Below are 461373 nucleotides of genomic sequence, written 5' to 3'. Positions count from 1 at the left end.
TACCCTATCATAATCAACATCTTTTTTATCATAAGTATACCTTAATCCTGGTAGTACGTGTAGGTTCTTTAAAACTTCCCAATCTACCTGTGCAAAAACAGCAGCACCTATCGATTTAATCGTGGAGTTTGTTTTAATCCCGAAGCCATCTAACAGGCCAGGGGTTGAATATAAGGCCTGGCTACCGGTATTACTGGTTTGCACAAATCTCCATTGATCTTTACCCACTTCTTCTGTTTGTGCCAGTCCTTTTAAATTCTGACCCAATAGATACACACCAATTACACCACTTAATTTATCGGTAATATTTCCTGCATACCTAATTTCCTGCGAGTATTGATCGTGACGTGAAGTACCCTGCGATTTAGTTAATGCAGCTAGCTCAGAGAAATCCCTGTCGTTTGTAGGATCCCAGTTCCAGAATCTCCAGGCAGTGGTTGAAGTAAGCGTTCCGTTACCGATTTTATAATCTATGTTCAAAGAGATACCACCGATCGATTGGTTATGCCTCCAAGGGGTATTGGTATTGATTTCTCTTGAAAAAGGATCGATTTTTGGTTGTTGATAGCCTAAATCAGATACAATTCTGGCATACTGGCGGTAAGCACTTCTTTCAGTTGTAGTTACACCTGCAATTACCAATGGATAACCTGCAGGATGCTGGATGCTCACATCGCCACTTAACAATACCTGTAATTTATCGGAAGGCGTGTAATACAACTGACTTTTAAAACCAAGGTTGTTTTGTCCGCTGTATCTGCGCTCTTCCCTGGTGTTCCATATAGTACCATCACGCTGAGTACCCGAAATGGATATTTTTGCAGCAAGATCTTTTGCAAGTGCACCAGAAACTGAAGTTTTAGCCTGGATAAAATTATAATTACCCACACTCAATTCTACTTTTGCACTCGGCGTTAAAGTTGGTTTGCTTGTAGTAATGTTAAATGCACCGGCAGTTGTGTTTTTACCAAATAAGGTACCTTGTGGGCCGCGAAGGATTTCGATTTGCTCGATATCAAGAAAATCGGTAGAGGTTGCAGCCGGGCGGGCATGATACACGCCATCTACGTAAAAACCCACTCCCGGATCGATACCATCGTTGGTTAAACCAAAGGTTGAGCCTAAGCCCCGGATGTTAAGTGTTGTATTTCTGGCATTGGAGGCATATAACTGTACCGATGGAACCAATTCTTTTAAACGGTTAACATTAAATGCACCAGCGTTTTCTGCAGCACGGCCACCGATAACGGTAATTGGAATAGGCACATCCTGCAAAACCTCCGAACGTCTGCGTGAAGTTACCACGATTTCATCTAAAAGGGCACTTTCTACCAAAACCAGTTCGATTGGTGTATCCTGGTATTTTAAGATCTGAAAATCCTGTGGTTTATAACCTACCGAACTTACCTGAAGGTAAAATGGCGGTTGTTGTTTAGCATCAATTTTGAAAGCACCATTATCATCAGCACTCACAGTAATATTGGTGCCCCTAACTTTTATAGTGGCGCGTGGTACCGGCTCACCACTAGACTTTTTTATTATACCTGTTATTGGACTCTGGGCAAAAGCAATGCCTGCTAAAAGCAAAAATGAGAAGAGGAAAAGTAAACTTTTGTTCATGATTATGTTGATAGTTTGTTTAAATGCTGTTGATTAATGACCTGTTGGAAAGTATCCAATTAATGTTTTAGAATGGCTATAACAACAATACGAGCGCGTTTTTTGAATTGTTTTCATAATTATTATATAAATCCTATAGATTTAGTCGACAAATATATTAAAAAATATTAGCTGCCAAATTTTATTTTGTGATTTTTAATAATATTGGACTTAGACCTTATAGGTTTTAAAAACATATAAGGTCCAATAACCGAAAACCTGCGAGGTTTGAATCAAATAAAAACGGGGCTATCGTAAACCGATGCCCCGTTTTATTTTTATTTGGAAAGATTGGGTAAATACCTTCAACCTTCTCCCCTCTTACCTTCTGCCTTAAACCCTATCTGGTATAATTAGGTGCTTCTTTGGTAATCGTAATATCGTGTGGATGACTTTCGCGCATACCTGCTGCAGTAATCTGTACAAACTGTGCTTCTTGTAGAGCTTCGATATTGGCTGCTCCACAGTAGCCCATACTTGCACGTAAACCACCAATATACTGGTACATTACTTCTGCCAGGGTACCTTTAAACGGCACGCGACCAACAATACCTTCAGGAACCAGCTTTTTGATATCATCTTCAACATCCTGGAAATAGCGGTCTTTAGAACCTTGCTCCATGGCTTCGATCGATCCCATACCACGGTAAGATTTAAATTTACGTCCTTCGTAGATAATGGTTTCACCTGGTGACTCTTCCACTCCTGCAAATAACGAACCTGCCATTACGGTACTTGCGCCAGATGCAATCGCCTTAGCAATATCACCAGTATGTTTAATACCACCATCAGCAATAACTGGTACACCAGTACCTTTTAATGCTTTGGCACATTCGTAAACAGCGTATAATTGAGGAACCCCAACACCGGCAATAATCCTGGTGGTACAAATAGAACCTGGACCAATACCCACTTTAACAGCATCAGCACCAGCATCAGCCAGGAATTTAGCAGCGGCACCAGTAGCAATATTACCAACAATAACCTGTAAATCAGGATATTTAGCTTTTACTTCTTTTAATTTATCAACTACTCCTTTCGAGTGACCGTGAGCGGTATCGATGGTAATTACATCAACTCCGGCTGCAACCAAGGCATCAACCCTTTCAATGGTATCGGCAGTTACGCCAACAGCAGCACCTACACGTAAACGGCCACGCTCATCTTTACAGGCAACAGGATAATTTTTAACTTTCGAAATATCTTTAAATGTGATTAAACCGCTTAGGTAACCGTCTTTACTTACTACCGGAAGTTTCTCGATTTTGTGGTTCTGAAGAATCTCTTCAGCCTGTACTAAAGTAGTACCCTCTGGTGCAATAATTAAATTATCTTTTGTCATCACCTCAGAAATCGGCCGCTTCATGTCTTTCTGAAAACGTAAATCCCTGTTTGTAATAATACCAACCAATTTATTGTCGCTACTTACCACCGGGATACCACCAATCCTGTGCTCTTTCATAATTTTGAAAGCATCAGCAACAACAGCCGTTTCCAATAAAGTAACCGGATCCTGGATCATACCGCTTTCAGAGCGTTTTACTTTACGTACCTCAGCAGCTTGTCTGTCTATAGTCATGTTTTTGTGCAACATCCCGATACCACCATTTTGTGCAATTGCAATGGCAAGCTCAGCCTCTGTTACGGTATCCATTGCGGCAGAAATCAATGGAACATTAAGTTTGATTTTTTTTGTTAAAAATGTGGATGTATTTACTTCACGCGGCAGAATTTCGGAATATGCGGGTACTAATAGTACATCATCGTACGTTAAACCTGTGGCAATAAATTTAGTGGAATCGAGTTGCATAGCAAATAAATTAGGATTTATTATTTGCCAGGCAAAGATACGAAAATTGAATGAAAATAAAAGCGTAAAAATAAAAATGCTTAAATATTGAGCTTGGCTGACAATTGGTAAAAAATTATTCTAATTAAACTATGATAACTTATTAAAGGAATGTTATAACTTTTACCGAACAATAATCCGAATAAATGTTATTATTATTGAGTAAATCAAAAAGACAACACATTGCTAAAATATACAAGAAATGATTTTAGCAAAAACTCAAATTATAAATTATGATTACCGAAAACCAATATTTTGATGGCAATGTAAAATCCTTGGGTTATGAAACCACCGATGGAAAATAGACCGTTGGCATTATCAATCCGGGAGAATATACCTTTGGTACTGCTCAAAAAGAAATTATGCATGTTATGGAAGGCGAATTAGAAGCCTTACTTCCTGAAGCAATAGAATGGCAAAGTTTTAAAGCAGGAAGTAAATTCGAAGTTCCTGCAAATTCATCTTTCAAAGTAAAAATGACTGTACAAACGGCATATTTATGTCAATATAGGTAAATTTAAAAAATCGTCATCTCGACTGGAACGCAGTGGAATGGAGAGATCTATTTAGATAGATTTCTCGACTTCGTTATACTCCGCTCGAAATGACGATCTCTAAAGACTTAATTTACACTTACTTCTTACCAATCACTACTTCAGTGAAGTTCTCTGTATTAAGGTATTTGTTAGCTAAAGCCAACAACTCTTCGGCGCTAACGGTCTTCACTTTTTCGATGTACCTGGTATAATAATCGTAATCCAGTCCCGAAAAATAAATATTCTTGAATTTATCGGCGTGCGAAAACACATTTTCTAAACTACCCAACATCGAACCCAACATATAATTACGAACCAGGCTCAACTCCTCTTCCCCTATCAGTTCATTTTTTAAAAGCTCTATTTCTTTGTAAATTTCGGTTAAAGCCGCAGCGCAAACATCTGCACCTACTTCTGTCGAAATAAACAGATAACCAGCTTGCTGCAATGAAGAAATGCCGGAGCCAATGCCATAAGTATAACCTTTATCCTCACGGATATTGTTCATCAAACGCGAACCAAAATAGCCGCCTAAAACGGTGTTTAAAATCTGTAGTCCCGAAAAATCTTTATGTTTACGGTTAATGGCCAGCTGACCAATCCTGATAGCAGATTGTAAAGCTTCTGGTTTTTCGGTGTAAATATTCTGTTTTGCAGTTGCAGCAAAATCAAAACTGTTTTTTACCGCATCACTCTTTTCCCAACCTTTGCCAAAGGTATCGTTAAGCAGATTAAAACTTGCCTCATCAAACTTTCCGGAAACAATAATTGTGCAATTGTTTGGGGCATAAGCTGCTTTAAAATATTCGATCAGGTCTTCACGTTTTAATGCATCATAATGTTCAGCCTGTATATTTACACCATAAGCGGTATCACCAAATAAAGCGTGTGCAAACTCTTTTCTCGCCAGTATATCGTTTTTCTTGAGGTTTACCTGTAGTTTTTGTTTCTGGTTTTGAATGTAAATATCAAGTTCCTGCTGTGGAAACTGACTTTCTGATAAAACATCTTTTACAATCGGTAAAACCGACTTTAGATGTTTATTTAATGTATAAAGTGTAACTGATGATTGGTCCTGAACGTATTCCGTTTGAAAAAACGCCCCATAAAAATCAATCTGCTCCGCTATTTCCTTTGAAGTTAATTTATTTGTCCCATTGTTGATCAAAGCACTTACTGCAATGGCCTGTAATGGTTTTTCAAGTTTCCAGTTTACGTTTTCGAAAATAAATTCGATGCGCACTAAATCCTGTTCTCCGGAATAAATAGTAAAAACGGGAACTCCATTATCCAGTGCTTTTTTTCAGGCTGGATAAAATTTATAGTTGATACCTGCTTAAAATCAGGCGCCTGTTGTCTGTTAAGCATTTTCTTCGGTTAAATAGTATAAAGTTGAGGATGAATTTTGACTAAAAGTTTCCTTTGAAATACGTTGAATATCAACTGCGGTAACTTTTAAAAATGCTTCGGTTTCCTGGTTCAATAAAGCGGCATCGCCCAATAATTCATAATAGGCCAGGTTCATTGCTTTATCCAAAAGGCTCATTTCCGAAAAAACAAGTACCGATTCTACCTTGTTTTTTACTTTGGTTAATTCCGCATCCGAAACAAGTTCTGCCTTAAGTTTATCCAGTTCTACCCAGATTGCCTTTTCGGCTGTTTCAATTGTAACACCTTCAACCAGTTTACCTTCAACAATAAACAAACCTGGATCTAAACTACTTGAAATATAAGCGTTGATATCACTAAAAAGCTGTTGTTCTTTTAACAAACTATTGTATAAACGAGAAGATTGTCCACGCGATAAAATATCAGATAGCAAATCAAAAGCGTAATAGTCCTGATTTAAACGTCCTGGCATTTTAAAAGCCATATAAATCGCGTTAAGCGGTACATTTGCCTTCACGGTTTCTGCTCTGGCTTGAGTCTGTGGCTCTTCCTGAACCAAATCGCGTACATATTTCTCACCAGCAGGAATCGGCTCAAACCATTTTTCGGCCAGTTTTTTTACATCTTCGGTTTTCACATTTCCGCCAACAACCAAAATTGCATTTTGTGGCGTATAATGTTTTTTGAAAAATGCTTTTACATCATCCATGGTGGCATTTTCGATGTGCGAAAGCTCTTTACCGATCGTTGCCCAGCGATAAGAATGCTTTTTATAGGCCAGGGGCGCAATTTTAACCATACATCGCCATAAGGTTGGTTAAGGTACCGTTGCTTAAATTCCTCGCTTACTACATTCCTTTGCGTATCTAAACTTTTTTCAGAAAAAGCTAAACTTAACATCCTGTCACTTTCCAGCCAGAATGCAGTTTCGATGTTCTCGGCCGGAAGGGTAATGTAATAATTGGTAATATCATTACTTGTAAACGCGTTGTTTTCACCTCCTACCCTTTGCAAAGGCTCATCGTAACTTGGAATATTAACTGACCCGCCGAACATTAAATGTTCAAATAAATGTGCAAAACCGGTTTTGTTCGGGTCCTCATCGCGGGCACCCACATCATATAAAATATTTAAAACTGCCATTGGGGTTGTAGCATCTTCATGTACTAAGACCTTTAACCCATTGGCCAGTGTAAAACGATTAAAATCTACCATATCTAATTTTAGAACCGTAAAGATATTGTTTTAGGTTAGAATCAGATATGTAAATTAGAATACATAATAAAAAAGAGTCTAAATAGAAAAACCAGAAGATAATATTACTGATTGCAATGTTTAAAGCGGCAAGATCCGAACACGCTCTTTTTGTTCATCAATAATAATTAGCGCGCCTTTTTTCAAAACATCATTATACTTTTTGAATATAGGAATTATTAAAGATTCAAGGTGTATAACAGTAACATTCTGCGTACGAACCTGAATTACACCTGGGGATTCGGCTTTAGAGAGGCCAATGCAGTACCAAAATCTAAATCGTGTGTAAAAACAATATAGCCATTTTCTCTGGCCCAATTCATTAAGATTATATCTGGCGCATTAAAAGCACCAATTTTTGTCCAATGTACAGCTTGTATGTTATGTTTATCAAAAACCTGTTCCCATTCCGGCGACAGATTCATATCAATCAATATTTTCAAACCGCAACAGGAACTTCGATTTCTTCTGAACGCCAGGAAGCATAAGATAGCGCCTGAAGAAGATCTTCCTCTTCAAGATAAGGATATTGATTTATAATTTCTACAGCTGATAAACCTGAAGCATATAATCCTATAATGGTACCAACTGTTACCCTTAATCCGCGGATGCAAGGTTTGCCACCCATTTGATCAGGGTTTAGGGTAATTCTATCTAAATGTTTCATAATTGTTATGCTTATTTCGAATATAATTAAAATGTACCAACTTATATACAAATCAATTGTTGGCAGATTGTTAAATTAAAGTTTTGTTACAACTTTCAACATCCAAAAGGCCACTTTTATTTACATTTGTATATGCAAACTGCAGAATTATTAAAACGTGCCTTAAATTTCGAGTTCCTCTCTCAAGAAGAAGGCGTATATCTATACCATCATGCCGATACAGCATCTTTGATGTTTGTGGCCAATGAGTTAAGAAAAATTCAAGTACCCAGTGGTAAAGTAACTTGGCAGATCGACCGCAATGTAAACACCACCAACGTTTGTATTGCAAATTGTAAATTCTGTAATTTCTTTCGCAGGCCCGGTCATGATGAAAGTTATATTACCGACATTGAGACCTACAAAGTTAAGATTGAAGAAACTTTCCGTCTGGGAGGCGATCAATTGTTATTGCAAGGTGGCCACCACCCCGATTTGGGTCTGGCCTTTTATGCAGATCTTTTCAAAAAATTAAAGGAATTATATCCTGATCTAAAACTTCACGCTTTAGGTCCGCCGGAAATTGCCCATGTAGCCAAGTTAGAAGGCATGACGCACACTGAAGTATTAAAAGTACTAAAAGAAGCTGGAATGGATTCTTTACCCGGTGCTGGTGCCGAAATTTTAAACGACCGTGTAAGGCGTTTAATCTCTAAAGGTAAATGCGGCGGACAAGAATGGCTTGATGTGATGCGCGCCTGTCACCAATTAGATATCACTACCTCTGCAACCATGATGTTCGGCCATGTAGAAACCATAGAAGAACGTTTTGAACACCTCGTATGGATCCGTCAGGTACAAAGCGAAAAACCAGCCGATGCAAACGGATTTCTAGCCTTTATTCCCTGGCCTTTTCAGGATGACGGTACTTTATTAAAGAGGCTCCGCGGAATCAGCAATAATGTAACTGCCGATGAATATATCCGCATGATTGCCTTGAGCCGAATCATGTTGCCAAATATCAAAAATATCCAGGCGAGCTGGTTAACCGTTGGAAAAACAACTGCTCAACTTTGCCTTCATGCAGGTGCAAACGATTTTGGATCGATCATGATTGAGGAAAACGTAGTATCTGCCGCTGGTGCACCTCACCGTTTTACAGCAAATGGTATCCAGCAATCAATTAAAGCTGCAGGTTTTGAACCTCAGTTACGCGGACAAAAATATAACTATAGAGATCTACCTGAGCATTTAGAAGAACAGGTGATTACGTATTAAGGTATGTAAAATGGAAGATGTGGGATGGATGAGGGAAGATGTATTTTTCTACTCATCAATCCTATAAATCGTGATCAAAAAAGGGAAGTAAAACCAAGTTCTACCTCCCTACCTTAAACTAAACATTACCTATTTAATAATGTTAATATGTTGGCTTATCAACTATAACTTTTTACCGTCCCTTAAGAATAAGTTGGCAATGGTAACTACACTTGCTTTATCTAAAGGCTCATCAAAACTTTCTACTGCAATAGCTTTTGTAATACCTGCATTACTTCCAATTCCTACAATATTTGCACCAGCTTGTACAGTTAAATCTTCACCAGCATAAACAGCATCTACCTGTGGAACTCCAGAATCATTTGCCTGCCCTGAAGCACCAAGGCTAACCCATGGTTTATATACTGCAGTACCAGCTGCTGTGCGCATTTGACGGATATGTGAAGCATGGCGTGCCTCAACCGAATGGATCTGTAAAGCGGTTTGCAATACACCTGGACTAACCAATAAATTTCCTGCCTGACCTTTGTAAGCCCTAACTCCAGTGTCTTCAAAACCTTGTGCTACAGCTAAAAAAGTACCATAATCAGAATATACGGTAGAAAATGTTCCGCCTGCTCTAAAATCAGTATCTGCATAAGCGATAGGCGCGCGAGCCGAACTTCCCAAAGCTCCTATCAATAAATCAACGTGCGCTTTTTCATGATCACGGATGGTAGTAATGGCTGCCTGGCTGGCTGCATTAGGAAAATTAAAAGTAACATCGGTTACCGATGATCCTGGAGTTTTACCTACAATACAGTGATTATAAAAATGGTATTCTAAATATTCTAATGACAATGCAAAATTTAATACATCAACAACCGCTGATGGTAGTGTAGATTGTCCGTACGCTTTCTGAAACATTGAACCTAAAGCCAGCGGCATTGCTGCTAATGAAATTTTCTTTCCAATGTTGAAAAAGCTTTTCATCGCGGCCCTTCTTGGGTTTAAACGCTCATAAACCTCACCATCAACTTTTTCAATTTCTTCTAATATATTTACGATATTCATGATTTCTAATTTAAAGTTTTAAAGATTGATTACACTAATTTTGGTTTTGATGTATTTCTGAGCAGCAGCCAAAACTTTATCGGGGGTAAGCGCTGCATCTAATCCCGCTGAATTATTGGCACCCAATGAAGCAAGACTATTAAGGTCTGCAAACGATCCGTTTGAGATGAGATCTCTAACATAAGCAGCATGACGGGCCTCAACTGAAACAATTTTACCTGCTAATAATAAAAAATTGCCATCTTTAAGTCTTGGTCCGGCACCATTATAAGCAGCAACACCTAAATCTTCGAAAGCCATAGCGGCACCTAGAACGCTTGCTTCGCTGGTAAAATCAATTGATGAGAAATCTACCTGCAAACTGCCGATTGCAGATGTGGTTAGGAGCTGCTTTAAAAAACTCTCTGTGTGCAATCTCGTGAAACTGAATATCCTGAAAATATGCTTTTTTTGCAGCAGCATTGGACCCTGTGAATTGGGTGTTACTATTAGCCACCTGAATATAAAATGCAGCTTCTAATTGCTCCAGGGCATAAGCATAATTCAATACACCTATATCATTTTTAAAATCCAATGTAACACCTCCGTTCATTGTTGGATTTTCATAACCGCGATCTTTTTTACAACCAGCAGCTACTAAAGCAATACCGGCTGCACCTGCGCCTGCGTACTGAAGAAAAGATCTTCTGCCCACAGTTTTGTCAAACAAACTTTTTTCCTGAAGTTCATTTTTTGTTTCTAGTTCATTGTTTTTCATAGTCATCTATGTTTAATGGTTTTGAATACGTTTGATGATACATACGTGACAATTTGTACACTGGTTTTTTCGATTTGCATTTTTTTTATAAGACCATTTTAATACATTCACCAACCTATAGCTATGACTACATTAAAAGCCATTATTGTTGACGATGAGGAGTTTGCCCGCTCATCGTTATTTTTTTTGTTGCAACAGAACTGCCCCCAGGTAGAAATTACCGGCATTGCAAGATCTGTTGCCGAGGCAAAAGACATTTTAGCACATCATCCCATTGATCTGATTTTTCTGGATATTGCTATGCCTGGAGGCAATGGCTTTGAATTGATTCCTGATGCACAAAAACACAATGCTGCCGTTATATTTACCACGGCCTACGATCAATATGCGCTAAAAGCAATAAAGGCAAATGCGCTCGATTACTTGTTAAAGCCAATTGATATTGATGAGCTTAAAATAGCTGTAGACAAAGTTTTCCAACACATCAAATTATTTAAAAGCCAGAATGAAAATGATGAAAGAATTAATAATCTGGCTTCCAGTTTAAGTTCGAGATCAGAAATCAAGAAACTTACCCTTCCTTATGGTCAGGGTTTTAAAATGATTGATATTGATGATATTATCTACATTGAAGCAGATAGTAATTATTCTATTGTGCACTTAAACAAACATGAAAAAATAACCGTTTCTAAAGTTTTAAGGGAGTTTGAAGAACTACTGCCAACCGATCAGTTTGTCAGGATCCACAAATCAAGCATCATTAACCTTAACCACTTAAAGGAATATAATTCTAAAAACGGACTACAGGTTTTCCTTAAAAACGGCGAAAGTATCAACATTTCGAGAAGACGGGCAAGCGATTTTTTTGAAAAAATAAAATTATTTACCAAAGCAAACAGTGATCATTAAACCACGCATAAAAACAGTTTTATTTGAAAAGGCAATACTGAAGTTAAACTTTGGCCGCTCTTTTATTGCTTTTTTATTTGGGATCATTCTATTTAGCACGCCGGCAACACTACTTGCACAAACTACCTATCTTCCACATTATACTTCCAAAAATGGTTTAGCCAGCAATAACTGTTATTACATTTTACAGGATAAAAAGGGTTTTATCTGGATTGCGACAGATAATGGATTGAGCCGTTTTGATGGAACAAATTTTCAGAATTTCACCATAGAAGATGGGCTTCCGGATACGCAGATTCTTCAGATGAAAGAAGATAAAGAGGGACGGCTATGGTTTTTTGCATTGAACGGCCAGTTGAGCTATTTAAAAGAAGGAAAGTTTTACAACCAGGATAACGATGAATTGCTAAAAAAGCTAAACTTTAATACGGTAATTGTTTCCTTTTTAGTAGATAAATCAGGGCGGATCTGGCTTGGGACTAATGCCAACCTGATTGTTTGCTGGGATGGAAAAAACATCAAAAAATACATTTCTCCAAATCAAAATGATAAGTTTATCAATGCCTTTATCCATGAGGATGAGCAAGGTAAAATATTCGCATACAGCGACTTAAGTGTACAGGAATTTAATGGAAAAACTTTTTCCATAATCAGGTCAAAAGTGCAGCCCCTTTCTTACATGACTGCTGCAAATAGCAGTCACAGATCTTTATTTTATTTAGATAATGGAGGATTAAAACAATATAGGCACGGAAGCATCAACGATCTCATCCCCATTCCACAGAACCTGATCAAAAACATGTCGGGCTATTTCTATTACGATGTTGCCAATAAGGAGGTTTGGCTATCAAATGCCAACGGTGCTTTTGCACTTGATAAAAACGGAAAAACTGTTCAATATCTTCAAGATATTGCCGTAAACCAGGTGATTAAAGATAATAATCAAAATATATGGTTTGCTACCAATCAGGGAATTTACATGCTTCCTAATGCGAATAACCGGTTATCCATTATCGATGCAGAATCTGGTCTCAGCAGCAATGTAATCAAAAGCATTACCAAAGATGGAAAAAACCGCTTGTGGCTGGGCACCGATGATGCTGTAATCGACGTACTAACCATCAACAATTATCAGGTTGATGAAATCGGGTTAGACGATTTTAAGAAATACAAAACGATTAAACAGATTACTTTCGACCCAAAAGACCAATCTATATATTTTGCATCCGATTATGGAATGGGTGTTTTCAAAAATATCTACAACAACAGTAATGAAGTAAGCTATTTAAAGGAATCGAATAACTCAATGTTCGTAATTAAACACTTTAGCGTGGGGGAAAACAACAATCATCTTGCGCTGGCCCTATCATCAGGCGTTGTTTTCTTATCGGACAGAAGAAATAAATTCGAATTTAACGCGGCTAAATACCGCGAAAAAGAAGATTTTTTAAAGATAGATCTTACCATGTTTTTTACGATCGCGAAGGCAGTTTATGGTTTTCGAATATTAATGGACTTTCTCAATTTTCCAGAGGCAAACTAATTAAACACTACGAAAATCATCCCTTACTTACCAAAAGGATAAACGACATTCAGCAACTCCCTGATGGCACATTGATTTTGGCTACTGATGGTTATGGTTTAATTTTTTATAAGAACAACCAGATTACCAGACAGATTACACAAAAAGATGGTTTAACTAATAATGTATGCACCAAAATATTTGTAAAAAACAACGAAATATGGGTGCTAACAAATAAAGGCGTCAACAAAATAGCGGATTATCCCAACCAGCCCAATGTTGCAAATTTCGATTATGGCAAAGACCTGTTGAGCGACGATATCAACAGTTTATTTATCGACGACAGTACAGCATATTTCGCCACCAACAAAGGTTTGATTTTATTCAAATACAACAACAAAAATATCATTAAAAACCTACCTAAAGTTTATGTTACCTCTATCATTAAAGATAACGAACGTTTACCAGTCGATCAGGGCAATTTCACTTTCGAAACCGGCAATAATACCATTTTATTTACTTTTAGTGCAGTTGATTTTACCACCAGCGATATTACCTACCGTTACCGTTTAAATGAAAATTCGCCATGGATAGAAACAAGGACCAGACGGCTGGATTTCTCTTCATTACAATCCGGCGATTATGTTTTTGAGGTGAGTGCCAAAAGTCAGAATGGCAACTGGGGCGAATCGGCAAAAATATCTTTCACCATTAAAAAACATTTCTGGCAAAGCTTATGGTTTTTATCTATTTTAATATTGCTGGTAGCATATATCTTTTATAAAGTAGCCGTTTACATCACCCGTAAACAAAAAGATAAAGAGCAGGAACAATTACTACTCAAAAATAAAGTATTAATGCTTGAGCAGCAGGCTTTACAAGCCATGATGAATCCGCATTTCGTATTTAACGTAATGAATTCCATCCAGCATTATATTAATACGCAAAATACAGCCTCTGCAAATAAAGTTTTAACGGGTTTTGCCCGATTGATCAGAAAAAACCTCGAAATCTGTACAAAAAGCTATATTTCGTTAGAAGAAGAACTAGAATACTTAAATCTTTATCTCAAACTGGAGAAAAATCGTTTCGGGGATAAACTGGAATATATTTTTAATATCGACGAAGACATCGACCGGGAAGAAACCTTTATCCCCTCTATGCTGTTACAGCCTTATGTAGAAAATGCGATATGGCATGGCATTATGCCAAAAGAAACTGGTGGCGAAATCCAGATCAATATTAAACTGATGGATGAATTCTATCTAAATATTGAAATTATTGATGATGGGATTGGAATAGATAACTCTTTACGGGATAAAAAGGAAACACATATTAGTAAAGGTATGCAGTTAACTAAAGAAAGATTGCACCTTTTAGGTCAGATTGGAGCAAAACCTATACATTTAAATGTGAAGCAAAATACTACAAATGGTACAATAGTATCTATTTCTATACCACTAAAATAGAAAATTTACCGTTTACTCAATTATTAATACCACTCACTAAATAGAATCTGAATCGAACCTTGTTTAGCCTTAAACTTGTCTTAGAAATAAACGATAGTGTTTATCAAAGACGTTCTTATAGAATTGATATAGATATTTAATAACCTAACCTAAAACTATATCTTAATTCAGGTTTCATTTGTGTGTTGAAAGCGGTCTTGTTTTTAAAAGCGAGACCGCTTTTTTTATGCCCAAAAATTCTATTTTTGTATATGCCCAACCACACCATCACCAGGCACATCGAAGCCCTTGTATTTTCTTCCAGCCAAAGCATAGGTACACAAGAAATTATACTTGCCCTAAATGCAGTTTTCAATGAAGAATTTACCGAAGCACAGGTATTCGAAAGCATAGAACAGATTGAGGAAAAATATAGTCACGATGATTTCGCCATCGAACTGGTATTTTTAAACAACGGTTATCAGTTTCTCACCAAAAAAGATTACCACGAAACCGTTAACCAACTGCAGTTACATCGCTCGAAGAAAAAACTTAGTCAGGCTGCCATGGAAACACTGGCCATTATTGCTTATCGCCAACCCATTACGAAACTTGAAATTGAACAGATCAGAGGAGTAAATTCGGATTATTCAGTACAACGCCTGCTGGAAAAAGAGCTGATCAGTATCGATGGAAAGGCAGAAACTCCTGGCAGGCCCATTCTTTACAGCACCAGTACATTATTTATGGATTATTTTGGTTTAAATAACCTAAACCAACTTCCGCAGTTAAAAGATATCGTTAAAGAGGAAAATACTGTGGGAGAAAATGTGGAATAAATAAATTAATTTATTTATTCACAGGTTGTTATTAAAAAAGTTTTTTTGTATTTTTAAACTATAAAAGCAATTTTTATTTTTGTGTTATGAAAGCGCCAAAGAAACTACCAACTAAGCCAACTACCAAGAAACAGGTAGATGAAGATGATGATCTTGAAGATGACGATATTCAAACAACCAAAAAGAAGCCTCAAGATGATGACGATGATGATTTTGATATGCCATTAGATGATCTTGATAATTTCGATAATTTCGACGATGACTACGACGATTATTAATATTTAATATATATATATTTGAAAAAGCATCCGCCCGCTTGGTAGGATGCTTTTTAATTTTAAAATCTGCCCATGCAAGTTATATCCGTAAGCAATTTATCATTAAAAAAAGACTTTCTAGATACGCCCAAAATTCTATATAAAAACGATAAAAACTGGATCTGTCCGTTGGATAGTGAAGTTGAAAATGTTTTTAATCCTGAAAAAACACTTTTTTTGCGCATGGAAAATGTACACGTTGGGTTTTAAAAGACAATAACGGAAAACTGATTGGCCGTGTAGCAGCCTTTATCAATGAGAAAAAAGCATACCACTATGACCAGCCAACGGGCGGAATGGGTTTCTTTGAATGCATTGATGATGAAAAAGCTGCCTTTCTTTTATTCGATACAGCCAAAAACTGGTTAACTGAAAATGGCATGAAAGCCATGGATGGTCCGATTAATTTTGGCGAAAATGATAGCTTCTGGGGCCTGCTGATTGAAGGCTTCACTCCGCCATCATTCGGCATGAACTATAATTTCCCTATTATCAAAAGTTTTTCGAAAAATATGGTTTTGCTACCGAATACGAACAGTTAACCAATCACATCAATCTTACCATTCCTTTCCCTGAACGTTTTACCAAAATTGCCAACTGGGTAAGAAATAAACCGGGTTATACTTTCGAGTATTTCAGCAAGGCCAATTCCAGCAAATATATTAACGATTTGATGGAAATTTATAACGACGGCTGGCAGGATTTTGAAAATTTTGTTCCCATTAAAAAGGAAACCCTGGAAGAAAGTTTCAAAAGTATGGAGCCGATTATGGATGAGCATTTGATCCAGTTTGCATACTTTAATGGCGAACCAGCATCTTTTGTGGTATTGATTCCGGATGCCAACCAGATGATTAAAGGTTTTAATGGTAAATTGGGTTTAATTGAAAAATTAAAATTTGCTTACCGTCGCTGGGTGGGCGTTACACGCATGCGGGCCATTGTAATGGGTACTAAACCTAAATTTCAAAAGCACGGTTTAGAATCGGTACTTTTTATCCGCTTAGGTGAATATGTGTTGCCTAAAAACCAATACAAAGAACTCGAATTGAGCTGGGTAGGTGATTTTAATGAACAAATGATCGCTATACATAAAGCTACCGGCGCAACTTTTGGCAAAAAACACTTAACGATGCGTAAAGTATTTTAAACTACTGATAAGCCAAGGTTCGTGTCTCCACGAACCTTTTTTTAGATTTTGCCACAGATTCACTGAAAACACAGAAGAATTCAACTTCAAGCTTCTTTATTTTTACTTTACAGATTTCTCCATTCCGTTGCACTACAGTCGAAATGACGTTTAAGTTATAAACTACACACTTTTATACTTCGGAAGATTAATCAGCAGTACACTTCCCAAAATTATTACCAGTCCGATCACCTGCGTAAGGCCAATCACCTCATTAGTAAAGGTTAAACTCAACAATACAGCAACTACTGGGTTTACATAAGCATAAGTACTCACCTGTGTAGCCGGACGTACTTTAAGCAACCACACATAAGCACTGAATGCTGCAATGGAACCGAATAAGATCAGGTAAATAATGGATAGCCACGCATCCAGCGATATACTACCCCAATCCAATAATTTAAATTCAGATTTCACGAATGCTCCTGGTAAAAAAGCCAAACTGGCCATCAACATCTGCCAACCCGTATTAACAGAAACCGAACTACCTGTAGTAGGATGATATTTCGAATAAAGCGATCCCCCTGCCCATGCTATTTGTCCGAAAACCAGCAACACCATGCCAATAATCTGTAAGTTACTTTGAGGTTTATCAAGCGCCAGCCTAATCTGATCGCCAAACAAGAGTACAACCCCTAAAAATCCGATGATTAAACCTGAAACAATATATTTATTGCTCAGATTTTCTTTCCAGTGTGATTTATCGAGAATCACGAACCATATTGCTGCCGAAGCTACCATAATAGCCACTAAGCCGCTTGGTATAAATTGTTCTACCCAGATTACGATTCCATTACCTAAACCAAGCATTAAAATGCCGCTTATTGTAGCAATTTTGATGGTTCTCTTATTAAAAATATCCTCTCCTTTTATTTTACACCAGCTTAACATTAAAACTCCCGCGATGGAAAAGCGAACTGTTCCCAGGATGAATGGCGGAAAACCGGCCAGGGCCTTTTGAATGAAAAAATAAGTAGACCCCCAAACAATATATACGATAGCAAAAGCCAGGTAAACCATTACCGGAGATGCCGTTTTATTTAAATTTGTCATGGTTTTATTTTTCGGGAATGACTAATTGTTGCTGTTCTTTTACCGTTTCTAACACAATCGTTGTTTTCACGGATAAAATATTGGGAACTTTACTAAACTCATCACGCAATAAAGCCATCAAAGATGCCGAATCCGTAGTTCTCACTTTCACCAGGAAACAATCATCACCGGCTATTACGTGTACTTCCTGTACATCGGGAATTTTTGCCAATTCACTCGCTGTATCATTACAGCTGAAACTTTGCGAAGATTTCATGGAAATAAAAGCCAGCAACTTTAAGTCAACCGCAATAGGATTTACTTTGGCATTGTAACCGGTAATTACATTCTTTTTCTCAAGTTTTTTTACGCGTTCCAGCACGGCTGATGGGACAAGATCTAATGCCTTCGCTAAATCTACGTTCGAGATCCGGGCATTATCCTGCATGAGCCTGAGTATAGTCAGATCGATATGATCCAGACTAAAATTGTTTTCAATCACCATTCAATAAAACTATAAATATTTAGAATAAAATTCAAAATAATTTAAATAAAAATGAATTTTATTCTATTTAATAGCTTTATTATGATAATTAATCTGTTTAATAAAAAATATATCGAATTTTATATTCCTAGTTTATCATAAAGGTCGATTACCTTTTTACGGAGTTTATTAATTTCTTCTTCCTTTTCGATCAGTTCTTTTTTAAGTGCGCTCAATTCTGCAGAGGGTCTCCCCTACTGATTGACTATCAATCAACTGTACAACGGGAACTTTAAATGTTTTAGAAATCTGGAGTAAACGGGAAATATTGAGATCAGTCTGTCCCGTTTCTATTTTACAGAAAGCCGGAGTAGAGATATTTAATTTTTTAGCAGCATCAGCCTGACTTAACCCTAAAGCCAGTCTACTTTGTTTAATACGATCTCCGATGCTTTTCATAGTTTAATTAGATTTGAGAAGTGAGATATTAGATTTGAGACAAATCCCTTTCAAGCCTCAAATCTAACATCTCATATCTATTTATCTAAAGCAGCCGCCAGTTCGGGCAGATCGAAACCTGCATAATTGCCAGAGCTCATCATCAATAGGTTAGTATCTTTATAATTGAGGCTTAGCAGATAACCTTTCAGTTTCGCAGCATCGTTAAAAAATTTCAGTTTAGGATTCGCGAAAGCCTGTTGCACGTCATCTTCAGAAAAAGGCTCCATGCGTTTTTGCTCAAAAGATTTAATATCGATAAATACGATTGCCTCATCAGCTTTGTCCATTGCACCGGTATATTCTTTTAAAAAGTCTTTATTCAAACTGCTAAAGGTATGCAGTTCGATGCAGGCTACGAGTTTCCTACTGGTAAACTGCGCTTTAACTGCATCAATAGTGGCTTTTAATTTTGATGGAGAATGCGCAAAATCTTTGTAAACATTGGTCGACTCATCTGCTGAAATCACTTCTAAACGCTTGGCAGCACCAGTGAATGAAGCAATGGCCGAATCAAATTCATTTTCATTGATATCCAATTCTTTACATACCAGTTTCGCAGCATTCAGGTTCATCAGGTTATGATCGCCAAAGATCTTTAAAGCCGTTTCGTCCGGTAGCAGATAGGTTATTCCGTTCCTGATTTCATGCTTAGGAATGGCATAAGCTATTTTGGTTACATTAGCTTTTGAATTGGACACAATCTCATTCAGGTCAGCATCTGCTTTACAATAAATCAAAGTCCCATTAGCTTCGATGGTATCAATAAACTTATCAAACTGCAAGGTATAATCGGCATAAGTTGGAAACACATTGATATGATCCCAGGCTATACCACTGATTACAGCAACATTGGCTTTGTACAGGTGAAATTTAGGTCTTCTATCAATCGGTGATGATAAATACTCATCGCCTTCAATAATCATTACGGGAGCTTCTTCCGTCACTTTTACCATGGTTTCGAAACCCGCTAATTGTGCTCCAACAAGATAATCGAAATCACGTTTATAATAATTTAGCACGTGCAGAATCATACTGGTAATGGTTGTTTTACCATGACTGCCGCCAATTACTACACGCAGTTTATTTTTGCTTTGTTCGTAAATATATTCAGGATAAGAATAGATTTTAACGCCTAATTCCTGCGCTTTCAACAATTCAGGATTATCAATCCGTGCATGCATACCTAAAATTACTGCATCTAAATCTTTGGATATACGATTTTCATCCCAGCCCATTTCAGCAGGTAATAAACCATACTTATCCAAACGTGACTTTGCAGGCTCGAAAATTACATCGTCGGAACCTGAAATCTGATAACCTTTTTTATGTAAGGCAATGGCCAGGTTGTGCATCGCACTTCCACCAATCGCTATAAAATGTATGCGCATATTTTTTTTGTTTTAGATGTGAGATGCTAGATATGAGATTTGAGACTGGAGATATAACAACAAACTTTGCGCCCTAAAATCTTTAATCGCGTTTAGCGGTTTGCGTGTGGCGTTTAAGCCTTCTGCCTTTTAACCTTCCACCTTCTACCCTTCTACCTTTTTCTCAAACTGTGCCGCTACCCAATCACCATTCTGTTTATGATCAACGTATTTAATGCCGTATTTAGCACATTCGGCGGTAATCATTGCCAAATCAGGATCTAAATAAAAGCCACTGAAGAAAATTTTGCCTTCTGGTTTTAAAACATCAGCGTAACGGTGGATCTGATCTAAAAGGATATTCCGGTTAATATTGGCAAAAATAACATCATATTCCTCATCAGGAATGACTTCCTTGCTTCCACAAAGTGCCTTTAAATTATCTACATGGTTAAGTGCGGCATTTTCTAACGTACTTTCATAACAGATATCATCATAATCGATGGCCATTAAATTTTTAGCACCCAGTTTTGCTGCAAGAATAGCTAAGATTCCGGTCCCACAGCCCATATCGAGGATATTTTTGTCCTTGAGGTCGGCGGCTAAAATATACTGCATCACCATGGTGGTGGTTTGGTGGTGACCAGTACCGAAAGCCATTTTTGGATCAATTACAATCTCGTAAGGATACGATGGCTGTGGCTCGTGAAAGGTTGCCCTTACATAACATACATCATCAATAATCAGTGGACTGAAGTTTTTCTCCCATTCAGCATTCCAGTTTTCATCGGCAACATCTTCCAGAGTATAATCTGTTGCAAATTCTTCACTGTAATTATCTAACAGGTCTTTTAGTTCCTGCTCGCTAAAATTATCTTTAATTACGAAAGCTGTAAAACCACCCTCATTATCTTCGAAAGTATCGAAGCCTAAATCGGCAAGATCGCTGATGAGCAGATCCTGTTGATAATCTTCGATACCTTTGAATGTAAATATTGCTTTAATGTATTGCATTTAGCTGTTTAATGCTTTAATAATATCTGTAAAATCGCGTGATTTTAACGATGCACCACCAATCAGGCCACCATCAATATCTTTTTGAGAGAATAAACTTGCCGCATTACCCGGGTTACAGCTACCGCCATATAAAATGGTAGTATCATCAGCTACATTGAAACCATAATTTGCTTCAATTTCACTACGGATAAAAGCATGAATATCCTGTGCCTGCTCTGGAGAAGCGGTTAAACCAGTTCCAATTGCCCAAACCGGCTCGTAAGCAATCACGATCTTTTTGAAATCTTCTTCGGTTAAACTAAAAATACCTTCTACCAATTGTTTTTTCAATACTTCGTAGTAGCTACCGTTATTACGCTCGTCCAGCGTTTCGCCGATACAGAAAATTGGTGTTAAACCATTTGCCAGGGCAACTTTAGTTTTTTCAGCTAATAATGCATCGCTTTCAGCGAAATATTGTCTGCGTTCTGAGTGACCTAAAATCACATATTCTGCACCAACAGATTTCACCATTTTTGCCGAAGTTTCGCCCGTATATGCTCCACTTTCCTTATCGCTAATGTTTTGAGCGCCAATTTTAACATCGTTACCACCCAATTTTGCCAAGCTGTTTAAATGAATAAACGGGGAGCAAATAATAGCCAGCTGATCGCCTTTGCGTTCATCTTTAACCATATTTACAATTTCGCTGAACAACGAAACACCTTCGTTATAATCTAAATTCATTTTCCAGTTACCGGCAACAATCTTTTTTCTCATTTTGTATTATTTAATGGTTGGTTGATCTTCTTCAGATCAGGTTTTATATTAAAATCGTCTATACGATTCGGTTAATTCAAATACTTTCTCAAGAATATTCTTTTCTGTTTCATCAAAAACAATATCTTTTCTTGCAAATACCTTTTCGGTTGTTCCGAACATTTTATCCAGTCTATAGGTTTCAAAACAACTTGCACCCCCCAACTAAAATCAGGAATATGGTTTGGCGGTAAACCGGCACCAAAAATATTGGTACCAACCCCCACAACACTGCCGGTATTAAACATGGTATTAATTCCGCATTTGGCATGGTCGGCCATAATCAATCCACAGAACTGTAGGTTGGTATTCCGCATTTTCCGGCTTTCGTAATCGTAAAGTTTTACTTCTGCGTAGTTATTTTTTAAATTCGAATTATTGGTATCAGCACCGATATTACACCACTCCCCCATTACCGAATTGCCCAGATATCCTTCATGGCCTTTCGCTGAATTACCCCAGATTACAGCATTGTTAATTTCACCTCCTGCACGGCTATTTGGGCCAATTGTAGTGCCCGAATATATTTTCGCACCCATTTTAATGGATGAATTATCGCAAAGTGCAAAAGATCCCCTGATTAAAGAACCCTCCCAAACCTCGGCATTTTTACCGATGTAAATTGGCCCATAAGTACTATTAAACACGCTGCATTCGGCTTTTGCACCTTCTTCGAGAAAAATATCATCGCCAATCAATTGATTGGTACTACTTAGTTTTGCGGAACTGCGTCCTTCGGTTAACAATTTAAAATCTTTTCTGATCTCCGCTGGATTATTCCCGAAAATATGTTCAGGGTAAACAATCCGTATAAAATCTCCCTGGTATTCAATCTGCTTTAGCGACTTAACGGCTTCAAAACCGTGTTGATCCGAAATGTAAGCTACAACAACATCTCTTTTATAAAGTGCTTCACCTGCCTTAAGATTTGAAATTGCATTAAGCAAAGCTTCATCAGGACAAACAGAACCGTTTATGAATAAATCTGCATTAGGCTTTGGAGCAAATTTTATGGAAAGGTAATCCTGGGTTTGAAAACCAAAATCGGCCTTTAAATATTTGGCCCATTTTTCGGCAATAGTTAAAATACCAATGCGTAAATCGGCCACGGGCCTGGTAAACGTAAGCGGCCGTAGAGACATCCAGGAAGCATCATCAAATAGATTGATTGTCATAAGCAGCAAAAATAAAAAAGTCCCGATGCTTTTGGCAAAGGGACTTCAAAAAATGCTTTTTGTTGCTAAAATTATTTCTTAGCGTAACGGTTTTTAAATTTATCGATACGTCCTGCTGTATCAACCAATTTCATTTTACCAGTATAAAAAGGGTGTGAAGTATGAGAAATCTCTAATTTATAAAGAGGATACTCGTTACCATCTTCCCATTTAATTGTTTCTTTAGTATCTACACAAGATTTTGTTAAGAAAGCATATTCGTTAGACATGTCTTTAAAAACAACTGGTCTGTAGCTTGTTGGGTGCAAATCTTTTTTCATTTGAATATTATTTTTAGTTATTTGTGTGAAAGCATCAAGAACATTCTTGCAATTTGCTGGCAACAACGCTTATGACATTTCCTATTAGTCTTTCTACCTCTATTTTAGAGGATGCAAATATCTTAATTTTATTTTTGATTTACAAGCCTAATTAAAGAATTTTAAATTATATGGCTTTTCTACTTCGGGTTTAGCCAAAAGTACTTAAAAACAGATCGATGCAAAGCTAAACTTTTTCTACCTGAATATTGTTTTTCAGATATTTAAAAAATATATGTAAATTTGGTATATGAGAAAACATGGCGAATTAGATGGCATCATTCATGCCGATAGCAGCGGAAAGCTCTACATTAAAAGTCCTGATTTTTTTGCGCAGCCAAGGGTTATCGAAATGGTGGGTGCATTAATGCAATCGAGTATTTTTAAAAAGATAGAAAAGGATAAAAACAAGAAATAGTCTTATAGATGCCTTTTAACCTACTTTTATTTCCTCTTGTAGGCGGCTATTATATATTAATCAGGTTCAGGTACCTGCGGTATGTGCAATACCGGCTCGAAAGTCAGCGTATCTTATTAAACTCTGCTTTTGCGGGCATCTTATTACTCGGTGCATGTTTTATATTAAGGGCAATTTTTATTGCCATCTGGCCTGAAACAGTCGAACAGCTTAGCAAATTGCTTCCTATCCACGCGCCTTATTTCGGGACCACCAGCCTATCGTTATTAGTCGCGGTAGCTGCCACAGAAATCGCGAATCTTTTTATCAACCGCCTTAAAGCCATTAAAAGAGCCATCGCTACTTCTGGAAATGAATTTGAACTGTTATTAAGTTCATCTTTTTTCGACGCCCACCTTTTACAGTTTACTATGGATAGCGGCAAATTTTACATTGGCTGGGTTAAAGAATTGCCAAAACCCTTTACTACAAGTTACATTCGCATTACCCCAGCTTTTAGCGGTTACCGCAAGGCTGATGATAAAGAACTGGTTTTTACTACGCAGTATTTAACGGTTTATGCCAGTTATATTGAAGACGGCTCAGTAGCGAATACCGATGAACTGAAAACAGATCTCGTACTGAAAGCCGATAAAATCAATTCCATTTCTTTTTTGATATGGATATGTATAACCGCTTTAATCCGGCACAAGAAGAAACATCCTAATCCTTTTTCGGACTATATTTTTTCCAGGTTTCTATTTTAGCCTTCTGACGGGCGATGTAAGCATCGGCAATTACTTCTGCCGAACCGGAACCTTCTACCGTTTCCAGTAATTCTTTTAATTTATACTGATCTACATCTGCCTTATATAATAGCTGGATCAGTTTCGGAAAATCGTTATCGATGAGGTAAGCAAAAGCATCAACCATTGCAGCGCGCAACTGGCTTTCGGAAAGGTTATCCGGTATATCAAAATCTTTGCTGATGATAGTGATTAATGACATAGAATAGGGTTTTTAAGATTACAGGATTTTAAGATTAAAGTGTGTTAGAATAGGAGTTGTTAATATTGGGTTTAGGCAATTTGCATTTTCCGAAGAACCACAGTCCAACATTAAATAAACCTGATAAAAGCGGCAGCTCCCGATTCTTCATCGGGACTACAGCGGTTAGCAGGATTACAGGTGCTTTGGAATACACAACCATTCGTTTTCAAAAAAAGGCTTGCCAACTGCTTTAAGATCCCCGCATGCGAGAAGATGACAGATCTCAAAAATCACCCATTTCCCATTTTACCTCTCCCATCTTCCTTTATACCCATTTAATCTCCTGGCAAATTTCAATCAGCACGCCATTGGTGTCTTGAGGATGCACAAAACATACCATCTTATTATCTGCCCCTTTTTTTGGAGAATCGCTGAGCAGTACAAAACCTTCTTTATGCAGCCTTTCCATTTCCGCCAGAATATCATCAACCAGGAAAGCAATGTGATGGATTCCCTCTCCTTTTTTCTCAATAAATTTAGCAATTGCACTATCCGGAGCAGTAGCCTGAAGCAGCTCTACTTTGTTTTCGCCGGTTTTAAAAAAGCAGTATTCACCGATTCGTACACAACCTGCTCCGTTTTATAACAATCGGTATTAAGCAGTTTCTGATAAATCGCTATGGAACTGTTGAGGTCTTTTACCGCGATGCCGATGTGTTCTATCTTATTCATAGATTATAAGGTTATGTGAATGTAAAAATGCGGCTTTTATCTATAAGCTCATAGCTATTATTTATAATTGTTAAATAAGTTTTTTCGTATCTTTGTGATATAATTAACAGAATAGAGATGAAACAGCCGATATATTTAGATAATAATGCGACAACACCGTTAGATCCACGTGTGCTGGAAGCAATGCTACCTTACTTTACTGAGAAATTTGGAAATGCCGCAAGTCGTAATCACGCTTTTGGCTGGGTGGCTGAAGAGGGTGTAGATTATGCCCGTGAGCAGGTAGCCAAATTGATCGGCTGTACTGAAAAAGAAATTATTTTTACTTCAGGTGCAACTGAGGCCGATAACCTGGCCATTAAAGGTGTATTTGAAATGTACAAAGAAAAAGGTAACCACATTATTACTGCGGTTACTGAACATAAAGCAGTTTTAGATACCTGCAAACACTTAGAGAAAAATGGCGCACGCGTTACTTATTTAGGTGTTAAAGAAGACGGTTTAATTGATTTAGCTGAATTGGAAGCTGCTATGACTTCTGAAACTATTTTAGTTTCGATTATGTATGGCAATAACGAAATCGGCGTAATACAACCGGTAAAAGAAATTGCAGCAATTGCACACAAACACGGCGCTTTATTTATGACTGATGCTACGCAGGCAGTTGGTAAAATTCCTGTTGATGTAAATGCTGATGGTATTGATTTAATGGCTTTCTCTGCGCACAAAATGTACGGTCCGAAAGGTGTTGGTGTACTTTACGTTCGCCGTAAAAACCCAAGGGTTAAAGTAACTGCACAAATGGACGGCGGTGGCCACGAGCGCGGCATGCGTTCCGGTACTTTAAACGTTCCTGGTATTGTTGGTTTAGGAAAAGCCTGCGAACTTTGCCGTTTAGAGATGGAAAGCGAATCAATCCGTTTATCTGCGCTACGCGACAAGCTGGAAAGCACTTTAAACCAAATGGAAGAGAGTTATGTTAATGGTAATACACAACACCGTTTACCACACGTAGCTAATATTTCTTTCAAATATGTTGAAGGTGAAGGTTTAATGATGGCGATGAGTGATTTAGCGGTATCTTCAGGATCGGCTTGTACTTCAGCATCTTTAGAGCCTTCTTATGTATTGAAAAGTTTAGGTTTATCTGATGATTTGGCTCACTCTTCTATCCGTTATGGTTTGGGAAGGTTTACTACAGAAGAAGAAATTGATCAAGCCATTGAAGTAACTCAAAAAGCAGTTAACCACTTAAGAGAACTTTCTCCACTTTGGGAAATGTTTAAAGAAGGAATCGATTTGAGTAAAATTGAGTGGGCGGAACACTAGTTCAGTTTGGAGTTGGCAGTTTGCAGTTTTGAGTAAGCAAGCTGGTAATTGAAAACCAGGAAAAAGGTAGAGGGCTGGAAGGTTTAAGGCAGAAGGTTCATTGGCCAACGCCTTACACAATTCGCCAAACGCTAAAGCGATAATTAATAAATAAAATTATCTCCGAAAGGAGGCTTAAGAAATAGAAAACATGGCATATTCAGAAAAAGTAATTGACCATTACAATAACCCACGTAACGTAGGTACTTTAAATAAAGACAGTAAATTTGTAGGAACAGGATTAGTTGGTGCACCTGAGTGCGGCGACGTAATGCGTTTACAAATTGAGGTTGGAGAGGACAACGTAATCACTGATGCTAAATTTAAAACGTTTGGCTGTGGTTCGGCAATTGCTTCTTCTTCTTTAGCTACAGAATGGTTAAAAGGAAAAACAATTGACGAGGCTTTATCTATCGATAACATGGATATTGTTGAAGAATTAGCTTTACCACCGGTAAAAATCCACTGCTCAGTATTGGCAGAAGATGCAATTAAATCAGCGATTAACGATTACCGCATTAAAAATGGCTTAGAAGCTATTGTATTGGAAAAATCGCACCACTAGAATAGATGTGAGACAATAGATTTGAGATGTGTGAGACCACCTAACTTAGGGTGCTGAAATACGTCACAAATCTAATATCTCAAATCACAAATCTCTATCACAATGATAACAATAACAGATAAAGCAAAAGACAAAATAGACCACTTAATGCAGGACTCGGAAATGGGTTCTGATTACTTTTTACGTGTTTCGGTAAAAGGTGGTGGCTGTTCGGGATTATCATACAATCTGGATTTTGATAACGAGGAACAAAAAGGCGATCAGTTTTTGAAGACAAAGGAATCAAGATTGCTTTGGATATGAAATCTTTCCTTTACCTGGCTGGAACTGAATTAGATTTTACCGATGGTTTAAACGGAAAAGGCTTCAACTTTATAAACCCTAATGCAAGCCGTAGCTGTGGCTGTGGCGAAAGTTTTTCTGTATAAATTTAACAGCAATAAAAAAGCGGCTCGGGAGATTTCCCAAGCCGCTTTCTTTGTTATTTGAGTTGGGATGGTTTACTGCTCATGGTATTTCTTTCAGTAATCGCAGCGGTTTTGCTATTAAAATCTGTAGGTTCAGAAGTATAATCGCCATCAAAGGCAACTCGGCCTTGCCCCTCTCTAATGGTATTAGGTCCGCTGTGAGAGTCGTCGATGTTTATGATTCCTGCAATTCCATTTTTAATATTATTCCCCTCTTTTTCCCCAGTCATTAAAAAAGCGAAAAAATTATAACCACCATTTCTGTACGCTTTTACCTTTCCGTAAACTGTAAATTTATTTCCACTCCCACTTATGGCGGTTACGACACTGGTATCTGCTGCACCAATAAAGTTTTTACCCAACATTTTAATACTGAAATCGCTTGTACTTTGCTCATAAAATTTAACTACGCCATCCATAAGTACATAACCAGGCGTATAAGAGTCGTTGGGTATATTACTGTTTTTTATGGTGAAAGGCTTAAATAAGTAAGAGCCATCGATATTTGGTGGCGTAGTACCCTTATTTATAGTAAAACCCAGTTTGGTTAAGCTATCTACATACTGTTGAGGAATAATATCTTCTATTTTTTTACTCAAGATTTCTTCATCGTTCGGATTAATATCTTTGCTTTTAGAGCAAGCCGCAAATTGTAGCACTACACCTACTATTAAAGCAAATGCACATCCTTTGGCTACCATAGTTAAATTTGTTTTTGTTGTCTTCATCATACAATTTTTAATTCTAAGTTTTAAAACGCCCAATTGCAACTGAAGTGCCAATATCTAATAATTTGGCTCAAATAGATTAAAATAACGGTAAACCACTATATGGATCTACCTAAAACCAGGTATTCCATTAATTTTTAACAAAACTGCTGTCCTCTTTCTTACGGTCTTTTGTAGTCGCTCAAATTTTATATTTTTTTATTTAATTTTAGCGTTTATCATACTGTTGCCATTATTAAAGCTAAAAGTATTATAATTGTTAAAATAACAAATATTCAGATTACGAGCATGCCATTAATAAACGAGTTTTCAACTGTTCCTACTTTGTTACGGAATGTTGTAAAAAACATCCATAAACCTCAGGAAACCTTTTTAATCCATAAACAAGGCGCAGAATGGGCTGAAATTTCTTATGAAGACACCTTAAAAAGAGCCGATGCTGTTTCTGCATTCTTTTTAGAAAAAGGAATAAAAAAGGGTGATCGTTTAGGCTTAATGATAGAAAATTCTCCTGAATATGTATATTATGATCAGGGCATCCAGCAAATTGGCGTAATTAATGTATCTATTTACCCTACGCTTTCTGAGCAGGAAGTAGCCTATATTCTTAACGACTCTGGCATAAAAGCTATTCTTGTTGGGAATAATTTTCTTTACCGTAAGGTTTTAAAAGTTGCGGCTAATTGCAAAGAATTAAAATATATTATTCCTGCTTTTAAAGATTTCGAAAAGGTTACTATCCCTGCAGATGTTAATGTAGAAGTAATTGCTTTTTCAGATATTCTTGCGCTTAAGCATCAGGTTACGGCTGCCGAAAGGGCTGAAATTGACCAATGCAGAAGCCTGGTATTGCCTCAGGATGTTTCTTCATTAATTTATACCTCTGGTACTACCGGAACGCCAAAAGGTGTAATGCTTACTCACTATAATTTTGTTAAAAATGTGGAAGTATGTTTGCAGCAAATCCCGGTGATCGATCAAACGGAAACTTTCCTTTCTTTCTTGCCTTTATCTCACGTATTCGAACGTACAGCTACGTATCATGTTTGCTGTGCACAGGGTTGTAAAATTGCCTTTGCACAAAGTTTAGAATTGTTGGCTAAAAACATGGGCGAAGTGCGTCCAACCGTAATGAGTTGCGTACCACGTTTGCTGGAGCGCATTCATGATAAAGCGATAAAAGGAGGAACCGCAGGTGGAGGAACAAAAGCAAAAATATTTACCTGGGCCTTAGAAACCGGCAATAAATACCGTTTAGCAAAAGAGGCTGGCAAAAATCCAGGCCTTATCCTATCGGCAAAAAAAGGAATCGCCGAGAAATTGGTCTTCAGCAAAATTAAGGAAAAAACAGGTGGAAGATTAAAATTCATGATTTCAGGCGGAGCTGCACTACCTAAAAATGTGGGTGAGTTTTTTGGCGATCTGGGTATTAAAATATTGGAAGGATTCGGTTTAACGGAAACTTCACCGGTAATGTCGGTAACTGAATATCACAGACAGGTTTATGGTACCGTTGGCCGAGTGATTCCTGGTATTGAGGTGGGCATACAAGATGTAGAAAGCAAAGCAATACTAAGCATCCAAACACACCATACTTTTGAGGAAGATTTTGAATGTGCAGAAGGAGAAGTAATTGTACGAGGTCACTGCGTAATGAAAGGTTATTTTAACAAACCTGCCGAAACTGCTGAAGCTATAGATAAAGACATGTGGTTCCACACGGGTGATATTGGTCGTTTTTATAAAGGTAACCTGCAGATTACCGACCGTTTAAAAAACATGATCGTAAATGCATACGGCAAAAACGTATACCCTACTCCTGTAGAAAATATTTATTTAAAGAGCCCAAAAATTGATCAGTTGTTTTTAATTGGCGATAAACGCGAATTTATCACGGCTATCATTATCCCGAACAGGGAAACGCTGGAAGAAACCTTTAAACTTCAGCCGTCGTTTTTTGAAGAAGCTGATCCTTTTATCCGCAACCAGGAAATTATCGACTGGATGGAGCAGGATATCAAAAAAATCTCTGGCGAACTGGCTAAATTTGAACGCATTAAAAACTTCAAGATCAAGCGAAATCCTTTCAATATAGATGAAGGTGAAATTACCCCGACCATGAAAGTTAAACGCCGTATTGTAGAAAAGAAATATGCCGAGGCGATTAACGAAATGTACGAAGAAGGTGTAGAAGCGGAATCATAATTAAAAAAGGGTCATCATTACAAAATTAGTATGATGACCCTTTAATTTTTTGCAGCAATCGTAAAAATCAATTAAAGATCTAATCCATTTGCATCGGTTGTTAATATTTCGCTCATGTAATCAAAGAAAGGCCGCATGTTTTTAAATGTCTGGTTACAATAACCTAAGTATTCTTTACTTAAAACTTCCTGATCGGTAAATCGATGAACTAACAAAAATTGTTTATAACGTAGCAGATCAATATCCTGGTGATCTCCATCAAAACCCTTTGGAGCTGTTTTCAATTGTTCACCTCCCAAAGTCCCGAAGGAAGCAATAAAAGTTTTATCATTTAATATCGCTCTCAAGGGCTGGGCATCAAAAGCAATATTTTCCCTTATCAATTTCAAATCCTGAGGAGAAGGCCCGAAAAAGCCACCTGCCACAAAACTATTACCTGGTTCGATATGAAAATAGTAGCCACCTCTTCTTTGTTTGCCTGCCCGTTTAAAACTTCCACTCCAATGTGTTTTATAAGGCGTTTTATCATTTGAGAAACGCGTATCCCGATATATGCGGTATAAACTTTTCTTTCCCGATGGTGTTTCAATTACATCGTGGGTATTCATAAGGTCTAATAAATCCTGTGCAAAAGCTTCTATGTATGCTAGTTCTTTCTGGTAGTCTGTTTTATGATCATTAAACCACTCTCGTTCGTTGTTATTTTTTAATAACCTCAAAAATTCAAAACTGGAAGGTGGTATTTGTTTTATATCGGGCATAGTTTTTAAATGGCTAGGACATCCAAGCAAATATAACATCTGTAAAACACTAAACTCATATCTCTGAAAAAATTTACCCGATGAAATCCTATTTAAAATTTATGAAGAGATTTATTCATTAGTTTACCCATCATTTGCAAAAACGATGAAACGCGATTTATTTTTTGAGCAGGTTTGGGATTTAACCACAGAAATACCCAAAGCAGGGTCACGTCTTACGGCGCAATTGCAAAAGCCATTGGTGCTTGCGGGCTAGCACAACTTCCTGCACCTTATTACTGCGTAATCAGCAGCAACGGCTTGCTTAGTGGCGATCCATCATCTACAACTAAAAGGCAGCAACTACCTGAAAGATAATACATTGAAATTAAAAATCTGAAAGTTCAAACCTTAAAAAGGTATTCTGGTATCCTTTAATTGATATAGAGTATTTACCGCAGATAAAGTTTCTAATAATCCGTTTTTCATCTAATTTCTTTAACATTCTAAAATGCTGTTTTATATCAAATAAAGCATTTATTAATTACAATAGCTTTCTTATCTTTGCCAAAAGGTGTCTTTTCAAAAATGATGTTTGAAACGATACCTGTTACAATTAATAAACACATTGCAAATCATTAATTTGCAAAAAATACCCGAAATGAGTATAGGATTATCAGAACAAGAAGTATTACGACGTGAGTCGTTAAAGCAATTACGCCAGTTAGGCATTGAACCCTATCCGGCAGAAGCTTATGAAATTAATGTTACGGCTGCCGATATTTTAGCAAACTACGAAAAAGATAAAACTGCTTATAAGACCGTTAGTTTAGCCGGTCGTATTATGGGCCGTAATATTATGGGTGCTGCATCTTTTGCTGAATTACAAGATTCAACAGGCCGTATCCAGATTTATTTAAAGAGAGACGTGCTTTGTCCTGGTGATGATAAAACCTTATATAACACGGTATTTAAGAAACTTTTGGACATTGGTGATTTCATCGGGATCACGGGTTATGTTTTTACCACACAAACAGGAGAAATCTCTATCCATGTAACCGGTTTTACTGTTTTAGCTAAATCTTTACGTCCGTTACCGATTGTAAAACGTGATGATGAAGGGAATGTCTACGATGGATTCACCAATCCTGAACTGCGTTACCGCATGCGTTATGTAGATTTAACGGTAAACCCTGATTACAAACAGATTTTCATCAAACGCAGCAAGGTAATTAACAGCATGCGTAACTACTTTGATGAGCAAGGTTGGATGGAAGTAGAAACTCCTATCCTACAGCCTATACACGGTGGTGCAGCGGCGCGCCCTTTTGCTACTCACCACAATACTTTAGATATGCCGCTTTACCTGCGTATTGCGAACGAGCTTTATTTAAAAAGGTTAATCGTTGCAGGTTTTGATGGCGTTTACGAGTTCGGTAAAATGTTCCGTAATGAAGGAATGGACCGTACGCATAATCCAGAGTATACCTCAATGGAAATTTATGTAGCCTATAAAGATTATATCTGGATGATGGCTATGGTTGAAGAATGTTTGGAAAAAGTAGCCATTGCAACCAATGGTTCGGCTGTAGTTAAAGTTGGTGAAAATGAAATCAATTTCGAAGGTCCATACGAAAAACTAACCATGTACGAATCAATCCAAAAATATACCGGAATTGATGTTTCGAAAATGACTGAAGAGGAGCTTTTGCAAACCTGTGCATCATTAGGCATAGAAACGGATTCTACCATGGGCCGCGGTAAATTGGTGGACGAAATTTTCAGTGATAAGGTAGAAGCCAATTTGATCCAGCCTACATTCATTACAGATTACCCGATCGAGATGACACCATTAGCTAAAAAGCACCGCAGTGCAGAAGGATTGGTGGAGCGTTTCGAAATATTTGTGAACGGTAAAGAAATCGGAAATGCTTATTCAGAGCTGAACGATCCTATTGATCAGAAAGAACGTTTTGAAGATCAGTTGAAACTTGCTGATCGTGGTGATGCCGAAGCGATGGCGATGGATGATGATTTCGTTCGTGCCTTAGAATATGGTATGCCTCCTACTTCAGGTTTAGGTTTTGGTATCGATCGTATCGTAATGTTAATGACCAATCAGAGCACCATCCAGGAAGTTTTATTCTTCCCGCAGATGCGTCCGGAGAAAAAGAAAATTGAATTGACACCAGAAGAAACAGAATTATTTGAATTGGTTTCTGAAGGTGAACAATACCTATTAACGGATATAAAAGCTAAACTTGCCGATTGGAGCAATAAAAAGTGGGATACCACTTTAAAAGCGTTAACTGGTAAGGGCATTTTAAAAGTCGCCAAAACAGATGATGGTTTATTTCTATCGCATAAATAGTTAATTTGTTAATCTAACGGTAAAACACCAGACCAGATTTTAACATAAACATAACATAAACTTAAAAGGCTTGCTAACAATTGTTTAGCAAGCCTTTTCTATATTTACAGCAATCGATAATTAAAATCATTGCGATATGAATACGTCAAGTTTAGAAATCAACGAAAGAGAGTACTGCATTAAATTAAGCAAAGATGCTTTTGATTTAACGCTGGTACGTCAGTTAATAAAAAGAATTCAGGCCGAAGCTTTATTCTTCTCAAGAGTACAAGCTGAAGAGGATGATATCTTAAGCAAAAGAGCCCAGAGAGAAGAATTTGAAGGATTCGATTATTTAGGAGACAAATAGTCAGTTTTCAATTGACTATTTCCAGTTAGCAGTTAATTTAACAATTAACCAGTTAGTCGCTTTAAAGAACAGTTAACCGGTTAACCAAATTCAAACAGTTAAGCTCACTAATCAACCTCTAAAGCTCCTTCTACTGAATCATCCATTGTTTTACCTGTAATTACGGATGCAGCCATTTTCAAAAATGCAACGGCTGTGCCATGTTTGGTATCCCAATAATATCCTTCTGATGGGATAACTTTAATCAGTGTAATATTAGGGTCGTCCTTCCCTCCCTGAAACCAGGTTTTAATAAACGGACTCCAAAGTTCGTCGATTTTGTCCTGATCCCTGCTGATTTCAGAAATACCATAAATGTTTACAAAACCTGAATGGGCGCCTGCCTGAAATAGTAAATGTGTAAATGGATCGGCAGAGATTTCGTCGTTTTTATGACTGTCTTTCATGCTCATAAACCAGATATTCCCTTCATCATCCACCTGTTGAATAGCCATTGGTCTTACGGATAAAGGTATTCCTGTTTTAATATTGGTACAGAAAAAACAACTTTCAGCTTTTTCTGCCAACTCCCTGAGTTTTTCGATGGCTGCTTTGCCACCCAAATCTTTAATGTTATTTTCTTCCTGGGTATTGTTTGTACTTCCTTCTTGTGATGTTGCCATAGGATTAAGATTTTATATTAACTACAATAGAAATCGGGATTTGGTTTTGAGTTTTTGCGGGGAGCTTTAGGCCAAGAGCGTCGAGCGGAGAGCATAGCATTAGATTTATTGGCAAAAATTATGGCGTTTTAATCAAAGGCAATATCTTTAATTAATGGATATCAAAAAACCGAAAGCTTTTAAGGCTGAGATTAAAATTATAGGCGTCAATCCTTTTGTGTTTGTACCAGAGGAAGCATTAAATTATGTTTTTCATCAATCTGGAAAAAATAAAGGACAGCTTCCTGTTAAAATGAAAATTGATGGTCATGAATTTAAACAAACCCTGGTTAAATATGCAGGAGATTGGCGTTTGTACCTCAATACGCCCATGCGAAAAGCAGCCGGAAAAGATATTGGCGACACCGCAACTTTCGAAATTGAATTTGATACTGAAGAACGGACAATTAGTATCAATCCTAAATTATTACATGCCTTAGCAAAAAACAAACAGGCCAAAGATATATTTGATGGCCTTGCTCCTCATTTACAAAAGGAAATTATACGTTATATTGCCAACCTTAAAACGGAAGAGTCGGTTGACCGCAATGTCAAAAAAGCTATTCAATTTCTTTTGGGTAAAGAACGGTTTATCGGTAGAGATGGGATTTAAAGCATTATAGTACAAAGGACATTAATAACTGTCCTTTGTACTATGGTGTTATCTTATAACAATCCTCGCTTTTTAAGCATTGGTTTAATATCAGGATTATGCCCCCTGAAATTAAAGAACATTTTGCCAAGATCTTCCGTATTTCCTTTGGACAGAATCATATCCCTAAAACGCTGACCATTTGCTCTGGTTAATCCTCCATTTTCCTGAAACCATGAAAATGCATCAAGATGTGATCGATACTATCTGTAACGAACTTGCTGTTGTTTGTCCATCATGCCCATCTGATCTTTCATTTGTTTGATCTGATCGGCCAATAATTTATTTTTATCTGCTTTTTTCGCTTCAGCAAGATACATGGTTGCTTCGCGTTTGTTACGCTTAGCCATTGCAATGCCTGCTAAACTTAATTTTGCTAAAGCAACGTTATGATCCATCTGCATACCCAGGCTCAAAGCAGTTTTGAAATATTTTTCTGATTTCATTGGCGCTGTTCTGCTTTCAATTAACCCGATCAACAAATTATAATAACCATGTTGAACTTTAATCAACTGCGTTTCATAATTGGTAATGCGATCTAAAAACATTTTTGCCTTGGGCATGTTATCTTTTCTGAGGAACCATTGTGCTAAAAGCATGTTCTCATTAAAGAAATAGGTTACAAGTACAATTATCCCCAATAAAATGGCAACAATACCCCACGGCCAGAAACCGAAAATAAATAAAGCTACTGCGCCACCCAGTAAAGCAAACCCCGCAATTAATCTGATAATATTTGGCATAAATTTATTCTAATTATTTTTTTTGCAAATATCGTGTTTAAATGGCAGAAATTAGATTTTAAAACAATAATTTCATTAAAAATTTAAAAGATCAAAAAAACCGTCTCATCAATATGAAAATCCTTTTATCTATAACCCTAATTGTACTTGCAATGAACGTTTCTGCTCAGGAAGTTAATAAAAAAATCCACGATCAAGTCCACAATAAAGATATATTAATTAATGCTTGTACGCGAGAAGGTATTGCTACTTTTCCTGAGTTTAAAGAAATGTACGATCCACTCTATGCGGCTTATATACCAGATGCGGCAACCATGATCGAATTGAAAAAACTGGTTAAAAATGAAAAAATCAAAATTGTGCTAGGTACCTGGTGTGGCGACAGCAAAGCAAATGTTCCGAACTTTTTTAAAATTTTAGATGCTTTACACTTTAAAGAGAAAAACGTAGAGGTTATTGCTGTTGACGGTAACAAAAAAGCTGAAAATGGCATTTTAGACGGCCTGGACATTTCGAGGGTACCTACATTTATTGTTTTAGATAAAAAAGGTAAAGAACTGGGCAGGATTACAGAAGGTCCAAAAACAAGCCTTGAGGGAGATTTGTTAGGAATATATAAGAAGAAGTCTTAAACTTTTTGAGAGGTTTTTTTGACTATATTTTGATAGTTCATGGTTGATTACCTAAGTCTTTCATAGCCGATAACCTATTGGCTTATACTTAGCACCCTGACCATTGACCATTATGTATAAAACCATGAACGATCAAACCATCAACTAAAAATTTATTTACAAGACATTACCCGAAATCCATTTTACATTATACATCTTACATTAATTATTATGTCAGCAGCATTAGAACCCGGTTGGTTAGCCGTTTTAGAAGAAGAGTTTGAAAAAGACTATATGAAAAGCCTTAAAGCCTTTTTACAGGAGGAGAAACAGAAAGGTGCAACGGTTTATCCTAAAGGCGCTGATATTTTTAATGCATTAAATACAACGCCATTTGATCAGGTAAAGGTTGTCATTTTAGGTCAGGATCCTTATCATGGCGTTGGCCAGGCACATGGATTATCGTTTTCGGTACAACGCGGTGTAGCGGTTCCGCCCTCATTAAAAAATATTTACAAAGAGCTGGAAACTGATATCGAGGGCTTTAAAACACCAAATCATGGCCACTTAACCCATTGGGCTGAACAAGGTGTATTATTGCTCAATGCTACACTAACAGTCCGTGCTTCGGAGGCTGGTTCACACCAAAACCGCGGATGGGAAATTTTTACAGATGAAATTATAAAGGCTTTATCTCAAAAACGCGAACATATTGTTTTCTTGTTATGGGGTAAATATGCACAGCAAAAAGCAGCTTTAATAGATCAAAAGAAACATTATATGCTTACTGCTGCCCACCCATCTCCATTTTCGGCCTACAATGGCTTCTTTGGATCAAAACATTTTTCAAAAGCAAATCAGCTTCTGGTACAGAATAATTTAACACCAATCGACTGGAACTTACCAGCCTAATGAATACTTATTTTATCAGCGGTTTAGGTGCCGATAAAAGGATTTTTCTAAGCTTAAGCTCGATGAAAAAATCAATATCATTCATATAGATTGGATCAATCCGGTTAAAAATGAATCATTGGCCACTTATGCAGAAAGGTTGAGCAAAGTTATCGACAAATCCCAGCCATTTGCTTTGGTTGGCGTTTCTTTTGGAGGGATGATCGCGGTAGAAATAGCGAAGGTTTTAAAGCCTATTACTACTGTTATCATTTCTAGTACCATGTTAAGCATTCATCTACCCGCACTTTACCGTTTCGCTGGGAGTTTAGACCTACTAAAGATTATCCCTGCAAGGCTTTTAAAATCATCGAACAAACTCACCCAGAATTATTACTTCGGTACCCGATCTGGCAGTGAAAAAACCTTATTAAGCAAAATTATTAAGGATACTGATCCTTATTTTTTGAAATGGGCCATTGGAAGCATATTAAACTGGGAGAATAAGGTTAAACCAGAAAGGATTTTTCACATCCATGGCACGATGGATAAAATCCTCTATTCTAAAACTGCAAAACCTGATTTCGTGATCGAAAATGGAACCCACTTCATGGTTTATCAAAATGCAGCGGAAATTTCAGGAATTATTGATGAAATAGTATTGAATAGAGGAATAGACTAATTCTAAGCCATACATCATCCCTAGACTCATCGTCATTTCGAGCGAAGTGCAACGCAGTCGAGAAATCTATAATAGATCTCTCCATTCCGCTACGCTACAGTCGAGATGACGATCTTTATATTATTTCAATCCCACCAATACATTATAATGGAAATATAATAATTACCGATAACAGCCCCTTAATGGGTTTGCTATTAATACTCTAAAGGCACAATTGGTTCTTTCTTAGTGGTAGACATAATCATCATCGTCTGGAATGTTTTCACTACAGAAATCTTACTGATTTTATCCATAATTAAACGTTCGTAAGCTTTAATGTCTTTCACATAAACCTTTAATAGAAAATCGGCCTGACCGGTAACGTGGTGACATTCGGTAATTTCTTTGATTTGATTTACTTCGTCCAAAAAGATCTGGATAGTATTATTTTTATGAAAATCGAGTTGAATCTGGATAAAGGTTTTTATACCTAAACCCAGTTTTTCTTCATCCACCAAGGCATGATAACTTTTAATATATCCTGCCATTTCGAGCTTGCGTACACGCTCTAAAGTTGGTGCAGGTGATAAACCAATTTCTTGTGATAAAAGTAAATTGGTAATTCTTCCATTCTCTTGAAGAATTCTTAAAATTTTGAAGTCAATTTTATCTAATTCAGATGCCATACGGTGTTAAAGGTATTTCAGAACACAAACATAACCAAATTATATTCTAAATTTTAACATAATTTATCATATATATTTTAAATAAAAATTTTTAGATTTACCTAAAAATAAAATTAGATAAACATAAATGCAAAGTTATACCGAAGAGAACTATCTAAAGACTATTTATCATCTGGCAGAGAAAACAATAAATGTTCAAACCAATGCTATTGCGGAGCAAATGCAAACCAAACCCGCATCGGTTACCGACATGATCAAGAAATTAGCCGATAAGGGGCTGATTGATTATATTAAATACCAGGGGGTTACCTTAACCGAGACAGGAAAAAATACAGCGATAGATATTGTACGTAAACATAGATTATGGGAAGTTTTTTTGGTAGACAAATTAAATTTCAAGTGGGATGAGGTACATGATGTTGCCGAAGAGTTGGAACATATTAAATCGGTTGAGCTGATTGAAAGACTAGATGAGTTTCTAGGTTTTCCGAAAGCAGACCCTCATGGCGACCCCATTCCGGATAAAAATGGACGATTTGCCAAAACCCAGTTTATTAAACTCATCGAATTAAAAGTAGGAGATTCTGGTACCATAACCGGCGTGAGTCAGCACAGTTCTGCTTTTTAAAGCATTTAGAAAAATTAGGGCTTACCCTGGGCAAACAAATCCAGATTACTGATGTTACCGATTTCGATGGTTCAGTTGAGATCCGGTTATCCGATAAACAAGTTAATATTAGTAGAGAAGTTGCAAAACATATTTTAATCAGCAGTAATGGCAAAAACTGAATCCCTAAGTGAAGTACATCAAAGCGTAAATACAGATAAAAGAAAAGGCTGGAAAAGAATTTTAGCTTTTATTGGTCCTGCCTATTTAATTAGTGTGGGCTACATGGATCCAGGTAACTGGGCAACCGATCTGGCTGGTGGTAGTAAATTTGGGTACCAATTGATCTGGGTTTTACTCATGTCAAACCTCATTGCATTGCTTTTGCAATCGCTGAGTGCCCGTTTGGGTATTGTGAGGGGATTGGATTTGGCCCAGGCTTCAAAACAGGCTTACCCTCGCTGGGCAAATATTCCATTGTTTGGATTGGCACAAACTGCTATTATTGCCTGCGATCTGGCAGAAATCATTGGAATGGCCATCGGTTTACAGCTGTTATTTGGTTTACCGTTAATCTGGGGTGTTTCCATTACCATTTTTGACACCATTTTACTGTTATTCCTGTTAAACAAAGGCATGAGGGCCATGGAAGGTTTTATCGTATCGATGGTTTTTATCGTGGGGATTTCCTTTTTGGTCGAAATGTTTATTGTAGAACCATCCATTAAAGAAATAGCCAGGGGATTTGAGCCTTCTATCTTAAATGGTGATGCGCTTTATATCGCCATCGGGATTATTGGTGCAACGGTAATGCCACATAACCTTTACCTGCATTCTTCTTTGGTACAGACCAGAAAAATTGAACGGAGCAATAAAGGGATTAAAGAAGCTTTAAAGTTTAACCTCATTGATACCACAGTTGCATTAAACCTGGCCTTTTTTGTTAATGCCGCCATATTAATTCTTGCTGCTGCAGCTTTTTACAAAAATGGTTTACACGAAGTGGCAGAAATTCAGGATGCACATAAATTACTTTCTAATATTTTTGGAAGTGTAGCCCCAACCCTATTTGCTATCGCGCTAATTGCAGCCGGGCAAAGTTCTACGGTTACCGGAACTTTAGCCGGACAAATTATTATGGAAGGGCATATTAATTTAAGGATTCAACCCTGGTTACGACGCTTGATTACGCGCCTTCTGGCAATTATCCCTGCATTTTTCACCATCCTGCATTACGGCGACGATGCCCTTGGTGGCTTATTGGTGCTCAGTCAGGTGGTTTTAAGTTTACAGTTGGGTTTCGCCATTATTCCTTTGATCCATTTTACATCAGATAAAAAACTGATGAAAGATTTCGCAATCAAACTATGGGTAAAGGTTTTGGCATGGGCAAGCGCCATCGCCATTATTGCGCTCAATGTAAAACTGGTGATCGAAGAAATAAGCGGTTGGGCAAAAGAAGCCAATAACTGGTGGATTTATGCGATTGTAATACCAGCATTAATCTTTATCATACTGCTCCTGCTCTATGTTTTCTTCCATCCATTGTTAGAAAAGAAAAAAATGCATCCAAACAAATTGTGCCTCATGGAGATGCTTTGGACATTGGGAAAATCGAAAAGATCACTTATACAAAAATTGGTATTGCAGTAGATTTCTCTAAAAACGACAGGAACACGATCAGGCATGCTTTAATTCAAGGTGGTAAAGATGCGCACTATTACCTGATCCATATTGTAGAAACTGCTGCTGCCCGTTACCTTGGTAAGGAAGTAATGGACCATGAAACACAGAGCGATGCTGCTAATCTGGAGAGATACAGAGCTAATCTCGAAGACCTTGGATATGATTCTACACCCTTCATTGGTTTTGGAAACACCGGCAAAGCCATAGCCGATATCAGTAACCGGAACGAAATGGAGCTTTTGGTAATGGGTGCACACGGACATAAAGGCTTAAAAGACCTTATTTTCGGCACTACGGTAGATTCGGTGAGGCACAAGGTGAATATTCCTGTATTGATTATCAGGTAAGATTATTCAGCGCCAGATTATAATTAACCCACAGATAAAAAGGATTTAGACAGATGTAAAAATCTGTTTAAATCTGTAGCTAAAAAATAAGATTATTTATTCAAAACCGTCATCATTTTTTTGATGCCGCCATCGCCTGACTGATACATTAGTAATTTACCTGCAGGGGAATATAAGTACATTGCTGGGTATTTTTTTGGTAAAAATGTTGGAATAAATATTCGTTTTTTATCCTGTAGTACCAGCACATTAGGTTTTGTATTTAAACCTTTGGCATAAGAATCAAAAAACTGTGGAATGATATAAGCTTCATCCATAGTAATCATATAAATATTTACATTCTTAAACCTGGCATAATTGGTATTCAACATTTTGCTTTCACGCTGGCAATGCTCGCAGGTACAATCGAATAATATAAAAAGGTTCTTTTTGCCTTGTTTAATATCGGTATTAGAAAAAGCTTTTCCATCCAGGCGGTAAAAAGTAAATTGTGGCAACAAAGTTGGCTGCTGTGCTTTTACCTGGAAAGTGATGACTAATAATAAGATTAAAAGTAGGTTTCTGAATTTCATTTTCGATATTTTATGACCAAACTTAATGGAATAAATACGAACATAATAATATATCCTTAGCTTTTACAAACTGATGAACATTTTTGTTGGTTCCTTACTCTGAGGTTTTATTTTAAAAATTGTCGTCATCCCGATCCGATGGCTATCGGATGAAGTGCAGCGAAATGGAGAGATCTATCGAGACAGATTTTGCTTCGCAGAGCCTTCGGGTTCTCGGCTGCGTTACCGATGTAAAATCGGTACAGGTAGCACTTCGCTCGAAATGACGACCTCTTACTACTTCTCCCATAAAATAAGGCCTTGCTGGCGGATGAAAGGTTTGAGTTTCTTGCAATAACTGTGTTAAATAAACCCGATTGCCGCGGAAACCAAAAGCTTTTTCTGCTTTTGTTGCAGCAAAAAACGGGACTGAGGCTGCCAAAGGAACTGTCTGTACATTTCCCAAATAAAATCCACAAAATCAGAGATTCAAGTTAAATATACGTGCCTGGACTCGTCACCTGAATTTATTTCAGGGTCCATTTTTTACATGAAAGATGCTGAAATAAATTCAGCATGACGATCGCATTAAGATCGAAATAAATTAAAACTAAATTATCACATCAATTTTTAGGATATTTGCAACCCGGCATGTATATTTTATACTATTGCTGAACATTACAATAACAAATACTTTATTAAAATTTTGAAAAACGACATCAACATAAAGAATAAAAGGGCTTATTTCGACTACAATCTTTTGGATAAATATGTAGCCGGTATTGCCCTTTTAGGAACTGAAATAAAAGCGATCAGACAAGGTAAAGCCAATATGACGGATGCATTCTGCATGTTTATTGGCGGTAATCTTTTCGTGCGTAACCTTCATATTTCTGAATATAGCCACAGTTCTTTTTATCACCACGATATTAAACGCGACCGTGCCTTATTACTGCAGAAGAAAGAAATCAGAAAATTAAAGCTGAAAGGCGAAGAAAAAGGTTATACTATAGTTCCATTACGCATTTTCATCAACGAAAGAGGTTTCGCTAAAATAGAAATAGCACTGGCTCAAGGTAAAAAGAATTTGACAAACGTGATAGCATTAAAGATAGAGATACCAAGCGGGAGCTAGATAGAGCGATGAAGAGATAATTTAGTTTGGAGTTGGGGGTTTAGAGATATTTAACTTCAAGTTGAAAAAACGACTCAAAACTCCGATCTCCAAACTCCCAGCTGGTTTTACCATGCCTGGTCGCCAACTAATGGCACAAACCTGAAGGTATCCAACACAATTTTTTCGTAGTCTGTTTCGCTTACACGGATAACGGTAACCATTTTCTGGGTTTTCTCATCTCCCACCGGGATAACCAAAATGCCACCTATTTTTAACTGTTTTAACAAGATCTCCGGAACCAGTGGAGCGCCAGCGGTAACAATTATTTTGTCGTATGGCGCGTGTGCAGCAATTCCTTTCGAGCCATCCCCACAATAAAAAGTAGGCCTATAACCCATTCCTGGTAAAACCTGAATGGTTCTATTGTAGATATTTTCTTGTCTTTCGATGGTAAAAACATTTGCGCCCAGTTCCATTAAAATACAGGTCTGGTAGCCTGAACCCGTTCCGATTTCGAGTACCTTATCGCCCTTTTTAATATGCAAAAGCTCACTTTGGTAAGCAACAGTATAAGGCTGGGATATAGTTTGCCCATCACCTATTGGAAACGCAATATCTTTGTAGGCTTGGTTCCAAAAAGTTTCATCAAAAAAGAAATGACGTGGAACTTTACCTATGGCTGTTAACACATTTTCATCTTCAATTCCGCGAGATTTTAACAACTCAACCAGTTTTTTCTCGCTCCACGTTCTCGGTAATTATCAACAAATTTATACGCCATGAGCTTCAAAATTAGCGTTTCTTAAACGGGGAAACAAGATAAAGAAATCCACATTACCGTAAGTAACACTAAATCAAAACTTAAATTAATAATTAATACGGATCTACATCTATTTGCGTAAAAACGCCTTTAAATTCTTTGGTAGCATTGAATTGGGTCAGAGTTTCTCTTAATGCATCTTTAACTTTTTGAATGGCAGTATGCTTATCAGCCTTGATTATGATCTGTTTGATATAAAGATTCCGTACACGACTTACTAAAGGTTGCTCGGGACCTAGAACCCGTTTACCAAATTTCCCTTTAAGGATATTGGCCAGCGTGAATGCTGCGTGATCTAATACATGAGAATCTTTATGCTTTACATACAAGAATATCATTCTGGAAAAAGGAGGATATAAGAATTTCTCCCGTTCTACGATTTCGTCGTTGTACATGCCCTCATAATCGTTGTTCACCACCTGCTTGATAATACGGTTTTCGGCATCGTAAGTCTGGATACAGACATTACCCTGATCGGCCCTTCTACCTGCCCTACCTGCAACCTGTGCCAACAACTGGAAACTCCTTTCGTAAGCACGGAAATCAGGATAACCTAAAAGTGTATCTGCATTGATTACTCCAATAAGGTTCAGGTTGTCGAAATCAAGCCCTTTGGCCACCATCTGTGTGCCAATTAAAATGTCGGTTTTCTTCTCCTGAAAGTCATTTAAAATCTGCTGAAGTCCATTTTTTGTCCTCGTACTATCCATATCCAGCCGGGCAATAGTCACTTCAGGATAAAGTAACCTGAGTTCTTCTTCAATACGCTCTGTACCAAAACCTTTTTGCTCCACATGTACTGAACCACAGGCGGGACAGATATTTACACTGCTTTGCTGATAGCCACAATAGTGACAATGTAATTTCCCACTGCTTTTATGATAGGTTAAACTTACATCGCAGTTTACGCATTTTGGTGTATAACCACAGGTTGCACAGATTAGAATGGTAGCGTAGCCCCTCCTGTTCTGAAACAATACAATCTGCTCTTTTTTTGAAAGTGCCAGATCGATATCTTTGATCAACACGCTCGAAAAATACGAACTCATCGTTTTTTCTTTGTTTCTTCCGAAATACTTACCACCTGCTGATTAGGAAGCTGAACTCCGCCAAAACGCTCTTTCATCTCCACGAGTCCGTATTTACCTTGTAAAGCATTATAATAACTCTCTAAGGAGGGCGTAGCTGAACCTAAAATCACTTTTGCCTGATGCAGGTATCCTAAATAAATGGCTGCGTCCCTGGCCTGATAACGTGGTGCCGGATCGTATTGTTTATATGACGGTTCATGTTCTTCATCAACCACAATTAATTTTAAATGCTGAAATGGAAGAAAAACGGCTGAACGAGCGCCTAAGATTACTTTATACGCACCTGTTCTCACCTTATTCCAGATTTCTACCCTTTCACTATTGTTGAATTTAGAATGGTATACCCCGATTGAATTGCCAAAATAACGTTTGATCCGCTCTACAATCTGTGTGGTTAAGGCAATTTCGGGGAGCAGGAACAATACCTGTCCATCTGTATTCTGGATAATTTTTTCAATCAGTTTAATATAAACCTGTGTTTTTCCTGACGCCGTGACACCATGAAGCAAAACCACCTCTTTCTCATCAAAATGCTGGTTAATCTGGCTCAATGCCTTCTGCTGACCTTCGTTCAGTTCAAAATTAACACTAAACTCTTCATCGTGAGCAGCCAAACGGCTAACCGGCCTTTTCATTACCACAAAAATATCTTTGTCGGTTAAAGCCTTTAATGCCGCTGGTCCACAATTACTTTCTTCCAAAAGCTGTTCTTTAGCGATCGGAAGATTTAATTTTTGTAATTTCAGGTAAGCCAGTAAAGCGTCTAATTGTTTGGGTGCCCGATCTAAAACATTAAAAAGCTGTTTTAAATTTTCTTCATCACTATAAAAGTCATTTAAAATGATAAACGATTTAAGCAAAGGTTTATATTTCTGCACCACCTCTTCAGCTACCAGCACCAGTTCTTTATCGAGCAAATGATTGATGATTGGATACACTGTTTTCTGCCCCAGTAGCTTAGAAACATCATTAACCGTAAGTTTCTGTTGCTGTTTTAGTGCATTGATGATGATTTCTTCCTTATCGGTAAGCGCAGTATCTTCATTATAATCTTCACGAAGAATCAATATGGTTTCGCTGGCCAATTTTAAACTTGCAGGCAATGCAGCCGCCATTACATCACCTTCATTGCACATGTAATAATTGGTCATCCATGTCCAGAATTTAAGTTGCATGGGTGTAATTACAGGCTCGGCATCTACAACATCGATAATATATTTCGCTTCATAAACCACCGGTGGTACAGTGCTGATTCCACTAATTAAAGCGGTGTAAATTTTATGCTTTCCAAATTGCACCACCACCCGTTTTCCAACAGCGATCTGGTCGTTTAAATCAAAAGGTACCCGGTAAGTATAGTTTTTCGCCAAAGATAATGGCAAAATGACTTCCACAAAAAGTGTTTCTCTTTCTGAAAAAATATCGTTTTCGAAAGTATTCATTATTTATCTTTAAATGCCGCAAAAAAGAGCATTATCCATCCCAATACAAATAAAAGCCCGCCAATCGGTGTAATTGGGCCAATAAATTCAGTAAATCCTAAATGCGATATGCTTCGGGTAGCCAATAAATATAACGATCCTGAAAAAAGGATGATTCCAAATGTGAAGCAGAAATAAGCGATATTAATGAGCTTGTTCCGATAACGGGCAAAGGTTGAAAGGTACAATAGCGCAAATGTATGATAGAACTGATAATCAACACCTTTTTGCCAGATTTCTAATGATGGTCCATCAATTAGCGCCTTTAGGCCATGAGCGCCAAATGCACCCAGTAAAACAGCAACAACACCAAAAAAGAAGCGGTAAGGATTATTCGTTTATTCATAGTTATTTGCTAGTAGCAATCGCTAAATTAATAAATTGGCAAAGAACTTCTCACTAATCAATGTAATAAATTAAATTTGTTGCACAGCAAATGAAAAAAATCATAATTCTAACAAGTGCATTATTTTTAGGTGTAACCTTTATGGCCTACCTCTATTTTTCGAAATTGGGAATTGATAATGATGCGAAAGACCTGGCGCTGCAATCGGCAACTAATAATGCTGCTCTGGTATTTTCTTTTCAAAACGATAAAGGTTTTTACGACATCATTGAAGGGCAACAGCTTATCCAACAGGTTTTAGGGAAGGATAAAATGAACCTGTTAAAACAGCTAAAAACAAGTATCATTGACGATAATCTGTTAAACAGATACCTGAAAGATCAGCAGGTTTATATTAGTGTACTGCCTGACTCGAATAAAACGCTGAACTTCTTAATTACCGTGCAGATACAAGGTGATAATGACATCAAAAAATTCTACGAACAGTTAAAATTTAAAAAAGCGATCAGCAAAAATACCAAAGACCTGTACAAGTTGAAGCTCAATGATAGTTTATCGGTTTATTTAGGCATTCATGACCAGGTATTAACGGCATCAACATCGCTCAAACTGATCAATGATGCCAATGTACGCTTAACTGAGAATCCCTTTACCGAATACATTAAAGAGAATAACCGTCAAATTAAAAATGTGCTCACCCAGGTTTATATCAATTTTAACCAGGCCCCTTTATTGCTTAAAAATATTATTGCCGGCAACATTAATGGCGAGATTTCAATTTTTAACCAACAGAACAGTTTCGCTGTACTCAATTACAATTTCAGTAAAGAGAAAATTCTTTTCAGCGGGAGTACCGAATTAAAAGATCAGCATAATTATCTTAAATTATTCGAAAACACTGCCGTACAAAATACATCTATCCAAAATATCCTGCCTGATAATACCGCAAATTATGCACTTTATGCTTATGATGATTATGGCAAATGGCTCAAAAAACTGAATAGCTGGCAGGAACAGACGAAAATACTTTCAAAAACCGGTGCAGCAATAAAAAAGTAAAGGATGATTACAGAACAGATTTAAATTTGATATTTACTACTTACACGAAAAATCAGTTTATTCTTTTTCAGTTAAGTACCACCGAAAAACTAGGGGCAATTTCATTATCAAATGGAGAAAAAACAAAACAATTATTGCTTGATGTAAGTGCAGATTATAACGAAGATATTAAAGTGTTTAAATCGGCTGATATCTTATACAGTTATTTTGGGGAGCCGTTTAAAAAATTTACGCGGCCTTATTATACCATTGTAGATAATAATTTAATAGTAGCCAATAATGCCAGCACATTACAATCATTTTTAAATGATTATAAAAACAACAGACTCTTAATACAAACGCCCCAATATTTAGATGCAGTGAACCAGATTTCTACCACATCGAATGTGAGTTATTACATCAATACCAAAAATTCTGCGGATATTTTCAGACATAATATTCAACTGAATTTCTACAAACATTTACGGGCTGATAGTGGCTTAAAAAGTTTCGATACCTTTTGCTACCAAATGAGTTCAGATAAAGACAAGTTTATCACTAACTTGCTTTTAAACAAATATATACAACCAGAAATACCAGATTCACTAAGTAACCGTTAATAAGGAAACCATCCCAAGAAACTATTTTACATGAAGAAACTTTTACTTGCGTTACTGGCAATAACCAGCTTCGGGGTTGCAAATGCACAACAATATGCGCTTTTTGGCACTAAAACCATGTTTGATGCATTCGAAAACCCATCTCAGAAATCTTTCACCTTGGATTCATCACGAAGATTTTCTTCTAATTTCTTCTTACCTTATTTTGGAACGAATGCCGTTAATATGGGAAGCTCCAGGCTGGCTATAAGAAAATTAACGCAGGCAGGTGTTTTTGATACAAGAAGTTTACCAATTGGCACTGGAGAAGTGAATCATTTTTTTGAAAACAGTAATATCTATGTAGCAGCTTTCAGGCTTTTCAAATCTTATAAATATCAAAAAGAAATGGGCTTTTCGTGGCAGATCAGGTCTGATGCACATATCGATTATACCAACGAAACTCTGGCTATTTTTGATTCGTTCGAACGTTTTACACCAGATAAGCAATATACAGGTATATTCGATACAAAAGGATACCAACAAAGCTATCACCAGTTTAGCTTTACCTATCGTGAAAACTGGAATAAAAGGCTTGCATTTGGGCTGAAAGCAAGTGTACTGAGTGGAATACTTTATAATAAATTAGATGTTTCAGATTCTTATTTGTACATCGCTCCCGAATCAAATGCGCTGTTAATTGGCTTGAAAGGAACTTATTCAGCTAACTTCTCTGACTTTAACGAGGTAGATAAGAAAAATTTCTTCCCAAATTTTAAAAACCCTGGTTTATCATTAAGTTTTGGAACAAATTACACTACGAAAAAGGGACTGTTTTTAATGGCAAACGTTAAAGATTTAGGCTTTATCTGGTGGCGCAGCAATACCCAACGTACCTCGATAAATCAATCAAAAATTATAGAAAATATAGAAAACAACCAGTCGAACACGAATCAGGAAATAAAAGACATTTTTCTCCTTTCAGAGCAACCCAAAGAGTTTTTAGCCCCAACCAATGCTAAACTGGATGTTTATCTATCTAAACGTTATGGTTTTTATAAACCCGCAGTGGCCGTTTCGAAAAACCTGTTCTACAAAGGCGGGGATATCGCTTTTGTAAACACTTTTATTGTTAACAACCTTTCAGGAAGCATTACCCCATTATATAATTTGAATGGTGTTTTTATGGTTGGGCTGCAAGGAAAATACCAGACGCCTAACTTTGAGGTGTTTATGGGTACTGATAATTTTGTGGCTACAGGTTACCAGGCTTATGGACTAATTAAAAAAGATGCTTATATAGGCAGCGGACCTAATGGTGCCTCTTTTTACATGGGGGTAGGTATTAAATTTGGAAACGTGGTTAACCATCCTCAATTTGCCGATGTGATACCAGGCATTAATGACAAAAGTGATAGTGACAGTTTCTTTAAAAACCTGTTTTCGATCTTTAAAAGAAAATAAGCTTAACCTTGCGCTTGTTGCTTTTTAGATTGGGTAACTACAAAATCTTTCAGGTAAAAAGGTTCGAAATAAGCTACGTCTTCGAAATTACTACTGCCGAAAGCTTCGTTAGCTAAACGCGACATGTATGTTGCAGAATTGAAGTTGGCTTCATCGAATTTTGCATTTTGATGTATTAAAACTTCAGCACACTTGGCTGAGCCATCACCAATAAAAGTAAGTGTTTCCTGTGTGAGATAATCGGTAAAACTTGTTTCATCAATAATTTTGGCTTCAGTTGGTGTAATTATGTTTAATGACAAGTCGAAAATTGAGGTATACACTTCCATTCTACGGGCATCGATCATCGGGCAAATTAAACCAGAATAATGCGGGTTCTCCGCTAAGTAACCGGCTGCCATCATTTCTAATGTTTCAATTGCAATCAGCGGTTTATCTAAAGCATAACAAAGTCCTTTAGCAGTAGAAACACCAATTCTCAATCCGGTATAAGATCCGGGGCCTTTACTTACGGCAATGGCATCGAGCTCCTGATAGCTTAGCCCTGCAGTTTTAACTACCTCATCAATAAACAGGGTTAAATTTGCTGCGTGCAGGTTGTGTCCTTGCTCTTCTTTAAATGAAATTGTTTTGCCGTTAACAGATAATGCCACAGAACAGATTGCCGTAGCAGTTTCTATTTGAAGTATTTTAGCCATGGAGCAAAGATAAGTAAAAATGGAAGATGTAAGAGGGATATTGGAAGATGGGCGCTGCTGGTCCGAAGTTTTTAGTCCTAAGTCAAATACCCTTCGTGCCATGTCATCCTGAAGGATAATTTATTTTATAAAATTCAATATGAATAACAGAACTTTTTGACTAATTACAGGCTTCGAGAGATCGTCATTCCCAACTCGATTGGGAACCACTGAGTGCTCATGAATGCCTTTGAAACAAGGGAAACTTATGAATAATCGTAATGCAAGCGTTTTAAGATTAGCTTCGCTGAGCACTGCGTGGTTCCCGCCTGCGCCTATCGTGTGGACACAATTAATTATAACATTCTTCTATCGCTCTATGCCGCTGGGCATGGCACTTTGGAGCGCCAAAGTACCCAAAGCGCTTTGTCATCCGATGGCTATCGAATCCAGCAATGAGCCTTTTGCGCAATCTCACGCGCATCAAAAAAACAGCGGCACTTCGTTTTGTGTTCAATATTTTTTAAAATTAAATCATCGGTTATGAACACAAAACCACTGCGTTTCAGGTTTGTTAGTGTCATTTTTACTGTTGTGCAACTGTTTTTTTGATTTCCCCGGCTCCTGGGATTGACAGCGTCCTTGGTTAAAATCCGTGCTTTATTAAAGTTGGCTAGCAAAAGCCTAAAAATACTTAAAAAAGATGTGTCCACACGATAGGCCTACGCGGGAATGACGCCGCAGTAATGATTCTGTCTATAGTAGCGGAGTCGAAGGATAATTGAACCAAACGAAATAGATTTCTCCGTTCCGCTGTGTTATACTCAAAATGACGGCCACTTTAACCAATAATCAAGTGGTTAATGAATTAATAACCAGTCAGCGGTGGTAACAAATGAACTAATGACTAATGAACCAGTTAACTCTCCTATGGAACCGGATCATGCCCATGTTTACCCCAGGGATGACAACGGCCAATACGCTTCAGCGCCAGCCAGCCACCTTTAAATGGTCCATGTTTTTTAATGGCCTCTATGCCATATTGGGAGCAGGTTGGTGTAAAGCGGCAGTTTGCGCCAAGCATAGGTGAAATGGCGTATTGATAAATTTTGATCAAACCTAAAAAAAACCATCCAAAAATTTTATTGATGAATTTCATTGGGCTGGATTAAATTTTGGAAACGCTTAAAGGTAGCGATCAGTTTTTTCTCGATAAAAGCAAATTCGTACTTATCCTTCCCTACAAACTGGATGGAAAACAAAAGTAATCCCCGATCCGTAGGTAATGGCATGTATAATTTATCTTGTTTGTTTAGGCGATAAGCTTCGCGTATGCGGCGCTTGAGCAGATTGCGGTCTACTGCCCGTTTATATCTTTTTTTAGGAACATTGATCACTACCTGTGCTTGTACGTTAGCAGGTGCATCAACAAAAAGATAAGAAATCCGAAAGGGATATAATAAAAAAGAAGAACCGTTTTTAAACAACAGGTCTAAATGTTTCCTGCTGCATAACCGTTCTTCTTTTCTGAATGTGTACATATATTTTGATTGATAATTGCAGATTTTGATCTGCCGATTCCGAATTAACGGAAAAGCAATCAAAAATTATGCTTTATGCTTGCGTTCGTCAGAAACTGTTAATCTTTTTCTTCCTTTAGCACGACGTGATGCTAATACTCGTCTGCCGTTAGCTGTTGCCATTCTTTCGCGGAAGCCGTGTTTGTTTCTTCTCTTTCTTTGCGAAGGTTGGTATGTTCTTTTCATGACTGTATATTATCTATTGTAAAATTAAGAGGTGCAAATATAAAGCGATTTCTCTACAAATGCAAGAGTGATTAATTATTATTTTTTCTATTTAAATGCAAATGTAGAAAATCTTTTTAAAAACAGGCTTATTGGATCATTTATAAATAGCTATTTCTTCAAAAGATTAATTATCAAAGCACAACCCAATAGCCCAAATTTCACACCACTACATATAAATTTTCCTGATCAGACTTGGTAAGGCGATTAGTAATAATGGCAGGGCTATCATAAAACCCCCAATTACAGCTATAGCCAATGGCTGGTGCAATTGCGCACCTGCCCCAATACCCAAAGCCAAAGGCATTAAAGCAATAATTGCCCCAAGTGCAGTCATTAATTTCGGTCGTAAACGGGTAGAGATGGCAAAGGTTATTGCATCATCAACACTTTGTTCGGCAAGGGATTCTCTAAACTGTAGAAAAGTAAATATGGCATTCTCGCCGATAATGCCTACAATCATAATCAACCCGGTATAACTGCCCACATTGAGTGGTGTATCTGTTAAAAACAAGGCTAAATAACTTCCTGAAATGCCGAGTACAGAGATCAATAAAATGAGAAAGGCTATTTTAAAATCTTTGAACAGAAACAGGATGACACTAAACACCAATAAACTTGAGGCGATAAGGATGGTGAGTAGCTCGGAGAAAGATTGTTGTTGTTCTTTATATGCACCACCATATTCGATATGATAACCTGAAGGCAGGCTTATGTTGGTATTTACAGCTTTCTTCAGGTCTTTCATTACGCTGCCCAGATCACGGTTGTCTAACCTTGCCGTAACCACGCCAATGGTCTGCAAATTTTCTCTTTCTACTTCGGAATTCCCTGCTTTGAGATCAACCTTAGCCATCTGTTGTATAGGCACAGCCGTTCCATTGGGTAAGAAAATTTTAAGCTTGTAGATATCGGCCACGCTAAAACTTCTGCTTCCGGGGTAAACCATGCGGATGGGCGAAAGCTGTTGCTTATCGTATAAATCGCCAATTAAAGTTCCCTGCATAGCGGTTTGGAGCTGCGATTGAAAAGATACCGGACTAACACCGTACTGTGCCAGCATGGTAAAATCGGGCTGAATATTTACAGTTGGCCCTGAGTGTACAATGCCATCAAACACATCGGCTGTACCACCTACATGCGAAATCAGATCGGCTACCTTTTTAGATAAAGCCTGCAGTTTTTCCTGGTCATTGCCGAAAATTTTTACCTCAATGGGTTTGGTAGTGCTCATTAAATCGCCTAACATGTCGCCAATTACCTGTCCAAAATCAATTACTAATGCCGGTTGCGTATTTTCGATATGCTTACGTATCTCTGAGATCACTTCAGCTGTGCTTTTTGTCCTGTTATGTTTCAGCTGGATCAGGTAATCGCCGGTATTGGGTTCGGTAATAAAAAAGCCCATCTGTGTTCCTGTTCTTCGCGAATAAGCTTCAACCTCGGGGATTTTAACGATTTCCTTTTCTACTTCTTTAAGCATTCTGTCGGTTTCCTCGAGCGAGGTGCCGGGAGGCGAGGCATAATCCAATACAATACTCTCCTCGTCCATTTCGGGGAGGAACCCGGTTTCTAAACGTGGAAAAACGAGCACAATTGATGTGATAAGCACCAGTATAAATGCAATGCTGATATAAGGTCGTTGAATAAAGTAAGGCACCCAATTTTGTGATTTAACCTCGTGTACGACTACCTTTTTACCAGAAGCAGCATGGCTACCCCCTTTACGGGTAAGCAAAAGGTAAATTACCGGTAAGCCAATCCAGGTAACAAAGAAAGAACAAACCAGCGTAATAATTATCGTGTTGGTCATTACCTGGAAATAAGCGCCTGCAACGCCAGTCATCAATACGAAGGGTATAAAAATAACTATAGTACTAATGGAAGAACCCAGCATAGCCGGAAAAAGATAGCCAACGGCTTTGCTCAGCAACCTCATAGTAAGCTCCTCCGGATGCTCTTCGTGTGCACGGTGAATTTGTTCTACCACCACTATGGCATCATCAATAATTAAACCGATGGCGGCGGCAATGGCACCAAGTGTCATGATATTGAGCGAATAACCGATAAAATAGAGTACAACTATGGTTAAACAAAGTGTAACCGGGATGGTAATTAAAATGGTGAAACTTGCCTTAAACGATCTTAAAAAAATAATGGCCACCAAAATGGCCAATACCAAACCAATTAATAAACTATCGCGTACACTTTTCACCGATTCGTTTACAAAATCGGCTTGTATATAATAAGGTTTTATACTTACGTCTGCAGGCAGGATATGTTTCAGTTGTTCTACTTTGGTGAACATCTCGTTAGAAAGATCGACCAGATTAGCATTAGGCTGTTTAATTACCGCAATCAGGATTCCGTCTTTCCCATTGGCATTGATGCGGGTATATTCTACGCTTTGCTGGATATTTACCTTTGCAACATCCATTACCTTAATAATCCGGTTGCCCTTCCTGCTCAACACCAGATTTTCCAGATCGCTTTTGTTTTTTACAGTAGCATCGGTTACAGACAGGTACAGGTAATGATGATCGGCCAGGTAGCCGTTAGATTTAATAAAATTGGTTTGGCTGAGTGCAGTGCTGATCTGATCCGGGGTGATGGCCAGCGTCTGCATTTTTTGTACATCAAGCTCCAGCCAGTATTCCTTGCTCTTACCACCTATTACGCGGATTTCGGAAACACCGTCAACCTGCGAAAGAAAAGGTTTTACGGTATAGGTGGCGATTTTTTTCAGTTCAACTGACGAATAATTATGGCTTTCTAAACTATATCCACTTACCGGAAGGATAGAAGGATTCATTTTTTCTACCGAGATATTAACCCCAGCCGGCAATGAAGCACTAATTTTGGCAATCTGCGATTCTATCCGCTGCTGACTCAGATCGATATCTGCACCAGGATTCATAAATGCAGAAAGCTCGCAACTGCCCCTGCTGGTGGTACTCTTTACCAATTGAAGATCAGGCACTTGTTTTACCGCATTTTCTAAAGGCCGGGTTACGGTAACCACCATCTTATCAACCGGCTGTAATTCTGCCTCTGCAATAATTTTGATCTTCGGAAAAGTAATTTCAGGAAAAAGCCCCGTTTTTAACTGATTAAATGAATAAATCCCACCCACAATAATAATGAGCAACACGGCCAGGATAGGATTTTTATGGGAAATGAAAAACTTATTCATGGCTATTTCTGGATTTTGACTTTAGCCGTATCAGCAATTCCGTAATTTCCAGTTGTAATGATCCGGTCTGTTTTTGAAAATTTCGGATCGAGTACTTCAATGGTATTCTGGTTTTCAATGCCTTTTTTCACGTTTATTCTTACGGCTGTTGAATCATTAATTAGTTTCATTACCCAAAACTCGTCTTCGGTTTCGTTAGCCAATACCGCGGATTTTGGCAACACCTGAGCCTGTGTACGGCTTACTTTCGTTAACCTTACCTTCGCAATCAAACCTTCTGGGATATCTTTACCTGAACCCACTTTAAGAATATAACGTTGGGTCTGTGCCGATGAATCCACAGCAGGCATCGTGCCTGAAACTGTTCCGCTCATTTTGGTCCCATCTGGTAAAAGGATATCCATATTTTTATTCTGATTGATCAGCTGATGATATTCATAAGGTAAATCAAGCAGAAAAACCAAACTATTGCGGTTACTAATGGTGGCCAAAGCTTCTCCATCCTGCACATAATCTCCTTTTTGATGGTTTACCTGGATAACTGTTCCGGCCTGATCGGCTCTGATATTGGAAATACCGGAAAAATTAAAACCAGCATCAAGTTTATTTACGCTATTGCCAATCGATTTGGCTTCTTTGGTAATTAAACTAAATAACAGTTGACTACTGCCTACCTGCCTGCCTAATACGACATGGGTACTTTCTACATATCCGTTGATGTTTGCCTTTACGAAACTTTTCTCCAGATAGGCCGACACTGCCGAAAGCTCAACATATTCAGATAGCGCGCTGTCGCCTACGGTAGTCACCTGAACGGGTGTAATTGGCGAGGGCCCATCCACAGTTTCAGGCGGGGCCGAACGGTTGCATCCTGAAAAAATAAACAGTAAAGCGATAGTACCAGACTTTAATTTTGCGTAGCTTTTCATGGTTATCGGTTCCAGTAATTCAATTGATTGATTAGTTTTAAGCGGTTAATGTTCGTTTGCCGCAACAGGTTTTGAGCTGCCATGTAGTTGTTGATTGCAATTACGAAATCAGCAACTTTTAAATCACCAGTATGCATTAGTTTGGTATCTACCTCAATTAGGCCTTTACTTAAGCGGATCTGCTCGTTAATTTTCGGAAAGAGTGCATCAGTCTGATTAATTTGCTGTCGAATAAGCTGTAATTGCTGCTGCTGTTGCCGGGTAAAAAAATCGCGGTATCCTGAAGTTGTTTTAGCGGCCAAACTGAGCTTTTGGTACTGCTTTTTTTCTGGTGTCCATCGTAAATGGGTACAGAGAAAGTGAAACCAATACTGGTACCAAAGTTTTTATAAGGCTGCAAAACAAATGAAGAATTATATCCACCATTTGCATACACACCTAATTTAGGATTATAATTAAATTGAACCGCGTTTCTTTGATTGATGTTTTTTAAACTATCAATATCAAAACGTTTATTAAAAAAACCTTGAGCAGTTATATTAAAGTCAGCCTGTAATTTTGGATTGGTTAACTTAACTGGTGTAGTATCGGAAATCCCGGCTAAATAATTTAAAGTGGCAAAATCATTTTTAAATTGCAATTCAGCTTGTTGCAGCACCAATTGCTGTTGTTGCAAGGTAACCAGAAAGGTTAAATATTCTGATTGCTTATAAATATTGTTTCGGGTTAGTTTTTTAAGCAGTGCTTCCTCCTCTTCCAGCAGCCTAACCACGTCGCGGTTAAAACCTACCTGTTCCTGACTAGCATACGCTGATATGTATTGATCAACAACAGATCGTTGCAAATCATAAAGTGATAGTTGACCCGCGTATTTTATGGAATCGCTTTGAATTTTAATACTTTGGAGCTGATTATTAATTCGCTTCTTATTCAACAGGTCGTAGTTTACATTAAGTAATGCCTCTAGCGCCTGTCCGTTGGTAAGCACCTCATCATAACCATAACCACGAACAACTGGTGCATACATGCCAGCAGAACTGGCCGTAACCTGTGGTCCTCCGGTAGCACGGACAATCAGGCTATCTATACCCGCGGAACGTTGCAGGTTCTGATAATCTTTAAGGACAGGGCTAATGGATTCAGCTTCTTTTAGATAGTACTCCAGATTTTTTGAGGTGGTTTGCGCAGCAGCACCCGTTACACAAAAAGCAATTAAACATAAAATCAAATAGCTAACCTTCATATTCATTCCTGGATGACTTCAATTCAAAAAATATTGAACAATATTAAAATCTGCCCGAAAGCATTAAACCCGTGCTACCTTGTTGATGGAAGGGCATAAATGTAAAATTTCCATCTTTTTTTGTGGTAAAAAGGCTTTTGATATATGGATACACCAGATAGGATATTTTTGTAGAAGCAATCCCGAATCCGGCACCCGCTACAACATCACTGAACCAGTGTTTGTTATTATACATCCGCAATGTTCCGGTGGCCGTGGCAACAAAATAACCAGCATAACCTATCCACGGGTTAACATCTTTATACTCCTGGTGCAGAAATTCAGCAGCCATAAATGCAGAAGCCGTATGCCCCGAAGGAAAAGAATTTGTCCCCGACCCATCAGGCCGTTCTCTACCAACGCCCTGTTTCACAAAATGGGTAGAAACACCCATAATTGCAGCTGATGTAGCATATAACATGGAAGCATCAAACAAATTGTGTTTACCTTTTATACCTGATAGATTTAGTGCGTACACCGCAGCAGCAGGTGCAAATTGAAGATAATCATCAACATGGGCCGCAAATAAAGGATGATCTTCCTGTAATTCTGCCCTGGTACTTACATCCAGTTGTTTTAATGCACCATGATCATAAACAGCTGCAAAACCGTAGCCAGCAAGTAAAACAGGTGCAATAAATGCTGTTGCCTGAAATCTTTTTTCGGGATCGGATTACCGGTATACCATCGTCTTAAAGAATCTGCAGGAACGTTTTTAACCGAATCTATAATTTGGATCGACTGAATAACGGCAGTAGCATAAGTTTGACTGATATAAATGACCATAATCAACAGCATTCCTAAAAACCTTTTCATAGTTTAAATTTTAATCAAAACTATAATCGAATTATGGAGAAATTCTGAAGATATAGGTAAACGAAACTATTTTCTAAATCAGACTCGTAATGAGTAATTCGATAGTGACAGGTGGTAACACTTATCACCACATCAATATTGATTTTTATACAATAAATCACCCCTCAGGATGACAATTCTACATTAAAATAGACTGTAAAAGTATGCTCTCCATTTTTTTCCTGATAATCAATGCGAAAGCCATAAAGATTACAGATCTGTTTGGTTATGGCCAAACCAAGCCCCATCCCATCAGAATCTACGGCTTTAGAAAAGCGATCGAAAATTTTTGTTTGTACCTGGCGGGCTTTACCCGAATTAGAAATCATTAAACTATGTTGAGTTAATTTAAGAAAAATGTGTCCGCTGGTTACATTGTGCCGCACTGCATTGCTAAAAAGATTGTTCAATAGAATATCTGCCAGGTAGCGGCTCATCTTAACCTCAACCGAGGCAAGATCTGCTGTCAGGATCAGTTTGCTTTTTTCCAGTAACTCCTGAAACTGACGGATTTTTGCCTCTGCCATTTCTTTGAGTTCAATATCCTGGAAATCGGGAATCAGGTTGTTTTCAATTTTGGCCAACAATAATAGCGATTGATGTAATCTTGATAATTTCCCTGTGGCATGATAAATATCTTCCAATAATGCACCCTGCTGCTCGGTAAACGATTCTGTTTGCAATAAGGAATCCAGTTTAGAATTAATTACAGCTAATGGCGTCATCATTTCGTGCGAGGCATTATCGGTAAAACTTTTAAGTTCCTTGTAATCTTGCCTTACTCTTTCGGCCATGGCATTTAAAGATTTATTTAGCTCATTAAACTCATCAATTCTGGTTGGTTCCTGTTCGATCGTATCCATTCGGGCTACTTCGAAAGCTTTCATCCGATTTAAAATAGAATAAAAGGGCCGCCAAAGTCTGTTTAATACAAATCGGTTAATCAGCAATAAGGATAAAAGTAAAACAACTGTAATTCCAAGTGTTATTAAAAGAATGATCCTGATCAGGTTTTCTGATTCTACTCTCGATTTGGTTATGGTTACCGCTATGGTTTTACCATTTAAATGTACAACGGTGACGAGACTTCGTCCAGGTTCTTTTTCACGTTCTTTCGGGTTAAAATAAATCGTATTCAGAAATTCTCTTTCAGAGTTAGTCCCGTTTAGGATTTTATATGAAATCTGTTGATCGAGATAGCTTGCAGGTAAGGGGAGTTTATGATAAGTATTTATATATTGATTAATTTCATTTTCTTCGACTGCTAAATCTCTATCTAATTTTTCGGTTAAAATAAAATGGATTACAACATAGTAGACAAACCCGGTAATGATGAGCACCACAATAGAGGTTAAAATATTTGCCTTATTGTAACGGTTAGAAAGTTTCATACATCGCCAAATTTATAGCCAATTCCATAAACAGAACGAAGATAATCAGCTGCTCCTGCCTCGAGCAGTTTTTTGCGGAGATTTTTTACGTGTGTATAAATAAAATCGAAATCATCCGAGAGGTCCATTTCATCGCCCCATAAATGCTCGGCCATTGCATTTTTAGTAACCACTTTATTGCGGTTAGAAAGAAAATACACCAACAGGTCGAACTCTTTTTTGGTGAGGAATACCTGATTGCCTTTAACGGTAATTTTCATTGCTGAAACATCTACAGTGATCTCGTTGAAAATAATAACGTTGGCGCCGTCAAAATTCTTTCTGCGTATAATAGCAGTTACACGGGCTTTAAGCTCTGACAAATGAAAAGGCTTAACCAAATAATCATCAGCACCAAGATCAAGCCCCATCAGTTTATCATCCAAAGAGTGGCGTGCAGAAATAATAAGTACCCCATCTCTTTTTTTAGTTGTTTAAGCCTGGTTAAGAGCTCCAGCCCTTCTCCGCCGGGCAAGCCTAAATCCAAAAGAATACAATCGTAATTGTAAAGTGATATTTTTTCATTGGCAGCAGCAAAATCTGAAGCATGCTCGCAAATGTTACCTTCTCCTGTAAAATAGACAAGAATACTCTCTAATAAAGCCCGTTCATCTTCAATGACTAAAATTTTCATTGGTTAATTATTTCTTTACGCATAAAGTAATCATTAAAACCGGAAAATTAAAAATACGATTACGATCCAGGTAAAATCATTGTATCTATTTCCCAATAAACACGGTAATATTACCAATTAATCCTGAAGGAAAACTGTAGTATAAAATACAGTTTTTGGGCTTGTATTGATCAATTTTTATTTGATTATGTAATATAGGAGAAGCTAATCTTTAAGCAGTAATCTACATCATTTATTAACATAGCATCAATAAATCATTAAATATAATACTTTAATAATATCTTTAAGCCTAACCAAACCTTCAGGATTTCTTCAGAATTGAAAACTACCTTCGCCAATCACTTAACAACTAGCAGGTAAAATTCAAGCTTTGGATCCTTCATTAATTATGAGCATTAAAGAAAAAACAAATAGTTTACTACGCCACAGGTTTGGACCAGTTTTTTTAGTTATCGCACTGTTGTGTAGCATTTCGTTGATTACCAGAGTGGCCCTGTTAATTTATAGTGCATCTGCTATTGATTGGTCGATCTTGAATCTCCTTAAAATTTTAATCATTGGATTATTTTATGACCTTGCTGCTGCATCTTTTGCGGTAATTCCCATTGTAATTTACTTATGGGTGCTTCCATCCAAGTGGTACGCCAGCAAATTCAACAGAATACTGTTGTTCATCTACTTTTTCTTTGTTGTTTTCACCCTTATTTTCAATGCCATTTCAGAATGGTTCTTCTGGGAAGAGTTTTCGGTCCGTTACAACTTTATAGCGGTCGATTACCTGGTGTACACTACAGAAGTTATTGGAAATATCCGCCAATCGTACCCAATTAACAGTATTATGATAGGCCTGGTTATATTAACCTTGTTAATTGTTTATTTGTTAAGAAAGGCCATCACTATATCTACCACCAATACAATTGGTTTTGGTAAACGCACCAAAATTGCTTTGATTCTTTTGTGCCTGCCAGTGCTTACTTATTTTGGGGTAAGCCATAGATGGAAATACCACAGTAAAAATCAATATGTAAATGAGCTTTCGGGCAATGGCATGTACGATTTCGGATTTGCTTTCTGGAATAATCAACTGGACTATAATACTTTCTATAAAACGCTTCCGATCAAAAATGCAGAAACCATTTTGGGCAATTTGCTTCAACAGGATACTATTGCAAAAGGAGTATTTAAAAATACGTCCAGAACCATCAGTAACGCTGGTACTGAAAACAAAATGAATGTGGTACTGATTAGTGTAGAGAGCTTAAGTGCTGAATTTTTGGGCACATTTGGTAATACACAGCATATTACTCCCCAACTCGATTCCCTCGCCAAACAAGGTCTGCTTTTCAGTAACTTGTATGCTTCGGGAACACGTACAGTACGTGGTTTAGAGGCACTATCGCTTTGTATCCCACCTACACCGGGCCAATCCATTGTAAAACGTCCTGATAATAAAAACCTGTTTACCCTAGGTAGTGTATTTCGTTCTAAAGGCTACAACAGCAGGTTTATTTATGGCGGTTATGGATATTTCGATAATATGAATGAGTTTTTTTCTAATAATGGTTACCAGGTAACAGACAGAAGTGCACTTCAGGATTCAGAAATCCATTATTCTAATATATGGGGTGTAGCCGATGAAGATTTATTTACGCTTTCGTTACGCGAACTGGATAAAGATTATAAAAACAAGAAACCTTTTTTCGCACAGATTATGACGGTTTCGAATCACCGCCCCTATACTTACCCCGAAGGAAGGATTAATATTCCATCACACACTGGTAGAGAAGGTGCAGTTAAATATACCGATTACGCCATCGGTAAGTTTATTCGCGAAGCAAAACAGAAACCCTGGTTTTCGAATACACTATTTATCATTGTTGCCGATCACTGTGCTTCGAGTGCTGGTAAAGTACAGCTACCAGTAGATAAATATCATATTCCAATGATTTTTTACAGCCCGGGACACATCACACCAGGCAAATTCGAGAAACTTACCGCACAGATTGATATCGGCCCAACTATTCTCGGTTACCTGAATTTCAGTTACAACAGTAAGTTTTTTGGTCAGGATGTGTTTAAAATGAAAGACAGTGATGAAAGAGCTTTTATAAGCACTTACCAGAGTTTGGGTTACATTAAAAACAATACCCTGGTTATTCTCGACCCGAATAAAAAAGCAGCTACATATAAGCCCGATTTCATCACTGGAAACGCCCTGGCCATACCAGCAAACCAGAAATTGATTAATGAAGCCATATCCAATTATCAAATGGCATCGTACCTTTATCAAAATGGTTTGTACGGATTTGAGTCTGAAAAGAAACCCTGATAAATTTTACCATGAGCATAAATATTGGGTTGTTGATCTGGAAAGAGATGAAGGCAAAATCGATGAGTAGAGAACAACTTGCCGGCCAAATAAGCATTAGCAAACACCGGGTAGATACTTTATTAAAATCGACTTCGATAGATACCAGTTTATTAACACGGATCTCCATTGCACTTGGCATTAATTTCTTCGATTACTACCGTAAAGACGAAGATTTGGCTCAATTTGAAATCGATATCCTTGTACAAAGTGATGAGGAGTTAAATAAGCTCAAAAATTTAATCAAAGAAAAAAATAAATTGCTCGATCTTTACGGGGAAACCATTAAAAGCCAAAAGAAGATTATTGATGCACTCGAAAACTTTCGAAAACATTGACAATTTTTTATAACATATTTCGTTAAAGCATCTCTCTAAATCCATAACATCCGTACTAAGGCGCCAACCCCTGTTTGTAAAAGTGACACTTTACTGGAGCAGTAAACCATCAATTAACTGCCGCTTCTTCTCTTTTCATCAGCGTCACCGCGGCTTCGTTCTTCGGTCTGTCGGATTTTTGTATTGCCAAATCGCCAATTGAAACTCAGGGAAACACGGCGGCTCTCAAAAGTACCGAAATCAGTATACTGTAAATTACCGAAGTTAACGCTCGTATATTGACGCTGGGTTTTAAAGATATCACTGATACCGATCCGCACTGAAGCCTGATCATTGAAAAGTTTACGGCTGATACTTGCACTGGCATTGGCGCTGCTTTGTTGCTGATAGATCAGGTTTTGCGAAGCAGAAGTGTATCGACAGCTCAACTGTAACTGGTATTTACTGAACAGGCTAATACGCTGACTGCTGGAGAATTGGTAGCGCCATTTGCCTTGGTCAAGTTTACCCTGGAACAATTCTCCAGAAAAGTGATCGTTGCCGGCATTGAGCTTATTCAACATATTCCACCACTTAGAGATTTTCACCGGGAAGTTCAGGTCGAAATTCAATGTAGTCATTGTACCGGCATTAGCCGGCATTTCTACAAGGATATTGCCTGACTCGCGATAAACAGTATTAAAGTAATCAGCCGCTCGGCTCAGAGTACTGATCAGGGAGATCCTGTCATCTAAAGTATAAGTCAACTCAGCCTGGTCATTGCACTGCACGCGTAGCTGAGGGTTACCCGTTTGCTGGTTGAGTGGATCAAGCACATAAGAAAAAGGTTGCAGATCGCTGTAATCCGGACGTTTGATCCGGCGGCTCAGCGACAAGCGAAAATGATGTTTGGAGCCTGGTGAATAAGTAAAATACGCTGAAGGCAATAAGTTAATGTAACTTGTATCAGGCTTAGTGATTGAACTGGTTTCTCCTTTGGCTTCTGTTTGTTCTGCCCGCAGTCCCAATTGCCAGCCCCAATTTCTCTTAGATTGTGTTAAACTGGTATATACTGCAATGATATTTTCATGGTAATGAAAGAGGTGTTCGTTCTGGGTATTATTGGTTTGTAAACCAGCAATCTTAAGACCTGATTCGATCTTGAGTGTATTTTTCCAGGAATGTGTATAATCGGCTTTAATGGTGCTGATCCTGATCCCAGTAGTCGTTTGATAGTTCAGCTGAGGTTGTAAAGTGGTCATTAATGCAATACTGCCATCTTTGTAAAAATCGGCTCGATCCAGGTCAACAGTCAATTCGGTACCCAGCGTATCGCTATACTGATAGTTCAGATTATAGGTGTTCCAGTGTCGCACGCTAAGATTACAGCTAGTGGTTTGATAGTTGTTAGCACCTTGTTGCGAATAAGTATTATAGCTGTCCGTATTCGTACTGGACTCCCGCTCAATGATGCCACCAAAAGTGTTATTGCGGTTGGCCACATAATCGGCGGTTACACGAAAAACCGGGTCGCTCCATTTATCCAGACTGCTGGTTTGTTGATTGATCATATCCGGGTATAGCTGTCGGATTTTCGTATTTTGAGTCAGATAACCCCCAGTATGCCAGGCACCATAACCGCTGATTGCTAATTTCCCTGCATCATAATTTAATAAGCTGGAGAGGTCTGTCCAATTGTGGTTACTTTGCGAAGTGCTATAGTCTACATTGCCTCCACCCCCTTAGCAACCCCATTGGTTTTGATATTAATAATTCCGGTATTGCCATTTACTTCATATTTAGCAGGCGGATTACTGAGGAATTCTACCTGTTTTATACTGCTTGATGGCATAGCCTTCAACATTTTGGCCAGATCGCGCGCAGTCATCCTCACCACTTTATCATTGATCATCACCTGTACTTCAGACTTGCCGCTCATCTGGATTATATCTTCATTATCACTTACCGTTATACCCGGCGCCAGGTTCACAATATCCAGTCCGTTGTCGGCCAACTTCCTAACCTTCTCATTGACACTGATCACCGTACGATCGGTTTCCTGGCGAATGATAGGCTGGCGAGATATTACGATGATCTCTTTTAATGTATTTGTGTCAGGACTGAGTTGGATCATCATATCTGACCTTAAATTTTTTAAAGTGTCTGTCAGAAATCCTGTATAGGTAATGATCATATAGTCTGCAGTTCCGTTATAGGTGAAACGTCCCTGATTATCGGTCACTGCAATTTTAACTGTTTTAACAGCCTGGTATAATCTGATAACGGCGCCGGATAGCGGTTGTTTTTTCTCATCATTTACAGTACCTGTGATTTGGGCTATTGCATTCAGACTGCAAAAAAGAAATAAATTGAGTAGAATTGTTTTCATATCCCAAAAGTCACTTGCTCATTAAGGCAGGTCGCTTCAAAATATGATTTGGCACTACTAATCTTTTGGATAATCCTTTGGACTCATACCAGTCTCCTTTTTAAAGGCACGATTAAAGGTAGATTTGGAATTGAAACCCGCATCGTAGGCCACTGCCAGCAAGGTGAAATTTTGATATTCCAGCTGTTTCAAGAGACGGATTACTTCCTTGACCAGATAACGGTTCACATAATCACTAAAATTTTGACCATAGGTTTTATTGATGACCTTACTCAATACAGAAGCATTGGTTCCTGCCTTTTTAGCAAGTTCGGTCAAGGTTAATTCCGGTTCCAGATAAACCTTTTGGACATCCATCAGTACTTCGATACTGGCTATCCATCCCAGCATCCAGCTCTGGTCTTCAACTGTGCGAATAGGTTCTTCTATCAGTAAAGGTTGATAAGTAAGTAGCAAGGATGGCTCGAAATTCAGCTTAATGATCGGCTTGGCCGAATAGGCACTGATTGCCATATAGTAAGTAATGATCGCGAAAGCAAAGAAATAATACCACGACCTGATGTAAAACAGGTTAATGAATAAACCCAGTAAATGTTCCGAAAAGAGCAAAATGGTCAGGACGGCGAATGCATATAGGAAGTTACGCAACCATTTAAAACTTGCCGCATCGGCAAAAGAGAATTCGTACCATGAAAAAACAACATACTGCCGATAATAGCGTATGGATAGGACTAAATAAACTATTAAGCTGGCTGACCAGCCCCAGTTATACCAGCTATCAAAATCCGGATCCGTTTCCCCATTCTCCAGGTAATAATGTCCTACAATCAACTTATCCGTAATCACTTTAATTAAAGCCCAAATGATGTAGAGTATTCCGGGTGTAAAATGCAACCAGTCGCGTTTTTGCAAACGGTATTGCACATTGGTCAGGCTTTTTAGATAAAGATAAAGCAGCGGACCAAAAAATAGTGTATGGATGAATGGCGTATAAAATAAGATTTCGCGATAAGGCTGCGTATCATACCAGCCCGCAAATCCAGACATCCATGGAAATATAAAAAGCGCAGATAAAAAAACAAATGTACCTAATAGCCTGTCAGATAAACGCTCCTGCTGGTGTCCGCGTTTCCAAAACAAAAAAGCATAAACCACTAGATGCGTGAAAAAAATGAGTAAAAGCGAACTACGCAGGCCAAATTGGAAAAGCATGAACGAATATACAGGAATTGAAAGGCAAATCACAGTCTAACTGTTTTAGCCACAAAAAACTTATGATGAATCATAAGAACACTGCTTTATTTAAAGATAAAAATATATAACACAGACTGTTTAACTGGGATTTTAAATGAATCAAATCCATTTTTCCATTTTATCTTGCTATGATTTCCAGAATTTAGTTCTTTTTGAAGCAACTATAAATTGCTGATTTTCTTTGCGAACTCTTTTCTCTAAAAAATCATCAATCAGAATGATTGATGCTGCAGCATTAATATTTCCCGATAGCCAGAAGAATATGGGAAATGATTATCCGATAAACAGCATCACCTACGCAGACTCGCGGAATATACGTTTGTGTTAGGATTGATCCACCTTAATATTTCTTCGGCGTTCCGAATTTATCTCAAAGGTGACGAGCCCTATGATACGATTTATACTTCAAAGCAACTACTGGTTACGATCAATGAGGGGTATAAGCAAGTTTATCATTACCTGAATGTCATTGATGGCGAACTGGTGGACGATAAACGAAAGCAATCTTACTGGGTAAAGGATATGGGTCGACTGGTTAGCAAGGAGATTCAGGGGATAATAAATAACTATAAATCAATTACTTTTGCACTAGATGATTATGATAACCTACAGCTGAAGCAAATGACCAAACCTGGAAATCTGGCCATTCATTATGACAAAAATGCTTAGAAGGTATAGGAGCCTTTATTTTATGCGGAAATCGAAAGATTGTTATCGAAGACGAGTTGCGAAAAAGCTGATCAGAAGATTAGGCCAGCCAGTTTGCCCTGGAACAGGTAGTCACTTTAAAGCGAAATGGGGTGACAGCTTAAATGCGGAACGACTTGCCATTTTTGCCAAAATGCCCAGTGTAATTAGCCATCTTTTTAAAAACCTCAATTTTCGGGATGAAAAAGCTTTTTTCGGGCTAGAACAATAGGCTCAAAATGATTCAAAGCCTTATGATATTTATATTTTAGAGTATCATAATTCTAATCCTATGACCAAACACTGTCCTGTATTTCTTTTTCTCCTATTTACTGTTTTTGTGAATTCCGGAAAAGCGATGGCTCAGGACGTACAGTTATCAGGAACAGTCGTCGGATCGGGGCAAAAGCCTTTGGATTTTGTTACGGTATCAGTTTTAAAAATTGATTCCCTCCATCAACTCAGACAAACATTTAGTAACGAGAAAGGCTTTTTTCCTTAACAATCCCACGAGGAGATTATGTATTATTATTGAAACAGGTAGGGCGGGAGATATTCAAAAAAGAATGGTGCTCAGCGACAATACTGATCTTGGTCAAATTAATGTTGAATCACCTATCCAGCTTAATGCCATAACCGTCACCGGTCAGAAGATACTTATTGAACGAAAGGTTGACCGCCTGGTTTTTAACCTTTCTAATTCTCCGGCATCATCTGGCATTAGTGGTTTTGAGGCATTAGCCATGACTCCGCTCATTGATACAAGAGATGAAAATAGCCTAAAAATCGTTGGCAAAAGCCAGGTAGCGATGATGATTGACGGTCGGTTGCTACCGCTTCAGGGAGAAGACATCGTTAATTATTTAAAATCTCTAAGATCTGACAACATCGAGAAAATTGAAATTATTACAGCTCCCCCTCAAAATATGATGCGGTAGGAAATTCGGGAATTATTAATATTATCTTAAAAAAAAATAAAAATAAGGGTCTTAGCGGAACAGTTAGCAATACTTATTCACAACGTAAATATGGATCAGACAATATAAATACCACACTTAACTACCAAACCAATAAATTGGGAATTACAGGAAATCTGGGTGTCAATTATGATAAAGCAATTCCCTACGAAAATTTTGATATCAAAAATGCTGATAACGAATACTTATTGCTGCAAAAAAATGACCGAACGGATATTAAGCATGACTATGTTATCAGCTTAAACACAACCTATACAGCTAGCAGTAAATCCAAATTATGGGTTTCTTATGATTTTCGGCCCCGAAAATCAGATATCGAAATTTCAAGTTCCGCGTATTATCCCGCAACATCTGTAAAAAACGATTCATCGATCTTAACAAACGTTCAAAGAGAACGAAAAATCCAATCACATATAGCCAATATCAATTATGAGGTTAAAATTGGTAAAGACAGTTCAGAAAGGAAACTATCTTTATCCACAAATTATCTTAACAATTTCAAAAAGGAGCCGAACTATTTTGAGATTTTAAACAACCCTCAATTTAACTTTACTAAAACCGATAATGATGTCAGATATCAAATATGGTCTGGCCAATCAGATTTGAACCTGCCGAATAGAGTTGTAAATGTTGAAACAGGCGTAAAGTTTACTAAAATCGAAAACAGTCTTTATCAGGATTTAAGTACCAGCTTAAACACTGCGACCCAATCAAATAACTTTGCCTATGATGAGAAAATTTACAGCGCTTACCTAACTTTGGCTAAGAAGGTAAGCCAACAACTTGAAATTAGCAGCGGTTTAAGGTACGAAAATTCCCAGGTTGATTTAGTGCTGGGTGAAAAGATCAAAAAGTCTTTAGGTTCGTTCTTTCCCTCTTTCTATATCACCTATACAACAAAGGAGCATGGGGTTTATTCCCTGAATTATACCAAACGAATTAACCGGCCAGATTTTCAATCATTAAATCCATATAAATTGTTCACCAATTCAAACGTGTATTCTGTCGGCAATCCGCTTTTAAATCCGTCGATCAATCATAATTTTGAGCTTTCTTACTCTAAAGACAATTTTTCGATTAACGCATTTTGGCAATATGAAAAAAATGGATATTCAAGCATTTTCGGCTTAGATGCTGCAGGAGACAATTACACCACGATTGATAATTTCTTCAACAAGAGTAGTGCAGGACTTTACATTACTTATTACAAATCGTTAACGCCATGGTGGCAGGTACAGGCTACCGGTGATTTTGAGTATCAGCATTCACACAGTTTCATCCAACAATACTTAGGCCAAAGTGGCACCTCATTTTATTACAATATCCAAAATAATGTTTTCCTGAATCAAAAGAAAACTTTCAAAATGAACATCGGATTTTGGCAAAATCTGCCAAGAAATGATATTAATATCCATTGGAAAGGCGCTTCAAATCTAAGTGCCGCGCTTAACTATACAACATTGCAAAAGGCACTGGTGATCAATATTGGCGTTTACGACATCCTGCGAACAAATTTGAGCCGAGGCCAAATGTACAATGATAATTATATAAGAAGCTTTAATAACTATTACGATGCACGAAAGGTAGTTATTGGCATGACATACAATTTTGGAAACAGAAATATTAAAGAAAATCGAAAAAAAGGAAATTTTGAAGAAAATCAAAGGGCTACATAGAATTAGTTCGGGTTCTTTTGATGGTTTAGTAAAGCACAGTTTATGATTAAGATAGACATTCAACGCAGGCTTAACAATGTAAAACTTTAGCCAATTATTTAACATAAATCTTTTAAACAATGAAAAGCAAAATGCTGAAAGACGCTCTACAAAAATTCAACAGTGTTGAGAATGCGTCACAAGGTTCTGACCTTGAGCCAATTACTATCGAAGAAGCCTTCAGGATAGTAGGCGGAACTCAGGAAAGCGTGGTTAAAGACTGTGGTACCTGGGGTGGGGCTTGCACCACCTGGGGTGGTTCATGTGGAACATGGGGTTGATCCATAGCTACATAATGGGCCGCGTGTTGCGGCCCATTAATTTCTTTCACATAACATCTAAATTTTATTACGATGTATAAAGTATCAAAATATCTGATCTTCAGTGATGTCTTGGATGATACACAAGAAGATTCCAAACGAATTGCTTATTCAACACGTACCGGTGAGGCTTTGATGATATCGGATTCACTTTACAATTCAATAAAGGGAAATGATTTTAAAGAGCTGAAATCGCCTGTTCTTCAAACACTCTTCAAAACAGAAATTATAGTTCCGGATGAAGAAAACGAATTCGAAACGATCTTAAACCAAAATATAGAAGCAGAAAAGGACAACAATTCATTGTCTTTTGTAATTCAACCAACAGCAAATTGTCAGCTGGGATGTCATTATTGCGGGCAGTCTCATGCCAAGCATACCATGAACGATGATTTGATCCCTAAAATAATGGATCGGATTTCACACATGTCATCAAAAAAGAGAATTGATTCTCTCAACATCACCTGGTTCGGTGGTGAGCCATTAATGGGATACAGCCAGATCAAGAAGCTGAGTTCAAGGTTTATAGATTTATGTAATGAAGAAAAATGGTATTATAACTGTAAAATTGTTACTAACGCTGTAAGCTTAAAGAAAAATATTTCATTAGAACTGATCAATGACTGCAAGGTAACTTATTTTCAGATCACCATCGACGGAATGAAGGAGTTCCATGATAAAAGACGGGTAACTAAAGTAGACGCTAATGGAACCTTTGATATCATTCTTACTAACCTCTTAGATTTATTAGACCTGGAGGAGTTTAAAACTAATCGATGTTTTGTTGAGATAAGAATGAATATCGATAGTACAAACTATCAGAGCATTCCTGACTTAATTAATTTGCTGGCAGAAAAGCGAGTTCATGAAAAGAACGTCGGGCTAACTTTTGCCGCCATTCTTGACTGGGGAGGAAATGGTGCTTCAAACGACAGTCTTTCAAATGATTTCTTTGCTGAAAAAGAAATTGAATGGTATTTATTTGCAGCATCTAAAGGTTTCAAGATAAACGGTATCGTACCGTCAAGGCAGTTTTCGCCTTGTATGGTAGTTGATCAAAGCGCCGAGGTCTTCGATGCGTATGGTAACATATTTGCCTGTTATGAATTACCTATCACCCCGGCATTCGAAAGCCCGGAATTTAAAATAGGCAATTTAAAGCTCCCTCCCGAAACTGATAATAAGGAGGCTATCCCTCGTAATTGGTTCAAAGACATAAAAAACAATATTTCCTGGTGTCCAAACTGTACGTACTTCCCTGTTTGTGGCGGAGGATGTCCGAAGGATTGGTATAACAGTAAACCGGCATGTCCATCATTCAAATTTAACGGTGGCGACAGGTTGATATTACAGCATTTGCTAAACAATACCGAGAATATTACTGAATTAATTTAGAAGCCCATAAAAACTGACCTCATGAATACTTCGTTATCAGATCATCTACAATCAATTATTGGCCTAGACTATATTCAAAAGCACAATTTAGACAAAAATCATGTCTTTTACTCTATCCACAATAAACTTTTGGGTGAGGTTTCTGCAGATGAAAGAATGAACATATTATTTCATTTTGAGGAAATTAAAAAAATCCTAAGCCGGGCGAGGCGAAGTCAAATGAATGTAGCCAACCTTGCTTTAAAGGGATTGGAAAAGCTCAACCTGACATACACTAACCAAATTGCAGGAATTGGTATGGAGTCAATACACTTACCTATGCTGGCGTATCTTGATTACGTCAATGAAAATTTCGACCTGGCTGAATTGCATTTAACAAGAAGTATAGAGTTATTACAAGTATTAATTGACCACGGAATTGAAGATTGTAAAATAGCATCCCTTGAACAATATCTAAATCTGTTTAAGGTTTATATGAATGTAGGTAAAGTTGACCAGGCAGTATCTATCGTGTTAAATTTACTTTCTTACACAATTGGTTATCCGTCGGGGCCAATAAATTTCTCATCGCTCCGAACACACTCCCGGAACGAGCAATTAGATGTTTTGCATTTTTACGTGAACAGCATATTTAAATTTCTGCTTTTAAAAACCAGGAAGGATACGTTGTTATCTACCTCAGTAAAGGTGGCGGTGCTTGAAAAGTTAGCACTGGACTTACAGTGCTCAGATCTGGACAATGATCTTATCCCTAATCTTAAACAAATGATATTGTTCGTTATAAATGGTAATTATGAACAGGAGGACTTTACTGCGGTCGTGCCGATAGAAACAATTTTTTCTCCTGATGTTCCATCTTTTCTACAATTCCAGATTTTACAACGAATGATTTATCCGGAAAATGGCTTGTTGATTTCGGGAGAAACTACTATTGATATGGAGATATTGAAGATATACGCCAAAAATGTATTGGAATTGACGCTGTAGGATAAACTAGCTATGAAAAAAAAGTTTTGTGCGCAATATGATAGTTTTGATTGCGGTCCTGCCTGTCTTTCCATGATAGCGTCTTTTTATGGCAGGGATTACGATTTGAGATTTTTAAGAAGCAAAAGTTTTCTTAACCGCAAAGGTGTTAGCCTTCAGGGAATTTGTGAAGCGGGTGAATTTATTGGGCTTGATCATTTTTCCGCAAAATTGACGCTGAACACCTTGGGGGCAAAAAATAACGAGGTTAAAATGCCCTGCATAATTCATTGGAATCAAAATCATTTTGTTGTTTTATACAAAATATCAAAGAACTTATTCACCCATAAAAACAAATATTTAATTGCAGATCCGGCCTATGGTGGGCATTTCGGCAAAAATGGCCAGCCGTTCCGCATTTAAACTGTCACCCCATTTCGCTTTAAAGTGACCACCTGTTTCGGGGCAAACTGGCCGTTCTGATCTTTCGATCAGCTTTTTTCGCAACTGGCTTTCGGGAATAATTTTTCAATTTCTGCATAAAATAAAGGCTCCTGGGAGCATATCTACTATTCGGGATGACTACGGTCACTTCGCTGTTTTGAAGGGGGTATGGCGTTTTTTTACGCGTTCCAGTACCTGCGAATGGATTTTGATCGCTAGAAAGGTCTGAATTGAGGATAAATCCGGCAGTAAGATGGATTAAACCGAAAAGTCCTGAGGAAAATGGATTTGGATCCGAAGTGTATATTTGTTCGGAGGGAAAGGAACTTAGATGTGCATCATCCGGTAATCAATTTGGTGGCCAGTTTGGCCCGAAACAGAGGGGTCACTTTCACCGAAATACACAATCTGCTGTCTGTTGAAGAAATACCTATTACTGGGTATTGCCCTGGGCTAAATAAAACCCTAACTTATACTCCAATAAGATCAGACAAACAGAAACTATTTTTCCCCTGAAACCTCTTTTAAACATTTTACGCTCAAAAAATGAAAAAGACCCTTTTGTTCGCAGCACTGTTGTTGACCGTATTCAACTCAGAACTCAAAGCACAGAACCTCTTCCAGATCTCACAGACCCTTTACGACTTCAAACAGCAACCATCAAAATTCAAGGATCATCTTGACTCCATCGGCAGGCTTCTTGCATTGGTAAAGGCAGGATCGGCAATCAAGCACAAGAGCCCAATGCTTGATCAAGTGGAAAAACTCTATGCTACCCAACTGATTACAAATACAACGAAATCGGTCGAGGGAACGGCATTTGTTGATGGTATAATATCAGAACTTTCTTCCGCAAGAGGCTCCTTTAACGGGGGGAACTGGTCAGCCTGTCTGCATCGGTAAGCAAAATGAACGAGGATATAACAAAACTTGGCCAACTGGAGAAAAATCTTTTGATATATCAGGCTCCCCTTGATAGTACGAACAGGCAATTGCTTAAACTGCTCATCCCCAACATCAGTGACACGTTGAATTTATCGGATAGTCAGGCAATAGATAAAAGAATAACCGAAACAAAAGCAGCTATCCAGGCGATTAAGACCATTATCCTTGTCCAGAGAAAACAGATAACAGAAAAGATACTTGAAATCTCCAGAACAAACGTAAGCCAGCTCATAGAATTAAAGTTTGTCAGAAATCTGGTGGAGATCAAGAAAGGAACAGGTATAGCAATCACCGCAAAAGATTACAAAACTGCGGAGGACATTAACACCGAAAAAATGAAGGTAGAAGAATCAACCATAAACTCTTCTGGGCTTACCAATCTAAAGATCCCCTCCCAAGCAGAAATGATAGATGCCTTAGCCACCTATATAGCCAAACGCGCTAAACAGGAGGCAATAGTGTACTTTATGAAACAATGGAAGGATAAATTTGAGAACCTCACCGCTTTAAAAAAACTTTTGCCTGCTACCGAGGCCAAGTTCCGCACTTACGACGAACTTTCAGCACCAAGTTTTGACGGTTCATGGAAATATTCCTTTTCCAAGGACCTGAATATGCTCCCATCAAACGGAATAAAGTTTCTATCTGAAAAATATTCAACATCAGGATCCCTGACCCAAAGGCAAAATATAATTTATTTAAAGGATGCCCAGCGCATATCCACTTTGATCATCAAAAAATACAATTTTATTGAGATTATAGAATCTGTGACGACGATAGATTCCCTGGAGAGCCCCGGTCTAAAAACATTTGCCAATATGATCAGGATTATAAACAATGAATTTTACGACTTAAGAGACCCCAACGGTTACTGGATAAGCCAGTCTGGTTTTAACGCCGCGGTAAACAACCGGCCAGAATCGGTACAGATCCTTATCGAGCTCCTGTCTAACAAGTACCGGGAATTCTCCCTTTTCACCAACCTGAGAACAGACAGCATTTCCGCCATAGACATTGTCAGAATAAAAACCTGGATCTCGGGAACCCTTATTGCCCTAAAACACTTCCAGAACAGTCAGGGAGATGTATCTGGAGTTAAAAAGGATTTCAGTTTCAACAATTATTGGATTGCGTTTTCCGATCTCATCAGTACCACCCTCGGACAGCAGGTCCAGGGGTCTATAATTAAAGGGTCTGCAAGTTTTGCAGACGGCATGGGAGAGACAAGGAAGCTGATTGAGACCTATCAGCTGATCCAGGAAAAAAATTATGCGGCAGCATCTATGTCTACTTTAGAGATTATTAAGCCCTATCTAAATGAACAGACGGACGGTTATAAATCTGCCTCCAGGATCATCGCTTTTATTTCAGATATCCTGCAATCAAAAAATTCAGGGGAAATGGCTGAGGTAATTGCAGCCCACGCACTTCCACCTGCGTCATTCCGCGTCAAGCAGCAGCATACCTCGACCTTTTCCCTTGGTGCATATTTCGGTCCTTATGCAGGACTGGAATATGTGAAGGGGCAAGCAAATAAACTGCCGATGGTCATCGGACTTTCAGCCCCGATAAGCCTTGATTATAGTTGGGCATCTTACAATAAATCCTATATGACTTTAAGCATGATCCTGCTCGACATCGGTGCGGCTGTTTCTTACAGGATCAGCCATGACAACCAGGGGCTACCGGAAGAGGTACGCTGGTCACAGCTTTTCTCGCCAGGACTTGCTATAAGAAGCGGACTCGGCAATACTCCACTTGTGCTAAGTATAGGGGCACAGATGAACCCGCAGCTAAGGGATTTTGGACAACAGGCCAAGAAGGATGCGATAAGATCATACGTTGCTCTTCTTATCGATATGCCGTTGCTCTTTGCGAAAAAAGGCAAAGAAAGAGTAGCAAAAATAAAACAAGCTAAAGACGCAAATACTCAAAGCCAAAAAAGTAAAATTTAAGATTAGGCAAGTCTGGATCTTTAATATCAACGGTGGAATAAAACTCATCAAGTTCTTTGTGTCCTTTCGACTTTCCCATTGAGGTGTGGAAAGCGCGGCTTTATTGGCCGGAACTTACCTCCATACTCCATAAGCCTTTCTTGAAAAGTATAGGCGAAAAACTCATTTCCTCTGTCCGTTTGAATACGTTGTATAGGAAAAGGCATCTGTTCTATTACTGTTTCAAGGAATCTCAAAGTATTGGTTGCTGTTCGCCTGGGGAAGAGTTCAACAACCTTGAAGCGGCTGCAATCATCGATAGCAGTATATTGATAAAGCTTGCCAGCTATATTGCAAACATCCATTTGAATGCGGTCCCCGGGTATTGGCCTGTTATAACGATGTAATCGTTTACGGTAATTTCGTCTTAATTTTAAGTATTGTTTGTTATTCTTGATCAGTATCTTATGAATGGTGGCTATAGAGAAAGAGCGATCATATAAACGCTTCATTTCGTCAGCAATACTACGGTGACCAAGCTTTCGATTAACTCTTAAATCAAGAATTCGGCGCTCGTCTTCTAAGGTTATTTGAGTATGTATTTATGTGGTCTTCTGCTGTGTTCACGAAGGCCATCAATACTAAACTCCTTATACCTTTTAATCCATTTTCGAAGTGTTGGACGGCTGATACCGCAACGCACACAAGCAACACCTGACACGCCAATGGATTCATAAAGCTTAACCCATTTAAGGCGTTTTTACTTCATTGTTCATTGTTGTTATTTATGTTGAAATGTGGTAAAACCATCAGTTTTTCCATCATTTCAACATAAAATTATGGAAAGGATCTCTATGAATCACACAATTTATGATCTGTTAAGGATGGCCACTTCCACCCGCTGCTCCGTAAATCTGTCCGGTTGCGTAACTTGCGCTGTCATCTGCCAGTTGTACATAAATAGATGCCAACTCAGCTGGCTGGCCCGGCCTGGCTAAAGGTGTTTTCTCGCCGAACTGCTCAATGGCATCCTGGGGTTGGCCACCACTGGTTTGAAGCGGAGTCCATACGGGTCCCGGTGCTACGCCATTTACACGGATACCTTTAGGTCCAAGTTGTTTTGATAATGATTTAACAAAAGCTACATTGGCTGCTTTGGTCTGTGCATAATCAAAAAGATTTTCTGAAGGATCATACGCCTGTACCGAACTGGTGGCAATAATCACCGATCCGGGTTTTAAGTATGGAAGCGCTGCCTTGGTAATCCAGAATGGTGCATAGATATTGGTCTTAATCGTAGCATCGAAACTCTCTTCACTCAAATCTGAAAGCGAGTCGACGGCCTGTTGCCTGCCTGCATTATTGACCAATATGTCTAGCCCACCCAGTTTTTCTACCGCGATATTAACCAATTCCTTACAAAAATCACTACTGGTAATATCGCCCGGAATGGCATACGCTTTTTGCCCGGCTTCGGTGATGATCCTCACAACTTCATCTGCATCAGTCTGTTCTTCTGGCAGGTAGTTGATTGCTACATCCGCACCCTCACGGGCGTAGGCGATGGCTGCTGCCCTGCCAATACCAGAATCCCCACCGGTAATCAGGGCTTTTCGACCCTTTAACCTTTTTGAGCCACGGTAACTTTCCTCACCATGATCGGGCTGAGGTATCATTTTACTTACCAATCCGGGAGGCTGCTGGGGCTGTCGCTGAAAGGGTGGCTTTGGATATTGTTCCAATGGATTCTTTAATGCTGTATTTTGTTCATTCTCCATAGTAAGATATTTTAATGTTTCACTAAGGCAACAGGAGAAAATTACCTTTGTTCAAATTATTTTCATTTCCAGACTTCGCCGACACCCTATCTTAGTGATAAACACAGTGCTCAATATTTATGATTCCGATTTTATGGTAAAAACTGATACAGAGCCTGCCCCGCAGTAAAATTCCGCCCATCCGTCCTGTCCTATAATAATTTCGCTATTATCGTGCCCCAGATAATCGCTGAAAATCTTACCTGCAAATTCAGTTCCTATTTCCATGCGCTTGCTTCCCGCCTCACCGTTTGATAAGATTACTGCGAGGCCCGAATTTTGGTGTTCCTCATCTCCCGAACGTGTCCAGCCAATGCAGCTTGGATGATCAAAATAATCCCGCTGAAGTCCATGAGCAAAGGCTTTTCTCAACTGTAGTAATGCCTCTAACTGAGGGAGTGCCGCCATGGTTACTTCATGGTCTTTTCCATCGTCTCCTTTATCGGTGTAAGCTGATCCGTATACATCAGCATAAAAAACGCAAGGGTAACCGGCTTCACGAAGTAGAATAATCGCATAAGCATGTGCGCGGAACCAAGGCTCCACCGTCTGTTCTAACGACTGGAGCGGTTGGGTATCATGGTTTTCAATCAGGGTTACGGCTAACGCTGGTCTGGATGAGACCAGTGATCCGTTTAATATTGTGCTTAGGTCGTATTGTTCACCTTCTTTGCTGGCACGAGAGAAGTTAGCCTGAAGGCTGGCATCAAATAACGACATACGGCCCTGGGTAGCATCAATATAATCCAGCATGGCCTGCGGATCGTTAGGCGACCAATATTCTCCCACCGTAAACAGTTCTTTGCCCGTTTCAGCACGAAGATAGTCTAGCCATTCATTGTAAAAATCAGCAGGCATATGCTTGATGGCATCCAAACGCAGTCCATCAAAACCCGTGGTCTGGTAAAACCACATGCCCCATCGCTTAAGTTCTTCTCTTACCGCAGGATTCCGAAAATCGATATCGGTAAGCATCAGGTAATCATAATTCCCGTTTTCGGTATCAAGCACATCCTCCCATCCTGCCCCATATTGGTTCTGAATACTATACACGGCTGATTCCTGGTTACGTGCGTCGTAATCTACACCGGTGAAGCATTGAAAATCCCACTTAAATTCGGAATATTTTCCGCCCCGGCCAGGATAGGTAAATTTGGTATAAGCATCAATCTCAAAAGCTTCGGAAATAAATTCATTTCTATTTTCGGTGTTTACCTTGCGTACCATAACCGGCTCATGCTCATCTGCTCCACCAAGATGGTTCAACACAATATCTACGTAAACACTTATACCGGCCTGTTGTGCAGACTTGATTGCCTGAAGATATTCCTCTTTAGTACCGTATTTTGTAGCGATACTTCCTTTTTGGTCAAATTCGCCAAGATCATATAAATCGTAAGAATCATAACCAGTTGAATCTTTTCCTTCCATACCTTTATGTGCCGGAGGCAGCCAAATGGAGTCTATGCCCATTTTTTTTAATTTAGCAGCATCTTCCTGCACCTTCTTCCAGAGGCTGCCATCGTTGGGATAGTACCATTCAAAGTACTGTAACATCGTATGATTTTCCATTTTTTTATAAATCTAGTAGTGCATATACCTTCTGAACGGGCCGTTTGTTTTGAATTTGGGCAATCCCTGTAGAATTTATTTTTATAATGAACAGATTGGAGATGCAGATGACTAACCGCTATCCCATTGCGCATAGAAACAGATGAGCACAATCTATCGAACGGCCAAACATTTTTGTTTGCTGCGATCATGCTGATAGTGGATTCTTCATCATACTTACATGCCAAGAGGGCTGATGGCTTGCTGTTGTTTAAGTAAACAACATGAACTGCAAGTTAAGCGTTTAGCACTTTGGATCAGTTTTTTTTGGTAACTGACCAACAAGAGGCATATACTGAACATTAATGGCAATATAGCTGCTAAAAAATGGAAATAGCGATCTGAGGGCCAATACCGGATTAATTTGCTGAACCATTCGGGCGCTGGATTGTTGTTAAGTTAAAAATATGATTATGACAGATCCAAAAGAGAAAGACCTGCAGGAGCGGGAAGAAAATAAAAACAGTGCTGCTGAGACTCAGAATTCAGCCAGTGATAGCAACTGGGATACCCATCAGCAGATCGATGAGGAAGGTAATGAAATCGGTCCGGACGATATTAAATAAAGGAAATGAAAAAGATATTGATGGTGCTTTCCTCTCACAGTGAGATGGAAAATACGGACGGCAAGACGGGCGTATGGCTAGGTGAGTTTACCGACCCCTATTATGAATTTATTGATGCGGGCTATTCAGTTTCCCTGACCAGCCCTAAGGGAGGCAGGCCGCCGGTAGATCCAATGAGCGAGCTGACCGAACATATTTCGGGATCCAACCGCCGCTTTTTGGATGACGAGGTGGCCAAACATGCTTTTTCCCATACTGTGCCACTGAACCAGCTTTCGGCATCGGAATATGACGCACTGTTTTATCCGGGCGGCCATGGCCCGATCTGGGATCTGGCCAGGGATAATGACAGTGGCCTGTTGATCCTGGACTTTCTGGATGCGGGCAAACCGGTGGGACTGGTGTGCCATGGACCTGCGGCGCTGCTCAGCGCGGAAGGTCAGCGGCCGGGATTTTTAAGGGGCAAACGTGTTGCGGCCTTTAGTGATATGGAAGAAAAGCTGGTGGGCAGAGCGGGCAATGTGCCCTATCTGCTCGAAGAGACGCTGGGCAAGCTCGGCGCGGAGGTGAAAACGGCACTGGTGCCTTTTCTTTCCCATGTGGAAGTAGACGGCCTGCTGGTGACGGGGCAAAACCCCTATCGGCCGGACCTACGGCAAAGGCGTTAATTGAACTGCTGGACTAAGAGATCAGTACCTGAATAATGGTAAAGGCATCGCCCAGACGGTGCCTTTGCTGTTTTATCCGTTTTCGGATGAATTGATTTATGGTAGAGATGGGCTAGTGGTATTAGATATGAATTTTAAGTCCCAATGATTTTTCTAAATGTCAGATTGACACTTGTCCCCATCGGTCTTGTTGATTTTGCAATCCTATGGTCCCATTTGGTCTGCAGGTCTCCTTTCATCAGGAGCAGCGAACCATGTTCAAGCCTTAGGGTATATTTTTCAGCGTGATCAGTTTTACGCCGGATATCAAAGCCCCTTACCTGTCCAAAAGACACAGATGCGATAACGGGGTGTGAACCCATCACCGTTTCGTTGTCACTATGCCAGGCAATCGAATCCTGTCCATCCCGGTAATAATTTAGCAGCACTATTAAAGCTGATCCCTGCTGTTGCTTCTACCGAAGCTTTCAGTTTCAAAAGTTCAGCTGTCCAGGGCAAAGGTGTGGATTTCCCGAGGGCATTATAGTCCATTCCCTCAGGATCCCCGTACCATGCAGAAAGCCTCCTTATGGTTATGGATACGCCAGTTGTGGCACACTTTTATATATATGGAATCTATAAAATTGATGCCCCGGGATCTCCCAAGGCAATCCCGTTTAAGGAACAGCACCATAGGCACATCTATTCCTTGTTGTAGCTCGACAAAACGATTATAAGACACCAGGCCAGGAAAGCAATCCTTGTAATAGGCGCAGATATGACCAATATAAAAGAGTAAAATGGCCGCTGTGAAAGGCGATCAGTATCGTGATGATCTCACTATCAGCAAGCGACACTTTTCTGTTTCGTATCTTGCAATTACCTGCATCAAGTTGGTATTTACTTATTTCGGACTCCTATTCTCTACAGTAGTCATCCACCTTAACGAAAATTTCAATAATTTTATCAGGAGCAAGCATATAATGTTGTTCTTTAAATTAGACACTTAAATACAAAATTTTACGATTAATTATTGATATTCAGATAATTACATACTTTATAGATCTCAATCAGCCTTATCACGAACTCACGTTAAATAGATTCATTTTTAGTTAAATAGGTATAAAAATTAACACTATGATAATCCGTTATTAGCATAGTTTGCATGCATATTTAATAATTTAGGAGCAGTAAATAGTAAACATACCTATTCCATCTGCATGTATAACAATATACTGGATACAATTACCGAACTTCTTTCGGGGGTATTGTATTTAGGTTTCGATCGTGGCCATAATTGTCCTTCTGCTGATAGAACAGCATCAGTAGCCGCTAACTCTTCTACTTTTTTAATGAGCAACATGATGCCACAGGCACCAAATAATAACCAGGGGCCATGGGCTGACCTTGAAAATTATGCCCGTTTACTGGTTACATCAGGAAATGAAGTTTACATCATCTGCGGTTCTTATGGTTCTGGCGGCACGGGTAGTAATGGAGGGATTACCTATACCATTGATAACGGTCGAGTTAATGTTCCATCCAATACCTGGAAAATAATTGTGGTATTGGCAAACGGTAATGACTATTTAAACCGGATTACTTCATCTACCCGTGTTATTTCGGTAAACATGCCTAATACAAACGGCTTAAATACCAACTGGAAAACATACCGTACAAGTGTTGATGCTATAGAATCAGCAATTTTCAACGGTCTTTTTGTAGCAAAAAAACAGCCCTTCCATCGACAGTAATTCTAACTGATAATGGGGCTTTCCCAAAGGCCTCCCTGTCCCTTCTAATGAAGAAATTGACGCTAAAACTGTGGTTAGATTTCATAAAACCTTCTCCTATTTTTTTACCCAAATCTGCACCCAAAAAACCGGTAAAAACGGTTAAGATTAGGTTCTTTTGTCCAATAAAAAACAATTGCAATAAAATTTCATCTTTCGTTGAAAGACAATATTAAGAAGAAAATCTGGGTGCAGATTTGGGTTAAAAATGGTTGATATTCATTACCCCATTATAAACCCAATAAAAAAACGAAACCCCTAAATGAACAATTTAGAGGGTTATTGATACAGTTTGTACTGTGTTTGTCGGGATGGCAGGATTCGAACCTACGACCTCCTGCTCCCAAAGCAGGCGCGATACCGGGCTACGCTACATCCCGAACTTGGTATCGATCTTTTAATCCTGTTTTAAAAGTGGATCAACTTTTTGTCGGGATGGCAGGATTCGAACCTACGACCTCCTGCTCCCAAAGCAGGCGCGATACCGGGCTACGCTACATCCCGAACTTGGTATCTTCTTTTTTATTTCCCTTTTTCGAAGGGATTGCAAAGTAACGGATTTAAATTGACAATTCCATTTTTATTTGCAAATTTTTATTCTTTGCGGAGAGGGCGGGATTCGAACCCGCGGTACCGTTACCAGTACGACAGTTTAGCAAACTGTTCCTTTCGGCCACTCAGGCACCTCTCCTTCAAACCTCTCTTTTCTGCCCTACCGGCGTTGTTTTGAGGTCTGCAAATATAGTAAAACAAGTTATCCAACAAAAAAAATTACAAAATTTGTTGATAATCTATACGCACATGATAGATGCTCATCAGCATCGTCTTGAATATCAATTTGATAGTCTCAATATCTTTTAACGTCAAATCGCAGTCATCTAACTGATTTTGCTCCAATTTGTAGTTAATTATACGTTCAACGATGTCATTTATGTTTTGTGCATCGGGATTTTTCAGACTTCTTGAGGCAGCTTCAACCGAATCGGCTAACATTAACACACCCGTTTCTTTGCTAAAAGGTATTGGTCCGGGGTAGCGAAATATGTTTTCGTCGACAAATTTTTCGGGTGTATTTTTCAAAAACGATTGATAAAAATAATCGACCCGGGTATTTCCATGATGTGTTCTGATAAAATCGATGATCGCTTCAGGAATCTGGTTCTTTCTTAAAATTTCAATTCCTTTATGCACATGCTGAATAATGATCTGCGCACTTTGCTCATAAGGTAATTTATCATGTGGACTCACAGCCGTATTTTGGTTTTCAATAAAATACTGTGGATTGTCTACCTTACCAATATCGTGGTATAAGGCTCCTGCCCTTACCAGCACAGAATTACCACCAATTTTAAATATCGCAGCTTCAGCAAGGTTGGCCACCTGTAAAGAGTGCTGAAAGGTTCCAGGCGCTTTAAAGGCAAGCTCTCTTAACAGTTTATTATTGGTATTGGTCAACTCAATTAAGGCCACATCCGAAGTGATACCAAAAATACGTTCAAACAGGTAAATTAACGGATAAGCCAAAAGCGATAAAAGTACACTAAAAACAAAAGGAATAAAATTCAACCATTCTATTTCGCGGAAAGACCCTTCGCGGAGTAAGGCAATGCCTATAAAAGAAACAAAATAAGCCAGCAGAATAAATAAGGCCGAAACTAGGAACCTTTCGCGTTTAACAAAGTTTTTTATGCTAAATATGGCAACCATACCCGCAGTAACCTGATAAAATACAAATTCGAAACTATTGGCCACAAAGAAACCTGCAATTAAAATCACCAGCATGTGGAGGTAAAGTGCCAAACGCGTATCAAACAGTATCCTGATGATAATAGGCACCACGCAGAACGGAATGTAGTACAAACTTGGGATCTCCATCTTAATAGCCCAGGTTAAAGCAAGCAACATTCCTGTAGTTACAATGAGGATTAACGAAAGCTGACGGTTATCCGCAAAAATATCCTTCCGGAAAAGAAAAAGGAATGACATTAAAATAGCCACTATAAAGCCAACCAATATCACCTGCCCCAGGTAAACCAATGCCCTGCTGCCAATAGTTTTGGTTTGTGCATCGTAAGTAGCTTTGTAGGATTCCAGTTTCTGATAAATTTCTTCGTCAATAACATCATTCTTGGCTACAATCAGTTCCCCTTTTTGCACCATCCCTTTTGTAGTGGAGATATTATTAACTGTATTATCTTGTATAGTTTGCGTCAGCCGCTCATCAAATACGATATTTGGAGCGATATGATCAATGGCGAGGTTTGCCACCAAATCGCCCATTACCTGATTAGGGGCCTTAAAATTATCTTTAAAAAACAGCAGGGCAGATTCTGCAGTAAAAACATCCTGCGTATTTTTCTCCTGTGACACATTATTTTCAAGCAAAGAAAAGTCGTAGTTTTTACCCCCGCCTGGTGTTTCACATTTAAGCCGATAATTCCTCTCTGGTAAATACGCTGCAGCAATTTATAGGCAGCACTTTTATATACATCCTTATCTTTTTCGTTAAGTTGTTTTGATTTCCATTTCACATCAAATTCATTGGCAAACTCTTCCAATGCATTTGCAGTAATGCCATTATCCAACTGGTAAACGGGTAAAATATCTTTTAAGGCATTTTTTTTATCTGCACTAACCTGCGGGTTGGTTTTTAAAATAGCAAAACTGAAAGGCGAAATCAGATCCTTGTTTTTCCATACTGCATTTTTTTCGAACTCATATCTAAACCGGGGTTGTTTGGGCAGGAATAACGTAATAATGAAAACGGTAAATATCATCATCACATATTTTAGGTTTGATGAATATTTCCGGTAAAGAATCTTGTGTGAATTTCTCTTGATTTTAGCCAAAACGATTTAATTATTGTACTGTCAAAAATAGCATTTTTATCTAATATACATTTTACAGGTTTTGTTTGCAATTACCAGATTTTATATTTTATTTTATGATATCAAATTAATATCAATTATGTATCAAGAAAAAATTATCAATCCGCCATCTGGCTATTTAACATTCGCAGTAAGCATATTGTTGCTGGCTGCTTCCATTTTCTGTTTTGTTTCAGAAATTTTTCTCTGGGGAGGAATTTTATTAGCCATAGATATATTTTTACTATTTCCGGGCTTTTTAATCATTAACCCCAACCAATCGATGGTACTTACCTTGTTCGGAAAATATATCGGTACGGTAAAGGCCGACGGTTTTTTTGGGTAAATCCCTTAACCACAAAAAGACGCTTATCGTTAAAAGCCAACAATTTAAACGGGCAACAGTTAAAGGTTAACGATAAACTGGGCAACCCCATCGAAATTGCCGCTGTGGTGGTTTGGAAAGTAAACGAAACTGCCAAAGCCGTTTTCTCTGTAGAAAACTACATGCAATATGTAAACATCCAGAGTGAAGCTGCTGTAAGGCATTTAGCCAATATCTTCCCATATGACCATGCTGAAGGGGAAGAAACCAGTATTACCTTAAAAGATGGAGCTGAAAAAGTAAGTGAACTTTTAGAAAACGAGCTGAACGAACGTTTATCCCGCGCAGGCATTGAAGTTTTAGAGGCCAGGATTTCGCATTTGGCTTATGCACCAGAAATTGCCAGCGCCATGTTACAGCGCCAACAGGCCACAGCAGTAATTGCAGCCCGTAAATTAATTGTTGAAGGCGCCGTAGGTATGGTAGAAATGGCATTAGAGAAATTATCGCAAAAAGGCATTGTTGAGCTGGATGAAGAGCGTAAAGCAGCCATGGTAAGCAATTTATTGGTGGTTTTATGCGGAGATCGCCATGTACAACCTGTAGTAAACACCGGAACCTTATATAATTAAGCTAATGGAATTTGAAGAAAAACATGGATTGAAGATCTGGTGGCTCTATCTGGTTACAGCAGCCACTATATTTCCAACAGCGGCCCTACTTATTTTTCAGCATAACGGCTTAAGTTTAGCTGAACTTAAAGAAATGTACTTCGCCCCGGTTTTTGCGCTTGTATCTCCGTTTTTAATCATTTTTTTAGTGCAACAGCATAAGCTCACCCTAAAGATAACAGCTGAAGAGGTTTCTTTCCGGTATCCCCCCTTCACTTTACATCAAGTCATTTCCGTTGGGAGCGTATTGAAAAAGCTTACATCAGAAAGTACGATGCATTTTCCGAATACGGGGGCTACGGCGTAAAAAACCGGCTCTGGTTTAAATTTAAAGATAAGGCTTATTTATTAAACGATAAAAACAGGGGATTGCAACTGGAATTTAAAAACGGCAAAAAGCTCTTGTTCAGTTCTAACAAAATAGAGGATCTGGAGATGTTTTTGATTAATTTAAAAACGAGATATAATATACAAGCAATACAATAAGAATGGCGGAGAAAGATAAAAAAGCTTTTGTATTAAGAATTAGTCCTGCTTTATTAAAAGAAGTAGAAACCTGGGCTGCCGATGAGTTTAGAAGTACGAACGGGCAGATTGAGTTTCTACTTACGCAGGCATTAAAATCAAGAAAGAAAGGCAAGGCGAAAGAGGAATAACTGTAAATTGTTAACTGCCAATTGTTAACTGCTAAACTGATTTGGGCGTTACCCAAGCTACGCAAGGGTCGGGCTTTTTCAGGGCTGCGCTGCGCTCCGGTACCGATGAAGACCTGTGAAACAAGCAAGCATACCGTAATTAAATAAAAACAGATGCTTAATCGGTACTGAACCCTTACAATCCCTAACGCTAACCACCCCGTTTTAAATTAAACCTATCAGGTTTTTAAAACCTGATAGGTTTCTACTGCTCCCTAAGCAGCACCGCCCCAAGCAACCTAAACCTGATGGCAGCGGCAGCCCCGAAGCATGAGGGCTACAGCGAATAGCAGGACTAAACCAATCCCCAAGAAACACTACAGCACCTTTCCAAAACCCATTAAAACTTATTATTTCAAATGCGCTAAAATCATTCTCTATAACGTATTTTTAAACCTCGCAGGTTTTGGAAACCTGCGAGGTTTTTATTTCTGCCCAAGCAGCACCGGCCCAGGTAATCTAAACCTGATGGCAGCGGCAGCCCCGAAACATGAGGGCTATAGCAAAGAGCAGGACCGAACTAACTCTAAGAAACACTGCATTACCTTTCCAAAACCTACTAAAAACTTATTATTTTCAAATGCGCTAAAATCATTCCTTAAACGTTATTTTTAAACCTCATAGGTTTTGGAAACCTGCGTGGTTTGACTAACTTAGCGGCCTAACCAAAAATTCATAAAAATTAGTTTACATGAAAGAAGTTGTAATTGTATCAGCTGTGAGAACACCTATTGGCAGTTTTGGAGGCTCATTAGCTCAATTTTCTGCTACTCAACTCGGTGGTTTTGCCATTAAAGCAGTCATTGAAAAAGCCGGACTAAAACCAGAACAGATCCAGGAAGTATATATGGGCAATGTTTTATCGGCTAACCTCGGACAAGCACCTGCTACACAGGCTGCAAAATTTGCCGGATTACCAGATTTGCCTGCTACAACCATAAATAAAGTATGTGCTTCGGGCACAAAAGCAATCATGCTTGCCGCACAAAGTATTGCAAATGGCGATAATGAAATTATTGTTGCCGGCGGCATGGAAAGTATGAGTAATGTTCCCTATTACCTTGATAAGGCAAGGAACGGTTATCGCCTGGGCCACGGACAAATTACAGATGGTTTAGTAAAAGATGGCCTTTGGGATGTTTACAACGATTACCACATGGGTTCTGCAGCCGAACTTTGCGCTACCGAATGCCACATCAGTCGCGAGGAACAGGATAATTTCGCTATCGAATCGTACAAAAGAGCGCAAGCCGCACAAACATCAGGTAAATTTGCCAATGAAATTATAGCAATAGAGGTTAAAGACCGTAAAGGAGAAATCACTTTGGTTGATACCGACGATGAGCCCACAGCTGTTAAATTTGATAAAATATCTTCATTAAAACCTGTTTTCAAAAAAGATGGAACCGTAACAGCTGCAAACGCATCAACTTTAAATGATGGTGCAGCGGCATTGGTTTTAATGAGCGCTGATAAAGCAAAAGAATTAGGCTTAACGCCTTTAGCTAAAATTTTGGGCTATGCTGATGCGCAACAAGCACCAGAATGGTTTACCACTGCACCAGCAAAAGCAATCCCATTAGCTTTACACAAAGCCAATGTAAATGCAGAGGACGTAGATTTTTTTGAGATCAACGAAGCATTTTCTGTAGTTTCTATCGCTAATAATCAACTTTTAAAGTTAAACGAGAGTCAGGTTAACGTTAATGGTGGTGCCGTTTCCTTAGGTCACCCACTTGGCGCATCAGGTGCCCGGATTGTAGTTACCTTACTTTCTGTTTTGGCACAAAATAACGGAAAAATCGGTGTAGCCGGAATCTGTAACGGTGGTGGTGGCGCAAGTGCCCTCGTTATCGAGAAATTATAATCTTTGGTTTTGCAGCGTTTTTTGCATCTGATCGTATGAAAGTTATCCGATTTTACATCCTTTTAATCATTGGAACGCTAAGCTTTAATCTAAAAGCACAGCAATCACCAAATACTTTAAATGTTTTCCAGGATACACTGATTAAAATATCTGCAAGGGTTGTTGCTGCGCAAAGTGATGCTCAAAAATTAGAAATAAACGGCAATTTTGTAAAAACATTGGTTGATGCTTTAAAAGTCTCCAATTCTTTTTCCTACCCTTTCGATTCGCTTAAAAATGTATCTGTAATTAAATCACCAGATCAGGCTTTTAGGATTTTGAGTTGGTACATACTGCTCGAAAACGGTACATACCGCTATTATGGTGCCATCCAGATGAATACAAAAAGCGGCCCGTTGAAACTTTATCCCTTGATTGATCAAACCGATAATCTTGGCGATGCCAACGGCATTACCAGTAATCAGAAATGGTTCGGTGCCAGGTATTACGAAGTCATTCCGGTTAATAGCGGAAACCGATTGCCCTATTATGTTCTTTTAGGCTGGAAAGGTAATACACAAATAACCACTAAAAAGGTAATCGATATCCTTTCTTTCGATAAAGATAAACTCACCTTTGGTGCGCCTGTTTTTGACGGCAAAGAATTAAAAGGGAAAAACAGGATCATATTTGAGTATGCAAAATCAAATGCGATGACTTTAAAAACCGATCTGAAAGCAGGAATGATTGTATTTGACCATCTTGCTTCCTTTAATCCTGAAGTAAAGGGAAAATTTGAATTTTATGGATCAGACGGCACTTTTGATGGTTTTAAAATTATCGGTGGAAGGCTGAAATTGCAAGAAGATATTACGCTTAACAATGATCCAAATTCGAGTGATGAGTTTTATGCAGACCCAAAGAAAAATGTTAAACCCATCAGAAAGTTTTAATTCCTAACAAACCATTTACCTTACTCCTTACTTAAAAATTTGTGAGTTTGGCAATCGCTCACTATATTGCGCCCTGCTAACTAGCTTAAACAACACACAAATTCTGAATTCATAAACTAAAACCAACAAATGTTTTATGCAAACATCTAATGAAACCATTAGTATTGACCATGATAAGGAACTAGATCTCCACTTAACCAGTCAAGGGGTCTCTCCTGAAAAATTATTTAGCCACCCGGTTGGCCTTTTTGTACTCTTTTTACTGAAATGTGGGAGAGATTTAGTTATTACGGAATGCGGGCCATTTTGGTTTTGTTCCTGATTAGCGATCTGAGCAAAAACGGTTGGGGTTGGCTACGGCCGGAAGCCTTACAGCTTTATGCTATTTATACCGGTTTAGTATATTTTACACCAATACTTGGTGGTTTAATTGCCGATAGATTTACCGGTTACAGAAAAGCGGTTATCATCGGTGCTTTTATTATGACCCTTGGTCATGCCGCTATGGCTTTAGAGGGCTTTAGCAACAACTTTTTCTATGCTGGCTTGCTCTTGCTTATTATTGGTAACGGATTTTTCAAACCAAACATCTCATCAATTGTAGGTAAACTTTATCCTCCAATCAGCGATAAAAAAGATAGTGCTTATGCCATATTTTACATGGGTATCAATTCCGGTGCATTTATAGGTATGTTAATGTGCGGTTATATCGGCGAAAAAGTAGGCTGGCATTATGGTTTCGGCTTAGCTGGCGTATTTATGCTTTTTGGAATGCTCCAGTTTTATTTCGGGCAAAAAATATTTGGTGTAATCGGTTCGGCAGTTGATAAAACTAAAGCCGTAGAAAAGGCAGATCCAACGGTAGAAGAAATTCCTAAAAAAGTTAGAAGTCAACGCTTATGGGTAATCGCCATTTTGTCTATTTTTACCATTTTCTTCTGGATGGTATTCGAACAGGCAGGCGGATCGATGACAATTTTTGCCAAAGATTATACCTTAAGAAACTTAACAGGAGGAGCAGCTACAACCTTTAAATGGGTCGATGCCATCCTAACCATATTTCCATTGGTAGCCGTAACTTTTGTGCTGTTTTCATTAGCAGGCAAAATTTTCAAAAAGTATCCGGCAACTATTTTATTTACGTTATTGAGTTTTGCCATTATCTGGGTATTAGCCATCTGGAAAGTAAGCAGAGAAATGGGCTCGGTAAGTACCGAAGTTCCGGCTTCCTGGTTTAGTGTATTAAACTCATTCTTTATCGTATCGCTGGCCCCTATTGTTTCTAAAATTTGGGAAACCAAATTTAACCCAAGCAGGCCTGTAAAATTTGGCTTCGGTTTAATTTTTGTAGGTATTGGTTTTGCAGGCTTAGCTTATGGTGGCTCGTCTATTCCACAAGGTGCTACTTCTGCAGAAGTAAGTTTATTCTGGTTAATTTTTGCTTATTTCTTCCATACTGTTGGCGAGTTATGTATCTCTCCTGTTGGACTATCCTATGTAAGTAAGCTTGCACCTTCAAACCTTGTGGGTTTAATGTTTGGTGTATTTTTTACCTGTACTGCCATCGGTAACTACCTGGCCGGAGCTACAGGATCATTAATTGACAAAATAAGTGCCGCTTATTCAATTTCCACTTTCTTCTTAATATTCACCATAATACCAATTGTAGCAGGTTTAATTATATTTGCCATAAGTCCTATTCTGCGCAAATGGATGCACGGTGTTCACTAATAAAAAAAATACTTTTACCCTAAAGCCCGATATCCATCGGGCTTTTAATTTTTAAACCTATTTAATGGAAAAAACAGTTTCAATAGAAGAGATTCAGAATTTTGAAGGAAAATACCCGAAACAACTCTGGCATTTATCGTTGGTAGAAATGTGGGAGCGTTTCTGCTTTTACGGAATGCGCGGGGTATTGGCTTTCTTTATGGTAGAACAACTGGGTTTAAGCGACCAGAAATCGAACCTGCAGTACGGCGCTATACAAGCCTTTGTTTATGCTTTCACTTTTATAGGTGGTATTTTTGCCGATAAGATTTTAGGATTCAGAAAATCTCTTTTTTGGGGCGGAACTCTAATGATCATCGGAAACTTAATCCTGGCTTTCTCTCCACACGATTTATTTTATATCGGTATTACTCTATCTATTATCGGAACCGGTTTTTTTAAACCCAATGTTTCATCAATGGTTGGCGAATTATACCATGAGAAAGATAACCGCAGAGATGCAGGATACGGACTTTTTTATGCCGGTATTAATGTAGGTGGCTTACTGGGTGGTGCCATGTGTATTTATCTGGGTAAATATTACAACTGGCATTTGTGTTTTTTATCTGCCGCACTGGTAATGATGTTTGGTTTGGGTACATTTATTTTCACCAAAAAACACTTAGGCCCGATCGGGAGCTCACCGTTGCTGCATCTTAAAAAATCAAAACAGCAGTTATGGGAAATAGTCGTTTATGCGGGTTCGATACTTTGTATTCCATTGATTTATATCATGGTAAAAAACACGGCCTTTACTGATTATTTCATGTACACCATAGGTGTTGTTGCCCTGGTTTATTTCCTATACGAAACCTTTAAAATAAAAGATAAAAAAGCACAATATAAATTATTGGCAGCGTTCGTTTTTATCTTCTGTTACTTCATTTTTATGGCCATATCGGAGCAGAGTGGCGGTTCGCTATCTTTATTTGCGAAAGATAATCTCGATCATAAAATTCTCTTTTTTAATATCGACCCCAATGTGGTGAACAATAGTGTTAACTCGTTTTTTGTTATTGTTTTTAGCCCAATTGTAGGTATTTTATGGCTAGGCCTCTACAAGCGTAAAATTGAACCCAACACCGTGGTAAAATTTGGAATTGGTTTCCTTCTACTGGCTTTAAGCTTTTATGTATTTTACGCCACCAGGTTCTTTGCCAATGCACAGGGCATTAGTTCGTTAAATGTATTTACAATAGCCTATTTATTATTAACGTTAGGCGAACTTTGTCTGGGGCCGATAGGTATGTCGATTATTACGAAACTATCGCCAAAGAAAATGTTCGGCATGATGATGGGGCTTTGGTTTTTATCCAGTGCTTTTGGGCAATTGGCTGCCGGAAAACTGGGTGCAGAAATGTCGAGTATAGATAATGCTTCACTACCAACTAAATTAATGGCTTATACCGAAGGTTACAAAGCATTGGCGTTATATTCTTTAATTGCAGGTTTGGCATTGATTATTTTTTCACAGCTGGTTAAAAAGTTAATGCAGGAGGTGAGGTAATAGTTCTTTGTCATTCTGAACGCAGTGAAGAATCTTTTTTATTATAAAGGTATAAAAGGAGGAGTCTTCGGTTACACTCAGACTGTCGACAAGTGTTTTAAGAAGAAATGGGCATATACTTTAAGATTTGAAAATGAGCGGACAGTCGTTCTTAGAGGCCTGCTGTCCCGCCATTCGCTATAGTCCCTCTTTTCAATCGGGAGCTGCCGCTGCTGTCGGGTTTAGGAACAACGGTTCAGTGACTTAAAATCTAATTCTGCGTAGATCTGCGAAATCATCGGGAAACAATAAGGTCTAAGATATATTGAGGAATAACAGCATTAAACAGATCCTGAAACAAGTTCAGGATGACGGCCGCGGAGAACAAATCACGTAGAATTCATGAAAATTCATAACGGTTTCATATTTAATATTTACTTTCGCAGTTTAAAAGCAATTGCCAAATACAAAGACCAAAGGCTTATATTATTTAAAAAACCACAACAAACGTGTCAGATAGTTTAGTCATCATTCCCACCTACAACGAGAAGGAAAACATCGAGAAAATCATTAGGAAGGTCTTTTCTTTAACACAGCCTTTTCATGTTTTAATTATTGATGATGGTTCTCCTGATGGAACTGCTGAAATTGTAAAATCACTGCAAAAAGAATACGAAGGGCATTTATTTATTGAAGAGCGTGCAGGTAAACAAGGCCTGGGTACAGCATATATTTATGGCTTTAACTGGGCATTACAACACGATTATGCCTACATATTTGAAATGGATGCCGATTTTTCACACAACCCGGATGATCTGGCGCGCTTACGTGAAGCCTGCGTAAATGGTGCAGATGTAGCCATTGGATCCAGGTATGTTAAGGGGGTAAATGTAGTAAACTGGCCAATGGGCAGGGTTTTAATGTCATATTTTGCTTCAATGTACGTGCGTATGATTACTGGAATCAACATTCAGGATGCTACAGCAGGCTTTAAATGTTACCGCAAAATTGTACTGGAAACCATTCCATTAAATAAAATTAAGTTTGTCGGTTATGCGTTTCAGATCGAAATGAAATTCACCGCCATTAAATTTGGCTTTAAAGTAGTCGAAGTTCCCATCATCTTCACCGATCGTACCGAAGGAACATCAAAAATGAGCACCCGTATTTTCAGAGAAGCTTTTTTAGGAGTAATCCAGATGAAAGTTTGGAGTTGGTTTAGGAGTTATAAAAGGGAATCTTAAGTTTGGAGCGGGGAGCTTGCAGTTGAGAGCGCTAAGTGCATAGCTGTTCTAATCGCTCAAGCATATGGTTAGAAATTGGGGGGTGAGGCTATTGTAAGCCTGTTATTTTTGCAGAACAAAAAACTAACTTATTTCCCCAAGACCTTTGTGCTCTTTGTAAAACTCCAAACTAAAAACTCCGAACTCACAACTTACTCTCCCTGATCATCGCTCCAAAATCCTGCCCCTTATCCATTGCTTTAATCGTCATTACGATTCTTTTGGTGCGTGTGGTTTCGGTCTTAGCCTGGTTAATCCAGTTAATATAATAGTTTTGATGCGATTTAGGTTGTTTTAAAAAGTTCCGGATTAAATGTTCTTCTTCTGATAAGCAGATTTCCAGGTCTTCAGGCATTTCGATTTTAAAATTTTTATCTTCTTCCAGATAAAGTTCGACGCTTGCCCCAGCTTCTTTTCTTAGTTTTTTACGTACTTCGCCTTTTAAGGCAATAATAAAATCGCCCTCTCCCATTGGGATAGTTGCCATTCCAGAAACTTCAAGCTCATCTATTTTTCCCTTTACCCTGAAACTCTTTTTACAATCGGGCTTAATTTCATTAGCCAAAGCTGCCGGAATAAACACATAACTCCAGCCGGTTTTTTCGCCCATGGTTTCGAAACGTTCTATTTCTGCTTTAAGGTGGATCATGGTTTAAAGATAAAAATTATGTTTAAACAAGTAAACCATTAAATGGTTATGCCTTTTTTGTGCGCTCGTTAGAAACAAGCGTAAACTTTAGAAATTTCGTCATCTCGACTGAAGCGCCGCGAAATGGAGAGATCTCTATCTTATATTCAGTGAAACAGATTTCTCGGCTGCGCTCGAAATGACGATCGCCGTACTTATAGTCGGCTCAAAAAAAGCCAAATCATGAGCCGATTAGCAAGATTAATCGGCTCATGATGTTAAGAATGCATTTTGAAAAGTTATAACGATTGGAACTTTTATTGTTTTGACCATATAAGGCATTTAAGGAACATATAAGTTTTGTTATGAAAAGATCCTTCGAGTCTGTCACCATTGACAGACTCGAATAGAATGGGATGAAGCAGATTTCCCGGTTACGCTCGAAATGATGACCACTTGAACGCTCATTTCATTAAGAAAGTTTCTTTGCTACACTCAGAATGACAGGCCTTAATTGGATGAGCGTAATTGCGTGGCACAACCCCTGTTTTTCGGGGAAGCAAACCTTAAAGCGTATGCTTGTAGCAACCGTAAGATTGCTTCGGTGGCATAAAAGCCAACTCCCAATGACGATGAAACGATTTAAACTGCCACCGGGTTCATGTGGATATCCAACTTGGCAAACTTTAACACCTCAATGCTTTGGAAGCCAAAATCTTCTACTACTTTACCTAAAATGAGGTAACAGCCTTTTCCTTTAAAAGGATACATGGGTGTGGTATTAGGAAAATGGGTAGTATCAAAAAAATCGCCGTTTGCATCTAAAAAAGTTCCGAACCACATTTTTGTATTTTTAATGGTGTGTACCGTTTTTTCGCATACATAATTGCCTACCATTCTTACCGTTTTACCCAAATATTTATGCATATCGGCTGCCATGGCATCGCCACGGTAAGGGGTTTTCAGAAAATCGAACATTTTATAATTGAGTGGATATCCCAACAACTCCAATTCAGTATAAGCGTTTTCTAATTCCGAATCGGCCAACGCGGGGAGCTGATAGGTTTTATAACTTAACTTAAAAAGTTCGGCATGGTTCACTTTTTTCTGTTTAAAACCAAGGTAATTATGCACGTCCCAAAGTAAGGTTTTCCGGTCTTTGCCGGTAAAACGTAATGCACCCAACCGGATTAAAATAATGGCCTGTTCTAACGAAATACAGGTCCGCTTTACAAAATCTTCGAGATCGATATACAAACCATTTGCAGTACGTTCCTGTGGAATAATTTTAATGATTTTTTCTTCTAAACCCTGAACAGCAATAAAGCCCAGATAAACGTCGTCACCTTTAATATTCACTACTTCATCGCTATGGTTAACACAGGGTAAATGCACCCTGGCACCTGTTTTTTGCAGTTCGTGCACGTAAACCCATCGACTGTAAAAACCACCATAGTTATTCAGCACCGCTACCATAAATTCCATGGGGTAATAGGTTTTGAGATACAAACTCTGATAGCTTTCTACCGCAAAAGAGGCTGAATGGGCTTTCGAAAAACTGTAACCGGCAAAAGAAGAAATCTGTCGCCAAACTTCGTTAACCAATTCTTCTGAATGGCCCTGGTGCCGGGCCGAAACCTTAAATTTGTTCACCAGTTCATCAAAAGCCAGCTTAGAGCGGTATTTACCGCTCATGGCTTTACGGAGGATATCGGCATCTGCCAGATCTAAGCCCGCAAAATAATGGCAAACTTTAATCACATCTTCCTGATAAACCATTACGCCATAAGTTTCGCTAAGCCGCTCTTTCATCACCTCACAGAGATACACCACTTTATCGGGCGCATGGTAACGCTCAATATACGATTTCATCATACCAGAACTGGCCACCCCGGGACGGATGATTGAACTGGCTGCCACCAGGGTAAGGTAGTTATCGCATTTCAGCTTTTTAAGCAGTTGCCGCATGGCTGGCGATTCGATGTAAAAACACCCGATGGGTTGCCCTTTTTTAAGGATATCGTTCAGTTTTTGATCTTTTTTAAAGGCTGGAAAATCATGGATATCAATAGCTCTGCCTTTATTCTTCTTGATCAATTGCACGGCTTCACGGATGTGGCCAATACCCCGCTGACTTAAAATATCGAATTTTTCGTAACCAATGGCTTCGGCTTCGTACATATCCCATTGCACTGTTGGAAAACCTTTTGGCGGCATATCCAATGCGGTATAATAGGTAATCGGTTCTTCAGAAATCAAAATTCCTCCTGCATGGATAGAACGTTGATTAGGCATACTTTTCATGTAGCGGTGTACAGCCAAAAGCTTCTGGTAAGTAGCATTAAGCAAATTTTCACGCTCTTTGGTGGGATCTGTAAAACTATCTATTTCGCCTTTGGGTAAACCTAAAACCTTACCAATCTCCCGGATAATTGCCCGGTCTTTGAAAGTGCTCATGGTACCCAAAAAAGCAACATGCCATTTAGGATAGCGTTCAAAAATATAACGCTGTATTACTTCTCTTTCATCCCATGAAAAATCGATGTCAAAATCTGGTGGGCTTGTCCGTTTTTCATGTAAAAACCGTTCGAAATACAAATCGAGATCAATCGGATCTACGTCGGTAATGCGCAAACAATAGGCTACAATGCTGTTGGCACCCGAACCGCGGCCCACGTGATAAAAACCCCGCTTATACATTGCATAATGTACTATATCGTAGGTAATGAGGAAATAGGCACAGAAATTTTTAAGCTCAATAATCCGCAGTTCCTTTTCCAAACGCTCGATGGCTATGGTATTGTTCTCTCCATAACGATACTTCAGTCCTTCTTCGGCCAATTCACGTAGCATTTTTCTATCACCCTCGAAACCTTCTTCGGTGTAAAAAAATTTATTTTTTGAAGAAGGTGTAGCCGTATCTTCGAAATAAACACTTAAATCGCAGCTATTGATCAGCTTTTGCGTGTTTTGAACAATAAAAGGATATTGCTCAAACTGTTGTGTAAGTTCAGCTTCAGGAATCAGAAATTCATCGGGATTGCATTTTTGTTCCTCAACTACCTTACTTAAAAGAGTATTGAGTTCTATAGCCCTTAAATATTCATGCAACCGATAAGTAATTTTGTCTCCTACCGTAACAGGATGCCACACCAGCAGTTTTTCTTTTTTGGCCAAAAGCGGATGTTTGTATAAAAGATTCAGCTGTTTTCCACGGATACCTATATATTCGTTTGCTTTTAACGTTTGATTAAAAGCTTTATGAAAGGGATAAATAATGTATACATTTTCCATTTGGGGCGGAACCTCTGGCAATGGAAGGTTGTAGATGTTGTGGTGACTTAAAAATTCATTCAGCTCACGCATGCCTTCCCTGTTTTTGGCAATGCCTACGTATAACAACTTGTTATCGGTTCTAAATTCGATTCCGGCCACAGGTTTAATCTGATAAGGAATATTGCCCCTGTGTATTTCGTCGGCTTCTTTGGCAATGCCTTGCTTATAACACTCGCGAATAAACTCTACTGCGCCGGTTGAGTTGTTAATATCGGTAAGGACCATTTGATGGATCCCTAAATGCCGTGCAGCAGCAATCAGCTGATCTATACTCTGCGTACCATATTTCAGGCTGTAAGAAGAATGAACGTTCAAAAACATAACTACTCGTAAGATTTGGAACCTGTTATTCCTTTTTCACTCATAAAACTTCTGATTTTCGAACGTTTCTTTATTTCCGACTCTTCTTCTGCTTGGTTTTCGATTAAAATTTTCTTTTTACGGGGATTGTATTTAATTATTTTTCCTTTTTCATCGCGTGGTGGTTGGGTAACAATACAGGCTTTTACTACCGCTTCGGCACCATAGCTGTTACGCACCTTATCCATGGCCTGGTAAAGACTATACTCTTCTTCGGCGACATCATATAAACCAATCTGTTCGTAACCACTCACCAGGTGCGAAAGTTTTACACCCACCAGGCGCAGCAGCATCCGTTTTGAATATACCTTTTCGAACAGGCTATGTGCTTTGCTAATCAGAAATGAATCGAGCGAGGTATAAGGAATCCGCTCCTGCTGGGTAACGGTTTCGAAATTGGTGTAACGCACGGTTACCGTAATACAGGCAGTTAGTTTTTTCTGATTACGCAACTGAAAGGTTAGTCCGCTAACCATTCCGGTTATAATAGCCTTTAATTTAGCCATATCCATGGTATCACTTTCGAAAGTGGCCTGTGTACCAATTGATTTTCTTTCGCGGTAAGGTACCACAGGCGAAAGGTCGATCCCGTTTGCTTTTTGCCATAAACTTAAACCATGCTGTCCCAAAATTTTAAACATGAGCTGTTGTGGTATCTGCGTAAGCGTAAGGATTTCGCGAACCCCCATTTCGCTTAGTTTTTTATAAGTAGCATGACCAATACCCGGAATTTTATGAATAGCCAAAGGATCGAGAAAGGGCCGCAACTCAGGAAAAGTAACCTGCCGTTCGCCACCAGGTTTAGATTCGTTCGTGGCTATTTTGGCTACGGTTTTATTGATCGACAGGCCGAAGGAAATAGGCAATTTCATTTCTTTAATAATAGTTTGCCGGAGTTCTGACGCGAATTTCATACAACCAAAAAAGCGGTCCATGCCCGTCATATCGATATAATGTTCGTCGATACTCGCTTTCTCGAAAAGAGGAACTTTATCGGTGATGATTTCGGTAATCTCGTGCGATGCCCTGGAATATTCTTCCATATCACCTTTTAAAAATATAGCCTGGGGGCAGAGCAATTTTGCGGTACGGCCCGGCATGGCGGAGTGAATGCCATATTTACGGGCTTCGTAACTGCAAGAGGCCACCACGCCCCTATCGCCACCACCCCCAATAATTACGGGTTTACCCAGCAATTTGGGATTTTTTCTGATTTCTACCGATACAAAAAATGCATCCTGATCCATATGAATAATCTGCCTTTCTTTATCCATTCTAGTATTATAAGGGGGATGATTAAAATCAAAATTACTAATATTTTTAGTTAATTAAAGATTCTGAAAAGATAAATTTTCAACAAAATACTAATAATATTAGTTTTTTTTACCCTTTGCGCTATGCTTAGGAAAATAGGTTCAGATTAAAAAACGATTGATATTTATGGGGAAATCAACGCGATGTTGCGTGCGCACACGAATCCAGGAAATAGGATAGTAACTATATAAGGTATTTAAGAAGTGTAACTTTATTCAATTTTAGTGAGTAAACTATTCCATCATCCATTTTACATCATTTCTGATCATTAAGTAGAAGATAAAATGTATTCATCTATAATCACAGATATCTTAATCTCAATTAACTAAATAAATACACTTGCTACCAGATAACTTGATTTTTTATACTAAGCAATATCAGGTATAATACTTATATAACCGTTCATTTTAAATAATCTGAAATTATTTTAGTCAGAACTATAGCTTTAGCTTAGCGAATTAAATAAAACTTTGTCTGTTTTAGAATGTTAAATTAGTAACAAATATTTAATCTATGAAAACTAAAGACAATAAAAACACAGATAAAAAAGAGCATAAAAGCGAAGGAAGCTCAAAAGAAAAGGCTTCCTTCGATCAAAATGGGAAGGGTTCTTCAGATAAATTTGGTCAGGCTGGCTCTACACCTAATGAATCAGGAGCGAGTGGGCCTGGTACTGTAGATAAAAGCAAAAAGCTTAGAAAGATAAAAGAGTATTATACTCTTTTATCTTTCATAAATGCTCATCTTTTCAGCTAGCTCTATAATGCTTTTTATTTTCAGCTTTTGAAAAAGTCTCAATTTATACGTACTTACTGTACCCATTTGAAGCTTTAACTGATTAGAAATTTCCAATACACCAATACCTTTTGTTAAAAGTTCTGCCACTTCAAGTTCTCTGCCTGAAAGTTTAGTGAAAGGATTATCGGCATCATTACCCAATATGCTGTTGAACATATTCTCTTTAACATTTCTGCTCGAATAGCGGCTGCCAGCTAAAATTGTCGTAATTGCAGTCACGATTTCCGATTCTTCAGCATTTTTGGTCAGGTAACCAGAAGCACCCGATTTTAAATAAGGTACAGCATAAATATTTTTCATTTAGAGACGAAAATACCAGGATTTTAGCGTTGGGCTGTACCAACTTAATTTGATCGATTACCTTAAGGTTATTACCTCCAGGCAAGTTTACATCAATGATGATTAAACTTGGTGATTTTTCTACTTCCACAAGCGCCTGCTCTAGCGTGGATGCATGAATGATTTCAACACCAGGCCAAAAGTCTGATATTAAACCTTTTAAGCCACGGCGGATGATTTCATGATCATCAGCGATGAGCACAGTGAAAGTACTTACGGCATTTTTTGTTTTCATTATATTAAGGATATTCTGCAAGTTAGTAAAAAGTTATTTTTTTTACGCAATTGTAGTTAATTTTTCGCTTAAATATGTAAATATTATTATACACATTTCAACAATTTTGTTTAATAATATTAAGAGTTACCAATGTAATGTTCAACTCAACCCAAGAATATGATGAGGAAATCTCATGCTTTTCACGGCTATAGCCTTTGTAATCGCCAATTGAGCAAGGGTAACAGAAAATATTTTTGTTAATAGTCAATAGTACAAATAAAGATTTAGTAGGCCTCAAAACACCTCGACCTGTAATCAATACTGCCTATATTATGGTAATTAAACAGGCAATGTTTGGCCTGAAGTCATACCCAAATGCCTGACTGTGCCCACAACACTAATCGTTTTAATGTTGGTATTAATCGAATTTTGGCAACCAGATGAACAAAAACAAGGGAAGTCAGTTTAGTTATGAGACCCTAAGTTGGTTGTCTCAATTTTTAATGAGTGCCCGCACGTATCAGCGTACTATCGATTTTCTTGCACCCCTCGAATACCTGTAGTATTTTCTTAGACACGATGATTCCGTTTGCACATGATAGTGACTACCGGAAATTTGAAAAATGATTAGATCTTAGCCCGGATACGACTGAGTGTTTCCAGCCTGATGGCCAGAAAGGATGCGATGTGTTTTAAGGAAACGCGGTTTATCAGGTCAGGAAAAGAAACCAGAAATCGTTTATATCTTTTTTCTGCAGAAGAAATCCTACAAAGATAGGCACGCTCCTCTGCCGAACGGTAATATAACTCCATCATTTTTCTGCCCACAATGTTGGCTTCAGCGAAGTTTTCAAACAGGTAATCTGACAATACATGCGGAATGGCAATTAAATCCACATCTTCCAACGCCTGCAAATACTCTTCCGAATCACCTTCTACCCATAAATTACGTATTGTTCCCACCACTTCATTTTCTTTTGCAATCCAGGTGGTAATTTCGGTACTTCCATCTTTTATAAATCCCCTCACCACCCCTTTTACAATCAAAAATAAAAATTTATTGCGGTCAACCGGAGAAACCAGGTATTTGTTCTTTTTATAACTAATCGGAAATGTATGCTGGTTAATGCGCCTTTCTATTTCATCATTTAGTGGATGAAACTTTTTAAAAACATCAATTAAAGGCGAAAAATTATTATATTTCTTCCACCTCTCCTCATCAGATAAGTTAACTGCGATCATAGAAATTACCGTTTGGATAGACGATTTTCTCTTTTAAGTAAGAGAATCACTACGTAATAATAAGAACATTGATTTTAAAAAAGAAGTTTTTATTTATTTATAAATTTAAAAACACCCTAAAACTCCTTTTCAACGCCAAGACCAAATAAAGCAAAGTCATATTTAACCGGATCTAAAGGATCAAATTCCTTTAAATGAGTGGTTAATTCTACGGCTGTTAACCAATCTGTTTGCTTACGGTTAATGAGACCGAGCAAGCGCCCTACCCTATCTACATGCACATCGCATGGGCAAATCAGATCTTTAGATTTTAACGTATTCCAGATCCCAAAATCAACACCTTTATCATCAGCCCTGACCATCCACCTTAAAAACATGTTCAAGCGCTTGCACGTCGATTTTTGTTGCGGTGAAGAAATGTGTTTCTTAGTACGGTGCGGAAAATCTTCCAATGAGAAAAAATAGGACCTGAAATGGTTCAATGCCTGCTCAATCGTAAAATGGAGATCAGCGATAGAAGAAACTTCTACACTCCGCTTTGTTGAAGAAATTTCCAGGTATTCAGATCTAAAAATATCCTGTTGAGGAATAAAGGCCTGCTCCAGGCTATCAAAATTTTGATAATGCTGTTTAAAAAACGAGATAAAATAGAGTAGATCCGTATCGTTAAAGGTGCGGTGTTTAAAATTTAGCAAACGCCTTAAATCATCATCACTGTGGTGAATCACAAAATCGTGGGGTGCATTATCCATCCGTTCAAGCAACTCCCGACATTTATTGATAATCGTCTTCCGTTGCCCCCAGGCCAAAACCGCAGCAAAAAAACCTGAAATTTCAATATCCTGCTTTTTCTCGAAAAGATGCGGAATACAAACCGGATCGTTTGCTATAAAATCAGGCTGATTATACTGTTCAACTTTGCTATCAAGAAAATTTTTCAGCTCCAGAAATTGCATATAAGTAATTATTTAAACGAAAATAGCAGCACAAGTTTGGCAACCTAAACCGGATTGAAACGGTATCCTTTTTTGTTTTGCAGATTTTAATGAAGCAGGTACTTCAACAAAAAAGATTTAGTGTAAAGCCGGACAAACATTAACTTTGGAATAGAAATGGCTTTACAAAAAAACCGGGCAAATGCTAATCAAAATGCCCGATTGAAATTTTATACCAATGCCCTTTCGAGATCTTCTAAAAGATCGTCGATATCCTCTACCCCAACACTTAAACGAAGTAAGTTATCGGTAACACCAACCTTTTCTCTCTCCTCTTTCGGGATAGAGCCATGTGTCATGGTAGCCGGATGATTGATCAGTGACTCTACCCCACCTAAAGATTCAGCAAGCGTAAATACTTTAAAATTAGAGGAGATCCTGAAAGTTTCTTCCAAATCAGCTCCTTTCAGGGTAATCGAAATCATACCTCCAAAGCCACGCATCTGCTTTTTAGCAACATCATGGTTAGGATGATCTTCAAAACCCGGCCAATAGATTTTATCAACTTTTGGATGTGTTTTTAAATAATGCGCAATACGTTCGCCATTTTCGCAATGTGCTTTCATCCTTAAATGAAGTGTTTTAATTCCCCTCAAAACCAGGAAAGCATCTTGTGGACCAGGCGTTGCACCACAGGCATTGTAAATAAACCAAAGGTCTTTATACAATTGTTCATCATTGGTTACCAAAGCGCCCATCACCACATCAGAGTGACCGCCAATATATTTGGTTACCGAGTGCATTACAATATCAGCGCCTAAATCGATAGGGTTCTGCAGGTATGGCGACGCAAAAGTATTATCAACTGTCAATATCAAATTTTTCTCTTTGGTAATTTTTGCTACGCCTTCAATGTCGATAATCTGCATTGTTGGATTGGTAGGTGTTTCTATCCATACCAGTTTCGTCTTATCGTTAATATACGGCAGCATATTCTCTGGCTTAGAAAGATCCAGAAAATGAAATTTGATCCCGTATTTGGTATAGATTTTAGTAAAAATGCGGTAAGAACCACCATAAAGATCATTTCCGGTAATTACTTCATCGCCTGGCTGTAATAATTTCAGTACTGCATCTGTAGCGCCCATTCCACTCGAAAATGCCAGGCCATATTTAGCATTTTCCAAAGCAGCTAAACAATCTTCCAAAGCTTTACGTGTTGGATTGGTACCTCTTGAATACTCGTACCCTTTGTTATCTCCAGGAGATTTTTGCCAATAGGTAGAGGTTTGATATATTGGTGTCATTACAGCACCTGTTGTTGGATCAGGCTCCTGGCCTGCATGTATGGCTTTAGTTGCGAATTTCATTTTTTTTAAGATTTGAGATGTGAGAAACTGGATTTGAGACAGGAGATGTGAGAAACTAGATTTGAGACAGGAGATGTGAGATTACATCTCATCTCAAATCTCACATCTCAAATCTACCTAATAAGCTCTTGCAAACAACACTCTCTGAATAGATGGCTTGCCAGAATAAATACAAACACCATCTTCCAGTTTATTATCTAAAGGAATACAACGGATGGTTGCTTTTGTTTCCTCTTTAATTTTTTGTTCCGTTTCTGGTGTTCCGTCCCAGTGTGCAGCAATAAAACCAGCTTTTGTATCTAACAGTTCCTGAAACTCTTCGTAACTATTAGCTTCCGTAATATGCTCATCCCGATAAGCTAATGCCTTGCTGAACATGCTTTGCTGAATATCTTCCAGTAATTTGGCAATGTATATATCCAGACCTTCCTGCGGTACAGTTTGTTTTACTTTGGTATCTCTGCGGGCAATTTCTACGGTTTTATTCTCCAAATCACGACTGCCGATCGCAATACGCACTGGCACACCTTTTAACTCGTAATCAGCAAATTTAAAGCCCGGGCGCTGCGTATCCCTGTCGTCATATTTTACCGAGATCCCCATGCCTTTTAAACGCATGATTAGCTCGTTAACGTATGCCGAAATTTTAGACAGGTCCTCATCGCCTTTATAAATTGGAACAATAACCACTTGAATTGGCGCCAGTTTTGGTGGAATAATCAATCCGGAATCATCACTGTGGGCCATAATTAATGCACCCATTAAACGTGTAGAAACGCCCCATGATGTAGCCCAAACATGATCTAATTTTCCATCTTTACCTGTAAACTTAACATCAAAAGCTTTAGCAAAATTCTGGCCTAAAAAGTGAGATGTTCCTGCTTGCAAAGCTTTACCATCCTGCATCAAAGCCTCAATACAATAAGTATCTAGCGCCCCTGCAAAACGTTCATTTGGCGATTTACGACCTCTGATTACCGGAACGGCTAACCAGTTTTCGGCAAAATCGGCATAAATGTGTAACATGCGTTCTGTTTCCTCAATTGCCTCTTCTGCGGTTGCGTGTGCAGTATGCCCCTCTTGCCACAGAAATTCAGCAGTACGTAGAAATAATCTGGTACGCATTTCCCATCTTACTACATTCGCCCATTGATTGATCAATATTGGAAGATCACGGTATGATTGAATCCATCCTTTGTAGGTATTCCAGATGATTGTTTCTGAAGTCGGACGAACAATCAATTCCTCTTCCAGTTTAGCAGTTTCATCAACCACAATATTCCCGTTACCGTCATTTTTTAAACGATAGTGTGTTACAACGGCACATTCTGTCGCAAAGCCCTCAACGTGAGAAGCTTCCTTGGAGAAAAATGACTTTGGGATGAATAAAGGGAAATAGGCATTTTGATGGCCTGTATCCTTAAACATTTTATCCAAAACAGCCTGCATTTTTTCCCAAATAGCATAGCCATTCGGCTTGATAACCATACAACCACGTACTGCAGAATGTTCTGCCAGGTCTGCTTTAATCACGATATCATTATACCACTGGGAATAATCGGCTTCTCTACTTGTAATTTCTTTGCTCATGTTATGTATTTGGAACGTAATTTGTACGTTAAAAAGTGTAAAATTCGATAGCAAATTTATAAATTTATGCCTACAAACGATTAAGAATTGATATCAATTATAATTTAACGTTTTTAGACTAAGTAAATAGTTAAGAATTAGTTACTTTTGAAACCTGTTTATCAATATTCGTGAACACACACAACTAATATAAACACAATGAAACCAATTAAATTTTTACCCATTGTTATGATTGCTGCTGCTGGGTTGGTGGCTTCATGCTCTACATCAAAATTGGCTCAAACCAAGCCTGCTGATGATGTTTATAACTCTGTAGCGAAAGCCAGGGAGGTGGAAATGGCACCTCAACCTCAGAACCGGCAAGGCCAGCAATATCAGGCCCAGGGTCAGGAAGAATATGATGAATATTATGGCACAAGTAATCCTTATTATGATATGGATTACTCTTCAAGGATCAACCGTTTTTACAATGGTTACAGCTTTCAGGGCTACTATGATCCATATTTCGACAACTATTATTACGGTAGCAGCTACGGACCATCCAATTATTTAGGGATTGGATTGGGTTGGGGCAACGGTTATGGCTTAGGTGGCTGGGGCGGCGGATTCGGTATGGGTTATGGCTACGGAAGTATCTGGAATAACCCGTTCTATTATGGTAACTATGGTTACGGATGGAACAATCCTTATGGTTGGAATTCATGGGGACCTAATTCATACTATGACCGTTACGGTTGGGGCGGCGGATATTACGGCGGAGGCTGGGGTATCGGCGGTGGATACTATGGTGGTGGTGTGTATACCAATAGCGGTAGCTACAGACCAAGACCTGGAAGTAATGACAGAGGCGTGCCAAGATATGGAAACACTGCAGGAAATGCAGGCAGACCAAGTAGATCTGGCGTAAGTAATCCAAACGGTGTTTCTTATTCACCAAATAACAATGCTGGCAGACCTGTAAGAAACCAAGGTGGGTATACCCAAAACCAAGGCAATCAAAGTGGCAGACCGACCAGGAATGATGGTTATGCACCTCAAGGTACACAAAGCAGCAGACCTACCAGAAACGAGAGCTATAATCCACCTGCAAGAACCGAGAGCAGACCAAGTTATTCACCTCCACCATCAAATGGCGGAGGAGGCGGTGGTTCCAATGGCGGCGGAGGCGGCGGTGGCTCAAGGCCATCAAGAGCTGGAAGAGGTTAATTATAAAATCAAAACACACAAATGAAAAAAATCATCCTGGCTTCTCTAGTAGCTACAGTAGCTGCTATGGGAACAACATACGCCCAAAGTTACGCGCCTGATGCGTTCCGTTTCTCTCAAACCAATTATGGTACCTCTGCCCGGTTTAAAGGAATGGGTGGCGCGCAAATTGGTGTTGGTGGCGATATTGGTTCAATTAATGCTAACCCTGCGGGTTTAGGTTTATTTACCAAATCAGAATTTAGTATTACTCCAGAATTTAATTCAGTATCAAATAATAGTGCATATTTAGGAAATAATACAAAAGCTAATAAAAGCCAGATTAATCTGAACAATATTGGCGTAGTATTCTACAGCCCTGCTGCCAAAATGAAAGGATCTGATGTAGATAAAGGTTTAGTGAGTACAGTATTTGGTTTAAGTTATACCCGAAATAACGATTTTTTAAATAATATCAGTTACAACGGAACTAATACAAACAGCTCGATAAGGGATTCTTACGTAGATCAGGCAAATAATTTCGGGGTAACAAACAGCATCGCGGGTGATGCTTATAACAGTTTTCTTATCAATAAAAATACCCCCACTTTTCCTAACAAATATTCTGCAGAGCCTTATAACAATACGAATTTTAAGCAAAACTGGGATGAGGCACGTTTAGGTTCGACTTCAGAATTTAATGTTGCAGGTGCGTTAAACTTTGGAAATAAGGTATATATTGGTGCAACAGCCAGTTTTGTGAATGTAAAATACACCAGCGATGCTACCTTCACAGAATCAGGTGTGGTTAACTCCTACAATGATGGCGACGCTGTTCCTACCTACAACGGAAATGAAAATTATAATCTTACCCACTATAGGAATCAGGAAACTAAAGGTGGTGGCTTCAATTTAAAATTGGGTGCTATTTTCAGACCAGTTAGCGAGTTAAGGATCGGTTTAAACTTCCAGACTCCAACCTGGATGAATATTGAAGACAATACCAGTGAGACTTTACAGGCTACTACTGCTGGAAATGCTAATACCGGGCCAACTAATTCGAACAACCCAACTCAATATTATTCATTTACTTATAATTTGCGTACACCTTTAAAAGCTTCTGCAGGTATTAGTTACGTAATTGCAGGTACTGCATTAATATCAGCTGATGTGGATTATGTAGATTATTCTTCGATGCGTTTTTCTGATTCTAATGGATCTGACCGTACCACAATTAACGATAATAATGCATTTATTAAAGCATCTTATAAAGAAGCTGTTAACTATAGAGTTGGTGCTGAAGTAAAAGTAACCAACGAATTGAGTTTACGTGCAGGTTACGGCGTAAATGGAAACGGTGTTAAAGGTGGCGATAATAAATTTTATCAGGGTCAATACTATACTGGTGGACTTGGTTATCGCATTGACAATTACTATTTCGATGTGGCATACCAGAACTACAAAACAAATTTCAGTTCAAGCCCTTATTTGTTGGATGATTATTCTGAGCCCGTTGCTGATGTGAAAAGCAAAAGGAACAATGTATTTTTAACTTTTGGAGTGAGATTTTAAATTTTGAAAACACCATACATAAACGGCTTCAGTTAAACACTGAGGCCGTTTTTATTTATTCTTCACCATAATTTCTTTCTCCCCATAAACCACTCCCCCATCCGTTACGCCTTGTACAATAATTTTAAATGGTCCGGTTAAATCGCCCGTATTAAAACTAATGGATGTTTCACCTTTAATCATTACCTGATAGTTCCAATACACCGTTGAAAAACTGATGGGTTCGTTTTTGTTATTAATATCAGACACATAGAACTCTTTGGCAAGATTGATTCCCTTGAGGATGGTAATATTAGGCTTACGCTCTGCCTCCAAACATCCCGGGTAAATGATTTCACCACCTTTCCCGTCAGAATAAGTTTTACCAATTACCGGACTTCTACTGCCAGCATCCGCAATATGATTAGGGCAGTTTAGAATGTTATACCTGCAAACATAATCACCACATTTATTATAAGTTCTTTTGGCATAATCAGTGTTTTGATTATTCTTAGTTATCACCACTTCTTTAAGTTTGATACCAGCAGCCGAAGTGATGCTTTGATAAGCATTATTCAGTACTTCAGCTCTTACATGGGGAAGCTCAAAATTTTGCTGTAAAATGTGTTTTGTCAGTTCTTCTTGCGGGTTATTTATTTCAAGCGAGTAAAGATCATATCTATCGGCAACCATTCCCAGCCAAACCTGGGTTTTCGGTTCTTTAATCAGGAGATGATTAAATGGAATATTAAATCTGCCTGCACTGTCTGTATCCAGAAAATTAAGGTTTTCACCTGCTATTGTTGTTAAGCCTATGGGGCTGGTCAGTAACTTTTTTCTTCTGGTAATTTCACCATGATATTCAAAGCTTGAAAGTACTGATTTTTCATCAACTACCTCTTCTTCAGGCCACTTATACCTGCTCCAGGTTTTAATCAGAAGTACATCATTCACATAATTCTGATCCACATACTTTAAACCCATCGGTCGGTTAGGAAGAGGTTTTAAATGTTGTTGTAAATAAAAATAATCGACAATATTCTGGTTATTCCCAACTGAAATCCTATTGGCCTGGGTACATGAAACAGAAACCAGTGCTGTAAGTGGGGCTTTACTTTTACCACTTACGTTCAATTTTAAATTCACCTGATCTCTTGTGCCATATTCATTTTTATCTGTCGATAATTCGGTCTGATTAAGCATGTCGTAATGTGCAAAGAAAATCCTTTCGGCCATCGGCCGGTAGTTACTGTCGAGAATAGTTACGGAATTTAGTCCAATAGGTACAAAATCTAATTCAAATCTTATGTTTTGGGTTTTACCAGCTGCCAAAATTAAATCGTCATACAAAAAAACATCAGCGAAATTATGCACCAGAACATGAACTTTTTGATTGCTACTGGCCTCCAGCTGTAGCCTGAATTCATTTTCGGCTATTGCCGTGCCTGCTTCTAAAACAGCTCCATGTTTTAATGCCGCAGGTAAATGATAACTGATACCTCCCTGTTCATTACCAAAAAGTTTAACATAATACTTTTTTGATGGCTGTGGACAGATTGAAAATGAACCAAGCCCTGTAGAATTGCTCTCGAGGGTATCAATTACCATATCATTTTCATACAAGACACCCGCTGCTTTTATTGCAGTGCCTTCCAGGTTTTTAATTTCAAAACCTACCTTCGAGGTTAAGCGCTCAACCAGGTAACCTCCTTCAGGGTAAAACTGAATCTGATAATTTGAACGGTTCCTTACCGGAAGATTAAACTTGATGTGCCTGATATCTTTACCTTTTTTGATGGAAACATTAAGTTGATTATTATCCGCTGTAATTTTATCCGCAGGAAAGTTAATCATCAGTTCACCAATTATGCTGCTTTTAGCTGAACCAGTGAGCAATGTTTGTTTGTCCTTACCGATCTGATATTTTATTTCTGCATTTTCAACAAAACGGTTATCGCTGGATAAAACTTTTAACAATGCTGTCCCATTTTTGCTTTGCTCATCATACGCTTTAAAAAGAGAAATACTGGCTGTTAACGGATTTACAGTAGTAGATTTAATGATAATGGGTTGCACAAATCCGCCATCTGGCTGATTATCCTTTTTAATATTGGTATTCGCCACAAAACGATAGGAACCACCCGGAAGTGAGTCAGGCAAAGTAAGTGCACCACATGCAACTCCTTTTTCAATCAAAAATTTATCCTGGATTATGACACTGCTATCATTGTTGTTGATCAATGATAAATAAAGGGTGTGGTATTGATCTAAATTCGTAATCGTTTTAAGCAGATATCCGGTAAACCAAACCTGATCATTATTGGTGTATACAGTTTTGTCGAAATGAACGAACAGATTAGATTGAACCGTTTCTAAACCATAGCGGTTAATATTTAACGCCACACTATCAAGTTTTACATCCTGCGCCTTTGCCTTTACTAATAAAAGCATGATGCAGGTAAAGAGGATTTGAAATTTTGAAAGCATATTTGGATGATCTGGCTAAAAATCGAAATTTTTAGCTAGAATCTCAAATTATCTCCAATTAGTGACTTAACCCTCAGAACAGTTTATAGGATGATATCATTTAAAATGATCTCTAAATTTTAACTATTCCATGCTTCACCGCATACAAAGCCAATCCTGTGCGACTTTTTAACTGTAATTTTTCGCATAAGGAATTTCTATAACCATCAATGGTACGCGGACTCACAAACATTTCAGCCGCAATTTCATTATACGTTTTTTCGGTACAGGTATATTTCAGAAAGTCCATTTCCCTTTCTGTAAGTTTTACGAATTCTGATATTTTCGAATTTGTAGCTAACGAACTTAATGACTGCATAACTTTCCTCGTAACCAGGTCATTATAAAAATACCCCTTACTGATCACCTCGTCAAAAGCACGCTTGAGCTCTTCAGGCTCGGCATCTTTTAGTACATAACCTTTGGCACCATTAGTAATCATTTTAATAATGGCAGTTTCTGCATCCATGGTACTTAGAGCAAGTATATTTACTTCCGGATGATTTGTCCGCAGCCACGAAGCCGTACTATACCCATCCATCTCGGGCATGTTGATATCCAACAATACAATATCAGGTACATCGTATATTTTTAACTGCCTGATAAAATCTTTTCCATTAGCAGCTTCAAATAATATGTTGTAGGATGGAAAATAGCTGATCAAAGCGGCCAATCCTTTTCTAAACAAAACGTGATCATCAACTAAGGCTATATTTTTAATCTGGTCAGACATAAGGAATGGTTAAGATAATTTTAGTTCCATTATTAATCACACTGTTGATTATAACTTCTCCCATAATTAGTGTAGCGCGTTTTACAATATTCTGAAGTCCCAACCCAGTCTCAATTTTCTCTTTTTCACCTGCACTAAAACCGACACCATTATCTTTGATGGTTATATTGAGCTGTTCCGAAAAATCAAATCCAACATCAATTGCGGTGGCTTGGGCATGTTTTAATATATTTTGTAAACTTTCCTGTACAATCCGGAAGATGATGATTTTCTTCTGTTCTGCAATCTGCTGTTCGTTACCGGTTACCTCAACTTTGCAAACAATAACTCCTGCCCTGCCTATGCGCTGTAGTTCCTGTTCTACCGCCTGCAACAAACTTAATTCCTGGATACGGCTTGTACTCAAACTTTTCGCAATATCACGTAAATCGGTAAGGGCATTGCCTACATTTCCTTTAATTTCAGTGATCAATGATTTATCGCTGATTTCTTTTTGCTCCAGAATGCTCAATTGCAGTTTAGCCAAACTTAGTAACTGCCCAACGTTATCATGTATTTCTTCACTTATTGTTTCAAAAGTCTGCTCCTGCATTTCGAGCCGCGATTGCAGCAATTGCTCACCATATTGTTTTTCCAGCTCTCCTTTTTCTTTTGCATACTGGAATTTCTTTTTCTGAAAATAGAGCATAAAGAAAACAATCGCACTACTAAGTGCAAAAAAAATAATGATACTGGGAATAATTACAAAGAGGACTTCTTTGTCTTGATCGTTGTGCATATAAAGGCGTAGGCAAATAAACAATACATAATAATATTGGTTATTAAATTTAATTTCTTTAGTTTAACGGCAAGTTGTTCATAGTTTTCTGTCAAATAATGGAACATCCCCATATAGGGTACAACGCAGGTGTAATAAACAATTAAACCTATAGCAATCCAGAATTCACCCTCACTAAAAAGTGATGTAGTTTCTTCGGAAGTTAATTTTTCATAGCAATAAATAAGTGCAAAAAAGATAATAAATGTTCCACCAAACACAAAAGCATAGCTACTCCACTGTAGTATATTAAAACAGTAAAAACTAAATATGTACCAAAGAACCGGGAACATTACTAAGAATAATTTTATTACTTTTTGTAAGTAAACATTTTTGATAATCTGTTTAAAGAAATAGGCGTAAAACATAAATTCTATCAAAATAAAAAAATTATACTGGGGTAGCGTATTACCCTCATAACCAAACTCTTGCTTAAATAAGAATACACTAAGCTCAAGCAAAAAAGTATAAACAGATAACAAAGCAACCGTTTTTAGCTGCTTTGTTAATTTTAATCGAAAGCAAACACCTACTAATGAGGAGATTGCTAAAGAGACGAGATATAAATACTTAAGATACATAAATTTAATATGTATCTAAAATAAGCATTTACTATTTATCTGAGACATCAAGTGCTGCCATATTATCGGTTGATGGCGGTGGAGTGGGATCTCCGGTATCAAAAGTATCTCCACGAAATCCATTCATAGTTACCTCAAGTCTTTCATTAAATTCATCGCTATCAATATCTTCTATCCCAATATCCTTTTTTCCACTCATAAAGGTAAAAGCAATAGTTAATCGCTGTTTTCTTTCTTCCTGATTTGGTACTGGTTTTGGAAATGAATAAGCTAGATTGGTATAAGATACGAAACGGATACCAAACCCAGTTACCATATTTCCAGGCTTTGCATTTTGGATTTCCATTTCTTCAATTGTTTCCGTTATCTGAATTAAGCTAAACCATATATGCTTAGTTTCCTGGTAATGATTTAATCTATCATTTTCCGATAGCGTTTCGAAAAGCATACCACGTTTTACATTTTGATAATTATGAACCCAGATTCTTGCCTGATCTTCTTGAACCTTATCAAAAGTTTTTCCATTATAAGCGAAGTAATTTTTATTATCAACTTTATCAACACCTTCAGTTATTCCGAAAATGAGTGTTAGTAGACCACATTTACCTCTTGTTACAGTTCCATCACTAGATGGGGAGGCAAAATATACCCTAACACCATCATCCTTAGCTTTAAGATTTTCTTTCAGAAGCTTAAAAAACTCAATAGCACTTACGATATTCTCAAAATCCAGTCTGTTGTTTTCTTGCATTCCTTCTTGCAACGATGTAATGGTATTAAGTATAGGATACTTATAATAATTAAACCATTGTTCACGATAATTGCTTTCTTGTTTGGTTACAAAAGTACACGGTAAAGGTTTCATAGCTTTTAATTTAGTTTGAGGTTTATAAAATAACTTATACCTAAATATACACGATCAGAATTTGAAATTGAAAATCCTAAAACCATGCATCAGCTATGTAAACAGCATTTTAGCCACCTAAAAACCAAGATATAATACATTTAAAATTACTTTTTACTTTCTTTTTCCATCTTCCATTTATTTTAAAATACCGTGATTTCACGGCAACTCATTGCGGTTTTCACGCGTATAAATTCGCATGTTTTCACGCTTGATTTGGATAGGCTTTCAAAACTAGCTTTGGATAAGAAAGATGGCAGAGTAAATCGATCATTTTTTGTATCCCATTACAAATATGATGGGTTAATCAACAAGAAACTAAAAACCTAAAATCATGACAAAACTCTCATTAAACAAAGTCGAATCTTTTATCAAAGATCTTGACCAAAAGCCAGGACTAAAACAGGAATTTGAAGCCAATCCGCAGGATACCTTAATTAAAAATGCAGCGTCCAATCCTAAAAATGATGTCTGGATATACAGACTGGTTGTTAGTGCATTAAGTCTAGTTTTATTGGTTGTCACTACAGGTATTTTAATTAATGTTAAAGAGATACAGGCTGCTGATAAAGTAATTACCATTATAGCTTCAATCGGTTCTGCGGTAATTGGTGCATTGGCTGGCTTATTGGCTCCTTCTGCCAATCAGGATGACAACTAAATTAAAATTATTTGAATAAAAAATAATTTTACGAAAATCACTTCACCAACCTTTCTAACAAGCACTTACCCTTTAATTCAACTAAAATGGAAATCAAAAAATATCAACTTGAGCCAGAAGTAAGACAATTCAATGGAATTGCTGAACAGGACAAAATTTTTCTGTCTATTCAAATTGGAAACGGACAGATTGGCGGTTCTAAAGTTATGCTTGGTGCACAACAACTTGCCAAAGGGAATTTAACGCAATACACTTTTATAGGCGATTCCAACAATCTAGTAAATAAAGAAATAGAGATAGAAACAAACGTACTGGACGTAAATCAATTTACAAATAAATGCGTAATTACGACAACCATTCTTAATCTAGAGAATAAGGTCTTATTTACGAAAATCGATGTTGGAGAAGCTCCAGAAAATGGAATCGCAAGTTTTAAAGGTAAATACAGACTTATGCTTCTAACATTATTATTTTTTATTATCGGCTTTAACATCAACAAGGTGTCTGCACAATCAATATCCGATAAAATAACTTTTCAGAATTTGGAAACCCCCTCTTCGCCGGGTTTTATTCTACTAGATAAAACACCATCATCAATTGAAAAACCAACTACACCACAAGGTTTTGGAGTAAATGTTTTAGGCTTATTACAAGGTAAGGGCGGTGCTATGGAATTTGCACCATTTTGGCTGGTTAACCACCCTAAGCTTTCAGCAGAAAAAATGTACAAGAATAGAATGCCCATATTATATAATTTTTCGATTTCCGCAGCCACAGTAAAAACTGATACTTCAAGCTATATCGCAGGTGGTATACGAACAAGATTATTTCAATCGTACAACAAAGAGATTCTTAACAAACTAGATTCGATTAAAACTGAAATTGAAAATGCACTAGCCATTCTTGATACGACCAAAATTACAGCATTACAAAAAATCTACTCAGGGTTAATAGGCAACCCAATTTTTACTATAGATGCCGCAGGAGCAATTGGTGGGGGGTCCAATACAAATTCTTTTAGTGATGCAAAAATAAACAGATGGGCTACGTGGCTCTCTTTTAACTGGCGACCCAAAGGCGATAATTTTTATATTACGGCTGTTACGAGGTATATAAATAATGAAAAATTTGAAGATTATACTGCTAAAGCTGATTTATTAGATGTTGGAACCAGATTGAATTATGATATTTTAAAATTCTGTCTATCACTTGAATATCTGCAAAGGTTTAATCTGACTAAAAACAATGGTTCTGATGACAGGATTGCCATAATAGGTAGCTACAAGCTTTCTGATAATATTTATTTTACGACCACATTTGGAAAAAATTTTAGTGAAGTAAATAATATTATCGCATTAGCTGGAATAAACTTTGGAATATCTAAATCTAAAATTAAAGCTTATTAAGATGATAAACCACTTACACCACCCCAAATAACGCTCCACCTTCTTTACCCATTTCATCAATCTTAGCCTCTACCACTCCATCCTTAATTAATTCAGGTGCGTGGTGGGGCTTTTTCCTTGCATCAATAATCAACGAGCCTTTACATCCCCAATGTTTATTAATGGTAAAATCGTTGATACCATATATATCTGCTGCCGGATTGCTCCTGGTAAAAGCTACCCAAACCAGATTATCAATATTGGCAGCTGTAAACTCAGCATCATCGGCCAATATAATTATAGGCAGACCAGATAAATCCTGATCAATCAGGGCCATGTTCAGCATCGCAATTTCTGCAGCTGTTTTCTCTGGATTCAGGTATTTATTAGCCGCTAAAACCAAAACGCCTGGCATGACAATTTTGGGCTGATAAAAAGCCTCACTCAATTTCAGTCCCTCAGGAACATGACTCCACAATTCTCTTTTTTGATTACCTGCTGCAGCAATCACCACTTTCGAACCACTGTTTAATCCGTCGCCACTGTAATCCAGCGTATCAATGGTGGTATTGGTATAAAAATGGATATCTCTTGTTAAATCAATCCGCTGTAATATATGTTTGATAAAATCTTCAATATGATGTGTACTCAGTTGCTGATCATCTTCTTTAGCCGCTATAAAAAGGTATTTGGCCAAACTCAACTGATTTTTACCCAGAATGTGGTTGGCAATGGTCAAAATCTCCTGTGGTCTTCTTTCTTTTAAATATGGCGTATAACGTTCGCTACCGATGGCAAAAAGTAAAGGGTGCACGCCAGCAGCATCTACGGCATGAACTTCTTTTAAACCATGTATTTCCTGTGGAATGGCCGAACCTGTAATCTCATGAATCAATGCACCAAAACTGGTATCTTCCTGCGGTGGGCGACCAACAACAGTAAACGACCATATCGCATCTTTTTTATGGTACACATTGTGCACTTTCATTAAAGGAAATGGGTGTGTTAAGCTATAATAACCCAAATGATCACCAAATGGTCCTTCTGGTTTATTTTCATTTGGATAAACGGTGCCGGTGATGATAAAATCGGCATCAGCAGAGATGCAGAAACCTTCATCATCATAAAAATAACGGAAGCGCCTGTCGCCAAGGGCACCGGCAAAAGTCATTTCCGACAAACCTTCCGGCAATGGCATTACGGCAGCCAAAGGATGTGAAGGTGGACCTCCGACAAAAACACTTACTTTTAAAGGCTGTCCAAGGGCATTCGCTTTCGATTGGTGCACGCCTATCCCCCTGTGGATCTGATAGTGCAAACCAATTTCTTTATCCTGGATATAATCGTTTCCTCCTAACTGAATACGGTACATCCCTAAATTAGCATTAAGTACACCTGGTTTATCTATATCTTCAGTATAAACCTGTGGCATGGTAACAAATGGGCCACCATCCATCGGCCAGTTAACAATCTGAGGCAACTGACTGATGCTTGTTTTTAAAAATTTATTTTTTGCAGAAGGTGTTTTGAGCGGCAAAGCTGATAAAGCCGACATTGCCGAACCTGCATATTTAAAAGGATTTTTCAATGCTTTTATAGGATCGTTTCTTAAAGAAACCAATTGCTGCACCTTTGGCAAGGTATCCCTAAAAATGAATTTTGATCTTTCTAAAGTTCCGAATAGATTAGAAACCGCAGGAAAAGGGCTCCCCTTAACTTTTTCGAATAACAGTGCCGGTCCCTCCTTTTCGTAAACCCTTAAATGGATGGCGGCCATTTCTAAGTAAGGATCTACTTCTTCTTTGATTCTGATTAAATGACCGTGCTTTTCAAGATCGGAAACACATTCTGCTAAACTTTTGTACGCCATTCCCAAAGATAAATATTTAGATTTCCAATGAAACAAAAAAGCCCCATATAAGCAGATTTTACAATTAAGCTACTTATATAAGGCTTTTAACCTACCAATCCCTGGTTATTTTTTTCCGGCAAAAGAACGTAACATCCAGGTATTTTTTTCTTTAAACTGCATAAAACGGTTCACCATATCGTTAGAACCATCGTCGCCAGCCTCATCAGTAGCTTCTAAAAGCTCCCTTTCCAATTCGATCAGTGAAGCCATATCATCTAAAATGGCATCTACCATATCAAGATCTTTCATACCAATGGTATCAATCTCTTTAATTTTAGATTCTTTAATATAATCAGCAAAACGGCTATGTGGTGCTTTACCTAAGGTTAATACACGCTCTGCAATCTCATCAATAGTTAGCTGAGCATTTGTATATAATTCCTCGAACTTAACATGAAGCGTAAAAAATTCTGTCCTTTAATGTTCCAGTGGCAACCTCTTAATTTTTGATAATGAATGTGGTAATTAGCTAAATAATCATTTAACAGATCAACAACTGGTTTAACTTCTTTTTCGTTTAAGCTTATTTCTTTAGCGTCCATTTTATTATAATTTATGATGTATTTTAATGTCAACGTAACAACTCAAATTTAGAAAAGTTTTGCTCAATTTTGTCTTTTGAACAATACGCTATTTATTAAACCGTTTAATATTCATTATCATATAAACAAAAATTTCATAAACATTTGTTAATGAACAGCATATCAAAATAATAAGGTATGATTTATCTTGTTTTTACCTGAAAACGAGTGGTAAAACATGAGATGGTTAACAATATTATTCGTATAATTGCTCCCTTTGACTTAGAAATTTAGATAAAAATAAATGCATAAAATATATTTATCTGCTGTAGTGTTATTTGCGCTGAATATTGCAAATGCCAGGGCCAACACAGCAAGAGACTCTATCGGTGTAGAAAATAACAAAGGCAAAAAACTGATCGTTCACCAAACCGTAGCAAAAGACACTTATTATTCTATCGGAAGAAGATACAATGTATCACCCAAGGATATCATGGCTTTTAACGAGAACAAATACTTACAGGTCGGGGTAATCATCAAAGTCCCTACAAATATTCCTTTTACAGCTAGTGGATCACCAAATGCAGAAACAACTTCTTCAACGGCCAGTGTGATAGAACACACCATTAAGCCGAAAGAAAATTTGAACATGCTGGCCGAAAAATATGGTACTACAATAAATGAAATTAAGGCTTTAAATAATTTAAAGAGCAGTAATTTAAGCATCGGACAGGTGTTAAAAATTCCGGCGAAAAACGGCACACAGACTGCAGCAGCTGAGCCAGTTACAGCACCAGTAAAAAACAATACAGAATTACCTGTAAACAATAGCCCGGCTTCAGATCAAACCATGATCGAGCATACCGTTGCACCTAAAGAGTTTTTAGGAAAAATTGCCGAGAAATACGGCACTACGGTTGAAGAAGTAAAAAAAGCGAATAACCTTTCAGGCAATAACCTCCGTATTGGTCAGAAACTGAAAATCCCGGCAACAAAAAACATCGACGAAAATAAAGTAGTTTCGGCTGCTGTTGAAGAAAAGCCGGCACAAGAGAATAAATCCAGTGATACAGCAGGTACGCATACCGTTTTAAGGAACGAAACCATATTCACTATTGCCAAGCAATATGGCATTACCGCTTATCAGATCAGAACGATGAACAATCTCCCTGATAACGCCATTACCATCGGACAGGTTTTAAAAGTTCCGGGCGGCATTGTTGCCGATGTTCAGGTACCAAAAGAAAAGCAGGCTGAAACCAAAACAAAAGAAGTACCGGTAGCAAACAAAGAAGAAAGTTTTATCCATACTGTAGCAACTGGCGAAAACATTTTCTCTATTGCTAAAAAATACAATTTAACAGCCTTTCAGATCAGAACAGCAAATAAACTGGATGATAACAATATTAAGGTAGACCAAAAACTGATTATCCCGAAACCACCACAACCAAAATCGGTAAATGATATTTCAAAAGAGGAGCAGGAAAATGAACCGGACAGCACCATGGTTAAAGATCCTAAACTGCGCCGCGACCCAAGTGTTTATGGCTTAAGCCAGATCGAAGAAAAAGGTACCGCGGTTTGGATTGCTGATCAGGACCTGGATGGCACAAAAATGTTGGTTTTACACCGTACAGCACCTGTAGGCAGGGTAATCAAAATCACCAATCCAATGACCAACCGCACTACCTTTGCTAAAGTTGTTGGTAAATTTACAGAGAACGAATCTACAAAAGATGTTATCATTGTAATGACTAAAGCTGTAGCCGATTCATTGGGTGCTTTAGACAAACGTTTTTTCTGCAATTTAACCTATAGTGCTCAATGAGTTCAAACAAAAAGCCTTTTATAATTGGTATTGCCGGCGGTAGCGGATCGGGCAAAACATTTTTCCTAAACTGCTTTCTCCATCATTTTAAACAAGATGAAGTAACACTGGTATCACAGGATGATTATTACATCCCTGCCGGTGACATGACACAGGAAGAAAATAAGTTATACAACTTTGATCTTCCTTCAACCATTGATAGCGAACAGTTTTTGAGAGATATCAAGCAATTAATGAGCGGTGAAGTGGTTTATAAAAAAGAATATAACTTTAATAACCCATTGGCTGTAGTTAAAATACTGGAGATTAAATCGGCGCCTATTATTATTGTTGAGGGGCTTTTTATCCTTCATTTTAAAGAAATCGCAGCTTTACTGGATCATACCATTTTCGTTGATGCGGATGAACAGGTTGCTTTGGACCGCCGTATCAAACGCGATGGCTTAGAACGGGGTTATCCGGAAGATGACGTATTGTACAAATGGCATAACCATGTAGTACCAGCCTATAAAGAATATCTGCTACCCTACCGCGAACAATGCAATAAGGTAGTTATGAATAATACCAATGAGCCCGACGAAATAATCGCCATCACAGAAGATATTTCGAATAATTTGAGGAATAGTATTTTGGTGGATATACAATAAAAAAGAAGTCAAGTTTTAAAAAAACTTGACTTCTTTTTTATTACAAAGGGTCAGGCTGAGCGGAGTCGAAGTCCTAATCGCCGCGATTTATAAAGCCACGGTTTGTGTCCTCACAAACTACCAATTAATCCAGTCTCATTTCAGGAATTTCACCCTCCACAACCAGTCTCCCCGCTGTAGATTTCTGTATAAATTCGATACTCACCCCCGGTGCACGTTCCAAAAGTTTAAAACCACCTTCAGGTAAAACATCTAAAACCGCAAGTTCGGTAACAATTTTCTTGATGCATTTCACACCGGTTAAGGGCAAGGTACATTTTGGCAATAATTTACTTTCACCGGCTTTGTTGATATGTTGCATGGCTACAATGATATTTTTGGCCGAGGCCACCAAATCCATTGCACCTCCCATTCCTTTAACCATTTTACCCGGGATTTTCCAGTTGGCAATGTCTCCGTTTTCCGAAACTTCCATGGCACCAAGAATAGTTAAATCTACTTTTTGTGCACGGATCATTCCGAAACTCATGGCCGAATCAAAAATAGATGATCCAGGTAAGGTGGTGATGGTTTGTTTTCCGGCGTTTATTAAATCAGCATCTTCTTCTCCTTCAAAAGGAAATGGGCCCATGCCCAATAAGCCGTTTTCTGATTGCAATACCACATTAATTCCTTTTGGGATATAGTTGGCCACCAGTGTAGGTATACCGATACCCAGGTTAACGTAGTATCCGTCTTTTATTTCTTTAGCGATGCGCTGTGCGATCTCTTCTTTTGAAAACATAAATTTTAATTGATTGAGTGAGTGAATAATTGAATGGTTGAATATTTTAATCTGCTATTCGACTTCAGACTTTCTAACCGTTCGCTGCTCAATTCTTTTCTCATATTCTTTGCCCTGAAAAATCCGGTGAACATAAATACCAGGGGTATGGATATAATCAGGATCTAATTCACCCGCTTCAACCAGTTCTTCCACTTCAGCAATGGTAACTTTACCTGCCATGGCCATTACCGGATTAAAATTGCGACTTGTAGACCTGAAGATTAAATTCCCTGCTGTATCACCTTTCCAGGCTTTAACAATGGCAAAATCGGCATCAAATGCATATTCCATCAAATAATCCTTACCATCAAAATTACGTACTTCTTTACCTTCTGCTACTTCAGTTCCTACACCAGCAGGGGTAAAAATTGCGGGCATACCATATCCGGCGGCAAGACAACGGGTAGCCAAAGTACCCTGAGGAATAAGGTCTACTTCCAGTTCGCCACTTAACAACTGCCTTTCAAACTCGGCATTTTCACCTACGTAAGAAGAAATCATTTTTTTACCTGACGCTTTTTTAGCATTAAACCAATACCAAAATCATCTACACCAGCATTATTGGAAATGCAGGTTAAATTTTTAACCTGTTTGCTTACCAAAGCATTGATACAATTTTCTGGAATGCCACAAAGCCCGAAACCACCAAGCATTAGGGTTGCCCCATCTGATATATCTTTGATGGCCTCTTCGGCACCAGATACTACTTTATTTATCATCTTATGAATTTTTGGTTAGTGCGCTAAATTACAAATTGCCTTCAGAATGCAGCAATTATAATTTTAAATCTCTTAGGAATATCTATCAATTGGAATTAATCTAAATAACCATTACCTTTGTACAGCAATGATTTACGAGAGAGAAGAAAGCCAGTTCATATTACCTACTGATCCAGAATTTCAAAAAGGGATGGGTTTTATTTTCAGCTGTACCGCTGAACACAAAAAATGTTGTGAAAAATTTAAAAAAGGTAAACGCTGTAAAAAGTGCCCGGGTAATAAAAAGAAATAAGCCTATTTCGCTATTTCTACAATCTTATCATCACTTCCATTGCTGGTACAGATATAAACTTTGCCTTCAGGCGATTGGCAAACAGTCCTGATCCTACCATAAGTATTCACATAAAAATCTTTCGTTGCTGTAATTTTGGTCTGTGTGTCATCTAATTTTAACTGCATCAGCTTAGTTCCTTTCAACACCGCTAACAACAACGAATTTTTAAACTGAGGAATATAATCATTGTTGTAATAAGCCAAACCACTTGGTGCAATGGTAAGGTGTCCAGTTGATTAATGGCTCTGCCACATTGTTCAAACTACAGAACGATTGTTCACCGCTTTCATTACAAAAACCTTTAATGTTCGGCCAACCATAATTTCGCCCTTTTTCAATAATATTGATTTCGTCATCCGAATCCGGACCATGTTCTGAAGAAAATATTTTGTTACCCACCTGAACCAATCCCTGCGCATTGCGATGTCCTAAGCTCCAAACCAGATTATTTGGGTAAGGATTATCTGCAGGAATAGAACCATCTAAATTGATCCTTAAAATTTTGCCTGCCAATGAATTTATATTTTGAGGATTGGCCGTATCGGATGCATCGCCGGTACTAATAAACAATTTACCACCGCTGATCAACAAGCGTGAGCCATAGAAGCCGCAGGAATCTGATCGAGTAAAACCAATGGACCGGTTAAATTCCCTCCGCTATAAGTATAACGGACCACTTTCGCTTTGTAAGTGCTTCCATATCCATAAATCACATATACATAAGGATTATCAGTGAAATCAGGATGTAAGACCATGCCCAATAAACCTCCTTCGCCATTGGTCCGTACTTCAGAAATGGTTAATAATGGCGTAATTTGACCGGTTGAAGGATTCAAACGGCTAATTTTCCCTGCTTTCTCAGTAAACCAGATGAAATTATCAGGTCCGTATACCATTTCCCATGGTAAAGTTAATCCTGAAACAACAACTTTTGTTTTTAATTCTACATCAGGCAGAGAGCCTGGATCTTCATTACTATTGTCAGTCTTTTTTGCAAGTTGTGGTAAATAATACCACAAGAAGGCAGAGTAAGATTTTTTTTCATAACCGTAACGTTTTAAAAATAACACAGTTACGGCTATAAAGTTTGTGTGCTGTCAGATGTTTCCATCTGACAGGCTAAATGATAAATAGAGTTTAGTTTTAGCATACAGGATTTTTCTCAGTGCCCGATGGTAACATCCAATACCAATACATCAGATCTCTCCATTCCGCTACGCTTCAGTCGAGATGACGCCTGCCCCATCTCACATCTCCTGTCTCAAATCTAACTCATCAATTCAAATATACATACGTAATCCCATCTCCACCTCTATCTGCATGCTCATCTTCCATTCTATTCACCTGGCTATATTTTCGTAAATACGCTCTGATCATTTTCCTCAAAATCCCATCACCTTTACCATGTATCAGTTTAATAGAAGGAAAACCAAGCATAATGGCTTTATCCAGGTATTTTTCAACTTCAAACAAGGCATCTTCCGTGCGTTTTCCGCGCAGGTCCAATTCGGCCCTAAAGTCCGATACCGCTTCATTCATACGTCCGGCAAACGAGTGTGCACCGCTCTGAATCACTTTTTTAGCTTCCCGGTTACTAACCTTTTGTACACGGTTTTTCTTCACTGTCGAACGTAGATCGCCAATGGCCAAAACCAGTTCATTCCGGTTAATTTCCAAAACCTGGCCAATAGTTTCGCTATCCGTAAATTTAACCAGATCGCCCACTCCAATTTCACCTCCTACAACTACTGGTGCCGGCTTAGGGCGCTCTTTTGGTATAGTATTTTTAGCGAGTTCGCGCTGCAAATTCTGGCGGAGCTCTTTAGTAACTTCCTTATCGGCCTGTTTTTCCTTAATCTCGGCAATGGTATTTTCTACCAGTTTATTGGCATTTTTAATAATATTCTGCGCCTCTTGCTTCGCTTCTTTAATCAGGATTTTTTTATTCTCTTCTAAAAATGTTTTTAACTTTTCATTTTCGGCAACCAGGTTTTTGGCCTTATTCTGCTGATTGGCCAAACTTACTTTCGCATCATAAACATTTTTCTTTTCACGTTCCAGATCAACCAACATTGTATCTACCCGGTTCTGGTTAGATCCTGTTTTCTCTTTAGCCAACTGGATCACTTCTTTTGGCAAACCAATATTCTGTGCAATTTCGAAAGCATAAGAACTTCCGGGTTTGCCCATTTCTAAAATGTAAAGCGGTTTCATCTTTGCATTATCAAAAAGCATTGATGCATTTTCCAAACCAGGTGTATTCCCTGCAAACAACTTTAAGTTAGAATAGTGGGTGGTAATTACACCTCTCACTTTTTTATTGTTCAACACCTCTAAAACAGCCTCTGCCATTGGTCCGCCAAACTGTGGATCGGTACCTGTACCAAACTCATCAATCAGCACCATCGTTTTTGGCGAAGCATGCTCTACAAAATAACGCATCTTCTTCAGGTGTGCACTGTAAGTACTTAAATCACTTTCTATCGATTGATCGTCGCCGATATCGGCAAAAATATTCTCAAAAATACCCACTTCACTGTTTGCATCAACGGGAATCAACAAGCCTGTTTGCAACATAATCTGCAGTAAACCAACCGTTTTCATGCAAACCGATTTACCACCGGCATTTGGTCCTGAAACCAGGACCACACGCGTTTCAGCATCGATATGGATATTTAATGGGGTAACACTTTTCTTTTCAGCTGCGAAAGAGATGGATAACAAGGGATGCCTGGCATTGATTAGCCTGGCTTTCGGCTCCTTTAATAAACCGGGCATTTCGGCTTCAATATCTAAAGCAAACAATGCTTTTGCACGCACAAAATCCAATTTAGTAAGGAAACCATGGTAAGAAAGTAATAATGGCGAATACGGACGAAGATCGTCTGTTAAAGCAATTAAAATCTTGATGATTTCGCGACGTTTGTCAAATTCTAAATCGCGCAGTTTGTTGTTTAAGGTAAAAACCTCTTCTGGCTCAATATAAACGGTTTGCCCTGTGGCTGATTCATCATGCACAAAACCTTTAAGTTTGCGCTTATTCTCGGCCAAGACCGGGATACACATCCTGCCATCACGAATAGTTAAGCTACCATCGGCAACCCAATTATTGGCTATAGCCTGTTTGTAGATCGAATCCATACGCTTTCGAACATCTTGCTCCGCTTTAGAAATAGCCGAAGTAATCTCCTGCAATTCTTTTGATGCATTGGGTTTAATCTTTCCTTTGGCATCAATCACCGTTTCTATTTTACGCAGAATGTTTTTTTCGATTGGTAAATGCTCAAATAAAGCTTCGAGCGTTGGATAAACCTCCGCCCTTTCTTCAAAAAAGCGAAGCACCGAAAAAACGGTCTGTAAGGAAGTATATACCTGGAACCACTCATCCTCTAAAAGATAAGTTCCTTCTACCCTGATTTTTTCAACCAGCGATTTGATATCAAAAAAGGTATTGATCTGTAAGGGTTCCTGATTCTGCAGGATGCTCTTGAACTCGTTTGTTTGACGTAAAAATTTATCAATTTGATCAAAACGGTTCATCACTTGCATCTTTTCCACCATCGTTTGCCCCATGGGGCTCAAACAATGCTTGCTGATCAGTTGCCTGATTTCCACAAAACCTAAACGTTCTAAACAATTTTCGGGATATAACATATTATTGTACTACGGCTGGTGTGGGCAATGCACTCACTACTCCAGCTTTTTTTATATTGATAAGTGAATCGGCCTGTTTTTTCTTTTTGGCAATTGCCGCCACAGCTTTAACCTTTGATAAAGAATCTGGTTTCATTTTTTTCTGATCGCAAGAGAATCGGCTTTAAATTTCTTTGCTATCACCAACGAATCAGCTTTAAACTGTTTTTTCCTAATTATTAAATCGGCTAACTCTGTTCCTTTTTTTTGTTTAGCCAACATTTTCTGAATGTTTTTATACATAGCTTCCAGCGCTACAGGATTTGTATTATACCAGAGTAAACTTTTATTGTATTGGGCAGAGTCTGTACCGAATTTTTTATAAATCCCCTTATAATAACCTGCACCAACCTTCTTTGCAGAATCTACTATATAAATACTGGAAAGGTACCCATCAACAATGTGCATGTCGTATAAAATCTTCTCCATTTTATCAGGTTTAATAATGCCATCAGGTATACCAGGCTTACATCCAAACCATAATATAGCTGTCATTAAAACCCATATTAATCTCTTCATGCTTAATTTAAATATTATTTTTTGCCCAAATTGCGGCAAGGTTATTAATTTTACCAAAAATAGTTATAAATGAGCATAGCTGATAATCTTAAACAATATAAAAGCGAAGTTGAATCAGATGGAGTAAAACTGATTGCAGTTTCAAAAACACAGCCAATTGAATCAATTTTAGAAGCATACAACGCCGGACAGCGCATTTTTGGTGAAAACCATGTACAGGAAATGGTTGAAAAAGAAGCACAACTTCCAAAAGATATCGAGTGGCACCTCATCGGCCATCTACAAACAAATAAAGTTAAATACATTGCACCTTTTGTAAAATTAATACATGGGGTAGACAGTTTAAAACTGTTGCAGGAAATCGACAAACAAGCGGCAAAAAACAAACGCGTAATCGATTGTTTACTACAGGTTTACATTGCTGATGAAGACACTAAATTTGGACTCGGCTTTGATGAAGTGATTGAACTTCTCCGTGAAGAAGCCTTTGCTGAATTAAAAAATATCCGTATTGTCGGATTAATGGGTATTGCCACCAATACCAAAAACGAAAAGCAAATAACGATCGAATTTCACGAGTTGAAAGTATTTTTTGACGGCATAAAAGTGAGTTTCTTCCGTAAAGAGGATTCTTTTAAAGAAATATCGACCGGAATGAGTGCCGATTATAAAATCGCGATCGAAGAAGGCAGTACAATGGTACGCATTGGCAGCAGTATTTTTGGAAAAAGGGTAATTAAACATTTTAAAAACGATATTTCTGCTAACTAATATGGATTTTAACATCAGGTTTGCAACCGCTGAAGATTGCCCAAGAATATTAGAGTTGATTAACGAACTTGCCGTTTATGAACGCGCTCCTGAAGAAGTAACTGTTAGCTTAGACCATTTTATCGATGCCGGCTTTGGCAAAAACCCTGTTTGGAAAGCTTTTGTTGCTGAAGTTGACAATAAAATTGTTGGGTTTGCCCTATATTATACCCGCTACTCCACCTGGAAAGGCTGCAGGTTATACCTCGAAGATTTTATTGTAACAGAAGAATTCAGGGGAAAAGGCTTGGGCAAAATATTATTCGAAAAGGTAATAGAAGAAGCCAAAAACGGCAATTACAGCGGTATGGTTTGGCAAGTACTGGACTGGAACGAGCCGGCCATCAATTTTTACAATAAATATAAAGCACATTTAGAAAGCGGCTGGTTAAACGCAGCGCTGTCTACAGCACAAATCAAGGCATTTTAATATGGATATTTTTAAGTTTGGAGGTGCCTCGGTAAAGGATGCGGCAGGTGTAAAAAATCTGGCCAATATTGTTCGCGATTATAAAAAAGGAAACCTGCTGATCGTAATTTCTGCCATGGGCAAAATTACCAACAGGTTGGAAGACCTAACCCATGCTTTCCTCTCGCAAAATGATGAGGCACATGAAATTTTTGAAGAAATTAAACATTTCCATTTCAGCATTATAGACGAACTTTTTCAGGGGAAACACCATCCGGTTTATGATGACGTAGCCAATACCTTTGTCGAAATCGATTGGTTAATTGAGGATGAACCTGATAACAATCCGGATTATATTTACGATCAGATTGTATCCATCGGTGAGGTAGTTTCTACTAAAATTGTAGCAGCCTGGTTAAACGAAATGGGTAATAAAACCCTTTGGGTCGATGCACGCAACTACATCCAGACTGATAATACGTACAAGGAAGGAAAAGTAGACTGGACAAAAACCAACCAGGTTATCCAAAAAGATTTAGTACCACTTTTAACCGATAATATCATTGTAACACAAGGCTTTATTGGCGGAACAAGTGAAAATTATACCACAACATTAGGTCGCGAAGGTTCTGATTATTCGGCAGCTATATTTGCTTTCTGTCTGGATGCAGCAGCTTTAACCATATGGAAAGACGTTCCGGGTGTATTAAACGCAGATCCAAAATGGTTTGATGAGACAGAAAAAATTGCCCAGCTTTCTTATCATGATGCCATAGAACTTACATATTACGGTGCAACGGTAATCCATCCCAAAACCATCAAACCGCTTCAAAACAAAGGCATTCCGCTTTTTGTAAGATCTTTTATACAGCCAGAAGGTTCAGGAACAGCCATTACGAAAGAAAACAATCCTTTGCCTATCCCCTCTTTCATTTTCAAGGTCAACCAAGCATTGATTTCTATCTTCCCTAAAGATTATTCTTTTATTATTGAAGAAAACCTGAGCAATATTTTTGAGCTTTTCCATAGGCATAAAATCAAAATCAATACCATGCTTAACTCTGCAATCAGCTTTTCGGTGAGTGTTGATGATCATCCTGTCCAGATTGAAAAACTGATTAAAGACCTGTCAAACGAGTTTACAGTAAAATACAACAAGGGTCTGGAACTGGTAACCATCCGTTATTACAACCAGCAAACAATTGATCGTGTAACAGTTGAGAAGGATATTTTACTCGAAGTGAAGAGCCGCCATACCTGCCAAATGGTGATGAAAAATAAATAGTCCGAGGTCAGAGGTGGGAAGATATGAGTCCGTCTTAATACCCTCTACTTGATACTTCCTACCTGATACTTGATACTACTCCAAAAATGAACAACAAACTTTTAGCCAAAGCCGTACAAGATTACATCAATACCAACTTAAATGCTGATGTAAATCAAATTGCTTTAGCTAAAAGTCCTTTCGAAGGCATCACTTCTGCAGAATTAGCGATACAGATTACGGCAAAAAAGAAATCAGAGAAGAAATTACCAACTTGGTTCCATACCGAAAATATTTATTACCCGCCTGTTTTATCCATCGAACAAACTTCTTCCGAGATCACGGCAAAATATAAATCAAAGCTTGCCAACGAAGATACTTTAATCGACCTAACAGGAGGTTTTGGTGTAGATACTTACTATTTTGCTAAAAAAGTTAAAGAAGTTATTCACTGCGAAATCAATCCCGAATTATCGGCAATAGCACAACATAACGCGCTTACATTAAACGCAAAAAATATCAAATTCAAGGCAGAAGATGGCATTGCGTATATTCAAAAAACTGATACCACATTTGACACCATTTATGTAGATCCGGCCCGAAGAGCAGAAAAGGGCAAAGTTTTTATGCTGAAAGACTGTACACCCGACATAGTGACTCATTTAGATGCATTACTAAAGAAATCGTCAAGGATTATCATCAAAACTGCCCCATTGCTTGATATTTCAGCTGGATTGGCCGAATTAAACCAGGTGAGTGAAATACACATTGTAAGTGTAAAAAACGAATGTAAAGAGCTCTTATGGGTAATCGATAAGGGATTCGATAAAGACACTAAAATAATTGCAGTAACGCTCAATAATAAAGTTGAAAAAGACTTTTCCTTTTACCGATCGGCAGCTAACGGAGCTGTACAATTTGCCGAAAGCCTAAGCATTGATCATTATTTGTACGAGCCAGATGCTGCCTTATTAAAATCAGGTGCTTTTAACTTAATCGCATCAACTTACAATCTCTTAAAACTGCATCCCCAAACCCAATTATTTACATCTGATTCGACAAATAAAGCATTTCCTGGTCGTATATTCAAAATTGAAGCCATATTAAACACAGGAGAACTGAAAAAGGAGACAAATTTAAAAGGCAATGTCATTGTCCGCAATTACCCTGCAAAGCCAGAAGATTTAGTAAAGAAATATAAAATCAAAGCCGATCAGCAGCAGTTTTTGATTTTTACAAAGATTGCAAATGGAGAAAATGTGATTTTGAAGGCTTCAATTATTCAATATTATTAATCGTCATTCTAAATTAATCACTGTCATTCTAAACGCAGTGAAGAATCTTTAGCCAATTACTTTGTTTAGGAAAGCAGGTTTCAGAAGCTTTTGGGATCTCATAGTCCTGCTCCCGCTTCTGCCGATGAAAATATCGGCATCTCGCTAAGATCGGGTTTAGCTGGCGCTGATAGTACAGCTATCTTTGTAAAATAAACCCGGCAGACAGCGTTATCCCAATTGGAGTATTATATTTATTCATAGACCATTTCAATCGGGATTAAGCAAATGGAGAGACTATCGAAACAGAAGTACCACAACTGCTGCTTTTCAAAAAAATATGTCAGAGCCAATTACATAATATCTCATTATAAGCAAACCTAAGGGATAGCTATCGACTGCAGCGGCCGGGAATCCGAAGGCTCTGCGAAGCAAAATCTGTTTAAACAGATCTCTCCACTTCGCGTTGCTCCGGTCGAGATGACGATCCCTCTATTGATTCTGTCATTCTGAACGCAGTGAAGAATCTTTAGCCTACAAATATTAAATCAAAACCAACTATTTTTTTGGAAAGCAGGTCCAGAAGCCATTGGGATCCCACAGCCCCGCTCCCGCTTCTGCCGATGAAAATATCGGCATCTCGCTAAGATCGGGTTTAGCTGGCTTAAATAGTACTGCTATTGTTTGTAAAATAAACCCGACAGACAGCGTTATCCCGATTGGAGTATTATATATTTTATCCTTAGAGGATTTCAATCGGGATTAAGCAAATGGCGTGACTATCGAAACAGAAGTAACACAACTGCTGCTTTTTAAAAAAAATATGCCAGAGCCAATTACATAATATCTCATTATAAGCGAACCTAAAGGATAGCTATCGACTGCAGCGGCCGGGAATCCGAAGGCTCTGCAAAGCAAAATCTGTCTAAATAGATCTCTCCACTTCGCGTTGCTCCGGTCGAGATGACGATCCCTCTATTGATTCTGTCATTCTGAACGCAGTGAAGAATCTTTAACCTACAAATATTAAATCAAAACCAACTAATTTTTTTTGGAAAGCAGGTCCAGAAGCCATTGGGATCCCACAGCCCCGCTCCCACTTCTGCCGATGAAAATATCGGCATCTCGCTAAGATCGGGTTTAGCTGGCTTAAATAGTACTGCTATTGTTTGTAAAATAAACCCGACAGACAGCGTTATCCCGATTGAAGTATTATATTTTATTCTCAGAGGATTTCAATCGGGATTAAGCAAATGGCGGGACTATCGAAACCGAAGTACCGCAACTGCTGCTTTTCAAAAAATAGGTCAAAACCCATTAATGATATTAGTAAACTGTGATCCTAAACAGAATAAGGAATCCGCAAGTAGGGAGCACAACATAAATGCCAATCGACCTTTGTGCAAAGTTACAGTCCAGAAGGCAGTATGCATACGTTAGGGGATTCTTCACTGCGTTCAGAATGACAAACATGGCAATACAAAATACAAAAAGCCCTTCTCTCGAAAGACTTTTTGTAGGCATGAGAAATAATCGTTATATTATTGCTTAAACTTTCTTAACGTTTACTGCCTGTAAACCTTTTCTGCCTTCAGCTACTTCAAATTCTACTGTGTCGTTTTCTTTCAGGCTTTCGATTCCACCTAAAACATCTTTAAAGTGCACAAATAAATCTTTATTGTCTTCTTGCACAATAAATCCGAAGCCTTTTTGCGTATTAAACCATTTAACTTTTCCGGTTGCCATAAAAAATAAAAAATTGTATAAATAAATAAACCTTTTAAGCCTTGATCAGCATTTCATCTAAACAATTGTGCATTAATACAAATAAAACAACCATTTTAAGCGTTAATATTGAAACAAAACTACCAAATATAATAAATTACGAATTTAACACAAGCCATTTTGCTCCGTTCAACAAAAATGTTGCGTTACTATAAAAATCGATTATTTATTTGGCTGAGGTGTTGTACGCAAATAGGGTTTAATTACCTGGTGTCCCTTAGGGAATTTAGCCGGAATATCTTCCGTTTTAATGCTGTTTACCACAATTACATCCTCTCCGTCTTTCCAATCTGCCGGCGTAGCTACGCTATAATTTGCAGTAAGCTGCAAAGAATCAATTACGCGCAATACTTCATTGAAATTTCTTCCAGTAGATGCCGGATAAGTAATGATTAGTTTCACCTTTTTATCAGGACTGATGACAAACAACGACCTTACGGTTAATGTTTCTGAAGCATTCGGGTGAATCATATCGTACAGGTTGGCCACTGTTTTATCCGGATCGGCAATAATTGGAAATTCTACAGAAGTATTTTGAGTTTCGTTGATATCGTTGATCCATCCTTTATGCGACTCCGCAGAATCAACACTTAATGCCAGAACTTTAACGTTTCTTTTTTCAAACTCGCCTTTCAATGCAGCAGTTCTGCCCAATTCAGTAGTACAAACAGGCGTATAGTCAGCTGGATGAGAAAAAAGCACGCCCCAGCTATCGCCTAAATAATCGTAAAAATCTATTTCGCCAATAGATGTGTTGGCTTTGAAATTCGGTGCGGTATCGCCTAATCTTATACTCATGATATTATTAATTTAATTTTGACTTTAACAAATCTAAACAATACTATAGTAAATACATAGATTTAATATTAATTTCAGACCTCCAAATTACAATTCCAATAAAAAACCCTGAAGAATTTAATCTACAGGGTTTAAGAATATTAATTTGTTTGGGGTATTATTTTTAATATGCTTTAATCATAAATACATAATCTTGTATTTTTTCGATCTGCTTGGTACGTTTTAAACCAGACAGCAAGCTCTTTTTGTTGGCAGAAAGTTTATTTACGCCTAATGAATCCTGGGGAATAGCCCTCATGGCCTCTAAGATATATTTTGATTTAATGGCAAAGGCTGCACCTTCAGTCTGATCTGGCTTGCCACTGATAATACCAACCAAATTTCCGTTATTGTCTAAAACCGGACCGCCGCTATTACCTGGATTAACCGAAATGGCTACCTGATACTGAGTGGTATCTCCAATAAAACCATTTTTAGAACTCACATAACCCTCTCCAAGTACAGCATCGTCTTTTGGATAACCTAAAGTGTATACAATTTCGCCAATGTTACTGGTATTTCTTTTAATGGCATAAGGAATAGAAGATAAGTTACTGAAGTGTTTATCGTTTATTTTAAGAATTGCGATATCGTTCTGAGGATCTGTATAAATCGATTTTACTTTAAATGACTCTCCTTTACTGTTTTGAACATATAAAGAATCAGCTCCATTAATGATATGCAGGTTAGTTAAAATGTAACCATTGGTAGAAATGGCAAAACCAGTACCACCAAAACTATTCTGAGTACTAGGCTTATCAGAAGTTGCATTGTTATGCTTAATGTTTCTGATTAAGCTATTTTGTGTTTTAATGGCATTATTTACCCGATTACTTAATTGTCTGTAGCGCTCTGCCTGTTGAGTGCTATGTTGAATAGAGTAGATAGAAACCAAAGAAAGTACAACAAAAGATGCAGCCACTGCAATTGCAGATTTATGTTTCCGCCACAATTGAACTACACGTGAAGGATGAGGCCTAAGTGTAGAAGCCAGACTTTCCACATCAATTTCTGAATGAATATGATTTAATTGTTCTTTTAAGCGCAGCTGTTCTGCAAATGTATCCATAGATGCTAAAAAGAACTTATGCGAAACTACCTTATGATCTACTGTGGCATCATTAAGACGTAACTGTTCAAAAGCTTCCATTTCCTGTGCATTAAGTTTACCTAAAAGATAATCTTCAATAATTGCATCTAACTCCAAATCGTTTCTCATTTCAAATTATGGTTGAAAAAATATTTTCTTTAACCTTTGCAGGCATTTATATTTCTGCGTTTTTGCATTATCGGTATTGGTATAACCGAACTTTTCGCAGATATCCTGCATGGATAAATTGTGGATATAAAAATCCTGAATAATGGTTTTACAAGGTTCGCCAAGGTGATCAAGTGCCGATTGCATTTTTGCAAAAGAAGCATCTTTTTCTTCATGGTTTTCTACATCTTCTTCAACAGCAAATACATCTTCATAATCGGTAATATTACCGGCTTTTTTACTGTTCAGACTAAGTTTTTTTAGCCAGATACGCCTACAGACCGAATAAATATAAGTTTTCAGCTTGCTGCTGAGCTCAAAATTACCAGCCTTAATTTTGTTATATAAAATTATTATGCCTTCCTGATAAACATCTTTTGCATCATCTTCATCACCGTTATTGTTTAGGATAAACTGCAAAACCATCGCATAATACGCTTTGTATAACTTGTTAAGTGTATCTTCTGAGTTATTTAGAATACCTAAAATAACCTCTCTATCTGTTGGAACTGAACTCTTTAAACTGTTATTCACTAGTTAATACATTTTTCTATAAATAGTAACCCAATATTAGACAAAAAAATATTTATTGCTGCTATAATTACTTAATACAAACTAAAAGCAAACGGTAACCCAAATCGCCAGAAAAAAATATTTTACCTTTTCTGAAAATTATCGGGTTACCTTTTTACCTTTGCGGCATTAATAAGAAATTAATTACTAAAAAAATCAAAAATGAAAAATGCATTCAAATTAGGCTTTTTAGCTTTAGCTTTATCTTTATCAGTTGTAGCTTGTAAATCAGAAAAAAAGCTGAAGGTGCTGATACTACTTTAACTGATTCTTCTACTATCGTTACTGATACTACTGCAAAAGATACTACAGTTAAAGATTCTACCGTAAAAGATACAACTGTAAAAGCTACTACTACTACAACTGAAGTTAAACACTAGTCTAACTTTACCATAAAAAAGGCTTCTGGTTATACATCAGAAGCCTTTTTCATTTTTTTCATTTTTTTTCACTTTCTTGGGTTACCTTTTTTAATAATGGGTATTAACAGGTAAATTAATTAATTACTTAAAAAATATTCAAAATGAAAAATGCATTCAAATTAGGCTTCTTAGCTTTAGCTTTATCTTTATCAGTTGTTGCTTGTAACTCAGAGAAAAAAGCAGAAGGTGCTGATACTACAGCTACTGATTCTTCAACTGTAATTACTGACACTACTAAAAAAGATACAGTAGTTAAAGATTCTACAGTAAAAGATACTAGTGTAAAAACTACTACAGAAAAAACTGAAGTTAAACACTAGTTTAACTTACTTATAATAAAGCCTTTGGAATCCATTTTCAAAGGCTTTTTTATTTGCAAAAAACAAGGAGGTTACCTTTTCAAATTTTTAGTATTAATAGTATATATTAAACCCTAAAACATATATCAAGATGAAAAATGCATTCAAATTAGGCTTTTTAGCCCTTGCTTTATCTTTAACTGTCGCTGCTTGTGGCGATTCATCTAAAAAAGCAGATGGCACTGATACAACAGTGACCGATTCTTCTACAATTGTTACTGATACAACTAAAGTTGATACAGTAGTTAAAGATTCTACTGTAAAAGACACTACAGTTAAAGCAACAACCGAAAAAACTGAAGTAAAACACTAGTTATTTCAACTAAATAACATAAAAAGGTCGATATTTTTTACATATTGACCTTTTTTATTTAACAAAACCGGGTTACTTTTCCAGCTTTTTTATATAAATTAGTGATTAATTAATTTTAATAACCAAACAAATTAAAAAGACAATGAAAAATTTATTCAAGATGGGCTTTTTAGCTCTAGCTTTATCTCTATCTGTTGTAGCTTGTAAATCAGAGAAGAAAGATGGCGGAACAGATTCATCCAAAGTTGATTCTACAGTTGTTGATACTACAGTTAAAGATACTACTGTAAAAGACACAACCGTTAAAGACACTATTGTTAAAACTGATACTACTAAAGTTAAAAAATAGTTTTATCAAACCATTTGAAAAAGCCTTAGTACACCTAAGGCTTTTTTTATTTTTAGGCATCTAGACCTTAAAATCCATCAATTGTCGTAAATTTGCGGCAAAAATATAATCCGCATAATGAATTTAACATCACTACAAGCTATTTCACCTGTTGATGGCCGTTACAGAAAAACAACCGAAAGTTTAGCTGCTTACTTTTCGGAAGAAGCACTGATTAAATACCGTGTTTTTGTAGAAGTCGAATATTTTATCGCACTTTGCGAAATCAACTTGCCTGGCTTGGAGAGTTTTGACAGAAATCTTTATGCAGAATTACGTAAAATACACGAAAATTTTTCAGAAGCTAATGCGCTGGAAATTAAAGAAACTGAAAAAGTAACCAATCATGATGTTAAAGCGGTTGAATATTTTATCAAAAGTAAATTTGATGCTTTATCCCTTCAAAACTATAAAGAGTTTATCCATTTTGGCTTAACCTCTCAGGATATCAACAATACCGCCATCCCTTATTCTATCAAACTGGCGCTGAACGAAAGTTACTACCCGGCGATTGATTCTTTAATCGAAAAAATAAACGCACTGGCAACAGAATGGAAGGATATTCCGATGCTGGCACATACGCATGGTCAGCCGGCCTCTCCTACTAAACTGGGAAAAGAATTTTTGGTTTTCGCCGAACGTTTAAGCATTCAGCTGGAAAGTTTAAAATCTATCCCGAACAGCGCAAAATTTGGTGGTGCAACCGGAAACTTCAATGCACACCATATTGCTTATCCTCAATTAAACTGGGTTGATTTTTCGAATCATTTTGTAAATGAAATATTAGGCTTAACCCGAGCTCAACACACTACACAGATTGAGCATTACGATCAGTTTGCCGCACAGTGCGATGCTTTAAAACGCATCAATAACATCATTATCGATTTAGACAGAGACATCTGGACCTATATTTCGAAAAATTATTTCAAACAGAAAATCAAAGCGGGAGAAATCGGTTCATCAGCTATGCCACATAAAGTTAACCCGATCGATTTCGAAAACGCAGAAGGAAATGCTGGAATTGCAAATGCACTTTTCGAGTTCTTTGCTGCTAAATTGCCGATTTCGCGTTTACAGAGAGATTTAACGGACTCTACAGTATTAAGAAATGTTGGTGTTCCTTTTGGGCATACTTTAATTGCCATTAATTCTACTTTACGTGGATTAAATAAGATTTTATTAAATGAAGCTGCTTTACATGCAGATTTAGATGAAAACTGGGCAGTTGTTGCCGAAGCCATTCAAACAGTTTTAAGGAGAGAGAACTACCCTAACCCTTACGAAGCCTTAAAAGAATTAACCAGAACCAATTCAAAAATTAATGCAGCTAGTATTGCAGAGTTTATTGAAGGCTTAGCAGTTTCGGAAGCCATAAAAGTGCAATTGAGAACTATTACTCCATTTAATTACACTGGCGTTTTTTAGTAAAATTAAATTGACGTTAAGCAGACAGCCAGCAAAGGTTTTATTAGTGAGTAATTGTTAATTTTGTTTATTCAAATTGATTAAGACATGACGATTAACGTATATACAGAACAAACTCCAAATCCAGCTACCATGAAATTCATGGTAAACAAACTGTTAATAAATGGCAGTGAGGATTTTGCGACTAAAGAGAGTGCTGAACATTCGCCTTTTGCTAAAGAGTTATTTAAATTCAACTTTGTTTCTGGTGTTTTTTTCGCCAGTAATTTTGTTACCATTACCAAAACAGATGATGCAGAATGGGCAGATATTGAAGCTATTCTAAAAGAATTTGTTAAAGGTGCTGTAGAATCGGAATTAAAGATTAAAGAAGCGACTGCCGAAGAAGCACCTGCTTTTGAAGGTACGGAAACTGAAATTAAAATTCAACAGATTTTGCACGATTATGTACGCCCGGCCGTTGAACAGGATGGTGGTGCGATTACCTACAAATCTTTTGATGAAGGTGTGGTTACTGTAGAGCTACGTGGCTCTTGCAGTGGTTGTCCGTCTTCTACCATTACACTTAAATCAGGGATCCAAAACTTATTACAGCGAATGGTACCTGAAGTTACAGAAGTAGTTTCTGAAGCGCTTTAAAATGCATTTTTCATAGTACATATATAGTGAAAAGGTCCCAATACTAAGAATCGGGACCTTTTTTATGCATTCTTCTTTCTCGTCATGCTGAACTTGTTACAGCATCTTTCCTGCTAGGTTAGCCCCTTGAAATAAATTACCTTCTTTGAGCTCGCTTAAAGCTCGGTTTACTGCGTAGCTTTCCGCTGCGCTACAGGTCAGCACATGACATCACGATTATTAAAAATACTGCTTAATCGCAGTTAACATCTCAGTGGTAAGTTTCCCATTGGTAGCCAGTATCTCCCTTTTCTCAAAGTAATCATTACCTCCGGCAAAATCATACACCTCTCCTCCTGCCTGCTGAACGATAAAACATCCTGCAGCAAAATCCCATTGCTGCAGATTAAATTCGAAAAAAGCATCAAAACGTCCGCAGGCGGTATAAACCAGATCTACAGCTGCTGCACCTATTCTGCGTACTCCATGGCTTTTTTGCATCATTTCGGCCAGCAATTTCAAATATTGAGGCTGTTTATCAAACTGATAGTATGGAAATCCCGTAGCCAATAAACTCGATTTCAAATCAGGGTTAACAGAAACTTTGATTTCTTTTTATTCATAAAAGCCAAACCGCCTTTATATGAATAAAACATTTCTCCCCTGTTTAATTCGTAAACCACACCAATAACAGGTAATCCATCTTCATAAAGTGCAACACTAATGCCATAAGCCGGAATGCCATGGATAAAATTGGTTGTACCATCCAAAGGATCGATGATCCAGGTGTAGGTTTTGCCCACCCGGTTAATGGTTTTCTCTTCGGTTATAAAACCGGCATCGGCAATTAATTTTTCAAGATTTTGAACCAGTTTCTGCTCTGCTGTTTTATCAACATAAGAAACCATATCATTTAATCCTTTGTATTCGATTTTTTGTGCATCAAACTGCATGGCTTCCTTACGGATAAAGTTTCCGGTAAGCTTTACAATCGAGATCACTTTATTGCATATTAATTCGTAATTCATAACTATTTAACAACCAAACAAAGTTGTTGTTGGATTTTAAATGAATTTATAAGGTTGTTTATTGGGCCAGCTTGTTCTTGTTCCTTAAAGCATAAGCACTTAACGCAATCCCACCTACTACAAGAAAAGTTGAAATCATTTCTGCCTGCGTAAAAGACAAACCAAAAACATGGTATTTTGAATTTACCCGGATTAATTCAATGCAGAAACGCTCAACACCGTTTAAGATCATATAGATACCGAACATTAAACCAGGTGCTTTTATTTTATCTCTGATTTTCCACAAGAAAGCAAAAAGGATCAAACAGATAATTACTTCGTAGATCGGTGTTGGGTATACCCCTTGTGCCAATTCGTTGCAAAACTTTCCGGTACAACCGGGAATTGGAATACCTTCTCCCACTACGTTGTTTGGGTATTTATAAGACCACAACCAATCCGGAAGCCAGGAAAATGGTTTAGGGTTTGAATTTACAATCCCCCAGTCACCGTCGCCGGCTAAGTGACAACCGATACGGCCTACTGCATAAGCCAGCATCATTCCTGGTCCACCTACATCAAGCATGTGTAAGGGTTTAATACCGTTTCTTTTTGCTATAATCAATACCGCCGCACCACCGCAAATTAAACCACCGTAAAAAGTTAACCCACTAAACGACAATAACCGCTCGATGGGATGTTGAATAAAATCATCCCAATACTCCAGGTTATCGAAAAACTTTGCTCCTAAAAAACCCCAGATAGCTGCCCAAACAATCAGATTACTCATGATTTGGTAAGGGTGAATGGTTACCTGTGTTTCTTTTGGTTTATCGAGTTTATGTTTATTTTTTCGGTATAATCCCAGTAAGCAAACAATCCAGCAAAAAATAAACCACCAATTATATTTCCTTTGGTCGACATTAAAATCGACTGTGCATCATTTACAAAAAGTCTATAGTTTAATAATGCAAAAACCAGTTTATAACCAATAACAAACCCAAAAAGGCCATTCATGATTAATTCTGATGTAGTAGCAGGCTTGCCGATTACTACTGTTTTTTTTATTGGATGGAGTATGCCCAGCGCTTCTTTACGCTTAAGTTCTTTGGTAAAAGCCCAGTAACCAGCAACAAATGCCAGTGCTACAAATACACCGAATGTATTAAATGGAAGCGGTAAATTAATGCCGAAAAGATATTCTAAAAAATGTGAAACGGTAGGAAACATACAAATAATTTGAAGCGAAGATAGTAAAGAAAGACCAAAGCTGAAAGATTAAAGACCAAAGCTCAAAGACTAAAACGGAAAGACTAAAGACTAGCGTTTAAAGCTGGGAGAAAGAGGTAAAAATCTATTTTTCTATTTTGGAAAAGGGTGATTCTGTGTTTCATCGGTTAATACAGTCCTGCTCTCCACTTTACTCACCCGATTGAAAGAATCGGGATTCGTGCTCGCTGCGATCAGGTTTAATTATCGCATTGTAGTAGTTTCTGGGGGATTATTAAGCGCAAAAAACAGATTCTAAAAGCGGTTGTCTTTTTCCGCTTATTTGTCATCCAGAACGCAGTGAAGAATCTATATTGAGAAGGTAAGGTTCTTTTGTATTAATGGTGGCTTTTGACTAAGTGTTTTCGGGCTTCTGCATTTCATAAGTAAAAGATTCTTCACTACGTTCAGAATGACAGCAAAAGATATTGACTCAGGACTAATTAATGATGTGAGTAAACCGTTTCCAGTTCAGCTACTTCTACTTCTCCATCAGCAGTAATTTCTATCAGTTTAACTGCTTTTAGTTCGTTAACCATTAATGGATCGTACTTGGCACGTACTTTTACATAGTTTTTGGTAAAACCGTGCATATAACCTGATTTTTGATCCGCTTCAAAAAGCACCTCAGCTTCAGCACCAATTTGAGATTCGTAGAAAGCCCTCCGTTTTTTATCAGATAAGATATGAAGCATTTTACTGCGCTCATTACGTTCACTGCCAGCTACGGCACCTTTCATTTCAGCTGCTGCAGTTAATTCGCGTTCCGAATAGGTAAATACATGGAGGTAAGAGATATCAAGCTGATTTAAAAACTGGTAAGTATCCAGGAAATCTTCTTTCGTTTCGCCAGGAAAACCAACAATTACATCCACACCAATACAACAGTGCGGCATTACCTCCTTAATTTTGGCAACACGTTCTACATACAAATCGCTACGGTAACGACGGCGCATTAAGCCTAAAATTTTATCAGAACCAGATTGTAAAGGAATATGGAAATGCGGAACAAACCTTTTAGAAGTGGACACAAACTGGATGATCTCATTGCTCAAAAGGTTAGGCTCAATAGATGAAATTCGGATTCTTTCAATTCCTTCTATCTCATCTAAAGCTTTAACCAGGTCAAAAAATTTATCTTCGCGCTGGCCATTTCTGATTCCGAAATCGCCGAGATTTACACCCGTTAACACAATTTCTTTCACACCGCTTTCAGCAATCATTTTAGCACGGTTCACCACATTTTCAATGGTATCACTACGGCTTGCACCACGCGCTAAAGGAATGGTACAGTAAGTACAAGGATAATCGCAACCATCCTGCACTTTCAAGAAAGTGCGTGTTCTATCACCGATTGAATAAGAGGCAATAAAATTATGGTTTACTTTTTCAATATTCTGCTGATGAACAACAGCTTTAGGCTGTTTGGTTAAATCGGTAATATATTCTACTATCCTGAATTTTTCTGCAGCGCCCAAAACCATATCAACACCTTCTATTTCGGCAATTTCCTGTGGTTTTAACTGTGCATAACACCCTACAATGGTTACGAATGCATTTGGAGAATACTTTAAAGCTTCTTTAACAACTTTACGGCATTTTTTATCCGCGTGATCGGTAACAGAGCAGGTATTGATCACATAAACATCGGCCTGATCCTGAAATTCTACCACAGCATAACCTGCATCGGTAAATAAACGACGGATAGTTGATGTTTCAGAGAAATTAAGTTTACAACCTAATGTATAAAATGCGACCTTTTTCATTGAGCCTGCAAAGATAACAAAATAGATTTGAGTATTGAGATATGAGATTATAGATTAAAGGTAAATTACAGTTTATTAACAATGTTGTTTGTAGTTTTTCAATTTTCAGCTAATTATAAACGGTCGGGTGAAAACTGCTAACTAAACTTATCCCTCCTGCCAGCGGTAACTTTCCTGCTCAAAACCAGCCAAATCCAATACCCTGCTAATTACTGTTCCGGCCACTTCTTCTATACTTTTGGGCAGACTATAAAAAGATGGATTAGCCGGACAAATAATCCCACCGGCTTCGGTAACTGTTTTCATATTGTTGATGTGGATTAAGCTAAAAGGTGTATCGCGTATTACAGTAATCAGTTTTCTCCGCTCTTTTAGTACCACATCAGCAGCCCTTGAGATCAGATCGTTTGATATCCCATGTGCGATGCGCCCTAATGTACCCATTGAGCATGGAACGATGATCATGGTATCGTATTTTGCCGAGCCTGAAGCAAAAGGTGCATTAAAATCGTTCTTATTGTAAAAAGTAAAGTTTTTAAAGTCGTTATAGTTTTGATTGCCGAGTTCAAATTGCCAAACCTCTTTGGCATTATCGCTCATTACCACGCCAACGGCCTCAATCTGATCTTTTAATTTTAATAACTGATCAAATAAAACCTTTGCATAAACCGAACCACTGGCACCTGTAACTGCAACAATCACTTTCTTTTTCGTCATAACACAAAAATAGTTTTTCTAAATCTATTAAAAACAAAAAAGGGCCAGAACATTGTTCTGACCCTACATCTACCTATGAAAAACATACCCTCGAAAGGGTAAGAACAAATATATATAAATTTTTAAAAAAATGTAAGTGAGAAATATTAAATCGCTTAAATCAGATATTAAACTCAAAAATTAAACACAACATACTGATTATCAGATTAATATTTTTTAAAAAAATAGGTAAAAACTTTTTTAATGCTTAAAAAGACTCATTTTTAAATAAAATAACGTTTAATATCGTATAATAAATAATACAATTTCACCTTTTAAGGTTTTACTTTAAGTCTTATCTCCTCATTTTACAGCTTTAACTTTACATTTTTTTGATATTAGTCTAACATCATTTAAAACGATTTAAGAAAATATTTTAAAGATTTTTCTCACACCAAGCTCATTTGGATCTTATCCGGCTTAAAGTTTCTAACCGCATAAACAGAAAAGAGACGATATATTTTAGTGGTCCCCCTGGGTATTACAGTCTTACCCGGGAAACGAAATATTTCTTTCCATTTTAAATACCCGGTTATCGGAAATATTTTATTGGTAACAGGTTAAGGATTCCAAATTAGCCAATGGAATTCAGCTATTTAAAAACAAAAATCATTACGCTTATAACTTATACTATCTTGTATCATAAATATTATATGTTCCTTAAATAACGGTTGTCGATTAACTGTTTAAGGATTATATTTGGGGAACTGTCAACTCAAATATATGATAGATTTAGCTTCTCCATTCTTAAAAGCACTATTAAAACATTCTATAAGTCCTATAGTCATTTTTAAAATAAAGCCGATATTGGTGGTTGTAGCACATAACGATGCTTACCAGGCTTTAATTGAGCGCGTGGGTGGAAAATCAAAATTAAATAATATAGACATTATCCCAAACCTCGTATCTGATGCTGAAAAAAACATTCTAATTAAAACAGTTCAGAACGTTTGTGAACTTAAGGAAAAAAGTACGCTGATTATTCATCCCATCTATTCCAACTCACCGAACGTGAAGTGGGAATTGGAATTTTCGCCAGTGTTACAAAATGACCGCCCGGTTGAATACCTCGTTTGTTCGTTAAGGGAAATTCCAATGGATGAAAATGACCTTGAGCATATTTTATTTGAACTTGCAGAAAGTGAAGCACGTTTTAGGGGATTTTTTGAGCAGGCACCTTTAGGCATGTGTGTATTAAAAGGTCCGGAACTGATTACGGAGTATGCAAACGATAATATATTAAAACTTTGGGGTAAATACAGAAAAGAAGTTATCGGATTACCTTTGGAAGAGGCACGACCGGAATTTGAAAAACAGGAGGCACTTGTTAAACGTGTAAAAGATATCTTCAAAAACGAACAGCCATTAACACTCAACGAATTAAAACTCTCCACACCAGTTTCGGACGGTTATTTCATCGCTTTTTATGAACCTTTAAAAAATGATAAAAACGAAGTAACCAGAATTTTAGTGATTATTAAAGATATTACAGAACAGGTAAACTTTAAAAAAGAACTGCTTAAGGCAAAAGATATTTTAAAAATAGCCATGGATGCATCAGAAATGGGCTCGTGGAATATCGACTTGGAAAATAAACAAATTCTTCTATCAGAAAGGGCACAGCATATTTATGAACTGGAGAATAACAGATTGGGCATTGAGGAAGCCAAATCGTTAATCAGCCCTGAAGATATCAGGCATCTTACTGGTGGCATTAAACATGCATTACACCATCGAAGCGCTTTTAACATCGAATATCAGATCAATTTGAATGGCGTCAGTGAAAAGCACAAATGGTTAAGAACTGCTGGAAAAGCCTATTATAATGAGGAGGGAAAAGCTGTTTATATTGCCGGAGCTGTTCTGGATATTACAGAACATAAGCAGGATGAAATTAGAAAAAATGATTTTATCGGGATGGTAAGTCACGAGCTGAAAACCCCTCTAACCTCTTTAAGTGCCTACGTACAGCTTTTACAATATAAGTTTAAAGAAACAGATAACAACTTTCCCAATCAGATACTGGATAAGATAAATATTCAATTAAAAAGAATGTCATTAATGATTGATGGCTTTTTAAACGTATCCTTACTGGAATCTGGTAAAATTTCATTAAACAAAACAAATTTTAACCTTATTGATTTAATTAAAACCATTGCTGAAGAAAACAGAATGGTTCTACCCAGCCATTTTATCCAGGTAGTTGGTCCGGAAGAAATGATTCTACATGCTGATATGGAAAAAATTGGCAATGTAATTAATAACCTGATTGGCAACGCAGCAAAATACTCGAAAAAGAATCTCTAATTGCAATAAAATGCGAAATACAAAAAGGTTATATAGTTGTAAGTGTAGAAGACGAAGGCATAGGTATCAGAGAAGATGATATACCCCGACTTTTTGACCGTTTTTATCGCGTTGAAAGTTCAGATACTAAAACAATTGCAGGATTTGGTGTTGGCCTGTACATTTGTGCCGAGATAATTAAAAGGCACAAGGGAGAAATTTGGGCAGAAAGTAAATTAGGAGAAGGTTCTACATTTTATTTCAGCTTGCCCATCCCAACTGACCAGTAATACCCTGAATATCCTTTCGGCAGGAGTAGAATTAAACTTTTACCTCTTCCATAGCTAATTTAACGTTAACCGCCACCAGGCCACGCTCGTGTAATTCAATTTCAAAAACTATTTTCGAGTTTATATTAATCCGATCAGATACATCATCTAACTGAAAATGGATATCCTGACCGTTTTCGTCAATAATGATTCCATGCCCATTTTCAAAGTCAATCTGGATAACGTCTCCCTTCCTATTCAATCCCATTGCATAATTTATTTTTTATAAATAATTGGCAATTATAACCAATTTACGTATAATTAAAAATACATAAATCAATTTTTTTGTACAACCTTCAGTGATGATTGATACGGTTTTAGTTACTAAAACGAATTAATGTAAGCAAACAGGCAATTCTGCGTCAATAAAATATTAAACAATATTTTCACAAGCAACTGTTTTACAACTTGTTATTATAAATAAAAAATTTTATTTTTATAACACCAAGTCGATTTGTGCTTTTTATTAACTGAATTAATCATCTCCACTATGAAAAATTTCACCTCAACCCCGAGTACTAAAGAAGAAATTGTCGCATTATCTGAAGAAACCGATCGAAATTATTGGGCAAACCGCTTAGGAGTAAGTTCTGAAGTGTTAAAGTCAGCTGTTAGGGCCACCAGGTGTATTACACTGAACCAGATTACCGCTTATTTGAATCAACAAAAGAAAATGATTAGTATTTCCTGATTTTTGTACATTAATTGTCAACAGTTTTAATAGAAGGTCTTCTTTCCGGGCAGGCCGATCGTGTGGACACATCTTTTTTAAGTATTTTTAGGCGTTTTGCCAGCCAACTTTAATAAAGCACGGATTTTAACCAAGGACGCTGTCAATCCCAGGAGCCGGGGGAAATCAAAAAAACAGGTGCACAACAGTAAAAATGACACTAACAAACCTGAAACGCAGTGGTTTTGTGTTCATAACCGATGATTTAATTTTAAAAAATATTGAACACAAAACGAAGTGCCGCTGTTTTTTTGATGCGCGTGAGATTGCGCAAAAGGCTCATTGCTGGATTGACAAAGCGCTTTGGGTACTTTGGCGCTCCAAAATGCCATGCCCAGCGGCATAGAGCGATAGAAGAATGTTATAATTAATTGTGTCCACACGATAGGCGCAGGCGGGAATCTTAATAAAATAAGCTTTAAGATCTCCAATGGACCCGATAGATATCTGGTTGGGAATGACGATCGCTCGAATTCCCAACAAAAGGCTATTTTTTATGATTTTTCAAATAAATCAAACATCCAGGTAGCAATCGGTGAGGCAACTTCTATATTAGCAAGTTTTAATATTTTAACCTCGCAGCGCAATAAGCCAAAAGGTGTGTTGATTCTTTTGAAATCTTTTTATGGCTAAGGCTAGCTTTGATATGTCCAACTGCATTTCCAAGTTTATCCTCCAAAAGATCAAGCATATTCATCAGGTTTTCTGGTGCTACAGTTAAGGATAACATGGGGTAATATTTATGCTCCAGAACTTTTCGCTGACTATCTGTAGCTAAATCCAATGTCCACTCTTCATTTGCAGAAAAACCATATTCGTGCCTGGTATTGTTCAATTCGTACAAGAAAACTTTGGCCTGATTTTTTTGATCGTTATTTACCATTTTTACCGGTTTTTTTGGCGAAAGGATCAATTTCTGTTTTTGCCGTTTTGCCTTTTCCCGATTGGTAATCTGAAGGTGCCTTTTTATTTACACTGGCTTCTTTCTTTTTGTCTCTACTCATAAAATAAATGTTTACTGTTAGCTAAGACCAATCATCATTGCTTAAACAATTCGGTGGTTGGAATAAGAAATACTCATCCGATAAGATTAGCAAATACTATAGTGGTACATCAGCGAGAGAAAAGAAGTAATTGTATTACTGATATAAACAAATATACATTTATTAATGGTTAAAACAGTCATAGAAGTCTGGTTATCAGAATATCTTTTATTTAAAAATCAAAAGAAAAGTATTGCAAATAAAAAAGGGTCGAAAAATTAATTCCAACCCTTTATATGCTTAAATTATTTTAAACTTTTATTTTTGAGATTGCTCAGGCGCTTTTCCAATCAGATCCATAAACTGATCCAGTTTAGGTGTAATGATAATCTGTGTACGTCTGTTTTTGGCTTTTCCGCCTGGTGTATTGTTATCGGCAATTGGATTAAACTCTCCACGTCCACCAGCAGTTAAACGCTTAGGGTCAACAGCATACTTCGTCTGCAATACCTGTACTACTGATGAAGCACGTAAGGCACTTAAATCCCAGTTGTTACGGATGTTTGTTTGAGCAATAGGTACATTATCAGTATTACCTTCTATCAACACATCATAAGTATCGTAATCTTTAATAATTTTGGCAATTTTGCTTAAAGTTTCGCCAGCTTTATCAGAAACTTCATAGCTACCTGATTTATATAACATGTTATCTGCTAAAGAGATGTATACTACACCTTTAAGTACCTGTACATCAACGTCACCCAACTCTTCACGGCTTAACGATCTTGTTAAGTTATTAGTTAACACCATATTAAGCGAATCGCTTTTATTTTTGGCATTTACTAACTGTTTGATATATTTATTTGAACTGTTAATCTCATCAACCAGTTTTGAAATGTTAACATTTCCCTGGCTACTGGAATTTAAACATTTGTTCAAAGCATCTTGCAGTGCCGTTACATTGGCCTTTTCTGATGCGATCTGCTCTTCTAAACTTTTAACCCTGCTGGTGCTTCCGCTAAGCTCACGCTGACTATCCTGGTATTTATTACTAAGCTCCTGATTTCTATCTCTTAACTTGGCATACGTATCCTGAAGTTCAGCGTACTTCTTATTGCTTACGCATCCTGCAGCAAGTGCAAGTGTAAAGAGCATTATGGGAATCGATTTGTATAATTTCATAATATTACTTTATTTGTTAATACTGCATCAGCAAATTCCTTGCCGTAAAGTTTTACATCGCCTCATGCTGATGTTAAAACGTGTTAATTTTTACCGAATCGAAGCTTGCCAATGCCTTGTAAGTTCTTAGTCCTATACTACCCGATTGGTATTGATTATCTGTTGCCGAGAGCACAGGTTGAACTGATCCGTTTATAAAAATATCAAATTTATCTTCCTTCGCCACTATCTTTAAAGTATACAATTCGTTCATTTGAATAGGATATTTTTCAGAACGTATCACCGTCCATTTTTGTCCATTAGCTTTTCCAAATATGACGCTTCCGTTGGGTTGATCTAAGCCTACATAATATCCCTGGTAAGCATCAGGACCAATTGCAGGGTTAGAAACCCTGAAAATTAAACCAGCATCACCTGCGGTATTGATTTTTACATCTGCCTGATAAATAAAATCTTTAAAGTCTGTTCCATTGGCCAAATATTTAGACCCATTTATGCCATAACCACCAGAGCCTGCATTTGATGCAGCGTTCATCTCCCCATCTTTCCAAAACCAGCCACCGCCATAAAAAACCCAATTGCTGGCCATTCCCTGATCAAAGTTTTCAACCAAAGTTTTATTTACTTTTTTTGGCTCTCCGATCACAGGGAAACAGCTTAGGCGGATATTTTCAGATCCGTATGGTACCAGGATAACTTCTTCCTGCTTTTCAGCTGATGCAACTGGACTAAAGGGCACATCAAAAGCAGACACCTTATTGTAACCTAAACCCCATGATGGAATCTTTTTTGCCTGAACCTTTATTTTAACCGGTGTATTTGCCGCAATAAAAGGATTCGCTGGCATTTCCAATTTTAGCACGGCAGCGTTACTTAAACCACTTTTATTGATCATTAAACCATAATTCCACGCCGATTCGGGATGGATTTCGTAATCTGTAAAGCCAGCAACAGGATGCGTTTTGGTTACCTTATTTGTCGTTTTAATTTCCAGTGCATAAACAACAGGTCCACGTTCTATACTTATAGAATTGTTTACCTGCGCCCTGGTCGTAATTTCCATTGGAAAATTCAGTTCTAATTGATCGTGATTTTTCCATTCACGGGCTATGGTAAACATTTCTCCAGCTTTTACACCTTTTAATGTAGCTCCATTTAACCTAATGCCTGGTTTTACACTCCATGCTGGAATTCTTAAAATTAATGGAAAGGATGTACTAGCGGCAACTTCTATTTTTAACCTGATCTGTTCTTCGAAAGGGTAATTGGTTTCTTCGGTAATTTTTATTTTTTTGTTTTCGGCTACCACAGTTTCTATTTCCATAGGACCATAGGTAATTACGGCCAAACCCTTCTCTGGAGTAGCTACCACACTACTTTTCACAAAATAAGGCCAGCCCATGTGCATATTATAGCGGCAGCAGCCATAGCCTGAATATGGGCTGGAAACGATACCTGTAGCATAATCCTGATTAAAGCCATGCTCGCCATGAATACTCTGTACCTGATTGGGTAATGTGTAATAGGAGTGATTTTTAAAATCCCGGCTAAACTGAGCAGGCAAAGCATTAAAGGCCACTTTCTCCAGCTGATCGCCAATTTTTGCATTGTGAATAACCTTTGCTGCAGTCTCTAAACTCTGCATCCATTCTACTACCGTACAGGTTTCTACCCCTTCTATACTGCTTGTACCAGCCAAAAATTCAGTTCCGGAACCTAAACCTTCTGGCTGACCGTGATCGTGCATAATATGTGCGATACCTTTAGAGAGTGCTTCAAGATTAGATGGAAGATCTTGAAGTTGTGCATAAACTACAGGAAATTTTAAAGCCTGAGCCACATTAACCATGTGTTTTGGCTGAAAATCATCACCGAAAAAGTAAAATCCGTTATTGCTATAAATATCAATCCAGGGGTATGCCTGTTGTTTTAACTTTTCTACAAGTTTTAATAAATCCTGATCACCGGTTTTATTGTAAAGCCAAATGGCAATTTCCATGTTATCGCCCGCTCTAGCCTTAGCCCACTCTTTTAATGGATCAGCATCGAGATTATCGAGTTCATATTTAAAATATCTGGAGAGAAATGGAAGAACCCTTTTATCATTTGTGGCTTCGTAATAGCTTTGCAAAGCATACATCATTGGCATACGCGGCCACCAGTCTTTCATTTTCGGTGGACCAAATAATCCGTTAGTTTGTTGATTGTTTAAAGTCCAATCGATATACTTTTGTGCTTTCGCTTTTAGCACAGGATCATCTAAAGTATAAGCCAATGCGACTAAACCTTTAACATAATAGGGTACACGCTCCCATCCATTTCCATCACCTCCCAGCCAATCAGAATTTTTGCCTAGATTATCTTTTTCAGGGTACAGCGCTTCGGCCATTCCGGTTGCACCATCTCTTTGTTGTTCCAGCTGCTTTAATAACCATCCCCTGGCTTTAATACTGCCTATTGGTAATTGCACATAAACATGCTGTTTTAACGGAGCTTTATTAAACTCTGTTAAACTTTGAGCATATAATGCATGAATAGACAGAACGAGCAGGAAATAAATTAGGGTAAATATTCTTTTCATAAAAGACATATTGGTTAGATAATGTTTTATAAAACTAGTAAATATACATGGAATATTAAAACGATTTAGTAAGCTTATATTTAAAACATGAAATATCTGGAGACACTGCTTTCCAGGTTAAAAAATTCAGAAACTATAGGAGTACCAGATGTAAAATTCTTCAGTAAGCAATTGTTTGAGGTTCAAGGGTGAAAGCATTGTTAACTAAAAATTATTTCAGGCAATACTGTTTGTGGCACAGGCAACGGCCAGGTATTTACCCCGATTATATAAGTTCAGCAATGCGATCGTTAGTCTGAGCGTAGCAAGATTTCTTGAGATAGATAAATCGCAAATAAATACCCTTCGACTACGCTACCATTTACAGACTCCAAAAAAGGTCGTCACCACGACCGAAGCAACGCGAAGTGGAGAGATCTATCAAAACAGATTTTGCTTCACAAAGCCTTCAGGTTCTCGACTGCGTTACCGATGTAAACTCGGTACAGGTAGCACTCCGCTTAAAATGACGGTAATTCTGGGAGATTTTTACGCTTAGATTAATTGATGTCACTCATATTGATTTTATACAATAAATTATCCCTCTAGGTGACATCATTTTGCGATTTATCCCTTAACTTAATAACATTGAGCACTCACCTTCATAAAAAGATAGTAATGGAAAGAAAGACTGCTCTGACCGAAAAGCATTAAACCTGCTTTACAAAAAATTCAACCTTTTTAAGCGCAAATGCTTTACCTCTGTTATTTCTTTGCAAAGGTAAGGCCTTGCCAGGTATCTGTCCTGAATGGTGACGCTGGCAAGCCATCGTTACTAACCAGGTTACAAAGAGGATTATTTCCCCATGCATAACGAACAGCAACAGGATTTGCGACCTGATCGCTACTGACAATAATCTGATTTCCCTTGATACTTGCTTTGGCCCAATAAAATTTCTTATCTGCTCCGGCAATGGCAAAACCTTTTAGCGCCTTACCATCTGCCGTTTTTAAACCATTTTGGCTATTGCCAAACGTTAATATAATCTGTTTTCCTTCAATTTTATTTGATTGGTAAACGGGGCCGGAATAATTTATTTTTTGGCCATACGTTTTAGCCAAGGCAATTAACGCCAATCTTCTACCTACCTCTTGTTTGTTTTTAGGGTGAATATCTTTTGCATCGCCGATATCAATAATTGTAGCCATGCCTGTATTTGGCAAAGCAAGTGTTTTTTGCTGTGCCTCCCTAAGTTCTGCCCAGGCAGATTGTGATGGCTCATTATCGATCTGCATAAAATTAGCCAACTGAACAAAATAGAATGGAAAATCTCCCTGAGCCCATTTCTGACGCCAATCTTTGATCATTGTTGGAAATAACTCGCGGTACTGGTAAGCTCTATCAGCATTACTTTCTCCCTGATACCAAATAGCACCTTTAATGGAGAATTGCAGATAAGGATGAATCATGGCATTATATAAAACTGTTGGGCGATTTGGGCCATTTTCTTCATAAGGCTTAGGCTCAATATTTTTAAAATCTAAACCTATTTTATATTTCCAATCTCCCGCAAGCGAAATTTTTTCACCCGCATTATTTGTCACATTTAAATCTTTCGCCTCTCCATAAATGCCACCGCCGCCACCGCTATCAAAAACACGAACGGTAATGATATTTTCGCCTGGTTTGAGTAAATCTGCAGGTATGGCATAACTTCTACCTACGTTATAGCCAACCGTTTCGCCAACTTTTACACCATTTACATAAGTGATATCATTATCATCTATGGTTCCGAGATTAAGCTTTATGCCGTTTGTTTTCCAATTTTCCGGAATAGTCACTCTCCTGCTAAACCATACAATACCATCGAAATTTTTAAGTGCAGCTTCTTCCCACAAAGTTGGCAAAGTCATGCTTTTCCAGTCTGTAGTTTCTGCTGTGACCCATTTAAGCTGCCCAGCCTGATAACCAGAATCCTTTTCAGTGGTCATCTTAACCCAGTTGCTTACTTTTTCGTTGTAAGAAACGGTTGAAGGGTTAATACCTGCTTGTTGGATTTTATCAACTGCAGCAGAAAAATCGGACATTTTTTAAGCGATTCGGCGCTCGTCCATGCTTCGGCGATCGTTCCTCCCCAGGAAGTATGGATCAGGCCGATAGGAATTTTAGTTTTTTCATATACTTCGCGGGCGAAGAAATATGCGGTAGAAGAAAACCCGGCAATATATTTTGGACTACATTCCTGCCATCCACCATTTGCAACTTTGGCATCGTTTATAGGAAAATTGCTGGTTATGTGATCTGCCTGCAATAAACGGATATTTGGATATTTAGCTTCAGCAATTTCTTTTTCACTATTGAGGATTTTGCCCCAGCCTGCCAGTGGCATTTCCATGTTTGACTGCCCGGAACAGATCCATACATCACCAATCAATACATTATTGAGCACCAGCAACTCTCCATCTGATATGGTTATGGTATACGGCCCTCCATAACCTGGGGTTGCCACTTTAATTTTCCAATTACCATTGGCATCGGCAATAGCACCATAATTAATTTTATTCCAGGAAACCATTACTTTAACTGCCTTACCTGCATTTGCTTTGCCCCAGATTGCAGCGTTGGTTTTCTGCTGTAAAACCATATTATTGCCAAAAACTGAAGGTAATAAGATTTTAGCTTGTGCAAAAGCAGATATGCAAAGTAATAATGCAATGAGAAGTATGGATTTTAACCTTTGGGCGCTCATATTTTAATCTATTTTTTGATGATTAGAAAGCGAATGTACGTTTTCTACCGATCAACATCAATATATAAGCCTGCTGCACACAAAATTTATGGCTAATGAGATAAAATTCATACAAATTAGTTTGGGTAAGAACATCATTTTACTTATTTTGCAGGTCTTAAAGAACGGTGCTGGATTTAATATCTATAGCTCCAAATGTTCTCTCAAATAAAAGAATTAATGGTTAAGATTTTCATAGGCGGCCTTCCTGACAATATCCAAGAGATGGATTTGGCAATATTGGTTAGCCTTCATGGCAGGGTAGAAACAATTAAAATTGTTCGCGACAGGGCAACTGGTAAATGTAAAGGCTATGCTTTTCTGGAAATTTATAGTCTTCCCGATGCCAAAAACATCGTATCAACCTTAAATGGCGAAACGTTTAAAGGCAATGTAATTACAGTTAAAATATCTGAAGAGGAAGGTGGCGCTAAAGCAGTAAAGCCAAAACCCAACCCAACTTTTAAAAGTAAAAGACCCAGGTTACAACGGTAGTATATTAAAGTCGCTTTTACTGAAAGGCCCTGGAATAAGGTCAATCTTCCTTGTTAGCTATATTACCATAAAGATTGATTCATCCAATGAAAGATCAGCTTCGCATCCTATAGTCGCGGGATGAAGATACAGCAACTCGTTGTTCGAAAGACCTCCACCATCTAGATTATTTAAACATAAACTTCGTAATCCGATGGTAAACGTATATTTTGAATTACACGTTTCCACATTGATTAAAAAACGCATTCAGAGATATGGAAAATTATGCCGTTGTAATATTTATTTTAGCTGTAATGATTGGCCTTTCTGCTATCGCAGACCGGATTAAAATTCCCTATCCTATTTTACTGATTATTGCTGGAATTGCAGTAGGTTTTGTGCCTTCCTTGCCACCAATTGATATTAATCCAGAAATTATATTTTTGATATTTCTCCCGCCGTTGCTTTATGATGCCGCCTTCAACATCTCATTTAAAGAATTTAAAACGAATATCAATACCATATTTACCCTTGCTATTACGCTGGTTTTTATCACCGCAATCGGCATTGCTGTAGTTGCCCACTATATGATTCCGGGGATAGAGTTGGCCGGTGTCTTTTGTATTAGGTGCGATTCTTTCAGCTACTGATGCGGTTGCTGCTATGAGTATTACCAAGGGACTGGGTTTATCTCATAAAACCAATACCATTCTGGAGGGTGAGAGTTTAGTTAACGATGCTTCTGCACTGGTAGCATATCGTTTTGCAGTAGCCGCAGTAACAGGAACAGCCTTTGTGTTTTGGAAAGCATCACTTGAATTTGTCATTTTAATGGCTGGTGGATTCTTAATTGGCATGGTGATGTCGAAAATTTTAGCGTTTATTATGAAGCGTATTCATAACAATCGCCTGGCAACCATTAGCTTTATGTTGTTAATGCCCTTTGTTACCTATTTAATTGCTGAACAAGTGCATGTTTCGGGCGTTATTGCAGTTGTTATTTTAGGATTGGGGATATCCAGGTTTAGCCATAAGGTATTTCCAGAACAGCTTAAAAATCAATCGAAAAACATCTGGGATATTATTATCTTTTTATTGAATGGACTAATTTTTATATTAATCGGCTTACAATTTCCTTATGTATATAAAAATATTAGCAGTGCTGATATTCTACCTTACATAGGTTATTCGCTGGTGATTACCGTTGTAGCTTTGTTACTGCGAATGGCACGTGTTTTCTTACAAAAATTTAATCTTCAAAAAGCTTTTCAGAAAGGGAAACACCGTATTACAGAGGGTGCATTACTGGATTTTAAGAACAGCTTAATTATCAGCTGGTCGGGCATGAGGGGTATTGTTTCACTGGCCATTGCAATTGGACTACCCGCTACTTTATCGGATGGAAGTGCGTTTCCACAGCGAAATGCCGTTATATTTATTTCGGTGGTAGTGGTATTGTTTACCTTAATCGGGCAAGGGCTTACTTTGCCATGGTTGGTAAAGAAATTAGCAACAGAGGATGACGAATAATACTCTATTTTTTACGACAGAGTGCACAGAGATAAAATCACAGAGAACATTGATGTTAGATAAACTTTGACAATTCTATAGGTATTGCGCCCAAAAGATTGTCAAAGTACACTATAAAATGTGATCATAAACTTAAATGGCCCTTCGACTTCGCTCAGCGTGATTTACTGTTGACTTCCGGTCTTATTATATTTACCATTAAGGAATTAAGACAGTTAAAAAAATTGACAATCTTCCAGGCATTGCGCCCAAAAGATTGTCAAAGTAAATAACGGTTGATATAAATGGTTTACCAATACACGCTGTAAAGTGCAACCAATAACCCAATAATTAGTAGTGCACCTACCGCAAAGCTGGTTGATGTTTTAAACATTTTTGCATCGATAGCCAATCCTTTAGCTTCAGCCTTGGCTTTGTTGCTCAACAAACTGATGATTACCATGCCGACAATACAAAACACAAATACAAAGCCCATCCGATCTAAAAATGGTATTTCGTAAACACCAGCTGCATTTTTAACAGAGAAACCCATTCCTGATAACCATGAAAGATCGGTTAGTTTAGGTAAGAATTTAAGTAAAATGGACAAACCGAAACCACCGATGGTAGCAAACAGTGCTGCACCAGAAGTTGTTCTTTTCCAGAAGAAACCTAAAATAAACATGGCAAAAATGCCTGGAGAGACAAAACCGGTATACTCTTGAATGTATTGAAAACCACCTTTTTTATCGATTCCTAAATGTGGAGCAATCAATACACCAAGAATCATTGCTACAACAATAGAAATCTTACCAGTTGTTACCAAATTTTTCTCTGTAGCATCTGTTCTTAGTACTTTTTTATAAATATCCAAAGTAAAAATAGTGGCAATACTGTTTGCTTTACCTGCCAGGGAGGCTACAACCGCAGCGGTTAATGCAGCAAACGAAAGTCCTTTTAATCCTGCAGGAAGCAAGTTTAACAACACCGGGTAAGCACGATCTGGATTTACAGATCCATCCTGCAGCATTTCGGCCTGGAAAGCGCCATCTTTATACAATACATAAGCGGCAATACCTGGTAATACTACAATAATTGGCATTAATAATTTCAAGAATGCAGCAAAAAGGATACCTCCTCGAGCAGTTTCCAGATTAGCTCCTAATGCACGTTGTGTAATGTACTGATTACAGCCCCAATAGTTTAGGTTCACGATCCACATACCACCAATCAATACGCTTAAACCTGGTAAGTCGATATAATTTTCATTATCAGGTTTTAGGATCATGTGGAAATGCTCAGATGCTTTAGAAGTCATTAAGCTATAACCTTCAAAAATACCGCTAGTACCATAATGTGTAGAAACCAGGTTCAAAGCCAGATAAGTTGTAGCAAGACCACCTAAAATCAAGAAAAACACCTGGATTACATCGGTATACCCAATTACTTTCATCCCACCCAAGGTGATGAGAATGGCAAAAATTGCAATGGCATACATACAGAACCTTAGATCGAAACCAGAAATACTGCTTACCGCTAAAGCACCTAAATAAAGAATAGAAGTTAAGTTTACCACAACATACAGCAATAACCAGAAAACGGCCATAATCATAGCCACTGTACCATTATAGCGCTGGTGCAAAAACTGTGGCATGGTAGCAATTTTGTTCTTTAAATAAACCGGGATGAAAAATACAGCTACCACCACCAATGTAAGTGCGCCCATCCATTCGTATGTTGCAATGGCCAATCCCATTTTAAAGCCTGAGCCACTCATACCGATAAACTGCTCAGCAGAAATGTTTGATGCAATTAAGGATGCGCCGATTGCCCACCAGGTTAAAGAACCTTCGGCAAGAAAATAATCTTTAGAACCCGTAGATTCTGATTTTTTCTTGTTGTAAATGTAGAGCCCGTATGCGGCTACAATAACGAAGTAAATTGCAAATACAATGTAATCCTTCGTGTCTAATAAGTTGTTTTTCATTGATTTATTTTGGTTAGTATACCTTGGGTTGTTAAATTTTAATTAAATAAACTGGTTCCATTTTCTGTTTGAACGGTATAGGAATCAAGCTTGAGCCCGAATTGTAATAAATATTTTGAAGATAGTGCTTCGATTAAACCCTCAATTTTTTCTTCCTTAACGATATTGATGGTACAACCACCAAAACCACCACCCATCATCCTGGCACCCAATACGTAGTCTAGCGGTTTAACAGCTTCAACTAAAAAATCCAATTCCTTGCAACTTACTTCATAATCTTTACTTAAACCTTCATGCGTTTCGAACATCAGGTTTCCTAAACCCTGCAGATTACCTTTTTCAAGTTGTTCTGCCGCTGTTAGTAAACGTCCGATTTCTTTCACTACAAAACTGCATTTCGCAAATACTTCCTCATCTTTCGGCTTAACATGCGCTTCTAACATACCAAGATCTACATCACGTAATGTATTTACATTGGGGTAATGTTCTTTTACCCAGGCTACACCTTGTTCGCATTGGGCTCTTCTTTTATTGTAGGCCGAATCGGCAAGGGCATGTTTTACATTCGTATTTAAAAGCAAAAGCTTGTAACCATCTAACTTTAACGGGATGTAAACATGTTTCATCGATCGGCAATCAAGCATAATTGCCTGATCTTTTTTGCCAAATACAGAGGCAAACTGATCCATAATACCGCAGTTAACACCTGCAAATGTCTGTTCAGCCTTTTGAGCAATTAAAGCAATATCTATCTTGGGAACGTTAAGCGAAAAAGCTGATCGAGCGCAAAACCGGTAGCACATTCTACAGCAGCAGATGACGATAGACCAGCACCCAAAGGCACATCACCATCGATATAAAAATTAAAGCCACCCAACCCATAGCCTCTTTCTTTTAACTGATCGGCAACGCCCAAAATGTAATTGGCCCAACTATTCTCTGATTTTTTCAGGCTTTTAATTGATGAAATATCAAATTGCTGATAACTTTCTGAGAATAAATGTATTTCATCATCTTCTCTTTTTGATATAGCTACATAAATGGCTTTATCTATAGCAGCAGGCATTACAAAACCGCCGTTGTAATCGGTATGCTCGCCAATAATATTGATTCTTCCGGGCGAACGCACTAAAATGGGTTCGGCATCGAAAAGTCTTTTAAACGTACTTTTTAAATGTTGTGCATTCATTGTTAATAATTTTAGTCTTCAGCCCTGCTGGTTTTATAGTGTGTAGCAGACATTTCTTTCAGGCGATTTGCCGCAAACTCAGGAGTAATATCCCGCTGAGGGTTGGCAAGCATCTCGTAACCTACCATAAACTTTTTAACCGATGCCGAGCGTAACAATGGTGGATAAAAATGCATATGCCAATGCCATTCCGGGTAATAACCATTGTTTACCGGAGTCTGGTGCATGCCTGCCGAGTAAGGGAAAGATGTTTCGAACAGGTTATCGTATTTAGTTGTTAATACTTTAATCGCTTCGGCCAATGATTTCTTTTCCGCTTCGCTAAACAATTTGATGCTATTTACATGTCGTTTGCTAATGATCATGGTTTCGTATGGCCAAACAGCCCAAAAAGGCACCAATACTGCAAAATGATCATTTTCAAATACAATGCGTTCGTTTTTCTTTTGCTCCAGCTTTAAATAATCGGCAAGTAAACTTCTTCTATGGATGGCATAGTAAGTTTTCTGACGCTCAGTTTCTTTGGCAATTTCTAAAGGAATGTCGCCTTGCGACCAGATCTGCCCATGTGGGTGTGGGTTGCTACAGCCCATTATTTCACCTTTATTTTCAAAAATCTGAATATATTTAATCCAATCGTTTTCAGCCAGGCTGTTAAATTCGTTCTGCCAAACATTTACCACGGCAGTTATGGCTTCGACACTCATTTCAGGAAGTGTGAGATTATGTTTCGGGCTAAAACTGATCACCCTGCAAAGACCTCTCTGATTATTAGCTACTAATAAATCATCTTCGTTCATATCACCGGCAGGCGTGTCTTCAAGCAAAGCAGCAAAATCATTATTAAAAACAAAGCTCTCCGTATATTGTGGATTGCTGTCGCCATCTGCCCTACCGTTTCCCGGGCATAAATAACATTTTGGATCATATTCCGGGCGGTTATCTGGTGTAATGTCTTCAACCTTACCTTGCCATGGTCTCTTGGTACGGTGTGGTGATACTAACACCCACTCGCCGGTTAATATGTTAAGCCGGGTATGTGGATTACTGTCAAGTTCGAATGTTTGGTTCATTTTATATTTTTCAACTGGTTAGAAAAAAGAAAGCCAAGTGGCTCTCCTATCTAGTCGGCCAAATTATAAAATTATTATTAATTGTCAAAACGACAATTAATAATAATTTTTATTTTCGTGAAAATTTGAACATATTAAGCCCTTTAAAACCTTGATAAAAAATGATTGAATATTCCAGGCAGCCACATTATCTTGTTGCTGTTGATTGCATTGTGTTTGGATTTGACGGTGAACACCTTAAAATTCTATTGGTTAAGCGGGGCTTAGAACCCGAAATAAACAAATGGAGTTTAATGGGCGGTTTTGTAGGCGCTGATGAAAGTCCGGACGATGCAGCGAACAGGGTACTCAAAAAAATGACAGGTTTAGAAGGCGTTTATCTGGAGCAGATGCAGATTTATGGAGAACCGGGTCGTGATCCCATCGAAAGAACGCTTTCTGTTGGATATTTTGCCCTCATTGATATCCACAAATATGAGGCACAGTTAAACGACGATTATGAGGCGGAATGGTTTTTGATTAACGACCGGCCAAAACTTATTTTTGATCATAACCAAATGGTTGCTGATGCCAGAAAAAAATTAAGGTATAAAGCTGCACTTCATCCAATATTATTCGAAATGCTGCCTAAAAAATTTACTATTCCACAGCTACATATTCTTTTTGAGGAAGTAAACGACACTAAAATCGATACCAGAAATTTTAGCCGCAAAATTACCTCTACAGGATTATTAATTAAACTGGCCGAAAAAGACAGGGCAGGTTCTAAAAAAGGTGCATTCTATTTTAAATTAGATAAGAAAAAATACAATGCCAATTCGCAGGCTTTCTTAAACCTAATGCCAAATTTAAGAGCTTAAATAACATTGATTAGCCTATTGTTCTTCATAATGATAGGTTAATCCTCCATCTACATAATAAGTTGATCCGGTAACATAAGCGGCATCATCAGAAGCAAGGAACGCCACTACTGCAGCCACATCTTCTGCTTTACCCATTCTTTTTAATGGGATATTTTGAAGTACTTTTTCCAGCTGTTCTTTATTGTTCAATAAATCCTGGTTGATCGGTGTTGAAACAGCTCCGGGAGCCACGTTATTAATTCTGATATTAAACAGGGCTAATTCTGAAGCAAGATTTCTGGTTAACATCATTAAACCTCCTTTACTGGCACAGTAGGCAGCAAAATTTGGAAATGCGATTTCTTCATGTACAGAACTCATGTTGATTATAGTTCCAGCCACGTTGCTTTTTCTACAATAATTTACAAATGACTGAATCCCAAAAAAAACACCTTTTAAATTTGTGTTCATGATCAGGTCGTAATCTTCCTCCGTAACTTCCCAAAAGCTGGCTTTTTTCTACGCCTGCATTGTTTACCAGAATATCTAAATGGCCAAATACCGCCACAGCATCGGTTATCAATTTAATGGCTGCATTGGCTTTACTTAAATCGGCCTCCAAAAAAGCTGCCTTTCTACCCATGTCCTGTATTTCTGTGATAAGTTTTTCACCCCGTTCATCAAATTTATGACCATTTAAGATAATATCACAGCCATCTTTGGCCAACCTTAAGGCACATGCAGCGCCAATCCCCTGACTGCTTCCGGTAATTAAAGCGGTTTTGTTTTCAAAACGGTCCATAGTAAAATGTTATAATACATAAAAGAAAATTGATGTGATTATGTTTGAGTAAAATTGAAGTTATTAACAGGATTAATACATTAAATGTAAGTTCTCAAAAAAAATATCGTTATAGCTGTAATCAATAATTAGTATTTTTGGGCAACAAACACACAATAAACTTAAATTAATCTTAAAACATGAACATTACCAAAAACCTTTTTATTTACTACGCTCCTGGCTTTGTTTACGCTAACCATGTATTCTTGTAAAACAAAAAAACTGGCTGCAAAACCTGCTCCAGCACCTGTTGAAAAGCCCGCACCACCAGTAGAAGAGAAAAAACCAGCGCCAGTACCAGAGAAAGAAGATGCTCCTGCTCCTGTTGAAAAACCCAATTTTAACTTAGATAACATCCAATTTGAGTTTAATTCATTTGTACTTAAAACATCATCATTCTCAATTCTGGATAAAGCGGTGGCAGAAATGAAAAAATCGCCAGATACAAAATTTATTCTTAATGGCCATTCATCTGCAGAAGGTACGCCTGAGCATAACATGCAACTTTCTGTAGATCGTGCAAATGCCGTAAAATCGTACTTTATAAACGCCGGTTTAAACGGAAATAATTTTACTGTTGTTGGTCATGGTGAGAAAGAGCCTGTTAGTACCAATAAAAGCGAAGAAGGCAGAATACTAAACAGAAGAACTGAAATAAAAGTTCAGAATTAATTCATAAAATACAAGAAAAAGGGCCATGACTTAATTTTCATAGCCCTTTTTTATTTTGCATATAATTGCCCTCCTGAAATTATTTCTACCCTTCCACTTTGCTATCAATGGACGGATTCCCATAGAATGGTCGTCATCTCGACCGGAGCAGCGCGAAGTGGAGAGATCTATCAAAAACAGATTTTGCTTTGCAGGCATTTTGGTTCTCCACTGTTGTCAAAATGAGAATACTTCTAGCGCATTCATCTTCTGTCGTTCATATTGATTTTTATAAAATAAATTATCCCTCAGGGTAACAACCGGAAGTTGATTGAAACTTAATTTCAGAAAAGAAAGATTTGATAATACTTATTCTTAAATATATTGATTTAACAGGTTAACTAGATTGCCCTGCTTTAAACCAGCTGTAAACAAAAACTTCTCCAAAGCTTTCTTTACAGAAAGTTTCGGAGAGTGAATTAATTAACGTGAAGGATTAATAACCCGGGTTTTGAGTCAATACCGCATCTTTATTTAATTGTATTTCATTTAAAGGAATTGGCAATAACAAATTTTTTGTCGTTAAACCTGTAATCGGTTTTGATGCGTCATTCGAATTTAAACGAAGCGCACGTTCTACTAAAGTTCCTGTTCTCATTAACGTCATTCTTCTATTCTCCTCACCAATTAATTCTCTGGCTCTTTCATCAAGAATAAAATCCTTTGTCATTTCAGAAGCGCTAACCTGTGCCGCATTTGCTCTGGTTCTTAACACATTTATTGTTGTTGCCGCATCTCCGGTTTTACCTTGTGCAACCTGTGCTTCTGCGAGAAGCAAATAAGTTTCGCCTAACCGCATTAAAATGAAATCTTTGATCATGGCATAACCAAAAGTATCATTCGGATCAAAAGCGCCCCATTTCGTTGTACTCGGACAAATATTGATTAATGTATCAGGACCGGTAAAAGGAACTTGTTTTCCAAATTTTGCTGCATATTTAGGATCTGGGTCGTTATAATAATATCTTCTGCGGATATTGTATTGCGAATTACGGATATCATTTCCTTTGTACAAACCATAAAGTACCCAGTTGCTCAAACGTAACCTGGCAATGGACCGGCCACCCAATGAATCGGCAAGAGCCATACCTGCTATATTGTAATATGCCGCACCCCAGACTCTTCGTTGCTGAGGATTGTCAGTTATACCGCCAACAACGCTAGTCGGATTTTCCTGCTCTAACACCCAGATAGCCTCTGTATTCCCCTGCGATCTTCTTTGGTTGCCATATTGGAACATATCAGAATAATAATCTCCAGGCTGACTAGTTTTTACGCCATAACGATTTTTTATTAAACTGAATTTGCCACTGCTAATGATTGCCTGAGCCTGTTGCTCAGCTAAATCTGGTTTCCCGATTCGGAGATAAACTTCAGCCAGAAGCTGCATCGCCATAAATTTATTTGCTCTGCCATACATTTTGCCTTTGGTATTGGTTTTTACCGCTTCAATATCAGGAAGATTTGCTGCAGCAAAAAGCAAATCTGCTACAATGAGGTTATTTACATCAGCTATAGGTGCTCTCACAAAATCTGTTTTAGGCCCTGCTAATGCATGTGTAATCAATGGCACGCCACCAAACAAAGTTGCTAAGTTGTTGTAAGCATAAGCCCTGAAAAATTTAGCTTCGGCGCTTACCAGGCTTTTACCTTTTGCACTTAAGCTAGTTACACTTGGATTTTCAATTCCATCTACAATAATGTTAGTTAAGTTTACCATGATGTAGTCTCTATTCCACATGCGGGCTGCACCACCATCAGTAGAGGTTAGCGTAGCATAATTATAGTATGGAATTTCTACACCTTGCTGGTTATTGGTTGCATTTGCAACATCAGTTCCAACCTGCCAAACGCTTAGCACAGCCCTGCTGATCAGCCCAGGAAAAGATTGTGCTGGTATGGTTATACAAACCAATTAATGATGCTTCGAATCCAAGTGAATCGGTAAGCGTTAATGGTGTATATGATGAAAACGGTTTCTCATCTAAAAATGCTTTTTTGCAGGACGAAAATGCAACAAACAGGATTAATAATGATGCGATTATGCTTATATATTTTTTCATGATGATTATAAATTAACGTAATGAAACATTTAAACCCAATACAAAAGTTCTTGTTATAGGATAATTATTTGTCCAGTCTGCTGCAAACGCCTGTTGATTTGCACTGCTATTGCCTGATCCCCTACCGTAGGTAGTTTGTTCAGGATCCCAACCTACCCATTTTGTAAAAGTATACAGGTTACGACCGCTCGCATAAACAGTTAAGCCACCAAGGTGAAGTTTATCCAAGACTGACTGTCCGAAAACATAACTTAATGTCACATCTTTAATTCTGGTGTAACTGGCATCTGAGGCATAGCCATAACCTAAAGTGTTGTTGTAAGAAAGTGCTGGTCTGGTCTGGCTCATATTTTCAGGCGTCCAGTAACCAATTTCAGCAGGCGTATTTCTTCTTCCGGTTTCATCACCATAACCCAAATCGGTATTGTTTCTAGTCATCCCTTGAGCAGTTTGAACGAAAATGCTCAGGTTGATGTTTTTGTAGTGAAAAGTATTGGTTAAACCACCGGTCCATTTTGGTGTTGTTTGACCTAAAATTATTCTATCCCCGTCACCCGTAATTTTACCATCGCCGTTTAAATCAGCAAATTTTAAGCTTCCTGGTTTAGCCGTAGGGTCTTGCTTAGAAACATCCTCTCCCGTTTGCCAAACTCCTGTCATTTGGTAATCATAAACAACACTAATTGGCTTACCTATAAACCATCTGTTCCCTAAATCGTCTTTTCCATCACCATATAAATCGGTAATTTTATTTTTGTTGGTTGCAAAAACTACCATGGTTTCCCAACGGAAATCTTTGCCAGCAATATTTTGCGTATTTAAGGTTAACTCCAAGCCTTTATTCGTAGTCTTACCTATATTTTCTGAAACTTTTGAGTATCCTGTAATAATTGGCAAACTTCTGTTAAGCAATAAACCGCTTGTTTTATTTTGGTAAGCTTCAATACTACCATTAATCCTATTATTAAGAATTCCGAAATCCAATCCGATATTGGCGGTTTTTGTGGTTTCCCACTGCAATGATATATTTCCCAGGTTATTTGGAATAACACCAATTGTACTTATGCCGTTGAAAGGCGAACGCGAGGACCCTTCCGTTGTAATCGTATTGTAAACACCAACAGCCTCATTACCTGTTTTACCATAAGACACTCTTAACTTTAGATTGCTGAAAACCTTAGCGTTTTTCATAAAGTCTTCGTTAATGATGTTCCAGCCAATTGCTGCAGAAGGGAAAACCCCATATTTAGTTGTGTTTGCACCAAAAACAGAGGATCCATCTCTACGTGCGGTTAAAGTAAGTAAGTATTTGCTATCGTAAGAGTAGAATAACCGGCCCATTTGAGAGTTTAGCCCATATCTATCACGGTAAGATCCACTGGTTTGCGTAGCACCTGCGCCAATATTATTTAAACCTAATTCATCATTAATGAAGCCAACCGCACCCGCTGTGGTAGAATTATAGTTACGCTCCTGAGCGCTATACAAGGCAGTAAAATCAAAATGGTGTTTTTTAATGTCTTTAGAATAAGTTAATATGTTTTCGATCGTATAGCTATTTGTAGATGCATTGAAACTACTTGCCGTACCGTTTAAATCATTCGCTAAACGGCCGATGTAGCTTCCAGTTTTTTCAGGGAAGTAAGTGTAACCTGCATTTAAACGAAATTTTAAACCGGTTAAAGCACCGGGAAACTTAACCTCAGCATAACCGTTTCCATTAATATTGGTTGTCCTTCTGATTTGATTAGTAGTTAAACCTAACAGTGGATTCGTATACAATTGCTCCGGACTCATCGGGTAAATTGTATATGTTCCATTTGTATTATACTCCTGACCGTAAGGACTCATTGCTGTTGCTAACAATAAGTTTGCCCTTCCACCGTCGAAGTTATTACTGGTTAAGAATAATGATGTACCCACAGTTAAAAAACTGGTTACATTAACATCTAAGTTAGAACGCAAACCTACACGTTTAAAATCATAACCTTTAATTACACCTTTCTGATTAAGATAATCGCCTGAAATGAAATATTTTACATCCTGTGATCCGCCTGAAATGCTAACATTATGATCCTGAATTACACCTTGTTGTGTTGCTTCTTTAACCCAGTCGGTTGTTGTACCAGCATTGTAAGCGGGTAGTTCTCCGATATTCGGAACCGGTCTTTGTTGTACCTGGCCAGTTTGTTTAAGATAGTCTGCGTATTTCTGAGCATACTCAGCACCGCTCCTTGGCTCCAAAATATGAGCAATGTTATCAAAACCTGCATACCCGCTGTAACGGATTACTGGTTTGCCTGTGGTCCCCCTTTTTGTTGTAATTAGAATAACCCCGTTTGAGCCATTTGTACCATAAATTGCAGTTGCACTCGCATCTTTCAAAATTTCAACCGATGCGATATCATTTGGATTGATGTCATTTAATGAACCGCCGGTTTTGGTCAAAGGTACCCCATCCACAACAACATAAGGTCCGGTACCTGCGCTTATTGAATTCTGACCTCTGATTAATGCATTTGGCTGGCTACCTGGAACTGAAGATGTCGTGGTAACATTAACACCTGCAACTGCACCTTCAATAGATTGTAAAACGTTGGTAACCGGTAATTGCGATAACCGAGCTTTTGGGACCGAAACTACCGAACCGGTAACGTCGGAACGCTTTTGCGTACCGTAACCTACCACAATTACCTCTTGTAAGTTTTTATCCTTATCCTCTGCAAGAACGATGCTCACTTGCGTTTCATTAGCTACCAATATAGTATTGGTTACATAACCTACAAAACTAATTACTAAGCTTTCTCCTTTTTGAGCTGATATTTTGAAATTTCCATTGGCATCGCTGGCCACCACCTGAGTAGTTCCCTTAACACTAATTGATGCACCTGGAATGGGATTACCTTTATTATCTTTTACTTTTCCAGAAATTGAGATTTGAGCGGTTGTTTGTGCAATTGAATTGTTTGATTTACCTAAGGATAGGATTAAAACAAACAAAAACATTACTGCACACTTAGAGGTGTCTAGTAGTTTTCTTTTCATTTTTTATGATTATTTGGTTAGTTAATAATTGAACTTCAAGGAGAGTTCAAAAGGGTAGCCTAATCAAAAATATTTTTATTAAATTTTTAATTTGACCAGATATATAAATTACGCATGAATAACGAATGATTGATTCAGCAAAGTAAACATAAAATCCCAATGGAGTAAGGGGTAATACGGTAATAAATAGGGGCTAAATCGTTACTTTTTGTTAAAATTTAGCTTTTTAACCCCTATTCGGAAAATTTCAGACGTTTAGTCTACATTTATTTTTTTATTGCATTTAAGATCGGTTGATCTATTGCCTTTAAAATATTCTGATCAGGTTTGATCAGCTCTAAAACGGAGATATCATTTTTGCCTTTTTTTAGCCATTCTTGGGGGATATAAAGTGTTTGTTGTGGACCAATTGCCCAATACTTTCCTAAGTTATGCCCATTAACCCATACTACTCCTTTTCCCCAATCGGTCATGTCTAAATAAGTATCCGCAACGGTTGATAGCTGAAAAGAGCCTTTCTGCAATGTTGGTCCGTTTCCATTTGCTTTTGATGAACCAGTTGTGGTAATGCGATCGTTGCCAAGAGGAAAACCATACATCGACCAGTTTTTAATCTCGGCACCATCAAAAGTAACCTGCTCAGTAATTCCCTTTTTGTTTTCCAGTAAATACTTTCCAAAATTTATCCGGCCCATATTCTCCACAAAAATATCAAGCTGTACCTCTCCTGCCGGAAGATCTAATGCTAATGTATTCTGGTTTAACCTGCGGTCTAAAATGCCTGCTCTTTTTTGATTAATGAAAATAAGGGCATAATCTCGCAATTGTTTAAGCTGCAGTTCGCCCTTTTTCCCTCCCTGAATGGTGGTGCGGTATAATACGTAACCGTAATCCTGACTAAGATCCTCAAAAGTTAAAGGTGTACTATTTTTCACCGCTTTAGGCAATGCATTAAACAAAGCTACTTTAGTTCCCAATTTAAAAGGCGCAATGGCCATACTTGGCTTTGCCGCTGGAATTGATGGCAAACTTTGTCCTGCCGGAAGGTGTTTTTCGATCACACTTCTAAATGCCCTGAATTTTTCAGTCACATTTCCTGCTTCGTTTAAAGGTGCATCATAATCATAGCTGCTGGTTTGTGGCTCGTAAGGCGATGTATCCTTGTAGTTGGCGCCATTCATAAAATCGCGGGTGGTCCCTCCATGGAACATATACATATTAATCGAAATACCTGCCGATAAAACAGAGTCTAACTTTTGGGTGTATTGTGCCGCTGGAACAGTGTGATGAGGGGTTCCCCACCAATCGAACCACGCAGGGTACCATTCTGCAATAAAATATGGTCCTTTACCGCCGTGATTTTCATTTACCAATTGCCTGATTTTGGCTGGATTATCAATCCCGTTTAGTGCTGGTAGCAATCCATCTAAATGTCCATCCTTTACATCTGCTGCAGGATCGCAGGTATAAAGCAATCCATCAAAACCTGCTTCTATAAACATTTTCCGGTTGATATCTAAATAGTTTTTATCGGCGGCATAAGAACCATATTCGTTCTCCACCTGTACCATAATAATGTTACCACCATGGTTGATCTGCAATGGTGCCAACTGTTTACCAACTTCAATAATATACTTTTTATACTCATCTAAATATTGCTGTTCAGTACTTCTTACCACAAGACCTTTTTCGGTTTGCAGCCAATAAGGATAGCCACCAAACTCCCACTCCGCACAAACGTAGGGGCTCGGTCTTAAAATAACCCATAAGCCTTCTTGCTGGGCAATTTTTACAAATTCGGCAATGTTGTTATTACCTGAAAAATCAAACTTTCCTTTTTGTGGTTCGTGCAAATTCCAGAATACGTAAGTGCCAATGGTATTTAAGCCCATTGCTTTGGCCATTTTCATACGGGCCCGCCAGGCCTCTTTTGGTACGCGTGGATAGTGCAACTCACCAGAGATAATCTGAAAAGGTTTTCCATCTAATAAAAAGTCTGTTTCTCCCAGCTTAAATGAATGTTTAGGTTGCTGGCTAAAAGCCGATAAGGAGAAACATATCGCCACCAACCAGAGTAATTTTGCTTTCATTTTTTTAAAAATTATTTTAAGATGATCTGAATTTTAGCCAAAACGGTCCCTTTTGCATGGTTTTATGCAATACAATCATCAAGGTTTATATAAAATTTTGTTTTTTCTCTATTTTTTAAACACGCTCAGATCCCATTCATCTGCCCAGTTTATCGAAATTTTATCCTGATCAAATTTGATCGGCAACCATAAATAACGACCATCGATTGCATTTTTAGGTACCCATTTATCTGCCATAAAAATAAATTCACCCTTTTTGCCCGGTGCTGGCAATACATGTGTGCTTTGTCCTCCATAGGTTAATTTAGCACCTTCGCCCTGGCAAGGGTTTCCCATATAAGTCCAGGGGCCCCAGATATTGCTTGCTTTGAACCATCTTGCCGGATTTGGCGCCCAGCCTGTACAGCCTGAACCAACCATATAGTAAGTTCCATTTTTCTTAAACAAAGCTGGTGCTTCGGTTTGCTGCCCTACATAAATTCTGATAAATTTTCCGGTATGCCCTAAATAATCTGGCGTTAATTCAGCTAAATGCAAGGTAAAATTCTCTTCAGAAGAAAATACATGATAGGCTTTTCCATCATCGTCTACGAAAACGGTCATGTCTCTTGCCATTTGTCCACCAGGTAAATCCCTGCAGAAAAAGCCATCACTTTGATTGGCCGGTTGCTGGCAGTTTACCATATCTTTTTCTGCTGTGCCTGATGCATAAAAAGGCATTTTACCTGGATTTGGGCGATAACTCTTGATAAAAGTATATGGACCGGTAGGGCGATCGGCAACAGCTACACCTGATCTGGCTGCTGCATAACCTTTGCCCAAAAGTTCTAAGTGAAACCACATGACAAACTTTTTGGTTTTCTTGTTGTACACCACTTTAGGCCTTTCGAGGATACAGCCTTTGGCAATATCACTGGTCAAATCGTTAGAAACTGGCAAGGCAATGCCTTCATCTTTCCAATTGTATAAATCTTTCGATGAATAGCAATGCACACCTACCTGTGCGGTATTTCCTATTTCTCCTTCGATTTTATGTTCTCCAAACCAATAATAAACGCCTTTGTACTCTACAATACCACCACCATGTGCATTGATGTGAACGCCCTTATCATCTTTCCAAATTTTACCTGGGGTAAAAGAAGTATAGGTTTGCTGTGCAGAAACAAAACTGCTTAAGCCCAAACTAAAGGCGATAAATCCTAAAACAAAACTGATTCTCTTATTCATTATTTTTAATTAACTAATTTTTATATTATACAGAAGTAATTACCCAAATCTTTTTCAATTGTATATCAACCTGTTATTTATTTTAAACTGGCACTATGGTCATTCTCAAAATTCTCGCCGCTCCAGATTTTTTGTGCACTCCATTTTTCTGCCGGGTTGGCCCAAAAAGGATCTGATGCTGGCAAGCCTAAAGGCAAGAAGATATTTGAAGCGATGTATGGACTGCCCTGGTTGTTATAGAAATCGCCTAAATTGGGCTGATCGCCATATAAACCTATTGTTAACCATCCATTTTTATAGGTTGAAGGGCTTTCCAGAGTTTTTCTGATTACGGCTGTTAAAGCGCACCGTACCTGTGCCGCACTTAACTGTTTAGGTAATGCTTTCCTCCAGGCCATATCAGCCAAATGATGAAATGCAGCACCGCGATAAATAATAGAGCGACCAGTTGCAGGATAGGTGCCATCGGCGTTGATTAATCTTTCCTGAATGATGGCATATCGTTCATTACGCTTTTTAATCTTCTCGAACATTTCTTTATAACTGCCCGTTTTAGTACCAATGATATTGGCCAAAGTAGCCAGATAAGGATGGATTACATAACTATTGTAATAATCGAAGGCGAATGATGTTCCATCGGTATACATTCCGTCACCTGTATACCACTGTTCCATTTGTTGCAGGGCGTAATCAACACGCATGGGGTCCCAGCTATAACCAAATCTGGCTAGAAAAGCCTCGTTCATTGCTGAGAATAGTAACCAGTTAGAAAAAACGGGCTTGAATCTTCTGGTGGTAACGATAGATTGCATCATCAATTCCTGGTTCTTCTTATCCAGGTTTTCCCATAGCCATGGTGCACGGACCAAGGCAAGGGCTACGTAAGAAGCATCTACCAGTTGTTGTCCGCCGATATCGAAGTTCATAAAATCTTTGGCATTAGAATCTAATGCATTTTTTAACCCCTGAATAGCCCACTCGCGGTATTGTTTCCTTAAAGCCACCTCTTCTGCCGAACCTCCCTCTAACTGTAACCATGGTGCAATACCACTTAAAACCCTACCCAAAACCTCCACATATTGTACTTTAATGCGGTGTTCTTTATTATCTACATGGATAGAGGTAACCTTAGGCATCGCGATCCTTAAACTGTCTTTAGCCAGATTGTATAAAACAGGTTTTACCATCTTATCCATTTGCTGTAACCAAAACTGCCTATCAGTTAGCACCACACCTTTGGTATTTTTAGCTTTATTTTGTGCAAAAACAGATCCACCGGCCAGGATGATCAATAAACCTGTAATCAAAATATTTTTAAGTCTCATTTTCTCTTTAAAATTTAGTGTTTGTTTGATAGATAGCGGTACATTTCGCTTCCTGCCAATAAAAATGCGCCTACACCAAAATTCCCAGTAGCGTTTACATCAACCACCTGACCTGCAATGGCTTTTTCTCCAATCGGCTGTACATAACCCAATTTACCATCAGGTTGTAATGCAGTTTTAGTTAAATATGTCCATGCTTTTTGTGCTGCCGGCCAATAGGTTTTTTCTTTTAAATAACCATTGTTTATCCCCCACAACAAACCATAAGTAAAAAAAGCTGTCCCACTGGTTTCAGGTCCTGGCGCGTGTTGCGGATCGAGGATACTTCTCGTCCAATAGCCTTCTGCTTGCTGGCTTTTAACAATTGCTTTGGCCATATTACAGTACTTAGTCAGGTATTCGTTCCGGTGTGGATCTGTAAGGGGCAGATCTTTTAGTACTTTCGCCAAACCTGAAAACACCCAGCCATCGCCCCTTGCCCAAAAATCTTTTTTGCCATTGGCACTTTTATGTTTTGGATAAACATATTTGGCATCACGATAATAAAGCTTTTCCTTTTTATCATACATGATGCTGTTGGCGTACATAAAATATTCGTAGAGTTTATCCAGGTATTTTTGATCGCCGGTTACTTTATAAAGTTTGGTCATCACTGGCATTACCATGTACAAGCCATCGGCCCACCACCAATAATCGTTATTGGGTGTACTCATTTCGTATTGCATTACCTCTTTTGCTCTGGCAATTTTATATTCTTCTAGTTTTAAGTGGTATAGATCGATATAGGTTTGAAAGCAGATCTGCCAATCGCCAAACAGTACATGTTCATCTGTTTCGCCATACTTATATTTCCAATTGGATTTATCGGTTGATTTTGCCCCCATCCATTTGTTGTATCCGGCCCAATCTTCTGAATATTTTCGATATGCTTCGTTTTTGGTAACCTCGTAGGCCTCCATGTTGCCTGTGTGATAAGCTGCGTGATCCCAAAAGGCACGCACTTCGGGTTTATTACTGCTTTGCCAATAAGTATTTGCCCGGTTAATCATTTCCAGCACTTCTTCTTTTGACAGCTGGCTCTTGGGCATTTACCGCTCCGCTGGTTAAGAAAAAGAATAAGAAAAACACTTTATATAATTTTAAATTCATTAGTGGATTGGTTTAATGCCATTTACTGTTGGTATTACAGGTTTAATGGTTCCATCAGTATTAAATTCCATCTTGTCAATGCAAACTTCGCGGTTGTAACCCGCAGCGTCTCCCATGGAAATTCCTTTTGGCCGGGTAAAACGGTGGTAAACCATATACCATTCGTCTCTGCCATTCACTTTGATCACACTGTTGTGCCCTGTACCGTAGATACCCTGAGTTGCATCTTTTGCCAGAATAAGATTGTTTTTCGGGATGGTCATTTTTCCAGTAGGCGAATCAGAAAAACCATATCTAACCCTGTAATTCTCGCTTCTGGTATCATCTTCCGACCACAAGAAGTAATATTTCCCATTTCTATAAAACACTTCTGTGCCTTCTCTGAAATCATGATTTGGGGTAATAATTTTAATCGCACTGGTATCAATCGAAATCATATCATCATTTAATGGTGCAACGGCCATGTAGCCATTTCCCCAATACAAATAAGCTTTATTGGTTTTAGGATCGTTAAACACATCCGGATCGATCTCCTGACCGCCTTTGATCCCCTTTGGCTTGCCCGCGATTAAAGCCTTTCCACTATCCTTAAATGGTCCGGCCGGATCATCAGCAATAGCAACACCGATCTTCTGTGCAGCTGTGAAATAATAGAAATATTTATAGATTCCATTTACTTTCTTTTCGATAATAGTAGGTGCCCAGGCATTCCTTTTTGCCCATGAAACGTCTTTTTCAAGGTCTAATATTTTGCCTTCATCTTTCCAGTTAACCAGATCTGCTGAAGAAAAACTTTTAAAATAAGTACCGCTCCAATTGTTAAATCCATCACTGGTTGGATAGATATAATATTTAGCAGTTTTATTGGAATATAAAATCTCAGGATCGGCATAATAGCCTTTTAGCACAGGGTTATTTGCTACTGCAACGCTTACCACGTACGTTTTAGCTTGCCGATCAGGAATGCCCACCTTAATTTTTACAGGGCCTTTAGAAAAATCCAGTTTTCCTTTTGGCACCATGCTGATTTGGTTAAAGGTATTAAACTGCGGATCAAAAGCCTTTAGATCTGTGCCATAATTTACAGGTAAATAAAGTTTCTGGTTCACACTATCCAGAACAATATTATTTTGATTGATTGCTTTATTTTTTGCGGTCTGTAGAACAGACTCGACCGTATACCACTGTTTAAGCAAACGACTTAACTCTTGTTGATTAATCGGTAAAATAGTTCCGTGCCTGGGATGAAAATCCATTGTAACATCCTGATCTACTACACTAAAATTTGCTAAATCTTTACTTCTGGTAAACTGGTAACGGCCTTTCATATATACATCATACATCAGGATATACTCATCACTATGGTTCAGCTTAAAAACACCGGCTCCTTCTACGGCCTCTTTAGTTTGCTGCAGATATTTATCCTGTAATACATAACCTTCTGTTAGTTTATTAGAAACTGCCTTTTTAATGCCATTGCCATTACCTTCCGTTTTAAAAAACAGATTGTATTTTCCTTTATCGTAAATAATATCTCCATCAATACAAGAGCCATTGGCTGGACTAAAAAAGAGCTGTTTTGGAGTGGTTTCCAGGTCGGTAAAATCAGCGTTGGCATAAGCGTAATAAATTTTATCAGGCTCATCGCCATTCTTCATCGACCAATAAACCATATATTTTTTGGCAGTTTTATCGTAAATGGTCTGCGGTGCCCAAACGCGTAGCAGATTTTCGTTATTCGGGAAACGTTTTTGAATATCAACAACTGCTGATGTCCAATGAATCAGATCATTTGATTTCAACAATACCATTGCCCTGTTCGAGTTCCAACCATTGGCCGAAACCATATCCGTAGCCACCATATAAAAAGTTTTGCCATCTTCGCCACGCAAAATATGCGGGTCGCGAACGCCGCCTGTACTACTAATCTTTTCAGAAGAAATGATTGCGTTATTGTTATTTAATGCACTGAAATGATAACCATCGGTACTCACCGCAAAACGAATGGCTTCTTCTGCTTTCGAATTTCCGGTAAAATAAGTAAATAAGTAAGCTACATTTTCTCTTGATTCGGCTTTTTGACCAGAAGTTTTTTTAGGTTGTGCGATTATTTTCCCTGATAAACATATCAGTAATAAAATAATACCATATTTTGTTGGTGAATACTTCATTTCTCTGTTTGTTATTCTATTTTTTTGGTTTCCAATCCAATACCTGGACCTGTGTTGGCGTCTGCTCTGCTTTTCCTTCCCCATCTATTTGGGTAACATTTTGTAAAAATAGGCTCAATATACTCTTAGTTTTCCAAAGTTCAGTATCATAAGTGGGCTCCCAATCGCCCATGCTGGTTTTGGTAAGGTCTTTAATTATCCAGTTTTCTGATCCAAGATGATCGTTTAAAGCAATAGATGCCTTGTTTCCTCGTTCGGCATCTCTAAACAATAAACCTGCAGCATAATATTTTCCATTTGGCCAAACGATAATCTGTGGTCGCGAAATTGGAATCCGCTTGGTACCAGTGCCACTTAGACTAAAAGTTGTTTTTCTAAAATTAAGGTTACTTACTTTCCAGCTGCTATCCGTTTTAAAAACCAGGTGATACTGAGGCCCGGTTTCATTCGCTCCGCGCCAATAACCAGCAATAAACACATTACCTTTTGCATCGGCAAACATTGATGTTTGGTTAATCAACTCACTTTGCTGTGGAATTTTTACGGTATACTCTGCATTTGTTGCGGTTATGGGAAGCTGATATTTTTCACCAGTGGATTTTAACCAGCTTATACCTCCATCGGTTGATTTTGCATAACATAAATCATGGTTACTGGCTACATCAGGGCTTTCGCGCCAAACCCACGATAAATGAATGGTCCCAACCTGATCTACTGCAACCTGCCAATAGGCATTACGCTGTCCTTCGCCATCAATCATCCCATCCTGTAAACGTGTCCACTTTTTAGTTTTTAAATCATAAAGATTAATCATGAGGTTTCCGTTTCCAGAGCCCCCATCACGGTAAAAAAACAAAAGATCGCCATTAGCCAGCTTATAAAACTCAGGATAACTGACATTATTTTCCTTTGCAGAAAGCATAACTTCTTTTTGCCTAAAGTTAACGAACCTGCTGAAACTGATTTGGCGTAGTTTAGATTATTGTTATGCTGCCCCCAGGCAATATGCAGAAAACCATCGCCATCAACCATAATACTGATTGATTTATGAGCATCGGTAGCATCGCCTTTATAAGGTGTGATAACTGACACCCAGCGGGAAGAATTGATTTTGCGTTTAGCCAGTACCACATTTTGTTCGTGATCATAATAAGCAGCATACTGGCTATTTTTAAAGCTAACTAAAGCATTTTTACGAAAAATAACAGTATTTACCGAATTGTTTGCCCAGCCGTTGCTGGCAATAGTACTCAGCTTTGTTTCTTGTGCAACACTCATCAGGCTGATGCCAATGAACACACAGATTAGAAATATACTTTTATTTAGGTATTGATACATTATACGGTTACACTGGTCGGCGTTACATTTGGCAAAGCCGAATTACCGAAATTTTTAAGCTTTACACAGGGGTTAAATCATACTTTGCAGGGGGTGTTTTAAGCTAAATGCCTTTTAAAACGTAAAATAGCGTAACTTTTATGTTGTAGCATTAACATTGTAGTATTTATGGAAACTTTTCCTGTGTTTTTTATAAACTCTGACGGTGTTAACTTAAATAACTTTTGAAACTGCTCTCTAAAATATTTACTATCATTTATGCCAACTCTAAAGGCAGCTTCGTTAATATTTAAATTAGTATTGATTAATAATTCAGCAGCTTTTCTTAACCTGATAAAACGAATAAAACCATTTATTGACTGGCCCGAAGTAGCCTTGATCCTTTTATAGAGATTAGAATGACTCATTCCAAGATCAGATGCCAGTGTTTTTACGTTAAAGCTGTCCTCCATCAAATTTTCTTCGATAATCATAATGCATTTTTGAAGAAAGCCCTTATCCTCTTGCGAGACTTTATGGGCATCACTCTTCAAGGTTATTTCATTGTAGAAATAAGACTGAAGATTGGTCCTGTTTTTAATAATGCTATTAATCTTGGCTGTAAAAAGCTCTTTATCGAAAGGTTTACCGATAAAATCGTAGGCACCAACTTCAATTCCTTTAAGTTTTACTTCCGGGCTAGGGTCGCCGGTTAGCAGAATTACAGGAATATGGCTTAGGGCAGAATCGTCTTTAATCGCCTTACAGAGTTCGATACCGTTGAGGCCATCCATGTTTACATCAGATATCACAATATCAGGTAAATATTCTTTACAAAGTTTTAGCCCGTCAGTACCGTTTTCGGCCTTGTAAATTTTGAAGTTGTCCTGAAAAATCTGCTTAATGTAATCTATAATTTCGAGGTTATCATCAACAACCAAAATCGAGTGTAAATCTGAGATGAGCAATTCGAGGTTGCCTACATTCTCCGTGTCATTATTTTCAGCTTCCTCTTCTTGTGCAATAAGCTCATTTACATAAGTTAATTCGTTTTGAAAGACATCGCTGTGTTGCAAATCTGGTTCTCCAACCGGGATATCGATCAAAAATATCGTACCCTTTCCCTGATTGGAGCGAAACGAAATTTTACCCTGATGCAATTCTACAAAGTTTTTGGCCAGGTAAAGACCAATACCGAAACCCATTTTCAGCGATTCGTTCGACATGACCTTATAAAATTTATCGAATAACTTTTCACCTACATGCGCCGGTATGCCCGGACCACTATCGCTCACTTCAATATGCACGCGCATGCCAAGGGTTTTAACACTAAATTTTACAAAACCGTGCTTTGGGGTAAATTTAAGTGCATTAGAGAGCAGGTTAAAAAAAACAATTTCGAGTTTGTCTTTATCTGCATAAATATCCAGGTCCTCTTCTTCGCACTCAAATATATAATCGATGTGATTCTGCTTTGCCAAATAATTAAAGCAGAGGAAAATCTCATTTGTAAATTTATATAGGTTGATCCTTACAATTTTCAAGGTATCATTCTCACTTTCCGTTTTTCTAAATAGTAATAACTGATCTACCAGGCTTAACAAGCGCCTCGAATTTCGGTAAACTACATTTAAATCGTTCTTCTCCTGCCCCGGATCTTTTTTATGGATAATATCTTTTATCGGATTAACGATCAGGGTTAACGGTGTTCTCAGCTCGTGCGAAATATTGGTAAAGAAATTTAACTTTTTCTCATTCAGATCCTTTTCACGCTCCATTTTAAAATTGGTAAGTTCCACTTCGTGTTTTAATCTTCTTTGCCGGTTACGATAGGTTTGAAAAAGATAAAACAGGGAAGACCCTATGATGAGGTAAATGGTATATGCCCACCAGGTACGGTACCAAGGGGGTAAAATCCGAATGAATACGATCTTTTCGTTGTTGCTCCAGGCGCCTTCGGTATCTGTACTTTTAATGTGCAGTTTATATTCGCCCTCGTCTAATCTGGAATAATAAGCTGTACTCAATTTGTTTACATAATTCCAGTTTCTATCCCAACCTTCCAGGTAATAAGCATACGAAATCTGGTCCTGAAAAGAGAATTCTATGGCTGCATAATCGATAGAAATTACGGCAGCACTATATGGAATTTCAATATGGGCCAAATTAACAATAGAGATATCGTTATAACCTGAATCCTGGTCCAGTGGAATATTATTGATCCTGAAATCTGTCAGCACCATTTTAGGCATCCTTCTATTTTTCTTTATGCTATCGGGCGAAAACAGATTGAAGCCGCCAATTCCACCAAATAAAAAATCACCATTAGTAAGCTTTAATGCTGCATTATAATTAAACTGATTACTCTGTAAACCATCGGTAGCATAATAGTTTTTAAAGTTATGGTGTGTAACATCAAATTTCGAGAGACCGTTATAGGTACTGCACCATAAATTGCCTTGCTTATCCTGAAGGATATTGAGTACTGAATTACCTGGCAATCCATCACTCTGGATATATCGCCTTATTTTTTGGTTTCGGGATCAAAAAGCAATAAGCCTCCACCTTCTGTACCGATCCATATTTGATGATTTAAACCCTCCTGAATGGCCCTGATGGCAAAGTTAATTTTTGTATAATGATGTCTTTTATTAATTGGATCTATTTCAATCAGTTCCGTATAGTTCCCAGCCCAAAGTCTGCCTTTCGAATCCTGGAGCAGGCTGTGAATATCTTTTAACTTATGATCGAAAAGTTCAAATTTATCAGCACTTTTATTGTAACGGTATAATGCGCCACCTTTTGTTGTGCCTACCCAAATATTTTGTTTTTTGTCTTGATAAAGCTTCCAGATATTAATATCATCGATGCCTTTAAAAGTATTATGACAGTTATAGTGGACAAATTTTCCGGTTGTTTTATTAAAACGGTCTATCCCTCCGCTAAAACTGGCCACCCAAACATTGTGATCTGCATCATTTAAAATACTCGTAACAAAATTACTCGTTAAGGAGTTTGGATCGCTGGTTTTAGCATAATTAGTAAATATATTTTGCTTTCGGTTCCAAACACTTAAACCACCTCCATCAGTTCCAATCCAAATGTTTTTGTTCTCATCTTCACTAAAAGAGAGCACAAAATTGTTAATTAAGGAATTTCTGTTTAATGGATCATGTTTAATCGTGGTAAACTGCTCATTTTCCGGATCAATGATATTAACCCCTCCACGTAAGGTAGCTATCCACTTTCTGGATTCGCGGTCTTCGTAAACCTGTGCAACAGAATTACTGCTTAGTAAGCCTTTTTCTTTTCCTGCAGGCAGGTAATTCGTCTTTTGATTTTTTGTGTCGTAAACGGTAATTCCTCCCCCATCGGTCGAAATCCAGAGTTTTTGTTTCCGATCAAACAACAAATTCATAATATTCTCATTACTTAAATGCTGGTTGAACCTGGTCAGGCTACCTTTGGTTTTATCAAGCTGAAAAAGTCCGCGTTCTGTTCCAACCCAAAGCATTTGGTTAGTACCTTTGGTCATGCAAGTTACCGAGCGCACCGCAGTATTTACTAAACGAAGTATGTTTTTATCATGATCATATCTACAAAGCCCAACATCTTTTATAAAAAGCCAGAGGGTTTGATTTTCATCTACATATAAAGCTTTTACCGTAAAATCGAAATTTTTACCAAATGGGATCCGTTCTGCTGTGCCACTATTCTTTTTGAGCATGAAAAGACCCTTTTCTTCGGTGGCCACATAAACCACTGAAGACTTACTTATTGCAATTGAATTAATCGCATCACTTACTTCAGTTTTTATGCCTTTATTAAGGTAAATCAATTGATGAAACTTGGAATCGGCATAATCATAATATGAAATTCCTTTTTGTGTACCTACCCAAACCCTGTTATTCTCATCTCCGTTCAATACGGTAATATGATTATTTACCAATGAATGTTCGTCTCCCCACCCATTTCTGAAAACCTTGAAATGATAGCCATCGTAACGGTTTAGTCCGTCATAGGTCCCCATCCACATGAAGCCATAATGATCCAGATACAAAGAATTTACCACATTATTAGACAAACCGTTTTCTACCTCCAGGTATTTAAGGCGAACAGTTGAAGACTGGGCAAAACCAATACCAGCACCCATCCATAAAAATAGCATGAAGGAGGCAGTTTTTTTTGTATAAGAAACATAGAGAAAACAGTACTGAAGTATTATTTGGTATGGAACGAATATACATATTTTCTTAAACTCCATTAGCTGGTATGGTTTAGGATTAAATAGCTAAAAGCGCAAGATTTCTACTACACTAACGAAGTAAATTAACTTAGTATAAGAGAAGCAGTTTAAAAAAATCACTTCACATCAGAATGTCCGAGATGTTTTGTAGGACTGACTTCATCACGAATAAGCTGTTTTAGTTGTTTAATTTCAGGAAAACCTTGCATCTGCTTTCTATCGAAAATTAGTTTCCCGCCAACATGAACCGTAAAAACGCCAGATGCTTCACTCGGAATTAAAGTTACGCCCTTCACCTCGTCTACAAAAGTTGTTAAAATTTCTTGTGCCATGTAAGCCGAACGTAACATCCAGCCACATTTAGGGCAATACGTAATATTAACAAGTAGTTTTTCCATAGATTTTTTTTACAAGGGTACAAAAAATTTGGAGTGATGGAAAATGGAGGTATTAGATGATAACAGACAAAATTGGGCGTATAGTAATGCGAGTGAGTTGGTGATACATTAGACGATGGCAGAAAAAGCCTGATCACCTTCTCAAGGCCAATCCTACTACAACACTTCCCTAAATTTTTGAACCTGTTGTAAACCTTGATTTGACCACGAAACAGTTTTTTTGCCAATTGGGCTGAAACGCTTAAACGTATGCGGAATCAATGTTAAAAATTTTATGATTCTTTTTATGCTGTTTCCTTTTCTTCCACCAGATGATAAAACCTGTAATAGGTAAACTTGCCGCTACCAAAGCTGCCAGAAGAGAAATAATTTTATTTGGAAGACCCAAAAGTCTGCCCGTGTGCAGATCATAATTGGTGGCTTCTATTAAATCGGCACCGTTAAAATCTTTATACAGTTTGGCCCTGATCATTCTACCAGTGGCTTCCTCATAAAAAAGGTATTTTGTTTGCGCGCCCAACGGTAAGGATAAATCATTCTTAACCGCAGTTCGCCTTTACCACGCAGCGAAAAACTAGTGGAAATCGCACCGGGATATTTAATTTTAGCCTCAGTGTAAATTTTATTGTAACGTACAGGTAGCGAATCGATATGCGTAGGATTGGCTGAAACGATAGCTTTGCCTTGCCCTAATTTACTCCCGGTAAAAAAGCTGGCTGCATTTTTCACCTCTTTAAATGCAAAGTATAAACCGCTCAAAGCGGTAATTAATAATATAACTGACGCATAAAAACCCAGTACATTATGCAAATCGTAATTCAGTCGTTTAAATGATGCTTTTCGTTTAATGGTTAACGATTGTTTTAATAAGCGCATTTGGCTAGGAAACCAGAGTATTAGTCCGGTTATCAGCATCAGTATAAAAATAACTACCGACCACTCTATAATAAACTTCCCGGTTTTACCCAGCAATAGCGAGGTATGGACATGCTCTACAACCTGGAGCCAATCTTCGCCTCCTTTTTTAACCAAAGAGGCATTATAGGGGTTAAAATAGTAAACCTTACCCTTTTTACTGGTAAGTTCTACCGTTGCATTTGGCAAGGCATCTTCAATTCTGATCAGCCTTAATTCATCTTTCGGCGAAAGTTTTTCGAATCCTGAAATAACTTTATCTAAACCTATAAAAGGCTTCTCCTGAAGTCCCACATAGCGGAAATCCTTTTGTGTAAAATCCCTGATTTCTTCTTCAAAGATATACAGCGCACCAGTAATACTAATAATAAATACCACCAGGCCAGTTGCCAGGCCGAGCCAGAGATGAATATTCCTGATGGTATTTTTAAAATCCCTTTTCTTCATCGCTTAAAAGCATAGCCTAGTGAGAGGTTAAATCTGCGTCCATTCCCTCTCACATAATTTACATTGCTGCCATAAAACTGGGAAATAGCAGGGTAATAAACTTTATTCAATAAATTTTCTATTCCTAACGATAGTTTTAATGGTTGTGTAACCTGATATACTGCTGCAACGTTAAATAAGTTGAAGGCTTTCACCGGTCCTTCGCCGATTAAATATTTACCAGCAGCATTGGTTTTAAAACGGTCGCGATTTCCTACACGCATCCAGTTTACATCCAAACTTAAGTTTTTAATGCCTGAATACTTAAGATAAACTGTAGTTTTTGAAGGTGGGATACGCGTTGTGTTTAAGTATACATCTTTCTCTCCGTTAAAATTACCGTCATTATCTACATCCCCTTTACCTTCTAATTGTGCATAATTACCACCGATACTCAGCTCACGTAGTAATTGATAATCAGCCTGGATTTCAAATCCATATACACGCTCTGGAATACGTTGAGAAATATAGGTACCATTTACCTCTAAAAGATTGGCGCCCAGTTTAGAAGTGCTGTAGTAGTAAGCAGCACTGAAATTCAGTTTACCTAAGCTGCTGCTAAAACCCGCTTCATAATTGTTTACGATGATTGGTTTAGTTTCTAATTGAGACAAAGTATTACTTTTTGCTGCCCTTAATACCCTACCTAACTCAAATACCGAGAACGACTGCGCATAACTGATAAAAGGATTAAAAAACTTGAATTTTGAGTAACGTGCTCCGGCATTAAATACCAAAGCGTTGTAGTTTAATTTACCGCCCTGTACAGCTATACTTCCGGCACCATTCGCACCAGTAGCCAGGGTATTAAAATCATCTACATCAATGTTGATATTTTCGACTCTCAGGCCTCCTTTTATGGTTAAATCATTAATTAAAGTTGCAGAAGCCTGTAAGTAGGGTGCAAAGTTCACCATATTCATATTAGGCACCCATAAACGACCATCAGTTAAACTTTGAGCAGTTTTATCATTCATTAAATCCAAACCATAGTTCAATTGCATTGGTACCTGGTCTGTAACATTAAAAGGTGTATTCAGGTTAACCCTTGCTCCTTTTTTGGTAGAAGTAATAGCCGACTGACCGCTTCCGAAAAATGATGCTGAATTAGAATAAATGGTATAAAAGTCCTGATAATATACATTGGCCGTTAAATCAGTTTTACCAAAAATCTGCTGACTGGTATATTGTAAATTAGCATTATGGTTAAATCTTGTTCCCTCATCTTCCCCCAGTCTTGTGCCATAAATGCCTATAGCGGGCGATTGACCGTAAACGCCATCTTTGGTCTGGTATTTAGAATGTTGCCTGGAACTAAAATAATTGTACATTACCTGTAAACGCTGTTTTGGAGTAAAGTTATACCCCAGTTTTACAAATCCGTTGTAAGATCTGGTTTCGCCCAAACCATATTCCGGAGAGATAACCAGGCCTTCAGCATCGCGAAAAACACCAGTTTTTTCGAACATCCCGCTTACCAGGTAATCGAATTTACCTGTTTTACCATAAAGCTGTTGCGAAAAACGGTAGCCAATAGTACTGTCGCCTTTCAAATTTCCTGTAATTCCGGCTTGAGAATAGCCTCCGAATGATTTTCCGTTATCCGCCTTTTTAGTAATATAATTAATTAAACCACCTTCTGCACCATTACCATAAATAGCGGTGGCGCCTTTAATCACTTCAACACGCTCAATAACTGACGGATCTATACTGCGGATATCTCTTCCTCCTGCTCTTAGCGGAGTAGATTGTGGAATACCATCAATTAATACCAAAACACTTCTACCACGCAAAGTCTGACCAGAGTTACCAGTTTGATTGGTAGAAAAACCTAATCCCGGTACACTATATGAAAGTATGTTGGCCAAATTTGGACTAATGGTTGATTGTGTATTTAATTCCTTAGCGGTAAGCACCGTTACTGATGATGGTGTTTGTGATAATGACTCTGGCCTTCTGCTTGCCGAAACAATTATATCATTTAGTCCTTCAGTCTGTTCTCTTAAAACAAATGTTACCCAGGTTGTATCATTTGCAGTAACTGATACACCTTGCTCAAATGTATCGTAACCTGTAATAGAGACCTTAATCTGATGGTTTCCAATAGAAACAGTATTTAATTTAAATGCACCTGTTTTATTAGAAGTGGTCTTAATATTCTGTTTTTTAACCTGTATATTGGCAAAGGGTATTCCGTTTCCTAAAGAATCTACAACTTTTCCACTAATTGTTCCTTTACCTGTTTGTGCAAAAAGGGTAATTGTGGATAGCATAATAAGTGCTGTGGCTAAAAATTTCAGGTATAGGTGTTTCATGCAATTTATAAATTTCGGCAAAGCTAACATTATTTAGACTCGTTAAAAATAATAATTTGAAAAACATCGCTGATCGGTGTTTAATCATGCATCATTTTAAAAAAATAAGGCAAAAGGTTTAATTTATTTGATATTTGCGTTAAATCATATTGAGTAAAAAAGATGTTGGAAACAAAGATTACGTACGCAATGATCACCGGAGCCAGCAAAGGTATTGGCAGATCAATAGCCATTGCGCTGGCCAGGAGAAAAATCAATCTATTGCTTATTTCCCGCTCAGCTGATGAATTAGGTATATTACAAACTGCCATTAAAAACGAATATGGAGTTGAAGTGCATATCCTGGCAATTGACCTTAGCCAGGCTCAAGCCCCTAAAGCTGTATATAGCTGGATAACCGAAAAAAATTACGCCATCCATATCCTGATTAATAACGCAGGCTACGGATTGTGGGGGAAATTTGCAGAACTGGACTTAAGCGCCCAGTTAGAAATGTGTCAATTAAATATGACTACAGTAACTGCATTGTGCCATTTATTGCTTCCAATCCTGTCAACACAAGAAAAAGCATATATTCTGAATGTATGCAGCACTGCAGCCTATCAGGCGGTACCAACTTTAGCCATTTATTCGGCAACTAAAGCCTTTATTTTATCTTTTACCAGGGCATTAAGATTCGAACTTAAAGATGGTCCGGTTTCAGTAAGCTGCCTGAGTCCTGGTCCTGTTGATACAGGTTTTGCACACCGCGCCGGACTGGATGCTTTTAACAAAATGGCAGAGAAATTTAATATGAAACCCGATGAAGTGGCCGAAATTGCCATAAAAGGATTGTTCTCCGGGAAATCTGAAATTATTCCAGGTTTTACCAATATCATCAGTGTATACGCCAACAGGATCCTGCCAAAGGGATTTATCGAAAAAATGGCCGCAGGGATTTATAAAACTTAGTTCCATGTGTAGTCAGATGGAAATATTTGACTAATCGTATACCTCATTCCCTAAATTATCCTGTTTGATGTATGAATGTCGGATGGGAACATCCAACACCACTGATATGCTATCAAAATTGATTTGGAAATGAACAGTTCTGTGTGCTTGGCATTTTTAGTCCCGCATTCCATTGCAAGTCCGCACTCGTTCCTCGTTTACGGGCTTTTCATTAAATTCGGGTTTAGGAACAAAGGTTTGTGCACTATGCAACCCTAAAAATGAAATATTGTTTAGGCCATTTAGCCCCGGGTGCAGCGATACCCTGTAGCAAGGAGGTACGACGAAGCGAAGCGTAAAGCGAAACACGGGAACAAAGTACCCTATTACGACTACAATTGCGCTCCAAATATTAAAAGATCTATTTTTAATTTAATAAAATATCTGATTATCAACCAATAACACATAAAACCCCAGGGGTTGCAGTCTGATGTTACCATCTGACTGATCGTATACCTCATTTCCGTGAATTACTATTTCGATGTATGAGTGTCGGATGGTAACATCCAACACCACAGATAAAATTAAAATAAAACGGCTCTAGTAGTCTTTTTTTGCACACCTCTACCCTGCCGTAACTCCTTCCCGAAAAAATTATTTTAAAATATTTCAAATAAAATTCTTTGGAATATTAAAAATATGTTACGTTTGTATTAAACACTACTAATTCCATAGACTATGTCGAATAAAACAAACATGTTTTATTTTCCTCCAGTACCCAACCACTCGCCAATGCGAATGTGCTGTTGCTGTGCATAACTCTATCTCCAATTTATCCTTTTCCTAAATCTTTTAAATTTTTACACATGGCCACATCGTATCCAACCTTTACCTTATCTGAACAATTAACACAAGAACAGCTTGATTTTTTTAACACAAATGGGTTTATCCATTTCAAGAATTTCATCAAACCAGAAACAGTTTCTTCCATTATCGACGCTTCTAAACAAATAGAACAAAAATGGATACAGCAAGATGTTAAAAAAATAAACGGCGTGCCGATTAAATACGGGAAAGATCTTGATGGCTCAGCAATTGTACAACGGTTTGCCTTTATTAATCAACAGCATCAAACGCTAAGTGGCCTCCTATTAGATCCACGCTTTAACGCATTACTTCAATTGGCTGGCGATGGCGCGCGTTTAGGCACTGAAGAAAAAGACGGCATGGTGTTTAACCACTATATAAACGGACCAGAAAGCAAATTCAGTAAAATGGGCTGGCATACGGATGGTTTAAGAGATATCTTCTACGGCACTAAACTAAATCCGATGTTAAATGTAGGCATTCACCTGAGTACTTTAAAGCCTGAAAATGGCGGATTAAAAATTATCCCCGGCACTCATAAACAAAGTATTTACCAAATGCTCTTCCGCAAGAAATACTTCCTTGATAATAAACCTGATGCTGAAGAAGTATCGATATTGCCAGAAGCAGGAGATTTAACCATCCATGATGGAAGGCTGTGGCACAGGGTTGCAGAATCGGCCATACGTGGCGAGGAAAGCAGGAGGCGTGTAATTTACGTACCCATCATCGCAGGTAAATATGCCCCAAAAAATGAGAATAGTCCAACAGTATTTTATCAGCGCTTCGCCGGAATTGTAAAATAAATTTATGTTATTTGCCCTATTGTTTACTTACCTGGTCAGATCGGGGAAGCTAAAGCGAATGGCTGATTATTCTAAAGGTATTCCGAAGAAGATCAGTTTAAAATTTTACCGACCAGAAACAGCCATTCTCTTTGGCGTAATTTTGGCTGGCACTTAAATTGGAGGCTATTATTAAACTAAAAGAAGACCATTCAGATGGCAAAAGGGTATTTGCAGACCGCGAGAGGACAAATATTTTAAGAAAAGGCGAACAGGGACTGATCTTATTTTTGCTTCAAAGGATTCCTAAGTGGATCACGCCCAATATGATGACAGGTATTGGCATGTTCGGATCACTGATTGTGTTTTTAAGCTTTATTTTGGCTGGTTTTTATGCGAAAAATTATTTGCTGATCGGAATTTTAGGTTTCATGATCAACTGGCTTGGCGATTCGCTCGATGGCCGGTTGGCGTACTTTTGTAAAATCCCACGGAAATGGTATGGCTTTGCGCTCGATATTGTGATGGATTGGCTCAGCATTATTCTGATCGGTTTGGGCTATTATTATTATGCTGATGGTAATACACGGATTTTCGCATTTCTTTTTGTGGTATTGTACGGTTGGTCGATGATTATTTCTCAACTGCGTTATAAAATCACAGGCTTTTATCAGATCGATTCTGGCTATTTAGGCCCCACAGAATTACGCGTAATTATTTCGCTTATCTTAATTGCCGAAACCTTATTTACCAATGCCATTACTTATTTCGCAATTGCTATGGTATCGCTGTTATTGGTGATCAATATTATCGATACGTTTAAACTTTTGAAAGCCGGCGACGCTAAAGATAAGGAGGAGAAGCTATAATGACCTGGGCATCTGTCAAACTTTTCCTCAAAGCTCAGGTATCGGCTTTTTCTGGCGGTGTTACCGATTATGGATTAATGGTACTGCTAACGGAATGGTTTCACATTCACTTTACCATTTCTATTTTAATTTCCGGAACCCTGGGTGGGATTGTCAATTTTTGTATTAACCGTTTTTGGGCTTTTAAAAGCATTGATGGGTATCACAGCTCTACCAGCGGCCAACTCATTCGTTTTTTCACGGTAGTTCTGGGCAGTATTTCATTAAAATCAGCAGGCACCTATTTATTTCATCAAAGCTTAAATGTAGATTATAAAATCGGCAGACTTTTAATTGATAGTATCGTTTCTTACGGCTTTAATTATCCGCTAATGAAATATTGGGTATTTAAAATTAATAGTCTTCGTAATGATGAAGCTGATGAAGAAGATTATTTTGAAACAATTGGCGAAGAACAAAGGGTTTAAGGGCTTGCTTCTACCCTTACGGTATGGTGAAATATAATTTCTTCTACCAAAACACATTAACAAACGTTTGCGCTTTATTTGTTAATCAGAACATTCTAGATGGTCTCTGATTGTCATTGTTTCAGGCGAGGTACAGCGTGTAGTCGAAAACCGCGATCGCTTAGCAAAGCTAAATCTAATCAGACAGATCTCCTTTCCAATTTATTATCCTGACAAAAATGCGTACACTATAGGCTTTAACACCGTGATCGCGTTACATAAGATAGCTATTGGATCAAAAGGACGAAATTATAAAGGTAAAAGAATGTCCAGTTCAAATAAGGGGTATAAAAACTGAAAACATGCCTTTATCATCTTAGTTCAATATTGTTTTAGCTTCGTTCACTCTATTTTCATTAATTTTCTTAATAATCTCTTCAAATTCCGATTGTTTTGCCGTGTACTTATTCAGTAAATCGATCTGATTTAAGCCCCGCACCAGGTTGTGTTTAGGATAATTCGTTTTATAATAGATATCGCCATTTAAGAAATCGGTAATGAACCTTACCGCCTGCATGTAAATCATAAATTTACCCGAATAGATAAAGAACTGTTTTTCAGTAAAGGCCAAAACCTGGTCCATTTCTTCCATATAACCTTTATGTATTGCGGCAAAAACGTCTTCTCTAATGGCTATTTTATTAAAATCTTTTTCTTCTTCATTGGCTTCAGAGAGATAGGTACGCATCATATCACCGACATCGCTAATAAAGTATCCCGCCATTACGGTATCCAAATCAATTACGCATAAACCCACTCCGGTTTCGGCCTGTAGCAATACATTACTAATTTTAGTATCATGGTGTACCACACGTAAATTAAGTGCACCGCTATTTATCATATCTACATACTGCTCTTCTATATCATAATGTCTGATAATTTCTTCAATAGCAGATTTTGCTTCACTCATCCTTTCGTCGCTAGCTTGTGCTAATGCTTTTTTAAACTGTTCTACACGTAAAGGCAGGTTATGAAAATCTTCAATTGTGGGCTTTAACTTTTGTACGTTAAAGGCACAAAGCATCCTTGTAAATTTACCAAACTGCCTGGCTGCATGGTAAGCCTGCTCAGGCTGATGTACAAAATCAATCGAGCAAGAATTTTCCACAAATGGAAAAATCCTGTAAAAATGATCGTCGATAACTACAAAATCAGAACTATTTAAAGTCTTAATTGGGGCCACAAATAGATATTTAGGAGCTGTTTGATCGAGATATTTTTTTATGGTCTCAATATTTTGAGCAATATTTTGAGGCTCGCGAAAAACCGCTGTATTTACCTCTTGCAAAATATAGGCTAATTCTTTACTGTAAACTTTCCAGGTACGGTTAATTAAACCCGAGCCGAAAGGTTCTATTTTAAATTTTTCTGCATTGAGTCCATAAGCACCTAAAACTGCTTGAAACATAAGATGGTAATATATATTTGAATAAAAATTGTTCCGGGCAACCCATTTGATCAACCTGAATAAAGTTACGTATTAAAATATGCGGGCAAGCCATAAGCAATACCCGCAACCGAGACTAAAAGCCACTATCATCTAAAGCGAAAGTATTTTTTCGATCCTTCCATTTTCCCCTGGTAAAATCAGGGAATTTCTGGGGCATATTACCTTTCTTCAACGATTTTGTCGATAGTGGGGTGATTACACTCATTGTTACCGAGTCATATACATCAATTGGTGTTTGTTTTTTCTGTTTTACTGCCTGGATAAATCCATTAAATACAAACCAGTCCATACCGCCATGACCTGCTCCCACAGCCTCTGCTTCATATTTTTTCCAAAGTGGGTGATCATATTTGGCAAACCACTCTTGAGCAGGATCCCAGATATCATCTTTCTTTGATTGATGATCAATGTATACTGATTTATTTACATCCATCCAAAGACCTTTTGTTCCCTGCACCCTGAAACCAATCGAATATGGACGCGGCAAGTGTGTATCGTGACTTAACAAAACGGTTTCGCCGTTTGCACAGTTAATCATGGTAGTAGTTACATCACCGTTTTTATAATTGATTTTGGCATTTGGATGTCCGGGAGACACTTCTTCTACATAAGCTGCCAATCCTTTGGCTTTAGAGCTGAACGATACCAGGCTGGTAAAACTATTTCCCCTGTTAATGTTAGCATATTGCATTATTGGGCCAACACCGTGGGTTGGATATAAATCACCATCCTGATCGATGTTAAACTGCGTACGCCATTGTGCCTCGCTTAAGGCTTTTTGGCCGTACTCTACCCCACCCCCATAATAATCTTTACCATTGTTAAACAGTACGTTTCTTAAGTTATGCTGGTAGCCACCTTCAAGATGCACCAATTCCCCGAAAAGGCCTTGCCTAACCATGTTTAAAGCCGCCATTACATCTCTACGGTAGCAAACGTTCTCTAAAGTCATATAAGGCATCCCTGTTTTTTCAGAAGTGTTTACAATATCCCAATGATCCTGGACTGTTAAACCAGCAATTACTTCGCAACCCACATATTTACCTGCTTTCATGGCATCAACCGCCTGGTCGCGGTGAAACTGCCACGGCGTTGCTATAATTACGGCATCAATATCTTTACGATCTAAAAGTTTTTTATAAGCCTCTAAGCCTCCGGTATATTCTGTTGCAGCAGGTTTGCCTTTTTTGGCTATAAAATTACGGCAAATTTTAAGTGAACTTTCCTGGGTATCGCAAATTGCCACAATTTCTACATCATCTCTCAAGGCACCTTCAGAGATGTGGCTCATACCACGCGCACCTACCCCAATATAACCTAATCTTACTTTTCCACTGTCTGATGATGCAAATAAACTTCCGGTTGGCAGGATGATTAAGCCCGCAGCCGTAAATGCACCATTTCTGATAAACTCTCTACGTTCCATTTGTGTTTTTTAATATTATTGTTTAGTTTTTAATTGATCTGGTTAATACTGAACAAACGTTTTACTAGCTATTCTTGCTCATTTTATATTAAGACCTGCGCGCGCAGGTAAACTGATTGGCTGTTTTTTTGTAACTATTCCACAATAAGTAGGCATAAATCATATTTAAATCATGCCTTTCGCCATTTGCAAACGTTGTTTCCATCCGGCTTTCCGTATCAGGACAATCTGCATTTCTCTACACCTTATCAGATATGGCATGCCACTAAGCTCAAAAGATTGGATATCTATTTCTTTTTGGCCCCGGCTATTTAGGCATAAGCCAAGTAATAGCCTTAATACAAGTATTTTTTGAAGCAAACGGATAAGCATTTGTGCTGTTTTTTGGTTTTATTGATTTGTATTTTTTAAAAGTAGAACAAGCAAATGAGCATTACAACATAAATATCAGCGCAAACGATTGACTAATTTTTAGATAAGCTGCTTTATCCGGACCCAGATTTAACAGCTCATTTAATTATCCATTTCCGATATCCTGATTAGCAGATATGGATTAAAGAATGTTTTGTCTGGCAAGTAGGAACAAAAAAGGCAGCCTAAAATTTGAGGCAAGGCTGCAAAATAAACAATCAGGGGAAAAGTAACCAAAAGCAAAATAGACCAGAAAAATGGGTCAATAACCCAAGTTTTGTTGGCAATGAAAACATGGCCTGTGTAATTATTTAAGCAACTACCTGACACTAGAAATGTGATCGGCGGATAATCTCATCAAGTTAAGCACTGCGGTCGTTAGTCTGAGCATAGTCGAAGACTTTCCTGAGATTGATAATTCGCAAATAGATACCCTTTGATTACGCTACAAAAGATCGTCATTATAAGGAGGAACGACTAAGCAATCTATCATGCTAGTGATCCTTGCTATAGGTCGGAACAGGCTGTCGGCTGAAAAAGCCTTCTTATAATGACGATTCCTCGCCGAAACGTTATGCCTTATTACTAAAGATGGACGGATCAGAAAATTTTAGCAGAGCTTTGTCTATTCATTATTATTATCCACTTCAAATAAATACCAACATAAATTAGTACAACTAAAGGAAAAATAGGGTGTATCAACCAATAAATAACCTAAATTAAGCGAATTGAGACCTGCCTGTCACTAAATGGCGCTATCTTTTTACAAACCTAAGGCTGCCTTCAATTTCACGTAGCCTGTTTTACTTACAGGCAACCAGATATCAGACTTTAGCAAAACCACATAACTATCCTTCTCTTTTAGTTCTATTTTAGTTACCTGAGCCAGGTTAATGATGTAAGACCGGTGTATGCGAATAAACTGGCTCACATCAAGCGTTTGTTCGAAATAAGCCATGGTTTTGTTTTTGTAGAAAGCGCCATCAACGGTACTTAATTTCACATAATCATCATCAGCCTCCAAGTAGTTGATATCGGCAACAGGAATAATCTTAATTACGCCGTCTTTTTTAACCACTACCCTATTGTTTTGAGCCGGACTTAAAGCTGCAGCATCCAAAACAGCCTCTGTATTTTCGGTTTGATTTAATTTGCCCGGTAACTTTTTAAGAGCAGCATCGAAGCGCGACTTATCAATCGGCTTAAGCAAATAATCTACCGCATTAACTTCAAAAGCTTTAATGGCATATTCATCAAATGCTGTGGTAAAAATTACCGCAGGTTTATCTTCCACCAGTTCGAGCATTTCGAAACCACTGATTTTAGGCATCTGTATATCAAGAAAAATTAAATCAGGCTTATGAAGGGTAATGGCTTTTAAACCTTCAAACCCATCACCACATTCTGCTACAATCTCTATTTCTGCATGATCTGAAAGGTAATATTTTACAATATCTCTCGCTAAAGGCTCATCATCAATTAGTATTGTTCTGATCATTTTTTTGTGGAATTTTTAGGGTGGTAATATATAAATTATTTGCCTCAATATCGGTTTGTAATAAATGGGTATTTGCAAATAACAGATATAACCTGCGTTTAATGGCACTTAAACCAAATCCTGTGCCTCCGGCAGCTTTCATCTCCGGATCGAAAGGATTTTGTACGCGCAACTGTAAAATATTGTACTCTACAGTAACATCAATTTTGATTGTAATGCCTGCAGATGTGTTATACAGTCCGAATTTAATGGCGTTTTCTACGATAGGTTGCAATAATGTACCGGGCAGACAAAGGTTTAAGGTATCTTCGGCAACGTTAACTTCAATGTTTAACCTATGGCTAAACCTTACTTTTTCGATATCAAGATACAGCTGAATGTACTCCATTTCTTCTTCTACGGAAACCCATAATTCATCATCGCGTTTTAGGGTACCACGTAGAAAAGAAGCTAATTTTGTAATCATTACCCCCGCCTCTTTTGGGTTAACCATGGTAAGTGCAAATACCGAATTTAAACTATTGAAAAGAAAATGCGGCTGTAATTGGTGTCTTAACTTATTTAACTCAGCCTCTTTGGCTAAACTTTTAGCTGCCGATAGTCTTTCATGTGTTTCTGATTGTTCTTCTAACCTGTACCATAAAATATTAGCTAAGGCACACCAGGCTAAACACATAAAAGAAATTAAGCCTCTAAAGGCAAAAGAGAAATTGTAAAAATCTTTGTATTCTTTATAATCGGCAAAAATATAAAGCATGCTATATTTAGCGGCATAAATAATTACAAATGTGAGGGCCAGCGTAATAATCAGTACATAGAGAATCCGTTCATTTTTTGGCTGATAATAACCAAGCATATTGCTTAGCCCTATACAGGCCAATGCCAGCAAAAAGTTATTGATTAAGCTATCGGTTATCGCTATCCACCAGGAAAAATTAACTACATAATGCAATCCGGCACCACACAATACAGTCCACATTATTGCAATGGTTAACGATATTTTCTGTATTTGCGGAACGGATAAAGGTCTAGTTGTCAAAATCGTTTTGATTAGTTAATGATTGATTACGGTGCGCTAGCTTTTCCAGGTATTTTGTAACTGATTTAGGCTCAACAATCCTGGAACTTACTTCTACACCATCGGTAAGTTCTGCAACTTCCGATATTCCACCTACACCTAAAAACTTCCATATTACCTTATCTCCCTGGCAGTTATTAAAGGAAGGATTAAAATGTATGGCATTCAAATTAGCTTTGCTTAAGGCCTGTCTTATACTTTCTGCCTGGATTAAACGCGTTTGTTCATTAAATTGGGGTGTATGCTTTCCTTCACCACAAATTACCTGATAGATACAATTTACTGCAAACCATTTCATAGGCAATGTTTATAATAAATGTTTAGAAACTTTTAATTTCAATTCCGCCAAATAAAGCCGTTCCATCTAAAACCAATGTTTTTTTCAGCTCTGCTACCGGCATCACATGTGATCTTTTATCTTCAACGCTACCAAATAATGCCGTTACGTTCGATTTTATTGCCCAGTTTTGTGGTACAATTAATTTAATTCCTCCAAAAACGGCCGTTACATCAAGCGATACTGTTTCAGGAAAATCAGCCTGGGTCATTACAATATCGGCACCGCCAAAAACGGCCGTAATATCGCCACCCTGAAAGTTTTTAGTGTAAACAGTTTGATGGCTACCACCAAAAACAGCCATTACATCAATAATATCGTTATTATTTGCAGCGTTTTTATCGCCTCCTGCTTCAAAATTAAAATCGGCCTTGTGCTTATTTTTAGGTTTTTTCTTAAAAACCGACGCATCTTTCGGTCTGAAGATTAAAAAACCACCCACTATCACCAAACCAATACCTAATGCATATTTAGACAGGTCGAGATCCAGCCCGGGTATGCGAATTAAGGTATTGTATGCGCCGATCAAAATCAAGATCAGCCAGGCTATTCCCTTAAAGTTACGACGAACGCCGATAAATACACCAAGTAAAATTAAAAAATTAGACCAGCTGAATATCCACCCCGGAATCGCTAATCCCATATTGTTCAATAGAAATGCAAATCCGATGATGACTATGATGAAACCGCTCCAAACCCTTCCTGAGTTTTTAAGCTGGTTGTTATCGTTATTATTAATATTTTCCATTTGTGCTCGTATTTAATCATCCAAAAATATTGATAAACATCAGATCATAGTATATACAACATGTAAGAACTCTGTAAAAGACGGTAAGTGCCCTTATTTTATCGGTGAAAATTATTTTGCTATTTTGATGGCATGAAATTTCTCCTGCTAATGTTCGGTCTTGCTATTTCTACCTGCTTATATGCTCAGGAAATAAGCAGTCATTATAAGATATACGATGTAAAAAAACAAAAATCGATATCAACAGACGATATTGTTGCTGATATGGAGCAGGCAGATGTTTTATTTTTTGGCGAAGACCATAACGATTCTGTAGGGCACTACCTCGAAGCAACGCTCTTCAGAAAACTCCATTCAAAATATCCATTAAAAACGGCGCTATCTTTAGAAATGTTTCATACTGATGTACAACCTGAATTAGACGAATACCTGGCAGGGTTAATATCAGAAAAAAATTTTATCAAAGAAAGCAGGGCCTGGGGAAATTATAAAGATTACAGACCTTTAATCGAGTATGCCAAACAAAACAGGTTAAAAGTTATTGCTTCAAATGCGGCAACACGTTACAGTAATGCGGTTACACTAGGCGGACTTAAGGTTTTAGAAAATTTCCCAAAAACATCATTCAATTTTTTACCTCCCTTGCCTATTGATACGGCTCAGGGCAGATATTATGAAAAATTTACGGAAACTTTGGGTGGACACAGTATGGGTCCGATGAAAATTTATCAGACTCAAAATTTGTGGGATGCGACCATGGCCTGGTCTATCAATAAGTTTATTAAGGCAAACAGGGGCATAAAGGTTTTTCAACTTAACGGGCGTTTTCATAGCGATGAAAAACTGGGGACGCTGGCAAAACTCAAACAATTAAATCCAAAATTAAAAATCCTGAATATTTCGTCGTTTTCTGATGAAAGCTTTATCAAGCCCGATTGGGAGAAATTTAAATATCTTGGTGATTATATCATTCTTACAGATCCAAAGGTAAAAAGGAGTTATTAATCTGAATCAGTTAAAAGATGTTCAGCAGATATTTATTACTCGGTTCGTCACCCTGATCCATAGCTAGGGGATCCCATTCAGGGTCTGTTTTGCAGGAAGATAAAAAATGCTGACCACGCAGTAGCTACAAGACAATTGAAAACAATAGTTATACTTTTAAAATAAATTAAGCATAACGAAAGTACCTGAAAAAGAACCTATTAAAACAAAAAAGCTCCGTAGCCAGAACCAGTTTGCGGAGCTTTGGTTTTATGCTTTTGCTTTTAGTAAATCTCTGATTTCAGTTAAAAGCACTTCTTCTTTTGTAGGCACAGGTGGTGCAGCAACTGCTACGGCTTCTTCCTTCTTTTTCATTCTGTTAATTGCCTTAACCATAATAAAAACAATTAATGCCAACAGTAAGAAGTTTATCGCAACCGTAATAAAATTACCGTATGCAAATATAGCAGCATCCGGAGCAGCTTTTTTGGCATCTGCCAACGATGCTCCCTCCGGGATAAGTTCCGATCCTTTACCCATTGCAAAGTAAATGCTGCTGAAATCTGGCTTACCCGCCATAGCAGCAACTACAGGCATTATTAAGTCTTCAATTACACTGGTCACAATCTTACCGAAAGCTCCGCCAATAATAACTCCAACTGCTAAATCGAAAGCATTGCCCTTAATGGCAAACTCTTTAAATTCTTTTACAAATCCCATACGCTGTCTGTGTAGTTCTATTTATTTACTAAAATAGCAAACATTAAACTCAATGCAAATGTTTAGCAAATAATTTTAAAACCAAACATATCGATAGCATTTAGATCAAATCAGCATAATATCTGAAATCTATTGTTTATTTTTGCCCTATTCTTTTTTATTTACTATGCTAAAACAACACCTACAACAAAAATTATTACAAAAGTTATCACCACAACAAATACAGTTTATTAAATTGTTACAGGTGCCAACCGTTGCTTTAGATACCCGTGTAAAAGAAGAACTTGAAGAAAACCCTGCGCTTGAAGATCCAAGCTTAATGACTCAGGATGAGCCAAAGAGCGAATATGATGATTTAAATGATGGGCCTGAAGATTACGAACAACCATCAGAAGATACCAGCATGGATGAATTTAATGTAGATGATTATTTACAGGATGATTCGACCAACGATTACAGCACCAACTACAATAATGGCGACGATGATGAAGAGAAAAAGAAACGCCAATTGCCATAGAAAGTACATTTTTTGAAAGTTTACAAGAGCAATTAGACCTTATTCCCCTATCCGATCAGGATTTCATTATTGGCAAACAAATTATCGGCAGTTTAGATGATGATGGTTATTTACGCCGTCCCCTGGGCTCCATGATCGATGATCTTGCTTTTTCCCAGAATGTTATGGTTGAGGAAGAGGATGTATTGGAAATGTTAAAACTGATCCAAAGCTTCGATCCTCCGGGCATTGGCGCAAGAGACCTGAAAGAATGTTTATTGATCCAGTTAAAAAGAAAAGACCCGAACAATCCCATTATAGTTAAAGCAATGAATGTTGTAGAAAACTATCTGGATGAGTTTACACGTAAACACTACGATAAATTAGAAAAAAGTTTAGGCCTGGATAGCGAAGAGCTTAAAGAGGTGGTAAATGAAATTTTACGTTTAAATCCAAAACCAGGTGATGCCAATCAGGTTACAACCAAACAAATGCAGATTATTCCTGATTTCCACATCAGCAATAACGACGGCGTATTGATTTTAACATTAAATTCGAAAAATGCTCCTGAATTAAAGGTAAGCAGATCTTACCAGGAAATGTTTGAGCATTATGACAAAGCTGCATCCAAAGATAAAAAGCTAAAAGAGGCTGTTCAGTTTGTGAAACAAAAATTAGATTCTGCCCGATGGTTTATAGATGCGATTAAACAAAGACAACAAACTTTGTTAAAAACCATGAATGCCATTATGCACTACCAATATGAATATTTTTTAACGGCCGATGAGCGTAAAATGCGCCCGATGATCTTAAAAGATATCGCAGATAAAATCGATATGGATATCTCAACCGTATCAAGGGTCGCAAACTCTAAATATGTACAAACCGAATTTGGCACGTTCCTGTTAAAATCTTTCTTCTCAGAAGCTATACAGACCGAAAACGGTGAAGAAGTTTCGAATAAAGAGGTTAAAAAAATATTAGAAGACTGTATTGGCAACGAAGATAAACGCAAACCTTTGGCTGATGAAAAATTAACCGAAATTTTAAAAGAAAGAGGTTATAACATTGCCAGAAGAACGGTTGCGAAATATCGTGAACAAATGAATATTCCGGTAGCCAGGCTTAGGAAAGAACTTTAGTTCAGTTGGCAGTTTTCAGTTAACAGTTTTCAGTTGGCAGTTATTTATTTAAAGTATAGGATTTAAATTGCGAGCAAACCGTGTTGCGCTCCAAATGTAAATGGTGTATTTATTGTGATTGGGAAATGGGCAGTTCTGTGTGCCTGGCAGCTTAAGCCCCAACTTTCCATTACAGGTCCGACCCGTTGAATCGGGATTCCTCGCTTACGGGCTTTGCATTGCAATCGGGTTTGAGCACAAAGTTTGTGTACCCTGCAAACCCGAAAAATAAAAACTGCCCGGGCCATTTAGCCCCGGCTGGAGTGTTACCCTGCAGAGACGAGGTACGAGGAAGCGAAGCGTAAAAACGGAAGACGGGAGGACATTCCCTGTTTTATTCAGGCTTTGCGCTCCAATCGATAAGATATATCTGAATACCGATATATTACCACATTTTAATATAAGATGGCGCTTTGTAGATGTTATTCAGTAATAAACCCAACACAATTTCGTGGCTGCCGTTGCTTACCTGGTTTAACTGCGAAGTGGTAAAATCGTAAGAATAAGTCAGGTTAACCATTTTCCCAATATTGAAACCTGCCATTGCAGCAAAAGAATCGTCTTTACGATAGCTCCCACCTAACCAGATTTTATCTTTAAAAGCCAGTTTCAGGTTTACATCAACAGAAACAGGTGCAGGTGATACATATTTCACCATAATGGATGGGATGGCTGCTATTTCATCGTCGACAAAAAACTTATATCCTGCAGTAGCAAAATAATGCGGCACTTCTTTACCCAGATTATAGTTATTATCGCCTGTGAAACTTAGTTTCTGAGGTAAAATTTGCTGTACCGAAACACCTGCGAACATCCTGGCACCATACAACCATAAACCTATACTCAAATCTGGCTTTACCTGATTAATCAACGCCCTGTTCATTACAGGATCCGTTGGGGTATCAAAGGTAAGTGCATTTACATCTAACGAGATACTCGAAATACCTGCAGCTACCCCAGCCGATAAATTAAAATTATTACTCAACTGCAAATGATAAGCATAGGTAACATTGGCATCCAGTCTTTTTATCGGACCAGTTTTATCCAAAACAGCGGTTAGCCCCATTCCATGGTGAGATGGCGACGACATGTAGTTTTGCATGTAATTCCGGTCCATCGGATTCCCTGTTTGCTCCGGAAAAGAGGTTAGTACATTACTCCATAGCTGATTATCGCCCAGTGCCCAGTTTGCCGACACAAATGAAGTTTGAGGTGCGTCGGTAATACCCGACCATTGTTTACGGTAACCGGCTTTAAAATCGAGGTAATTTTCAATTCCGGACAGTGCAGGATTTAACAGGTATTGGTTAAAAATGTATTGCGTATACTGCGGCTTTTGCTGTGCAAATAAGTTAAATGTTGCAAAAAGTGCAAATATGATGATGAGTTTTTTCAATTTATCTGATTATGGTGAGTGGTCCGGTTATTGCTTTTCTTCCGTTACCCGGCCTAATGATATAGTAATAAACGCCGACCGGAAGAGGTTCATTCTGATAGTTACCATCAAAAGGTATTTTATATCCATTGCTAAAAAACACTTTATTTCCATTTCGGTTAAAAACTTCAACTGTAGCATTTGGATATGATTCTAAATATTTGATAATCCAGGTATCATTTACGTTGTCACCATTTGGTGTAAAGCTATTGGGTGGATTAATAGCCTGTAAAACTTTAATGAATACTTTTGAGGTTGTTGTACACCCCTCTGGCTGTGTAGTAGTCGTAAGTATATATTCTGTATCCTGATCTGGTGAAGCAATCGGATTCAATACATCTGTTTTGTTCAAACCAATCGACGGAGACCATTCATATTTTAAATTGGCACCTTCAGCTGTTGCAGGGATCTCGATCTGTTCACCAGCCAAAATATAAATCAATGAACCTGCATTGGCCACTGGCGATTTGTAGACTACAATGGTTTTTCTAACTGAAGAAGAACAATCGTTATCGCCTTTAAAAGTATAGGTGATGGTATGTGATCCAACTCCTGCAATTTTAGGATTAAAGGTTCCGTCGGCCTTTACGCCATCTCCAGCATATTCACCAGCACCTCCGGTCACTTCTTCCCCAGCTTTTTGCTTTCCCTGTGTGATAAGCACTGTTCCATCGGCTTCGCAAACGGCAGGTATATCATCAAACTCTAATTGCGGAACTGGTTTTAAGATAACTGGTTTCTCTACTTTCTCTAAACATCTTTCACCTGAATAAGCCACCAACTTAATATTAAAACTGCGATCAGTGGTACCGCCAAAAGTATTGTACTGGATCTCTATATTACTATCATCAGGATAAGGAATGGTTTTATAAATGCTGGTTTCATTCGGATAATCCCTATAAATTTCAATTTTCGTAATCCTGCCTGCAAAAGTAGTTGATGTATTTTTTATGATAATCTTATCGCTCACACAAACATTATCTTTTATGATATCAAAATCAGCAGTTTTAACCGCCCCGTTAACGGTGAAGGTAAGTGTTTTTGACATTTCACAATCACCTCCATTTTTAACAATTAAAGCTACGGTATAATCACCAGTAACAGTAGGCGAAAAAGAACCATCAAAATCAGTTGAGGTTCCTACTATATTATTATCAAAAGTAAAGGTCCAATGAGCACTTAAACCTGTTGTACTTCCATCTCCATTTTTGGAAGTATTTTTAAACTTAGCCATGCCATCGTTAACACAGAAGTCGGGTAGCTCAAATCCGGCTGAGGGAGGATTGATAATCGTTATAGGCTTTGGTAATGAGTTAACACAACCTTTGTCGCTTTCTGTAGTTAGTGTAACAGTATAAAGGCCTGCGGTATTGTATTGATGAGTGGGATGCTGTTCGTTAGATGTAGCACTTCCATCGCCAAAATCCCAGGTCCATTTCACTATTTTGCCTGTACCTTCTATCCTTGATTTATCAGTAAAAACAGTTGGTTTATTTGTACAGAATTCAGTCGCATCGAAATCTGCAAACGGGGTAGGATTTATCGTAATTTCAACTGGTTCTGATGTATTTGAACAATTCGAACCTGTAGTAACCGTTAATCTGACATTATATTTATCAGGTCTGGCGTAAGTATGCACCGGATGCTGTTCAGTAGATGGTGTACTTCCATCGCCAAAATCCCACAGCCATTTCGTTACTGCAAAGTCTTCAGCATTAGAAATGCTTAAATCATTAAATTTAGTATCCATACGTGAACAGCCAATTACAGGATCAAACTTTGCTGTGGGCAGATCGTAAATATTAAAAGTATAATTTGTGGTTAAATCACCAGATACACATGATGATGTATTGGGAACATGCGCTACAATTTCTAAGCTATGCTTACCCTTTTCTGCAAAAGTTTTATTGTATGGAGATTCGTAAGTAAATATACTGGTCCCATCTGGTAAAGTTTTCGTTTCCAGTAAATGCGTTGGCTCCTGATGAATTACAGCTTCATTATCCAGCGACCAATTAATGTATTCTGGTTTGTAAGGAAGTGAAATCTTAATATTATAATTTTCTCCAACGCATCCATTTTGTCCTTCTTCGTTTTTTGCGGTGTTAAATACGGTAAGATAGTTGTTGGAAGACAGATTTGTACCGGCAGAATAAGCATAGGATTCATGATCACCAAAACCGTAAGCCACAGCGTTAAAGCCATCACCGGCAGTTAATGTTATGCTTTCATCGTTAACCGGAATCTGCGTATAGGAGTAAATAGAATTCCCATTTAAAATGGTCCAAGCGGTATTTGGCGCCACGCCGTTATACCTAAATCCTGAGATGCTAGCTGTCTTAATTAAAACATTTACATACTTTTCTGTAATATCCTGCAAATCAGAAGAAAAAACAGTCACCCCTTTTATATTAAATTCAATCGGATTTAATATCACCATTTCCGGATCACCTGAAGTAGGGATTCCATTAGCAGAGGAACAATCTTGCGTTAAGGAATACTCAGCTACACTAATTAATTTATCAGCTGTGATAAAAGTGGAGCTGGTTAATTGTTCGCTTTCAATAGGTTCACCTTTATTAACAATATATGTAGTCCCATTATAAGTTACCCTTGTATTATCTTCTTGTGCAAGAATCCGTAAAATATATTTTCTATTGATAAAGGGTACGACACCATAATTTTTACCCCAGCTGTTTGTGGGATAAAGTTGCTGAAATAATGGATCCTGGGAGGAACCACAAACAATTGCAATTACTGAAGAACCTGAAAATGCCGCAAAACGTTTACAAGAAGATGTTGCAGGATCTGTTTCTACAAAAGTACCGGTAAGATCTTGTGTTCCATACGCTAAGTATTCATAAACATCACCAGCTTTGTTTAAGGTGATGGGAATTTTATTGCCATTTTTTTCATGCAAAATGATATCCGTATTATCTTCTACAGCTACCAGTGTTAAAAAATTATTGCCCCCGGTGCTCTGCGAAAAATTCATAGAGTAATAGGTCTGGCCTAAAGTTTCAAATGGCAAAATTAACGAAGCAGCAGATCTCGCCGCACCATAAATATGGGTATAAACAGAAACTTTTGGCTTACCATCGGTAACCTTAACATGTATCCCTTTATTTGTTAAAACCCGATTGGCTTCCGATATTCCATCTATATAAGCATTGGCTCTTGGAACATCAAACCTCACGGCTGTATTGGCTGGAATAGTCTTTGTAACAGGCACTGCATTCCCACAGGTTACAGTAACTTCAGAAGTAGATTTTGATGTTACAAAAACAGCAATATTGCCATAAGGGGTTACTCCATTAGTTGCTCTTGAGGGTACATGGGTAGGGAAAACTGTCCAAAAATCAGTTCCTTCATTAGATATATTTTGCCCGAATGTTTGGTTAAAAAACAAAGACACAAAAAAAACCAATAACCAATGCCTCTTCATTACCTATCAGCCTAATTGAAAACGTTATACATGTTGTTTGATATAGATATGCAATATACCATTAATCAAATCACAAGAAAAAACAATTATAAAGTTTTAACAATTTTAAGTGGTAAAAATCACCTTTCGTGTAATAAATCTTAAGAGTAGTGTAAAAAAATTTCACATACGAACACAATTGCTATGAAAAAATAGAAATGGTAAAGATGGATATAACTAAAAAAGCCACCTTATAAAAGCGGCTATATAATAAAAATTCAGTTATTTCCCTGGTCGGACTGATCGCCACTACCATATTTCTCTGAAAAATCTTTGGCCTTTTCATCTGCCTCATGATCACTATGCGCTTCAGGCTCCAGATTCTCATCCAAACGGTCGTTCCAGTTATTGAGTCCTTTATCAGGATTTTCAGCATTTTTTTCAGTAAAATCTGATTTTGATTTGGCCAGGTCTTGTTTTTGATTTTCCATTATTTGGTATTTATTTTAATTAAAACAGTGCCTGTAAAAGAATGTTTCACTAATAAGAATTATTTAACTGGCGGCTCATTTTTGGCATCCTTAAATTCTTTTACACTCTTCCCTATTCCCCTCATTAGTTCGGGAAGTTTCTTACCACCAAAAATAAGCAGGATAACCACGCCGATTAAAATAATTTCTATTGCAGACATATCGTTATATTTTCCCCAATATACGCGATTTATTTTGAACCGGATTGTTTGATTTCTTCATTGGTCATTGTAGATTGGTCATTTTTTTCCATAGTACCTGGCATAAACTCCAAATTGAATTGATAAATTATTTATACAAGAAAGATCCTGAAACAAGTTCAGGATGACGAAAACGAAGAAAATAATCGACGCTTAACACCAACCCCTAAAAACTAAACCAACAAAGCATTCAATGTTCTTTTTTAATATTTGGTACCGCTCCATGGCGCATAAATTCGGCTAAACCTTTTAATTGTTTGATCGACTTGATGGCTTCATAACCTTCATATGATGTTCTGATTTTGTTCAGCAGCATGGTATCTGTTTTAAACAGATCACTTTCAACCAATATTCCTTTATTCAAAAATTTTTTGATCAGTTCGGCCATTTTGCCATTAGCATATAAATGAAGGGGCAATTTAAAAACCTCATTATTCAGCTTCTCAAAAGCTTCATTAATCCATGCTACTTCAGTTTGTGCATTCACCGCTATTTTCCCATCATTCAAAACAACTGAAGTCAAAAATTCGCGTGCACGCTGGCGGGAAATTACCCCACCATGAACTCCATCCCGTAAAGTATAATCCAAACGATCGGCACAGAGCGCTGGCAAGGGCTGTTCTAAAATATCAAAGGTGCCATACAGAACCTGGTTAACATTATATCCATATTTCAACAGTACATCAGGCACTTCAGATTTACATAAAACCTCGGCAAAAATCTTTTCATGATAATCTTCGTCCAAATTGTCGAACACATAATCACCCACATGAGAAAAGGCAGTATGCGAAATATCGTGTAGCAAGCCAGCAATTTGCTCCAGTTCCGAACCACCAAGCATCCTGATCAGCATGGTCACTCCGATAGCATGCTCCAGCCGTGAATGGCAGATATCCGGATTGACCAAAAATATAGCACCGCTTTGGTGAACCCCACCTAATCTTTTTAAAGCGTCAGTATTTAACAGATCGGAAAATACCATTGGCAGTTCCATTTTGCCATATAAAAAATCGTTTACCTGGATCATATTACTGTGCTTTAATTAAAAGGAATAATCAGCAGTAAAAATACTAAATATATTAGCTTTATCATAAAAAATTATCAACATTAAAATTTTATAAAACTAAAATTATTAGTCTAAAAACCAACTTTCAAATATTTTGAAAGCTATTATTACAATTTCGTGATCAACAAAAAAACAGCAGTAAAAACAACCCGATTAATTAAACGTTATAATTGTAAAAAATAGCGATATGGCAACTGCTGAACAAATTAGAAAAGGGTATTTAGATTATGTTTTAACGAACAATGAAAAGCCTAAATCGGTTTACATTTTTGCAAAAAAAATTAAAATTACCGAAGCCGATTTTTATCAGTTTTTCTCTTCTTTCGAAAGCATTGAGAAAACAATCTGGTTTGAACTCACTTTCGAAACCATTACTAAAATCAAAGAGCAGGAAGTTTGGCTCCAGTATACGGCCAGAGAAAAAATGCTTTCATTCTTTTACAGTTATCTTGAAAATCTGAAGAATGAACGCAGTTTTGTGATTTATAGTTTAAAAAATCACCGGGGTAAATTTTCTACCCCTGATGTACTGGCTGGCGTAAAGCCTGTTTTCGAGAACTTCGCACAAGAAATTATTGAAGAGGGTTTAGATAGTGGAGAACTTGCTGAGCGCCGCTTTTTAAGCAAAAGATATAAGGATGCCTTATGGATCCAGTTTGCCTTTATTCTTAATTTCTGGATCAACGATGATAGTGAAGCTTTCGAAAAAAGCGATGAAGCCATAGAAAAAGGCATTAATGTTACTTTCGATCTCTTTCAGCATTCGCCAATTGATAATTTATTGGAATACGGGAAGTTTTTATCCAGGAATGGAAAATTTGCAGAAAAGATGAGGTTTTAAACACCAGATGAAGACACAAAAAAGTATTCCAACTACAAAGGTAGAGCGTTCGGCAAAATTTGTTAAAACAGGTATTCAGATCGGAGGTAATTACATTAAACATTATTCGAAAAAACTGTTTAATCCTGAAATGGACCGGGAACAGCTTAATGAGGATAATGCAACCGACATTTATAAATCACTGAGCGAACTAAAAGGCAGCGCCTTAAAAATTGCACAAATGCTGAGCATGGATAAAAATATCCTGCCTAAATCGTATGTTGATAAATTTAGCCAGTCGCAATACAATGCTCCCCCCTCTCAGGTCCGTTAATTGTGCGTACTTTCACCAAAAATTTCGGTAAAACACCAGAAAACATTTTCGATAGTTTTAACTTAAATTCCAGCAATGCAGCTTCTATCGGGCAAGTACACCAGGCCATGCTTAATGGCAAAAAATTAGCCATCAAAATTCAATATCCAGGCGTGGGCGATAGTATTTCGTCTGATTTAAAACTGGTAAAACCTTTTGCATTCCGTTTACTGGGCATGTCTGAAAGAGAATTGAACATCTATATCAAAGAAGTTGAAGAACGTTTGCTCGAAGAAACGGATTACGAACTGGAAGTTAAACGTTCTATAGAATTTTCTGAAGCCTGTAAAAACCTTGATCATGTGGTTTTCCCGAAATATTATCCCGAACTATCTGGTAAACGTATCATCACGATGGATTGGATTGATGGGCAGCACTTAAAGGAATTTTTGCAAACCAATCCGTCTCAGCAACTTCGGAATAAAATCGGTCAGGCTTTATGGGATTTCTACAACTTTCAGCAACACGAACTGAGGGCTGTACATGCAGATCCACATCCGGGGAATTTTATGATCACTCCAGATGAAAATTTAGGCGTAATTGATTTTGGCTGTATTAAAGAAATGCCAGATGACTTTTATTACCCTTTTTTTCCTTAATTTCTACTGATGTCATCAATGATAAAAATAAAACGATCGATGCTTTTAAAAAACTGGATATGATCCACGCAGACGATTCTGCTGAGCAGGTTGAATTTTATTATAAATCATATAGGGAAATGATCAGTCTCTTTGCCAAACCTTATATCAGTAAATCTTTTGATTTTAGTAAGCCTGATTTTTTTGAGCAGCTGTACGCATACGGTGAAAAGATTTCTAAAATGCCAGAATTTAAACAGGCCCGTGGGGTAAAACATTTTATTTATGTTAACCGGACTAATTTTGGGTTATACCAGATTTTGCACGAGTTACAGGCTACTGTAAATACGGATACCTATAAACCCACTTTAGAAAGATAAAAGGAGATTAATATGGTTGCACTAAACCGGTAGCTATTTGGAATGGATTAATTACATAATGCTCCGGCAAAATCTTTTGATGTATAAGCTTCAAATATGCTGCCTGCAGTTCCGATAGACTCACTGGCTTTTGAATCCGATTTTACAGTCTTCGCTCCTTCCATTGTTTTTAAAGGAATGCCATCTTTAACGTAAAACCGGTATTCTGTTTTGGTAACCTTGCCAATGGCAGGTCCGCCAATAATGGTCTCAAAACAAAAAATAACTTTACCCGATCGGTAATAGTATTCATTTACCCAGCTCCCATCACCTATTGAACCTGATTCTACGATTTTAACGATGGCTTTTCCGTCAAAATAGTAATTCACTACGCCGTCCTCCGTACAACCGGCAGATTCATAAGTGTAGTGTTCCTTTTTTAACGGCTTTGAATTGATTTTCTGCACATCCTGTCGAATTGCTAAAATTGCCTGGTCGACCATTTGTTTGTTCGATGTTACATTTTGTTGCAATGGCGCAGGTTTCGTTACCTGGGCAAACGCCGCATTTGTTAAACCAAAAGACAGGGAAAATAGAAGGACAGTTTTGCAAAAGGTCATAGGTATATTTATTGTTTAAGTAAACACGTCATGAGGACTAAACAATCCATCTGCCATTCGGTTTATTATTGTAGCAACTTTTACATCCTAAGGCGCAATATGTTTATAATTAATAATTGCAGGAGACTTTTATTTAGATCCGTCATTTTGAGCGCAGTCCGGAAATCAATAAATTAAATCCGGTAAAATGCTTTTCTAGATTTATCCATTCCATTGCACTCCATCCGATAGCTATCGGATCGAAAAGGACGATTATGCTATTAAATAAACGCTAAGTATTTTTCTTTACCACATCAACCATGTGATCGATATCAAATGGTTTTTCAATATAATCATCGGCTTTGCAATCTTCTGCCTGCTGCGGTAAGTTATTGGATGTTGAGGTGAGCACGGCCGGTAGGTCTTGCGTTTCAGGGTCAGATTTAAGTTCTTTAATCACCTGCGAACCTTTCTTTTTGCCTTTGATGTGATCATCCACAATCACTACATCGGGCTCAATTTCATCTATTTTATCTATAGGATCGGTTGTTAAAGATGCGGTAACATCAAAGCCCTCTTCTTCTAATACCTGGTCCATTATATCGAGGATATCTTTATTATCCTGAACAAGTACAACCTTTTTCTTCATAAATAAACAGACTAAATTCTCATTAAAGATAAAAAAAGAGCAATCCAAAAATGGATCTTAAATTATTTTACAAATGCTTGGTAAAGTTTCAGGTTTTCGTCTTGGATTAATGCCTGTTCGTCGAGTATTACGTATCGATTGTATAAAAATGCAATATGGCCTGCAACGTTTTTCATTTCACCGCGTCTTATCATCAAAACAAAAACAAAAATACTTAAACATTTAAATAACAATTAATTAACATTTAATTATTAAATAAAAATATTATGAAAACCGCTATCAAAACGCTAATCGCAACTTCATTAACAGCAATTGTTTTATCATTTGCTGTATTTACCACAAGGGTTTCTGCAATAGAAAAAGAACCAGATGCCATTATAAAAATATCGGCCTTTAGAAGAATTTCAGTGGCAGGAAATGTAGAAGTAACCATTATCCAACGAAGTAATGCCGGTATTTTTTATAGTGATGATAACATAGGAACAGCAAAAGTGATGCAAATGGGGGATAATTTAAAAATCACTTCAACCAGTACTGAAAAAGCAAAATTAACCGTTTATGTAAATGATTTTTTCAGGATTGAAGCATCAGAAAATGCCATTGTTAAAACTGAAGGAAAACTAAACACCAAATATCTTCAGATCTTTTTAAAAGGAAATGCTCATGCAGATATCAATACCAGCTCAGAAGGTTTATATACTGTGATTTCAGATTATGCAGATTTAAAATTAAGCGGCTCTACTGATATCCATACTTTGGTAATGGGTAAATCACAAAAGTTAACCATCGATAAATTTGCTGCTTTAAAAACCAATATCAGTTCGATAGAAACTGATGCTGTTGAAAGAGAAATTGCTGCCATCAACTAATTATAAAACACACAAATGAAATAAGGCTTTCTGATCGGGATCAGAAAGCCTTTTATTATATGGGAAAATCTAAGAGAACGATGGAATGCACAAAATTAATGACGACTTCTTACGATTATTAGTGCTGCAACACCTTTGCGATCTCCTTCTCAATAGATTTGATTTCTTTAGGTTTAAGCTTTTTAGCAGCATCTGTCTTTGTCGTTACTTTATTTTCCAGATACTTTACGCCTACCCTTAACGCTTTTAAGCCTGATACACCCTGAAGTTCATCCAATTCCAATTGCTCTAAATCGTCGTTTAAATAACCTTGAACCTGCATGTATTTGATATATTCTACATATTCTTTGGCTTCTTCAGGATTAAAGTAAACCATAGAAATTTTATGCGGCTGTGTTAAACGTTCTGAAGTTCCTTTTATCAGCACTTTATCAATCCGTTTTTTAACTACTTCGTAACGGATATTGTATGCTCCTTCTACATCAAAACGGCGTTCATCGTTCCTGAAACTAATATCAATAGCATTTGAGTGGATAAAAATCAATTGCGTAGTTTCGAGTGCGCGTGGCATTTCGGCAATTAAACTATTTGATAACCGGGCAATATCAACCATGGAAGTAAGCTGCCACAAGCGGATATTTTTCAGGTAAAGCAAATCAAACGGTTTTTCGGGCGCTATGTCCTGGCCAATATAAATATCATACTCTACCCCATCTGTTCTAAATTTGGCAAAATAGCAAGGATAAGAAGCCTGCAGCTTTGATTGCGATTTTTCCAGGTACTGGCTTACTTCGGTATTGATCAGCTGCATGGAAACTTCCAGCTGCCTGCGGTTTTCGAATGCGGCTCCGGTTTCTGGCACCACCACTTCGAAATATTTATCAATCACGTCGGCTGTTTGAGGATGATTTCCTTTAATGATAGACAAGAAAGGATAAACCTCAACTTCCAAAAATTCGTTCAGCTGACTTTCTTCGTTTGATGAAGCAAAATCGCCAATTCGTTTAATCCAGTCCTTACAATTAAAAACCAGCTTATCAATCAGCTCTAAAGAAACATGCTTACGGATGAGTTTTAAAGTATCAATTAAGGTATTTAACTGCACTTCCATATCATCTTTAAGCGCTTTATTACGCTCGATGGTGGAGTTGCGGATATCAACAGCACCAAACAGCGGGTATAAATGTTTAAAGGTAACCGTCTCGATTTCTTTTAACTTGTGATAACCATTATTCTGCTGAAGAAAATGCCAAACGGCCTCGTTAAATTTCCACTGAACGGAAGGTTGCAGGGCCGTAAATTTATCCATTAAAATTTCGTCCATTTTGGCATTAAACTCTTCAATGCTGTATTGGAAAAGCTGACCGATTAACGGCATTGCCGGACGTAACCTGGATAACAATTTATCATCAACGGCTACTTCATCATTAGAATATACCTCTAGTACGCCCGCCAGCTCTTTATTATAGTAAATAGGCAGCACTGAATAAGAACTAACACCCGCAGCTTTTAAAACCTTTAAAAAAGGATCTTTCTCTATCTGATCTTCGTTAATGGCGCCCACAAAAATAGCCCTTGGGTTTTCCTTGTACTTATCAACCAGCGAATAAAAAACTTCTTCTTCTAAATTAGAAGCTTTTGCCGAATTAATGAGCTTACTTTGCGAAAACTCCTGGTTATCAAATACCAGCTTATTATTAACCGTTAAAAAAGGCATCAGGCCAAATTCCAGCTTACTGTTACCACTAAGAGTTTTTAACGCATGTATTACATGGCTATAAGCTTCGGTCTGGTAGTTATGATCAGCCAACGCACCCCGAATACCTTCAATAGAGTGTTGCAAAGTAACATCGGTAATGGAAATGATGCTAAAGCCTTCAAAATGGAAATTACTCAAAGACAGATTTTCTACCAGGTATTCTAATTCCGTTTCTTCCTGAAAATGTTTACCTAATTCTTCGAAATTCAGCTCAGGCAAATCGCCCTTATGCATAATGTCTACAAACTTGGTATCCGTCTGGATATTATAATACTGCGTTAGTTTCGTTTCCTCATTAATGTGCGCATAAATGATCTCGTTTTTCAGTACCGGGGTAAAATTATAAAAACGGCCTAAAATTACGTTATAGATAAACTTAAGCTGTTTTTTCTCAACCGGCTCATTATCTTTCGTTACCTTGTTTTTAGGATCGTGATCCTTAAAAAATTTATAAAATGCATTGGTGCTAAAAAAATCTGATCCGGGATCGGGGTACTTAAAGCCCAAAACAAATCATCTTCGTTATCCATTAAAGGGGTTAGAATAGTAAAAATTAATTCTAAAGTATCTTTATATTTGGATAATTCTTCTGCACTGATGTTGCCAAGCAGCACATCGTCTTTTTCAATTTTTTGAAGTAAAAACCTGTAAAATTCAGATTTTACCGATTTTTCTGTTTTCAACCTGCCTTTTAAATACTCCACAAGGGGGCGAAAAGACAGAGATGATTCTACCTGGCAATGTATACATTCGTTTTTATGTATCTGTATTACATTGGTATTCATTGTATAAGTTTGCTATAGTGTAAAATTTATAGTTATCTATTTAATTACTAATCCATTGCAAAGATACATACTCCTTAAAGCAATATTCGTCTGCTGAACGTAATACTTGGATATTAGATCTATTAATATGTTACACAAATTTAGTACCTAAAATTAAGCGATACATAAGGATACCAGCCATCCGAAGAATGTCCCATCACAAATCGCACAACTGTGAGTGATGCGGGAGCAAAATAAACCCCTCCTCCTACACCATGGTGCCACAATGTAGAGGCTTCATTTCTTTTCCATACCCTGCCTACATCATAAAAACCCAGTAAGCCAACTTGTCCGGGTAAAACGTAGCTTACTAAATCGCCAAGTTTAGCACGTAACTCTAAATTATTGTAAAACGTATGTTCCCCCGCAAACCTGAACTGACGATAGCCTAAAAGATTTCCTTGTCCGCCTAGAAATAAGGCCTGGTAAAATGCAGGTTTACCAATGGTTACCCCACCACCAAAACGGTCTGCCAAAATGAAGTTTTTTCTGCCATCCAGGTTTTTATATAATGCTATACTCGCTGTAAACTGCCCATAAGAGTTAGAATATTTGTTAATGCCTTTGTAGCCCAATAGTTTAAAATCTACATAACTACCTAAAGTTGGTAATAAATCATTATCGCGGGTGTTGTTGGTGAAATTCACAAATGCACCTGCAAACATCTTTTCGTTTCTAACGGTAAGCGAATCAGAAGAATGCAATTGTGATGTATTTTCGATAAAACGGCCATCGTTATCTTCCTGATTATATTTATAATATTGATAGGACGGACCAACACTAAAAGTAGATTTAGGACGGCGCCACCTGATGGAGGCATCAACCTGGTAAAGATTGAAACGTGCACGGTAATACCTGATATTATCATCATCATCGCCATGCTCATCAAAATGTGTTTCGTTACCTAAACCAAAGAAATTCTGTGTGTTATTTGGGGCGAAAGCATCGGCTTTTAATACAAAATCGCCCTTTCCTAAAGCTTTTAACCACTCACCTTTATAATTAAACCTGAAGGCTTTTGTAGAGAAAGAGTGCAGAAAAGAAATGGTTTGCGAATTGCCATAAGGTTGCTTTCTGAAACCTGGATTGGTTTGTTTATAAATCAAACCCAATAAAACCCCGTCATCCTGATTATAACCAGCATTTAATAACCAAGAATTTCGGCGGTACATATCTTTCGGGATGTAGCTAAAATTTGAAGTATCATTAGAGATTATTTTTCTGATCTTATTGGCATCCTCTCCGTTATAAGTTGCCTTATCCGTTCTGCCATATAATTTTACAGATCCGTTACTGTTTGCAAAATCGTAAACTTTAGTACCCTTTCCACCAATAATCCGTAGTTTAATATTTGAGTTTTTATTGTTCAGGATCAGGCTATCGTTACCATTGTGCATGTACACCCTGATCTCTTTGGTTACTTTCGGGTCAAATTTCCGGTCAAAAAGCTCATCTTCAATATTACCCTCTTTAGAAATTTTATTGATTTTCACCCGTAATCCATCGTTTTCAGCATCGGTAATCTGAATGCGTTCATTCTTATTGGTCACTTCGATATCCACAATGCGGTTAAAAAAATGATAGTACTGGTTCATCAGCTTTGGCAAAGTGGCTATCCGGTTACGCATCTGCGCCAGAAAAGCATCATGATGAAGGGAATAACTTGGTTCAGGGAGTTTTTTCAATGCTTTTTCGAAAACTGCATCGTTATAATTTGCGCAGAAATCTTTCACAATTTTATCAAATTCCTCCTCATCGATATTAGCGGTCCAGCGGCTGCTGATTTCCCTTCCTTCCCATAAAAACCAATTGATATTCTGTATGCCACGTTCGTAACCCTGCATCATTGGTAATAATGACGAAGATTGTGTATAACGCTGTAAAAAGCCATCTGATCTAAAAAATACCTGATCACGGTCTCTAGGCACTGGCGTATAAATCTGACCGTCCTTGGTTTTGGTTGCTTTCCAGCGCCATTGATCTTCGTGCCTGTCCCAATCACCCAATAATACATCAAATGCCCTTGCTCTCACCCATGATGGTCCATCCAGTTTATTATCATTATCATCAGTAAGCTTTCTATCCATTTTTGGAGAGTTGTCTGAATCTCCGGTGGGTTCCCGCTCTTCGAATAAACACAGGGTATTTGCAAAAGCTGATTCAAATTCTCCAAGATTATCATCAGGCGAAACCCAGCCAATAATCGGGTTGCTATGTGCAATGCCACCAGCTTTGGCAAGTTCAGGAACCACGAGTGCCGAAAACGGATGCTGTGCTGACATGTTATCCTTTATAATATCTTTCGCAAAAGTTTCGCGTAAGGCAGCAGGCAGAAGTACTTCCGGATATTTTTCTACGCTTCGCAATACATATTCTTTGCCGTCTTTATCTTCTAAACGCAATGATCGCGATTGGTTACCACCACCACGTTGGGTTGCTTTTAAACCACCCATCATTTGCGAAACACGCAGCACAGGAACTTTTGTTTTTTCGGCATACTCTTTACGGTAATTTTCGCCGAAAACATATCGGTGAAAACGGCCAACACTATCGTATTCTGGCTTAACGCGCACAAAAATGCTATCGGCAGTTATTGGTTTATCTCTGTTTCTTACTTTTTGAGAAATGGTTTCGAACTTTTTCAGGTAACTGTAAACCTTTTTAACGCTGGTATCTGAATAGATATAATATTCATAACGCATATCATTGTTCTTCAACTGATCGGCCACTACGTAACCCTGCTGCATTTCGTGAAACAATGAGGTTTTACCTTCTTTATTTGGTGATACTTTTGAACCCGATCCACTGATAATCTGCAATTGTTTTCCCTTAATTAACTGTAGGCCATGTTCATGCCCGGCCACATAAGTTACATTTGGATAATCGCCAAATACACCGGTTACCGATTTAATCATATCCTTATAAGCCGGGTGGTTTAAATCTTCAGGACTCAATAAGGTAGAACGTAATAAAGGATAAACAGAACCTAAGCCAGGCAAAGGGATATAGAGATTTTTGTTTAAAGATGTTAACGGAAACAGATGATTTCTTAAGTTAAAATAACCACCATGTGGCCCGTAACTTTGGAAGGGATGGTGCGATGCCAGAAGAATTACTTTATCTTTATTTTCTTCCAATAACTGCTCCATTTTTACCAGCACCTCATCTTTGGTACGGCAGTCGCAATCGCCATCAGGATTAGATTTATTGTAGGGGAACAACCACCATTCACTATCGTAGGCAATAATGGTGAGTTTATCGGTTAATTTAATCGCTATGGGATCAGGACAACCATTATCTGGAATCAGTTTCAGTAAAGGGTCGTTCTGTTGCCTGAGGTAATCGCCCTGGGCTTTTATTTTGGCCAGTCCTTTAGGCCCGGATTTATCCCAATCGTGGTTGCCAGGGATAAAATAAACCGCAGCCCCCATTTTTCGCATCGGTTCGAACTGCGAACGCAGAATCTTTTTGGTTGTATCCTCTTCTACACTGCCTGGCAGGCCCATTCCGGTTGGATAAATATTATCGCCCAGATATACAACTGTTGTTTTTTTGGGAAGGATCTGCTTTGCAGCATTTTTTAAATCCTGCATTTGGGCAGGGTTCATTTCGCCTGCGTCTCCAAAAAGAATTACACGGTATTTTACATCATCCTGCGCAAAGGCAATGAAGTTGATTAAAAATAAGACGGTAAAAAGGGTAAATCTTTTAATCATAGAGCAACATTTGTATAAAGATAGTTATTTTAATTTTTTTGAGATTTTTTATGTTAAGAATCTCTTTTATCGTGGTTAAAAGTACACCCTTAATTTATCTTAACTCCTTAATGGTGAAAAAATATAAGTTGAAATCTCACCATTAAGAAATTAAGGACATTAAGTTATTATTATAATAAGTTGTTATTTTGAATAGAGCACAGCGGAGTGGATAAATCCTTAAACTATTTTAAAAGATTTCTCCACTGCGGTCGAAATGACGATATTTTCGAGACCAATCACCTTCTTTATCCATTTGTCCATTCATATTGATTTTTATAAAATAAATTAGCCATCACGATGACAATTTATATTAATGAGACAGCCTCTTAATAGATCCTGATACAACTACCAAATTTACTTCTTCAATTTAAACTGTAAAATATTACCAGCGGCCAGGGTTCCGCCTTCGTTAGAAATGTAAAGGTTGTTATCGCGGTCGAAAGCAATGCCTTCCGGTTGATTAAATAACTTCGGATCTAATGCTTGTGTTGTTTTAACTTTAAAATCAGCATCAGTAATCACTAACAGCTTATTTACTGATGAAAGAATGTACCACTCATTGGTTTTTGGATTTTTAGCCAGTGCAGATGGACGGAACCTTGATTTTGAGCTTCCGGAAGCTTTTTCAATCGCTTTATGCGAAAGGCTAAATTCTCCTGCTGCTGTTAGCGAAGCATCATCAGCAACTTTAAAGCCGTAAATACTGGAAGCCTTTGCCTTAGAATCAGGTTTACTATCTTTAGTCAGCACATAAATCATATTGTTTTTTTCATCTGCCGCCAATCCTTCATACTCGGCTTTGGGTACAAGATCTTTGGTTTTGGTTACATTGGCGGCTTCTGGCTTACCTACTTCAGCAATTGGGAACGTATGCAATTCACCATTACTTTTTAACACAATGAAATAATTTTTGATGATGGTTACATCTTCATAATCGCCTTTGCCGCCAAATTTCGTAAATTTTGACTCTTTATCGCCCAAACCTAAATGAAAGAGGTCGCCATCTTCATCCTGTATCGCAAATACTTCTTTTGGATCGCCATTATGAAATACAATGCCTGAAATTTCGAAAAGATTATGTGGCATGTTGTATTTTACCGGATTAGCCAGATCATAAGGAAAATCTGATTTTGCTGTCTCACTTGTTGAAGCTGTTGTACTGGTTGAATCATTTTTTTTATCATCTCGGTTGCCATTAACGCACGATACGCTAAAAAAAGCGGAAGCGATTAGAAGACCTGAAGCCAAAAAAGTTTTATTGTATTTCATAAGGGTAAAATTTAATCTTTAATAACTGTTTTTATTTATCGTCCGTCATTCCCGCGCAGGCGGGAATCGTAATGCAATAGGTTTAAGATTCCCAATCAACCCGATAGCTATCGGGTTGGGAATGACGACCGTACTAAGCTGTATTTAATCTTTTTTCAGTAATTCATAAATATCATGCTGAGAGGAAACAAGAACCCCACCAGTTTTAACCGGAATATTATTCATATTTTCATCTATACAAACCGCCTGCACGTTATCTTGTTTTTGGATTTCGATAATAGCGATCATTTCCTGCTTTATCTGCTCATTATAAATCGGAAAGCAAACTTCAATTCTTCGATAGATATTCCGGTTCATCCAATCGGCAGAACCGAGGTACACATCTTTTTTGCCCAGGTTATCAAAGATAAAAACACGTCCGTGTTCTAAATAACGATCTACAATGCGGGTAACCTTAATGTTTTCGCTCATCCCTGCTACACCTGGAATCAGGCGGCAAATGCTCCGCACAATCATTTCAATCTTTACCCCTGCCTGTGAAGCCTCGTACAGTTTATTGATCAAAACCTTTTCTTCGAGGTTATTCATTTTAATGGTAATACCTGCTGGTTTACCTTGTTTGGCGTGTTCAATTTCCCTATCAATCAGGTTGAGAAAAACTTGCTGTAAATTAAACTGAGCCACTAACAAATGATTAAACTTAACCTGGTCTGAGGAAGTAGGTTTAACCCTTTTGGACAGAAAAATAAATAGTAATTCTACCTCACGCAGCATTTCTTTATTGGCCGTCATTAAAATATGATCGGTATAAAAAGCAGCTGTGCTTTCATTAAAGTTTCCGGTAGCAAACAAACCAGAATAACGCATTCTATTCCCAACCTGGCGTTTCACTAAGGCTACCTTGGCATGAACTTTTAAAGCAGTAACACTGTAAATAATATCAACGCCAACTTCCTTCATTTTTTTGCCCACTTGATGTTATTGGCCTCATCAAAACGGGCTTTAAGCTCAACTAAAACGGTAACTTTTTTGCCGTTTTTTGCCGCGCTGATTAAAGCATTTACAATTTTCGAATCGCTTGCTACGCGATATAGCGTAACGTAAATCTCCCTGACTTCGGCATCAATAGCGGCTTCATTAAAAAAGCGCAACACACTATCGTAACTCTGGTAAGGTGTATGTACAATAATATCGTTTTTGTAAATAGCCTCGGTTAACGATCCATCTATCAAATCGGTATTACAAAGTTTTGGCCAGTTTTGGTTGGATAACTTTGCAGAATTTACCGGAAAAGCCATAAAATCTTTCAGGTTATGGTACTGCCCGCCTTCTATCCTGTTGGCCTTTTTTAAATTGAAAAGTTTTTTAAGCAGTTCAAATACATTGGCAGGTATGCCAGGCTGGTGGAGAAAACGAGTAGCTAAACCCGAATCGCGTTTCAACAATTGTTTTTCCAGCTGTTCTGATAAACTGCCTGAATATTCATCTTTGAGATCTATTTCAGCATCTCTCGTGATTTTGAAACTATAACAACCAGTTACCTCACCTTGCGGAAAAACACGGTCTAAATGAAAACGCACAATATCATCCAGAAACACCACAAAAGTTTCATCACCTGATTCGATCTTATAAAAACGGGGTAACTGGTTGGAAGGGATATTTAAAATAACCACTTCTGCACCCTCTTTCTTTTTTAGTGTAATCAGAAAATACAGTTCATTATTGGAAGGAAAAAATCAGAATCTGCATGAAGGTAAACAGGCTGCAAAAAGGCCATTACCTGGCTTAAAAAATACCGGGTTGTGCTTTTTTCAATTTCTGCGGGGAATGGCTCTCCGTAAATTAAGTTTATCTTATTTTCTTTGAGCAAGGGGATCAGATCTGATTTAAGTACCTTGCCATATCTATTCTGCTGACCGGAAATGAGCTGATTGGCTGTATCCAATAAATTATCGTCAATCCTGATATCATTATCTTCCTTACTACTCAGTTTCTCTAAAGCGAGCAACACGGGCATCCTTACCCGATAAAACTCATCAAGGTTAGAGGAAAATATCGACAGAAATTTAATGCGTTCTAAAAGCGGAACGGTACTTCGCTCTGCCTCCATTAAAATACGTTCGTTAAACTTTAACCAGCTTAAATCCCTGTTAAAAAAAGAGTTTTCTACTAGCTGTTCCATTAAAGTTTACCGTAAGCTGCGTAAGCAATTACAAATGCCAATACTGCTGCAATTAACCCGAACATAAAAATATTATAGGCCAGGCGGATCAGTTTATACTTTCTGCCCAAAACTACGCCCTGCGAGTATACATCGGTAATTAATGTACCATATAAAAAGTCCTTATCGTTCATCACCTTAATCATACCATCGGTATAACTGGGCAAACTCATTTTATAAAAGTTACCGAAAAACAACAGGTTTACCTTTTTCTTATCCATATCTTCCTGCGTAAATTCTCCTTTCGGAATAGATGGCCGGGTTGATAAAATAGAAACAACTACGCAGGTTAAACTCACCAACAGTAAAATAAATGTGGGAATAATCAGGTTGCCATGGTCTTCCAGCCGCCTTAACAATAAACTCACAATCAGGGAAAGCATAATCGAATTTACGGTGATGAGGATATGCGCCTTATTATCGGCCATATCACTCAGCCGCTGGTTATTGGCTGAGGTAATCCTGAACATGGTTTCGATCCCTTTATCTGGCCTGCTGTCTTTATCCTTCTTCTTTTTATCTTTAACAATAACCGGTGCAAAGTTTTTAGGTTCTTCGAGTTCGGTACTGATTACTTCCTGTGCAGTGAGTTTACTTTTCAGTTTTTCGATATTTTTTTGTTTCTGATCGCTTAACAGCAAATTGGCGTAATCGGTATGGTAATCATGCGACTCCATAAACTGGATATCCTTTTTGCGCCATTCTGATTTACTGATATCTTTTTTATAGATCAGTTCATTTTCCTTATGCATTAATTTTCCCTTTGCACGGAAATCGGCCAGCCCTAAATGGAACAGATCTGCATCGCAAAGGATTTTATCAATTTCACTTTTAGGTTTCTGAGGAATTTTAGTCGCTAATATGGCACTTTTAACCTGATCACGGATTTCCTGATTCACCTTATGCCCGGCTAAAAAATCATCAGCCAGCGCTGCTCCTTTTGCTTCGTGGTTTAATGCATCTTCAAAATACCCTGTATCGTGAAACCAGGCCGCAACGGTTACAATAAAAAAATCCTGTTCGTTTAACTGGTAATGATTGGCAATTTGCTGCGCAGCATTTACCACTTCTTGCGTATGCTCCAGGTTATGATAAACCAGGCGTGGATCGCTATGGGTATGGAAGTAATCGCCAACATGCTTTTCTACATCTTCCTGCAATTGTTTATAGTTCATGTGCTTATTGATGTTGCGATAATTTGATAGGATGAAGGAAATGCATTTCTTAAAAATCTTTAAAGCTGAAAAATCGGTTTATTTTTATAGTGATAAAATTACGCTATTTTTTTAAAAACAACACTGATCTCCGCTCAACAATAATAATGCCCCGTTTATTTTACAATAAGATTTAGAAATGATTGACTCAAAAAATAATTTCATGCAATCAGGTTTATTCTTGTTAAAAAAAGATTACAATTTGATATAAACAGCGAATTCATTGGCATTAGAAAGCATTAATTTCAATTTAACTTTATGGTCAATCATCAGTAGAATTTTAATGTAATGCCAATATCACCGAATTGAATGATAAAAATAGGTGTGGCATATTTTACAATCAGCATTCCTGATTTAAGCTGTAGCAAATATGACCTGAACTTTTTTTCCGGAACAAATAATGAAAAGAAAAAACACCTGCTTTTTTTACTGTCAATGGCAATAGCGCTGAACGGCTTTGCACAAAAAACGATAGAAATTGCAACAAAAAACAATGTACTGATTTTAGAAACAGATCGTGACAACACTTTATTATCAACCTATCTTGGCAAAAAACTAGACAATGCGGGCGAATACCCAGGCATACAGGCATTAGATAAATATAAGCCCGGCTCTGATGATCTTTTAAACAAACGTGAAGCTTACATTGCCTCAGGCTCGCTTAATTTATTAGAGCCGGCATTAACCGTAACCCATAGCGATGGAAACAAATCAACGGTATTAACATTTTCGGATGTAAAAACCGAACAGCTGGATCAGAACAGAAAATTGACCAGCATTATCCTTAAAGATCTAAAATACAATTTTCAGGTGACCTTAAAATACCTGGCTTATTTTAATGAAAACGTAATGGAGCAGTGGACTGAAATCAGGCATCAGGAGAAAGGCACTGTATTACTCAACAAATATGCTTCGGCAAACCTTACCCTGAGTGGAAAAAATTCTTTCTTAAAAACCAATATAGCGGTGCTACCCGCGAAATGCGATCGGAAGAGCAGCAATTACTGCATGGTATAAAAACCATCGATTCGAAACTGGGAACCAGAACCAACCTGCTTCATTCTTCTTCCTTTATGGTTTCGATAGACCAGCCTGCAACCGAAGACATGGGGGAAGTAATTGCCGGATCGCTGGCATGGACCGGAAACTTTAAGCTGGATTTTGAAACTTTTGACGAGTACTACCTCCGGATAACTGCAGGGATCAATAATTTTTCGTCGAATTATACTTTAAAGGCTGGCGAAAATTTCGTTACCCCCCGCTTTATTTATACTTACTCATCGGCAGGAAAGGGTTTAGCCAGCAGGAATTTGCACGATTGGGCCAGAAATTATCAGCTACTGGATGGTAAAGGCGAAAGGTCTACCATCTTAAACAACTGGGAAACCACTTATTTCGATTTTAATGATGAAAAACTAAATGAATTGACAAAGGATACCAAAAAATTAGGTGTTGATGTTTTTTTATTGGATGATGGCTGGTTTGGTAATAAATATCCACGTAATGGCTCTACTGCTGGTTTGGGCGACTGGCAATATAACAGACAAAAATTGAAGAATGGGATCAGTGCTTTGGGTAAAGAGGCCACCGCTAGTGGTGTAAAATTTGGCATCTGGATAGAACCTGAAATGGTAAACCCTAAAAGTGAGTTGTATGAAAACCATCCTGATTGGATAATCAGACAGCCTGAAAGAAAAGAATATTACATGCGCAACCAGCTGGTGCTGGATTTAACCAACCCCAGGGTTCAGGATTTTATTTACAAAACAGTTGATGATATTTTTAAGGAAGTACCGGAAGTTGCCTTCATTAAATGGGATTGTAATTCTCTGATATACAATGCCAACTCCCCTACCTTAAAAAACCAGGATCATTTTTATCTTGAATATATCAGGGGATTAAACAGCGTGCTGGATAGGATTAGAAAAAAATATCCTAAAACACCGATGATGCTTTGTGCCGGAGGTGGTTCGAGAGTTGATTACGCTGCACTACAATATTTCACCGAATTTTGGCCTAGTGATAATACCAATCCATACGACCGGATTTTTATTCAGTGGGAATATTCGTATTATTTCCCTGCTATTGCAATAGATAACCACATTACGGATATGGGTAAACAGCCTATTAAATTTAAAACAGATGTGGCTATGATGGGGAAACTCGGTTATGATGTACGTGTAAATGATTTAAGCAAAAATGATTTGCTTTTTAGCCAGAATGCCGTTAAAACCTATAATAGCTTTAAAGATATTATCTGGCATGGCCAGCAATACCGGCTGCAGGATCCTTATGAAAATAAAATAGCTTCAATTGCTTATGTTAATGAGTCGAAAGATCAGGCCATTGTTTTTAATTATTATGTAGCCACCCTGTTTACAAACGGTGTGATATTACCGGTTAAATTAAAAGGATTAGATTCCACAAAAAAGTATAAAATAGAAGAAATTAATCTATACCCTGGCGTTAAATCGCCGATTGACAGCACTAAAGTTTACTCTGGCGACTTTTTAATGAAAGTAGGCTTTAATCCGGAAGCAAATGCTTACAGAACCAGTGTGGTTTTAAAGATACAGGCTATATAAATTAGAGATAAATCGTAAAAAGATGTCACCCTGGAGGGGTAATTTATTGTATAAAATCAATATAAGTGACATGAGGATTTAGTGCATTGAGACCGTGTGGAATCGTCATTGCGAGAAGGCTTTTTCAGCCAACGAAGCAATCTTTATAGCAAGGCTCACTAGTATGATAGATTGCTTCGTCGTTCCTCCTCGCAATGACGATCTTTCTTTTGAAATCCTGTCAATGGTAGAGTTAGATTTTTTCAAATACATCAGAAGGTTGATGACAGATATACAAAGGGCCTCATTTCGACCGCAGTGGAGAAATCTTTTAACATAGTTCAAAGATTTCTCCATTTCGCTGCGCTTCAGTCGAAATGACGGCGATTTTTTAAATCTGTCAATAGCAGCGTAATCTAGGGTATTTATTTGCGTTTTATCAATCTAAAGAAGTCTTCGACTACGCTCAGACTGACAACAACCGAAATTAAATTAATGACATTAAGGTGGTTACAGATAGATTCGATGTTTCCATAATCCTCCCGTTAATACCCGCCCGCTGCCGGGCAGACTTTAAATCAGGTAGTAATTCATATTAAAAAGCAGAGGGCAATTATTGCATCAGCCTGTAATCTTCTTCTGCCTTTTTTACCTGGTCATAAATTGTGGGTTCGTGTTTTTTAATTTTAATTTTCACATATTTGGATGCGGGCATATTACTTTCCGCTACCACATTATTTACTGAAACCAACACATTGGTTTCGGGGAAATAAGTAACGGTATTCTTCTCCGGAATTTCGTAGGCAACAATTACAAACAATGGTGCGATTCGTGTTATTCCATCATCATAATTAAACAGATCAACCTTATCCCCTGCTTTCAGTCCGAGTTTTTTGATGTCTTTTTGATTCATAAAAATTACCCGCCGCTCATTTTTGATTCCCCTGTAGCGGTCATCCAACCCATAAATAGTCGTATTGAACTGATCATGCGTCCTGGTGGTCGCCATCATAAACTCATCTTCCTCAAGATGATTGGCTGGAATTTCGGTCAGTGTAAAGGGAGCCCTGTCGCCAAATTTCTGGGTTATAAATTTTCCTTCCCTTGCAGCGTTTGGCAAATAAAAGCCGCCTTTCTGTCTTACTTTAAAATTATAGTTTTCAAAGCCGGGTATGCACTGTGCTATCGCGTCACGAACCGCATCGTAACTATCATGGTAAAGTGGCCAGTTCACAACCGATTTTTCTCCCAGTGTGGCCATCGCCATCCGGCATACAATCTGGGTTTCATTTATCAGGTTTTTAGATACGGCATCCAGCATTCCCTTAGAAGCCTGTACAACACCCATCGAATTTTCAGTAGATATGATCTGTACTTCACCATTCACGATGTCTTTGTCACTACGGCCATACGTAGGCAAAATCAATGCTTCATTTCCATGAATTAAATGGCTGCGGTTAAGCTTGGTAGAAACACATACCAGAAGATCAAGTTTCCTTACTGCATTGGCGGTATATGTGGTATCAGGAGTTGCAGACAAAAAATTGCCACCCATGCAGAACAAAAATTTTACCTTACCGCCCTGCATTGCTTTTATTGTGCTTACCACATCATAGCCATGCTCCCGCGGCATTTTAAATCCATAGAGTCCTTCCAAACGGTCTAATTGCTCATCAGTAGGTTTCTCATCAATCAGCATCGTCCGGTTTCCCTGTACATTACTGTGCCCCCGCACCGGGCAAACACCTGCGCCAGGTTTCCCGATGCTACCTTTAAGCAGCAGGATATTCACAATTTCCCTAATCATGGCCACGCCGTTGGGTTGTTGTGTCAAACCCATTCCCCAACAGAAAATAATTCTGTTTTTAAATGCAATCATTTCGGCGGCTGTATATAAATCCTCCTTCGATACGCCTGATAAACGGGCTAAATAATCCAGGTTGTAATCTTCCTGTTTAAACTGTTCTAAAAAAGCTTCATAACCGGTAGTCTTATCCTTTATAAACGCCCGATCAAAAACTTTCCCCGGGTATTGTTTTTCAAACTCCATTAAAAGGATTTCCAGTGCCTTTAATAAGGCCATGTCGCCGTTAATCTTTACCGGAAGATACAAATCAGCCAGCTTAACTCCTCCTCCAATCATTCCTTTAATAGATTGAGGGTCCTGAAAGCCCATCAGGCCAGCTTCAGGCAGCGGGTTAATGGCAATAATTTTGGCCCCATTTTTCTTCGCTTTTGCCAGTGCACTCATCATCCTCGGGGCGTTGGTTCCGGGATTATGGCCAATATCAATAATCAGATTTGTTTCATAAAAATCTTCAAGGGTTACTGTTCCTTTCCCTATACCAATAGTAGGCCTAAGTGCCGAACCTGAAGTTTCATGGCACATATTGGAGCAATCAGGCATATTGTTCGTCCCAAATTCTTTGGCAAAAAGCTGGTAAACAAAAGAAGCTTCATTGCTTGTTCTGCCCGAAGTATAAAAGGCAGCCTCATGCGGAGATTGAAGCGCATTGAGGTGTGCAGCAATTTTCTTAAATGCATTCTCCCAGCTAATCGGTTCGTAATGTGTTCCGCCTTTTGGCATATACATCGGCTCAGTAAGTCTGCCAAATTTCCCAATCTGGTAATCATCCAGTTTAGCCAGCTCATATACCGAATGTTGTTTAAAAAATCTGCGGTAACCCTTTTTGTAGTCGCTTCTTCCGCCAGGGCCTTGGCACCATTTTCACAATATTCGCCAACCGGCGACCGTTCATCATCAGGATCTGGCCAGGCGCAACTCGGACAATCGAAACCTTTAAACTGGTTCATGTTCAGCAGGGCCAGATTACCCCTGAAAAATGTTTTTTCTTCAATCAGATTTCCCATAGCGGCCATTACCGCATGCATACCTGCAGCCGATTGTGCTACCGTGCTAAGTTTAAGATCCAGCAGCTGGTATGGGTTTTCTGCTGAAGGTTTTTTTCATTATTTTCCATGGCTTAGCAATTGAGGTTGGGGTTCGGAAAATTGTCGCTCTGGTCTTCTGTCACGTTATCCAGGCAGGCAAAGTCTTTTTCTATAAGTAAGCTAACGGTACCTGAGGAGTCACTAAACCCAACTTTTTCGGTATTTACCAGTTCAGTTATCATTTCCACAGGGATATTCAGCACAATTTTATTATTAGCAAAATCAGCGGTGAGTTTTTCCTCGCTTGTTCTTCTAACAGCGTATTCCAGCGTATGGCTTGCAAAGTGGGTAAACTCAGAAAGAAACCCCAACATACCCAATGTGGTAACGTCTGATTTGCTTAAACGGTATCTGATTGAATTGCCTTTGATTCTAATTTTCATGTGATATAGGGATTAATATGCGCGCATTTGTGGTATAAATATTGAACCTGTCTTCCCGAAGAAAGCCCAAAAGGGTTATTCCAAATTCCGAAGCCAGTTCTACAGCAAGGCTGGAGGGTGCACCAATGGCGGCCACAGTGGAAATACCTGCCATGGCCGCTTTTGAATCAACTCAAAACTGGCCCTGCCGCTTAAAAGTAATATACGTTGGTTTAAAGGGAGCAGATCATTAGCCAGTGCTGCACCAATCAATTTATCTAAAGCATTATGTCGGCCAACATCCTCCCGAAGCAATAACAGCTCTCCTTCCATCGTAAAAAGGCCTGATGCATGAATGCCCCCGGTTACTGCAAAATTCTGTTGGGCAGCCCTGAGTTGGTCGGGCAGTTTATACAACACCTCCGGCAATAAGGTCATTTCCTGCTGATCAGCGTAATTTGAATAAGGGCTTACTGTTCTGATCGCTGCGATAGAGCCTTTGCCGCAAACCCCGCAGCTCGAGGTGGTGTAAAAGTTACGGTCAGCTTGTAAAAGATCAGGGATAAAACCTTCGTTTAATTCTACACCCACAATATTTTCCTTATTAAGTTCGCATGGCATGGCCAAATGGCTTATATTTTTCACCTGATCCTTGCCGGAGATAATGCCCTCAGTAAATAAAAAACCAAGTGCAAGCTCTAAATCCTGACCAGGGGTCCGCATGGTTACCGAAATGTTTTTTTGCACCCGGTTATTTTCCGAACCATATATCAGCCTGATTTCCAGGGGTTCTTCAACCGAAAGTACATCAAGCGCTGATGCGGTAATAACACCTGAAACTTTTCTCACAGGTATTTGCCTGATGGATAACGACGGGATATCTCTCATAAATATATTGGTAAATCAGAAAAAAAATTAACAGCCTGTTTAAAATTACATAAAATTTATTTCGTTTGTCAGTATGAGTGTAGTCAAAGACCATTTCTACGCATTAATAAAACAATCAACTAAGCTATCAATGATAGATTCCAATAGAATGGTCGTCATCTCAACCGGAGCAACGCGAAGTGGAGAGCTCTATCAAGAACAGATTTTGCTGCACAGAGCCTTCGGGTTCTCCACTGCGGTCGAAATGACGCCCATTGTGTACCTGTCATCAAACTCCGATGTATTTGAAAAACTCTAACGTCTACCATTGACAGATTCCAATAGAATGGTCGTCATCTCGACTGAAGCGCAGCGAAATGGAGAGATCTTTGTACCGAGTTATTGAAATCTAATTTAAAAGATTTTGCTTCGCAGAGCCTTCGGGTTCTCCACTGCGGTCGAAACGCCCCCCTTGCATATCTGTCATCAGCCCTCCTATGTATTTGAAAAACTCCAACCTCTACTATTGACAGATCTTATAAGAAAGGTGGTCATTGCGAGGCACGAAGCAATCTTAAAGCGCACGCTGATAGCGATCGTTGTAAGATTGCTTCACAGAAAATCGGGGCAGGCTGCCGGCTGCAAAAGCCTTCTCGCATCCAATAGCTATCGCATGAAGATTCCTCGCCGGAACATAGCAATAGAACCTTCTCTCACTTATATTGCTTTTTATACAATAAATTATCCATCTTGTAACCGCAAAAAGCCATTGATATTTTTTATAAATTTAACCAGATTCTAAATATAATGATTTGAAAAGAAAGCTATCCTGCTGCTTTTAAGATTTTGCTGCTAATCGGATACCTAAGCTACAATCAGTATATCTTCACCGGATCCCGGCGGTTTATGATCCCGGCCAGTTTATATTTAGTAAAAAAGAGAATTAGCACTTCAAGCCAAACTAAAAACGGAGCGGTCATCCAACCAGCTCCGTCTGTCGTCATCCAAAACGAATAGCAAATGCTACCTTTTACTTTTTATTATTCGAACTGTCTTGTTCGATAAAATATTTTGCAAAATAGGCCCGCATGCGTTTTTCAAAATACAGTTTTGCAGGCCCCTCGTAATGGTGATCCTGCCCCGGCAGCACCATGAGGTCAAAATCTTTATCGGCCTTGATGAGCGCATCGACCATCCGGTAAGTATTTGCCGGATTTACATTTTCATCCACTTCGCCGGTTACCAGCATTAAATGGCCTTTCAGATTTTTGGCCAGATCTTCATTGATAGGCATTTTCTTTTCCAGCCCCTGGTAAGTTTCGCCCCAGGTGCGACTATATATCCTATTGTCGTGATTACCTGATGAGGCAACCCCGACTTTATAAAAATCAGGATATTTACACATGGCTGCAACGGTCATCATACCTCCGCCCGAATGGCCGAAGATTCCGACTTTGTTCATATCCATAAAGGGATGTTGTTTGGTCAGTTGCTCCAGTGCATATTGATCATCCTCGATAGCGTAATCGCGAAGATTACCATAGCCATATTTATAATAGCCGGCATTGCGGATGGGCGAACCTCCCCTATGCCCAACGGCCACCACGATGAATCCCATCTGCGCCAAAGCAGCATTATTATATTTATCCAGCACAGTAAAATCGTTCCAAACGGTTTCAATCTGCGGCCCCGGGTAAACCTGCGAGATGACCGGATATTTTTTAGCCGGATCAAAATCGAAAGGCTTCCAGATTAATCCATACAGATCGGTTATGCCATCTTTAGCTTTTACGGTGAAAGATTCTGCATTTTTCCAGCCATAGCCATAGAGGTTACTTACATTTGGCTTTAATACTTCAGAAATGGTTTTACCGTCAATTCTACGCAGCACGGTTACTGGCGCCAGATCGATACGGGAATAGTTATCTACAAAATACTTCCTATCCGGCGAAACTGCAACCTGGTGGGTCGCATTTTCAGGGGTAAGCAACTGTTCGTTTTTACCGTTTAAAGCCTCCTTGTACAATAGGGCATAATAGGGATTAATGTTGCGCTGTTTGCCATAACCGTAGAGGTAAAGATTGCCCTTGGCGGTATCGATAGCCATGATTTTTCCGGCTGTAAAATTGCCCTGGGTAATGCGGTTGAGTAAATGGCCCTCACCATCGTAACGGTAGTATTGGCCCCAACCCGTTCGGTCACTCCACCAGATAATTTCCTTTCCACCTTTTATAATAGAAACATTAAAAAAATCTTCGTTAATAAAGGGCTTGCTGATTTCATGAATAATGGAGCGGACTTTTCCGGTAGCGAGGTCTACTGCACAAAGTTCCATTTCATCCCTGCTGCGCTTTCGTCTGATCACAAAAACTTCCTTTGTATTGCCCTGGGCTTCGCATACTTCCAACTGCTGATCCGGCCAGCGTTTCAGGTCTGCCTTTTTAAAAGAACCGTTTCCGGCATCACCGATATAAAGTTCATACTGCGCTACATCCTTATCGCCCGGCAGTTCATATTTATAGGTAGATACCCTCGGTCTTGGTGTTATTGCTGAACTAATTACAGACAGGCTAGCTACTTTCCTGGTATCTACACGTAATGCATAAAAATAGTTGGCACCTAACCATTTTGCATTAGAAGGATAACTTTTATCTGTAGTGTATGTGCCCTTTTCATCTACACAAAATGAGAAATAAGGTTCAGCATCAAAACTCAACTGAAGTTCATTTTTCTTATCGGAGGTTGCAGCGAGGTACAAATTATGTGCTTTGCTGTAAAGCGCCCATTTGCCATCTGCAGAAACACCAAAACCGGCTATTTTTTTTAGTGGTGCTTTGTTAAGCTGTAAGGTTAGTTTTTTGGTTTCGTAGTTATAGTCATAAGTTTTTGTGCCATATTTTATGAGAACCGTTTTTTCATCTTCCGAAAAATTAGCCCAATAAATCACTTCTTTTTCTTCCACCATTTGCCCGGTGAATGCTTTTAATTGCTTCCGTATTTCAGGTTTATCAAACAAGGCCTGCTTTTTTCCTGTAGCTAAATTTACAATGTAGTGCGTATTCTTTTTGCCGGGAGCGACAAGAGAATCGCCAGACAAATACGGTTGTTTACCATTTAAAGCAGGCTCATCGGCCACAAACCAAAAATACCTGCCATTTTTAAGAAAGAATGGAATCACCTTAGTGGTACCAATCAGCTTACTTAAATTGGGCGCATCAAATTTTTGCGCAGCTTTATAATTAGCCTGCTGTGCAACTGCCGCTGCACTGCAAACCAACCATAAGAAAATTAAACTAATTGGCTTTTTGTGCATATCTCTCTTTCATGGACTTAAATAAACTTACTAAATAAGGATTACTTGAAGTTCTGGTGATTTCATCTGAAAGCTCGGCTATCTTTGGAAATGTATAACCTTTAGTACTTTTGGCAAACGTAACATAGTCAAATAAGATATGACGGTTGTCTTCAGAGAAAGAACCTAAATTTTTCAGAAACAAATTGGTAACTTCATCAATGTTTTTCTCTCCCGCGGCAATGGCAATATCCATCATCACCAACAATTGTTTTTTATCGGGCATTTCGGTATTGCGAATTTGCGCTTTATAGCGTTCGTAATCATTTTTATTGAAAGGTTTTACTTTAACATAAAAACCATTTAAAGTCCACGATGCAATTTGTCTGTATACCGAAGAAAGCTTTTGATCAACAGTATCTTTGGTGTTTTTGGCAACAAAATCTCTCCAATGTGTGGCCAGGTATTCGAAGTTAGGGCTCGAGAAATCAGAAAGGTACATGGTATATCTATTTTGTCCGAATAAGAACCAATTTTCGGGACTGGCTTTTTGCTGGGGTGTTAAACTGGCCATCAGCTCGTCATTCAATTCTTTGGCTCTTGATTTTTCCATCACCTTAATTTTATGCCTGATGTATGCTCTCATCAGCTCTGGTGTGCGCTCTCCACTTTCGTAACGGGCGTTTAAATTAGCTTCGTCATTGTTGGCCGTTAATCCTTTATTTGCATTGGCTATGAAATCTTTCGCAGACATGCCGCCCACAAATTTATTCTTTGTTTTTCCTTCAGTATCTAAAATGAGGTAGGATGGATAAGCCTCAATGGTATACATTTTTTTAACAGATGGGCCCTCTCCCTTTTCCATATCTACTTTGATGTTGATGAAGTTTTCATTATAAAAATCGGCAACACTGTCCTGGGTAAATATATTGGCCTCCATTTGCTTGCATGGAATACACCAGGTGGTAAAACAATCTACAAAAACCGATTTATTTTCACTTTTGGCCTTCGCCAAAGCTTCTTTGAGGTTTAGCTTTTCAAAATGGATTTCTTTTTTCTGGGCGCTTACAGCCAGGCTTAAAAAAAGCATGGTTACTGCAACACTAATTCTTCTCATATTATCTGGCATTAGGTTCGTTATTCATTAACATCTTCATTAATTGAAAATGCTCCTTTGTTAAAGCATCATTATGGGTATTGGCCACCTGGTTAATGTGTTTACTTAAAGAAATACGGTAAGCATTTAAAACAATACCGATATCGCTTAAACCAGCATCGATTTTGTTTTTTGAAATTAAAGTCAGCAGGTTTTTGAGGTAGTTATATTGAATATTGCGCTGATAAGTGCTTAATGCAGTATTCGGGTTAAAATCTAAAAAGATATAATGATCGACCTGACTAAACAAGTCTTTCGTACCAAAAACATTTTTTTCTCCAGAATTTTCAGCTTCCAGAAGATTACTAAGCAAATCGGCAGTGGTAAGGTAATTGATAATTTTATTTGAAGTTTTTGAAACCAGTGTTTCGGTATTGGAGCCATCCATGGATTGTGCCCTGTCGTTTCTTGTCCATGCCGGCACTTCTTTTAACACATTTTGATATAAAAATTCGAAGGTGGCCAATTGCCTTGCCCTTGGCACATAAACGGCTGGTATACTGTTGTAACCCTTCATCACCACAAAACGTTGTTTACCCCCAATATTAGGTAAAACACTGGTGGCATACTGATCATAGGACATGATAAAATTGGCAGCAAGCAACATATAAGTCCCCCAGGTATCATCATTCATTTTGGACGCAATACCTTCCAGTTTCGGGTAAAAAGCTTTCAGGCGGTTAATGCCAATTTGCGCGGCTTCGATATTTTGCGACGATAAATCCTTGGCCTGTGCATAAGGGTTGTTTTTATCTTCTGCCGAGTAGTAAAGTGCCGGATTTATCTTACCATCCTTTAAAAAGGTGGCTCCGTTGATCCCATCCTGAAACTGACGATAAGCCCAGTTGATCGCCAAATGATCATAAGCACCTAGCTGTGGTAAAAACAGTTTGCTATTGAATGCTTTTGATACAGGCGTCATCAAATAGTTAAACTCTAAATTATCGGTAATTGAGGAAGTAAATCCATGTTGCGCTACCCACTTTGGATCGCTTACCTGCTGCACATTATATGCAGTACTCGCAGCGTAATTAGGAAGCATTCCTAAAACTTCAGCCATGGCCTGGCTAACTTTAAATTTCAGAATATCCTGACGTACAGCTGGCGAAGAAGCATCCTTCTGGATACGTGGATCGTAAGCCCCGCATTGAACGAAATACTTTTGAAGCAGATCATCAATCATTAAATCACTAAGTGTTACTTTAGCTGTTTTTATTTCTGCTGTGCGTGGGTCTTCTACCAGATCTACAACTGCTTTTGGGGTTACCCCTGCCCAGGCTATTAATACGCTACCTTCTTCCATGGCCACCGGTTTACCGTTTTCAGGTAAAATAACCTTTATCGCGTTTTTAAATCCGGCACTTTCAAAACACTTATTCCAGGCCAAAACCCCATCTTTAACGGCATTGATAAAAAACTGCGGTACTGATGAGTGCAAATAAACCATTATAGGTTGCTGAGGCTCTACCAGATTACCCGCTTTGTAACGGGCAGCGTCTTGTGGTTTTACCAGTAAGTTCCACTTTTTTATGATAGTAACTTTTTTTGCTGCATAACCGGCTAACCCAAAATCAGTAAACTGGCGGGTATCAAACCCGATACGTTTATCGGCTGGTTTGATGGGCATCTGCGCTTCTGAAAGCTGCTGTAGCAACAGACCAAATTGCATGGTATTGGGCTGGTCTAAGGTTTTGCCATTATAATCACGTCCGGCATTGTTCTGGGTTCTGAGCACATTAAAAAAAACACCGTTTTTAACCGCTTCAACCTGTTCAACACCCGATCTGCCCGGATCTGGATTGGCCATAAGATTGTAGTTCTTGAAAGAAAAAAGTTCACCTCCTTCAATCAGTTGTCTGGTGATATCAATAATCACACTACCGGTATCTTTACCTAGAGCTTCTATTTTAAATGTAAAGCTAATGGGTTCGAGGATTGAGCCACTCAACAGGTTAGACATGGGTGCGTTATTCACAGCCTGTTCGCTATAATTATTTCTGGTTACATACAGGTTTTCTCCCTGGCCTTTCACAAACCTGAGGATACCTGATGATTTTGAGACAGCGGAAGAACCGAAACGAATATCTCCGGCTACCAGAATATCTTTATTCAATTGGTTTGGCCCAATCTGCAGGTAATATTTTTCATCCGCCTGGTAAACGGGAAATGTACCCGCTACCACCTGCTTTTTATCTTTGATAAATTTCTCGAAATCTAGTGAAGTACTTTGTTTTGGTTGCTGGGCTACCACTGTAAAAGTAATGGCCAAAGCCAGCAATACCATTGTTAATATTTTTTTCATCCGTATCATTCTGCTTTTTAATGAAGATGAAGCCACCATCATGATCAATTTTTTTTAAATCATTGACGCTCCATCTGTTTATTTATATTGGCACTGTACTAACTTGCAGGTTTGCTCTCCTGCCATTGCTTTATCAATTCTGAAATGGCCCTCAAATGATCTTTTGACAGGTAATCGGTTTTGAGCTGTTGAGCGGCATCACAGGCTTTTTTAATTTTATCCAGTTGCAGTTTCATCAAAATAGCTTCATTATTTCCAAAACTTGCCGGGTTATATACCGAACCTAAAAGTTTGTTAATGTAATTCCGCTGCAGCATTCTACGGTAATCGGAAATAGGTGCTGCCAAGCCCACATCGCCAAAAATGCCCTGATATAAGTCATCAAAAAACTCGTTAAGCGTATAAGGGTTTTGTCCTGTAATACGTTCGTTCTTCGAGATGGCAGAAAACTTGTAAAAAACTTTTCCTAAAAAGGCTTCATAATCGGCCTGTACTTCACCATCAAATACAAATCTTGTTTTATCGGTTATATTTTTGGGAAACAACCAGGTAGGTTCCTGAAAGTAATATGTATTGATAAAAGCCATAGCCTCTTTTTGCGTGGCACGGCCTACCGGCACGAAATTAGGTTTATCTTCTACCTTAAGCGCCTGATCGCCATACCTACCGCCAATATTTTTGACTACATGTGACAGGTATTCATTGTAACGGCTTGCAACAGAAGCGTGCATCCTTCTCATCATGCTGTAATTTTCGTCATCATCCTTCTCCAGCCAATCTTCCATGTTATTCATGATGTATTGAAGGTTTTTAATGCCTAAAGCACCAGCTTGCATGGCATTACTGCCCATATCTTCTGATTGTACGCGAGGATCGGAAAAATCTCCTTCGGGGAAATAAAACAAACGTACATCTTTACGTTTCTCTGTCACCCAGTTTTTCAGAAATTCACCTTCTTTATAAGCATTGTTCAGTTCAGGAAAATATTTGTATCCCCATTCAATCGCAAATTCATCATAAACACCAATTTTAGGATGAAGTTCTTCAGCGGTAAAACCATCTTCTGGCTGTACTACATAGTTAAACCGCAGGTAATCCATAATGGAGGCACCAAAACCATTTTTAGCTACGTAATCGCGTTTACGAACGCTATCTACATTATAACTATGGCTGCCTGCAAAATCATGGCGAAGGCCTAAGGTATGACCTACTTCGTGCGTGATTACGGTTTGTAACATACGCCCCATGATATCTTTTGCCAATGGAAGCTTACGACCTCTCTGATCAATTGCTGAACACATCACAAAGTACCAGCGCTGCATTAAATCGGTAATGTTATGGAAAACGGCCACGTGCGAACTCAGAATCTGACCAGAGCGCGGATCAATCACCATCGGTCCGTAAGCATTTGCAGTAGTAGAGGGTTTATAAGAAATTACAGAATAATTGATGTTGTCCATCGAAAAATCAGGATCTTCTGCTGCAGTAGGCGCCATTTTGGCCACAATAGCATTTTTAAATCCTATTTTCTCAAAAACCTTTTGCCAGGCATCTACACCGGCAATAAAATACGGCTGTAAATAGTCGGGCGTATTTCTGTCTACATAAAAAACAATGGGTTGTGCAGGCTCAACCAGTTCGCCACGTTTATATTTTTCCACATCCCGTGGTTTAGGCTCTATTTTCCAACGGGTTGCCAAGCCACGCTCTTCCAGTTTAAGCGGATTGCTCGAATAATCATTCAAACCGCGTGCAAAATAACCGACTCTTTTATCAGCAAAACGCTGGCGCATAGGTATGGCCGGTAGCAGATACCAGCTTGCACCTACTTCCCATGCCGTTGGCCCGTTTTGGGGAACGCCCTGGTTTTCCTGTGGTTGCTGAGGTTCAACCGGTGCATCGCCCGAATTGGGCTTTTGGGTTAGCGCTCCTGGCGAATAATTGCGCAATGAACGGAATACCAGGTTGTTTTTATAAGCAGAAATGCCTATTAATTTTGATAAACTCGCCTGGTAAGGCCCAGACCTAATTCTTCTTTTGCACCACTTAACGATAAGATGGGCATGTCTGCATTAATAGCCGAAGTAATATCAATCAGCACTGCATCGGCATCTTTAGCAACCGGTGTAAAAGACATGATAATGGGCGTTGGCCTGGAAGTAATGGTATTATAAAAAATGCTGTTGGTTTTAGGTGCGTTATAAAACTGTGACTGTTCCATATTGATTGCACCTTTTTTATTCCTGTTAAATTTAAAGACGGCTTCGTGCACCACGTCTCCTGCAAAGCCAAAACGCTTTCTCGAATCTCTGGCTACCTGTGCCGAACCTTTATTGATGACAATCATGGCAAGGATATCCCGGTTTAACAACGAATCCTTCAGTTCGAGGAAATACTTATCATTCTGCTGATAAATATTGAAAACACCTTTATACGAAATCGCATTCTGTTTTAGAAATGTGCTGATAGCCGGTGGCGATTGCGCTTCCTTTTGCGCCATTAAACTGGTGCTTAGGCAAAGATTACCCAGCAGCAACAACTTTTTTAATAGTTTCATTCATTTTTGTTAAAAGCACTGCCTGTTATTTTTTTACAAACAGTGCTTAATTGATAATAGAGTTGGTTAGCCTAGAGGCCCCTGGTTGCATTTCCGATCACTTGAAGATCGACACCATATTCATTGATAAAATAGTTTCTAACAATGTTATATCTCCTTTTTATCTGGCCTGCAGTATCTTTTGTAGCATTAAGCATTCCAGCTGGCGTGCTGTCTGTATTTGCTACAGACGCGTTTAACTGCGGGGTAGAATAAGTAACCATTGCAGTGATATAGGCGTTCCAATCCAGCTGGGCAGAAATGTTTGAAGTGCCCATGATTATCCCCCTGCTATATGCCTGTGAGAGGGAACTTACATTGCTCATATAATCAGCACTACTGGCAAAGTCTGAAGATGGTGCAGATAATCCCCTGGCAAAAATGCTTTGCATGAAGATGAGATTCACCTTATAAATAAAGGCGCGCTGTTCAGCGGCAGTCATGGTGCTTACAGTTGCATCCCCATAATTCACCTGAATGTTATCGTAATTGTAAAAAGCAGCTACTTTTTTCGTTCCTTTCGAAGCAGTAATTATTGGCGTAAAAATATAAGTGGTAAAAACAGAATCAACCTTTTTACAAAGCATGATCTTTACCGGGAGAAACTGTTTGAGAAATTTATCTGTGTAAAAATCAAACCATTTACTTTTGATCAGCGCGAGCTGAGGTGCCACGTATGCCGGGTCGGATGGTTCCACTTCTGCACCAGGAGACCATGCCCCATTGGTTGACACCGGTTTTTCCAGCCTGTTGGCGTCCAATATACATCCTTTTCAGAAAAATTGTATAACATATATGTACCATAGCTGTTGTAATACTTTACGATGGTCTGATCAAATGCGTTATTTCCCTGAGGAACTTTATAAGTATCATCTATACCAGAGGGTGTAAGTTGCTCATCTTCTTTTTTACAAGAGGCGATCGAAATTGCCAGCATTAGGGCAAATAAGATCAAAAAATTCTGTTTCATCATTTTTTTATTTTGGTAAATGATTGCTATTTCGGGTTTTGAGAAAGATCAGGATTATTATTCAAGGCGTTAAATGGGATCGGGAGGGCATAAAGTGAACTGTTTGCAGGCAGCGTATAAACAGTTGATACACCATCAGCGCCGGTAAAATTATGCGTCACCGGAATGGCCCATCTTCTGATATCCTGCCATCTGGAGTTATTCTCCAAAGCCATCTCCCTTCTGCGTTCTTGCTGATAAAAATTTAAAAGCGCCTGTCCGTCCGTAATTGATACCGGGATATATGCGGTATTTCTGGTATCATAGCGATTACTTCTTAAGTAATTAAGGTCAGTGAGCGCTTTGATACGATCTGCATCGTTGCCCGTTAGTATAAATCGCCTGATTAAGGCTTCTGCACGGTTGAGGTATACTTCAGACACGCGGAATCCGGTACTTCCACCCACAGAATTTGCAGAAGATTTAGCAGATGCATACGGTGTAGAACCATTTTTTGTAAAATACATCTGATAGCGTAAATCTCCATAGTTTGAACTATTTGGTCCTTGTTCGTAAAGTGATGCTAAAGCTTGCGATGCACTAAATGGAGGTAAAGACCCTGTAGTTAAAGCTGCAAAATATGTCACATCCAACCTGGAGTTCCCACCGTGTACCCATAAAACTTCCACATTCCCCGGATCGAAAATACCTGTACCTGAAATCGCGTTGGTTGCGGTAAAAAATGTTGTTAACGGTGTGAGGGTACTCCGTTCTGCCAAAACCAGCTCTGCATAACGGATTACTTGATCTAAATCTTCATTTCTGCCCTTTAAAAGATAGAATCTTGATAAAAATGCATTTGCCGCTGGCGCCGTAATTCTATATGGAGTTGTAGCTACACCATTATTCTTCAAAAGATCAGCAGCTTCCAGCAAATCTTTTTCAATCTGGTCATAGGTTTGTTTTAGTGTTGGCCGAGGAAGTCCGCCATCCCTTATCTGACTGCTTATGATCAATGGAACACCCAATGCAGTTTCGGGATTAACACCATTACCGCTATATGGTAAACTGTAGGTGGTAACCAATTTAAAAAGGTAGTATGATCTTAGAAACAGACACTGTCCCTTAATAAAATTCTTTGCTTGCTCCGTACCAGAAACATTGGCTAACTGATCGAGTACAACATTACATCCTTTAATTTTACTATAACAGTTCTCATACAAATTTGCTCCAGCCGGTATAATACTGCCAGCATCGAACATGTTCGGATTAAAGGTGAACATTGCAAGGCCATTGTTAAATGGTGTTACATAATTGGGAACAGGTGCACCATTAGCATTCGCAAGTCCGTTACTTTGCACATCATCGGTTAACAGATCTAAATTATCAAATCTCGTGCTGTATGGGTAAGCATCGCTATACATTAGCGCAGTAAGATCATTAGTTGTACTCGGACGCATCTCGTCCTGACTATACTCTGTTAGAAATTTTTTACATGAACCTAATACTGCACATAACAATATCAGGAAATATATCATCAACTTTTTCATATACATGTTATAAACTTAAGTTCAAATTAAAAGTAAATGTTCTGGTTCTGGGTTGCTGTCCGGTAGCTACCTCTGCATCAAGCCCATTGAAATCTTTACTATTAATGGCAAAAACATTAGATATACCCGCACCAACATTAATGTTCTTGGTTTTTAACCGTTGCACTACAGAAGCGGGAAGCGTATAACTTAAATTGATATTATTGCAACGTAATGCAGTGGCACTAACTACCCGAGCGGTACTATAATTGTACATTTCAAATGGTGTTGGGGCCGTTCCTCCAGAACTAGGTGTTCTTCCTGGCAAACTCACCGTAGGAACTGAACTATCTGGTAACCGTGGTACGCTACCATTTGGATTAGACGTAGACCAGCGATCTAACAGCTGACGTGATAGGTTCTGATATTCTGTAGGAAGATTATTTACGAGTGTATACAATGGAGACAGAAACTTCTTACCGCCAACCTGCAGGTAAAAGCTCGAACTTAATGTTAACATTTTATACCGAAAATTCATCCCCAAACCGGATGTAAAGTCAGGATCTAGCTTGCCTACATACTCCATATAAGAAGTTGGATCTTGAGGATCTGCATTTGGTTTTAGAGACAGGTCGAAAGTTGGATAGCCATTTGATGGATCTATACCGGTATATTTAAATGCATAAAATCCAGATACCGGCCTGTCGAGCGCAGTTAGCGTTCCGGTAACTGCTGTTCTCCAGCTCACCAGCTGAGGGCTTACTTTTACAACACTGTTCATATTTTTTGAAGTGTTCAATGTCACGTTCCAGCTGAAATTTTTAGTACGTACCGGAACGAAGCTGGCCGCAACTTCATAGCCTTTGTTGTTGATGGCTCCTCCATTAACGAGTGTACTGGCAACTCCATATTCTAAAGGTACGCTCAGACTGGTAATCAGTTCGCGTCCTCTTTTATTGTAATATTCAAATGATCCGGTTACCTTATTGCTGAATAAACTGAAATTAAGCCCTAAATTCATGCTCGCATTTTGCTCCCATCTCAAATCTCCATACGGTAAAGAACTAATGGTAAGTAAACTTTCACCTGTAAAGGTATCTGTAGCACTGGCGGTTGCACCTGTAGGTGTTTTAATAATTAAATCGGGGCTTACATTTGCAGCGATGTTTCTCTGATAGCCAAAAGTACCGCTAATGCTCAGATCGGATAGCCAATATGATCTGTTAAACCATTTTTCATTCGCAACGTTCCACTTCAAACCTCCAGCCCAAACCGGATTAAATTTTTCACCGGTAAACTGTCCGAAACGGTTTGAACGGTCATTCCTAACACTGGCATTTACTACATAACGGCTATCAAAGGTATAACTAGAAGTAAGATAAAGCCCCATTGTATTCGCTAGTCGGTCTGTTATTTTCGGAGAAAATTTGGTTGGATAATCACTAATCGTCGTAATAGTACCTAATGTGGTACTTGTTGGTAAAGTTGCGAATGATTTACCTCGATCTCTCAGGTATCCTAAAGTGGTATTGGTGTAGCCCAGATATTTTGTACTGTTTAATTCATAACCAAACATAAAGTTTACTACATGTTTCTTGTTGAATGCCTTACTGTATGATAAGCTATTTCTCCAATTCCATACGGTACTGGTTGCCTGATCTATATTATATTCGCCCCCTACCGGCAATTTACTCTGCTTATAACCTGCATCTGTCGGTTTAAAAGCGCCATAATTATAAAATCTGTATTGGCGGGCTACATATTCCGTTTGCTCTGTTGCGTAAGATTCGCCGACAGTAGAACTTGAACTGTAACTATATAAGGATTGGAAATTAAGACCCTCAATAATTTTATAATTCGCATTAATAAAGGTATTAACAGTTAATACCTTATTGCTATTACCGGTCTGATCTCTTTCATTAAGGATATTAAAAGCATAACCAGAAACATTCGGATAAAACACCAGACTACCATCAGGATTAACGGCTCTTATCGCCCGGTTTGTACCTTTAGCATAGTTGTACGGATCTACCTGGTAAAAAGAATTAACCTGGTTTTTTGATGCTGAAAGGCTGGCATCAATGGTTATTTTTTCTGAAAGCTTGGTATTAACGGAAATTTTTCCTGTTATACTGGTAGCGTCATTTCCTCTGGCTGTACCGGCTGAATTGTTATATCCAAAAGACGAGTAATAGCGTGTATTAGGACTGCCTCCAGAAATACTTAAGTTGTGTCCATTACTAAATGGTACGCGATAAAGTAAATCAAACCAATCGGTATTGACTGTTTCCATATCTTTCACCCTCGCATTAAACTCATCAGCAGATATTGTTTTTTTAAATAAGTAATCGTTCAAAGCACCTGCATAACCTACTGTACTATTTGCATAAGTAGAGGTTAAACCATTGGTAAAGATTTCTCTTGATACCGCTACCCGTTCTTTAGAATTCATTAAATTCAATTTGTCAGCAGTCACTTTTTCAGTAGTACTGAAGTTTGTGGAATAGCTGATTACAGGCGGACCAACCCGGCCTTTTTTAGTCGTGATTACAATTACACCATTACCGGCCCTGATACCATATATTGCGGTGGCAGAGGCATCTTTTAATACTGTAACATCTTCAATATCCATTGGATTTAACCAGCGGATCGAATTACCTACAAAATTTCTTATAAAATCTATATTATCAGCGTTTATCTCGCCATTAGCATTAAGACTTTGTGCCTTAAATGGCAATGGTTCTTCCTGAATCACACCATCAACTACCCAGATCGGCTCCTGCGAACCCGATAAGGTAGAAGTTCCACGAACACGTACAGTTTGCTTGGTTCCGGTAAGACCACTGGTGTTGGTAACTACCAAACCGGCAATTTTGCCTTGTAGCGCCTGCTCAATAGTATTTACGCCGTTTAAATACAAATCTTTGGCGTTTACTGAAGCAGTAGATCCTACTACATCCGATTTTTTCAGTATCTGGTAACCTGTCACCACCATTTCTTCCATTTCTTTCACGGCTTCTGTGAGGGTTACATTTAAATTCTGGAGGTTGTTTACAGCGATCTGTCTGGACTGCATACCGATATAAGAAAAAATCAGCGTGGCTCCTTTTTCATCCAATACTTCAATCCAGTAACGCCCCTCTTTGTCAGTTACTGCCCTTACATTTGTTTCCTTAGATAATACGGTTACGCCTGGCATCGGCCGACCATCCGGGCTGGTTACCTGCCCAGCTATCGAACGGGTTTTCATCGACACTGAAACTGATGAACTCTGGAGATTTTCCAAAGTTTCCTTCTGCTTCACAATAATGGTTTTATTTTGAATAGAATAACTCAACGGCTGATCTTTAAAACAAGCCGCCAGGGCATTTTCTAACGGTGCATTTTTTAAATTGATGGTTACAGGTTTTGCTTCGCTGATGTGCCTGGAGGTGTATACGAAATCGTATCCTGTTTGTTTTCTGATTTCCTTAAATACATCAACAATTTTGGCATTACTTTTTGAAAGAGTAACAGTTTGCGCCTGGCTCTTACCTGACTGAAAGACAAAAATGGCAAACAAAAGTACTACTACCTTCGTTATAAAGCCCATATTTTGCCCGGAACAACAAGCACGTAGCTTATCGCCCATTGAAATGGATTTTTTCATACATTTGAATTGAATACCAATTGCGAGCGCAATGGTATCCTGGTTTGTTTGGTTGTTTGGTTTAGTTGAATATCATTCTTCATTTATACCGCTCCAAATTTACTGCCGGGGGTGCTTCGTCCCACCTCCGGTTCTTTTCAGAACGTGTTTGTGTACAATTATGGCATCACGATTACCCTCCTTCCTTCAATTTTGAAATGTACTCCACCGGTTTCTTCAAGCGATGAAAGTACATCATGTAAGGGTTTATTTCGGGAGATGGCTCCACCGAAGCTTTCTTTTGTAACCGGTCCGCTGTAAACTACTTCTACATTATACCACCTGGCAATATCCTGCATAATCCGTTCTATCCCCTCATTGGTAAACTGAAAATTTCCGTTCTTCCAGGCAATGGCCTCTTCTACGTCAACCTTATTCACGTTTATAAGGCCATTCAGCGCAGTTGCCTGCTCGCCAGGAACTAACTTTCTGGTATTATTACCATCAACAACCCTTACGCTGCCCTCAAGCAATGTTGTTTTAAGTGATGGCTCACTGTTGTAAGCCCTTACATTAAAGTGGGTACCCAGTACTTCGATAGATTTATCGTTAACGGTAATGATAAAAGGCTTTCTTTTGGTAACGCCATTAACAGCCGTACTTACTTTTGCTACTTCGAAATAAGCCTCGCCCTGTAGTTTCAAACGCCGCTCCGGGTTTGATAAAAAGTTTGCAGCAAGCAAAATACTACTTGATGCATTAAGCCAAACCTTAGTACCATCTGGCAGTTCTACCTGGTAAGTACCTCCGTTTGGTGTTTTAATCTCCATTTCTTTCGTTACAGCACTGGTTTTGTCTAAAGCGATGCTACTTCCATCTATATATTCCAGATCATCAGAATCAATTTTTAAACCGAGCTTAGTGCTACTTAACTGCAAAATTTTACCATTGGAGAGTTTCAAAGTGGCCATATTTGTTCCCGGCAAAATCACGGCTTTAGTTTTTCCAGGCGCATTGAGCAAGCTAAACCAACCCGATTGGTAAGCAAGAAATCCAAAAGCGAAAACCAGTATGGCTGCTGCACTTTTAAACCAAATGGGAAAAAGTTTAGATGTTGAAGGTTTTATTTTTTCATCTTCAAGCCCAACGCTTATTTTGGAATAAAGGCTTTTTTCCAGCTCATCAAAACTGGTATAATCCGTTTCCCGAAGATCCAGCTCTTCATCATTAAAAGAAGAATACCATTGCTCGTAGAAGACCTTTTCTTCTTTCGTAACGGTTCCGTTTTGCCACTTGTAGGCAATTTCTGGTATCGGGTCGGTTTTGTCGCGTTGATTCAATTTGTAGGCTGGTTTAGCATATAGTCACACCAACAAAGCCTTACCCTACATTGAATTTAAAATAAATTTTTAGCGTGTGTTTAAGAATTAAATAACATTATTCTGTATGTCAGTCTGAGCATAGTCGAATACCATTTAAACGCATTAATAAAGCAATCGACTACGCTACCATAAACAGAATCCATTAGCACGGTCGTAGAATTGCAACTCCAATCGTCATTCCCGCGCAGGCGGAAATCTTAAAGCGCTTACATTAAGATTCCCAATCCGGGTTGGGAACGACGATCTCGCGCAGCCTACCATTTAAACAGGCTCTTATTTTGACAGCAGATACAAAATTAATGGCAATCCCGCACCTAATTTATCCTTCAAAATTTTGAGCGCCCTGGTAATATGGGCTTCAACTGTTTTTTCAGAGATATCCAATTCTTCGGCTATTGCTGTATTTGATTTGTAGCCTTCCCTGCTCATTTTGAAAATCAGGCGGCATTTAACCGGCAGCTCATTAATATGTTTATCTAATTCCTGCCTCAGTTCACGTTCAGAAAACCACAGTTCCGTAGTATCGATCCCCTGTTCCGGAATGTCCTCCAGCGAATTTCTTTTCTCCGCATTAAAATATCCCCTGCTTTGTTTGTTAATCACCTGATATTTTGTTGCTGCACTGAGGTAGGTGTTAAGGCTATACCTGATCTGCAGATTAGAACGCCGTTTCCAAAGACTTAAAAACACTTCCTGTACCACTTCTTCGGCTTCAGCCTGGTTAGCGAGGCGATGATACGCTACAGAGAATACTTTATCCCAAAACCTGCGGTACACCTCGGTAAATGCACCCTGATCACCACTTTGTAAATGGGAAATTAGCTGGGTATCCGTAAAAGATTCATAGCTACTCATGGCTTTAGGGAAAGTTTTAGCAAATTAACTTATAAAACATCAAAAACCAACATCGCTACCTGTTATTTAGGCAAATTAGGATACAGGCGATGGAAAATTTTATCTAATTGTGAAGGCCTTATCATTGATAAATACGAAAACGAGCAGATGCTGGTTTTAAAAAGACTTTTTTTGATACAAATCCTGCTATTCAATAATTCAATCAATGCTCATGTAAATTTATTTGATAAGAGCCTGTTTAAAATCATATAAAATTAATTCGTATGTCAGCTTGAGGGATCATTTATTTTATAAAGATCAATACGAGTTACAATATAATTTGATGGAAATAAATCTCCCCGAGGAATCGTCATTGCGAGGAGGAACGACGAAGCAATCTTACAACGATCGCTACCTGCTTGTGCATTAAGATTGCTTCGTGCCTCGCAATGACGACCATTTTGTTGGAGTCTGTCTATGATAACCTGTCGAAGGGCCTGTTTTAAATGTCTTACAAGGCGTTTCGACGACCTGTCCCGATTCATTGGGAGGCTCAACGTAACAATTCGATTGAATTACAATTTATAGATACAGCCTCATTTCAAAGCATTCATAAAAGCAATCCATTATGCTCAGCGTGAAAGCTAAATGCCAGGTAACATTTGCTATAAAAATTTAAACAGACTTTAAACTCACGAAGTTTTAATAAACCAGGTCAAAATTCCCCTAACAAATTTTTATGTTTTACGCCCCAGCTTTCTAGCTCATTAATAATCGGTCTCAATTCCAGGCCAATGGCGGTTAGTTCATATTCCACCCGTGGCGGAACTTCGGCGTAGATGGTTCGCTTAACAATTTTATCTGCTTCTAATTTGCGTAGCTGTAAGGTGAGCATTCGTTCGGTAATATTGGGCAATTTTTTTTAACTCTCCAAATCTGAGTTTACCGTTCATTAACCACGAACAGATCACCAAAGCCCATTGTCCGCCGATGATGTTGGCCGTATAAACTTCTAAACACTCATCAGCTAAAGCTTGTTTGTTAGCATAGTTGGTAGAGGTTTCCTTGATCTTAGACATACTTACATTTTTTATAGTACCTAACAATTGGTGGCTAATGTACAAAATAAGCGGTTATGCATTTATTTTTGTCATTATAATCATCAAAATTTGTAAAAAAATGAAAACATTAATCGTAGTCACCCATCCCGATATTAAAAATTCTGTAATCAACAAACGGTGGATTGAAGAGTTAGATTGTGTATTTCGGTGAAAGTGACCCCTCTGTTTCGGGCCAAACTGGCCACCAAATTGATTACCGGATGATGCACATCTAAGTTCCTTTCCCTCCGAACAAATATACACTTCGGATCCAAATCCATTTTCCTCAGGACTTTTCGGTTTAATCCATCTTACTGCCGGATTTATCCTCAATTCAGACCTTTCTAGCGATCAAAATCCATTCGCAGGTACTGGAACGCGTAAAAAAACGCCATACCCCCTTCAAAACAGCGAAGTGACCGTAGTCATCCCGAATAGTAGATATGCTCCCAGGAGCCTTTATTTTATGCAGAAATTGAAAAATTATTCCCGAAAGCCAGTTGCGAAAAAAGCTGATCGAAAGATCAGAACGGCCAGTTTGCCCCGAAACAGGTGGTCACTTTAAAGCGAAATGGGGTGACAGTTTAAATGCGGAACGGCTGGCCATTTTTGCCGAAATGCCCACCATAAGATCTGGTTTTAAATTTATTTAGCCAAACCTCTCCAATTCAACACATCATTCCCTACGGTTTCCCGTACCTCCTCAAAAAAATTTAACCTATTCTTTTAGTTGTAAAGAAAATAATATTAACTTAATGCCAATTAATCTAATTTATTACTTTTTAAAACTACAAATTATGTCTAAACAGAATGAAACCGGCCACGCTAAAAACGTAGCCAACTTCGAAACCCTGTTGAGTTATGTAACCGGTTATGGCGCGGTGTACAACCCCAGCAATGCCAACATCCAGCTGAGCAGTTTAACCGAAAAGGCCACCGCAGCCAAAACCATTAACGAGCAGGTGCACGATGCTGCCGCTAAAAACAGTAATGCCATAGCCCTGCGCGATCTGGCTTTTAAGCCTTTAAAACAATTGAGTACCCGTGTGCTGAGCGCCGTTAAGGCCAATAGTGTAGCCCAACAGGTATTGGATAATGCCGTAAGCCACCACCGCAAAATACAGGGGCAAAGGGCAACGGCCAAACTCACCGCCGAAGAAAAGAATAACCTGGCCGCCAGCGGCACGGTGGTTAACCAGGTTTCGGCCTCGCAACAGAGTTACGATAACCTGCTCGATACGTTGGATAAGCAGATTAAACTCTTAGCCACCATACCGCAGTACGCCCCTAACGAGGTAGATTTGCAGCTGGCCAGCCTCACCACTTTATATAATGATTTATTGCAGAAAAACCGCGATGTGGTAGCCAACACCTCGCAATTGAGCACCCTGCGCATTAACCGCAATAACGCGCTGTACGATACAGAAACCGGTATTGTTGCCCTGGCCCAGGATGTGAAAAACTATGTGAGATCTGTTTTTGGCTCAACCAGCCCCCAATACAAACAGATTTCGGGTATCCCGGTCCGAAACCTGATCTAAAATACCCATAATACCCTAAAAAATCATCCCTAATTTATTTCCCTATTTCCATTTAACAAGCAACAAACGGGTTGCTGTTTCCCTTTCTGGCAATGCTTAGCAGTAAAATAGCCCATTGCATCTCCTCCACTATCTCCTATAACCGCTAAACTACCTGCTGCAACGTCTGAACTACCGATTTCAACGTTTGAACTGTCGACCGCAACGTTTGAACTGCCGACTGCAACGTCTGAACTACCAACCGCAACGTCTGAACTATCGACCGCAGCGTCTGAACTATCGACTGCAACGTTTGAACTAACGACTGCAACGTTTGAACTATCGACCGCAACGTCTGAACTACCGACTGCAACGTCTGAACTACCAACTGCAACGTCTGAACTATCGACCGCAACGTCTGAACTATCGACCGCAACCTCTGAACTATCGACCGCAACGACTGAACTACCGACTGCAACGTCTGAACTACCGACCGCAACGTCTGAACTACCGACCGCAGCGTCTGAACTATCAACTACAACGTGCTACCATTTGCAGACTCCATTAAAAAGTCGTCATTGCGAGGAGGAAACGACGAAGCAATCTTTCACGCTAATAATCCTCGCTATAAAGATTGCTTCGTCGGCTGAAAAAGCCTTCTCGCAATGACGGATTTATTGGTGGAACGACTACCGTATTAGAGAATATCCCTATACATCATGCTATCTGCTCCCTGCTATCCGGCCTCGCAGATTTCCGCCGGAAAAAGCACGGAAATCTTTGCAGCTCCCCTTCATAACCCCACAGCCTAAGGCAGGATCAAAGCGGGAGCGCAGGGATAAGCAAGGGTAAGAGCCTAAATACTGCCGCAAATAAGATTTCCGTAGCTTTTTACAAGGAATTGCGCAGCAATCTTTTATACCGATAAAAACAACATTATCAGATAAAAAACGATGCAAGCCTTGGGTTTTTGTTTCTTTTGGGCCAAGCCAAAAGTAAGAGCCCCTCGGTGGCGGCGAACCTAGGCAAGACAGTGCAGAAGGCAAAACCTCCCCCAACCCCTCCTGAAGGAGGGGAATTCCCGCACACAGTTTTAAAATTAAAAGCGTTTTAAGATTCCCGCCTGCGCGGGAATGACGACCGTATTAGAGAGTTCAAAGATCTCTCCGCTACGGTCGAGATGACGATCCAGCGTAATCCCTCATAGTTTCAGAGGATAAATTTACGGATGCCTGTCTCTGCACCCTGCTATCTGCACCTCGCTATCCGGCATAGGAGATGATGGAAGGATAAAACGTTAAAGCTTTAGCACCCCCTTTCGACCTGCCAATGCCCCGAGGCAGCACGCCCTCCCCGATCCTTCATCGGGGCTTGTGCTGACGACCTCAAAGCTTTGACAAATTTATCCGACATCAAATCCAAGCCTTGATTTTTTGTTACTTTTTCATCAAGGAAAAAGTAAAAGTCCTTCGGTGGCTAACCGAGGCAAGACCGAGCGAAGGGCAAAGAATAGCGAACGCATTAAGATTCCCGCATGCGCGAGAATGACGACCGTATTAGAAAATTATCCCTGTATATCATACTATCTGCTCCTTGCTCCAGCCTGGCAGATTTCCGCCAGAAAAAGCACGAAAATCTTTGCAGTTCCCCCTCATGACCCCACAACCCAAGGCAGGAACAAGCGGGAGCGCTGGGATTGTTAAAAAATACCCGCTAAATTAACAGCCTTTAACACATTTTAAGTTAAATACTGTAAACCAGGTTAAAGATCGTTAATTAAAAGCGATAGCCCATTAATCTACTGCATTTTTAGTTCATGAAAACTAAAACATTATCACTAATGCTACTAATTGGATTTTTTGGCATTAAAACAAGCAAGGCACAAGACAGTACAGGCGTAATCAAACACAGTGTACACATTTCGCCCTTTGCGGGTTACAATTCAACATTCAAAGCACTTGTTTTTGGAGGAGAAATAGGTTACGAATATCGCTTAAACAAGCACTGGGGCTTTACCTCAGGATTAAACCTCGCCTACATCCAAAAAAATAACCCGGCAATTGGTTATGTTAATAACAACGGTAGCGTAACACAGGCCAAAAACATGAAAGTATTGCAAAATGCCCTGTATGCAGGCGCCAAATACTACATTGGCCGTTTTTATCTATCTGCCGAATTGGGTTACCAGGAAGAATATCAAACCATTAATTATCCATACACCAGCTCAGGAAGCAGTTATAATCATGGTACATACGCTACAAATGGATTTTACCAGGCTTATGGCCTAGGTTACCAGATCCCTTTGAAAAAAGGCGATAACATTGAAATATTTGCTAAAGGTGCAGGTGCAAACAACACCAGCTTTACCGCTGGCTTTCGATATTCATTCGGCTTATCCAAAAGAAAGTAATATTTGTTTTTACACACCAAGCGTGATGCGCTCCACTATAGCGAATGGTAATGGTTTAAAGCACAGCTTCATGTAAACCAAACCCGATTGGATGGTTGCTTCCCGTTTTTTCCACCTGGAGCAGAAAGGAAAGCAGGACTATCGGAACCGATGGACAAAACCTGCTTTCCAAAACCTTTATAAACAAGAAGGCACCGAGAATATTATACCCTTGGTGCCTTAATGATAAAATACCATTAAACCTTCTTTATGAAGATTGCGTGCTTGCAGCAGGCAGGCTTCGGCTGGCTCTAGTCCAGCCTCGCATAGAAAGCTATCGGATGACGACCGTATTATAGCGAGCGCCTTAACCCCCTATCCGCCTATCGGCACCTTTCCCCTGAAAGGGAAAGGACTGAAAAACAAATTATCGCACCCTGTAATATGCCCCATGCTATCTGCACCCTGCTATCAGGCCTTGCAGATTTCCGCCGGAAAAAGCACGGAAATCATTGCAGTTCCCCTTCATACCCCCACAACCTAAGAAGCAAGGGCAAGAGCCTCGATGCTGCCGCTATCAAGATTTCCGTAGCTTTTTACAAGAAAGGATGCAAGCCTTGGTTTTTGTTTCTTTTGGGCCAAGCCAAAAGAAAGAGCCCCTCGGTGGCGGCGAACCGAGGCAAGCCCGAGCTAGGGCAAAGAATAGCGAGTGCATTAAGATTCCCGCATGCGCGAGAATGACGAACTATGTTTATGAAATGTAGCAACTCCAGTTCAAAGATCTCTCCACTACGGTCGAGATGACGGATTTTTTTGAAATAAAAGCAATTAAAAGATCCTTCGCTGCGCTCAGGATGACAGCAAAAGAAGAACTCCCTCTACTCCATGCTATCTGCACCCTGCTAGCCGGCCTAGGATATGATGGAAGGAGAAAACGTTAAAGCTTTTACACTTCCTTTCAACCTACCACTACCCAGAGGCAGCACGCCCTCCCCGATCCTTCATCGGGGGCTTGTGCTGACGACCTCAAAGCTTTGACGAATTTATCCGACATCAGATCCAAGCCTTGATCTTTTGTTTCTTTTCTATCAAGAGAAAAGAAAGAGCCCCTCGGCGGCGGTGAGCCGAGGCAAGCCCGAGCGAAGGCCAAGAAAATAGCGAGCGCATTAAGATTCCCGCCTGCGCGGGAATGACGACCGTGTTATATAGCGAGCGCCATAAAAACCTTATTAACCACAAAAAAGCACCAAGAACCTCGCGTCCTTAGTGCCTAAATTTATACACAAGCCTATAAAACCTTAAAGATGTTATAGGCTTAGCTATAGTATTTTACAAATTAATTCCAGCCGCCGCCTAACGAGCGGTACAAACCAACAACTGCATTCAGCTGCTCTGTTTTAATCGTAGTTAACTCCAATTCGCTTTGCAATAAATTGCCTTGTGCGGTAATCACCTCTAAATAATTGGCCATACCACTTTTAAACAACAAACTTGCATTTCTTGAGGCCTGTTGTAAAGTCTGCGCCCTTTTTTCAGCAATGCTGTATTGTGTTTTTAACTTCTCTACTTTCGTTAACTCATCAGACACTTCGCCAACCGCATTTAATACCGACTGGCGGAACTGGATCACCGATTTCTCACGGTCGATTTTAGCCAGCTCTAAATTGCTTTTTAACTGTCCGCGTTGAAAAATCGGCTGGGTAATCCCTGCCCCAACCAAACCGAACAACGATGCCGGTACATTAAACCAGTTGCTGGCTTTAAAAGAGTTGATACCTCCGCTTGCGGTAATCACCAGCGATGGATATAAACTCGCTTTTGCCACTCCAACCCTTGCATTGGCAACGGTTAAAGCCAGCTCTGCACTTTTAATATCAGGCCTGCGGCTTAACATCGATGAAGGGAAACCTGCATTCAGGTCTTGCGGGATAGTCATATTATCCAAACGGCTCTCGCGCTTAATGGCTTTAGGCAAAGTACCAATCAATACACTTAAAGCATTTTCCTGTAAGGTTACACTCTGCTCTAAACGGGGGATCAATTGTGCCGCATTTAACTGCTGCGCCTGCGCCTGCTGAATCGCCAACGAAGTTACCTGACCAGCATCAAACTGTAAATTGATAATCCTTAAGGTACTGTCGTTCAGTTTTAAGTTCTTTTTCGCGATTTCCAATTGCGCATCGAGCATTAACAGGTTGTAATAACCTTGTGCAACATTGGCCACCAAACGGGTTTGAACGGCTTTACGTGCCTCTTCTGTCTGCAAAAAACTGGCTAAAGCGCCAGCTTTTTGATTGCGGATTTTGCCCCAGATATCGGCTTCCCAAACCACACCCAGATTCGCATTGTAATCTTCGATGTGTGTAGAACCTGTAAACTGGTTCAGGCTTAAGCCATTTAAACTGTTATCGCTCGGGCGGCTCGAATTTGCCGACACCTGCAATTTCAATTCAGGTAAATAACCCAGTTTTGATTGTTTGAACAATACTTCAGCAGCATCGATATTTTTCAATGCAATCTGCATATCGTAATTTTTAACCAAAGCTGTATCAATTAAATTTTGAACAGTAAGGTCGTTGATAAAACTCTTCAATGGCATACTGCCAACACTCGAAGAATCTTTAGGCAATGAATTTCTGAACAAGCCTGGCGCAATATTGGGCAGGGCTGTATCTTTCGAAACCGAACATCCGCTCCAGATTAAAGCCAGGAGCAGGATGGTAATGATATTAAACCGTTTCATAAACTACATGATTATTATTTACAGGTTCTCCATGGTGGTGAACAACCTCATTTCTTGATTTTTTTGATATTTTTTCCTGTAAAGCCTGGAAGATGACAAAGAGTACCGGAATGATGAACAAACCTAAAATTACACCCGACACCATACCACCTGCTGCACCGATACTGATGGAGTGGTTACCCTGTGCGGATGGACCTGTTGCAATACTCATCGGGAACAAACCAAACACAAAGGCCAGTGATGTCATAATGATTGGTCTGATCCTCAATCGCGCTGCTTCTATAGCCGAATCAACCAAACTGAGTCCCGCCTTTCGTCGCTGCACGGCAAACTCCACAATCAGGATGGCGTTTTTAGCCAGCAACCCGATGAGCATAATCAGTGCTACCTGCACATAAATGTTATTTTCGATACCGGTTAAGCCCAATACCACAAATACACCGAATACACCTGTAGGGATAGATAAGATTACCGCCAATGGCAGGATGTAACTCTCATACTGTGCTGATAATAAGAAGTAAACAAACACCAAACAAAGCAGGAATATCACAGTCGACTGTCCGCCTGAAGAAATCTCCTCACGTGTTTGTCCTGAGAATTCGTAAGCATAACCTGTTGGCAATTGTTCTCTGGCGGTTTCTTCTATCGCTTTAATCGCATCACCAGAACTGAAACCTGGTTTAGGGATTGCATTTACCTCGATAGAGTTAAACAGGTTATAACGCGAAGCCGTTTCAGAACCATATACACGGGTTAATTTAACCAGGGTACTGATGGGCACACTTTCGCCGTTTTTGTTTTTCACAAACACACGGTCGATACTGGCAGGATCGGTTCTGTCGGCCACATCAGCCTGAACAACCACACGATAGTATTTACCAAAGCGGTTAAAATCTGAAGCTTGTGCCGTACCAAAATAAGTCTGCATGGTTTGTAAGATATCTTTTTTGCTAACGCCCAACTGATCGGCCTTTTCGTCGTTAACATCCAGTTGCAACTGCGGATAATCTGCTTTATAAGAAGTAAAAGCATAAGCAATAGCCGGTTTGGTCATTAACTTGCCGATAAAGTTATTCGCTACACCACTAAATTTATCCAGCCTGCCGTTCGTTTTATCCTGTAACATCACGTTCATGGCCTCCACATTACTGAAGCCCGGAACCGTAGGGAAACTGAATACAAAGAAGGTACCGGCAGATATGGCTGCCATTTTAGCCCTTACGATATTTTGGATCTCATCGATATTTTTTACTTCACCCCTCTCCTCATTTGGCTTTAACAATAAGAAAATCTGACCAGCTGAAGGACTGTTTGATGCCGTTAAAAAGTTGTAACCCGCCAACGACATTACAAATCTTGCTGATGGCATAGCCCTCAACTCTGCTTCGGCCTGTTTTAATATTTTATTGGTATTGGCTAATGATGTTCCTGATGGACTGGCAACCGCGATTGCCACGAAACCCTGATCCTCTGTAGGAATAAAGCCTGTTTTTGTTCTGCCTACCAGGAAAATAGTAACCAAAACGATTAAAGCAAGTCCGCCCATACTGATCCATTTGTTACGGATAAGCACTTTCAACCCGCCAACATAACGGTTGGTCATATAATTGAACCCACCGTTAAAACCTGCATAAAACTTTTCTACAAAACCTTTTTTAGGCGCGTTATGACCACCTTCGGCATGTTTGTTCTTTAAAAATAAGGCCGCCAATGCAGGACTTAAAGTTAAGGCGTTAACAGCCGAAATAATGATGGCGATAGCCATGGTTAAGGCAAACTGTTTGTAGAAGATACCTGTTGAGCCCGTCATAAAGCCAACCGGTAAAAATACTGCCGCCATTACCAGGGTAATCGATATAATGGCCCCGGTAATTTCGCTCATCGCCTGGGTAGTTGCTTCTTTCGGACTAAGCGAAGGATTTTCTTCCATTTTGGCATGCACCGCTTCTACCACCACAATCGCATCATCTACCACAATACCAATGGCCAGCACCAGTGCAAACAGGGTTAACAGGTTAACTGAGAAGCCGAATAACTGCATGAAAAAGAACGTACCGATAATCGCCACCGGAACGGCAATAGCCGGAATTAAAGGTAGACCTGAAATCCTGAAGGAAGATAAACACCACGATAAATACCAGTAAAAAGGCTTCGATCAAAGTGTGCTCCACCTGGTTAATGGATTCATCAAGATCGGTTTTGGTACGATAAAACTGGTTGTATTTAATGCCTGCCGGGAAATCTTTCGATAGTTTCGCCAACAGTTTATCAATGGCGATCTGAATTTCGTTAGCATTAGAGCCCGATAACTGGATTACGCCAATGGTGATACCATCATGTCCGTTTAAACGGTTCACACTACCATAACTATAAGCTCCTAATTCAACACGGGCCACATCTTTTAAGCGTAATATAGAACCATCAGAATTAGAACGGATCGCGATATTCTGATATTCCTCTGGTTTGGTCAGTTTACCTTTATATTTAATAATATATTCAAATGCCTCGCTACTTCTTTCACCAAAGCGACCAGGTGCTGCTTCCAGGTTTTTGTCCTGAATGGCGGTGATCACTTCATTGGGTGTAATTTTGTAAGTGGCCAATTGACTCGGGTTTAACCAGATACGCATTGAATAATCTTTAATACCGCCAAATACACTGGCCGAACCTACCCCCGGGATACGTTTAAGTTCCGGAATGATATTGATCTGCGCATAGTTATTGACAAAAACGGCATCGTATTTTTTGGGATCTTCTGAGTAAACACCGATAGCCCCAATAAAGCTGTTTTGCTGTTTGGTAGTGGTGATACCATATTGTACCACCTCTGCTGGTAATTGACTGGTGGCCTGCGAAACCCGGTTTTGCACATTAACCGCTGCCTGATCGGGGTTGGTACCCTGTTGAAAGTAAACCGTGATGGCCAGGGTACCATCGTTACTGGCGCTGGAGGTCATGTAGGTCATGTTCTCCACACCGTTAATGGCTTCCTCCAATGATGGAGTTACCGAACGTAAAATGGTTTCGGCATTAGCCCCCGGGTATACAGCAGTTACCAATACCGACGGAGGTGCGATATTTGGAAAGCGCTCTAAGGGCAACTTTGTTAAGCCCAGTATCCCCACTATGACCAATAAGATGGAAATAACAGTTGAAAGTACAGGCCTGTCTATAAATTTCTGAAACATGATTGCTTAAACTTTAGTGGTTTATTATTTTTTTGTTTTGGCAACAGCTACTTTATCTGCTGCTTTTTGAGGCTGGATCACCATGCCCTCCTGTAACTTATCAACCCCGCTTAACACGATCTGGTCGCCAGCTTTTACCCCGTCTTTAACCAGGTAATTTTCGCCGGCTTTACCAACAATGTTAATGGCTTGTTTTTTCACCTTACTGCTGTCGCCTACGGTAAATACAAATACTTTATCCTGCATTTCTACCGTTGAGGACTGCGGTACCAGAATGGCATTATCGTGCTGTAAACCTAAACGGATTTTACCGGTATTACCCGAGCGAAGGGTTCCGCTGGCATTAGGGAAACTGGCCCTTAAAGTAATGGCACCTGTGTTTTTATCAAACTGACCATCGATCATATCGATCTTACCTTTAATCGGGTAAGCTGAATTATCAGCCAATAAAAGTTCTACTGCAGGTAAATGTTTAATCCTGTCGGCAGGGGTTTTACCCGGATAGTTTGCATTAAAACTGTTGAAGTCGTTTTCCGCAAGAGAGAAATAAACATGTACTTCGTGGATATCCGATAACTGCGTTAAAGCAACCTGATCTGTCGGAGAAACTAAACTTCCCTGTTTTTTAGGGATACGACCGATGTAACCACTTACCGTAGCCTTAACATTGGTATAACCTAAGTTGATCTGTGCAGAAGCTACGCTGGCTCTGGCTTGTTCGGCATTTGCCTGTGCGATTTTGTAAGCTGTTTTAGCTGTTTTTAACTGAAAATCAGAAACTACCTTATTCTGAACAAGTGGTGTTAATTTATCAACCTCCAATTGAGCGTTTAAAATAGCCGCTTCTGCAGCATGTAAACTTGCTTTGGCATTGTTTAAAGCCTCGCGGTAAGGGTTTTCGTTAATTTTGAACAGGGTTTGTCCGGCAGTTACATAAGCGCCTTCGTTAACCAGAACGCTTTGTAGGTAACCACTTACCTGCGGACGGACATCGATATCAACAGCGCCTTGAATAGAAGCCGGATATTCAATATACGTAGTTTCAGTGCTGGCATTAATTGCGCTTACAGGCAGTACTGGTGGTGGCGGTGCCGCTGCAGCCTGATCAGGAGACGACTTACAGCTTACTAAAACTATAGATAGAAGAGAAATGGTTAACATTGAATTAATACCATTAAACCATTTAACGGTGTTAAGTAAAGGGTACAAGCGATGTAGAGATTTCATATAATTAAATTTAATTGGATTATAGTGTATAAATAATCTAACAGTGTTAAATTACGGTGTAAAAAAATATTTTAACTGTTAATAGATAACGTAATGCCTTTGATGGCATCTTTTAAAATTTGCTGGTTAATTTCGTCGGTTGTTCTTCCGTTAGGTCGAACAAGGTTGATGGAAATCAAACCATGGATGATCGACCAATAGGTGTAATACTTCATGCAGATATCATCATCAGAAACTGGTTTCTTCTTAAATAAAGATTCAATTACATCGCCTAACATACCGCCCACGTTTTCGGCTTCGGGCAATGAATTTTTAACGGTACAACAAACCATATCCACACCGTACATCAACTGATAAAATTCTTTGTGGGCAAAGGCGAAGTTCCAGTAGGCAATCCACATGGCTTCCATTTTATCTTCAGGAGATTCGTGTTTATCCCTGGCTTCGCGGATATCTTTGGCCAACATTAAATACCCTCTTCTGGTGAGTTCCAGTAAGATGCCGTCTTTGTTGGAAAAGTATTCGTAAATAATGGGTGCAGTATATTCAATCTGGTCGGCAATTTTACGCATACTCAATGCCTGCCATCCCTCTGTTTGAACAATGTTCAAGGCAGCATCCAGAATTTTGGTTCTGGTTTCATCTTTTAAACGTAGAATTCTTTCTTTACTTCCCATGACTGGAATATTAGGTGTAAATAATCTAACACCGTTAAGCAAATGTAGAACCAATTCGGGAATTGACAATCATTCATTTGTCATATAGAATTTTTCAAAAATAAAATGTGCTCCTTTTGTATTTAAACAAGGTTTTTTTATTCATAGTGATATTTTTAAAAAAATAATGTCAACATTTTTTCCAACTGACACGACTGACATTTTTTATTTTAAAGAGCAAGTGCAGCAGCCTTTTTGGCAGTGCAGTTCTCCCGTTTACCACATATTCTGTTTGGCTGTTAAAGAAACGAAGTATTTTTTTTGAAAAGCAGGTTCCTGTGTTTATCGGATCCGAAAGTCCTGCCATTCGCTGTAGCCCTCATGATCCCGATGTAAAATCGGGACGGGGCTGCTGCTGCTGTCAGGTTTATTAAACTTTAGCTTACTCCTATTGGCGAAAAACTTTGTGTCTAGCCCCGATTGAATGGATGCCCACGATATTTCATTGGGGCAGAAAGGAAAGCGGGAACATAGTAACCAATGAGCACTGCATTTGCGCTCCAAAATATTGCACCAATTAAATAAAATAAACCAGTTACCTGGCGTGCTCCGATTGCGCTCCAAAACGATTGAATCAATCCAGTTAATTTTAAATGTTTAACTATTTCAGGGAGAAGCCTTGATGATTACCCGCAATGATCCTTCCAGCACAGGATGATCATAAATACCAACCAATCATTATATTAGTACCATGATATTCCGTGAAGCACACCTGACTGACATCCCTGGGATACAAATTGTCAGGCATTCTGTAAAAGAGAACATTTTGTCCGATCCTGCTTTGGTTACTGACAAAGATTGCGAAGAATTTATTACGCAACGTGGTAAGGGCTGGGTTTGCGAAGTAGATGGAGAAGTAGTGGGTTTCTCCATTGTAGATTTAAAGGAGCATAATATCTGGGCTTTATTCCTTCGGCCGGAATTTGAAGGCAAAGGCATTGGCAAAGAACTGCACCGGTTAATGATGGATTGGTATTTCGATCAAACGCAAGAGCCGGTTTGGCTGGGCACATCGCCCAATACCCGTGCAGAAGAATTTTATAGCCGGCAATGCTGGAAAAAAGTAGGTATGGTAAACAAAGGTGAAGTGAAATTTGAGATGAGTTATGAGGATTGGGTGAATAGGTAAATCTATTCAAAATATCGTCATTTTAAGGCATGTTATTATTAGGACACATCAATTAGAAATTGATTTCAGGCGTTTTGCTAACTTACTTTAATAAAACCACCCACCTTACCAAAGGACGCCGGCAATCCCAAGGGCCGGATAAATCAAAAAAACAGTTGCAAATCAGTACAACTAGCACTACCAAACCTGAAACGCAGTGAGTTTTGTGTCTAGAGCGACCCACTAATACTCGCTAACCACCTCCAGACACAAAACAAAGTGCCGCTGTTTTTTTGATGTGCTTGGACTTGCGCAAAAAGGCCCATTGCTGGATTGACAAAGCGCTTTGGGTACTTTGGCGCTCCAAAGTACCATGCCCCGCGGCATAGAGCGATAGAAGAATGTTATAATCAATTGTGTCCACACGATAGGCCCAGGCGGGAACCAAGCAGTGCTCAGCGAAGCTAATCTTAATGAAAGCTACAAATCCATAACATGGCATTAGGATTCCCAATCAAGTTGGGAATGACGATGCAGCGGAGAAAAGATTAACTACCAGGCTACAAAGAACACAAAGTATTGTGCCTTAGTAATAGTTGTAAAAGACTGAACCATATAAGGCATATAAGTTACATATAAGCTAAATACCAAATATGTTCTTATATTTCTTATACGGTAAAAAGAAGCTGGTAAAAATTTTAAGCACAAGCCCCTGAAACAAGTTCAAGGTGACGGGCTGCAAGAGTAATCGTCATTATAAGAAGGCTTTTTCAGGCGACAGCCTGCCCCGACTTTTCGGGGAAGCAATCTTAATACTATCGCTATAACTATCGTCTTTCCCTCGCGGGCGTGAATCTTAATGAAACCTACAAACCCCTAACATGGCATTAGGATTCCCAATCAAGTTGGGAATGACGATGCCAGCGGAGAAAAGATTAACTACCAGGCTACAAAGAACGCAAAGTATTGTGCCTTAGCAATAGTCGTAAAAAGACTGAACCATATAAGGCATATAAGAACATATAAGCGAAATGCCTTATATGTTCTTATATGGTAAAGAAACTATAAAATTTTTACCACCAAGTCACAAAGAACAAAAAGCAAATTTCTTAGTGTCTTAGTGGCAAAAAACCTAACTATTCCAAATAAAAGGGGCTTGATTTATAAATGTTGCCTCCCCTAACTGATCAATAATAAACCTCGCCAAATTAGAAGCATTAATCTGGTCGCCATCGCAATTGGTCAGACTGGTACTAATGTGAGTTAGCTCATCAGTTTGTATAATTAAGGGTAAACGGATTAGCGTCCAATCGAGGTTGCTTGCGGTTAAAAATTCATATTCCTTTTGTCTATCTGCAGTAGAAACCGGATAATTGTCGTACATCCATTTGGTTGCGAATTGGGTTTTGGCATCCTTTTCATCAGCGGGACTATCTACATTAATACCGGTTATAACGATGTAACGTTTCAGACCTAAAGCCTTCATTGCTTTTAGAATATTAACTGTTGATTGCGTAAAAATTGTTTTTTCACTGGCGGGTTGTCCCATACCCAACGCACTGATTACGATATTGCATCCCTCGATAAGCGCGTGTACTGTTTCGGCATCTTTTACATCGCCAATTACGATTTCCAGCGAAGCATGATGAATCTGAAGTTTTTCAGGATTTCTGATAAGAGCTTTCACCCTGATGTTTTGCGCCAATAGCGCTTTTAAAATATAAGTACCAGCTTTACCTGTAGCACCGATTAAAGCAATTTTTAAATCTTGCATGATGTTCTTTATAAAATTTTAGAAAATAATAGTTTATCCCTTGATCAGAACGATAAGGGAATATCAGAATTGAATTCTGTTTGAGTTATATTTTATAAAGAGATTTTAATGGCACTAATTTAGAAAAAATACCATTTCGACTGAGTGCAGAAATGTATCTTAGCATGAAAGACCCTGAAACAAGTTCAGGGTGACGGCCTTAGTAATAATGGCCGTCAAAAGACTGAACCATATAAGGCATATAAGTTACATATAAGCGCTATACCTAATGTGTTCTTACATTCCTTATATGGTAAAAAGAAACTATGGTAAAATTTAACCACTAAGACCCTGACCTGGAGCGGAAAGCTACGCAGTAAAACAAGTTTAGGATGACGACCTGAGAGATTGATCGTCATCTCGACTGAAGCGCAGCGAAATGGAGAGATCTATCTAGTTAGATTCTCCATTACGGTCGAAATAACGAACCGGCTGAACGTGCCTTGGCGGTTAAAATACTATCCTTTAAACTTCTTCATAAACGTACTTACACTTTCTTCTAAATTTCCATCAGTGATGGCTTTAACGAAAGCAGTACCAATAATAGCACCATTGGCATACGAACAGGCTTTATCGAAAGTTTGTTTATCACTGATCCCGAAACCGATCATCGTTGGATTTTTCAGGTTCAGGTTTTTAATTCTGCCGAAATAGGCTTCGGTGGTATCGCCAACTTCGAGGTTTTTACCCGTAGTAGCTGATGACGATAACAAATAGATAAAGCCATTGGTTAAACCATCAATTTTATGGATCCGTTCTTCAGCCGTTTGAGGCGTAATTAAAAACACATTGCTCAGGTTATGTTTTTCGAAGCAATCTTTATAAAATTCTTCGTACTCTACCATTGGCAAATCGGGAACAATACAGCCATCTACTCCTGCTTCGGCACAGGCTTCGCAGAATTTTTCTACTCCAAACTGCAAAACAGGGTTTACATAACCCATTAACAAAACAGGAATGGTAACGGTCTTACGCAAGTCTTTCAACTGTTCGAAAAGCAGTTTCAGCGTCATGCCCTGATCTAATGATTGCTTGCTGCTCGCCTGGATTACCGGGCCATCTGCAACAGGATCGGAATAAGGAAACCCGATTTCGAGCATGTCAGCACCTGATTTTTCCAGTGCTTCGGCAATTTGAATGGTATCGCCAGTATTTGGATAACCAGCGGTATAATAAATTGATAATATGTTTTTCTTCTCCTGGAAGAGTTGTTTAATTCGGTTCATGTTTTTGAGATGTGAGATATGAGATATGAGATATGAGATATGAGATTAAGATTGCCTATCAAGCGATCAATCGTCTCAAATATCATGTCTATTGTCTCAAATCTACCTTAAAGATTAAAATATTTAATATAAGTATCCAGATCCTTATCGCCACGGCCTGACAGGCAAACCACTACGTTTTCGCCACCTTTAAATTCCATTTTCTCTAAATAAGCCAATGCGTGTGCACTTTCGATCGCAGGAATAATCCCTTCCAGTTGCGTACAAAGCAAACCGGCATCTAAACTTTCTTCATCGGTAATGGAAACATATTGCCCGCGACCGGTTTTAAACAAATGCGCATGTTGTGGGCCAATACCCGGATAATCTAATCCTGCAGAAACCGAATGTGGTTCTACAACCTGCCCATCTGGTGTTTGCATCAAAATACTTCTGCTGCCATGGAGCACACCTTCTTTTCCCAAATAAGTGGTTGCTGCCGAAAATCCGCTCGATACGCCTTTTCCGGCTGCTTCAACAGCAATGAGTTTAACATTTTCGTCATCCATAAAATGGTAGAACATGCCCATGGCGTTACTTCCACCACCCACGCAGGCCAACACATAATCAGGCTGGTCGTTACCGGTCTGTTCTATGAGCTGTTTTTTAGTTTCTTCTGAAATAATGGATTGAAAAATCGCCACCATATCAGGGTAAGGGTGTGGCCCTACTACCGAACCGATAATATAATGTGTATCAACAGGATTATTGATCCAGTCGCGCATGGCCTCATTAGTGGCATCTTTTAAAGTTTTACTTCCAGAACTAGCCGGAACAACCTTTGCACCCAGCATTTTCATTCGGGCTACATTCGGTGCCTGGCGCTCAATGTCGACCTCGCCCATGTAGATGACACATTCCAGGTTACGTAGTGCACATACGGTTGCCGTAGCTACACCATGCTGACCAGCACCTGTTTCAGCGATAATCCTTTTTTTACCCAGTTTTTCAGCCAGTAAGATCTGTCCGATGGTATTGTTGATCTTGTGGGCACCGGTATGGTTTAAATCTTCCCTTTTTAAGAAAATATTTGCACCATATCTTTCCGAATATCTTTTTGCAAGATATAAAGGTGAAGGACGGCCAACGTAATCTTTTAATAACTGATGAAATTCCTTTTGAAAACCGGCATCATCAATAATTTTTAAATAGTTTTGACGCAATTCTTCTACGTTCGGATAAAGCATTTCGGGGATGTATGCACCACCAAAATCTCCATAATATCCTTTTTCGTTTACTTTGTATTTCATAATATTTTTATCAAATCGTTTGTCACATTGGTAGCTTGCTAAAGATAAGTCGTCATCTCGATCCGATAGCTATCGGATGGAGTGCAATCCCGAACGTTCGGGAGAGAGATCTATATTTACAATGCAGATTTCTCGGCTGCGCTCGAAATGACGATCTGTCGCTAGCTATTCATTGCTTTAATAAATTCTTCAATCTTCTCCGCATCCTTTAAACCCGGCTCCATTTCAAACCGGCTATTGATATCTAGGGCGTATAAACGCTCATCTTGCATATTTTTTATCGCTTCGGTGTGTTCCAGATCAATTCCACCACTCAAAAAGTAAGGTTTGGTGTAAGCATATCGGTCTAAAACAGACCAATCGAATGTTTTTCCCGATCCACCATGTGCTTTGGTTTTCGTATCGAACAGGAAATAATCCACCACATTTAAATAAGCTTCGAGACCTGAAAAATCGAAATCCTCATCTATTCCAAAAGCTTTGATCACTTCTAACGAACCAAAGGCCGTTTTTAGTGCTGCACAGTATTCAGGCGATTCGCTGCCGTGTAACTGAACAGCTTTTAGTTTCAATGTGTTTACTTTATCCTTTACTTTTTCTAATTCTTCATTTACAAAAACGCCGACCGTTTTAATTTCTGAGGGAATGTATTTGATCAATTCGGTAGAAACATCGCTGATCAGTCTGGGCGATTTTTCATAAAAGATAAAACCCAGGTAATCTGGCTGCAGCTCCGCAACCGCAGCAATATTTGCCGCCAAACGCATGCCACAAACTTTTAACTTTAACATGCCAATAGTTGTTTGAAACTGTTAAGTGCTTTTTTGCTCATTAGCGATTCTTCTGCCTCGTAAAAACAATCGGCAAAAGACAGCTCAGGTTTTATGGTTTTAATCGCTAGTGCCGAATTACACAATACCACATTGTTCTGTACATCAGTGGCTTCACCATTTAATACATCCATAAATATTTTGGCTGATGACTCTACGGTGTCGCCACCTTTAATCGCATTTACATCCACTTTTTCAAACCCCATATCATTAAGTGTTAAAATCTGCTCACCTTTATTCGAAAAGGTTTTCACATCACAGGTTAACGAAACCTCGTCATAGCCCTCTAATGCATGCACAATAGTATAACTTTTATCGGTATCCTGGTATAAATAAGCATATAAACGCGCCAGTTCTAAACTAAAAACGCCTACCATCTGGTATTTTGGTTGCCCGGGGTTAACCATTGGGCCCAGCATATTGAAAAATGTTTTCACGCCTAGCTCCTTGCGGATCGGAGCAACAATTTTCATTGCCGGATTAAACAATGGGGCATGTAAAAAACAAATCCCAGCTTTATCCAGGTTACGTTTTAAAGTATCCTCATCATTGGTGAACGTATAACCTAAATGTTCCATTACGTTAGAAGATCCGCAGCCCGATGAAACGCCATAATTACCATGTTTAGCTACCGGATGACCGGCACCTGCCACTACAAATGAGGATAAGGTAGAGATATTAAAAGTGTCTTTACCATCGCCCCCGGTACCGCAAAGATCAATCAGTTCGTAACCCAATAAGTTTACTTTAACGCACATATCAAGCATTGCATCGCGAAAACCCTGCAACTCCTGCACCGTAATATTACGCATGGCATAAGCGGTAATAAAAGCGGCAATCTGCGAAGAATTAAATGCGCCTTCCGAAATGGAGATTAAAATGTTCTTTGCTTCTTCCCTGCTAAAACTCTTGTTTTCGAATAAATGGTTTAATATTTTTTTCATGTCTTGTATAACTCTTATCGTCATTCTATCTCCGTGGTCTGTGTCTCCACAGACCACTTAATATTTTATAAATCTTATATTATAGCTGCTGATACCGATTAATCGGGACAACATGACGATCCTTCAAAAAATTGCATAAAAAAAAGGATTGCTTTTTGGGCAATCCTCTTCGTTGTGTTTAAAATATTTTAAAATATATAACAATAGAATTTGCCTAACGAATTTCGTTATGCCACCACCAATTGTTATTTAAGTTTTTAATTATCATGTTTGTATAAAGCAAATATTGATATAGTTTTTTAATATTCCAAAATCTTTCTAAAAATATATGTCTTTCTTTAAAAGAAAAGTACAGTTTAATGATGATTTCGGTTTCGGATCCAATCCGGTAACCAAAAATCAGCGCATGCTTAACCCTGATGGTTCGGCAAATATCGAGCGTACCGGCCTGCCCTGGTTCAAATTTGATGATACCTATACCCGTTTGGTAACCATGAGCTGGACACGGTTTTTCTTTGTTATCCTTGTAGCCTACCTCATTGTAAATACCATATTTGCGGTTCTATATAATGTGGTGGGGATCGAAAACCTGGAAGGTGCTAAAGGTTTAACCCTTCGTGATCAGTTTTTTGATGCCTTTTTCTTCTCCGCCCAAACCATTTCTACCGTGGGTTACGGTCATATTTCGCCACAGGGTTTTATTACGAGTATCCTGGCTGCTTTCGAAAGTATGCTGGGTTTACTGGCATTTGCATTGGCTACCGGCTTATTGTATGGCCGTTTCAGCAGGCCTACTTCTAAAGTGAGTTTTAGCAAAAAATGGTGATTGCACCTTACGAAAAAGGTCATGGCTTGATGTGCCGTTTGGTTAATTTACGCCGCAATCAGCTTATCGAAGTGGAAGTGCAAATGGTGATGTCGTACAATGAAACCGTTGATGGCAAACATGTTAGAAAGTTCTACCCTTTGGCTTTGGAGCGCGATAAAATCGGCATCCTCTCTTTAAACTGGACGCTGGTACACCCCATTACAGAAGATAGCCCGTTTTATGAAAAATCGCTAACGGAATTGCAACAGGCAGAAGTAGAAGTTTTTGTAATTCTTAAAGCTTTTGACGATACCTTTTCGCAGACGATCCATACCAGAACAAGTTATCAGGATGAGGAAATAGAAATGGATGCCCGGTTTGAGAAAATGTATTACCATAACGAAGAGGGCAAAATGGTGATGGATTATAGTAAACTGGATAAGATTACGCGGACGGTGTAAAGGTTTTTTTGTTTTAAAGGGCTTTTTTCTTTTTTTTGGAAAGCAGGTTTCGGTGCTAATCGGTTGCGATAGTCCCGCCATCCGCTACAATCTTTTTGTGTTGCCGTCATCCTGAGGCACGAAGGATCTTTTCCATAGGCTGCAGATGACAGGGTATTCGAGTTTGCTACAAACAAAAAGGATTTTCGCTATTGTCGGGTTTAGATGGGTTGGCTTAGTGTAATAAATAAACCAACCACGCCTTACAGGCACCCCTCCAGAGGAGAGGAATTAAAAACTGATTCAGCGTTGTCAACTTTAATAGCAAAGAGGCAAGAAAGTTGACAACGCTTACGAAGATGTTTTTTGTATAAAATCCAGAATATCCTGATACAATTGATTCCCGCCAAAAATCATCTGACTGATCATTGGCACGTGGCTTTTGCCTTTAATCTCCTTTATTTCTACAGGAACGTTGTTGGCTTTAAGTTTTTCGTATAACCTCGGCGTTTGCAATTTAATGGCGCCATAAGTTTTACTTCCATAAAAAAGCAGATGTGGATTTTTGATGTTGTTGACGTAATCCAATGGCGAAGCCACTTTCCAAACCGCAGGTTGATCGGTAAAAGTTCTGATGAAATCGAAATAAAAATGATCTTTTTCGGCTGTGGTTAAATATTCCTTCATGTCCAAACCAAAAGGATCATCGAGAATTATACCTTTAATGGGATTTTTAATGCCTGCTTTTTTAAAATATTTAGGATCGGCGTTAATCAGTTCGCCCAGATGTGCCCCGGCAGAGTGTCCCATTACAAAAATCTTTTCCGGACTCGCCGTATAATCGGTTATGTGCTCTTGTACCCACTTTACGGCCAAAGCACAATCATCTCCCATTTTTTCGTACTGAACGTTTGGTGCTAAGCGGTAATTGATGATAATGGTAACTACACCCTTCCGCGCGAAATTTCTACCCAGCCACCAATAAGTTTCTTTTTTACCACTACTCCACGAGCCACCGTGAATAAATATTAGAACAGCTTTATTTTTAACACTATCGTTTTTATAAAAAATATTCAGCGTATTGGCTTCGTCGGTATTGCCCGCATAATTTATATTTTTTACTTTTTTAACCTGCGCAGTAGAAAGTATCGTTTGGAACAAAAGCATCAATAAAACAAGGGATTTGTACATAAAAAAGGTTTATCATCTCAGCTTAAATAAACGAAATTGTTGTGCGAGTGGATTTGTTAGTAGCGAGTATTAAGTAAAAGGTATCAAGACATTTATAGGCGCCAAGCACATCCGCTAACCTACTGGCCTTACAGTTTAACCCCTTTATCTATAACCGCCAACCCTTTACCCATGATTCGTCACCTTGATTCGATAGCTATCGGACTTATTTCAGGTTCTATCCTATCTAAAATATATAAGGTTAGGCGCTAAATAATTGTACCGAGTCTTCGACTCTGCTCAGACTGACAATTAATCTAGCTAAACCGCCAACATAACTGTGCCACCAAAACACCAAACTCTAAGCGCAATACGCTATTCTATTTACCTTACGCCTTAAACCTTCTACCTTAAGCCTTAATCAGCGGATTTTTTTCTTTCGCGAATAAATCAAATACCTTTTTATCCACAAATGCAGGGAAAAGTTTGTTCATCCAAACGGCTAATTTTCCTTGTCCGGTCATGATGAGGGTACGTTTGCGTTGTTCAATGCCATCAGCAATAATGCTGGCCACTTCTTCTGAAGACATCATTTTACCTTCATCCATACTGGTTTCACCATGAGCAGCACCATCTTTTGACAGAGCAGTTACGCGGATATTGGAAGCGGTAAAACCAGGGCAGGCCAAAAGCACGTTTACACCTGTCTTCAATAATTCGGTACGCAAAGATTCCATAAATCCGTTCATTGCAAATTTAGACGCCGAATAACCTGTTCTACCTGGCAAACCTCTGAAACCGGCAATCGATGAAACGCCAACCACTGTTCCTTTTGTTTTTAAAATCTCTGGCAAAGCATATTTGGTACAATACACCGTTCCCCAAAAGTTTACATCCATCAGGTTTTTCAGCACTGATAAATCCAGATCATTAAATAGGGCACGCATTGATAAACCGGCATTGTTTACCAGAATGTCAATCTTTTGAAAGGATACTAAAGCCTGTTTGATAATCAGTTCGCAATCTGACTCTTTACTTACATCAGCCTGAACCGCCACCGCCCTGATGCCATATTTTTTTCCAGTTCTGCAGTAATTTCGCAAAGGGTTACATATTGGCGGGCAGCTAAAACCAGATTGGCACCACGTTTAGCAAATTCTTCGGCGCAGGCTTTTCCGATTCCGCTCGATGCCCCGGTGATGATGATTACTTTATTTTTTAGGTTCATTTGTAGTTGCAGGTATTAAGTAGGGAGTTTCTAGTATTGAGTAGCGAGTATTAAGTATCAAGTATCAAGTATCAAGACTTGATACCGCTATAGGTTATATTATGACTATTTCATCATCGCGGTTTCGTAAGGCACCCGGGTAATGATCGATCTGCCCAAGGTAATTTCATCGGTGTATTCCAGTTCGCCTCCAAATGCAATTCCGCGTGCAATGGTAGTTACCGGAACATTGAATTCTTTTAGCCTTTTATAGAGATAGAACAAGGTGGTATCGCCTTCCATATTCGGACTTAAAGCTAAAATCACTTCCTTAATTCCCCCACAGTCATTCTGGTCACCAAGCCTTCAATAAACAGATCAGAAGGTCCCACGCCATCCATTGGGGAAATTAATCCACCCAAAACATGGTAAACCCCAAAGTATTGCCCGGTATTTTCAATCGCCATTACATCACGGGTATCTTCTACCACACAAATGGTTTCCTTATCGCGTTTTATCGAAGTACAGATTTCACACACCGTATAATCAGAAATATTATGACAGGTAGTACAATGTTTAATCTGCTGTTTTAACTTGATAAATGTATTGCCAAACTGGTTAACCTCCTCCTGTTCTTTATTTAAAAGATGTAAAACCAACCGCAAAGCCGTTTTTTGCCCTACACCAGGAAGTTTCGAGAATTCGTTTACCGCATCTTCGAGCAGTTTGGATGAAAAATTCATGGTGCAAAAATAGGTAAAATCGTTCATTGGTTCAATAGTTCATTAGTCATTGGTTCATTGGTAACTGCAAATTGCCAACTGGTTCATTGGTCAATAGTTTAATGGTTGTTAGTTCATAGCGATTGGTAACTGCAAATTGAAAACTGAAAACGGGTTCATCGGTCAATAGTTAGATAGTTCATGGCCAATGGCAACTGCACATTGCTAACTGAAAACTAGATACTGGTTCATCGGTCATAGTTCAAAGCTAATGGTAACTGCAAATTGAAAACTGAAAACTGGATATTGATCAATAGTTAAATGGTTGATGGTTCATAGCCAATAGTAACTACTAATTACAAACTGAAAACTGGACATTAGCTCATGGTCGATAGTTCATAGCCAACGATAACTGCAAATTGCCAATTGAAAACTGAACAACATTTATTGATTTTAGGTGTCTGATAATTGCATATTGGTTATTGGACGTTTTAACTTCGGACTCCGGACTTCCGACTTCAGCCTAACAAGAATATTGCTTGATTTGATAGTTTTCTTTACATTTATCAGCTTAATACGAAACTATGTCTCCAACCATTCTATTGTGTTTCCTGATCGGTTACTTTTTATTGCTGATCATTATTTCCTTTGTAACTTCAAAAAACTCATCCGATAATTCGACCTTCTTTGTTGCCAACCGGAACTCTAAATGGTATCTGGTTGCCTTTGGAATGATCGGAACCGCACTTTCGGGAGTTACCTTTATATCCGTACCTGGTGAAGTTGGTGCACCCGGCGGGAACCAGTTTCAGTATTTCCAGTTTGTGTTGGGCAATGCAGTTGGCTTTATTATTATTGCTACGGTTTTACTTCCGCTTTACTATCGGATGAACCTTACTTCGATTTATAGCTATATCGAAAAGAGATTAGGCCATTATAGTTATAAAACCGCAGCCTCGATCTTTTTATTGAGCCGTACATTGGGTTCAGCGACAAGATTATACCTGGTAGTCATTGTTTTACAGCGCTTTATCTTTGATAATTATGGAATTCCGTTCTGGTTAACGGTATTGATTTCACTGGCATTAATATGGTCGTACACTTTTAAAGGTGGATTAAAAACCATCATTATTACCGATACTTTACAAACTTTTTTCCTCGTTTTATCGGTTTTCTTAACCATTTATTTTATCTGCAACAGTTTAAATTTCAATATTCCACAAGCATTTGAAACCGTAAAAAACAGTAGTTATTCGAAAATATTCTTTTTAGATGATTTCCTGACGAATAAATTCTATTTCAGTAAACAGTTTATCGGTGGTATTTTTGTAACCATCGCCATGACGGGCTTAGACCAGGATTTAATGCAGAAAAACCTGAGCATGGGCACCATCAAGGAAGCACAAAAAAATATGTTCACGTTTACGGGCGTATTCGTGATCCTGAATGTTTTCTTTTTGAGTGTTGGTGCATTGTTATACATTTTCGCTACAAAAAACGGCATCGATATTCCTTTGGACCACATTACCGGAAAACCGAGAACAGATTTATTATTTCCGGAAATTGCGTTAAACAACCTGGGTGCTGTACCGGCCATTATCTTTATGCTGGGTTTAACTGCAGCAACCTTTGCCACCACCGACTCGGCACTTACAGCCTTAACTACCTCGTTCTGCGTCGACTTTTTAGGCATGGCGAAAGCAGAAAATGTAAATGCAAAAGACGCGGTTAAAAAACGCCATACCGTACATGTTGCGTTTTCTATTTTGATGTTTCTGGTGATTATCGTAATTAACGCCTTGAATAATTCATCTGTAGTGAGTTTAATTTTCACCATTGCCTCTTATACTTACGGACCGCTTTTAGGGCTGTATAGTTTTGGATTATTTGTAAAAAAACGCGGACTTCATGATAAATTAGTGCCGATAGTTTGCTTATTATCACCTTTTTTATGTTACTTGCTTGCAACGAATTCGACCAATTTATTGGGCGGTTACGTTTTTAGTGTTGAACTGATTTTAATTAACGGTTTAATCACATTTACAGGCTTGTTGTTCATCAGCAAAAAAACTGATGCGCAAACCAAATTTTAATATTAGAATAACAGTATATGACGAGTGAAGAAAAAATTAGAAGTGCTTTCGAAAACAAAGACTGGCAGGAAATCAAAGTAACCGATTCCTGGCAAATTTTTAAAATCATGGCCGAATTTGTAGACGGCTTTGAAAAACTGGCTAAAATTGGCCCGTGTGTTACCATTTACGGATCTGCCCGTACGGCCCAAACACATAGATATTACCAGCTGGCAGAGCAATGCGGCAAATTATTAACTGATCGCGGTTACGGTGTAATTACAGGTGGTGGCCCGGGCATTATGGAAGCCGGTAATAAAGGCGCCCATACTAATGGAGGTAAATCTGTTGGGTTAAATATTGAATTACCTTTTGAGCAGTTCCACAATAAATACATTGATCATAATAAATTATTGGAATTTGATTATTTCTTTGTGCGCAAAGTGATGTTCATGAAATATAGTCAGGGTTTTGTGGTTTTACCAGGTGGTTTTGGTACCATGGATGAACTTTTTGAAGCTTTAACCTTAATTCAGACGGGCAAAATCGCCCGTTTTCCAATCGTATTGGTGGGCGTTGATTATTGGGGTGGACTAATTGACTGGATTAAAGGAACCATGTTGCAGAAGGAACACAATATCCACGAAGAAGATTTAAACCTTTTCAGGTTGGTAGATACCGCAGAAGAAGCTGCAGAACATATTTTCCGTTTCTACGATAAGTATGTACTTAAACCAAATTTCTAAATGGTTCAATAGTTCATTTGCCATTGGTTCATTAGTATGGTTAACTCGTTAATTCTTTAAATCGTTAACTGAAAATTGCAAACTGATAATTGGAAACTGAAAAAGTGCTTACAAATAATAAGCACTTTTTTTATGTCTTCATTTATTGTAACAACTGAAGAAAACTGCCATCTAAAATAAAACGTAATTAAAATGTCGAAATTTATTAATTGGAAAAGTAATTGGCTTAACGGAAACTTCCAGCTTTTTGCAGATGGTGTTCAAAAAGGTATGATTTCTTTTAGCAGCTGGAGAAGCGATGCAGAAAGCATGTTTGAAGATAAAAACTATCACTTCGCTAATGAAGGTTTTTGGCAATCGAGAACCAAAGTAATTGATAGAAAAACGAATGAGGTGGTTGCAATCATCAATTACGATAGCTGGAAATCTAAGGCTGTGATTAGTTTAAACACTGGCGAACAGTACGAATGGAAATCAACCGGTGTATGGAAATCGCAGTTCACGGTAAGTAATTATAAGGATGCCCATATTATGTACAGCTCAAATAGCAATACGGGAACGATATCTTCTGATACACACAATGAATTATTGATTATTACAGGCTTATTTATCAAACACATTTACAACAAACGTGTTGTTGTACTTATTGCTTGCCTTATGCCCATTATAACGATATCAATTAATCGTCATTAGAAATAACTTAAACCCTTTTGTGAGATGGAACAGGTTCTGAGTTGGAGAAAAGGTTTATTTGATAGTAATTATCAGGTAATAAACAATGGCTATCTAAAATTTTCCATCAATTTTGGTTCGTGGAAAAATACGGCAATAGCCACTACCCAGGCAGGCATTTACCTGTTAAAAAGTGAAGGGTTTTCTAAACCTGAAACTAAAATTATTGACAACAAGAATACGGTTTTGGCCGTAATTACTTATGATTGGCTGGGTTTTAAAGCAAAAATTGTATTTGCCTCTGGCGAAACTTTCGATTGGAGTTATCAAAACAGCTGGTTAAGCCGCTGGTCGTTGAACAACCATAAAGATAAACAAATCCTTTTTAACGCTTCAGCAGGAAGTGGATTGATCCATACCAATGTTGATGATGATACACTGGTATTATGTGGTCTTTTTATAAGGGAATACTATTCGAGACTGATTTTCGGTCTGATTATTTTTATATTCTGCATGCTCACTTTTAAAAGTATTTTTTAACGATAAAAAGATCCGTCATCTCGACTGAAGCAAAGCGGAATGGAAAGATCTATGTCCCAAAGCACTCTCCAATCTAGTCTTAGCGTCTTGCTAAGAAAATAAAAAGTATTAATCTCAACTTTATAGAATTATTCAGTCTCGTAGCGAGACACTAAGACTAAAGTCGTTTCTTTTTGAAGCGCTAATACCCGTAATCAATAGGGCGGTTCCGGTCCTGCTGTACATTCCAATCCTTTTGGGAATTATTCCATACCAACAATTACCGGTACCCAAAAGGGATTTCCATTTCCATCAGGGCTATTGTGCGCGGGCAGTCATCAGATATAACGACGAAACGATCTGGTTTTAGTATCTTACTAGGGCAATAGAAATATTAATATCGCCTTTAAAGAACTATTTCATCACGTAGCGAGAGGCTACGACTAGATTAGAGCTCTACCAAATCACAGCGGCTTTTGGTACAGCGGTTATTATGGTAAATCGTAATCATTTAAAAAGTATTTAAAGTCCGCTTACACCACCACTTACGACCAGTTTCATGGCATCAGCAGCAGTCATATTTAAATCGGCAACCTTATCTCTTTTTACAATACAAAGCTGGCCCGCAAAAGAATAAGAAAGTGGAAAATATACGGCCACTTCATCAGGAAGATCAAGTTTATGCAGGTCGTTCTGTGTTAGAAATCCGATTTTTTTAAACCTCCCTCCACTTCTACCAGTACCGGGTGATTAAATTTTTTCTCATCGCCTACAAAAGCTTCAGTTAAATCTTTTATAGATGAATAAATAAAATTAAGCAAGGGCAACCTTTGCATCATCCGCTGGAACCAATTGTACATGGGCTCAGTTACCAAATTGGTTACGAAAATACCCGCAAGTAAAATGATGGTCAAAACGGTCAGCAAACCTAAACCGGGAATATTGCGACTTTCGCCTGTACGCGGATTTACGCCTAAAATATTATTTACATTTAACCAGCTATCAACCGTTGTAACCGCCCAAACCACAATAAAAATACTCACGGCAATGGGTACAACAATTAATAAACCTTTAATTAAATAGTTTAAAATGGCTTTCCCGACTTTGTTCATGGCGCAAAATTAGCATTTTTTTAGTTATAAGTGTTCATTGGTTCATTCGTCATTAGTTCATTTGTGTAGGATGTAAACCTTTGCAATCGGTTATAATAAAGTAGTTCAATCGTACATTCGTAATTAGTTCATTTGTATAGGGTGCATATTTTAGCAATTGCTGGTTACTGTTGGCTATGAACTATCAACTATTGACCAATGAATCAGTAAACCAATAAGCAATTTGCCTTACTAATGACGAATGAACCATTGAACTAAATGAACTATTCGTAGAAATAAACCCTTTTAACCCTCTGCGAGATGTTGGTTAGGATTTCATACGGAATGGTATTAATATCTTTTGCCAATTGCATAATGGTGTGTTCTTTGTTGAAAACAATGGCTTCATCACCAGGTTTTACGTCGATACTTGTAACATCCAACATCGTCATGTCCATGCATATTGAGCCTATTACCGGCACTAAATGGCCATTAACCAGCATTTTCCCTACACCGTTGCCAAAATACCTGGTATAACCATCTGCATAACCAATTTTTACTGTTGCTATTTTTCCGCCATTTGGCATTACTCCTTTTCTGTTGTACCCCACAGTTTCGCCTGGCGCTAATGTCTTCACTTGAGTAACCGTAGTTTTAAGTACCATTACGGTCTGTAAACCCCGGTTATTGGCCAAAGCAGAATCAAAACCATACAAACCTATGCCCAAACGGACCATATCCATTTGCGCATCGGGCCAACGTGAGATACCAGAAGTATTGGAAATATGCAATAATGGATTATAACCTAAAGCGTTAACTAACTGATTGGCAATAATTTTAAATTTATCGATCTGCTGCCGGGTAAATCCATCATGCTCTGCAGCATCGCTAGCTACTAAATGAGAAAAAATACTCTGCACTTTTACCTTTGCCGAATCTTTTAACAGACCCGATAAGGCATCCATTTCAGCTTGATCGAAACCTAAACGGTGCATGCCACTGTCTATTTTAATGTGGATCGGGTAATCGAAATCATAATCCGATAGTGCGTTTAAAAAGCTGTTCAGGATTTCTATACTATAAATTTCGGGTTCGAGTTTATGTTTAACGATGGCTTCGAAAGCAGATTCTTCGGGACTCATCACCATAATAGGTAGCGTAATTCCGGCTTTCCGTAAAGCAATGCCTTCATCGGCATAAGCTACCGCCAGATAATCTACCTTATGGAACTGCAATAAATTGGCGATTTCGAAACTTCCGCTTCCATACGAAAAGGCTTTAACCATGGCCATAATTTTAACACCGGGCTTGATTTTAGAACGGTAAAACTGCAGGTTGCCAACCATCGCATTCAGGTCGATTTCCAAAACCGTATCGTGTATTTTTTGGGTAAGCAATTTACTGATGCGCCCAAATTCAAAGCGCCTGGCGCCTTTTACCAATATAGTTTCGTGGCTAAATTGTAAACCTGGAAAGGCCTCTACAAAAGCATTGGTATTCTCAAAAAACTGGGTTTCGAACTTAAAAAGATCGGCATAACGCGAAATGTGCGTTCCAATACCAATTAACCTGTTGACTTTCTTTTGAGCAAGCAATTCAGCAATTTCGGTATATAAATCAAGATCGTCTCTCCCGGTTTCGAATAATTCGGAAAGGATAACGGTTTTCTTCGGGTGTTGGTTCTGTTGATTTAAAAAATCCAGCGCTATAGCCAAGGAAGAAATATCAGCACTGTACGAATCATCAATAATGGAGCACTGATTGATGCCGTTTTTCAGTTCCAGGCGCATGCTTACATGGCTCAGTTTCTCCAAACGCAGATCGGCCTGCTCTGGCGTATAAGCTAAAGCCAGTAAAGTTGCCCAGCAGATCATGCCATTTTCTATCGAGGCTTTATCTTTAAAAGGCAACATGCATTCTATTTCGGCATTCCGATAAATAGCTCTCAGGTAGCAATTCCCTTCAATGGGTTCAACGGTAGTAATCTGCAAGTCTGCAACCTGCTTGCTGCTCCAGCTAAACTTTTTCTTCCCGGGTAAATCTTTTGGACTTACCTCAGTTACATATTCGGGAGCATAGATGAATAAATCTGAATCTTTAAAAAGTTTCAGCTTCTCTGTGAGTTTTTCTTTTTTAGAGCTAAATCCTTCCGCATGTGCTTCGCCAATATTGGTTAAAATCCCAATTTTTGGCTGAATAATCTCCGCCAGGCGCTGCATTTCATTTATTGCAGAAATCCCGGCTTCGAAAATCCCTAAGGTATGATCGGCTTCAATCTGCCAAACGGAAAGCGGTACGCCAATTTGCGAGTTATAACTTTTAGGACTTTTAACGATATTGAAATCGGCGGCCAAAAGCTGATACAACCACTCTTTTACAATGGTTTTCCCATTACTTCCTGTAATGCCTATGGTTTTAAACTGAAACTGGTTTCTGTGGTAAATACTGAGTTGTTGTAACGCGGCCAAAGCGTCGTCAACCAGTAAAAAATTACAATCCGGGTATTGAGTAACATATTTAGCTTCGGTAATCACGAAATTACGGATATCCTTGCTGTAAGCATCTTTTATAAATTCGTGTCCATCCCGGTGCGAAGACAAAGCAAAAAATATAGAGTTTTCTGGCACCAAAACCGAACGGCTATCAATTACCAGGTATTGAATAACAACCTCTCCATCAACTAATTTGGTATCAGCATTTAAAATTTCGGCTATTTTGGCAACAGTATATATTGGGTTTTGCATGCTATTATATTCAGAAAAATACGGTAATCGCTTTTATTTTTACGAATTTCAGTAATTAATTATGAAAAGCGGTAAACAAGAGGCAGTATTATTAGATAAAAAACAAGCTTTGGCGAAAGCCGAAAATTTTTGCGCTTACCAGGAACGCTCGCAAAAAGAGGTACGGTACAAATTGGTAGAATGGGGCATGCGCGGGGATGAACTGGAAGAAATTATTAGTGACCTGATCATTAACAATTTTTTGAATGAAGAAAGGTTTGCCAAAAGTTATGCGTCGGGCAAATTCAACATTAAACATTGGGGCCGGGTTAAAATTAAACAGGGTTTAAAATTGAAAGGTGTGCCTGATAAAATTTTACAAAAAGCAATTTACAGTATAGACGGCGATGATTATTTGCAGACGATAGAAAAATTAGCGGTTAAAAAAGCGGAAAGTCTGGGTGAAAATGATCCGTTCAAAAGAAAAAATAAGCTGATGAGCTACCTTCAGGCAAAAGGTTTTGAAACTGATTTAATTTTACTGGTACTGAAAGCCAGCAATTTAAATTAAATATTAAATTTTTAACAAGAAATCTCTTGACAGAAATATAAATCTGCCTATATTTGCATCACCAAAACGAAACAACAACATCAGTTTTGTAAATGCGAAAGTAGCTCAGTTGGTAGAGCACGACCTTGCCAAGGTCGGGGTCGCGAGTTCGAATCTCGTCTTTCGCTCCAAAATGCCTTCCTACCAGAAGGCATTTATTTTAAAGTTAACCAAGCCGATGGAGATCGGTAGCGGCTAATGCTCGGGTGGTGGAACTGGTAGACACGCAGGACTTAAAATCCTGTGCTTTCAAAGGCGTGCGGGTTCGATTCCCGCCCCGAGTACACAACGAAAAGTCCGGTCAAAATGACCGGACTTTTTTATTTACTCCTTTCAATTCTTTGGTTCTTCGGGATCAAGTGGAAAAAGATTAAGCCTTGATCCCCCGAAAACTATCCCCAAAAAGATATGTCTACAAGGTAGCAATCAAGCCTGGAATAATACTCATATCCAAGCATCGCCACTCTGATGTTTTCAAAAAAACGTTTTTTTTCGAAACACTTCCAAAAGGCTTGGTTCTAAAAACCGCAATAAACAGCTTTAATTATATTCACTGGCTAAAAATTCACCTTTAAAATTAGTTAGTGATCACATCGATAATACCTCAGCTATTCCATTTAAGAATAAATTTATTAAATTGCATTTATCTACTTAAATCTATTTTAATGAAAAACTCTATCTCCTGCATCATTATTGATGATGATCCTACCGCAATTAATATTTTGCAAGACCACATTGCGGAAATCCCAAGGTTAAAAGTCCACCGGATCTTTACTAAACCGATAGAGGCCCTAAGCGAAATCAGTACAGAAAGCAATAAACAGCTCATCTTTTTGGATATTGATATGCCAGCAATGTCTGGCCTACGACTTGCTGATAACCTCAAGCATAAAGCACACAACATTATTTTTACTACATCCTATCCAGAATTTGCACTGGATGCTTTTAAGGTTAGGGCAAAACATTACCTGTTAAAACCTTTCAACATGGGAGATTTTGCAGAAGTAGTTAATGAGGTACTTTCAGAATGTTATGATACACAACGCCTTGTACAAGAAAATGAAGAAGCATTTTTCTTACGCACAAATGGCGAACGAGGCAAACTTACCAAAGTACTCAAAAAAGATATCATCTACCTTCAGGGTTCTAATAACCATATACATATTTACACGCCAACAAATGATTATTCAGTATATATGACCATGAAGGAGATGGAGGAAAAGCTCCAGGAAAATGAGCACTTCTACCGTGTTCACAAGTCATACATGATTAACACCACCTTTGTAAAGGAAATTAACGGGCACAAAATCGACCTTGGAAAGTACGAAGTACTCATGACTCCACAATACAAGGAGGCATTTATGGACTATATTGAAAACCAAACCCTTGTCTCAAAACGTTTAAGGGATTAACATTTGCAAATCTGAATGAGTTGTAAGTGTTGTGATCACTGTCATTGTACTGGTAGTTGGATCACTCTTTTGAAAGCGCATATTAGCTGCTTTTTGTGAACGGAAAACAAACGCAGTTTTCCGGGTCGATTTTAAGTCTGTAATTCTTTTCATAAGCGAAAATTAGCCCCATAAAAACCTATAAAAGAGCACATTACGCAAAGCAATTGTTGACTGTTGTGAAACCCAATTTTAACCTAAAAAAATGAAAAACTGGCTAAAAAATTATCGCTGGCATATTATTGCATGGGCTATATTCATTCTTTATGAATATATACTGATCTCGTTAATCCTTAAAATAAATGCCACTTTATTAAGCTATTGCATTCACTACATTATTAATATAACACTCTTCTATATCCATGCCGAATTGGTATTAGGAAAAAGTTTGAAATCAAACAAACCTATTTATTTAAGGATAATTATATTAACAATAGTTGAGGTATGTTTGTATACTATTATCGCGTACCTCACTGATCGCTCCCTTTCAAAAGCAACAATAGTTCCTATTGATAAGCTCACGGTTACAGACTGGAAGTTTATGTCTTCAACACTATGGCGGGGAATCTACTTCATGTTATTCTCAACAGCTTACTATTTTATTAAAAGTTATATCCACCAGAAACATCGGGCAACTAAACTGGAAAAAGAAGCAATTGAAGAAATGTTGAAGCAAAAGCAAACAACGCTTGAACTGGCTAATGCTAAAAATGCCTACCTCAAGGCGCAAATTAATCCACATTTTTTGTTCAATACCTTAACCTATATATATAACAGTACGCATAAGAGTGAACCCCGGGCTGCAGAAACCGTACGGTACCTTTCAAAACTGATGCGTTATGCATTAGAATGCGAACATGGCCCGGAAATTATGCCACTGGAAGCAGAGATCCGTCAAGTCGAAAACCTTCTTCTGCTTAGCAGAATAAAGCAGCCTGACTTATTTATAGATTTTAATTATGATCAGAAAAGTGAATCCACTGAAGTGATTCCATTACTATTACTTAGCCTAACCGAAAATATGGTTAAACATGGAAACCTCAGCCAACCGGAAGATCCTGGAAAGATTATGGTAAAGTTGCAGGGAGGAAAGTTTAGTATTCAAACAAGTAACCTGATTAACACAGGCCTCAACGATACAGGTTTCCATACGGGCCTTGAAAACATCCGGCAAAGGCTGCTCCATACTTATGCAGACCAGGCAGAGATTTCTTCCGGTCAGAAAGGAAAGTATTTCCAGGTACTAATTACAATCAACCTGGCAGATACGCAACAATTTCATATTTAATGCATCAGATTACAGAAGATTGCATAATTTTTCTTTTTGGTACAATAAGTATATGAAACAAGAATTAGCATTTATTAACCGAAATTCTCCTTTAATACGCTCCACTTTTTTGTGGCTTAAAGGTTATTTACTTCAAAACCACGATAACTAAGCATCTCAGCATTATGCGAAACTATTAAGCGAAGTTTTAATTTTTCTATAATTTCTCTGGCTTGAGCAATATTTCTATGTATATCGTTTATTCCCCTGATTTCAATTCCACCCGGCATTAGTTTAAATTTGCTGGGCTCAAACTTATCGATAAACTGCTGTAAATCTGGACTTACCTTTACCTGATTGTTTTGCATAATTAATTTTAGTTCTATGGCCGCAAAGCAACACAAAGTACTTTAACTTATCAGTGCTTTCATATTAACTTATTAAGAAATGTTAACTGAGTAAGTTCTTCAAAAGTCCTTGACTCCCATGTGCGTATAATCAATCTTAATTCCATCCACATCATGATGTAACAAATTCTCAACCAATCAGCATGACATAAACATGACGTTCGCTTAACTTTCAGATGATATACAGCTAATAGTTTTGCATGAAAGAACTGATATGCGTACGATAAAAAGACTGACCAAGCTCCATTATTATTTCTTTACTGCGATATCAATACTGCTGCTGGCACTCATTTTTAATTTTAGCTTTTCTAAAACAGATGGATTCCTCATTTTTAATCGGTTTCATCCAGCGTGGCTGGATATTTCTTTTAGGTATATCACTAATCTCGGAGATGGTTTAATCAGTATTCTGGCCGCAATCATCCTGCTTGCAATTAGAAAAAAGAAAAAAGCAATGACCATGGCTCTTGCCTATATTTATTCGGGTTTGCTTATTCAAACCGCTAAAAGAATATTCCACATGCCACGGCCTAAATATTATTTTGAGCAAACTTTATTTCAATACAATCACTTTGTTGAAGGGGTAAGCATGCATAATCATAATTCTTTTCCCTCAGGACATACCGCATCTGCTTTTGCCTTATCCACAGTATTGGTTTTGGTTTTCAAAAAAAATAAAATCTCCTTTTACTGTTTATTTTTTGCTTTTTTAATCGGCTATTCACGCATATACCTGGCTCAGCATTTTCTGATTGATGTAATTTTTGGAGCTATAGCCGGTATAATTTGTGCAATTTTAAGCTATCATCAGGTATATGACCTTAAACTTTTCAGATCAGCTAAGCTAAACAGAAGATATAAACAGCTTAAAATTTCCAATCAGGCTAAGCCCATTTAAGTGAAAGAAATTCCGGTTAAACTTTGGCTTTTTATAATGGCGATGACTGTGATCAAACTGGTCATAGCCTCAACAATAGCGCTCGGAAACGACGAGGTATATTACTGGACATACGCTTTAAATCTGCAATGGAATTATTTTGATCATCCCCCATTTGTAGCATGGTTGATCAGAGCTACAACAGCAAATTTATATATTCACAACGAATCGGCTGCTCGTCTTGGCGCCATAATATCATCTACAATAGGTACCGTAATAGTATATAAAACAGGTAAATTACTCCTTAATGACCGCGTGGGTTGGTTTGCCGTTTTACTTTATTCTTCATCCTTTTATTGCAGTATTATTGCCGGAACATTTATTTTGCCAGATAGCCCTCAAATGGTTTTCTGGCTTTGGAGCATCTTTTTGTTGTTGAAGATTAACAAATCCATCCACCAAGGTTTACCAACGTTAAATCTCTGGTGCTGGTTCGGTGTGGCTGCGGGGCTTTGTATGATGTGTAAAATACATGGCATCTACTTATGGGTGGGCGTTATCATGTTCGCTCTGTTTAACAGTAGAAAATTAATGGTGCAGAAGGGTATGTATGTTTCTATGTTAATTAGTTTGATTATCGTATCTCCTTTTATCATCTGGAATATACAGCATCATTTCATTACCTACACCTATCACAGTAATCGGGTTAGCCTGTTCCACGCAGGCATAAATCCATTAGCCTTCTCCAGAGAAATCGGCGGACAAATATTCTACAACAATCCAATTGTTTTTTTTCTGGCCTGGATGGCTATTTTTAGTTTCATTAAAACCAAACATCATCTTCTTAAAAGCGAAATACAACTATTATTATATTGTGCGCTTCCTCTTATTGTGACACTGATTTTTCTTTCAATTTTTAGAGATACATTACCGCATTGGTCTGGCCCGGCGTATAGCTGTTTAATATTTCTTGCTGCATTGAAACTGGAATCTATTCGCCTATCAAAAGTAAAAGCCATTATTAGTGCAAGTATGCTGTTTTTCTTGTTCGTGGTAAGTGCAGGTCTCATCACAATTAACTTTTACAAGGGCACATTTTCGACGCAAAAAAGCTCAATGAATTTGGGTGCGGGCGACCCCACCTTAGATTTATACGGCTGGAAAGAAACAGGTAGAATAATTGATTCTATTTACCGTTTAGATAAATCATCAATAAAGAATAAAACAGTCCATACGATTGTGATTACAAAATGGTTCCCGGCAGCTCATTTAGATTTTTATGTTTGCGTTAAAACTGGTTTGCATACCTACGGCATAGGAGAAATATTCGATCTTCACCAGTATTATTGGTCGAATCAAACCAAACAGAAATTAACTACTGGCGACAATGCATATTATATTGTACCTTCTAATCTTTACGATGAAAGCAGTATAAACTTTATCAAATCCCAATTTAGAAATTGTACACCACCTATAATTGCACCCATTTTTAGGAATGGTGTTATTTGTAAAAACATCCTTTTATTTAAGCTAAATGGCTATAAAGAATAGTGCAATTACAATTATAACTGATTAATTCCCTGGTGTAGAATATTGTGTATTTAATTGCACCTAAGCTAAAAAAGCAATAAATTAGCTTAAAAAAGCCGATTCAATTGCTGATAGCTAACCTTCCTTAAAAATTAGATGATGCCCAATAAAAAAGTATATCCGCTAAGCCTGCTGCTCCTAACGCTTTTATTTAGTTCTCTATCTTCAATAGGGCAGATTGTCCTCCAGGATAAAAAATTTCATGTAGACACTAAAACATTCTCACAAACTGATTCAGGTAAACTAAAATTAGATATTTATTATACTGGTAAAATAACAGAAACTAAGCCAACAGTACTTTTTATATTTGGTGGCGGCTTTGTAATGGGCCGCAGAGATAGCAAGTTATTTGATCAATATTTTAACACTTTAATTGCACACAACTATAAGGTAGTTTCAGTTGACTATCGACTTGGTCTTAAAGGAAAGAAGTTTCCTGGTCCGTTTAATACTTCAAATTTAAAAGCAGCTATTGATACCGCTACGACCGATGTTTTCGACGCAACAGCTTATCTGATCAAAAATGCAAAAGAACTTGGTATTGATACGGCTATGATCATCCTGTCAGGATCAAGTGCAGGTGCTATTACCGCGCTACATGCCGACTACAACAAGCGGAACGCCACCGCATTATCGGCTAAATTACCACACCATTTTCAATACAAGGGTGTAATTTCTTTTGCCGGGGCAATATTAAGTTATCATGGTGCGCCAAAATATGCCATACCACCAGCACCTACTATGCTTTTTCATGGCACAGCCGATAAACTTGTACCCTATAACAAAGTGAGATTATTAAACAGGGGATTTTTTGGTTCCAAATATCTGGCCCGCACTTTTAAAAAAAACGGATATCCTTATTACTTTCAGTACGTGCAAGATATGGGGCACGAAATAGCTGGATCACCAATGCTTGAAAACCTACCTGATATCCTGTGGTTTATAGATAATTATATCATTAAACAAAAGCGCTATTTTATGGAGGTAGACTTTAAAGATGCCGACAAAAAACCAACCTTTAGCATACCCCCTGCTTTAAAAAAGAGGTAGCGTAAATCGTATGGTTTCCATTATTTTTTTCAGTTCGAACAAAATTACGATCGAAATTGGGGCACGCATGTATGACCGTTCCAGATTAATGATATATTGCTTCTTTACCTTAAGGTTAATATCAAAAACTATCTCTTTATCTTAACCGATTAGTTTTCATGTTCTCCAGACTCGCCACTCAGTATCCTTTCCATTTCTATCATCATCTGCTCCGCCAGGCGTTGTTTAGCTTGTAATTTAGACAGGTAAGCGTTTTCAAATGTTACTTCAAGCTCATCCATAATAAAGGCATATTTTGCCTTAAGTTCTATAAGATCAATCTGAAGCTTCTTGGAAAGATTTTGCATAATACAAAGCTAAAAAAAGCGGGACCAATTTCTGATAAATGGTCTTATTTTCTTTTCTAAAAAAATACAATAAATAGCTATATCTATTAAAACAATCTCCCAATTCTTTCGTTTATAAAATGATTCCGGCGTGGTTTCCGGAATAGTTTGTTTGGTTAGTTGATTAGGGATCACTCCCAAAGTGAATCCCTTTTCTTTTTACAAAGCTTTCTATCGATTGAGCATAGTTTCCAGACAATAATTTCTAAATTCAGACTTTTAAATCAAGGATATAATGGAAGAAATCAGATGGAGCATTATTGGCTGTGGGGATGTGACTGAAGTAAAAAGCGGGCCAGCTTTTAATAAGGTAAACAACTCCAAACTTGTTGCGGTAATGCGCCGAGACGGTGCTAAGGCTGCTGATTATGCTAAACGTCATCAAGTCCCTAAATGGTATGACAATGCTTCTCAACTGATTAACGATCCGGAGGTTAATGCCATTTACATTGCTACGCCACCCCTACAACACGAAGCTTATACCATTGAAGCTTTGAAAACTGGCAAGCCGGTATATGTAGAAAAACCCATGACTTTAGATGCTGAGGCTGCTCAACGCATGATTGATGTAGCCAGCAAATTAAAGGTTAAACTCTGCGTAGCCCATTATCGCCGTGCCCAACCCATGTTTTTAAAAGTTAAAGAACTATTGGCTGCACATACCATTGGCGATGTTCGTTTAGTCCGGTTAAAAATGCTGCAATCGCCTAACCCTGTACTAATTGCCAAAACAGCAGATAATTGGCGGATCAATCCAGTTATTTCCGGTGGTGGTTTATTTCATGACCTGGCTCCGCATCAATTAGATCTCATGACTTATTATTTCGGCGCTGTAAAAAACGCCATGGGTATTGCCACCAGACAACAGGAAAATACCGAGGTTGATGATTTGGTTGCGGGAAATATCCTTTTCGAAAACGGCGTTGTTTTCAGCGGTACCTGGTGTTTTTCTGTAGCGCAACAGGATCAAGCTGATAGTTGCGTAATATATGGCTCAAAAGGTTATATTAGTTTCCCGATGTTTGGCAATAAAATTACCGTTACAACCGATCAATCAACTGAAGAATATGTATTTGAGCCTTTACAGCATGTTCAACAACCTATGATCGAAAAAGTAGTCGATTACTTTTTAGGCAAAGGGCAAAATCCATGTAGCGGCGAAGATGCCTTGATTACCATGAAGTTAATGGATGATTTTACGAGGAAGTAAACTGAAAAGCTTATAGTGGAAGTATTGTCATTTCCTATAGCGCAGTGAAATGGAGAGATCCAAAGAAAAGTCGTCATTGCAATGACGACCCTTCTAGGCTTATCATCACCTTAAAAACCCAAGATCGTTCATAACTATTCTGTTCCTATATCATTACCACTAAACGTTTACCATCAGCAACCTCAAGGTTCCAAAGACCGGAAATATCTGCTAGCTTAACCTCGATAGTTTCTACCTTCAATTTACCATCTGCTGCTAGCTGAAACATTTGGGGCAATATTTCAGTAAATAACAGTCCAACCTGTTCTTTGCTCCAGCTGCCCAGGCCAGAGCCTGTGAGCTGCAGATCTACGCTTCTTAAGTTAGCAGCAGACAGCTGGATCAGATCGCCGGCCATACTACCTACAGAAACAAACCTCACTTTATTGGTAAATGCCCCCTGCCCCATTAAACTGGATAACAACAGTTCAGCGGTACAGCCCCAGAGGTAATCAATAATTACATCTATTGGTTTTTCCTGATGGCGCTGTTTCACCTGCGATAAAAATGCTGAATTATCGGTGGTAATCCCGATGATTTCGTCTGCACCAAGTTTTAATAAATTTTGAAGCAATTGTACATTCCTGCCTGTTGCAATTACTTTTGCTGCGCCATAATGTTTCGCAATCTGCACGGCTACCATTCCAGTAAAACCAGTTGCGCCATTAATTAACACCACGTCTCCAGGCTGTATAGCCGCCTTAAACCTTAAGGCCATGGCCGAGCCAATAACGGCATTGGCCAATGCGGCGGCCGTAGTATCACTTAAACCTTCAGGTAATTTCACCATCCTGCGCTTTTCTATAATTGCTTTTTCTGCCAGCATTCCACTTACGCCCATCCCATAAACCCGTGTGCCATCTTCGAGCAGGCATACGCCATCTCCACCGATCACACGACCTGTTGCTTTTGGTGCATCGCTTGAATAATGCGTGCCTGCTGCTTTGCCTTTATCCAAATGTTTAATGGCAACAGCCTTTACACGCACCAATATTTCCTGATCGTTTTGGGCTACTGGTTCTTCAAAATCTACATATTGGGGTAATTCCCCTTTCTTATACATTACTGCTGCTTTCATCTTTTTTGTATTTTGTTGATACAAAGTTAGATTCTGCCTCAGTGCCGAACGATAACATATGTTACCGATTGCCTTTTTTAAGCAGGGCGCTTTTTATACGGCTTAAGTGTACACGGGTTACACCCAGATAAGAGGCAATATAATGTTGAGGAACGCGCTGTACAATATGAGGCCTTTCCTGTAAGAGCTTTTGATAACGTTCTTCGGGCGTATCTCTGATGAAGGATACAAATTCATTCATATAATGCATCTGTCTCTCGGCCAGAATATTTAAGATAACATCCGCAAATCCGGGCACCTCACGCAGCTCAGTCATTAAAGCTTTGACTTTTGTTTTATGCAGCAAATAAATAACCGAAGGCTCGATCGTTTCGATGGTGAACAGGCTGGGTGTATTCTTCAGAAAACTTTCCAAGGAAGTTAAACCTTCTTTTTCAAAGAAAAACTGAACAGTTTTATCATCTCCCTGTTTATTTAATGCGGCCCGCACACAACCTTTTTCTACATAAAAATAATGATGGGATATTTTACCCTCTTCCAATAAAATGGTTTTTGCCGGAACCTCCATGCGCTCCTGAAATTCCAGATATTTATCCCAATAAGGATTTAACTGAGGAAATTTATCTTTAAAATGGAAAAGCATCTGTTGGGTATTCTTACAAATTTAATTTATTCCGGAGAGAAAACAGTATCCTAAAGCTGATCTTACTGAAACTATTGTAAGCCATTAACGTTTATTAATTGCCCAACCCTATCTGTATTCCTGCTAAAGATGAAAATACTTTTAAAATACCTGAGGCCACACCGGAATCTCATTATACTATCGCTTTTACTGGCCGCTGCAGCACAGCTTTTAAACCTGCTCGATCCCATTATTTTTGGAAAGATTATAGACGATTATTCTACCAACAAACATCACTTGAGCGAACACCAACTTATTAGCGAAGTTTTCTACTGGCTGCTCATTGCGCTAGCCATTGCACTGGTGGCCAGGCTTTGCCGCTCCATACAGGAATTTACAACCAGGAAGGCTGTGGCTCGTTTTGGCATGAATATTTTTAATGATGGCCTCAAACAAACGCTCCGCCTCTCGTTTCAGGAATTTGAAGAAAGCCGCAGCGGAACAACCTTATCGGTGCTTCAAAAAGTAAAAACGGATGCAGAACGTTTTATCAATGCGTTTATCAATATCCTTTTTTCATCGCTTGTGGGAATTGGATTTTTATTGTGGTACAGCCTGAACAAGAACTGGCTTTTGGTACCTGTATTTTTTATTGGAGTATTGGTACTAGGCTCTCTAACCGGCCTGCTATCTAAAAAAATAAAAGCTATCCAACGGTCTATTAACCGACAGGCTGATAGGCAGGCCGGCGTAATTACCGAGAGCCTGCGCAACATCGAATTGGTAAAAAGTTTAGGTTTAACCTTTGCCGAGATCAGAAGATTGAATGTACAGACCCTGAAAATTTTTGATCTCGAAATGCTAAAAGCCCGAAAAGTGAGCACACTCTCTTTTTTACAGGGCAATCTGCTCAACTTGCTAAAGCAATCGGTGCTTTTTATCCTGCTATGGCTGATTTTCAGAAAAATATTAAGTACAGGAGAACTGATTGCAATGCAGTTTATCTCCACGGCGATCTTTACGCCGCTTCAGGACCTGGGCAACATGATCATTCTGTACCGGGAAGCAGATGCCTCGCTTAAAACATTCGACAACCTGATGCAAAAACCGATAGAAACCCGTCCGGAGGATGCCGTAGAAGCTTAATGCACTTAACAGGCTCGAATTCAAAAATGTAGTTTTCAGACATAAAACTGCTGGTTACAATGCTATTGATGATATTTCCTTCGAAATCCAAAATGGTGAGACGGTGGCATTTGTAGGTCCTTCGGGTTCTGGCAAATCGACCCTTGTTAAATTGTTAGTGGGACTTTATCTTCCAGTTGATGGTGAAATCCTCTTCAACAAAACCAGTTCCAAACGCATACGTTACAACCCATTAAGGAGACAGATCGGTTTCGTTACACAGGATACCCAGCTTTATGCAGGTTCAATCAGGGAAAACATGCGTTTTGTTAATCCTACAGCCAGTGAAGAAGAGATTGTGGAAGCATTACAAAAGGCCTCAGCTACAGCACTTGTTGCCAAAGCAGCTCAGGGAATCGACACCGTATTGGGTGAAAATGGCATGAAACTATCAGGTGGCGAAAAACAACGGATTTCGATCGCCAGGGCCTTATTGAGAAAACCAAGGTTGTTGATCTTTGACGAAGCAACTTCCGCGCTCGATTCGCTTACTGAAGAAGAAATTTCTGCAACGATAAGAGAGATTTCAGACAGAAGGGAACAGATGACCATTCTGATTGCCCACCGTTTATCAACCATTATGCATGCCGATAAAATCTATGTGCTGGAAAAAGGAAAGGTATCTGAAACGGGCAGCCATAACGAGTTGCTCGAAAAGAAGGGACTTTATTATTCTATGTGGCGGCAGCAGATTGGCGAACGGAGGTAACTTGATGAGATTATTATACATTTGCTAAAACAATGTCATTCAACTAATTAAACAAACCAATAGCCATTTTTTGGAGCACAATATCTGTACAGTTATGCAGATTGGTTACCCTTTTATCCTTTTACGCTCCAGCCTGCAGGATAACGTTCAATGTCATTAAGTTAAGAGCTTTTAACCACAGATGCACACAGATAAACATGGATTTTCATATTTGTGTGTATCCTTTCTATCTGTGGTTAAATTATTTTCGCTTGTGCTGTATGGACTTAACTTAATGACATTGGGGTAACACTTCACCCGGGTCAAAATGGCTAAACAACATTTAAGTTTTGAGATTGCGAGGTACAAACGTTCACCATAAACCTGATTGACGGGGAAAGCGCCCGATTCTTCATCGGGCCTTGTACCAAAAGCAGGGCTGCTGTCCGCCAAGAATAACTACCCTTCCATTTCCAAATCTTAAAACAGATGCGATAGAATAATTATATAAGTTTTGTGCCCCAGCAGGTTGCCCACCAACTATTTGGAAAAAAAGCAATAGTTTTTTAGAGCGCAATAATCTGCAGGCAAATAAATTGGTTCCCGTGTTCCGCTTTACGCTTCGCTTCCTCGTGCCTCGTTGCTGCAGGGTAACGCTTCACCCGGGGCTAGATGGCTAATCCAGCATTTCATTTTGGGGTTTGCAAGGTGCACAAACCCTTATTCCTAAACCATATTGTAGCGAACATCCAGATTTTTTCTATCGGATAAAGCGTTAAACGGGACTAAAGCCGCCAAGAACCACAAACCATCCATGTCCAAATTATAAAAAAAATACAGTAGCGTTCAAAACTCTATTTAGCAAGAATTGCATTTAAGATTTGTATAAATTACCGCTCTTAAACGGAGATGTAAATACCTAAAAATATTTCAAAAAAACACCCGGCTATATTAAATAACCGGGTGTTTTTTTAACTAATCTATAAGTTTCTTAAAGTTTCGAAAGCAGAAGCTGTACCGAAGCCCTTTTTTGATAATTGGGATCGAAATGTACATATTTGATCTTACCCGATCGATCGATAATATAGGTTGCCGGTACAGGTAGCGTATGGCGGTTATTGCCATTATTTGCTTCCAGATCGATGCCATGACCTTTGTACTTGGTAAAAGTTGCTTCATCCATCATAAAATTTACCCCGTACGCTTTCATAATCTCATCATCTTTATCCTGCACAATCGAAAAGCCTGCTTTGGTCTTTTTAATGGTTTTATCAATGTTTTCTTTGGTTTCGGGTGTAACACCAATTACATAAGCATCTTTGGCACTCAGCAGGTTTAAAGAATCCTGAAGTTCTTTGATGTGTTTATTGCAATACGGGCACCACTGCCCGCGGTAAAAAAACAGTACAACAGAACGGTGCTTTTTAAGTGCATCCTTCAAACTTACGCTTTTACCATTTTGATCGATCGCGGTAAATATTGGGGCCTTATCTCCTTCTTTTAATCCTTTTTGAGCTTTTACCTGTAACGAAAAAGCAACAATTAAGCTTAGAAATAGTATAATTTTTTTCATGTTAAGTGATTAAATTTAGGGAGGCCTTAACCTCCCTAAAGCTGTTTTTACATTTTACTTTTCGACATTTTATCTTTAGCCATCTTAGATTTCTCCATTTTGGTTTTTTTCATCGAATCGGTTTTCATTTTGTCCATTTTACTTTTTTCCATTTTATCCATCTTCTTTTTCTCCATTTTTTCTTGTTTCATTTTAGACATTTTTTCCTGAAGCGGACTGTTTACTGAAGCAAAAGTTGGTAATGAAAGACCAGCCACAACTAAAGTAGCCATAAACAATTTTCCTGCTGATTTTAAGATTTGATTTTTCATGCTGTTTTGTGTTTTATTTAGCCTTTAGTCGAAGCAAAAATGAAAACCTTACAATTAAAATCAATTTTTATTTATTTCTTTTTCAATATTTTCTTTCAGTGTTTTTTTAAAGGCTTCGTCGAGTTTAAAATCCTCCTTATTAAGCCCCACAAACACCTGGTTAATCAATATACTTTGTTGCTGATAGGTTTTACAAACGGAGCAACCGGCCAAATGGATATGCAATTGCAGGGTTTCGGCAGCGGTAATTTTTCCTGCAAGCTTTTTTTCGATCAGAAAAGTAGCCTGCTTGCAATTATAAATGATGTTTTTCAGTGCGCTTTTCATATCAGTTCCAGTTTTTTTGAAGGCAGGCCCTTAGGTTAAGTTTCGTACGGTGCATAATTACCCAAAAATTAGCCGACGTAAGTTTAAGTTCGGCACAGATCAGTTCTGAGGCAAGATCGTCCAGATGTTTCATCGAAAACACCGAAAACCACAATCCAGGAAGCTTGCTTAAGCATTCATTCAGTATTGCCCCCAGTTCTTTCATCAGCAAGGGATTATCTACCTCTAATCCAAATGCCTGCGGACGGTATTTTTCATTCCAATGGCCAGTGTCTGCATCAAAAAAATCCTGTTGTTCCTGCACAGCATCCTTTTCTTTTATCTCTTTCAGGCCACCTGAAGAGCGTTTTCGATAAAAATCAGCAATCTTATTTTTTAAAATGGCGGTGAGCCAGGTTTTCTCGTTACTGTTTCCCTTAAAACGCTCCGCCTGTTGCAAACCGGCCAAAAAGGTATCCTGCACCAGATCTTTGGCCACTTCTTCATCCCGCAGCCTCGACATGGCAAACCCATACAAATAATCAGCATATTTTTCAACCCAGCTTAGTGGATCTGAATGAAGTTTTTCGGCCTTTATATCCTGGCCAGTATCGTTTTGCATCTTTTTAGATTATCTTGTATAAATATAATGCTTAATCCTTTAGTCGCATGCGGGACCACATCCTTACAATTATTTCATTTTTTTTGTAAGGATTGTAAATCAGAAACGACTAAACTTAAAATTGATGACCATGATCAGAAAAATAGCATTGCCCCTGTTGTTGATAAGCGTTATTAGCATTGCTTTTACCGCAGACCTTAGCACTACACCAAAATCGACTGATACCGGTTTTGCAGTTGTGGAGCTTTTTACTTCTGAAGGCTGCTCAAGCTGTCCACCGGCCGATGCATTACTGGCTGAGATTGAAAAGGAAAACTCCAAAAAACCTATTTATCTGCTTGCTTTCCATGTTGATTATTGGGACAGGCTGGGTTGGAAAGACAGCTTTAGCAGCGCAAAATTTTCTGCCCGACAGAATCAATACGCCAATTGGCTCAACCTTAAAACGGTATATACTCCTCAGGCAGTGGTAAACGGAAGTACGGAATTTATCGGCTCGGATGAAAAAATTTTGCGGAACTGTATCAATACAATGCTTGCAAAACCATCAACTGATCATTTAGAAATTTCATTAGGAAAAACCGACAAGCACAACCTTATATTAAATTATAATACCAATCAGCAAACCAATGGTTATATGCTTGCAGTTGCGTTGGTAACGCAAAAAGCGAGCAATAAAGTTTTAAAAGGCGAAAATAAAGGCAGAACACTTAGCCACGTTCAGATTGTACGGCAGTTCGACACTTTCCAGCTGCAGGGAAAAACCAACGGATCGGTAAATGTGCAGGTAGATCAATCAAACGGAGAAATTTCCTCAGAACTGATCGCTTTTTTACAAAACACCAAAACGGGTAAAATTACCGCAGCATCAAAACTAAATACATTGTTAGATAGCCAATTAAGTAATAAATCCAAATGATAAGCTTTTGCGTTTATCAGTTGTAAACCGCCCCCATCATGAAAGTAATCAAAGAAAAACATTCGTTTTTAATGCGGTGGACACATTGGGTAAATTTCCCTGTACTGGCCATTATGATCTGGAGCGGATTGTTCATTTATTGGGCCAACGACGCTTATGGCATTTCCATTTTCGGGTTTACGCTTATTAAATTTTTCCCCGAATGGTTTTATGATTATTTCCATATTCCACAGCGTTTGGCCGAAGGAATGGCCTTTCATTTTCTGTTCATGTGGTTCTTTTTCATCAACGGACTGCTCTATATAATTTATACCGTTTTCTCTGGCGCATGGCGTGAACTTTTGCCTAATAAAAACTCGTTTAAAGAAGCCTGGCTGGTGTTGCTACACGACCTTCATATCCGTAAAACGGTTCCCCCGCAAAAGAAATACAATGCCGCGCAGCGGATAGCCTATACTGCCATTATTTTTATGGGCTTAGGCTCAGTGATTACAGGATTAGCCATTTACAAACCCGTACAATTTTACTGGATCTGCTGGTTGTGTGGTGGCTATCATTTTGCCCGTATCCTTCATTTCGCATTAACGATAGGCTATGTATTTTTCTTTCTGATCCACATTGTTCAGGTGGCGCTGGCCGGCTGGAATAATTTTAGGGCTGTAATTGCCGGATTTGAAGTGGTGGAAGATCAAGCTCGGCCAAAAGTTCAGGAATTAACGATTGAAACTGAAGATAAAGATGAAAACAAATCATAAAAAAACGGCTAAAATTCCTTTAACCGTTGATCAAAAAATCAAGAGGCGTACTTTTATTTCATTCGGTACTTTTTTAGCGCTCGGAAGTGGTGCGTTTGTAGGCTGGAAATGGCTTTTAAATGCTCCTGAAGAAACAGTTGGTATTACAGCAGGCGCAAGAGCCCCATTACGCAGGGCTTTAAACAAAACAGAACTCTTTTTCCGCAATTTTTTCAGCAACAAACACCTGGTTAAAACTTATCCGGTAGAGCGGGCGGCTAAAAGCCCAAGAATAAACAGTTTGATCGGTATCGAAGATGATGAAGACTTCGATATTGCCGCATGGAAACTTCAGGTTAAACTTAACAATCAGAAAAACAGATATATTACCATAGAAGAGATAAAAGCCTTACCAAAAACAGAAATTGTGTACGATTTTAAGTGTGTGGAAGGTTGGGACGAGATCCAACGTTGGGCTGGCGTAAAATTGAGCGATTTTTTAAAGCACTTTCAACTCGAAAACGAAGCAGAAAAACAATATATGGGCTTAGAAACCCCAAATGGCGCCTATTATGTGGGTTTAGAAAGAGAAAGCATCCTCCATCCCCAAACGCTTTTGGCTTATGAAATGAATGGTAAAGCCATCAGTACCGAACATGGCGCGCCTTTAAGGTTAATTATACCTGTTAAATATGGCATCAAAAACTTAAAACGGATTGGTACCATGAGTTTTAGCAATAGCAGGCCAAAAGATTACTGGGCCGAGCAGGGTTACGATTATTATTCGGGATTATAGCTGATCTGGAGATAAATAACCTCCAGATCAAACCATCGAGCAACTGAATTATTAAGCCTGTTTCGGAACTTCAGGTTTATCTTCTTCCTGCCCGGCTTTAAATTCTTTTATTCCTTTACCAAGGCCTTTCATTAATTCGGGGATTTTTTTGCCGCCGAATAATAATAAAACAGCAACTCCAAGAATAATCAGTTCGGGGCCTCCCAACAGAGCGGCGATGGTTGTATTTAACATTTTGCTTTCAATTTAAGTGATTCTTTTACACTTACGTTTAAAACATCGCTTCGGTTCTCCGTAACCGATTTAAAATATTTTAAAAAACATGATTTTATTTAAAGTAAAATCGAAAGTGATACGTCTACAGCTATAACAAACCTAAAAATCTTCTTTATGATAGCCGTTTTCAAAACAAATGTATCCTCAGATAGCGAGTTAAATGAAATCAGCCCTTTGCTGAACAGCCGCTTCAAAGAAATCAAATGGAACATCGATCTGTGGGACAGCGATAAAATCCTCCGTGTAGATTCGCCAAGAGATTGGACCAAAGAAATTACAGAGCTTTTTAACAGCATTGGTTTACGCTGTGTTAACCTTGAGATTTTTCATTCGGAGCCTTTTTAATATCACAAAAAAATGATGATATCTAACTGTATATCAAATTATAACACAATTAAAAAACATTATATTTGCATGAATTTTAAATAAAAATTACTACATTTATAATAACTTTTATTATAATCTTGTATAATATAGCGATGGCAAAGTTAGATGAACTTAAGAAAAACCTGAAACGTGGACATGTTTACCGCAGGGATGAACTTACGCAATGGTCTAGCGCTATCGACCGCCATTTAAGTATCCTTGTTAATGATGGCACACTTCAAAAGCTTTCACAAGGGGTATATTACTACCCTAAAGAAACTGTATTTGGCAAAACTCCGCCCGAAGACGATACGCTAGTTCGCAAGTTTTTAAAAGACGATCGTTTTTTATTAACCTCACCAAATTTGTATAATAGTTTAGGAGTGGGTACAACACAACTATATAATAAACGCACTGTTTACAACCATAAACGCCATGGTGAATTTATGTTGGGTAACCGAAAATTCGATTTTCAAATGAAACCGCATTTTCCGGCTAAAGCTACACAGGAATTTTTATTGGTCGATTTGGTAAACAATTTGGATAAATTAGCTGAAGATAAACAAGCTATTTTAAATAATGTACTGAACAAAGTACAACATATGGATCAGGTAAAACTAAAGCGGTCTGTAAATTCATACGGAAATATTAAGGCGAAGAAGTTTTTCAAACCTGTACTGCAACATTCAGATAACTGATATGGCGGCCAACTTCCTGCACAATCATAAAAACTTCCCTGATTTATTGCGGATCCTTGAAGATGAAATGGGTATTCAGGCGGGGTTGATTGAGAAGGATTATTGGATTATGCATGTACTTTACGGCTTGAAAAATCAAGATTTTCAATTTGAACTTAAAGGTGGCACGTCTCTTTCAAAAGGTTTTAAAATCATCGAACGTTTTTCAGAAGATATCGATATCCACATAAAACCTCCTGCAAAATTTAACATCAATGAAAACCCGAAAAATAACAAACCGAAAAACACAGAGGCAAAAAAGAATTTTTATGATTGGTTAGCAAAGGAAATAGCTATAAATGGCGTTATTTCTGTTGAACGCGACTCTGCATTCGACAATGCGACAACTTATAACAGTGCGGGCATAAGATTAAATTACAAAAGTTTTAATCCATTAATTTCCGGTATAAAGGAAGGTATACTACTCGAAACAGGCTTCGATACCGTTACTCCCAATACCAATATCACCATTTCTTCTTGGGCCTACGATAAAGCAATAGAAAATAAAATTGAGATTATAGACAACCGTGCGAAGGATATTTCGTGCTACAATCCCGGTTATACTTTTGTGGAGAAATTACAAACTATTGCTACCAAATTCCGCAAAGAAAAGGAGACTGGAGATACAGGAGTAAACTTTATGCGACAATATTACGATTTATATTCACTTTTGGATAATAATAGCGTACAGGAATTTATTGGTACAGATGAATATTATACTCATAAAAAGAACCGTTTCCCATCCGTAGATTTTGACATTCCTATCTATGAAAATGAGGCATTTTTGCTTAAAAATGATAAAATCCGGAAAAGCTTTATCCAACGTTACAAAAACACTGCGTAATTATATTACAATCGCCAACCCGATTTCGAAGAACTATTAGATCGGATTAAAAATTACATCGATCGATTATAGTTACCTTCTGCCATTGCTTTCCTTTTTATAATAGATTATCCTTAAATTGCATGATCTATTGCATGAATCCTAATGAAAGAAATTACCGATATCGTAAAGGCATATCAAAAGGCAACGAAGGAAAAGAAAAAAACAGCCCTTGCAACGGTAGTTAAGGTAGAGGGTTCTTCCTACCGCAGGCCTGGTGCCAGGATGCTGATAACTGAAGATGGCCAGTTAACAGGTGCAATCAGTGGTGGTTGTTTAGAGGGGGATGCATTGCGCAAAGCACTTTCGGCCATTGTACAGCAAGAAAACAAACTGATTACTTACGATACCACCGACGAAGATGATGCTAAATTTGGTGTTCAGTTAGGCTGCAACGGCGTTGTACATATCCTTTTCGAACCCATTATAGAAGAAGATCCATTAAACCCCATTGCCATTTTAACAACATTACAAGCTAAAAGGGAAGATGCCGTGCTGGCAACACTTTTTAACTTGGACGGAAAGCAACAATTAGGCACCAGCATGTTGTTTAAAAAAGATGCGATTCTATCCAAAATATTAAAAGAAATTGAAGATGACATCATAAATGACGCCAGAGAAGTTTTCACCAATAAAACAACAACATTTAAAGTTTATCCTTGCGGCGATCAGGAGGTAGGTGTTTTTCTGGAACTTATCCACCCTCCTATTTCGTTAATCGTTGCCGGCGCCGGAAATGATGCCCAACCCCTGGCCGAAATGGCTTACCTTTTGGGCTGGGAAGTAACGGTGATAGATGGAAGAACTACGCACGCTACACCTCAACGTTTTGCAAACGCAACCAAGGTTTTGGTGAGCAAACCCGAAAATGTATTAGCTCAAATTCAAATAGATGAGCAAACGGCTTTTGTTCTGATGACCCATAATTACAATTACGACCTCGAACTACTTAAATATCTATTGGACACAAACGCTCCATATATCGGTACACTAGGACCAAAGAAAAAACTGCTCAGGATGTTAGATGAACTGAATTTGGCAACGCCGGCAAATGAAACACGAGTGCATGGCCCTATCGGTTTAGATATTGGTGCAGAAACTGCAGAAGAAATCGCGATTTCTATCCTTGCAGAGATTAAATCTGTTTTTACAGGTGCTTCAGCCATGTTTTTAAAAGAGAAAAAAAGGCCGATCCATGTTTACGAATTAAAAAACAATTAAGCGTTGAAAACGGGCATCATCATATTGGCAGCAGGTAGTTCTTCACGTTTGGGAAGATCAAAACAGCTTTTGGATTATAAAGGAAAAACACTCTTGCAAAATGTAATAAATGAAGCTTTAGAAACAAATTGCCAGTCTGTTATTGTTGTTTTAGGTGCAAACGCTGAAGAAATAGCCAGCCAGCATCAGAATGATCAGGTTAATTTAGTGATTAATGAAAGTTGGGAAAATGGAATCGCATCAAGTATTGTAGCCGGACTTTTAACTATGGTCAAAAATAATAGTGAAATTGAAAGTATCATTATTGCTGTGGCCGACCAGGTTTTTATAAAAATGAATAACTTTAATAACTTAATCGAAAAGCAGAAAGAAACAGGTAAAAATATCATTGCCAGTACATACGCTGAAAGGATAGGAACCCCTGTCCTCTTCAAAAAAGATTACTTTGAAGCGCTTTTATCGCTCACAGGAGAAGAAGGAGCAAAAAAGATACTCAAACAATATTCTCAGGATGTAGAAACAGTTGTTTTTGAACATGGAGAAATTGATATTGATACAGAAACAGATTATAACAATTTAATTAGCCAGCAATGATAGCAGATTCTTTTGGAAGAATACACGATTACCTGCGGATATCGCTTACCGATAACTGCAATTTTCGCTGCTTTTATTGCATGCCAGAGGAAGAATACGACTTCACTCCTGCCTCCCGGCTCATGCAAACCGACGAAATTATTAAGCTGGCAGAAGTTTTTGTGGCCAATGGCGTAAAAAAATCAGGCTTACCGGCGGTGAACCATTGGTGAGGAAAGATGCAGCCCTAATTATTGCGGCACTGGGCAAACTTCCGGTCGAGCTCGTTATTACGACAAACGGAACGCGCATTGCTGAAATGCTCCCAGTATTAAAGGAAGCAAGTATTAAAACCATTAATATTAGTCTGGATACATTACAACCTGAGAAGTTCTTCATGATTACCCGAAGGGATGTTTTTCACCAGGTACGCAGCAATATTGAACTGCTTTTGCAGCATAAAATCAAGGTAAAAATAAATATGGTAATGATGAAAGGCCTTAATGACAATGAGATCGCCGATTTCATCAGCTGGACCAAACACAATCCCATTCAGATCAGGTTTATTGAATTCATGCCTTTTAGCGGTAACAAATGGACGAGCAATAAGATGTTTTCTTTAGATGAAATCCTATCAGTGGTCAAAAAAGATTTCAAAGTACTACCTGTTAAGGGAGAACCACATGATACTGCTAAAAGTTTCATGATCCCTGGTCACGAAGGCTCGTTTGCCATTATCAGTACCATGACCAATCCTTTTTGCGATACCTGTAACCGCATGCGCCTGACTGCGGATGGAAAACTCAAAAACTGCCTGTTTTCGGATAGCGAAACCGATCTGCTTAGTGCATTGCGGAACAATGAAGACGTGCTTCCACTAATTCAATCAAATATTTGGAGCAAAAAGAAAGCATTAGGTGGACAGTTAGTTAGCGATTTCGAAAAAATTGATGCGACTACCATTCAAAACAGAAGTATGATTACCATTGGAGGATAAAATTTTCATGATTAGCGTTAAAGAAGCAAAACACCTCATTTCTCAACACATCATAGCACTCAATCCCATTTCAATTGATTTGGCAAAGGCATCAGGGCACATTCTTGCAGCCGATGTTTATGCGAAATACGATATTCCTGCCTTTAGTCAGGCATCTATGGATGGATATGCGTTAAAATTTGTAGATCATGAAAAAATACTCAGCATAGTCGGCGAAATGGCTGCCGGAACGGCAGCCAAAATCAGCATTCAAAACGGAGAAACCAGTAGAATATTTACAGGAGCTCCACTACCTAATGGTGCCGATACAGTAGTCATGCAGGAAAAAATTACGAGGATAGATGGAAAAATCACCTTAGAGGACTCCAATTTAAAACCTGGCTTAAATGTACGGGATAAAGGTTCGGAGATTAAAGCCGGAGCATTGGCCATGGAAAAAGGAGATTTTCTTAGTCCTGCTGCCATTGGTTTTCTCGCAGGGATTGGTGTTAACGAAGTTAGTGTTTATCCCATGCCAAAGATTTCGGTTATTGTAACGGGAAAAGAATTACAACAACCGGGGAAAACACTCGGATTTGGACAGGTTTACGAATCGAATTCCTATTCGCTTTCTGCGGCTTTAAAACATGAAGGGATTGAACAGATTGTTGTTTACGAAGCCGATGATGATCTTGAGGTCCTTAAAAAAGTACTACGAACTGCAATAGCAAGCAACGATGTTGTCCTGCTGACAGGAGGAGTAAGTGTGGGCGACTATGATTTCGTAATTGAAGCGGCCTCACATTGTGGCATCAGACAAATTTTTCATAAGGTGAAACAGAAACCGGGTAAACCATTGTTTTTTGGAACAAAAGATCAAAAACTAATATTCGGACTTCCTGGTAATCCTTCATCTGTGCTCAGTTGCTATTATAATTATGTGTTACCAGCTGTTAAAACATTATCTCATAAAGGTAATAGTGTAATTGAGGTTCAGGCCGAGCTTACACATCCTTATTCAAAACCTGCGGGGTTAACACATTTCCTTAAAGGCAAATATGAAAATGGACTGGTTACTCCACTCCACGCACAAGAATCATACCGGTTAAGCTCTTTTGCACAGGCTAATTGCCTGATCTGCCTCGATGAAACAAAAGAATACTTCAATAAAAGCGACATCCTAAACGTATTAATTTTACCTGGCTAAACCATGCAAGAAAGCTTCATCCTATTTTACTGCTTACTTTTTATTGTTGCTTTTTTATATGCTTCGGTTGGCCATGGCGGAGCAAGCGGCTATCTTGCCCTCATGGCTATTTTTGCCATTTCGCCAGCCATTATGAAGCCAACAGCATTATTATTAAATCTGTTTGTTTCTTCCACTTCCTTTATTCAGTTTTACCGTGGCGGCCATTTTAAATGGAAAACCTTTTGGCCTTTTGCGCTTGCCTCTATTCCGCTCTCATTTGTGGGTGGTATGATGGTAATCGAAAGTTCCATTTATAAAAAGATTCTGGGTCTGCTTTTACTCATTCCGGTCATCCGTTTTTTCTTCTTTAAAAATACCGATCCAAAAGATTTCAAATCGTCAAATATTCCCTTATCTCTCGCCATTGGCGGTATTATTGGCTTACTTTCAGGCATGATCGGTATAGGGGTGGGATTATCCTTTCTCCTATCCTATTGCTATTAAAGTGGACGGATCAAAAACAGACTGCAGCAATCAGTGCAGCATTCATCTTTGTTAATTCGGTTGCTGGCTTAGGTGGTCAACTCATTAAAGGTTTCGAATTTAACAGCCACATGCTCGCTTATGTTGGGGTAGCCTTTGTTGGTGGCATTTGCGGTGCTTACTTTGGCGCCTTAAAATTTCCGCAAACTGTTTTAAAAAACGTGCTGGCCTGTGTACTGGCACTAGCTGCTTACAAATTACTATTTACGCATGCATAATATAAAATACCTGATCATTGCCCTATTATTTTTAAGTGTTACGGCAAGTGCACAAGAGAGCAGGCAATTTACAATCGAAGGAAAGGTTAAAAAGCCATTAACAATCACTTTAAACAATTTAAGTGCTTATAAATCCGTTAATTTGGATAGTATGACAATTTTTAACCACTTGATGCAACGTAAAGGCAGTATCAAAAATATTAAAGGTGTACTTTTAAAAGATATTTTGGCCAACGTAGAAATAGATGCTGCCTCACCAAAAACATTAAGTGAATATTACCTGGTTTTTACCGCAACCGATAATTATAAGGTGGTGTACTCTTGGAATGAAATTTTTAATTCGCCTACGGGAAATCAAGTGCTGGTTTTAACAGGTTATGATACCAATCCCACAAAGGCTGAAAAGGGAAATATCGCCATTATTACGCCCAGCGATTTTGCTACGGGAAGAAGATTTGTAAAAGGATTAAATAAAATCAGCATCTTACAGGTAAATTAGCAGCATGGAAATTGAAATCATCAGTTTTGGACAAATTAGCGAATTCATCAATCATCAAAAAATTGAAATTGATGGTATTGCTGATACCGATGCCTTTAAGCAACACCTCGAAGATCGGTTTCCTGCCCTGAAAGGCATAAAATACAAACTTGCCCTGAACAAAAATATTGTCCAGGAGAATACGGAGATTAAAAACCCGGCTACCATAGCCGTTATGCCCTCTTTTTCTGGCGGTTAAGTAATATGAGTGCAGAGCGATATAACAGACAGATCATCCTGAAAGGATTTGGGGAGGAAGCACAACAACAGCTTTTAAGGGCAAAAGTATTGGTAATCGGCGCTGGTGGCTTGGGTTGCCCTGCCCTGCAATACCTGGCTGCTGCCGGCATTGGCCATATTGGTATTGTTGATGATGATACCATTTCATTATCTAATTTACATAGACAGGTTCTTTTTACTACTGCTGATATTGGAAAGCTGAAAGTAGAGGTTGCTGCAAAACGCCTGCAGGAAATGAATACTCAGATCGGGATTATCCGTCACCCTATCCGTTTGCAGCAGAGCAACATCCTCGATATCATTTCCAGATACGATTACATATTGGATGGTACCGATAATTTCGAATCCAGATATTTGATCAACGATGCCAGTGCCTTGCTCAATAAACCGCTTATTTTTGCTGCGGTTGCTGGTTTTGAAGGTCAGTTGGCCATATTTAATGTGCCCGATCACCTCACACCTGGCACCAACTACCGAGATCTTTTTCCGGTTCCACCCGATAAAGGAGAAGTACCTAACTGTGCCGAGAATGGTGTTATCGGCGTATTACCAGGGATAATAGGAAGCATGGCAGCGGCAGAAATTATTAAACTGGTTGCCAAAATCGGACAATCGCTCTCCAATAAAATATTAAATTACAACTTACTTACACAAGAACAATATACCATTAACATCAGTAATGGAAGCGGTTATACATTGCCCAAAACGGTTGATGAATTTTTAAATATGGATTATCAGGATACCAGCGAAGGACCACAGGGATATATAGAAATTGATGCCAGCGAACTGGCTAAGATGCAACAGGTTGAATCGACCATTTTAATAGATGTGCGTGAAAGGCACGAGGTGCCTGTGTTAGACAAGCAGATTTACACACAGGTACCAATGTCGGAATTTAGTGCATTTTTAAGCAAGGAATTTTACCAAAAACATGTGGTTTTAATTTGCCAGCATGGGATTAGAAGTGTTGCTGCTGCTGAGGCCTTGCAGGAAAAATATGGCGCAGCAAAAAAGATTTATAGCTTAAAGGGTGGTATTGTAAAATGGAGAGGTCATTTTTTAAGATCGTAACATGAGCGGAAAGGAGATTAAAAATATATTCGTAACCGGAGCAATTGCACCTTCTTTTATAGCAGACAGCATTGCGAAGCATAACAGCAAAACGGCCATCGGCGGGCATAGCATTTTTATGGGGCAAGTGCGCAAAGATGAAATTGAAGGTAAATTTGTTGCTGCGATCGAATACACCACTTATGAAGAGCTTGCGCTCGAAAAAATGCACCAGATCAGGGAAGCCATTTTCGAAAAATATCCGCTTAACTGCATGCACATTTACCACAGTTTGGGTACAGTTAAAACAGGCGAAATCTGCCTTTTTGTTTTTACCTCGTCGACACACCGTAAACCGGCAATGGCAGCTTGTAGTGAGGTTGTAGACCGGTTAAAAGCAGAATTACCGATCTGGGGAAAAGAAATATTCGAAGACGAAACCCATCAGTGGAAAGAAAATATTTAACATGGTAAACATCACAAGAAAATCCAATACCTTAAGGATTGCCATTGCAACCGCGACTGTAAAGGTATCGAAGCAAGAAACCATCGATGCGGTTGAACAGCGCAAAATACCCAAAGGAGATGTATTTGAATTTGCCCGTGCAGCCGGCTTATTCGGTGTAAAAAAACGAGTGATGTAATTCCCGATTGCCATCCCCTTCCTATTGAATATACCGCGATTACTTACGAAATTGTGGGTTTAACCATCATTATTACGGTTGAAGTACATACCATTTACAAAACTGGTGTTGAGGTTGAAGCCATGCATGGTGCCTCTGTTACGGCTTTGACCATGTACGATATGCTAAAACCAATTGATAAAGGGGTTGAAATAGAAAACATCAGGTTATTAAAAAATCGGGAGGAAAATCTGACCTTAAAAATGCCAGATTCCCTGAACTTAAAGCTGCTGTTGTAGTTTGTTCAGACTCTGTTTTTGAAAATAAAGCTCAGGATGGTGCTGGAAAAGCAATTATTTCGAGACTCACTCAATGGGACATCAATACGGAGAAATATGAAATCATACCCGACGAAATCAAGATCATCCGCGATAAAGCCAGTGAATTAAGTAAAAGTGGCTATCATCTGATCATTTTTACGGGAGGAACCGGACTTTCGCCACGCGATGTAACTCCGGAGGCCATTGCCCCTTTAATTGACAGGAATATCGAAGGGATCATGGAAACAGCTCGTCGTTACGGCCAGGAGCGCATGCCTTACGCCATGCTTTCGCGCGGTGTAGCAGGGTTTATTGGCGATACATTGGTACTTACTTTCCCAGGCTCGAAGGGTGGCGCAGAAGAAAGCATGGATGCCCTATTCCCGCAGGTTTTGCATTTATTTAAGGTGGTTAAAGGGGAGAAACATTAATATTTATATCTATTGTTAGTCGGGATTTGCAATCCCATCTCAGGAACCAAGAATTTATAATCCTTAAGCACAATAGATAAAATGCGGATTAAAAAATCCGCAGAACAAGGATCAAGATCACAGATCCTGACCAACAAGCATCCTCGTCGGGGATCGGATGTAATAAGCTTTCAGATTCACGCCTGCTCGGGAAAGACGAATTCGTTTAAACCAACAAATATTAAATATAAACAGCAAAATCTTTTTTGTGATAAAAAATTAAGTTCTATTTTTGCCGCATGTCGTCTAAATACAAGATTTTATACTTTTTCCAAAATTCTGATACTACTATCCTGGAAATTCAGCGTCTTGGCCTGCCCGATAATGCAGATGCAGAGGCGACTTACCACTGGCTTTACTTTGATAAAATTACAGGTTCGTTAATTAAATTATGGTTCAGATCGATGGATTCTTCTACCGAAATTGAAGAACGTTATTTTGAACAGGGTTATCTTAAATTTAATAAAACAGAGGCTACCTATATCGAAAAGCACAATTCTTCGCAACAAAAACTCAATAACATGGGGAATAGAGCTATTGGAGAGGAGATAAGTGTTTTATTAGAAAATTACCTGAAATAATTTAGGCCATCTCTGGCAGTTCTGATTCTAAACCAACTTTACTTAAAGGATAACGGGAGGCATGGAAATCCTGAAGCGACTGACAAAAACCAGGATACCATTCTTGTGTTTGCATACTTTCTAAAAGTTGTGCACAGGCAATCACATCTGCATCAGCCTGATGCAGTGCAAGGGCAACAAAATTAATCACATCCCAGATGCCTTCTATCATAAAAAACCTAAAGGTAGATAAGATTGCAGACCATTGTACTTTTTTGGCTTGTAGTAAAAAGAACCGTGAAACAGGACTACACAGACGTTTAAAAGCCATATAATCCTCTTCAGCACCTTCTAAGTTTAAAAGACCATCGCTATAAGGAAGATTTACAATTTCTGCAGCAATTTTATCACGGCCATGAAAGTAAACACTTCCTGCACAGATGGAAGATATCGATATCAGGGATAAATGATCGTAGATTTCGGGATGCATTTTCAATTTCCCATTACGCACAAATACCAGTCCGCCTTTTCTAGCTGCACCAGCTTGTGTATTCATGGCCGATAGACTTAAAAGTTCAAATTCGCCAGCAAAATTAAGTGCCGTTACAAACTGTGCCGCAGCCATAAAAGTACCACGGTCAAGAGGCTTGTTGCTGGTAACAGGTTCCTGAATTGAAAAAATAGAGAGTTGCAAAAAAAAATAATTTGTTTGGTTCGGGTCGGGTAGATCGACAATAGCAAAAATAAAAATCCAATCCACAAAACAAGTATGTAAAATGTGGTTAAAATACTTTAAAAAGATAATTGGCTATAAATGAGAAAGAAATTTTTTCAGCCATTTTGTTCAATACATAAATCATTTGGTTTAATAACAGAATAATAAATTTTGGGCAAAAAAAAGCAGGAATAAATCCTGCTCAAAATCTTTTGGGGAAGAATTAAACAACTCTTACTTTCACTGCATTAAGGCCTTTTTTGCCTTCTTGAACTTCGTATTCAACTGTATCATTCTCTCTGATTTCATCAATCAGGCCTGATGCATGCACAAAAATCTCAGATCCGCTTTCTTCTTTGATAAAGCCAAAGCCTTTTTCCGAGTTAAAAAATTTTACTGTTCCGTTTTTCATTATACTGGATGTTTTTAAATTAAAAACCAAAAATAGGATTAAAACCCAAAAACCAAAATTACTGGCAAACAAAATTGCTAATTATGTACAAAAAGATTTACAATGGTAAAGATGATGGCTACCATTTTACCTTTTAAGCTATTAACCAAACATGGTTGGGTGCATTAAAAAGATTTTCCCTGCGTAATGGAAGAGTACCAATTTATCGGGTGCGACCTTAAATTCATCCCATCGCTCTCAATGTGATACAAGATAATAGGCATGCTGAAATCTACAAAACGTTCCACCTGCCTGGAAAGTTTACCGAGAAAATCCATACTGGATATACCTTCCTTTAAATGAACATAAATTACACTGCCTGTTTTAAACTCAAAGCGTTCTACCACTCCTGGCCACTCTGTTTTTATCCTGGTGAGGAAAGCTTTGATTTTGGTTTCTTCTTTTAGATTTTCCATAAGCTTATCAGGTTTTTTGATATATGCTAATTTAAAAAATTATTCCGAAATAGATTAATTGTAACAGGACCTATACATTGTTTAATGGAAAATGTAAGATGGATGATGGAATTGATCCTTATGTTTCACTATTCTAAATGCAATACGCTTTAAGATCTCCGCATGCGCGAGGCTAACATATCTTGAAATTTTATCTGGTCTTTAGCGAGACGCTAAGACCAGAACTTGACGAATCTATTACTTCACAGAAACAATTTCTACATTTCCGTTTTCCAGGCCTTTTCCTTTGACACTAAGTTGAATTGGACCATCTTTTTTGCCAGATTGTATCACCACAACCAGCTTTCCGCTGAATAATTTCATGGTTGGCTTTACAAAAGATTCCAATGAAGTGGCATCGCCATTACAAACCGCTTTGAATGTACCCGCACCTTTAACTTCAAAATTTAAGGCATTTGTCGCCGTTGGGCAGGGTGTTCCATTTTTATCAGCAACTGATACCGTTACGAAAGATAAATCTTTGCCATCAGCGCTAATTTGTTTCTTATCTGGCGTTAACACAATTTTATAAGGTTTACCCGCCGTAGTGATCTTTTCTTCTGCTACAGGTTTTCCGTTTCCATCAAGGGCTACTACTTTTAAAGTCCCTGGCTCGTATTTAACATCCATCCACATCAACCGGTAGCGGTTCTGCGGGCTTGATTTATCTTTTTTCCGTACACCCAAACTTTTACCGTTTAAGAAAAGTTCGGCGCTATCGTAACTGGTATATACAAAAACAGGCGTGGTTTGGCCTTCTCTTCCCTCCCAGTTCCAATGTGGAAGCAAATGTAGCGTTGGTGCTGTTTTATTCCAACGGCTTCTATACAAATAATAACGGTCTTTAGGTAGACCTGCAAGATCAGAAATCCCGAAATAAGAACTTCTTGATGGCCAGCTGTTATCATAAGGTGTAGGCTCGCCAAGGTAATCAAAACCTGTCCAAACAAACTCCCCTATTACCCATGGTTTATCATCCTGCATTACAAAATCATCGTCAGGTACGTTAGACCAGCTACAATACTCCAAATCGTAAGAAGAAGACTGAAAATCGGGATATTGCTTATCAAAGCCTTTTACAACCGGAAATTTATAAATCCCTCTCGAACTTACCGTTGATGCTGTTTCTGATCCCAAAATAAACCCTTGTGGAAAAACCTTATTGGCTTCTTCGTAAAGGTGTACCCTATAATTTAATCCAGGAATATCCATTAAAGCACCAAAACCTGATTGCATCGTTGCTTTCACCTGGTCCATCCCTACTGTAACCGGGCGTGTTGGATCTTCGCGGTGGAAAATTTCCTGCAGCCATTTAGCCCTTTTTACACCTTCGGCACCAAATTGATCCGGCACTTCGTTCCCCGAACTCCACATTACGATACAAGGGTGGTTTTTATTCGCCTGTACCAGGTTTACAATGTCTTTTTCAGCATCGGTATTAAAATACAGGTGATAACCATTTTCTACTTTGGCTTTTGCCCATTCGTCAAAACTTTCGGCGAGGAACATAAAACCCATTTCATCACATAATTCCAATTGCTCTGGCGAAGGCATATTGTGCGAACTTCGGATGGCATCGCAACCCATTTCTTTTAAAATGGTGAGTTGCCTTCTTAAAGCAGCTGTATTGATGGCCGTTCCAAGCGGCCCCAGATCGTGGTGTAAGCAAACGCCTTTAAATTTTCTTACTTTACCGTTCAAACTAAAGCCGATGCCCGGGCTGAAATTGATTGTTCTGATCCCTAACCTTGTTTTTACGACATCTTTCAAAATATTTCCTTCATAAACACTCGATACCACGGTATACAGATACGGGCGCTCCGGACTCCAAAGAACAGGGTTATTGATTTCTAAATTCTGATCAGCCTCATTCCCAAAAATACCCTTTGCAGTATCAATAGCCACCTGCTTACCCAAACTATCTAAAATCTGCGTAACCAAACGAATACCTTTACCGGTTATTTTGGTTTTGATGTTTACTTTGGCAAATTCTTTTTCAACAATTGGTGTAGTAATGGTGATTCCCCATTGATCGATACTTTTCTCTTCTTTAATGATTAAATGTACGTTACGGTACAAGCCCGCTCCCGGGTACCAACGCGACGATTTTGCCATATTCTTCAGGTGAACGGCCAATAAATTATCATTCGCTTTTAGGTTCTTGGTAATATCGATATAAAAATAATTGTAACCATAGTTCCACTCGCCAACCAGCTTTCCATTAAGGTAAACTTGAGGTTCGCTCATGGCACCATCAATTTGTAATAATACTTTTTGGTTTGGTTTTAGCGCTGGAAGACTGAGCTTTTTCCTGTACCAACCCTCACCAATATAAGGTAAAGCTCCGGTTCTACCTGTTTTTTCACTGGCTTTGGTTTCCCCATTTTGGGTAATTGCGGTTACCTGTTTATCTATTTCTTTATCAAAAGGCCCGCTAATGGCCCAATCATGCGGAACAGTCACGCTTTCCCAGCGAGTGTCGTTAAAAGTAGTCTCGGCAGCATTTGGGAAATTTCCCTTTGAGAATTTCCAGCCTTCATCTAACAGGATCTCAGTTCTTTGGGCATCGGCATTTAAATAAGCAAGGCTAACCATAAAAATGGTAAAAAGTATTTTCTTCAATCGGAACATGTAATTGACGGTTATTTTAAATAAATAGATTCGATAGTAATATTGACCGGTTTGGTACCGGCCCCATAACCAAAAGTAACTTCGAGCTTTTCGGCATTTTTCAAGTCGAATGCAGCTTTGTTTGCTGATTGATAATAAAGTGGCAAAAAGCCCGGATAAGGACGTGGCAACAATAACTGTGCATCATTTTTAAGCTGATTTAATGGAATTTCGATCAGTTGAAAATCTTTTCCCGTAAGGATTTCAGTGGAGAAGAAATGGGCATCGGTATCAATTAAGCCCACTTTAACTTTAGTATTTTCGGTATTTGCCTTTATTTTGATGACCATTTTTTTAAAATTATTCAGATCTGAAGCTCTTCCAGTCATTTTATCAGCGAAAAAACTTTGAAAACCCATTAGTTGGATACTTTTAGGCATATTGATAGATAGCCTCATACTTAAAACAGATGGATTTTCATCTGAAACGTATTCTACTTTACCATTTGTCCAATCGGGATTATAAATATTACTGTTTTTCCCATCTAAAGCTGCATTGAAGATCTCTACGATTGCATTTTTAGCTGCAACATAAGTCTGGTAGCTTTCAGTTTCGAGATTATCCCACCCATTTAGGTTTCCCTTTGTGTTGGCTGGAAAAGTAACGTAATCGCCATTAGCCTTATGGATTATGATCTGATAGCTCAATAAGCCATTTTTCACCAGTTCAGCAGGAACTGTAGCGGCATATAGATATTCCTGCGTTTTTTGTAAAGGAATATTTTGCCTGCGGTTTGCAGCATTTAACTGAACAAAAGCAGAATCTTTTATGGTTAGACCTGTAATTTCTGCATGGAGCTGAATGGCTACACCTGCCGAAATTGTTCTTAAAGGTTGATGTTTAACAAATACACCTCCTTTTGAAGCTTTTGGGGCAACAAATTCGCCTAAGGCAATATTCTGATACCTGCTTTGCGCATTTAGATTGGTTTTTAGGTTTTTCTTAATCAACAGATAAGTACCGGGAGAAACACTAAACGCATTTTTAACGGCTACCGAATTCACAGTAGTACCTTGATTTAAACCTTTAACTGTAAAATTAGAGCCTAAATCGGGCAAATCGATATCCATTGGCAAGGTAGACCAGATGATCCGTGTAACTTCTTTTTCAGGCGAAGCTTTTTCAAAAGGATCCCTGATCTGAACTGCGTCAGGCATCACTTCCAAACGCCATACTCCGGCAGCAACCTGATCGATAAAGTAAGCTCCCCTACCATTATACTGAACAATTTTTGAACTTCCAATCCCCGCAATATGCTTTAGTTTTTGGGTATTAATTATTTTCGACGAGGTGGAATTGGTATAATAAAATTCTTCGGCGGTATTCATTTCGCTCAACGAATTTTTATAATCGATTTTGAACGGGCCAAAAGTATTGCCATTGTTCAACGTATCTAAACGGGCTGTTTGACGAAAAACCTTTGAAGCAATTAACATACTGATTGCTTTTGAAGGTGTATAACCAAGATTTAAATAATGGGTTTGATATTCGGTATTGGCATAAGCGGTTGCCATGGGATCGTAGGCAAATTGTGTAGCCCATTGAAAACCAGCCGCCCTGAAACTTCTGGCCATTGCCGGATACATGATCGGCGCCATTACATCTCCCGCATCAAATTCGTACACCGCTTTAGCGCGGTTTTTAAACGCCGGAATCGTATCAAAAGGAATTTTGTATTTCGCCACATTGGGCAGGTAATTGCCTTGCAGCGTATGACCTGCAACCAAACCTGTTGGGTACCACTGAAAGGTATGCCCTTGAACATTCGCCTTTACAATAGCATCGGCATACCAGGGCGATTCGCTAATATTGTAAAAAATGGGTTTAGTCCAGCCAGCATTTTTTATGGCGGCGGTCATGCGGTTTACATATTCCGTAGCTCTTTCTTTTGGCCCGCTATGATGGGGTTCATTATTGATTTCTGCAGCCAAAATATCGGCATCCTGCTGATAGGTTAAGCCCGTGTAAGGATTTTTGTGTTTAAAAAACTGTTTCAGGTAATTTTCCTGTGCTTTAAAAGCTTCTTCGCTTACTACCGATTTATCTTTACCGTATTTATTGGCAAAACTTCCTGTTTTTTCATCCTTCTCCGGGTAACCATTTCCCCAGAAAGCAATTGGTGTAACCAAAGTTTTGATTTTACGTTTCTTAAGTTCTGCCAGCAGGAAATCGAAAAGGCGCAAATGTTCATTATCAATCAGGTTTCCTTCTGCATCTGAGATTTCCTGGTCCCAAACATGTATACGGAAGGCATCCAAACCCAAACGCGAGAAATGATATACATCGTCTTTTATCGCTTGTTCGGCGCTTACGCCCATCCTTACAATAGCCCGATTGCCATAAGCAAAAGGAGCAGTATAGTTTGTGCCGAAAAAAGCAGCTTCTTTATGGTCTTTTTCCCAACGGATTATACCTGAAGCATCTACATAAATACCTAGTTTATTTTGCCCATGGGTAAGTGTTGCAAATAGCATAAAAACAATAAACCCCCAACCCCCTAGAGGGGGCTTTGACTTTCTATCGTTTTTGTATAATTTCATATTACAAGTTGGTAATGTGTATTGATTTAAGCTTTAATTTATTTCAAATTTACTCCCCTTTAGCGGCCGGGGCTTTAAGGCAGAAACGCATCCATTGCAACCGTTGGTTTGCCCGAATCATCAAAAGCGCCCAATTTATAACCGCTCCAGCTATTGTAAGATTGCGGTTCCCAATAGAAAACCCCTAACCCTTTGTTATTTGGCAACGATTTATTCTTCGCAATTAAATCTTTAATAAACGCTTTGCAGGCTACCGCTTCCGAAACTGGCATTCCCAATTCGCATATCATCACTTCCGATCCGTAGCGCGAAACCATATCCGTCATATTGGCCAGACACTGGGTATTTTTTGTCGACCAGTCAGCAGCGGTAGGATACATTGATATCCCAATTACATCCCATTTTGCTCCATTGTTCTTTAATCCGTCAAATATCCACCTAAATAAGCTGTTATCGTAACCATTGGAGATATGCACCACCACTTTCGAGGTCGGATTTACCGCTTTTACACCATTATATCCCGAAAGTATCAAATCTGCAAAGTTTTTCATACTTGCAGATGCTTTTCCATCGTTCCATAACATGCCGTTATTGGTTTCGTTGCCTACCTGTACCCATTCAGGTACAATTTTATTGTTTTTTAAAACCGTTAAAACCTCAACAGTATGATTATAAACTGACGTTTTAAGAGTAGCAAAATCTTGCGAAGCCCATGCGGCAGGTTTGTTTTGCTGTCCGGGATCTGCCCACGAATCGCTGTAATGAAAATCGATCAGCAAACGCATGTTCATCGCTTTTGCCCTTTTTGCCTTTGCCAAAACATCGGCCGTATTGCAATAACCAGCAGCCGGATTTACCCAAACCCTCAATCTAATGGTATTGATGCCTTTATCTTTTAAAATCTTTAACAAATCCTGTTGTTCACCGGCAGCATTGTAAAACTTTTTGCCCGCAGCTTCCATTTCGGTCAGCCAGCTTACATCAGCTCCTAAGGCATAAGTGCCTACCGGATCGGGAGCAGGGTAAATCTGTGTTTCTCCTTTTATTGTTTTTTTACAACCTGTATTAATCAAACTGAGCATTATTATAAGGCCCAGCCAGTTGATGGTTTTTATTTTTTTAAACATTTCTATATTCTTAAGCAAGTTTGAACTTAATCTTTGTATTATAGTTTATTCTAAATCGTCCGTCATTCCCGCGCAGGCGGGAATCCTAATACTCCATATACCTGCCAGCGCTTTAAGGTTCCCAATCGAGTTGGGAATGACGAAACGAGAAATTTTATTTAATCGAATAAGTATAATTTCCGTCACCGGCACTTAAATCTAAAGTAACCGTGAAAACACCTGTTTTGGTCACCGGAATATTAATTCCGCCCCAGGTTGGCGCACCTGCATAAACCAAAGCTCCATTGGCATCTACTTTATAACTGATATCGTAACCGCCGTTACAGGTAAATACGAAAGTTTTTCCTGCGGTTAAGGCAACATTTGCCGCCACCCATTTACCGGTTGTTTCATTATATATCAATGGCGTTGATGAAGTGCTCCAGGCATTGTCATCACCGGAGATAAAGAATTTTACGGGTGTATAGGTAATAGTTAATGCATCTACATCGGCATTTACTTTCATATAAGCCGGTGCTGGCGTAAGGTATAAATTACCTCCGGTTAAACTCATGGTTGTTGAGGTACCTCCCCAACCGTAAACTTTCGCATCTTTTGTTGATACCAGTTGGAAAGCATCGCCACCATAGCCATCGGCATTTGGTAAATTTAAATATCCCTCATATTTTGAATTGAATTTAGCTGAAGTGAGTACAAAACCATTTGTCCTTGCGGTTGGTGTTTTCCAGGAGTTACCCCCTTTTACCATCAGCGCCGGATATTCGATGGTAGCTTTGTATGGGTTAACCGTCATGGTTAAGCTCGAGTAGATTGGTTTGATGGTAGAAGCCGTTCCGGTATTTTGGGTTACTTCTGCTTTTAACCTTACAACTAAGGTACTTACCGCACCTGTTGGCAATAACAATTGATTAGCCAAAAGCGAATTAAAATCGGCACCCAGATAAGCTTTTTCTAAAGTACCTGTTACAAGTTTAACGCTTATTGCATTTGCCCATGCATTTGCTCCAAGGGTATCTGCAGGCACATCAAACTCTAAAGAGTAAGTTGGGATAACGCTCACCCCAAAGTTTGCCGCCTTAAAACTGAAGGTCACCACATTGGTGGCGTCAGTTGCGGAAGTTAACACCACAGCAGCTGCAGAGCTTTTAAAAGCAAGGCTACCTGCACTGGGTGGGGTAACTACATTTGTACTTTCCTCTTTTTTGCAGCCGAAGAACAGGCTGATTAAAAGCAAAGTGTATAGGATATGAATAGATTTTTTCATGATAATTTAGATTAATAACCTGTATTCTGACGAAGATTTGGATTGGCCGAAAGATCTGTTGGTGGTAATGGATAAAGATTGTATTTGCTATTTACAGCTGTACCACCTTTAACACCGCCTTTCCATGCCCATAAATAGGTTGCAGTAGTAAACTTTCCAAAACGAATCAAATCTGTTCTGCGGGTAGCCTCGTACCAAAGCTCACGACCACGTTCATCCAAAATAAAATCGGTAGTTAAAGCACTCGATGTGATATTTCCGGCTATACTGCCATTATAGGCACGGGTACGTAACTGGTTAATGTAAGTTAAGGCCTGCGTTAAACTGCCACCTGATCCGCCACGTAAAACAGCTTCGGCATAGGTTAAATAGATTTCGCCCAAACGAAAAAGAGGGAAATCGATATCCGAAAAATCTTTGGCAACATCCTGATGAGGAGCCGGGGCGCCAGAACGGGTTTTGTTGCGGTATTTGGTGCTCGAGTAGCCATCAGTAGAAGTGTACAGGTCATTTACCTCCATATTTTGCCCAGACATATAAAACTGTGCCCTTGTATCTGTTGCACCTGTTTTATCAGCAAAAAGATTTACAAATTGTTGGGTAATCCTTAATCCGCCCCAGTTACCATTTGATCCTGATACCTCTGCAGGAACGCCTGCAGGTCCGTGCATCAGGTAAGTAGTACCCCCAAAATTCTGGGTGCTTGTACCATCATAATTAATGGTAAAAATATTCTCATCCGTATTTAAGTGATTATCGGCAATGGTTAACTCGCGGTAATTGCCATGAAGCGTGTAACCCGCAGCGGTAATTTTGTTGCAATAGGTGATGGCCTCAGTATATCTGGCTGTACCGGTATATACTTCTGCATTTAAATATATCCTCGATAATAACGCCCAGGATGCCGCCCTATCAGCACGACCATATTCATTTCCTTTAGGTGCTGCTAAATCATTTTCGATGGCCTTAAGTTCTGATTCTACATAAGCGAATAAATCTTTACGGCTAATCTGTTTGGGTAAATCCTTACCGCCTATTTCGGTAGTTTCGGTAACCAATGGCGGATTTCCATAAATATCCATCAATACGGCATACTGATAAGCCCTGATAAAACGGGCCTCTGCCCTGAACCTGCGCACCTGATCGGCGTCAGCGCCAACAATTCCTCTTTTGCTTAAATTATCATCCGAAGATTGATTGATGAAATCGTTACAAAGCGTAATCTGAAAAAATGAACGGTAATATAAACCATTGATAATGGAATTGATGGATGACCATGTCATTTCATGCAACCCCTGGATTCCGGCATCGTTTTGCCACGACCAAACGGCTTCATCTGTAGTTAATTCCTGCAAATTCCAGTATAAGCGAAGAAAATCAGAGTTTCCTTCATCCTTAATAATCTCTACCGGAATATCTGGCTGACCAACAGAAGCATTCCCGGTAAGGGCAAAAGCGCCATAAACCTTGGCCAACGATTGTTTGTAACCCGCGGCCGAAGTATATACTTTATCAGCAGTAAGATCATTGGTTGGTACCAAATCCAGTTTGTTGCATGATGTGGTGAAAATTACCGCAGTGCAAGCCAGCATAAATAGTTGTAAAACACGTGGTTTCATATATTTTTTGTTAATAAAATTCATAATCTTAAAAATTAACATTTAGGCCCAAAGAGAAAATGCGCGGACGGGGATAGATGTTGTTATCTACTCCAGAGGCTACCTCTGGATCTAAACCTTTATATTTAGTAATTACAAACACATTTTGCACGCTGGCCGTCAAAGCTAAGTTTGCTTTGGTTTTTAAAATCTGCCCAAAAGCATAGCCTAGATTAACATTATCCATTCTCAGGAATGATGCATTTTGAACGTAATAATCGCTCAATAACTGCTGTGTTTTAAAATTAGTAGTAAGGTAATTTGGTGAAGCATTTAAAATAATGGCCGTGCCTAAAATCTGGTTTAAATTACCGCTCTGGCTATAGTTATTGTTGTAAACATAGTTTCCTAAATTCGCCCTCAAAGTGAAAGATAGGTTCCATTTTTTGTAGCTTAAGTTATTGCTAAAACCTAAAAATACTTTAGGATCGGCCTGTTTCCCTTTTTTGAAATCGTTCTGGTTAATTACCCCATCGCCATTCTGATCTACATAAACGCCTTCAATCGGGTTTCCGTTCTGATCATAAGTCTGCTCGAACAGGTTGAAAGTATTTTTTGGCCCGCCAACTGCGTTGATAAAGGCATTTTGTCCGCCAACACCACCTGCAATGGTTCCACTTGGGAAACCTGCATAATTCGGATCGTTAGGTACCACCGTTAAATTGGTAATGGTATTTTTGTTATAAGTAGCGTTGAAACTGAAATCCCAGTTGAAATCCTTTTCTTTTACCGGATTAAAACCCAGGGTAAGCTCAACACCTTTGTTTTCCATATCGCCTACGTTCACAATGGCCGTAGCCGCGAAGTTTGTTCCGGCAGGTTGTGGAATCAGGTTTAACAAATCGCTCGTTTTCTTTTGGTAAAAATCCAGGCTACCTGTAACGCGGTTATCAAATAAGCCAAAATCTAAACCAATATTGGTTGTTGCTGTTTCTTCCCACTTAATATTGGCAATGTAGGCGCTTGGACGGTACATTTGGTAAAAAGTATTTCCGAACTGGTAAGATGCATTTAAAGCACTTAAACCATAGGTAGACATGTATCCATAATTGCCAATCCCATCCTGTTGTCCTGTAATACCATAACTTGCTCTTACTTTTAAGGCAGATATGGTTTTGTTATCTTTCAAAAATGCTTCGTTTTTAACGGTCCAGGCCAATGCCACAGATGGGAATACACCATATTTATAGGCAGGACCAAAACGTGACGAACCATCGCGGCGTACCGTTGCCGTTAGAAGAAAACGTTCGTCGTAATTATAATTCAATCTTCCGAAATAAGAGATCAAACGGTATTGTGGTTTGTTAAAAGCAAAAGCCGGATCAGAATTAGCCACCTTATTACCATTGGCATCAAAACTTGGATAATAATATTGTGTAGTTAAATAATCATTATAAGAATAACCTGCAGTTGCATCTACCCTACTTTTAATCGATTTAAATTCTTTAATGTAGTTCAGGTAAAAATCCAGCACGGTATTTCTCCTGTTCTGTTTGTATTGGTTATTTACGCCATTACCAACACCATTCAGGTTACCAACAAATGCCTCTGCTGCATTTGGATCAACGAAAACAGTACCTTTACCCGATGCTACATCATAAGCCGCGTTTAAATTAGCATGCAGTTCTGGCAAAAAATGAAAACTATAATCCAGTTGAACATTACCGATACTACGCATAGGCTTAGCACGGTCTTCTCTTTGCTCCAGTAAACCCACCGGATTACGGCCAACCAGATTCACCAATCCTGTTGGTGTAGTAGAATCTAACCATTCCCAATAGCCATTATAGTCTGACCTATTGGTATAAGTAGCTTGAGTTGGGTCGAAACTTACCGCCCCACCAATGGCAGCCGTATTGGCGAAACGCGTTTTCTGCATGCTACCTTTCAGGTTGATATCCAGTTTGAGATGATTATCAAAAAACCTCGGATTGAAAACGAGAGCAGCTGAAGTTTTCTGCAATTGGTCGGTTCTTAACACACCTGTTTGGTTTTGATAACCGATGGACAAACGGTAAGGCAGTTTTTTTACTCCTCCGCTAATGCTGATGTTGTTATCGGTAGAAAAACCATCCTGATAAATCAGATCCTGCCAATTGGTATTAAACGTTCCCAATTGTGCTTTTTGCGCCGAAGTACCTTTTGCATTTACAATCGAGCGGATCTCATCAGCGCTTAACACATCAAGTTGTCTGGTCAGTTTAGAAACCGAGTTTACTGAATTGAAAGTTACTTTTAAGGCATCGCCCAAACCTTTCTTTGTAGTGATGATGATTACCCCGTTGGATGCCCTTGCACCATAAATGGCCGCGGCCGAGGCATCTTTTAACACCGTGAAAGTTTCAATATCATTTGGGTTAATAAAACTCAATGGATTAGATGCACCCGAAACGCCCCCGCTTTCCAAGGGTACACCGTCGATCACAAATAATGGATCGTTACTGGCATTTAATGAGGAACCACCACGAATACGGATGGTGCTGCCGCTTCCCGGCTGACCGCTGTTTGAGGTAATCGAAACACCCGACACCTTACCCGATAACATTTGTTCCGGCGTGCTGATACTGCCCTTTTGGAAATCTTTAACACCTACAACCGCTACCGAACCGGTAAGGTCTTGTTTTCGCGTAGTTCCATAACCTACCACCACTACATCATTTAAGGTAGAAGCATCTTCTATTAAAGTGATGTTTAGAGTGGTGCTTTGAGTAACCGGAACTTCCTTTACTTTATAACCTACCGAGGAGAATTCGAGGATACCAGCCTTTGCAGGTATTTTGATACTAAAGTTTCCATTAGCGTCGGTAGAGGTGGCAATCGCGGTTCCCTTTAAGCGAACGCTTACACCTGGCATACCTAAATTATCAGGCGCTGTTTTAACAACTCCGGTAATGGTTGTCTGCTGTGCAAAAAGATATCCATGGGTAAATATCAATAGTAAAAGCATTAACATCCGCTTGTTACTCCTGATGAAAAATGTAAAAATGTGCATAGAATATTATGGTTAGAATTAACGATACAAATGAAGGCTTTATAGCATTATCCGCTTTGTGCTATTGTTCATTTCTTTTGTGCTAACCGACATATTATTGGTTTAGATGGCGTATTAAGCATTTTTTTTAATGCGATTGTTCTAAACGTCTTGCGTCATTCCCACGCAGGTGGGAACCCTAATGCGACCTGCAATTAGACAAACCTAGCCAAGGCATTACGATTCCCAATCAAGTTGGGAATGACGATACGCAGGTAAATCTCTTGCTCCTCCTCTAACTTCTCATACTAATCCTTCGCAAAAATCAATTATCTTTATCGGCTCAGAATTGTCTGCATAAACCGTCAAATGAACACGTTAACGAGAACTTTTTTCCTGCTCCTCTTTATTTTTTCGATAGGAAACGTTAGCGCACAAAATTTAAAGTTTAAGCACGTCAGTGTAGAAGATGGACTATCGAACAGTACCATCGAATGTATTTTTCAAGATCACCGGGGTTTTATCTGGTTTGGCACACGCGATGGTTTGAACAAATACGATGGCAATCAGATTACCGTTTTCAAACACAGCAAAAACCCGAACAGTATCAGCGATAATTTCGTCAGGTGCATCTTTGAGGATAAAAACCATACCCTTTGGATCGGTACATCAGATGGGCTGAACAGGTTTAATGCCGGGAAAAACAATTTTTCCACTTATCGGTCTAAAGACAAAAAAGCCAGACCAATAACATCATTACCTCGGTTAAAGAAACCGCAAAGGGAATTTGGATTGGCACTTATGGTGGCGGACTAAACTTACTGGATCAAAAATCGAATACCTTCGGCCGGTTTCAATACCATTCGGATCAGAAAAAACCGATCGTAAGAATTACATCAATGATCTGTATTGCGATGCTGATGGAAACATCTGGATGGCAACCGATGCGGGCATCCATGTTTTAAACCTTAAATCAGGTAGTGCGAGAACCATTAAAACATTGGAAAATGAATCTTTCAGGGTCATTAAAAAAGATCCGGATGGCTCCTTTTGGTTCGGAACGGAAGAAAACGGCTTAATCCATTACGATCTTGTCAAAAACGCCATTAAAACCTATCAGCACCAGGAAAAAAATAATAATAGTATCGGCAGTAATCTGGTGAGGGCTATTGTTTTTGATAATCAAAAAAACCTATGGACTGGTGGCATTAACGGAGGTTTAAACCTTTTCAACTCCAAAACCGAAACATTTACACATTACCAGAACGAACCAGGCAATACCCTTAGTTTATCGCAACGTACCGTTTCGGCACTTTATGTCGATCAGCAAGGAAATTTATGGATCGGGACACACCGTGGAGGGGTAAATCTGTATAGTCCGCAGGCAGAAAAATTTAAACTGGTGCGCCAGGAGCCCAACAAAAACAGTTTAAGTTATAATGATGTAAGGGCTTTTCATGAGGATAAAGCTGGCAATATCTATATCGGAACCGATGGCGGCGGACTCGATATTTACAATAAAACGAATAAAACCTTTATCCACCACCGTTATAATCCATTCAACGCCAATAGCGTTGGTGCAGATGCCATTCTCGATATCACCGAAACCAAAAATGGCCTCTTATTAGTTGGTACCTGGGCAGGTGGCTTAAACCAGATGAACAATGATGGTTCTTTTACCCGTTACAACCATAGCGCCAACCCTAATTCCATATCTTCGGATTATGTACAAAAATCGTTCGAAGACAGTAACGGAAACATCTGGATAGGCACTTATTACGGCGGATTAAATCTTTTTGACGCGCAAACTAAACAGTTTAAACGCATTACTGAAGGGAAAAACAGTAGTAAATTAAGTGGAAACAACATTGTTGCCATTAATGAAGATCAATACAAAAACCTATGGATTGGTACAGATGATGGTGGTTTAAACTGTTATAATCTCAATACGCAGGTATTTACCCATTATTTTATGGGCGATGGAAAAAGGCCCGATTTGAGGGTAATTTTTATCGATAGCAAAGGCAATTTATGGGTCGGACAGGCCGGACTTTACCGTTTTAACCGTGCGAAAAACACATTTGAGCTTTACACCACCAAAGCAGGCTTATCAACCGAGTTTATAAAAGGAATTGCGGAGGATGACAAAGGCAATTTTTGGATCTCTACTGCCCATGGCCTGACCAGATTTAATCCGCAGCACCAAAACTTTAAAAAATACAATACAGGAGATGGTTTGCAGGGACTTGAATTTGAAACAAATGCTTATTTAAAAACACGCAATGGTGAAATGTTTTTTGGTGGAGTAAATGGTTTCAATTCATTCTTTCCTGATGATATCCAGACCAACAAATTTATCCCCCGGTTTACCTGACGGAGTTTCAGATTTTTAATCAGAAAATCCTTCCCAACACCGAAGGATCTGTTTTAGAAAAAGATATCAGCTTTACAAAAGAAATCAAGCTGGATTACGATCAGGCTTCGATATCGTTCCGCTTTGCCAGTTTAAACTATGTTGCGAATGAAAACAACAATTATGCTTATAAACTGGAGGGTGAGGATAAAGACTGGATTTTTGCAGGCCACGTGAAGCAGGCATCTTACACCAATTTAGATCCGGGAACCTATACTTTTAAGGTTAGGGCCTCAAACAACGATAATGTTTGGAATACCACCGGAACAACGCTAAAAATTATCATTTCTCCTCCTTTCTGGGCAACCTGGTGGTTTAGGTTAATGGTTATGGCTACAGCCCTGTATTTAACCTATTTAGTGCTGAGTTTTAAACGCAGATTAGAGATCAGAAAAATTGAAGAAGAAAAAAGGGAAGAAATGCACCAGACACAGCTTCAGTTTTTTACCAATATTTCGCATGAGTTCCGTACACCGCTTTCATTAATTTTAGGGCCGATTGAGCGCCTGCTGAAAGAAGATACACAGGAAAGTTTCCAGAGTTATTACAATACTATCCACCGCAATGCCAACCGCTTACTAAGACTCATTAACGAACTGATGGATTTTAGAAAAACAGCATCAGGGGCTTTAAAACTTAATGTAGTAAACGGAAACCTGAACCTTTTTATTGATGAAGTGGCCGAAGAGTTTTCGGAAATGGCGGCCGAAAAGTCGATCAGTTTTACGGTAGAAAAAGAAAATCTTCCAGCCGATATCTGGTTCGACAGGCAGGTGATTGAAAAAATCATCCTCAACCTGATCAACAACTCCATCAAATATACCAAAACTGGTGGAACACTTAAACTGCAGGTGTTTACTGATCTTCGCAATCGCAAACCGGCTTTCGAAAATCAATTACTGATTAAAAGTGATTATGAAGCCAATTCCTATATCTATTTCCGCGTAATTGATAGTGGTATAGGGATTTCGAAAGATTCTATCCAGCATTTATTTGAGCGTTATTACCGGATTACCGAAACGCATTTGGGATCTGGCGTAGGTTTGGCTTTTGTAAAAAGTTTAACGTTGCTGCATAAAGGTTTAATCCAGGTATCGAGCGAACGAAACGAAGGAACGGAGATTATTATCGGTATCCCACGCAGCAAAACAGATTATACCTTAAATGAACAGTTAAGTCAAAACAGCGAGCCTGGTGGCACCCGTTTAGAAAGCATCAGCTATCGCTCAGAAACTGAAGTAACACAACCAGCTACTGAACAAATACCAGCAAATGCCACCAACAGCATTCTTATTGTAGATGATAATGATGAGCTGAGGGCATTTTTAAAGGATACTTTAAGTCCGTTTTATACCATTTCGGAAGCTTCGGACGGTGATTCAGGACTTGAACAGGCGCAAAAAGATCAACCTGATCTCATCATTAGTGATGTGATGATGCCCGGCATGAACGGAACCGAATTCTGTAAGCATATAAAAGAAAATATAGAAACCAGCCATATTCCATTTTTAATGCTCACAGCCAGAAATAGTATTGAGGCAGAAATTGAAGGAGCTGAATCGGGCGCCGATCTTTACTTTACAAAACCCATTAACATTAATCTGCTGCAGCTCACCATTAAAAATATTTTTGAGCAAAGGCAGAAATTGAAAGATCATTATCTAAAAAATAAAGATACCGAACCCAAAGCACTCGCCCACTCGGAAAGGGACAAGGCCTTTTTAACCAAATTGCTATTGATCATTGATGCCGAAATGATCAATCCTGAAATGGATATTGATTATTTATGTAAAGAAATCGGCATGAGCAGAACCAAGCTTTACCAGAAAATAAAATCGATCACAGGACAATCTATTGGCGAATTTGTGCGCTCTGCGAGGCTTAGAAAGGCAATCGAGATCATGAAAACCGAAGATGTGCTGATGACAGAGGTGATGTACCGCATTGGTATTCAAACACAATCTTATTTTACAAAAGCTTTTAAGAAAGAATTCGGGGTAACGCCAACTGGTTACATGCAGAATTTAAAATCTTGAAAAAGGTTATTATACATTTGTAGCCCTGAGAATTAATTTATTATATAAAAGTCAATATATGAGCAATTAACCTACAATTAAGTCCCCCGGGTTACCGTCACTATAAGCGGAGTACTACCTGTACCGATTTTACATCGGTAACGCAGTCGGGAAACCGAAGGAATCTGTCTAGATAGATCTCTCCATTTAGCTGCGCTACAGTCGAGATGACGACCACTCTATTGGAACCTGTCAATGGTAACAAAATTGAAGGTTCTATCATAAGGGTTAATTTAATTAATAAGGGATATGTAAAGCGTAATAAAGATTCTTCACTACGTTCAGAATGACAATTGTATGAATTGTGAAAAAAGTAAAAAAGCCCCTCAATCCTGAGAGGGCTTTTTCATAGTCGTCTATCCCTATAAGTAGGAAATTCAAAACTAATTAATGCGATTTATATTTTTAGGGGTTGAATAAACTGAACAGATTTTTTTCAGCTTAATTCATCTTTAATTTATTTGGGTTTATAGAATTAATGACTTTAACAAAATACTACTCCACTCCCCTTGCATTAGTTGGAATAACATACAACGATTTTGAGGCAGTAATAAAAAGCAGATTTTTATCTTTTCCTCCGAAACATATATTACCACACCATTCTTCAGGTACATCTATATGGCCTATTTTTTCTCCGTTCGGTTTATAGATATTCACCCCTTTTCCGGTTACATAAATATTTCCATTACTATCTAAAGTCATTCCATCAGAATGCTGGTTAAGAATCAACTGTTTATCCAATAATTTAGCATCTGCGCCAATGGCATAACGGTAGGTTTTGTTGGCGTCCATATCAGCAATATACAGGAATTTCCCATCTGGCGTACCTACAATACCATTTGGTTTAACCACGTCATCAGCAACTATAACAGCTTCCTTTTTACCTTTTGGAAGATAATATACCTTTTGTCCCTGAATTTCAGGCGATTTCCTGGACCAGTAATCGCGTTGATAATATGGATCGGTAAAGTAGATACCACCTTTATTATCTATCCAGATGTCGTTTGGTCCGTTCACCTTTTTTCCATCATAATCACTGAAGAGCACTTTTATCTTTTTGTTTTTATCAATAGACCAGATCTGGTTATTTTCGTCGGCACAAACAATCAGGTTACCTTTTTTATCAAAATAAGTACCATTTGCCCTTCCCGATTTATCCATATACAAGCTCAATTTACCATCAACACCGTATTTCCAGATTTTATCATTGGGCTGATCAGTAAAAAAAACGTTTCCTTGTTTATCAACCGAAGCACCCTCGGTAAACTTAAACTGTGCAGAAATCAATTTTAAACTATCCTGAACAAAAAGGTTTTGTTCTGCACTTTGCGCAAAAGAAGCTAAGCTTAAGGCCGAAAATGCCAGAGAGAAGAAGTATTTTTTCATTTGTATTAATTATTTGATCAGACCTCGCAGGTTTTAAAAACCTGCGAGGTCTATGCCGGTAAAGATATTAACTTACCCTTTTCCCTTTAAGTAACATATTCAACGCATCGTTCAGCGTTCCGGCTTTTTGCACTTCGCCTTCATTTACAAAATAAATTTCATCCGCGTTTTCGATGGTATTTAAACGGTGGGCTATAATTACCAATGTTGTTTCTTTCGACAGTTTATTTAAAATACTACCCAAAAGTTGTTCGGTTATGGTATCGATATTTGCTGTAGCTTCATCAAGAATCAATAATTCAGGATTTCTAAGCACTGCACGCATAAAAGCAATCAGCTGTTTCTGGCCTAAACTGATGCTGTCTGATTCTGAAGTAATCTGCGTATTTAGCCCTTCATCAAAAATGGCCAAAAGGGCGTTCAAGTTGGCTTCTTCGATTATTTTTTCCAGCTTTTCATCACTCACGTCTTTATATTGACTACTACCGTATAAAATATTCTCTTTTACGGTTCCGGTAAATAAAAATGGCTCTTGCAGTATAAAACCGATTTTTTGTGTCCTTTCTTCAGCGGAAAATGAACGGATGTCTTTTCCATTTAACAAAACTGTGCCTTTTGTAGCATCATATAAACGTGAAATTAATGAAGCCGTTGTGGTTTTTCCACCTCCGGTTGGTCCAATCAAAGCATAAGTTTTACCCTTTTCGAACCTTAAATTGATGTTATGCAGGATTTCTTTACTATCGTCATAAGAAAAATGAACATTTTTAAACTCAAGCAAAGCATCCGAAGTAACATTTTCTTCAGCTTTAACCTGTTGTAGGTCGCTCTCTAACGACAGGATTTGCGATATCCTGTCCCAACCCGCCATAGCGACCTGGAAACTGGTCCAAAGAGCCGCCAGCTGCCTCAGCGGATTATAAAAATTAGTGGTGTAAGAAATATAACTCACCAATAAACCCAGGGTAAAATTGCCCGTGGAAATTAAATAAATACCAAATAGTAAGGTAATTAATTGCGCAATACTCGATAATAGCCCGTAAACAGGGACAAAAATATTGTTGGCTAAACCCGCACCAATCGCTGTTTTATAGTTTTCGGTATTGGCTTCATTAAAACGTTTCCTAAAATAATCCCTGCGGTTAAAGGCGATAATTACTTTAAAGTTGTTCAGGCTTTCCTGTATTTCGGCGCTCATTCCGCCAACACTTTTTAAATTTTTAGCATTTTTTCCTTTTACCCAGGGTGATAAAGCCACTGTAAAAAGAACGATCAACACGGCTGGCGAAAGTGTTGCCGCGCCAAGCTCTGGGTTTATCGATAGCAGGAAAATACCGGCACCAATCATGGTTACAATACTACCGATAAACTGCATTAGGGATTGCGAGAAAAACTGGTTCAGCTTATCTGTATCGTTGTTTACCCTCGAAATCAGATCACCCGCTTTGTTCTGGTTAAAAAACGAAACGGGTAATTCCTGTAATTTATTAAAAATGGAATTGCGTAAAGTGTATAACATCCGCTGGCCTATTCCGCCCATCAACCGGGTTTGGGTATAACCGGTAACCATGGCCATCATATACATCACCAATAAGATGCCACCAAAAATAAGCACACCATGAAATTGTTTGGTGCGTATATAGGTATCAACCGTATGGCCGACCAATAATGGTCCCAAAAGCAATAAACCTGAATTTACTAAAATGGCAATCAGCGCCAGCCACAGGTTTTTACGTTCAGCCGAAATGAGTTTGAGCAGGCTTTTCAGCGCTTTATAAGTCGATTGCTTTTCCTGCTTGCCACTAAGCTGGTTAAGATTGTAGTTCATAATTACTGGTGCTCTGTTGTGAATTGTAAATCTGAACATATTCAGGACTGCTTTTCAGCAATTCCTGATGGGTTCCTTCTGCAATGATTTCGCCCTGCATCAGCAAGATCACTTTGTCGTAATGTGCAACAGAAGCTATTTTTTGGGTAATAGAAAGTAAAGTTAAGCCCGGATAATTCTGCTGGATGTTCTCCAAAATTCTCTTCTCCGTATCGGTGTCCACACGTGCGGTAAAATCATCCAGTAATAAAATCTTCGGATTTACAGCCAGGGCTCTTGCTAACATAATCCGCTGTTTTTGTCCTCCCGAAAGGCTATTCCCCCGTTCCGAAACAATTGTATTTAATTGATCGGGCAAAGCATCTACAAAATCCTTAAGTTCGGCAGTAGCAATGGCTTTCGCTAGAGATTCATCTGTAACGGTATCGCTAAAGGCAATATTTTCCCTGATGCTCATGTTAAACATGATGCTATCCTGAAACACAAAACCAACCTGTTTATGAAAATCCTCCTGGTTATATTGCTTAATATCCTGACCATCAAACAATACCGCTCCCGAATCGGCTTCGATCAAACCTGTTAAAATATAAAGCAGCTGTGTTTTCCCGGCAGCCGTAGGACCGATAATAGCTGTCTTCGAACCTGCCCTGGCAGAAAATGAAATGGATTTTAAAACTGGTTTTTGCCCAAAGTTTAAGTTTATATCTTTCACTTCCACATCGCCCTTTAACTGTGAAGTTAATGTACCAGGATGATTGATCTCTGCCGCATTGAGCACACTTTCAATCCTTTGGTAAGAAGCTGTAGCCTGTGCGATAACATTGCTCATAAAACCGATTACCAAAATGGGAAATATAATGAGTGTAAGGTAACTGCTAAAAGCGGTAAACTCTCCCAGGCTCATCGAATTGGTAATTACAAAATGACCACCAAGCACTAAAATGCACAAACCAGATAAATTGGCTGTAAAAACTATAACCGGGATCAAGGCTGCAAACATGCGCAGAATGGATATTCCTAAATCTCTCGCTTTGGCATTCGCATCTATAAATTTATGGTATTCTAAAGCTTGTGAATTAATTACCCGGATTAATGCCGAGCCTAAAATGCTTTCGCTGATTACCTTGTTTAGCCAATCGATCACTTCCCTGCTTTTTTTGAAAAGCACTTTTACCTTACTTAACACATAAAAGAACGCGCCGCCAATAATGGGCACAATCGCAATTACACAAAGTGCCAGTTTCCAGTTAATCATTAAGAGCAGGATGCTTGCCCCAACAATTAAAAATATAGACGAGCAGATAGAGACAATAGCCTGCGAAACAAACATTTTAATCGAATCGGCATCTGCAGTAAGGTTAGTTAGCAGTTTTGAAGGGTTAGCCTGAATAACATAGGCATGGCTTTGTCTCGAAATCTGATCAGATAACCTTGTTCTTAAATCTCTTGCCACACGTTCAGAAGCATAGGTTTGCACAATGCTCTGCAAATAAGTAAAAATAAATACCAGAACAATGGCCAGCGAAAACTGAAGCAGTATGGATTGAAGATTAAAAGTTTTGTTGATGTAAGAATCTATACCACTGGCAATAATCTTCGGTAAGAGTAAATTGATACCGTTACTGAGCAACGCAAACAGAATCAGCATAAAAATTAAGCCCCTGTAGTTTCCAAGTAAATTGAAAATACTCGGCTTTTTGGCTTCTTTGGTTTTTTCCATATCAATGAGAAGATACCTTAAATTGTAGGTTCCAAATTTAGCCGAAAGAAATGATTAAATGACTGAAATTATTGAATTAGAGAATGTAATTTATTCGAGGGATATTCTCAGTCGATAATTCAATCATTCTCTAATTCAATAATTATCCTACTTGCTCTCCTTCAAAACCATATCAATAGTAATGGCAGTCGCCACAATTGCCACTTTTTGACTGCTTTCTGCATAACTGGGATCAATAGAAACATTGTATTTATCTGCAGTGGTAAAAACCTCTTTCAAAGCGCCAGCCCATTTTTTACTTATTTTGCCCATTTCGGCACCTGCATTATTGGTGATGGTAAAATTCCAGGCCTTCCAATCGCCTGATATTTTTGCAATCTCCTCTCCTGAAGTTGGACTGGAAATAGTAAAAGTTGGTTTAAAGAGTTTAAATTTTTGTTTAATAATACCCACCTCAACACCAAGGGGATCGGTAACAATAATTTTCGACATCCAAAATGTCCAGCCTCTTGTAATGGTCGCCTGCAACTGGTCGTTGATGTCGGTAATTTCTAATTTAAAAGGCATCATGCGCTTATCAACTAATAAGGTTAGAACCTTGTGCCAGCCAGAAATGCGTTGTTTAATAATCCCGATCTGTACGCCCTGATCGTTGTAAACTTTGTACTCGTTCGCAAACTTTAAAAAGTTTACTTTCTCATCAATAAAATATTCGTCGCTTAAAAAAATGGAGGAATCTGCTTGTTCATATTGTAGATTTAATGTTAGATAAGTTGCTAAAATATATATTTTTTTCATTCCTATTTGAAGTAGCTTCGTTCTGCAGCTTGTTGCCATCCTGAGGAATAATTTATTATATAAAAATCAATATGATTAACAGAAATTAATCTATTCATAAAAATCCCTCTCTAGTTGCTGTCATTTCGAGCGGAGTGCTACCTGTATCGATTTTCATCGGTAACGCAGTCAAGAACCACGTAGTGCCCAGCGAAGATAAATCTATCTTGATAGATCTCTCCATTTCGCTGCGCTTCATCCGATAACTATCGGATCGAAATGACGGCGATTTTTTAAATCTGTCATTGATAGCCTGTTTAACGGGCCAAGTATGCACAGATTAACACGGAGGCATTTGTGCAATATGCCAAACAAATGAACAAATAATCAATGAACCAATAAACATTGCTACCTTTGCAATAAAAGCCATTGAAGAAAATGGTTAAACCCCAATAAAATGATTGAAATAGGAAAATACAACGAGTTAAGGATTTTAAGCAAAACAGAAGCTGGATTAAACTTAACTGACGGCGATAAACTGGTCATTCTGCCTTACCAATACGTTCCGAATGGTGTAGAAATTGGCGATAACATTAATGTATTTGTGTTTGTACAGAAAGATGGCCGCTTAACCGGAACCACCCAGAAAGCTTATGCTGAAGTGGGCGATTTTGCTTTTTTGAAAGTGGTTTCTGATGGTGATGATGGCGTTTTTATGGACCTCGGTATTGATAAAGATGTATATGTGCCAGATCGCGAGCAAAAAGGCCAATGCAAAAAGGCTATAAATATGTGGTTTACCTGTATTTAGACGAAAGTAATGATCGCCTGTTGGCTTCTTCTAAACTATATGATTTTGTTGAAGAAGATGGCTTTGATTTTGAAGAAGGTGATGAAGTAAGCTTGTTAATCACAGAAGAAACAGACCTTGGTTATAATGCCATTATCAACAATACTTATATCGGTTTGCTTTACAATAACGAGGTTTTCGATAATGTTCAACCTGGCGAAATGCGCAAGGGCTGGATCAAGAAAATCCGCGTGGAAGGTAAGATCGATTTAACCTTACAACCAAGCGGTTACGGCCATATCCTTGATTCCAAAGAGATGATGTTAAGGGAGTTAAAAAGAGTGGCGGTGTGATCGAACTGGGCGATAAAAGCTCTCCCGAAGACATTTATCACCGTTTCCAGATCAGTAAAAGCGCCTTTAAGAAAACCATTGGATCATTGTACAAAGAACGTTTGATTGTACTTTCTGACGATTCGATCAGATTGCTGACAGATGAAGACGCTGAATAGTAATAAAATAACATAAAAATCATCATTTCGAGCGAAGTAAAACGTAGTGGAGAAATCTGCTCATAGATCTCTCCACTACGGTCGAGATGACGAAACTTGTTACTAGCCAGGAAAACACAGATTAACACTGGATAGATCTCTGATCAGTTACTTTACTCGCTTTGTCATCCTGAGCGGAGTCGAAGGACCTACGCGCTACAGTTGAGATAAAAAGAGTTGCTTTGTGCCTTCATGACTTTTTGGTAAAATCTAATTCAAATTAAACTTCTCACTCTGAATTTTCACTGCATTAGAAGCCGAAACAATGGCCACAATCATAATTCCGATCACAATGGCCAAAATCACCTGTAAAGTGGAGTAAACCTTGGTTCCTGAAACAAAAATTTCCGATCCTTTAATCAACTCGTTCCCAACTTTAGATTGTATTTTAATGAGCGCAGAAAGTTTAGCTAAAGTCTGTTTTGCTGCATTCCTACCCACCGACTCATAAATTATCTTACCCTCTGTGCCAGCCATGTTCAAAATTTTAGCCTCCAATCCTTGCTGAACAGTTATAGCCTTTTTAAGGTCGTTTAGAAAGCTTTTCTCCTGCTTTACCAATAAAGTAAGTTCGTATTTGTTAATTACCGAATCTATTTTACGGTTATGCTTATTCATTTTAATCATACCAGTTGAGGGATGAACAGCACCATTGCCCAACAATATCTCTTGAAGGATCTCATTTTTATAATGCAGATTTTCGGCAATAAAATATAAGTCTGTTGCAGGTACAAGCCTGTCATTGTACATCGAAATAAAAGATTCATTAATCTTTTCTACACTTTTATCTTCCAAAAAACGGATTAATAAGGTGCAGCACATGATACAGAAAAGCAGGAAAGCGATTTTTAACTTATTTTTAAGACTAAATGCAAATTTCATCATATAATTCGGTTAATATGTTCGATCATAATGATTATCTCATGTTCCTAATGCACCACAAAGGCACGAAAAAACAAAGAAATAACTTTATGGCTAACTTATTTAATTTGTACAGCACGAGAACAAAAAATTGTGCCTTAGTGTCTTCGTGGTTATCTTCTTCTAAAAGTAATCCTCCTGCGCTGTCTTCGCGAAAAGCTGTGGCGCAAAATTGACTAAATATAACTCTTTTTTCGCACGGGTTACCGCAGTATATAACCAGCGTAGAAAATCAAGATCGATCATTTCTTCTGTAAGATAACCCTGGTCAGCAAAAACAGCATCCCACTGTCCACCCTGTGCTTTATGACAGGTTACCGCATAAGCAAACTTAATTTGCAGGGCGTTATAAAAAGGATCGGCTTTTATGGCCAGCATCCGTTGCCGTTTATTGGCAATATGCTCATAATCTTCATTAAGCCCGTCAAAAAGCTTCTTATTTTGTTCGTAAGGCAGATTTGCACTTTCTAAATTGAGCGTATCCAGCATGACTTTACAGCTAATCTGTCCTGCCGCCGGAAAATCCATAAACTCTAAATTTGCATCGGCAAAGCGGAAGCCATAACGTTCTTCCTCTCCCCTTACGCGGATCACTTTCGCCATATCGCCATTGGCAATAAAAGCAGTATCCTCGTTCTCAGGCAGCCAGAAATAATTATTCCGCACTACCATAATCTGATCGCCCCCTGTTAACTCCTCTTCACGGTATAACAATCTCGCCCTGATTTGCTGGTTATACACATTGGCCGATTTATTGGAACGGCAAACCACCAGGGTATTTTCCATGCCGAATTTGCGGTAAGCATACTCCAGGCCTTCTACCAGGCGTGCACCGGCCATGTTATAAATATCAGTGTAGTTTTTAGTCAGGAATTTAGGTAATGGATTTTCAGGATTTTTGGCAATCTGGTTTCGCAGCATAGTGGCATTGGCCAAAATTCCAGATTTTTTTCCCTGCCTAACCACTTCTTTGAGTTCAACCGACGAAACGGTTAAGGCAAATTTATCTTTAAGATATTGTTCGTTCAATGCCGGACTATCTAAACTCCCCACAGGAGGCAATTGTGCGGTATCGCCCACAAAAAGCAGGAAACAGTTTTTAGTATTGTATACAAATTCGAGCAGATCCCTTAAGATCGAAGAGCCTGTTTCATTAAATTCATCAGCAATCATCGAAGCCTCATCAATGATAAAAAGCGTATTCTCGGAGAGATTTGGGCCCAGCTGGAACTGCATTTCGGGCGATGCTGCTGAACGTTTCCGGTAAATTCGTTTATGTATGGTTAATGCTTTTCTGTACGAATACTGGCTCATAACCTTTGCCGCCCTTCCGGTTGGGGCAAGCAATTCGCTACGCAGGTTAAATTTAGCCAGCACCTTAACCAGGGCCGCTACAGAAGTAGTTTTACCCGTACCTGCATAACCTTTTAATACAAAACAGCGGTATTCATCCTCCTGTTGCAAAAACACCGACATCCGCTCGCAAAAAAGCAACTGCTCTTTGGTTGGTGTATGCTCGTATGCTGAGGCAATAAGCTGGCTTTTATCCTGGATCATTTAAGGCTAATTCTGAATGGTTAATTGGTTAACTGACTTTGAACTATCACTGGTTTATTTGGTAACTGAAAACTTTCAACTGAAAAATGGGTTAACTGTTTACCGCTACCGTTCTAAAAAACAATCTTTTTTTGTTTTGAAAAGCAATTGCAATGCTAATCGGTTACGATAGTCCGTCTTTCCGCTATATCCCCGATGAAAAAATCGGGGGATGCCGCTGCAATACGGTTTAGGTGGCAAAGGTAATGCTCTTTTCTAAGTGCTCCTTATCTCAACAATAAAACAATGTAAAAATTAAGCAATTTAAACTACAGAAGTAGTGTTTCTATGCGGTGTGCCATGACCATATTTTGTTTTTTGCTATAACTGAAAATGGTAAAATGGCCATCCTGAGAGGCTACCAAACCAATAGATTGGGGCTGATCGTTAACAAACTGGGCCACAGAAAAGTGCCTCGTCCCTCCAAGCTGTCCGGGATAAAGGATTTTATCTTCTCCGCCAACAATCGGCTCCGAAAAAGCAATCTGCTCTACTGTTGGTTTACCTTTAGCACGGCCTATTTTTGCGCCAAATGCAATCAGATCAAATTCTTCGTTGATGATTGTTGCACCATCAACAGCAGTTAAACCAGCCAAATGCTCTACCTCACGGCGAACAGCGCCCTGCGAGAAAATTTCACTCTGATTTCCGTTCTGTTTCGCCAGGTTTGACAATCCACAAAATGGAGGTTCTACCAAATATTGTATCGGGTGGATAATGGATTCCTCCCATTTCGTATCTCCTTTAGGTACAATCAACAATGCCCCACCCCGGCCATGCGCACGCATCGAAACCGAAAACTGGATCAGGATATTAATCGGATCGTTCCAGCTCGCTAAAACGGTTAAATCCAACAGCGCCTGCAAAATCGGTGGACAGTCTTTATTGGTACAGCTCCTATCATCAACAATGCGGATCTGCTCGCCTTTTAGCACAGCAACGTTGGTAAACTTGCCAATGCCATAAATCCTCCGGTGTTTAATTACGATTAATCCCGGTTCAGAAACATCCACTACAAAACAAAAGTTCGGAATATTAAGGGTTGTACCCCAGATGTAAAGTTCTCCATCTTCTTCCCAAACGCCCAGGTGGATTCCAGAACGTTCAATCCCAGGTGCTATTTTGGTTAAGGTATTCGCATTTAACGCTAACTTTTTGGCAAAAAGCAATGGTTTTGAGGTTTGTTCCGGAGGTAAAAAAGCAATAGAAATCCGCGGCGAATGCCCCTCCTCCTTTCGCAGGCTGCTCCAAAAAGCAACATCAATTATCGCTTCAATTATTTTTTGATCAGGTTGAGTAGCCAAATCTATCTCACCCTGTTCAATTGCATTTTTATGCAGTTTAACAAAATGTTGTTCTATCGTTGCTGCAATCGTGTTTGCCGCTTTATAGGTAGGCTTATAACTCATGTTCCGAATTTAAGCCGAATATTTTAATTTTTGAATAGCCGAAAGGTTTGATTTTGGTAAAAAAACAAAGACATTTTTACCACAGATCTTCACAGACACAGATATTTTAGATACACTTTTAATTGCAAATCACGCAGAGAAAGGGATGAACCACAAAGGCACAAAGAACACAAAGTTAATCGTATATTTTTTGGGCGAATATAAATTCACTAAGTGAACTAAGGTGTCTCAGGTGGTAAAAAGGTTCATTGGGCAATTAGAAAGCGAAATGGCTAGGAATTGTTTCCGTGTCTTCTGTGTTTCCGTGGCCTATGTATATCAGTTCACTTATTAAGTTAAAAATTTACACAAGAGATCTGTGTTTATCATTTTTATCTGTGGTAAAAATTCAATACACTTTTAATTGCAAATCACGCAGAGAAAGGGATGAACCACAAACAAAGAACACAAAGTTAATCGTATATTTTTGGGCGAATATAAATTCACTAAGTGAACTAAGGTGTCTCAGGTGGTAAAAAGGTGCATTGGGCAATTAGAAAGTAAAATGGCTGGGAATTGTTTCCGTGAACTCCGTGGCAAAAAACTAAAACATAAGGGGGAAAATCAAAAATTTAACCTCATCTTACCGTTAATCCTTAAAAAACTCTATTTTTGTTTCAATGAGTAACAATAGTCTCTTATTGGTCGACCCAAACTTTAACACAGCTGCGTCTGCAAACTGCCATTTATTGTTAAAAATAACGAATGACAGCTTTTCTTATGCGGTGGTTAATAAGGATAAAGAAGAGATTAACCTCATTTTTGATAAACAGGGCTGTGAAAATGTTGAGAAAGACCTCAAATTGGCTTTTGAAACAGATTCCTATCTTTCTTTAAATTATGGAGCGGTTAAAGCAGCAATACATACTTCTAATTTCATTTTTATTCCTGATGAGTGGTTTGATCACGAAAATCTAGCTATTTATGCCCAATACCTCGGTTCGGATGCAAAAGTTTATTCCAAACACAATAAAGAACTTGGTTTTAACACCGTTTTTTGTTTAAATGATGAAGTAAAAGCAAATTTACCACAGGAAGCCGATTTATTTCCACAATCAGAACCGCTGGTAGCTTTATTTAGCCATTTAGCCGATGAATCTTTACTAATCGATTTTACTGCAGTATCATTCAATGTACTGTATACCAAAGACAAAAAGGTTGTTTTTCAAAACCATTACGAATCAGAAACTGCCGAAGAGTTTAATTATTTCCTGTTGTTAATGATTGAACAATTAAGCTTAAATGATGCCATTCCTGTTTATATTCAGGGCATTATTAATGAAGACGACGAACATTACAATTGTTTGTTAAAATATTTCAATCAACTTTATTTCTTCTTTCCGGCCGGAAAACAAAAAAATAGTGAGTTATTGACCGATATGCCTAAACATTATTTCAGCGGCCTGCTTGCTTTAGATTTATGCGAATAATCGGTGGCAAATTAAAGGGTATCCGTTTGCAGCCCCTGCAAATTTACCGGTACGTCCTACTACGGATATGGCCAAAGAAGCGCTGTTTAACATCCTGAACAACAAATACGATTTCGAAGCCTGTTCCATACTCGATTTATTCTGTGGTACCGGAAACCTTACCTTCGAATTTGCCTCACGTGGAGCAGAAAGTATTTTAGCCATTGATATGGATTATGGCTGCGTAAACTGGGTAAAAAATACGGCTAAGCAACATCAGTTTGATCAGATCGATGTACGTAAAGGCGATGTGTTCAAGTTATTAAAACAAATGACTGGTGCTTACGATCTGATCTTTGCCGATCCGCCCTACAATATGCCTAACATTCCACAGATTCCGGTGATGGTAAAAGAGCAACAATTGCTTAAACCCGATGGCTTGTTGATTGTAGAACACCAAAGTAACATGAAACTGAACAGCCAGCCCGGCTACACCGAAACTAGAAAATACGGCAATTCATCGTTCAGCTTTTTTGAGTTATAGTAGTTCAATTGTTCATTGGTCATTAGTCCATTAGTTAATGGCGCATAGTTAATTTATTTTTAAAAAGTGAGCATTTAGCGCGTTGTGGCAGCCTTTAGTCCTGCTTTTCATTGCAAGTCCTCACCCGATGAAGAATCGGGTTCCGGGCTTTCCATTGCAATCAGGCTTAAAATGAACGGTCTGTTCCAGTATAGTGCCATAGATCACCTTAATGTTCTAAATTTCTTAATGGTGGCAAATCCTAAGCAAAGACTATTCTGTGCAATCTGTGTTTCCGTGGCAAAAAATACCGAAGCCGCTGAATCGTCATGCTGAATTTATTTCAGCATCTTTTAGTATAAAGACCCTGAATTAAATTCAGGGTGACGACCGACTGAATTTGAGATGAATCCAACTTCGTCCTTTCGCTATAAAAATCTATATTTGAATCATGAAGATAGCACTATTTCCAGGCTCATTTGATCCGATCACCATCGCCCATGTCAATATTCTACAACGTGCTACCCCACTTTTCGATAAAATTGTAGTGGGTATCGGACTAAACAGTTCTAAACAGAATTTCTTAAGTGCAGAGCAGCGTCTTCAGATTTTACAGACTGTTTTTAAGGGCTATCAAAATATCGAAATCCAAACTTATGAAGGCTTAACAGTAGACTTCTGCCGAAAAATTGACGCCACCTATATGGTACGTGGTATCCGTTCAGCTGCTGATTTTGAATATGAACGAGCCATTGCACAGATCAATCAGACCATGATGCCTGAAGTAGAAACCATCCTGCTTTTAAGCAAACCCGAATACTCAGCCATCAGTTCAACTATTGTTCGCGATATTTTGAGAAACCACGGCGATGTGAGCCCATTTGTACCCAAAGAGGCACTTGGTTTTTTATAGTTTTTGTTAATCACAGATGCGCACAGATAAACCCAGATTTAAATCCAGGTTTACCTTAAATACATTATTCCCTTCTTTCAGAGCGTGTCTTTAGACAGCGTGTTTTATTTGTGTAACCCTGTAGTAACGTTTTTGAACAGTCTTAGCATCTCGCTCAGACCAGTAAGAGATGTAAAGTCAGGTGTTACCACCTGACTCATAGATACATTTACTTACAGATTTCTAATTTGCTTTAATTTGTGTCAGATAGAAATATCTGACACCACAATTTATTTCAATAAATCTGTAACGTTTTTAAAAATCGGTTACCAATTGGGTATACAATGAAAGAAACAGAAAACATATTTCTCAACTTGATCAACCAGCATAAAGCGATTATACATAAAATTTCAAAAATGTATATGAACGATGCCGAAGAACAACGTGATCTGTTTCAGGAAATTGTACTGCAACTATGGAAAGCCTACCCTTCTTTTAAAGGGAACAGTAAGTTTACCACGTGGATGTACCGCGTGTGCCTCAATACAGCCTTAATCTATTTTAAAAAAGACAATAGAAAAGTGGACAAAGCACCATTAGATGAGAACATCGATGTAATGGATGTAAACGAAAATGAAGGAAAAGAAGAAAAGCTGGCCTATTTATACGCTGCCGTTCAGGAATTAAACGCCATTGAAAAAGCATTGATCTTCCTTTTTCTCGAAAACCAATCCCATCGTGATATTGCCGAAAACCTGGGAATAAGTGAGGTGAATGCACGTGTTAAACTTAACAGGACCAAAGAAAAATTACAATTCATCATAAAGAAAAACGGTTATGAATTTTGACGATATAAAAAATGAATGGAATGCTGAAAGTCCGGAAGGAAGCAAAATTTCTACCGATATGCTTAAAATAAAACAGGCACACACCCCGATCGATAAAATCAGGGCAAAAATGAAACATGAATTTTTCTACCAATTATTTTTTTTGGGGTTTATGGCCTTAATACCTTATTTTTTTGGTTTTTCAACTACTGTTAATCGGGTATACCTGATTACTTATGCCATCACCTGTGGTTTTACCGCTTACTATTTTTTTAAGTTCTATGTGTTCTATAAGAACTCCTACGATATGAGTATGGATACCCGTAAAAATATCCTCTGGTTTTATTATGAAATGAAACTGAACATTGAGCTGTACAAAGCTTTAACTTACATTGTGGCCTTTATTTCAGTAGGGTTTCTTACTGCCTACTTATTTATAGAAAAAGCTTGGTTTTTTACAAGCATTTTAGGCAAGTTGTCGCCTGTATACATCTTATTGAACTGTTTTACCACCATCCTGATCATCGGAGCCATCACCGAACTATGGGCCTGGTTTTATTATGGTAAGTACCTGAAACAGGTTAAAAAAGTAATTGATGAACTGGATAACGAATAATTCGCCCAACCAGATCTTTGTTAATACTTTTTATCTGTGGTTTTATGTGCTGTCAGATGTTACCATCTGACAGTTAAAAGTGCATTAAAATTTCAACCTATAATTGTTCCGACCGTGTCAGATAGAAATATCTGACACCACGATTAGATTTCTGATCCGCACTACAAAATCCCACCGGCCTTTAACACATCCATAATTGATGGAAATGTATTTTTAACCACTGGAGAAATGTGGTTTTTATCCAGCCAAACCGCTTCATCAATGCCTTCTTCTTTTGAGGGACCAATTTAGGTTCGCCTTTAACCTTCATTTTGTACCAATTGGTTTTCTTGATCACCATTTTGGCTCCTATCGGATATACATGATAGGTTTTACAAAGCTTTTCTTCACGTTTAAAAACCCTGATTCCACACTCCTCTTCTACCTCACGAACAGCTGCTTCCTTCATTTTTTCACCTTCTTCAAGCTTTCCTTTAGGCAAATCCCATTTTTTATTTCTAAAAATAAACAGAAAATTACCGTTTGCACTCTCTACCAAACCACCTGCGGCCTTTATAATGGTACAATCTTTCTTTAACTTTTTAAAGGTTTCCTGAGGATTTTTTGTCAAGAAAATATAGCTCTTTCTGGAACCATTTTTTAATTTTTTATAGAATGTTTCCAGATTAAAATCCTGAAATTCTAACTGTTGAATTTTTTCTTTTTGCTCAGGCAAAAAGTCTGAGATAAACAAAGTGTTATCGTTGATATAAATTCTATAATTTCTTGGCATATATTTTTAACACGCTTTAAATAGCGAATGTTACTTTTCTATAGCAACCCGCTCTTTCCCACTTACATTTAAAGATTTCTTTCTGTGAAACCTATATATTTTGCAATGCTCTAAATGTAGAAAAATTGTTGGGTTATTTATAGGATATAAAAAAAGGTTACAACAATTAATTGTTGTAACCTTATCTAAATTAACGCTCTCAATCAAAGATTGATGCAAGGCTCTCACCCCTTGCTTGCTACAAATATAGAATAATTTATTAAACTGATAAAAAAAATCAAAAAATATTTCACCCAAATTAAAATACTGACTCTAAATAACTGAATACTAAAAGATTGTATTCACACAAAAAATCTTCCTTCATCAAAAACTTGATATACTAGATTGTAAAAAAAATGGTTTAATAGTCATAATGGAATATTTGAAGGGAAAACAGCACTTATAATTCCTGTAACGATAAATATTTTTCATATTTTTAACCTTTTAATCTGCCATGCCCATACCTTCATTATCAGAAAAAGATCTGGAAGCATACCGAAATGATCTTTCTAATCCGGAAAAATCAACAGGCGAACTATTCATCAAATTAAATGGGCTGTATCAGCGTTTTGCCAGTAATGAACAGCTTTTGGCTGATTTCGAATACGTTTCGGCACTCAACAGCCTCGAAAGTAGCTACGCCTTAAAAAAAGAGCATTTTAACAAAGAAATTATTGAGCTTAAAAGGCAGTTTAAACAATTGGATAACCGCATTGTAGCTGCAGAACAAAAACTTCGCCATGGTATTCCGGAAGACCTGCTGGTAATGGACAAAATTATTGCCGAACAGGAATCTATAGTAGAAGATCAGGAAAAGCTGAACAATGCCGAAGCCCATATTGTAGAACAGGTACGGAAAATTGATATCGAGCATGGTAAAGAGCTTCAAAAATTAGAACAGCAACAGAACAATAGGGAAACTCCTTTTAAAAGCAAGTTTTCGGCCTTTAACGAACAGATCAAGCATGCTGAAAAAGGAATTACTTTAAAAGTTAGCGGATTTTCGCTTCTTGCGATTATCGGTATTCCTTTAATTATAGATTTATTTTTTGGTATGATAGGTCTCCCTACTTTCTCAAAGAGTACCAATAATATTATATTCAACCATTACCTTTTTCTGATCAGTTTAATATTGATGGAAATATTCTTTGCCGATAAGATCAGGAACAGAATTTCACTGATGTTATCCATATCTTACCTTAAAGATTCGTTGAATACACTGGATCGCCTTTTTAGCGAAAATGAAAAACAGATTGCCAGAGTTGAAGCAGAACATCGTATTCCACTGGCCGAATTTATAAAAAGAAGCGAAGTGCTTTGAGTAAAACTAAGGTGACCTAAGATGGCTAAGGTGGTCATGAAAATGCTCAAATTTAATCCACCACCTGAGGCACCTGAGAACATCTAAGTTATTAAATATGTGTTTGCAGCCCTACATCCTACTTAACGATATAAGGGATATGAGAAATAGGTTGGTTTATAAGTCCTAAAATGCCTTACACGCTAAAAAATGAATATTAATCATCAGTTATCAATACAAACAAAGACTGGTCAAATTTGTCGTTATTAAAGCGCCTAAAAAAAGGGATTTAGAAACCTTCTGTTCCCAAATCCCTATCATTTTATTGGTTATGCATGAACTACAATGTAGCCATATCAATCACAAACCTGTAACGTACATCGCCCTTTTGCATCCTATCGTAAGCAGTGTGAATATCTTTCATATCAATCATTTCGATATCTGAAACGATATTGTTTTCTGCACAGAAATCCAGCATTTCCTGAGTTTCGGCAATACCGCCAATACCCGATCCCGCTAAACTTTTTCGGCCGCCCAATAAACTGAAAGCTGCAATTTCTGCCGGTTTTGGTGGAACTCCCACACAGATATGTGTACCATTTGTCCTTAATAAAGAAAGATACATGTTAAAATCATGTTCAGCAGATACCGTATCCAAAATAAAATCGAAGGTACCTTTAGCTGCTTTAACCTGCTCAGGATCGGTAGTTACCACAAAATGATGTGCACCTAATTTTTTAGCATCTTCTTCTTTTTTAGGCGAAGTACTTAATACTGTTACTTCAGCACCAAAAGCTACACCAAATTTCACCGCCATGTGGCCCAAACCACCTAAACCTAATACGGCCAATTTATGACCTTTCCCTACTTTCCAGTGTCTTAAAGGCGAATAAGTAGTAATACCTGCGCATAAAAGTGGTGCTACAGCAGCAAGATTTAATTTGTCTGATACATGAAGTACAAATTCTTCTCTTACTACAATCGTATCAGAATACCCGCCATAAGTTGGTGTTTTACCATCTCTTTCTAAACCATTGTATGTTTGGGTATTTCCTTCTAAACAATATTGTTCTAAATCTTGCTTACAGTTTTCACAAACCTGGCAAGAATCTACCATACAACCTGTACCGGCAAGGTCGCCCACCTTAAATTTCTTCACGTGATCTCCAACCTTCACCACCCTGCCTACAATTTCGTGCCCAGGAACCATTGGGAATATTCCCGGGAACCAATCATTTTTAATCTGGTGCAGATCTGAGTGGCAAACCCCGCAGAAAAGTATTTCGAACTGAACATCGTGAGGCCCTACTTCCCGGCGCTCAAAATTCCAGGGTGCAAGATCCGTTTCGGCATTTTGTACCGCATATCCTTTTGTTGCTATCATAAAAATTTAAAATTAATTAGTACCATAACAAAGGTAAAGCGTGCTTTGTTACGAACAATTACGCAATTCAAATAATTCATTGCAAAATTCAAACAATGAACTATAACAATAGTCCTCTTAACTGGGCATACTGCAGCAGCATAATTGTTTTTCCATCCTTTATCTCACCCGACATGATCATTTCCAATGCCTTTTCGAAGGGTAATTCTAAAACTTCTATATCTTCATTTTCTTCCTGCAGTCCTCCTCCATCATGCATTTTCATATCATCTGAATATGCTGCAACAAAAAAGTATAATAGTTCGGTAACCGAACCTGGCGACATATAAGCCTCGAAAACTTTTTCTACCTGACTAATTCTAAATCCGGTTTCTTCTTCAGTTTCTCTTCTGATGCAATCTTCCGCATTATCCTGGTCCAACAATCCCGCGCAGCACTCAATAAGGTAACCAGTCCCATTTCCGTTAATAAATGTTGGCATCCTGAACTGACGGGTAAGTACAACTGTTTTATGTTCTCTGTTATACAATAAAATAGTAGCTCCGTTCCCCCTATCGTAAGCTTCTCGCTCTAAAATTGATGTAGCACCATCAATCCCTGTCATCTCAAAACTTAGTTTTTTGAGGGTGTACCAATTATCGGATAGAATTTGTGTGCTCAGAATATTAATATTTTTCATATATATGATTATTTTTGATCGATTATGATTATTTTTGATCGAATTAAATCATTATAAATGATATTTCAAAAAAGAGCACATAAAATCCTCGAACTTTTAGAAGCGTTTGGCGAAATTGAGATCAGACAATTAGCCGCTGAAATTGATGTATCTGAAGTTACCGTAAGAAGAGATCTGACTACTATGGCTGCTAACGGACTTCTCTACCGAACCCATGGAGGGGCAATGAAACTAAGTGAACTGATCAGGCCCGTTTCATTTGCCCACAAAGCGGCAGTTAATATAAAGGCGAAAGATGCGATCTGCAAAAGGGCTGCAGCAGATATTATTGATGGTGATGTTATATTTATAGACTGCGGAAGCACGGCCTTTAGGTTATGCCAGTTTATCAAAAACAAGAAAATAAAAGTAATTACCAATTCACTACCTGTAGTAAATGAGTTGCAGGGCAGCTCGATTACCATTAACCTTATTGGAGGAGAGGTTGATGCAACCAGACAAGCCGTTCATGGAACTATGGCATACGAACATATTGCCAGATACCATGCCTCGAAGGCCTTTTTAGATGCAGATGGGATTACTGCTGAAGGATTGTATGCAGGTAGTGAGCATGAGGCTTCGAATACTTTAGCTATGGCATCCCAAAGCGATTGCGTTTATATGCTCTGTGATGCCAGCAAAATAGGGAAAACATCGTATTTAAAATTTAATGATTTATCGCTCGTGAATATTTTAATTACCAACTACAATGGGCTTGAGGTAACCAAATTTGGGTCAAAAGGGATATCCGTGTTTTCGGTAACCGTTTAGGATAAAGAAGGACATTTATCAGGAAAACATTCCGTGCGTAATTTCTTCAACAGCATCATCAGCATAAAAAAAGATGGTAAAGAAACCTGGAGCTTGTGTAATTGCTAAAATATCTTCGCGTTTAATGTGGTTTTCGTTGATAAAAAGGGTAAGGCGCTCGTGCGAACTGAAGTAGTCTGATTTTAAAACGATCATAATTTTAAGATTTTGATTAAGACGGTGATGGTTAATGATTGTTACAAAAAGCTAACCCCAAGTTAATTATAAGCCCATTGCAAACCCAACTATTCTTTATCATCCTGATTTACAGGAAGTGGCAAGAAATCCCTTTTAGCATCCATCAAAATTTCAGATATTTGAAGTATTGAAATGTCGAAATCAAATCCAGATTTCCACATTTTTATTTGCCCGATGCAAAACAAAGGGACTTAATAAACGTTATGACAAACACAAATAAATCTGTAATTTTGAGCCATGTATAATAAAAGTGATATTGAATTAAAGGTAGCGGAATTTTTATTACAGATAAAAGCAATTAAATTACAGCCAAACAATCCCTTCACTTGGGCATCGGGCTGGAAATCGCCAATTTATTGCGACAATAGAATTACCCTTTCCCACCCTCAGGTTAGAACTTACATCCGTCAGAAACTGGCACAGGCCATACAAGAAGAATTTGGTTCTGTAGATGTTATTGCAGGTGTTGCAACCGCTGGTATCCCGCAGGGCGTTTTAGTAGCGCAGGAATTAGGTTTACCATTTATCTATGTAAGGGCAAAAGCTAAAGAACACGGTACCGGAAGTTTAATAGAAGGCGAAGTAGTAGAAGGCCAGCGTGTAGTGGTGATAGAAGATTTAATTTCGACCGGAAAAAGCAGCTTACAGGCTGTTGAAGCTTTAAGGGCTGCAGGTTTATCAGTAGCAGGTTTAGCTGCAATTTTTACCTATGGTTTCGAAAAAGCAGACGAAAATTTTGCCGCTGCAAAATGCCGTTACCTCACCTTATCTAATTATGCTGCTTTAATCGATTATGCTGCCGAGCACAGTATTATTGCCAAAAGCGATATGGAATTATTAGGCAAATGGCGCTTAAATCCTTCAGAATGGGGACAAGGTCAAGTTTTGAGTTCAGAGTCCTAAGTTTGGAGTAAAAAACAAAATCTAGACAAATATATAATGACTGTTATAGAAAGCACAGTAGAAGTTAATAAACCGGTTGCTGAGGTTTATACTTTTCTATCCAATATGAACAATCATCAGCAATTGATGCCAGAGAACATTTACAACTGGGAATCTACTGAAGATGATGCACGATTTACCATTCAGAATATGGCGAAATTGGCCATTAAGATTTCTAATCGCGTTGAAAACGAAGAAATAACTGCAATTCCGAGTGAGAAAGCACCTTTTGATGTTGAATTAAAATGGACAGTTGCAGATAATGGAAATGGAACAACTACTGCTAAACACATCATTTCAGCTGATTTAAACATGATGATGAAGATGTTAGCATCTGGTCCTTTGCAAAAACTTGCTGATCATCAGACTGAAAAACTGAAAGAAATCTTGGGATAGTAAGCCATTACACAGATATATAAGACGAATTAACCTTCGTCTTTTTTTATGCGTAAAAATTCTATTGCGTTCATTTATCAGTGCATTATTTTAATACCTTAGTTATTCTGAATAACCTTTAAACTATGAACCTCAGATTTCTCCTGGTAACTGCTTTAGTTTTTCCCCTTGCCACTATTTCCAAAATATTTGCTCAATCGCTAACTGCTTTAAAAACCGAATACCTGGTTAATCCGATTGGCTTAGACAATCTAAATCCGCGTTTTACCTGGCAAATGAACGATGCCAGCCAGGGAGCAAAACAAACAGCCTACCGCATTCTGGTTGATACCGATTCAGCAATGCTTGTTAAAGCTAGCGGAAAACTTTGGAACACCGGCTGGATAAAATCAGATGATAACCTGGTTATTTATTCCGGGCAACAACTAAAACCTTTTACCAAATATTTCTGGCGGGTTGATATTGCAGATGGGAAAAATAACAAATCAGATAAAACCTACATTGCCAGCTTTGAAACGGGCATGATGAAAATGGAAAACTGGCGTGGCGCATGGATTTCGGATAACGAAAATACAAAACTTAAGCCCGCACCCTATTTCCGGAATACCTTTACCACAATTAAAAAAATCAAGTCAGCCAGAGCCTATATTGCTGTAGCCGGATTGTACGAACTATCAATCAATGGGAAGAAAATTGGCAACCACCGTATGGACCCGATGTATACGCGTTTTGACAGGCGTACTTTATATGTTACTTACGATGTAACTAATGCCATTACGAAAGGCAAAAATGCTATTGGTGTATTGTTAGGCAATGGATGGTACAATCACCAATCAACTGCAGTCTGGGATTTCGACCGTGCCCCCTGGCGCAACAGGCCTACCTTTTGTCTTGATGTTCGCATCACTTACGAGGATGGTACAACCGAAACCATTAAATCGGGTAAAGAATGGAAAACAACTTTAAGTCCAATTATTTTTAATAGTATTTATACCGCCGAACATTACGATGCCCGTCTGGAAAAAGCAGGCTGGAACATGCCAAATTTCGACGATACAGATTGGAAAAATGTGATTTACCGTTCAGCACCATCTAAAAACGTTGTTGCACAGGCCATGCACCCCATCCGCAATGTTGAAGAAATAGCCAGCAAAAGTTTAAGAAAATTTAATGATACCACCTACCTGTTCGATCTGGGCAGGAATATTTCTGGTGTAAGTAAAATCACGCTAAGCGGTCCGGCGGGAACTGTTATTAAACTAAAACATGGCGAGCGTTTATATCCTAACGGCCATGTAGATATTTCAAACATCGATGCCCATTACCGTCCAACAGATAATACTGATCCATTTCAGACCGATATTTTAATCCTAAATGGAAAAGGTGCACAAAGTTTTATGCCGCATTTTAACTATAAAGGTTTTCAATATATAGAGGTAACCAGCTCTGCTCCTGTGCAGTTGAAAAAGAAGATCTGGTAGGCTATTTTATGCATAGCGATGTGCCAGTGGTTGGTGATGTTAAATCTTCAGAACCGATCATTAATAAAATCTACTATGCCACCAATAATTCTTACTTATCTAATCTTTTTGGTTACCCGACCGATTGCCCGCAAAGGGAGAAAAACGGCTGGACAGGTGATGCGCAGATTGCAATAGAAACGGGGCTTTACGGATTTGATGGCATTACCATTTACGAAAAGTGGCTGGCCGATCACCGTGATGAACAACAGCCGAACGGCGTGTTACCTTCTATTATTCCTACTGACGGCTGGGGCTACGAATGGGGCAACGGACCAGACTGGACAAGTACTATCGCCATCATTCCATGGAATGTTTACTTGTTTTATGGAGACAAAAAACTACTTGCCGATTGTTACGAAAATATCAGAAAATACGTGAACCATATTGACGAAACTTACCCAACAGGTTTAACCACCTGGGGTTTGGGCGATTGGATACCGGTAAAATCTAAATCTCCTGTAGAACTGACTTCAACCTGTTATTATTATGCCGATGTAGTGATTTTGGCTAAGGCGGCCAAAATTCTCGGTAAAAATAATGATTACCTTAAATATACGACCCTAGCTAAAAAAGTAAAAGATGCTTTTAACGCCAAATACCTGAATAAAGAAAAAGGCGTTTATAATACGGGTATCCAAACCGAAATGAGTGTTCCATTATACTGGAAAATTGTACCCGAAGAATCTGTTGCTTTGGTTGCCGAAAATTTAGCTAAACGTGTGGAAGCTGATGGGTTCCATTTGGATGTTGGATTATTAGGCACAAAAGCCATTTTAAATGCACTGAGCGAAAATGGTTACAGCGATATTGCGTATAAAGTTGCAGCACAAAAAACCTACCCAAGCTGGGGCTGGTGGATGGAAAACGGAGCCACCACTTTATACGAGAACTGGCCTATAGATGCAAAATCAGACATTTCAATGAACCACATTATGTTTGGAGAAATTGGTGCCTGGTTGTACAAATCTCCTGGTGGTATTAAGCCTGATGAAAAACAGCCCGGCTTTAAACATGTAATACTAAATCCTCATGTGGTGGAAGGCCTGAATTCTTTCGAAGCCAGCCACATTGGTCCTTATGGGAAGATTATCAGTGTATGGAAAAGGACAGATACAGGTATCAGATACGACATCACGATCCCGGCAAATTCTACAGCAAGCATGGAATTGCCTATTGTTCGCAACATGGAAGTTATTATTAATGGAAAAATCAGTATAAATAAAATTGAATTACCAGCAGGAAAATACGTCATTGAGAACAAAGCCAAGCATTAACCTGGTTTAGGCCAAGAACAAATCATTGCATCAACATTAAAATCTTTAACTAAGAGCCTGTTTATAAATTAAATAAAATTTATTTCGTATGTCAGCCTGAGCGTAATCGAATACCATTTCAACGCATTAATAAAGCAATCGACTACGCTTAGTGCGACAGCAATGGGCCATTTATGTTTGTTATAAAAATTTAAACTGGCGCGAAGAATTGTAATTATTGAATATCTTGTGAGATATTTATGGCCACAATTAAATTTAAACTCGTAGAAAATTCACCTGCACATTTTATTGCTTTAGCAAATCTAACGATTGAAAATCTGGGGTGGGAAGTTTCTGTCTACAATGAACAACGTCTGACTGCTTCTATAAATCATTCTAAGTACCATTCATCTTATAGTATATTTACGATAGTAATACAAAATAATGAGGTGACATTAACGTGCATTGATGATCTGATAATAATTGCCGAAGATTCCAGGAATAAAGTATATCTAAATAAATTCCTATCCCATTACGAATATACAAAGCAACTGATAAGTGAAAAAGAACTGAAGAAAATGGCAAATAAAATTTTAGATGCGAATGTTCCTATTCCGATATTAAATCTCTATAAAATAGATAGTTTTAAAAGCTTTTTAAAGATATTTATTCCTTCCAGGCTATTTTTTGTCACTACAATAATATTGGATATCAACATATTAATTTATGTCGTTATGCTAACCTCTTCGGGCTTTTTCTTTAAAAATTTTGATCAGGAAACACTAATTGCTGCCGGCGCGTACTTTAAACCTGCAATTATAAGTGGAGAATGGTGGAGATTCCTAACCGCTATCTTTTTACATAGTAATTTCCCTCATATCTTAATGAACATGATTATGCTATTTTATATAGGTGCAATTCTAGAACCGGCCATAGGGCATGTAAAGTTTGCTATTATCTATATGCTCACAGGCTTTTTTGCAAATTTGATAAGTTTTTATCTAACGGATTACACCCTAACTGTAGGGGCATCAGGTGCTATATTTGGGCTTTTAGGCGTTTTTTCAGGCATGCTAACCAACAAAAAAATAGCTATTGAACTGCGTAAATTTATAATCATTAATATAGCAGCTATTACAATAATGACTACAGTTAATGGATTTTTGAAAGGAAGTGTAAATCATGTTGCGCATTTTGCTGGTTTATTCTGCGGAGCTTTGTTAACTATAATATATCTTCAAATCAACAATGTAAAATCAGACAAATTTTCAGCTTAAACTACTAAAATTCAGCAATTTAGTCACTTAAAACAAAATCTTACCGACAAAATTTCCGATTGTAAAATCAAAACAGATATGGCATTTGTTTTGACCTGAAAGGAAATATGAACTTTAACAATTTTACCATAAAAGCCCAGGAAGCAGTTCAACAGGCTTCTGAAATAGCCCAAGGCAATCAGCAACAGGCTATTGAAACGGCACACCTGCTTAAAGGTCTGCTTACTGTTGATGAAAACGTAGTTTCTTATGTTTTAAAGAAACTGAACGTTAACCTTAATTCACTAAATCAAAACTTAGATGCAGAGATTGCTAAATTCCCGAAAGTGAGTGGAAGTAATGTCTATCTGTCATCTAATGCAAATAGCGTTTTACAGAAAGCGCAGACGTTTTTAAAAGAGTTCAAAGATGAATTTGTGTCTGTAGAACATTTATTATTAGGCGTTTTGGCCGTTAACGATAGCACCTCGAAATTATTAAAAGAACAGGGCGTTAACGAAAAAGACCTCAAAAAAGCCATTGTAGAATTACGTGGTGATAACCGGGTAACCGATCAAAATGCCGAAGCTACTTATCAGGCCTTAAGTAAATACGCCAGGAATTTAAACGAATATGCCGAGAGCGGAAAACTGGATCCGGTAATTGGCCGTGATGAAGAAATCCGTCGCGTGATCCAGATTTTATCACGAAGAACCAAAAACAACCCGATTTTAATTGGTGAGCCTGGTGTGGGTAAAACAGCCATTGCAGAGGGAATTGCCTTCAGGATTATTAAAGGTGATGTGCCTGAAAACCTGAAAAGCAAAGTGGTTTATTCTCTTGATATGGGTTCGCTTATTGCCGGTGCAAAATACAAAGGCGAGTTCGAAGAACGCTTAAAAGCTGTAGTTAAAGAAGTTACACAGAGTGATGGTGATATTATTCTGTTTATTGACGAGATCCACACTTTGGTAGGTGCTGGCGGTGGCGAAGGCGCGATGGATGCAGCGAATATTTTAAAACCTGCCCTGGCCAGAGGAGAGTTGCGTGCCATTGGTGCAACTACTTTGGACGAGTACCAGAAATATTTAGAAAAAGATAAAGCATTGGAGCGTCGTTTCCAGAAAGTAATGGTTGAAGAACCTGATACCCAGGATGCCATTTCTATCCTTCGTGGCTTAAAAGAACGTTACGAAACCCACCATAAAGTAAGGATTAAAGATGAGGCCATTATTGCGGCTGTAGAAATGAGTCAGCGCTATATTTCAGACCGTTTCTTACCAGATAAGGCCATCGATTTAATGGACGAGGCGGCATCTAAACTGCGCATGGAAATGGACAGTGTGCCAGAACATGTTGATGCTTTAGACCGTGAGATTATGCGTTTAGAAATTGAACGCGAAGCCATTAAACGCGAAAAAGATGATAGAAAAGTTCAGGAACTTTCAGAAGAAATTGCCAATTTATCAGCAGAACGTGATGAATTTAAAGCGAAATGGCAAGGAGAAAAAGACCTTGTAGACGCGGTAAATAATGAATTAGAGCAGATTGAGCATTATAAATTAGAGGCCGAACAAGCTGAACGTGCCGGAGATTATGGCAAAGTGGCTGAAATCCGTTATGGAAAAATTAAAGAGGCTCAGGATAAAGTTGAAAAGCTTAAAGCCGATTTAGAAAGCCAGCAAACCGATAGCCGAATGCTGAAAGAAGAAGTTACGGCCGATGATATTGCAGGTGTGGTTGGTCGTTGGACAGGTATTCCGGTTACGAAACTGATTGCCAGTGAGCGCGAAAAATTGCTTCACTTAGAAGAAGAGTTACATCAGCGCGTGGCTGGTCAAGACGAAGCAATTGAAGCCATTTCTGATGCCATCCGCCGCTCGCGTGCAGGCTTACAGGATAAACGTAAACCAATTGGCTCTTTCATCTTTTTAGGTACTACCGGTGTGGGTAAAACGGAGCTTGCAAAAGCCCTTGCCGAATTTTTATTCAACGATGAAAATGCACTCACCCGTATTGATATGAGTGAATACCAGGAGCGCCATGCCGTGTCACGGTTAATTGGAGCGCCTCCGGGATATGTTGGTTATGATGAAGGTGGGCAGTTAACCGAGGCCGTTAGACGTAAACCTTACTCAGTGGTATTGCTTGATGAGATCGAAAAAGCACATCCGGATGTATTTAATATTCTGTTACAGGTATTGGATGACGGACGTTTAACTGATAATAAAGGTAGAACGGTTAATTTTAAAAATACCATCATTATCATGACCTCGAATATCGGCGCACATTTAATTCAGGATAATTTTAAAGATTTAAGCGACGAAAACCGCGATGAGGTAATTGCCAAAACCAAAAACGAATTGTTTGAGGTATTGAAACAGACCATTCGTCCGGAGTTTTTGAACAGGATTGATGAGCTGATTATGTTTACCCCGTTAAACCGTAGCGAAATCAGGAATATTGTAAGCTTACAGTTTAAACAAGTACAGCAAACATTGGCAGAAATGGGTATAGAGATGGATGCCAGTGATGAAGCTTTAGACTGGCTGGCACAATTGGGTTACGATCCTCAGTTTGGTGCAAGACCGTTAAAAAGGGTAATCCAAAAAAGAATCTTAAATGAGCTTTCTAAAGAGATATTGGCGGGTAAGATAGATAAAGACAGCAAAATTAAGTTAGATATGTTCGATCATAAGTTTGTGTTCCTGAACCAAAACATTGATTAATACATACCGATCAAATCCCGTCTCAATTAAATTGAGGCGGGATTTTTTTTGTTATAAATTTTAAAAGCTTAGGGAAAAGACCAGGCATATTTTAGCTTTTTTTAACAAATAGCCTGTTGTGACAGCAGTTTTAGATGCTTAAAATTGTAACCACAACCTCTTAAAGATGAATCTAAAAACCTATCTGCTCTTTATTTTGATGTGCTTTTCGACTCAAATTTTTTCACAAAAATTTCAAAAATCAGCACTTTTAAAAGACGTCAAGTCTTTACCTATGCCTGATACAGGCAAATTTGTTTCGGCGTTTTATACCACTAACGAAGCACCTAATATCGTAGCAACACACAGGCTCGCCCCACAGGTAGAAGTTTCAACTACAGTGATCATGAGCAGTGCCTTAGGTAAAGGACAGATTTTTGCTATAGGCTCATCCGAGTATTTTGAAAGCAAATTATTGAGCGATCATAATGTCCAAAAACTATTAAAAAACATACTCGAAAGTGTAAGCACTCCCCCTAAAAAACTTAAAGTAGCTGCAACCAAAACAGCTGATGCAGCGTTGCTCAATGCATTAAAAGCCAACAAGGTAAAAGTTTACATAGCAGATGGGAGTAAATTACAGTCCGGTACCGACATTTACTTTTTAACAAATGATGTAAAAGATACAACGGAACTTAAAGCCATTGAAAAATACATATCTGATGGTGGAAGTTTGGTATACGGTTCCCCCTATCCGGGTATTTTTAAACATCGCGACCAAACTAAGTCCTACCTCAACGACCTGGTTAAAATAAACAGTTTGCTCGCCAAGGCAGGGATATTTAATGCCTATAGTTTAATTCAGGCAAATCACATTAACGATACCTTAAATTTAAAAGATGTTCCTTTTTATCTTAGTGTGAAAGCTATCTTTAAACAGTTGGCAAACCCTGCTTTTAAAGCCATTGATCCAACTGAGTATGCTTATGGAATGGAGCCAAATCTTGAACTTACCTTTTCAAACAATGCTGATACCAGTCAAATCATCAAAAAGTTAAAATCCATTTTAGCGATTAGTGATACATTAGCTGTTCCAACGCTCAAAAATCCAATTGATATTTCTACGCCGGCGAAAAAAGCAGGTTATCAATTTTCAAAATATCTTTTTGACAAAAGCCATAATATAGATAAAGCGACAGATTTTGTTTACCCGGAAAGTAAATCATTTCCAGGCGAAGTGCCTAAAAACGCAAAAAGGACTGTTGAGCAGATCAATATAGATGTAAAAGTAGGATCGCAGGGATTAGCAGACCCCTATCCGGATTATTATAGGCTGCACAGTACCGGTGTTTACGTACCAGCAGGTGAGAAAGTCAGCATTGTGGTCGATCCTAAATACAAAAATCAACATTTAAAAGCTCAGATCGGTATCCACAACGATGATTTAAAACACATGGATAATCTGGTAAGGGCCGGTTTTGATTTAACCAGATCATTCGAACTGGATAAAGATACGACAACCGTTTTTTCACCTTATGGCGGACTGTTATACATCAAGATTTCGGATAGTTGTACGCTAAAATCAATCACTATTACAGCAAGTGCTGTGGTTAAGGCGCCTTATTACAAGTTAGAAAAGAATACCCTTGCCGAATGGGAAACGATTAAAAATAACCCTGCACCATGGGCTGAACTTGCCACCAATAACATTATTCTTACCGTTCCCTCTTATCGGATCAAAAACTTGAAAAATCCGGAATCGTTAATGAAATTCTGGGATCAGGTTATGGATGCTGATGCCGATCTGGCCATCATTAACAGGAACAGAACACATCCAGAAAGGATCATTATTGATAACCAGGTTGCCTACGGTTATATGTATACCGTCTGGGATAAAATTGTGGCACCCGATGATCAAAGTTGCGCCTGGATGCTTGATGAAAAAATTGTAGGCACAAAAGGAAGCTGGGGGCACTTTCATGAGTTGGGGCATCGCCATCAATTTTGGGGCCTTGATATGGACGAAGTTAGTGAAGTAACCACCAATCTTTACTCGATTTACGTGTATGATAAAGTGCTGAAAAAAGGACTTTATAACCATGATGCGATCCGAAATAAAGAGGAAGTGGAGAAAAAAATTCAAAGTTACCTTCAAAATCAGCCTACTTTTGAAAAATGGGGAAAAGATCCGTTTCTAGCATTAAGTATGTACATCCAGATCATTGAAAATTTTGGCTGGGACTCTATCATCAAAGCCAACAAAATATACCGCGAAATGGATCCTAGCAAATACTACGACCATCCGCTGAGTAACCAACAACGGATCGATCTCTGGTATACAACGATCTGTAAAACGACTAATGCCAATTTATCTTCCTTTTTCGAAGTCTGGAAAATACCGGTGAGTGAAAAAGCAAAAAGCAATACACGCAACTATAAAACCTGGCTCCCAACCGAGCTTGTTGCTTACCTTCCACATTAACGCATATTATCCCGTAGCTAAATCTGCGGGATTTTTCATTTAAAAAGTAACTAACATGATAGTTGCTTTTTTTGCTTTTTGTTTCAATAATGATTATTATTGATTACACACAAAAACACAAATAAAATGAAACCTAAATTAATCATTATGGCACTCCTATGCGCCGTTAGTTGGCGCAGCTATGCCCAAACTGAAAAAGGAAGAGGCTTTGTTGGAGGAAGCCTGAGTTTTGGAACTTCCAAACAAAACAGCTCATCGCCCAGTTTAAACACTTTTACCTTAACGCCAAGGGGAGGCTATTTTTTATCCAATAATTTTGCCATAGGCTTGGAAATCCCTTTAAATCTTTCAAAACTCAGGGGTGAAAATTATATCGCATGGAATGAAGAATACGGATATTACGAAGAACAGCGTGGAGTAAAGGAATTTAGCCTTGGTTTTTCTCCTTTCGTACGCAAATACATCGACGTTAAAGATCGTTTTAAGTTTTTCATGCAAGCCAATCTGCTCCTACAGGTAAATACTTTTAACCGCATTGATGATGAAGGTTACCTGATCCGAACAGATGCTAAAATAAAGGGATGGGGTGCAAGCATAAGTCCTGGCTTTAGTTATTTCATATCAAAACATGCTGCATTGGAGTTTTCATTACCGGTTGTATCTTTCTTTCATCAAAATTACTATGCGGAAGAATCGCTCTACAATTACAACAAAACCAATAACCTGAAACTCGCCCTGCAAAATTTCACACCAACACTTACCTTCAATTATCACTTTTAACATCAATTAAATGAAAAATATATTCACCAAAATTTTAGGCCTGATAAGCATAAGCTTGTTATTGCTTTTCAGTTTTTCCAATCATGCAAATGCTCAACGCTTTCGTGGTAAAATAGAATATTACAGCAGTGTATTCCCTTCGGAGGATGGAAAAATCAAATCTATTGATGGTACCAAAATTGAATATTATAATTCGGTTTTTAAATCTGAAGACGGAAAAGTAAAATTAATTGGCGATACAAGAATAGAATATTACAATAGTGTATTCCCTTCTGAGAATGGAAAAATCAAAGCCATTGGTGATATTAGAATTGAATATTACAATTCGGTTTTTAAATCAGAAGATGGAAAAATTAAATCGGTTGGCAATATCAGATTTGAGTACAATAACAGTGGTTCTCAAAAAAGTGATGGGAAAGTAAAATCAATCACTAATGAAAATGATGACCGCGAATCGGAAGATGCACTGGATACCTATTACTTTATTGAAAGACTCAATTGTCAATAATTTATATATCATTAATTGTTTTAATCAAGGTTAATATTTAGCCCTGATTTTTTTAATCCTGATAATCAAGTAATTAAAACAAAAACAACTAAACATATAGTTTTATTTCATTTTTTTATTTTATCATTGGATACACAAAAACACAAATGAAAATGAAAAAACAATTATTAGTTACGGCTATGGCCGTGGGTATCTCCCTATGCGGTTTCGCGCAAACAAAAGGAACAAACGCTTTAAGCTTTGGTGTTAATTCAACTACCAACAAACTCACGGGAAACAACTACGAAAACAAAGCAAAAAATAACTCTTTTACATTAGGGTATGGCTATTTTTTTAAAGACAACAATAAAATTGGGTTGGATTTGACTTATGGACTAAATAAAAATACTTATGGGAACGACAATATGAATAACCAAGAGCAAAAAAGCTATGGTGGTAACCTAAGTTATCAGCACTATTTCCCTCTTGTAAAAACCTTATTTGCGTATGCAGGTGGAAAAGCCTCCTATACACACAGTAAAAATAACAGCGAATTTACTAACACTTACCCACAATTAACCAGTTATACTTCCAACCAATACGCTGTAGGCGCTTATGGAGGTATCACCTGGTTTGTTTCTAAAAGATTTGCATTAGAAACAAGTTTGTTATCGGCAGATATTGCCTACAGCAAAACAGAACAAAATGAGGTTAACGCCAATAACTCTTTTACCAAAAGCGAATATACTTCATTCAATTTAAGTAGTCAGGGATTTATCAACAACCTCGGATTTAAAATTTATATCCTATTTTAACCTCTTCAACTAGTAAAGCTTTGGCCCATCCCCTTAAAAATGGATGGGTTTTTTATTTCTTCTTCGTCTCAATATTTGGCAAAAACCCTGTCAACAACCCAATCAAAGGCAGAAATGCACAAACATTAAATACATATTCAATACTGGTAGAATCTGCTAATTTACCCAACAAGGCCGATCCGATGCCGCCCATACCAAAGGCGAAGCCAAAAAACAGTCCGGCAACTAAACCTACCTTGCCCGGGATGAGCTCTTGCGCATAAACCAAAATGGCCGAAAATGCCGATGCTAAAATCATCCCGATGGGAACAATGAGCACACCAACCCAGAACAGACTGGCGTGCGGCAGCAACAATGCAAAAGGTGCCGTACCCAATATCGACGCCCATATCACATATTTTCGCCCAATTTTATCGCCTATGGGTCCGCCAAGCAACGTTCCGGCAGCTACCGAGAATAAGAATACAAATAAATAAATCTGTGAAGTTTGTACTGAGACATGAAATTTATCGATGAGGTAAAAGGTAAAATAATTGGTTAAACTCGCCATATAGAAATATTTCGAGAAAATTAACAAGAGTAAAATGCAAACCGAAAAGATCACCTTTCCTCTCGAAAATTGATTAACAACAGTTTGAATATTGACCTTTTTACTTCTCGAAAGCATAAATCCTTTGTACCAATTACCAACATAGGTTAAAATAATAATAGCCAAAAGTGCAATTACCGAAAACCAGATCACGCTGAATTGCCCGTATGGTACAATAATCCAGGCCGCCAATAGTGGACCTAAAGAACTACCTGCATTACCTCCCAACTGAAAAACAGATTGTGCTAATCCCCTCTTTCCTCCAGATGCGGCATGCGCCATCCTTGAGGCTTCCGGATGAAATATAGAAGAACCTATCCCAATAAAACAAACTGAAATTAATATGGTATAAAAATGAGTTGATTGGGAAAGCGAAACTAAACCGACGAGGGTAAATCCCATCCCTGTTGCAAGCGAATAAGGTTGAGGCTTTTTATCCGTATATAAACCTACAAATGGTTGTAAAAGCGATGCAGCCAATTGAAAAGTTAAAGTAATTAAACCAATCTGCGAAAAACTTAAATGATAACTGGTTTTGATGACAGGGTAAATAGCTGGAATTAAAGATTGTATCGTATCATTTAATAAATGCGAAAAACTTAAAGCAAAAAGGATCGGAAAAACAGTTTTTTCAATAATGGAGGTAGTAGGTGTATTTTCAGTCATAACGAATAGCTTACAGGCCAAAAATAGTGATTATAAATTTTTAAACTACACATATTGTCCTTGCAAAAACCAAACATTTTGATAATGTTCTGGTTTAATAGCAATGGAAAAGAACAGAAAAATTGTTGGTTTATGCGGAAGTTTGAGAAAAGGATCTTATAATGCGATGTTACTTAAAGTGGCAGGCGGATTGATCCCAGAAGGTTTCGAATTTGAAATTGTAGCCTATGATGACATCCCCGTTTATAATGCCGACCATGATTTGCCAGAAACCGAAGAACGACCTGCAAGCGTAACGAAATTCAGGGAGTCTCTGGCTGCTGCAGATGCTTTTATTATCGCTTCGCCCGAATATAACTATTCTATTCCTGGTGGATTAAAAAATGCCATTGACTGGGCAAGCCGCGGCAAAGATTCGCCTTTGATGCATAAACCAGTTGCCGTGATGGGTGCTACTCAAGGCTTATGGGGAACTGTTAGAATGCAAATGGCATTTTCGCCTGTTTTTACCTTTTTAAATATGAATCCTGTTTTACAGCCGGAAGTACTGATTGCACAAGCACAAAATAAGTTTGATGCGGATGGAAATTTAAATGACGAAAAAACAATCTCTATTATCCAAAAGAAAATAGAAAATCTCATTTCGGCAAGCAAGGTTTAATCCCTAACCACGATCACACTTCTAAAATTCTGCCATTCTGAACACCCTAAAATCTGACATTTTTACAAAAAAAGTCAGATTGTCAATTTGTCATACCTCAAAAATTAATCAATCGATTGATTTTTCGTCACACGAAAATAATATTGAATTAACATTAAATTTACATCTGTTTGTGCATTAAGCAGTTGAGCAAAAACTGATTTTTTGATGACGCTGAAGAAGTTTTCTGGCACAAGTGTTGACTTTTATTCAAATATAGTCAGAAATTAAAAAAAGTAAAATTGGCTATATTTTAATCACAAATAAATAATAAAAAAGATGAAAAAACTATTATTATCTTTAGTAGCAGTAGCAGGTTTAGTTTATGGTGCACAAGCACAAACTGAAAAAGGAAATTTTATGTTGGGTGGTAATGTAGGTGTTAATTCTACGAAAGTTGATGGTGCTCCAAAAGCAGATTTTAACTTTAGTGTATTACCAAGTGTTGGTTATTTTATCAGCAATAATTTTGCAATCGGTACGGGTGTTGGTTATGAATACGATAAAAAAGTAAGCAACAAAACTCAAGAAGGGACTTTTAAAGTTGCTCCATTTGGCCGTTACTATGTTGGTTTATCTGATCAATTTAAATTCTTCGGACAATTATCAGTACCATTGGCATTTGGTGAGTTAAAAGCAACTGATGCTAATGGCGACAACGCAGTTAAATTAGGTACTACTACTAAAATCGGCGTAGAACTTGCTCCAGGTTTTGCTTTCTTCCCAACTAAGAAAATCGGTATCGAACTTTCAGTTAAAGGTTTAAGCTACGACAATTATACTGTTAAAGCTGAAGGAACTGGCGCTAAAGTTAAAACCAATACTTTCGGCTTAAACGCTGATACTTTCTCACCAAGATTAGGTGTACAGTTCTACTTTTAATTAATTATCCCTTAGGGGAAACTTAATAAAATGACTTTTTTCGAAGAGCGTCCCGGTTTACCACCGGGACGCTCTTTGTTTATTTCTTTTCTCTGATGATTTTAAATTCCGATCCGTCCTTCCATTCCGGATAAGAAGTTTCATTACTGATGCGGTAGCCCATATCAAAAAGCATCCGGACATCTTCTATAATACCTGACAAATCCCAGGCTTTGGCATCGAAATTATCCTGTGGCGAATGGTAGCGGAATTTGGTAAAATCGGCCACCTGCTTTAATCCCCATGTTCTGCCGTTTTTGATGTTATTTACACCCGAACCGGTAAATAATGAAGGTACACCTACCTTTGCCAGATTAAAATGATCGGACCGGTAGTACAATCCGGATGATGGAACAGGATCTGGCACAATTACCCGCCCCTGCTTCTTAGCTGCTTCCGTAGCGTAATCTTCCAGTTCTGACTGACCAAAGCCGTACACGACAATATCTTTCGTTTTACCCGCTATTCCCATCATATCCATATTGATGTTGGCAACAGTTTTATCCAATGGAAAAACAGGATGTTTGGCATAATACTCAGACCCTAAAAGACCTTGCTATTCAGCTGTATAAGAAATAAACAGAATGGTACGCCCAGGTACTTTAGGTAATTTTTTAAATGCCGAAGCAATTTCAAATAAAGCGGCTACACCTGTTGCATTATCAACCGCTCCGTTATAAATAGAATCGCCTTGTACTTTCTCTCCTACCCCAAGATGATCCCAGTGTGCAGAATAAATAATAGCTTCATCTTTACGTTTATCGCCTGGTATTTTAGCCAGAACATTATAAGTAACCGATTTCTTAATGGTATTTTTAACTTTTAGTGAAGTACTAATATTTAAATCAACAGCCTTAAAACCTTTTTTCCGGGCACTTAATGCCAATTGATCGAATGATTTACCATCCAATGCAAATAGCTGTTTTGCCTTATCTAAAGTAATCCAGCCTTCTACCACAGCCCTGCTCATTCCATTATCTTCACTTTGCAGGGTAAGTTTGGATTTCGACCAACCACTTCGGACTACTGTCCACGGATAAGCTGCCGGTTCGGTATCATGAACTATAATAATCCCTGTGGCTCCCTGACGGGCAGCCTCTTCAAATTTATAAGTCCATCTGCCGTAGTAAGTCATATTTTTACCTTTAAACAAAGTAGAATCTGCAAAACCAGGATCATTAATCAACACCACTACCGTTTTTCCCTTTACATCAAGGTTCGCATAATCGTTCCAGCCAAATTCCGGAGCTACGATACCATAGCCTGCAAAAACAAGTTGCGAGTTACTCATGCTCACTTCATCTTGCACACGGCGGGTACCGGCTACAAAATCGGTTAAATAACTTAATGTTAGCGAAGCAGTTTTTCCTTTCAATAACATTTTATCTTCAGGCACAGATTTAATTTCTACCATCGGTACCTCCTGAAAGAAACTATCTCCATTGCCTGGCTGCAGGCCTAGTTTTTCGAACTGAGCTTTTAGATAATTAATGGTTTTGGTTTCACCATTGGTAAAGGGTTTTCTTCCCTCCAAACTATCAGCAGCAATAACAGATAAATATCGGGGTAAACTCGAGTCATTAATAGCTTTTATATCTAAAGAATCAGCATTAACATCAGTGCTTTTTGCGCCTTGTTTGCAGGAACCAAGGAAGAGAAGTGCACAGCTAGAAAATATTAGGAATTTTCTCATTTTAAAGGATTTTTTTCTGAAATGATTAATCACATTTGCTGAAAAATACGAAGAAATTAGGAGTTTCTGTACTTATAATCCAAAATTTGAGGATCTCCCGCTGATGTAGCAGATTTACGCAGACTAAACTTTAAGCATCCTTAATTCTAAATTTCAGCGTTTATCATCTTAAATCTGCGGGAACAAACATACGCCTCCCGCTAACCACAAAGATTTACACAAAACATGTATAGTTAGCGTTATTTCTTAATCAACTTAAATTTCTTTAACTGCTGCCCATTTTTATTAATTACTCCTACATACACCCCTGTAGATAAAGCATTAAGTGCAAATTTATTTGAACTTGTGGCTTTTTCTTCAAAAACTTTCTGTCCTAATATATTAAAAATAGACAGGCTATAATCTTCAAATGATCCGCTAATAATGGTTAAATAATCAGCTACAGGGTTAGGAAAAAAGAAAATTCATTCTCCTTCAGGAAAACCACCGATACCATATCGCTCTGTATCTGACCGTTGGCCGTTTCGAAAGTAACACGATAAAACTGCATACCAGCTTTGGGCTTATCATCAAAACTGGTATAATTTAGCTGATTTGAAATGGGTTTGGTTTGCTGTAAAACACTAAAAGTATTTGGACCTGTCAGTTTTTCCCAAATGATGTTCTTTAAATCCAAAGTACTGCCTATACTGAGGTCAATTCTTATCCGCTGATCATCGGTCACTGATGCAAATAAATTTCTCACATAACAGGCAATTCCCTGCTGTGTATAATCGATCGTATAACTTTTTAAACCCGTAAAATCTATGCCGTTTGCAGCCACAGCAAAATATTTGCTATTAATCTTGTTTGTATCAAGCTTAACTATGGTATCAGCAAGGGTTAACACGGGAGAAAGAATATTATCTGCAATATTGTACAAAGTATAGTCTTTTGCACCCGGTTGCGGGTTCCAGTTAAGCGCCACTCCATCTTTACAAAAATAGCCAACACTTAATATCCTGGGACTGGAAATAACAAACGGCTGGCTCAATATCACATTTCCTTCCACTTCCATTTTTATCACTGCTTTAACAAACAGATCTGGTGGATTCCAATGGTAAAAACCTTTACTTAAATCGACGCCAGAAGCAATTGATTTCCATGTAGTACCTCCATCATAACTCACCAGCAAGTTTCCCGTTTTGCTTGTATAGGTATTCTCCCAACGGATATAGTTATCTTCATTGGCAAAAAAGTATTCGTTTTTTCCGGGACAGATAAAGGAAAAAGTGTTTTTGAATATGTAACGATAAGCCAGTGCGAAAGGCTGGTTATTACCTTGTTTAATCCTATTACCTTTGACATGAATAGTATAAGCACCTGTAGGTGGATTATCAAGGGTAATCTGCTGAACATTATTGATAAGGTCTGCCTTACGCACTGCTGGTTTTGAAAGGGAATCTAAATGAGGAAAACTGCTTAATACCCAAGGCAGGATTTGGCTCCCTGTGGGAGTTTCGAGACTTAAATCTAATCCATTAACTAAACTTTGTGCTGCATTTACAACAGCAGGAGGATCATTCCATGCAATAGTCAGTTTCAATTCAGCTACATTAGCCGGAATAGCCAAAGAAACAGGCAAGTCCTGATTTTTGGCCACTTCATATAATGACGCCCTATTTTCATCTAAAGTTTTTAACGATTGGGCTACATTCAGTTTTCCATAACCGTACACAAAGTCAACCTGCGGTGTGCCTAAATCATCGGCAGAATTAATCACTGTTGCCCTGACCAGTGATGCGGATGCTCCTTTTTATATTTCTGCCGATAAAATTGTTCCAACAAAGCAATCGATCCACTAGTAATCGCTGCAGCGCCTGATGTTCCGTCTTCGCCCAATGCAACAAGTTCTGGCTTTACACGCCCATCGTACGCAGGACCTTTACTGCTCAAATTTTCAGAAATATTTTCTCTGTTGATCCCTCCTATCACCAATAGATTTTTCGCCTGCTTAAAATTACCTGTTAAATTGGCACGGGCAGTAATACCTTGATAAAAGCCTACTGAAGGTGTGGTTGTTCCTTTATTTCCGGCAGAAAAAATATGGATCAAAGTATCGGTTTCGAAGATCTGTTTATCGTATGCCGCAGCCTCTATTCCGTAATCATTATCGATATCGGTACCATAAGAATGATTTTGAACGCTAACCTGAAGTTTATTTAAATCAGTAATCAGATCGGGCATCAGGTTACTGAAATCAGAATAGGCAAGTTTGGCCTTTGGTGCCGCGCCTAAACCCCGGATAAAGGAATTACCGTTTCCTAAAGCTAACGTTGCCATATCGGTAGCATGAGTGGTTGGCATTTTGCCAATAGTGGCTCCGGTAATCGTTTTGCCTAATAAATCAAGATCGGCAGCATCATACATTCCTTCTTTAAAAGAAACATTTATACCCGAACCATCAATGCCGGGAAAAAGATTTCGGGCGTTAGAAATTTGGTTTAAAGCCAGGTCGAGCCCATTTATAACCACCTCCTCTTTAGCAACAGGCAAAATATCGGCGTATAAGATATCATTAAGCTCCAACAACAGCATTAAATCGCTTGATGATAGGTAAACAGTACAAATTTGATTTACATTATCGGTTGATTTTATCTTTAAACTTGCAATAGCCCTGGGTAACGCATTTATATTTTTGACGGCTAGCCGGACCAGGATAGAATCGTTCCTTTTATTGCTTTTACTCAGCACTTTCATCAATCTATCACTAACCTTCCAAAGTCCGTTGGCTTGTTCCTGGTAAATTATATTGTTTGAAAAGGTAGCAATATTCGATTTTTCGACGATAAAATAATCACCTGAAAGACTTTTTTGAGGTTTCAACAGTTGAATTTCGGCCGCTGTTAGGGTACGGTTGAACCTGACCAAAACAGACTGATCGCTCCCTAACTTTAAAGCGTTACCTGTTCTTGAAATATATTTTTCATTTTTTTTATCTATTCCACCAGGTTGTATCTGTGCGTTTAAACTAAGTACAGACAGACAAAAATATAAAACTAAAAATACAGTAGTGACTTTCAATAATTATTTTATTATAAAATTTTGTTTACATGGTTTATCTTCCCTAAATTAGGATTTATAAGGTAATCCACAAACATTATTAACTAACTTATTCAACCTAAACTAATTTAATTCTAACTAAGATGAAAACAACTAATTTTTTATCGATTGCAGCAGCATGCCTTTTACTCACTAACCTATATTCCTGTAAAAGTAATAATACAGAAAATGCAGTAGAAAGTAAGACTGAAATCTCAGCAGACAAGTTATCACAGATCAAATCCTTAGGCTTCAGTACCGATAATATCCGCAAGACAGATGAAGGTTATCTGGTAGAAGGCGATATTCTTTTAACTGACGACAATTTAGCTGAACCTTCTACTGGTGCAAATTTAAACATAGCCGAAACTGAACAATACCGAACCACAAATATTGTTAAATCGTTACCACGGGTAATTACAGTATCGGTAACCAATTTGCCTCAGGTATATAGCGATGCGGTAAACACCATGATTTCGAGATACAACTCCCTGGGCTTACGTATTACTTTCCAAAGGGCTAGTGCCGGAACAACCGGAAACATTAATGTGGTAGGTTTTAACGAAGGTCCGAGCGGCGGTTTTATAACTTTAGGCTCTGCTGGTTTCCCTACTTCGTCAGGTCAGCCTTTTAATCAGATCAGAATGAACACCAATTCAGCTGCCTATGGTTCCAATCCTAATCTACTCTACCTGGCTTCAGTAATTCAGCATGAAGTTGGCCATTGCATTGGTTTCCGTCATACAGATTATATGAACCGTGCTTTTAGCTGTGGTGCAAGTGGTGCAGGCAATGAAGGCGCATCAAATGTTGGCGCTGTAAGAATACCAGGAACGCCTTCTAATCCTGATGCAGCTTCATTCATGCTAGCCTGTTCTAATGGCGGCAACCGCACTTTCAATGCGAATGATGTAATTGCTGTAAATTACCTTTACAAATAAAAACCCTTAACGGATTACCTTAACAGATCAGAAGCCCCGAAAATTCGGGGCTTTTTTGTTTATTGTCCACAGATGGACACAGATAAACGCGGATTGAATCTGTGTTCATCCTTTTTATCTGTGGTTAAATAACAATAAAATGGTTCGTGAGGACACGAGCCACGGCAAAAGCAATAGCAGGGCTGAAATAACCGAAGAACTACGAAGCCTGCTTTCCAAAAAGCTATATAACACTAAAACGAACACTAACTAGGTAAATTACCACGACTAATGAAGGTTAGTCTCTGCAGTAACGAGTTTTTTGGAGCGCAGCACCTGTGCAAAACATTTAGCCTCTCCCGTTTTACGTTTATACGCTTCGCAGCCTCGTGCCTCGTTGCTGCAGGGTAACACTTCAACCGGGGCTAGGTGGCCGATGCAGCATTCCATTTTTGAGGCTGCAAGAGCATCTACTTTGTTTCTAAACCTGATAGCGCCAAATAGCTCCCGATTTAAGGAAATATTGTATTTAAGAAAATTCAAATCGGGACTATAGGCAATAGCAGGACTGAAATAACCGAAGAACTACCCAAGCCTGCTTTCCAAAAAACTATCCAACAATAACACTAACTGAGTAGATTGCCACGGCCAATGAAAAATTAGCCTCGCAATGACAACTTATCGTTATAAAAAATGGCCTGCGTTTCCACAGGCCATAGCAATAACTCTTGTATTAAAAACTATTTTCCGTTCTGCTCAATATCTCTGTCCATTTCTACCAGGTCAACATCGCCCGGTTCAGAAAAATCGCCGATTAAATATTTGTTAAAATGATCAGCCAGTTTCCAGAAAGCATACTCTGTCATATCACCAAAACCATGGCGCTGACCTGGAATAATCAAAAAATCGAAACGTTTACCCGCTTTCATTAATGCATTGGCTACACGGATAGAGTTTGCCGGATGCACATTGTTATCTACATCACCGTGCATCAGTAATAAATGGCCTTTCAGATTTTTTGCTAAATCAGGGTTTTTATCGATACTGTATTTAAATGAAGTATCGCCCTTTAAAGAGATTGTTTCTTTTACCCCATGATGTTTTTCGCTCCACCAGCGGTTGTAAATACTATTATCATGGTTTCCGGCATTTGAAACTGCAGCTTTAAAGAAATCAGGATACACCAACATGGCTGCTGTAGACATAAAACCACCACCAGAGTGACCGGTAATGCCCACCTTAGACTCGTCTATGTACGAATATTTAGCAGCCAATTGTTCAATAGCAGTTTTTTTGTCAGCTAAACCATAGTCGCGCAGATTGCCGTAACCATAAGTATGGTACCATTTAGAACGTGAAGGATTTCCTCCTCTGTTACCTACTGTGATAACGATGTAACCAAATTGGGCTAAACGTTCGGTACGATCCATGCTTTTGCTGAAAGCTTTGTTTACAGCCTCGGTTTGTGGCCCTGGGTAAACATACTCAATAATCGGATACTTTTTATTGGGATCGAAATCAAAAGGTTTATACATTACACCATACAAATCAGTTATTCCATCATCTGCTTTTACTTTGAAAGGCTCCGGGAATTTGTAACCCGCCGCCATCAGTAATGAAAGATCTGTTGTTTCCAGATCCATTACTTTTTTGCCTGTTCCATCATAAAGTGTAGCTTTTGGTGCGGTATTTACTCTCGAATAATTATCAACAAAAAAAGTATTGTTATCATTCATATTCGACAGATGATCAAAATCGCCGGCATTTAACAGTTTCATGTTCGAACCATCGAAATTAATACTGTACAGATGTAAATAATAAGGATCTTCTTTGCCTTCCCTGCCGTTTGCCGTAAAATAAAGGATACGTTTTTTCTCATCAATATTTACAATACTCTCACAGTGGAAAGCGCCTTTGGTAATCTGGTTCTTCAGCTTCCCGTTTTCGTCAAAAAGATAAAAATGTGCCCAACCATCGCGCTCACTCCAATGAATTAACTCTTTACCATCGTTAACCAAACCCGGGCGGTTAACCTCAACATAAGTATTAAAGCGTTCGTCTATTAAAGGCGTAACCTTACCTGTAGCAATATCAACAGTCCCAATATCAATACGTTTTAAATCACGACTGGTACGCGAAAAATAGAACCTGCTATCGTTACCCAACCAAATAGATGGACGGAATTCGTTATCACGGTCTTTATTTAATGAGGGTTTGCCCCACACTGAAACGCTTTGATCTTTAAATGCAGCAACATTTAATTTTTTAGAAGATTTTGCAGCAAAATCGAACAACAAAATTTCATCCTGAGGGGCTTCGGCCTCTCCCGGCATTTGGTATTTATAGGTTTCTAAGGTTGGACGACCCGGTGTAACACTATTGATTACCCAAAGATCTTTAACCTTGCGCGAATCGGTTCTGTCTAACACAAAATATTTCGAATTCGGCGACCAGAGCACATAAGCACCCCGGCGTTTTTTATTGTTTTTTTCGTTCTCCACATTGTTCTCTCCATCGCCATCACTTCCGTATGAATAAAATTTAACCCCATCTTTAGTGAGCTGATGCTCTACAATAGTACTATCATCTTCATTCTTAACTGCTTTTTTGTAGTTGTCTTTATCCATCCAATACAGATTGTAATTACGGGAGAAGATGATGGCTGAAGAATCTGGTGCTACAGATCCCCATGATGGTTTAGGCTTTGGCTTACTGAAATTAGGCACTTCAGTTAATTTTGCATTTGCCAGTTCGTATTTGAAAGAAAATATTTTCTTCTGCATAGAATCTGCTGCTTTTTTATCTTTCCTATCTTTTTTTAGCTCATCAACAGTGCTTTTGATTTCGAAAGAAATACTTTTTTCGTCGGCTGCAAATTTTAAGTTTTCGAGAGGTAAATGTTCCGCATCAAATGGATCCCGAACAATAAGGGTGATATCTGCTGCCAGTTTAGCATTATCAAACATCAGTTTTTTGCTTTTTGATGCAGGATCTACAAGGTACCAAAATTTTCCTTTTGGACTTTCGAAAGTGTACCAGAAGCGGTTGCTCAATTTTAGCCAGTGTGGGTCTACTGTAGTAGAATAAACCATTTTTTTCAACTTATTAGGAGAAAAACGCGATGCAAGTTGATAGTTTGCTTTAGGCCGTGGCTGAATATTTTCGGTTATGGTAAATGTTTTATTTTGTGCAGCAACAGTTAAGGATAAAAACTGCGCGCCCAGCAGGAGTTTATAAAGTTTATTCATCAAAATTTGTTTGAGCTGCTAAATTATTTAATTAAAGGATATTAAGCAGGCTTTGATATGTAATAAATGCGATAGCTAGTATAATTTCGCACAACTAAAATTAATTATTAACACAATTTATTTTGATGGATAAATAATTAAGGGATTTTATAGTTTTGTAGCTATATATACTAAGAATGAAATACAGCTTTTTAACCTTAATAACAGCCGGAGTAATCTTATTTGCCAGCTGCCAATCTAAATCTCAGACAGAAAACTCTGCCAATAAAGATTCTGCTGCACAAAGCACCAAAACTGCAGCAGGTACCGGAACACCAGTTGATGTTTCGAAAATTAAAGTTGCTGATGCTAAAACCATTTTAGCCAGAAAACAAGTGCCAATTTTGTGTTACCACCAGGTAAGAAACTGGAAACCAACTGACGGTAAGGTCGGTAAAGACTATATTGTAGAAATCCAGAACTTTAAAGACCAGATGAAGATGCTGGCCGATAGCGGTTATCATACTATTTTACCAGATCAGCTTTATGCTTACTTAAATACTGGTGCTGCCCTACCGAGTAAACCAATTATGTTAACTTTTGATGATACTGACATGGATCAGTTTACCATTGTACGCCCAACTTTAGAAAAACTGGGCTATAAAGCCGTTTATTTTATCATGACCGTTTCGATAGGTAGAAAAGGCAAGTTTGTGGATTACATGACGAAAGAACAGATTAAACAACTTTCAGACGAAGGAAATGTGATCGGCAGCCACACTTACGACCATAAAAACTTTAAAAAATATGCCGGTAAGGATTGGGAAGAACAACTAGACAAACCAACCAAAAAACTGGAAGAAATTACCGGCAAAAAAATGACCGAATTTGCTTATCCATTCGGTTTATGGAATGCAGAAGGCATCCCTGAGCTTAAAAAACGTGGTTTTAGAATGGCTTACCAACTCTCGACCAAGCGTGATGAAAAAGATCCGTTATTTACCATCCGTAGGATTATTGCCAGCGGGTACTGGTCGCCTAAAACTTTAAGCAACAGCATAAAAAATAGCTTTTAAATAAAATAATCCCGGCAAGCGTCGGGATTTTCTTTTTTATCCTTTCTGAAAACGCTGTATCTTTGATCAAATAATTAAAAAACGTTGAGTAAACATCTAAAAACAGCTGCCTATCCCCTTTTATCAATTCTATTTTTGGGGTTATTTTCATTGGCCTGCTCAGGCAACAAACAAAAAGAGAAAACTCCGGTAACAAGTACTACCGAAACGGTTAAAACAGATTCTATAAATACCAAACCTGCCGATAACAAAACCATCCTGGCTCGCAGAGAAGTACCCGTTCTGTGTTACCACCAAATTAGAAACAATATTGCCAGTGATAGTAAAAGAGCACATGATGACATTATTGCTCCTGATAAATTTAAGCAGCATATAAAAATGCTGGCCGATAGTGGTTACCACTCTATTTTGCCCGATCAGTTGTACAATTACCTGGTTTATGGTGCTAAATTACCCGAAAAACCAATTATGATCACTTTTGATGATACGGATGAAGACCAATTCACCATTGGGAACACCACATTGAAAAAGTACGGTTTTAAAGGGGTTTATTTTATCATGACGGTATCAATCGGTAAAAAAGGGCGCATTGGTTACATGACTAAAGCGCAGATTAAACAATTAGCTGATGAAGGAAATACCATCGCCAGCCATACCTATGATCATAAAAACTTTGCACAGTTTACCGATGCCGACTGGACCACTCAAATTGACGAGCCGACAAAAAAACTGGAAGAAATAACAGGTAAGAAAGTAGAATATTTCGCATTCCCTTACGGCGTTTCAAAGGCATCTACATTACATAAATTAAAAGAACATGGCTTTAAGGCTGCATTTATCCTGTCTACTTCTAGAGATGAAAACTACCCGCTTTATACCATCAGAAGAATAATTGATCCGGGAAGATATACGGCAAAAAACTTATATTACAGCATCAATAAGAGTTTTAATAAAACAAAATCTTAGCAGAGGGGTTAATTATTTAAAATTGAAAGTTGAAATGTATGCAGGTAGCAAGTTAACTCCAACATTACAACTTTTCAACAATAACCCCCTGTATCTACTGCCCTATGAAGTATTCTTTTCTTATTTGCCTTTTTGGATTAGCCATAATATCAGCCTGTAACAGTCCAAAAAACGGAACCAACAACGCTGATACTACAGATAGTACAGCTAATGTAAAAGCCGGGCTGTCCGAAAATTTCTATAAACGCTTAGAAGGTAGCATAGCAGGCAAAAAGGTTGTCATGCATTTGCAAAGAGTGGATGATGATGTGAGCGGTTCTTATTATTACGATGGATCATGGCTTAACCTCTCAACCGACACGTTAATCGGGAAAGACAGCATTGTACTTGCTGAGTATAGTTTTTATGAATCATATTTTACACAGGATTCAAAATCGCCACATTTAAAATTAAAATGGAATGGAAATGGTTTTGACGGCATTTGGGAAAGTGGTGATAAAACCAAAAAATACCCAATTGCCCTGACAGAAAAATATGCAGATGGAAGTTATCACTTCAATGCAGGCATTTACGAAGATTCAGTTAAAGCTTTTGCCAATCGCGCCAAATCACCCGCGGCACAAATCAGCTTTGAATATCTCGAAAGTAAAAATACAGATGAATATGGCAATTGGTTAAATACCGAACTTAAAAAGATATTAGGAATAAAATCGCAGGTTGAACGCTCAACTGGTTTTAAAAATATTGCTGCTGACTATTTTAAAGATTATAAATTGCAGGTTGCCGAACAATCAAAAAATGGCCGTGGCGATGATTTTGAGGCCTGGATGAATTACACTAACAATAGCCAGCAATCGGTTAGTTATAACGATAATGGTTATGTAGTTATCGATTTCCTGGCCGACGCTTATACTGGTGGCGCACATGGCAATTACAGCAGCACGATGTTTTGTTTAGATGTAAAAAACAAAACACAAATGGTGTTGAGCGACATTGTTAAAATCGATTCGAATACTTTACAGGGCATTTTAGAACGTAATCTTCGTAAAGAATACAACATTAAGGCTAATGATGCTTTAAGCACCGTACTTTTTGATGATTTTATAAAGCCGAATAATAACTTTTATTTCAATACGAACGGCATCGCTTTTATGTATAACCCATACGAAGTAGCAAGTTACGCTCAAGGGCAAATTGTAGTGTTTATTCCTTATTCGGATTTAAAGACTTATTTGGTGCCGGCTTTTGCGCAACGGATGGGAATTAAATAGTTACCAATTGGCCGTGATCAGTTTACAGTTGATATATAGATAATGGTTGATCAGTTAACTGTAAACTACAACCCGAAAACTGCTTCTGCGATAATCACCTTAAATCAGCAGAAATAAATATGAAAAAAGGTTTCCCGCAGATGACACAAATTTAAACGCAGATTTTCAGCCCCAGCGATAAATATAGAATCGCCTGTCACTTCAGTATTGAACTGTTTACTACAAATTGCTAACTAAAAACTTTACAGTATTTCTTTTACAATATAATCTTTGCCATTAAACTTAAAACTTTCATTGATAACTTTTCCGATCAAAAACCTGCCGATTGGCGAAGCCTGCGATACTGCAAAGAATTTTAGTCCATCGGTGTTTAATTCGCCTGCACTAATGCTGATGTAAAAATTACCTTCGGTAGTGAGTACCAAACTCCCATTTTTAACCAATCGATCTGATTCTACATTTTCAATCTGCTGTAAAGCAATTTTCTGCTGACCAGCTTCGTATAACAATTTACCATTGCGATCCATTTCCTGCTGCATCATTTCGCGTGTGGTTTCATATTTATCACCTGCGCTGCTTTTTGTATCATCGTTTGAAGCTTGTCGGGCCTGTTGTAGCGAATATTCAATGTTTTCGATCCTGTTTTGAATAAAAGTTAAGCAAAGCTGATAAAGTTTAGATTTTAATGCAGACATATATGAAATGGAAAGATGGTTGATGGATAATGGTTGATGGATAATGTAGCTATTTGCGAAGGTCAAAAGCCAGGTTTAAAATGGATTCGATTTTCTTTTGGGAATATCTTCGAGGTGATTGATCAATAAAATTTTCATCCGGGCTCTTTTCTCCTGCAACAGATCTTCGTGTTCAATTTTATGTCCGTCAACCAAACCAATGTAAGGGTGATGGAGTTTTTTATGGATCCAAAGATAACAGAACATTTTTCGTTTGTGGTAATAAAAAGGCATTCCGTATTTCCAATGCTCAGTAATATCGTCATACCCCATTAAAAGTGACCTTAAATATTGCAGGCAGCTTTTTACAGGTTCATCTTTTTGTTCGAAATAATGATCAAGAGGATTTAGCATAACATTAAATAATGAGAATTTAGATGGATCGTTTCTACCGAACTGGAGATGATGAAGGCTCTTTACTTTAGACTATGGACTTAAGACTCTAAACTCCTATCTCTCAACTCAAAACTACCCCTCTATCCACCTCACCTTCTCTTCCATCGATGTGCGGTTTGGCGTCCAGGGTTTTTCATTATGATAGCCCATGTAAAATAAGCCGATGCATTTTTCATTTTCACCCAAACTTAAGAAATGGCCTAAATTGTCAATCAATGGTGGAGAGCTCCAGTATGCGCCAACCTGCAAACTTTCTGCAGTTAAAGCCATATTTTGAACCGCGCAGGAAACCGCCGCCAACTCTTCCCACTCGGGTATTTTACCGCTCACCTGCATATTGATAGCTATAATACAATCAGCCTGACTCGTTTTTTCGGCAAAGCTATCGTACTTTTTCTGAAGAAATTGTTGAGGGGAAACCAACTCTTTATATAGTTTACCAAGTTCTTCACCTAGTTTAGCCAGTCCAGCTTTTCTGATGACTACAAAACGCCAGGGCTGGGTTAACTTATGTGTTGGTGCATAATTGGCCGTTTCTAAAATCTGGTTGATTACCTCAACCGGAATTTCTTTTTTGATATAGCTTGCAGGGAAAATACTGCGACGTTCTTTTATAACTTTTGAGATGATATCGTATGTTGTACTCATGCTGTAAAAATAGTTAAAAGCTGAAAGATTACGTAAGGTATAAGGCAGAAGGTAGAGGGCATAAGGTTAAAACCCGAAGATTTGACTTTTCGTTAACTGAAGAAAAGATGGAGTACTAAGAAACTATCAACTGAAAATTGCTAACTGAAAACTGTTAACTGCCAACTTAAAACTGTCAACTGCGAACTGATAATTGTTTCCTGATCTGTTTAACCTTTGCAAAAAATCCAATACTTTCTTTATCTACCAAAAAATCCATGGTTTGCAACAACTCTTCCTTAATCCAATTATGCTTGATATTTAGATTAGCCAAAATGTTTAAACAATGTGATTTAACAGCAACAGGGATCTTCTCATCAATCAACCAGGCAAAAACAACTTCTACCAGACAATCAGTTTCATAATCAGCAAGGATTTTCCTGATTTCCATAGAAGCGTTTTTCCTGGTCATAAGGGCGAGGATTTTAACATAATGCCTCAATGCCGATAAATTGTTTTGTTGTGGAAATTTCTCCAAAAATAAAGTACATAGGGTAAAAACCTTTGCTGATGGTTAGCAAATACATTTTCCAAAATCCATGCGGCCCGAAACCCAATCTGCTCATCATGATAAAAACTTAAATAGATCAGGTCTTTTACCGAAAAGGTATCTTCTGAAGCGATGGCCGCTAATTTTTCTATTTTGCTTTTTTGAAGTGTGGTTTTTATGGTTTCGAGCAAGAGATCGTTTTGCATAGGGCTAAAATAAGCTTTTTGCTTGAGAGAAACAGATTAAATCCCTATCAGAAATTCTATTTTTTGCTGCAAATTACCTTAAGATAGGTCGTCATTCCCAACCCGATAGCTATCGGGTTGATTGGGAACCACGGAGTGCTCATGAATGCCTTTGAAACAAGGGAATACTTATGAATAATCTAAAGCTTGCATTAAGATTCCCGCATGCGCGAGAATGACGTACCCCCACTTTGAAACAGTTTACTAAAATCAATATACTAATGTTCCGTAATAAAAGATTTATTTCCATTAGCCAAAAGCTTCTCCCCTTTGTAAAATAAACCCGGTAGTAGCGAACATGGAGTATAACGCAGTAAAGCGGATAACGGGACTACCTGAGCCACCAAGTACCTAGCCCTTCATTTCCCAATCCTTCAAACTTTATAACTTTTCACATTCAAACACATTTCAACTTTAAACATTCCAACCTCCAAACCTTTCAACAATAAAACAATCAAACAATTAAACACCTTCCTACCCTCAACCTTTTTCCCTATCTTTTGCGGCTTATTTCAATTATAGCATGATTTCAGTTTCTAATTTATCTTTACGGTACGGCAAGCGCACATTATTTGAAGATGTTAACCTAAAATTTACCCAGGGCAACTGCTATGGTGTAATTGGGGCTAATGGCGCAGGTAAATCTACTTTTCTTAAAATTTTATCAGGAGAAGTGAATCAAACCTCTGGCAGTGTGGCTTTTACGCCAGGTGAAAGAATGGCCGTTTTAAAACAAAACCATTACGAATTTGATGAGTTTTCGGTATTAGAAACCGTAATGATTGGCCATAAAGAACTTTATGCCATCATGAAAGAGAAAGATGCCATTTATATGAAAGAAGATTTCTCTGAGAAGGATGGCGAACGTGCCGGAGAGCTTGAAAATCTTTTTGCCGAAATGGATGGCTGGAACATGGAGAGCAATGCTGCAACCATGTTAAGCAATTTGGGCATAACTGAAGATAATCACTATAAATTGTTAAAGGAACTGGATAACACACAAAAAGTACGTGTGTTACTGGCACAGGCCCTGTTTGGCAATCCGGATATTTTGTTACTGGATGAGCCTACCAACGATTTGGATATCGAAACCATTGCCTGGTTAGAAAACTTCCTGGCCGATTATCAGAACATTGTTTTGGTGGTATCGCACGACAGGCACTTTTTAGATGCCGTTTGTACGCATATCGTAGATATCGATTTTGCCAAAATGAGCATCTACACCGGTAACTATACTTTTTGGTACGAATCCAGTCAGCTGGCCTTAAAACAACGTAGCGACCAGAACAAAAAAATGGAAGATAAGGTGAAGGAGTTACAGGAGTTTATCCGCAGGTTTAGTGCAAATGCATCTAAATCAAAGCAGGCCACTTCCCGTAAAAAAGCTTTAGATAAGATTGATATTACCGAAATTAAAGCATCGAGCAGAAAATATCCAGCCATTATATTCAATAATACCGGTCGCGAGGCTGGCGACCAGATTTTACAGGTCGAAAATCTGGGTAAAAATGGAAATGATGGTGTGTTGTTCGACAAAGTTAACTTTATGGTTAACAAGGGCGATAAAATTGCCGTACTATCTCAGAACAGTTTGGCTACTGCAGCATTTTATGATGTTTTAACGGGCAGAGATACCGACCATAGAGGCGAATTTAAATGGGGGTTACCATTAGTACTGCAGATATTCCGAATGATAATTCTGAGTATTTTGCAGGTAAAGATGAAAACCTGGTAGATTGGTTGCGTGAGTACTCTGGTACTGATGCTGATGAACAATTTGTACGCAGCTTTTTAGGCCGGATGTTATTCTCAGGCGAAGAAGTACTTAAAAACGTAAAAGTGCTTTCAGGAGGTGAGAAAATGCGTTGTATGTTCTCCAGAATGATGTTACAACAGGCTAACTTGTTAATGTTTGATGAGCCAACCAATCACCTTGACCTTGAATCTATCGAGGCACTGAATAACGGCATGAAAGATTTTAAGGGTGCCATATTATTTACCTCGCGAGATCACCAGTTAACAGAAACCGTTGCCAACCGCATTATCGAAATTACACCAAAAGGTACTATCGATAAATTGATGACTTATGATGAATACATCAACAGCAGCGATGTTGCCAAATTAAGAGAAGAAATGTACGCTTAATTTTACCGTTTAAAACATTGTTTAAAGCCGCATGAACACCATGCGGCTTTTCTTTTATAAAAAAATCAGCACAGGTGTAGCGTTTTCATTCCATTAATCGTTTTACAAGAAAAAAGCGTTAATGGCCATTAACCAATTTTGTTCAAAGATTGATTTAAAACATTAAAATGAAAAACGGATTTGAAAAATTTTAGCACTACGACAAAAATTATACTCTCTCTCCTTGCTATAACTTTAACCATAACTGCCTGCAAAAAGGATTTTAACAATGATCCGATAGAAGCTGCCGGTATTGGTTTCATTCATGCATCACCAGGAACGGCTGCGCTTGATTTTATACTGGATAACCAGAAAATAAACAGCTTTACTTATACTAAAGATCTTGGCTATTATGCAGCTTATCCGGGTATCAGAGTGGTAGGTGTTGCAAAAAAAGATACTTTAAAGTACTTAACCTACACTAATGCGACTTTAAAATCAGGATCATTTTATTCGGTTTTCGTAGTAGATACCTTAAAATCTACAAAACTTTTGATCCTTGAAGATGATTTAAAAGCACCTGAAACCGATAAGGCTAAAGTTCGTTTTGTAAACTTAAGTCCAGGTTCTTCGCCATTTGATTTGGGAATTGCAGGTACAGATGCACCATTATTTACCGCAAAAGCATTTAAAGAGTTCACTACTTTTAGCAATATTGCACCAAATGACAGCTACACTTTTGAATTAAAACAAGGCGGAACAGTTAAAGTTAGCTTACCAGCCGTTAAAATCGAAAAAGGCAAAATTTATACCATCTGGGCTAAAGGCTTATCAAGCAAAACCGATAGTACAGGCCTTGGCTTATCTGTGATGACAAACAAATAAAATATTCACTCTACCTGTGAAAACGAAAATTGACACCGCCCAAAAATTGGGTGGTGTTATTTTTCTTAAATTTGCAATAATTAATCATGATAAACCGCTAATAAATAGTCCTTTACAAGGGTGATAAAAAAAATACTCAGTTTTGAGGAAATTTTAAAAGGCTGTGTAAAAAACGACAATAGCTGTAAAGAAATGATGTATAAATCATTTTACGGCTATTTAATGGGCATAATTTTAAGGTATACCAAGAATACTTCGGATAGTGAAGAGCTTGTAAATGATAGTTTTATCAAGATTTTCAAACATGTTGGTGGCTTCAAAGCACCAAAGAATCCGGAAGAATTACAAAGATCGTTTAAAGGTTGGATTGCCCAGATTGCTTCGCGGACGGCGATAGACAAGATCCGGAGTTCGAAAGTTCAGTTTTATGTTGATGATTTAGCAGAAAGCGAACATCCGGCTACCCAGGTTTCGATTGCTTCGGAACTACACGTTAATGATATTTTGAGTTTACTAAATCACTTACCAGATACGCAGAGACTGGTATTTAACTTATATGAAATTGAGGGTTTTGCCCACGATGAAATTTCGAAGATGTTAAACATTCCCGAAAGTTCCAGTCGTGTTTACCTCACACGATCTAAAAATAAGTTACGTACCCTTTACCTAAATACCATGGTTAATTCATACGAAAAAAATGGATAAGGAATTAATTGAGCATATTACGGCGCAACTCCAAAACCATGAGGAAGTTTATTCTAATGGTGCCTGGGAGCGCTTTTCGGAGAAAAAATAAGAGAAGAGGCATCGCTTTCTGGCCTTTGTGGGTTGCTGCTGCCTTAATTTTTATCTTCGGAGGTATATTTTTGGTGCAAAACAATACAGATCAGAAAAACGAGTTTGCCATCGCTAAACCTAAGGCACACCAAAATCCTGCTCACGGAAATACAGATCTCCTGATTTCGCCGAAAAACATTAAGCCATCCTTAAATAATGAGATTAACAACCATAGCACCACAGTAAAAAATTTAGCTGATAATCAATCAATTATAGCTACAGAAAATTTAAAACCTATATTGGAACAACAACATGGTGATGCAGTTTTCAATACATCAGCAGAATTAAATCCAGTTAACCACAATTTATTGGATAATAAACTTTCCGGGATAAATCTTTCAAATATAAAATCAAAAGAATTTGAAATTTTAACAGAAAATAAAAAACCTCAACCCCGTACACAAACAAATTTCGAAAAGTTGCTTGCTCAGGATAGCTATGCAAACCAACAGAAACCTGCCGATAAACCGAGTGGGAACTCTAAATGGCAACCTGATGTATATGTTGCCCCTGCTATGGGTAATGATAGTAAGGTAACCATGAATTATGGATTTTCTTTGTCGTATGCCATCGCCAATAAATTATCAATAAGTTCTGGTGTTTCGTATGCCTCTATTAGCACAACAGAATCGTTAAATGCTTCTGCACCACAAACCTTATCAGGCAAAAATCTGGCTTCAGTTGATGCTAAAGTGCGTGGAATTAATGTTCCTTTAGAATTAAAATACAATATCAGTGATAAACTTTATACCAATATTGGGGTTTCTGCACTTGCTGTTCTAAATAATTCGCAGCAGAACAGCTATATCGTTAATCAGGTTCAAAGTTTCTCTGCTCCGGCAGTAAATGGTTATGCAGATTCTAAAACCTTGATTGTACAAGAAAAGAAGGTAGAGCCGCAACCCGAAGCGAGCATAGATCCTGATAAATATATCGGATTCTACAATTTCTCTCTGGGTTACAAGCAAAAAATATCCAAAAAGAATAACATTGCTATCGAGCCTTTTTTAAGGTTACCCATGAAAACTTTCTCAAAAGAGAACCTTAACCTCACTAATGGCGGACTGCGGTTAAAAATTGATTTTTAAAAAACTAAGATATTTAGTATATTTGGTTAAATACCTTGTATGAAAAATATCAAGCCATATCCTGCAGAAGATAAACTACCCCCTGTTAAAACCCTTAACGAGGTCGATTTTTCTGCTGAATACAGTTATGCAGATTATATGCGCTTTGAATTTGAGGAACGCTTAGAAATTATTAAAGGACACTTATTCAAAATGAGTCCTGCTCCTTCTCGAATTCACCAGGGAATTTCAGCCAACATTTTTGTCCCTATATACAATATACTTAAAGGGAAACCATGTCGTGTCTATTCTGCTCCTTTTGATGTACGTTTAGCCAAGAAAAGTGTAGATGACAGAGAAGTTTTCACCGTAGTACAACCTGATATTGTAGTAATTTGCGATCCGGCTAAACTGGATCAGCGTGGCTGCATTGGGGCACCAGATATCGTTGTCGAAATTTTATCCCCGGGCAACAATAAAAAAGAACTGATCCATAAATATGAAGTTTACGAAGAAGCAGGTGTTAAAGAATATTGGATTGTAAGTCCTACGCACAAAACGTTTTTCAGGTATATCCTTGATGATAAAGGAAAATTTCAGCCTACCAAACTGCTCACCGAAGGCGAAGAGGTAACCACCACAGTTATACCAGGCTTTAAGCTTGTTTTAGAAGAGGTTTTTCAAGATTAAGGTATGCACATATCAACGAAAGAAGTCAAGTTTACATAGCAAAGTGGCTACATAAAACTTGACTTCTTTGAAAATCGTTTATATTTTTTAATTAGTGACCTGAATGACCATCAGCTCCGTGAGCATGACCATGCGCCAATTCATCCTGAGTAGCTTCACGTACATTTAAAATCACACCGCTAAACACTAAATTTTTACCAGCCATTGGGTGGTTTAAATCTACTGAAATGGTTTCGTCGTGAACAGCGGTAACACCTGCTCTAAACTGGTTACCATTGTTATCTTGCAATGGAATCACATCACCAACATTTGGCAGTTCGCCGCCAGCTTCAGTAAACATCGTTTTTGGCAGATCAGCAAAAGCTCCCGGATCAATATCACCATAACCATCTGCAGCAGATAGCTCGAAGCCATATTCATCACCAGTTTTTAAACCAGTTAAATGCTCTTCAAATTTAGGCAACATCATGCCAACGCCATATAAAAATACTAAAGGATTTTGTTCGTCAGCTTTTTCTACAAAAACTTGTTGTCCTTCTTCGTTAGTAGTATGCAATTCGTAAGTTAACGCTACTACAGAGTTTGGTGAAATATTCATTTAAATTTATTTATTGTAAATACTCTAATGCGTCCTCAACAGTGTTAACCGGCAACTGGCATACTTTATTTCGGCAAATATAAACTTTTGTTTCATTGCTTTGCTTACCTTTTAACAGCGGCAAGTTACTTTTTGTTCCGCCCAATGTAATTTTGTTAGGAATATAATGCCCGCTTAATTCCAATTTTATCACATCGCTTTCTAAACCGGTAATGGCAATTTCGTTTATGCCATAAATTTCGTTTAACAATTGAATAGCCCAGTTTGAGTAGGCAGAGCCATAACTTTTAATCTTCGGATGAACCGCAGCAAGCATTTCTGAGGCTTTTTCGGTATATTGTGCTACATCAAAAAGCAGCCCCAGTTGCTGCAAATTCTGCGCCATGGCAGAGTTTGAAGCCGGAATCACATTATCCATCACCTCATGTTTACGGGCGATTAAATCTTCACTTTCAGCAGAAGTATAAAAAAACATTGGCGAATCTGCGTCCGTAAAATTAGCAATCACATAATCGGCCAATGACTTTGCCTCTTCCAGCCATTTCTCGTCAAAATCCGCTTCATAAAGGGCAATCAGTGCTTCAATAAAAAACGCATAATCATCTAAAAAGCCAGTAATAGAGGCCTTTGCGTTTTTATAATTGCGGTATAAGCCGCCATTTTCCGATTTAAGGTGAGTTAAGATGAAATTAGCCGCAGCAGAGGCCTTTTCATAATATTGATTGTGACTTAAAACCTGAGCCGCATCAGCCAGCGCTTTAATCATCATACCATTCCAGGCCGTTAAACATTTATCATCCAAACCTGGCCTGACTCTTTTACTCCGCACAGCCATTAATTTTGTTTTGGCTGAGTTTACCTTATCATAAAACACCTCTGCCGTAATATTAAATTTTGCAAGTAAATCGCCATCGCTGATGGTTTTGCGCAGGATATTGGTTTGTTCTTCCTCCCAGTTACCTTCTTCGGTAATGTTATAGTAAGCGCCGATCAGTTGAGCATCTTCACCCAAAACCTGATCGAATTCTGCTTTATCCCAAATATAGAACTTACCTTCTATCCCCTCGCTATCCGCATCCAATGCCGAATAAAATAATCCATCTGCAGAGGTCATCTCATCAGAAACCCAATTTACCGTTTCTACCACAGTCTGTTTAAAAGAATCGAACCTGGTACACTGGTAAGCTTCTGCATACAAACTAATCAATTGTGCATTATCGTAAAGCATCTTCTCAAAATGCGGTACATGCCATTTATCATCAACCGAATAACGGGCAAAGCCACCTCCAATCTGATCGTAAATGCCTCCCCTGCTCATTTCTTCCAGCGTATGGCAAACCGCTGTAAAAACAGCTTCATCATCTTTTAAAAAGCCATAACGCAATAAAAAGACCCAATTATTGGGTAAAGGGAATTTCGGTGCACGGTTATAACCTCCGTAACCAATATCGAAATGGCGTTTCCAGGGTTCGATAATTTCGGTCAGGTGTTCATGGGTATATTCTTCTGTAGTTACCGTAGCAATTATCTTTTCACTGTCTTTAATCCCGGAAGTTAACCGTTCGGCATATTGAATGGCTTTATCAGGTTCGTTTGCCCAAAGTGCAGCCACATTTTCGAGGATATTGATCCAATCGTTTTTTCGGAAATAAGTGCCACCATAAATCGGACGCTGATCGGGCAAACAGATACAGTTTAAAGGCCAGCCGCCACTACCTGTCATGAGTTGAATGGCATACATGTAAATCTGATCAATATCCGGACGCTCTTCCCGATCAACTTTAATGCATACAAAATGTTGGTTCATCACTTCGGCAACTTCATGGTTTTCGAAACTTTCGCGCTCCATTACATGACACCAATGGCAGGCCGAATAACCAATGCTCACCAATATGAGCTTATTTTCTGCTTTGGCCTTTTCTAATGCTTCTGCCCCCCATTCATACCAATTAACAGGATTATGGGCATGCTGTAGCAAATATGGTGATGAAGCGTGGATTAAGTTATTGGTTTCAGACATGATGGGTTTTATAAAAAGGAAAATGGAATTTTAATTTCGAGGCGTAAATCTATTAATATTCTACAAACCTGTTTCGATTTAGTTTTTGTTTTTATACTTTAGTTGGAAATCTATACGATGAATGGAATTGAGCAAAAATGAGTTATTTAATGCCATAAAAGAGATTATTAGCCAATCCCGTTTGAAAGTATTTCGTGCAGCAAATTCTGCATTACTTGAATCTTACTGGCAAATTGGAAAACTTATTGTAGAGGATGAGCAGCAGGGAAAATTACATGCAGATTATGGGAAGGCAACATTAAAAAATCTTTCAAACCAATTGACATTAGCGTTTGGGAAAGGTCTTGATTATACTAATCTTACAAATATTAGGAAATTTTACCTTGCCTTTTCCAATTTGGTACGCATTGCGTACCGAATTAAGTTGCACTTGTTACCGGCTTTTATCCCGTTTTGTAAACCCTAACCTTATACCCTATACCTTCAACCTTACACCCTCAACCTTACACCTTCAGCCTTCAACCTTAAAACAATGAAAATCACCCACACCGAAATATATCGCTTTAGCATCCCGATGGAACCTTTTGTGATTGCCACAGGAACCATGCATTTTGCACAGAATGTGTTAATCAGGATTTATACTGATACAGGTATCCACGGCATTGGAGAATGTTCTGCTTTCCCTATGATTGTTGGTGAAACGCAGGAAACCTGTATTGCCATGGCCAAAGATTTCGCCGCTATTTTAAAGGGTAAGGATCCTTTGGAAATTCCGGAACGGATGAACGATTTATTGGGTTATGCCGATCATAACAATACCATTAAAAGTGCTTTCGATATGGCGCTGTTTGATATCGCTGCCAAAAATGCAAACTTACCCCTCTATAAATTTCTGGGTGGAACCAAACGTACTATCGAAACCGATATGACCATTGGCATTGATACACCCGAGGGAATGGCCACTACAGCTTTGAAATATAAAAGCCAGGGTTGCCGTATCTTAAAAATTAAGCTGGGTAAAAAAGTGCATGATGATATCGAAAGGGTAAAACACATCCGCGATGCCGTAGGTGAAGATTTAACTTTACGCCTGGATGCCAATCAGGGCTGGAGTTTTGATGACGCTTTATTTGCACTGGGCGAATTGGAGAAATACAATATTGAGTTCTGTGAACAACCCATGCGCACCTGGTATGATGATCAACTCCCCGAGCTAAATGTAAATTCGCCAATTAAATTAATGGCCGATGAAAGCTGCTATAACCACCACGATGCCCGAAAACTGATCAACAGCCAGTCGACAACCTATTTAAACATTAAATTTTCGAAATCCGGGGGAATTTTAGAAGCGCAAAAAATCCATGAAGAAGCCTTAAAATATGGTGTAAAATGTATGATTGGCAGCATGCTCGAAACCCGGATTGCTTTAAGTGCCAACTTACATTTCGCCTTGGCCAGCCCTAATGTGGAGTTTTTTGATTTAGATACAGCACTATTGGGCCATCTGGTTGACCCGGTTGTTGGTGGCTTAACTTATAACGGTTATTTCCTTGATGTTCCTGAAGAAATCGGTATCGGTGCAGAAGCCGATGAGTTTTTCTTAGCGGAATGTGAAAGCTGGGTGGTTTAGCTGTACTAGTTTGGAGTTGAGCGTTTGGAGTTTGGAGTCGATTAACCGATTTAAACAATTAACCTCCGAGATCAATACCCACTGATTATTGATTAAAGGCGTATTGAAACGCTCAGACAGATTGCCTATCCGAAAGATCCTAGCGTTTACACATATCTCCCGCATGTGTTTTTAGGCATTATGCTAGCTTGCTTAAATAATAAGCAGGTCTTACCAATTACGCCTGTCTCCCGATAGCAATCGGGACCAAGAGCCAGGAAAATCGAAAAAACAGTTGCAGCTCAGGTAAATGGGCACTGACAAACCTGAAGCGCAGTGAGTTTTCTGTCACAAGGAACCCACAACCGTTCATCAACCACAACCTGACAGAAAACAAAGTGCCACTGTTTTTTCGATGTGCTAAGGCTACGCGCAAAAGGCTCATTGCTGGATCCGATAGCCATCGGATGACGAAGCGCTTTGACTACTTTGGCGCTCCAAAGTAGTATGCCCCCGCGGCATAGAGCGGCAAGAAGCTTGTTATTAATAAATAATGGCCCAATGACCATTGAACTAATGACCAATGACTAATGAACCAACATTCGATCCAGCGCCAAACTATCACCATTAAAAGCATTAAAATCAACCACATGGCCAATACCATTAATTTTAGCTTTATCAGAATGCTGCCAAAATTTCCAGCGGCTTTTGTCCATCCTTAACTTTGGTTGATAATAATGGGCAATCCACAAAGGATAATCATCAAAATGATCGGCTAAATAATCTTCGTAAAATTTAAGCCCGGTATAAACAATCGGCCTTACCTTGGTTTTTATTTCTACATAATTGAGAAAATCAGAAAGTTCTGTCCTCATTTTTAACGGTGAAACGCCATCTAAAGATTCAATATCCACAACTGGTGGTAAATCCCCTTTCTCAATATTTACCACTTGTAAGAAAAATTTAGCCTGCGTTTTACCATCCTTTTTTGGTCTGAAAAAGTGATAGGCCCCGCAAATAATCCCTGCTTTTGGGGCTTCGCGCCAATTGCGTTGAAAATAGGGATCAACCAGCATTAATCCCTCTGTGGCTTTGATAAAGGCAAAACGGATACTCACCTCATCTTCCTTCATTTCCTTTACTTTTTGCCAGTTTATTTTACCCTGATAGTAGGAAACATCAATTCCGTGAACCGTATATTTTTTAGGGATTTTGATGTTAAAACTTTCGTAGGTCCGGTAATTCGGGTCTTGCCCCCAGTCTTTAACCCAGCTCCAGGTAGCCACAAAACTTCTTAATACATAACCGTAATAAAATGGAGAAAGCAAAATCAACAATAAACCGGCAATAACCAACTTAAGCTGAATCGAAATACCAGCTTTCTTTTTCTGCCTGTTGTGGATTTTCTGGTTACAGGCTTCTTGGCGGCAGGTTTTCTGGCAACCGGACTTTTATTTATTGTGGTTCTTTTATCTGGAGGCATGGATTATTAATGCCGCTAAGTTGAGGAAAATAAATAAGTGTTTGTATTGCTTTGAATATTTTTTAAAAAAATTGGTCATAAAAAAGCCTCCTGATTTGTGGACAAGAGGCAACCCAAATGTTTTCACAACGGAATAATCCTTATTGTGATTTGCTTTCGATATCAAAGATAAAATTTATTTTAATATTCGGAATATGGGAAACCGTAAAGAAGTATAAATAAATGAATTTAAGTTTGGGTATGTGGGCATTTCGGCAAATGTGTACGCGCGTTTCGCATTTATGCTGACACCTTCTTTCGCTCCAAACTGAACGCCTGTTTCGCTCCAAACTGTACGCTCTGATCTTCAGGTCAGGATTTCTTCGCACAGCAGTTCCAATAAAATTTCTAAGTTTAGGGCAAATTAAAGCCCCAGAGGTAAAATCGATACCTGGTGTGCTGTTGCATTCATCAGATTGATTTTAAGCGCTTCAGAGCGCCTTTTTGATGGATTTTACGGTTTCATCCGAAGGATGATGGAATGGTTATCTAAAGGAAAGCGGGAAATGAGGACCCCGAACGGGAAACCGTGGAGCGCCTAGGGGAAGAAGTAAATTTGCAGCCAAGCCGCTATGCATTCAGAGGGAAAGGAATGACTTAGCAAAAAATCCGGCAGCCAAATTCGCGTACAGTTTGGAGCGAAACGGACTGTACAGATTTAGTGAAATACGCAATCAGGTTTTAGATTTATGGTATAGCGTTGTTGTAAATATCAGTAGTTCAAAGAATGAAAGCAAATCACAACCAACAACTAGTTAATGTTAACAATAACCCAGTTGTTGTAAATATCAGTAGTTCAAAGAATGAAAGCAAATCACAACAGGTTCTGGCGGGGGATTATTTAGCCCAAAGTTGTTGTAAATATCAGTAGTTCAAAGAATGAAAACCCATCACCTGCAACCGTGCTTCGGTAGCCTTAGGATGCGGTTTCAGCAGGGCTTTTATTTCGCACTTAGGCAGAATAAGTTTTACTAACCCATCGGGTTCTATGCACAAAACCGTTTCGCGAAGCCATAACTGATCCATGGCTTTGCTGCTGTTAAATTCGAAACCCTTAAGCAAAGTGATGTCACCATCAATCAATTTTTTATTTCCTGCCTGTTCGGCCGGGATGGTTTTAAAGATTTCGATAAAACGTTTGTTCAGGCTATTCAGGAGATCGCCATAAGCATAAAGTTTGACCAGAGGTGCAAATGCTTCCGGATGTAAGCGGCATTTCTGCTGGTGCTGCCAAAATCGCGACTGCTTTTTTTGCTCGCTTCTGTCTGCTGTTTGTGGGCCGCTTTTTGCCTGACCACATCCGTATTTCCGCGTTTGTAAAAAACAAGATCGCCGAGTTGCCCGTTAATTGATAATTCCATTCTGGCTAGCCATAATTTTAGTATATTAGGTTAAACAAAAGGGATGATCATCCAATTTAATCAATCTGATTTAAAAATCCCAAAAAAAAATATTCCAAACCCCACCTTTACGCCACATTTACCCCACGTTTACCCCACCTTCCGGCCACGCTTGCTTATCCCCTGCTGTACACTAACTTGCCCACTGCTTCGGACTTGCTTCGGTTGAAATGGAGCTACGGTGAAGGTCGGCGTTATCAAAGATTTGCATCGCTTTCAGTTGGCGGGTTAACAATAGCTAAATAAAAGGTAAAACGCAACATAGCTAAGAGTTACTTTTGTCTATAGCTGTGTCGGTATTAGAGTATAAAGAAGGTATGGAGATTAGCTTACAAAACACTGGAATATTTAGGAGCTCAGGTCTTATGGTTCCCGCCTGCGCAGGATCCGATAGCTATCGGATGGCGACCGCATTAGAAAGTTCAAAGATCTCTCCACTACGGTCGAGATGACAATACTGCGTGCCCCTCATAGTTTCAGAGGAATAAATCTACGGATTACATCATGCGATCTGCTTCCTGCTATGCGGCCTGGGAAATGATGGAAAGATCCTTCGACTCCGCTCAGGATGACAAAAAACCGGAGGAAAATACAAGGAGGATGAATTGATCGCGATTGAAATAACGCGATAATTCCGCTGCAATATGCTATCTAAACCCTGATATCCGGCCTGGGATATGATGGAAGGATCCTTCGACTCCGCTCAGGATGACAAAAACCGGAAGGAAAATACAAGGAGGATGAATTGATCGCGATTGAAATAACGCGATAATTCCGCTGCAATATGCTATCTAAACCATGATATCCGGCCTGGGATATGATGGAAAGATCCTTCGACTCCGCTCAGAATGACAAAAAACCGGAGGAAAATGCAAGGAGGATGAATGGATCGCGATTGAAATAACGCGATAATTCCGCTGCAATATGCTATCTAAACCCTGATATCCGGCCTGGGATATGATGGAAAGATCCTTCGACTCCGCTCAGAATGACAAAAAACCGGAGGAAAATTCAAGGAGGATGAATTGATCGCGATTGAAATAACGCGATAATTCCGCTGCAATATGCTATCTAAACCCTGATATCCGGCCTGGGATATGATGGAAGGATCCTTCGACTCCGCTCAGGATGACAAAAAACCGGAGGAAAATACAATATAGATTAGGCTGCAAAAAATAGCGACCGCTTTAAGATTCCCGCCTGCGCGAGAATGACGATCGGATTAGAAAGTACAAAGATCTCTCCACTACGGTCGAGATGACGACCCGGCGTACCCCTCAGAGTTTCGGAGAAATAAATTTACGGATGCCTTTCTATGCTCCATGCTATCTGCACCTCGCTATCCGGCCTGGCAGATTTCCGCCGGAAAAAGCACGGAAATCTTTGCAGTCTCCTTCATAACGCCACAACCCAAGGCAGGATCAAAGCGGGAGCGGTGGGATAAGTAAGGGTAAGAGCCTCGATGCTGCCGCAAATGAGATTTACGTAGTTTTTTACAAGGAATTGCGTAGCAATCTTTTATACCGATAAAAACAACATTATCAGATAAAAAACGATGCAAGCCTTTCAGTTATGCCTTGTTTATTGTTATTGTTTTAGGTAGGCATGCTTTCGCTGGGCTCAGGTTGGTTACCTTTTATCAAGAAAAAGGTAAAAGCCCTTCGGTGGCTAACCGAGGCAAGGCTGAGCAAAGGGCAAGAAAATAGCAACCGCATTAAGATTCCCGCCTGCGCGGGATCCGATAGCTATCGGATGACGACCGTATTATAGCGATCGCCTTAGCCTGCAATATGCTCCACGCTATTCTACTCCATGCGATCTGCACCACGCTACCCGGCCTAGGATATGATGGAAGGAGATCCTTCGACTACGATCAGGAAGACAGAAAATAATGAAAAGTCTAAAGGGAAAGAATTAAATTAAGATGATTAAATAATACCTGGCTTTTGGTATTTTTACGGCATCTAAATACACCATGTTCAAACTTATTTTCAACACTTATAAAACATCATTCAGCGGATTAAGCAGAGAAACCTGGCTTTTAAGTATTGTAATGATGTTTAACAGGTGTGGAAGCATGGCCGTTCCGTTTATGGGTTTGTACGTTACCCAAAGCCTGCACCGGTCTGAAATGGATGCGGGCCTAATCATAACCTTATTTGGCATAGGCTCTATTTTAGGTTCTGCAACCGGAGGGAAACTAACCGATATGATCGGTTTCAGACCGGTACAAATTCTCTCCTCCATTATTGGCGGCTTGTTGTTTATCTTATTCTCAACCATCAGCCATTTTTCTACCCTGTGTGTGCTGGCAGTAGTCATCAGTTTCTTTTCTGAAGCTTTCAGACCGGCCAATTTCACCGCTGTGGCCCACTATGCAAAAGAAAATACGATTACCCGCTCCTACTCATTAAACCGGCTGGCGGTTAATATTGGCTGGTCGGCCGGGATTAGTATGGCGGGGATTATAGCTTCCATTAATTACAAACTTTTGTTTATTGTGGAGGGATCGGTAAGTATACTGGTTGGACTTTCGATTTTGTTTTTACTACCTAAAGTGAAGGATTTTATTAAAAAAGCGAAGGAAACCCGCAGCACCATGGTGATTCTAAAACCCTGGGAAGATGTCTTTTACGTAAAATTTATTCTCTTAACTACCCTTTTTATTACCTGTGCCTTTTTAATGTTCAGGGTAGTACCGGTATTTTTTAAAGAGGAATGGCATATTAACGAGTTTGCCATTGGGATTATTATTGGCTTAAACGGTGCCATCATCGCGCTGTTCGAAATGATTATGATCAATAAGATTGAAAAGAAAAGATCGCCTATGTTTTTCATTGTTATTGGCTCCATTTTCTTTGCGGTGTCTTACCTGTTGTTAAGCGCACCGATTATTTTTCATCTGGTATCGGCCGTGTTCACCATTGTAACCTTCACGGTTGGCGAAATGTTTGTACTCCCGTTTATCAATACCGTTGTGATTAGCAGAAGCAACGAACACAACCGTGGTTTATATGCAGCAGGTTATACGTTAAGCTGGTCTTGTGCACAGGTGGTAGGCCCGCTTGCGGGTTTTTATATAGCCAAACACCTGGGTTATAACTGGCTCTGGTTTGGATTGGCCTGCATTTTATTGCTTTGTGCCTACGGTTTTAGCGTAATGGATAAACGCCAGCAACAAGCGGTATTAAAAACAGGTTAGTTTGCAGTTAACGATCTGCTAACTGTAAACTAAAACCTGCCCACAGAATTAAGACTATTTAAATTTCTGTGCCTTAACGCCTTCTTTAGTAATTTTTACTGGTAAAATCATACCGTTTGCATCAAACTTCATTTCATCGATGCAGGTTTCGCGATGGTTTCCATCAGTTTCGGTTAATGGCCTGCGGTGATAAACAATATAATATTTATTTTTTTCTCGTTGATGATTAAAGAATGGTGCCCTGCCCCTCTTGCAATGGTCGCATCCTGCTGTAAAATTTTACCGACTCTTTTAAACGGACCAAATGGCGAATCGCTTACCGCGTAAGCGACAGAGTAATCTGGTCCGGTCCAGCCACCTTCGCTCCACATGAAATAGTATTTACCATTTCTAATGAACATATAAGGACCTTCCACATAATTATCGGGAGTGATTTCTTTAAAGATAGTTCCATCTTCAAAAGGTAAAAAGCCGGTAAAATCTTTATTCAGCTTTGCAATATTGCAGTGTTTCCATCCCCCATAAATTAAATAATACTGTCCGTCTTTATCTTTAAACACAAACTGATCAATAGGCTGTGCGCCGTTATGAAATTTATCTACTAAAGGTTTGCCCAGATGGTCTTTATAAGGGCCTTCTGGTTTATCAGCAACGGCTACCCCAATTCCGCCGACTTCATTATCGCTCTGGATATCGTTAGCGCCGAAAAACAGATAATATTTTTTGTCTTTTTGCACGATTGCCGGTGCCCAGATGGCTTTGTTGGCCCACTTAACCGCAGCGGTATCTAAAACATGAGGATGTTTTTTCCATTTCACCAAATCGTCAGAAGAAAAAGCATCCAAAAAAACCTGTTCTTTATATTTGGCCGAGTAGGTTGGATAAACCCAATATTTGTTGTTAAAAACAGCAGCTTCAGGGTCTGCATACCATCCAGGAAATATTGGATTTCCAGATTGCTTAATCGTTTTAGTATCCTGCGCAAAAGAAGTGAGCGCGGATAAAAGTAAAAGAGATGAGAATAAATATTTCATGGGTACAATTTAGAAAAAAATCTGTGGTTTAAAAATTTGACGTTCTTTTTAACCGCAAAGTATTTGAAGAAAAAGGCGCAAAGAATACTAAGTTTCAAATTTCAGATTGATTTTCGGAAAGCAATGGCAGTGCCTGTCGGTTTCGATAACCCCGCTCCCGTTTCTGCTCCGATGAAGAATCGGGAGCATTCACTCAGATCGGGTTTAAGTGGCAAAACTGGTAGTACCATTTAAAGTTTTATGGCGAATGCAAGGGACAGGCTTTGCTCTGTAAAACAGGCCACTGTTAAATAAACCCGACAGCGCTAAATAGCCCGGAATGAAGTGCAACGAAATGAGGACTATGAGCGAATGGCGGGACTACAACGCCTATGGAATACAGATCCTTCGTTTCCCAAAGCATATATTGTTCACTAAAATAATTAACCACAAAGAACACAGAGTTAGGGAAAGAGTACACAAAGTTTGGACATAGATAAAACAGTGGGCCATTTAACCGCTAAGAGCGCCAAGAAAGGACGCAAAGAATACTAAGTTTCAAATTTCAGATTGATTTTCGGAAAGCAATTGCAGTGCCTGTCGGTTTCGATAACCCCGCTCCCGTTCCTGCTCCGATGAAGAATCGGGAGCATTCACTCAGATCGGGTTTAAGTGGCAAAACTGATAGTACCATTTAAAGTTTTATGGCGAATGCAAGGGACAGGCTTTGCTTCGAAGAATAGTCTGTTGTTAATTAAACCCGACAAAGCTAAATAGCCCGGAATGAAGTGCAACGAAATGAGGACTATAAGCGATGGCGGGACTACAACGCCTATGAAAAACAGGCCGTTCATTTTCAAAATGGCAAAAAAAATCCCTGCTTATAAAATAGGTAGGTCTCCGACTCCGCTCAGACTGACAATTAACTTAATGATGTTTTGGAAAGCAAAACTTGTAGTTGGGTTAAAACAACCCTGCCTTTCGTTTCAAATCCTCGGCCTCATGCTTCGGCCTGCGGTTTTTTCACTATGGTCAGGTTTAAGTGGCAAAACTGGTAGTACCATTTAAAGTTTTTATAGCGGATGCAGGAACAGGCTTTGCTTCGAAGAACGAACCGCAGTTAAATAAACCCGACAGCGCTAAATAGCTCGGAATGAAGTGCAACTAAATGAGGACTATGAGCGAATGGCGGAACTACAGCAGCTATGAAATACGGAACGTTCGTTTTCAATAAAAAACCTTCATATCCAACTGATCATGATCAAATAAAAACGCAACGAAGTTGAGTGTTCTACTAAAGATAGATTTCTCGACTACGCTGCGCTTTGCTCGAAATGACGGATTTTTTTATTTGCTTAGCTCTGCAAAATATTTGTGGAACAGTGGCAAAGTTTCTATTCCTTTATAATAATTGTAAATATCATATTTCTCATTTGGAGAGTGCAGCGCATCGCTATCTAAACCGAAGCCAAAAAGCACCGATTTAATTCCCAGTACATCTTCAAACAAGGCCACAATAGGAATACTGCCACCACCGCGTGTTGGAATAGCTTTTTTACCAAAACTATCTTCAATCGCTTTTTCGGCTGCCTGATATGCAATACTATCAGTTGGGGTAACCACTGGTTCGCCACCATGGTGAGGCGTAACTTTTACCTTTACATTTTTAGGTGCAATGCTTTCAAAATGTTTGGTAAAAATCTCAGCAATTTCTTCCGAGTTTTGATGCGGAACCAAACGCATAGAAATTTTTGCATTGGCTTTACTAGGTAAAACGGTTTTTGCACCCTCGCCAATATAACCGCTCCAAATTCCGTTTACTTCTAAAGTTGGGCGTGTACCTGTACGCTCCAGGGTCGAATAACCTTTCTCACCCCAAACTTCTTCGATATCTAAATCCTTTTTGTATTCAGCTTCATCGTAAGGTGCAGAATTTAAGGCTTTTTTCTCCTCGTCTGTTAATTCTAGTACTTTATCATAAAAAGCAGGGATAGTAATGTGGTTATTTTCATCGTGTAATGAAGCAATCATTTTACAAAGAATAGTTGCCGGATTGGCCACTGCACCACCATAAACACCTGAGTGTAAATCGCGGTTCGGACCAACTACTTCAACTTCCATATAAGCTAAACCACGTAAGCCGGTTTCGATTGATGGATGTTCCATACTGATCATCGAGGTATCAGAAATTAAAACTACATCGGCTTTTAATCGATCTTTGTTTTCATTTACAAAAATACCCAGATTAGCAGACCCTACTTCCTCTTCACCTTCAATCATGAATTTAACGTTACAAGCCAAAGTATTGGTTTGCATCATCAGTTCGAAAGCTTTTACATGCATGTAAAACTGGCCTTTATCATCGCAGGCGCCACGGGCATAAATTTTGCCATCGCGCACCGTTGGCTCGAAAGGTGGGGTATGCCAAAGTTCTAAGGGATCAGCAGGCTGAACATCATAGTGGCCATATATTAAAACAGTTGGTAAAGAAGCATCTATAATTTTTTCGCCGTACACAATCGGATAACCAGCTGTTGGACAGATCTCAACCTGATCTGCGCCTGCATCCTTTAATTTCTGCGCAACATAATCGGCAGTTTTTAACACATCGCCTTTGTATTTCGGATCAGCACTAACCGATGGAAAACGCAATAACTCAAACAACTCATCTAAAAAACGTTGTTTGTGCGTTTCTACATAATTTTTAATCTCTTGCATAACAAAATGAATTTGGACAAATATAGGCTTTACCAGATAAAAGGCACAGTAAAGGATTAAATTATCACCATGCCAGGCATAAAACTTTGCTTACAGATGATTACTGCGTTTAATTATTTTAAGCTCAAAATCTTTGTGTTATCTTAAAACATAAAAACCGTCTTTTAACAGCTACAAAAAATAGTTTAATGTTTGTAAAAAAGAATAGTGTGGTATTTTTTATGTTTACTTTTTTGTAAATTGCGCCATTAAAAGATGTCCTTAAATCCTGTACGAAAGAATTTTAACAATGAAGTTTAGCGCAAAAGTATTTCTATCTCTGCTGCTGCTTTTCGTTGTCCGCATTTCTTCTTTCGCTCAAGGAACACCTCCCCCAAATCGTGTAAGTTGCCCGGAAGCAGCCCAATATTATTCAAAAGACAGCATAAATATTGTAACCTTTGGAGCGAGCACAGTAGAGGGGGTAAAAGGCCTTGGTTTTCAAACCATTCTCCAAAACAATTTTACAAATTGTTATACGAATAAGACGGTAGATATTACCAATCATGGTATTGGGGGGCAGACTACTTTTCAGGGATTACTCCGGATTGATAACGCAATAGCCAATAGAACAGGTTTTATCGTGATTGATATGGGGATTAATGATGCTCTTGCAATTGCTTCAGGCAAAGGAAGTATAGCCGAAACTGTTGCCAATATGCGGGTTTTAATTACGGCGGGTCTTAAACAGAAATTAATCCCGATTTTGTGTACGCTTCAGTTTGTTGATGATAGAACCATTAAAAGTTATGTTGCTGTAAATACGAACATCAGAAACCTGAATGCAGCATACCGAAAATTAGCAACAGAATATAAGATATACCTGGCTGATGTAAATGCGGCAATGAGACGTGATTTTTCACTCTATCAGGATCCATTTCATCCAAATGCACGCGGTTACAGATTGGTGAGCTATGTTATTTTTGACACTATTAATAAAGCAATTTTTGATAAATTCCTGAAGTTTACTGTTACTCAGAATTATCCGAACCCTGCCGCCATGCAAACATTTATTGATATCGTTTTGCCGGAAACGGATAAGATTAACGTTCAGATTTACGATTTAATGGGCCGGTTGGTTAAAACAGTAGTAAACGAATACCTTAACGTAGGAAAACACACTTTAGAAATAAACACCTCCGGTTTCGTTCCTGGCATTTATTTTTTCAAAATTTCTTCCGATTCCGGTCAATACAATGCTGCAAAAAAGTTTATTGTAGCGCGGTAACAAAAGCATTAAATATTAGTCAGATATTTGATTAATACGTGTTATCATTTTAATTATGTCTTCTGATACATCTTTCACAAACGAAACAGTTGATCTTGATTATCTTCCGAAGTATGAAGAAATTTCACTAAAACAACCTCATTCCAGTTATTGGAAAATTATCTGTATCAACCTGGTAATTTTTTTTGTGCTACTGGGAATTGGTGCTGGCTCGCTTTTATTGTTTGTTAATGAAATAAGACCAAATGCAGTTTGGATTATCCCTCTTTACTTCATGCTGGCCGTTATTTTTTTCTGCTTTTCCGTTTAAGTTTTAAAAAACGTGGTTACGCAATACGTACGCATGATGTAATTTATAAGAGTGGAATTATTGCCGAGTCTACCACAATTGTTCCTTTAAACAGGATTCAGCATATTGAATTAAACGAAGGTATTTTTTCGAGGATATTTAAATTAGGATCACTGCAGTTATTTACAGCCGGAGGCCAAAGCGGACATATCCACATTTCCGGTATTGCAATTGAGGAAGCAAAAAGCATCAGGGATTTACTTTTAAAAAAATAGACCTGCTCGAAAACCCTACAAATGAAACAGAAGCATAATGGACAACGATTTTAGCAAACCACAACGCGAATCGGCCTTTGGCATCATTATAATGGGTGCTCATACCATGCTAAAAATTGGCAAAGCGAGTTTTTTCTTATTCATTATTGCTTTTGTAAAGATGTCGGGCAATTCTTTCACCTACCTGATATTAGGCATTTCTGCAATAATCGTATTCAGCGTTATATTCGCTTATTTATGGTATTTAAAATTCACCTTCTTTTTAGACAAAGAAAAGCAGGAGTTTGTAGTGAATAAGGGGATTTTCAATCGCGATCAGGTTATTATTCAACTCGATAAAATACAGCAGGTTAACATTAACCAGAATATTTTACAGAAAATTATTGGAGTTTATGGTTTAAAAATCGATACTGCGGGTGCGCATGGAGAAGAAGTAAGCATAAAAGCCATTGATGAAACTGCTGCTTACAACCTTCAGGCACATCTACTGAACAGAAAGGCTGTGAATGGAGTGCAACCGGAAGCGGCACATGGAAATGATTTGATTGAAGAAACACCATTTTTAAGAATCAGTGGCTTTACCTTATTTAAGGTCGGTTTAACTTCTAATTACGGACAAAGTTTAGCTTTGCTTGCCGCTTTTTTTTATACGGTTATTTATGAAGGCAGACAACTGCTAGATGCCTTTAAGATCAACAAAGATGAAATTCAAAGCACAGTAACAGGAATGTTGACCATTGTTACAGTTTTCATTTTAATTGCATGCCTTTTAATTGTATTGCTGATTATCAATCTGGTTAGAACCTTCTATAAATATTTCGAACTCCAGATCAGTCAGCATAAAGATGTCTTACTCCTATCTTCGGGATTAATTGCTAAAAAAATACGCTGATCAGTCCAAATAAAGTACAAATTACCAAATACAGTCAGAATTACTTTCAGAAAAAGATGAATATGCTGAATATGAATTTAAGACAGGCTCATTTTGGTCAAAGTAAAAAAGGCCATGAAATGCAGGGAAACACCTTGGAAATCCCAGGCTGTAATCCTATTGAGCGTGATGAACTGTTAAAAATGATATTGGGCAAGGCACCATTCAAGGGAAAAACCTTTGTTGCAGACTGGCGTTTTTTAAACCTGCCAATTTTCTTCAAACTGATTTTACCCGTTTCAATCTTTTTGATCCTGGCTTTTAATATCCCCGAGGTGAAACCTTTTATTGGTATCGCAATTGCATACCTTGTTGTAGGTATGTTAATGATCTATATCAGCTACCGTCGGCACCGGATTTCAGTAAATCAGGATTTCATCATCAAAACCAGCGGAATTTGGGATATTTCAAATGAAATTGTAGTGCCAAATAAGATTCAGGCCATTACTGCTTTTCAATACCCCTGGCACAAAGGAGTGGATGTTGGCCACCTCACTTTACATACCGCTGCAGGTCAGATTCACTTCAAATATGGTAATTATACCGAAATTAAGCAGCTCGTAAATTATTGGTTATATCAGGTAGAGCATAAAAATGAGAATTGGATGTAACCAAACAGTTGTCCGGCCGCTAAACCGAACAAACTGTTATCCTTTAATTAGCCATGATATGCCGCGGCAAACTCTGCAGCAAAATCATTAAGCTTAATGCTACCTAAAACGGGTCTGTTTTTATAATAATCTACAAAAAGTTTCTTGCTTCTAATCGCATCGCCCATTTCTACATAGTTTTTGGCTATTTCTTCAGGCAAACCTGCGCCCACCATTCCATTAAATGCGTCTTCATCGCTAAATTCAATCCATGGTAATGCTGGCTTACCCACAGCAGTGCCCAATGCTTTTGCAACATCAGCAGGAGTACTTTCATCATCACTGGCAACATATTGTATGGTTTTTCCTGTAAAATTGCTTTCCAATACTTCGGCGGCTACCGCTGCAATGTTACGGGGATGCACCAAAACAAGTTTGGCATCAGCACCAAAATTAGATCCTAATATATTTGCATGTTTAACCATATCGATGTTGGCTAAAAAGTTGATATAGAAATAACCGGCACGTAAATGTTTTACATCTACCCCATCTAATGTTTCAAAAATATTTTCTACATCATGCAATCCGGCAATCGGGCCGGTTCCATCCGGCAGATCTGCACCTACACTACTTAAATTCACTACTTTTTTAACCCCCGACTCTTTTATGGCAGCAGCATAATTTTCGCCTATACCCTTTATATATTCCCTGAATTTTGGTGCTGCAAAATCTGATGGAACCATGGTGTAAATGGCGTCAGCCCCGGTGAATGCATCTGTTAAAAATTCGGTATCGCTTACATTACCAATTAAGGGTATAGCGCCCAGCGATTTAATTTCTTCTGCTCTATCAGCATTACTGCTAATCACTTTTACCTCATGGCCTTTAGCCACCAATATTTCGGCTAGGGGCTTGGTAATATTACCTGTTGATCCTGTTAATGTTATTTTCATGATTTTTTGTTTTTAAATGTTAAATACAAAGCTATATTTGTGCTTACTTTTATACAAGTACTTACCCCAAAGTATGTAACCATGACAGCCATTAAAGAAAGTTCGACCCGTAATTTTAACAAAGGTGTAGCGCTAACCAGCTGCCCTGTTACTTTTGTAATGGAAAAAATTGGTGGTTATTGGAAACCTATCATTATTTTTCATTTAATGAGTGGGCCAAAACGTTACAGCGAGTTAAAACGTGCTATACCACAGATAACGGAGAAAATGCTGATACAACACTTAAAGCAGTTGCAAAATGATGACCTCGTTCATCGGGATGCGCAAGCCGTTATTCCGCCCGTAGTTACGTATAGCCTCACCAAATCGGGACAGGAACTGTTTCAGGTATTAGATTCGATGGTAGACTGGGCCGTTAAAAATGGCTCTGTTTAACCTCATTATAGACAAAATAAGGGTTTGAGTAAAACTTTGGCCTATTTTACCATTTAAGACACATCAGGTACATATAAGCCAATACAGGGTAGATCATGAAACAAGTTTAACATTATGGCTTTATGTGTAGTTGATCATTAGGCGATAATATCTTTTATTGATTGGAAATGAAAGGATGGTTTTTCATCGGATATTACAGTCCTGCTGTTCGCTGTAGCCCTCATGCTTCGGGGCTGCCGCTACCATCAGGTTTACGAATAGCGTAAGTGCACAATGCAACCTCAAAAATGAAATACGAATCTAGCTTTTCTAAAAACCAAAAGAAAATCATTTTAAATGTGCGGGATAGCCTACAGTACCATAATCCCCTTGATGTTTGCGGCTTGCTTATAAACAGCAATCACCTCATCAGCACTCTGCATGGTCTTTTTTACCGTAATCGAAACATATTTACCTGTTTTTGATGCCTGTTCAATAAACTCATCCTTGGGTAAAATGGCACGTAAGTCTTCTATTTTATCTAGTCCGCCAGTGATAATAAATTTAAAATTGTAAACACCCGGAAACTTTTCAACGGTTTCCAGTTTTTCTTTTAAGTTGGCATAAATATCTGTATTTGTTCCATCTGGGATATCAGAAAACTCAATATCCTTATTTATTTTTTCTCTTCCATAACGAAGGCATATCAAATTCTATACCCAAATCAACAGGGTGCAATTCTGACAGCATAATACATTTTATTAATCGAAATAAATATGACTTTGGGGTTTAAACCCTCAATAGCAGCACAAACTCAATTTAAATAAACCTTGGCGAAGCGGATACCGGCCTGGTGCATAAGGCCTGCAGGCGTATGAGCAAAGCAAAGGGCTACCGACGCCGATGAAATACAGCTGTTGCTTTTCTCAAAACCAAAAGTGCAGATTTACCATAGCTATATTAGCCCCAAATAAAAATAAGGGGCATTTTACCCTATAAGATAGATAAGGGCCATATAAGCCAATACCGGATAGATTCTGAAACAAGTTCAGAATGACGGGCGATAAAATAAAGGTGTTGGTTTTAAACCCTCAATAGCAGCACAAACTCAATTTACCTAAACCTTGGCGAAGCGGATACCGGCCTGGTGCGTAAGGCCTGCAGGCGTATGAGCAAAGCAAAGGACTGCAGAATGCCATGAAATACTGATGTAGCTTTCCTCAAAATCAATCAAAATAAGTTCTTTTGCCATGTTATGCCATGATTTTCAACAATTTTAATGGCGTGAGGGATTCTGAAACAAGTTCAGAATGACGAACGGTTAGGGCAACCGGTTAGGTTTTTAACTAATTACTAACAACTTTGGCAAAAAGCGACAGGAATTGTTATTTTTGAACCTCAAAAAAACAGGAGCCGATTTGGATTATTTAGCAGGATTAAACCCACAACAGAGAGCAGCAGTAGAGAACACAAAAGGACCAGTAATGATTGTTGCAGGTGCAGGTTCGGGCAAAACCAGGGTAATTACATTTCGTGTAGCCCACCTTATTCGAACCGGTACCGATCCATTTAATATTCTGGTTTTAACCTTTACCAACAAAGCGAGTAAAGATATGCGCGAGCGTATTAGTAAAGTAGTTGGTGCAGAGGCCAAAAACATTTGGATGGGTACATTTCACTCTGTTTTTGCGAAAATTTTACGGGTAGAGGCCGAAAAAATCGGTTATCCGAGCAACTTTACCATTTACGATACCGACGACAGTAAAAGTGTAATCCGTGCAATTTTGAAAGAAATGCAACTGGATGATAAATTATATGCAGCAAACTTTGTTTTCAATAGAATTTCATCTGCTAAAAATAATTTAATTTCCTGGGGCGAATATCAGGCTAACGACCAGATACAGGCTGAAGATATTCAGAACAAACGCCCTTTGATTGGCCAGATTTACGAGACTTATGCTAAACGCTGTTTCAGGGCCGGTGCAATGGATTTTGACGATTTATTATTCAAAACCAATATTTTATTGAAAGAACACCCCGATGTTTTAAATAAGTACCAGCAAAAATTCAGGTATTTGATGGTGGATGAGTACCAGGATACCAACTTTTCGCAGTACACCATTGTGAAAAAACTGGCTGCTGCCTATCAAAACATTTGTGTAGTGGGTGACGACGCACAGAGTATTTATGCGTTCCGTGGTGCTAACATCCAGAATATTTTAAATTTCGAACGGGATTATCCTGATTTAAAGGTTTATAAATTAGAACAGAATTACCGTTCTACCCAAAATATTGTTGATGCTGCAAGCAGTATTATTGCCAACAACAAAAACCAGCTCGAAAAGAACGTTTTTTCAGAAAATGCAGAAGGAGAAAGAATTAAAGTTTCGCGGGCTTTTACGGATAATGAAGAGGGTAAATTAGTTGCCGAAGCCATTATTCAGGAGCGCAGTACAAAAGGTTATCAACACAACGATTTTGCCATTTTGTATCGTACCAATGCGCAAAGCAGGGCGATGGAGGAAGGTTTACGTAAACTGAATATTCCTTACCGGATCTACGGCGGTCAGTCTTTTTACCAACGCAAAGAGATTAAAGATTTAATTGCCTATTTCCGTTTAACTTTTAATCCGAAGGATGAAGAGGCGATAAAACGCGTAATCAATTACCCTAAACGTGGTATTGGCGACACTTCTATCGATAAAATTATTGTTGCGGCAGATCAGCATGGAAAAACCATGTGGGATGTAATTTCTAATGCGCACGAATATGTTGATGGTCGTTTAGCCAATCAATTGAACGATTTTGCCATGATGGTGCAAAGCTTCCAGGCAGAGGCAAAAAAGCTCGATGCTTATGATACGGCTTTGTTTATTGCTCAGCATGCAGGTATTTTAAAAGAGCTATATACTGATGATAGCGTTGAAGGACGTGCGAGATACGAAAATATTCAGGAATTATTAAATGGTATTAAGGAGTTTGCAGAGCGCGAAGATATTGAAGAAAAAGGCCTTGATATTTTTATGCAGGATGTTGCCCTCTTAACCAATGATGATAAAGATGGTGATAAAAATAAGGATACGGTTTCTTTAATGACGATCCACTCGGCTAAGGGTCTGGAGTTTAAAAACGTGTTTATTGTTGGATTGGAAGAAAATCTGTTTCCATCGCAAATGTCGTTAACCAACCGTACTGATTTAGAGGAGGAGCGCCGTTTATTCTACGTGGCCATTACCCGTGCCGAAGTAAAACTGACACTTACTTATGCCACTTCGCGTTACCGTTGGGGAACTTTAACCAACTGCGAACCTAGCCGTTTTATTAATGAAATTAGTCCGAAATTTTTAGAATTAGATGTTAAACCGGCCAAATCAAACAGTTTTGAAGGTAGTTTTGACGATGAGCGGAAAACATGGACTTCGCAGCCACGTGATTTCTTCAGCAAACCCAAACCAGCGGCCGGCGCAACTACTTCTGCCCCACCAGTACGTCCGAAAACAACATCATTACTCGCAAAGGCACACATACCAACACCAGGTTTTACCCCATCACAACCACATGAATTTCAGGGCGGTATGGAAGTGGAGCACGAAAAATTTGGTTTTGGAAAAATTATCAGCCTGGAGGGTACATTACCTGATGTTAAGGCAACAGTTTTTTTCCAGGGCTTAGGCAATAAACAATTACTGCTTAAGTTTGCAAAACTGATGATTGTGAAGTAAACACAGATTTCCATTTAGCCACGGAAATTAACGGGGATTCGTCATCCTGAAGGGTAATTTATTTTATAAAATCAATATGAGTGATGTTTAATTGATTTCATTTGCCATACAGCGCAGTCTTGCCTCGGCTCGCAGCCGCCGAATGGCTCTTTCTTTTTGATGTCAAAAAGACCAGCGAAGCTAGCTTGAATGCCATTGAAAACATAAAAACACAAGAAAAAACAAAAAACACCGGCTGAAAATTTATTCATTTGTTGTTTATAACTTTCAGCTGCATTCATGAGGACTTCGCCGTTTTCTTTTGAAGCCAGTTGTATGGCCAGAACAGTGCAGCCCGAAAAATTTGTTAGGCCGGATTTAAGTAGAACTGGGATACCGTGATATGGCCTAGCCGGACGGAAATGCGAAAGCAGTTAAAATACTGATTAATAATATTTTACAAAATACCGTCAATGTTAACTTGTTTCAGGATTTTTAATAGATTAACATAACAGATGCTGAATCAAGTTCAGCATGACGAGTGCTAATGAAAATTATGTCCAACTCAGGGCTCTCTGCGCTTTTCTCTCTGCGCTCTTTGCGGTTAAAAACACCATGGTTAAAAAGTTGAAAAACCACGAAATTATCCTTATTATTGAAGTCGGTTCTCCCGACTACAAACCATGCAACTTACCAGGTTAGAAATTAAAGGTTTTAAGAGCTTTGGCGATAAAGTGACCATCAACTTTAATGAGGGTGTTACCGCTATCGTTGGCCCGAATGGTTGCGGAAAATCTAATGTAATTGATGCTATGCGCTGGGTTTTAGGCGAACAAAGCACTAAAGCCCTGCGATCGGAAAAGATGGAGAACATCATTTTCAACGGAACAAAAAACCGTAAACAGGCACAGCTTGCAGAGGTTTCATTAAGCTTTGATAATACAAAAAATATCCTTCCTACCGCTTATTCACAGGTTACCGTAACCCGTAAACTCTACAGAAATGGAGACAGCGAATATCGCCTAAACGATGTTCAATGCAGGTTAAAAGACATTACCGACCTTTTTCTAGACACCGGAATCGGCTCTGATAGTTATTCTATTATTGAGCTGAAAATGGTGGATGAAATTATCACCAATAAAGAACACAGCCGTCGTTCTCTATTTGAAGAAGCATCAGGGATCTCGAAGTACAAATTACGTAAAAAGCAGACTTTCAACAAATTAAAAGACACAGAAGCCGATTTAGAGCGGGTTGAAGATTTACTTTTCGAAATCGAAAAAACCTTAAAACCTTAGAAAACCAGGCACGCAAAGCTGAACGTTATTATAAGTTAAAAGAACAATACCGCGAACTGAGCATTCAGTTGGCTACACATCGCATAGCCTTCTTCCGTACCGACTTAAAAGCTTTAGAAACACAGGAGCAAAGTCAACAGGTGAACCGTGCAGAACTTAGCACCAAAATAGACACCGGTGAAGCCGAACTGCAAAAACTTAAACTAGGCAGTATTAGTCAGGAAAAGAACCTTTCCGTACAACAAAAGGCTACAAACGAGTTTGTTTCTAAAATCCGCGCTTACGAAAGTGAGAAAAAAGTAAAGAACGAGCAGATGCGTTTTTTACAGGAAAAAGAAACACGCTTATCTGGCGAACTCGAAAAAGATAAAAACCAGGTTAACCACATTAAATACAACATCAAACGTTTAAATGAAGAAGTTTTAACAGAAACAGAGGTTTTTAACCGCCTGGAATCTGATTTAAAGCTACTGAAATCTACGCTTGATACTTTACGGGAGCAACAACAGACCGAGAAAAACAGGATTGACAACCTGATCAAATCTGTTAACGACCTACAAAACCAAGTATACCAGTCGCAAAAAGAAATTGATATCCTGAACATCCAGAAAGATGCCCTGGTACAGGAAACCAACCGGAATGTAGATGATACCGAAACCAAAACCTTAGAGTTAAAGGCTTTCGATCATGCTTTAGCCGAACTTGATATCCAGGTAAGGGAAAAGCAGGCCAATATAAAAAACCTGACGGAAGCCGAAGAACTTTTAAAAGAAAAACTGGCTAGTTCCGAAATCAACCTGAGTTCGAACAAGGAAAAACTTACGGCCGAAAACCGTAAAAAAGATGCCAAACAGAACGAATATAACCTGACCAAATCGCTGGTTGACAGTTTAGAAGGTTTTCCTGAGTCTATACGTTTTTTAAAGAAAAACAATGCTTTTGCTAAAAGTGCCCTGCTCCTTTCCGATGTCTTATTCTGTAATGAAGATTACCGAATTGCCATAGAAAATTACCTTGAACCGGTAATGAACCACTATGTGGTTGATCAGTATGCGGATGCCGTTCAGGCCATTAACCTCTTAACTGATGCCAGCCGTGGAAGGGCAAATTTCTTTATTTTAGAAAATGTCCCCGATAAAAACCCGGCCATTAGCGATCATGATGGTCTCATTTCCGCTCTATCCGTTATTGAAGTCGACAAAAAATACCAGCACCTCTGCAACCTGCTTTTACAAAATGTATATATCGCAATAGCCGAGCAGGAAAATTTGTTTAAAGCCACACCAACAGATAGTTTAACTATTTTGGCCAAAAATGGGAAATATGCCCAAACCAGATTTACCTTGGCAGGTGGTTCTGTGGGACTATTTGAAGGTAAAAGGATTGGTCGTGCTAAGAATTTGGAAAATCTGGCAAAAGAAATTAAAGCTTCAGAATCACTGATCAATCAGCATAATGCAGCTATAAAAGCCGAAACAGACAACATATTTAACCTGAAAGAGGCTTCAAAAATTAATCAGATCAACGCTTTACAACAGGAAATGAACCGTTTAAACAACGAACACATTTCTGTGCAGACCCGCCGAGATCAATATCAGGAGTTTATCACCACCAGCGAAAACCGCAAAACGGATATCGCTCAAAAGATCGTATCGATAGAAAAAGCCTTGTCGGAGAAATTGCCTGCACTGGTTCAACTGCAAAAAAATCAGCAAGAAGCACATATCAATCTACAAGAACAACAGCTTAATTATCAGGAAATTGCCGATCAGGTAAATGAAAGTGCGGGAAAATACAACCAGGATAATATCCGTTTCCACCAACAACAAAATAAGTTATCGGGTTTAGAAAAAGATTTGGATTACCGTTTTGTACAGGAAGAAGCTTTAAATAAGCGCATTGCCCAAAATGACAAAGAATTACAGGAAACACTAATACAAATTACGGCAACATTACAACATACCGATCTGAATGATGATACACTTTTAGAAATGTATCAGCAACGTGAAGAAATGGAAAAAGGTCTTGCGGAAGCCGAGCAGGCGTATTTTTCAAGTAAAGGGAGCATTAACGAGGTAGAAAACGACTTGACGAACATCCGCAAAAACCGCGAAGAAACCGATTTTCTGTTAACGGAGATTAAGGATAAAAAGAATGCTTTAAAAATCGACTTAAATGCCCTAAAAGAACGTTTAGCTGTCGAATTCAATATCGATATCAATGATCTTTTAGAAACCGAGACTGAAATTGAAGCACTGGAAAGCGAGTTCGAACTGCGCCAGAAAGTAGAAAAAATGAAACGCCAGCTGGATGAATTTGGCGCCATCAACTCCATGGCTATGGAGGCTTTTAAAGAAATGGAAGAACGTTATACCTTTATCCAGAACCAGAAAAAAGACCTCAACGCCGCTAAAACTGATCTTTTACAAACCATTAAAGAAATAGATGATACCGCGAAAGATAAATTTATGCAGGCTTTTACCCAGGCCCGCGAACATTTTATCGTCGTTTTCCGCTCTTTATTTAACGAAGAAGATAGCTGCGACCTGATTTTATCAGATATCAATAATCCTTTAGAAGCTGATATCGATATTATTGCCCGCCCGAAAGGGAAAAGACCATTATCTATTAACCAACTATCTGGTGGAGAAAAAACGTTAACAGCTACTGCCCTATTGTTTTCACTATATCTGTTAAAACCTGCGCCTTTCTGTATTTTCGATGAGGTTGATGCCCCATTGGATGATACCAACATCGATAAATTCAACAATATTATCCGCAAATTCTCCGATCAATCGCAGTTTATCATTGTATCACATAACAAACGTACCATTGCCAGCACCGATATCATTTATGGGGTAACCATGGTAGAGCAGGGTGTTTCGAGAGTAGTAGCCGTAGATTTGAGGGAAGTAGCAGCGTAAAAGCTTAAAGGTAAAAGCTATATAGACCAAAGCAAAATCTACCGCTTCCGCCATTGCGAGAAGACTTTTTCAGCCAACAGCCGCCCTGTTTTTATTTTGCAGGAGCAATCTTTTATTTACATTTTTCCTAATTCGAAAATGAAAGCAACAGCCTTTGGAAGTCATCAGTCCTGCTGTACTCTATAGTCCCGACTTTACGTCGGGAGCTGCCGTTCCCATCAGGTTTAGAAACGCAATACAGTAAAGCAAACAGCGTTTGAATAGCATAATGAAAAAATGTATATTTGTTATAACAACTTAAGGATATGTTAGCTACTGTTAAAGGATATTACGAAAAAGGAAAGATAACGTTGAAAGAAAAAGCACCTGTACAAACAAAAACAGAGGTTATTGTTACTTTTCTTACAGATGAACAACCAGCTATCTTAAAAAGAATTCCGGGTGCGCTAAAAGGTAAAATATCAATCCCAGATAATTTTAACGATCCTCTAGATGATTTAAAAGAGTACATGTAATGGCATCTAATTACTATCTTTTAGATACACATTGCTTACTTTGGTTTCAGGAAAACAGTCCAAAAATCGCCAAAAAAGTATTGGATATTATTCAAAATATAGAAAATGTCATTTACTTTAGTCAAATTAGTTTATTCCAAATCTCAATAAAACAATCTTTTGGTAAACTTCCCCATTTCAGTGTAACTGTTGAGGACATTTATAATCAAGCACTTTTAGATGGCTTTACTTTTTTATCAATTGAAAATTCCTCAATTTTCAATTATAATAAAGTCCCATTGTTGAATGAGCACAGAGATCCATTCGATCGGTTAATAATTTCTTCAGCGATACAACAAGATGCTACTTCATTATCCGCCGATGAAAAATTCAAGCTTTATCCAAATATTTTAAAATTGCTTTGGCAGTAATTCATTATAATCATGAAAATCCTATATATCATTCCTTTAGCGATGATGCTAAGTTGCTGCTCATCAGTAAAAAATCAAAACAATATTGCTTCAGGTAAGTTAGATACTCAATTGTTAAAAGACGTTGAAGTATTATCTTCCGATGCTTACCAAGGTAGAAAAACCGGAACAAAAGGGGCCGAAATGGCCAGGGCATATATTATAGAAAGGTTTCAGAAACTGGGTTTAAAATCCTACCCACAACATGTAAACTACGCACAGGAATTCACTTTCAATGGTAGAAATGGTGCAAAAGTAAACGGAACCAACATTATTGGGTACATTCCAGGTAAAAGTAGTAATGTCGTCGTGGTATCAGCTCATTACGACCATTTAGGCGTGATCAAGGATGAGGTTTTTAATGGCGCCGACGATAATGCATCAGGAACTGCAGGCTTATTAAAAATTGCAGCCTATTTCGCTAAGAACAAGCCGAACAACACGATCATTTTCGCTTCTTTCGATGCGGAAGAAATGGGTTTACAGGGTGCAAAGGCATTTGTAGGTAATCCACCAGTGCCTGTTAATACTATCGCTATTGATTTAAACATGGATATGATCAGCCATAGTGATAAAGGTGAACTCTACGTATGTGGGACTTTCAAATATCCTGATTTAAAGAAATATGTAGATACGACTAAAACCAATATCAAATTACTTTTCGGCCACGACGATCCAAAACAAGGTCACGATGACTGGACCAACCAGAGCGACCAGGGCGCATTTAATGCTAAAAATATTCCATTCTTATATTTCGGTGTGGAAGATCACAAAGATTATCATAAAGCTACAGATGAATATTCTACCATCACCAAACCATTTTTCAGTAATGCTGCAAGCGCTGTACTGGATGTGGTAAAAAGTATAGACACACAAACTGGCTTACAACAGTTGTTAAAGGATAAAATGATCATGATGGATAATCCAGGAAAATCGAAAAGATTTTAACAAAAAAATCATATTAATCTAAACCTGCCCAATCCGGCAGGTTTTTTTATGCCTTTACATTTTATAAATAAAATTATTTACCTGAATATCAGCAAATTAAATAAAAAACTATAAAAATAGTTTGTAAACTATTTTTATAGTAGTAATTTCAATTAACCAAACTACAAAAATAGTTGCTATGATAAAAGAACTTACAAAAGCAGAAGAACAGGTAATGCTTATTCTTTGGGAAATGGGCGAAGCCCTGGTTAAAGATGTTATTGAAAAAATGAACGAACCAAAGCCCGCTTATAACACGGTCTCTACAGTAATCAGGGTCTTGGAAGGAAAAGGTTTTGTTGATCATAAGGCCATCGGGAATACACACATCTACTTCCCTATTATTAAAGAAACTGATTATAAACGTTTTGCAATAGATAAAGTGATGAACAATTACTTCGAAAACTCTTATGAAACCCTGGTTTCCTTTCTGGTAAAAGAAAAAAGTATGAGTACCGAAGAACTCAACGAAATTATTCAATTGGCAGAGAAACTTAAAAAAGACAAGTGATGGGCTGGTTATATTATTTACTCGAAGCAAATCTATACCTTATCCTATTTTATGGATTTTATAGATTATTTCTCCACAGGGAAACCTTTTATGGATTAAACAGGTATTACCTGATTTTCAGTTCGATACTTGCTTTTATACTTCCGTTTTTTCAGCTGGGGTTCTTAAAAAAGATATAATCGCTAATTATAACGGACTTACCCATATTCAAGATGCACCGCCATTATTTAGTGCAGCCAATGTATGTTTATCGGTCTACATCATCATCTGTCTTGTTTTAAGTTTAAAGATTTTCTGGGGATTACGGCATATCAAAAGATTAATGCGTAATGCTAAAAGACGTAAGGAAAACGGTATTACCCTAATTGAGATAAACCACTCGAAGATGGCATTTTCATTCTTTAATTTATTGTTTATCGATCCTGAAATGAACCAAAAAGATACGGTGTTAAAGCACGAAATGGTTCACATTAAACAAAAACATAGCATTGATATCCTGTTTTTTGACTGATACAGATTTCAAGCTGGTTTAATCCAGTTACTTATTTCATCAAAAACGACATCAAACTCGTTCATGAATATTTAGCCGACGAGGCAACTACCTGCAAAGACATTGCGAAATACGAATATGCATTATTTCTAATCCAAAATTCGTATGGAAATCAAGAAGTTCCGCTTAGTAATCAATTTTTCAACTCTTCACTACTAAAAAATAGAATAAGTATGTTAAACCAAAAAAAATCTGCAAAATGGGCCAGGCTCAAATTGTTATTTATCCTTCCGTTAATCGGATTTATGCTATGCCTATCTACAATGGCATTTACAAAAGATTATGCTACCATCCAATTTGGACAAAAAAAGAAAAGCTTAACCATCATTCTTCAGGACACTATTAAGAAAAAGTCTGATAAAAAGAGGTTACCACCGCCGCCTCCTAAAGAACCAAATCAATCAAAATCCAAAAAGTAAAAGAAATAACGAGTAATGAACCCCCTATTGTTGCAGATCATAAAAAAGAAGCAAGAAGATTACCGCCACCACCGCCAGTTGAACCAGGCTCTTTAAAATCAAAAAGTCTGGTGCTCCAAAAGTTGATCAGATTCATTTCGCTCCACCTATTGTAAAAAAAGATAAAAAGAACTTGCCAGTACCACCGCCGCCAGTTGAACCAAAAACTAAAAAAAGTGGTAGTAAATAGTAAAAGGTAATATTTTAAGTACAGGATAACTACTGCGGCACGTAAACCACGAATTTCGTTTCAAAGAAATCTTCCTCAAAATAAGCTGAAAGCGGGTATCATTATGCTTTCAGTTTTTTCATGTTACATCATTTTTTCCCAAGGCCTTACTTCAATACCATTACTACGGTTTTGGATAATCGATCCTGTATAACAAATAATGGTTTTTAATTTCTTCTTATCATCTGCCAGATTTTTAAAATATAACAAGCCTTTTTGATAATCGGAAGTCATTGTTGCCCCAGCTTTAATTTCTATTGCCGTAACTGTCGTGGCGGTGTCAAGTAGTACATCCAATTCATTTCCTGTTTTATCACGCCAGTAATATAGATTATCCTGCAAACCATTGTTTAAACGTTGTTTAAGCAGGTCTATAATCATCATATTTTCGAACAATGCACCAGTACTGGGATGAAATGCAAGTTGCTCTACATTTTGAAGTCCCAACAAACTACAAGCAACGCCTGTATCGTAAAAATAAAGTTTTGGGGCTTTTATTATCTGTTTATTGTAGTTATTATAAAATGGTCTTAGCAAATAAATGATATAACTTGATTGCAAAATATATAACCATGCCTGCACCGTTTTGGCATCAATACCACAATCGTTGCTAAGCGACTGCATATTCAAAATTTGTCCCGTTCTACCTGCACATAAGCGTAAAAATTTCATGAACAATGCCAAATTTGTGATATTTTTCAATTGTCGAACATCTCTTTCTACATAAGTATTGAGATAGTTGGGATACCAATCTACAGTATCGATATTTTTATATAAAGGCTCTGGATATGCCCCAGAAAATATATGGCTTTGATAATCCGATAATAATTTCGCCGTCTTTAATTCTTTTAAACTGCATGGCAATAAATGTAAATAAGCTACTCTACCAGCCAAAGTCTGGGATATACTTTCCTGCATTAAAAAGTTATTGCTTCCACTCAAGATAAAAAAACCGGCTTTATTATTTTCATCTACAATTTGTTGGATATAAGAAAACAAATGAGGTAATTTTTGCACTTCATCTAAAATGGCCCCATTTTTAAATTGCTTTAAAAACCCCTTTGGATCAGCTGTGGCAAATTCAGCTATATCGGGATTTTCAAGTGATACATAAGGCTTACGGGGGAAAGTTGTCTTGCAGATCGTTGTTTTACCACTCTGTCGTGGACCAACAACTGCAACAACTCTATGAATCATAGATAAATATAAAAATAAAATAGACAAATCCGGAATTTAATTCCGTATTAGGACAAAATAAAACAATAAATAACTATAAATCAACACTTTAATAAATCGGTTTTACGTAAATATCGATTAACTACTGCGGCACGTAAACCACGAATTTCGTTTCAAAGAAATCTTCCTCAAAATAAGCTGAAAGCGGATATAATTCTGCTTTCAGTTTTGATTCCTTAATCTCATCAGCTAAATCGCCACCTTTTAGATACAAAATCCCATTTGGAATGGCATTTAAGGAGTCTTTTTTAAATTTACCCTGTATCCATGGATAAAATTCGCCCAAACGCGTAACCGCTCTCGATACTACAAAGTTAAATTTCTCTTTAACCTGCTCTGCCCTTAAATGATCGGCTTTTAAATTATCCAGTCCAAGTGCCGAAGCCACTTCTTTTACCACTTTGATTTTTTTCCGATAGAATCTACCAGATAGAATTGTGTTTCAGGAAATAAAATAGCCAACGGAATACCTGGAAAACCACCACCTGTACCTACATCTAGAACTGATTCACCAGCTTTAAAAGTACAAACCTTAGCTATCCCTAACGAGTGTAATACATGGCGTTCATATAGTTCTTCAATATCCTTTCTCGAAATTACATTGATCTGTGCATTCCAAAAGCTATATAATTCGAACAGTTGCGAAAACTGGGCAATCTGTTTTTCGCTTAGATCAGGAAAATATTTTAAAATAATATCGGGCTTTACATCAAGCATATTGTAATTTCTAAAGGATTATTGTTTATTTCCAGTTTACTTTTTTCTTACCAAATAAGGCTAAAAATCCGTTCAGCGTTAAAAATACAAACAAAAGTATATCTAAAATCGGGAACCACCAACGCAAATCGCCATAGTTTAATCGTTTCAGCAATTTTGGATAGATAAAACACCTGATGATGATGCTTAGTGCCAGGATCCCTAAGGCTACATATTGTGCCTCGCGACTGAAAAACATACACGCAGCAAAAAAACCATAAAACAAAAACTGAAACACGATCTGGAGGCTCAAAATAAATTTATGTTTCGATTTATAGAGTTTACCAGCCCCAAAATGGCGCTTTTTCTGTCTCAGATAACCCCTCCAGGTTTTATTGGGTTCACTCCAAACATGACTGTCAGGATGTAAACGGATTTCGGTATTGTATTTGGTTGCGTGTGCATTTACAAATAAATCGTCGTCACCAGATGGGATATGCATGTGCGCTGCAAAGCCTTTATTTTTAAAAAAAGCGATTTTTTGTAAGCCATATTACGTCCAACACCCATGTATGGCATTCCTTTTAATGCGAAAGACAGGTAATTTACTGCAGTAAAAAAGGTTTCAAACCTGATTAGTGCATTTAAAAGACTTCTTTTTTTCATGTAAGGAGAATAGCCCAATACAATCTCGGTATTTTCATCGGCTGGCTGCTGCATATCCATCAGCCAATGCTCAGAAGCAGGCGTACAATCGGCGTCGGTAAAGACCAGCCAATCATATTTAGCGGCCTTTATACCCATGGTTACTGCGAATTTCTTACCTGCTATAAATTTATCGTTATCTAAAATCTTCACAACTTTGAGGTTGGAATACTTCTTCTCCAGTTGCTCTAAAAACTCTTCTGTACCATCCCATGAGCGATCATTAACCACCACTACCTCAAACTCAGGGTAATTTTGACCAAATAAAGAAGGAAGGTACTGCTCTAAATTTACAATTTCATTACGGGCACAAACAATAACACTTATCGGTTTCCGCGCCGATAACGGCACCTCTTCAATCCCAACCCTGGCCAGTTTTAAATGAACAAAAAGGACATAATAGAGCTGAACCAAAAGGCCAAAAGCCAATATCGAGAGCAGGATAATTTCAAGCGGGGTTAATATCACGATGGTAAAATAAATAGGCGCAAATTTCTCATTTTTAATCTGTAAAACACTTTTATGTGGATAAAAAATTAAACAAAATAATGCCCTCAATTTTTGCTATTTTTGGCAGATTTTTGACGAGAAAAAACACATTATGAAATTTAGTTTACAGGCTAACGATCCACTATCAAAAGCCAGGGCCGGGACGGTAACAACAGCCCATGGCGAAATACAAACCCCTATTTTTATGCCTGTGGGCACTGCCGGGACGGTAAAAGCCGTACATCAGCGCGAACTTAAAGATGATATCGACGCAAAAATCATTCTGGGTAATACTTACCACCTTTATTTAAGACCAGGTTTAGAAACCCTGGAACAAGCTGGTGGATTACATAAATTTATTGGTTGGGACCGGCCAATTTTAACCGATAGTGGCGGCTACCAGGTATATTCTTTAAGTAAAGTTCGTAAAATTAAAGAAGAAGGTGTTACTTTCCACTCTCATATTGATGGATCAAAACATCTTTTTACACCCGAATACGCAATGGATATTCAACGCACTATTGGTGCAGATATCATTATGGCCTTTGATGAGTGCACGCCTTACCCATGCGACTATACTTATGCTGCTCAATCAATAAAAATGACACACCGTTGGTTAAAACGCTGCTGCGAACGTTTTGATACCACAGAACCTAAATATGGTTTCGACCAAACTTTATTCCCTATTGTACAGGGTTCGGTGTATAAAGATTTACGTATTAAATCTGCAGAATTTATTGCCAGCATGAACCGTGAGGGCAATGCCATTGGTGGTTTATCAGTTGGTGAGCCTGCAGAAGAGATGTATGCGATGACAGAAGTGGTATGCGATATATTACCGGTAGAAAAACCGCGTTATTTAATGGGTGTAGGTACACCGATCAATATCTTAGAGAATATTGCCTTAGGTGTGGATATGTTTGATTGTGTGATGCCTACAAGAAATGCCAGAAACGGCATGCTTTTTACCAGAAACGGAATCATCAACATCAGGAACAAGAAATGGGAGAATGATTTTTCTCCATTAGATGCAGAGAGTGATCTGCATGCTGATTTAGTAACCAGTAAAGCATATTTAAGACATTTAGTACATAGCAAGGAGATGCTTGGCGCTCAAATTGCTACTTTACATAACTTACATTTCTATCTTTGGCTGGTAAAACAAGCCAGGGAAAAGATCATTGCTGGTGAATTTTACGAGTGGAAAAACAAAATGGTTAAAGTATTAGGCAACAAGCTATAAAATGAGTCTGTTAAAAGGAAGAATAAAAATCATCGATCAATACATTATCGGAAAATACCTGGGTACATTTATTTATACCCTGGCCATTTTTGTGATCATTATTGTGGTGTTCGACCTGTCTGAAAAGATGGATGATTTTATGAAAAGTGGCTTGAGTTTTTGGGGAATCCTCTCCAAATATTACGCGGGTTCCATTCCTTTTTATGTGAATATGCTTTCACCACTGATCAATTTTATTGCGGTAATTTTCTTTACGGCTAAAATGGCCGATCAAACAGAAATTGTACCAATTTTAAGTGGTGGTGTGAGTTTTAACCGCTTTTTATTTCCATACCTGGTATCAGCTACGATTATTTTTTCCGCCAACTTACTTTCAAATCTATACATCCTCCCCTATACAAATACCCTGAAAAATAGTTTTGAAAACACCTACGTAAAGCGTAACGATCCTTCAACGAAATCTAACATCCACATGAAACTGGATGACAAAACTTATATCTACATTGATAATTTCGACAATAAAACGAATTCAGGATACCGCTTTTCTCTTGACAATTTTAATGGTGATATTTTAACCAAAAAAATCGTTGCTGAAAATATTAAATGGGATTCACTTAAACGTAAATGGCAATTAACTAATTACTCCATCCGTAAAATTGATGGCTTAAAAGAAACCATGATTTACGGCAATGGAAAACTAAAAGATACCATTCTGGATATGCGTCCGGATGATTTTTCTGCTTATGATAATGTGGTGCAAAATTTAACCACAAAGGAACTTTCAGATAAGATTAGGAAAGAAAAGATCCGCGGAACAGGCGTAATGAACGACCTTCAGTTTGAAAAATACAAACGTTACTTACACCCGCTTTCCGCTTTCGTATTAACGCTCATTGGTGTGGCACTATCATCGCGCAAAGTGAGAGGAGGGGTCGGTGTATCATTAGGTATCGGAATCTTTATCAGCTTCGCTTATATCGTATTTAATCAGTTTACACAGATGTTCTCTACCAAAGGTGGATTACCTCCTTTTGCAGCAGTTATTATGCCTACGCTCTTCTTTGGGCTGCTAGGCTTTTACCTATTAAGGAAAGCACCAAAATAGCAATGGAAGCTACCAAAAAAACCTGCTCATTCTTCATCTTACTGTATTTGTCTGGGGCTTTACAGGCGTGCTTGGAAAATTAATTTCAATCGATGCCGTACCCATGGTCTGGTACCGGGTATTGATTGCATCAACAACTCTTTTCGCCTGGTTCCTCATCACAAAAAAGAATATCAGGATTACGAAAAAACAGTTTTTGCAATTCTTTTTAACCGGCGGGATCGTTGCCATTCACTGGATTTTTTTCTTTCATGCCATCAAAGTTTCTACCGTTTCGGTCACGCTGGTATGCCTTTCTTCTTTCACTCTGTTCACCGCGATTCTAGAGCCGTTGATTAAAAAACAGCCTATACAAATGGGCGATATCCTGATCGGTTTATTAATAATTTTAGGCATATACATGATCTTTAAATTTGAAGGTCAATATACTTTAGGGATCATTTTTGGATTGCTGGCAGCAGTGGCATCGAGTCTTTTTTCAACCATAAATTCTACATTGGTACAAAAAAGTGAACCTTCTATTATCGGTTTTTATGAGCTGGTTGGTGCGCTTTTCTGGATCACGATATACCGCTTATATGACGGAACTTTGCTGCACACACACTTTAATCTAAGTGCAAAAAACTGGTTCTATTTAGCACTTCTGGGTACACTTTGTACATCAGTTGCGTACGTAGCGGGTGTTGCAGTAATGAGAACTTTATCTGCTTTTAGAGTAGCGTTAATCACTAATCTGGAGCCTGTATACGGCATAGTATTAGCCTTCATTTTCTTTCAAAGCAAAGAGCAAATGACAGGTGGATTTTATATTGGTGCAACGATTATCCTGGCCTCCATTTTCCTCTATCCGATCTACAAAAAGAGAAAGAACAAGCTGTAGAAAGCAAGTCCATACACCGCAATATTTTCGCATTATGAAATAGCTGTCTTATCGATCAAATCGCTATAGCATCAAACGTAGCGAAATAGAAATCCTCCGACTAGAATGGTCGTCATCTCGACCGAAGCAACGCGAAGTGGAGAGATCTATCCAGCCTATTTTACTTCATTAAGCATTCGGAAGCTTAACTAATCTGTACTCCACTACCATTAATAGAATCGTCGTCATATCGACTGTAGCGCAGCGAAACGGAGAGATCTATATTTAGACATATTTCGATTTATTAAGCATTCGTAAACACAACTAATCTGTACTCCAATAACACTTACAGCTCCCATCAAAACGAGCCGTTATCGCGACAAATTGCAGTCCAAAATTTTCAAGAGAAAGATCCATTTTAATAGCTTTTCAAACTTCATTATACCTCGATCGAAACGACGATACCACGCCGTACCTAATACCACTTTACTCTATTTCCTATATATTCAAGTATCCACATCACAACCACATGAGCGAAGTCAAAAACATGAAATACAAGCCAAAATAAATTGAATATCTTTTCACTAATTTACCAATGCAGGTCGAAATTTACTGTCAATAAAATGAGGCCGCTAAGAAAAAAAGCAGCTTGTAAAGCTAAATAAGCAGCCACATCTAAACCATAGAATAACATCTTACTTATACAAAAAAAAACAAAATAAAACTACTTGACAACACCTCAAATACAGCAGAATTTAAAAGCAAAAAACAATATCAAAATCAATAGATAAACAGAGTAAAATCTCAACAATACCATCCAAGAATAAACTAGCAAAAACAACAAATAATTCTAACAAAAAGTACATCAAGAAAACATCAATTTAAGATTAAAAATAGCGCACAAAAAAAAGCTAAAAAATAGCATAGAAATACCTTCTAAAAATAGATAAAAACATAAAACAAAAAGTATTAAAAAGTCTGATTAATTAAGATTTAAGATTCACAAAATAGCTTCAAAAACCGTTAAGATACACCCATACAAAATCGGACTAAAAACAAGTTTAAAATCCAGTTACATTTCTTAAAAAAGGAGTAACATCATAGAATCCTGCAAACTAAATACATAACAATTAATTGAAATATGCGAATGTATTACCTTCAATCAGCTTATCTGCATCATACAAAACTGCCCGTTTCCGGCTGAAAAATTTAGGTTATAAAGACATCATAATTAAAAAATATCTTGTAAAAAAGACCTGATTATTTACTCAGATTTAGCCTAAATACCTCAGAAAAGCGTTAAAATTTGACCAATTGCCAATTGAAAAAATAACAAACAAAAGCAACTAAAAAGTGCATTCAAACAACGATTTAAGCTATTTTTGACTTATAAATAAATTTTTCTAAAAAAAGATATTCTAGAGCCCATTACCCGAGAATATCGCAAGGAAATCGCATTATCGAGGTAAAAAATTGAAGATTTGAAACCTAAAAACACTAAAAAAATATACAAATCGGGATACCTAAAGTAAAATTTAGACAAGAATTTCAGTGTTAAAACCCTGGTTCAAGCCATGATAAACTGAGTTTTTAAATGCTAAACTACAACATCCGGAGCCACCTGTATTTGGAAATCGCAAGTTATGAGAGTTAAATTCAGACCTGATAACGAAAAAATCAGTCTGAATCCGGCGATAAAAACTAAAGACATTTTGTCATAAAAAGATCATTACATCCATAAAGCCGAATTTTAAGTCGGCATCAATTCATACATTAAACAGTATAAATTCTTAAAGTCTACGGCCCTGAAAATCTAATTTCAGACTAAGAAGAATTCAATTTTACTGTGGGACTTATTCTTCACCTAAGCAAATAAACCGGGCAATTCTTAACTCTTATAAATCATCAATGAAGGATGCTAAAATTCACAAGACTTAGGCTCAATTTTCGGAACAGAAACCTCATTCTAAAATTCATACTAAAATTTAAAAAGCCATAAAAATTTTTGAGGAAAATCGATTAATAAGTGTAAATTAAATCAATAAATTACTATTGATAAAAAATGTGATGAAGCGGTTAAATCAGAAATAAAATCAGGTTAAAAATCATAATAAAATCAATTTTTAATGAATTCACATAAATAACATTATGTTTTAATAATCAGTACTTTATCATATTAAATATAAATTAAAAATTCACTTTATAGAATCCCTTTAAAATTCAAAAAACTAAATATTTTAGCAAAGATTTTAGATGAACTTAAAAAAATCAAACAAAAAACTAATTATCAAGTATTTAAGTGTTATTACTTTAAGTTTTATTTCACCATCGGTTTTTGGGCAAATTTTCAGCACTGCACAAAACCCACTTAGTGTAAAATGGAACTACATTTCTTCAGGAGGCTTCAAAATCATCTATCCTGAAGAGTTGGAGAAAGAAGCCCAAAGAATGGCCAATACCCTACCCTATATCTACACCAGGATTGGCTTGGGTTTAAGGCAACAAAAAACTACTATTCCACTCCTATTACAGAACCGCGGAACGGTTGCAAACGGCTTTGTTCAGCTAGGCCCGCGGAAGTCTGAATTTTATGCCACACCGCCTCAATTTTTCGACAGTCAGGATTGGTTAAATAACCTTGCCGTACATGAGCTCAGGCACATCGCACAGTTTGACAAATTGACAGGAACACAGATTCATCCTTTTCCGGAGCTGGTTTACTTTGCCTACTTTGGTGCAGGTATACCTACCTGGTTTTTCGAAGGTGATGCGGTGGTTAACGAAACGGCGCTGACCTATTCGGGCAGGGGCCGACAGCCAAACTGGATCATGCCTTACCGGGCTTCAATTTTGGAAGGCAAAAAATTCAGCTACAGCAAAGCCTATTTTGGTTCGAACAAAGACGTAACACCAGGCTACTACCAAACCGGATATCTGATGGTCGCAAATATGAAGGAAAAATACGGTCAGTTTATTTCCGACAGTTTACTTGGCGATATTAGAAAAAGACCAGTGAGACCTTACCCCTTTTCAAAAAGTCTAAAAAAATATACCAGGAAAAATACACGAGAATATTTTCTGGCTACCCAAAATAAGCTTGCCGAAAAATGGAAAATACAGGAAGAAAAATCAGCTTCAGAAAACTATGAAAGTTTAAATAAAAAAACATCGCTGTCCACGAATTATTTCTTACCGATCAGGATCAATAAAGACCAGATTTTAGCACTCAAAGAAAGTAAGACGGATGCCCGTTATTTTGTCCTGATCAACAAAGATAAAACGGAGCAAAAATTATTCGGAATCGGTTATCAGGAACAGCCCTGGTTCAGCTTGAAAAACGATCTCTTGATTTGGGATGAAATCCGTTACGATCCGAGGTACAAACAAAGAAGTTACAGCGTAATCTGTTCTTACAATTTAAAGACAAAAAAATTCAATAAGCTGAGCAGCAAAAGCAGGCTCTTTTCTCCTAGCCTTTCTGAGGATGGAAAAAAATTATTGCAGCCAAAGTTGAACTCAACAATCAGTTCAACCTGATAGAGATCGATGCTGCTTCAGGGAAGATTTTAAAGACCTATCTAAATCCGGAAAATGAAATCCTGCAAACACCAGCCTTCGATAAAACCGGAAATAAGATTGCTTATATCGGCGTAACGGAAAAAGGAAAAAGTTTATGGTTGATTGACGGAGAAAAAAATCTGCATTGATTTTAAACAGCAGACAACAGCTCAGTCGCCCGGTTTTTATTAACGATAAAATTGTTTTCAATGCGCACTTCAATGGCATCGATAATATTTACGCGATTGATCCTACTTCAAAGAAAATTACGGCGATCAGCGCATCTAAATACGGTGCCTTTAATCCTACCGAAAGCAGTGATGGAAAAATCATTTTTAACGATTACAAAATCAACGGTTATGAAATTGCCGAAACCAACATTACAGAAAAGCCTGTAGCCGAAAATAACTTTGTTGATTTTTCGGCCGCAGCAGAAAAGCAGGAAAATGTTGGGAATGTTTTCGACAACATACCGGATAGCACTTACCAATCTAAACGCTACCATCAGGCTTTAAATCTTTTCAGCATCCACAGCATTATTCCGGTAATTGATAACGAATACGTTTTTGGTTTAGAACTGCAATCGAACAACTTGCTTAACACTATGGACTTTTATTCGGGTGCAAAATACCATCGCGATTTAAAACGTTTCGAATACACAGCAGACATTAGCTATAAGGCGCTATATCCGGTATTTAGTGTGTTGTACCGCAACCGTCCGAAAAGAACCTTCTACAGGGCTAAAAATGTGGTACAGCAAGGCGACTGGCGGGAGAACTATATTAAGCTTAATGCATCGCTTCCTTTATCGTTCAATGCCCGCAATGAGAACTATGCTTTTACGCTAAATGCGGCAACGAGTTTTACGCAAAGGTATATGCCCGAAAACATGCCTAGCAATTTTAACCGTGAGCTTAAATTCCCGATGGAATACAATTTTACTTTCAACCATAGTGTGCGTACAACCGAAAGAGACATTGCACCCAAATGGGCACAGGTGTTCAGGGTAACTTATGATCACCAACCCTTCGATAAAAATTTAGGGGAGAAATTTTAGCGCTTGAAAGCTTCCTTTACTTTCCAGGCTTTGCAAAAAATCATTCCTTCCTGGCTAGCTTCAATTATCAAAAAGCAAGTGGTGTAAACCAGTATGCAACAGAGATTGCAACGGTATATGGATACAACAACATCTTAGCAAAAAGCAAACTGCAGAACAGCTTACTTTTCAACTACCGTTTTCCATTTGCCTTTCCTGATTGGGAGTTGGGTCCGCTGGCTTATGTAAGAAATTTTAGGGCGGGTTTATTTTGCCACTATGAGAACATTGGCCAGGGCACAACCTTTAATGATCCGAAAACTTATGGGGTAGAATTGAACACGAGCGTAAACATTTTACGCTATCAACCTGTTGTAGATTTAGGAGCGAGATTGGTTTTTGTTAACCAGATTTACAATCAAAATCCGATATTAGAGTTTTCATTTAATTATAGCTTCTAAAACCATGAGCGCAAAAACAATCTCCATTATTATTTTAACCGCATTGCTGACCATATTTTTGATGGTAAATACCGAACCTGTAGATTTCAATTTTTTGGTTACCACGGTTCCGGTATCTAAACTTTTGGTTATCGGTGTTTGCATTATCATTGGTTTTATTATCGGCTTTGTAGTGGGTCGTCCACGAAAAACAGTAAGCAGTTACGATGATGAGATTGAAAGAAATCAACCTGCGATAGAAAAGAAAAATACCTTAAGCGACGAGGATAGAGATTACATTAGCTAAAGCCCAAAAATTCCATGGTCTGTGTCTCACAGACCATCAAGATTTATTTTCCCTGCGTACAACTAGCTTTAATGAGATTAGCTTAAAGTGTTTTGAAAAGCAAGTCCTGTAGCGCTATTGATTGACAGTCGGGCTTTTCGCTAAATCTTTAAAATGCAATTGTCATGCTGAGGTACGAAGCATCTGTTTCATCGCTTGCAGATGCTTCGTACCTCAGCATCACAGTGAAACGGAAGCAGGTGCTAATTTTAAAAGGATATCGCTGCAATCCCGTTTAGGTGGATTGGCAACTGCTGCTATTTGAGGGAGTAATAGCAAAGTGCAAAAAATATTTCTTTACTTAATTTAGTGCCGACATTATTTCGCCATAAAGGAGTCCACTTCCCCCGCCATAGTGCTGGATAATTTTTAATGCTGGTTTAAGTCCGGTTAGTTTTGCTCTCAATGCTTTTTCGCATGTTGCATCAATGCCGTTTCCCAAGAGTACCAAATCTATTTTATTTGTTTGGCAAATCTTGATAGCTTCCTCATCCGTACATACACAGATACCTTTCCACTCTGGTCTGGCATTCAACAGGCGGTTCATTACCGTCGTAATTTCAGTATCCCTTCCGATATAAAGTATGTTAGTTTGCATAGTTCTTTACATAAATAAACCTCGCAGGTTTTTAAAACCTGCGAGGTTTGGTTAAATTATTTTAGTTCAATTCCATCGGAACATCCATTAATAAAACCTCTGCATCTGCAGTATTGGCTTTAAAACTGAGACTATCTGTATCCCATACTCCTAATCCATCTCTTTTGCTTAATACCTGTCCGTCTATGGTTACTTCTCCATTGATTACGAATATATACACACCATTGCCAGCTTTTTTGATTTGGTATTCAGTTTCAAATCCTTCATCAAAACTACCTAACGAAAACCAGGCATCCTGATGGATCCACACACCGGCATCATCCGAATTTGGCGATAAAATCTGCTGAAAGTTGTTGTGACGGGCAGCAACATCCAAAGTCTGTTGATCGTAACGTGGTGTAACGTTTTTCTTGTTAGGGAACAACCAGATCTGCAATAAATTTAATTGCTCGTTTGCATTAGCATTAAACTCGCTATGGCTCACACCAGTTCCGGCACTCATCACCTGGATTTCTCCATTTTTAATCACGGCTGAATTACCCATACTATCTTTGTGTGCAATTGCACCAGCCAATGGAATGGTAATAATTTCCATATTATCGTGCGGGTGAGCGCCGAAGCCCATTCCACCATCAATCAAGTCATCATTTAAAACCCTCAAAACTCCGAAATGCATCCTTTCAGGATTGTAGTAGTTTGCAAAACTGAATGAATGATGTGCATTTAACCAGCCATGATTAGCATGACCGCGGGTGTTTTCTTTGTGCAAAATGAACTGTGACATAAATTTCCTTTCTTATTTATGACACAAAGTTAATACAGTACTGCTTGCTGTGCATTGATGTAGGGTAAGAAGTGAGGGGCGTTGAGCGAAGAGTGCCAAGCGTTTGATATCACCAGAGATTAACTTTAGTAAGTACTGCATCGCTGTTTAATTCCCTCAGTGCATCTAAAGCTACCCAATTTGATTTTTTATTGTTCTGTGCCAGGATATTGTTTGCAGTTTGAATGGCATGCCCATGCAGGAAAGCATTACGCTTGCCGATTTGCCTCAACGCCCAGTTGATTGCCTTTTTAACAAAATTGCGGTTATCATAAGCTTCTCTTTCTATAACCGGAAGAAAAGCAAGAAAAGTTTCATTCGGTTCTTTTTTAAGATGAATGGCAGCCTCGGCCATCAACACAAAACCGGCACGTTTCATAAATTCCGCTTTAGCCTGTGTAAACTCAAAAACCTTCGACTTAAAATAAGGCGTTTTAACAAAAAGATTTCCACAAGCCTGATCACAGATATCCCATGAACTGAAATCTTTCACCCAGGCGTTTATTTGCAATTCTGTTACTTGTTTATAATCGCCGATGAATGTGGCTAAAAGACGGGCTTCGTGAAATCCGGTTTTCCAAAGGTGTAAAGACAGCTCCTGATTTTTACCGATTGGCTTGCCCAGCTTACGGATATTGGGCACTCGAATACCAAAGGCCTTAGAAATATTGATTCCAAAATGAGCCATCTTTTTTAAATATTCAGGCTCACTAGTTGATTCTAATTCAGAAAGAATAAAAGAAATGTCATTCATGCCTGATCTTCAATTCACCAACCCTGATCATCGGTAGCGCACCAATGAAGTTGGAAAAAATTTTCACTTAAATTTTTCATTAAGGATGCTATCCATTAAAACGATATTCTTTTGAGGATTATTTTTGTACAAGGTAAAATCGCCTTGCATCACTTTATATTCCTTTGTTTTAGCATAATTTTTCTGCTGTATGCTATCAATTTTAGCCGCCTCGGCCCTATTAAAAATAAGCATTTGCATGTTAAATGTTTGCTTAACATCCGTTTTCTTGCCAGACATTGCCTCCATTGAGAATCCTTTAGAATAATCAATTTGTATACGCCTATCTTTGGCAGACCACTCGTAAAAAACGTCTTCAGTAGTTTGTGGCCTGAAAGTTGGCGTGCCAAATTGCTTCTCTAACTGTTTAACAAACTCGTTGTAAACAGTATCAGATTTAATTTCTGCATCGGCTAAAATCGCTACAGTTTTATTATTGTGAGTTAAAAAAGCGATCCTATTGAAGTATATGTTCTGATAATATGCAATACTATCAATTATCTTACTGTAATACGCTTTACCGTAAAAGGAATCTTTGCCATTCCAGGCATCAAGCTTATAGCCAACCGGATAGTCAAAAGGCATTGAATAGCCTTTTTTCATGAAATCCGGATCATTATTTACATTCGAGTCTATTTTAGATTTTAAAAATTCAAGTGGTTTCTCTTTGAAATCAATTTTTTCCAAATCCAGCCCTGCTTTTTTATTAATAGTTAAAGTATTTTTATCATTTTGATTGCAAGAAAACAAAACCGCACTTAATAGTATTAAAAAAAGCTTTTCATAAAGTTATTTCAAATTAAAATATCCAATAAACAAATATTTTTACATGTTATCTAATTTCTCCGTTATAAAACTTTAAGCCAGTGCCTGCTCAATATCAGCTAAAATATCGTTGATATGTTCTAAACCGATTGATAAACGAATGGAACCTTGTTCAATCCCTACTTCGTTACGTTGCTCTTCGGTAAGTTTGCTATGTGTACTTGTAGCGGGGTGTGTAGCGATAGAACGGGTATCGGCCAGATTTGCCGAGATCGAAAACATTTGCAAACCGTCCATAAATTTACGTGCAGCATCTATACCACCTTCAACAACGATGGTTACAATGCCACCACCCTGTTTCATTTGCTTTTTGGCAATATCGTACTGAGGATGAGATGGCAAAAACGGATATTTAACCAGCTTAATTTTCGGGTGTTTTTCTAAGTATTCAGCAACTTTTAAAGCATTTTCGCAATGACGGTCCATACGGATAGCTAAAGTTTCCAAACTCTTAGATAAAATCCATGCGTTAAAAGGCGATAATGCCGGGCCACTATGACGGGCAAAACCAATTACATCTGCAATTAAATCTTTGGTCCCTAAAATTACACCGCCCAAAACACGCCCTTGTCCATCAATGTACTTGGTAGCTGAGTGGATTGAAATGTGCGCACCGTATTTAATCGGCTGTTGCAGATAAGGCGTAGCAAAGCAATTATCTACAACAAGTAATATATTATGTTTTTTAGCCAAATTACCCAAAAATTCAAGATCGATAATATCAATACCAGGATTAGATGGGGTTTCAACAAAAATCATTTTGGTGTTTGGCTTAATCAAAGCCTCCCAATCCTGCGGTTTATCTAAATCGGCATAATCGAAAGTTACACCCCAGTTAGAAAAAACATTGGTTAGCAATTGGTGCGTTGAACCAAAAACTGATCTACTGGAAACCAGGTGATCGCCATTTTTCAAAAATGCACCAAATGTGGTGAAAATCGCAGCCATTCCTGTTGCAGTGGCAAAACCATCTTCGGCACCTTCTAAGAGGCACATTTTCTCGATGAACTCTGAAGTATTTGGATTTGAATAACGACTATATACATTCCCCTCTTTTTCATTAGCAAACAAAGCACGCATTTCTTCCGCATCTTCAAACTTATAACTGGAAGTAAGGTAAATTGGTGATGAATGCTCTTTGTGTAAACTGCGTTCGGTCTGAGTGCGTATAGCTATAGTTTCAAAATTTTCGGATTTCATTTTTTATTAGTATCAAGATTTTAGTATCAAGACGGGGGGATTGAGATTGGAGTATTGAGTATCAAGTATCAAGATGTGGTGTGAGAATAAAGTCGTCATCATAAATTTTAAGATTTGCTTCTCGATACTTGCTACTTGTTACTTTATACTTCTCTACTTTATCCCCCTACCTTGTTAATTGTTTATTTTGTAAGTAAAATTAATCGTTGCTGATCGGCCTAAAATATTAGATACCGAGCAATATTTATCGAAAGTCATGGCTAATGCACGCTCAACTTTTTGAATGCTTAAATCGCCGAATAAATCGAAATGTATATCGATGACATCAAAAATCGGCGGCATTTCTTCTTCTTTACGTGTAGCGTTGATGGCAATTTTAATGTCGTTTAATGGTTCTTTTTGCTTAGTAAGTACGTTTACCATATCTATACCACTGCAACCTCCCAAACCAATTAAAAGCATTTCCATCGGCCTGAAACCTTTTCCCTCGCCACCAATGGCAGCTTTTGCATCCAACTCTACAGTAAAACCGCTCTCATTTTCTGCTTCAAAATTAAATTTACCGCTCTTACGGACTAGATTTATGTTCATATTAATCGTATCGAGATGTCAGATTTGAGATATTGGATATGAGACATTTCAAACGCCTTAAACCTTCTATCTTCCAACCTTCTACCTTAATTTAAATTTATTGTTTAATACCCTAATATTTTGCTATTCGAACACCATGCGCCATGCGCTCGGCTTAAATACCATAAAATACTAAGTTGTTTTCTTCCAGTTCGGGCAATTTAACCGGATGGGTAAAAATTGCAAAAACCGACGAACCGCTACCACTCATTAAAGCGAATGTTGCGCCTGCGCCGTATAAACTGGTTTTTATTTGACGAATTTGGGGATACTTTGCGAAGACCGATAGTTCGAAATCGTTGATAACCTTATTTTCCCATGTTGTTGGACACAAATGTATAATTTCTTTTAACGATTGCAAAGGTTTTTGCGGTTTTACATGTGCATAAGCATCGGCCGTACTTACATGTACAGGCGGTTTTACCAAAACTTTAAACCAGGCTGACAAATCTACTTCGCACTTTTCAAATTCGTCCCCTTTATTAAATGCGTAAACAGGTTTGTTTTCAATAAAGAAAGCACAGTCGGCACCTAACTGACGAGCATAACCTTCCATTTTATCAACAGACATTTCCAAACTGAATTTATCATTTAGCAGTCTGATCAGAAAAGCACAATCTGCTGATCCTCCACCCAAGCCTGCACCAACCGGAATGTTTTTCAGCAAATTGATCTGCTGTGGGGGAATATCATAATCCTTTTTCACTAACTGATATGCTTTAAAACAAAGGTTATCGTTCGCATCGCCGGGAATATCGATGCCGTGAATTTTGCAAGAGGTTGCCTCTGCGTCAGTAATTTCGACCGCCTCCTTAATATTGATCGGATAAAAAACGGTTTCGAGGTTGTGGTAACCATCAGCACGTTTTTCAGTAATATTTAAACCTAAGTTTATTTTTGCATTCGGAAAAGATAGCATACAGATTTGAGATTTGAGATTTGAGATTTGAGATTCCCCTCAAAGCCAAATACATTCATGGTGCAAACATACAAACAAGTCATGAATTTTGAATACCCGTAGGTTCCGGCTTCACGCCGGAACTACACAACGGAATTATACCCAACCGATGTTAACAATTAAACAATAAAATGATTTACAACACCTGATAAATTTTAGATATTTGTAAATTATCAGAACAGTATGAAACAATATTTAGATTTAATGCAGCATGTGCTTGATCATGGCGCTCAAAAGCACGACCGTACCGGCACCGGAACAATAAGTGTTTTTGGCTATCAGATGCGTTTTAACCTGCAAGAGGGTTTTCCAATGGTAACCACAAAGAAACTGCATTTAAAATCTATTATTCACGAACTGATATGGTTTTTAACGGGTGATACCAACATTAAATACCTAAAAGATAACGGTGTACGCATCTGGGACGAATGGGCTGATGAAAACGGTAACCTCGGACCGGTTTATGGCTCGCAATGGAGAAGCTGGCCAACACCAGATGGGCAGCACATTGACCAAATCACCAATATCATCAACACGATCAAAAATAATCCCGATTCGCGCAGAATCATTGTTTCAGCATGGAATGTTGCCGAAATAGAAAATATGGCCTTGCCTCCTTGTCATGCTTTTTTCAGTTCTACGTGGCAGATGGGAAGTTAAGCTGCCAATTATATCAACGAAGCGCCGATATCTTCCTTGGTGTACCTTTTAATATTGCCTCTTACGCCCTACTCACTATGATGGTGGCACAGGTTTGCGGTCTTGAAGCCGGAGATTTCATCCACACCCTTGGCGATGCCCATTTATACAACAACCATATCGAGCAGGCTAACCTGCAATTAAGTCGTGAGCCAAAACCGCTGCCAACCATGAAAATCAATCCTGAAGTGAAAAGCATTTTTGATTTTAAATTCGAGGATTTTACATTGGAGAACTACGAAGCGCATCCGCATATTAAAGGTATTGTTGCGGTGTAACATTTGTTCACTGGTCATTAGCCATTGGTTCATTTGTTTGGACGCAGAATTGAATGCCCGGTTTTAAATCATCCCGAAATATAAATTCACTTAAATTAAAAAAGAATGAATTATAAATTAGAGGATTTAGAAGTCTATAATTTGTCAGAGATAATTTCAGATAAAATCTGGAATATTGTAATGGGATGGGAATATTTCGCTAAAGATACTATTGGGAAGCAATTATGCAGAGCAGCAGATTCCATTAGTGCAAATATTGCTGAAGGATATGGGAGGTATCATTTCAAAGAAAACAAAATTTTTTGCTATTATAGCCGAGGCTCAATTTCAGAAGTAAAATCATTTCTTAGGAAATCAAAAAATAGAAATTTAATATCCGAAGATTCCTATTCGGAGCTTTATACAGAACTACAAACCATCCATCTAAAGCTGAATGCATATATAAAACATATAGGCAAAATTTAAATAAATTTTAATTGTAGATGGATATCGGAATCAGATCTAAAAAACTGTGCCTATTGCGCTATGCAGGTACCAATAAACAAATGACCAATGACCAATGAACCAAAAAACCTTTCCATTGCAGTAGCTGTAGGCGAGAACTTCGCAATAGGCAAAAACAACCAGCTTTTATGGCACATGCCAGCCGATTTAAAGTTTTTTAAACAAACTACTTCGGGGCATACAGTTGTAATGGGCCGCAAAACGTTCGATTCTGTAGGCAAGCCACTTCCGAACCGCAGGAACATTGTAATTACCAGAGACACCACGCTAAAAATTGAAGGCGTTGAAGTGGTAAATAGCTTAGATGAAGCTTTAGCAATCACCAAAACAGAAGAAAAACCAGTATTTGTTGTTGGCGGAGCGGAGATCTACAGACAGGCATTGCCTAAAACACAGAAGCTTTATTTAACTACCATTCATCATAACTTTGACGCAGATACTTTTTTCCCGGAAATAGACCGGAAAGAATGGAAAATGATTAGCAGTGAACCCCACAAGGCAGACGAAAAAAACAAGTACGATTATACTTTTGAGGTTTTAGAAAGGATTTAACTCAATTTAACCGCAAAGAACACTGAGAACTTCGCAAAGAACGCAAAGCATCTTATTTACAAGTTATCCTACGCGAATAGATACCTCTACCCCTGCCAGCTAAACCCGATGGCAGTGAACATGGAGCGCAGCGAAATAAAACGGACAGCGGGACTATCAGAACCAAAGAAACACAGATATTGCTTTTCAATAAAAGATCTATCATTTATCTTTACGCTAAGAACCCACGTATGAAAAGATGCTTCGTGTCTTAGCATGATAGAAGAAAAAGAGTAAAACATTAGTGGGATGGACAAAGCACAGAAGCTGCTATAATTGCTTTCCAATCAATGTCAACCTAAATTCAGGAGTATGAAATGAATCAATGGATTGATTCTTCTATGATTATTGCCCCATAAAAATTAATGTTAATAAATTATCAATTAAGGGGTTCTATAATTTAAAAATTTAATTAGATTTGCCGACTTGTTAAAAAACAGCGAAAGACAAATTATTTTAAACAAACAATGCAAGGAAAAGGTTTTATTAAGTTTATAGCGATAGTATTGGCTATCGTTTGTGCGTACGCACTTTCTTTTACGTTGGTAGCATCCAAGGTGGAAAAAGACGCAAAAAACGCTGCGAAGGGTGATTTAGCCAAAGAAAAGGCTTACTTAGATTCGATGAGTACCGTAAAAGTTTATCCAGTAGTTGGATTTACTTACCAAGAGGTAAAAGCGAAAGAGATTAATTTGGGTCTGGACTTAAAAGGCGGAATGAACGTAACGATGGAGATATCGTTGGCGGAGTTGGTAAAATCATTAGCGGGTAACCCTACTGATGCGAACTTCAACAAAGCAATCCAAAACGCACAAATCCAATTAAATGCCGGTGGTAAAGATTACATCAAAATTTTTGTTGATGAATTCGAAAAATTAAGCCCTGGAGTAAAACTAGCAGATTATTTTTCTAACCAGGATAATGCATCTCAGTTAAAACCTAGCGCAAGTAATAGCGATGTTGAATCTTTCTTAGAAAAAGAAGCAACCAGTGCTATCGATCGTTCATTTACAGTTTTACGTTCTCGTATTGATGGTTTCGGAGTAGTTAGTCCGAACATGCAAAAACAAGAAGGCAGTAACCGTATCTTAATCGAAATGCCAGGTGTACAAGATAAAGAGCGTATTGCTAAACTTTTACAGGGTTCTGCCGAATTACAGTTCTGGCAGGTATACCAGGTACAAGAAGTTGCACCCCTACTCGAAAACATTAATAAAATTTTAGCGGCAACATTAAAAGCTGATGCTCCAGCTGCTAAAGATACAACGGCTGCTCCGGCTGCTGGTGGTAAATTAGCTGGTTTGGAAAAAGCTGCAGCTAAAGACACTACAGCTAAAGGTGGCAAACTTGCTGGCTTAGGTAAAAAAGATTCGAGTGCAGTTAAAGCCGAACTGATTAAATCTAATCCATTGTATGCTGTTCTTAACCTACCGATTTATCAAGGCGAAAACGGACAACAACAATTAATGCCTGGTGCAGTTGTTGGTATGTCGTTACAAAAAGATACTGCAAAAGTTAATGCTTATTTAAAACTTCCTGAAGTTGCTGCATCTATTCCATCTACGATGAAATTTATGTGGAGTGTTAAACCTAGAGAAGGTTCGAAAATTTTCGAATTATATGCAATCAAAGTTGTTAGTGCCGATGGTAAACCAGATTTAGGTGGTGAGGCAATCAGCGATTCGCGTGCAGATTTTGACCAAAAAGGTAAACCAGAGGTAACCATGTACATGACCAGTGAAGGTTCTGCGAAATGGAAAAAATTACTGCTGAAGCTGCTGCTGATCCAAACAACAAAAAATCTATTGCCATTGTATTAGATAACCAGGTTTATTCTGCTCCTACTGTTCAGAATGAAATTGCTGGTGGTGTTTCTTCAATCACGGGTAACTTTACCCAGGCAGATACTAAAGATTTATCAAACATCTTAAAAGCTGGTAAATTGCCTGCTCCTGCGCGTATAGCAGGTAGCTACGTAGTTGGTCCAACTTTAGGTGCACAAGCTATTCACGATGGTTTAATCTCATTCGTAATTGCCTTTATCGTAATCTTAATCTTCATGGCGCTGTATTATCACCGTGCAGGTTGGGTTGCAAACTTTGCATTGTTAATCAACTTATTTTTCATCATTGGTATCCTGGTATCACTTGGCGCAGTGTTAACCTTACCTGGTATTGCTGGTATCGTATTAACCATTGGTTTATCGGTAGATGCAAACATCCTTATCTTTGAGCGTGTACGTGAGGAGCTTGCGCATGGCAAAAACACGGCTACTGCAATTAAAGAAGGTTTTAAACATGCAATGCCGTCGATTATTGACTCAAACGTAACCTTATTCATTTTAGGAGCTATCCTTTACGTTTTCGGTAGCGGACCGGTTCAAGGTTTTGCCACTACCTTGTGTATCGGTATCCTTTCATCATTATTTGCTGCTGTAGCCATTTCGAGAGTAGTTTTCGAATCGTTGTTAAACCGCAAAATCGAGGTAAGTTTCGATAATAGCTTAACCCGTAATGCATTTAAAAACTTAGCCTTCAACTTTGTTGGCCGTCGTAAAATCTATTACATTATCTCTACCATTATTATTATTGCCGGTATTGGTATGTACTTCAAAAATGGCGGTTTAAACTTAGGTGTAGATTTTAAAGGGGGTAGAACTTATTTGGTTCACTTCGATAAAGCAGTTAACACTGAAGATTTAAAAGCTAAGTTAAACCCGGTTTTCGGTAACGAAACGCCAGAGGTTAAAACTGCAGGTGAAGATAGCCAGGTAAAAATCACCACTACTTTCCACATCGAAGATCAGGACATTAAAACTGATAAAGTTGTAGAAGATGCGTTAAATAAAGGTTTGGCCGGATCCAAATATGAAATCGTAAGTTCACAAAAGGTGACGCCAATTATTGCAAGCGATATCGTAAACGGTGCTTTCTATGCGGTATTGATCTCGTGTTTATTCATGTTTATCTACATCGTTGTACGATTCAAAAAATGGCAGTATGGTTTAGGTGCGGTAATCGCCTTATTCCACGACGTTTTAATGGTATTATCTTTCTATACTATTTTAGATGGTATTATGCCATTCTCATTAGAAATTGGTCAGGATTTTATCGCAGCAATTTTAACGGTAATGGGTTACACCATGACAGAGACAGTTGTTGTATTTGACCGTATCCGTGAGAAATTAAAAGAATCAGGTAAAGAAGATTTACATGGAGAAGCGCGTAACAACTTAATCAACTTCGCGTTGAACAGTACATTAAGTCGTACCATCTTAACCTCATTAACTGTATTCTTCGTGTTATTGGTAATCTTTATTTTTGGTGGCGATAGCATCCGCGGGTTTATCTTCGCATTGCTGATTGGCCGTATCATTGGTACATACTCATCATTATGTATTTCTACTCCTATCGTAATTGATTTGGGTAGTTCAGCTGAGAAAAAATAAGAGATTAAAATCTTAATATATAAGCGCTTCGATTTATCGGGGCGCTTTTTTATGCCCCGCTTTTTTACCGCGAAGGCACAAAGACACCATTTTTTTGTTTTTGAAAAGCAAAGGCAGTGGTTCTTCGGTTCCGATTGTCCTGCTATATATTCCAATCTTTTTAATTGGCACTGTCATGCTGAGGAACGAAGCATCTGTTGCATCGATTGCAGATGCTTCGTTCCTCAGCATGACAAAATGTTCAGGGCTACTGCAAATTAAAAAGGATTCCATTCCTATCAGGTTTATTTAACCCGAGTCTGTGCTTCAAAACTGCAAAAAACCGCCTTCGTCATACCAGCGTTATATATTGATCAATCAGGTGAAATAGTGACAAAACCTCAATTATTAAACCTTTTGGCTATCTTTTTGTTACATTAGCAATAGATAAAATCGATACGAAAATGGATTTACAACTTCCAAAAAGCGAATACCCCAGGGTAGTGATTGTTGGCGGCGGATTTGGTGGCATAGAGTTAGCTAAACGTTTAAAAAATAAGCCTTTTCAGGTAGTGATGCTCGATAAGCATAACTACCATACTTTTCAACCTTTACTTTATCAGGTAGCTACAGGAGGTCTCGAAGCAGACTCTATCGCTTTTCCTCTACGCAAGATTTTTAAAGGACAAAAGAACCTCATTTTCCGGGTGACCAAAGTTACGGAAGTAAATACTGCCGAAAACTGTTTACAAACTGACATAGGTAGAATCAATTACGATTATCTGGTTATCGCCACAGGTTCTACCAGTAATTTTTTTGGCAATAAAGAAATTGAAGCCAATTCGATGCCGATGAAATCCATCCCAGAGGCGCTGGATTTGAGAAGTCTGATCTTACAGAATTTCGAAAAATCGCTGATCGAAAAAGATGCAGATAAAAAAAGCGCCTTATTAAACTTTGTTGTAGTTGGCGGTGGTCCGACAGGCGTTGAAACCTCAGGTGCCATTGCAGAGCTTAAAAGGCATGTAATTCCTAACGATTATCCGGAAATGGATTTGAGTAGGGTTAACATTTACCTGGTCGAAAATTCACCAGAATTATTGGGCGTAATGTCGCCACAGGCACAAAAAAAGCCAAAGATTTCCTTAACGATATGGGCGTTCAGATTATGAATGAAACCAGGGTACTGGGTTACGACGGACATACCCTCACATTGCAGGACAAAGCACCAATTTTAAGTTCAACCGTAATCTGGAGTGCTGGTGTTAAGGGTGAGGTTTTAAGTGGTTTAGATAAAGCTGAAGTGGTGAGAGGCGGCAGATTAAAAACAGATACCCAAAATTTAATAGTAGGCTATCAGAATATTTATGCCATTGGCGATGTAGCTGCTATTATTGACGAAGAAACACCTAATGGTCACCCGGGAGTAGCACCAGCAGCCATCCAACAGGGGCATCATCTGGCCAAAAACCTGATCAATATCAAGGAAAATAAACCTTTAGAGAAATTTAAATATTTCGATAAGGGCTCAATGGCTACAGTAGGTAGAAACAAAGCCGTTGTAGATATTGGCAAAATCCGTTTCCAGGGAGTTTTCGCATGGTTTACCTGGATGTTTGTGCACTTAATGACCTTAGTAGGTTTCAGAAATAAAATAATTGTTTTCGTAAACTGGGTTTGGAGTTACTTCAGCTACGATCGGGGAACCCGCTTAATTATCAGAACTTTTGCTAAAGATCGAAGTGTGGATTATAGAAACGAGGTACCAGCCGTAAAAGAAGAAGTTAAGGTGTCTTAGTCTTTAGTCTTTAGTCTTTAGTCTTTAGTCTTTAAGGTAACTTTGACGATAAAAAAATTGTTTTCTTTTTCTTCTTTTCTTTGCGAAAAACTTTGCGCATTTTGCGGTTAAACCAAAACCATGAGCCAAAATAAATTCAAATTAGTAGAATGCCCGCGCGATGCTATGCAGGGATTACACGATTTTGTTCCCACGGCGCTTAAAGCCGAATATTTAAATCTTTTGCTTCAGGTGGGTTTTGATACCCTTGATTTTGGCAGTTTTGTTTCGGCTAAAGCCATTCCACAAATGGCCGATACTGCCGAAGTTTTAGCACAATTGGATTTAAGCAACACTTCTACCCAGCTTTTGGCAATTGTAGCCAATTTAAGGGGTGTAGAAGACGCTGTTAAACACAAAACGGTGAATTACCTTGGTTTTCCTTTTTCGATCTCTGAGACATTCCAGCAGCGTAATACCAATTCGAGCATAGTACATTCATTAAATACGGTAGAAGAAATGCTTTCACTTTGTGCAAAAAACAATAAAAAAGCAGTTGTTTACCTGTCCATGGGATTCGGAAATCCTTATGGCGATGAATGGAATTATGAAATTGTAGAAAAGTGGGCAGATGTTTTGGTGAGCAAAGGTGTCCAAATTTTATCTTTAGCAGATACCGTTGGTGTTTCTACACCTGAAAAAATTGAAAGCATATTGCCTAAACTGATCACGAGGTTTAACCATACAGAAATTGGGATTCATTTGCACTCCACTCCTGCTGAACGGTTCGAAAAGATAGAAGCTGCATATCGTTCCGGTGTTAAACGTATAGATTCGGCACTAAAAGGTTTTGGAGGCTGTCCAATGGCTGCTGATGATCTCACAGGCAACATTGCCACGGAAGATGTGATCAGTTTTCTTCATAATAAAGGAGAAAAATTAAATCTGGATATGGATAAATGGAATGAGGCAATAATGTTATCGGGGAAGATATTTGGGTAGGTTCCTTTTAACTCCCGGGGTCGTCATTTCGAGCGGAGTGAAACGCAGTCGAGAAATATATATCAAAAGATTTCTCCATTTCGCTGCGCTTCAGTCGAAATGACGATATTCTATGCCGTGCCTCCGTGCTAATTGGATCAGACCTTCTTCACCATTTTAAAATGCTGTATGCCAGCTTCCTCAAATTGCTCACCTTCAGCTACAAAACCAAATTTAGCATACAAGCTCATGGCATCTAATTGTGAGTTTAAGTATATATAGTGTGCATCTTCAGGCAGGTCAGATAAAGCTTCAGCAATTAGTGCCCGGCCAACTCCTTGTCCTCTAAAATCCTTTAAAACCGCAAAACGTTCCAGCTTATAACCAGCATCTGTTTTACGCCATCTGCAGGCACCGCAAGGTTGTCCGTTGCTGGTAGCCAGAAAATGTGTTGATTCATCTTCATGCTCCCACTCCAGCTCTGGCGGACAATTCTGTTCGTCTACAAATACAATTTTACGGATAGCAAATACTTTATCTAAATCTTCTGGATGATTAACTTTTTGAACGTGCAGACTCATTATCGTGGTGTTTAAAGTGTTTATTCGATTTTAATTTCAATTCATTTAGCTCTTTCGCTACATCTATCGAATGTGAGCAATGAATATCGGCCTCTTTTTGGCAAGTGTAGCAATCGTAACGTAAAATTTATGTAACTGATCCAGTTCCTTTTCACTCAGGTCTTCAATATCTACCATCCGGTTACTTGCCCCCTGTTGTGCTGCAATCAGTTCATTCAGTTTTAACTGAATGGCCTTACCATCTTTATTCTGCGCTTTCTGAATCAGGAAAACCATTAAAAACGTAATAATTGTTGTGCCTGTATTAATCACCAACTGCCAGGTTTCAGAATAATTAAACAGAGGGCCGGTTACTGCCCAAATAATTACAATAGCGGTTGCCGCAATAAATGCAACAGAACTACCGGTAAACTTGGTTGCCGCATTGGCAAATTTCTCGAAAAAATTATTTCTTTTGGTATCGTTTTTAGATTTTGCCATTACAATTTGTTTGATTAAATATACCATAAAACAAACAAAAGCGCCATAAGTTTTTAAACCCATGGCGCTTTTGCTTAATTATTGAATGATTGATTTTTGAATGATTGAATGAAAATCCAATCTTCTAAACCAACCGAACTTACAACTTATCGTTAACGTTGATACAGTTCAGATCTTCGAAAGCGGCAGTTAAACGCTTTACGAAAGTTTCTTCACCTTTACGTAACCAAACGCGTGGGTCGTAATATTTTTTATTTGGTTTATCATCGCCATCAGGGTTACCAATCTGGCCTTGAAGATAAGCTTCATTCTTTTTGTAATATTCTAAAATACCTTCCCAAAATGCCCATTGCATGTCAGTATCGATATTCATTTTAATTGCACCATAAGAAATTGCCTCTCTGATTTCTTCCTGAGTAGAACCAGAACCACCGTGAAATACGAAATTGATCGGTTTCTCTGCAGTTAAACTGAATTTTTCTTTGATGAAATCCTGAGAGTTCTTCAAAATTACCGGTTGCAATTTTACGTTACCTGGTTTATAAACACCGTGTACGTTACCAAAAGCAGCAGCAACAGTAAAACGAGGAGAAACTTTGCTCAATTCTTCATAAGCATAAGCCACTTCGCTAGGCTGGGTATATAATTTAGAACTGTCAACATCACTATTGTCAACACCATCTTCTTCACCGCCGGTAACACCAAGCTCAATTTCGATGGTCATGTTCATTTTCGCCATGCGCGCTAAGTATTTAGCAGAAATTTCCATGTTTTCTTCGATCGATTCTTCCGATAAATCCAACATGTGTGATGAAAACAAAGGTTTTCCGGTCTCAGCAAAGAATTTTTCACCGTGGTCTAAAAGTCCATCAATCCAAGGCAATAATTTTTTAGCGGCGTGGTCGGTATGTAAAACCACGGCAACACCATAATGCTCTGCCAATAAATGTACATGTTTAGCAGCCGATACAGCTCCTAAAATACATGCTTGCAATTTCTCATTATCTAATGATTTACCAGCATAAAACTGTGCACCTCCGTTAGACAATTGAATCATAACAGGCGAATTTACTGCCTTAGCAGTTTCCAATACCGCATTAACCGTATTGGTACCGGTTACGTTTACTGCTGGTAAAGCAAACTGATGTTTTTTAGCCTGCTCAAACAATTCTTGAACGGCATCTCCGTAAATTACGCCTTTGTAGCCTTTTAAACTCATTTCTTGTTAATTTTATTAAGTCCGAAGTTATAAAAAAATAACATTCCAAGCTTTTGTAACAACAGAATTATTTGCCTAACAGCAAAATAAAGCCTGTTTAGTGTAAAAAACACATTATCCTTAGTGTAAAAAAGACACACTTCAGTTTTCAATTCGAAGTTCACAATGGGCAAATACAGGTTTTAAATTACTTCAGCTATTAGCTATTAAGCATCAACCAATTAACCATCGACTATTTTTACGTCTAATAAGGTCCGACTTTATTTTATTTTTCGTTTCTTTGCAATCCAATTCTTCAAAAAATTATATGGCTTGGTTTAAAAGAGAGAATAAAGGTATCATTACCACAACAGAAGAGAAAAAAGAAGCACCAGATGGTTTGTGGAATAAATGTCCAAATTGTAAGAAACCGCTACATCAGGCAGAACTTCAGGAAAACAAATACGTTTGTCATTACTGTAATTACCACCTGAGAGTGGGCTCAAAAGAATATTTCGAGGTTTTATTTGATAATAACGAATTTAAAGAACTGTTCCCTAACTTAACATCAGGCGATCCTCTAAACTTTAACGATAACAAACCTTATACCGATAGAATTAAGGAAAGTCAGGCTAAAACAGGCTTGAAAGATGCTATCCGGGCAGGAGTTGGTAAGATCGAAGGTCAGGATCTCGTTATTGCCTGTATGGATTTCGCTTTCATCGGTGGTTCAATGGGTTCGGTTGTGGGCGAAAAAATTGCACGTTCAATTGATTACAGTATCAAACATAAAGTTCCATTTTTGATGATTTCTAAATCAGGTGGTGCACGAATGATGGAAGCTGCATTTTCATTAATGCAAATGGCTAAAACTTCAGCTAAACTCGCGTTACTAGGTCAGGCTAAAGTTCCATACATCTCTTTATTAACCGATCCAACTACGGGCGGTGTAACGGCCTCTTATGCCATGCTTGGCGATATCAACATTGCCGAACCAGGCGCTTTGATCGGTTTTGCAGGCCCCAGGGTAATTAAAGAAACCATTAAAAAAGATTTACCGAAAGGTTTCCAAACTTCCGAATTTGTTCTGGAGCATGGTTTCCTTGATTTCATTGTAGACAGAAGAGCCATGAAAGCTAAACTGGGCGCTTTTATCAAAATGATGAACAATTAGTTGGTTCAATAGTTTATTGGCTATTAGTTGATCCAGGCAGGCGCCAAAAAATGAATTTATAATATCCAGAAAAGCAGGGCTTGAATAAATCGGTTAATTCAGTCCTGCTTTTTGCTTCAAGTCCTCGCTAAACTCCGGGCTTTCCGCGGCAATCAGGTTTAGTTTACATGGGCCAGTGGTTCTTTTGAGGAGTACTCCCACCCAAAGCATTAAACTACCCCTCCCTGCGGGCACCCCTCCAAAGGAGGGGAATAAAAAACACCACAAATTTTTCTTATTTTTAAACTAACCAAACCATAAATTCAGATGAAAAATTTATTCCTATTAACCTGTCTGATTACCGCTATGTTCGCCACACAAGCCCAGGATAAAAAGACCAAAGTGCCTTATGATGAAGCCCTAGCTAAAAAACTCGGCGCTGATAGTTACGGCATGAAGATGTATGTGTTGGTGATCCTCAAATCAGGGCCAAACACTATAGAAACAAAAGCCAAAACTGACAGTTTATTTGCAGGCCACATGGCAAACATGGGTAAAATGGTAGAGATTCAAAAACTGGTAGTTGCTGGTCCGATGGGTAAAAACGATAAAAATTATCGCGGCATTTTCGTTTTAAACACTAAATCTATTGAGGAAGCAAAACAATTATTGGATAGCGATCCTGCCATAAAAGCTAAATTACTTGAACCAGAATTATACAATTGGTACGGCTCTGCAGCACTAGCTGAATATTTGCCATTTCATGATAAGATCCAGAAGAGTATTTTTTAGGTTTGTTTGCCACGGAAGCACTGAAGGCACGGAGAAGTTATGATAGTGAGTGGTTGTCTCAAAAGTAAAATCTAGCTTTAAGGTCAGAATTTTATTTCGTTTCCCGTCATCTGATAGTTATAGGATCTCGCGCAAGCCTATCGTGTGGACATATCTTTTTTAAGGTTTTTTAGGCGTTTTGCTAACCAACTTTAATAAAGCACAGATTTTAACTAAGGACGCTGTCAATCCCAAGAGCCGGGGAAATCAAAAAAACAGGTGCACAACAGTAAAAATGGCACTAACAAGCCTGAAACGCAGTGGTTTTGTGTTCATAACCGATGATTTAATTTTAAAAAATATTGAACACAAAACGAAGTGTCACTGTTTTTTTGATGCGCGTGAGATTGCGCAAAAGGCTCATTGCTGGATTGACAAAGCGCTTTGGGTACTTTGGCGCTCCAAAGTACCATTCCCCGCGGCATAGAACGATAGAAGAATGTTATAATTAATTGCGTCTAAACGATAGGGCGCAGGCGGGAACCACGAAGTCTCAAAATATAATTTGCTTAGTGGGCCAGCATAAATATTTTTGATACAGCCTCTTTAGCTTTGTTAATCATTTAAGATTCAGCTATTGTCAGTTGGTAATAACTGACCCCAAAGTGAGCTGCTGATACCAATTCCTGCAACATTTCCATTAACATATCCTAATCCTACTCCTCATTTCATAAATTAGTGCATCAAATAATAAACCCTAACTAATTATGAATAAAAAACTACTATTTTCTGCACTATTCCTTTGCGCTTCGGCGAGTGTTTTTGCACAAGACAAAAAAATAGTTGAAAATATTGTTAAAGAAGTAAACGAAAATTCTCAATTAGAGAAACTTGCACATGAACTTTTAGATGTTGTTGGTCCGCGTTTGGTTGGCTCGCCACAGATGAAACAGGCCAACGATTGGGCAGTTAAAAAATACAATAGTTGGGGCATCTCTGCCAAAAATGAAAAATGGGGTGAATGGGCAGGCTGGGAAAGAGGCATTACCCATATCGATCTGGTAAGTCCGCGGGTACGCACTTTAGAAGGTACACAATTGGCCTGGAGCCCATCAACCAATGGTAAAGCCATTAATGCAGAAGCGATTATCTTACCCGAAATTACCGATTCGGTATCCTTTCAGAAGTGGTTACCCAATGTAAAAGGTAAAATTGTTTTAATTTCCATGAACCAACTTTCTGGCCGACCAGAAAAAAACTGGGAAGAATTTGCCACAAAAGACCTTTTCGAAAAGTTTAAAAAAGAAAAAGCTGATGCTACTAAAGCTTGGGCAGCAAGTCTAGCTAAAACAGGCCTAACTGCGAAAACACTTCCCGTAGCTTTAGAAAATGCAGGTGCAGTAGCTGTGGTAATCAATAACTGGTCGCAGGGTTTTGGTGTAGACAAAATTTTTGGCGCAAACACCACAAAAGTACCAACTTTGGATTTATCAGTTGAAGATTACGGTTTAGTTTACCGTTTGGCCTTAAATGGCGACAAGCCTAAGCTTAAAATCGAGGCAGATTCGAAGAAATTAGGTGCTGTACCTACTTTTAATACCATCGCTGAAATTAAAGGCACACAAAAGCCAAATGAATATGTGATGCTTTCGGCACACTTCGATTCGTGGGATGGCGCAAGCGGCGCTACGGATAATGGTTCAGGAACAATTTTGATGATGGAAGCCATGCGCATTCTAAAGAAAATTTATCCTAATCCAAAACGCACTATTTTGGTTGGCCATTGGGGGAGTGAAGAACAGGGTTTAAATGGTTCAAGGGCTTTTGTAGAAGATCATCCGGAGATTGTGAACAACCTTCAGGCCTTGTTTAACCAGGATAACGGAACAGGTCGTGTAGTTAACATTGGCGGACAAGGATTTGCTAAATCAAAGGATTATATCACCCGCTGGTTAGCCGCAGTACCGGATACGATTAAAAACCAGATCAAAACCAGTTTTCCGGGAACACCGGGTGCAGGTGGGTCAGATTTCGCGTCATTTGTAGCTGCCGGAGCATTGGGTTATTCGTTAAGTTCTACCAGTTGGGATTATGGAACATATACCTGGCACACCAACCGCGACAGTTATGATAAGTTGGTTTTCGACGAGATTAGAAGCAACGTCATTTTAGCTGCAATCATGGTTTATATGGCCGCGGAAGATCCTGAAAAAACCTCAACCGAAAGAGCAAAAGATCTACCTGTAAACGAGCGTACCGGCAAACCAGCAACCTGGCCAGTACAAACGAAATCGAACAGAAAAGGTGGTTTGTAGGTAAGAATTTTGAATCGATTTGTAAAGGAGCACTTGGAAACAGGTGCTCTTTTTTGTCACCTCGGATCGTCATTTCGAGCGGAGTGCAACACAGTCGAGAACCACTGAGTGCTCAGCGAAGCTAAATCTATTGAGGTAGATCTCTCCATTACACTGCGTTCCAGTCGAGATGACGACGCTTTTTATTGAAATCCTGCGATGAACGCCAAGAAGCATATCCATCTATGAAACAGATGCTTCGTGCCTCAGCATGACAACAAGCGGCATTACTCTTCCTTCTTCTGAAACTTGTAAAACAGATACCCTAAAAAAGGTAAAATCAATACACTACCCAATAAAAGGGCTAAGCCCAAACTGTAAATGGTTTTTTCTGGTCCGGCTGTTTCCAACAGCGAGATTGCATCTCCGCTTTTTAAACGGATAAAATTAGGGAAATGGGCATAACTAATAGCCAGAAGAATCATCGTTACCTGGAAGCCTGCTAAAACGCGTAAAATCTTGGTTTTGCCTTTAATCAACAGATACCATAATAAAATAAGCGATAAACTCGCCAGAACAATGGCCGATAAGCCCACATTACTCTTGAAAACCCAATCGATCAATGGAATTTTATCGCGTTGTGCGGCAATAAATACCATGGCACCAAAAACTACCGCAGCGATATTCATAAATTCGGCTTTTTTAATAAAACGGCGTTTATCATGATATTCATCCGTTTCACCAATAAGATAGATCGCTGCCAGAAAACCGCAAAGCGCCACCGTAAAGAAGCCTACAGCGATTGAAAACCAATTTAACCAGCCCGATATATAGGCCGTATAAAAATCGTTAGCCTGCGTATCGATATGGCCTGAAATTAAGCTTCCGGCAATGATGCCTAAGAATAAAGCGGTAACAAAACTCGAATACCTGAAAATGCGGTTGTACAGCCACTGCATATCGTCCTTTACGGCATCATAATGGCGGAATACAAAGGCAGTACCACGGGCAATGATCCCGATGAGCATAATGGCCAAAGGAATATGCAGGTAAACCGACATGGTGGTATAAATAAAAGGGAAACCCACAAAAAGGATCACAATAGCAATAATCAACCACATGTGATTGGCTTCCCAAACCGGACCAATGGCCTGGTACATGGTCTTACGGGTTTTACTTCTGTTTTTTGTTGAAGTAAACAACTCGATAATCCCTGCGCCAAAATCAGCCCCACCCAATAAAAAGTAGAGCAGAATGGCCATGCATAAAAATGTAATTACCACATCTTTCATAATTTATTTTTTTCCACAGATTTATACAGATGAAGACAGATTTCAAAGAAGTTAAGCAACATACATCAAAATTTTTATCCGTGTTCATCCTTTTTATTGTGGTTAATTAATTCGTTTCAGATTTGTTATAGAGCACAGGTACCATTTTAATCTGTCGGTAAAGTAAAAACGTTACGATAATGCTTAGCGACACATAAATTGCCGAAAAGATGTAAAATGAGTAAGCAATACCCGGCATAGGCGTAACCGCATCTTTAGTACGCATAATGCCATAAATAATCCATGGCTGCCTACCAACCTCAGTAACCACCCAACCAGCCTCTAAAGCGAGATAACCAAGCGGAATAGCGAAAACGAACAGCTTTAGTAGCCAACGATTTTCGGTTAAAGGTTTCTTTTTAAAAAGGATAAAGAAATAGGTTAAGGCTAACAAAAGCAGTAAGGTACCAATGCCCACCATCATCTGGAAAGCGTAATGGGTTATAGCGACGGGTGGATGTTCATTTTCCGGGATCTGATCCAGGCCCTTAACTTCGGCTTTAAAATCGCCATGTGCTAAAAAACTTAAAGCGCCTGGAATTTTGATCGCACCTTTTACCGTTTTATCTTTCTCGTTTACGATACCACCGATCAAAAGCGGAGCAGGTTTCTCGGTTTTGTACAACGCTTCCATAGCAGCTAGCTTTGCAGGCTGACGTTTGGCTACGTCTTTTGCAGAGATATCGCCACTTAATGGCTGTAATAAAGCAGCAATGCATGCAAATACGGCCGCTATTTTAAAGGCTTTTAAATGAAAATATGCATTTCTGTTTCGTAAGATCATTAAAGCATGTACACCAGCCACAGCAAAACCCGTTGCGGTAAATGCGGCCAAACACATGTGCAAAGCCTGGCTAAACCAAGCTTTATTAAACATGGCCTGTATAGGATCGATGTTGAGGTATTTTCCGTTTACAAAATCAAAACCCGCCGGACTGTTCATCCAGGCATTGGCAGCAACCACCAATATCCCTGAGGCCAGTCCGCTTACCCCTACTACCATTCCTGTAAACCAGTGGAACCACTTATTCAATTTATTCCAACCGTAAAGAAAAAAACCAAGGGCAATCGCTTCAATAAAAAAGGCAGTTCCTTCCAATGAAAAAGGCATTCCGAAGATGGGGCCGGCATGATCCATAAATTTTGGCCAAAGTAAACCCAATTCGAACGATAACATGGTACCTGATACCGCACCTGTAGCGAAAAATATGGCTACCCCTTTACTCCAGGCTTTTGTGAGGTTTTTGTACACCTCATCGTTGGTTTTAAGCCATTTATAATGCGATACGGCCATAAAGAAAGGCATTACCATGCCGATACAGGAAAAAATAATGTGAAAGCCTAATGATAAGGCCATTTGGGAACGGGCTGCTATAAAATCATCCATGGGCTGTAGATTTTGAATGGTAACAAATATAGTTGTTAATGATTAAAGCCTATGGTAATTCAATAACGTCGAAAGGATTATTTGAAATATAGAACGTTTATAAATTGAAAATAGATTTGGAGGGCTGTATTGAAGAACGATAAATTTTTAGCCACAGATGAGCACAGAAGGATATCGTCATTTCGAGCGAAGTGCAACGCAGTCGAGAACCCGAAGGCTCTGCGAAGTAAAATCTGTCAAGACAGATCTCTCCATTCCGCTGCGCTTCAGTCGAGATGACGACTTTTCTTATGGAATATGAGATTAAGCTCCCTTCAATTCATCATAAGCAGCGGTTAGGCTTCTTTCAATACCTTCTCCCTTCCATTCGGGTGCATTTGGGATTGTAGTCGTTTTTAAAATATCTTCTTTGCTTTTACCTGCTTTAATTTCGCCGCCCACAAAAGTTAAGAGGCTTTGAAGGTAATTTTGATAAGCTTTAACATCGGTTTTATTTCCGGTTACTTTTTCCGGATCAAGGCTATGTCCCCAGATAAATAAGGTATCATTATCAAACTGGTTCTGGATCTTGTCTAAAGCAGTGATCCAGTTGCCGATGTGTGCACCATTTTCTCTATCAATATATGGAAATTTACGGTTGAACACCAAATCGCCTACATGTACGATATTGGCATTTTCGAAATGGTAAACGGCATCGCCATTGGTATGCCCTGAACCGTAATAATAAGCTTTTATATTTTCGTTGCCCACTTTCGCACTCCATTTTGTCCCAAAAGTGGTATCGGGCAAAAGCTGTTTATCTAAATTATTTGCTTTCTCTGCGCCTCTTTTCTGGTTTACCAATGAATTTTGGTGCGCAACTACCTTTTCGGCCAATCCTTTAAAAGAAATATTCCCTGCGGTATGATCGCCATGGTGATGCGTGTTGATCAAATATTTGAATGGTTTTTCGCCCAGTTTTTTCAACTCATCGATTAAATGCGGTGCCGTAGTTGGGAACTGTGCATCTACCACCACAAAACTATTGCTCGAATTTAACCAGCCGATTGTACCACCCTGCTCGGTAAATATCCCCACATCGTTACGGAGCGCCTTAAAATTATAAGCACGGAACAGATCTTGCTGCGCAAAAACATCTGTTTTATAAATCGAAAGCAGGGTCATGGCTAATGCCGAATTTTTGATAAAATTTCTTCTTTCCATTTTGGGATTAAGCTAAAAAAACCACAGCAAATGCTGTGGTTTAAATTTAATGATTTAGATCCTGAAATAACAAATTATATACCCGAACCTGGTGTGGTACCTGGCTCATGCCCCGGACCAAATGAATTATTCTTACGGTCTTTATCTTTGTTAAACAGATTGGTCGTTACTTTCGATGATTTATTTTCATCTAAAGTTCTATCTTCTTTAATATCTTCTGCGGTTTTATCCAGTAAATCGTTCTCAACAACTTTACCTTTTTCTTTATTCGTTTCCATAGTAATTGTAAATTGATATACTATAGGAACAACCTAAAAATAAGATTGTTTTTAATAGTTGTTTTTGGAATGGGTTTAGTAAAAGAAAAATCTTATGGTTAGTGAGCCACCAATCAAACAGTTGAGTTTCATAGATTCTAATAATAACGATGGCCATCTCAACTGAAACTGTGAAATTGAGAGATCTGTCAAGCAGATTTTGCTTCGCAGAGCCTTCGGGTTCTCGGCTACGTTGCACCCGATAGCTAGCTATCGGGTCCGCTCGAAAATGACGATGCGGATGGAACTTCGCTACCAATTACGACGTCTCCTGTTAAGATTTTACAACATTGCCCCAGGCAATTTCCCCAACTCATGGATAGATCCGAAAGAATGAAACCTCCTTTTATGAATTTTATTAAAATGGTTTGAAGATTCGAAAGAAAACGGATTGAAAATAAATTTGTAAATGTGTTTCCTTTCTTCGTTTAATTTTTCTTCCTGTTTTGCGTTTTCAAGATTTTGAGTGTTGCGGTTAGTTTCCATGACGATATAGATTATTGAAAACCTGGTAGGTTTTCAGGGTTAACAATTTTAATACTTAATAAAAGCTTTTTTAAATTTGCTTAACCTTATACCATGGGTGTTTGATAAGGTTTCGTTCTGGAACTACATTAAAATGGCGTGGATTGCCTTATGTTTAATTAAATTTAAGCTTAATTTTTGATTTTTGCAAATTTTTTTGGGAGTTAAATGTTATTGCGCTAAAATCTAAAGGGCATTTTTTGGAAATCAGTTGCAGTAGTACCTGGGAAGATACAGTCCTGCTCTTTACTTTACTCCGCTATGCTCCATGTTCGTTCCGATCAGGTTTATTGGCACAGCCAGCAATACTATCTGGGGTTGCAGGGCGCAGAGAATTTGTTTATAAAAATGAATTTCGTCTTTTGCATCATCCAGCCTTAAATAGCAGCACCAGCTTAATGGAGCTAAACCTGATTGAAGCGGATACCGGCAAAGTGCTTAAGGCCTGCAGGCGTATGAGCGAAAAGCAGGACGAACATTAAAATGAAATGCCGCGTTTGCTTTCCAAAAAAATCAGCTGTTTTTTTGCCCACAAAAAAAGTCCCGATTTTCACCGGGACGCTCCTATTTGGTTAATGATATTTTAAGCTAAAGCATTTTGCTTTACTACCATTTTAACTTTTTCGATTACGTAATCTAACTCTTCCTTTGTAGTGTATTTGCTAAATGAAAAGCGTACAGAAGGACGGTTTGGATCGGCATTAATACCATTTAACACATGCGAGCCAATGTTTGAACCTGACGAACAGGCACTACCGCCCGAAGCGCAGATACCATTGATATCCAAATTGAACAATAACATATCGGCCATGTCCATTTCAGGAAAAGAAACATTTAGTACCGTATAAAGACTTTTATCGGCATCTGTTTCGCCATTAAAGCCAATACCTGGAATTTCGGCAATTAACTGTGTTTTTAGATAATCTTTTAGGCTCTGAATATAGGTTTGGTGCTCTGCCATCTCAGCATAAGCAATTTCTAAGGCTTTAGCTAAACCCACAATACCATATACATTTTCAGTACCGCCACGCATGTTGCGTTCCTGTGCTCCGCCGTAAATCATTGGCGGAATTTTAATATTGCTGTTTACGTATAAAAAGCCAACACCTTTAGGTCCGTGGAGCTTATGCGCTGCGCAAACTATAAAATGTGCTTTAAGTTCGCGCACATTATGTGGATAATGGCCCATAGTTTGCACGGTATCGGCATGGTAAATGGCATTATATTTCTCACAGATATCGCCCACTTTAACCATATCGGTTAATGTACCCAATTCGTTATTGGCGTGCATCAATGAAACGAAAGTGCGCTCGTTATTTTGAAGCAGTTCTTCTAAATGGTTATAATCGATATTTCCTTTTTCATCAATATTAACGAAACTTAATTTATCGATCTCACCATTTTTAAGCATGGTATTTAACGTATGCTCAACCGCATGGTGTTCTATTTTTGAAGTGATGGCATGTTTAATGCCATAGGCTGAAATTCCGCAACGTATAGCTGTATTATCGGCCTCCGTGCCTCCGGAAGTAAAAAATATCTCAGATGGAGATGCATTTAACAGTCCAGAAACGGTTTTACGGGCTTTCTCTACGAGTGTTCTCACCTCACGGCCAAGTGCATGAATGGCAGATGGATTACCAAAGTAATTTTCCATCACGTTTGTCATTTCTGCGATTACTGCCGCATCTAAAGGCGTTGTGGCCGCATTATCTAAATAGACCCTTTTCATTTCTATGAATATTTAAAAGTTATGTGTTGCAAAGATGCTTTGTTAAAGGCAAACTCTGTTTTTAAATGTTCAGGGTTTAATCGTTTTATTAAACCCTGAACAGGTATGCTTAATCCTAAAATGCTTTAAAGCTTAAAGGTGTAATATTTCTTTGATGTCAGAAATAATTTTGTTAGCCAAATTCTCAGCAATGGTTTCATTTTCTGCCTCACTGTAAATCCTGATGATCGGTTCCGTATTAGAGCGGCGCAAATGTACCCAGGTTTTATCAAATTCTATCTTCAAACCATCAATTGTGCTGTAGGGCTGATTTTTATATTTCTCTTCTACCTGCTTCAATAAATTATCGATATCCATTTCTGGTGTAAGGGTAATCTTATTTTTAGAGATATAGTATTGAGGGTAGCTTGCCCGAAGCACCGAAATAGATTTACCAAACTTAGCCAAATGTGTTAAAAATAAAGCAATACCTACCAAAGCATCTCTACCATAGTGCGATTCAGGATAGATAATTCCACCATTTCCTTCACCACCGATAATGGCATTCGTGGCCTTCATTTTATTGACTACGTTTACCTCACCTACTGCTGATGCATTGTATTCTGAACCTGCCCTTTCGGTCACATCGCGTAAAGCCCGGGTTGATGAAAGATTAGAAACCGTGTTTCCAGGTGTATTTTTCAACACATAATCGGCAACAGCAACTAAGGTATATTCTTCGCCAAACATGCTGCCATCTTCGTTTACAAAACATAAACGGTCAACATCGGGATCTACGACAATCCCTAAATCTGCGTTCTGTTTCTGAACCTCCTTCGATATTTCAGTTAAATTTTCAGGAAGGGGTTCAGGATTGTGTGGAAAATAGCCGTCTGGTTTACAATATAATTCTACCACCCTGCTCACGCCTAAAGCCCTTAATAAAGCAGGAATAAAAATACCGCCGGTTGAATTTACACAATCGATTACTATTTTAAAAATCAGCTTTTTTAATCGCCTCAACCTCAACCAATGGTAAGGCTAAAACTTTATCGATGTGTTTTTGAAGATAAGTATCGTTTTTAATTACTTTTCCAAGTTTATCTACCTCAGCGAAGTCAAAATCAGCACTTTCGGCTAAATCTAAAACTTCCTTGCCATCTGCATCGCTAATAAATTCTCCGCTGGCGTTTAATAATTTTAAGGCATTCCACTGCTTTGGGTTATGACTTGCGGTTAAAATAATTCCACCTCCTGCTTTTTCATCAGGTACGGCTATTTCTACAGTTGGCGTAGTAGATAAGCCTAAATCGATTACCTCAATACCCAGACCTTGTAGCGTTCCAATAACCAGGTTATTCACCATTTCACCCGAAATACGCGCATCGCGACCTAACACTATTCTTTTATTGCCTGTTTTTTGCACCACCCAGCTACCAAAGGCAGCAGTAAATTTCACAATATCAAATGGGGTTAAGCCGTCGCCAGCCCTTCCGCCTATGGTTCCGCGTATTCCTGAAATCGATTTTATTAAAGTCACTTTTTATAATTTATTTGAGGCTCAAAAATAACAAAAAAAACAAGATAGCCGTTATTTAAACCTACCTGTGAAAGTTAATTTACATTGTTTTTATATCTACATGTACGATCAATATTATAGAACTGGGCCAGGCGAAGAAAACAAACGTGTGTTTGATTTTAATGTTCAATTGAATTTTTATAGTGAATATTTTCAGGGTCTTAAATAAGGTTTACAGACAAATCCATAGCCATGGATTATAAGTTGATTACATTCAATAAATAAATCAGCACCTCATATTTATGCAACTTTATTGCATAAAAGTATATTCTAACTTTACTAGCGATTGTAAAACCTTATATTTGCATCTTTTTAAGATACAAACGGCTTTTATATGCAGCGCAAGTGGTTTCAATATTGGTTCAATTCGCCATATTATCATATTCTTTACCAACAACGAAATGATGCTGAAGCCGAATTCTTCATTGATAAACTCACGGATTACCTTCATCCAAAAGCCGAAGCGAAAATGCTTGATATTGCCTGTGGAAAAGGCCGTCACTCCATTTACCTGAACAAAAAAGGTTTTGATGTTACGGGAATAGATTTATCAGAACAAAGCATTAAGTACGCAAAACAATTCGAAAACGGTAAATTACACTTCCTTGTTCACGATATGCGGAGGCTTTTTTACATCAATTATTTTGATGTGGCTTTAAACCTTTTTACCAGTTTCGGTTATTTTGATACAGAAAAAGACCACGTAAATGCGCTTAAAACTTTTCGCAAATGTTTAACTGCCGATGGTATTTTGGTGCTGGATTATTTTAACACTGAAAAAATTATACGCAACTTAAATTCGTGTGAAGTAAAATCGCTCGATGGCATTACCTTTAACATCACCAAAAATGTTGTTGATGGAAAAATTATCAAAAAGATAAATTTTGAAGACCAACATAAGGTATATAATTTCGAAGAACGGGTGCAGGCGTTTAACTTCGGAGATTTCGAAGGTATGCTTACCAAAGCAGGAATGCGTATAGAAAAAACCTTTGGAAACTATAGTTTAGATGATTTTGATCATTCCACTTCTGACCGCTTAATTTTAATCTGTAAAAAAGCATGATAGAAAGCATACAGCAATTTGACGTAGAATTGTTTTTGAAAATCCACCGCGGACTTTCAAACGGCTTTTTTGACTGGCTGATGCCTTTAATGCGCAACCGTTTTTTTGGTCGCCACTTTACCTTTTTATTGTTGTTTTTTGCATCAGGCAATATAAAAAACAAGGTTATTATATCATTGGTATGGTGCTGTTCACCTTCGCTATGGGCGATTTAATTGCCTCGAGGGTTGTAAAACCATGGGTATCGCGTGTGAGACCCTGCAATGATTTAAGTTTGGCGAATGACATCATCCACCGTGTACCCTGTGGAAGTGGATTAAGTTTTCCTTCAGCGCATGCTACCAATCATTTTGCTATCGCTGTTTTTTTAATCTGCCTCTTCTACAGCAGATGGAAACCCATTTTACCTATTGGCATATTCTGGGCGTTTATCATCAGTTTTGCACAGGTATACGTTGGTGTGCATTATCCTGTAGATGTAACAACCGGTGCTTTGCTGGGGATAACAATTGGCTTTATCTGTTCGAGAATATTTAAAAAATTACAACCTGATTTTTAACCTATGGAAATCTGGAAACTCTGCGTACTTTTTTTCTGTGCCTTTTTGGGCGGAACCGCTATATTTTTAGTAAAGAGCGATAAATCTAAACTACTGAAACTGATTTTATCTTTCAGTGGGGCTTATTTATTTGCCATTACGGTTTTACATTTAATTCCTGACGCTTACAGCGGCCCCGACAAATGGCAAATTGGTATTTTCATCCTGATTGGTTTTTTATTACAGATCTTCTTGGAGCAGTTCTCAGAGGGTGTCGAGCATGGGCATATCCACAAACATCATGACGGGCATGTTTTCCCATTTGGGATTATGATCAGTTTATGTTTACATGCCTTTTTAGAAGGGATGCCCCTGGCAAAAGAACAGCATAATGAATTGATTTTTGGGATTTCGCTACACCATATACCTGCAGCGTTTGCATTGGCGAGTATATTAATGCAAAACCATTATAAGAAAGGCAGCATTGTATTTTACCTGATTGTATTTGCCATTATGGCGCCACTTGGTTTTTATGTAAGCGTTGGCTTAAGCAACGGCACCATTGGCGGTTTAGATGCCTACTTTAATAAGATTATGGGTATTGTTATCGGTATTTTCTTACATATATCAACGACCATCCTATTTGAATCGAGTGCCGATCACAAAATCAATACCCGCAAAATGATTGCCGTTTTATTAGGCATTGGTGTAGCATTGATCGGTTTCTTTGCCGGACACTAGTTCAGTTGGCAGTTTTCAGTTGGCAGTAGGTAATTGCCAGTTTTCAGTTGACAGTTTACCAACTAAGCAATTCGTCAATTAACCATTTCAAACAATTAACTCGCTAGCCGTTTTAAACGTTTAATCGTTTATATATTTAAACTTTTCAAAAAAACATCTGTAAATTCGTATATGGATGAGATTGTAAATGAACCTGTTGTAGCCTATCAAAAAAGGTACTACACTGTTGAAGAATACCTGGAGATGGAAAAGGTATCAACAGAAAAACACGAATATTTCCAGGGAGAGATATTTACTATGTCTGGTGCTGGCGATAACCACAATGAGATTTTCAGCAATGTTTTTGGAGAAATAGGCAACAAACTTAAAGGCAAGCCGTGTAGACCTTATGGAAGTGATAAGCGGATGAACATTCCCGAGAATACGTTATTTACTTACCCTGACATATCCATATATTGCAATGGTTTAATACATAGCAAATTTGATGATGATACTTCCATTTCACCAACTGTAATCATCGAAATTCTTTCTCCTTCAACCAAAAATTATGATCAGGGCAAAAAATTTAACCTCTATAAAGATATTCCTTCGTTAAAAGAATACATCATGATCGATTCCGAATCGGTTTGGGTTCAGGCCTTTTATATTGATGATGAAAATAACTGGAAACTTAACGAGCATAAGAAGATTTCTGATACCCTGAGCCTAATATCGATGGGATTTGACTTAGCGCTAAGCGATATTTACTATTATGTTACTTTTTGAAATCGGAGATTTTAACCTTATTTATTTTAATTGCAGACATAAAATACAAACACTTGTTAAACAACCAGTTAACACTATACCCGTTTTAAACGTTTAATCGTTTATATATTTAACCTTTTCAAAAAAACATCTGTAAATTCGTATATGGACGAGATTGTAAATGAACCTGTTGTGGCCTATCAAAAAAGGCATTATACCATTGAAGAATATCTGGAGATGGAAAAAGAAGCGACAGTTAAACATGAATATTACCAAGGTGAGATTTTTGCGATGTCGGGGGCTGGAGATAATCATAACTGGCTTTTTTCTAATGTTTTTTTAGCAATTGGAGGTCAGTTAAAAGGAAAGTCATGTCACATTTTTGGAAGTGATAAGCGGATGAACATTCCGGAGAATAGCTTATTCACCTATCCGGATATCTCTATTTACTGTAACGATATAAAACATATTGATATTGATGAAGACACCTCAATTTTACCAACAGTAATCATCGAGATCCTTTCGCCTTCGACAAAAAACTATGATAGAGGCAAAAAATTTAACCTTTATAAAGATATTCCTTCGCTAAAAGAATACATCATGATCGATTCAGAATCGGTTTGGGTTCAGGCCTTTTATATCGATGAGGAAAATAACTGGAAACTTAACGAGCACAAGGAGATTTCTGATACCCTGAGCCTAATATCGATGGGATTTGATGTGGCTTTAAGCGATATTTATGATCACGTTCTCTTTAATAAGGATAAATGAGTTTGTAGACAAAAATTGAGAAATGTAACCTAAAAATTGCCAACTACCTACCGCACTACTTCTTTTCTTTCTTCTTTCCATAAGCCCAAGGGCAATGTTTGCACTTATTTTTACAGCAATAACCGCGTTTTAAATGGTAGGCTTCAGTAAAAACCATCAGTCCATCTTCGTTAAAGTAAAAATCTTCGCCTTCTTTTAACATAATTATTGAATGACAGCATCTTGAATGAGTGAATTATAATGATTGAATATTAAATGAGGGAATGTTTTTAACCGTTTTTCTTTATCGCCACATTCAATTAGCCTCTAACTCTATCATTCAATCATTTTTTAACCATTAAGTATTTTGACTTCCAGTTTATTTTTAAAATAATCTTTAAGCTGTTTTCCATCTCCGTGCAGCGTCCATACCTGTTTTGGCTTAACTTTTTCTATGGTTTCTAAAATTGCATCCCAATCGGCATGATCAGAAATATAAAGTGAAATCCCGTTTTGTTGCTGCAAGTTTTTCCATCCGGAGGCAAAGGCACGTACTACATTAATTGCCTTATGGTAACTGTGAAAAACCATCGGCGGCACAATATAAACCTGATGTTCCTGATTATTTTTCATCACCTTTCTATCGTACATTTTGTAATTCCCTACTTTTATGCCATAGTCTTCATAGATTTTAACAAAAGGCATAATACTGTGGTGAACCATAACATTTTTCGTGGGGCAATGCTCGTTGAGCAATTGTATTATCCGCTGGCTTTTGCCCAATGCGTAAGACCCAAGCATAATATTCGCACTGGTTTCATTCAGCTTTTTAATTTCGTTTATGGGAGATGGGTGTTTGGTTTCCGGATTAGCGAATGTACTTTCTGTAATTAAAACGTCTGCTTCTACAAATTCAAAAGGCTCACAGGTATTGTCCGGTTCAATCTTATAATCACCAGTATAAAGATACTTTACACCCTTATATTCCATTAAAACCTGTGCAGAACCCAAAATATGTCCGGCAGAATAAAAAGTAACGGTAACTTCTTTTATTTTGAAGGATTCATGATAACTTTTGGTAAAAAAATCAACCGCGGCAAATTTGCGGTAACGGTGTTTCATAAAAGTTGCAGTAGCAGCCGTACAGTAAACATGCTGGCTTCCACCAATGGCATGATCACCATGTGCATGTGAAATCACCGCTTCATTTACCGGTTGTTGTGGATCTAGGTAAAAATCGCCGTAAGCACAGTATAAACCCGTTGGCGTAATAGCAATGAAGTCTTCTAAAATCATTTATAAAGGTGAATAGAATTTAAGGATGAATGATTTAAGTTAATTAAGCCCTGGTATTCTTAAATTCTTTGGCTGACTTCAGAAATTCCTGGTGTAAAGCTAAAACCTGCTCAATGATAGACTGTTGCTCATCGTTAACAATAAAATGACCGGCCATTTTTGCCTTTTCTTCATCGCTAAGCTGTTTATCCATGCGGGCCTTCACTTGCTCTTCATTAACCCCATCACGCTGTATTAAACGTTTTAATTTAACTTCGTAAGGGGCGGTAACCAAAATTGTGGTATTGCAAAGTTTATAAGAACCGCTTTCGAACAGTATTGCTGCTTCTTTTAGGGTATAAGGTACTGTTGAAGGAATTGTTGATTCCCAGGCATCAAAAGCCCTGAAAACGGCCGGATGTACCAAAGCATTCAATTGTGCGAGTGCCTGCTCATTATTAAATACAATGCCTGCAATGTGTTTATTGTTTAGTTTTCCATCTTCAAAATAGCTTTCATTACCAAAAGCAGCTTTAACACCTTCTATTAATAAAGTATCCTGAGTCATGATTTCTTTAGCCACGGTATCGGCATAAAAAACAGGGATTCCCAATACTTCAAACACCTTGCAAGCCGTTGTTTTACCACTGCCTATACCACCTGTTATACCTACTTTATACATTATTTTTCTACAATAAAATCTATTTTGGAAGGGCTTACGCTCACCAGTTTGCAATAATCCGGAAATTCGGTTATCTTGACCGTAAAGCGGCGATGTCCTAAATTTTGCCATTCATCAACATCAATAGTTGCGGTTATAAAACTTTCATCAACCTGATCATAATTGCTCAAAGCTACTAAAAAGGTAACTTTAACTTTTTTAGGATAAAGTTTAATGCTGTTATAGCTTCGATTATTGATAATTTTTAAAGGTACCTCAATGGTTTTTTCAGTAAATTCGTCTACAGGAACTTTAACCTCTACAGAGGATGGATAGATGCTAACATTTTTGTGGATACTGTGCTGTAAAGCTACCCTTGTTGTGCTGCTGCTCTGTATTTTATCTTGCTTTAGCGTATCGGTTGGCCAAAATTTTATTTTTGAAAGTTCTTCCGGCGGGCCAGCCACCTTAACATATTTTGGGTTAAGAATAATTTCGCTAGAAATGCCATATTGTTTTTCGAAACTTAGTTTATCAATCAGTTTTACTGGAACTTTTTTCACTACACGTTTAGTAAAATCGAAATAAAGGGTATCAGGCTTAACTGAAATTACTTTTTGTGTACTTTCTAACTGCCTGTTGATATTAAAAAGCTGATCGGAGAAAATGATAAAATCTTTGGTATTCAGCTGACTCAGACTAACAGAAACTGAAGGCGGACTGATCCTTAAACGGGCGAACAGTAGCTGCCATCCTGTTCCTTCTACCTGTAAATCTATCGTATCTGATTGCAAGGGATAAAATGCCCTTTTAGTAGGTGCATTTTTAAAAACCAAAACGGTTTTGGCTACATAAACATACTTGTTATTTAATGCCATAAAAAGCCATGCAGCTATGGCCAGCAACAAGCAGGCCAATAAGCTAAATACACGTCTTTTTTCAATCTTCGTTAACCTGATGAAGGGCATAATAAATTACATATTAGCTGTAAGCTGGAAAAACACTATTCAAAATGCATTTAAATCAAATGTAGTAAAACAAAAACAGTCCCGAAAGTTTTCGGGACTGCTCAAATTTTAATTATTTTTAATTAAGCTTTAGATGCAGCAGGAGTTACTGTTGCTTTTGTTGCATCTAAAGAAACTGCCGATTTATCGAAACGGATTTTTACACCACCTTCTACCTCGATCAAAAAAGTTGTCTCATTCATGTCGGCAATAC

At 38.4% G+C, this 461373-nt stretch carries 412 protein-coding genes, 5 tRNA genes and 29 pseudogenes (2 of these 446 running past the window's edge); 205 read left to right on the top strand and 241 right to left on the bottom strand.

Annotated elements, in window-relative coordinates:
• Together ACQ86H_RS12285 and guaB are read right to left on the bottom strand one after the other, a co-directional pair.
• Window positions 1-1620, bottom strand: partial view of a TonB-dependent receptor gene (locus ACQ86H_RS12285; protein ID WP_431295022.1) — the 5' portion only. 960 nt of this gene lie to the left of the window's left edge; only the first 1620 of its 2580 coding nucleotides appear in the window; it begins with the start codon at window positions 1618-1620; its stop codon lies off the left edge, out of view.
• Between the two features lie 379 nt (window positions 1621-1999).
• A complete protein-coding gene (guaB, locus tag ACQ86H_RS12280; RefSeq protein WP_138821666.1) occupies window positions 2000-3469 on the bottom strand; it encodes an IMP dehydrogenase in 1470 nt (489 codons plus the stop codon).
• 401 nt (window positions 3470-3870) lie between these two features.
• On the opposite strand from guaB, the gene ACQ86H_RS12275 reads away from it, so the two are divergent.
• Window positions 3871-4023 carry a pyrimidine/purine nucleoside phosphorylase gene (locus ACQ86H_RS12275; protein WP_431295021.1) on the top strand — a complete coding sequence of 51 codons (153 nt, stop codon included), beginning with the start codon at window positions 3871-3873 and terminating at the stop codon, window positions 4021-4023.
• Between the two features lie 118 nt (window positions 4024-4141).
• Here ACQ86H_RS12275 and ACQ86H_RS12270 read toward each other — a convergent pair whose 3' ends face one another.
• The 4 genes and pseudogenes from ACQ86H_RS12270 to ACQ86H_RS12255 all read right to left on the bottom strand — a co-directional run bounded on the left by ACQ86H_RS12270 (window position 4142) and on the right by ACQ86H_RS12255 (window position 7354).
• Entirely contained in the window at window positions 4142-5287 is a 1146-nt protein-coding gene (locus ACQ86H_RS12270; protein ID WP_431295020.1) for a M16 family metallopeptidase, read from the bottom strand.
• A 117-nt stretch (window positions 5288-5404) separates the two neighbouring features.
• Window positions 5405-6648 (bottom strand): annotated as a pseudogene (locus ACQ86H_RS12265) (M16 family metallopeptidase).
• 266 nt (window positions 6649-6914) lie between these two features.
• Window positions 6915-7112 (bottom strand): DUF5615 family PIN-like protein, encoded by a 198-nt coding sequence (locus tag ACQ86H_RS12260; protein ID WP_431295019.1) that lies wholly within the window; start codon window positions 7110-7112, stop codon window positions 6915-6917.
• Window positions 7113-7126: 14 nt separating this feature from the next.
• A complete protein-coding gene (locus tag ACQ86H_RS12255) occupies window positions 7127-7354 on the bottom strand; it encodes a DUF433 domain-containing protein (RefSeq protein ID WP_138821670.1) in 228 nt (75 codons plus the stop codon).
• Between the two features lie 132 nt (window positions 7355-7486).
• On the opposite strand from ACQ86H_RS12255, the gene ACQ86H_RS12250 reads away from it, so the two are divergent.
• Window positions 7487-8611 (top strand): CofH family radical SAM protein, encoded by a 1125-nt coding sequence (locus ACQ86H_RS12250; protein WP_431295018.1) that lies wholly within the window; start codon window positions 7487-7489, stop codon window positions 8609-8611.
• 162 nt (window positions 8612-8773) lie between these two features.
• On the opposite strand, the gene ACQ86H_RS12245 is transcribed toward ACQ86H_RS12250, so the two are convergent.
• Genes ACQ86H_RS12245 through ACQ86H_RS12235 form a run of 3 tightly spaced genes read right to left on the bottom strand, consistent with a single transcriptional unit; the run spans window position 8774 to window position 10421 of the window.
• Complete coding sequence (locus ACQ86H_RS12245) at window positions 8774-9664, bottom strand: ferritin-like domain-containing protein (protein ID WP_431295017.1); 891 nt, start codon at window positions 9662-9664, stop codon at window positions 8774-8776.
• Between the two features lie 18 nt (window positions 9665-9682).
• On the bottom strand, window positions 9683-10024 hold the full coding sequence (locus ACQ86H_RS12240) for a ferritin-like domain-containing protein (protein ID WP_431295016.1): 342 nt from the start codon (window positions 10022-10024) through the stop codon (window positions 9683-9685).
• Window positions 9999-10421: a ferritin-like domain-containing protein gene (locus ACQ86H_RS12235; protein ID WP_431295015.1), complete on the bottom strand. Its 423-nt coding sequence runs from the start codon at window positions 10419-10421 to the stop codon at window positions 9999-10001. The genes ACQ86H_RS12240 and ACQ86H_RS12235 overlap by 26 nt, the downstream gene beginning before the upstream one ends.
• Before the next feature lie 123 nt (window positions 10422-10544).
• Here ACQ86H_RS12235 and ACQ86H_RS12230 point away from each other — a divergent pair, with 123 nt between their 5' ends.
• The 8 genes from ACQ86H_RS12230 (at window position 10545) to ACQ86H_RS12195 (ending at window position 16606) form a co-directional block, all read left to right on the top strand.
• Window positions 10545-11330 carry a LytR/AlgR family response regulator transcription factor gene (locus ACQ86H_RS12230; RefSeq protein WP_138821674.1) on the top strand — a complete coding sequence of 262 codons (786 nt, stop codon included), beginning with the start codon at window positions 10545-10547 and terminating at the stop codon, window positions 11328-11330.
• Window positions 11320-12873, top strand: a complete 1554-nt coding sequence (locus tag ACQ86H_RS12225; RefSeq protein WP_431295014.1) for a ligand-binding sensor domain-containing protein — start codon at window positions 11320-11322, stop codon at window positions 12871-12873. Before ACQ86H_RS12230 ends, ACQ86H_RS12225 begins: the two co-directional genes overlap by 11 nt.
• A 71-nt stretch (window positions 12874-12944) precedes the next feature.
• On the top strand, window positions 12945-14321 hold the full coding sequence (locus ACQ86H_RS12220) for a histidine kinase (protein ID WP_431295013.1): 1377 nt from the start codon (window positions 12945-12947) through the stop codon (window positions 14319-14321).
• Between the two features lie 251 nt (window positions 14322-14572).
• Entirely contained in the window at window positions 14573-15139 is a 567-nt protein-coding gene (gene scpB, locus ACQ86H_RS12215) for an SMC-Scp complex subunit ScpB (RefSeq protein ID WP_431295012.1), read from the top strand.
• 86 nt (window positions 15140-15225) lie between these two features.
• Complete coding sequence (locus tag ACQ86H_RS12210) at window positions 15226-15417, top strand: hypothetical protein (RefSeq protein ID WP_431295011.1); 192 nt, start codon at window positions 15226-15228, stop codon at window positions 15415-15417.
• Window positions 15418-15489: 72 nt separating this feature from the next.
• Window positions 15490-15666 (top strand): hypothetical protein, encoded by a 177-nt coding sequence (locus ACQ86H_RS12205; protein WP_431295010.1) that lies wholly within the window; start codon window positions 15490-15492, stop codon window positions 15664-15666.
• Window positions 15667-15752: 86 nt separating this feature from the next.
• Window positions 15753-15998 carry a hypothetical protein gene (locus ACQ86H_RS12200; RefSeq protein ID WP_431295009.1) on the top strand — a complete coding sequence of 82 codons (246 nt, stop codon included), beginning with the start codon at window positions 15753-15755 and terminating at the stop codon, window positions 15996-15998.
• 131 nt (window positions 15999-16129) lie between these two features.
• On the top strand, window positions 16130-16606 hold the full coding sequence (locus ACQ86H_RS12195) for a hypothetical protein (RefSeq protein ID WP_431295008.1): 477 nt from the start codon (window positions 16130-16132) through the stop codon (window positions 16604-16606).
• Between the two features lie 162 nt (window positions 16607-16768).
• On the opposite strand, the gene ACQ86H_RS12190 is transcribed toward ACQ86H_RS12195, so the two are convergent.
• From ACQ86H_RS12190 to ACQ86H_RS12155, 8 genes are all read right to left on the bottom strand, one after another.
• Complete coding sequence (locus tag ACQ86H_RS12190) at window positions 16769-17698, bottom strand: EamA family transporter (RefSeq protein WP_431295007.1); 930 nt, start codon at window positions 17696-17698, stop codon at window positions 16769-16771.
• A 4-nt stretch (window positions 17699-17702) separates the two neighbouring features.
• Complete coding sequence (locus ACQ86H_RS12185) at window positions 17703-18182, bottom strand: Lrp/AsnC family transcriptional regulator (RefSeq protein WP_431295006.1); 480 nt, start codon at window positions 18180-18182, stop codon at window positions 17703-17705.
• A gap of 201 nt (window positions 18183-18383) precedes the next feature.
• A complete protein-coding gene (locus ACQ86H_RS12180; RefSeq protein ID WP_431295005.1) occupies window positions 18384-18620 on the bottom strand; it encodes a helix-turn-helix domain-containing protein in 237 nt (78 codons plus the stop codon).
• A 77-nt stretch (window positions 18621-18697) separates the two neighbouring features.
• Window positions 18698-20050: a UDP-N-acetylmuramate--L-alanine ligase gene (locus tag ACQ86H_RS12175; RefSeq protein ID WP_431295004.1), complete on the bottom strand. Its 1353-nt coding sequence runs from the start codon at window positions 20048-20050 to the stop codon at window positions 18698-18700.
• Window positions 20051-20194: 144 nt separating this feature from the next.
• Window positions 20195-21043 (bottom strand): 50S ribosomal protein L11 methyltransferase, encoded by an 849-nt coding sequence (prmA, locus tag ACQ86H_RS12170; RefSeq protein ID WP_431295003.1) that lies wholly within the window; start codon window positions 21041-21043, stop codon window positions 20195-20197.
• A complete protein-coding gene (gene tpiA, locus ACQ86H_RS12165) occupies window positions 21044-21805 on the bottom strand; it encodes a triose-phosphate isomerase (RefSeq protein ID WP_431295002.1) in 762 nt (253 codons plus the stop codon).
• A gap of 71 nt (window positions 21806-21876) precedes the next feature.
• On the bottom strand, window positions 21877-23019 hold the full coding sequence (locus ACQ86H_RS12160) for a putative sugar nucleotidyl transferase (protein WP_431295001.1): 1143 nt from the start codon (window positions 23017-23019) through the stop codon (window positions 21877-21879).
• Between the two features lie 71 nt (window positions 23020-23090).
• A complete protein-coding gene (locus tag ACQ86H_RS12155; RefSeq protein ID WP_025142617.1) occupies window positions 23091-23339 on the bottom strand; it encodes a type B 50S ribosomal protein L31 in 249 nt (82 codons plus the stop codon).
• Between the two features lie 289 nt (window positions 23340-23628).
• Here ACQ86H_RS12155 and ACQ86H_RS12150 point away from each other — a divergent pair, with 289 nt between their 5' ends.
• Entirely contained in the window at window positions 23629-23796 is a 168-nt protein-coding gene (locus ACQ86H_RS12150; protein WP_165902591.1) for a hypothetical protein, read from the top strand.
• Window positions 23797-23804: 8 nt separating this feature from the next.
• The gene (locus ACQ86H_RS12145) at window positions 23805-24542 is read left to right on the top strand and encodes a hypothetical protein (protein ID WP_431295000.1); all 738 of its coding nucleotides are present in this window, start codon (window positions 23805-23807) and stop codon (window positions 24540-24542) included.
• On the opposite strand, the gene ACQ86H_RS12140 is transcribed toward ACQ86H_RS12145, so the two are convergent.
• The 3 genes from ACQ86H_RS12140 to ACQ86H_RS12130 form a co-directional block, all read right to left on the bottom strand.
• Window positions 24499-24783 (bottom strand): hypothetical protein, encoded by a 285-nt coding sequence (locus tag ACQ86H_RS12140; RefSeq protein WP_138821685.1) that lies wholly within the window; start codon window positions 24781-24783, stop codon window positions 24499-24501. The genes ACQ86H_RS12145 and ACQ86H_RS12140 overlap by 44 nt on opposite strands.
• Window positions 24784-25090: 307 nt before the next feature.
• The gene (locus tag ACQ86H_RS12135) at window positions 25091-25339 is read right to left on the bottom strand and encodes a VOC family protein (RefSeq protein ID WP_431295386.1); all 249 of its coding nucleotides are present in this window, start codon (window positions 25337-25339) and stop codon (window positions 25091-25093) included.
• 2 nt (window positions 25340-25341) lie between these two features.
• Entirely contained in the window at window positions 25342-25497 is a 156-nt protein-coding gene (locus tag ACQ86H_RS12130; RefSeq protein WP_431294999.1) for a hypothetical protein, read from the bottom strand.
• Between the two features lie 117 nt (window positions 25498-25614).
• Here ACQ86H_RS12130 and ACQ86H_RS12125 point away from each other — a divergent pair, with 117 nt between their 5' ends.
• The 3 genes and pseudogenes from ACQ86H_RS12125 to ACQ86H_RS12115 all read left to right on the top strand — a co-directional run bounded on the left by ACQ86H_RS12125 (window position 25615) and on the right by ACQ86H_RS12115 (window position 27858).
• Window positions 25615-26826 carry an IscS subfamily cysteine desulfurase gene (locus ACQ86H_RS12125; RefSeq protein WP_431294998.1) on the top strand — a complete coding sequence of 404 codons (1212 nt, stop codon included), beginning with the start codon at window positions 25615-25617 and terminating at the stop codon, window positions 26824-26826.
• A gap of 190 nt (window positions 26827-27016) precedes the next feature.
• Complete coding sequence (iscU, locus tag ACQ86H_RS12120) at window positions 27017-27430, top strand: Fe-S cluster assembly scaffold IscU (protein ID WP_138821688.1); 414 nt, start codon at window positions 27017-27019, stop codon at window positions 27428-27430.
• 102 nt (window positions 27431-27532) lie between these two features.
• Window positions 27533-27858, top strand: a pseudogene (locus ACQ86H_RS12115) (HesB/IscA family protein).
• 53 nt (window positions 27859-27911) lie between these two features.
• Here the strand turns inward: ACQ86H_RS12115 and ACQ86H_RS12110 are convergent.
• Window positions 27912-28628, bottom strand: coding sequence for a hypothetical protein (locus tag ACQ86H_RS12110; protein WP_138821689.1), 717 nt, complete (start codon window positions 28626-28628; stop codon window positions 27912-27914).
• A gap of 285 nt (window positions 28629-28913) precedes the next feature.
• Here ACQ86H_RS12110 and ACQ86H_RS12105 point away from each other — a divergent pair, with 285 nt between their 5' ends.
• Entirely contained in the window at window positions 28914-30830 is a 1917-nt protein-coding gene (locus ACQ86H_RS12105) for an AMP-dependent synthetase/ligase (RefSeq protein WP_431294997.1), read from the top strand.
• A gap of 71 nt (window positions 30831-30901) precedes the next feature.
• On the opposite strand, the gene ACQ86H_RS12100 is transcribed toward ACQ86H_RS12105, so the two are convergent.
• Window positions 30902-31591 (bottom strand): DUF2461 domain-containing protein, encoded by a 690-nt coding sequence (locus ACQ86H_RS12100; protein ID WP_138821691.1) that lies wholly within the window; start codon window positions 31589-31591, stop codon window positions 30902-30904.
• Between the two features lie 640 nt (window positions 31592-32231).
• Here ACQ86H_RS12100 and lysS point away from each other — a divergent pair.
• Both lysS and ACQ86H_RS12090 read left to right on the top strand, forming a co-directional pair.
• Window positions 32232-33941: a lysine--tRNA ligase gene (lysS, locus tag ACQ86H_RS12095; RefSeq protein ID WP_431294996.1), complete on the top strand. Its 1710-nt coding sequence runs from the start codon at window positions 32232-32234 to the stop codon at window positions 33939-33941.
• A 136-nt stretch (window positions 33942-34077) separates the two neighbouring features.
• Complete coding sequence (locus tag ACQ86H_RS12090; RefSeq protein ID WP_138821693.1) at window positions 34078-34290, top strand: hypothetical protein; 213 nt, start codon at window positions 34078-34080, stop codon at window positions 34288-34290.
• Between the two features lie 107 nt (window positions 34291-34397).
• Here ACQ86H_RS12090 and ACQ86H_RS12085 read toward each other — a convergent pair whose 3' ends face one another.
• Window positions 34398-34952, bottom strand: a complete 555-nt coding sequence (locus tag ACQ86H_RS12085; RefSeq protein ID WP_138821694.1) for a pyridoxamine 5'-phosphate oxidase family protein — start codon at window positions 34950-34952, stop codon at window positions 34398-34400.
• Between the two features lie 154 nt (window positions 34953-35106).
• Between ACQ86H_RS12085 and ACQ86H_RS12080 the strand changes: the two genes are divergently transcribed.
• A complete protein-coding gene (locus ACQ86H_RS12080; protein WP_431294995.1) occupies window positions 35107-35604 on the top strand; it encodes a YdeI/OmpD-associated family protein in 498 nt (165 codons plus the stop codon).
• Window positions 35605-35657: 53 nt separating this feature from the next.
• Here ACQ86H_RS12080 and ACQ86H_RS12075 read toward each other — a convergent pair.
• Window positions 35658-35774 (bottom strand): annotated as a pseudogene (locus ACQ86H_RS12075) (hypothetical protein); the annotation flags it as partial.
• 72 nt (window positions 35775-35846) lie between these two features.
• Window positions 35847-36386, bottom strand: a complete 540-nt coding sequence (locus ACQ86H_RS12070) for a DUF2892 domain-containing protein (protein ID WP_138821697.1) — start codon at window positions 36384-36386, stop codon at window positions 35847-35849.
• A 113-nt stretch (window positions 36387-36499) separates the two neighbouring features.
• On the opposite strand from ACQ86H_RS12070, the gene ACQ86H_RS12065 reads away from it, so the two are divergent.
• From ACQ86H_RS12065 to ACQ86H_RS12055, 3 genes are all read left to right on the top strand, one after another.
• On the top strand, window positions 36500-37018 hold the full coding sequence (locus tag ACQ86H_RS12065; RefSeq protein ID WP_138821698.1) for a thioredoxin family protein: 519 nt from the start codon (window positions 36500-36502) through the stop codon (window positions 37016-37018).
• 210 nt (window positions 37019-37228) lie between these two features.
• Window positions 37229-37909, top strand: a complete 681-nt coding sequence (gene ung / locus ACQ86H_RS12060; protein WP_138821699.1) for a uracil-DNA glycosylase — start codon at window positions 37229-37231, stop codon at window positions 37907-37909.
• 118 nt (window positions 37910-38027) lie between these two features.
• The gene (locus tag ACQ86H_RS12055; RefSeq protein ID WP_431294994.1) at window positions 38028-38570 is read left to right on the top strand and encodes a hypothetical protein; all 543 of its coding nucleotides are present in this window, start codon (window positions 38028-38030) and stop codon (window positions 38568-38570) included.
• 194 nt (window positions 38571-38764) lie between these two features.
• Here ACQ86H_RS12055 and ACQ86H_RS12050 read toward each other — a convergent pair whose 3' ends face one another.
• The gene (locus ACQ86H_RS12050; RefSeq protein ID WP_025142637.1) at window positions 38765-39235 is read right to left on the bottom strand and encodes an Lrp/AsnC family transcriptional regulator; all 471 of its coding nucleotides are present in this window, start codon (window positions 39233-39235) and stop codon (window positions 38765-38767) included.
• A 127-nt stretch (window positions 39236-39362) separates the two neighbouring features.
• Between ACQ86H_RS12050 and ACQ86H_RS12045 the strand changes: the two genes are divergently transcribed.
• The 4 genes from ACQ86H_RS12045 to ACQ86H_RS12030 are packed head-to-tail and all read left to right on the top strand — an operon-like array spanning window position 39363 to window position 41875.
• Complete coding sequence (locus tag ACQ86H_RS12045) at window positions 39363-39863, top strand: metal-dependent transcriptional regulator (protein WP_431294993.1); 501 nt, start codon at window positions 39363-39365, stop codon at window positions 39861-39863.
• Window positions 39803-40024 carry a FeoA family protein gene (locus ACQ86H_RS12040; RefSeq protein WP_431295385.1) on the top strand — a complete coding sequence of 74 codons (222 nt, stop codon included), beginning with the start codon at window positions 39803-39805 and terminating at the stop codon, window positions 40022-40024. The genes ACQ86H_RS12045 and ACQ86H_RS12040 overlap by 61 nt, the downstream gene beginning before the upstream one ends.
• Window positions 40011-41495 (top strand): Nramp family divalent metal transporter, encoded by a 1485-nt coding sequence (locus ACQ86H_RS12035; protein ID WP_431294992.1) that lies wholly within the window; start codon window positions 40011-40013, stop codon window positions 41493-41495. The genes ACQ86H_RS12040 and ACQ86H_RS12035 overlap by 14 nt, the downstream gene beginning before the upstream one ends.
• Window positions 41441-41875 (top strand): universal stress protein, encoded by a 435-nt coding sequence (locus ACQ86H_RS12030; RefSeq protein WP_431294991.1) that lies wholly within the window; start codon window positions 41441-41443, stop codon window positions 41873-41875. The genes ACQ86H_RS12035 and ACQ86H_RS12030 overlap by 55 nt, the downstream gene beginning before the upstream one ends.
• Window positions 41876-41967: 92 nt before the next feature.
• Here the strand turns inward: ACQ86H_RS12030 and ACQ86H_RS12025 are convergent, their stop codons facing one another.
• Complete coding sequence (locus ACQ86H_RS12025) at window positions 41968-42447, bottom strand: TlpA family protein disulfide reductase (protein ID WP_138821703.1); 480 nt, start codon at window positions 42445-42447, stop codon at window positions 41968-41970.
• A 142-nt stretch (window positions 42448-42589) separates the two neighbouring features.
• The gene (locus tag ACQ86H_RS12020; RefSeq protein WP_431294990.1) at window positions 42590-42868 is read right to left on the bottom strand and encodes a hypothetical protein; all 279 of its coding nucleotides are present in this window, start codon (window positions 42866-42868) and stop codon (window positions 42590-42592) included.
• A gap of 264 nt (window positions 42869-43132) precedes the next feature.
• Between ACQ86H_RS12020 and smpB the strand changes: the two are divergent.
• A pseudogene (smpB, locus tag ACQ86H_RS12015) lies at window positions 43133-43581 on the top strand (SsrA-binding protein).
• A gap of 87 nt (window positions 43582-43668) precedes the next feature.
• On the opposite strand, the pseudogene ACQ86H_RS12010 reads toward smpB, so the two are convergent.
• The 4 genes and pseudogenes from ACQ86H_RS12010 to ACQ86H_RS11995 all read right to left on the bottom strand — a co-directional run bounded on the left by ACQ86H_RS12010 (window position 43669) and on the right by ACQ86H_RS11995 (window position 47171).
• A pseudogene (locus ACQ86H_RS12010) lies at window positions 43669-44324 on the bottom strand (protein-L-isoaspartate(D-aspartate) O-methyltransferase).
• Window positions 44325-44416: 92 nt separating this feature from the next.
• Window positions 44417-45412 carry a replication restart helicase PriA gene (priA, locus tag ACQ86H_RS12005; RefSeq protein WP_431294989.1) on the bottom strand — a complete coding sequence of 332 codons (996 nt, stop codon included), beginning with the start codon at window positions 45410-45412 and terminating at the stop codon, window positions 44417-44419.
• Window positions 45409-46896, bottom strand: coding sequence for a DEAD/DEAH box helicase (locus tag ACQ86H_RS12000; RefSeq protein WP_431294988.1), 1488 nt, complete (start codon window positions 46894-46896; stop codon window positions 45409-45411). The genes priA and ACQ86H_RS12000 overlap by 4 nt, the downstream gene beginning before the upstream one ends.
• Window positions 46896-47171: a DUF423 domain-containing protein gene (locus ACQ86H_RS11995; RefSeq protein ID WP_431295384.1), complete on the bottom strand. Its 276-nt coding sequence runs from the start codon at window positions 47169-47171 to the stop codon at window positions 46896-46898. Before ACQ86H_RS11995 ends, ACQ86H_RS12000 begins: the two co-directional genes overlap by 1 nt.
• 200 nt (window positions 47172-47371) lie before the next feature.
• Between ACQ86H_RS11995 and ACQ86H_RS11990 the strand changes: the two genes are divergently transcribed.
• From ACQ86H_RS11990 to ACQ86H_RS11980, 3 genes are read left to right on the top strand one after another with little or no spacing between them, the layout of a single operon-like run.
• On the top strand, window positions 47372-48340 hold the full coding sequence (locus ACQ86H_RS11990; RefSeq protein WP_431294987.1) for a hypothetical protein: 969 nt from the start codon (window positions 47372-47374) through the stop codon (window positions 48338-48340).
• 26 nt (window positions 48341-48366) lie between these two features.
• Window positions 48367-48939 carry a DUF3352 domain-containing protein gene (locus tag ACQ86H_RS11985; protein WP_431294986.1) on the top strand — a complete coding sequence of 191 codons (573 nt, stop codon included), beginning with the start codon at window positions 48367-48369 and terminating at the stop codon, window positions 48937-48939.
• A 30-nt stretch (window positions 48940-48969) separates the two neighbouring features.
• Complete coding sequence (locus ACQ86H_RS11980) at window positions 48970-50382, top strand: DUF5723 family protein (RefSeq protein ID WP_431294985.1); 1413 nt, start codon at window positions 48970-48972, stop codon at window positions 50380-50382.
• Between the two features lie 2 nt (window positions 50383-50384).
• On the opposite strand, the gene tsaB is transcribed toward ACQ86H_RS11980, so the two are convergent.
• Entirely contained in the window at window positions 50385-51080 is a 696-nt protein-coding gene (tsaB, locus tag ACQ86H_RS11975) for a tRNA (adenosine(37)-N6)-threonylcarbamoyltransferase complex dimerization subunit type 1 TsaB (protein ID WP_431294984.1), read from the bottom strand.
• A gap of 247 nt (window positions 51081-51327) precedes the next feature.
• Here tsaB and ACQ86H_RS11970 point away from each other — a divergent pair, with 247 nt between their 5' ends.
• On the top strand, window positions 51328-51606 hold the full coding sequence (locus ACQ86H_RS11970) for a hypothetical protein (RefSeq protein WP_431294983.1): 279 nt from the start codon (window positions 51328-51330) through the stop codon (window positions 51604-51606).
• Between the two features lie 381 nt (window positions 51607-51987).
• Here the strand turns inward: ACQ86H_RS11970 and yidD are convergent, their stop codons facing one another.
• From yidD to ACQ86H_RS11910, 12 genes are all read right to left on the bottom strand, one after another.
• Window positions 51988-52218: a membrane protein insertion efficiency factor YidD gene (gene yidD / locus ACQ86H_RS11965; protein WP_025142648.1), complete on the bottom strand. Its 231-nt coding sequence runs from the start codon at window positions 52216-52218 to the stop codon at window positions 51988-51990.
• The gene (locus tag ACQ86H_RS11960) at window positions 52202-52600 is read right to left on the bottom strand and encodes a ribonuclease P protein component (RefSeq protein ID WP_138821708.1); all 399 of its coding nucleotides are present in this window, start codon (window positions 52598-52600) and stop codon (window positions 52202-52204) included. The genes yidD and ACQ86H_RS11960 overlap by 17 nt, the downstream gene beginning before the upstream one ends.
• A gap of 66 nt (window positions 52601-52666) precedes the next feature.
• On the bottom strand, window positions 52667-52825 hold the full coding sequence (gene rpmH / locus ACQ86H_RS11955) for a 50S ribosomal protein L34 (RefSeq protein WP_010601723.1): 159 nt from the start codon (window positions 52823-52825) through the stop codon (window positions 52667-52669).
• 208 nt (window positions 52826-53033) lie between these two features.
• Window positions 53034-56057, bottom strand: coding sequence for an efflux RND transporter permease subunit (locus tag ACQ86H_RS11950; RefSeq protein ID WP_431294982.1), 3024 nt, complete (start codon window positions 56055-56057; stop codon window positions 53034-53036).
• A 2-nt stretch (window positions 56058-56059) separates the two neighbouring features.
• Window positions 56060-56986 carry an efflux RND transporter periplasmic adaptor subunit gene (locus tag ACQ86H_RS11945; protein WP_431294981.1) on the bottom strand — a complete coding sequence of 309 codons (927 nt, stop codon included), beginning with the start codon at window positions 56984-56986 and terminating at the stop codon, window positions 56060-56062.
• 2 nt (window positions 56987-56988) lie between these two features.
• Window positions 56989-57123 (bottom strand): hypothetical protein, encoded by a 135-nt coding sequence (locus tag ACQ86H_RS11940; RefSeq protein WP_431294980.1) that lies wholly within the window; start codon window positions 57121-57123, stop codon window positions 56989-56991.
• Between the two features lie 32 nt (window positions 57124-57155).
• Window positions 57156-58229 (bottom strand): TolC family protein, encoded by a 1074-nt coding sequence (locus ACQ86H_RS11935; RefSeq protein ID WP_431294979.1) that lies wholly within the window; start codon window positions 58227-58229, stop codon window positions 57156-57158.
• A gap of 43 nt (window positions 58230-58272) precedes the next feature.
• Window positions 58273-58746, bottom strand: a complete 474-nt coding sequence (locus ACQ86H_RS11930; RefSeq protein ID WP_431294978.1) for a phosphatase PAP2 family protein — start codon at window positions 58744-58746, stop codon at window positions 58273-58275.
• A gap of 98 nt (window positions 58747-58844) precedes the next feature.
• Window positions 58845-59084 carry a hypothetical protein gene (locus ACQ86H_RS11925; protein WP_431294977.1) on the bottom strand — a complete coding sequence of 80 codons (240 nt, stop codon included), beginning with the start codon at window positions 59082-59084 and terminating at the stop codon, window positions 58845-58847.
• A gap of 164 nt (window positions 59085-59248) precedes the next feature.
• Window positions 59249-60514: a sensor histidine kinase gene (locus ACQ86H_RS11920; protein ID WP_431294976.1), complete on the bottom strand. Its 1266-nt coding sequence runs from the start codon at window positions 60512-60514 to the stop codon at window positions 59249-59251.
• Window positions 60511-60924, bottom strand: a complete 414-nt coding sequence (locus ACQ86H_RS11915) for a response regulator transcription factor (protein ID WP_431294975.1) — start codon at window positions 60922-60924, stop codon at window positions 60511-60513. Before ACQ86H_RS11915 ends, ACQ86H_RS11920 begins: the two co-directional genes overlap by 4 nt.
• Complete coding sequence (locus ACQ86H_RS11910; RefSeq protein WP_431294974.1) at window positions 60924-61187, bottom strand: response regulator transcription factor; 264 nt, start codon at window positions 61185-61187, stop codon at window positions 60924-60926. The genes ACQ86H_RS11915 and ACQ86H_RS11910 overlap by 1 nt, the downstream gene beginning before the upstream one ends.
• 388 nt (window positions 61188-61575) lie before the next feature.
• On the opposite strand from ACQ86H_RS11910, the gene ACQ86H_RS11905 reads away from it, so the two are divergent.
• Both ACQ86H_RS11905 and ACQ86H_RS11900 read left to right on the top strand, forming a co-directional pair.
• The gene (locus tag ACQ86H_RS11905) at window positions 61576-63516 is read left to right on the top strand and encodes an LTA synthase family protein (protein ID WP_431294973.1); all 1941 of its coding nucleotides are present in this window, start codon (window positions 61576-61578) and stop codon (window positions 63514-63516) included.
• Between the two features lie 11 nt (window positions 63517-63527).
• A complete protein-coding gene (locus ACQ86H_RS11900) occupies window positions 63528-63893 on the top strand; it encodes a helix-turn-helix domain-containing protein (RefSeq protein WP_138821715.1) in 366 nt (121 codons plus the stop codon).
• A 113-nt stretch (window positions 63894-64006) separates the two neighbouring features.
• On the opposite strand, the gene ACQ86H_RS11895 is transcribed toward ACQ86H_RS11900, so the two are convergent.
• From ACQ86H_RS11895 to ACQ86H_RS11885, 3 genes are all read right to left on the bottom strand, one after another.
• On the bottom strand, window positions 64007-65443 hold the full coding sequence (locus ACQ86H_RS11895; RefSeq protein ID WP_431294972.1) for an outer membrane beta-barrel family protein: 1437 nt from the start codon (window positions 65441-65443) through the stop codon (window positions 64007-64009).
• A 152-nt stretch (window positions 65444-65595) separates the two neighbouring features.
• Entirely contained in the window at window positions 65596-66261 is a 666-nt protein-coding gene (locus ACQ86H_RS11890) for a hypothetical protein (RefSeq protein ID WP_431294971.1), read from the bottom strand.
• A 57-nt stretch (window positions 66262-66318) separates the two neighbouring features.
• Window positions 66319-67308, bottom strand: coding sequence for a helix-turn-helix domain-containing protein (locus tag ACQ86H_RS11885; protein ID WP_168202462.1), 990 nt, complete (start codon window positions 67306-67308; stop codon window positions 66319-66321).
• A 537-nt stretch (window positions 67309-67845) separates the two neighbouring features.
• Between ACQ86H_RS11885 and ACQ86H_RS11880 the strand changes: the two genes are divergently transcribed.
• The 9 genes from ACQ86H_RS11880 to ACQ86H_RS11840 all read left to right on the top strand — a co-directional run bounded on the left by ACQ86H_RS11880 (window position 67846) and on the right by ACQ86H_RS11840 (window position 76919).
• Complete coding sequence (locus ACQ86H_RS11880) at window positions 67846-68184, top strand: hypothetical protein (protein ID WP_145315337.1); 339 nt, start codon at window positions 67846-67848, stop codon at window positions 68182-68184.
• 461 nt (window positions 68185-68645) lie between these two features.
• Window positions 68646-69140, top strand: coding sequence for a hypothetical protein (locus ACQ86H_RS11875; protein ID WP_431294970.1), 495 nt, complete (start codon window positions 68646-68648; stop codon window positions 69138-69140).
• 137 nt (window positions 69141-69277) lie between these two features.
• Entirely contained in the window at window positions 69278-70855 is a 1578-nt protein-coding gene (locus ACQ86H_RS11870) for an outer membrane beta-barrel family protein (protein WP_431294969.1), read from the top strand.
• Window positions 70856-70974: 119 nt separating this feature from the next.
• Complete coding sequence (locus tag ACQ86H_RS11865) at window positions 70975-71175, top strand: hypothetical protein (RefSeq protein ID WP_138821720.1); 201 nt, start codon at window positions 70975-70977, stop codon at window positions 71173-71175.
• Window positions 71176-71247: 72 nt separating this feature from the next.
• The gene (locus tag ACQ86H_RS11860) at window positions 71248-72609 is read left to right on the top strand and encodes a radical SAM/SPASM domain-containing protein (protein ID WP_138821721.1); all 1362 of its coding nucleotides are present in this window, start codon (window positions 71248-71250) and stop codon (window positions 72607-72609) included.
• Between the two features lie 21 nt (window positions 72610-72630).
• Window positions 72631-73596 (top strand): hypothetical protein, encoded by a 966-nt coding sequence (locus ACQ86H_RS11855; RefSeq protein WP_138821722.1) that lies wholly within the window; start codon window positions 72631-72633, stop codon window positions 73594-73596.
• A gap of 12 nt (window positions 73597-73608) precedes the next feature.
• Window positions 73609-73998 carry a cysteine peptidase family C39 domain-containing protein gene (locus ACQ86H_RS11850; protein WP_431294968.1) on the top strand — a complete coding sequence of 130 codons (390 nt, stop codon included), beginning with the start codon at window positions 73609-73611 and terminating at the stop codon, window positions 73996-73998.
• Window positions 73999-74565: 567 nt separating this feature from the next.
• A complete protein-coding gene (locus ACQ86H_RS11845) occupies window positions 74566-74922 on the top strand; it encodes a hypothetical protein (protein WP_431294967.1) in 357 nt (118 codons plus the stop codon).
• A gap of 5 nt (window positions 74923-74927) precedes the next feature.
• Window positions 74928-76919 carry a hypothetical protein gene (locus ACQ86H_RS11840; RefSeq protein ID WP_431294966.1) on the top strand — a complete coding sequence of 664 codons (1992 nt, stop codon included), beginning with the start codon at window positions 74928-74930 and terminating at the stop codon, window positions 76917-76919.
• Between the two features lie 47 nt (window positions 76920-76966).
• Here the strand turns inward: ACQ86H_RS11840 and ACQ86H_RS11835 are convergent, their stop codons facing one another.
• From ACQ86H_RS11835 to ACQ86H_RS11820, 4 genes are all read right to left on the bottom strand, one after another.
• The gene (locus ACQ86H_RS11835) at window positions 76967-77263 is read right to left on the bottom strand and encodes a DDE-type integrase/transposase/recombinase (RefSeq protein WP_431295383.1); all 297 of its coding nucleotides are present in this window, start codon (window positions 77261-77263) and stop codon (window positions 76967-76969) included.
• 221 nt (window positions 77264-77484) lie between these two features.
• A complete protein-coding gene (locus ACQ86H_RS11830) occupies window positions 77485-77601 on the bottom strand; it encodes a helix-turn-helix domain-containing protein (RefSeq protein ID WP_431294965.1) in 117 nt (38 codons plus the stop codon).
• 175 nt (window positions 77602-77776) lie between these two features.
• On the bottom strand, window positions 77777-78676 hold the full coding sequence (locus tag ACQ86H_RS11825) for an SDR family oxidoreductase (protein ID WP_138821744.1): 900 nt from the start codon (window positions 78674-78676) through the stop codon (window positions 77777-77779).
• A gap of 117 nt (window positions 78677-78793) precedes the next feature.
• Window positions 78794-80287, bottom strand: coding sequence for an alpha-amylase (locus ACQ86H_RS11820; RefSeq protein ID WP_431294964.1), 1494 nt, complete (start codon window positions 80285-80287; stop codon window positions 78794-78796).
• Between the two features lie 452 nt (window positions 80288-80739).
• On the opposite strand from ACQ86H_RS11820, the gene ACQ86H_RS11815 reads away from it, so the two are divergent.
• Both ACQ86H_RS11815 and ACQ86H_RS11810 read left to right on the top strand, forming a co-directional pair.
• Window positions 80740-80892 carry a hypothetical protein gene (locus tag ACQ86H_RS11815; RefSeq protein WP_168202466.1) on the top strand — a complete coding sequence of 51 codons (153 nt, stop codon included), beginning with the start codon at window positions 80740-80742 and terminating at the stop codon, window positions 80890-80892.
• 5 nt (window positions 80893-80897) lie between these two features.
• Entirely contained in the window at window positions 80898-81560 is a 663-nt protein-coding gene (locus tag ACQ86H_RS11810) for a type 1 glutamine amidotransferase domain-containing protein (protein WP_431294963.1), read from the top strand.
• Between the two features lie 134 nt (window positions 81561-81694).
• On the opposite strand, the gene ACQ86H_RS11805 is transcribed toward ACQ86H_RS11810, so the two are convergent.
• Window positions 81695-81988 (bottom strand): alpha-ketoglutarate-dependent dioxygenase AlkB, encoded by a 294-nt coding sequence (locus tag ACQ86H_RS11805; protein ID WP_431294962.1) that lies wholly within the window; start codon window positions 81986-81988, stop codon window positions 81695-81697.
• Between the two features lie 137 nt (window positions 81989-82125).
• Window positions 82126-82519 (bottom strand): annotated as a pseudogene (locus tag ACQ86H_RS11800) (IS982 family transposase); the annotation flags it as partial.
• Window positions 82520-82759: 240 nt separating this feature from the next.
• On the opposite strand from ACQ86H_RS11800, the gene ACQ86H_RS11795 reads away from it, so the two are divergent.
• Complete coding sequence (locus tag ACQ86H_RS11795; protein WP_431294961.1) at window positions 82760-83293, top strand: DNA/RNA non-specific endonuclease; 534 nt, start codon at window positions 82760-82762, stop codon at window positions 83291-83293.
• 345 nt (window positions 83294-83638) lie between these two features.
• Here the strand turns inward: ACQ86H_RS11795 and ACQ86H_RS11790 are convergent.
• From ACQ86H_RS11790 to ACQ86H_RS11770, 5 genes are all read right to left on the bottom strand, one after another.
• Window positions 83639-83712 (bottom strand) — tRNA-Pro (locus ACQ86H_RS11790).
• A gap of 50 nt (window positions 83713-83762) precedes the next feature.
• Window positions 83763-83836: transfer RNA gene (locus tag ACQ86H_RS11785), tRNA-Pro, on the bottom strand.
• 100 nt (window positions 83837-83936) lie between these two features.
• Window positions 83937-84023: transfer RNA gene (locus ACQ86H_RS11780), tRNA-Ser, on the bottom strand.
• A gap of 80 nt (window positions 84024-84103) precedes the next feature.
• Window positions 84104-85702, bottom strand: coding sequence for an HD family phosphohydrolase (locus ACQ86H_RS11775; protein ID WP_431294960.1), 1599 nt, complete (start codon window positions 85700-85702; stop codon window positions 84104-84106).
• Complete coding sequence (locus ACQ86H_RS11770; RefSeq protein WP_431294959.1) at window positions 85612-86112, bottom strand: hypothetical protein; 501 nt, start codon at window positions 86110-86112, stop codon at window positions 85612-85614. The genes ACQ86H_RS11775 and ACQ86H_RS11770 overlap by 91 nt, the downstream gene beginning before the upstream one ends.
• Before the next feature lie 187 nt (window positions 86113-86299).
• On the opposite strand from ACQ86H_RS11770, the gene ACQ86H_RS11765 reads away from it, so the two are divergent.
• The 9 genes from ACQ86H_RS11765 (at window position 86300) to ACQ86H_RS11725 (ending at window position 95189) form a co-directional block, all read left to right on the top strand.
• Window positions 86300-86545: a hypothetical protein gene (locus tag ACQ86H_RS11765; protein WP_431294958.1), complete on the top strand. Its 246-nt coding sequence runs from the start codon at window positions 86300-86302 to the stop codon at window positions 86543-86545.
• Window positions 86479-87156, top strand: coding sequence for an SPFH domain-containing protein (locus tag ACQ86H_RS11760; protein ID WP_431295382.1), 678 nt, complete (start codon window positions 86479-86481; stop codon window positions 87154-87156). The genes ACQ86H_RS11765 and ACQ86H_RS11760 overlap by 67 nt, the downstream gene beginning before the upstream one ends.
• Window positions 87157-87160: 4 nt before the next feature.
• Entirely contained in the window at window positions 87161-87502 is a 342-nt protein-coding gene (locus tag ACQ86H_RS11755; RefSeq protein ID WP_431294957.1) for a hypothetical protein, read from the top strand.
• A gap of 181 nt (window positions 87503-87683) precedes the next feature.
• The gene (locus ACQ86H_RS11750; RefSeq protein ID WP_083488688.1) at window positions 87684-87851 is read left to right on the top strand and encodes an Arc family DNA binding domain-containing protein; all 168 of its coding nucleotides are present in this window, start codon (window positions 87684-87686) and stop codon (window positions 87849-87851) included.
• A 730-nt stretch (window positions 87852-88581) separates the two neighbouring features.
• Complete coding sequence (locus ACQ86H_RS11745) at window positions 88582-89757, top strand: acetyl-CoA C-acyltransferase (RefSeq protein WP_431294956.1); 1176 nt, start codon at window positions 88582-88584, stop codon at window positions 89755-89757.
• A gap of 35 nt (window positions 89758-89792) precedes the next feature.
• A complete protein-coding gene (locus ACQ86H_RS11740; protein ID WP_431294955.1) occupies window positions 89793-90689 on the top strand; it encodes a hypothetical protein in 897 nt (298 codons plus the stop codon).
• 267 nt (window positions 90690-90956) lie between these two features.
• Window positions 90957-92420 carry a peptide MFS transporter gene (locus ACQ86H_RS11735; RefSeq protein WP_431294954.1) on the top strand — a complete coding sequence of 488 codons (1464 nt, stop codon included), beginning with the start codon at window positions 90957-90959 and terminating at the stop codon, window positions 92418-92420.
• Window positions 92421-92484: 64 nt separating this feature from the next.
• A complete protein-coding gene (locus ACQ86H_RS11730) occupies window positions 92485-93966 on the top strand; it encodes a peptide MFS transporter (RefSeq protein WP_431294953.1) in 1482 nt (493 codons plus the stop codon).
• A gap of 488 nt (window positions 93967-94454) precedes the next feature.
• Window positions 94455-95189, top strand: a complete 735-nt coding sequence (locus ACQ86H_RS11725) for a polyprenol monophosphomannose synthase (RefSeq protein WP_138821753.1) — start codon at window positions 94455-94457, stop codon at window positions 95187-95189.
• A 184-nt stretch (window positions 95190-95373) separates the two neighbouring features.
• On the opposite strand, the gene ACQ86H_RS11720 is transcribed toward ACQ86H_RS11725, so the two are convergent.
• From ACQ86H_RS11720 to dinB, 3 genes are all read right to left on the bottom strand, one after another.
• Window positions 95374-95877, bottom strand: coding sequence for a YdeI/OmpD-associated family protein (locus ACQ86H_RS11720; RefSeq protein ID WP_431294952.1), 504 nt, complete (start codon window positions 95875-95877; stop codon window positions 95374-95376).
• 621 nt (window positions 95878-96498) lie between these two features.
• On the bottom strand, window positions 96499-99513 hold the full coding sequence (locus ACQ86H_RS11715; protein WP_138821755.1) for a DNA polymerase III subunit alpha: 3015 nt from the start codon (window positions 99511-99513) through the stop codon (window positions 96499-96501).
• A 2-nt stretch (window positions 99514-99515) separates the two neighbouring features.
• The gene (gene dinB, locus ACQ86H_RS11710; protein WP_431294951.1) at window positions 99516-100826 is read right to left on the bottom strand and encodes a DNA polymerase IV; all 1311 of its coding nucleotides are present in this window, start codon (window positions 100824-100826) and stop codon (window positions 99516-99518) included.
• Between the two features lie 553 nt (window positions 100827-101379).
• Here dinB and ACQ86H_RS11705 point away from each other — a divergent pair.
• Window positions 101380-101622, top strand: a complete 243-nt coding sequence (locus tag ACQ86H_RS11705) for a hypothetical protein (RefSeq protein ID WP_431294950.1) — start codon at window positions 101380-101382, stop codon at window positions 101620-101622.
• Here ACQ86H_RS11705 and ACQ86H_RS11700 read toward each other — a convergent pair.
• The 6 genes from ACQ86H_RS11700 to proS form a co-directional block, all read right to left on the bottom strand.
• Window positions 101590-101964, bottom strand: coding sequence for a LuxR C-terminal-related transcriptional regulator (locus ACQ86H_RS11700; protein WP_431294949.1), 375 nt, complete (start codon window positions 101962-101964; stop codon window positions 101590-101592). The genes ACQ86H_RS11705 and ACQ86H_RS11700 overlap by 33 nt on opposite strands.
• On the bottom strand, window positions 101897-102238 hold the full coding sequence (locus tag ACQ86H_RS11695) for a response regulator (protein ID WP_431294948.1): 342 nt from the start codon (window positions 102236-102238) through the stop codon (window positions 101897-101899). Before ACQ86H_RS11695 ends, ACQ86H_RS11700 begins: the two co-directional genes overlap by 68 nt.
• 609 nt (window positions 102239-102847) lie before the next feature.
• Window positions 102848-103462, bottom strand: a complete 615-nt coding sequence (locus tag ACQ86H_RS11690) for a Crp/Fnr family transcriptional regulator (RefSeq protein ID WP_138821758.1) — start codon at window positions 103460-103462, stop codon at window positions 102848-102850.
• A 116-nt stretch (window positions 103463-103578) separates the two neighbouring features.
• On the bottom strand, window positions 103579-104418 hold the full coding sequence (locus ACQ86H_RS11685) for a TIGR02757 family protein (protein WP_138821759.1): 840 nt from the start codon (window positions 104416-104418) through the stop codon (window positions 103579-103581).
• 209 nt (window positions 104419-104627) lie between these two features.
• Complete coding sequence (locus ACQ86H_RS11680) at window positions 104628-105767, bottom strand: cystathionine gamma-synthase (RefSeq protein WP_431294947.1); 1140 nt, start codon at window positions 105765-105767, stop codon at window positions 104628-104630.
• A 117-nt stretch (window positions 105768-105884) separates the two neighbouring features.
• On the bottom strand, window positions 105885-107357 hold the full coding sequence (proS, locus tag ACQ86H_RS11675) for a proline--tRNA ligase (protein WP_431294946.1): 1473 nt from the start codon (window positions 107355-107357) through the stop codon (window positions 105885-105887).
• A 198-nt stretch (window positions 107358-107555) separates the two neighbouring features.
• Between proS and ACQ86H_RS11670 the strand changes: the two genes are divergently transcribed.
• On the top strand, window positions 107556-108563 hold the full coding sequence (locus ACQ86H_RS11670; protein WP_431294945.1) for a hypothetical protein: 1008 nt from the start codon (window positions 107556-107558) through the stop codon (window positions 108561-108563).
• Window positions 108564-108584: 21 nt separating this feature from the next.
• The gene (locus tag ACQ86H_RS11665; protein WP_431294944.1) at window positions 108585-110114 is read left to right on the top strand and encodes an OmpP1/FadL family transporter; all 1530 of its coding nucleotides are present in this window, start codon (window positions 108585-108587) and stop codon (window positions 110112-110114) included.
• A 51-nt stretch (window positions 110115-110165) separates the two neighbouring features.
• Here the strand turns inward: ACQ86H_RS11665 and ACQ86H_RS11660 are convergent, their stop codons facing one another.
• From ACQ86H_RS11660 to ACQ86H_RS11645, 4 genes are all read right to left on the bottom strand, one after another.
• A complete protein-coding gene (locus ACQ86H_RS11660) occupies window positions 110166-112544 on the bottom strand; it encodes a hypothetical protein (protein ID WP_431294943.1) in 2379 nt (792 codons plus the stop codon).
• Between the two features lie 148 nt (window positions 112545-112692).
• A complete protein-coding gene (locus ACQ86H_RS11655) occupies window positions 112693-113352 on the bottom strand; it encodes a response regulator (protein ID WP_431294942.1) in 660 nt (219 codons plus the stop codon).
• The gene (locus tag ACQ86H_RS11650) at window positions 113345-114130 is read right to left on the bottom strand and encodes a sensor histidine kinase (RefSeq protein WP_138821766.1); all 786 of its coding nucleotides are present in this window, start codon (window positions 114128-114130) and stop codon (window positions 113345-113347) included. Before ACQ86H_RS11650 ends, ACQ86H_RS11655 begins: the two co-directional genes overlap by 8 nt.
• Before the next feature lie 651 nt (window positions 114131-114781).
• A complete protein-coding gene (locus ACQ86H_RS11645) occupies window positions 114782-115615 on the bottom strand; it encodes a hypothetical protein (protein WP_431294941.1) in 834 nt (277 codons plus the stop codon).
• 373 nt (window positions 115616-115988) lie between these two features.
• Here ACQ86H_RS11645 and ACQ86H_RS11640 point away from each other — a divergent pair, with 373 nt between their 5' ends.
• Together ACQ86H_RS11640 and ACQ86H_RS11635 are read left to right on the top strand one after the other, a co-directional pair.
• Window positions 115989-116315, top strand: coding sequence for a hypothetical protein (locus tag ACQ86H_RS11640; RefSeq protein WP_431294940.1), 327 nt, complete (start codon window positions 115989-115991; stop codon window positions 116313-116315).
• A gap of 86 nt (window positions 116316-116401) precedes the next feature.
• On the top strand, window positions 116402-117721 hold the full coding sequence (locus ACQ86H_RS11635) for a hypothetical protein (protein WP_431294939.1): 1320 nt from the start codon (window positions 116402-116404) through the stop codon (window positions 117719-117721).
• Window positions 117722-117734: 13 nt separating this feature from the next.
• Here the strand turns inward: ACQ86H_RS11635 and ACQ86H_RS11630 are convergent, their stop codons facing one another.
• Entirely contained in the window at window positions 117735-119570 is a 1836-nt protein-coding gene (locus tag ACQ86H_RS11630; RefSeq protein WP_431294938.1) for a UbiD family decarboxylase, read from the bottom strand.
• Between the two features lie 105 nt (window positions 119571-119675).
• Window positions 119676-120154: pseudogene (locus ACQ86H_RS11625) on the bottom strand (Dps family protein).
• A gap of 283 nt (window positions 120155-120437) precedes the next feature.
• Between ACQ86H_RS11625 and ACQ86H_RS11620 the strand changes: the two are divergent.
• Window positions 120438-121961: a muramidase family protein gene (locus ACQ86H_RS11620; protein WP_138821772.1), complete on the top strand. Its 1524-nt coding sequence runs from the start codon at window positions 120438-120440 to the stop codon at window positions 121959-121961.
• Window positions 121958-122608, top strand: a complete 651-nt coding sequence (locus ACQ86H_RS11615; RefSeq protein ID WP_138821773.1) for a uridine kinase family protein — start codon at window positions 121958-121960, stop codon at window positions 122606-122608. Before ACQ86H_RS11620 ends, ACQ86H_RS11615 begins: the two co-directional genes overlap by 4 nt.
• 124 nt (window positions 122609-122732) lie before the next feature.
• Here the strand turns inward: ACQ86H_RS11615 and ACQ86H_RS11610 are convergent, their stop codons facing one another.
• From ACQ86H_RS11610 to ACQ86H_RS11580, 7 genes and pseudogenes are all read right to left on the bottom strand, one after another.
• A complete protein-coding gene (locus ACQ86H_RS11610) occupies window positions 122733-123392 on the bottom strand; it encodes a CoA transferase subunit B (protein WP_138821774.1) in 660 nt (219 codons plus the stop codon).
• Window positions 123393-123446: 54 nt separating this feature from the next.
• Window positions 123447-124087 (bottom strand): annotated as a pseudogene (locus tag ACQ86H_RS11605) (CoA transferase subunit A).
• 360 nt (window positions 124088-124447) lie between these two features.
• Window positions 124448-124690 carry a PQQ-dependent sugar dehydrogenase gene (locus ACQ86H_RS11600; protein ID WP_431294937.1) on the bottom strand — a complete coding sequence of 81 codons (243 nt, stop codon included), beginning with the start codon at window positions 124688-124690 and terminating at the stop codon, window positions 124448-124450.
• Window positions 124671-125383: pseudogene (locus tag ACQ86H_RS11595) on the bottom strand (PQQ-dependent sugar dehydrogenase). Before ACQ86H_RS11595 ends, ACQ86H_RS11600 begins: the two are co-directional and overlap by 20 nt.
• Window positions 125384-125762: 379 nt before the next feature.
• Window positions 125763-128141, bottom strand: coding sequence for an endonuclease MutS2 (locus ACQ86H_RS11590; RefSeq protein WP_431294936.1), 2379 nt, complete (start codon window positions 128139-128141; stop codon window positions 125763-125765).
• A gap of 1 nt (window position 128142) precedes the next feature.
• Entirely contained in the window at window positions 128143-128277 is a 135-nt protein-coding gene (locus ACQ86H_RS11585) for a hypothetical protein (RefSeq protein ID WP_431294935.1), read from the bottom strand.
• Entirely contained in the window at window positions 128274-128756 is a 483-nt protein-coding gene (locus ACQ86H_RS11580; protein WP_431294934.1) for a DUF4296 domain-containing protein, read from the bottom strand. The genes ACQ86H_RS11585 and ACQ86H_RS11580 overlap by 4 nt, the downstream gene beginning before the upstream one ends.
• A gap of 12 nt (window positions 128757-128768) precedes the next feature.
• Between ACQ86H_RS11580 and ACQ86H_RS11575 the strand changes: the two genes are divergently transcribed.
• The 4 genes from ACQ86H_RS11575 to ACQ86H_RS11560 all read left to right on the top strand — a co-directional run bounded on the left by ACQ86H_RS11575 (window position 128769) and on the right by ACQ86H_RS11560 (window position 132477).
• Entirely contained in the window at window positions 128769-129470 is a 702-nt protein-coding gene (locus ACQ86H_RS11575) for a YggS family pyridoxal phosphate-dependent enzyme (protein ID WP_138821779.1), read from the top strand.
• 1 nt (window position 129471) lies between these two features.
• Entirely contained in the window at window positions 129472-129939 is a 468-nt protein-coding gene (locus ACQ86H_RS11570) for a GNAT family N-acetyltransferase (protein ID WP_138821780.1), read from the top strand.
• A 1-nt stretch (window position 129940) separates the two neighbouring features.
• Window positions 129941-131203 carry an aspartate kinase gene (locus ACQ86H_RS11565; RefSeq protein WP_431294933.1) on the top strand — a complete coding sequence of 421 codons (1263 nt, stop codon included), beginning with the start codon at window positions 129941-129943 and terminating at the stop codon, window positions 131201-131203.
• Between the two features lie 86 nt (window positions 131204-131289).
• Window positions 131290-132477 (top strand): THUMP-like domain-containing protein, encoded by a 1188-nt coding sequence (locus ACQ86H_RS11560; protein ID WP_138821782.1) that lies wholly within the window; start codon window positions 131290-131292, stop codon window positions 132475-132477.
• Window positions 132478-134004: 1527 nt separating this feature from the next.
• Here the strand turns inward: ACQ86H_RS11560 and ACQ86H_RS11555 are convergent.
• The 4 genes from ACQ86H_RS11555 to ACQ86H_RS11540 all read right to left on the bottom strand — a co-directional run bounded on the left by ACQ86H_RS11555 (window position 134005) and on the right by ACQ86H_RS11540 (window position 136870).
• Window positions 134005-134202, bottom strand: coding sequence for a cold-shock protein (locus ACQ86H_RS11555; protein ID WP_029276380.1), 198 nt, complete (start codon window positions 134200-134202; stop codon window positions 134005-134007).
• A 201-nt stretch (window positions 134203-134403) separates the two neighbouring features.
• Window positions 134404-135039 carry a peroxiredoxin gene (locus ACQ86H_RS11550; protein ID WP_215127985.1) on the bottom strand — a complete coding sequence of 212 codons (636 nt, stop codon included), beginning with the start codon at window positions 135037-135039 and terminating at the stop codon, window positions 134404-134406.
• A gap of 163 nt (window positions 135040-135202) precedes the next feature.
• Window positions 135203-136297, bottom strand: a complete 1095-nt coding sequence (locus ACQ86H_RS11545) for a trypsin-like peptidase domain-containing protein (protein WP_431294932.1) — start codon at window positions 136295-136297, stop codon at window positions 135203-135205.
• 6 nt (window positions 136298-136303) lie between these two features.
• Window positions 136304-136870 carry an RNA polymerase sigma factor gene (locus ACQ86H_RS11540; protein WP_121283153.1) on the bottom strand — a complete coding sequence of 189 codons (567 nt, stop codon included), beginning with the start codon at window positions 136868-136870 and terminating at the stop codon, window positions 136304-136306.
• A 562-nt stretch (window positions 136871-137432) separates the two neighbouring features.
• Between ACQ86H_RS11540 and ACQ86H_RS11535 the strand changes: the two genes are divergently transcribed.
• From ACQ86H_RS11535 to ACQ86H_RS11515, 5 genes are all read left to right on the top strand, one after another.
• Window positions 137433-137651: a hypothetical protein gene (locus ACQ86H_RS11535; RefSeq protein WP_025142864.1), complete on the top strand. Its 219-nt coding sequence runs from the start codon at window positions 137433-137435 to the stop codon at window positions 137649-137651.
• Between the two features lie 130 nt (window positions 137652-137781).
• The gene (locus ACQ86H_RS11530) at window positions 137782-138003 is read left to right on the top strand and encodes a hypothetical protein (RefSeq protein ID WP_138821785.1); all 222 of its coding nucleotides are present in this window, start codon (window positions 137782-137784) and stop codon (window positions 138001-138003) included.
• A 142-nt stretch (window positions 138004-138145) separates the two neighbouring features.
• Window positions 138146-138352, top strand: coding sequence for a hypothetical protein (locus tag ACQ86H_RS11525; RefSeq protein WP_138821786.1), 207 nt, complete (start codon window positions 138146-138148; stop codon window positions 138350-138352).
• Between the two features lie 117 nt (window positions 138353-138469).
• Window positions 138470-139816 carry an adenylosuccinate lyase gene (gene purB, locus ACQ86H_RS11520; protein ID WP_138821787.1) on the top strand — a complete coding sequence of 449 codons (1347 nt, stop codon included), beginning with the start codon at window positions 138470-138472 and terminating at the stop codon, window positions 139814-139816.
• Window positions 139817-139903: 87 nt separating this feature from the next.
• Window positions 139904-140455: a NifU family protein gene (locus ACQ86H_RS11515; protein ID WP_121283148.1), complete on the top strand. Its 552-nt coding sequence runs from the start codon at window positions 139904-139906 to the stop codon at window positions 140453-140455.
• A 219-nt stretch (window positions 140456-140674) separates the two neighbouring features.
• Here the strand turns inward: ACQ86H_RS11515 and ACQ86H_RS11510 are convergent.
• From ACQ86H_RS11510 to ACQ86H_RS11490, 5 genes and pseudogenes are all read right to left on the bottom strand, one after another.
• A pseudogene (locus ACQ86H_RS11510) lies at window positions 140675-141387 on the bottom strand (inositol monophosphatase family protein).
• A gap of 133 nt (window positions 141388-141520) precedes the next feature.
• On the bottom strand, window positions 141521-142309 hold the full coding sequence (locus ACQ86H_RS11505) for a prolipoprotein diacylglyceryl transferase (protein ID WP_431295381.1): 789 nt from the start codon (window positions 142307-142309) through the stop codon (window positions 141521-141523).
• Window positions 142252-142671, bottom strand: coding sequence for a hypothetical protein (locus ACQ86H_RS11500; protein WP_431294931.1), 420 nt, complete (start codon window positions 142669-142671; stop codon window positions 142252-142254). The genes ACQ86H_RS11505 and ACQ86H_RS11500 overlap by 58 nt, the downstream gene beginning before the upstream one ends.
• Window positions 142672-143153: 482 nt before the next feature.
• Window positions 143154-144476, bottom strand: coding sequence for a tRNA (N(6)-L-threonylcarbamoyladenosine(37)-C(2))-methylthiotransferase MtaB (gene mtaB, locus ACQ86H_RS11495; protein WP_431294930.1), 1323 nt, complete (start codon window positions 144474-144476; stop codon window positions 143154-143156).
• A gap of 147 nt (window positions 144477-144623) precedes the next feature.
• Window positions 144624-145193, bottom strand: coding sequence for a UbiX family flavin prenyltransferase (locus ACQ86H_RS11490; protein ID WP_138821791.1), 570 nt, complete (start codon window positions 145191-145193; stop codon window positions 144624-144626).
• A gap of 762 nt (window positions 145194-145955) precedes the next feature.
• Between ACQ86H_RS11490 and ACQ86H_RS11485 the strand changes: the two genes are divergently transcribed.
• Window positions 145956-147539: a PAS domain S-box protein gene (locus ACQ86H_RS11485; protein ID WP_431294929.1), complete on the top strand. Its 1584-nt coding sequence runs from the start codon at window positions 145956-145958 to the stop codon at window positions 147537-147539.
• The gene (locus ACQ86H_RS11480; protein ID WP_431295380.1) at window positions 147518-147808 is read left to right on the top strand and encodes a sensor histidine kinase; all 291 of its coding nucleotides are present in this window, start codon (window positions 147518-147520) and stop codon (window positions 147806-147808) included. Before ACQ86H_RS11485 ends, ACQ86H_RS11480 begins: the two co-directional genes overlap by 22 nt.
• A 31-nt stretch (window positions 147809-147839) precedes the next feature.
• On the opposite strand, the gene ACQ86H_RS11475 is transcribed toward ACQ86H_RS11480, so the two are convergent.
• Window positions 147840-148055, bottom strand: coding sequence for a hypothetical protein (locus ACQ86H_RS11475; RefSeq protein WP_431294928.1), 216 nt, complete (start codon window positions 148053-148055; stop codon window positions 147840-147842).
• A 282-nt stretch (window positions 148056-148337) separates the two neighbouring features.
• On the opposite strand from ACQ86H_RS11475, the gene ACQ86H_RS11470 reads away from it, so the two are divergent.
• Window positions 148338-148538, top strand: a complete 201-nt coding sequence (locus tag ACQ86H_RS11470) for a DUF3606 domain-containing protein (RefSeq protein WP_138821794.1) — start codon at window positions 148338-148340, stop codon at window positions 148536-148538.
• Window positions 148539-149139: 601 nt separating this feature from the next.
• On the opposite strand, the gene ACQ86H_RS11465 is transcribed toward ACQ86H_RS11470, so the two are convergent.
• The 6 genes from ACQ86H_RS11465 to ACQ86H_RS11440 all read right to left on the bottom strand — a co-directional run bounded on the left by ACQ86H_RS11465 (window position 149140) and on the right by ACQ86H_RS11440 (window position 156052).
• Window positions 149140-149460, bottom strand: a complete 321-nt coding sequence (locus tag ACQ86H_RS11465) for a hypothetical protein (RefSeq protein WP_138821795.1) — start codon at window positions 149458-149460, stop codon at window positions 149140-149142.
• Window positions 149450-149581 carry a hypothetical protein gene (locus tag ACQ86H_RS11460; RefSeq protein ID WP_256377621.1) on the bottom strand — a complete coding sequence of 44 codons (132 nt, stop codon included), beginning with the start codon at window positions 149579-149581 and terminating at the stop codon, window positions 149450-149452. Before ACQ86H_RS11460 ends, ACQ86H_RS11465 begins: the two co-directional genes overlap by 11 nt.
• Window positions 149582-149878: 297 nt before the next feature.
• Window positions 149879-150742: an OmpA family protein gene (locus tag ACQ86H_RS11455; protein WP_138821796.1), complete on the bottom strand. Its 864-nt coding sequence runs from the start codon at window positions 150740-150742 to the stop codon at window positions 149879-149881.
• 73 nt (window positions 150743-150815) lie between these two features.
• On the bottom strand, window positions 150816-153323 hold the full coding sequence (locus tag ACQ86H_RS11450) for a beta-L-arabinofuranosidase domain-containing protein (protein WP_431294927.1): 2508 nt from the start codon (window positions 153321-153323) through the stop codon (window positions 150816-150818).
• Window positions 153324-154067: 744 nt separating this feature from the next.
• A complete protein-coding gene (locus ACQ86H_RS11445; RefSeq protein WP_431294926.1) occupies window positions 154068-155390 on the bottom strand; it encodes a sialate O-acetylesterase in 1323 nt (440 codons plus the stop codon).
• Window positions 155309-156052 (bottom strand): sialate O-acetylesterase, encoded by a 744-nt coding sequence (locus ACQ86H_RS11440; RefSeq protein WP_431294925.1) that lies wholly within the window; start codon window positions 156050-156052, stop codon window positions 155309-155311. Before ACQ86H_RS11440 ends, ACQ86H_RS11445 begins: the two co-directional genes overlap by 82 nt.
• 219 nt (window positions 156053-156271) lie before the next feature.
• On the opposite strand from ACQ86H_RS11440, the gene ACQ86H_RS11435 reads away from it, so the two are divergent.
• From ACQ86H_RS11435 to ACQ86H_RS11425, 3 genes are all read left to right on the top strand, one after another.
• Window positions 156272-156586 carry an RNA recognition motif domain-containing protein gene (locus tag ACQ86H_RS11435; RefSeq protein ID WP_138821799.1) on the top strand — a complete coding sequence of 105 codons (315 nt, stop codon included), beginning with the start codon at window positions 156272-156274 and terminating at the stop codon, window positions 156584-156586.
• A gap of 254 nt (window positions 156587-156840) precedes the next feature.
• On the top strand, window positions 156841-157215 hold the full coding sequence (locus tag ACQ86H_RS11430) for a cation:proton antiporter (RefSeq protein ID WP_431294924.1): 375 nt from the start codon (window positions 156841-156843) through the stop codon (window positions 157213-157215).
• Window positions 157178-158095 (top strand): cation:proton antiporter, encoded by a 918-nt coding sequence (locus ACQ86H_RS11425; RefSeq protein ID WP_431294923.1) that lies wholly within the window; start codon window positions 157178-157180, stop codon window positions 158093-158095. The genes ACQ86H_RS11430 and ACQ86H_RS11425 overlap by 38 nt, the downstream gene beginning before the upstream one ends.
• A 289-nt stretch (window positions 158096-158384) precedes the next feature.
• Here the strand turns inward: ACQ86H_RS11425 and ACQ86H_RS11420 are convergent, their stop codons facing one another.
• The 4 genes and pseudogenes from ACQ86H_RS11420 to ACQ86H_RS11405 form a co-directional block, all read right to left on the bottom strand.
• Window positions 158385-160061 carry a sodium/sugar symporter gene (locus ACQ86H_RS11420; protein ID WP_431294922.1) on the bottom strand — a complete coding sequence of 559 codons (1677 nt, stop codon included), beginning with the start codon at window positions 160059-160061 and terminating at the stop codon, window positions 158385-158387.
• A gap of 38 nt (window positions 160062-160099) precedes the next feature.
• Window positions 160100-160750, bottom strand: a complete 651-nt coding sequence (locus ACQ86H_RS11415) for a galactokinase (protein WP_431295379.1) — start codon at window positions 160748-160750, stop codon at window positions 160100-160102.
• 30 nt (window positions 160751-160780) lie between these two features.
• Window positions 160781-161250: pseudogene (locus ACQ86H_RS11410) on the bottom strand (galactokinase); the annotation flags it as partial.
• 11 nt (window positions 161251-161261) lie between these two features.
• Complete coding sequence (locus tag ACQ86H_RS11405) at window positions 161262-162323, bottom strand: UDP-glucose--hexose-1-phosphate uridylyltransferase (protein WP_431294921.1); 1062 nt, start codon at window positions 162321-162323, stop codon at window positions 161262-161264.
• A gap of 161 nt (window positions 162324-162484) precedes the next feature.
• Here ACQ86H_RS11405 and ACQ86H_RS11400 point away from each other — a divergent pair, with 161 nt between their 5' ends.
• Complete coding sequence (locus ACQ86H_RS11400; RefSeq protein WP_138821804.1) at window positions 162485-163183, top strand: NUDIX hydrolase; 699 nt, start codon at window positions 162485-162487, stop codon at window positions 163181-163183.
• A gap of 15 nt (window positions 163184-163198) precedes the next feature.
• Here the strand turns inward: ACQ86H_RS11400 and ACQ86H_RS11395 are convergent.
• Window positions 163199-163967 (bottom strand): annotated as a pseudogene (locus tag ACQ86H_RS11395) (SDR family NAD(P)-dependent oxidoreductase).
• A 237-nt stretch (window positions 163968-164204) separates the two neighbouring features.
• Here ACQ86H_RS11395 and ACQ86H_RS11390 point away from each other — a divergent pair.
• Window positions 164205-164678: an OmpA family protein gene (locus ACQ86H_RS11390; protein ID WP_431294920.1), complete on the top strand. Its 474-nt coding sequence runs from the start codon at window positions 164205-164207 to the stop codon at window positions 164676-164678.
• 475 nt (window positions 164679-165153) lie between these two features.
• Here the strand turns inward: ACQ86H_RS11390 and ACQ86H_RS11385 are convergent, their stop codons facing one another.
• The 15 genes and pseudogenes from ACQ86H_RS11385 to ACQ86H_RS11315 all read right to left on the bottom strand — a co-directional run bounded on the left by ACQ86H_RS11385 (window position 165154) and on the right by ACQ86H_RS11315 (window position 187464).
• Window positions 165154-166578, bottom strand: coding sequence for a RagB/SusD family nutrient uptake outer membrane protein (locus tag ACQ86H_RS11385; RefSeq protein ID WP_431294919.1), 1425 nt, complete (start codon window positions 166576-166578; stop codon window positions 165154-165156).
• Complete coding sequence (locus ACQ86H_RS11380; RefSeq protein ID WP_431294918.1) at window positions 166550-166780, bottom strand: hypothetical protein; 231 nt, start codon at window positions 166778-166780, stop codon at window positions 166550-166552. The genes ACQ86H_RS11385 and ACQ86H_RS11380 overlap by 29 nt, the downstream gene beginning before the upstream one ends.
• Window positions 166781-166792: 12 nt before the next feature.
• A complete protein-coding gene (locus ACQ86H_RS11375) occupies window positions 166793-169825 on the bottom strand; it encodes a SusC/RagA family TonB-linked outer membrane protein (RefSeq protein ID WP_431294917.1) in 3033 nt (1010 codons plus the stop codon).
• A gap of 266 nt (window positions 169826-170091) precedes the next feature.
• Window positions 170092-171915 carry a glycoside hydrolase family 35 protein gene (locus ACQ86H_RS11370; protein ID WP_431294916.1) on the bottom strand — a complete coding sequence of 608 codons (1824 nt, stop codon included), beginning with the start codon at window positions 171913-171915 and terminating at the stop codon, window positions 170092-170094.
• Between the two features lie 108 nt (window positions 171916-172023).
• On the bottom strand, window positions 172024-173142 hold the full coding sequence (locus ACQ86H_RS11365; protein WP_431294915.1) for a glycoside hydrolase family 43 protein: 1119 nt from the start codon (window positions 173140-173142) through the stop codon (window positions 172024-172026).
• A 77-nt stretch (window positions 173143-173219) separates the two neighbouring features.
• A complete protein-coding gene (locus ACQ86H_RS11360; RefSeq protein WP_431294914.1) occupies window positions 173220-174467 on the bottom strand; it encodes a DUF2264 domain-containing protein in 1248 nt (415 codons plus the stop codon).
• 14 nt (window positions 174468-174481) lie between these two features.
• Window positions 174482-175555 (bottom strand): glycoside hydrolase family 88/105 protein, encoded by a 1074-nt coding sequence (locus ACQ86H_RS11355; protein WP_431294913.1) that lies wholly within the window; start codon window positions 175553-175555, stop codon window positions 174482-174484.
• A gap of 60 nt (window positions 175556-175615) precedes the next feature.
• Window positions 175616-177787, bottom strand: coding sequence for a family 43 glycosylhydrolase (locus ACQ86H_RS11350; protein WP_431294912.1), 2172 nt, complete (start codon window positions 177785-177787; stop codon window positions 175616-175618).
• A gap of 16 nt (window positions 177788-177803) precedes the next feature.
• Window positions 177804-179065, bottom strand: a pseudogene (locus ACQ86H_RS11345) (BNR repeat-containing protein).
• Between the two features lie 158 nt (window positions 179066-179223).
• The gene (locus tag ACQ86H_RS11340; RefSeq protein WP_431294911.1) at window positions 179224-181605 is read right to left on the bottom strand and encodes a response regulator; all 2382 of its coding nucleotides are present in this window, start codon (window positions 181603-181605) and stop codon (window positions 179224-179226) included.
• 23 nt (window positions 181606-181628) lie between these two features.
• A complete protein-coding gene (locus ACQ86H_RS11335; protein WP_431294910.1) occupies window positions 181629-183272 on the bottom strand; it encodes a ligand-binding sensor domain-containing protein in 1644 nt (547 codons plus the stop codon).
• A 194-nt stretch (window positions 183273-183466) separates the two neighbouring features.
• Window positions 183467-183748: a SelT/SelW/SelH family protein gene (locus ACQ86H_RS11330; RefSeq protein WP_431294909.1), complete on the bottom strand. Its 282-nt coding sequence runs from the start codon at window positions 183746-183748 to the stop codon at window positions 183467-183469.
• A 241-nt stretch (window positions 183749-183989) separates the two neighbouring features.
• Entirely contained in the window at window positions 183990-184220 is a 231-nt protein-coding gene (locus ACQ86H_RS11325) for a PepSY domain-containing protein (RefSeq protein ID WP_431294908.1), read from the bottom strand.
• Window positions 184217-185110, bottom strand: a complete 894-nt coding sequence (locus ACQ86H_RS11320; protein ID WP_431294907.1) for a PepSY-associated TM helix domain-containing protein — start codon at window positions 185108-185110, stop codon at window positions 184217-184219. Before ACQ86H_RS11320 ends, ACQ86H_RS11325 begins: the two co-directional genes overlap by 4 nt.
• Window positions 185107-187464, bottom strand: a complete 2358-nt coding sequence (locus tag ACQ86H_RS11315) for a TonB-dependent receptor (RefSeq protein WP_431294906.1) — start codon at window positions 187462-187464, stop codon at window positions 185107-185109. Before ACQ86H_RS11315 ends, ACQ86H_RS11320 begins: the two co-directional genes overlap by 4 nt.
• 162 nt (window positions 187465-187626) lie before the next feature.
• Here ACQ86H_RS11315 and ACQ86H_RS11310 point away from each other — a divergent pair, with 162 nt between their 5' ends.
• The 5 genes from ACQ86H_RS11310 (at window position 187627) to ACQ86H_RS11290 (ending at window position 191382) form a co-directional block, all read left to right on the top strand.
• Complete coding sequence (locus ACQ86H_RS11310) at window positions 187627-188415, top strand: SDR family NAD(P)-dependent oxidoreductase (protein WP_431294905.1); 789 nt, start codon at window positions 187627-187629, stop codon at window positions 188413-188415.
• 845 nt (window positions 188416-189260) lie between these two features.
• Window positions 189261-190067, top strand: coding sequence for a phytanoyl-CoA dioxygenase family protein (locus tag ACQ86H_RS11305; protein WP_431294904.1), 807 nt, complete (start codon window positions 189261-189263; stop codon window positions 190065-190067).
• Between the two features lie 4 nt (window positions 190068-190071).
• The gene (locus ACQ86H_RS11300) at window positions 190072-190224 is read left to right on the top strand and encodes a hypothetical protein (RefSeq protein ID WP_431294903.1); all 153 of its coding nucleotides are present in this window, start codon (window positions 190072-190074) and stop codon (window positions 190222-190224) included.
• A gap of 1 nt (window position 190225) precedes the next feature.
• Window positions 190226-190915, top strand: coding sequence for a CDP-alcohol phosphatidyltransferase family protein (locus ACQ86H_RS11295; RefSeq protein ID WP_431294902.1), 690 nt, complete (start codon window positions 190226-190228; stop codon window positions 190913-190915).
• On the top strand, window positions 190915-191382 hold the full coding sequence (locus ACQ86H_RS11290) for a GtrA family protein (protein WP_431294901.1): 468 nt from the start codon (window positions 190915-190917) through the stop codon (window positions 191380-191382). Before ACQ86H_RS11295 ends, ACQ86H_RS11290 begins: the two co-directional genes overlap by 1 nt.
• Window positions 191383-191737: 355 nt before the next feature.
• Here the strand turns inward: ACQ86H_RS11290 and ACQ86H_RS11285 are convergent, their stop codons facing one another.
• The 6 genes from ACQ86H_RS11285 to ACQ86H_RS11260 form a co-directional block, all read right to left on the bottom strand.
• Window positions 191738-192829, bottom strand: coding sequence for a phosphotransferase enzyme family protein (locus ACQ86H_RS11285; protein ID WP_431294900.1), 1092 nt, complete (start codon window positions 192827-192829; stop codon window positions 191738-191740).
• Between the two features lie 115 nt (window positions 192830-192944).
• Complete coding sequence (locus ACQ86H_RS11280; protein ID WP_431294899.1) at window positions 192945-194297, bottom strand: Gfo/Idh/MocA family protein; 1353 nt, start codon at window positions 194295-194297, stop codon at window positions 192945-192947.
• A 1174-nt stretch (window positions 194298-195471) separates the two neighbouring features.
• Window positions 195472-196206 (bottom strand): LytR/AlgR family response regulator transcription factor, encoded by a 735-nt coding sequence (locus ACQ86H_RS11275; protein ID WP_431294898.1) that lies wholly within the window; start codon window positions 196204-196206, stop codon window positions 195472-195474.
• Window positions 196184-197185: a sensor histidine kinase gene (locus tag ACQ86H_RS11270; protein ID WP_431294897.1), complete on the bottom strand. Its 1002-nt coding sequence runs from the start codon at window positions 197183-197185 to the stop codon at window positions 196184-196186. The genes ACQ86H_RS11275 and ACQ86H_RS11270 overlap by 23 nt, the downstream gene beginning before the upstream one ends.
• A 49-nt stretch (window positions 197186-197234) precedes the next feature.
• Window positions 197235-197582: a DUF4288 domain-containing protein gene (locus ACQ86H_RS11265; protein ID WP_431294896.1), complete on the bottom strand. Its 348-nt coding sequence runs from the start codon at window positions 197580-197582 to the stop codon at window positions 197235-197237.
• Window positions 197583-197604: 22 nt separating this feature from the next.
• Window positions 197605-198369: a LiaF transmembrane domain-containing protein gene (locus ACQ86H_RS11260; RefSeq protein ID WP_138821826.1), complete on the bottom strand. Its 765-nt coding sequence runs from the start codon at window positions 198367-198369 to the stop codon at window positions 197605-197607.
• Between the two features lie 132 nt (window positions 198370-198501).
• Here ACQ86H_RS11260 and ACQ86H_RS11255 point away from each other — a divergent pair, with 132 nt between their 5' ends.
• On the top strand, window positions 198502-199374 hold the full coding sequence (locus tag ACQ86H_RS11255; RefSeq protein ID WP_431294895.1) for a ChaN family lipoprotein: 873 nt from the start codon (window positions 198502-198504) through the stop codon (window positions 199372-199374).
• 249 nt (window positions 199375-199623) lie between these two features.
• On the opposite strand, the gene mscL is transcribed toward ACQ86H_RS11255, so the two are convergent.
• Window positions 199624-200073: a large conductance mechanosensitive channel protein MscL gene (gene mscL / locus ACQ86H_RS11250; protein ID WP_138821828.1), complete on the bottom strand. Its 450-nt coding sequence runs from the start codon at window positions 200071-200073 to the stop codon at window positions 199624-199626.
• 166 nt (window positions 200074-200239) lie between these two features.
• Here mscL and rpoN point away from each other — a divergent pair.
• Window positions 200240-201711 (top strand): annotated as a pseudogene (gene rpoN, locus ACQ86H_RS11245) (RNA polymerase factor sigma-54).
• A 424-nt stretch (window positions 201712-202135) separates the two neighbouring features.
• On the opposite strand, the gene ACQ86H_RS11240 reads toward rpoN, so the two are convergent.
• From ACQ86H_RS11240 to ACQ86H_RS11220, 5 genes are all read right to left on the bottom strand, one after another.
• Complete coding sequence (locus ACQ86H_RS11240; protein ID WP_431294894.1) at window positions 202136-203146, bottom strand: PorP/SprF family type IX secretion system membrane protein; 1011 nt, start codon at window positions 203144-203146, stop codon at window positions 202136-202138.
• A gap of 1 nt (window position 203147) precedes the next feature.
• A complete protein-coding gene (locus tag ACQ86H_RS11235; RefSeq protein WP_431294893.1) occupies window positions 203148-206630 on the bottom strand; it encodes a PKD domain-containing protein in 3483 nt (1160 codons plus the stop codon).
• Window positions 206631-206887: 257 nt separating this feature from the next.
• A complete protein-coding gene (locus tag ACQ86H_RS11230) occupies window positions 206888-207100 on the bottom strand; it encodes a hypothetical protein (RefSeq protein WP_138821832.1) in 213 nt (70 codons plus the stop codon).
• A gap of 59 nt (window positions 207101-207159) precedes the next feature.
• Window positions 207160-207300: a Sec-independent protein translocase subunit TatA/TatB gene (locus tag ACQ86H_RS11225; protein WP_084153034.1), complete on the bottom strand. Its 141-nt coding sequence runs from the start codon at window positions 207298-207300 to the stop codon at window positions 207160-207162.
• Window positions 207301-207529: 229 nt separating this feature from the next.
• Window positions 207530-208366, bottom strand: coding sequence for an HD domain-containing protein (locus ACQ86H_RS11220; protein ID WP_431294892.1), 837 nt, complete (start codon window positions 208364-208366; stop codon window positions 207530-207532).
• A gap of 226 nt (window positions 208367-208592) precedes the next feature.
• Here ACQ86H_RS11220 and ACQ86H_RS11215 point away from each other — a divergent pair, with 226 nt between their 5' ends.
• Genes ACQ86H_RS11215 through ACQ86H_RS11200 form a run of 4 tightly spaced genes read left to right on the top strand, consistent with a single transcriptional unit; the run spans window position 208593 to window position 210556 of the window.
• Window positions 208593-209246, top strand: a complete 654-nt coding sequence (locus ACQ86H_RS11215; RefSeq protein ID WP_138821834.1) for a TetR family transcriptional regulator C-terminal domain-containing protein — start codon at window positions 208593-208595, stop codon at window positions 209244-209246.
• 7 nt (window positions 209247-209253) lie between these two features.
• Window positions 209254-209559: a hypothetical protein gene (locus ACQ86H_RS11210; protein ID WP_431294891.1), complete on the top strand. Its 306-nt coding sequence runs from the start codon at window positions 209254-209256 to the stop codon at window positions 209557-209559.
• Between the two features lie 2 nt (window positions 209560-209561).
• Window positions 209562-210197: an AarF/UbiB family protein gene (locus ACQ86H_RS11205; RefSeq protein ID WP_431294890.1), complete on the top strand. Its 636-nt coding sequence runs from the start codon at window positions 209562-209564 to the stop codon at window positions 210195-210197.
• Between the two features lie 59 nt (window positions 210198-210256).
• Entirely contained in the window at window positions 210257-210556 is a 300-nt protein-coding gene (locus ACQ86H_RS11200; RefSeq protein WP_431294889.1) for a hypothetical protein, read from the top strand.
• Window positions 210557-210603: 47 nt separating this feature from the next.
• On the opposite strand, the gene ACQ86H_RS11195 is transcribed toward ACQ86H_RS11200, so the two are convergent.
• Together ACQ86H_RS11195 and ACQ86H_RS11190 are read right to left on the bottom strand one after the other, a co-directional pair.
• Complete coding sequence (locus ACQ86H_RS11195; RefSeq protein ID WP_138821836.1) at window positions 210604-211155, bottom strand: hypothetical protein; 552 nt, start codon at window positions 211153-211155, stop codon at window positions 210604-210606.
• A gap of 271 nt (window positions 211156-211426) precedes the next feature.
• Window positions 211427-211783 carry a response regulator gene (locus ACQ86H_RS11190; protein WP_138821837.1) on the bottom strand — a complete coding sequence of 119 codons (357 nt, stop codon included), beginning with the start codon at window positions 211781-211783 and terminating at the stop codon, window positions 211427-211429.
• Between the two features lie 266 nt (window positions 211784-212049).
• Between ACQ86H_RS11190 and ACQ86H_RS11185 the strand changes: the two genes are divergently transcribed.
• Window positions 212050-212652: a GIN domain-containing protein gene (locus tag ACQ86H_RS11185; protein WP_431294888.1), complete on the top strand. Its 603-nt coding sequence runs from the start codon at window positions 212050-212052 to the stop codon at window positions 212650-212652.
• Between the two features lie 118 nt (window positions 212653-212770).
• Here ACQ86H_RS11185 and ACQ86H_RS11180 read toward each other — a convergent pair whose 3' ends face one another.
• The 6 genes and pseudogenes from ACQ86H_RS11180 to ACQ86H_RS11155 all read right to left on the bottom strand — a co-directional run bounded on the left by ACQ86H_RS11180 (window position 212771) and on the right by ACQ86H_RS11155 (window position 223658).
• Window positions 212771-214918, bottom strand: a complete 2148-nt coding sequence (locus ACQ86H_RS11180; protein ID WP_431294887.1) for a GAF domain-containing protein — start codon at window positions 214916-214918, stop codon at window positions 212771-212773.
• A gap of 418 nt (window positions 214919-215336) precedes the next feature.
• Complete coding sequence (locus ACQ86H_RS11175) at window positions 215337-218951, bottom strand: BamA/TamA family outer membrane protein (RefSeq protein ID WP_431294886.1); 3615 nt, start codon at window positions 218949-218951, stop codon at window positions 215337-215339.
• 396 nt (window positions 218952-219347) lie between these two features.
• The gene (locus tag ACQ86H_RS11170) at window positions 219348-220262 is read right to left on the bottom strand and encodes an SdiA-regulated domain-containing protein (protein ID WP_431294885.1); all 915 of its coding nucleotides are present in this window, start codon (window positions 220260-220262) and stop codon (window positions 219348-219350) included.
• A 147-nt stretch (window positions 220263-220409) separates the two neighbouring features.
• A pseudogene (locus tag ACQ86H_RS11165) lies at window positions 220410-221935 on the bottom strand (hypothetical protein); the annotation flags it as partial.
• Between the two features lie 29 nt (window positions 221936-221964).
• Window positions 221965-222444 (bottom strand): hypothetical protein, encoded by a 480-nt coding sequence (locus tag ACQ86H_RS11160; protein WP_431294884.1) that lies wholly within the window; start codon window positions 222442-222444, stop codon window positions 221965-221967.
• Window positions 222444-223658 (bottom strand): Pycsar system effector family protein, encoded by a 1215-nt coding sequence (locus ACQ86H_RS11155; protein WP_138821843.1) that lies wholly within the window; start codon window positions 223656-223658, stop codon window positions 222444-222446. Before ACQ86H_RS11155 ends, ACQ86H_RS11160 begins: the two co-directional genes overlap by 1 nt.
• Before the next feature lie 363 nt (window positions 223659-224021).
• Between ACQ86H_RS11155 and ACQ86H_RS11150 the strand changes: the two genes are divergently transcribed.
• Window positions 224022-224714, top strand: coding sequence for a glycoside hydrolase family 36 N-terminal domain-containing protein (locus tag ACQ86H_RS11150; protein WP_431294883.1), 693 nt, complete (start codon window positions 224022-224024; stop codon window positions 224712-224714).
• Complete coding sequence (locus ACQ86H_RS11145) at window positions 224678-226282, top strand: alpha-galactosidase (protein WP_431294882.1); 1605 nt, start codon at window positions 224678-224680, stop codon at window positions 226280-226282. The genes ACQ86H_RS11150 and ACQ86H_RS11145 overlap by 37 nt, the downstream gene beginning before the upstream one ends.
• Window positions 226283-226874: 592 nt before the next feature.
• Here the strand turns inward: ACQ86H_RS11145 and ACQ86H_RS11140 are convergent.
• Complete coding sequence (locus ACQ86H_RS11140; RefSeq protein ID WP_431295378.1) at window positions 226875-228884, bottom strand: FdhF/YdeP family oxidoreductase; 2010 nt, start codon at window positions 228882-228884, stop codon at window positions 226875-226877.
• A 36-nt stretch (window positions 228885-228920) separates the two neighbouring features.
• Between ACQ86H_RS11140 and ACQ86H_RS11135 the strand changes: the two genes are divergently transcribed.
• Window positions 228921-229256 carry a hypothetical protein gene (locus ACQ86H_RS11135; RefSeq protein WP_431294881.1) on the top strand — a complete coding sequence of 112 codons (336 nt, stop codon included), beginning with the start codon at window positions 228921-228923 and terminating at the stop codon, window positions 229254-229256.
• Here ACQ86H_RS11135 and ACQ86H_RS11130 read toward each other — a convergent pair.
• From ACQ86H_RS11130 to ACQ86H_RS11070, 13 genes and pseudogenes are all read right to left on the bottom strand, one after another.
• Window positions 229246-229596 (bottom strand): DUF7009 family protein, encoded by a 351-nt coding sequence (locus ACQ86H_RS11130; RefSeq protein WP_431294880.1) that lies wholly within the window; start codon window positions 229594-229596, stop codon window positions 229246-229248. The two genes, ACQ86H_RS11135 and ACQ86H_RS11130, sit on opposite strands and share 11 nt — an antisense overlap.
• Window positions 229586-230298 (bottom strand): annotated as a pseudogene (fdhD, locus tag ACQ86H_RS11125) (formate dehydrogenase accessory sulfurtransferase FdhD). The gene ACQ86H_RS11130 and the pseudogene fdhD overlap by 11 nt, the downstream one beginning before the upstream one ends.
• 1174 nt (window positions 230299-231472) lie before the next feature.
• The gene (locus tag ACQ86H_RS11120) at window positions 231473-233755 is read right to left on the bottom strand and encodes a prolyl oligopeptidase family serine peptidase (RefSeq protein WP_431294879.1); all 2283 of its coding nucleotides are present in this window, start codon (window positions 233753-233755) and stop codon (window positions 231473-231475) included.
• Entirely contained in the window at window positions 233736-234851 is a 1116-nt protein-coding gene (locus tag ACQ86H_RS11115; RefSeq protein ID WP_431294878.1) for a thioredoxin family protein, read from the bottom strand. The genes ACQ86H_RS11120 and ACQ86H_RS11115 overlap by 20 nt, the downstream gene beginning before the upstream one ends.
• 1 nt (window position 234852) lies before the next feature.
• Window positions 234853-237192 carry a zinc-dependent metalloprotease gene (locus ACQ86H_RS11110; protein WP_431294877.1) on the bottom strand — a complete coding sequence of 780 codons (2340 nt, stop codon included), beginning with the start codon at window positions 237190-237192 and terminating at the stop codon, window positions 234853-234855.
• A gap of 101 nt (window positions 237193-237293) precedes the next feature.
• A pseudogene (locus tag ACQ86H_RS11105) lies at window positions 237294-239608 on the bottom strand (DUF5118 domain-containing protein); the annotation flags it as partial.
• 212 nt (window positions 239609-239820) lie between these two features.
• Window positions 239821-240549: a putative zinc-binding metallopeptidase gene (locus tag ACQ86H_RS11100; RefSeq protein WP_431294876.1), complete on the bottom strand. Its 729-nt coding sequence runs from the start codon at window positions 240547-240549 to the stop codon at window positions 239821-239823.
• Between the two features lie 235 nt (window positions 240550-240784).
• Window positions 240785-242287, bottom strand: coding sequence for a RagB/SusD family nutrient uptake outer membrane protein (locus tag ACQ86H_RS11095; protein ID WP_431294875.1), 1503 nt, complete (start codon window positions 242285-242287; stop codon window positions 240785-240787).
• Window positions 242288-242294: 7 nt separating this feature from the next.
• The gene (locus ACQ86H_RS11090; RefSeq protein WP_431294874.1) at window positions 242295-245915 is read right to left on the bottom strand and encodes a SusC/RagA family TonB-linked outer membrane protein; all 3621 of its coding nucleotides are present in this window, start codon (window positions 245913-245915) and stop codon (window positions 242295-242297) included.
• 158 nt (window positions 245916-246073) lie between these two features.
• Entirely contained in the window at window positions 246074-247234 is a 1161-nt protein-coding gene (locus ACQ86H_RS11085; RefSeq protein WP_431294873.1) for a FecR family protein, read from the bottom strand.
• A 315-nt stretch (window positions 247235-247549) separates the two neighbouring features.
• Window positions 247550-248131, bottom strand: a complete 582-nt coding sequence (locus tag ACQ86H_RS11080; RefSeq protein ID WP_431294872.1) for an RNA polymerase sigma factor — start codon at window positions 248129-248131, stop codon at window positions 247550-247552.
• Between the two features lie 694 nt (window positions 248132-248825).
• Entirely contained in the window at window positions 248826-249005 is a 180-nt protein-coding gene (locus ACQ86H_RS11075) for a winged helix-turn-helix transcriptional regulator (RefSeq protein ID WP_431294871.1), read from the bottom strand.
• Window positions 248968-249189, bottom strand: coding sequence for a hypothetical protein (locus tag ACQ86H_RS11070; RefSeq protein ID WP_431294870.1), 222 nt, complete (start codon window positions 249187-249189; stop codon window positions 248968-248970). Before ACQ86H_RS11070 ends, ACQ86H_RS11075 begins: the two co-directional genes overlap by 38 nt.
• Before the next feature lie 818 nt (window positions 249190-250007).
• On the opposite strand from ACQ86H_RS11070, the gene ACQ86H_RS11065 reads away from it, so the two are divergent.
• Together ACQ86H_RS11065 and ACQ86H_RS11060 are read left to right on the top strand one after the other, a co-directional pair.
• Window positions 250008-250751: a hypothetical protein gene (locus tag ACQ86H_RS11065; protein WP_431294869.1), complete on the top strand. Its 744-nt coding sequence runs from the start codon at window positions 250008-250010 to the stop codon at window positions 250749-250751.
• 1819 nt (window positions 250752-252570) lie between these two features.
• Window positions 252571-253140 carry a hypothetical protein gene (locus ACQ86H_RS11060; RefSeq protein WP_431294868.1) on the top strand — a complete coding sequence of 190 codons (570 nt, stop codon included), beginning with the start codon at window positions 252571-252573 and terminating at the stop codon, window positions 253138-253140.
• A gap of 1315 nt (window positions 253141-254455) precedes the next feature.
• Here ACQ86H_RS11060 and ACQ86H_RS11055 read toward each other — a convergent pair.
• From ACQ86H_RS11055 to ACQ86H_RS11040, 4 genes and pseudogenes are all read right to left on the bottom strand, one after another.
• Window positions 254456-255862, bottom strand: a complete 1407-nt coding sequence (locus ACQ86H_RS11055; protein WP_431294867.1) for a TolC family protein — start codon at window positions 255860-255862, stop codon at window positions 254456-254458.
• Window positions 255849-259050, bottom strand: a pseudogene (locus ACQ86H_RS11050) (efflux RND transporter permease subunit). Before ACQ86H_RS11050 ends, ACQ86H_RS11055 begins: the two are co-directional and overlap by 14 nt.
• A gap of 24 nt (window positions 259051-259074) precedes the next feature.
• Window positions 259075-260277, bottom strand: coding sequence for an efflux RND transporter periplasmic adaptor subunit (locus tag ACQ86H_RS11045; RefSeq protein ID WP_431294866.1), 1203 nt, complete (start codon window positions 260275-260277; stop codon window positions 259075-259077).
• Window positions 260278-260348: 71 nt separating this feature from the next.
• Window positions 260349-260954, bottom strand: coding sequence for a TetR/AcrR family transcriptional regulator (locus ACQ86H_RS11040; protein ID WP_431294865.1), 606 nt, complete (start codon window positions 260952-260954; stop codon window positions 260349-260351).
• Between the two features lie 730 nt (window positions 260955-261684).
• Here ACQ86H_RS11040 and ACQ86H_RS11035 point away from each other — a divergent pair.
• Window positions 261685-262122 (top strand): GNAT family N-acetyltransferase, encoded by a 438-nt coding sequence (locus ACQ86H_RS11035; RefSeq protein WP_138821875.1) that lies wholly within the window; start codon window positions 261685-261687, stop codon window positions 262120-262122.
• Between the two features lie 1111 nt (window positions 262123-263233).
• Here ACQ86H_RS11035 and ACQ86H_RS11030 read toward each other — a convergent pair.
• From ACQ86H_RS11030 to trpD, 5 genes are all read right to left on the bottom strand, one after another.
• Complete coding sequence (locus tag ACQ86H_RS11030; RefSeq protein ID WP_431294864.1) at window positions 263234-263875, bottom strand: NAD(P)-dependent oxidoreductase; 642 nt, start codon at window positions 263873-263875, stop codon at window positions 263234-263236.
• 497 nt (window positions 263876-264372) lie between these two features.
• Window positions 264373-265140, bottom strand: coding sequence for a tryptophan synthase subunit alpha (trpA, locus tag ACQ86H_RS11025; protein ID WP_431294863.1), 768 nt, complete (start codon window positions 265138-265140; stop codon window positions 264373-264375).
• A gap of 107 nt (window positions 265141-265247) precedes the next feature.
• Entirely contained in the window at window positions 265248-266429 is a 1182-nt protein-coding gene (trpB, locus tag ACQ86H_RS11020; protein ID WP_210419369.1) for a tryptophan synthase subunit beta, read from the bottom strand.
• Window positions 266430-266590: 161 nt separating this feature from the next.
• Complete coding sequence (locus ACQ86H_RS11015) at window positions 266591-267220, bottom strand: phosphoribosylanthranilate isomerase (protein ID WP_431294862.1); 630 nt, start codon at window positions 267218-267220, stop codon at window positions 266591-266593.
• Window positions 267214-268203 (bottom strand): anthranilate phosphoribosyltransferase, encoded by a 990-nt coding sequence (trpD, locus tag ACQ86H_RS11010; protein WP_431294861.1) that lies wholly within the window; start codon window positions 268201-268203, stop codon window positions 267214-267216. The genes ACQ86H_RS11015 and trpD overlap by 7 nt, the downstream gene beginning before the upstream one ends.
• Before the next feature lie 328 nt (window positions 268204-268531).
• Here trpD and ACQ86H_RS11005 point away from each other — a divergent pair, with 328 nt between their 5' ends.
• Together ACQ86H_RS11005 and ACQ86H_RS11000 are read left to right on the top strand one after the other, a co-directional pair.
• Window positions 268532-269029 (top strand): ion channel, encoded by a 498-nt coding sequence (locus ACQ86H_RS11005; protein ID WP_431294860.1) that lies wholly within the window; start codon window positions 268532-268534, stop codon window positions 269027-269029.
• Window positions 269023-269472, top strand: coding sequence for a hypothetical protein (locus tag ACQ86H_RS11000; protein WP_431294859.1), 450 nt, complete (start codon window positions 269023-269025; stop codon window positions 269470-269472). The genes ACQ86H_RS11005 and ACQ86H_RS11000 overlap by 7 nt, the downstream gene beginning before the upstream one ends.
• Window positions 269473-269802: 330 nt before the next feature.
• On the opposite strand, the gene ACQ86H_RS10995 is transcribed toward ACQ86H_RS11000, so the two are convergent.
• The 3 genes and pseudogenes from ACQ86H_RS10995 to recR form a co-directional block, all read right to left on the bottom strand.
• Window positions 269803-270642 (bottom strand): alpha/beta hydrolase, encoded by an 840-nt coding sequence (locus tag ACQ86H_RS10995; protein WP_138821881.1) that lies wholly within the window; start codon window positions 270640-270642, stop codon window positions 269803-269805.
• 389 nt (window positions 270643-271031) lie between these two features.
• Window positions 271032-271849 (bottom strand): annotated as a pseudogene (locus tag ACQ86H_RS10990) (SDR family oxidoreductase).
• A gap of 105 nt (window positions 271850-271954) precedes the next feature.
• Window positions 271955-272571 (bottom strand): annotated as a pseudogene (gene recR, locus ACQ86H_RS10985) (recombination mediator RecR).
• A gap of 563 nt (window positions 272572-273134) precedes the next feature.
• On the opposite strand from recR, the gene ACQ86H_RS10980 reads away from it, so the two are divergent.
• The 4 genes from ACQ86H_RS10980 to ACQ86H_RS10965 all read left to right on the top strand — a co-directional run bounded on the left by ACQ86H_RS10980 (window position 273135) and on the right by ACQ86H_RS10965 (window position 276580).
• Window positions 273135-274643 carry a sodium:solute symporter gene (locus tag ACQ86H_RS10980; RefSeq protein ID WP_431294858.1) on the top strand — a complete coding sequence of 503 codons (1509 nt, stop codon included), beginning with the start codon at window positions 273135-273137 and terminating at the stop codon, window positions 274641-274643.
• 17 nt (window positions 274644-274660) lie between these two features.
• Entirely contained in the window at window positions 274661-275368 is a 708-nt protein-coding gene (locus tag ACQ86H_RS10975; protein WP_029278019.1) for a TIGR00730 family Rossman fold protein, read from the top strand.
• 192 nt (window positions 275369-275560) lie between these two features.
• Window positions 275561-276061, top strand: a complete 501-nt coding sequence (locus ACQ86H_RS10970) for a hypothetical protein (protein ID WP_138821884.1) — start codon at window positions 275561-275563, stop codon at window positions 276059-276061.
• A 24-nt stretch (window positions 276062-276085) separates the two neighbouring features.
• Window positions 276086-276580 carry a hypothetical protein gene (locus ACQ86H_RS10965; protein WP_138821885.1) on the top strand — a complete coding sequence of 165 codons (495 nt, stop codon included), beginning with the start codon at window positions 276086-276088 and terminating at the stop codon, window positions 276578-276580.
• 501 nt (window positions 276581-277081) lie between these two features.
• Here the strand turns inward: ACQ86H_RS10965 and ACQ86H_RS10960 are convergent.
• The 3 genes from ACQ86H_RS10960 to ACQ86H_RS10950 all read right to left on the bottom strand — a co-directional run bounded on the left by ACQ86H_RS10960 (window position 277082) and on the right by ACQ86H_RS10950 (window position 280394).
• Entirely contained in the window at window positions 277082-277219 is a 138-nt protein-coding gene (locus tag ACQ86H_RS10960; protein ID WP_431294857.1) for a hypothetical protein, read from the bottom strand.
• A 38-nt stretch (window positions 277220-277257) separates the two neighbouring features.
• Entirely contained in the window at window positions 277258-277671 is a 414-nt protein-coding gene (locus ACQ86H_RS10955; RefSeq protein WP_431294856.1) for a DUF502 domain-containing protein, read from the bottom strand.
• A 263-nt stretch (window positions 277672-277934) separates the two neighbouring features.
• Window positions 277935-280394 (bottom strand): bifunctional UDP-N-acetylmuramoyl-tripeptide:D-alanyl-D-alanine ligase/alanine racemase, encoded by a 2460-nt coding sequence (locus tag ACQ86H_RS10950; protein WP_431294855.1) that lies wholly within the window; start codon window positions 280392-280394, stop codon window positions 277935-277937.
• 61 nt (window positions 280395-280455) lie between these two features.
• On the opposite strand from ACQ86H_RS10950, the gene ACQ86H_RS10945 reads away from it, so the two are divergent.
• From ACQ86H_RS10945 to ACQ86H_RS10925, 5 genes are all read left to right on the top strand, one after another.
• On the top strand, window positions 280456-280944 hold the full coding sequence (locus ACQ86H_RS10945; protein ID WP_138821887.1) for a regulatory protein RecX: 489 nt from the start codon (window positions 280456-280458) through the stop codon (window positions 280942-280944).
• Between the two features lie 94 nt (window positions 280945-281038).
• Window positions 281039-281114 (top strand) — tRNA-Gly (locus tag ACQ86H_RS10940).
• Window positions 281115-281183: 69 nt separating this feature from the next.
• A tRNA-Leu gene (locus ACQ86H_RS10935) sits at window positions 281184-281267 on the top strand.
• A 381-nt stretch (window positions 281268-281648) separates the two neighbouring features.
• A complete protein-coding gene (locus ACQ86H_RS10930; RefSeq protein ID WP_138821888.1) occupies window positions 281649-282395 on the top strand; it encodes a LytR/AlgR family response regulator transcription factor in 747 nt (248 codons plus the stop codon).
• A 244-nt stretch (window positions 282396-282639) separates the two neighbouring features.
• The gene (locus tag ACQ86H_RS10925) at window positions 282640-283722 is read left to right on the top strand and encodes a sensor histidine kinase (RefSeq protein ID WP_138821889.1); all 1083 of its coding nucleotides are present in this window, start codon (window positions 282640-282642) and stop codon (window positions 283720-283722) included.
• Between the two features lie 116 nt (window positions 283723-283838).
• Here ACQ86H_RS10925 and ACQ86H_RS10920 read toward each other — a convergent pair whose 3' ends face one another.
• On the bottom strand, window positions 283839-284069 hold the full coding sequence (locus tag ACQ86H_RS10920; RefSeq protein ID WP_431294854.1) for a hypothetical protein: 231 nt from the start codon (window positions 284067-284069) through the stop codon (window positions 283839-283841).
• 253 nt (window positions 284070-284322) lie between these two features.
• On the opposite strand from ACQ86H_RS10920, the gene ACQ86H_RS10915 reads away from it, so the two are divergent.
• The 3 genes from ACQ86H_RS10915 (at window position 284323) to ACQ86H_RS10905 (ending at window position 287625) form a co-directional block, all read left to right on the top strand.
• Window positions 284323-285006 (top strand): phosphatase PAP2 family protein, encoded by a 684-nt coding sequence (locus ACQ86H_RS10915; RefSeq protein ID WP_431294853.1) that lies wholly within the window; start codon window positions 284323-284325, stop codon window positions 285004-285006.
• On the top strand, window positions 285007-286536 hold the full coding sequence (locus ACQ86H_RS10910) for an ArnT family glycosyltransferase (RefSeq protein WP_431294852.1): 1530 nt from the start codon (window positions 285007-285009) through the stop codon (window positions 286534-286536).
• Between the two features lie 135 nt (window positions 286537-286671).
• The gene (locus tag ACQ86H_RS10905) at window positions 286672-287625 is read left to right on the top strand and encodes an alpha/beta hydrolase (RefSeq protein WP_431294851.1); all 954 of its coding nucleotides are present in this window, start codon (window positions 286672-286674) and stop codon (window positions 287623-287625) included.
• A 149-nt stretch (window positions 287626-287774) separates the two neighbouring features.
• Here the strand turns inward: ACQ86H_RS10905 and ACQ86H_RS10900 are convergent, their stop codons facing one another.
• Window positions 287775-287972 carry a hypothetical protein gene (locus tag ACQ86H_RS10900; protein ID WP_138821894.1) on the bottom strand — a complete coding sequence of 66 codons (198 nt, stop codon included), beginning with the start codon at window positions 287970-287972 and terminating at the stop codon, window positions 287775-287777.
• Between the two features lie 274 nt (window positions 287973-288246).
• Between ACQ86H_RS10900 and ACQ86H_RS10895 the strand changes: the two genes are divergently transcribed.
• Window positions 288247-289221 carry a Gfo/Idh/MocA family protein gene (locus ACQ86H_RS10895; RefSeq protein ID WP_431294850.1) on the top strand — a complete coding sequence of 325 codons (975 nt, stop codon included), beginning with the start codon at window positions 288247-288249 and terminating at the stop codon, window positions 289219-289221.
• A gap of 145 nt (window positions 289222-289366) precedes the next feature.
• On the opposite strand, the gene ACQ86H_RS10890 is transcribed toward ACQ86H_RS10895, so the two are convergent.
• Window positions 289367-290338, bottom strand: a complete 972-nt coding sequence (locus ACQ86H_RS10890; protein WP_431294849.1) for a quinone oxidoreductase family protein — start codon at window positions 290336-290338, stop codon at window positions 289367-289369.
• A 61-nt stretch (window positions 290339-290399) separates the two neighbouring features.
• On the bottom strand, window positions 290400-290981 hold the full coding sequence (locus ACQ86H_RS10885; RefSeq protein WP_138821897.1) for a Crp/Fnr family transcriptional regulator: 582 nt from the start codon (window positions 290979-290981) through the stop codon (window positions 290400-290402).
• Between the two features lie 129 nt (window positions 290982-291110).
• Here ACQ86H_RS10885 and ACQ86H_RS10880 point away from each other — a divergent pair, with 129 nt between their 5' ends.
• Window positions 291111-292106, top strand: a complete 996-nt coding sequence (locus tag ACQ86H_RS10880; protein WP_431294848.1) for an ABC transporter transmembrane domain-containing protein — start codon at window positions 291111-291113, stop codon at window positions 292104-292106.
• A gap of 103 nt (window positions 292107-292209) precedes the next feature.
• Window positions 292210-292854 carry an ABC transporter ATP-binding protein gene (locus ACQ86H_RS10875; protein ID WP_431294847.1) on the top strand — a complete coding sequence of 215 codons (645 nt, stop codon included), beginning with the start codon at window positions 292210-292212 and terminating at the stop codon, window positions 292852-292854.
• 970 nt (window positions 292855-293824) lie between these two features.
• Here ACQ86H_RS10875 and ACQ86H_RS10870 read toward each other — a convergent pair.
• The 4 genes from ACQ86H_RS10870 to ACQ86H_RS10855 are packed head-to-tail and all read right to left on the bottom strand — an operon-like array spanning window position 293825 to window position 295645.
• Window positions 293825-294406, bottom strand: coding sequence for a peroxiredoxin family protein (locus tag ACQ86H_RS10870; protein WP_431294846.1), 582 nt, complete (start codon window positions 294404-294406; stop codon window positions 293825-293827).
• A gap of 47 nt (window positions 294407-294453) precedes the next feature.
• Window positions 294454-294717, bottom strand: coding sequence for a hypothetical protein (locus ACQ86H_RS10865; protein WP_138821900.1), 264 nt, complete (start codon window positions 294715-294717; stop codon window positions 294454-294456).
• 60 nt (window positions 294718-294777) lie between these two features.
• Window positions 294778-295044 (bottom strand): zf-HC2 domain-containing protein, encoded by a 267-nt coding sequence (locus tag ACQ86H_RS10860; RefSeq protein WP_431294845.1) that lies wholly within the window; start codon window positions 295042-295044, stop codon window positions 294778-294780.
• A 1-nt stretch (window position 295045) separates the two neighbouring features.
• Entirely contained in the window at window positions 295046-295645 is a 600-nt protein-coding gene (locus ACQ86H_RS10855) for a sigma-70 family RNA polymerase sigma factor (protein WP_431294844.1), read from the bottom strand.
• A gap of 130 nt (window positions 295646-295775) precedes the next feature.
• Between ACQ86H_RS10855 and ACQ86H_RS10850 the strand changes: the two genes are divergently transcribed.
• Genes ACQ86H_RS10850 through ACQ86H_RS10840 form a run of 3 tightly spaced genes read left to right on the top strand, consistent with a single transcriptional unit; the run spans window position 295776 to window position 298094 of the window.
• Window positions 295776-296564 (top strand): DUF1223 domain-containing protein, encoded by a 789-nt coding sequence (locus ACQ86H_RS10850; RefSeq protein ID WP_431294843.1) that lies wholly within the window; start codon window positions 295776-295778, stop codon window positions 296562-296564.
• 38 nt (window positions 296565-296602) lie between these two features.
• Complete coding sequence (locus tag ACQ86H_RS10845; protein WP_431294842.1) at window positions 296603-297319, top strand: cytochrome b/b6 domain-containing protein; 717 nt, start codon at window positions 296603-296605, stop codon at window positions 297317-297319.
• Entirely contained in the window at window positions 297303-298094 is a 792-nt protein-coding gene (locus ACQ86H_RS10840) for a molybdopterin-dependent oxidoreductase (RefSeq protein ID WP_431294841.1), read from the top strand. The genes ACQ86H_RS10845 and ACQ86H_RS10840 overlap by 17 nt, the downstream gene beginning before the upstream one ends.
• A 51-nt stretch (window positions 298095-298145) precedes the next feature.
• Here ACQ86H_RS10840 and ACQ86H_RS10835 read toward each other — a convergent pair whose 3' ends face one another.
• The gene (locus tag ACQ86H_RS10835; RefSeq protein WP_138821906.1) at window positions 298146-298328 is read right to left on the bottom strand and encodes a Sec-independent protein translocase subunit TatA/TatB; all 183 of its coding nucleotides are present in this window, start codon (window positions 298326-298328) and stop codon (window positions 298146-298148) included.
• 156 nt (window positions 298329-298484) lie between these two features.
• Here ACQ86H_RS10835 and ACQ86H_RS10830 point away from each other — a divergent pair, with 156 nt between their 5' ends.
• The 17 genes and pseudogenes from ACQ86H_RS10830 (at window position 298485) to ACQ86H_RS10750 (ending at window position 308898) form a co-directional block, all read left to right on the top strand.
• Window positions 298485-298715 (top strand): hypothetical protein, encoded by a 231-nt coding sequence (locus ACQ86H_RS10830; RefSeq protein WP_293313109.1) that lies wholly within the window; start codon window positions 298485-298487, stop codon window positions 298713-298715.
• Between the two features lie 134 nt (window positions 298716-298849).
• Entirely contained in the window at window positions 298850-299434 is a 585-nt protein-coding gene (locus ACQ86H_RS10825) for a hypothetical protein (protein ID WP_138821908.1), read from the top strand.
• A 1-nt stretch (window position 299435) separates the two neighbouring features.
• The gene (locus tag ACQ86H_RS10820) at window positions 299436-300317 is read left to right on the top strand and encodes a nucleotidyl transferase AbiEii/AbiGii toxin family protein (protein ID WP_431294840.1); all 882 of its coding nucleotides are present in this window, start codon (window positions 299436-299438) and stop codon (window positions 300315-300317) included.
• Window positions 300318-300461: 144 nt separating this feature from the next.
• On the top strand, window positions 300462-301577 hold the full coding sequence (locus ACQ86H_RS10815; RefSeq protein ID WP_431294839.1) for an XdhC family protein: 1116 nt from the start codon (window positions 300462-300464) through the stop codon (window positions 301575-301577).
• 3 nt (window positions 301578-301580) lie between these two features.
• The gene (locus ACQ86H_RS10810; protein ID WP_431294838.1) at window positions 301581-302171 is read left to right on the top strand and encodes a nucleotidyltransferase family protein; all 591 of its coding nucleotides are present in this window, start codon (window positions 301581-301583) and stop codon (window positions 302169-302171) included.
• Window positions 302168-302625 (top strand): annotated as a pseudogene (locus ACQ86H_RS10805) (radical SAM protein); the annotation flags it as partial. The gene ACQ86H_RS10810 and the pseudogene ACQ86H_RS10805, both read left to right, overlap by 4 nt.
• A gap of 6 nt (window positions 302626-302631) precedes the next feature.
• Window positions 302632-303147: a hypothetical protein gene (locus ACQ86H_RS10800; protein WP_431295377.1), complete on the top strand. Its 516-nt coding sequence runs from the start codon at window positions 302632-302634 to the stop codon at window positions 303145-303147.
• Window positions 303148-303154: 7 nt separating this feature from the next.
• Window positions 303155-304333 (top strand): molybdopterin molybdotransferase MoeA, encoded by a 1179-nt coding sequence (locus ACQ86H_RS10795; RefSeq protein WP_431294837.1) that lies wholly within the window; start codon window positions 303155-303157, stop codon window positions 304331-304333.
• A 3-nt stretch (window positions 304334-304336) separates the two neighbouring features.
• Window positions 304337-304819 (top strand): sulfite exporter TauE/SafE family protein, encoded by a 483-nt coding sequence (locus ACQ86H_RS10790; RefSeq protein WP_431294836.1) that lies wholly within the window; start codon window positions 304337-304339, stop codon window positions 304817-304819.
• Window positions 304810-305076 carry a hypothetical protein gene (locus ACQ86H_RS10785; RefSeq protein WP_431294835.1) on the top strand — a complete coding sequence of 89 codons (267 nt, stop codon included), beginning with the start codon at window positions 304810-304812 and terminating at the stop codon, window positions 305074-305076. The genes ACQ86H_RS10790 and ACQ86H_RS10785 overlap by 10 nt, the downstream gene beginning before the upstream one ends.
• Window positions 305069-305575 (top strand): molybdopterin-binding protein, encoded by a 507-nt coding sequence (locus tag ACQ86H_RS10780; protein ID WP_246862613.1) that lies wholly within the window; start codon window positions 305069-305071, stop codon window positions 305573-305575. Before ACQ86H_RS10785 ends, ACQ86H_RS10780 begins: the two co-directional genes overlap by 8 nt.
• A 4-nt stretch (window positions 305576-305579) precedes the next feature.
• Complete coding sequence (locus ACQ86H_RS10775; RefSeq protein ID WP_431294834.1) at window positions 305580-305813, top strand: MoaD/ThiS family protein; 234 nt, start codon at window positions 305580-305582, stop codon at window positions 305811-305813.
• Between the two features lie 5 nt (window positions 305814-305818).
• Entirely contained in the window at window positions 305819-306925 is a 1107-nt protein-coding gene (locus tag ACQ86H_RS10770; RefSeq protein WP_431294833.1) for a ThiF family adenylyltransferase, read from the top strand.
• Window position 306926: 1 nt separating this feature from the next.
• Window positions 306927-307370, top strand: coding sequence for a molybdenum cofactor biosynthesis protein MoaE (locus tag ACQ86H_RS10765; protein ID WP_138821917.1), 444 nt, complete (start codon window positions 306927-306929; stop codon window positions 307368-307370).
• Window position 307371: 1 nt separating this feature from the next.
• Window positions 307372-307826 (top strand): annotated as a pseudogene (locus tag ACQ86H_RS10760) (cyclic pyranopterin monophosphate synthase MoaC).
• Window positions 307757-308278 (top strand): molybdenum cofactor synthesis domain-containing protein, encoded by a 522-nt coding sequence (locus ACQ86H_RS10755; protein WP_431295376.1) that lies wholly within the window; start codon window positions 307757-307759, stop codon window positions 308276-308278. The pseudogene ACQ86H_RS10760 and the gene ACQ86H_RS10755 overlap by 70 nt, the downstream one beginning before the upstream one ends.
• Before the next feature lie 278 nt (window positions 308279-308556).
• The gene (locus ACQ86H_RS10750; protein ID WP_138821919.1) at window positions 308557-308898 is read left to right on the top strand and encodes a hypothetical protein; all 342 of its coding nucleotides are present in this window, start codon (window positions 308557-308559) and stop codon (window positions 308896-308898) included.
• Between the two features lies 1 nt (window position 308899).
• Here ACQ86H_RS10750 and ACQ86H_RS10745 read toward each other — a convergent pair whose 3' ends face one another.
• The 9 genes from ACQ86H_RS10745 to ACQ86H_RS10705 form a co-directional block, all read right to left on the bottom strand.
• A complete protein-coding gene (locus tag ACQ86H_RS10745) occupies window positions 308900-309571 on the bottom strand; it encodes a hypothetical protein (RefSeq protein WP_431294832.1) in 672 nt (223 codons plus the stop codon).
• A gap of 244 nt (window positions 309572-309815) precedes the next feature.
• Complete coding sequence (locus ACQ86H_RS10740; RefSeq protein ID WP_025142821.1) at window positions 309816-310004, bottom strand: cold-shock protein; 189 nt, start codon at window positions 310002-310004, stop codon at window positions 309816-309818.
• Window positions 310005-310168: 164 nt separating this feature from the next.
• Complete coding sequence (locus ACQ86H_RS10735; protein WP_029277549.1) at window positions 310169-310459, bottom strand: hypothetical protein; 291 nt, start codon at window positions 310457-310459, stop codon at window positions 310169-310171.
• A gap of 237 nt (window positions 310460-310696) precedes the next feature.
• Entirely contained in the window at window positions 310697-313120 is a 2424-nt protein-coding gene (locus tag ACQ86H_RS10730; RefSeq protein ID WP_431294831.1) for a DUF4982 domain-containing protein, read from the bottom strand.
• 20 nt (window positions 313121-313140) lie between these two features.
• Window positions 313141-315708: a membrane or secreted protein gene (locus tag ACQ86H_RS10725; RefSeq protein WP_431294830.1), complete on the bottom strand. Its 2568-nt coding sequence runs from the start codon at window positions 315706-315708 to the stop codon at window positions 313141-313143.
• Window positions 315709-315782: 74 nt separating this feature from the next.
• Complete coding sequence (locus ACQ86H_RS10720) at window positions 315783-316835, bottom strand: glycoside hydrolase family 53 protein (protein WP_431294829.1); 1053 nt, start codon at window positions 316833-316835, stop codon at window positions 315783-315785.
• A gap of 154 nt (window positions 316836-316989) precedes the next feature.
• Window positions 316990-318099: a SusE domain-containing protein gene (locus tag ACQ86H_RS10715; protein WP_431294828.1), complete on the bottom strand. Its 1110-nt coding sequence runs from the start codon at window positions 318097-318099 to the stop codon at window positions 316990-316992.
• A gap of 11 nt (window positions 318100-318110) precedes the next feature.
• Window positions 318111-319718 (bottom strand): RagB/SusD family nutrient uptake outer membrane protein, encoded by a 1608-nt coding sequence (locus tag ACQ86H_RS10710; RefSeq protein WP_431294827.1) that lies wholly within the window; start codon window positions 319716-319718, stop codon window positions 318111-318113.
• Window positions 319719-319746: 28 nt separating this feature from the next.
• Entirely contained in the window at window positions 319747-322749 is a 3003-nt protein-coding gene (locus tag ACQ86H_RS10705) for a SusC/RagA family TonB-linked outer membrane protein (RefSeq protein WP_431294826.1), read from the bottom strand.
• 348 nt (window positions 322750-323097) lie between these two features.
• Here ACQ86H_RS10705 and ACQ86H_RS10700 point away from each other — a divergent pair, with 348 nt between their 5' ends.
• From ACQ86H_RS10700 to ACQ86H_RS10690, 3 genes are read left to right on the top strand one after another with little or no spacing between them, the layout of a single operon-like run.
• The gene (locus ACQ86H_RS10700; RefSeq protein ID WP_431294825.1) at window positions 323098-323544 is read left to right on the top strand and encodes a ligand-binding sensor domain-containing protein; all 447 of its coding nucleotides are present in this window, start codon (window positions 323098-323100) and stop codon (window positions 323542-323544) included.
• The gene (locus ACQ86H_RS10695) at window positions 323516-325102 is read left to right on the top strand and encodes a ligand-binding sensor domain-containing protein (RefSeq protein ID WP_431294824.1); all 1587 of its coding nucleotides are present in this window, start codon (window positions 323516-323518) and stop codon (window positions 325100-325102) included. Before ACQ86H_RS10700 ends, ACQ86H_RS10695 begins: the two co-directional genes overlap by 29 nt.
• Window positions 325081-327177 (top strand): response regulator, encoded by a 2097-nt coding sequence (locus ACQ86H_RS10690; RefSeq protein ID WP_431295375.1) that lies wholly within the window; start codon window positions 325081-325083, stop codon window positions 327175-327177. The genes ACQ86H_RS10695 and ACQ86H_RS10690 overlap by 22 nt, the downstream gene beginning before the upstream one ends.
• Before the next feature lie 534 nt (window positions 327178-327711).
• Here ACQ86H_RS10690 and ACQ86H_RS10685 read toward each other — a convergent pair.
• From ACQ86H_RS10685 to ACQ86H_RS10670, 4 genes are all read right to left on the bottom strand, one after another.
• Window positions 327712-328602: an SMP-30/gluconolactonase/LRE family protein gene (locus ACQ86H_RS10685; RefSeq protein ID WP_138821927.1), complete on the bottom strand. Its 891-nt coding sequence runs from the start codon at window positions 328600-328602 to the stop codon at window positions 327712-327714.
• A 67-nt stretch (window positions 328603-328669) separates the two neighbouring features.
• A complete protein-coding gene (locus ACQ86H_RS10680; protein ID WP_431294823.1) occupies window positions 328670-330430 on the bottom strand; it encodes an ABC transporter ATP-binding protein in 1761 nt (586 codons plus the stop codon).
• A complete protein-coding gene (locus tag ACQ86H_RS10675; RefSeq protein ID WP_431294822.1) occupies window positions 330414-332150 on the bottom strand; it encodes an ABC transporter ATP-binding protein in 1737 nt (578 codons plus the stop codon). The genes ACQ86H_RS10680 and ACQ86H_RS10675 overlap by 17 nt, the downstream gene beginning before the upstream one ends.
• 147 nt (window positions 332151-332297) lie before the next feature.
• Window positions 332298-332948 carry an LURP-one-related/scramblase family protein gene (locus tag ACQ86H_RS10670; RefSeq protein WP_431294821.1) on the bottom strand — a complete coding sequence of 217 codons (651 nt, stop codon included), beginning with the start codon at window positions 332946-332948 and terminating at the stop codon, window positions 332298-332300.
• Between the two features lie 436 nt (window positions 332949-333384).
• Between ACQ86H_RS10670 and ACQ86H_RS10665 the strand changes: the two genes are divergently transcribed.
• From ACQ86H_RS10665 to ACQ86H_RS10655, 3 genes are read left to right on the top strand one after another with little or no spacing between them, the layout of a single operon-like run.
• Entirely contained in the window at window positions 333385-333738 is a 354-nt protein-coding gene (locus ACQ86H_RS10665; protein ID WP_431294820.1) for a S1-like domain-containing RNA-binding protein, read from the top strand.
• Window positions 333699-334070 (top strand): hypothetical protein, encoded by a 372-nt coding sequence (locus tag ACQ86H_RS10660; protein WP_431294819.1) that lies wholly within the window; start codon window positions 333699-333701, stop codon window positions 334068-334070. The genes ACQ86H_RS10665 and ACQ86H_RS10660 overlap by 40 nt, the downstream gene beginning before the upstream one ends.
• Window positions 334067-334228 carry a hypothetical protein gene (locus ACQ86H_RS10655; protein ID WP_431294818.1) on the top strand — a complete coding sequence of 54 codons (162 nt, stop codon included), beginning with the start codon at window positions 334067-334069 and terminating at the stop codon, window positions 334226-334228. Before ACQ86H_RS10660 ends, ACQ86H_RS10655 begins: the two co-directional genes overlap by 4 nt.
• 249 nt (window positions 334229-334477) lie before the next feature.
• Here the strand turns inward: ACQ86H_RS10655 and ACQ86H_RS10650 are convergent, their stop codons facing one another.
• The 3 genes from ACQ86H_RS10650 to ACQ86H_RS10640 form a co-directional block, all read right to left on the bottom strand.
• Window positions 334478-335152 carry an MCP four helix bundle domain-containing protein gene (locus tag ACQ86H_RS10650; protein WP_431294817.1) on the bottom strand — a complete coding sequence of 225 codons (675 nt, stop codon included), beginning with the start codon at window positions 335150-335152 and terminating at the stop codon, window positions 334478-334480.
• Window positions 335153-335311: 159 nt separating this feature from the next.
• On the bottom strand, window positions 335312-336745 hold the full coding sequence (locus ACQ86H_RS10645; protein WP_431294816.1) for an ATP-dependent DNA helicase: 1434 nt from the start codon (window positions 336743-336745) through the stop codon (window positions 335312-335314).
• 308 nt (window positions 336746-337053) lie between these two features.
• Window positions 337054-338193 (bottom strand): putative sensor domain DACNV-containing protein, encoded by a 1140-nt coding sequence (locus tag ACQ86H_RS10640; RefSeq protein WP_138821933.1) that lies wholly within the window; start codon window positions 338191-338193, stop codon window positions 337054-337056.
• 659 nt (window positions 338194-338852) lie between these two features.
• Between ACQ86H_RS10640 and ACQ86H_RS10635 the strand changes: the two genes are divergently transcribed.
• The 5 genes from ACQ86H_RS10635 (at window position 338853) to ACQ86H_RS10615 (ending at window position 342499) form a co-directional block, all read left to right on the top strand.
• Window positions 338853-339662, top strand: a complete 810-nt coding sequence (locus tag ACQ86H_RS10635) for a DUF3822 family protein (RefSeq protein WP_431294815.1) — start codon at window positions 338853-338855, stop codon at window positions 339660-339662.
• A 67-nt stretch (window positions 339663-339729) separates the two neighbouring features.
• Entirely contained in the window at window positions 339730-340185 is a 456-nt protein-coding gene (locus ACQ86H_RS10630; protein ID WP_431294814.1) for an RsmD family RNA methyltransferase, read from the top strand.
• Window positions 340186-340615: 430 nt separating this feature from the next.
• Window positions 340616-341077, top strand: coding sequence for a pantetheine-phosphate adenylyltransferase (gene coaD, locus ACQ86H_RS10625; protein ID WP_138821936.1), 462 nt, complete (start codon window positions 340616-340618; stop codon window positions 341075-341077).
• 323 nt (window positions 341078-341400) lie between these two features.
• Window positions 341401-341904, top strand: coding sequence for an RNA polymerase sigma factor (locus ACQ86H_RS10620; protein ID WP_431294813.1), 504 nt, complete (start codon window positions 341401-341403; stop codon window positions 341902-341904).
• Complete coding sequence (locus ACQ86H_RS10615; RefSeq protein ID WP_431294812.1) at window positions 341894-342499, top strand: hypothetical protein; 606 nt, start codon at window positions 341894-341896, stop codon at window positions 342497-342499. Before ACQ86H_RS10620 ends, ACQ86H_RS10615 begins: the two co-directional genes overlap by 11 nt.
• A gap of 181 nt (window positions 342500-342680) precedes the next feature.
• On the opposite strand, the gene ACQ86H_RS10610 is transcribed toward ACQ86H_RS10615, so the two are convergent.
• Window positions 342681-343271: an NUDIX domain-containing protein gene (locus ACQ86H_RS10610; protein WP_431294811.1), complete on the bottom strand. Its 591-nt coding sequence runs from the start codon at window positions 343269-343271 to the stop codon at window positions 342681-342683.
• Window positions 343272-343764: 493 nt separating this feature from the next.
• Between ACQ86H_RS10610 and ACQ86H_RS10605 the strand changes: the two genes are divergently transcribed.
• Window positions 343765-344631 (top strand): hypothetical protein, encoded by an 867-nt coding sequence (locus ACQ86H_RS10605; protein ID WP_431294810.1) that lies wholly within the window; start codon window positions 343765-343767, stop codon window positions 344629-344631.
• Window positions 344632-344950: 319 nt separating this feature from the next.
• Here the strand turns inward: ACQ86H_RS10605 and ACQ86H_RS10600 are convergent, their stop codons facing one another.
• Window positions 344951-345994 carry an NAD(P)-dependent alcohol dehydrogenase gene (locus ACQ86H_RS10600; RefSeq protein ID WP_431294809.1) on the bottom strand — a complete coding sequence of 348 codons (1044 nt, stop codon included), beginning with the start codon at window positions 345992-345994 and terminating at the stop codon, window positions 344951-344953.
• 100 nt (window positions 345995-346094) lie between these two features.
• A complete protein-coding gene (gene nudK / locus ACQ86H_RS10595; RefSeq protein ID WP_431294808.1) occupies window positions 346095-346673 on the bottom strand; it encodes a GDP-mannose pyrophosphatase NudK in 579 nt (192 codons plus the stop codon).
• A gap of 57 nt (window positions 346674-346730) precedes the next feature.
• Between nudK and ACQ86H_RS10590 the strand changes: the two genes are divergently transcribed.
• Window positions 346731-347483, top strand: a complete 753-nt coding sequence (locus ACQ86H_RS10590) for a DeoR/GlpR family DNA-binding transcription regulator (protein ID WP_431294807.1) — start codon at window positions 346731-346733, stop codon at window positions 347481-347483.
• A gap of 18 nt (window positions 347484-347501) precedes the next feature.
• Here the strand turns inward: ACQ86H_RS10590 and ACQ86H_RS10585 are convergent, their stop codons facing one another.
• The gene (locus tag ACQ86H_RS10585; RefSeq protein ID WP_431294806.1) at window positions 347502-347678 is read right to left on the bottom strand and encodes a hypothetical protein; all 177 of its coding nucleotides are present in this window, start codon (window positions 347676-347678) and stop codon (window positions 347502-347504) included.
• Between the two features lie 279 nt (window positions 347679-347957).
• On the opposite strand from ACQ86H_RS10585, the gene pyrE reads away from it, so the two are divergent.
• The 10 genes from pyrE to ACQ86H_RS10535 all read left to right on the top strand — a co-directional run bounded on the left by pyrE (window position 347958) and on the right by ACQ86H_RS10535 (window position 360362).
• Complete coding sequence (gene pyrE / locus ACQ86H_RS10580; RefSeq protein WP_138821943.1) at window positions 347958-348623, top strand: orotate phosphoribosyltransferase; 666 nt, start codon at window positions 347958-347960, stop codon at window positions 348621-348623.
• A 36-nt stretch (window positions 348624-348659) separates the two neighbouring features.
• Complete coding sequence (locus ACQ86H_RS10575; protein ID WP_138821944.1) at window positions 348660-349058, top strand: SRPBCC family protein; 399 nt, start codon at window positions 348660-348662, stop codon at window positions 349056-349058.
• A 125-nt stretch (window positions 349059-349183) separates the two neighbouring features.
• Window positions 349184-350539 carry a family 78 glycoside hydrolase catalytic domain gene (locus tag ACQ86H_RS10570; RefSeq protein ID WP_431294805.1) on the top strand — a complete coding sequence of 452 codons (1356 nt, stop codon included), beginning with the start codon at window positions 349184-349186 and terminating at the stop codon, window positions 350537-350539.
• 8 nt (window positions 350540-350547) lie between these two features.
• Entirely contained in the window at window positions 350548-351855 is a 1308-nt protein-coding gene (locus ACQ86H_RS10565) for an alpha-L-rhamnosidase C-terminal domain-containing protein (protein WP_431294804.1), read from the top strand.
• A 239-nt stretch (window positions 351856-352094) separates the two neighbouring features.
• Window positions 352095-353111, top strand: coding sequence for a rhomboid family intramembrane serine protease (locus ACQ86H_RS10560; RefSeq protein WP_431294803.1), 1017 nt, complete (start codon window positions 352095-352097; stop codon window positions 353109-353111).
• 107 nt (window positions 353112-353218) lie between these two features.
• Window positions 353219-355819: an ATP-dependent chaperone ClpB gene (gene clpB / locus ACQ86H_RS10555; protein WP_431294802.1), complete on the top strand. Its 2601-nt coding sequence runs from the start codon at window positions 353219-353221 to the stop codon at window positions 355817-355819.
• 274 nt (window positions 355820-356093) lie between these two features.
• Window positions 356094-358280 carry a M60 family metallopeptidase gene (locus ACQ86H_RS10550; protein WP_431294801.1) on the top strand — a complete coding sequence of 729 codons (2187 nt, stop codon included), beginning with the start codon at window positions 356094-356096 and terminating at the stop codon, window positions 358278-358280.
• Between the two features lie 126 nt (window positions 358281-358406).
• Complete coding sequence (locus ACQ86H_RS10545) at window positions 358407-359060, top strand: outer membrane beta-barrel protein (protein WP_431294800.1); 654 nt, start codon at window positions 358407-358409, stop codon at window positions 359058-359060.
• Window positions 359061-359070: 10 nt separating this feature from the next.
• Window positions 359071-359568, top strand: coding sequence for a hypothetical protein (locus ACQ86H_RS10540; protein ID WP_138821949.1), 498 nt, complete (start codon window positions 359071-359073; stop codon window positions 359566-359568).
• 152 nt (window positions 359569-359720) lie between these two features.
• Complete coding sequence (locus ACQ86H_RS10535; RefSeq protein ID WP_168202475.1) at window positions 359721-360362, top strand: outer membrane beta-barrel protein; 642 nt, start codon at window positions 359721-359723, stop codon at window positions 360360-360362.
• A 52-nt stretch (window positions 360363-360414) separates the two neighbouring features.
• Here the strand turns inward: ACQ86H_RS10535 and ACQ86H_RS10530 are convergent, their stop codons facing one another.
• Window positions 360415-361617: an MFS transporter gene (locus ACQ86H_RS10530; RefSeq protein WP_431294799.1), complete on the bottom strand. Its 1203-nt coding sequence runs from the start codon at window positions 361615-361617 to the stop codon at window positions 360415-360417.
• A 103-nt stretch (window positions 361618-361720) separates the two neighbouring features.
• Here ACQ86H_RS10530 and ACQ86H_RS10525 point away from each other — a divergent pair, with 103 nt between their 5' ends.
• Together ACQ86H_RS10525 and ACQ86H_RS10520 are read left to right on the top strand one after the other, a co-directional pair.
• A complete protein-coding gene (locus tag ACQ86H_RS10525) occupies window positions 361721-362278 on the top strand; it encodes an NADPH-dependent FMN reductase (protein WP_138821952.1) in 558 nt (185 codons plus the stop codon).
• Between the two features lie 318 nt (window positions 362279-362596).
• The gene (locus tag ACQ86H_RS10520; protein ID WP_138821953.1) at window positions 362597-363199 is read left to right on the top strand and encodes an outer membrane beta-barrel protein; all 603 of its coding nucleotides are present in this window, start codon (window positions 362597-362599) and stop codon (window positions 363197-363199) included.
• Window positions 363200-363278: 79 nt separating this feature from the next.
• On the opposite strand, the pseudogene ACQ86H_RS10515 reads toward ACQ86H_RS10520, so the two are convergent.
• The 4 genes and pseudogenes from ACQ86H_RS10515 to ACQ86H_RS10500 all read right to left on the bottom strand — a co-directional run bounded on the left by ACQ86H_RS10515 (window position 363279) and on the right by ACQ86H_RS10500 (window position 367994).
• Window positions 363279-364529, bottom strand: a pseudogene (locus ACQ86H_RS10515) (M28 family metallopeptidase).
• Window positions 364530-365170: 641 nt separating this feature from the next.
• Window positions 365171-365326, bottom strand: coding sequence for a T9SS type A sorting domain-containing protein (locus ACQ86H_RS10510; protein ID WP_431295374.1), 156 nt, complete (start codon window positions 365324-365326; stop codon window positions 365171-365173).
• 44 nt (window positions 365327-365370) lie between these two features.
• Window positions 365371-366693, bottom strand: a complete 1323-nt coding sequence (locus tag ACQ86H_RS10505; RefSeq protein ID WP_431294798.1) for a hypothetical protein — start codon at window positions 366691-366693, stop codon at window positions 365371-365373.
• Complete coding sequence (locus ACQ86H_RS10500) at window positions 366690-367994, bottom strand: S8 family serine peptidase (protein ID WP_431294797.1); 1305 nt, start codon at window positions 367992-367994, stop codon at window positions 366690-366692. The genes ACQ86H_RS10505 and ACQ86H_RS10500 overlap by 4 nt, the downstream gene beginning before the upstream one ends.
• A 122-nt stretch (window positions 367995-368116) precedes the next feature.
• On the opposite strand from ACQ86H_RS10500, the gene ACQ86H_RS10495 reads away from it, so the two are divergent.
• Complete coding sequence (locus ACQ86H_RS10495; RefSeq protein WP_431294796.1) at window positions 368117-368953, top strand: M57 family metalloprotease; 837 nt, start codon at window positions 368117-368119, stop codon at window positions 368951-368953.
• Window positions 368954-369672: 719 nt separating this feature from the next.
• Here ACQ86H_RS10495 and ACQ86H_RS10490 read toward each other — a convergent pair.
• Window positions 369673-372180 carry a DPP IV N-terminal domain-containing protein gene (locus tag ACQ86H_RS10490; protein ID WP_431294795.1) on the bottom strand — a complete coding sequence of 836 codons (2508 nt, stop codon included), beginning with the start codon at window positions 372178-372180 and terminating at the stop codon, window positions 369673-369675.
• A 176-nt stretch (window positions 372181-372356) separates the two neighbouring features.
• Here ACQ86H_RS10490 and ACQ86H_RS10485 point away from each other — a divergent pair, with 176 nt between their 5' ends.
• From ACQ86H_RS10485 to ACQ86H_RS10475, 3 genes are all read left to right on the top strand, one after another.
• Complete coding sequence (locus ACQ86H_RS10485; RefSeq protein ID WP_138821959.1) at window positions 372357-373235, top strand: polysaccharide deacetylase family protein; 879 nt, start codon at window positions 372357-372359, stop codon at window positions 373233-373235.
• Window positions 373236-373319: 84 nt separating this feature from the next.
• Complete coding sequence (locus ACQ86H_RS10480; RefSeq protein WP_431294794.1) at window positions 373320-374201, top strand: polysaccharide deacetylase family protein; 882 nt, start codon at window positions 373320-373322, stop codon at window positions 374199-374201.
• 104 nt (window positions 374202-374305) lie between these two features.
• Window positions 374306-375472, top strand: coding sequence for a DUF3298 domain-containing protein (locus tag ACQ86H_RS10475; protein WP_431294793.1), 1167 nt, complete (start codon window positions 374306-374308; stop codon window positions 375470-375472).
• A gap of 242 nt (window positions 375473-375714) precedes the next feature.
• On the opposite strand, the gene ACQ86H_RS10470 is transcribed toward ACQ86H_RS10475, so the two are convergent.
• From ACQ86H_RS10470 to ACQ86H_RS10450, 5 genes are all read right to left on the bottom strand, one after another.
• Window positions 375715-376167 (bottom strand): 3-oxoacyl-ACP synthase, encoded by a 453-nt coding sequence (locus tag ACQ86H_RS10470; protein ID WP_138821962.1) that lies wholly within the window; start codon window positions 376165-376167, stop codon window positions 375715-375717.
• Between the two features lie 75 nt (window positions 376168-376242).
• Window positions 376243-376560, bottom strand: a complete 318-nt coding sequence (locus tag ACQ86H_RS10465; RefSeq protein WP_431294792.1) for a DUF1801 domain-containing protein — start codon at window positions 376558-376560, stop codon at window positions 376243-376245.
• Window positions 376561-376674: 114 nt separating this feature from the next.
• Window positions 376675-377250, bottom strand: a complete 576-nt coding sequence (locus tag ACQ86H_RS10460; RefSeq protein WP_431294791.1) for a nitroreductase family protein — start codon at window positions 377248-377250, stop codon at window positions 376675-376677.
• Between the two features lie 175 nt (window positions 377251-377425).
• Entirely contained in the window at window positions 377426-377701 is a 276-nt protein-coding gene (locus ACQ86H_RS10455; protein WP_431294790.1) for a hypothetical protein, read from the bottom strand.
• Between the two features lie 26 nt (window positions 377702-377727).
• Complete coding sequence (locus ACQ86H_RS10450; RefSeq protein ID WP_431294789.1) at window positions 377728-377985, bottom strand: hypothetical protein; 258 nt, start codon at window positions 377983-377985, stop codon at window positions 377728-377730.
• A gap of 562 nt (window positions 377986-378547) precedes the next feature.
• On the opposite strand from ACQ86H_RS10450, the pseudogene ACQ86H_RS10445 reads away from it, so the two are divergent.
• From ACQ86H_RS10445 to ACQ86H_RS10425, 5 genes and pseudogenes are all read left to right on the top strand, one after another.
• Window positions 378548-380169 (top strand): annotated as a pseudogene (locus tag ACQ86H_RS10445) (ABC-F family ATP-binding cassette domain-containing protein).
• Between the two features lie 180 nt (window positions 380170-380349).
• Complete coding sequence (locus ACQ86H_RS10440; protein WP_431294788.1) at window positions 380350-381033, top strand: DUF4397 domain-containing protein; 684 nt, start codon at window positions 380350-380352, stop codon at window positions 381031-381033.
• Window positions 381034-381153: 120 nt separating this feature from the next.
• The gene (locus ACQ86H_RS10435; RefSeq protein WP_431294787.1) at window positions 381154-381738 is read left to right on the top strand and encodes an RNA polymerase sigma factor; all 585 of its coding nucleotides are present in this window, start codon (window positions 381154-381156) and stop codon (window positions 381736-381738) included.
• 38 nt (window positions 381739-381776) lie between these two features.
• The gene (locus tag ACQ86H_RS10430; RefSeq protein ID WP_431294786.1) at window positions 381777-382958 is read left to right on the top strand and encodes a hypothetical protein; all 1182 of its coding nucleotides are present in this window, start codon (window positions 381777-381779) and stop codon (window positions 382956-382958) included.
• Window positions 382959-382997: 39 nt separating this feature from the next.
• Window positions 382998-383627, top strand: a complete 630-nt coding sequence (locus ACQ86H_RS10425; RefSeq protein ID WP_431294785.1) for a Uma2 family endonuclease — start codon at window positions 382998-383000, stop codon at window positions 383625-383627.
• A gap of 91 nt (window positions 383628-383718) precedes the next feature.
• Here the strand turns inward: ACQ86H_RS10425 and ACQ86H_RS10420 are convergent, their stop codons facing one another.
• Window positions 383719-384225: an FKBP-type peptidyl-prolyl cis-trans isomerase gene (locus tag ACQ86H_RS10420; RefSeq protein WP_057933416.1), complete on the bottom strand. Its 507-nt coding sequence runs from the start codon at window positions 384223-384225 to the stop codon at window positions 383719-383721.
• A 10-nt stretch (window positions 384226-384235) separates the two neighbouring features.
• A complete protein-coding gene (locus tag ACQ86H_RS10415) occupies window positions 384236-386245 on the bottom strand; it encodes a thioredoxin domain-containing protein (protein ID WP_431294784.1) in 2010 nt (669 codons plus the stop codon).
• Between the two features lie 121 nt (window positions 386246-386366).
• Between ACQ86H_RS10415 and ACQ86H_RS10410 the strand changes: the two genes are divergently transcribed.
• Window positions 386367-386711: a DUF1016 N-terminal domain-containing protein gene (locus tag ACQ86H_RS10410; protein WP_431294783.1), complete on the top strand. Its 345-nt coding sequence runs from the start codon at window positions 386367-386369 to the stop codon at window positions 386709-386711.
• A gap of 66 nt (window positions 386712-386777) precedes the next feature.
• Window positions 386778-387875 (top strand): mandelate racemase/muconate lactonizing enzyme family protein, encoded by a 1098-nt coding sequence (locus tag ACQ86H_RS10405; RefSeq protein ID WP_431294782.1) that lies wholly within the window; start codon window positions 386778-386780, stop codon window positions 387873-387875.
• Window positions 387876-388441: 566 nt separating this feature from the next.
• Here the strand turns inward: ACQ86H_RS10405 and ACQ86H_RS10400 are convergent.
• The gene (locus tag ACQ86H_RS10400) at window positions 388442-389209 is read right to left on the bottom strand and encodes a glycoside hydrolase family 25 protein (RefSeq protein ID WP_431294781.1); all 768 of its coding nucleotides are present in this window, start codon (window positions 389207-389209) and stop codon (window positions 388442-388444) included.
• A 1318-nt stretch (window positions 389210-390527) separates the two neighbouring features.
• Window positions 390528-390737, bottom strand: coding sequence for a hypothetical protein (locus ACQ86H_RS10395; protein WP_431294780.1), 210 nt, complete (start codon window positions 390735-390737; stop codon window positions 390528-390530).
• A 2014-nt stretch (window positions 390738-392751) separates the two neighbouring features.
• On the opposite strand from ACQ86H_RS10395, the gene ACQ86H_RS10390 reads away from it, so the two are divergent.
• Entirely contained in the window at window positions 392752-393978 is a 1227-nt protein-coding gene (locus tag ACQ86H_RS10390) for an MFS transporter (RefSeq protein WP_138821975.1), read from the top strand.
• Window positions 393979-394151: 173 nt separating this feature from the next.
• On the opposite strand, the gene ACQ86H_RS10385 is transcribed toward ACQ86H_RS10390, so the two are convergent.
• Both ACQ86H_RS10385 and ACQ86H_RS10380 read right to left on the bottom strand, forming a co-directional pair.
• On the bottom strand, window positions 394152-395012 hold the full coding sequence (locus tag ACQ86H_RS10385; protein ID WP_431294779.1) for a glycoside hydrolase family 43 protein: 861 nt from the start codon (window positions 395010-395012) through the stop codon (window positions 394152-394154).
• 1326 nt (window positions 395013-396338) lie between these two features.
• Window positions 396339-397709 (bottom strand): dipeptidase, encoded by a 1371-nt coding sequence (locus tag ACQ86H_RS10380; RefSeq protein ID WP_138821977.1) that lies wholly within the window; start codon window positions 397707-397709, stop codon window positions 396339-396341.
• 289 nt (window positions 397710-397998) lie between these two features.
• Between ACQ86H_RS10380 and ACQ86H_RS10375 the strand changes: the two genes are divergently transcribed.
• The 4 genes from ACQ86H_RS10375 (at window position 397999) to ACQ86H_RS10360 (ending at window position 401082) form a co-directional block, all read left to right on the top strand.
• Window positions 397999-398976, top strand: a complete 978-nt coding sequence (locus ACQ86H_RS10375; protein WP_138821978.1) for an SGNH/GDSL hydrolase family protein — start codon at window positions 397999-398001, stop codon at window positions 398974-398976.
• Window positions 398977-399228: 252 nt separating this feature from the next.
• On the top strand, window positions 399229-399540 hold the full coding sequence (locus ACQ86H_RS10370; RefSeq protein ID WP_431294778.1) for a PH domain-containing protein: 312 nt from the start codon (window positions 399229-399231) through the stop codon (window positions 399538-399540).
• A gap of 37 nt (window positions 399541-399577) precedes the next feature.
• The gene (locus tag ACQ86H_RS10365; protein ID WP_431294777.1) at window positions 399578-400432 is read left to right on the top strand and encodes a PH domain-containing protein; all 855 of its coding nucleotides are present in this window, start codon (window positions 399578-399580) and stop codon (window positions 400430-400432) included.
• Window positions 400433-400503: 71 nt separating this feature from the next.
• Window positions 400504-401082: a PH domain-containing protein gene (locus tag ACQ86H_RS10360; protein WP_431294776.1), complete on the top strand. Its 579-nt coding sequence runs from the start codon at window positions 400504-400506 to the stop codon at window positions 401080-401082.
• 47 nt (window positions 401083-401129) lie between these two features.
• Here ACQ86H_RS10360 and ACQ86H_RS10355 read toward each other — a convergent pair whose 3' ends face one another.
• Complete coding sequence (locus ACQ86H_RS10355) at window positions 401130-402014, bottom strand: NmrA family NAD(P)-binding protein (RefSeq protein WP_431294775.1); 885 nt, start codon at window positions 402012-402014, stop codon at window positions 401130-401132.
• Between the two features lie 39 nt (window positions 402015-402053).
• On the opposite strand from ACQ86H_RS10355, the gene ACQ86H_RS10350 reads away from it, so the two are divergent.
• Complete coding sequence (locus ACQ86H_RS10350) at window positions 402054-402449, top strand: winged helix-turn-helix transcriptional regulator (RefSeq protein ID WP_431294774.1); 396 nt, start codon at window positions 402054-402056, stop codon at window positions 402447-402449.
• 350 nt (window positions 402450-402799) lie between these two features.
• On the opposite strand, the gene ACQ86H_RS10345 is transcribed toward ACQ86H_RS10350, so the two are convergent.
• Together ACQ86H_RS10345 and ACQ86H_RS10340 are read right to left on the bottom strand one after the other, a co-directional pair.
• Entirely contained in the window at window positions 402800-403138 is a 339-nt protein-coding gene (locus ACQ86H_RS10345; RefSeq protein WP_431294773.1) for a DUF493 family protein, read from the bottom strand.
• A gap of 407 nt (window positions 403139-403545) precedes the next feature.
• Window positions 403546-403680, bottom strand: coding sequence for a hypothetical protein (locus ACQ86H_RS10340; protein ID WP_431294772.1), 135 nt, complete (start codon window positions 403678-403680; stop codon window positions 403546-403548).
• A gap of 166 nt (window positions 403681-403846) precedes the next feature.
• Between ACQ86H_RS10340 and ACQ86H_RS10335 the strand changes: the two genes are divergently transcribed.
• The 8 genes and pseudogenes from ACQ86H_RS10335 to ACQ86H_RS10300 all read left to right on the top strand — a co-directional run bounded on the left by ACQ86H_RS10335 (window position 403847) and on the right by ACQ86H_RS10300 (window position 413324).
• Window positions 403847-406150 (top strand): ATP-dependent helicase, encoded by a 2304-nt coding sequence (locus tag ACQ86H_RS10335; RefSeq protein WP_431294771.1) that lies wholly within the window; start codon window positions 403847-403849, stop codon window positions 406148-406150.
• 662 nt (window positions 406151-406812) lie between these two features.
• The gene (locus tag ACQ86H_RS10330; RefSeq protein WP_431294770.1) at window positions 406813-407427 is read left to right on the top strand and encodes a chromosome segregation SMC family protein; all 615 of its coding nucleotides are present in this window, start codon (window positions 406813-406815) and stop codon (window positions 407425-407427) included.
• Window positions 407428-407465: 38 nt separating this feature from the next.
• Window positions 407466-410351, top strand: a pseudogene (gene smc / locus ACQ86H_RS10325) (chromosome segregation protein SMC); the annotation flags it as partial.
• Window positions 410352-410656: 305 nt separating this feature from the next.
• Window positions 410657-410866: a DUF2281 domain-containing protein gene (locus ACQ86H_RS10320; RefSeq protein ID WP_116252798.1), complete on the top strand. Its 210-nt coding sequence runs from the start codon at window positions 410657-410659 to the stop codon at window positions 410864-410866.
• Entirely contained in the window at window positions 410866-411276 is a 411-nt protein-coding gene (locus tag ACQ86H_RS10315; RefSeq protein ID WP_431294769.1) for a type II toxin-antitoxin system VapC family toxin, read from the top strand. The genes ACQ86H_RS10320 and ACQ86H_RS10315 overlap by 1 nt, the downstream gene beginning before the upstream one ends.
• Before the next feature lie 12 nt (window positions 411277-411288).
• Window positions 411289-412263, top strand: a complete 975-nt coding sequence (locus tag ACQ86H_RS10310; RefSeq protein ID WP_431294768.1) for a M28 family peptidase — start codon at window positions 411289-411291, stop codon at window positions 412261-412263.
• A 178-nt stretch (window positions 412264-412441) separates the two neighbouring features.
• Window positions 412442-412813, top strand: coding sequence for a BlaI/MecI/CopY family transcriptional regulator (locus tag ACQ86H_RS10305; protein WP_431294767.1), 372 nt, complete (start codon window positions 412442-412444; stop codon window positions 412811-412813).
• Window positions 412814-413135: 322 nt separating this feature from the next.
• Window positions 413136-413324: a hypothetical protein gene (locus ACQ86H_RS10300; protein WP_431294766.1), complete on the top strand. Its 189-nt coding sequence runs from the start codon at window positions 413136-413138 to the stop codon at window positions 413322-413324.
• An 810-nt stretch (window positions 413325-414134) separates the two neighbouring features.
• On the opposite strand, the gene ACQ86H_RS10295 is transcribed toward ACQ86H_RS10300, so the two are convergent.
• The 4 genes and pseudogenes from ACQ86H_RS10295 to ACQ86H_RS10280 all read right to left on the bottom strand — a co-directional run bounded on the left by ACQ86H_RS10295 (window position 414135) and on the right by ACQ86H_RS10280 (window position 417245).
• Window positions 414135-415274: an ATP-binding protein gene (locus ACQ86H_RS10295; RefSeq protein WP_431294765.1), complete on the bottom strand. Its 1140-nt coding sequence runs from the start codon at window positions 415272-415274 to the stop codon at window positions 414135-414137.
• A gap of 94 nt (window positions 415275-415368) precedes the next feature.
• A pseudogene (gene rsmG / locus ACQ86H_RS10290) lies at window positions 415369-416003 on the bottom strand (16S rRNA (guanine(527)-N(7))-methyltransferase RsmG).
• 25 nt (window positions 416004-416028) lie between these two features.
• Window positions 416029-416484 carry a glycosyltransferase family 2 protein gene (locus tag ACQ86H_RS10285; RefSeq protein ID WP_431294764.1) on the bottom strand — a complete coding sequence of 152 codons (456 nt, stop codon included), beginning with the start codon at window positions 416482-416484 and terminating at the stop codon, window positions 416029-416031.
• Window positions 416448-417245 (bottom strand): glycosyltransferase, encoded by a 798-nt coding sequence (locus tag ACQ86H_RS10280; RefSeq protein ID WP_431294763.1) that lies wholly within the window; start codon window positions 417243-417245, stop codon window positions 416448-416450. The genes ACQ86H_RS10285 and ACQ86H_RS10280 overlap by 37 nt, the downstream gene beginning before the upstream one ends.
• A gap of 43 nt (window positions 417246-417288) precedes the next feature.
• Here ACQ86H_RS10280 and tgt point away from each other — a divergent pair, with 43 nt between their 5' ends.
• The 6 genes from tgt to ACQ86H_RS10250 all read left to right on the top strand — a co-directional run bounded on the left by tgt (window position 417289) and on the right by ACQ86H_RS10250 (window position 425724).
• Window positions 417289-418419, top strand: coding sequence for a tRNA guanosine(34) transglycosylase Tgt (tgt, locus tag ACQ86H_RS10275; RefSeq protein ID WP_138821991.1), 1131 nt, complete (start codon window positions 417289-417291; stop codon window positions 418417-418419).
• A 1-nt stretch (window position 418420) separates the two neighbouring features.
• Window positions 418421-419524: an LptF/LptG family permease gene (locus ACQ86H_RS10270; protein ID WP_138821992.1), complete on the top strand. Its 1104-nt coding sequence runs from the start codon at window positions 418421-418423 to the stop codon at window positions 419522-419524.
• 22 nt (window positions 419525-419546) lie between these two features.
• Complete coding sequence (locus ACQ86H_RS10265; RefSeq protein ID WP_431295373.1) at window positions 419547-420404, top strand: DMT family transporter; 858 nt, start codon at window positions 419547-419549, stop codon at window positions 420402-420404.
• A gap of 2232 nt (window positions 420405-422636) precedes the next feature.
• Window positions 422637-423920, top strand: a complete 1284-nt coding sequence (locus ACQ86H_RS10260) for a hypothetical protein (RefSeq protein ID WP_431294762.1) — start codon at window positions 422637-422639, stop codon at window positions 423918-423920.
• Between the two features lie 166 nt (window positions 423921-424086).
• Complete coding sequence (locus ACQ86H_RS10255) at window positions 424087-424998, top strand: hypothetical protein (protein ID WP_431294761.1); 912 nt, start codon at window positions 424087-424089, stop codon at window positions 424996-424998.
• Between the two features lie 444 nt (window positions 424999-425442).
• The gene (locus ACQ86H_RS10250; RefSeq protein ID WP_431294760.1) at window positions 425443-425724 is read left to right on the top strand and encodes a lipopolysaccharide assembly protein LapA domain-containing protein; all 282 of its coding nucleotides are present in this window, start codon (window positions 425443-425445) and stop codon (window positions 425722-425724) included.
• A 340-nt stretch (window positions 425725-426064) separates the two neighbouring features.
• Here ACQ86H_RS10250 and ACQ86H_RS10245 read toward each other — a convergent pair whose 3' ends face one another.
• The 7 genes from ACQ86H_RS10245 to ispE all read right to left on the bottom strand — a co-directional run bounded on the left by ACQ86H_RS10245 (window position 426065) and on the right by ispE (window position 431551).
• Entirely contained in the window at window positions 426065-426361 is a 297-nt protein-coding gene (locus ACQ86H_RS10245; protein ID WP_138821995.1) for a hypothetical protein, read from the bottom strand.
• A 61-nt stretch (window positions 426362-426422) separates the two neighbouring features.
• Entirely contained in the window at window positions 426423-427145 is a 723-nt protein-coding gene (locus tag ACQ86H_RS10240; RefSeq protein WP_431294759.1) for a pirin family protein, read from the bottom strand.
• A 109-nt stretch (window positions 427146-427254) separates the two neighbouring features.
• Window positions 427255-427938 carry a DNA alkylation repair protein gene (locus ACQ86H_RS10235; protein ID WP_431294758.1) on the bottom strand — a complete coding sequence of 228 codons (684 nt, stop codon included), beginning with the start codon at window positions 427936-427938 and terminating at the stop codon, window positions 427255-427257.
• A gap of 63 nt (window positions 427939-428001) precedes the next feature.
• Entirely contained in the window at window positions 428002-428664 is a 663-nt protein-coding gene (locus tag ACQ86H_RS10230) for a hypothetical protein (RefSeq protein ID WP_431294757.1), read from the bottom strand.
• 171 nt (window positions 428665-428835) lie between these two features.
• Complete coding sequence (locus ACQ86H_RS10225) at window positions 428836-430002, bottom strand: trans-sulfuration enzyme family protein (RefSeq protein WP_431294756.1); 1167 nt, start codon at window positions 430000-430002, stop codon at window positions 428836-428838.
• Window positions 430003-430176: 174 nt separating this feature from the next.
• Entirely contained in the window at window positions 430177-430593 is a 417-nt protein-coding gene (locus ACQ86H_RS10220; RefSeq protein WP_138822000.1) for an OsmC family protein, read from the bottom strand.
• A gap of 154 nt (window positions 430594-430747) precedes the next feature.
• Complete coding sequence (gene ispE / locus ACQ86H_RS10215) at window positions 430748-431551, bottom strand: 4-(cytidine 5'-diphospho)-2-C-methyl-D-erythritol kinase (RefSeq protein WP_431294755.1); 804 nt, start codon at window positions 431549-431551, stop codon at window positions 430748-430750.
• A gap of 222 nt (window positions 431552-431773) precedes the next feature.
• Here ispE and ACQ86H_RS10210 point away from each other — a divergent pair.
• From ACQ86H_RS10210 to secF, 5 genes and pseudogenes are all read left to right on the top strand, one after another.
• Window positions 431774-432567, top strand: a pseudogene (locus tag ACQ86H_RS10210) (thymidylate synthase).
• Window positions 432568-432672: 105 nt separating this feature from the next.
• On the top strand, window positions 432673-433032 hold the full coding sequence (locus ACQ86H_RS10205) for a four helix bundle protein (protein WP_431294754.1): 360 nt from the start codon (window positions 432673-432675) through the stop codon (window positions 433030-433032).
• An 87-nt stretch (window positions 433033-433119) separates the two neighbouring features.
• On the top strand, window positions 433120-433623 hold the full coding sequence (locus tag ACQ86H_RS10200; protein WP_431294753.1) for a dihydrofolate reductase: 504 nt from the start codon (window positions 433120-433122) through the stop codon (window positions 433621-433623).
• Between the two features lie 506 nt (window positions 433624-434129).
• Window positions 434130-435482 carry a hypothetical protein gene (locus ACQ86H_RS10195; RefSeq protein WP_431294752.1) on the top strand — a complete coding sequence of 451 codons (1353 nt, stop codon included), beginning with the start codon at window positions 434130-434132 and terminating at the stop codon, window positions 435480-435482.
• Window positions 435416-437110: a protein translocase subunit SecF gene (gene secF / locus ACQ86H_RS10190; RefSeq protein WP_431294751.1), complete on the top strand. Its 1695-nt coding sequence runs from the start codon at window positions 435416-435418 to the stop codon at window positions 437108-437110. Before ACQ86H_RS10195 ends, secF begins: the two co-directional genes overlap by 67 nt.
• A gap of 33 nt (window positions 437111-437143) precedes the next feature.
• Here secF and ACQ86H_RS10185 read toward each other — a convergent pair whose 3' ends face one another.
• Window positions 437144-437383, bottom strand: a complete 240-nt coding sequence (locus ACQ86H_RS10185; protein ID WP_431294750.1) for a hypothetical protein — start codon at window positions 437381-437383, stop codon at window positions 437144-437146.
• 170 nt (window positions 437384-437553) lie between these two features.
• Here ACQ86H_RS10185 and ACQ86H_RS10180 point away from each other — a divergent pair.
• Window positions 437554-438887: pseudogene (locus ACQ86H_RS10180) on the top strand (NAD(P)/FAD-dependent oxidoreductase).
• Between the two features lie 120 nt (window positions 438888-439007).
• Window positions 439008-439868 carry a hydroxymethylglutaryl-CoA lyase gene (locus ACQ86H_RS10175; RefSeq protein ID WP_431294749.1) on the top strand — a complete coding sequence of 287 codons (861 nt, stop codon included), beginning with the start codon at window positions 439008-439010 and terminating at the stop codon, window positions 439866-439868.
• Window positions 439869-440005: 137 nt separating this feature from the next.
• On the opposite strand, the gene ACQ86H_RS10170 is transcribed toward ACQ86H_RS10175, so the two are convergent.
• The 3 genes from ACQ86H_RS10170 to fbaA form a co-directional block, all read right to left on the bottom strand.
• Window positions 440006-440428 (bottom strand): GNAT family N-acetyltransferase, encoded by a 423-nt coding sequence (locus tag ACQ86H_RS10170; protein ID WP_138822008.1) that lies wholly within the window; start codon window positions 440426-440428, stop codon window positions 440006-440008.
• A gap of 63 nt (window positions 440429-440491) precedes the next feature.
• Window positions 440492-440908 carry a low affinity iron permease family protein gene (locus ACQ86H_RS10165; RefSeq protein WP_431294748.1) on the bottom strand — a complete coding sequence of 139 codons (417 nt, stop codon included), beginning with the start codon at window positions 440906-440908 and terminating at the stop codon, window positions 440492-440494.
• Window positions 440909-441047: 139 nt separating this feature from the next.
• Window positions 441048-442127, bottom strand: coding sequence for a class II fructose-bisphosphate aldolase (gene fbaA / locus ACQ86H_RS10160; protein ID WP_057933454.1), 1080 nt, complete (start codon window positions 442125-442127; stop codon window positions 441048-441050).
• 307 nt (window positions 442128-442434) lie between these two features.
• On the opposite strand from fbaA, the gene accD reads away from it, so the two are divergent.
• The 3 genes from accD (at window position 442435) to ACQ86H_RS10145 (ending at window position 446345) form a co-directional block, all read left to right on the top strand.
• Complete coding sequence (accD, locus tag ACQ86H_RS10155) at window positions 442435-443280, top strand: acetyl-CoA carboxylase, carboxyltransferase subunit beta (protein ID WP_121286775.1); 846 nt, start codon at window positions 442435-442437, stop codon at window positions 443278-443280.
• Between the two features lie 306 nt (window positions 443281-443586).
• Window positions 443587-444051, top strand: a complete 465-nt coding sequence (locus ACQ86H_RS10150; protein ID WP_431294747.1) for a YciI family protein — start codon at window positions 443587-443589, stop codon at window positions 444049-444051.
• Window positions 444052-444797: 746 nt separating this feature from the next.
• Entirely contained in the window at window positions 444798-446345 is a 1548-nt protein-coding gene (locus ACQ86H_RS10145) for a M20/M25/M40 family metallo-hydrolase (protein ID WP_431294746.1), read from the top strand.
• A 266-nt stretch (window positions 446346-446611) separates the two neighbouring features.
• Here the strand turns inward: ACQ86H_RS10145 and ACQ86H_RS10140 are convergent, their stop codons facing one another.
• The 4 genes from ACQ86H_RS10140 to ACQ86H_RS10125 all read right to left on the bottom strand — a co-directional run bounded on the left by ACQ86H_RS10140 (window position 446612) and on the right by ACQ86H_RS10125 (window position 450523).
• On the bottom strand, window positions 446612-447616 hold the full coding sequence (locus tag ACQ86H_RS10140; RefSeq protein ID WP_431294745.1) for a cytochrome d ubiquinol oxidase subunit II: 1005 nt from the start codon (window positions 447614-447616) through the stop codon (window positions 446612-446614).
• A gap of 106 nt (window positions 447617-447722) precedes the next feature.
• Window positions 447723-449042: a cytochrome ubiquinol oxidase subunit I gene (locus ACQ86H_RS10135; protein WP_431294744.1), complete on the bottom strand. Its 1320-nt coding sequence runs from the start codon at window positions 449040-449042 to the stop codon at window positions 447723-447725.
• A gap of 303 nt (window positions 449043-449345) precedes the next feature.
• Window positions 449346-450245 (bottom strand): MBL fold metallo-hydrolase, encoded by a 900-nt coding sequence (locus ACQ86H_RS10130; RefSeq protein WP_431294743.1) that lies wholly within the window; start codon window positions 450243-450245, stop codon window positions 449346-449348.
• A 74-nt stretch (window positions 450246-450319) separates the two neighbouring features.
• Window positions 450320-450523 (bottom strand): hypothetical protein, encoded by a 204-nt coding sequence (locus ACQ86H_RS10125; RefSeq protein WP_025143865.1) that lies wholly within the window; start codon window positions 450521-450523, stop codon window positions 450320-450322.
• 764 nt (window positions 450524-451287) lie between these two features.
• Between ACQ86H_RS10125 and ACQ86H_RS10120 the strand changes: the two genes are divergently transcribed.
• Window positions 451288-451569, top strand: a complete 282-nt coding sequence (locus ACQ86H_RS10120; RefSeq protein WP_431294742.1) for a hypothetical protein — start codon at window positions 451288-451290, stop codon at window positions 451567-451569.
• 101 nt (window positions 451570-451670) lie between these two features.
• Here ACQ86H_RS10120 and ACQ86H_RS10115 read toward each other — a convergent pair whose 3' ends face one another.
• Window positions 451671-452819, bottom strand: a complete 1149-nt coding sequence (locus ACQ86H_RS10115) for a cysteine desulfurase family protein (RefSeq protein WP_431294741.1) — start codon at window positions 452817-452819, stop codon at window positions 451671-451673.
• Between the two features lie 132 nt (window positions 452820-452951).
• Window positions 452952-454338, bottom strand: a pseudogene (gene glmM, locus ACQ86H_RS10110) (phosphoglucosamine mutase).
• A gap of 373 nt (window positions 454339-454711) precedes the next feature.
• On the opposite strand from glmM, the gene ACQ86H_RS10105 reads away from it, so the two are divergent.
• From ACQ86H_RS10105 to ACQ86H_RS10085, 5 genes are all read left to right on the top strand, one after another.
• Entirely contained in the window at window positions 454712-455443 is a 732-nt protein-coding gene (locus ACQ86H_RS10105) for a class I SAM-dependent methyltransferase (RefSeq protein WP_431294740.1), read from the top strand.
• Window positions 455444-455624: 181 nt separating this feature from the next.
• Window positions 455625-456002 (top strand): phosphatase PAP2 family protein, encoded by a 378-nt coding sequence (locus tag ACQ86H_RS10100; protein ID WP_431294739.1) that lies wholly within the window; start codon window positions 455625-455627, stop codon window positions 456000-456002.
• Window positions 456003-456005: 3 nt separating this feature from the next.
• A complete protein-coding gene (locus tag ACQ86H_RS10095) occupies window positions 456006-456722 on the top strand; it encodes a ZIP family metal transporter (protein WP_431294738.1) in 717 nt (238 codons plus the stop codon).
• Between the two features lie 171 nt (window positions 456723-456893).
• On the top strand, window positions 456894-457487 hold the full coding sequence (locus tag ACQ86H_RS10090; protein WP_431294737.1) for a Uma2 family endonuclease: 594 nt from the start codon (window positions 456894-456896) through the stop codon (window positions 457485-457487).
• A gap of 144 nt (window positions 457488-457631) precedes the next feature.
• The gene (locus tag ACQ86H_RS10085; RefSeq protein WP_431294736.1) at window positions 457632-458237 is read left to right on the top strand and encodes a Uma2 family endonuclease; all 606 of its coding nucleotides are present in this window, start codon (window positions 457632-457634) and stop codon (window positions 458235-458237) included.
• Between the two features lie 55 nt (window positions 458238-458292).
• On the opposite strand, the gene ACQ86H_RS10080 is transcribed toward ACQ86H_RS10085, so the two are convergent.
• The 5 genes from ACQ86H_RS10080 to yajC form a co-directional block, all read right to left on the bottom strand.
• On the bottom strand, window positions 458293-458439 hold the full coding sequence (locus tag ACQ86H_RS10080; protein WP_165902772.1) for a DUF5522 domain-containing protein: 147 nt from the start codon (window positions 458437-458439) through the stop codon (window positions 458293-458295).
• Between the two features lie 128 nt (window positions 458440-458567).
• A complete protein-coding gene (locus ACQ86H_RS10075; RefSeq protein WP_431294735.1) occupies window positions 458568-459512 on the bottom strand; it encodes an exonuclease in 945 nt (314 codons plus the stop codon).
• Window positions 459513-459555: 43 nt separating this feature from the next.
• Entirely contained in the window at window positions 459556-460173 is a 618-nt protein-coding gene (coaE, locus tag ACQ86H_RS10070; RefSeq protein WP_138822021.1) for a dephospho-CoA kinase, read from the bottom strand.
• The gene (locus ACQ86H_RS10065; protein WP_431294734.1) at window positions 460173-461120 is read right to left on the bottom strand and encodes a CdaR family protein; all 948 of its coding nucleotides are present in this window, start codon (window positions 461118-461120) and stop codon (window positions 460173-460175) included. Before ACQ86H_RS10065 ends, coaE begins: the two co-directional genes overlap by 1 nt.
• 122 nt (window positions 461121-461242) lie before the next feature.
• Window positions 461243-461373, bottom strand: partial view of a preprotein translocase subunit YajC gene (gene yajC / locus ACQ86H_RS10060; RefSeq protein WP_138822022.1) — the end only. 193 nt of this gene lie beyond the right edge of the window; the window shows 131 of its 324 coding nt (coding positions 194-324); the start codon falls outside the window, past its right edge; it ends in the stop codon at window positions 461243-461245.

The organism is Pedobacter sp. P26 (assembly GCF_050632135.1).
Lineage (GTDB): Bacteria > Bacteroidota > Bacteroidia > Sphingobacteriales > Sphingobacteriaceae > Pedobacter.
Note: the sequence above shows the minus strand (reverse complement) of the source record. Positions and strands in the feature narration are given on the sequence as shown.

Coding starts and splice junctions, on each gene's coding strand:
- guaB (WP_138821666.1), bottom strand. CDS start 3,469: ATGCAACTCGATTCCACTAAATTTATTGCCACAGGTTTAACGTACGAT.
- ACQ86H_RS12275 (WP_431295021.1), top strand. CDS start 3,871: ATGCATGTTATGGAAGGCGAATTAGAAGCCTTACTTCCTGAAGCAATA.
- ACQ86H_RS12260 (WP_431295019.1), bottom strand. CDS start 7,112: ATGAATCTGTCGCCGGAATGGGAACAGGTTTTTGATAAACATAACATA.
- ACQ86H_RS12255 (WP_138821670.1), bottom strand. CDS start 7,354: ATGAAACATTTAGATAGAATTACCCTAAACCCTGATCAAATGGGTGGC.
- ACQ86H_RS12250 (WP_431295018.1), top strand. CDS start 7,487: ATGCAAACTGCAGAATTATTAAAACGTGCCTTAAATTTCGAGTTCCTC.
- ACQ86H_RS12245 (WP_431295017.1), bottom strand. CDS start 9,664: ATGAATATCGTAAATATATTAGAAGAAATTGAAAAAGTTGATGGTGAG.
- ACQ86H_RS12235 (WP_431295015.1), bottom strand. CDS start 10,421: ATGAAAAACAATGAACTAGAAACAAAAAATGAACTTCAGGAAAAAAGT.
- ACQ86H_RS12230 (WP_138821674.1), top strand. CDS start 10,545: ATGACTACATTAAAAGCCATTATTGTTGACGATGAGGAGTTTGCCCGC.
- scpB (WP_431295012.1), top strand. CDS start 14,573: ATGCCCAACCACACCATCACCAGGCACATCGAAGCCCTTGTATTTTCT.
- ACQ86H_RS12210 (WP_431295011.1), top strand. CDS start 15,226: ATGAAAGCGCCAAAGAAACTACCAACTAAGCCAACTACCAAGAAACAG.
- ACQ86H_RS12205 (WP_431295010.1), top strand. CDS start 15,490: ATGCAAGTTATATCCGTAAGCAATTTATCATTAAAAAAAGACTTTCTA.
- ACQ86H_RS12200 (WP_431295009.1), top strand. CDS start 15,753: ATGGGTTTCTTTGAATGCATTGATGATGAAAAAGCTGCCTTTCTTTTA.
- ACQ86H_RS12195 (WP_431295008.1), top strand. CDS start 16,130: ATGGAAATTTATAACGACGGCTGGCAGGATTTTGAAAATTTTGTTCCC.
- ACQ86H_RS12190 (WP_431295007.1), bottom strand. CDS start 17,698: ATGACAAATTTAAATAAAACGGCATCTCCGGTAATGGTTTACCTGGCT.
- ACQ86H_RS12185 (WP_431295006.1), bottom strand. CDS start 18,182: ATGGTGATTGAAAACAATTTTAGTCTGGATCATATCGATCTGACTATA.
- ACQ86H_RS12180 (WP_431295005.1), bottom strand. CDS start 18,620: ATGAAAAGCATCGGAGATCGTATTAAACAAAGTAGACTGGCTTTAGGG.
- ACQ86H_RS12175 (WP_431295004.1), bottom strand. CDS start 20,050: ATGCGCATACATTTTATAGCGATTGGTGGAAGTGCGATGCACAACCTG.
- prmA (WP_431295003.1), bottom strand. CDS start 21,043: ATGCAATACATTAAAGCAATATTTACATTCAAAGGTATCGAAGATTAT.
- tpiA (WP_431295002.1), bottom strand. CDS start 21,805: ATGAGAAAAAAGATTGTTGCCGGTAACTGGAAAATGAATTTAGATTAT.
- ACQ86H_RS12160 (WP_431295001.1), bottom strand. CDS start 23,019: ATGACAATCAATCTATTTGATGATGCTTCCTGGATGTCTCTACGGCCG.
- ACQ86H_RS12155 (WP_025142617.1), bottom strand. CDS start 23,339: ATGAAAAAAGATTTGCACCCAACAAGCTACAGACCAGTTGTTTTTAAA.
- ACQ86H_RS12150 (WP_165902591.1), top strand. CDS start 23,629: ATGAGAAAACATGGCGAATTAGATGGCATCATTCATGCCGATAGCAGC.
- ACQ86H_RS12145 (WP_431295000.1), top strand. CDS start 23,805: ATGCCTTTTAACCTACTTTTATTTCCTCTTGTAGGCGGCTATTATATA.
- ACQ86H_RS12140 (WP_138821685.1), bottom strand. CDS start 24,783: ATGTCATTAATCACTATCATCAGCAAAGATTTTGATATACCGGATAAC.
- ACQ86H_RS12130 (WP_431294999.1), bottom strand. CDS start 25,497: ATGAATAAGATAGAACACATCGGCATCGCGGTAAAAGACCTCAACAGT.
- ACQ86H_RS12125 (WP_431294998.1), top strand. CDS start 25,615: ATGAAACAGCCGATATATTTAGATAATAATGCGACAACACCGTTAGAT.
- iscU (WP_138821688.1), top strand. CDS start 27,017: ATGGCATATTCAGAAAAAGTAATTGACCATTACAATAACCCACGTAAC.
- ACQ86H_RS12110 (WP_138821689.1), bottom strand. CDS start 28,628: ATGATGAAGACAACAAAAACAAATTTAACTATGGTAGCCAAAGGATGT.
- ACQ86H_RS12105 (WP_431294997.1), top strand. CDS start 28,914: ATGCCATTAATAAACGAGTTTTCAACTGTTCCTACTTTGTTACGGAAT.
- ACQ86H_RS12100 (WP_138821691.1), bottom strand. CDS start 31,591: ATGCCCGATATAAAACAAATACCACCTTCCAGTTTTGAATTTTTGAGG.
- lysS (WP_431294996.1), top strand. CDS start 32,232: ATGAGTATAGGATTATCAGAACAAGAAGTATTACGACGTGAGTCGTTA.
- ACQ86H_RS12090 (WP_138821693.1), top strand. CDS start 34,078: ATGAATACGTCAAGTTTAGAAATCAACGAAAGAGAGTACTGCATTAAA.
- ACQ86H_RS12085 (WP_138821694.1), bottom strand. CDS start 34,952: ATGGCAACATCACAAGAAGGAAGTACAAACAATACCCAGGAAGAAAAT.
- ACQ86H_RS12080 (WP_431294995.1), top strand. CDS start 35,107: ATGGATATCAAAAAACCGAAAGCTTTTAAGGCTGAGATTAAAATTATA.
- ACQ86H_RS12070 (WP_138821697.1), bottom strand. CDS start 36,386: ATGCCAAATATTATCAGATTAATTGCGGGGTTTGCTTTACTGGGTGGC.
- ACQ86H_RS12065 (WP_138821698.1), top strand. CDS start 36,500: ATGAAAATCCTTTTATCTATAACCCTAATTGTACTTGCAATGAACGTT.
- ung (WP_138821699.1), top strand. CDS start 37,229: ATGTCAGCAGCATTAGAACCCGGTTGGTTAGCCGTTTTAGAAGAAGAG.
- ACQ86H_RS12050 (WP_025142637.1), bottom strand. CDS start 39,235: ATGGCATCTGAATTAGATAAAATTGACTTCAAAATTTTAAGAATTCTT.
- ACQ86H_RS12045 (WP_431294993.1), top strand. CDS start 39,363: ATGCAAAGTTATACCGAAGAGAACTATCTAAAGACTATTTATCATCTG.
- ACQ86H_RS12035 (WP_431294992.1), top strand. CDS start 40,011: ATGGCAAAAACTGAATCCCTAAGTGAAGTACATCAAAGCGTAAATACA.
- ACQ86H_RS12025 (WP_138821703.1), bottom strand. CDS start 42,447: ATGAAATTCAGAAACCTACTTTTAATCTTATTATTAGTCATCACTTTC.
- priA (WP_431294989.1), bottom strand. CDS start 45,412: ATGAGTTCGTATTTTTCGAGCGTGTTGATCAAAGATATCGATCTGGCA.
- ACQ86H_RS12000 (WP_431294988.1), bottom strand. CDS start 46,896: ATGAATACTTTCGAAAACGATATTTTTTCAGAAAGAGAAACACTTTTT.
- ACQ86H_RS11990 (WP_431294987.1), top strand. CDS start 47,372: ATGAAAAAAATCATAATTCTAACAAGTGCATTATTTTTAGGTGTAACC.
- ACQ86H_RS11980 (WP_431294985.1), top strand. CDS start 48,970: ATGAAGAAACTTTTACTTGCGTTACTGGCAATAACCAGCTTCGGGGTT.
- tsaB (WP_431294984.1), bottom strand. CDS start 51,080: ATGGCTAAAATACTTCAAATAGAAACTGCTACGGCAATCTGTTCTGTG.
- ACQ86H_RS11970 (WP_431294983.1), top strand. CDS start 51,328: ATGAATAATCGTAATGCAAGCGTTTTAAGATTAGCTTCGCTGAGCACT.
- yidD (WP_025142648.1), bottom strand. CDS start 52,218: ATGAAATTCATCAATAAAATTTTTGGATGGTTTTTTTTAGGTTTGATC.
- ACQ86H_RS11960 (WP_138821708.1), bottom strand. CDS start 52,600: ATGTACACATTCAGAAAAGAAGAACGGTTATGCAGCAGGAAACATTTA.
- rpmH (WP_010601723.1), bottom strand. CDS start 52,825: ATGAAAAGAACATACCAACCTTCGCAAAGAAAGAGAAGAAACAAACAC.
- ACQ86H_RS11950 (WP_431294982.1), bottom strand. CDS start 56,057: ATGAATAAGTTTTTCATTTCCCATAAAAATCCTATCCTGGCCGTGTTG.
- ACQ86H_RS11945 (WP_431294981.1), bottom strand. CDS start 56,986: ATGAAAAGCTACGCAAAATTAAAGTCTGGTACTATCGCTTTACTGTTT.
- ACQ86H_RS11940 (WP_431294980.1), bottom strand. CDS start 57,123: ATGCATACTGGTGATTTAAAAGTTGCTGATTTCGTAATTGCAATCAAC.
- ACQ86H_RS11935 (WP_431294979.1), bottom strand. CDS start 58,229: ATGAAGGTTAGCTATTTGATTTTATGTTTAATTGCTTTTTGTGTAACG.
- ACQ86H_RS11925 (WP_431294977.1), bottom strand. CDS start 59,084: ATGAAAAGGTTTTTAGGAATGCTGTTGATTATGGTCATTTATATCAGT.
- ACQ86H_RS11920 (WP_431294976.1), bottom strand. CDS start 60,514: ATGAAACTTTCTAACCGTTACAATAAGGCAAATATTTTAACCTCTATT.
- ACQ86H_RS11915 (WP_431294975.1), bottom strand. CDS start 60,924: ATGGGGCTTGATCTTGGTGCTGATGATTATTTGGTTAAGCCTTTTCAT.
- ACQ86H_RS11910 (WP_431294974.1), bottom strand. CDS start 61,187: ATGAAAATTTTAGTCATTGAAGATGAACGGGCTTTATTAGAGAGTATT.
- ACQ86H_RS11905 (WP_431294973.1), top strand. CDS start 61,576: ATGAGCATTAAAGAAAAAACAAATAGTTTACTACGCCACAGGTTTGGA.
- ACQ86H_RS11900 (WP_138821715.1), top strand. CDS start 63,528: ATGAGCATAAATATTGGGTTGTTGATCTGGAAAGAGATGAAGGCAAAA.
- ACQ86H_RS11895 (WP_431294972.1), bottom strand. CDS start 65,443: ATGATCAATCAACAAACCAGCAGTCTGGATAAATGGAGCGACCCGGTT.
- ACQ86H_RS11890 (WP_431294971.1), bottom strand. CDS start 66,261: ATGAAAACAATTCTACTCAATTTATTTCTTTTTTGCAGTCTGAATGCA.
- ACQ86H_RS11885 (WP_168202462.1), bottom strand. CDS start 67,308: ATGTCTGGATTTGCGGGCTGGTATGATACGCAGCCTTATCGCGAAATC.
- ACQ86H_RS11865 (WP_138821720.1), top strand. CDS start 70,975: ATGAAAAGCAAAATGCTGAAAGACGCTCTACAAAAATTCAACAGTGTT.
- ACQ86H_RS11860 (WP_138821721.1), top strand. CDS start 71,248: ATGTATAAAGTATCAAAATATCTGATCTTCAGTGATGTCTTGGATGAT.
- ACQ86H_RS11855 (WP_138821722.1), top strand. CDS start 72,631: ATGAATACTTCGTTATCAGATCATCTACAATCAATTATTGGCCTAGAC.
- ACQ86H_RS11850 (WP_431294968.1), top strand. CDS start 73,609: ATGAAAAAAAAGTTTTGTGCGCAATATGATAGTTTTGATTGCGGTCCT.
- ACQ86H_RS11845 (WP_431294967.1), top strand. CDS start 74,566: ATGAAAAAGACCCTTTTGTTCGCAGCACTGTTGTTGACCGTATTCAAC.
- ACQ86H_RS11840 (WP_431294966.1), top strand. CDS start 74,928: ATGAACGAGGATATAACAAAACTTGGCCAACTGGAGAAAAATCTTTTG.
- ACQ86H_RS11835 (WP_431295383.1), bottom strand. CDS start 77,263: ATGGATGTTTGCAATATAGCTGGCAAGCTTTATCAATATACTGCTATC.
- ACQ86H_RS11825 (WP_138821744.1), bottom strand. CDS start 78,676: ATGGAGAATGAACAAAATACAGCATTAAAGAATCCATTGGAACAATAT.
- ACQ86H_RS11820 (WP_431294964.1), bottom strand. CDS start 80,287: ATGGAAAATCATACGATGTTACAGTACTTTGAATGGTACTATCCCAAC.
- ACQ86H_RS11815 (WP_168202466.1), top strand. CDS start 80,740: ATGACAGATCCAAAAGAGAAAGACCTGCAGGAGCGGGAAGAAAATAAA.
- ACQ86H_RS11810 (WP_431294963.1), top strand. CDS start 80,898: ATGAAAAAGATATTGATGGTGCTTTCCTCTCACAGTGAGATGGAAAAT.
- ACQ86H_RS11795 (WP_431294961.1), top strand. CDS start 82,760: ATGTATAACAATATACTGGATACAATTACCGAACTTCTTTCGGGGGTA.
- ACQ86H_RS11770 (WP_431294959.1), bottom strand. CDS start 86,112: ATGATGATATTTACCGTTTTCATTATTACGTTATTCCTGCCCAAACAA.
- ACQ86H_RS11765 (WP_431294958.1), top strand. CDS start 86,300: ATGTATCAAGAAAAAATTATCAATCCGCCATCTGGCTATTTAACATTC.
- ACQ86H_RS11755 (WP_431294957.1), top strand. CDS start 87,161: ATGGAATTTGAAGAAAAACATGGATTGAAGATCTGGTGGCTCTATCTG.
- ACQ86H_RS11750 (WP_083488688.1), top strand. CDS start 87,684: ATGGCGGAGAAAGATAAAAAAGCTTTTGTATTAAGAATTAGTCCTGCT.
- ACQ86H_RS11745 (WP_431294956.1), top strand. CDS start 88,582: ATGAAAGAAGTTGTAATTGTATCAGCTGTGAGAACACCTATTGGCAGT.
- ACQ86H_RS11740 (WP_431294955.1), top strand. CDS start 89,793: ATGAAAGTTATCCGATTTTACATCCTTTTAATCATTGGAACGCTAAGC.
- ACQ86H_RS11735 (WP_431294954.1), top strand. CDS start 90,957: ATGTGGGAGAGATTTAGTTATTACGGAATGCGGGCCATTTTGGTTTTG.
- ACQ86H_RS11730 (WP_431294953.1), top strand. CDS start 92,485: ATGGAAAAAACAGTTTCAATAGAAGAGATTCAGAATTTTGAAGGAAAA.
- ACQ86H_RS11720 (WP_431294952.1), bottom strand. CDS start 95,877: ATGATCCACCTTAAAGCAGAAATAGAACGTTTCGAAACCATGGGCGAA.
- ACQ86H_RS11715 (WP_138821755.1), bottom strand. CDS start 99,513: ATGTTTTTGAACGTTCATTCTTCTTACAGCCTGAAATATGGTACGCAG.
- dinB (WP_431294951.1), bottom strand. CDS start 100,826: ATGGATAAAGAAAGGCAGATTATTCATATGGATCAGGATGCATTTTTT.
- ACQ86H_RS11705 (WP_431294950.1), top strand. CDS start 101,380: ATGAAAACTAAAGACAATAAAAACACAGATAAAAAAGAGCATAAAAGC.
- ACQ86H_RS11700 (WP_431294949.1), bottom strand. CDS start 101,964: ATGAAAAATATTTATGCTGTACCTTATTTAAAATCGGGTGCTTCTGGT.
- ACQ86H_RS11695 (WP_431294948.1), bottom strand. CDS start 102,238: ATGAAAACAAAAAATGCCGTAAGTACTTTCACTGTGCTCATCGCTGAT.
- ACQ86H_RS11690 (WP_138821758.1), bottom strand. CDS start 103,462: ATGATCGCAGTTAACTTATCTGATGAGGAGAGGTGGAAGAAATATAAT.
- ACQ86H_RS11685 (WP_138821759.1), bottom strand. CDS start 104,418: ATGCAATTTCTGGAGCTGAAAAATTTTCTTGATAGCAAAGTTGAACAG.
- ACQ86H_RS11680 (WP_431294947.1), bottom strand. CDS start 105,767: ATGAAATTCGCAACTAAAGCCATACATGCAGGCCAGGAGCCTGATCCA.
- proS (WP_431294946.1), bottom strand. CDS start 107,357: ATGAGCAAAGAAATTACAAGTAGAGAAGCCGATTATTCCCAGTGGTAT.
- ACQ86H_RS11670 (WP_431294945.1), top strand. CDS start 107,556: ATGAAACCAATTAAATTTTTACCCATTGTTATGATTGCTGCTGCTGGG.
- ACQ86H_RS11665 (WP_431294944.1), top strand. CDS start 108,585: ATGAAAAAAATCATCCTGGCTTCTCTAGTAGCTACAGTAGCTGCTATG.
- ACQ86H_RS11660 (WP_431294943.1), bottom strand. CDS start 112,544: ATGCTTTTATTAGTAAAGGCAAAGGCGCAGGATGTAAAACTTGATAGT.
- ACQ86H_RS11655 (WP_431294942.1), bottom strand. CDS start 113,352: ATGTCTGACCAGATTAAAAATATAGCCTTAGTTGATGATCACGTTTTG.
- ACQ86H_RS11650 (WP_138821766.1), bottom strand. CDS start 114,130: ATGCACAACGATCAAGACAAAGAAGTCCTCTTTGTAATTATTCCCAGT.
- ACQ86H_RS11645 (WP_431294941.1), bottom strand. CDS start 115,615: ATGAAACCTTTACCGTGTACTTTTGTAACCAAACAAGAAAGCAATTAT.
- ACQ86H_RS11640 (WP_431294940.1), top strand. CDS start 115,989: ATGACAAAACTCTCATTAAACAAAGTCGAATCTTTTATCAAAGATCTT.
- ACQ86H_RS11635 (WP_431294939.1), top strand. CDS start 116,402: ATGGAAATCAAAAAATATCAACTTGAGCCAGAAGTAAGACAATTCAAT.
- ACQ86H_RS11630 (WP_431294938.1), bottom strand. CDS start 119,570: ATGGCGTACAAAAGTTTAGCAGAATGTGTTTCCGATCTTGAAAAGCAC.
- ACQ86H_RS11620 (WP_138821772.1), top strand. CDS start 120,438: ATGCATAAAATATATTTATCTGCTGTAGTGTTATTTGCGCTGAATATT.
- ACQ86H_RS11615 (WP_138821773.1), top strand. CDS start 121,958: ATGAGTTCAAACAAAAAGCCTTTTATAATTGGTATTGCCGGCGGTAGC.
- ACQ86H_RS11610 (WP_138821774.1), bottom strand. CDS start 123,392: ATGTTTTCAAAAGAAGAGATCGCACAGCGCATCGCTAAAGAAATAAAA.
- ACQ86H_RS11590 (WP_431294936.1), bottom strand. CDS start 128,141: ATGTTATATCCCGAAAATTGTTTAGAACGTTTAGGTTTTGTGGAAATC.
- ACQ86H_RS11585 (WP_431294935.1), bottom strand. CDS start 128,277: ATGAAACCAGATTCTTTATCAAAGGTTAAAGCTGTGGCGGCAATTGCC.
- ACQ86H_RS11575 (WP_138821779.1), top strand. CDS start 128,769: ATGAGCATAGCTGATAATCTTAAACAATATAAAAGCGAAGTTGAATCA.
- ACQ86H_RS11570 (WP_138821780.1), top strand. CDS start 129,472: ATGGATTTTAACATCAGGTTTGCAACCGCTGAAGATTGCCCAAGAATA.
- ACQ86H_RS11565 (WP_431294933.1), top strand. CDS start 129,941: ATGGATATTTTTAAGTTTGGAGGTGCCTCGGTAAAGGATGCGGCAGGT.
- ACQ86H_RS11560 (WP_138821782.1), top strand. CDS start 131,290: ATGAACAACAAACTTTTAGCCAAAGCCGTACAAGATTACATCAATACC.
- ACQ86H_RS11555 (WP_029276380.1), bottom strand. CDS start 134,202: ATGGCAACCGGAAAAGTTAAATGGTTTAATACGCAAAAAGGCTTCGGA.
- ACQ86H_RS11550 (WP_215127985.1), bottom strand. CDS start 135,039: ATGAGTATAAGATTAGGCGATACCGCACCGAATTTCAAAGCCAACACA.
- ACQ86H_RS11545 (WP_431294932.1), bottom strand. CDS start 136,297: ATGAGAAACGATTTGGAGTTAGATGCAATTATTGAAGATTATCTTTTA.
- ACQ86H_RS11535 (WP_025142864.1), top strand. CDS start 137,433: ATGAAAAATGCATTCAAATTAGGCTTCTTAGCTTTAGCTTTATCTTTA.
- ACQ86H_RS11530 (WP_138821785.1), top strand. CDS start 137,782: ATGAAAAATGCATTCAAATTAGGCTTTTTAGCCCTTGCTTTATCTTTA.
- ACQ86H_RS11525 (WP_138821786.1), top strand. CDS start 138,146: ATGAAAAATTTATTCAAGATGGGCTTTTTAGCTCTAGCTTTATCTCTA.
- purB (WP_138821787.1), top strand. CDS start 138,470: ATGAATTTAACATCACTACAAGCTATTTCACCTGTTGATGGCCGTTAC.
- ACQ86H_RS11515 (WP_121283148.1), top strand. CDS start 139,904: ATGACGATTAACGTATATACAGAACAAACTCCAAATCCAGCTACCATG.
- ACQ86H_RS11500 (WP_431294931.1), bottom strand. CDS start 142,671: ATGTTTCCTACCGTTTCACATTTTTTAGAATATCTTTTCGGCATTAAT.
- mtaB (WP_431294930.1), bottom strand. CDS start 144,476: ATGAAAAAGGTCGCATTTTATACATTAGGTTGTAAACTTAATTTCTCT.
- ACQ86H_RS11490 (WP_138821791.1), bottom strand. CDS start 145,193: ATGACGAAAAAGAAAGTGATTGTTGCAGTTACAGGTGCCAGTGGTTCG.
- ACQ86H_RS11485 (WP_431294929.1), top strand. CDS start 145,956: ATGATAGATTTAGCTTCTCCATTCTTAAAAGCACTATTAAAACATTCT.
- ACQ86H_RS11475 (WP_431294928.1), bottom strand. CDS start 148,055: ATGGGATTGAATAGGAAGGGAGACGTTATCCAGATTGACTTTGAAAAT.
- ACQ86H_RS11470 (WP_138821794.1), top strand. CDS start 148,338: ATGAAAAATTTCACCTCAACCCCGAGTACTAAAGAAGAAATTGTCGCA.
- ACQ86H_RS11465 (WP_138821795.1), bottom strand. CDS start 149,460: ATGGTAAATAACGATCAAAAAAATCAGGCCAAAGTTTTCTTGTACGAA.
- ACQ86H_RS11460 (WP_256377621.1), bottom strand. CDS start 149,581: ATGAGTAGAGACAAAAAGAAAGAAGCCAGTGTAAATAAAAAGGCACCT.
- ACQ86H_RS11455 (WP_138821796.1), bottom strand. CDS start 150,742: ATGAAATTATACAAATCGATTCCCATAATGCTCTTTACACTTGCACTT.
- ACQ86H_RS11450 (WP_431294927.1), bottom strand. CDS start 153,323: ATGAAAAGAATATTTACCCTAATTTATTTCCTGCTCGTTCTGTCTATT.
- ACQ86H_RS11445 (WP_431294926.1), bottom strand. CDS start 155,390: ATGTCCGATTTTTCTGCTGCAGTTGATAAAATCCAACAAGCAGGTATT.
- ACQ86H_RS11440 (WP_431294925.1), bottom strand. CDS start 156,052: ATGAGCGCCCAAAGGTTAAAATCCATACTTCTCATTGCATTATTACTT.
- ACQ86H_RS11435 (WP_138821799.1), top strand. CDS start 156,272: ATGGTTAAGATTTTCATAGGCGGCCTTCCTGACAATATCCAAGAGATG.
- ACQ86H_RS11430 (WP_431294924.1), top strand. CDS start 156,841: ATGGAAAATTATGCCGTTGTAATATTTATTTTAGCTGTAATGATTGGC.
- ACQ86H_RS11420 (WP_431294922.1), bottom strand. CDS start 160,061: ATGAAAAACAACTTATTAGACACGAAGGATTACATTGTATTTGCAATT.
- ACQ86H_RS11415 (WP_431295379.1), bottom strand. CDS start 160,750: ATGGATCAGTTTGCCTCTGTATTTGGCAAAAAAGATCAGGCAATTATG.
- ACQ86H_RS11405 (WP_431294921.1), bottom strand. CDS start 162,323: ATGAACCAAACATTCGAACTTGACAGTAATCCACATACCCGGCTTAAC.
- ACQ86H_RS11400 (WP_138821804.1), top strand. CDS start 162,485: ATGATTGAATATTCCAGGCAGCCACATTATCTTGTTGCTGTTGATTGC.
- ACQ86H_RS11390 (WP_431294920.1), top strand. CDS start 164,205: ATGTATTCTTGTAAAACAAAAAAACTGGCTGCAAAACCTGCTCCAGCA.
- ACQ86H_RS11380 (WP_431294918.1), bottom strand. CDS start 166,780: ATGAAAAAATATATAAGCATAATCGCATCATTATTAATCCTGTTTGTT.
- ACQ86H_RS11375 (WP_431294917.1), bottom strand. CDS start 169,825: ATGAAAAGAAAACTACTAGACACCTCTAAGTGTGCAGTAATGTTTTTG.
- ACQ86H_RS11370 (WP_431294916.1), bottom strand. CDS start 171,915: ATGAAAGCAAAATTACTCTGGTTGGTGGCGATATGTTTCTCCTTATCG.
- ACQ86H_RS11365 (WP_431294915.1), bottom strand. CDS start 173,142: ATGAATAAGAGAATCAGTTTTGTTTTAGGATTTATCGCCTTTAGTTTG.
- ACQ86H_RS11360 (WP_431294914.1), bottom strand. CDS start 174,467: ATGAGACTTAAAAATATTTTGATTACAGGTTTATTGATCATCCTGGCC.
- ACQ86H_RS11355 (WP_431294913.1), bottom strand. CDS start 175,555: ATGCCCAAGAGCCAGCTGTCAAAAGAAGAAGTGCTGGAAATGATTAAC.
- ACQ86H_RS11350 (WP_431294912.1), bottom strand. CDS start 177,787: ATGAAGTATTCACCAACAAAATATGGTATTATTTTATTACTGATATGT.
- ACQ86H_RS11335 (WP_431294910.1), bottom strand. CDS start 183,272: ATGCTATTTTTATGGATGGGTGCTGGTATTGGTTTTGCCCAGTCTTCA.
- ACQ86H_RS11330 (WP_431294909.1), bottom strand. CDS start 183,748: ATGGAAAAACTACTTGTTAATATTACGTATTGCCCTAAATGTGGCTGG.
- ACQ86H_RS11325 (WP_431294908.1), bottom strand. CDS start 184,220: ATGATCAGGGCCAAACTGTATAAAGATTTTAACGGTGCCGATTTAATA.
- ACQ86H_RS11320 (WP_431294907.1), bottom strand. CDS start 185,110: ATGAAGAAAAGGGATTTTAAAAATACCATCAGGAATATTCATCTCTGG.
- ACQ86H_RS11315 (WP_431294906.1), bottom strand. CDS start 187,464: ATGAAACACCTATACCTGAAATTTTTAGCCACAGCACTTATTATGCTA.
- ACQ86H_RS11310 (WP_431294905.1), top strand. CDS start 187,627: ATGTTGGAAACAAAGATTACGTACGCAATGATCACCGGAGCCAGCAAA.
- ACQ86H_RS11305 (WP_431294904.1), top strand. CDS start 189,261: ATGGCCACATCGTATCCAACCTTTACCTTATCTGAACAATTAACACAA.
- ACQ86H_RS11300 (WP_431294903.1), top strand. CDS start 190,072: ATGTTATTTGCCCTATTGTTTACTTACCTGGTCAGATCGGGGAAGCTA.
- ACQ86H_RS11290 (WP_431294901.1), top strand. CDS start 190,915: ATGACCTGGGCATCTGTCAAACTTTTCCTCAAAGCTCAGGTATCGGCT.
- ACQ86H_RS11285 (WP_431294900.1), bottom strand. CDS start 192,829: ATGTTTCAAGCAGTTTTAGGTGCTTATGGACTCAATGCAGAAAAATTT.
- ACQ86H_RS11280 (WP_431294899.1), bottom strand. CDS start 194,297: ATGGAACGTAGAGAGTTTATCAGAAATGGTGCATTTACGGCTGCGGGC.
- ACQ86H_RS11275 (WP_431294898.1), bottom strand. CDS start 196,206: ATGATCAGAACAATACTAATTGATGATGAGCCTTTAGCGAGAGATATT.
- ACQ86H_RS11270 (WP_431294897.1), bottom strand. CDS start 197,185: ATGTGGACTGTATTGTGTGGTGCCGGATTGCATTATGTAGTTAATTTT.
- ACQ86H_RS11265 (WP_431294896.1), bottom strand. CDS start 197,582: ATGAAATGGTTTGCAGTAAATTGTATCTATCAGGTAATTTGTGGTGAA.
- ACQ86H_RS11260 (WP_138821826.1), bottom strand. CDS start 198,369: ATGGAAAATATTAATAATAACGATAACAACCAGCTTAAAAACTCAGGA.
- ACQ86H_RS11255 (WP_431294895.1), top strand. CDS start 198,502: ATGAAATTTCTCCTGCTAATGTTCGGTCTTGCTATTTCTACCTGCTTA.
- mscL (WP_138821828.1), bottom strand. CDS start 200,073: ATGGGATTTGTAAAAGAATTTAAAGAGTTTGCCATTAAGGGCAATGCT.
- ACQ86H_RS11235 (WP_431294893.1), bottom strand. CDS start 206,630: ATGAAGAGGCATTGGTTATTGGTTTTTTTTGTGTCTTTGTTTTTTAAC.
- ACQ86H_RS11230 (WP_138821832.1), bottom strand. CDS start 207,100: ATGGAAAATCAAAAACAAGACCTGGCCAAATCAAAATCAGATTTTACT.
- ACQ86H_RS11225 (WP_084153034.1), bottom strand. CDS start 207,300: ATGTCTGCAATAGAAATTATTTTAATCGGCGTGGTTATCCTGCTTATT.
- ACQ86H_RS11220 (WP_431294892.1), bottom strand. CDS start 208,366: ATGATCCAGGTAAACGATTTTTTATATGGCAAAATGGAACTGCCAATG.
- ACQ86H_RS11215 (WP_138821834.1), top strand. CDS start 208,593: ATGGCAACTGCTGAACAAATTAGAAAAGGGTATTTAGATTATGTTTTA.
- ACQ86H_RS11210 (WP_431294891.1), top strand. CDS start 209,254: ATGAAGACACAAAAAAGTATTCCAACTACAAAGGTAGAGCGTTCGGCA.
- ACQ86H_RS11200 (WP_431294889.1), top strand. CDS start 210,257: ATGATCCACGCAGACGATTCTGCTGAGCAGGTTGAATTTTATTATAAA.
- ACQ86H_RS11195 (WP_138821836.1), bottom strand. CDS start 211,155: ATGACCTTTTGCAAAACTGTCCTTCTATTTTCCCTGTCTTTTGGTTTA.
- ACQ86H_RS11190 (WP_138821837.1), bottom strand. CDS start 211,783: ATGAAGAAAAAGGTTGTACTTGTTCAGGATAATAAAGATATCCTCGAT.
- ACQ86H_RS11185 (WP_431294888.1), top strand. CDS start 212,050: ATGAAAACCGCTATCAAAACGCTAATCGCAACTTCATTAACAGCAATT.
- ACQ86H_RS11175 (WP_431294886.1), bottom strand. CDS start 218,951: ATGATTAAAAGATTTACCCTTTTTACCGTCTTATTTTTAATCAACTTC.
- ACQ86H_RS11170 (WP_431294885.1), bottom strand. CDS start 220,262: ATGAAATACAATAAAACTTTTTTGGCTTCAGGTCTTCTAATCGCTTCC.
- ACQ86H_RS11160 (WP_431294884.1), bottom strand. CDS start 222,444: ATGGAACAGCTAGTAGAAAACTCTTTTTTTAACAGGGATTTAAGCTGG.
- ACQ86H_RS11155 (WP_138821843.1), bottom strand. CDS start 223,658: ATGAACTATAAACAATTGCAGGAAGATGTAGAAAAGCATGTTGGCGAT.
- ACQ86H_RS11145 (WP_431294882.1), top strand. CDS start 224,678: ATGCGATCGGAAGAGCAGCAATTACTGCATGGTATAAAAACCATCGAT.
- ACQ86H_RS11135 (WP_431294881.1), top strand. CDS start 228,921: ATGTTGTTTAAAAAATCTGCGGTAACCCTTTTTGTAGTCGCTTCTTCC.
- ACQ86H_RS11130 (WP_431294880.1), bottom strand. CDS start 229,596: ATGAAAATTAGAATCAAAGGCAATTCAATCAGATACCGTTTAAGCAAA.
- ACQ86H_RS11120 (WP_431294879.1), bottom strand. CDS start 233,755: ATGCACAAAAAGCCAATTAGTTTAATTTTCTTATGGTTGGTTTGCAGT.
- ACQ86H_RS11115 (WP_431294878.1), bottom strand. CDS start 234,851: ATGAGAAGAATTAGTGTTGCAGTAACCATGCTTTTTTTAAGCCTGGCT.
- ACQ86H_RS11110 (WP_431294877.1), bottom strand. CDS start 237,192: ATGAAAAAAATATTAACAATGGTATTGCTGGCTTTGGCCATTACTTTT.
- ACQ86H_RS11095 (WP_431294875.1), bottom strand. CDS start 242,287: ATGAAAAAGTTGATGATATATTTCCTGATATTGTTATGTGCAGTATTA.
- ACQ86H_RS11090 (WP_431294874.1), bottom strand. CDS start 245,915: ATGAAAAAATCCATTTCAATGGGCGATAAGCTACGTGCTTGTTGTTCC.
- ACQ86H_RS11080 (WP_431294872.1), bottom strand. CDS start 248,131: ATGAGTAGCTATGAATCTTTTACGGATACCCAGCTAATTTCCCATTTA.
- ACQ86H_RS11075 (WP_431294871.1), bottom strand. CDS start 249,005: ATGCTCACCTTACAGCTACGCAAATTAGAAGCAGATAAAATTGTTAAG.
- ACQ86H_RS11070 (WP_431294870.1), bottom strand. CDS start 249,189: ATGTCTAAGATCAAGGAAACCTCTACCAACTATGCTAACAAACAAGCT.
- ACQ86H_RS11065 (WP_431294869.1), top strand. CDS start 250,008: ATGTCTAAACAGAATGAAACCGGCCACGCTAAAAACGTAGCCAACTTC.
- ACQ86H_RS11060 (WP_431294868.1), top strand. CDS start 252,571: ATGCTACTAATTGGATTTTTTGGCATTAAAACAAGCAAGGCACAAGAC.
- ACQ86H_RS11055 (WP_431294867.1), bottom strand. CDS start 255,862: ATGAAACGGTTTAATATCATTACCATCCTGCTCCTGGCTTTAATCTGG.
- ACQ86H_RS11045 (WP_431294866.1), bottom strand. CDS start 260,277: ATGAAATCTCTACATCGCTTGTACCCTTTACTTAACACCGTTAAATGG.
- ACQ86H_RS11040 (WP_431294865.1), bottom strand. CDS start 260,954: ATGGGAAGTAAAGAAAGAATTCTACGTTTAAAAGATGAAACCAGAACC.
- ACQ86H_RS11035 (WP_138821875.1), top strand. CDS start 261,685: ATGATATTCCGTGAAGCACACCTGACTGACATCCCTGGGATACAAATT.
- ACQ86H_RS11030 (WP_431294864.1), bottom strand. CDS start 263,875: ATGCAAGATTTAAAAATTGCTTTAATCGGTGCTACAGGTAAAGCTGGT.
- trpA (WP_431294863.1), bottom strand. CDS start 265,140: ATGAACCGAATTAAACAACTCTTCCAGGAGAAGAAAAACATATTATCA.
- trpB (WP_210419369.1), bottom strand. CDS start 266,429: ATGAAATACAAAGTAAACGAAAAAGGATATTATGGAGATTTTGGTGGT.
- ACQ86H_RS11015 (WP_431294862.1), bottom strand. CDS start 267,220: ATGTTAAAGTTAAAAGTTTGTGGCATGCGTTTGGCGGCAAATATTGCT.
- trpD (WP_431294861.1), bottom strand. CDS start 268,203: ATGAAAAAAATATTAAACCATTTATTCGAAAACAAGAGTTTTAGCAGG.
- ACQ86H_RS11005 (WP_431294860.1), top strand. CDS start 268,532: ATGTCTTTCTTTAAAAGAAAAGTACAGTTTAATGATGATTTCGGTTTC.
- ACQ86H_RS11000 (WP_431294859.1), top strand. CDS start 269,023: ATGGTGATTGCACCTTACGAAAAAGGTCATGGCTTGATGTGCCGTTTG.
- ACQ86H_RS10995 (WP_138821881.1), bottom strand. CDS start 270,642: ATGTACAAATCCCTTGTTTTATTGATGCTTTTGTTCCAAACGATACTT.
- ACQ86H_RS10980 (WP_431294858.1), top strand. CDS start 273,135: ATGTCTCCAACCATTCTATTGTGTTTCCTGATCGGTTACTTTTTATTG.
- ACQ86H_RS10975 (WP_029278019.1), top strand. CDS start 274,661: ATGACGAGTGAAGAAAAAATTAGAAGTGCTTTCGAAAACAAAGACTGG.
- ACQ86H_RS10970 (WP_138821884.1), top strand. CDS start 275,561: ATGTCGAAATTTATTAATTGGAAAAGTAATTGGCTTAACGGAAACTTC.
- ACQ86H_RS10965 (WP_138821885.1), top strand. CDS start 276,086: ATGGAACAGGTTCTGAGTTGGAGAAAAGGTTTATTTGATAGTAATTAT.
- ACQ86H_RS10955 (WP_431294856.1), bottom strand. CDS start 277,671: ATGAACAAAGTCGGGAAAGCCATTTTAAACTATTTAATTAAAGGTTTA.
- ACQ86H_RS10950 (WP_431294855.1), bottom strand. CDS start 280,394: ATGCAAAACCCAATATATACTGTTGCCAAAATAGCCGAAATTTTAAAT.
- ACQ86H_RS10945 (WP_138821887.1), top strand. CDS start 280,456: ATGAAAAGCGGTAAACAAGAGGCAGTATTATTAGATAAAAAACAAGCT.
- ACQ86H_RS10930 (WP_138821888.1), top strand. CDS start 281,649: ATGAAAAACTCTATCTCCTGCATCATTATTGATGATGATCCTACCGCA.
- ACQ86H_RS10925 (WP_138821889.1), top strand. CDS start 282,640: ATGAAAAACTGGCTAAAAAATTATCGCTGGCATATTATTGCATGGGCT.
- ACQ86H_RS10920 (WP_431294854.1), bottom strand. CDS start 284,069: ATGCAAAACAATCAGGTAAAGGTAAGTCCAGATTTACAGCAGTTTATC.
- ACQ86H_RS10915 (WP_431294853.1), top strand. CDS start 284,323: ATGCGTACGATAAAAAGACTGACCAAGCTCCATTATTATTTCTTTACT.
- ACQ86H_RS10905 (WP_431294851.1), top strand. CDS start 286,672: ATGATGCCCAATAAAAAAGTATATCCGCTAAGCCTGCTGCTCCTAACG.
- ACQ86H_RS10900 (WP_138821894.1), bottom strand. CDS start 287,972: ATGCAAAATCTTTCCAAGAAGCTTCAGATTGATCTTATAGAACTTAAG.
- ACQ86H_RS10895 (WP_431294850.1), top strand. CDS start 288,247: ATGGAAGAAATCAGATGGAGCATTATTGGCTGTGGGGATGTGACTGAA.
- ACQ86H_RS10890 (WP_431294849.1), bottom strand. CDS start 290,338: ATGAAAGCAGCAGTAATGTATAAGAAAGGGGAATTACCCCAATATGTA.
- ACQ86H_RS10885 (WP_138821897.1), bottom strand. CDS start 290,981: ATGCTTTTCCATTTTAAAGATAAATTTCCTCAGTTAAATCCTTATTGG.
- ACQ86H_RS10880 (WP_431294848.1), top strand. CDS start 291,111: ATGAAAATACTTTTAAAATACCTGAGGCCACACCGGAATCTCATTATA.
- ACQ86H_RS10870 (WP_431294846.1), bottom strand. CDS start 294,406: ATGAAAAAAATTATACTATTTCTAAGCTTAATTGTTGCTTTTTCGTTA.
- ACQ86H_RS10865 (WP_138821900.1), bottom strand. CDS start 294,717: ATGAAAAATCAAATCTTAAAATCAGCAGGAAAATTGTTTATGGCTACT.
- ACQ86H_RS10860 (WP_431294845.1), bottom strand. CDS start 295,044: ATGAAAAGCGCACTGAAAAACATCATTTATAATTGCAAGCAGGCTACT.
- ACQ86H_RS10855 (WP_431294844.1), bottom strand. CDS start 295,645: ATGCAAAACGATACTGGCCAGGATATAAAGGCCGAAAAACTTCATTCA.
- ACQ86H_RS10850 (WP_431294843.1), top strand. CDS start 295,776: ATGATCAGAAAAATAGCATTGCCCCTGTTGTTGATAAGCGTTATTAGC.
- ACQ86H_RS10845 (WP_431294842.1), top strand. CDS start 296,603: ATGAAAGTAATCAAAGAAAAACATTCGTTTTTAATGCGGTGGACACAT.
- ACQ86H_RS10840 (WP_431294841.1), top strand. CDS start 297,303: ATGAAAACAAATCATAAAAAAACGGCTAAAATTCCTTTAACCGTTGAT.
- ACQ86H_RS10835 (WP_138821906.1), bottom strand. CDS start 298,328: ATGTTAAATACAACCATCGCCGCTCTGTTGGGAGGCCCCGAACTGATT.
- ACQ86H_RS10830 (WP_293313109.1), top strand. CDS start 298,485: ATGATAGCCGTTTTCAAAACAAATGTATCCTCAGATAGCGAGTTAAAT.
- ACQ86H_RS10825 (WP_138821908.1), top strand. CDS start 298,850: ATGGCAAAGTTAGATGAACTTAAGAAAAACCTGAAACGTGGACATGTT.
- ACQ86H_RS10820 (WP_431294840.1), top strand. CDS start 299,436: ATGGCGGCCAACTTCCTGCACAATCATAAAAACTTCCCTGATTTATTG.
- ACQ86H_RS10815 (WP_431294839.1), top strand. CDS start 300,462: ATGAAAGAAATTACCGATATCGTAAAGGCATATCAAAAGGCAACGAAG.
- ACQ86H_RS10800 (WP_431295377.1), top strand. CDS start 302,632: ATGGTAATGATGAAAGGCCTTAATGACAATGAGATCGCCGATTTCATC.
- ACQ86H_RS10795 (WP_431294837.1), top strand. CDS start 303,155: ATGATTAGCGTTAAAGAAGCAAAACACCTCATTTCTCAACACATCATA.
- ACQ86H_RS10790 (WP_431294836.1), top strand. CDS start 304,337: ATGCAAGAAAGCTTCATCCTATTTTACTGCTTACTTTTTATTGTTGCT.
- ACQ86H_RS10780 (WP_246862613.1), top strand. CDS start 305,069: ATGCATAATATAAAATACCTGATCATTGCCCTATTATTTTTAAGTGTT.
- ACQ86H_RS10775 (WP_431294834.1), top strand. CDS start 305,580: ATGGAAATTGAAATCATCAGTTTTGGACAAATTAGCGAATTCATCAAT.
- ACQ86H_RS10770 (WP_431294833.1), top strand. CDS start 305,819: ATGAGTGCAGAGCGATATAACAGACAGATCATCCTGAAAGGATTTGGG.
- ACQ86H_RS10765 (WP_138821917.1), top strand. CDS start 306,927: ATGAGCGGAAAGGAGATTAAAAATATATTCGTAACCGGAGCAATTGCA.
- ACQ86H_RS10750 (WP_138821919.1), top strand. CDS start 308,557: ATGTCGTCTAAATACAAGATTTTATACTTTTTCCAAAATTCTGATACT.
- ACQ86H_RS10740 (WP_025142821.1), bottom strand. CDS start 310,004: ATGAAAAACGGAACAGTAAAATTTTTTAACTCGGAAAAAGGCTTTGGC.
- ACQ86H_RS10735 (WP_029277549.1), bottom strand. CDS start 310,459: ATGGAAAATCTAAAAGAAGAAACCAAAATCAAAGCTTTCCTCACCAGG.
- ACQ86H_RS10725 (WP_431294830.1), bottom strand. CDS start 315,708: ATGAAATTATACAAAAACGATAGAAAGTCAAAGCCCCCTCTAGGGGGT.
- ACQ86H_RS10720 (WP_431294829.1), bottom strand. CDS start 316,835: ATGTTTAAAAAAATAAAAACCATCAACTGGCTGGGCCTTATAATAATG.
- ACQ86H_RS10715 (WP_431294828.1), bottom strand. CDS start 318,099: ATGAAAAAATCTATTCATATCCTATACACTTTGCTTTTAATCAGCCTG.
- ACQ86H_RS10710 (WP_431294827.1), bottom strand. CDS start 319,718: ATGAAACCACGTGTTTTACAACTATTTATGCTGGCTTGCACTGCGGTA.
- ACQ86H_RS10705 (WP_431294826.1), bottom strand. CDS start 322,749: ATGCACATTTTTACATTTTTCATCAGGAGTAACAAGCGGATGTTAATG.
- ACQ86H_RS10700 (WP_431294825.1), top strand. CDS start 323,098: ATGAACACGTTAACGAGAACTTTTTTCCTGCTCCTCTTTATTTTTTCG.
- ACQ86H_RS10685 (WP_138821927.1), bottom strand. CDS start 328,602: ATGAAAAAATACTTCTTCTCTCTGGCATTTTCGGCCTTAAGCTTAGCT.
- ACQ86H_RS10680 (WP_431294823.1), bottom strand. CDS start 330,430: ATGAACTACAATCTTAACCAGCTTAGTGGCAAGCAGGAAAAGCAATCG.
- ACQ86H_RS10675 (WP_431294822.1), bottom strand. CDS start 332,150: ATGGAAAAAACCAAAGAAGCCAAAAAGCCGAGTATTTTCAATTTACTT.
- ACQ86H_RS10670 (WP_431294821.1), bottom strand. CDS start 332,948: ATGAAAAAAATATATATTTTAGCAACTTATCTAACATTAAATCTACAA.
- ACQ86H_RS10665 (WP_431294820.1), top strand. CDS start 333,385: ATGATTGAAATAGGAAAATACAACGAGTTAAGGATTTTAAGCAAAACA.
- ACQ86H_RS10660 (WP_431294819.1), top strand. CDS start 333,699: ATGCAAAAAGGCTATAAATATGTGGTTTACCTGTATTTAGACGAAAGT.
- ACQ86H_RS10650 (WP_431294817.1), bottom strand. CDS start 335,152: ATGATGAAATTTGCATTTAGTCTTAAAAATAAGTTAAAAATCGCTTTC.
- ACQ86H_RS10645 (WP_431294816.1), bottom strand. CDS start 336,745: ATGATCCAGGATAAAAGCCAGCTTATTGCCTCAGCATACGAGCATACA.
- ACQ86H_RS10640 (WP_138821933.1), bottom strand. CDS start 338,193: ATGAGTTATAAGCCTACCTATAAAGCGGCAAACACGATTGCAGCAACG.
- ACQ86H_RS10635 (WP_431294815.1), top strand. CDS start 338,853: ATGAGTAACAATAGTCTCTTATTGGTCGACCCAAACTTTAACACAGCT.
- ACQ86H_RS10630 (WP_431294814.1), top strand. CDS start 339,730: ATGGCCAAAGAAGCGCTGTTTAACATCCTGAACAACAAATACGATTTC.
- coaD (WP_138821936.1), top strand. CDS start 340,616: ATGAAGATAGCACTATTTCCAGGCTCATTTGATCCGATCACCATCGCC.
- ACQ86H_RS10620 (WP_431294813.1), top strand. CDS start 341,401: ATGAAAGAAACAGAAAACATATTTCTCAACTTGATCAACCAGCATAAA.
- ACQ86H_RS10615 (WP_431294812.1), top strand. CDS start 341,894: ATGAATTTTGACGATATAAAAAATGAATGGAATGCTGAAAGTCCGGAA.
- ACQ86H_RS10610 (WP_431294811.1), bottom strand. CDS start 343,271: ATGCCAAGAAATTATAGAATTTATATCAACGATAACACTTTGTTTATC.
- ACQ86H_RS10605 (WP_431294810.1), top strand. CDS start 343,765: ATGCCCATACCTTCATTATCAGAAAAAGATCTGGAAGCATACCGAAAT.
- ACQ86H_RS10600 (WP_431294809.1), bottom strand. CDS start 345,994: ATGATAGCAACAAAAGGATATGCGGTACAAAATGCCGAAACGGATCTT.
- nudK (WP_431294808.1), bottom strand. CDS start 346,673: ATGAAAAATATTAATATTCTGAGCACACAAATTCTATCCGATAATTGG.
- ACQ86H_RS10590 (WP_431294807.1), top strand. CDS start 346,731: ATGATATTTCAAAAAAGAGCACATAAAATCCTCGAACTTTTAGAAGCG.
- ACQ86H_RS10585 (WP_431294806.1), bottom strand. CDS start 347,678: ATGATCGTTTTAAAATCAGACTACTTCAGTTCGCACGAGCGCCTTACC.
- pyrE (WP_138821943.1), top strand. CDS start 347,958: ATGTATAATAAAAGTGATATTGAATTAAAGGTAGCGGAATTTTTATTA.
- ACQ86H_RS10575 (WP_138821944.1), top strand. CDS start 348,660: ATGACTGTTATAGAAAGCACAGTAGAAGTTAATAAACCGGTTGCTGAG.
- ACQ86H_RS10570 (WP_431294805.1), top strand. CDS start 349,184: ATGAACCTCAGATTTCTCCTGGTAACTGCTTTAGTTTTTCCCCTTGCC.
- ACQ86H_RS10565 (WP_431294804.1), top strand. CDS start 350,548: ATGCATAGCGATGTGCCAGTGGTTGGTGATGTTAAATCTTCAGAACCG.
- ACQ86H_RS10560 (WP_431294803.1), top strand. CDS start 352,095: ATGGCCACAATTAAATTTAAACTCGTAGAAAATTCACCTGCACATTTT.
- clpB (WP_431294802.1), top strand. CDS start 353,219: ATGAACTTTAACAATTTTACCATAAAAGCCCAGGAAGCAGTTCAACAG.
- ACQ86H_RS10550 (WP_431294801.1), top strand. CDS start 356,094: ATGCCTGATACAGGCAAATTTGTTTCGGCGTTTTATACCACTAACGAA.
- ACQ86H_RS10545 (WP_431294800.1), top strand. CDS start 358,407: ATGAAACCTAAATTAATCATTATGGCACTCCTATGCGCCGTTAGTTGG.
- ACQ86H_RS10540 (WP_138821949.1), top strand. CDS start 359,071: ATGAAAAATATATTCACCAAAATTTTAGGCCTGATAAGCATAAGCTTG.
- ACQ86H_RS10535 (WP_168202475.1), top strand. CDS start 359,721: ATGAAAAAACAATTATTAGTTACGGCTATGGCCGTGGGTATCTCCCTA.
- ACQ86H_RS10530 (WP_431294799.1), bottom strand. CDS start 361,617: ATGACTGAAAATACACCTACTACCTCCATTATTGAAAAAACTGTTTTT.
- ACQ86H_RS10525 (WP_138821952.1), top strand. CDS start 361,721: ATGGAAAAGAACAGAAAAATTGTTGGTTTATGCGGAAGTTTGAGAAAA.
- ACQ86H_RS10520 (WP_138821953.1), top strand. CDS start 362,597: ATGAAAAAACTATTATTATCTTTAGTAGCAGTAGCAGGTTTAGTTTAT.
- ACQ86H_RS10495 (WP_431294796.1), top strand. CDS start 368,117: ATGAAAACAACTAATTTTTTATCGATTGCAGCAGCATGCCTTTTACTC.
- ACQ86H_RS10490 (WP_431294795.1), bottom strand. CDS start 372,180: ATGAATAAACTTTATAAACTCCTGCTGGGCGCGCAGTTTTTATCCTTA.
- ACQ86H_RS10485 (WP_138821959.1), top strand. CDS start 372,357: ATGAAATACAGCTTTTTAACCTTAATAACAGCCGGAGTAATCTTATTT.
- ACQ86H_RS10475 (WP_431294793.1), top strand. CDS start 374,306: ATGAAGTATTCTTTTCTTATTTGCCTTTTTGGATTAGCCATAATATCA.
- ACQ86H_RS10470 (WP_138821962.1), bottom strand. CDS start 376,167: ATGTCTGCATTAAAATCTAAACTTTATCAGCTTTGCTTAACTTTTATT.
- ACQ86H_RS10465 (WP_431294792.1), bottom strand. CDS start 376,560: ATGCTAAATCCTCTTGATCATTATTTCGAACAAAAAGATGAACCTGTA.
- ACQ86H_RS10460 (WP_431294791.1), bottom strand. CDS start 377,250: ATGAGTACAACATACGATATCATCTCAAAAGTTATAAAAGAACGTCGC.
- ACQ86H_RS10455 (WP_431294790.1), bottom strand. CDS start 377,701: ATGACCAGGAAAAACGCTTCTATGGAAATCAGGAAAATCCTTGCTGAT.
- ACQ86H_RS10450 (WP_431294789.1), bottom strand. CDS start 377,985: ATGCAAAACGATCTCTTGCTCGAAACCATAAAAACCACACTTCAAAAA.
- ACQ86H_RS10430 (WP_431294786.1), top strand. CDS start 381,777: ATGAGGAAGTTTATTCTAATGGTGCCTGGGAGCGCTTTTCGGAGAAAA.
- ACQ86H_RS10425 (WP_431294785.1), top strand. CDS start 382,998: ATGAAAAATATCAAGCCATATCCTGCAGAAGATAAACTACCCCCTGTT.
- ACQ86H_RS10420 (WP_057933416.1), bottom strand. CDS start 384,225: ATGAATATTTCACCAAACTCTGTAGTAGCGTTAACTTACGAATTGCAT.
- ACQ86H_RS10415 (WP_431294784.1), bottom strand. CDS start 386,245: ATGTCTGAAACCAATAACTTAATCCACGCTTCATCACCATATTTGCTA.
- ACQ86H_RS10410 (WP_431294783.1), top strand. CDS start 386,367: ATGGAATTGAGCAAAAATGAGTTATTTAATGCCATAAAAGAGATTATT.
- ACQ86H_RS10405 (WP_431294782.1), top strand. CDS start 386,778: ATGAAAATCACCCACACCGAAATATATCGCTTTAGCATCCCGATGGAA.
- ACQ86H_RS10395 (WP_431294780.1), bottom strand. CDS start 390,737: ATGGAATTATCAATTAACGGGCAACTCGGCGATCTTGTTTTTTACAAA.
- ACQ86H_RS10390 (WP_138821975.1), top strand. CDS start 392,752: ATGTTCAAACTTATTTTCAACACTTATAAAACATCATTCAGCGGATTA.
- ACQ86H_RS10385 (WP_431294779.1), bottom strand. CDS start 395,012: ATGAAATATTTATTCTCATCTCTTTTACTTTTATCCGCGCTCACTTCT.
- ACQ86H_RS10380 (WP_138821977.1), bottom strand. CDS start 397,709: ATGCAAGAGATTAAAAATTATGTAGAAACGCACAAACAACGTTTTTTA.
- ACQ86H_RS10375 (WP_138821978.1), top strand. CDS start 397,999: ATGAAGTTTAGCGCAAAAGTATTTCTATCTCTGCTGCTGCTTTTCGTT.
- ACQ86H_RS10365 (WP_431294777.1), top strand. CDS start 399,578: ATGGACAACGATTTTAGCAAACCACAACGCGAATCGGCCTTTGGCATC.
- ACQ86H_RS10360 (WP_431294776.1), top strand. CDS start 400,504: ATGAATTTAAGACAGGCTCATTTTGGTCAAAGTAAAAAAGGCCATGAA.
- ACQ86H_RS10355 (WP_431294775.1), bottom strand. CDS start 402,014: ATGAAAATAACATTAACAGGATCAACAGGTAATATTACCAAGCCCCTA.
- ACQ86H_RS10340 (WP_431294772.1), bottom strand. CDS start 403,680: ATGGCAAAAGAACTTATTTTGATTGATTTTGAGGAAAGCTACATCAGT.
- ACQ86H_RS10330 (WP_431294770.1), top strand. CDS start 406,813: ATGCAACTTACCAGGTTAGAAATTAAAGGTTTTAAGAGCTTTGGCGAT.
- ACQ86H_RS10320 (WP_116252798.1), top strand. CDS start 410,657: ATGTTAGCTACTGTTAAAGGATATTACGAAAAAGGAAAGATAACGTTG.
- ACQ86H_RS10315 (WP_431294769.1), top strand. CDS start 410,866: ATGGCATCTAATTACTATCTTTTAGATACACATTGCTTACTTTGGTTT.
- ACQ86H_RS10310 (WP_431294768.1), top strand. CDS start 411,289: ATGAAAATCCTATATATCATTCCTTTAGCGATGATGCTAAGTTGCTGC.
- ACQ86H_RS10305 (WP_431294767.1), top strand. CDS start 412,442: ATGATAAAAGAACTTACAAAAGCAGAAGAACAGGTAATGCTTATTCTT.
- ACQ86H_RS10300 (WP_431294766.1), top strand. CDS start 413,136: ATGCGTAATGCTAAAAGACGTAAGGAAAACGGTATTACCCTAATTGAG.
- ACQ86H_RS10285 (WP_431294764.1), bottom strand. CDS start 416,484: ATGCATATCCCATCTGGTGACGACGATTTATTTGTAAATGCACACGCA.
- tgt (WP_138821991.1), top strand. CDS start 417,289: ATGAAATTTAGTTTACAGGCTAACGATCCACTATCAAAAGCCAGGGCC.
- ACQ86H_RS10270 (WP_138821992.1), top strand. CDS start 418,421: ATGAGTCTGTTAAAAGGAAGAATAAAAATCATCGATCAATACATTATC.
- ACQ86H_RS10260 (WP_431294762.1), top strand. CDS start 422,637: ATGAACTTAAAAAAATCAAACAAAAAACTAATTATCAAGTATTTAAGT.
- ACQ86H_RS10250 (WP_431294760.1), top strand. CDS start 425,443: ATGAGCGCAAAAACAATCTCCATTATTATTTTAACCGCATTGCTGACC.
- ACQ86H_RS10245 (WP_138821995.1), bottom strand. CDS start 426,361: ATGCAAACTAACATACTTTATATCGGAAGGGATACTGAAATTACGACG.
- ACQ86H_RS10240 (WP_431294759.1), bottom strand. CDS start 427,145: ATGTCACAGTTCATTTTGCACAAAGAAAACACCCGCGGTCATGCTAAT.
- ACQ86H_RS10235 (WP_431294758.1), bottom strand. CDS start 427,938: ATGAATGACATTTCTTTTATTCTTTCTGAATTAGAATCAACTAGTGAG.
- ACQ86H_RS10225 (WP_431294756.1), bottom strand. CDS start 430,002: ATGAAATCCGAAAATTTTGAAACTATAGCTATACGCACTCAGACCGAA.
- ACQ86H_RS10220 (WP_138822000.1), bottom strand. CDS start 430,593: ATGAACATAAATCTAGTCCGTAAGAGCGGTAAATTTAATTTTGAAGCA.
- ispE (WP_431294755.1), bottom strand. CDS start 431,551: ATGCTATCTTTTCCGAATGCAAAAATAAACTTAGGTTTAAATATTACT.
- ACQ86H_RS10205 (WP_431294754.1), top strand. CDS start 432,673: ATGAATTATAAATTAGAGGATTTAGAAGTCTATAATTTGTCAGAGATA.
- ACQ86H_RS10200 (WP_431294753.1), top strand. CDS start 433,120: ATGACCAATGAACCAAAAAACCTTTCCATTGCAGTAGCTGTAGGCGAG.
- ACQ86H_RS10195 (WP_431294752.1), top strand. CDS start 434,130: ATGCAAGGAAAAGGTTTTATTAAGTTTATAGCGATAGTATTGGCTATC.
- secF (WP_431294751.1), top strand. CDS start 435,416: ATGGAAAAAATTACTGCTGAAGCTGCTGCTGATCCAAACAACAAAAAA.
- ACQ86H_RS10185 (WP_431294750.1), bottom strand. CDS start 437,383: ATGGAATCCTTTTTAATTTGCAGTAGCCCTGAACATTTTGTCATGCTG.
- ACQ86H_RS10175 (WP_431294749.1), top strand. CDS start 439,008: ATGAGCCAAAATAAATTCAAATTAGTAGAATGCCCGCGCGATGCTATG.
- ACQ86H_RS10170 (WP_138822008.1), bottom strand. CDS start 440,428: ATGAGTCTGCACGTTCAAAAAGTTAATCATCCAGAAGATTTAGATAAA.
- ACQ86H_RS10165 (WP_431294748.1), bottom strand. CDS start 440,908: ATGGCAAAATCTAAAAACGATACCAAAAGAAATAATTTTTTCGAGAAA.
- fbaA (WP_057933454.1), bottom strand. CDS start 442,127: ATGAGTTTAAAAGGCTACAAAGGCGTAATTTACGGAGATGCCGTTCAA.
- accD (WP_121286775.1), top strand. CDS start 442,435: ATGGCTTGGTTTAAAAGAGAGAATAAAGGTATCATTACCACAACAGAA.
- ACQ86H_RS10150 (WP_431294747.1), top strand. CDS start 443,587: ATGAAAAATTTATTCCTATTAACCTGTCTGATTACCGCTATGTTCGCC.
- ACQ86H_RS10145 (WP_431294746.1), top strand. CDS start 444,798: ATGAATAAAAAACTACTATTTTCTGCACTATTCCTTTGCGCTTCGGCG.
- ACQ86H_RS10140 (WP_431294745.1), bottom strand. CDS start 447,616: ATGAAAGATGTGGTAATTACATTTTTATGCATGGCCATTCTGCTCTAC.
- ACQ86H_RS10135 (WP_431294744.1), bottom strand. CDS start 449,042: ATGGATGATTTTATAGCAGCCCGTTCCCAAATGGCCTTATCATTAGGC.
- ACQ86H_RS10130 (WP_431294743.1), bottom strand. CDS start 450,245: ATGGAAAGAAGAAATTTTATCAAAAATTCGGCATTAGCCATGACCCTG.
- ACQ86H_RS10125 (WP_025143865.1), bottom strand. CDS start 450,523: ATGGAAACGAATAAAGAAAAAGGTAAAGTTGTTGAGAACGATTTACTG.
- ACQ86H_RS10115 (WP_431294741.1), bottom strand. CDS start 452,819: ATGAAAAGGGTCTATTTAGATAATGCGGCCACAACGCCTTTAGATGCG.
- ACQ86H_RS10105 (WP_431294740.1), top strand. CDS start 454,712: ATGCAGCGCAAGTGGTTTCAATATTGGTTCAATTCGCCATATTATCAT.
- ACQ86H_RS10100 (WP_431294739.1), top strand. CDS start 455,625: ATGGTGCTGTTCACCTTCGCTATGGGCGATTTAATTGCCTCGAGGGTT.
- ACQ86H_RS10095 (WP_431294738.1), top strand. CDS start 456,006: ATGGAAATCTGGAAACTCTGCGTACTTTTTTTCTGTGCCTTTTTGGGC.
- ACQ86H_RS10090 (WP_431294737.1), top strand. CDS start 456,894: ATGGATGAGATTGTAAATGAACCTGTTGTAGCCTATCAAAAAAGGTAC.
- ACQ86H_RS10085 (WP_431294736.1), top strand. CDS start 457,632: ATGGACGAGATTGTAAATGAACCTGTTGTGGCCTATCAAAAAAGGCAT.
- ACQ86H_RS10080 (WP_165902772.1), bottom strand. CDS start 458,439: ATGTTAAAAGAAGGCGAAGATTTTTACTTTAACGAAGATGGACTGATG.
- ACQ86H_RS10075 (WP_431294735.1), bottom strand. CDS start 459,512: ATGATTTTAGAAGACTTCATTGCTATTACGCCAACGGGTTTATACTGT.
- coaE (WP_138822021.1), bottom strand. CDS start 460,173: ATGTATAAAGTAGGTATAACAGGTGGTATAGGCAGTGGTAAAACAACG.
- ACQ86H_RS10065 (WP_431294734.1), bottom strand. CDS start 461,120: ATGCCCTTCATCAGGTTAACGAAGATTGAAAAAAGACGTGTATTTAGC.